At 60.4% G+C, this 461,373-nt stretch carries 381 protein-coding genes, 5 tRNA genes, 3 rRNA genes, 1 other RNA gene and 11 pseudogenes (2 of these 401 only partly in view); 224 read left to right on the top strand and 177 right to left on the bottom strand.

Annotated elements, in window-relative coordinates:
* From rnr to AB4N33_RS19140, 11 genes are all read left to right on the top strand, one after another.
* Positions 1–1,201: the end of a ribonuclease R gene (gene rnr / locus AB4N33_RS19190; RefSeq protein WP_476458021.1), read on the top strand. It extends 1,400 nt beyond the left edge of the window; 1,201 of the gene's 2,601 nt are visible here — the last part of the coding sequence; its start codon lies beyond the left edge, outside the window; its stop codon occupies positions 1,199–1,201.
* Positions 1,198–1,944: a 23S rRNA (guanosine(2251)-2'-O)-methyltransferase RlmB gene (gene rlmB, locus AB4N33_RS19185; RefSeq protein ID WP_460118577.1), complete on the top strand. Its 747-nt coding sequence runs from the start codon at positions 1,198–1,200 to the stop codon at positions 1,942–1,944. Before rnr ends, rlmB begins: the two co-directional genes overlap by 4 nt.
* 318 nt (positions 1,945–2,262) lie before the next feature.
* Positions 2,263–2,685 (top strand): 30S ribosomal protein S6, encoded by a 423-nt coding sequence (rpsF, locus tag AB4N33_RS19180; RefSeq protein WP_476458020.1) that lies wholly within the window; start codon positions 2,263–2,265, stop codon positions 2,683–2,685.
* A 28-nt stretch (positions 2,686–2,713) separates the two neighbouring features.
* A complete protein-coding gene (gene rpsR / locus AB4N33_RS19175; RefSeq protein WP_002551829.1) occupies positions 2,714–2,944 on the top strand; it encodes a 30S ribosomal protein S18 in 231 nt (76 codons plus the stop codon).
* 36 nt (positions 2,945–2,980) lie between these two features.
* A complete protein-coding gene (locus AB4N33_RS19170; RefSeq protein WP_460118575.1) occupies positions 2,981–3,874 on the top strand; it encodes a YybS family protein in 894 nt (297 codons plus the stop codon).
* A 19-nt stretch (positions 3,875–3,893) separates the two neighbouring features.
* On the top strand, positions 3,894–4,340 hold the full coding sequence (gene rplI / locus AB4N33_RS19165) for a 50S ribosomal protein L9 (protein WP_007973276.1): 447 nt from the start codon (positions 3,894–3,896) through the stop codon (positions 4,338–4,340).
* A gap of 131 nt (positions 4,341–4,471) precedes the next feature.
* Positions 4,472–5,869: a replicative DNA helicase gene (gene dnaB, locus AB4N33_RS19160; protein ID WP_460118574.1), complete on the top strand. Its 1,398-nt coding sequence runs from the start codon at positions 4,472–4,474 to the stop codon at positions 5,867–5,869.
* Between the two features lie 145 nt (positions 5,870–6,014).
* The gene (locus tag AB4N33_RS19155) at positions 6,015–8,318 is read left to right on the top strand and encodes a YgiQ family radical SAM protein (RefSeq protein WP_460118572.1); all 2,304 of its coding nucleotides are present in this window, start codon (positions 6,015–6,017) and stop codon (positions 8,316–8,318) included.
* Between the two features lie 342 nt (positions 8,319–8,660).
* Positions 8,661–11,936, top strand: a complete 3,276-nt coding sequence (locus AB4N33_RS19150; RefSeq protein ID WP_476458019.1) for a transglutaminase family protein — start codon at positions 8,661–8,663, stop codon at positions 11,934–11,936.
* Positions 11,937–12,024: 88 nt separating this feature from the next.
* Positions 12,025–14,505: a circularly permuted type 2 ATP-grasp protein gene (locus AB4N33_RS19145; protein WP_476458018.1), complete on the top strand. Its 2,481-nt coding sequence runs from the start codon at positions 12,025–12,027 to the stop codon at positions 14,503–14,505.
* Positions 14,505–15,395, top strand: coding sequence for a transglutaminase family protein (locus AB4N33_RS19140; protein WP_460118567.1), 891 nt, complete (start codon positions 14,505–14,507; stop codon positions 15,393–15,395). The genes AB4N33_RS19145 and AB4N33_RS19140 overlap by 1 nt, the downstream gene beginning before the upstream one ends.
* A 123-nt stretch (positions 15,396–15,518) precedes the next feature.
* On the opposite strand, the gene AB4N33_RS19135 is transcribed toward AB4N33_RS19140, so the two are convergent.
* Positions 15,519–16,106 (bottom strand): LOG family protein, encoded by a 588-nt coding sequence (locus tag AB4N33_RS19135; RefSeq protein WP_476458017.1) that lies wholly within the window; start codon positions 16,104–16,106, stop codon positions 15,519–15,521.
* Between the two features lie 343 nt (positions 16,107–16,449).
* Here AB4N33_RS19135 and azu point away from each other — a divergent pair, with 343 nt between their 5' ends.
* Positions 16,450–16,896 (top strand): azurin, encoded by a 447-nt coding sequence (gene azu, locus AB4N33_RS19130; protein ID WP_460118563.1) that lies wholly within the window; start codon positions 16,450–16,452, stop codon positions 16,894–16,896.
* Positions 16,897–16,971: 75 nt separating this feature from the next.
* On the opposite strand, the gene nadE is transcribed toward azu, so the two are convergent.
* The 3 genes from nadE to AB4N33_RS19115 all read right to left on the bottom strand — a co-directional run bounded on the left by nadE (position 16,972) and on the right by AB4N33_RS19115 (position 20,134).
* Complete coding sequence (gene nadE / locus AB4N33_RS19125; protein ID WP_476458016.1) at positions 16,972–17,799, bottom strand: ammonia-dependent NAD(+) synthetase; 828 nt, start codon at positions 17,797–17,799, stop codon at positions 16,972–16,974.
* Between the two features lie 4 nt (positions 17,800–17,803).
* Positions 17,804–19,030 carry a nicotinate phosphoribosyltransferase gene (gene pncB / locus AB4N33_RS19120; protein ID WP_476458015.1) on the bottom strand — a complete coding sequence of 409 codons (1,227 nt, stop codon included), beginning with the start codon at positions 19,028–19,030 and terminating at the stop codon, positions 17,804–17,806.
* A gap of 204 nt (positions 19,031–19,234) precedes the next feature.
* On the bottom strand, positions 19,235–20,134 hold the full coding sequence (locus AB4N33_RS19115; RefSeq protein ID WP_460118557.1) for a LysR family transcriptional regulator: 900 nt from the start codon (positions 20,132–20,134) through the stop codon (positions 19,235–19,237).
* A gap of 175 nt (positions 20,135–20,309) precedes the next feature.
* On the opposite strand from AB4N33_RS19115, the gene amaB reads away from it, so the two are divergent.
* The 8 genes from amaB to AB4N33_RS19075 all read left to right on the top strand — a co-directional run bounded on the left by amaB (position 20,310) and on the right by AB4N33_RS19075 (position 30,228).
* Positions 20,310–21,800 carry an L-piperidine-6-carboxylate dehydrogenase gene (gene amaB / locus AB4N33_RS19110; RefSeq protein WP_476458014.1) on the top strand — a complete coding sequence of 497 codons (1,491 nt, stop codon included), beginning with the start codon at positions 20,310–20,312 and terminating at the stop codon, positions 21,798–21,800.
* Positions 21,801–21,888: 88 nt separating this feature from the next.
* Positions 21,889–23,172 carry an L-pipecolate oxidase gene (gene amaA, locus AB4N33_RS19105; RefSeq protein WP_460118553.1) on the top strand — a complete coding sequence of 428 codons (1,284 nt, stop codon included), beginning with the start codon at positions 21,889–21,891 and terminating at the stop codon, positions 23,170–23,172.
* A gap of 364 nt (positions 23,173–23,536) precedes the next feature.
* Positions 23,537–24,670 carry an ABC transporter substrate-binding protein gene (locus AB4N33_RS19100; protein WP_460118551.1) on the top strand — a complete coding sequence of 378 codons (1,134 nt, stop codon included), beginning with the start codon at positions 23,537–23,539 and terminating at the stop codon, positions 24,668–24,670.
* Positions 24,671–24,832: 162 nt separating this feature from the next.
* Entirely contained in the window at positions 24,833–25,747 is a 915-nt protein-coding gene (locus AB4N33_RS19095; RefSeq protein ID WP_460118549.1) for an ABC transporter permease subunit, read from the top strand.
* A 3-nt stretch (positions 25,748–25,750) separates the two neighbouring features.
* Positions 25,751–27,034: a high-affinity branched-chain amino acid ABC transporter permease LivM gene (gene livM, locus AB4N33_RS19090; protein ID WP_460118547.1), complete on the top strand. Its 1,284-nt coding sequence runs from the start codon at positions 25,751–25,753 to the stop codon at positions 27,032–27,034.
* A complete protein-coding gene (locus AB4N33_RS19085; protein ID WP_460118545.1) occupies positions 27,031–27,903 on the top strand; it encodes an ATP-binding cassette domain-containing protein in 873 nt (290 codons plus the stop codon). Before livM ends, AB4N33_RS19085 begins: the two co-directional genes overlap by 4 nt.
* The gene (locus AB4N33_RS19080; RefSeq protein ID WP_460118543.1) at positions 27,900–28,619 is read left to right on the top strand and encodes an ABC transporter ATP-binding protein; all 720 of its coding nucleotides are present in this window, start codon (positions 27,900–27,902) and stop codon (positions 28,617–28,619) included. The genes AB4N33_RS19085 and AB4N33_RS19080 overlap by 4 nt, the downstream gene beginning before the upstream one ends.
* A gap of 838 nt (positions 28,620–29,457) precedes the next feature.
* The gene (locus AB4N33_RS19075; protein WP_476458013.1) at positions 29,458–30,228 is read left to right on the top strand and encodes an SDR family oxidoreductase; all 771 of its coding nucleotides are present in this window, start codon (positions 29,458–29,460) and stop codon (positions 30,226–30,228) included.
* A 119-nt stretch (positions 30,229–30,347) separates the two neighbouring features.
* Here the strand turns inward: AB4N33_RS19075 and AB4N33_RS19070 are convergent, their stop codons facing one another.
* A complete protein-coding gene (locus AB4N33_RS19070) occupies positions 30,348–31,481 on the bottom strand; it encodes an AGE family epimerase/isomerase (protein WP_476458012.1) in 1,134 nt (377 codons plus the stop codon).
* 287 nt (positions 31,482–31,768) lie between these two features.
* Between AB4N33_RS19070 and ycaC the strand changes: the two genes are divergently transcribed.
* Complete coding sequence (gene ycaC, locus AB4N33_RS19065; RefSeq protein ID WP_460118535.1) at positions 31,769–32,398, top strand: isochorismate family cysteine hydrolase YcaC; 630 nt, start codon at positions 31,769–31,771, stop codon at positions 32,396–32,398.
* A 280-nt stretch (positions 32,399–32,678) separates the two neighbouring features.
* Complete coding sequence (locus tag AB4N33_RS19060) at positions 32,679–34,520, top strand: amidohydrolase (protein ID WP_460126831.1); 1,842 nt, start codon at positions 32,679–32,681, stop codon at positions 34,518–34,520.
* 147 nt (positions 34,521–34,667) lie between these two features.
* Here AB4N33_RS19060 and AB4N33_RS19055 read toward each other — a convergent pair whose 3' ends face one another.
* From AB4N33_RS19055 to AB4N33_RS19035, 5 genes are all read right to left on the bottom strand, one after another.
* Entirely contained in the window at positions 34,668–36,251 is a 1,584-nt protein-coding gene (locus tag AB4N33_RS19055; RefSeq protein WP_476458011.1) for an MFS transporter, read from the bottom strand.
* 1 nt (position 36,252) lies between these two features.
* Positions 36,253–37,551 (bottom strand): OprD family porin, encoded by a 1,299-nt coding sequence (locus AB4N33_RS19050; RefSeq protein WP_460140390.1) that lies wholly within the window; start codon positions 37,549–37,551, stop codon positions 36,253–36,255.
* 100 nt (positions 37,552–37,651) lie between these two features.
* Entirely contained in the window at positions 37,652–38,563 is a 912-nt protein-coding gene (locus AB4N33_RS19045; RefSeq protein WP_476458010.1) for a LysR substrate-binding domain-containing protein, read from the bottom strand.
* 26 nt (positions 38,564–38,589) lie between these two features.
* Positions 38,590–39,222, bottom strand: coding sequence for a TetR family transcriptional regulator (locus AB4N33_RS19040; RefSeq protein ID WP_460118527.1), 633 nt, complete (start codon positions 39,220–39,222; stop codon positions 38,590–38,592).
* Positions 39,223–39,369: 147 nt separating this feature from the next.
* Positions 39,370–39,924 (bottom strand): hypothetical protein, encoded by a 555-nt coding sequence (locus AB4N33_RS19035; RefSeq protein ID WP_460118525.1) that lies wholly within the window; start codon positions 39,922–39,924, stop codon positions 39,370–39,372.
* 387 nt (positions 39,925–40,311) lie between these two features.
* Here AB4N33_RS19035 and AB4N33_RS19030 point away from each other — a divergent pair, with 387 nt between their 5' ends.
* On the top strand, positions 40,312–42,387 hold the full coding sequence (locus tag AB4N33_RS19030; RefSeq protein ID WP_476458009.1) for an AsmA family protein: 2,076 nt from the start codon (positions 40,312–40,314) through the stop codon (positions 42,385–42,387).
* A 164-nt stretch (positions 42,388–42,551) separates the two neighbouring features.
* Here the strand turns inward: AB4N33_RS19030 and AB4N33_RS19025 are convergent, their stop codons facing one another.
* Positions 42,552–43,082: a ferritin-like domain-containing protein gene (locus AB4N33_RS19025; protein ID WP_476458008.1), complete on the bottom strand. Its 531-nt coding sequence runs from the start codon at positions 43,080–43,082 to the stop codon at positions 42,552–42,554.
* A 246-nt stretch (positions 43,083–43,328) separates the two neighbouring features.
* Here AB4N33_RS19025 and AB4N33_RS19020 point away from each other — a divergent pair, with 246 nt between their 5' ends.
* A complete protein-coding gene (locus AB4N33_RS19020) occupies positions 43,329–44,219 on the top strand; it encodes an alpha/beta fold hydrolase (protein WP_476458007.1) in 891 nt (296 codons plus the stop codon).
* 95 nt (positions 44,220–44,314) lie between these two features.
* Here the strand turns inward: AB4N33_RS19020 and AB4N33_RS19015 are convergent.
* Positions 44,315–44,854, bottom strand: a pseudogene (locus tag AB4N33_RS19015) (DMT family transporter); the annotation flags it as partial.
* Positions 44,855–45,010: 156 nt separating this feature from the next.
* Between AB4N33_RS19015 and AB4N33_RS19010 the strand changes: the two are divergent.
* Positions 45,011–45,313: a PsiF family protein gene (locus tag AB4N33_RS19010; protein WP_460118518.1), complete on the top strand. Its 303-nt coding sequence runs from the start codon at positions 45,011–45,013 to the stop codon at positions 45,311–45,313.
* Positions 45,314–45,549: 236 nt separating this feature from the next.
* Positions 45,550–46,563, top strand: a complete 1,014-nt coding sequence (locus AB4N33_RS19005; protein ID WP_460118516.1) for an AI-2E family transporter — start codon at positions 45,550–45,552, stop codon at positions 46,561–46,563.
* Between the two features lie 128 nt (positions 46,564–46,691).
* On the opposite strand, the gene AB4N33_RS19000 is transcribed toward AB4N33_RS19005, so the two are convergent.
* Positions 46,692–47,957 (bottom strand): Hsp70 family protein, encoded by a 1,266-nt coding sequence (locus tag AB4N33_RS19000; RefSeq protein ID WP_476458006.1) that lies wholly within the window; start codon positions 47,955–47,957, stop codon positions 46,692–46,694.
* Positions 47,958–48,265: 308 nt separating this feature from the next.
* Here AB4N33_RS19000 and AB4N33_RS18995 point away from each other — a divergent pair, with 308 nt between their 5' ends.
* Both AB4N33_RS18995 and AB4N33_RS18990 read left to right on the top strand, forming a co-directional pair.
* Positions 48,266–49,210 (top strand): DnaJ C-terminal domain-containing protein, encoded by a 945-nt coding sequence (locus AB4N33_RS18995; protein ID WP_460118512.1) that lies wholly within the window; start codon positions 48,266–48,268, stop codon positions 49,208–49,210.
* Between the two features lie 23 nt (positions 49,211–49,233).
* Positions 49,234–49,539 (top strand): chaperone modulator CbpM, encoded by a 306-nt coding sequence (locus AB4N33_RS18990; RefSeq protein ID WP_460118511.1) that lies wholly within the window; start codon positions 49,234–49,236, stop codon positions 49,537–49,539.
* Between the two features lie 231 nt (positions 49,540–49,770).
* On the opposite strand, the gene AB4N33_RS18985 is transcribed toward AB4N33_RS18990, so the two are convergent.
* Entirely contained in the window at positions 49,771–50,076 is a 306-nt protein-coding gene (locus tag AB4N33_RS18985; protein WP_460118510.1) for a DUF6124 family protein, read from the bottom strand.
* Positions 50,077–51,359: 1,283 nt separating this feature from the next.
* On the opposite strand from AB4N33_RS18985, the gene AB4N33_RS18980 reads away from it, so the two are divergent.
* Positions 51,360–58,235 carry an NEL-type E3 ubiquitin ligase domain-containing protein gene (locus AB4N33_RS18980; protein WP_476458005.1) on the top strand — a complete coding sequence of 2,292 codons (6,876 nt, stop codon included), beginning with the start codon at positions 51,360–51,362 and terminating at the stop codon, positions 58,233–58,235.
* Between the two features lie 109 nt (positions 58,236–58,344).
* Here the strand turns inward: AB4N33_RS18980 and AB4N33_RS18975 are convergent, their stop codons facing one another.
* Together AB4N33_RS18975 and AB4N33_RS18970 are read right to left on the bottom strand one after the other, a co-directional pair.
* Positions 58,345–58,878 carry a GNAT family N-acetyltransferase gene (locus tag AB4N33_RS18975; RefSeq protein WP_476458004.1) on the bottom strand — a complete coding sequence of 178 codons (534 nt, stop codon included), beginning with the start codon at positions 58,876–58,878 and terminating at the stop codon, positions 58,345–58,347.
* Positions 58,879–58,884: 6 nt separating this feature from the next.
* Positions 58,885–59,418 carry a GNAT family N-acetyltransferase gene (locus AB4N33_RS18970; protein ID WP_460118504.1) on the bottom strand — a complete coding sequence of 178 codons (534 nt, stop codon included), beginning with the start codon at positions 59,416–59,418 and terminating at the stop codon, positions 58,885–58,887.
* Positions 59,419–59,601: 183 nt separating this feature from the next.
* Between AB4N33_RS18970 and AB4N33_RS18965 the strand changes: the two genes are divergently transcribed.
* Complete coding sequence (locus AB4N33_RS18965; protein ID WP_476458003.1) at positions 59,602–60,240, top strand: DUF4329 domain-containing protein; 639 nt, start codon at positions 59,602–59,604, stop codon at positions 60,238–60,240.
* A 12-nt stretch (positions 60,241–60,252) separates the two neighbouring features.
* Here AB4N33_RS18965 and urtE read toward each other — a convergent pair whose 3' ends face one another.
* The 5 genes from urtE to urtA all read right to left on the bottom strand — a co-directional run bounded on the left by urtE (position 60,253) and on the right by urtA (position 65,949).
* Positions 60,253–60,951 carry an urea ABC transporter ATP-binding subunit UrtE gene (gene urtE, locus AB4N33_RS18960; protein WP_476458002.1) on the bottom strand — a complete coding sequence of 233 codons (699 nt, stop codon included), beginning with the start codon at positions 60,949–60,951 and terminating at the stop codon, positions 60,253–60,255.
* Positions 60,952–61,067: 116 nt separating this feature from the next.
* A complete protein-coding gene (gene urtD, locus AB4N33_RS18955) occupies positions 61,068–61,937 on the bottom strand; it encodes an urea ABC transporter ATP-binding protein UrtD (RefSeq protein ID WP_460140384.1) in 870 nt (289 codons plus the stop codon).
* The gene (urtC, locus tag AB4N33_RS18950) at positions 61,934–63,013 is read right to left on the bottom strand and encodes an urea ABC transporter permease subunit UrtC (protein WP_476458001.1); all 1,080 of its coding nucleotides are present in this window, start codon (positions 63,011–63,013) and stop codon (positions 61,934–61,936) included. The genes urtD and urtC overlap by 4 nt, the downstream gene beginning before the upstream one ends.
* Positions 63,013–64,515, bottom strand: coding sequence for an urea ABC transporter permease subunit UrtB (gene urtB / locus AB4N33_RS18945; RefSeq protein WP_476458000.1), 1,503 nt, complete (start codon positions 64,513–64,515; stop codon positions 63,013–63,015). Before urtB ends, urtC begins: the two co-directional genes overlap by 1 nt.
* Before the next feature lie 168 nt (positions 64,516–64,683).
* A complete protein-coding gene (gene urtA, locus AB4N33_RS18940; RefSeq protein ID WP_460118494.1) occupies positions 64,684–65,949 on the bottom strand; it encodes an urea ABC transporter substrate-binding protein in 1,266 nt (421 codons plus the stop codon).
* A gap of 313 nt (positions 65,950–66,262) precedes the next feature.
* On the opposite strand from urtA, the gene AB4N33_RS18935 reads away from it, so the two are divergent.
* Positions 66,263–72,187, top strand: coding sequence for a hypothetical protein (locus AB4N33_RS18935; protein ID WP_476457999.1), 5,925 nt, complete (start codon positions 66,263–66,265; stop codon positions 72,185–72,187).
* 25 nt (positions 72,188–72,212) lie between these two features.
* On the opposite strand, the gene AB4N33_RS18930 is transcribed toward AB4N33_RS18935, so the two are convergent.
* The 9 genes from AB4N33_RS18930 to cbiE all read right to left on the bottom strand — a co-directional run bounded on the left by AB4N33_RS18930 (position 72,213) and on the right by cbiE (position 80,707).
* A complete protein-coding gene (locus AB4N33_RS18930) occupies positions 72,213–73,586 on the bottom strand; it encodes a PepSY-associated TM helix domain-containing protein (RefSeq protein WP_460118490.1) in 1,374 nt (457 codons plus the stop codon).
* Between the two features lie 161 nt (positions 73,587–73,747).
* Complete coding sequence (locus AB4N33_RS18925) at positions 73,748–75,865, bottom strand: TonB-dependent copper receptor (protein ID WP_476457998.1); 2,118 nt, start codon at positions 75,863–75,865, stop codon at positions 73,748–73,750.
* A 166-nt stretch (positions 75,866–76,031) separates the two neighbouring features.
* A complete protein-coding gene (locus tag AB4N33_RS18920) occupies positions 76,032–76,481 on the bottom strand; it encodes a DUF2946 domain-containing protein (RefSeq protein ID WP_476457997.1) in 450 nt (149 codons plus the stop codon).
* Between the two features lie 21 nt (positions 76,482–76,502).
* Positions 76,503–76,982, bottom strand: coding sequence for a copper chaperone PCu(A)C (locus AB4N33_RS18915; RefSeq protein WP_476457996.1), 480 nt, complete (start codon positions 76,980–76,982; stop codon positions 76,503–76,505).
* Positions 76,983–77,030: 48 nt separating this feature from the next.
* Positions 77,031–77,429, bottom strand: coding sequence for a DUF2946 domain-containing protein (locus AB4N33_RS18910; RefSeq protein ID WP_476457995.1), 399 nt, complete (start codon positions 77,427–77,429; stop codon positions 77,031–77,033).
* 48 nt (positions 77,430–77,477) lie between these two features.
* Complete coding sequence (locus tag AB4N33_RS18905; protein ID WP_476457994.1) at positions 77,478–77,669, bottom strand: hypothetical protein; 192 nt, start codon at positions 77,667–77,669, stop codon at positions 77,478–77,480.
* Positions 77,670–77,686: 17 nt separating this feature from the next.
* The gene (locus tag AB4N33_RS18900; protein WP_476457993.1) at positions 77,687–78,409 is read right to left on the bottom strand and encodes a cobalt-precorrin-6A reductase; all 723 of its coding nucleotides are present in this window, start codon (positions 78,407–78,409) and stop codon (positions 77,687–77,689) included.
* On the bottom strand, positions 78,406–79,503 hold the full coding sequence (locus AB4N33_RS18895) for a cobalt-precorrin-5B (C(1))-methyltransferase (RefSeq protein ID WP_476457992.1): 1,098 nt from the start codon (positions 79,501–79,503) through the stop codon (positions 78,406–78,408). The genes AB4N33_RS18900 and AB4N33_RS18895 overlap by 4 nt, the downstream gene beginning before the upstream one ends.
* Positions 79,496–80,707, bottom strand: coding sequence for a precorrin-6y C5,15-methyltransferase (decarboxylating) subunit CbiE (cbiE, locus tag AB4N33_RS18890; protein WP_476457991.1), 1,212 nt, complete (start codon positions 80,705–80,707; stop codon positions 79,496–79,498). Before cbiE ends, AB4N33_RS18895 begins: the two co-directional genes overlap by 8 nt.
* Positions 80,708–80,926: 219 nt before the next feature.
* Here cbiE and AB4N33_RS18885 point away from each other — a divergent pair, with 219 nt between their 5' ends.
* The 7 genes from AB4N33_RS18885 to AB4N33_RS18855 all read left to right on the top strand — a co-directional run bounded on the left by AB4N33_RS18885 (position 80,927) and on the right by AB4N33_RS18855 (position 87,822).
* Complete coding sequence (locus AB4N33_RS18885) at positions 80,927–81,595, top strand: hypothetical protein (RefSeq protein ID WP_460118472.1); 669 nt, start codon at positions 80,927–80,929, stop codon at positions 81,593–81,595.
* A gap of 134 nt (positions 81,596–81,729) precedes the next feature.
* Positions 81,730–83,037: a precorrin-3B synthase gene (gene cobG / locus AB4N33_RS18880; RefSeq protein WP_476457990.1), complete on the top strand. Its 1,308-nt coding sequence runs from the start codon at positions 81,730–81,732 to the stop codon at positions 83,035–83,037.
* Complete coding sequence (locus AB4N33_RS18875; protein ID WP_476457989.1) at positions 83,030–83,656, top strand: precorrin-8X methylmutase; 627 nt, start codon at positions 83,030–83,032, stop codon at positions 83,654–83,656. The genes cobG and AB4N33_RS18875 overlap by 8 nt, the downstream gene beginning before the upstream one ends.
* Entirely contained in the window at positions 83,656–84,387 is a 732-nt protein-coding gene (locus AB4N33_RS18870; RefSeq protein WP_460118466.1) for a precorrin-2 C(20)-methyltransferase, read from the top strand. Before AB4N33_RS18875 ends, AB4N33_RS18870 begins: the two co-directional genes overlap by 1 nt.
* Positions 84,387–86,084 carry a precorrin-3B C(17)-methyltransferase gene (gene cobJ, locus AB4N33_RS18865; RefSeq protein ID WP_476457988.1) on the top strand — a complete coding sequence of 566 codons (1,698 nt, stop codon included), beginning with the start codon at positions 84,387–84,389 and terminating at the stop codon, positions 86,082–86,084. The genes AB4N33_RS18870 and cobJ overlap by 1 nt, the downstream gene beginning before the upstream one ends.
* Positions 86,085–86,255: 171 nt before the next feature.
* Positions 86,256–87,008 (top strand): hypothetical protein, encoded by a 753-nt coding sequence (locus AB4N33_RS18860; RefSeq protein WP_476457987.1) that lies wholly within the window; start codon positions 86,256–86,258, stop codon positions 87,006–87,008.
* Between the two features lie 91 nt (positions 87,009–87,099).
* Positions 87,100–87,822, top strand: coding sequence for a hypothetical protein (locus tag AB4N33_RS18855; protein WP_476457986.1), 723 nt, complete (start codon positions 87,100–87,102; stop codon positions 87,820–87,822).
* On the opposite strand, the gene AB4N33_RS18850 is transcribed toward AB4N33_RS18855, so the two are convergent.
* The 13 genes and pseudogenes from AB4N33_RS18850 to gcbA all read right to left on the bottom strand — a co-directional run bounded on the left by AB4N33_RS18850 (position 87,791) and on the right by gcbA (position 104,581).
* Positions 87,791–88,387: a MarC family protein gene (locus AB4N33_RS18850; protein ID WP_460118458.1), complete on the bottom strand. Its 597-nt coding sequence runs from the start codon at positions 88,385–88,387 to the stop codon at positions 87,791–87,793. The two genes, AB4N33_RS18855 and AB4N33_RS18850, sit on opposite strands and share 32 nt — an antisense overlap.
* A gap of 64 nt (positions 88,388–88,451) precedes the next feature.
* Positions 88,452–91,229 (bottom strand): hybrid sensor histidine kinase/response regulator, encoded by a 2,778-nt coding sequence (locus AB4N33_RS18845; protein ID WP_476457985.1) that lies wholly within the window; start codon positions 91,227–91,229, stop codon positions 88,452–88,454.
* A 99-nt stretch (positions 91,230–91,328) separates the two neighbouring features.
* A complete protein-coding gene (gene purD / locus AB4N33_RS18840) occupies positions 91,329–92,624 on the bottom strand; it encodes a phosphoribosylamine--glycine ligase (protein WP_476457984.1) in 1,296 nt (431 codons plus the stop codon).
* A gap of 169 nt (positions 92,625–92,793) precedes the next feature.
* Positions 92,794–94,401 (bottom strand): bifunctional phosphoribosylaminoimidazolecarboxamide formyltransferase/IMP cyclohydrolase, encoded by a 1,608-nt coding sequence (gene purH / locus AB4N33_RS18835; RefSeq protein ID WP_460118452.1) that lies wholly within the window; start codon positions 94,399–94,401, stop codon positions 92,794–92,796.
* 75 nt (positions 94,402–94,476) lie between these two features.
* A pseudogene (gene fis / locus AB4N33_RS18830) lies at positions 94,477–94,798 on the bottom strand (DNA-binding transcriptional regulator Fis).
* Positions 94,795–95,805 (bottom strand): tRNA dihydrouridine synthase DusB, encoded by a 1,011-nt coding sequence (gene dusB / locus AB4N33_RS18825; RefSeq protein ID WP_476457983.1) that lies wholly within the window; start codon positions 95,803–95,805, stop codon positions 94,795–94,797. The pseudogene fis and the gene dusB overlap by 4 nt, the downstream one beginning before the upstream one ends.
* Positions 95,806–95,990: 185 nt before the next feature.
* Entirely contained in the window at positions 95,991–97,226 is a 1,236-nt protein-coding gene (locus AB4N33_RS18820) for a DUF3426 domain-containing protein (RefSeq protein WP_476457982.1), read from the bottom strand.
* A 30-nt stretch (positions 97,227–97,256) separates the two neighbouring features.
* Positions 97,257–98,135, bottom strand: coding sequence for a 50S ribosomal protein L11 methyltransferase (gene prmA / locus AB4N33_RS18815; protein ID WP_476457981.1), 879 nt, complete (start codon positions 98,133–98,135; stop codon positions 97,257–97,259).
* Positions 98,136–98,309: 174 nt separating this feature from the next.
* Positions 98,310–99,668 (bottom strand): acetyl-CoA carboxylase biotin carboxylase subunit, encoded by a 1,359-nt coding sequence (gene accC, locus AB4N33_RS18810; RefSeq protein WP_460118444.1) that lies wholly within the window; start codon positions 99,666–99,668, stop codon positions 98,310–98,312.
* A gap of 17 nt (positions 99,669–99,685) precedes the next feature.
* Positions 99,686–100,144 (bottom strand): acetyl-CoA carboxylase biotin carboxyl carrier protein, encoded by a 459-nt coding sequence (accB, locus tag AB4N33_RS18805; RefSeq protein ID WP_460118442.1) that lies wholly within the window; start codon positions 100,142–100,144, stop codon positions 99,686–99,688.
* Between the two features lie 24 nt (positions 100,145–100,168).
* Positions 100,169–100,624 carry a type II 3-dehydroquinate dehydratase gene (gene aroQ / locus AB4N33_RS18800; RefSeq protein ID WP_371052193.1) on the bottom strand — a complete coding sequence of 152 codons (456 nt, stop codon included), beginning with the start codon at positions 100,622–100,624 and terminating at the stop codon, positions 100,169–100,171.
* Between the two features lie 288 nt (positions 100,625–100,912).
* Positions 100,913–101,956 carry a methyl-accepting chemotaxis protein gene (locus tag AB4N33_RS18795; protein WP_476458836.1) on the bottom strand — a complete coding sequence of 348 codons (1,044 nt, stop codon included), beginning with the start codon at positions 101,954–101,956 and terminating at the stop codon, positions 100,913–100,915.
* 954 nt (positions 101,957–102,910) lie between these two features.
* A complete protein-coding gene (gcbA, locus tag AB4N33_RS18790; protein WP_460140368.1) occupies positions 102,911–104,581 on the bottom strand; it encodes a diguanylate cyclase GcbA in 1,671 nt (556 codons plus the stop codon).
* A 459-nt stretch (positions 104,582–105,040) separates the two neighbouring features.
* On the opposite strand from gcbA, the gene AB4N33_RS18785 reads away from it, so the two are divergent.
* The 6 genes from AB4N33_RS18785 to AB4N33_RS18760 all read left to right on the top strand — a co-directional run bounded on the left by AB4N33_RS18785 (position 105,041) and on the right by AB4N33_RS18760 (position 112,116).
* On the top strand, positions 105,041–106,108 hold the full coding sequence (locus AB4N33_RS18785) for a DUF2333 family protein (protein ID WP_460118437.1): 1,068 nt from the start codon (positions 105,041–105,043) through the stop codon (positions 106,106–106,108).
* 3 nt (positions 106,109–106,111) lie between these two features.
* The gene (locus AB4N33_RS18780) at positions 106,112–106,669 is read left to right on the top strand and encodes an NUDIX hydrolase (RefSeq protein ID WP_460140367.1); all 558 of its coding nucleotides are present in this window, start codon (positions 106,112–106,114) and stop codon (positions 106,667–106,669) included.
* A gap of 619 nt (positions 106,670–107,288) precedes the next feature.
* Entirely contained in the window at positions 107,289–107,660 is a 372-nt protein-coding gene (locus AB4N33_RS18775; RefSeq protein ID WP_046032986.1) for a translation initiation factor Sui1, read from the top strand.
* A 218-nt stretch (positions 107,661–107,878) separates the two neighbouring features.
* Positions 107,879–109,792 carry an arginine decarboxylase gene (speA, locus tag AB4N33_RS18770; RefSeq protein WP_460118433.1) on the top strand — a complete coding sequence of 638 codons (1,914 nt, stop codon included), beginning with the start codon at positions 107,879–107,881 and terminating at the stop codon, positions 109,790–109,792.
* A 234-nt stretch (positions 109,793–110,026) separates the two neighbouring features.
* Entirely contained in the window at positions 110,027–111,337 is a 1,311-nt protein-coding gene (locus AB4N33_RS18765) for a type VI secretion system Vgr family protein (RefSeq protein ID WP_476457980.1), read from the top strand.
* Positions 111,334–112,116: a DUF4123 domain-containing protein gene (locus AB4N33_RS18760; protein WP_476457979.1), complete on the top strand. Its 783-nt coding sequence runs from the start codon at positions 111,334–111,336 to the stop codon at positions 112,114–112,116. Before AB4N33_RS18765 ends, AB4N33_RS18760 begins: the two co-directional genes overlap by 4 nt.
* Here the strand turns inward: AB4N33_RS18760 and AB4N33_RS18755 are convergent.
* A complete protein-coding gene (locus AB4N33_RS18755) occupies positions 112,110–113,459 on the bottom strand; it encodes an MATE family efflux transporter (protein ID WP_476457978.1) in 1,350 nt (449 codons plus the stop codon). The two genes, AB4N33_RS18760 and AB4N33_RS18755, sit on opposite strands and share 7 nt — an antisense overlap.
* A gap of 51 nt (positions 113,460–113,510) precedes the next feature.
* A complete protein-coding gene (locus tag AB4N33_RS18750) occupies positions 113,511–113,804 on the bottom strand; it encodes a hypothetical protein (RefSeq protein WP_460118426.1) in 294 nt (97 codons plus the stop codon).
* 145 nt (positions 113,805–113,949) lie between these two features.
* Between AB4N33_RS18750 and AB4N33_RS18745 the strand changes: the two genes are divergently transcribed.
* From AB4N33_RS18745 to AB4N33_RS18725, 5 genes are all read left to right on the top strand, one after another.
* Positions 113,950–114,252, top strand: coding sequence for a MazG-like family protein (locus AB4N33_RS18745; RefSeq protein ID WP_150634531.1), 303 nt, complete (start codon positions 113,950–113,952; stop codon positions 114,250–114,252).
* Positions 114,252–115,001, top strand: a complete 750-nt coding sequence (locus AB4N33_RS18740) for a methyltransferase domain-containing protein (protein WP_460118424.1) — start codon at positions 114,252–114,254, stop codon at positions 114,999–115,001. The genes AB4N33_RS18745 and AB4N33_RS18740 overlap by 1 nt, the downstream gene beginning before the upstream one ends.
* Positions 115,002–115,013: 12 nt before the next feature.
* Positions 115,014–115,628, top strand: a complete 615-nt coding sequence (locus AB4N33_RS18735) for a DUF4136 domain-containing protein (protein ID WP_476457977.1) — start codon at positions 115,014–115,016, stop codon at positions 115,626–115,628.
* Between the two features lie 56 nt (positions 115,629–115,684).
* On the top strand, positions 115,685–116,242 hold the full coding sequence (locus AB4N33_RS18730) for a DUF4136 domain-containing protein (RefSeq protein WP_476457976.1): 558 nt from the start codon (positions 115,685–115,687) through the stop codon (positions 116,240–116,242).
* Positions 116,243–116,659: 417 nt separating this feature from the next.
* Positions 116,660–117,442, top strand: coding sequence for a response regulator transcription factor (locus AB4N33_RS18725; protein ID WP_476457975.1), 783 nt, complete (start codon positions 116,660–116,662; stop codon positions 117,440–117,442).
* A 62-nt stretch (positions 117,443–117,504) separates the two neighbouring features.
* Here the strand turns inward: AB4N33_RS18725 and AB4N33_RS18720 are convergent, their stop codons facing one another.
* The 4 genes from AB4N33_RS18720 to AB4N33_RS18705 form a co-directional block, all read right to left on the bottom strand.
* Entirely contained in the window at positions 117,505–119,175 is a 1,671-nt protein-coding gene (locus AB4N33_RS18720) for a ShlB/FhaC/HecB family hemolysin secretion/activation protein (protein WP_476457974.1), read from the bottom strand.
* An 82-nt stretch (positions 119,176–119,257) separates the two neighbouring features.
* The gene (locus AB4N33_RS18715; protein WP_476457973.1) at positions 119,258–120,676 is read right to left on the bottom strand and encodes a collagen-like triple helix repeat-containing protein; all 1,419 of its coding nucleotides are present in this window, start codon (positions 120,674–120,676) and stop codon (positions 119,258–119,260) included.
* Between the two features lie 204 nt (positions 120,677–120,880).
* Positions 120,881–121,735 (bottom strand): MaoC family dehydratase, encoded by an 855-nt coding sequence (locus tag AB4N33_RS18710; RefSeq protein ID WP_476457972.1) that lies wholly within the window; start codon positions 121,733–121,735, stop codon positions 120,881–120,883.
* 2 nt (positions 121,736–121,737) lie between these two features.
* Positions 121,738–123,090 (bottom strand): 3-oxoacyl-ACP reductase, encoded by a 1,353-nt coding sequence (locus AB4N33_RS18705; protein WP_476457971.1) that lies wholly within the window; start codon positions 123,088–123,090, stop codon positions 121,738–121,740.
* 183 nt (positions 123,091–123,273) lie between these two features.
* On the opposite strand from AB4N33_RS18705, the pseudogene AB4N33_RS18700 reads away from it, so the two are divergent.
* A pseudogene (locus AB4N33_RS18700) lies at positions 123,274–124,546 on the top strand (acetyl-CoA C-acetyltransferase).
* A 108-nt stretch (positions 124,547–124,654) separates the two neighbouring features.
* A complete protein-coding gene (locus AB4N33_RS18695; protein WP_476457970.1) occupies positions 124,655–125,446 on the top strand; it encodes an AraC family transcriptional regulator in 792 nt (263 codons plus the stop codon).
* A 58-nt stretch (positions 125,447–125,504) separates the two neighbouring features.
* Here AB4N33_RS18695 and AB4N33_RS18690 read toward each other — a convergent pair whose 3' ends face one another.
* Complete coding sequence (locus AB4N33_RS18690; protein ID WP_460118404.1) at positions 125,505–127,451, bottom strand: methyl-accepting chemotaxis protein; 1,947 nt, start codon at positions 127,449–127,451, stop codon at positions 125,505–125,507.
* Positions 127,452–127,895: 444 nt separating this feature from the next.
* Between AB4N33_RS18690 and AB4N33_RS18685 the strand changes: the two genes are divergently transcribed.
* Positions 127,896–128,792: a PA4780 family RIO1-like protein kinase gene (locus AB4N33_RS18685; protein ID WP_460118402.1), complete on the top strand. Its 897-nt coding sequence runs from the start codon at positions 127,896–127,898 to the stop codon at positions 128,790–128,792.
* A 178-nt stretch (positions 128,793–128,970) separates the two neighbouring features.
* Here AB4N33_RS18685 and cueR read toward each other — a convergent pair whose 3' ends face one another.
* The 3 genes from cueR to AB4N33_RS18670 all read right to left on the bottom strand — a co-directional run bounded on the left by cueR (position 128,971) and on the right by AB4N33_RS18670 (position 132,231).
* Positions 128,971–129,369, bottom strand: a complete 399-nt coding sequence (gene cueR, locus AB4N33_RS18680; RefSeq protein ID WP_460118400.1) for a Cu(I)-responsive transcriptional regulator — start codon at positions 129,367–129,369, stop codon at positions 128,971–128,973.
* Positions 129,366–131,759, bottom strand: a complete 2,394-nt coding sequence (locus AB4N33_RS18675; protein WP_476457969.1) for a heavy metal translocating P-type ATPase — start codon at positions 131,757–131,759, stop codon at positions 129,366–129,368. Before AB4N33_RS18675 ends, cueR begins: the two co-directional genes overlap by 4 nt.
* Before the next feature lie 88 nt (positions 131,760–131,847).
* Positions 131,848–132,231, bottom strand: a complete 384-nt coding sequence (locus AB4N33_RS18670; protein ID WP_476457968.1) for a hypothetical protein — start codon at positions 132,229–132,231, stop codon at positions 131,848–131,850.
* 149 nt (positions 132,232–132,380) lie between these two features.
* Between AB4N33_RS18670 and AB4N33_RS18665 the strand changes: the two genes are divergently transcribed.
* Both AB4N33_RS18665 and AB4N33_RS18660 read left to right on the top strand, forming a co-directional pair.
* Positions 132,381–132,578 (top strand): heavy-metal-associated domain-containing protein, encoded by a 198-nt coding sequence (locus tag AB4N33_RS18665; protein WP_460140354.1) that lies wholly within the window; start codon positions 132,381–132,383, stop codon positions 132,576–132,578.
* A 108-nt stretch (positions 132,579–132,686) separates the two neighbouring features.
* Entirely contained in the window at positions 132,687–133,883 is a 1,197-nt protein-coding gene (locus AB4N33_RS18660; RefSeq protein WP_476457967.1) for a multidrug effflux MFS transporter, read from the top strand.
* 7 nt (positions 133,884–133,890) lie between these two features.
* Here the strand turns inward: AB4N33_RS18660 and AB4N33_RS18655 are convergent, their stop codons facing one another.
* The 3 genes from AB4N33_RS18655 to AB4N33_RS18645 all read right to left on the bottom strand — a co-directional run bounded on the left by AB4N33_RS18655 (position 133,891) and on the right by AB4N33_RS18645 (position 135,534).
* Positions 133,891–134,061, bottom strand: coding sequence for a hypothetical protein (locus tag AB4N33_RS18655; RefSeq protein WP_460118390.1), 171 nt, complete (start codon positions 134,059–134,061; stop codon positions 133,891–133,893).
* Between the two features lie 134 nt (positions 134,062–134,195).
* Positions 134,196–135,209, bottom strand: a complete 1,014-nt coding sequence (locus AB4N33_RS18650; protein WP_476457966.1) for a zinc-binding alcohol dehydrogenase family protein — start codon at positions 135,207–135,209, stop codon at positions 134,196–134,198.
* Positions 135,210–135,240: 31 nt separating this feature from the next.
* Positions 135,241–135,534, bottom strand: a complete 294-nt coding sequence (locus AB4N33_RS18645) for a putative quinol monooxygenase (RefSeq protein WP_476457965.1) — start codon at positions 135,532–135,534, stop codon at positions 135,241–135,243.
* A 118-nt stretch (positions 135,535–135,652) separates the two neighbouring features.
* Here AB4N33_RS18645 and AB4N33_RS18640 point away from each other — a divergent pair, with 118 nt between their 5' ends.
* Positions 135,653–136,582, top strand: a complete 930-nt coding sequence (locus AB4N33_RS18640; RefSeq protein ID WP_476457964.1) for a LysR family transcriptional regulator — start codon at positions 135,653–135,655, stop codon at positions 136,580–136,582.
* A 314-nt stretch (positions 136,583–136,896) separates the two neighbouring features.
* Positions 136,897–137,634 carry an ArsR/SmtB family transcription factor gene (locus AB4N33_RS18635; protein WP_460118382.1) on the top strand — a complete coding sequence of 246 codons (738 nt, stop codon included), beginning with the start codon at positions 136,897–136,899 and terminating at the stop codon, positions 137,632–137,634.
* 67 nt (positions 137,635–137,701) lie between these two features.
* Here the strand turns inward: AB4N33_RS18635 and AB4N33_RS18630 are convergent, their stop codons facing one another.
* Positions 137,702–138,655, bottom strand: coding sequence for an adenosine deaminase (locus AB4N33_RS18630; protein ID WP_460140352.1), 954 nt, complete (start codon positions 138,653–138,655; stop codon positions 137,702–137,704).
* A gap of 195 nt (positions 138,656–138,850) precedes the next feature.
* Here AB4N33_RS18630 and AB4N33_RS18625 point away from each other — a divergent pair, with 195 nt between their 5' ends.
* A complete protein-coding gene (locus tag AB4N33_RS18625) occupies positions 138,851–139,942 on the top strand; it encodes a calcium:cation antiporter (protein ID WP_476457963.1) in 1,092 nt (363 codons plus the stop codon).
* Between the two features lie 109 nt (positions 139,943–140,051).
* On the opposite strand, the gene AB4N33_RS18620 is transcribed toward AB4N33_RS18625, so the two are convergent.
* From AB4N33_RS18620 to AB4N33_RS18595, 6 genes and pseudogenes are all read right to left on the bottom strand, one after another.
* A complete protein-coding gene (locus tag AB4N33_RS18620) occupies positions 140,052–141,410 on the bottom strand; it encodes an 8-oxoguanine deaminase (RefSeq protein WP_476457962.1) in 1,359 nt (452 codons plus the stop codon).
* Between the two features lie 278 nt (positions 141,411–141,688).
* On the bottom strand, positions 141,689–142,375 hold the full coding sequence (locus AB4N33_RS18615; RefSeq protein ID WP_476457961.1) for an SDR family oxidoreductase: 687 nt from the start codon (positions 142,373–142,375) through the stop codon (positions 141,689–141,691).
* Positions 142,376–142,399: 24 nt separating this feature from the next.
* Positions 142,400–142,591, bottom strand: a pseudogene (locus AB4N33_RS18610) (MerR family transcriptional regulator); the annotation flags it as partial.
* 403 nt (positions 142,592–142,994) lie between these two features.
* Positions 142,995–143,576, bottom strand: a complete 582-nt coding sequence (locus tag AB4N33_RS18605; RefSeq protein ID WP_476457960.1) for an IMPACT family protein — start codon at positions 143,574–143,576, stop codon at positions 142,995–142,997.
* Between the two features lie 7 nt (positions 143,577–143,583).
* Positions 143,584–144,234, bottom strand: coding sequence for a TetR/AcrR family transcriptional regulator (locus AB4N33_RS18600; RefSeq protein WP_476457959.1), 651 nt, complete (start codon positions 144,232–144,234; stop codon positions 143,584–143,586).
* 95 nt (positions 144,235–144,329) lie between these two features.
* On the bottom strand, positions 144,330–145,250 hold the full coding sequence (locus tag AB4N33_RS18595) for a LysR family transcriptional regulator (RefSeq protein ID WP_460118368.1): 921 nt from the start codon (positions 145,248–145,250) through the stop codon (positions 144,330–144,332).
* 139 nt (positions 145,251–145,389) lie between these two features.
* On the opposite strand from AB4N33_RS18595, the gene aptA reads away from it, so the two are divergent.
* The 13 genes from aptA to yfiB all read left to right on the top strand — a co-directional run bounded on the left by aptA (position 145,390) and on the right by yfiB (position 165,972).
* Complete coding sequence (gene aptA / locus AB4N33_RS18590) at positions 145,390–146,739, top strand: omega-aminotransferase AptA (protein ID WP_460118367.1); 1,350 nt, start codon at positions 145,390–145,392, stop codon at positions 146,737–146,739.
* Positions 146,740–146,803: 64 nt separating this feature from the next.
* Positions 146,804–148,297: a CoA-acylating methylmalonate-semialdehyde dehydrogenase gene (locus tag AB4N33_RS18585; RefSeq protein WP_476457958.1), complete on the top strand. Its 1,494-nt coding sequence runs from the start codon at positions 146,804–146,806 to the stop codon at positions 148,295–148,297.
* 628 nt (positions 148,298–148,925) lie between these two features.
* A 16S ribosomal RNA gene (locus AB4N33_RS18580) occupies positions 148,926–150,462 on the top strand.
* 80 nt (positions 150,463–150,542) lie between these two features.
* A tRNA-Ile gene (locus tag AB4N33_RS18575) sits at positions 150,543–150,619 on the top strand.
* 30 nt (positions 150,620–150,649) lie between these two features.
* Positions 150,650–150,725: transfer RNA gene (locus tag AB4N33_RS18570), tRNA-Ala, on the top strand.
* 245 nt (positions 150,726–150,970) lie between these two features.
* Positions 150,971–153,864, top strand: a 23S ribosomal RNA gene (locus AB4N33_RS18565).
* A gap of 144 nt (positions 153,865–154,008) precedes the next feature.
* Positions 154,009–154,124: ribosomal RNA gene (rrf, locus tag AB4N33_RS18560) — 5S ribosomal RNA — on the top strand.
* The 16S, 23S and 5S rRNA genes sit together here with 2 tRNA genes alongside, the layout of an rRNA operon.
* A gap of 154 nt (positions 154,125–154,278) precedes the next feature.
* Positions 154,279–157,731 carry an exodeoxyribonuclease V subunit gamma gene (recC, locus tag AB4N33_RS18555; protein ID WP_476457957.1) on the top strand — a complete coding sequence of 1,151 codons (3,453 nt, stop codon included), beginning with the start codon at positions 154,279–154,281 and terminating at the stop codon, positions 157,729–157,731.
* Positions 157,728–161,414 (top strand): exodeoxyribonuclease V subunit beta, encoded by a 3,687-nt coding sequence (gene recB / locus AB4N33_RS18550; protein ID WP_476457956.1) that lies wholly within the window; start codon positions 157,728–157,730, stop codon positions 161,412–161,414. The genes recC and recB overlap by 4 nt, the downstream gene beginning before the upstream one ends.
* The gene (recD, locus tag AB4N33_RS18545) at positions 161,411–163,519 is read left to right on the top strand and encodes an exodeoxyribonuclease V subunit alpha (protein WP_476457955.1); all 2,109 of its coding nucleotides are present in this window, start codon (positions 161,411–161,413) and stop codon (positions 163,517–163,519) included. Before recB ends, recD begins: the two co-directional genes overlap by 4 nt.
* Positions 163,520–163,638: 119 nt before the next feature.
* A complete protein-coding gene (gene yfiR / locus AB4N33_RS18540; RefSeq protein ID WP_476457954.1) occupies positions 163,639–164,214 on the top strand; it encodes a regulatory sequestration protein YfiR in 576 nt (191 codons plus the stop codon).
* Positions 164,211–165,467, top strand: coding sequence for a diguanylate cyclase DgcN/YfiN (dgcN, locus tag AB4N33_RS18535; RefSeq protein WP_476457953.1), 1,257 nt, complete (start codon positions 164,211–164,213; stop codon positions 165,465–165,467). The genes yfiR and dgcN overlap by 4 nt, the downstream gene beginning before the upstream one ends.
* Before the next feature lie 10 nt (positions 165,468–165,477).
* Entirely contained in the window at positions 165,478–165,972 is a 495-nt protein-coding gene (yfiB, locus tag AB4N33_RS18530) for an outer membrane lipoprotein YfiB (RefSeq protein ID WP_460118354.1), read from the top strand.
* On the opposite strand, the gene AB4N33_RS18525 is transcribed toward yfiB, so the two are convergent.
* Positions 165,969–166,916, bottom strand: a complete 948-nt coding sequence (locus AB4N33_RS18525) for a LysR family transcriptional regulator (protein WP_476457952.1) — start codon at positions 166,914–166,916, stop codon at positions 165,969–165,971. The two genes, yfiB and AB4N33_RS18525, sit on opposite strands and share 4 nt — an antisense overlap.
* Positions 166,917–167,070: 154 nt before the next feature.
* On the opposite strand from AB4N33_RS18525, the gene AB4N33_RS18520 reads away from it, so the two are divergent.
* Together AB4N33_RS18520 and mmsB are read left to right on the top strand one after the other, a co-directional pair.
* Positions 167,071–168,597, top strand: a complete 1,527-nt coding sequence (locus AB4N33_RS18520) for a CoA-acylating methylmalonate-semialdehyde dehydrogenase (RefSeq protein ID WP_460118350.1) — start codon at positions 167,071–167,073, stop codon at positions 168,595–168,597.
* 10 nt (positions 168,598–168,607) lie between these two features.
* Positions 168,608–169,495 carry a 3-hydroxyisobutyrate dehydrogenase gene (gene mmsB, locus AB4N33_RS18515; protein WP_460140344.1) on the top strand — a complete coding sequence of 296 codons (888 nt, stop codon included), beginning with the start codon at positions 168,608–168,610 and terminating at the stop codon, positions 169,493–169,495.
* Positions 169,496–169,622: 127 nt separating this feature from the next.
* Here the strand turns inward: mmsB and AB4N33_RS18510 are convergent, their stop codons facing one another.
* The 3 genes from AB4N33_RS18510 to AB4N33_RS18500 form a co-directional block, all read right to left on the bottom strand.
* Positions 169,623–169,973 carry a cupin domain-containing protein gene (locus AB4N33_RS18510; protein WP_077048014.1) on the bottom strand — a complete coding sequence of 117 codons (351 nt, stop codon included), beginning with the start codon at positions 169,971–169,973 and terminating at the stop codon, positions 169,623–169,625.
* Between the two features lie 304 nt (positions 169,974–170,277).
* Positions 170,278–171,663 carry an amino acid permease gene (locus AB4N33_RS18505; protein ID WP_476457951.1) on the bottom strand — a complete coding sequence of 462 codons (1,386 nt, stop codon included), beginning with the start codon at positions 171,661–171,663 and terminating at the stop codon, positions 170,278–170,280.
* Positions 171,664–171,713: 50 nt separating this feature from the next.
* Positions 171,714–172,640 (bottom strand): LysR family transcriptional regulator, encoded by a 927-nt coding sequence (locus AB4N33_RS18500; RefSeq protein ID WP_460118342.1) that lies wholly within the window; start codon positions 172,638–172,640, stop codon positions 171,714–171,716.
* Positions 172,641–172,849: 209 nt separating this feature from the next.
* On the opposite strand from AB4N33_RS18500, the gene AB4N33_RS18495 reads away from it, so the two are divergent.
* Entirely contained in the window at positions 172,850–173,614 is a 765-nt protein-coding gene (locus AB4N33_RS18495; protein WP_460118340.1) for a sulfite exporter TauE/SafE family protein, read from the top strand.
* Here the strand turns inward: AB4N33_RS18495 and AB4N33_RS18490 are convergent.
* Positions 173,604–173,918 carry a putative quinol monooxygenase gene (locus AB4N33_RS18490; protein WP_460140342.1) on the bottom strand — a complete coding sequence of 105 codons (315 nt, stop codon included), beginning with the start codon at positions 173,916–173,918 and terminating at the stop codon, positions 173,604–173,606. The two genes, AB4N33_RS18495 and AB4N33_RS18490, sit on opposite strands and share 11 nt — an antisense overlap.
* A gap of 162 nt (positions 173,919–174,080) precedes the next feature.
* Here AB4N33_RS18490 and mdaB point away from each other — a divergent pair, with 162 nt between their 5' ends.
* The 8 genes from mdaB to AB4N33_RS18450 all read left to right on the top strand — a co-directional run bounded on the left by mdaB (position 174,081) and on the right by AB4N33_RS18450 (position 182,790).
* Positions 174,081–174,671 (top strand): NADPH:quinone oxidoreductase MdaB, encoded by a 591-nt coding sequence (mdaB, locus tag AB4N33_RS18485; RefSeq protein ID WP_460118336.1) that lies wholly within the window; start codon positions 174,081–174,083, stop codon positions 174,669–174,671.
* Positions 174,672–174,728: 57 nt separating this feature from the next.
* On the top strand, positions 174,729–175,646 hold the full coding sequence (locus AB4N33_RS18480) for a LysR family transcriptional regulator (protein WP_476457950.1): 918 nt from the start codon (positions 174,729–174,731) through the stop codon (positions 175,644–175,646).
* A gap of 96 nt (positions 175,647–175,742) precedes the next feature.
* On the top strand, positions 175,743–176,636 hold the full coding sequence (locus AB4N33_RS18475) for an NAD-dependent epimerase/dehydratase family protein (protein ID WP_476457949.1): 894 nt from the start codon (positions 175,743–175,745) through the stop codon (positions 176,634–176,636).
* 211 nt (positions 176,637–176,847) lie between these two features.
* Positions 176,848–178,293: a SulP family inorganic anion transporter gene (locus AB4N33_RS18470; protein WP_476457948.1), complete on the top strand. Its 1,446-nt coding sequence runs from the start codon at positions 176,848–176,850 to the stop codon at positions 178,291–178,293.
* Between the two features lie 323 nt (positions 178,294–178,616).
* Positions 178,617–179,966 (top strand): GntT/GntP/DsdX family permease, encoded by a 1,350-nt coding sequence (locus tag AB4N33_RS18465; protein WP_476457947.1) that lies wholly within the window; start codon positions 178,617–178,619, stop codon positions 179,964–179,966.
* A 15-nt stretch (positions 179,967–179,981) separates the two neighbouring features.
* Positions 179,982–180,842 carry a MurR/RpiR family transcriptional regulator gene (locus tag AB4N33_RS18460; RefSeq protein ID WP_476457946.1) on the top strand — a complete coding sequence of 287 codons (861 nt, stop codon included), beginning with the start codon at positions 179,982–179,984 and terminating at the stop codon, positions 180,840–180,842.
* Between the two features lies 1 nt (position 180,843).
* Positions 180,844–182,301 carry a D-aminoacylase gene (locus AB4N33_RS18455; RefSeq protein WP_476457945.1) on the top strand — a complete coding sequence of 486 codons (1,458 nt, stop codon included), beginning with the start codon at positions 180,844–180,846 and terminating at the stop codon, positions 182,299–182,301.
* A gap of 120 nt (positions 182,302–182,421) precedes the next feature.
* Complete coding sequence (locus AB4N33_RS18450; RefSeq protein WP_460118323.1) at positions 182,422–182,790, top strand: glyoxalase superfamily protein; 369 nt, start codon at positions 182,422–182,424, stop codon at positions 182,788–182,790.
* Between the two features lie 35 nt (positions 182,791–182,825).
* On the opposite strand, the gene AB4N33_RS18445 is transcribed toward AB4N33_RS18450, so the two are convergent.
* Together AB4N33_RS18445 and AB4N33_RS18440 are read right to left on the bottom strand one after the other, a co-directional pair.
* A complete protein-coding gene (locus AB4N33_RS18445; protein ID WP_460126827.1) occupies positions 182,826–183,689 on the bottom strand; it encodes a methyl-accepting chemotaxis protein in 864 nt (287 codons plus the stop codon).
* A pseudogene (locus AB4N33_RS18440) lies at positions 183,684–184,610 on the bottom strand (methyl-accepting chemotaxis protein); the annotation flags it as partial. The gene AB4N33_RS18445 and the pseudogene AB4N33_RS18440, both read right to left, overlap by 6 nt.
* A 372-nt stretch (positions 184,611–184,982) precedes the next feature.
* Between AB4N33_RS18440 and pmrG the strand changes: the two are divergent.
* Positions 184,983–185,672 carry a lipopolysaccharide core heptose(II)-phosphate phosphatase PmrG gene (gene pmrG / locus AB4N33_RS18435; protein WP_460118321.1) on the top strand — a complete coding sequence of 230 codons (690 nt, stop codon included), beginning with the start codon at positions 184,983–184,985 and terminating at the stop codon, positions 185,670–185,672.
* Entirely contained in the window at positions 185,669–186,499 is an 831-nt protein-coding gene (locus AB4N33_RS18430) for a phosphatase PAP2 family protein (protein WP_476457944.1), read from the top strand. The genes pmrG and AB4N33_RS18430 overlap by 4 nt, the downstream gene beginning before the upstream one ends.
* A gap of 19 nt (positions 186,500–186,518) precedes the next feature.
* Here the strand turns inward: AB4N33_RS18430 and AB4N33_RS18425 are convergent, their stop codons facing one another.
* The gene (locus AB4N33_RS18425) at positions 186,519–187,958 is read right to left on the bottom strand and encodes an ArnT family glycosyltransferase (RefSeq protein WP_460118315.1); all 1,440 of its coding nucleotides are present in this window, start codon (positions 187,956–187,958) and stop codon (positions 186,519–186,521) included.
* A gap of 272 nt (positions 187,959–188,230) precedes the next feature.
* On the opposite strand from AB4N33_RS18425, the gene AB4N33_RS18420 reads away from it, so the two are divergent.
* From AB4N33_RS18420 to AB4N33_RS18365, 12 genes are all read left to right on the top strand, one after another.
* Positions 188,231–188,476, top strand: coding sequence for a FitA-like ribbon-helix-helix domain-containing protein (locus AB4N33_RS18420; RefSeq protein WP_460118313.1), 246 nt, complete (start codon positions 188,231–188,233; stop codon positions 188,474–188,476).
* Complete coding sequence (locus AB4N33_RS18415; protein ID WP_476457943.1) at positions 188,473–188,892, top strand: PIN domain-containing protein; 420 nt, start codon at positions 188,473–188,475, stop codon at positions 188,890–188,892. The genes AB4N33_RS18420 and AB4N33_RS18415 overlap by 4 nt, the downstream gene beginning before the upstream one ends.
* A gap of 429 nt (positions 188,893–189,321) precedes the next feature.
* Positions 189,322–190,254, top strand: a complete 933-nt coding sequence (locus AB4N33_RS18410) for an NAD-dependent epimerase/dehydratase family protein (RefSeq protein ID WP_476457942.1) — start codon at positions 189,322–189,324, stop codon at positions 190,252–190,254.
* 61 nt (positions 190,255–190,315) lie between these two features.
* Positions 190,316–193,126: a bifunctional glycoside hydrolase/polysaccharide deacetylase family protein gene (locus tag AB4N33_RS18405; RefSeq protein ID WP_460118308.1), complete on the top strand. Its 2,811-nt coding sequence runs from the start codon at positions 190,316–190,318 to the stop codon at positions 193,124–193,126.
* Positions 193,104–196,712: a tetratricopeptide repeat protein gene (locus AB4N33_RS18400; protein ID WP_476457941.1), complete on the top strand. Its 3,609-nt coding sequence runs from the start codon at positions 193,104–193,106 to the stop codon at positions 196,710–196,712. Before AB4N33_RS18405 ends, AB4N33_RS18400 begins: the two co-directional genes overlap by 23 nt.
* 26 nt (positions 196,713–196,738) lie before the next feature.
* Complete coding sequence (locus AB4N33_RS18395; RefSeq protein WP_460118304.1) at positions 196,739–197,257, top strand: penicillin-binding protein activator LpoB; 519 nt, start codon at positions 196,739–196,741, stop codon at positions 197,255–197,257.
* A gap of 5 nt (positions 197,258–197,262) precedes the next feature.
* On the top strand, positions 197,263–198,630 hold the full coding sequence (locus tag AB4N33_RS18390) for a PelD GGDEF domain-containing protein (protein WP_460118302.1): 1,368 nt from the start codon (positions 197,263–197,265) through the stop codon (positions 198,628–198,630).
* Positions 198,608–199,597 carry a HEAT repeat domain-containing protein gene (locus AB4N33_RS18385; RefSeq protein ID WP_460140333.1) on the top strand — a complete coding sequence of 330 codons (990 nt, stop codon included), beginning with the start codon at positions 198,608–198,610 and terminating at the stop codon, positions 199,595–199,597. Before AB4N33_RS18390 ends, AB4N33_RS18385 begins: the two co-directional genes overlap by 23 nt.
* Positions 199,594–201,108 carry a GT4 family glycosyltransferase PelF gene (pelF, locus tag AB4N33_RS18380; RefSeq protein WP_460140332.1) on the top strand — a complete coding sequence of 505 codons (1,515 nt, stop codon included), beginning with the start codon at positions 199,594–199,596 and terminating at the stop codon, positions 201,106–201,108. Before AB4N33_RS18385 ends, pelF begins: the two co-directional genes overlap by 4 nt.
* Positions 201,108–202,481 (top strand): exopolysaccharide Pel transporter PelG, encoded by a 1,374-nt coding sequence (pelG, locus tag AB4N33_RS18375; protein WP_460118296.1) that lies wholly within the window; start codon positions 201,108–201,110, stop codon positions 202,479–202,481. Before pelF ends, pelG begins: the two co-directional genes overlap by 1 nt.
* Before the next feature lie 446 nt (positions 202,482–202,927).
* A complete protein-coding gene (locus tag AB4N33_RS18370; protein ID WP_476457940.1) occupies positions 202,928–203,755 on the top strand; it encodes an enoyl-CoA hydratase/isomerase family protein in 828 nt (275 codons plus the stop codon).
* Between the two features lie 28 nt (positions 203,756–203,783).
* The gene (locus AB4N33_RS18365) at positions 203,784–204,206 is read left to right on the top strand and encodes an organic hydroperoxide resistance protein (protein WP_476457939.1); all 423 of its coding nucleotides are present in this window, start codon (positions 203,784–203,786) and stop codon (positions 204,204–204,206) included.
* A gap of 98 nt (positions 204,207–204,304) precedes the next feature.
* On the opposite strand, the gene AB4N33_RS18360 is transcribed toward AB4N33_RS18365, so the two are convergent.
* The 8 genes and pseudogenes from AB4N33_RS18360 to AB4N33_RS18325 all read right to left on the bottom strand — a co-directional run bounded on the left by AB4N33_RS18360 (position 204,305) and on the right by AB4N33_RS18325 (position 214,519).
* Complete coding sequence (locus AB4N33_RS18360; protein WP_476457938.1) at positions 204,305–204,640, bottom strand: DUF3077 domain-containing protein; 336 nt, start codon at positions 204,638–204,640, stop codon at positions 204,305–204,307.
* A gap of 685 nt (positions 204,641–205,325) precedes the next feature.
* A pseudogene (locus AB4N33_RS18355) lies at positions 205,326–205,418 on the bottom strand (DUF3077 domain-containing protein); the annotation flags it as partial.
* 45 nt (positions 205,419–205,463) lie between these two features.
* Positions 205,464–206,786: a restriction endonuclease subunit S gene (locus AB4N33_RS18350; protein WP_476457937.1), complete on the bottom strand. Its 1,323-nt coding sequence runs from the start codon at positions 206,784–206,786 to the stop codon at positions 205,464–205,466.
* On the bottom strand, positions 206,779–208,323 hold the full coding sequence (locus AB4N33_RS18345; protein ID WP_476457936.1) for a class I SAM-dependent DNA methyltransferase: 1,545 nt from the start codon (positions 208,321–208,323) through the stop codon (positions 206,779–206,781). The genes AB4N33_RS18350 and AB4N33_RS18345 overlap by 8 nt, the downstream gene beginning before the upstream one ends.
* A gap of 66 nt (positions 208,324–208,389) precedes the next feature.
* Positions 208,390–209,901, bottom strand: coding sequence for an RNA-binding domain-containing protein (locus AB4N33_RS18340; RefSeq protein ID WP_476457935.1), 1,512 nt, complete (start codon positions 209,899–209,901; stop codon positions 208,390–208,392).
* Between the two features lie 95 nt (positions 209,902–209,996).
* Positions 209,997–212,003: a type I restriction-modification system endonuclease gene (gene hsdR / locus AB4N33_RS18335; RefSeq protein ID WP_476458835.1), complete on the bottom strand. Its 2,007-nt coding sequence runs from the start codon at positions 212,001–212,003 to the stop codon at positions 209,997–209,999.
* A 94-nt stretch (positions 212,004–212,097) separates the two neighbouring features.
* A pseudogene (locus AB4N33_RS18330) lies at positions 212,098–213,462 on the bottom strand (DUF4145 domain-containing protein); the annotation flags it as partial.
* Positions 213,463–213,661: 199 nt separating this feature from the next.
* Entirely contained in the window at positions 213,662–214,519 is an 858-nt protein-coding gene (locus tag AB4N33_RS18325) for a hypothetical protein (RefSeq protein ID WP_476457934.1), read from the bottom strand.
* A gap of 335 nt (positions 214,520–214,854) precedes the next feature.
* Here AB4N33_RS18325 and AB4N33_RS18320 point away from each other — a divergent pair, with 335 nt between their 5' ends.
* The 3 genes from AB4N33_RS18320 to AB4N33_RS18310 all read left to right on the top strand — a co-directional run bounded on the left by AB4N33_RS18320 (position 214,855) and on the right by AB4N33_RS18310 (position 220,342).
* Positions 214,855–216,312 carry a hypothetical protein gene (locus AB4N33_RS18320; protein WP_476457933.1) on the top strand — a complete coding sequence of 486 codons (1,458 nt, stop codon included), beginning with the start codon at positions 214,855–214,857 and terminating at the stop codon, positions 216,310–216,312.
* A 63-nt stretch (positions 216,313–216,375) separates the two neighbouring features.
* Positions 216,376–219,744, top strand: a complete 3,369-nt coding sequence (locus tag AB4N33_RS18315) for a TM0106 family RecB-like putative nuclease (protein ID WP_476457932.1) — start codon at positions 216,376–216,378, stop codon at positions 219,742–219,744.
* A complete protein-coding gene (locus AB4N33_RS18310; protein ID WP_476457931.1) occupies positions 219,737–220,342 on the top strand; it encodes an ankyrin repeat domain-containing protein in 606 nt (201 codons plus the stop codon). The genes AB4N33_RS18315 and AB4N33_RS18310 overlap by 8 nt, the downstream gene beginning before the upstream one ends.
* Here the strand turns inward: AB4N33_RS18310 and AB4N33_RS18305 are convergent.
* Positions 220,308–221,183: a BrxR family helix-turn-helix transcriptional regulator gene (locus AB4N33_RS18305; RefSeq protein ID WP_476457930.1), complete on the bottom strand. Its 876-nt coding sequence runs from the start codon at positions 221,181–221,183 to the stop codon at positions 220,308–220,310. The genes AB4N33_RS18310 and AB4N33_RS18305 overlap by 35 nt on opposite strands.
* A 120-nt stretch (positions 221,184–221,303) precedes the next feature.
* On the opposite strand from AB4N33_RS18305, the gene AB4N33_RS18300 reads away from it, so the two are divergent.
* Together AB4N33_RS18300 and AB4N33_RS18295 are read left to right on the top strand one after the other, a co-directional pair.
* Positions 221,304–221,561 (top strand): hypothetical protein, encoded by a 258-nt coding sequence (locus tag AB4N33_RS18300; protein ID WP_476457929.1) that lies wholly within the window; start codon positions 221,304–221,306, stop codon positions 221,559–221,561.
* A 9-nt stretch (positions 221,562–221,570) separates the two neighbouring features.
* Positions 221,571–222,623 carry an ADP-ribosylglycohydrolase family protein gene (locus AB4N33_RS18295; RefSeq protein ID WP_476457928.1) on the top strand — a complete coding sequence of 351 codons (1,053 nt, stop codon included), beginning with the start codon at positions 221,571–221,573 and terminating at the stop codon, positions 222,621–222,623.
* A gap of 422 nt (positions 222,624–223,045) precedes the next feature.
* On the opposite strand, the gene AB4N33_RS18290 is transcribed toward AB4N33_RS18295, so the two are convergent.
* The 13 genes from AB4N33_RS18290 to AB4N33_RS18230 all read right to left on the bottom strand — a co-directional run bounded on the left by AB4N33_RS18290 (position 223,046) and on the right by AB4N33_RS18230 (position 238,785).
* A complete protein-coding gene (locus tag AB4N33_RS18290) occupies positions 223,046–223,942 on the bottom strand; it encodes a hypothetical protein (protein WP_476457927.1) in 897 nt (298 codons plus the stop codon).
* Positions 223,942–224,682 (bottom strand): DUF3944 domain-containing protein, encoded by a 741-nt coding sequence (locus AB4N33_RS18285; protein ID WP_476457926.1) that lies wholly within the window; start codon positions 224,680–224,682, stop codon positions 223,942–223,944. Before AB4N33_RS18285 ends, AB4N33_RS18290 begins: the two co-directional genes overlap by 1 nt.
* A 45-nt stretch (positions 224,683–224,727) precedes the next feature.
* Positions 224,728–225,372 carry an OmpA/MotB family protein gene (locus AB4N33_RS18280; RefSeq protein ID WP_476457925.1) on the bottom strand — a complete coding sequence of 215 codons (645 nt, stop codon included), beginning with the start codon at positions 225,370–225,372 and terminating at the stop codon, positions 224,728–224,730.
* Positions 225,373–225,384: 12 nt separating this feature from the next.
* The gene (locus tag AB4N33_RS18275; protein ID WP_476457924.1) at positions 225,385–227,487 is read right to left on the bottom strand and encodes a hypothetical protein; all 2,103 of its coding nucleotides are present in this window, start codon (positions 227,485–227,487) and stop codon (positions 225,385–225,387) included.
* A complete protein-coding gene (locus AB4N33_RS18270; protein ID WP_476457923.1) occupies positions 227,484–228,755 on the bottom strand; it encodes a hypothetical protein in 1,272 nt (423 codons plus the stop codon). The genes AB4N33_RS18275 and AB4N33_RS18270 overlap by 4 nt, the downstream gene beginning before the upstream one ends.
* Positions 228,756–228,776: 21 nt before the next feature.
* Entirely contained in the window at positions 228,777–229,721 is a 945-nt protein-coding gene (locus tag AB4N33_RS18265) for an ATP-binding protein (protein ID WP_476457922.1), read from the bottom strand.
* A 568-nt stretch (positions 229,722–230,289) separates the two neighbouring features.
* Positions 230,290–230,683, bottom strand: a transfer-messenger RNA (tmRNA) gene (ssrA, locus tag AB4N33_RS18260).
* Positions 230,684–230,780: 97 nt separating this feature from the next.
* Positions 230,781–231,065, bottom strand: coding sequence for a hypothetical protein (locus AB4N33_RS18255; RefSeq protein ID WP_476457921.1), 285 nt, complete (start codon positions 231,063–231,065; stop codon positions 230,781–230,783).
* Between the two features lie 129 nt (positions 231,066–231,194).
* Positions 231,195–234,005 (bottom strand): FAD-binding and (Fe-S)-binding domain-containing protein, encoded by a 2,811-nt coding sequence (locus tag AB4N33_RS18250; protein ID WP_476457920.1) that lies wholly within the window; start codon positions 234,003–234,005, stop codon positions 231,195–231,197.
* Entirely contained in the window at positions 234,002–234,673 is a 672-nt protein-coding gene (locus tag AB4N33_RS18245) for a LutC/YkgG family protein (RefSeq protein ID WP_476457919.1), read from the bottom strand. The genes AB4N33_RS18250 and AB4N33_RS18245 overlap by 4 nt, the downstream gene beginning before the upstream one ends.
* Positions 234,673–236,127, bottom strand: a complete 1,455-nt coding sequence (locus AB4N33_RS18240; protein ID WP_476457918.1) for a LutB/LldF family L-lactate oxidation iron-sulfur protein — start codon at positions 236,125–236,127, stop codon at positions 234,673–234,675. The genes AB4N33_RS18245 and AB4N33_RS18240 overlap by 1 nt, the downstream gene beginning before the upstream one ends.
* Entirely contained in the window at positions 236,124–236,948 is an 825-nt protein-coding gene (locus AB4N33_RS18235) for a (Fe-S)-binding protein (RefSeq protein ID WP_460118282.1), read from the bottom strand. The genes AB4N33_RS18240 and AB4N33_RS18235 overlap by 4 nt, the downstream gene beginning before the upstream one ends.
* A gap of 142 nt (positions 236,949–237,090) precedes the next feature.
* Positions 237,091–238,785, bottom strand: coding sequence for a lactate permease LctP family transporter (locus tag AB4N33_RS18230; protein ID WP_476457917.1), 1,695 nt, complete (start codon positions 238,783–238,785; stop codon positions 237,091–237,093).
* 261 nt (positions 238,786–239,046) lie between these two features.
* On the opposite strand from AB4N33_RS18230, the gene AB4N33_RS18225 reads away from it, so the two are divergent.
* Complete coding sequence (locus AB4N33_RS18225; protein WP_460140313.1) at positions 239,047–239,814, top strand: GntR family transcriptional regulator; 768 nt, start codon at positions 239,047–239,049, stop codon at positions 239,812–239,814.
* A gap of 116 nt (positions 239,815–239,930) precedes the next feature.
* On the opposite strand, the gene smpB is transcribed toward AB4N33_RS18225, so the two are convergent.
* Entirely contained in the window at positions 239,931–240,413 is a 483-nt protein-coding gene (gene smpB / locus AB4N33_RS18220; protein WP_460118276.1) for an SsrA-binding protein SmpB, read from the bottom strand.
* Between the two features lie 118 nt (positions 240,414–240,531).
* Here smpB and AB4N33_RS18215 point away from each other — a divergent pair, with 118 nt between their 5' ends.
* From AB4N33_RS18215 to AB4N33_RS18200, 4 genes are all read left to right on the top strand, one after another.
* Positions 240,532–241,935: a sodium-dependent transporter gene (locus tag AB4N33_RS18215; RefSeq protein WP_476457916.1), complete on the top strand. Its 1,404-nt coding sequence runs from the start codon at positions 240,532–240,534 to the stop codon at positions 241,933–241,935.
* Positions 241,936–241,942: 7 nt separating this feature from the next.
* Positions 241,943–242,377 carry a type II toxin-antitoxin system RatA family toxin gene (locus AB4N33_RS18210; RefSeq protein WP_460118272.1) on the top strand — a complete coding sequence of 145 codons (435 nt, stop codon included), beginning with the start codon at positions 241,943–241,945 and terminating at the stop codon, positions 242,375–242,377.
* Between the two features lie 2 nt (positions 242,378–242,379).
* The gene (locus tag AB4N33_RS18205; RefSeq protein WP_476457915.1) at positions 242,380–242,682 is read left to right on the top strand and encodes an RnfH family protein; all 303 of its coding nucleotides are present in this window, start codon (positions 242,380–242,382) and stop codon (positions 242,680–242,682) included.
* A 232-nt stretch (positions 242,683–242,914) separates the two neighbouring features.
* Positions 242,915–243,325, top strand: coding sequence for a hypothetical protein (locus AB4N33_RS18200; RefSeq protein ID WP_476457914.1), 411 nt, complete (start codon positions 242,915–242,917; stop codon positions 243,323–243,325).
* A 244-nt stretch (positions 243,326–243,569) separates the two neighbouring features.
* On the opposite strand, the gene AB4N33_RS18195 is transcribed toward AB4N33_RS18200, so the two are convergent.
* Positions 243,570–244,097: an outer membrane protein assembly factor BamE gene (locus tag AB4N33_RS18195; protein ID WP_460118266.1), complete on the bottom strand. Its 528-nt coding sequence runs from the start codon at positions 244,095–244,097 to the stop codon at positions 243,570–243,572.
* Between the two features lie 97 nt (positions 244,098–244,194).
* On the opposite strand from AB4N33_RS18195, the gene fur reads away from it, so the two are divergent.
* Positions 244,195–244,599, top strand: coding sequence for a ferric iron uptake transcriptional regulator (gene fur / locus AB4N33_RS18190; RefSeq protein WP_110966279.1), 405 nt, complete (start codon positions 244,195–244,197; stop codon positions 244,597–244,599).
* A gap of 76 nt (positions 244,600–244,675) precedes the next feature.
* Here the strand turns inward: fur and recN are convergent, their stop codons facing one another.
* Positions 244,676–246,349 (bottom strand): DNA repair protein RecN, encoded by a 1,674-nt coding sequence (gene recN, locus AB4N33_RS18185; protein ID WP_476457913.1) that lies wholly within the window; start codon positions 246,347–246,349, stop codon positions 244,676–244,678.
* A gap of 240 nt (positions 246,350–246,589) precedes the next feature.
* On the opposite strand from recN, the gene grpE reads away from it, so the two are divergent.
* From grpE to AB4N33_RS18145, 8 genes are all read left to right on the top strand, one after another.
* Positions 246,590–247,156: a nucleotide exchange factor GrpE gene (grpE, locus tag AB4N33_RS18180; protein ID WP_476457912.1), complete on the top strand. Its 567-nt coding sequence runs from the start codon at positions 246,590–246,592 to the stop codon at positions 247,154–247,156.
* Between the two features lie 102 nt (positions 247,157–247,258).
* Positions 247,259–249,175: a molecular chaperone DnaK gene (gene dnaK / locus AB4N33_RS18175; RefSeq protein WP_460118260.1), complete on the top strand. Its 1,917-nt coding sequence runs from the start codon at positions 247,259–247,261 to the stop codon at positions 249,173–249,175.
* A gap of 310 nt (positions 249,176–249,485) precedes the next feature.
* Entirely contained in the window at positions 249,486–250,610 is a 1,125-nt protein-coding gene (gene dnaJ / locus AB4N33_RS18170; RefSeq protein WP_460118258.1) for a molecular chaperone DnaJ, read from the top strand.
* 9 nt (positions 250,611–250,619) lie between these two features.
* Positions 250,620–251,426, top strand: coding sequence for a 4-hydroxy-tetrahydrodipicolinate reductase (dapB, locus tag AB4N33_RS18165; protein ID WP_460118257.1), 807 nt, complete (start codon positions 250,620–250,622; stop codon positions 251,424–251,426).
* 262 nt (positions 251,427–251,688) lie between these two features.
* Positions 251,689–252,825 (top strand): glutamine-hydrolyzing carbamoyl-phosphate synthase small subunit, encoded by a 1,137-nt coding sequence (gene carA, locus AB4N33_RS18160; RefSeq protein WP_460118255.1) that lies wholly within the window; start codon positions 251,689–251,691, stop codon positions 252,823–252,825.
* A gap of 119 nt (positions 252,826–252,944) precedes the next feature.
* A complete protein-coding gene (gene carB / locus AB4N33_RS18155; RefSeq protein WP_460118253.1) occupies positions 252,945–256,166 on the top strand; it encodes a carbamoyl-phosphate synthase large subunit in 3,222 nt (1,073 codons plus the stop codon).
* Positions 256,167–256,168: 2 nt separating this feature from the next.
* Positions 256,169–256,645, top strand: coding sequence for a transcription elongation factor GreA (gene greA / locus AB4N33_RS18150; RefSeq protein ID WP_460126823.1), 477 nt, complete (start codon positions 256,169–256,171; stop codon positions 256,643–256,645).
* 28 nt (positions 256,646–256,673) lie between these two features.
* Positions 256,674–257,078, top strand: a complete 405-nt coding sequence (locus AB4N33_RS18145) for an MFS transporter (protein WP_460118251.1) — start codon at positions 256,674–256,676, stop codon at positions 257,076–257,078.
* A 9-nt stretch (positions 257,079–257,087) separates the two neighbouring features.
* Here the strand turns inward: AB4N33_RS18145 and AB4N33_RS18140 are convergent, their stop codons facing one another.
* Positions 257,088–257,396, bottom strand: a complete 309-nt coding sequence (locus AB4N33_RS18140; RefSeq protein ID WP_460118249.1) for a YhbY family RNA-binding protein — start codon at positions 257,394–257,396, stop codon at positions 257,088–257,090.
* Between the two features lie 101 nt (positions 257,397–257,497).
* On the opposite strand from AB4N33_RS18140, the gene rlmE reads away from it, so the two are divergent.
* From rlmE to AB4N33_RS18055, 17 genes are all read left to right on the top strand, one after another.
* Positions 257,498–258,127, top strand: a complete 630-nt coding sequence (gene rlmE, locus AB4N33_RS18135; protein WP_460118247.1) for a 23S rRNA (uridine(2552)-2'-O)-methyltransferase RlmE — start codon at positions 257,498–257,500, stop codon at positions 258,125–258,127.
* A 202-nt stretch (positions 258,128–258,329) separates the two neighbouring features.
* A complete protein-coding gene (gene ftsH, locus AB4N33_RS18130) occupies positions 258,330–260,231 on the top strand; it encodes an ATP-dependent zinc metalloprotease FtsH (RefSeq protein ID WP_460140307.1) in 1,902 nt (633 codons plus the stop codon).
* An 8-nt stretch (positions 260,232–260,239) separates the two neighbouring features.
* Positions 260,240–261,091, top strand: a complete 852-nt coding sequence (gene folP, locus AB4N33_RS18125) for a dihydropteroate synthase (protein ID WP_476457911.1) — start codon at positions 260,240–260,242, stop codon at positions 261,089–261,091.
* Positions 261,092–261,107: 16 nt separating this feature from the next.
* Positions 261,108–262,445 carry a phosphoglucosamine mutase gene (gene glmM, locus AB4N33_RS18120; RefSeq protein WP_460118241.1) on the top strand — a complete coding sequence of 446 codons (1,338 nt, stop codon included), beginning with the start codon at positions 261,108–261,110 and terminating at the stop codon, positions 262,443–262,445.
* A gap of 66 nt (positions 262,446–262,511) precedes the next feature.
* Positions 262,512–263,267: a triose-phosphate isomerase gene (gene tpiA, locus AB4N33_RS18115; RefSeq protein ID WP_460118239.1), complete on the top strand. Its 756-nt coding sequence runs from the start codon at positions 262,512–262,514 to the stop codon at positions 263,265–263,267.
* A 4-nt stretch (positions 263,268–263,271) separates the two neighbouring features.
* Complete coding sequence (gene secG / locus AB4N33_RS18110) at positions 263,272–263,655, top strand: preprotein translocase subunit SecG (RefSeq protein WP_017336473.1); 384 nt, start codon at positions 263,272–263,274, stop codon at positions 263,653–263,655.
* A 22-nt stretch (positions 263,656–263,677) separates the two neighbouring features.
* Positions 263,678–263,763, top strand: a tRNA-Leu gene (locus AB4N33_RS18105).
* Positions 263,764–263,861: 98 nt separating this feature from the next.
* Positions 263,862–263,938 (top strand) — tRNA-Met (locus AB4N33_RS18100).
* A gap of 126 nt (positions 263,939–264,064) precedes the next feature.
* Positions 264,065–264,523 carry a ribosome maturation factor RimP gene (rimP, locus tag AB4N33_RS18095; protein ID WP_460126821.1) on the top strand — a complete coding sequence of 153 codons (459 nt, stop codon included), beginning with the start codon at positions 264,065–264,067 and terminating at the stop codon, positions 264,521–264,523.
* A gap of 47 nt (positions 264,524–264,570) precedes the next feature.
* Entirely contained in the window at positions 264,571–266,052 is a 1,482-nt protein-coding gene (nusA, locus tag AB4N33_RS18090; RefSeq protein WP_460118237.1) for a transcription termination factor NusA, read from the top strand.
* A 27-nt stretch (positions 266,053–266,079) separates the two neighbouring features.
* The gene (gene infB / locus AB4N33_RS18085; RefSeq protein ID WP_460140305.1) at positions 266,080–268,617 is read left to right on the top strand and encodes a translation initiation factor IF-2; all 2,538 of its coding nucleotides are present in this window, start codon (positions 266,080–266,082) and stop codon (positions 268,615–268,617) included.
* A gap of 159 nt (positions 268,618–268,776) precedes the next feature.
* A complete protein-coding gene (rbfA, locus tag AB4N33_RS18080; RefSeq protein WP_460140304.1) occupies positions 268,777–269,178 on the top strand; it encodes a 30S ribosome-binding factor RbfA in 402 nt (133 codons plus the stop codon).
* Positions 269,179–269,181: 3 nt separating this feature from the next.
* The gene (truB, locus tag AB4N33_RS18075) at positions 269,182–270,099 is read left to right on the top strand and encodes a tRNA pseudouridine(55) synthase TruB (RefSeq protein ID WP_460118231.1); all 918 of its coding nucleotides are present in this window, start codon (positions 269,182–269,184) and stop codon (positions 270,097–270,099) included.
* Between the two features lie 142 nt (positions 270,100–270,241).
* Positions 270,242–270,511, top strand: a complete 270-nt coding sequence (rpsO, locus tag AB4N33_RS18070) for a 30S ribosomal protein S15 (RefSeq protein WP_460118228.1) — start codon at positions 270,242–270,244, stop codon at positions 270,509–270,511.
* Between the two features lie 196 nt (positions 270,512–270,707).
* Positions 270,708–272,813 (top strand): polyribonucleotide nucleotidyltransferase, encoded by a 2,106-nt coding sequence (gene pnp / locus AB4N33_RS18065; RefSeq protein ID WP_368556984.1) that lies wholly within the window; start codon positions 270,708–270,710, stop codon positions 272,811–272,813.
* Positions 272,814–272,953: 140 nt separating this feature from the next.
* Positions 272,954–273,029 (top strand) — tRNA-Thr (locus AB4N33_RS18060).
* 130 nt (positions 273,030–273,159) lie between these two features.
* On the top strand, positions 273,160–273,465 hold the full coding sequence (locus tag AB4N33_RS18055) for a DUF6388 family protein (RefSeq protein ID WP_460118226.1): 306 nt from the start codon (positions 273,160–273,162) through the stop codon (positions 273,463–273,465).
* A gap of 74 nt (positions 273,466–273,539) precedes the next feature.
* Here AB4N33_RS18055 and nadC read toward each other — a convergent pair whose 3' ends face one another.
* The gene (gene nadC / locus AB4N33_RS18050) at positions 273,540–274,388 is read right to left on the bottom strand and encodes a carboxylating nicotinate-nucleotide diphosphorylase (protein WP_460118224.1); all 849 of its coding nucleotides are present in this window, start codon (positions 274,386–274,388) and stop codon (positions 273,540–273,542) included.
* Positions 274,389–274,636: 248 nt separating this feature from the next.
* Between nadC and AB4N33_RS18045 the strand changes: the two genes are divergently transcribed.
* From AB4N33_RS18045 to AB4N33_RS18020, 6 genes and pseudogenes are all read left to right on the top strand, one after another.
* The gene (locus AB4N33_RS18045; RefSeq protein WP_476457910.1) at positions 274,637–276,805 is read left to right on the top strand and encodes a DUF1631 domain-containing protein; all 2,169 of its coding nucleotides are present in this window, start codon (positions 274,637–274,639) and stop codon (positions 276,803–276,805) included.
* A 64-nt stretch (positions 276,806–276,869) separates the two neighbouring features.
* Entirely contained in the window at positions 276,870–277,430 is a 561-nt protein-coding gene (gene ampD / locus AB4N33_RS18040; RefSeq protein ID WP_460118220.1) for a 1,6-anhydro-N-acetylmuramyl-L-alanine amidase AmpD, read from the top strand.
* On the top strand, positions 277,427–278,263 hold the full coding sequence (gene ampE / locus AB4N33_RS18035; protein WP_476457909.1) for a regulatory signaling modulator protein AmpE: 837 nt from the start codon (positions 277,427–277,429) through the stop codon (positions 278,261–278,263). The genes ampD and ampE overlap by 4 nt, the downstream gene beginning before the upstream one ends.
* 210 nt (positions 278,264–278,473) lie before the next feature.
* A pseudogene (locus AB4N33_RS18030) lies at positions 278,474–279,565 on the top strand (methyl-accepting chemotaxis protein); the annotation flags it as partial.
* Positions 279,542–280,471 carry a methyl-accepting chemotaxis protein gene (locus tag AB4N33_RS18025; RefSeq protein ID WP_460126819.1) on the top strand — a complete coding sequence of 310 codons (930 nt, stop codon included), beginning with the start codon at positions 279,542–279,544 and terminating at the stop codon, positions 280,469–280,471. The pseudogene AB4N33_RS18030 and the gene AB4N33_RS18025, both read left to right, overlap by 24 nt.
* Positions 280,472–280,676: 205 nt before the next feature.
* Positions 280,677–281,066 (top strand): hypothetical protein, encoded by a 390-nt coding sequence (locus AB4N33_RS18020; RefSeq protein WP_460118216.1) that lies wholly within the window; start codon positions 280,677–280,679, stop codon positions 281,064–281,066.
* Here AB4N33_RS18020 and AB4N33_RS18015 read toward each other — a convergent pair whose 3' ends face one another.
* Both AB4N33_RS18015 and cra read right to left on the bottom strand, forming a co-directional pair.
* Entirely contained in the window at positions 281,067–281,843 is a 777-nt protein-coding gene (locus tag AB4N33_RS18015; protein WP_476457908.1) for a TatD family hydrolase, read from the bottom strand.
* 3 nt (positions 281,844–281,846) lie between these two features.
* Complete coding sequence (cra, locus tag AB4N33_RS18010) at positions 281,847–282,842, bottom strand: catabolite repressor/activator (RefSeq protein WP_460118212.1); 996 nt, start codon at positions 282,840–282,842, stop codon at positions 281,847–281,849.
* A gap of 288 nt (positions 282,843–283,130) precedes the next feature.
* On the opposite strand from cra, the gene ptsP reads away from it, so the two are divergent.
* The 3 genes from ptsP to AB4N33_RS17995 are packed head-to-tail and all read left to right on the top strand — an operon-like array spanning position 283,131 to position 288,678.
* Complete coding sequence (gene ptsP / locus AB4N33_RS18005) at positions 283,131–285,986, top strand: phosphoenolpyruvate--protein phosphotransferase (RefSeq protein ID WP_476457907.1); 2,856 nt, start codon at positions 283,131–283,133, stop codon at positions 285,984–285,986.
* A complete protein-coding gene (gene pfkB, locus AB4N33_RS18000; RefSeq protein ID WP_476457906.1) occupies positions 285,986–286,927 on the top strand; it encodes a 1-phosphofructokinase in 942 nt (313 codons plus the stop codon). Before ptsP ends, pfkB begins: the two co-directional genes overlap by 1 nt.
* A gap of 11 nt (positions 286,928–286,938) precedes the next feature.
* The gene (locus AB4N33_RS17995; protein ID WP_476457905.1) at positions 286,939–288,678 is read left to right on the top strand and encodes a PTS fructose-like transporter subunit IIB; all 1,740 of its coding nucleotides are present in this window, start codon (positions 286,939–286,941) and stop codon (positions 288,676–288,678) included.
* 330 nt (positions 288,679–289,008) lie between these two features.
* Here AB4N33_RS17995 and AB4N33_RS17990 read toward each other — a convergent pair whose 3' ends face one another.
* Together AB4N33_RS17990 and AB4N33_RS17985 are read right to left on the bottom strand one after the other, a co-directional pair.
* Positions 289,009–291,534, bottom strand: coding sequence for a PepSY domain-containing protein (locus tag AB4N33_RS17990; RefSeq protein ID WP_476457904.1), 2,526 nt, complete (start codon positions 291,532–291,534; stop codon positions 289,009–289,011).
* A gap of 276 nt (positions 291,535–291,810) precedes the next feature.
* Positions 291,811–294,129, bottom strand: a complete 2,319-nt coding sequence (locus tag AB4N33_RS17985; protein WP_476457903.1) for a TonB-dependent receptor — start codon at positions 294,127–294,129, stop codon at positions 291,811–291,813.
* 207 nt (positions 294,130–294,336) lie between these two features.
* Between AB4N33_RS17985 and AB4N33_RS17980 the strand changes: the two genes are divergently transcribed.
* Together AB4N33_RS17980 and AB4N33_RS17975 are read left to right on the top strand one after the other, a co-directional pair.
* Positions 294,337–295,017, top strand: a complete 681-nt coding sequence (locus AB4N33_RS17980) for a Fe2+-dependent dioxygenase (protein ID WP_476457902.1) — start codon at positions 294,337–294,339, stop codon at positions 295,015–295,017.
* Positions 295,014–295,853 (top strand): tetratricopeptide repeat protein, encoded by an 840-nt coding sequence (locus tag AB4N33_RS17975; protein ID WP_476457901.1) that lies wholly within the window; start codon positions 295,014–295,016, stop codon positions 295,851–295,853. The genes AB4N33_RS17980 and AB4N33_RS17975 overlap by 4 nt, the downstream gene beginning before the upstream one ends.
* Positions 295,854–295,892: 39 nt before the next feature.
* On the opposite strand, the gene AB4N33_RS17970 is transcribed toward AB4N33_RS17975, so the two are convergent.
* From AB4N33_RS17970 to AB4N33_RS17950, 5 genes are all read right to left on the bottom strand, one after another.
* A complete protein-coding gene (locus AB4N33_RS17970) occupies positions 295,893–297,056 on the bottom strand; it encodes a type III PLP-dependent enzyme (protein ID WP_476457900.1) in 1,164 nt (387 codons plus the stop codon).
* Between the two features lie 694 nt (positions 297,057–297,750).
* Entirely contained in the window at positions 297,751–298,908 is a 1,158-nt protein-coding gene (locus tag AB4N33_RS17965; protein WP_460118195.1) for an osmoprotectant ABC transporter ATP-binding protein OsmV, read from the bottom strand.
* Positions 298,905–299,558 carry an ABC transporter permease gene (locus AB4N33_RS17960; RefSeq protein WP_476457899.1) on the bottom strand — a complete coding sequence of 218 codons (654 nt, stop codon included), beginning with the start codon at positions 299,556–299,558 and terminating at the stop codon, positions 298,905–298,907. The genes AB4N33_RS17965 and AB4N33_RS17960 overlap by 4 nt, the downstream gene beginning before the upstream one ends.
* Positions 299,559–299,570: 12 nt before the next feature.
* Positions 299,571–300,464: a glycine betaine ABC transporter substrate-binding protein gene (locus AB4N33_RS17955; RefSeq protein ID WP_476457898.1), complete on the bottom strand. Its 894-nt coding sequence runs from the start codon at positions 300,462–300,464 to the stop codon at positions 299,571–299,573.
* A 20-nt stretch (positions 300,465–300,484) separates the two neighbouring features.
* A complete protein-coding gene (locus AB4N33_RS17950; protein ID WP_460118189.1) occupies positions 300,485–301,243 on the bottom strand; it encodes an ABC transporter permease in 759 nt (252 codons plus the stop codon).
* A gap of 434 nt (positions 301,244–301,677) precedes the next feature.
* Here AB4N33_RS17950 and AB4N33_RS17945 point away from each other — a divergent pair, with 434 nt between their 5' ends.
* Together AB4N33_RS17945 and AB4N33_RS17940 are read left to right on the top strand one after the other, a co-directional pair.
* The gene (locus tag AB4N33_RS17945; protein ID WP_460118187.1) at positions 301,678–303,261 is read left to right on the top strand and encodes a peptide chain release factor 3; all 1,584 of its coding nucleotides are present in this window, start codon (positions 301,678–301,680) and stop codon (positions 303,259–303,261) included.
* 318 nt (positions 303,262–303,579) lie between these two features.
* Positions 303,580–303,834: a hypothetical protein gene (locus AB4N33_RS17940; RefSeq protein ID WP_460118184.1), complete on the top strand. Its 255-nt coding sequence runs from the start codon at positions 303,580–303,582 to the stop codon at positions 303,832–303,834.
* 107 nt (positions 303,835–303,941) lie between these two features.
* Here the strand turns inward: AB4N33_RS17940 and AB4N33_RS17935 are convergent, their stop codons facing one another.
* The 9 genes from AB4N33_RS17935 to AB4N33_RS17895 form a co-directional block, all read right to left on the bottom strand.
* A complete protein-coding gene (locus AB4N33_RS17935) occupies positions 303,942–304,910 on the bottom strand; it encodes a peptide ABC transporter ATP-binding protein (RefSeq protein WP_460118182.1) in 969 nt (322 codons plus the stop codon).
* Positions 304,910–305,878: an ABC transporter ATP-binding protein gene (locus AB4N33_RS17930; protein ID WP_460118180.1), complete on the bottom strand. Its 969-nt coding sequence runs from the start codon at positions 305,876–305,878 to the stop codon at positions 304,910–304,912. Before AB4N33_RS17930 ends, AB4N33_RS17935 begins: the two co-directional genes overlap by 1 nt.
* Before the next feature lie 10 nt (positions 305,879–305,888).
* Entirely contained in the window at positions 305,889–306,812 is a 924-nt protein-coding gene (locus AB4N33_RS17925; RefSeq protein WP_460118178.1) for an ABC transporter permease subunit, read from the bottom strand.
* 11 nt (positions 306,813–306,823) lie between these two features.
* Complete coding sequence (locus AB4N33_RS17920; protein WP_460118175.1) at positions 306,824–307,834, bottom strand: ABC transporter permease subunit; 1,011 nt, start codon at positions 307,832–307,834, stop codon at positions 306,824–306,826.
* A 74-nt stretch (positions 307,835–307,908) separates the two neighbouring features.
* The gene (locus tag AB4N33_RS17915; protein WP_476457897.1) at positions 307,909–309,504 is read right to left on the bottom strand and encodes an ABC transporter substrate-binding protein; all 1,596 of its coding nucleotides are present in this window, start codon (positions 309,502–309,504) and stop codon (positions 307,909–307,911) included.
* 73 nt (positions 309,505–309,577) lie between these two features.
* The gene (locus AB4N33_RS17910) at positions 309,578–310,957 is read right to left on the bottom strand and encodes an OprD family porin (protein ID WP_476457896.1); all 1,380 of its coding nucleotides are present in this window, start codon (positions 310,955–310,957) and stop codon (positions 309,578–309,580) included.
* Between the two features lie 175 nt (positions 310,958–311,132).
* On the bottom strand, positions 311,133–312,734 hold the full coding sequence (locus AB4N33_RS17905) for an ABC transporter substrate-binding protein (RefSeq protein WP_476457895.1): 1,602 nt from the start codon (positions 312,732–312,734) through the stop codon (positions 311,133–311,135).
* 307 nt (positions 312,735–313,041) lie between these two features.
* Positions 313,042–314,667 (bottom strand): ABC transporter substrate-binding protein, encoded by a 1,626-nt coding sequence (locus tag AB4N33_RS17900; protein ID WP_476457894.1) that lies wholly within the window; start codon positions 314,665–314,667, stop codon positions 313,042–313,044.
* Positions 314,668–315,092: 425 nt separating this feature from the next.
* Positions 315,093–315,809, bottom strand: coding sequence for an SIMPL domain-containing protein (locus AB4N33_RS17895; protein ID WP_460118165.1), 717 nt, complete (start codon positions 315,807–315,809; stop codon positions 315,093–315,095).
* A 248-nt stretch (positions 315,810–316,057) separates the two neighbouring features.
* On the opposite strand from AB4N33_RS17895, the gene AB4N33_RS17890 reads away from it, so the two are divergent.
* The 4 genes from AB4N33_RS17890 (at position 316,058) to AB4N33_RS17875 (ending at position 320,671) form a co-directional block, all read left to right on the top strand.
* Positions 316,058–317,320 (top strand): ATP-binding protein, encoded by a 1,263-nt coding sequence (locus tag AB4N33_RS17890; RefSeq protein ID WP_460140286.1) that lies wholly within the window; start codon positions 316,058–316,060, stop codon positions 317,318–317,320.
* Positions 317,313–317,873, top strand: coding sequence for a response regulator transcription factor (locus AB4N33_RS17885; RefSeq protein ID WP_007942792.1), 561 nt, complete (start codon positions 317,313–317,315; stop codon positions 317,871–317,873). The genes AB4N33_RS17890 and AB4N33_RS17885 overlap by 8 nt, the downstream gene beginning before the upstream one ends.
* A gap of 97 nt (positions 317,874–317,970) precedes the next feature.
* Entirely contained in the window at positions 317,971–319,698 is a 1,728-nt protein-coding gene (locus AB4N33_RS17880; RefSeq protein WP_460140285.1) for an ABC transporter ATP-binding protein/permease, read from the top strand.
* Between the two features lie 223 nt (positions 319,699–319,921).
* Positions 319,922–320,671 carry a FadR/GntR family transcriptional regulator gene (locus tag AB4N33_RS17875; protein ID WP_460118158.1) on the top strand — a complete coding sequence of 250 codons (750 nt, stop codon included), beginning with the start codon at positions 319,922–319,924 and terminating at the stop codon, positions 320,669–320,671.
* A 54-nt stretch (positions 320,672–320,725) separates the two neighbouring features.
* On the opposite strand, the gene AB4N33_RS17870 is transcribed toward AB4N33_RS17875, so the two are convergent.
* On the bottom strand, positions 320,726–321,103 hold the full coding sequence (locus AB4N33_RS17870; RefSeq protein WP_460118156.1) for a hypothetical protein: 378 nt from the start codon (positions 321,101–321,103) through the stop codon (positions 320,726–320,728).
* Positions 321,104–321,429: 326 nt separating this feature from the next.
* Between AB4N33_RS17870 and kdgD the strand changes: the two genes are divergently transcribed.
* The 5 genes from kdgD to AB4N33_RS17845 all read left to right on the top strand — a co-directional run bounded on the left by kdgD (position 321,430) and on the right by AB4N33_RS17845 (position 328,079).
* Positions 321,430–322,341: a 5-dehydro-4-deoxyglucarate dehydratase gene (kdgD, locus tag AB4N33_RS17865; RefSeq protein ID WP_460118154.1), complete on the top strand. Its 912-nt coding sequence runs from the start codon at positions 321,430–321,432 to the stop codon at positions 322,339–322,341.
* A gap of 75 nt (positions 322,342–322,416) precedes the next feature.
* A complete protein-coding gene (locus AB4N33_RS17860; RefSeq protein WP_476457893.1) occupies positions 322,417–323,862 on the top strand; it encodes an aldehyde dehydrogenase family protein in 1,446 nt (481 codons plus the stop codon).
* Between the two features lie 151 nt (positions 323,863–324,013).
* Complete coding sequence (locus AB4N33_RS17855; RefSeq protein ID WP_460140283.1) at positions 324,014–325,375, top strand: MFS transporter; 1,362 nt, start codon at positions 324,014–324,016, stop codon at positions 325,373–325,375.
* Between the two features lie 11 nt (positions 325,376–325,386).
* Entirely contained in the window at positions 325,387–326,940 is a 1,554-nt protein-coding gene (gene garD, locus AB4N33_RS17850; protein WP_460118148.1) for a galactarate dehydratase, read from the top strand.
* Positions 326,941–327,137: 197 nt separating this feature from the next.
* Complete coding sequence (locus AB4N33_RS17845; protein WP_460118146.1) at positions 327,138–328,079, top strand: AEC family transporter; 942 nt, start codon at positions 327,138–327,140, stop codon at positions 328,077–328,079.
* Between the two features lie 119 nt (positions 328,080–328,198).
* Here the strand turns inward: AB4N33_RS17845 and AB4N33_RS17840 are convergent, their stop codons facing one another.
* The 6 genes from AB4N33_RS17840 to gatC form a co-directional block, all read right to left on the bottom strand.
* On the bottom strand, positions 328,199–328,579 hold the full coding sequence (locus AB4N33_RS17840; RefSeq protein ID WP_017336520.1) for a carboxymuconolactone decarboxylase family protein: 381 nt from the start codon (positions 328,577–328,579) through the stop codon (positions 328,199–328,201).
* Complete coding sequence (locus AB4N33_RS17835) at positions 328,576–329,637, bottom strand: calcium/sodium antiporter (RefSeq protein WP_476457892.1); 1,062 nt, start codon at positions 329,635–329,637, stop codon at positions 328,576–328,578. Before AB4N33_RS17835 ends, AB4N33_RS17840 begins: the two co-directional genes overlap by 4 nt.
* A 50-nt stretch (positions 329,638–329,687) precedes the next feature.
* The gene (locus AB4N33_RS17830) at positions 329,688–330,059 is read right to left on the bottom strand and encodes a septal ring lytic transglycosylase RlpA family protein (RefSeq protein WP_460118141.1); all 372 of its coding nucleotides are present in this window, start codon (positions 330,057–330,059) and stop codon (positions 329,688–329,690) included.
* Between the two features lie 88 nt (positions 330,060–330,147).
* A complete protein-coding gene (gene gatB, locus AB4N33_RS17825; RefSeq protein WP_460118139.1) occupies positions 330,148–331,593 on the bottom strand; it encodes an Asp-tRNA(Asn)/Glu-tRNA(Gln) amidotransferase subunit GatB in 1,446 nt (481 codons plus the stop codon).
* 10 nt (positions 331,594–331,603) lie between these two features.
* Positions 331,604–333,055, bottom strand: coding sequence for an Asp-tRNA(Asn)/Glu-tRNA(Gln) amidotransferase subunit GatA (gene gatA, locus AB4N33_RS17820; protein WP_460118137.1), 1,452 nt, complete (start codon positions 333,053–333,055; stop codon positions 331,604–331,606).
* A 16-nt stretch (positions 333,056–333,071) separates the two neighbouring features.
* Complete coding sequence (gene gatC, locus AB4N33_RS17815; RefSeq protein WP_460118135.1) at positions 333,072–333,359, bottom strand: Asp-tRNA(Asn)/Glu-tRNA(Gln) amidotransferase subunit GatC; 288 nt, start codon at positions 333,357–333,359, stop codon at positions 333,072–333,074.
* A gap of 213 nt (positions 333,360–333,572) precedes the next feature.
* Between gatC and mreB the strand changes: the two genes are divergently transcribed.
* From mreB to tldD, 8 genes are all read left to right on the top strand, one after another.
* Positions 333,573–334,610, top strand: a complete 1,038-nt coding sequence (mreB, locus tag AB4N33_RS17810) for a rod shape-determining protein MreB (RefSeq protein WP_460118133.1) — start codon at positions 333,573–333,575, stop codon at positions 334,608–334,610.
* A 140-nt stretch (positions 334,611–334,750) separates the two neighbouring features.
* Positions 334,751–335,854: a rod shape-determining protein MreC gene (mreC, locus tag AB4N33_RS17805; protein WP_460126817.1), complete on the top strand. Its 1,104-nt coding sequence runs from the start codon at positions 334,751–334,753 to the stop codon at positions 335,852–335,854.
* Positions 335,854–336,345: a rod shape-determining protein MreD gene (mreD, locus tag AB4N33_RS17800; RefSeq protein ID WP_460118131.1), complete on the top strand. Its 492-nt coding sequence runs from the start codon at positions 335,854–335,856 to the stop codon at positions 336,343–336,345. The genes mreC and mreD overlap by 1 nt, the downstream gene beginning before the upstream one ends.
* 43 nt (positions 336,346–336,388) lie before the next feature.
* Positions 336,389–336,985: a Maf family protein gene (locus tag AB4N33_RS17795; protein ID WP_460118130.1), complete on the top strand. Its 597-nt coding sequence runs from the start codon at positions 336,389–336,391 to the stop codon at positions 336,983–336,985.
* A gap of 57 nt (positions 336,986–337,042) precedes the next feature.
* Positions 337,043–338,500, top strand: a complete 1,458-nt coding sequence (rng, locus tag AB4N33_RS17790) for a ribonuclease G (RefSeq protein WP_460118128.1) — start codon at positions 337,043–337,045, stop codon at positions 338,498–338,500.
* A gap of 75 nt (positions 338,501–338,575) precedes the next feature.
* Positions 338,576–342,379, top strand: a complete 3,804-nt coding sequence (locus AB4N33_RS17785) for a YhdP family protein (RefSeq protein ID WP_476457891.1) — start codon at positions 338,576–338,578, stop codon at positions 342,377–342,379.
* A 129-nt stretch (positions 342,380–342,508) separates the two neighbouring features.
* Entirely contained in the window at positions 342,509–343,357 is an 849-nt protein-coding gene (locus AB4N33_RS17780; protein ID WP_460118124.1) for a carbon-nitrogen hydrolase family protein, read from the top strand.
* An 18-nt stretch (positions 343,358–343,375) separates the two neighbouring features.
* Complete coding sequence (gene tldD, locus AB4N33_RS17775; protein WP_460118122.1) at positions 343,376–344,818, top strand: metalloprotease TldD; 1,443 nt, start codon at positions 343,376–343,378, stop codon at positions 344,816–344,818.
* Between the two features lie 49 nt (positions 344,819–344,867).
* Here the strand turns inward: tldD and yjgA are convergent, their stop codons facing one another.
* On the bottom strand, positions 344,868–345,392 hold the full coding sequence (gene yjgA, locus AB4N33_RS17770) for a ribosome biogenesis factor YjgA (protein WP_192309650.1): 525 nt from the start codon (positions 345,390–345,392) through the stop codon (positions 344,868–344,870).
* 108 nt (positions 345,393–345,500) lie between these two features.
* Between yjgA and pmbA the strand changes: the two genes are divergently transcribed.
* The 6 genes and pseudogenes from pmbA (at position 345,501) to AB4N33_RS17740 (ending at position 350,767) form a co-directional block, all read left to right on the top strand.
* Positions 345,501–346,847, top strand: coding sequence for a metalloprotease PmbA (pmbA, locus tag AB4N33_RS17765; protein WP_476457890.1), 1,347 nt, complete (start codon positions 345,501–345,503; stop codon positions 346,845–346,847).
* 160 nt (positions 346,848–347,007) lie between these two features.
* A complete protein-coding gene (locus AB4N33_RS17760; RefSeq protein ID WP_476457889.1) occupies positions 347,008–347,415 on the top strand; it encodes a FagA protein in 408 nt (135 codons plus the stop codon).
* Positions 347,396–348,772 carry a class II fumarate hydratase gene (locus AB4N33_RS17755; protein ID WP_476457888.1) on the top strand — a complete coding sequence of 459 codons (1,377 nt, stop codon included), beginning with the start codon at positions 347,396–347,398 and terminating at the stop codon, positions 348,770–348,772. Before AB4N33_RS17760 ends, AB4N33_RS17755 begins: the two co-directional genes overlap by 20 nt.
* Before the next feature lie 27 nt (positions 348,773–348,799).
* Positions 348,800–349,230 (top strand): annotated as a pseudogene (locus AB4N33_RS17750) (hypothetical protein).
* Position 349,231: 1 nt separating this feature from the next.
* Positions 349,232–349,843 carry a superoxide dismutase gene (locus AB4N33_RS17745; protein WP_460118114.1) on the top strand — a complete coding sequence of 204 codons (612 nt, stop codon included), beginning with the start codon at positions 349,232–349,234 and terminating at the stop codon, positions 349,841–349,843.
* A gap of 30 nt (positions 349,844–349,873) precedes the next feature.
* Positions 349,874–350,767: a ZIP family metal transporter gene (locus AB4N33_RS17740; RefSeq protein WP_460118112.1), complete on the top strand. Its 894-nt coding sequence runs from the start codon at positions 349,874–349,876 to the stop codon at positions 350,765–350,767.
* A 47-nt stretch (positions 350,768–350,814) separates the two neighbouring features.
* On the opposite strand, the gene AB4N33_RS17735 is transcribed toward AB4N33_RS17740, so the two are convergent.
* The 10 genes from AB4N33_RS17735 to AB4N33_RS17690 all read right to left on the bottom strand — a co-directional run bounded on the left by AB4N33_RS17735 (position 350,815) and on the right by AB4N33_RS17690 (position 357,836).
* Positions 350,815–351,087, bottom strand: coding sequence for an HPr family phosphocarrier protein (locus AB4N33_RS17735; protein WP_192309666.1), 273 nt, complete (start codon positions 351,085–351,087; stop codon positions 350,815–350,817).
* 15 nt (positions 351,088–351,102) lie between these two features.
* Positions 351,103–351,960 carry an RNase adapter RapZ gene (gene rapZ, locus AB4N33_RS17730; RefSeq protein WP_460118110.1) on the bottom strand — a complete coding sequence of 286 codons (858 nt, stop codon included), beginning with the start codon at positions 351,958–351,960 and terminating at the stop codon, positions 351,103–351,105.
* 2 nt (positions 351,961–351,962) lie between these two features.
* Entirely contained in the window at positions 351,963–352,427 is a 465-nt protein-coding gene (gene ptsN / locus AB4N33_RS17725) for a PTS IIA-like nitrogen regulatory protein PtsN (protein ID WP_460118108.1), read from the bottom strand.
* A gap of 12 nt (positions 352,428–352,439) precedes the next feature.
* Entirely contained in the window at positions 352,440–352,748 is a 309-nt protein-coding gene (gene hpf, locus AB4N33_RS17720) for a ribosome hibernation-promoting factor, HPF/YfiA family (protein WP_368557050.1), read from the bottom strand.
* A gap of 72 nt (positions 352,749–352,820) precedes the next feature.
* On the bottom strand, positions 352,821–354,314 hold the full coding sequence (locus AB4N33_RS17715) for an RNA polymerase factor sigma-54 (protein ID WP_460118106.1): 1,494 nt from the start codon (positions 354,312–354,314) through the stop codon (positions 352,821–352,823).
* 182 nt (positions 354,315–354,496) lie between these two features.
* A complete protein-coding gene (lptB, locus tag AB4N33_RS17710) occupies positions 354,497–355,222 on the bottom strand; it encodes an LPS export ABC transporter ATP-binding protein (protein ID WP_460118103.1) in 726 nt (241 codons plus the stop codon).
* On the bottom strand, positions 355,223–355,771 hold the full coding sequence (lptA, locus tag AB4N33_RS17705) for a lipopolysaccharide transport periplasmic protein LptA (protein ID WP_460118101.1): 549 nt from the start codon (positions 355,769–355,771) through the stop codon (positions 355,223–355,225).
* Positions 355,758–356,330: an LPS export ABC transporter periplasmic protein LptC gene (lptC, locus tag AB4N33_RS17700; protein ID WP_460118099.1), complete on the bottom strand. Its 573-nt coding sequence runs from the start codon at positions 356,328–356,330 to the stop codon at positions 355,758–355,760. Before lptC ends, lptA begins: the two co-directional genes overlap by 14 nt.
* 7 nt (positions 356,331–356,337) lie before the next feature.
* Positions 356,338–356,862 carry a KdsC family phosphatase gene (locus AB4N33_RS17695; RefSeq protein ID WP_460118097.1) on the bottom strand — a complete coding sequence of 175 codons (525 nt, stop codon included), beginning with the start codon at positions 356,860–356,862 and terminating at the stop codon, positions 356,338–356,340.
* Positions 356,862–357,836: a KpsF/GutQ family sugar-phosphate isomerase gene (locus tag AB4N33_RS17690; protein WP_476457887.1), complete on the bottom strand. Its 975-nt coding sequence runs from the start codon at positions 357,834–357,836 to the stop codon at positions 356,862–356,864. The genes AB4N33_RS17695 and AB4N33_RS17690 overlap by 1 nt, the downstream gene beginning before the upstream one ends.
* 272 nt (positions 357,837–358,108) lie before the next feature.
* Between AB4N33_RS17690 and AB4N33_RS17685 the strand changes: the two genes are divergently transcribed.
* The 10 genes from AB4N33_RS17685 to hisC all read left to right on the top strand — a co-directional run bounded on the left by AB4N33_RS17685 (position 358,109) and on the right by hisC (position 366,061).
* Positions 358,109–358,918 (top strand): ATP-binding cassette domain-containing protein, encoded by an 810-nt coding sequence (locus tag AB4N33_RS17685; RefSeq protein ID WP_460118093.1) that lies wholly within the window; start codon positions 358,109–358,111, stop codon positions 358,916–358,918.
* Complete coding sequence (gene mlaE / locus AB4N33_RS17680; RefSeq protein ID WP_460118091.1) at positions 358,918–359,715, top strand: lipid asymmetry maintenance ABC transporter permease subunit MlaE; 798 nt, start codon at positions 358,918–358,920, stop codon at positions 359,713–359,715. Before AB4N33_RS17685 ends, mlaE begins: the two co-directional genes overlap by 1 nt.
* Positions 359,715–360,182, top strand: a complete 468-nt coding sequence (mlaD, locus tag AB4N33_RS17675; RefSeq protein WP_460118089.1) for an outer membrane lipid asymmetry maintenance protein MlaD — start codon at positions 359,715–359,717, stop codon at positions 360,180–360,182. The genes mlaE and mlaD overlap by 1 nt, the downstream gene beginning before the upstream one ends.
* Positions 360,183–360,193: 11 nt before the next feature.
* Complete coding sequence (locus AB4N33_RS17670; protein WP_476457886.1) at positions 360,194–360,835, top strand: MlaC/ttg2D family ABC transporter substrate-binding protein; 642 nt, start codon at positions 360,194–360,196, stop codon at positions 360,833–360,835.
* Positions 360,832–361,137, top strand: coding sequence for an STAS domain-containing protein (locus AB4N33_RS17665; protein WP_460118085.1), 306 nt, complete (start codon positions 360,832–360,834; stop codon positions 361,135–361,137). The genes AB4N33_RS17670 and AB4N33_RS17665 overlap by 4 nt, the downstream gene beginning before the upstream one ends.
* Positions 361,138–361,250: 113 nt before the next feature.
* On the top strand, positions 361,251–361,526 hold the full coding sequence (locus tag AB4N33_RS17660) for a BolA family protein (protein WP_476457885.1): 276 nt from the start codon (positions 361,251–361,253) through the stop codon (positions 361,524–361,526).
* Positions 361,514–362,779 (top strand): UDP-N-acetylglucosamine 1-carboxyvinyltransferase, encoded by a 1,266-nt coding sequence (murA, locus tag AB4N33_RS17655; protein ID WP_460118079.1) that lies wholly within the window; start codon positions 361,514–361,516, stop codon positions 362,777–362,779. Before AB4N33_RS17660 ends, murA begins: the two co-directional genes overlap by 13 nt.
* 128 nt (positions 362,780–362,907) lie before the next feature.
* Positions 362,908–363,543: an ATP phosphoribosyltransferase gene (hisG, locus tag AB4N33_RS17650; protein ID WP_460118076.1), complete on the top strand. Its 636-nt coding sequence runs from the start codon at positions 362,908–362,910 to the stop codon at positions 363,541–363,543.
* Positions 363,544–363,668: 125 nt separating this feature from the next.
* Entirely contained in the window at positions 363,669–365,006 is a 1,338-nt protein-coding gene (gene hisD / locus AB4N33_RS17645) for a histidinol dehydrogenase (protein ID WP_476457884.1), read from the top strand.
* Between the two features lie 2 nt (positions 365,007–365,008).
* Complete coding sequence (gene hisC, locus AB4N33_RS17640) at positions 365,009–366,061, top strand: histidinol-phosphate transaminase (RefSeq protein WP_476457883.1); 1,053 nt, start codon at positions 365,009–365,011, stop codon at positions 366,059–366,061.
* A gap of 135 nt (positions 366,062–366,196) precedes the next feature.
* Here the strand turns inward: hisC and AB4N33_RS17635 are convergent, their stop codons facing one another.
* The 3 genes from AB4N33_RS17635 to algW all read right to left on the bottom strand — a co-directional run bounded on the left by AB4N33_RS17635 (position 366,197) and on the right by algW (position 370,282).
* Entirely contained in the window at positions 366,197–366,916 is a 720-nt protein-coding gene (locus tag AB4N33_RS17635; protein WP_476457882.1) for a DUF4198 domain-containing protein, read from the bottom strand.
* Between the two features lie 12 nt (positions 366,917–366,928).
* Positions 366,929–369,034: a TonB-dependent siderophore receptor gene (locus tag AB4N33_RS17630; RefSeq protein ID WP_476457881.1), complete on the bottom strand. Its 2,106-nt coding sequence runs from the start codon at positions 369,032–369,034 to the stop codon at positions 366,929–366,931.
* An 87-nt stretch (positions 369,035–369,121) separates the two neighbouring features.
* Positions 369,122–370,282, bottom strand: a complete 1,161-nt coding sequence (gene algW, locus AB4N33_RS17625; protein WP_460118061.1) for a Do family serine endopeptidase AlgW — start codon at positions 370,280–370,282, stop codon at positions 369,122–369,124.
* A 102-nt stretch (positions 370,283–370,384) separates the two neighbouring features.
* On the opposite strand from algW, the gene AB4N33_RS17620 reads away from it, so the two are divergent.
* The 4 genes from AB4N33_RS17620 to cysN all read left to right on the top strand — a co-directional run bounded on the left by AB4N33_RS17620 (position 370,385) and on the right by cysN (position 374,739).
* On the top strand, positions 370,385–371,143 hold the full coding sequence (locus AB4N33_RS17620) for a Nif3-like dinuclear metal center hexameric protein (protein WP_460118058.1): 759 nt from the start codon (positions 370,385–370,387) through the stop codon (positions 371,141–371,143).
* Between the two features lie 280 nt (positions 371,144–371,423).
* Entirely contained in the window at positions 371,424–372,341 is a 918-nt protein-coding gene (cysD, locus tag AB4N33_RS17615) for a sulfate adenylyltransferase subunit CysD (protein WP_093226702.1), read from the top strand.
* A gap of 104 nt (positions 372,342–372,445) precedes the next feature.
* The gene (locus AB4N33_RS17610; protein WP_460118055.1) at positions 372,446–372,787 is read left to right on the top strand and encodes a four helix bundle protein; all 342 of its coding nucleotides are present in this window, start codon (positions 372,446–372,448) and stop codon (positions 372,785–372,787) included.
* A gap of 53 nt (positions 372,788–372,840) precedes the next feature.
* Positions 372,841–374,739: a sulfate adenylyltransferase subunit CysN gene (gene cysN / locus AB4N33_RS17605; protein WP_476457880.1), complete on the top strand. Its 1,899-nt coding sequence runs from the start codon at positions 372,841–372,843 to the stop codon at positions 374,737–374,739.
* Between the two features lie 203 nt (positions 374,740–374,942).
* Here the strand turns inward: cysN and AB4N33_RS17600 are convergent, their stop codons facing one another.
* The 3 genes from AB4N33_RS17600 to AB4N33_RS17590 are packed head-to-tail and all read right to left on the bottom strand — an operon-like array spanning position 374,943 to position 378,344.
* On the bottom strand, positions 374,943–375,845 hold the full coding sequence (locus AB4N33_RS17600; RefSeq protein WP_460140268.1) for an acyltransferase: 903 nt from the start codon (positions 375,843–375,845) through the stop codon (positions 374,943–374,945).
* Positions 375,846–377,945, bottom strand: a complete 2,100-nt coding sequence (gene pta / locus AB4N33_RS17595) for a phosphate acetyltransferase (protein ID WP_460118046.1) — start codon at positions 377,943–377,945, stop codon at positions 375,846–375,848. It abuts the gene before it with no gap.
* A gap of 60 nt (positions 377,946–378,005) precedes the next feature.
* Entirely contained in the window at positions 378,006–378,344 is a 339-nt protein-coding gene (locus AB4N33_RS17590) for a DUF3565 domain-containing protein (RefSeq protein ID WP_460118043.1), read from the bottom strand.
* On the opposite strand from AB4N33_RS17590, the gene AB4N33_RS17585 reads away from it, so the two are divergent.
* The 3 genes from AB4N33_RS17585 (at position 378,313) to AB4N33_RS17575 (ending at position 380,742) form a co-directional block, all read left to right on the top strand.
* Complete coding sequence (locus AB4N33_RS17585; RefSeq protein WP_192309741.1) at positions 378,313–378,798, top strand: FKBP-type peptidyl-prolyl cis-trans isomerase; 486 nt, start codon at positions 378,313–378,315, stop codon at positions 378,796–378,798. The two genes, AB4N33_RS17590 and AB4N33_RS17585, sit on opposite strands and share 32 nt — an antisense overlap.
* 123 nt (positions 378,799–378,921) lie before the next feature.
* Positions 378,922–379,404 (top strand): glutathione peroxidase, encoded by a 483-nt coding sequence (locus AB4N33_RS17580; protein WP_460118038.1) that lies wholly within the window; start codon positions 378,922–378,924, stop codon positions 379,402–379,404.
* A gap of 234 nt (positions 379,405–379,638) precedes the next feature.
* Entirely contained in the window at positions 379,639–380,742 is a 1,104-nt protein-coding gene (locus tag AB4N33_RS17575; RefSeq protein WP_476457879.1) for an NADH:flavin oxidoreductase, read from the top strand.
* Positions 380,743–380,844: 102 nt separating this feature from the next.
* On the opposite strand, the gene AB4N33_RS17570 is transcribed toward AB4N33_RS17575, so the two are convergent.
* Both AB4N33_RS17570 and cysZ read right to left on the bottom strand, forming a co-directional pair.
* Positions 380,845–382,044: a glycosyltransferase family 4 protein gene (locus AB4N33_RS17570; RefSeq protein ID WP_476457878.1), complete on the bottom strand. Its 1,200-nt coding sequence runs from the start codon at positions 382,042–382,044 to the stop codon at positions 380,845–380,847.
* 40 nt (positions 382,045–382,084) lie between these two features.
* Positions 382,085–382,837, bottom strand: coding sequence for a sulfate transporter CysZ (cysZ, locus tag AB4N33_RS17565; protein ID WP_476457877.1), 753 nt, complete (start codon positions 382,835–382,837; stop codon positions 382,085–382,087).
* A 313-nt stretch (positions 382,838–383,150) separates the two neighbouring features.
* Between cysZ and trxB the strand changes: the two genes are divergently transcribed.
* Positions 383,151–384,113, top strand: a complete 963-nt coding sequence (gene trxB, locus AB4N33_RS17560; protein WP_460118026.1) for a thioredoxin-disulfide reductase — start codon at positions 383,151–383,153, stop codon at positions 384,111–384,113.
* Between the two features lie 173 nt (positions 384,114–384,286).
* On the opposite strand, the gene AB4N33_RS17555 is transcribed toward trxB, so the two are convergent.
* The 7 genes from AB4N33_RS17555 to AB4N33_RS17525 all read right to left on the bottom strand — a co-directional run bounded on the left by AB4N33_RS17555 (position 384,287) and on the right by AB4N33_RS17525 (position 388,836).
* Entirely contained in the window at positions 384,287–385,537 is a 1,251-nt protein-coding gene (locus AB4N33_RS17555) for a 2-aminoadipate transaminase (protein WP_460118023.1), read from the bottom strand.
* Positions 385,538–385,785: 248 nt separating this feature from the next.
* Positions 385,786–386,124 carry a HopJ type III effector protein gene (locus AB4N33_RS17550; RefSeq protein ID WP_460118021.1) on the bottom strand — a complete coding sequence of 113 codons (339 nt, stop codon included), beginning with the start codon at positions 386,122–386,124 and terminating at the stop codon, positions 385,786–385,788.
* Positions 386,117–386,413 carry a DUF1244 domain-containing protein gene (locus AB4N33_RS17545; RefSeq protein ID WP_460140265.1) on the bottom strand — a complete coding sequence of 99 codons (297 nt, stop codon included), beginning with the start codon at positions 386,411–386,413 and terminating at the stop codon, positions 386,117–386,119. The genes AB4N33_RS17550 and AB4N33_RS17545 overlap by 8 nt, the downstream gene beginning before the upstream one ends.
* A gap of 99 nt (positions 386,414–386,512) precedes the next feature.
* A complete protein-coding gene (gene folX / locus AB4N33_RS17540; RefSeq protein ID WP_460118015.1) occupies positions 386,513–386,893 on the bottom strand; it encodes a dihydroneopterin triphosphate 2'-epimerase in 381 nt (126 codons plus the stop codon).
* Positions 386,893–387,471 (bottom strand): GTP cyclohydrolase I FolE, encoded by a 579-nt coding sequence (gene folE / locus AB4N33_RS17535; RefSeq protein ID WP_460118012.1) that lies wholly within the window; start codon positions 387,469–387,471, stop codon positions 386,893–386,895. Before folE ends, folX begins: the two co-directional genes overlap by 1 nt.
* A 21-nt stretch (positions 387,472–387,492) precedes the next feature.
* A complete protein-coding gene (gene folM / locus AB4N33_RS17530; protein WP_476457876.1) occupies positions 387,493–388,203 on the bottom strand; it encodes a dihydromonapterin reductase in 711 nt (236 codons plus the stop codon).
* 75 nt (positions 388,204–388,278) lie between these two features.
* Positions 388,279–388,836: a putative antibiotic biosynthesis monooxygenase gene (locus AB4N33_RS17525; RefSeq protein ID WP_460118007.1), complete on the bottom strand. Its 558-nt coding sequence runs from the start codon at positions 388,834–388,836 to the stop codon at positions 388,279–388,281.
* A gap of 209 nt (positions 388,837–389,045) precedes the next feature.
* Here AB4N33_RS17525 and AB4N33_RS17520 point away from each other — a divergent pair, with 209 nt between their 5' ends.
* Positions 389,046–390,002 (top strand): MerR family transcriptional regulator, encoded by a 957-nt coding sequence (locus tag AB4N33_RS17520; protein WP_476457875.1) that lies wholly within the window; start codon positions 389,046–389,048, stop codon positions 390,000–390,002.
* A 1-nt stretch (position 390,003) separates the two neighbouring features.
* On the opposite strand, the gene AB4N33_RS17515 is transcribed toward AB4N33_RS17520, so the two are convergent.
* Both AB4N33_RS17515 and AB4N33_RS17510 read right to left on the bottom strand, forming a co-directional pair.
* Positions 390,004–390,609 carry a hypothetical protein gene (locus AB4N33_RS17515; protein ID WP_460118001.1) on the bottom strand — a complete coding sequence of 202 codons (606 nt, stop codon included), beginning with the start codon at positions 390,607–390,609 and terminating at the stop codon, positions 390,004–390,006.
* A gap of 72 nt (positions 390,610–390,681) precedes the next feature.
* Positions 390,682–391,140: a PAS domain-containing protein gene (locus AB4N33_RS17510; protein ID WP_460140262.1), complete on the bottom strand. Its 459-nt coding sequence runs from the start codon at positions 391,138–391,140 to the stop codon at positions 390,682–390,684.
* 103 nt (positions 391,141–391,243) lie between these two features.
* Here AB4N33_RS17510 and AB4N33_RS17505 point away from each other — a divergent pair, with 103 nt between their 5' ends.
* Positions 391,244–391,699 (top strand): flavodoxin, encoded by a 456-nt coding sequence (locus tag AB4N33_RS17505; RefSeq protein WP_476457874.1) that lies wholly within the window; start codon positions 391,244–391,246, stop codon positions 391,697–391,699.
* Here the strand turns inward: AB4N33_RS17505 and AB4N33_RS17500 are convergent.
* Positions 391,680–392,576, bottom strand: coding sequence for a LysR family transcriptional regulator (locus tag AB4N33_RS17500; RefSeq protein WP_476457873.1), 897 nt, complete (start codon positions 392,574–392,576; stop codon positions 391,680–391,682). The two genes, AB4N33_RS17505 and AB4N33_RS17500, sit on opposite strands and share 20 nt — an antisense overlap.
* Positions 392,577–392,669: 93 nt before the next feature.
* Here AB4N33_RS17500 and AB4N33_RS17495 point away from each other — a divergent pair, with 93 nt between their 5' ends.
* From AB4N33_RS17495 to AB4N33_RS17475, 5 genes are all read left to right on the top strand, one after another.
* Entirely contained in the window at positions 392,670–393,056 is a 387-nt protein-coding gene (locus AB4N33_RS17495; RefSeq protein ID WP_460117990.1) for a CidA/LrgA family protein, read from the top strand.
* Positions 393,046–393,732 (top strand): LrgB family protein, encoded by a 687-nt coding sequence (locus AB4N33_RS17490; RefSeq protein WP_476457872.1) that lies wholly within the window; start codon positions 393,046–393,048, stop codon positions 393,730–393,732. The genes AB4N33_RS17495 and AB4N33_RS17490 overlap by 11 nt, the downstream gene beginning before the upstream one ends.
* Positions 393,733–393,863: 131 nt before the next feature.
* Positions 393,864–394,646, top strand: a complete 783-nt coding sequence (locus tag AB4N33_RS17485; protein ID WP_476457871.1) for a class II aldolase/adducin family protein — start codon at positions 393,864–393,866, stop codon at positions 394,644–394,646.
* A complete protein-coding gene (locus AB4N33_RS17480) occupies positions 394,646–395,548 on the top strand; it encodes an alpha/beta fold hydrolase (RefSeq protein ID WP_460117982.1) in 903 nt (300 codons plus the stop codon). The genes AB4N33_RS17485 and AB4N33_RS17480 overlap by 1 nt, the downstream gene beginning before the upstream one ends.
* A 225-nt stretch (positions 395,549–395,773) precedes the next feature.
* Complete coding sequence (locus AB4N33_RS17475; protein WP_460117979.1) at positions 395,774–396,685, top strand: SDR family oxidoreductase; 912 nt, start codon at positions 395,774–395,776, stop codon at positions 396,683–396,685.
* A 143-nt stretch (positions 396,686–396,828) separates the two neighbouring features.
* Here AB4N33_RS17475 and AB4N33_RS17470 read toward each other — a convergent pair whose 3' ends face one another.
* Positions 396,829–397,596, bottom strand: a complete 768-nt coding sequence (locus AB4N33_RS17470) for an N-acetylmuramoyl-L-alanine amidase (RefSeq protein ID WP_476457870.1) — start codon at positions 397,594–397,596, stop codon at positions 396,829–396,831.
* Positions 397,597–398,187: 591 nt separating this feature from the next.
* Between AB4N33_RS17470 and AB4N33_RS17465 the strand changes: the two genes are divergently transcribed.
* The 4 genes from AB4N33_RS17465 (at position 398,188) to AB4N33_RS17450 (ending at position 404,922) form a co-directional block, all read left to right on the top strand.
* Positions 398,188–399,981: a DUF1302 domain-containing protein gene (locus AB4N33_RS17465; protein ID WP_476457869.1), complete on the top strand. Its 1,794-nt coding sequence runs from the start codon at positions 398,188–398,190 to the stop codon at positions 399,979–399,981.
* Between the two features lie 23 nt (positions 399,982–400,004).
* Entirely contained in the window at positions 400,005–401,372 is a 1,368-nt protein-coding gene (locus tag AB4N33_RS17460) for a DUF1329 domain-containing protein (RefSeq protein WP_460117971.1), read from the top strand.
* A gap of 139 nt (positions 401,373–401,511) precedes the next feature.
* On the top strand, positions 401,512–404,058 hold the full coding sequence (locus tag AB4N33_RS17455) for a helix-turn-helix transcriptional regulator (protein ID WP_476457868.1): 2,547 nt from the start codon (positions 401,512–401,514) through the stop codon (positions 404,056–404,058).
* A gap of 183 nt (positions 404,059–404,241) precedes the next feature.
* Positions 404,242–404,922 carry a hypothetical protein gene (locus tag AB4N33_RS17450; protein WP_460140256.1) on the top strand — a complete coding sequence of 227 codons (681 nt, stop codon included), beginning with the start codon at positions 404,242–404,244 and terminating at the stop codon, positions 404,920–404,922.
* Here AB4N33_RS17450 and AB4N33_RS17445 read toward each other — a convergent pair.
* Positions 404,879–405,709 carry an IclR family transcriptional regulator gene (locus AB4N33_RS17445; RefSeq protein ID WP_476457867.1) on the bottom strand — a complete coding sequence of 277 codons (831 nt, stop codon included), beginning with the start codon at positions 405,707–405,709 and terminating at the stop codon, positions 404,879–404,881. The genes AB4N33_RS17450 and AB4N33_RS17445 overlap by 44 nt on opposite strands.
* 164 nt (positions 405,710–405,873) lie before the next feature.
* Between AB4N33_RS17445 and hmgA the strand changes: the two genes are divergently transcribed.
* From hmgA to maiA, 3 genes are read left to right on the top strand one after another with little or no spacing between them, the layout of a single operon-like run.
* Complete coding sequence (gene hmgA, locus AB4N33_RS17440; protein WP_476457866.1) at positions 405,874–407,178, top strand: homogentisate 1,2-dioxygenase; 1,305 nt, start codon at positions 405,874–405,876, stop codon at positions 407,176–407,178.
* A gap of 3 nt (positions 407,179–407,181) precedes the next feature.
* Positions 407,182–408,486 carry a fumarylacetoacetase gene (gene fahA, locus AB4N33_RS17435; RefSeq protein ID WP_476457865.1) on the top strand — a complete coding sequence of 435 codons (1,305 nt, stop codon included), beginning with the start codon at positions 407,182–407,184 and terminating at the stop codon, positions 408,484–408,486.
* 12 nt (positions 408,487–408,498) lie between these two features.
* The gene (gene maiA, locus AB4N33_RS17430; RefSeq protein WP_476457864.1) at positions 408,499–409,134 is read left to right on the top strand and encodes a maleylacetoacetate isomerase; all 636 of its coding nucleotides are present in this window, start codon (positions 408,499–408,501) and stop codon (positions 409,132–409,134) included.
* Between the two features lie 56 nt (positions 409,135–409,190).
* Here maiA and AB4N33_RS17425 read toward each other — a convergent pair whose 3' ends face one another.
* The gene (locus AB4N33_RS17425; protein WP_460117951.1) at positions 409,191–409,994 is read right to left on the bottom strand and encodes a SirB1 family protein; all 804 of its coding nucleotides are present in this window, start codon (positions 409,992–409,994) and stop codon (positions 409,191–409,193) included.
* 173 nt (positions 409,995–410,167) lie between these two features.
* Here AB4N33_RS17425 and AB4N33_RS17420 point away from each other — a divergent pair, with 173 nt between their 5' ends.
* Positions 410,168–411,193: a Glu/Leu/Phe/Val dehydrogenase family protein gene (locus tag AB4N33_RS17420; protein WP_460117949.1), complete on the top strand. Its 1,026-nt coding sequence runs from the start codon at positions 410,168–410,170 to the stop codon at positions 411,191–411,193.
* Between the two features lie 154 nt (positions 411,194–411,347).
* Here the strand turns inward: AB4N33_RS17420 and AB4N33_RS17415 are convergent.
* A pseudogene (locus AB4N33_RS17415) lies at positions 411,348–411,587 on the bottom strand (YebG family protein); the annotation flags it as partial.
* A gap of 300 nt (positions 411,588–411,887) precedes the next feature.
* On the opposite strand from AB4N33_RS17415, the gene AB4N33_RS17410 reads away from it, so the two are divergent.
* Positions 411,888–412,388, top strand: a complete 501-nt coding sequence (locus AB4N33_RS17410) for a phosphate-starvation-inducible protein PsiE (RefSeq protein WP_460140251.1) — start codon at positions 411,888–411,890, stop codon at positions 412,386–412,388.
* On the opposite strand, the gene AB4N33_RS17405 is transcribed toward AB4N33_RS17410, so the two are convergent.
* A complete protein-coding gene (locus AB4N33_RS17405; RefSeq protein WP_460117945.1) occupies positions 412,385–412,702 on the bottom strand; it encodes a DUF3509 domain-containing protein in 318 nt (105 codons plus the stop codon). The genes AB4N33_RS17410 and AB4N33_RS17405 overlap by 4 nt on opposite strands.
* A 494-nt stretch (positions 412,703–413,196) precedes the next feature.
* Here AB4N33_RS17405 and AB4N33_RS17400 point away from each other — a divergent pair, with 494 nt between their 5' ends.
* The 7 genes from AB4N33_RS17400 (at position 413,197) to AB4N33_RS17370 (ending at position 420,213) form a co-directional block, all read left to right on the top strand.
* Positions 413,197–413,601 carry an HPF/RaiA family ribosome-associated protein gene (locus AB4N33_RS17400; RefSeq protein WP_460117943.1) on the top strand — a complete coding sequence of 135 codons (405 nt, stop codon included), beginning with the start codon at positions 413,197–413,199 and terminating at the stop codon, positions 413,599–413,601.
* Positions 413,602–413,782: 181 nt separating this feature from the next.
* Entirely contained in the window at positions 413,783–414,088 is a 306-nt protein-coding gene (locus tag AB4N33_RS17395; RefSeq protein WP_460117941.1) for a DUF3649 domain-containing protein, read from the top strand.
* The gene (locus AB4N33_RS17390) at positions 414,085–415,665 is read left to right on the top strand and encodes a PepSY-associated TM helix domain-containing protein (protein ID WP_476457863.1); all 1,581 of its coding nucleotides are present in this window, start codon (positions 414,085–414,087) and stop codon (positions 415,663–415,665) included. Before AB4N33_RS17395 ends, AB4N33_RS17390 begins: the two co-directional genes overlap by 4 nt.
* Entirely contained in the window at positions 415,665–415,988 is a 324-nt protein-coding gene (locus AB4N33_RS17385; RefSeq protein WP_476457862.1) for a DUF3325 domain-containing protein, read from the top strand. The genes AB4N33_RS17390 and AB4N33_RS17385 overlap by 1 nt, the downstream gene beginning before the upstream one ends.
* Before the next feature lie 7 nt (positions 415,989–415,995).
* Positions 415,996–416,559, top strand: a complete 564-nt coding sequence (locus AB4N33_RS17380; RefSeq protein ID WP_476457861.1) for an RNA polymerase sigma factor — start codon at positions 415,996–415,998, stop codon at positions 416,557–416,559.
* On the top strand, positions 416,556–417,542 hold the full coding sequence (locus AB4N33_RS17375; RefSeq protein ID WP_476457860.1) for a FecR family protein: 987 nt from the start codon (positions 416,556–416,558) through the stop codon (positions 417,540–417,542). The genes AB4N33_RS17380 and AB4N33_RS17375 overlap by 4 nt, the downstream gene beginning before the upstream one ends.
* Positions 417,543–417,783: 241 nt before the next feature.
* The gene (locus tag AB4N33_RS17370) at positions 417,784–420,213 is read left to right on the top strand and encodes a TonB-dependent siderophore receptor (RefSeq protein WP_476457859.1); all 2,430 of its coding nucleotides are present in this window, start codon (positions 417,784–417,786) and stop codon (positions 420,211–420,213) included.
* 15 nt (positions 420,214–420,228) lie between these two features.
* Here the strand turns inward: AB4N33_RS17370 and AB4N33_RS17365 are convergent, their stop codons facing one another.
* Positions 420,229–421,104 (bottom strand): helix-turn-helix domain-containing protein, encoded by an 876-nt coding sequence (locus AB4N33_RS17365; protein ID WP_476458834.1) that lies wholly within the window; start codon positions 421,102–421,104, stop codon positions 420,229–420,231.
* A 136-nt stretch (positions 421,105–421,240) separates the two neighbouring features.
* Here AB4N33_RS17365 and AB4N33_RS17360 point away from each other — a divergent pair, with 136 nt between their 5' ends.
* The gene (locus AB4N33_RS17360) at positions 421,241–422,143 is read left to right on the top strand and encodes a DMT family transporter (protein WP_476457858.1); all 903 of its coding nucleotides are present in this window, start codon (positions 421,241–421,243) and stop codon (positions 422,141–422,143) included.
* Positions 422,144–422,185: 42 nt separating this feature from the next.
* Here AB4N33_RS17360 and AB4N33_RS17355 read toward each other — a convergent pair whose 3' ends face one another.
* Positions 422,186–423,160 (bottom strand): 2-hydroxyacid dehydrogenase, encoded by a 975-nt coding sequence (locus AB4N33_RS17355; RefSeq protein ID WP_476457857.1) that lies wholly within the window; start codon positions 423,158–423,160, stop codon positions 422,186–422,188.
* Positions 423,161–423,359: 199 nt separating this feature from the next.
* Positions 423,360–424,328 (bottom strand): LysR family transcriptional regulator, encoded by a 969-nt coding sequence (locus AB4N33_RS17350; protein ID WP_460117928.1) that lies wholly within the window; start codon positions 424,326–424,328, stop codon positions 423,360–423,362.
* Between the two features lie 183 nt (positions 424,329–424,511).
* Here AB4N33_RS17350 and AB4N33_RS17345 point away from each other — a divergent pair, with 183 nt between their 5' ends.
* From AB4N33_RS17345 to AB4N33_RS17330, 4 genes are all read left to right on the top strand, one after another.
* Positions 424,512–426,014 carry an efflux transporter outer membrane subunit gene (locus AB4N33_RS17345; protein ID WP_476457856.1) on the top strand — a complete coding sequence of 501 codons (1,503 nt, stop codon included), beginning with the start codon at positions 424,512–424,514 and terminating at the stop codon, positions 426,012–426,014.
* A 184-nt stretch (positions 426,015–426,198) separates the two neighbouring features.
* Positions 426,199–428,391: an FUSC family protein gene (locus AB4N33_RS17340; protein ID WP_476457855.1), complete on the top strand. Its 2,193-nt coding sequence runs from the start codon at positions 426,199–426,201 to the stop codon at positions 428,389–428,391.
* Entirely contained in the window at positions 428,381–428,581 is a 201-nt protein-coding gene (locus AB4N33_RS17335; RefSeq protein ID WP_460117923.1) for a DUF1656 domain-containing protein, read from the top strand. The genes AB4N33_RS17340 and AB4N33_RS17335 overlap by 11 nt, the downstream gene beginning before the upstream one ends.
* A 23-nt stretch (positions 428,582–428,604) precedes the next feature.
* Positions 428,605–429,456 (top strand): efflux RND transporter periplasmic adaptor subunit, encoded by an 852-nt coding sequence (locus AB4N33_RS17330; protein ID WP_460117921.1) that lies wholly within the window; start codon positions 428,605–428,607, stop codon positions 429,454–429,456.
* 3 nt (positions 429,457–429,459) lie between these two features.
* Here the strand turns inward: AB4N33_RS17330 and AB4N33_RS17325 are convergent, their stop codons facing one another.
* The 3 genes from AB4N33_RS17325 to AB4N33_RS17315 form a co-directional block, all read right to left on the bottom strand.
* On the bottom strand, positions 429,460–429,849 hold the full coding sequence (locus AB4N33_RS17325; protein WP_476457854.1) for a DUF4440 domain-containing protein: 390 nt from the start codon (positions 429,847–429,849) through the stop codon (positions 429,460–429,462).
* Positions 429,850–429,975: 126 nt separating this feature from the next.
* The gene (locus tag AB4N33_RS17320; RefSeq protein ID WP_476457853.1) at positions 429,976–430,800 is read right to left on the bottom strand and encodes an SDR family oxidoreductase; all 825 of its coding nucleotides are present in this window, start codon (positions 430,798–430,800) and stop codon (positions 429,976–429,978) included.
* Positions 430,801–430,831: 31 nt separating this feature from the next.
* Positions 430,832–431,296, bottom strand: coding sequence for a multidrug transporter (locus AB4N33_RS17315; RefSeq protein WP_460117916.1), 465 nt, complete (start codon positions 431,294–431,296; stop codon positions 430,832–430,834).
* Between the two features lie 163 nt (positions 431,297–431,459).
* Here AB4N33_RS17315 and AB4N33_RS17310 point away from each other — a divergent pair, with 163 nt between their 5' ends.
* The 4 genes from AB4N33_RS17310 to AB4N33_RS17295 all read left to right on the top strand — a co-directional run bounded on the left by AB4N33_RS17310 (position 431,460) and on the right by AB4N33_RS17295 (position 436,202).
* The gene (locus AB4N33_RS17310) at positions 431,460–434,144 is read left to right on the top strand and encodes an RHS repeat domain-containing protein (RefSeq protein ID WP_476457852.1); all 2,685 of its coding nucleotides are present in this window, start codon (positions 431,460–431,462) and stop codon (positions 434,142–434,144) included.
* A gap of 174 nt (positions 434,145–434,318) precedes the next feature.
* Positions 434,319–434,477 carry a hypothetical protein gene (locus AB4N33_RS17305; RefSeq protein WP_476457851.1) on the top strand — a complete coding sequence of 53 codons (159 nt, stop codon included), beginning with the start codon at positions 434,319–434,321 and terminating at the stop codon, positions 434,475–434,477.
* Positions 434,478–434,513: 36 nt separating this feature from the next.
* Entirely contained in the window at positions 434,514–434,759 is a 246-nt protein-coding gene (locus tag AB4N33_RS17300; protein ID WP_476457850.1) for a hypothetical protein, read from the top strand.
* A gap of 45 nt (positions 434,760–434,804) precedes the next feature.
* Entirely contained in the window at positions 434,805–436,202 is a 1,398-nt protein-coding gene (locus AB4N33_RS17295) for an RHS repeat-associated core domain-containing protein (RefSeq protein ID WP_476457849.1), read from the top strand.
* 118 nt (positions 436,203–436,320) lie between these two features.
* Here AB4N33_RS17295 and AB4N33_RS17290 read toward each other — a convergent pair whose 3' ends face one another.
* From AB4N33_RS17290 to yaaA, 13 genes are all read right to left on the bottom strand, one after another.
* On the bottom strand, positions 436,321–437,772 hold the full coding sequence (locus tag AB4N33_RS17290; protein WP_460117914.1) for a mannose-1-phosphate guanylyltransferase/mannose-6-phosphate isomerase: 1,452 nt from the start codon (positions 437,770–437,772) through the stop codon (positions 436,321–436,323).
* Between the two features lie 99 nt (positions 437,773–437,871).
* Positions 437,872–438,528, bottom strand: a complete 657-nt coding sequence (locus tag AB4N33_RS17285; protein WP_476457848.1) for an alginate O-acetyltransferase AlgF — start codon at positions 438,526–438,528, stop codon at positions 437,872–437,874.
* A gap of 14 nt (positions 438,529–438,542) precedes the next feature.
* Positions 438,543–439,718 (bottom strand): alginate O-acetyltransferase, encoded by a 1,176-nt coding sequence (locus tag AB4N33_RS17280; RefSeq protein ID WP_460117910.1) that lies wholly within the window; start codon positions 439,716–439,718, stop codon positions 438,543–438,545.
* Between the two features lie 11 nt (positions 439,719–439,729).
* Complete coding sequence (locus tag AB4N33_RS17275; RefSeq protein ID WP_476457847.1) at positions 439,730–441,295, bottom strand: MBOAT family O-acyltransferase; 1,566 nt, start codon at positions 441,293–441,295, stop codon at positions 439,730–439,732.
* Positions 441,296–441,501: 206 nt separating this feature from the next.
* A complete protein-coding gene (locus tag AB4N33_RS17270; RefSeq protein WP_460117906.1) occupies positions 441,502–442,623 on the bottom strand; it encodes a mannuronate-specific alginate lyase in 1,122 nt (373 codons plus the stop codon).
* An 8-nt stretch (positions 442,624–442,631) separates the two neighbouring features.
* Positions 442,632–444,080 (bottom strand): alginate O-acetyltransferase, encoded by a 1,449-nt coding sequence (locus AB4N33_RS17265; RefSeq protein ID WP_476457846.1) that lies wholly within the window; start codon positions 444,078–444,080, stop codon positions 442,632–442,634.
* A gap of 10 nt (positions 444,081–444,090) precedes the next feature.
* The gene (algG, locus tag AB4N33_RS17260; RefSeq protein ID WP_460117902.1) at positions 444,091–445,665 is read right to left on the bottom strand and encodes a mannuronan 5-epimerase AlgG; all 1,575 of its coding nucleotides are present in this window, start codon (positions 445,663–445,665) and stop codon (positions 444,091–444,093) included.
* A 26-nt stretch (positions 445,666–445,691) separates the two neighbouring features.
* Complete coding sequence (locus tag AB4N33_RS17255; RefSeq protein WP_476457845.1) at positions 445,692–447,179, bottom strand: alginate export family protein; 1,488 nt, start codon at positions 447,177–447,179, stop codon at positions 445,692–445,694.
* Complete coding sequence (algK, locus tag AB4N33_RS17250) at positions 447,176–448,555, bottom strand: alginate biosynthesis TPR repeat lipoprotein AlgK (RefSeq protein ID WP_476457844.1); 1,380 nt, start codon at positions 448,553–448,555, stop codon at positions 447,176–447,178. The genes AB4N33_RS17255 and algK overlap by 4 nt, the downstream gene beginning before the upstream one ends.
* A gap of 153 nt (positions 448,556–448,708) precedes the next feature.
* The gene (locus AB4N33_RS17245) at positions 448,709–449,878 is read right to left on the bottom strand and encodes a PilZ domain-containing protein (protein ID WP_460117896.1); all 1,170 of its coding nucleotides are present in this window, start codon (positions 449,876–449,878) and stop codon (positions 448,709–448,711) included.
* Positions 449,879–449,913: 35 nt separating this feature from the next.
* Positions 449,914–451,395 carry a mannuronan synthase gene (gene alg8, locus AB4N33_RS17240; protein ID WP_476457843.1) on the bottom strand — a complete coding sequence of 494 codons (1,482 nt, stop codon included), beginning with the start codon at positions 451,393–451,395 and terminating at the stop codon, positions 449,914–449,916.
* Positions 451,396–451,536: 141 nt separating this feature from the next.
* Positions 451,537–452,853 (bottom strand): nucleotide sugar dehydrogenase, encoded by a 1,317-nt coding sequence (locus AB4N33_RS17235; RefSeq protein WP_460117891.1) that lies wholly within the window; start codon positions 452,851–452,853, stop codon positions 451,537–451,539.
* 811 nt (positions 452,854–453,664) lie between these two features.
* On the bottom strand, positions 453,665–454,444 hold the full coding sequence (gene yaaA, locus AB4N33_RS17230; RefSeq protein ID WP_476457842.1) for a peroxide stress protein YaaA: 780 nt from the start codon (positions 454,442–454,444) through the stop codon (positions 453,665–453,667).
* A gap of 289 nt (positions 454,445–454,733) precedes the next feature.
* Here yaaA and AB4N33_RS17225 point away from each other — a divergent pair, with 289 nt between their 5' ends.
* The 7 genes from AB4N33_RS17225 to AB4N33_RS17195 all read left to right on the top strand — a co-directional run bounded on the left by AB4N33_RS17225 (position 454,734) and on the right by AB4N33_RS17195 (position 460,766).
* Positions 454,734–455,858: a polysaccharide deacetylase family protein gene (locus tag AB4N33_RS17225; RefSeq protein WP_476457841.1), complete on the top strand. Its 1,125-nt coding sequence runs from the start codon at positions 454,734–454,736 to the stop codon at positions 455,856–455,858.
* 336 nt (positions 455,859–456,194) lie between these two features.
* Positions 456,195–457,589, top strand: a complete 1,395-nt coding sequence (locus AB4N33_RS17220) for a PhoH family protein (RefSeq protein WP_460117886.1) — start codon at positions 456,195–456,197, stop codon at positions 457,587–457,589.
* A 173-nt stretch (positions 457,590–457,762) separates the two neighbouring features.
* Positions 457,763–458,236 (top strand): cyclic pyranopterin monophosphate synthase MoaC, encoded by a 474-nt coding sequence (gene moaC / locus AB4N33_RS17215; RefSeq protein ID WP_476457840.1) that lies wholly within the window; start codon positions 457,763–457,765, stop codon positions 458,234–458,236.
* Complete coding sequence (gene moaD, locus AB4N33_RS17210; protein ID WP_460117882.1) at positions 458,233–458,475, top strand: molybdopterin converting factor subunit 1; 243 nt, start codon at positions 458,233–458,235, stop codon at positions 458,473–458,475. The genes moaC and moaD overlap by 4 nt, the downstream gene beginning before the upstream one ends.
* A 2-nt stretch (positions 458,476–458,477) precedes the next feature.
* The gene (moaE, locus tag AB4N33_RS17205) at positions 458,478–458,930 is read left to right on the top strand and encodes a molybdopterin synthase catalytic subunit MoaE (RefSeq protein WP_476457839.1); all 453 of its coding nucleotides are present in this window, start codon (positions 458,478–458,480) and stop codon (positions 458,928–458,930) included.
* 285 nt (positions 458,931–459,215) lie between these two features.
* Positions 459,216–459,992: an ABC transporter substrate-binding protein gene (locus AB4N33_RS17200; protein ID WP_460117878.1), complete on the top strand. Its 777-nt coding sequence runs from the start codon at positions 459,216–459,218 to the stop codon at positions 459,990–459,992.
* 264 nt (positions 459,993–460,256) lie between these two features.
* Positions 460,257–460,766 carry a disulfide bond formation protein B gene (locus AB4N33_RS17195; RefSeq protein ID WP_476457838.1) on the top strand — a complete coding sequence of 170 codons (510 nt, stop codon included), beginning with the start codon at positions 460,257–460,259 and terminating at the stop codon, positions 460,764–460,766.
* Between the two features lie 578 nt (positions 460,767–461,344).
* Here the strand turns inward: AB4N33_RS17195 and AB4N33_RS17190 are convergent.
* Positions 461,345–461,373, bottom strand: a pseudogene (locus AB4N33_RS17190) (hypothetical protein) (its annotated part continues 181 nt past the right edge of the window); the annotation flags it as partial.

Here is a 461,373-nt window from a genome sequence, read left to right as displayed (position 1 = left end):
CAACGACGCGCACAAGCTGATCGAGGAATGCATGCTGGCCGCCAACGTGGCCACCGCCGAATTCCTGCAGAAGCACGAAATCCCTGCGCTGTACCGCGTTCACGACGGTCCGCCGCCTGAGCGCCTGGAAAAGCTGCGTACCTTCCTGGGTGAGTTGGGCCTGTCCCTGCACAAAGGCAAGGACGGTCCATCGCCCAAGGATTATCAGGCGTTGCTGGCCGGCATCAAGGATCGTCCGGACTTCCACCTGATCCAGACCGTGATGCTGCGTTCGCTGAGCCAGGCGGTGTACACCTCCGATAACCAGGGCCACTTCGGCCTGAATTACGAGGCCTACACCCACTTCACTTCGCCGATTCGTCGCTACCCGGACCTGCTCACGCATCGGGCGATCCGCAGCGTCATTCACTCCAAGCAGAACACCCCGCACGTTCGTCGGGCCGGTGCGATGAGCATTCCCAAGGCTCGCATCTACCCTTACGACGAGGCGGCGCTGGAGCAGTTGGGCGAACAGTGCTCGATGAACGAGCGTCGCGCCGACGAAGCGACTCGTGACGTGGTGAACTGGCTCAAGTGCGAGTTCATGAAAGACCGCGTGGGCGAGTCGTTCCCGGGCGTGATCACTGCGGTGACCGGGTTTGGCCTGTTCGTCGAACTGACCGACATCTACGTCGAAGGTTTGGTGCATGTCACGGCGTTGCCGGGTGATTACTACCACTTCGATCCTGTGCACCATCGCCTCGCGGGTGAACGCACCGGTCGCAGCTTCCGCCTGGGCGATACCGTCGAAGTGCGCGTGATGCGCGTTGATCTCGACGAGCGCAAGATCGACTTCGAGATGGCTGAGAAAACCATCAGCGCGCCGATCGGTCGCAAGAAGCGCGGGTCCGACACGGCTGCGCCAGCTTCCACCAAGGCGTCTGAGCCGGCTGCGGCAAAAACCGGTCGTCGCACTGCCAAGGAAAAACCTGCCGAGGCCTACCGCTCGAGCGATGCCGCGGCGAAGAACGCCGAGGTGCGCAAAAGCCGCGAGATGAAAAAGGCGTTGCTGTCCGAAGCGAAAAGCGGTGGCAAGTCCTCGCGTTCCACCTCGGACAAGGCGCCTGCGAGCAAAACGAGCAAACACCGTAAAGGCCCGCCAAAAGCGGGTTCCGCTCCAGCCAAAAGTGGCGGGGCGCGTAAACCGAAGGCGAAGTCATGAGTCAGTTGGAAAAAATCTACGGCGTGCATGCCGTAGAAGCGTTGCTGCGTCATCACCCAAAGCGCGTCAAGCAGATCTGGCTGGCCGAAGGCCGCAGTGAGCCGCGCTTGCAAAACCTGATTGCACTCGCTGGCGAAAACCGCGTGCCGGTCGGCAATGCCGAGCGTCGCGAGCTGGATGCCTGGGTTGAGGGTGTGCATCAGGGCGTGGTGGCGGAAGTGAGTCCCAGCCAGGTCTGGGGCGAAGCGATGCTCGACGAACTGCTCGATCGTACCGACGGTGCGCCGCTGCTGCTGGTGCTCGACGGTGTGACGGATCCGCACAATCTGGGCGCTTGCCTGCGTTCGGCCGATGCCGCCGGTGCGCTGGCGGTGATCGTGCCCAAGGACAAGTCGGCTACCCTGACCCCGACAGTGCGCAAGGTCGCCTGCGGCGCGGCGGAAGTGATTCCACTGGTCGCCGTGACCAATCTGGCGCGCAGCCTGGAAAAACTCAAGCAGCGTGGCTTGTGGGTCGTGGGTACGGCGGGTGAAGCCGAGCAGAGCCTGTATCAGCAGGACATGACCGGTCCGACCATCCTTATCATGGGCGCTGAAGGCAGCGGCATGCGTCGCCTGACCCGCGACCTGTGCGATTACCTGGTGCACTTGCCGATGAGCGGCAGCGTCAGCAGCCTCAACGTCTCCGTGGCGACCGGGGTCTGCCTGTTCGAAGCGCAACGCCAGCGCGCTGCGCGCAAGTAGTGAGCTTTGAGCTGCAAGCCTCAAGTTACAGGCAATCTGCTTGAGGCTTGAGGCTTGAGGCTTGAGGCTTGAGGCTTGTAGCTTGTAGCTTGTAGCTTGTAGCTTGTAGCTTGTAGCTTGTAGCTTGTAGCTTGCAGCTTGCATCTATTGTTCAAATAATCACCAATTGCCTTGCACCTCCCCCCTCCCTTCTCTACAATTGCGCCCCTTGCTGTGACGGCAGGCACGCATGTGTCTCCCGCAAGCAAGTCCATAAGTGTCATTCACTCCTTGTCTGACCGCCTTCGAGCGGCAGGCTACAACCCGTAAGGAGCATTCATGCGTCATTACGAAATTATCTTTTTGGTCCACCCGGATCAAAGCGAGCAAGTCGGCGGCATGGTTGAGCGTTACACCAAGCTGATCGAAGAAGACGGCGGCAAAATCCACCGTCTGGAAGATTGGGGCCGTCGTCAACTGGCCTACGCAATCAACAATGTTCACAAGGCTCACTACGTGATGCTGAACGTTGAGTGCACTGGCAAGGCCCTGGCCGAGCTGGAAGACAACTTCCGTTACAACGATGCAGTGATCCGTAACCTGGTCATCCGTCGCGACGAAGCCGTTACCGGCCAGTCCGAGATGCTCAAGGCTGAAGAAAACCGCAGTGAGCGCCGTGAGCGTCGCGACCGTCCTGAGCACTCCGACGCCGAAGGCGTTGATGGTGATGACAACGACAACAGCGATAACGCTGACGAGTAATCCACGGACCTTTTGAGGAGCCTATTACATGGCACGTTTCTTCCGTCGTCGTAAATTCTGCCGCTTCACCGCTGAAGACGTGAAGGAGATCGATTACAAAGATCTCAACACTCTGAAAGCTTACGTATCCGAGACCGGCAAAATCGTTCCAAGCCGTATCACCGGTACCAAAGCACGTTATCAGCGTCAGCTGGCCACCGCTATCAAGCGCGCCCGCTTCCTGGCCCTGCTGGCCTACACCGACAGCCACGGCCGCTGAGACCGGGTAGTCGACTCGTAGCAAAGGATTGAATGCATGCGTGCCTTGGCTGAGTTCATCATGCGGGGCCGTATGCAGGCCACTCTCGTAGTGGCTGGATGCGCGGCATTGCCGTTGTTGTATTGGTTGGGTGCTGCCGCTGGATGCCTCGTGCTCCTGCGGCGCGGATTGCAGGACGCCCTTGGCGTGCTTGCTCTGGGACTGCTGCCGGCATTGCTCTGGTGGCTGTATTCCGACGACCCACGGGCACTTCTGGTGCTGTTGGGGTCTTCGAGTCTTGCGCTGGTTTTGCGCGCAAGCGAATCCTGGACCCGCGTGTTGCTGGTCAGCATAGCGATGGGAGTGGTGTTTGCAGTGGTGCTGGGGACAGTTTTTGCTCCCCAAATCGAGTTGCTGGCGCAGGCCTTGATCAAGGTCATGCCGTCGCTACTCGGTGATGTCTACCAGAAGCTGTCGGTAGATGAGCAAGCGCATTTTGCGTCGCTGATTGCACCAGTCCTGACCGGCCTGATTGCGGCCTTGTTGCAAATCGTCAGTGTGCTGAGCCTGCTTGTTGGGCGCTACTGGCAGGCGTTGTTGTATAACCCGGGTGGTTTTGGTCGCGAGTTTCGCACCATCCGATTCCCGCTGGGGCTGGCGATGTTACTGCTGGCGTGCATGCTTCTGGGGCCGAACATCGGTCCGCAGATGGCCATGTTGACGCCGTTGTGCAGTGTACCGCTGGTGTTCGCCGGGCTGGCCCTGATTCACGGGCTGGTGGCGCAAAAGCGACTGGCCAGGTTCTGGCTGGTGGGGTTGTACGTCACGTTGTTGCTGTTCATGCAGCTGATCTATCCGTTGCTGGTGGTCCTGGCCATCGTCGACAGCCTGATTGATTTTCGCGGTCGTCTGGCGCCGAAAGACGCCGATAACGCGAACGGTGAAGGTTAAAAGTTAAGAGGATTTCCACATGCAACTGATCCTTCTGGAAAAAGTCACCAACCTGGGCAACCTGGGTGACAAAGTGAACGTTAAGGCTGGTTACGGTCGTAACTACCTGCTGCCTTACGGCAAAGCTACCGCTGCGACCCCAGCCAACCTGGCTGCGTTCGAAGAGCGTCGCGCTGAGCTGGAAAAAGCTGCAGCAGACCGTAAAGCATCGGCTGAAAGCCGTGCCGCCCAACTGGCTGAGCTGGAAGTGACCATCACTGCCACTGCCGGTGACGAAGGCAAGCTGTTCGGTTCGATCGGCACCCACGACATCGCTGATGCACTGACCGCCTCCGGCGTTGAAGTGCAGAAGAGCGAAGTTCGTCTGCCGAACGGCACCATCCGCAACGTAGGTGAATTCGACGTAGCCGTGCACCTGCACGCTGAAGTTGAAGCCACCGTACGCGTTGTCGTGGTAGCAGCTTAAGCAACACCTGATCGGCTGGCGGCTTGCCCGTCAGACGGTTAACATCGGGCACGATCCTGTTTACAGGTCGTGCCCTTTGTCTTTCTGGGAACTCCCGTTTTTCAATCCCTGCTTCTAAAAACCAAGTGACCATGAACGATATTTCCGCTCCTGAGCAATACGATCTGCAAACCGCCGCGCTAAAGGTGCCGCCGCATTCCATCGAAGCCGAACAGGCTGTGCTCGGTGGTCTGATGCTGGACAACAACGCCTGGGAACGTGTGCTCGATCAAGTCTCCGACGGCGATTTCTATCGACATGATCACCGCCTGATTTTCCGTGCGATTGCCAAGCTTGCCGACCAGAACATGCCGATCGACGTCGTCACGTTGGCCGAACAGTTGGACAAGGAAGGGCAGACTTCCCAGGTCGGCGGCCTCGGTTACCTGGGAGAGCTGGCAAAAAACACGCCGTCGGTCGCCAACATCAAGGCCTACGCACAGATCGTCCGCCAGCGCGCGACCTTGCGCCAACTGATCGGCATCAGTAATGACATCGCTGACGCCGCCTTCAACCCGGAAGGGCGTACTGCCGAGGAAATTCTCGATGAAGCCGAACGGCAGATCTTCCAGATCGCCGAGGCTCGTCCAAAGACCAGTGGTCCGGTGGGCGTCAACGAATTGCTGACCAAGGCCATCGACCGCATCGACACCTTGTTCAACACGGGTGAAGGGATCACCGGCCTGTCCACCGGCTACACCGACCTCGACGAAAAAACCAGTGGCCTGCAGCCCGCCGACCTGATCATCGTTGCCGGCCGTCCGTCGATGGGTAAGACCACCTTCGCGATGAACCTGGTTGAAAACGCGGTACTGCGCAGCGAGAAGGCGGTGCTGGTGTACTCCCTCGAGATGCCAGGTGAATCGCTGATCATGCGTATGCTGTCCTCGCTCGGGCGCATCGACCAGACCAAGGTGCGTTCCGGCCAACTGGAAGACGATGACTGGCCGCGCCTGACTTCGGCAGTCAATCTGCTCAACGACCGTAAGCTGTTCATCGACGATACGGCGGGTATCAGCCCCTCGGAAATGCGCGCCCGTACCCGTCGCCTGGTGCGCGAGCACGGTGAAGTCGGCCTGATCATGATCGACTACCTGCAACTCATGCAGATCCCGGGCTCCAGCGGCGACAACCGGACCAACGAGATTTCCGAGATTTCCCGGTCCCTGAAAGCCCTGGCCAAGGAATTCAACTGCCCGGTGGTGGCCCTGTCCCAGCTCAACCGCTCCCTGGAGCAACGGCCGAACAAGCGTCCGGTGAACTCCGACTTGCGTGAATCCGGAGCGATCGAGCAGGACGCCGACGTCATCATGTTCGTGTACCGCGACGAGGTGTATCACCCGGAAACCGAGCACAAGGGCATTGCCGAGATCATCATCGGCAAGCAGCGGAACGGTCCGATCGGGTTTATCCGGCTGGCGTTCATCGGTAAATACACGCGCTTTGAGAACCTGGCGCCGGGTAGCTACAACTTCGATGATGATGAGTAAGATCTTCATCGCCTGACCTGGCCCAATCGTCGCACCGTCGCGATAGGGTCACCACAATTTCCGACCGAATCCGTCGGAATTGGTCAAAATTTGTGCTATATTCCGCGGCCGCGAAATTCCATGCAAGCCAACACCGGTCATCGTCATGCAAACAGCCAAGCCGTTATTTGACTATCCCAAGTACTGGGCCGAATGTTTCGGTCCAGCGCCATTCCTGCCGATGAGCAGGGAGGAGATGGATCAGCTTGGCTGGGATTCCTGCGACATCATCATCGTCACAGGTGATGCGTACGTTGACCATCCGTCGTTCGGCATGGCGATCATCGGCCGGCTGCTGGAGGCCCAGGGCTTTCGCGTCGGTATCATTGCCCAACCAAACTGGCAGTCCAAAGACGACTTCATGAAGCTGGGCGAGCCGAATCTGTTTTTCGGCGTCGCGGCCGGCAACATGGACTCGATGATCAACCGCTACACAGCCGACAAGAAAATCCGCTCCGACGACGCCTACACCCCTGGTGGCATGGCGGGCAAACGTCCGGACCGTGCAAGCCTGGTTTACAGCCAGCGCTGCAAGGAAGCTTATAACCACGTGCCAATCGTCCTCGGTGGTATCGAAGCGTCCCTGCGCCGCATCGCCCACTACGACTATTGGCAGGACCGGGTGCGCAACTCGATCCTGATCGATGCCTGCGCCGACATCCTGCTCTACGGCAACGCCGAACGGGCCATTGTCGAAGTCGCTCAGCGCCTGTCCTACGGCCACAAGATCGAAGAGATCACCGACGTGCGCGGCACCGCGTTCATCCGTCGCGACACGCCCAAAGACTGGTACGAAGTCGATTCCACGCGCATCGACCGTCCGGGCAAGATCGACAAGATCATCAACCCGTACGTGAATACCCAGGACACCCAGGCCTGCGCCATCGAGCAGGAGAAGGGGCAGGTTGAAGACCCGCAGGAAGCCAAGGTCGTACAAATCCTTGCCAGTCCGAAAATGACCCGCGACAAGACCGTGATCCGCCTGCCATCCGTGGAAAAGGTGCGTAACGACGCGGTGCTGTATGCCCACGCCAACCGTGTGCTGCACCTGGAAACCAACCCGGGCAACGCCCGTGCGCTGGTGCAGAAGCATGGCGAAGTCGATGTCTGGTTCAACCCGCCGCCCATTCCGATGACCACCGAAGAAATGGACTACGTGTTCGGCATGCCGTACGCACGCGTTCCCCACCCAGCGTATGGCAAGGACAAAATCCCGGCCTACGACATGATCCGTTTCTCGGTGAACATCATGCGTGGCTGCTTTGGCGGCTGCACCTTCTGCTCGATCACCGAACACGAAGGTCGGATCATTCAGAACCGTTCCGAAGAGTCGATCATTCGCGAGATCGAAGAGATCCGCGACAAGGTGCCAGGTTTTACCGGCGTCATTTCCGACCTCGGCGGCCCGACCGCGAACATGTATCGCATCGCCTGCAAGAGCCCGGAAATCGAATCCGCCTGCCGCAAGCCGTCGTGCGTGTTCCCTGGCATCTGTCCGAACCTGAACACCGATCACTCGTCGCTGATCCAGCTTTATCGCAGTGCTCGTGCCCTGCCGGGGGTGAAAAAGATCCTGATCGCATCGGGTCTGCGTTATGACCTGGCAGTCGAGTCGCCGGAGTATGTCAAGGAGCTGGTGACCCACCACGTGGGTGGCTACCTGAAGATCGCCCCGGAACATACCGAGGAAGGTCCGCTCAACCAGATGATGAAACCGGGTATCGGCACCTATGACCGGTTCAAGCGCATGTTCGAGAAGTACACCAAGGAAGCGGGCAAGGAACAGTACCTGATCCCGTACTTCATTGCGGCGCACCCCGGCACCACCGACGAAGACATGATGAACCTGGCCCTGTGGCTCAAGGGCAATGGCTTCCGTGCCGATCAGGTGCAGGCGTTCTACCCGTCACCGATGGCCAGCGCCACGGCGATGTACCACTCGGGCAAGAACCCGCTGCGCAAGGTGACCTACAAGAGCGATGGCGTCACCATCGTCAAGAGCGAAGAACAGCGTCGTCTGCATAAGGCATTCTTGCGTTATCACGATCCGAAGGGCTGGCCGATGCTGCGCGAAGCGCTGACGCGAATGGGGCGCGCCGATCTGATCGGGCCGGGCAAGAACCAGCTCATTCCGCTGCACCAGCCGTCGACCGACAGTTACCAGAGCGCCCGTCGCAAGAACTCGACCCCGGCCGGTAGCCACAAGGTCGCAGGTGAGAAGACCACCAGGATCCTGACCCAGCACAATGGCCTGCCACCGCGTGCCAGCGATGGCGGCAATCCTTGGGACAAGCGCGAGCAGGCCAAGGCCGCAGCGTTTGCGCGCAACCAACAGGCGGCCAAGGAGCGCAAGGACGCGGCCAAGGGCAAGGGCCCCAAGCCTGCGCGCAAGCCCGTGGTGCCGCGCTGAGGATTGTGTGAGCTGATCAAGAAACGCCAGCCTTCGGGTTGGCGTTTTTTTGTGTGTGATGGCTGCTGGCCTCTTCGCGGGCAAGCCCGCTCCCACAGGGGGCAGGTGTACAAGGAACAAATGTGGGAGCGGGCTTGCCCGCGAAGAGGCCGGTCCAGTCACCGATAAATTTGCCCTCGCCCTCCACGGCAACATTTATGTGCAATTGCTCCTCGCACATTTCCTGCATTGCCCGATTTTGGTGCTGTACTGCCTCCTGTAAAGGGAGAAAGCGCCAGCGCCACCGGGTGGCATAAGTCTTGCGCGCTTTCGCATACGCCCAAGGCTCGCAGGAGGCACGCCGTGTCGATTCATGTCGCATTGCACCACGTCACGCATTACCGCTACGACCGCGCCGTCGAACTCGGCCCGCAGATCGTTCGCCTGCGCCCGGCCGCCCATAGTCGTACGCGGATTTTGTCTTATGCGCTGAAAGTCTCCCCAGAGCAGCACTTCATCAACTGGCAGCAGGACCCGCAGGGCAATTACCTGGCCCGATTGGTGTTCCCGGAGAAAACCGACGAGCTGCGGGTGGAAGTCGATCTGGTGGCGGAGATGGCGGTGTTCAATCCGTTCGATTTCTTCCTCGAGCCCTATGCAGAAAAGATCCCTTTTGCCTACGCCGCCGACGAGCGCAAGGAGCTGGCACCGTACCTGGAAACCCTTCCCCTGACACCGATGTTCAAGGACTATCTGGACGGCATCGACCGCACGCCGTTGCCGAGCGTGGATTTCCTCGTCGCCCTCAATCAGCGCCTGAGTGAAGACATCGGCTACCTGATCCGAATGGAACCGGGGGTTCAGACTCCTGAGCACACCCTTGAGCATGCGTCCGGTTCCTGCCGCGATTCGGCCTGGCTGCTGGTGCAACTGCTGCGCAATCTCGGGCTGGCGGCGCGCTTCGTCTCCGGCTACCTGATTCAACTGACTGCCGACGTGAAAAGTCTGGATGGGCCGTCGGGCACCGAGGTGGACTTCACCGACCTGCACGCCTGGTGCGAAGTCTACTTGCCCGGCGCCGGCTGGATCGGCCTGGACGCGACTTCGGGGTTGTTCGCCGGTGAAGGGCATATTCCGTTGGCCTGTAGTCCGGATCCGGGCTCTGCGGCGCCCATCAGTGGCTTGGTCGAACCCTGCGAATGTGAGTTTACGCACGAAATGTCGGTGGAGCGGATCTGGGAGGCGCCGCGTGTCACCCAGCCTTACACCGATGACCAGTGGCTCGCGATCCAGGTGCTGGGGCGGCAGATCGATGCCGACTTGCTGGCAGGCGATGTGCGACTGACCATGGGCGGTGAGCCGACGTTCGTCTCCCTGGACGATCCGGACGGCGCGCAATGGAACACCGCTGCGCTCGGACCAGACAAACGCCGCCTGTCCGCCGAACTGTTCCAACGCCTGCGCAAACATTACTCACCCAAGGGCCTGGTGCATTTCGGCCAAGGCAAGTGGTACCCCGGGGAGCAACTGCCACGCTGGTCGCTCAACAGCTACTGGCGGCGTGATGGCGTGCCCATCTGGCACAACAGCGCGCTGATTGCCGATGAGCAGCAAGACTACGGCGCCGATGGGGAGCTGGCGAGACGTTTCCTGGCGAGTGTCGCCGAGCGATTGAAGATTGAGACCCGTTTTGTCTTCCCCGCCTACGAGGACAATTTCTATTACCTATGGCGCGAAGGTGCCTTGCCGCAGAACGTCACCGCCGAAGACTCGCGGTTGGAGGACCCCCTGGAGCGTGCACGCCTGCGTAAGGTCTTCAGCCAGGGCCTGGATAAAGTCATCGGCCAGGTGCTGCCACTCGCCCGCACTGCCAGGGGCGACCGCTGGCAGAGTGGCCGCTGGTACCTGCGCGACGAGCATTGCCGGCTGGTGCCGGGGGACTCGCCGCTGGGCTATCGCTTGCCGCTGGCTTCGCAGCCTTGGGTCAAGGCTGCGGAGTATCCGTTCATCCATCCTCAGGATCCGAATCAGGATTTCCCGTCTCTGCCCGACACAGCGCAACTGCAAAGCCCTGACACGGCATCGGTTGCGGATGACCGGGCGCCGCTGATTGACGAGTCCGCGGCCTGGCTGACGCGCACCGCGTTCTGTGCCGAGGCGCGGGAAGGGCGGTTGTACCTGTTCATGCCGCCGCTGGAGCGGGTCGAGGATTATCTGGAACTTGTCACCGCCATCGAGGCCACGGCCGAGGAACTGCATTGCCCGGTGTTACTGGAAGGTTATGAGCCGCCAAGCGATCCGCGGCTGAGCAACTTTCGCATCACCCCCGACCCTGGCGTGATCGAGGTGAACGTGCAGCCGTCCGCTACCTGGGACGAACTGGTCGAACGCACCGAGTTTCTGTACGAACAGGCTCGGCTGACCCGATTGACCAGCGAAAAATTCATGATCGATGGTCGACACACCGGCACCGGAGGCGGTAACCATTTCGTACTGGGCGGTGCGACCCCCGCCGACTCACCGTTTCTGCGCCGGCCCGATCTGCTGCGCAGCCTGATCAGCTACTGGCATAACCACCCGTCACTGTCCTATCTGTTTTCGGGTTTGTTCATCGGCCCTACGTCCCAGGCGCCCCGTGTCGATGAAGCGCGCAACGATGCGTTGTACGAGCTGGAAATCGCCTTCGCGCAAATGCCTGAGCCCGGTGAGCAATGTCCGCCTTGGTTGGTGGACCGGCTGTTGCGCAACCTGCTGATCGATGTGACCGGCAACACCCACCGGGCCGAATTCTGTATCGACAAGCTCTATTCACCCGATGGCGCCACGGGGCGTCTTGGACTGCTGGAGTTGCGCGCTTTCGAGATGCCGCCCCATGCGCGCATGAGCCTGGTCCAGCAGTTGCTGTTACGCGCGTTGGTTGCACGGTTCTGGCGCGAGCCCTATGCGCCGCCGAAGCTGGCCCGCTGGGGTACTGAGTTGCACGACCGCTTCCTGTTGCCGCACTTCATCGAGCAGGACTTCGCCGACGTCATTGTCGATCTCAATGCGGCGGGTTATCCACTACGGGCTGAGTGGTTTGCCGCTCATCTGGAGTTTCGTTTTCCCAAAGTAGGCGACTACGCGGTCAGCGGTATCGAACTGGAACTGCGCCAGGCACTGGAACCCTGGCATGTGCTGGGCGAGGAGGGCACCGCCGGCGGCACCGTGCGTTATGTGGATTCGTCGCTGGAACGCTTGCAGGTCAAGCTCAGTGGCCTGCCGCCACAGCGTTACGTACTGACGTGCAATGGCGTGCCGGTGCCGTTGCAACCGACCGGGCGTGTAGGCGAATTCGTCGCAGGCGTGCGTTTCCGTGCCTGGCAACCCGCCAATTGCCTGCAACCGACGATTCCCGTCCACGCGCCCTTGGTGTTCGACTTGCTCGACACCTGGATGGAGCGTTCGCTGGGTGGGTGCCAGTATCACGTGGCCCATCCGGGCGGACGCAACTACGAGAGCCTTCCGGTGAATGCCAACGAAGCAGAGAGTCGACGGTTGGCGCGTTTCTTCCGCATCGGACACCGTCCCGGAAAACTGGCGATACCCGCTTCTGAAATCAACGACGAGCTGCCGATGACACTCGATTTACGACGTTGCTGAGCCTTGCGCGACGCTCGGATTTTTCGTCTATCCGGGCGTCACAAGCGTGCGTTAGTCTGACTGTTTCCTGCTGTCTGCCGAGCTTTCCATGCCTGACCTGCTAGATCGCTACCCGCTCACTGCGGGCTCCTATCACGAACTGCTCGACGAGAGTGGCGGCGTACGTGTGCATTGGCGTCGGCTGTTCGACCAATTGCAACGCAGCACGTCCGCGCAGTTGGAGCAACGCCAGGCACTGCTGAGCCGGCAGATCCAGGAAAACGGCGTGACCTACAATGTCTATGCCGACCCCAAGGGTGCTGACCGGCCCTGGGAGTTAGACCTTTTGCCGCATGTCATCGCCGCCGATGAGTGGGAACAGCTGTCGGCGGGCATTGCCCAGCGTGCACGCTTGCTGAACGCGGTGCTGGCTGACCTTTATGGCCCGCAACGCCTGATTGCCGAGGGCCTGCTGCCTGCCGAACTGGTGTTCGGCCACAACAATTTCCTCTGGCCATGCCAGGGCATCACACCGCCTGACGGTACTTTTTTACATCTGTATGCCGTGGATCTGGCGCGCACGCCCGATGGTCGCTGGTGGGTGACGGCGGACCGGACCCAGGCCCCCTCCGGCGCCGGTTACGCGCTGGAAAATCGCACCATCGTGTCCCGGGCCTTTCCCGAGTTGTATCGCGACATGAAGGTGCAGCATCTGGCCGGATTCTTTCGCACGCTTCAGGAAACCCTGGCCCGTCAGGCGCCCAGTGAAACGCCGTTGGTAGTGTTGCTGACGCCCGGGCGTTTCAACGAAAGCTATTTCGAACATTTGTATCTGGCGCGGCAGCTGGGCTACCCCTTGGTGGAGGGCGGCGACCTCACGGTGCGCGACGCCACGGTATACCTGAAAACATTGAGCGGCCTGCGTCGCGTCCACGCAATCATGCGTCGGCTCGACGACGATTTCTGCGACCCGCTGGAGCTGCGCACCGATTCGGCCCTCGGGGTACCGGGGCTGCTGGATGCCGTGCGGCAGGGCCGGGTGCTGATGGCCAATGCGCTGGGCAGCGGGGTGCTGGAGTCGCCGGGGCTGCTGGGTTTTCTGCCGAGGATCAACCAATTCCTGTTTGGCGAAGAACTGATCCTGCCCTCCATCGCCACCTGGTGGTGTGGCGAGGCGCCGGTGCTGGCCCAGGCGCTGGAAAAGCTGCCGCAATTGCTGATCCGTCCCGCCTTCCCTTCCCAGAGCTTTACCCCGGTATTGGGGCGAGACCTGAGCGAAGCGCAGCGTCGGACACTCGCCGAGCGCATGCAGGCGCGACCCTACGCCTACGTGGCGCAGGAACTGGCGCAGTTGTCCCAGGCGCCGGTCTGGCAGGCCGAGGGCGGCCAATTGCAGCCACGGGCCATCGGCATGCGCATGTATGCGGTGGCCAGTGGCGAGGGTTATCGGGTGCTGCCCGGCGGATTGACCCGAGTGGCCGCCGAGGCGGACGCCGAAGTGGTGTCGATGCAACGCGGTGGTGCGAGCAAGGACACCTGGGTGCTGAGCGATCGCCCGCCGAGCGGCGAGCAGTGGAAAGCCCAGCGAAACATCGGCGTGCACGATCTGGTGCGGCGCGATCCGTACCTGCCATCGCGGGTCGTGGAAAACCTGTTCTGGTTCGGTCGTTACTGCGAACGCTGCGATGACAGTGCGCGCTTGCTGCGCATCATGCTGGCACGCTACGTCGATGGCGACGACCCGCAAGCCCTGCAAGCTGCCGTCGATTTGGGCGAGCGACTGATGCTGTTGCCCGATGAAGGCTCCTTGCCCGAGCGATTGCTGGCGGCATTGCTCGGCGATGACTGGCCGTTCAGCCTGCGATCCAACCTGCAACGATTGCAGTGGGCGGCGTCGCAGGTGCGCGGCAAGCTTTCCCGGGAAAACTGGCAGGCGCTGGTGGAGTTGCAGCGCGAAGCGATGGAGCTGGAAACCGCTGATCCGGACTTCGGCGAGTTGTTGGATTTTCTCAACCGCTTGGTGATGTCGCTGGCAGCGTTGTCCGGTTTCGCCCTCGACGATATGACCCGCGATGAAGGCTGGCGCTTCCTGATGATCGGGCGACGGATCGAGCGCCTGCAATTTCTCAGCGCCAGTCTGGCGGCGTTCCTGCGCGGTAGTGGGGCGTTCGATCAGGCGGGCCTTGAGTGGCTGCTGGAACTGGGCAACAGCAGCATCACCTACCGCTCGCGTTATCTGGCGGTGGCGCAGTTGATCCCGGTGCTGGACCTGTTACTGCTCGACGAGCAGAACCCTCACGCGGTGTTGTTCCAGCTGAAGTTGGTGACCCGCACGCTGAAACGCTTGAATGACGATTTCGGCGCCCCACGCGAGTCGGGGCTACCGCTTCTGGTGGAGCGTTTGGCCCGCTTCGACCTGGGTTGTCTCGAGTATTCGCTGTTTGGCGATGCCAGTGTTCGTGCAGCAATCGATGGGCTGGCCGACCTGCTGCAAGCAATCGCTGACGCCAGCGGGCAGGTGTCGGATCGCCTGGCGTTGCGTCACTTCGCCCACGTTGATGATGTCAGCCAGCGCACGGTGTCCGTCTGATGAACGCCCGTTACCAGATTTTCCACGACACGCATTATCACTACGACAGTCCGGTGTCGCTGGCCCAGCAACTGGCGCACCTGTGGCCTCGCACCTGTGTCTGGCAGCGCTGCACGGATCAGCAGTTGCAGATCAGTCCCGAGCCGACCTCGCGCCGGGACGAACTGGACGTGTTCGGCAATCCGTTGACACGCCTGGCGTTCGAGCGGCCTCACGATGAATTGCAGGTCAATGCGCGACTGTGTGTTGAAGTGCTGGCGCGGCCTGTTCTGGATTTCACCCGGTCGCCGGCCTGGGAAGACACGCGTAATGCCTTGACCTACAGCGGTCAGCCACTTTCATCAGAGATGCTTGAAGCGTGTCGGTATCGCTTTGAATCGCCCTATGTGCACCTCAAACGCAATTTCGTCGACTTTTCGCAAAGCTGTTTCCCTGCGCAAAGACCGCTGTTACTGGGTGTGCGGGCGTTGATGGAGAAAATTTTCCGCGAATTCACTTTCGACGCCGAAGCCACGCAGGTGGCGACGCCGCTGGTGGAAGTGCTGGAGCGTCGACGGGGAGTGTGTCAGGACTTCGCCCACTTGATGCTCGCGTGTGTGCGCTCGCGAGGGTTGGCGGCGCGCTACGTCAGCGGCTACCTGTTGACCCAGCCACCCCCGGGCCAACCACGCCTGATCGGTGCCGATGCCTCCCATGCCTGGGTGTCGGTGTATTGCCCGGTACTGGGCTGGGTGGATTTCGACCCGACCAACAATGTCCAACCGGCGCTGGAACACATCACCCTGGCCTGGGGCCGGGACTTCTCCGATGTTTCGCCATTGCGCGGGGTGATCCTGGGTGGCGGCAATCACGACCCGGAGGTGCGGGTTACCGTGATGCCGCAGGACTGAATGCCCCGCCCCTGTAGGAGCGAGCATGCTCGCGATGGAGGCTCAGGCGGCGATGGCGTCCTGACACCCCGCGTCATCGTTGACGACCATCGCGAGCATGCTCGCTCCTACAGAAGGTTAGGATCAACCGGGTGTCTGCTCCGTCCACTTCGGCGCAATGGTCGGCTGCCAGGCGTCCAGGGCGTCGATCAGCGTTTGTGGCGATTCGCTCACTTGCAGCATGTCGCGGTGTGCCCCGCGAACGAAGCCTTCGCCGACGATGTGATCGAGAAACCCGGTCAGCTTGCTGTAGAAGCCGTTCACCTCAAGCAATCCCAACGGTTTGCCGTGATAACCGAGTTGGCCCCAGGTCCAGACTTCGAACAGTTCTTCCAGGGTGCCCAGGCCCCCTGGCAGCGCGATGAATGCGTCGCTGAGCTCGGCCATCCGCGCCTTGCGCGCGTGCATGCCGTCGACGACTTCCAGGCGAGTCAGTCCGCCGTGGCCGATTTCCTTGTCCTTGAGGCTCTGCGGAATGATGCCGATGACTTCACCGCCTGCCGCCAGTGCGGCGTCGGCGACAATGCCCATCAACCCCACGGCGCCGCCGCCATAGACCAGGGTCAACTTGCGTTCGGCCAACGCGCGGCCAAGCGCTACGGCTGCCTCACGATAAGCCGGGTTGGTGCCGGTGCTGGCACCGCAAAATACACAAACGGATGTTAAAGACATGCCTTACTCCATGCTCAGGATGGGCACAGAGTAAAGGCAGCGTCGCTGCGTTCCAAGGTCTAGACTTCGCGCCGGGACGTTTCACAGGTACCACTGGCGCCGCAGGCGTAAGCGGCGAGCAAGCTGCACAAAAAACTGTTGATGGACATGACAGGCACTCCGGTTGAAGGTCGATGGCCTAATGATAGGGTCGCCCCGGACGTCTGACTGGTAGATTGTCTCGATAGGGGTCATAGCCCGAAAGTTGTATACAAGTTATGACGTAGGTCATAGGAACTTGCCGGATTTTCAGGCAGTCTTCTGTCCATTAGAAATTTCGTTAACCATGCCTTGGAGATTCACCATGTTTGCCAAACTTGTTGCGGTATCCCTGTTGACGCTGGCCAGCAGCCAATTGATGGCTGCCGAGTGCAAGACCACCATCGACTCCACTGACCAAATGTCCTTCAGCACCAAGGCCATTGAAATCGATAAAAGCTGCAAGACCTTCACCGTGGAACTGACCCACTCCGGCAGCTTGCCGAAGAACGTAATGGGCCATAACTGGGTGCTGAGCAAGGAAGCCGACATGCAGCCGATCGCCACCGACGGCCTGGGTGCCGGCATCGACAAGAACTACATCAAAGAGGGTGACGCCCGCGTCATCGCCCACACCAAAATCATTGGTGCCAAGGAAACCGACTCGGTGACCTTCGACGTATCGAAACTCGATGCTGCCGAGAAATACGGCTTCTTCTGCTCGTTCCCAGGCCACATCTCGATGATGAAAGGCACTGTGACCCTGAAGTAAATCCGCGTCATCGTCGCCTGTTCTGGTCAATGAAAAAGCCCGCTGAATCAGCGGGCTTTTTCATTCACTCACGCCTCAAGGCGCAAACGGCATCACCCGCTTGTGATGCGTCTTGTTGTACGTATCGCAAATAATCCTGAACGCTTCATCCCGCACCGGCTCACCGTGCAGGAACGCGTCGATTTCGGCATAGGTCACGCCATGGGAGGCTTCGTCCGGCTTGCCCGGTGCGAGGTCTTCAAGGTCCGCCGTCGGGACTTTCTCAACCAGCGACTCCGGCGCACCAAAGCTGCGGGCGATGGCTCGTACCTGGTTTTTCACCAGGCCGCTCAACGGTGCAAGGTCGCAGGCGCCGTCACCGAACTTGGTGAAGAAACCCATCACCGCTTCGGCTGCATGGTCGGTGCCGATCACCAGGCCCTGCGTGGCGCCGGCGATGGTGTACTGGGCGATCATGCGCATCCGTGCCTTGGTGTTACCCAGGACGAAGTCCACCGAAGCCGCCGGCTTGCCTTCGAAAGCTTTCACTTCGGACGCCAACGCCTTGACCGCCGGGCCGATGTCCACGGTGTGACGTTCGTCTGGCTGGATGGCTTCCAGCGACGCCTGGGCATCGTGCTCATCGAACTGCTTGCCGTAAGGCAGGCGCACGGCGATGAACTTGTAACGCTCATCGCCCGTGCGCTCGCGCAGCTCACGTATGGCGCGCTGGGCCATCAGGCCGGCGGTCAGCGAATCGACGCCGCCGCTGATGCCGAGCACCAGGGTCTTGAGCCCGGAGTTGACCAGGCAATCCTGGATGAACGTGATACGCCGGGCGACCTCTGCCTCGAGGGCAGCCTTGTCGGCGAATGGCGGTTGAACCTTGAGCTGCTCAGCAATCTCACGCTGTACGGCTTGCATGAATTCACTCCTTGCTTGGTGTGCTGGAAGGGTCGGCAGGTACTTTGAATACGTGTCGCAAGTAGGCGACGAAATTAGGGTCTTTGCAGTGAGTCTTGCCGGGCTCGTCGGAGATCTTCGCCACCGGCTGGCCGTTACAGGCGGCCATTTTAAGCACGATGCTCATCGGTTCAACACCCGGAATATCGCACGTCAGATGGGTGCCGATGCCAAAGCTGACATTGATCCGACCACGCAGGGCACGGAATATCTCCAGCGATTTGGGCAGCGTCAGACTGTCGGAAAACGTCAGCGTCTTGCTCATGGGGTCGATGCCGAGCTTCTGGTAGTGCGCGATCGCCTTTTCTGCCCAGATGACCGGGTCGCCGGAGTCATGACGCAAACCGTCGAAGAGCTTGGCGAAGTACAGGTCGAAATCGTTGAGGAAGGCGTCCATCGTGATGCAATCGGTCAGGGCAATCCCCAGCAGGCCACGGTATTCACGAACCCAGCAATCGAGGGCGGCACTCTGGCTGTCGATCAGGCGCGGGCCTAGCTGCTGGTGCGCCATGATCCATTCGTGGGCCATGGTGCCTAACGGTTTCATGTCCAGCTCCCGGGACAGATGCACGTTACTGGTGCCGACAAACCGACCAGGAAAATCGTGCTTGAGCACATTCACGACTTCTTCCTGCACACGGTAGGAAAAACGCCGGCGGGTGCCGAAATCGGCGACTTGCAACTCAGACAGTTCGTCGCTGCTGGCGTTGGCGGTCAGCCAGTCGAACTTGCGATACAGCTGCTCGCGGGCCTGCTCCAGCTTGATATCCCGGTAGCGATAGCGGTTGCGCACTTCGCTGACGATGGACAACAGCGGCACTTCAAACAGAATCACATGCAACCACGGCCCACGCAGGCGGATGAACAACTCACTGTTCTCTATGCCGGTATGAACGTAGCGCAGGTTGAAGCGGAACAAGCCAAGAAAACGCAGGAAGTCCGGTTTCATGAAGCTGATGCGCTCCATGAAGCCCAACTGATCGGCGCTCAGGCTCAGCTCGGCCAGGCGCTCGATCTGAAAGCGGATCTCCGCCAGGTAAGGGCGTAAATCTTCGCTGTTGCGGCAACGAAACTCCCATTCGACTTCCACGTTCGGGTAGTTATGCAGCACCGCCTGCATCATCGTCAGCTTGTAGAAGTCGGTGTCGAGCAGGTTCTGCACGATGCGATCGGCAAATACGCTCTCGCTCATAACGGGGTTCTCCACTTTGAATGGCGATAGTGGCGCATATTGGTGCCGCTCATGACCAGCGATTTTTTAGTGGATTCGATCCACTGTAGGAGCGGGCTTGCCCGCGATAGCGGTACATCAGTCGACATTCAGGGTGACTGGCACAGCGCATTCGCGAGCAAGTCGAATCGTCGCACCGCCGCTCCCATCAAAAGCAATGTCGCGTTAATTCGGGGTGTCGATCTGCTCCAGCATCCACTGCACGAAATCCCGCACCTTGGGCACTTCCGCCGAGTGTTCCGGGTAGGCCAGGTAGTAGGCGTCGGCGCTGGGCATCGCATGTTGCCAGGGGATGACCAGCTTGCCGTCGGCCAGTTCCTCTTCCACCAGAAACCGGGGCAACAGCGCTACGCCGCAGCCCACCTGAGCGGCGCGGATGCACATGTAGAAGGTTTCGAAACGCGGGCCGTGGTAACTGTGTTCGGTGTGGTAGCCCTGGCTGTCGAACCAGTCGTGCCAAGCCTGGGGGCGGGATGCATTTTGCAGCAGGACCAGGTCTGTGAGTTGCGTCGGATCAGTAAAGGGCTTCGCCGGCAGGCTGGCCGGCGAGCAAACGGGCACCAGTTCTTCGCCGAACAGCTTCAGGCATTCGCTGCGGGGGCGGGAGCCCTGGCCGAAGTAGAACGCCAGGTCGCTGCGACCTTGCAGCAGGTCGTCGGCTTCCTGTTCGCTGCACAGGTCCAGGTGGATCGACGGATGACGCAGGCGCCAGCCTTTCAGGCGCGGCACCAGCCAGCGGGCGCCGAAGGTCGGCGGGGTGGAGACGCGCAGTACCTCGGTCTCACCGCCGTAGGAACGCAGGTAATGCGTCGACATTTCGACCTGAGTGAGGATTTTTCGGACCTCAACCAGGTACAAGTCGCCGGCCGGAGTCATCTGCAGGCGACGGCGCACGCGACGGAACAAAAGGTGTTGCAGCAATTCTTCCAGTTGCGCGACCTGTTTGCTCACCGCGCTCTGGGTCAGGTTCAGCTCTTCGGCTGCCCGTGTGAAGCTCAAATGCCGGGTCACGGCCTCGAAACACTGCAGGGCGGTGATCGACGGCAAGTAACGTTTATTCAGCATGTGGGGTGTCCTTTTTCCGGATTCTTTCTGGCCAGCAATTCGCAGCATGAATAAACGGAATGATATCTCTCTTAAAGGTCGTTTGTTGGGTAACCTGCGGCAGGCTAAAACTACAGGTCTGATCAGTCGGCGTAATCGGCTGGACGTTTTCTGTTTTTTGCTTGAGGAGTGACCCATGGTTGCCGCATTGCTTGATCGTCTTGGTGTAAACCCGGCCCTGTACCAGAACGGCAAAGTGCCGGTGCATTCGCCGATCGATGGCAGCCGGATCGGTGCCGTGAACTGGGAAGGTGCCGCCGAAGTCGAGCAGCACATCAGTCGTGCAGATCATGCGTTCGAGTTGTGGCGCAAGGTGCCGGCCCCGCGCCGTGGCGAACTGGTGCGTCAATTCGGCGAAGTCTTGCGTGAATACAAGGCCGACCTCGGTGAGCTGGTCTCCTGGGAAGCCGGCAAGATCACCCAGGAAGGTTTGGGTGAAGTCCAGGAAATGATCGACATCTGCGACTTCGCCGTCGGGCTGTCCCGCCAGTTGTACGGTTTGACCATCGCGTCCGAGCGTCCTGGCCACCACATGCGTGAAACCTGGCATCCGCTGGGCGTCGTCGGCGTGATCAGCGCGTTCAACTTCCCGGTCGCCGTCTGGGCCTGGAACACCACGCTGGCGCTGGTCTGCGGCAACCCGGTGATCTGGAAGCCGTCGGAGAAAACCCCGCTCACCGCTTTGGCTTGCCAGGCGCTGTTCGAGCGCGTGCTGAAAAATTTCAGCGATGCCCCGCCACACCTCAGCCAGGTTGTCATCGGTGGCCGCGATGCCGGCGAAGCGCTGGTCGATGATCCGCGCGTCGCGCTGGTCAGCGCCACCGGCAGCACCCGCATGGGCCGTGAAGTGGCGCCTAAAATTGCCGCTCGCTTTGCCCGCAGCATCCTTGAATTGGGCGGCAACAATGCGATGATCCTTGGCCCAAGCGCTGACCTGGACATGGCCGTACGCGCCATTCTGTTCAGCGCCGTTGGTACCGCTGGCCAGCGTTGCACCACCCTGCGTCGCCTGATTGCCCATGAATCGGTGAAGGAAGAAATCGTCACCCGCCTCAAAGCCGCCTATGCCAAGGTGCGCATCGGCCATCCGCTGGAAGGCAACCTGATCGGTCCGCTGATTGACAAGCAGAGCTTTGACAACATGCAGGATGCGCTGGAACAGGCCCTGAGCGAGGGCGGTCGTGTATTCGGCGGCAAGCGCCAATTGGAAGATAAATTCCCGAACGCCTATTACGTGGAGCCGGCCATCGTCGAAATGCCGGAGCAGAGCGACGTGGTCCGCCACGAAACCTTCGCCCCGATCCTCTACGTGATCGGCTACAACGATTTTGACGAGGCGCTGCGTCTGAACAATTCGGTGCCACAAGGCCTGTCCTCGTGCGTGTTCACCACGGACGTGCGTGAAGCCGAGAAATTCATGTCGGCAGTCGGCAGCGACTGCGGCATCGCCAACGTCAACATCGGCCCGAGCGGCGCGGAAATCGGCGGTGCATTCGGTGGCGAAAAAGAAACCGGCGGTGGCCGCGAATCCGGCTCCGACGCCTGGCGCGCCTATATGCGCCGCCAGACCAACACCGTGAACTATTCGCTCGAGCTGCCGTTGGCGCAGGGCATTACGTTTGATTGAGCAGCTTTGAGCTACGAGCTACAAGCTGCAAGCCAAATTGCTTGTAGCTTTTAGCTTGCCGCTTGCAGCTGCTCCGCCAGGAGCCAACATGCCGTTACGCGAAGAATGTCTGTGGGAAAAACTGACGCCGCAAAGGCCCGACCATGCGGCGCTCAAGGGCGAAGTAACGGTTGATGTGTGTGTCATCGGCGCCGGTTTCACCGGTTTGTCGGCGGCGGTGCATTTGCTGGAACAAGGCAAGACCGTCTGTGTGCTCGAAGCCCACCGTACCGGTCATGGCGGTTCGGGGCGCAATGTCGGGCTGGTCAATGCCGGCATGTGGATCCCGCCGGATGACATCGAAGCCGGGTTTGGCGAAGCGGTCGGCAGTCAGCTCAATCGCATGCTGGGCGCGGCGCCGGCGCTGGTGTTCAGTCTGGTGGACAAATACAACATCGATTGCCAGTTGCGCCGCGAAGGCACGTTGCACATGGCGCACAACGCGCGTGGCGAGGCGGACCTGCGCAGTCGTGAACAACAATGGAAACGCCGTGGCGCGCCCATCGAACTGTTGACCGGTTCGGCCTGCGAGCAAGCCACGGGCACCAAAAAGATCGCCGCAGCGCTGCTCGATCGGCGCGCGGGTACGATTAACCCGATGGCCTACGCCACCGGGCTGGCCAATGCCGCCGTAAAGCTGGGTGGCCAACTTTTCGATCACTCACCCGTCACGCGCCTGGAGCGCCAAGGCCAGCGCTGGTCGGTGCAGACCGAGCAGGGGGCGGTGCTGGCTGAACAGGTGGTCATCGCCTCCAACGCTTACACCGAAGGCGACTGGACCGAGTTGCGACGCAATTTTTTCCCCGGTTATTACTATCAGGTGGCTTCCGTGCCGCTAAGCGGCGAGGCGGCGGACCGCATTCTTCCTGGCGGTCAGGGATCCTGGGACACCCGTCAGGTACTCAGCAGCGTCCGTCGGGACAAAGAAGGTCGACTATTGCTCGGCAGCCTGGGCAACGGTAATCAGAAACCGACGTGGTTTCTCAAAGCCTGGGCCGATCGGGTGCAGCAGCATTACTTCCCGTATCTCAAATCGGTGGAGTGGGAGTGCACCTGGACCGGGCGCATCGCGTTTACCCCCGATCACCTGATGCGCCTGTTCGAGCCGGCCCCGGGGCTGGTGGCCGTCACCGGTTACAACGGGCGCGGTGTGACCACGGGCACGGTGGTCGGTAAGGCGTTTGCGGACTATCTGTGTAACGGAAATCCTCAGGCCCTGCCGATTCCATTCGCACCCATGCAGCCTGTGGCCGGGGTGGGGCTGCGCAGTTGTCTCTACGAAGCCGGCTTTTCGCTGTATCACGCGGGCCAGTGCCTGCGCATCGTGATTTGATAGAAGAAATTTGTTGCCCGAAGCGGCGCTTTTCGGTGTTGCGACTAGCCTGTAATGGTGCGGGTTGTAGCAGTCCCCGCACCAGCAGTGTGCAGTTCGGTGACGCGGGTTGTTACAGGCTGGTTGCACGCCGTTTGGTGTCGCGGTTGCAATGATGGCGCAGGCAGGTTGCGCCTTAAAAAATAATTGGTTTTACCTTCCGCGGTTTAGACGGTTGCACGCCCAATGAAAATGGGACCGAAACAGTCATAAAAACAATAACGCAGCGACTTTTTTCAGAATAAAAAACCGATGGCACGGCCCTTGCTCTGAGCAATCAGTGAAGTTGCAGTGCCAAATCAAAAAAACCTTGGAGCACCACCTCATGTCCCAGACGTTTTACAAGAAAGGCTTTCTGGCCCTCGCAGTGGCTACTGCGTTGGGCGTTTCTGCGTTTGCTCAGGCTGACATCAAGATCGGCGTAGCGGGTCCAATGACGGGCGCCAACGCGGCATTTGGCGAACAGTACATGAAGGGTGCACAAGCGGCGGCCGATGCGGTCAATGCTGCAGGCGGCGTGAACGGGGAAAAAATCGTACTGGTCAAGGGCGATGACGCCTGCGAACCGAAACAGGCTGTGACGGTCGCCAAGGACCTGACCAACCAGAAAGTCGCAGGTGTGGTTGGCCACTTCTGCTCCTCGTCGACCATCCCGGCCTCCGAGATCTACGACGAAGCGGGCATCATCGCCATCACCCCAGGCTCCACCAACCCGCAGGTGACCGAGCGCGGCCTCAGCGCCATGTTCCGTATGTGCGGGCGTGACGACCAGCAAGGCATCGTCGCCGGCGACTACATCGTCGACGTGCTCAAGGGCAAGAAAGTCGTCGTGCTGCACGACAAGGACACCTACGGCCAAGGCCTGGCAGATGCCACCAAGGCACAGCTGGAAAAACGTGGCGTGAAGCCGGTGCTGTACGAAGGCCTGACCCGTGGTGAGAAAGATTTCAGCGCCGTGGTCACCAAAATCCGTGCCGCCGGTGCCGACGTGGTCTACTTCGGTGGCCTGCACCCGGAAGCCGGTCCACTGGTCAAGCAACTGCGTACCGAAGGCCTGAAAGACGTGAAGTTCATGTCTGACGACGGCATCGTGACCGACGAATTGGTGACCACCGCCGGCGGCCCGCAATACGTGGACGGCGTGCTGATGACCTTCGGTGCCGACCCTCGCCTGCTGCCAGACAGCAAGACGGTGGTAGACGCCTTCCGCAAAGCCGGCACCGAGCCAGAAGGCTACACCCTGTACGCCTACGCCTCGGTCCAGACCCTGGCTGCAGCCTTCAACGGCGCCAAGTCCAACAAGGGCGAGGACGCGGCTGCATGGCTGAAGAAAAACCCGGTCAAGACCGTCATGGGCGAAAAAGCCTGGGACAGCAAGGGTGACCTGAAAGTGTCCGACTACGTGGTTTACCAGTGGGACAAGGACGGCAAATACCACCAGCTGGAAAAACAGAAGTGACATGACTGCCCGGCGCCCCGTGCGCCGGGCAATCCTTGAACATGTCCGTGCAGTACCTGACTTTTCTTGTAGAGCTGCACACAACCGCGTTGCGTCGGCGGCTGAACCCCGGTCCGTCGCAGGTGGCTTCTGTGCAGTCTCTCAAATGCGTGAGATTGCGTTATGGATGGTATTTTCCTGCAGCAACTGGTCAACGGCCTGACCCTCGGGTCGGTCTATGGCCTGATCGCCATCGGCTACACAATGGTCTATGGCATCATTGGCATGATCAACTTCGCCCACGGCGAGGTTTATATGATTTCCGCTTACCTCGCGGCAATCAGTCTGGCACTGCTGGCTTACTTCGGTATTGAATCCTTCCCTCTGTTGATGCTGGGCACACTGGTCTTCACCATTGTCGTCACCGGGGTGTATGGCTGGGTCATCGAACGCATCGCCTACAAACCCCTGCGCAACTCCACTCGGCTGGCACCGTTGATCAGCGCCATCGGTATTTCGCTGATCCTGCAAAACTATGCCCAGATCAGCCAGGGCGCTCGCCAGCAGGGTGTTCCGACACTGCTGACTGGTGCATGGCGGATCGACATCGGTACTGGCTTCGTCCAGCTCACCTACACCAAGATCTTCATCCTGGTCGCGGCATTCGCCGGCATGGCGTTGCTCACCTACATCATCAAGTACACCAAGCTCGGCCGCATGTGCCGCGCCACCCAGCAAGACCGCAAAATGGCCTCGATCCTGGGGATCAACACCGACCGGGTGATTTCCTACGTGTTCATCATCGGTGCAGCGATGGCGGCCCTGGCCGGCGTGCTGATCACCATGAACTACGGCACGTTCGACTTCTACGCAGGCTTCGTCATTGGCATCAAGGCGTTTACCGCAGCGGTACTCGGCGGCATCGGCTCACTGCCTGGGGCCATGCTCGGCGGGATTATCCTCGGGATTTCCGAGTCGCTGTTCTCGGGTCTCGTCAACTCGGACTACAAAGACGTCTTCAGCTTCTCGCTGCTGGTCCTCGTTCTGGTCTTTCGGCCTCAAGGCCTGCTCGGCCGTCCTCTTGTGTCGAAGGTGTAAGTCATGTCTTCAACCACTAAAAAAACCATTGATCTCAAGAAAAGTCTGGTTGATGCGATTCTCTCCGGCCTCGTTGCCCTGATCGTGTTCGGGCCGATCGTCGGCGTCGTACTCGATGGCTATGGCTTCAATCTGGAAGCCACGCGAGTGGCCTGGATCATCGCCGTTGTCATGGCCGGTCGTTTTGCCCTCAGCACCTTCCTGCAAACTCGCAGGGGCCTGAAAATTCTCGAGGGTTTTGAAAGCTCCGGCTCCGGGGTACACGTACTGCCACCTGACTACAAATCACGCCTGCGCTGGATCATCCCGTTGATGATCGTCATCGCCGTGGTGTTTCCGTTCTTCTCCAACTCCTACCTGCTGGGCGTGGTCATCCTCGGGTTGATCTACGTGTTGCTGGGCCTGGGCCTGAACATCGTGGTGGGCCTGGCCGGCCTGCTCGACCTCGGTTACGTGGCGTTCTACGCCATCGGTGCCTATGGCCTGGCGCTGGGTTATCAATACCTGGGGCTGGGGTTCTGGACCGTGCTGCCGCTGGCGGCGATCACGGCTGGCCTGGCGGGCTGCATCTTGGGTTTTCCGGTGTTGCGCCTGCACGGCGACTACCTGGCAATCGTGACCCTGGGCTTCGGTGAAATCATTCGCCTGGTGCTCAACAACTGGCTGTCGCTGACCGGCGGGCCAAACGGCATGCCAGCGCCACTGCCAACGTTCTTCGGCCTTGAGTTCGGCAAGCGGGCGAAAGATGGCGGGGTGCCGTTCCACGAGTTCTTCGGCATCGCCTACAACCCGGACGTGAAGTACTACTTCATCTACGCCGTGCTGTTCCTGGTCGTACTCGCCGTGCTGTACATCAAGCACCGCCTGACCCGCATGCCGGTCGGCCGCGCCTGGGAAGCCCTGCGGGAAGATGAAATCGCCTGCCGTTCCATGGGGCTGAACCACGTGCTGGTCAAACTCTCGGCGTTCACCATCGGTGCTTCGACCGCCGGTTTGGCTGGGGTGTTCTTCGCCACCTATCAAGGCTTCGTCAACCCGACGTCCTTCACCTTCTTTGAGTCAGCCCTGATCCTCGCCATCGTGGTACTCGGCGGCATGGGCTCGACCATCGGTGTGGTCATCGCGGCTTTCGTACTGACCGTGGCCCCGGAGCTGCTGCGTGGTTTCGCTGAATACCGCGTGCTGTTGTTCGGCATCCTGATGGTGGTGATGATGATCTGGCGACCGCGCGGCCTGATTAGGATCAGCCGTACCGGTGTGACGCCACGCAAGGGGGTAGCGCCATGAGCGAAGTCGTACTTTCAGTTGAAAAATTGATGATGCACTTTGGCGGCATCAAGGCGTTGAACGACGTCAGCCTCAACGTGCATCGCAACTCGATCTTCGCCCTGATCGGCCCCAACGGCGCCGGCAAGACCACCGTGTTCAACTGCCTGACCGGCTTCTACAAGGCCTCCGGCGGCAAGATCGAACTCAACGTGCGGGGTGAGCGCACCAACGTCATCCAGTTGCTGGGCGAATCATTCAAACCGACTGATTTCGTGTCGCCGAAATCCTTCGCCAGCCGCATGTACTACAAAATGTTCGGCGGCACCCACCTGGTGAACCGCGCCGGCCTGGCCCGTACCTTCCAGAACATTCGCCTGTTCAAGGAAATGTCGGTGCTGGAAAACCTGCTGGTGGCGCAACACATGTGGGTCAACCGCAGCCTGCTCGCGGGCATCCTCAACACCAAGGGCTACCGCAAGGCCGAAAGCGATGCGCTGGACCACGCTTTCTACTGGCTGGAAGTGGTGGACCTGGTGGACTGCGCTAACCGCCTGGCGGGTGAGTTGTCCTATGGCCAGCAACGCCGCCTGGAAATCGCCCGTGCGATGTGCACTCGGCCGCAGATCATCTGCCTCGATGAACCGGCTGCCGGCCTCAACCCTCAGGAAACCGAAGCGCTGAGCGCGATGATCCGTCTGCTGCGTGACGAGCACGATCTGACCGTGGTGCTGATCGAACACGACATGGGCATGGTTATGAGCATTTCCGACCACATCGTGGTGCTGGACCACGGCATTGTCATCGCCGAGGGCGGCCCCGACGCTATCCGCAACGACCCGAAAGTGATTGCCGCTTACCTGGGCGCTGATGAAGAGGAGCTCGTATGACTAACGGCGCCATCCTCGAACTCAAGGAGCTGGACGTGTTTTACGGGCCAATCCAGGCCCTGAAGAAAGTCTCGCTGCACATCAACGAAGGGGAAACCGTCAGCCTGATCGGCTCAAACGGCGCCGGCAAGTCGACGCTGCTGATGTCGATCTTTGGCCAGCCGCGTGCGGCGGGTGGGCAAATTCTCTACCAGGGCGTGGACATTACCCACAAGTCATCGCACTACATTGCCTCCAACGGCATCGCGCAATCGCCGGAAGGCCGGCGTGTATTCCCCGATATGACTGTCGAGGAAAACCTGCTGATGGGCACCATTCCCATTGGTGACAAGTACGCCAAGGAAGACATGCAGCGCATGTTCGAGCTGTTTCCGCGTCTTGAAGAGCGGCGCACTCAGCGGGCCATGACGATGTCGGGTGGTGAGCAACAGATGCTCGCCATCGCCCGCGCGCTGATGAGTCGGCCGAAACTGCTGTTGCTCGATGAGCCAAGCCTGGGCCTGGCGCCTATCGTGGTGAAACAGATCTTTGCCACCCTGCGCGAACTGGCCAAGACCGGCATGACCATCTTTCTTGTCGAGCAGAACGCGAACCATGCCCTGCGCCTGTCTGACCGGGCCTATGTGATGGTGAACGGCGAGATCCGCATGAGCGGCACTGGCAAGGAACTGCTGGTGAACGAGGACGTGCGCAACGCCTACCTTGGCGGGCATTGATCTCGGCGGCAACACCCAAGCCCCGGCGCGCAAAGCGCCGGGGCTTTTTCATGGCTATCCCCAACCCCTGTAGGAGCGAGCATGCTCGCGATGGTCGTCAACGATAACGTTGGGTATCTGGTTCCCCGCGGTGCCTGGGCCACCATCGCGAGCATGCTCGCTCCTACAGGATGGGGGAGCAAAAGGTCAATTGTGGAAAACAAATTCCAGAAGCTCCGAAAGCGCGACATAAAGCCGCTGTAAACAGTTGTTTCGCCAAGCTTTTGAGTTGTCCCCGTTTGCTGTGGAACTGGCTGTGAATAACATGGGAGTAGCCGGCTGAACGCCTTGTAAATCGTGGCTTGCAGCGTGGCGGTTGTTTTTTGATCAGGTGGTTTTGGCCTGCGTCAGGCCTGCAATGTCAACCTTTTTATTGGACGCGTCTGGCGCACAAAAACGCAAGATACCGCCTGTGGATAACTCTGTGGTTAAACTCTGGAAAGACTCACCCGAGGGCCGTCGTTACTGGCTTGGCGCCATCGCCGATTGAGTCGGTAGATCGTGCAAATTGCCCAGGTCTGCACAGTGAGTATTACGGGGTCAAGCAAAAAACTTTGTAATCTGCCCGCAAAGCCTTATGCACAGCGGCTTGCAGCGTGATGACTTGCCCCCGGAAACTGTGGAGCGGCTTGTGGATAACATGCGGGTATCTGGCTGCAGGCCACGGCTGGCGAGGCGTGCGGCGTATTGATCGTTTTTTGTGCAATGCTACCGGTTGCCGGTGCGTGCCAAGGCGGGCATGCTGGCTGCTGAACTTCCATTCCAAGGGTTGCACGGCAGCCCAAGCAAGGAGAACACGATGTCCAACACCCTGTTTATTACCGGCGCGACGTCCGGTTTTGGTGAAGCCTGCGCCCGTCGTTTCGCCGAGGCTGGCTGGAAACTGGTGCTGACGGGGCGTCGTGAAGAGCGTCTGAATGCCCTGTGCGCCGAGCTATCGAAGCAGACCGAAGTCCATGGCCTGGTGCTCGATGTCCGTGATCGCAAGGCCATGGAAGAAGCCATTGCCAATCTGCCGCCGTCCTTCGCCAAGCTGCGCGGGCTGATCAATAACGCTGGCCTGGCCCTGGGCGCGGACCCGGCGCCGAAGTGCAGCCTGGATGATTGGGACACCATGGTCGACACCAACATCAAGGGCCTGATGTACGCCACCCGCCTGCTGTTGCCGCGCCTGATCGCCCATGGCCGTGGCGCCGGTATCGTCAACCTTGGCTCGGTTGCCGGCAACTACCCGTACCCAGGCAGCCATGTGTATGGCGGCACCAAGGCGTTCGTCGGGCAGTTCTCGCTGAGCCTGCGTTGCGACTTGCAAGGCACGGGCGTGCGGGTCAGCAACATTGAACCCGGTCTGTGCGAAAGCGAGTTCTCGCTGGTGCGTTTCGCCGGTGACCAGGAGCGTTACAACGCGACTTACGCCGGTGCCGAGCCGATCCAGCCCCAGGACATTGCCGAGACGATTTTCTGGGTGCTCAACGCTCCGGCGCACATCAACATCAACACCCTTGAGTTGATGCCGGTGAGCCAGAGCTGGGCGGGGTTTGCGATTGATCGTTCGGGTGGAAAGGCTTAAACCGCGTCGCGGCCAATCGCGGGCAAGCCCGCTCCTACAGGGTCCGGTGTGACACACAAAGGGTGTGAACAACGAAAATCACTGTAGGAGCGGGCTTGCCCGCGATAGCGGTCTAACCGTCAGCCGAGATACTCAACCAACCCGCCATAACAGGTCGCCAGGTGATACGGCGTGGTCGACGGCATGTCACGGCGGCTGACTTCACCATTCACCGCACGGCACTCATGCCATCCGCCGGCATGCAGGAAGCGACGCTGCAATGTCTGTAATTGGCGCAGCACATTGGCTTCGCTGTCCGGCCGCAGGGTCAGTGCGCGCAGGTATTCCGCCTGGGCCCAGATACGCTGGGTCGCATCGCGTGGCAGGCCATCATGTTCCAGCACCAGTGTGGCCTTGACCGCCCCTGTCTTCTGGTCGACCCCCAATCGTTCGGTGAACCTGAAAGCACGCTTGATTGAGCCGTGCAGGGCCGAGTCACGCAATAACGGCGAGGATTCCAACAGGAAATACCACTCGAACTGATGCCCGGGTTCGAACCAGTTATCCACAGCGCCCAGCGGTTTCTCCATCAGCACGCCGTGTTCCGGGTCAATGAAATGTTGCTGCATGGCTGTGCACAAGCCGATGAGGGCCGCCTGCACCGCGTCATCCTTGCGTACCGACAAGGTCGCGAGCAGGGCTTCGGCCAAATGCATGAGTGGATTTTGCAGGGGGCCGCTGCTACGCGACGACCAGTCGCGCTCAAGGCTGGCTTCGTAAAGGCCGTCGCCCGTGGCGAATCGCTCGGCCACCACTTGCAGCGAGGCATTGAGCACCGATTCCACCAGCGGTTCGCGAACCTTGCCCCAGTAATGGGCGCAGGCAAAGACGATGAACGCGTGGGTGTAGAGGTCCTTGCTTTGATCCAGCGGGGCGCCTTGTGGATCGATGCTATAGAACCAGCCGCCGTGTTCGGCATCGTGAAAGTGATGCTGCAGCGAACGGAACAACGCGGCGGCGCGAGCCTGGGCGCCGGGCACCTGGCCGATCAGGCTGGAAAACAAGTACAGCTGCCGTGCACAGGCCATGGCCCGGTAGCGCTGGGGCGGCAGTGGCTGGTGCGCGGCATCCAGGGCCTCGTAGGGCAACGCCATCTCGGCATTCCAGCCCGGCCCCTGCCAGAGCGGCACGATCACGTTCAGAAAATGCGCTTGCACCGTGGCAAACAGGGCAGTCAGTTCAGGCTGGGAAGCGGAGCGGGAAACAGGCGGCATTGGCTGGCGTCACGGCAGGGTTGATGGCGCGACATGTTAGCAGGCCTTGGGTATGTGGTGTCTGTCAGGGCGCTATAGCTGGCAAGCCAGCGCTTACATGGGGTCGCGCGGCAACGGTAGGAGCGAGCTTGCTCGCGATAGGGGCGCCCCGCATCCATCGTTCCTGAAATAGAACGCTAAAGCCAATTTTCGCTATCTACCGCTCAAAAGGTGATGGTTTTAATCTTCTCCCATCAACGCGAAACACACCCACTACTGAAAATCAAAACACCTTAGGAGCAACAGCCATGACTAAATTCAAATACAACCGCCTGAACAAAGACGACGCTGCCGTGCTGCTGGTTGACCATCAGGCAGGCCTGCTGTCCCTGGTTCGCGACATCGATCCTGACGCCTTCAAGAACAACGTCCTGGCCCTGGCTGACCTGGCCAAATTCTTCAACCTGCCGACCATCCTCACCACCAGCTTCGAGCAAGGCCCCAACGGTCCGCTGGTTCCTGAGCTCAAGGCGTTGTTTCCGGATGCTCCGTACATCGCCCGCCCTGGCCAGATCAACGCCTGGGATAACGAAGACTTCGTCAAGGCGGTGAAGGCCACTGGCAAGAAACAGCTGATCATCGCCGGCGTGGTCACCGAAGTCTGCGTAGCCTTCCCGGCCCTGGCTGCCCTGGAAGAAGAGTTCGATGTGTTCGTGGTCACCGACGCCTCCGGCACGTTCAACCAGATGACCCGCGACGCCGCCCACGACCGCATGAGCCAAGCGGGTGCGCAACTGATGACCTGGTTCGGCGTGGCCTGCGAGCTGCACCGCGACTGGCGCAACGACATTGAGGGCCTGGCCGCGCTGTGCTCCAACCACATCCCGGACTACCGTAACCTGATGACCAGCTACAACGCCTTCAACACCGCTAAGTAAGCCAACCGCGCCCAAGGCAACGGCTATCGTTGTCTTGGGCGCCGCTTCGTTCACCGCACATCCATCCAATTCCGGCCGGGCAATCCCCGGCATGCTACGCAGTCGTGCCCACCGCTGCCGCATCCAGATGGAGAACATCATGACCCAAGACTCCAACGACAAAAGCCGCCGACAGTTCCTGGCCAACAGCACCATCCTCGGTGCCGCCGGCGCGCTTTGGTCGGCGTTGCCATTTTCTGGCTCCACCGGTTCTGCCTACGCTTCCAGCCAAGGTGGCTCCATGAGCGCCGACCTGATTCTGTTCAACGGCAAATTGCACACCGTCGACCGCGAGAAACCCCTGGCCACCGCTGTCGCCATCAAGGACGGCCGCTTCATTGCCGTGGGCAACGACGGCGAAGCCATGGCCCACAAGACCTCGGCCACCCGGATCATCGACCTCAAGGGTCGTACCGTCATCCCCGGCTTGAACGACTCCCACCTGCACTTGATTCGTGGCGGTTTGAACTACAACCTGGAACTGCGCTGGGAAGGGGTGCCCTCGGTGGCTGATGCCTTGCGCCTGCTTAAAGATCAGGCGGCCCGCACGCCGACGCCACAGTGGGTGCGCGTGGTGGGTGGCTGGAACGAATTCCAGTTCGCCGAAAAACGCATGCCCACCCTGGAGGAAATCAACCAGGCCGCGCCTGATACTCCTGTGTTCCTGCTGCACCTTTACGATCGTGCGCTGCTCAACCGCGCCGCGCTGAAGGCCGTGGGTTACACCAAGGACACGCCGAACCCACCGGGCGGCGAGATCCAGCGCAACAAGTTCGGCGAGCCCACAGGCCTGCTGATTGCGCGCCCCAATGCGATGATCCTGTATGCCACGTTGGCCAAGGGGCCGAAGCTGCCGCTGGAATATCAGGTCAACTCGACCCGCCAGTTCATGCGCGAGCTCAACCGCCTTGGCCTGACCAGCGCCATCGATGCCGGCGGCGGCTACCAGAACTACCCGGACGACTATCAGGTGATCCAGGAATTGGCCGACAAGGGCCAGTTGACCGTGCGCATCGCCTACAACCTGTTTACCCAGAAGCCCAAGGAAGAGCTCGCGGACTTCAAGAACTGGACGTCCAGGGTCAAGCCCGGCGATGGCACCGACTTCCTGCGCCACAACGGTGCCGGCGAGATGCTGGTGTTCTCGGCGGCCGACTTCGAAGACTTCCTCGAGCCGCGCCCGGACCTGCCGCAGACCATGGAGCAGGAACTCGAACCGGTGGTGCGCCACCTGGTCGAGCAACGCTGGCCGTTCCGACTGCACGCGACCTACGACGAATCGATCTCGCGCATGCTCGACGTGTTCGAGAAGGTCAATCGCGACATTCCGTTCAATGGCCTGCCGTGGTTCTTCGATCACGCCGAAACCATCAGCGCGAAAAACATCGAGCGCGTGCGCGCGTTGGGCGGCGGTATCGCCATCCAGGACCGCATGGCATTCCAGGGCGAATACTTCGTCGACCGTTACGGTGCGAAGGCTGCCGAGAAGACGCCGCCGATCCAGCGCATGCTTGCCGAAGGTATTCCGGTCGGTGCCGGCACTGACGCCACTCGGGTCTCGAGCTACAACCCGTGGACTTCGCTGTACTGGCTGGTCAGCGGCAAGACCGTCGGCGGGATGGCGTTGTACCCGGAAGGCCTGAGTCGCGAAACCGCGCTGCAACTGTTTACCCATGGCAGCGCCTGGTTCTCCAGTGAACAGGGGAAAAAGGGGCAGATCAAGGTCGGCCAACTGGCGGACCTGGCCGCGTTGTCGCTGGACTTCTTCAGTGTCGATGAAGAGGCGATCAAAGGCATCGAGTCGGTGCTGACCGTCGTCGACGGCAAGGTGGTGTACGGTGCGGCGGAATTCAGCAACCTCGGCCCTGGCCAGGTGCCGGTGTTGCCTGAATGGTCGCCGGTGGCCAAGGTGCCAGGGCACTGGCGCGCCGGTGCGCCCTCGTTGGCGGCGGTGGCGCACCAGTGTGTCGGGCCTTGCGGGGTGCATGCGCACAGCCATGAGCGGGCGCGGCATTCGAGTGTGCCGGTCAATGATTACCAAGGGTTCTGGGGAGCCTTGGGTTGTTCGTGTTTCGCTTTCTGATGTGAATGGGGGAACCGTGAGGGTTCCCCTTTTTTTGTGTTGTCTGGTCGGGCCTCATCGCGGGCAAGCCCGCTCCCACAGTGGTGCGATGTACGCAGTTCCATTGTGGGAGCCTGCTCGCGATGGGTTAGCGGGCGCCGCGATTTGTCAGGCTGGCCCCGCCAACAAATGCCGAATCCGGATCTCGACCCCATCGGTCTGCAACTGCCGCACGCGCGCTTCGATCTTGAGCTCGCCACGGGTGACCCGGCCGTGATGCCGCAGGTGCTCCAGCCACGATTCCTCGAAGAAGAATTCGACCCATAAGTCCGGGTTGGCACTGTCACGCATCAACCCCCACGACAACGCACCGTTGCGCTTGCGCATGGCTTCCAGCGCCCGTGCGGCTTGCTGAAAAGCTTCGACCTTGCTCGGTTCGACGTGGTACTCGACCGTGACCATCACCGGCCCGCTGTCTCGGTCCAGGGCATCACTGAGCAGCGGCGTTGGCCAGTGCAGGGAGGGCGTCAGCTCCTCAACCTCGGTGCTGGGTAGTGCCACCTTGATGGTCAGCAGCGTACAGAGGGCCAGCCCACCGGCCGCCAGCAGCAGGCTGAGGGTAATCGAGGCGTGGCTCGCGAGGCTGCCCCACAGCAGGCTGCCCGCCGCCATGGCACCGAAAAACACCAGGATGTACACCGACAGTGCCCGCGCCCGCACCCAGGCTGGCACCGAGGTTTGCGCCGCCACTTGCAGGTTCGATAGCACGGCAATCCATGCCGCGCCGCTGAGCAGCATCGCCGGCAGCAGCGCGTAGAAATTGCGCGTCAATGCCAGGGCCAGCAGAAACAGCGCGTACAACAGGCTGGCCACCGCCACCAGGCGATCGCGGCTGATCTTTTCCCGCAGGCGTGGCAGCAAGGTCGCGCCACCGACTGCACCGATGCCGATGGCCGCCAGTAACATGCCGAAATCGGCTGCACTGCCGTGCATTTCACCGCGCACGATCAGCGGCAGCAGGGACATGCCGGCGCTGGCGCAGAAGAAAAACGCCAGGGCGCGGATCAACACCGCTTGCAAAGGTTTGGAACTGCGGGCGAAGCGCAGCCCGGTTCGGATGGCGCCGACAAATCGCTCGGCGGGCAGCAGCGGCTCCTGTACCTGCCGTTTCCACAACAGCAGCACCACAATCACGCCGGCGAACGATACGGCGTTGAGGGCGAAGGTCAGCCAGGGGCCGACCAGGCTCACCAGCACGCCCGCCAACGCCGGGCCGACCGCACGCGACACGTTGATGCCGACGCTGGAAATCGCCACCGCATTGGACAGTTCGTCCTTGCCCACCAGTTCCGGCGTCAGCGCACTCCACGCGGGCATCATCAGCGCGGTGCCGATGCCCAGCGCCAGTGTCAGTATCAATAGCAGCGTGACGTTCATCATGCCGAACAGGGTCAGCAGCGCCAGGGTCAGGGCGACCGCCGACATCCACAACTGCACCAGCAACAGGTAACGACGCTTGTCGACGATGTCCGCTGCCGCGCCAGCAGGCAGGGCGAGGAAGAACATCGGCAGTGAGCCGGCCACCTGGATCAATGCCACGTGCAGCGGGCTGGCGGATAACGTGGTCATCAACCAGCCGGCACCCACCTCGTGCATCCAGGTGCCGATGTTGGAAGCGATGGTGGCGATCCACAGCATGCGGAAGGTGGTGTTGCGCAGGGGGCTCCAGGCGCCTGAGGTTGCAGTGCTCATATCAGAAGGTGCCTTTGAGTGGGTATTCGATGATGACGTAAATGCGGTCGATGTCATCGCCAGCCTGGGCGCTGTTGGCGCGGTGACTGACATGGGACAGCGACAGGTTCAGCCCCTTGGCGCTGCCGGACTGCACGGTGTATTTAAGGTCGATGTCACGCTCCCAGTGCCGGCCGCCCTTGCCTTGCTGGGGCGTGAAGCGATCTTCGCCCGGATCGAACGGATTGTAGGCGCCGCCTTGTGGCGCGTGGGTGCCGTCGATGCCGCTGCCACTGACATAACGCGCCATCAGCTTCAGGCCGGGGATGCTGAAGGTGGCCATGTCGAGGTCATAGCGCAGTTGCCAGGAGCGTTCGCCCGGGCCGTTGAAGTCCGCGTACTTGATGGAGTTGGCGAGGTAGATGGAGTCGCCGCCGACGAAGTCGAATGGCGTGTCGCCTTCGATCTTTTGCCAAGCCAGGGTCACCGCCTGGGCGCCGAAGTTGTATCGGGTCGCCACGCTGTAGGCCAGGGTGTCGATGGCGCCAGCACTGGCATTGCCTGTGTCACGGGTCTGGTACAGGTTGCCGTCCAGCTTCCAGTTACCCTCGCGTGCATTGAGGTTCAGGTAGGCTTGGCGCCAGGTGTCTTGCAGTTGCGAGGCAAACAGCGAGCCGCCGAACGGACCGTCGGGAGCGTAGGTGGCGCCGGCCAGGCTGATGGCATGGCCGTCGGTGTTGGCGCCGTAGCCGTCGAAATCCTCGAAGCTCGAAGTGCTGTCCTGGTTGCTGAACGCGGTGAAGCGTCCTGCTTGCAGGCGCCAGTCCGGCAGGTCGGTGTTTTCCAGCAACCATCCCGTGGCGTACTCCGGGCGCAGGCGTTTGTCGGCGGTGTCGAATACCGGGGTTTCGACGGTCATCTCGCCGTAGCGCAGCAGAGTGTTGCCCATGCGCAGCTTGAGTGCCGCACCGGCGCTGGAGTAATCGGATTCGGCGCGTCCATCGCTGTCACGGGGCAACAAGCCGGTCCCGGCGTGGCCACGGCCGCCGTCGAGCTTGAGGCCGACAAAACCGTGGGCGTCGAGGCCCAGGCCAATCGTGCCTTCGGTGAAACCGGAACGGACATCGCCGATGAAACCCTGGGCCCATTCCTGGCGGTAGTTTTGTCCGCTGGCGGAGGGCGAGCGGAAATCGCTGTGCAGGAAATAATTGCGACTGAGCAGCGACCAGCCAGGCTCGTCATCGGCGTGGCTCAGGGCTGGGGTGATGATTGCAGCGGTGGCGAGCAAGGCGCGGGATGACCCACGTATCAAGGCAGTCATGGGCGCTCCGGCGTATAGGAGCCGCCACTGTAGCGCCGCGTCGAGGCCTGGGATTGTGTCGGTGTGCTGGATCAGGAACCGGGGCTGGGCGGCGCCGGTTTCACGCCATGTCGCTGATGCAGAACTCTTCGGCCAGATGATCGATCAGCGAGCGCACCGACGGCAGCAAACCGCGCCGCGACGGGAAGATCGCATGGACAATGCCGCAACGCGGGTGCCAGCCCGGCAGCAGCTCCACCAGCCGCCCCTCTGCCAGATCGTCACGTACCGCCACGCGCGGCAGGTGCGCGATACCCACGCCGGCCACCACGAAATGACGCAGCGCGAACAGGTCATCGGTGACCATCCGCGGTGTGTGCGCGACGACCAGGCTGTGGCTCATGTCTTCCCCCTGGATCAGCTCCCATTGGTACTCGCGCTGGGCACTGCCCCAATGCACGCTGGGCAACTGGCTCAGAGCCTGCGGATCGAACCCTGGCGGCAGTTGCTGCAAAAAACTGGGGTGGCCGACCAGGCATTGCGTGCTGTTGCCCAGCACCTTCATCACCATGTCGGTGTTTTCCAATGGCGGAAAGCGCACGCGCAGGGCGACGTCGATGCCTTCGTGCAACAGATCGACGCGGCGGTTGGTACTCTCGATGAACAGCTCTACCTGGGGATATTTGAGCATGAAGCGCGAGAGCATCGGCCCGACCCAGAAGTTCAACAGGGTGGTCGGGCAGCTGATGCGCACCAGTCCACGGGGTTCGCTGCGATTGCGCTCGATGATCTCGGCGGCGCCCTCGGCTTCCACACGCATGGCCAGGCAGCGCTGATAATAGGCCTGGCCGACTTCGGTCAGCGAGCAATGGCGGCTGGTGCGGTGCAACAAGCGCACGCCCAGGCGCTCCTCAAGATCGGCAATGCGTCGGCTTAGTTTCGACTTGGGCATGTCGAGCGCCCGCCCGGCGGGGGCGAAGCCGCCGTGCTCGACCACTTGGGTGAAGTAGTAGAGGGAGTTGAGGTCTTCCAATGATCGTTCTCCGGCTGGCGGCGCAATTACTCGGTGCTGCCGAGTCCTTGCCAGTGTTTGAGGCCAATGAAGATAAAACGCAGTTGCTGGGTCATCTTGGCTTGCGGCGTCAGGTGCTCGGGCAGCGCCTCGGCCGGTGGGTCGATGACGTCGGGCAGGGTGGCAAACACACTTTTAACGACCAGGTCGGCGATGACGCTCAGGGCCGCGCTGTCCAGGTGATGCAACTTGGGCATCAACCCCAGATCGGCAGCCAGGTCGGAGCTGATGTCTTCGCGCAAGCGGCCGATGGCCTGGCGTACCGGCAATGAACCGCCGTACTGCTCGCGGGCGAGAAACAAAAATTGTGAGCGATTGGCCGACACCACATCGAGAAAGATCCGCACCGAGGCGTCGATGATGCCGCCCATGACAAATTCGTTGTGGCGTACCAGGCGAATGGTTTCGCGGAAGGTCTGGCCGACTTCACTGACCAGCACCAGGCCCAATTCGTCCATATCGGCGAAATGCCGGTAGAAACCTGTTGGGACTATCCCGGCGGTTTTCGCCACTTCGCGCAGGCTCAGGCTGCCGAATCCACGGCCGCTCTCCATCAAATGACGGGCCGCGTCCATCAGGGCGTTGCGGGTTTGTTGTTTCTGTTCGGCGCGGGGCAGCATCGCAAGGGCGTTTTTTCTGGACAGGACAGCGACGCACTCTAGCAAATCGGCTTTGCCGGCGTCGAACGATCAGGCGGGGAAAGGAGCTGCCATAAAAGTCAAAAGCCCAATCCGGGGATTGGGCTTTTTTTCAAGGCCGTCATGGCCTTAGCTCAAGCGGGCATTGCGTTCGATAACACGGTCACCACCACCTTCGGCGAGGGTTTGACCCAGAGGAGTGCGGTCGGAACCATCAGCAGCGAGGGTTTGGCCCAGAGGAGTGCGGTCGGAACCGTCAGCAGCCAGGGTTTGGCCCAGTGGGGTGCGGTCGGAACCGTCAGCAGCCAGGGTTTGGCCCAGTGGGGTGCGGTCGGAGCCGTCAGCAGCCAGGGTTTGGCCCAGTGGGGTGCGGTCGGAACCGTCAGCAGCCAGGGTTTGGCCCAGTGGGGTGCGGTCGGAACCATCGGCAGCCAGGGTCTGACCTTGTGGGGTACGATCCGAACCGTCCTGAGTGATCAGGCCTTTTTCTTTCAGGCGATCGTTACCACCTTCAGCCAGGGTCTGGCCTTGTGGAGTACGGTCGGAACCATCAGCGGCAACCGTCTGGCTGAACACCGAGGTGGCGGCTTTGACTTGTGGGGTGGCCTGTTCTGCGGCTGGCAAGGCGAAAGCGGTGCTGGCCAGCATTGAGAGGGTAAGGCTAAGCAGTAATTGGCGTTTCATGATCGGGGTGCTCCGTGGCAAGGCAACAATTTGGGTACGAGGTCAATGTTACCCTCGATAAATCGATATAAAAGTTCATAAGCGCAATGGTAATAATCAACGGAATTGATTGTTCCATGCGAAGGCTCTAAACCGGGCCTTTCAGCGCGGTGTTTTTGCACCGAAGTGGGTATTTTCAACTCACATTCGCCGCACAACAGTGCGGAAGCGGTAACACTGGCTGACGGGCGCAGGTTGATCCGGGCCGATTATTTGAACGTTAAGCCGCATTTCGGTTAAACCTGCGGGCGGTTTTCCAGTCGTACATTCCATGCAGGCCGATCTGGCCTAACGTTTCACATGCGCGTCGCGGTCAGGGCGCTCAGTCGTATTCAGGAGCTCTGTGCAATGACGCGCACCCCCAAAATCCTCGCCTGGACCTTTGCCAGCCTGGCGGTTGTACTGGCAGTACTGGTGCTGATCATCGTGTTCTTCGATTGGAACCGGATCAAACCGACCCTCAACGAAAAAGTTTCCGCAGAGCTGCATCGACCGTTTGCCATCAACGGCAACCTCGCCGTTGTCTGGCGGCGCGAGCTGGACGAGGGCGGCTGGCGCGCGTGGGTGCCGTGGCCACACGTGGTGGCCGAGGACTTGAGCCTGGGCAACCCGGATTGGTCGAAGCAGCCACAGATGGCCACGCTCAAGCGCGTCGAGCTACGCATTTCGCCACTGGCCCTGTTGGCGCAACGCGTGTCCATCCCGCGCATTGACTTGACCGAGCCCAATGCGCAGCTCCAGCGCCTGGCCGATGGGCGGTCGAACTGGACGTTCCAGTTCGACCCGAAGGACCCGAACGCAGAGCCGTCCAACTGGGTGGTGGACATCGGATCGATCGGTTTTGACAAAGGCCATGTCACCCTGGACGACCAGACGCTCAAAACCCAGCTCGATCTATTGATCGACCCGCTGGGCAAACCGATCCCATTCAGCGACATCGTCGGCGACAAGGCGGCCAAAACCGCCCACGAGAAAGGCAGCGCGCCCCAGGACTACGCGTTCGCGCTCAAGGTCAAAGGCCAGTACCACGGGCAGAAACTGTCGGGTGACGGCAAAATTGGCGGGTTGCTGGCGTTGCAGGACTCAATGCGACCGTTCCCGCTGCAGGCCCAGGTCGCCATTGCCGACACCCGCATCGAACTGGCCGGCACGCTGACAGACCCCCTCAACCTCGGCGCCCTGGATTTGCGCCTGAAGCTGGCCGGCAACAGTCTGGGCAACCTTTATTCGCTGACCGGTGTCACCCTGCCGGACACGCCGCCTTACGCCACCGACGGCCACCTGATTGCCAAGCTGCATGAACCGGGCGGCGCGGTGTTCCGCTATGAAGCGTTCAACGGCAAGATCGGCGCCAGCGACATCCACGGCAACCTGGCCTATGTCGCCAGCCAGCCTCGGCCGAAACTCAGCGGTGCGCTGGTTTCCAATCAATTGCTGTTTGCCGACCTGGCGCCGCTGATCGGCGCCGACTCCAACGCCAAGCAAAAGGCCAGAGGTGGTGAAAGCAAACAACCCGCGGACAAGGTACTGCCGGTTGAAGAGTTCAAGACCGAGCGCTGGGGCGACATGGACGCCGATGTCGAGTTCACCGGCAAGCGTATTGTCCACAGCGAAAAATTACCGTTCAACGACCTCTACACCCACCTCGTGTTGACCGATGGCGTGCTCAGCCTCGAGCCGCTGCGCTTTGGCGTCGCGGGCGGCAAGTTGGACGCACAGATCCGCCTCAACGGCCACACCCAGCCCCTGGAAGGTCATGCGAAACTGACCGCCCGGGGTTTCAAGCTCAAGCAACTGTTCCCGACGTTCGAACCGATGAAGACCAGTTTCGGCGAACTTAACGGCGATGCGGACATCAGCGGGCGGGGTAATTCGGTGGCGGCGCTATTGGGCACGTCCAATGGCAATCTGAAAATGCTGATCAACGATGGCGCCATCAGTCGTGAGCTGATGGAGCTGGCGGGGCTCAATGTCGGCAACTACGTGGTCGGCAAAATCTTTGGTGACAAGGAAGTGAAGATCAACTGCGCGGCGGCCGATTTCGACATCAAATCGGGCCTGGCGAATACGCGATTGTTCGTGTTCGACACCGAGAACGCGATCATCTACATCGACGGCACGGCCAACATGGCGACTGAGCAACTGGACCTGACGGTGACCCCGGAATCGAAGGGCTGGCGCCTGATTTCCCTGCGTTCGCCCTTGTACGTACGTGGCAAGTTCATCAAGCCGGATGCCGGCGTGAAGGCCGTGCCATTGATGTTGCGGGGTGCGGGGATGGTCGCGCTGGGCGTAATCGCGGCGCCGGCGGCCGGGCTGCTGGCCCTGGTGGCGCCGAGCGGCGGGGAACCGAACCAGTGTGCGCCGTTGTTGCAGCAGATGAAGGCGGGGAAGGCGCCGGTGACGGTCAAGCCTACCAAGTGAGCGATGCTCCTGTAGGAGCGAATTCATTCGCGATGGTCGTCAATGATAACGCTGGGACCCTGATAACACGGGGTGTTCTTGCGACCATCGCGAGTAAACTCGCTTCTACAGGGGAATGCGGACCCCTGTAGGAGCGGGCTTGCCCGCGATGAGGTCTGTCGACGCTACAAATCCTGCAGAATGTCCGCCATATCATCGGCATGCTCTTCTTCCTGAGCCAGGATGTCTTCGAAGATGCGCCGTGTGGTCGGGTCCTTCTCACCGATGTACTGAATGATCTCGCGGTAGCTATCGATGGCGATACGCTCGGCGACCAGGTCTTCATAGACCATCTCCTTGAGCGTGTTCCCGGCCACGTATTGGGCGTGGGAGTTTTTCGACAGCAAGTCCGGGTTGAACTCCGGCTCGCCGCCCAGTTGCACAATGCGCTCGGCCAGTCGGTCGGCATGTTCGGCTTCTTGCTGGGCGTGTTCGAGGAATTCGTCCGCCGCCGCGTGGGCCTTCAGACCGCTGGCCATGAAGTAGTGGCGCTTGTAGCGCAGCACGCACACCAGTTCGGTCGCCAACGCCTCGTTGAGCAGACGCAACACCTGCTCGCGGTCGGCACTGTAGCTTTCGGTCACCGCGCCATTCTCGACGTTCTGCCGGGCACGGGCGCGAAGCGTCGTTACATCAGACAGCTGCATGTCACTCATTTCGTTCTCCTGGAGGCTAATCCGGTGGGGCGTCACCTTCTGTGCAAGTGATCGCTACTTAGGGTGTGAGTCCCGCGAACGGGAAAAAGTTTGATGCAATTGGGCACTCGAAAAAGGGCCTTGGAACAGGTTTGAGTGGCGGGATGTCATAGACTGCTCATCGTGTTGTCACCTTTGTTGGTGATGCTTGGCGGACGTCTTGCATCCCGTCAGGCGACTGTTCACCGCTCACAAGGATGTCCGTCCATGTCGCAAGGTGCTGCCACGCGTTATCCGTTGGTGCTGGTTCCGGGGATGCTCGGGTTTATCCGGCTGGTGCTCTATCCGTACTGGTACGGGATTGTCGAGGCGTTGCGTCAGGGCGGGGCGACGGTGATCGCCGTGCAGGTCTCGCCGCTCAACTCCACCGAAGTGCGTGGCGAGCAGTTGCTGGCGCGAATCGACGAGATCCTGCGCGAGACCGGTGCCGAAAAGGTCAACCTGATCGGCCACAGCCAGGGCTCCCTGACCGCTCGCTACGCGGCGGCCAAACGCCCGGATCGTGTGGCTTCGGTTACCTCGGTGGCCGGGCCCAATCAGGGTTCTGAACTGGCGGACTACATTCACACCCACTATCCGGCGAACAGTGCCAAAGGTCGGCTGCTGGCCGTTTTTCTGCGGTTGATCGGTGCGGTCATGGGCGTGCTGGACACCGGTTATCGCGGACCAAAATTGCCAGTGGACATCCACGCGTCCCACGAATCGCTGACCACCGCCGGCGTGGCGCTGTTCAACCAGCTTTATCCACAGGGCCTGCCCGAAACCTGGGGCGGGCACGGGGCGGAAGAGGTCAATGGCGTGCGCTACTACTCGTGGTCAGGCACCCTGCAACCGGGCAAGACCGACCGAGGGCGTAACCTGTTCGACGGCACCCACCGCAGTTGTCGGCTGTTCGCCAAGACCTTCGTGCGTGAAGCCGGGCAGTGTGATGGCATGGTCGGGCGGTATAGCTCGCATTTGGGCACGGTGATTGGCGATGCGTACCCGCTGGATCATTTCGACATCGTCAACCAGTCGCTGGGGCTGGTGGGCAGGGGGGCTGAGCCGATCAGGCTGTTTGTCGAGCATGCCGGGCGGTTGAAGGCGGCTGGGCTCTAGACCGAGTCGCCCCCATCGCGAGCAAGCCCGCTCCCACAGGTTTTGTAGACGCAGCTAATCCCTGTGGGAGCGGGCTTGCCCGCGATGGCGTCCGCTCAGCCACCGCGACTTTTACCTCCCAACTCCGTCGTCCACCGCTCCGAAACAATCACCCCACCCAACGTCAACGCCCCACCCACCAGGTGATACAGCGCCAACTGCTCACGCAACACCACCGCCGCAATCAACGCGGTAATCACCGGCAGCAGGTTGAAAAACAACACGGTCCGGCTCGGCCCCAAACGGACCACCGCCTGCATCCACAACAGCGGAGCGATCATCGACGCCAGCAGGCAGGCATACAACACCAGCGGAATGTTCTGCGCGGTCGGCCCGGTTTTCGCAGAAGCGGCAAACAGCGGAAACAACACCACCACGGCCACGACCACTTGCAGGTACAGCAACACCAGCGGCGGCAACCGCAGCTGCCATTTTTTCAGCAGCGTGCTGTACAGCGCGTAGGCCAGGGTAGCGATCAGCATCAGTGCGTCGCCCAGGTTCACACCGTGTTCCAGCAGCGCCGCGAGGCTGCCGGACGACACCACCACCATCACGCCGATCAACGACAGCACCGCACCGACCAGCGCGCCCGCCGATGGCCAGCAGGGGGTAAGCGTATTGCATCAGCACAACCAGAACGTTGGTGGCCGGCCATTATCCATGGTCTGGCGACCGGCAGGAATGTGTAACAGGCTTTGTCTACACTTCAGGGCGAGGCCGCGCGCTCCCGTGCGGCGACAGGAGAAAACTCCATGAAGATGTTGCGTGTCCCTTTGTTGATGATCGGTCTGCTGCTTTGCTCCCAAGGGTTCGCCGCCACGGCCCAGCAGACCAAGATGACCACCTGCAACGCCGACGCTACCGCCAAAAGCCTCAAGGGTGATGAGCGCAAGGCCTTCATGAGCACCTGCCTCAAGGCGGCCCCGGCGGCCAACGACGCCAAGGCCCTGACCCCGCAGCAGGAGAAAATGAAAACCTGCAATGCCGATGCGGCGACCAAGGCGCTGAAAGGCGATGAGCGCAAGGCGTTCATGAGTAGTTGCCTGAAAAAATAACAGGCGGCGGGATTTGTGGGGGCTGACAAGGCCCTTTCGCGAGCAAGTCGAATCGTCGCACCGCCGCTCCCACAATGAATCTGCGTACGCCGGACTACTGTGGGAGCGGCGGTGCGACGATTCGACTTGCTCGCGAAGGGGCCAGTATGGTCACTGCAAAAACCTACAATCCCTAGTGCTCTCCCGCGAACGCTGGCAGACTGCCAATCCTTCTACGCCGTTCGTTTTGAGGCTGTATGCCAACGTTTTCTCAACGCCAAGTCTTGCTGGTCATCAGTTGGGTGATCATCTTCGGTGGTTTGCTGCTGGTGCTGCCACTGCGCTTACTGCCCAGCCTGTTGGCGGGGTTGCTGGTTTTCGAATTGGTCAACATGCTCACGCCGCAATTGCAGCGCTTGATCGAAGGGCGGCGGGCACGCTGGCTGGCGGTGGCGTTGCTGGGAACGCTGGTAGTGAGTGTGCTGGCGCTGATCTTCGCCGGCGCCATCAGCTTCCTGCTGCACGAGGCGGAAAACCCCGGCGCGTCCCTGGATAAATTCATGCACGTGGTCGACCGCGCGCGCGGCCAGTTGCCGCCGTTCATCGACGCCTACCTGCCCGCCAGCGCCGCCGAATTTCGCGTGGCGATCGGCGACTGGCTGAGCAAGCACCTGAGCGATCTGCAACTGGTGGGCAAAGACGCGGCGCACATGTTCGTGACGCTGTTGATCGGCATGGTGCTCGGCGCGATCATCGCCTTGCAACGCATCCCGGACGTGACCAAACGCAAACCGCTGGCGGCCGCGCTGTTTGATCGACTGCACCTGCTGGTCCAGGCCTTCCGCAACATCGTGTTCGCACAGATCAAGATTTCCCTGCTCAACACCTTCTTCACCGGGATCTTCCTGGCGGTTGTGCTGCCGATGTTCGGCATCAAGCTGCCACTGACCAAGACCCTGATCGTGCTGACCTTCCTGCTCGGCCTGTTGCCGGTGATCGGCAACCTGATCTCCAACACCTTGATCACCATCGTCGGCCTGTCCCTGTCGATCTGGGTGGCGGTGGCGGCGCTGGGTTATCTGATCGTGATCCACAAGCTCGAATACTTCCTCAACGCGCGCATCGTCGGCGGGCAGATCAGTGCCAAGTCGTGGGAGTTGCTGCTGGCGATGCTGGTATTCGAAGCCGCCTTCGGCCTGCCGGGGGTAGTGGCGGGGCCGATTTATTATGCGTACTTGAAGAGTGAGCTGAAGCAGGTGGGGATGGTTTAGGGGCAGTTGGGGAGCTTTAAGCTGCAAGCTGCAAGCTGCAAGCTGCAAGCTGCAAGTAGAGGCAAGAGCGGGTGTGGGTTGCTTTTGACCTTTCTTGCAGCTTGAGGCTTGCAGCTCAAGGCTGCCCCTCAACCGTACCGCTTGGCCGCCTCGATCGCCAGACCACTGCCGATGCTGCCAAAGATATTCCCTTCCACATGCCGCGCATTTGGCAGCATCGCCGCCACGCTGTTGCGCAGCGCTGGAATCCCGCTTGAACCGCCGGTGAAGAACACCGTGTCCACTTGCCCGACCTGTACATCAGCGTCATTCAACAGTTGGCCGACGCTTTCGCGCACGCGTACCAGCAGGTTATCGATGGCCGACTCGAACAGCGCCCGGGTCAGCTCCACGGCGAGGCCCGGCTCGATGCGGTCCAGGGGCACGTGGCGGCTGTCGTTGTGGGTCAGCTGGATCTTGGTTTCTTCCACTTCCATCGCCAGCCAGTGCCCGGCGCGCTGTTCGATCAGCTTGAACAGGCGGTCGATGCCGCCGGTATCCTCGATGTCGTAGCGCATGCTGCCCAGGGCCAGTTGCGACTTTTGCGAATAAACCGAGTTGATGGTGTGCCAGGTCGCCAGGTTCATGTGGTGGCTGGTGGGCATGTAGGCGCCGCTCTTCATGCGACTGCCGTAGCCGAACAGCGGCATCAGGCCTTGCAAACTCAGTTGCTTGTCGAAGTCGGTCCCGCCGATGTGCACGCCACCGGTGGCGAGGATGTCGTCCTGGCGCTGGTCGTGGCCACGACGCTCGGGTGACAGTCGCACCAGGGAGAAGTCCGATGTACCACCGCCGATGTCGACGATCAGCACCAGTTCTTCCTTCTCGATGGTCGACTCGTAGTCGAACGCCGCCGCAATCGGCTCGAACTGGAACGAAACGTCCTTGAAGCCGATCTTGCGCGCCACGTCCACCAGGGTGTCTTCGGCTTCCTTGTCGGCGACCGGATCTTCGTCGACGAAAAACACCGGACGACCCAGCACCACTTGCTCGAACTCGCGACCGGCGGCGGCTTCGGCGCGCTGCTTCAACTGGCCGATGAACAGCCCCAGCAGGTCCTTGAACGGCATCGCCGTGCCCAGCACGCTGGTGTCGTGCTTGATCAGCTTGGAACCCAGCAGGCTCTTGAGCGAGCGCATCAGGCGGCCTTCGTAACCTTCCAGGTACTCGTGCAGCGCCAGCCGACCGTAGACCGGGCGGCGTTCTTCGAGGTTGAAAAACACCACCGACGGCAGGGTGATCTTGTCGTCCTCCAGCGCGATCAGCGTTTCCACGCCGGGGCGCAGCCAGCCGACGGTGGAGTTGGACGTGCCAAAGTCGATACCCAAGGCACGGGCTGGAGATGCGTTTTTCATGTCTTTGCGGTTCCGGTCGAAAAAACGGCCGCGCAGTGTATGCCAGTGCGGCGCAGAATCGAAGGCCGACCATCCACTAAATCTCGCCGTTCGTGCCTTGATAAGCCGCCCCGAAGCCCCCAACTTGTCAGCATCAAGCGCGGCAGCCCGCGAACGGTCGCAAGTACCGGACGCCGCTGCCGATAAACTTCTGAAGCGCCCCCCGGTCACAATAGTGTCCCGCACTTGAGATCGGTCAACCGGCCAGCCGCAAATGCGAGCATGCTGGCCGTCATGGCGCGATATCGATAACGGATGGTGAGCCTTAGATGGACTTCAAAGACTATTACAAGATACTCGGTGTGGAACCGACCGCAGACGATAAGACGATCAAGGCCGCTTATCGCAAACTCGCGCGCAAGTACCACCCCGACGTTAGCAAGGAAAAGGACGCCGAAGCCAAGTTCAAGGATGCCTCGGAAGCCTATGAAGCGCTGAAAAGCGCCGACAAGCGCGCCGAATACGACGACCTGCGCAAATACGGCCAGCATGGCCAGCCGTTCCAGGGCCCGCCGGGTTGGCAGGGGCGCAGTAGCGGCGGTTTTGGTGGCGGCAACACGGGTGATTTTTCGGACTTCTTCAGTTCGATCTTTGGTAACCGTGGCCCCGGTTTTGGCGGTGGACAATCAGGCCGCAGCGCCGGACGACGAGGGCAAGACGTGGAAATGGAACTGGCGATTTTCCTCGAGGAGACCCTGTCCAACGAATCGAAGAAAGTCACCTTCCAGGTGCCGCAGTACAACGCGGCCGGCCAGCACGTGAGCAACACCAGCAAGAGCCTGAACGTGAAAATCCCGGCCGGTGTCACCGATGGCGAGCGCATTCGCCTCAAGGGCCAGGGCGCGCCGGGCATCGGTGGCGGTGCCAATGGCGACCTGTTCCTGATCATCCGCTTCGCGCCGCATCCAAAATTCGACGTCGAAGGCGAAAATCTGATCATCACCTTGCCGCTGGCACCGTGGGAACTGGCCTTGGGCGCCGAAGTGGCCGTGCCGACCCTGACCGGCAAGATCAACCTCAAGGTCCCGGCCGGCAGCCAGAACGGCCAGCGCATGCGCGCCAAGGGCCACGGCTTGCTGAACAAGGCCGGGCAACGCGGCTACCTGTTCGTGCAACTCAAGGCCGTGATGCCCAAGGCGTCCAGCGACGAGGTCAAGGCGCTGTGGCAGGAACTGGCGAAGAAGGCCGCCTTCAACCCGCGAGAGAACTTCTGACACCTCACATGGAGTAGCCGACTATGAGCAGTCCCCTGATCGTTCAACTGGACATGGCAGAATTCTGCGAGGCGACCGAGCTGTCGGACGTCTACGTGATCGAAATCGTCGAACACGGCATCCTCGAACCTCAGGGCTCAGTGCCCAAGGATTGGCGTTTCACCGACTACGAGCTGACCCTGGCCAAGCGCGCCGCCAAGCTGCGGCACGACCTTGAGCTGGAATGGGAAGGGGTGGCGCTGGCACTGGACCTGCTTGAGGAGGTCCAGCAGTTGCGGGCGGAGAACCGGATGTTGAAGCAGCGGTTGGGGCGGTTGGTGGTGGAGTAGGGGCTCCCGCTGCTGGGGCGAACCAACGGAATTGATAGTCAGAGACCGCCATCGCCGGAACAATGCGATCGCGAGCAAGCTCGCTCCTACAGTGGAGCGGTGGCGTGCGCGGCTGATTCTCCCTTGTAGGAGCGGGCTTGCCCGCGATAGCGGTACACCGGGCGCCACTGTGTTACCTGATAGTGCGCGACGCCCAGTGGCGTTGGAGGGCAGGTTCAATCGTCAATCCCGTCAACCACCTCTCGGGTCGAGCTGATCGAGGGCGCGGTTCACCGAGATTTCCGCGAGCATGACGATTTGCACGATGCCCAGCAGGGTGTTGCGGCCGGCGCCTGTTTCACGGTCGGCCAGGTCCAGGGTGATGACGCTGGCAGAGGCAAGTGATTCGCTGACGCTGCCCAGCAGCTCCTGGATGTGGACGTCCGGGTTGACGTTGTACATCGAGCAGGGCTTGCGGGGTTTGGCCTTGAAGTCGGCGGTAGAGGGTGGGGGTTCGCTGTCGTTTGTTTCGGGTGGATCTGGTTTGACCTTGCGCATATCTGAGAACTCTTATTGGGGCCTACACCTTTACGCCGCTAAGCAAAAAGAGGTGGCGACTGCACGCAGGTTAGCGGACCGGGGTTCTCAAACCGGTGCGCCCTGAGGCGCCCTGCGTGCGGTCACCATAAAACCGCAGGCATAAAGCCTGTGCGGTGAATGCACGTGCAGTTGAAAACCACGGGCCGCTAAGCCCGACCATTGAGGTATCAGTGGCGAGTCAACGATAGAGCCCAAGACCAAGCTGCACTAGCCGGCCGATTCTGGGAGGGTCGTAGGTCACGACGCAAGGTTTTGTGGCTTTCAGGAAGTAACCTGGAGTGCTTTTAAACAGCGCTGGTAAACGGGAAAAACTTCTTACGATCAAAGCTTTCAGGTAGATGTTTCCAACGGGCGCTTGGTCAAAATCTGACATTTCGGTGCCGCCATCGTCGGAACGCCGCCCGGAGCAAGCTCGCTCCTACAGTGGAGCGGTGGCGTGCGCGGATGATGTGTTCGGCGAAAATCCCTTGTGGGAGCGGGCTTGCCCGCGATCGCGGTGCATCAGGCGCCCGCTGTGTTGGATGACACCCCGCTATCGCGAGCAAGCTCGCTCCTACAGTGGAGCGGTGGCGTGCGCGGATGATGTGTTCGGCGAAGATCCCTTGTGGGAGCGGGCTTGCTCGCGATAGCAGTGCATCAGGCGCCCGCTGTGTTGGATGACACCCCGCTATCGCGAGCAAGCTCGCTCCTACAGTTGATTGGTGGCGTGCGCGGATTGTGGTTTCGGTGAAGATCCCTGTGGGAGCGGGCTTGCCCGCGATCGCGGTGCATCAGGCGCCCGCTGTGTTGGATGACACCCCGCCATCGCGAGCATGCTTGCTCCTACAGTGGATTGGTGGCGTGCGCGGATTGTGGTTTCGGTGAAGATCCCTGTGGGAGCGGGCTTGCTCGCGATAGCAGTGCATCAGGCGCCAGCTGTGTTGGATGACACCCCGCTATCGCGAGCATGCTCGCTCCTACAGTGGATTGGTGGCGTGCGCGGATTGTGGTTTCGGTGAAGATCCCTGTGGGAGCGGGCTTGCTCGCGATCGCGATGCATCAGGCGCCAGCTGTGTTGGATGACACCCCGCCATCGTCGGAACGCCGCCCGGAGCAAGCTCGCTCCTACAGGGGGCATCGGTGTACGCAGGATATGTGTTCATCGCAAACACTGTAGGTGCGGGCTTCGCGCCCTAACTATGTACCGCAATCACCTCCCTCCAAAGTGATGTGCTAGCCCTCCAATTCACTGGAGAGACGCTATGCCCAATCCCCCCGCTTCAGCCAGCCTGCACGGCACGTTCCTGGAGAAGTCCATTCCCGAGTGGTTGATCAACGCCAGTGCGGAACGCCGCCAGGCCCTGAAAGATCATGCCGTTGCCACACCTGATTGGTTAAAAAATGCCCCGCGCGAGCAGCGGGCCGCCGCAGGCGTGTCCGCGGCGGCCAGCCTTGCCGCGCAGAATCGCCTCGACAAGGTCATGTCCAGTCTGCAAACCATCGACACCTTTGCCGAGCCCTTGCTGGTCGAGGCGCTGAGAGACCCGTTCAAGGTCGAACTGGACGTCAACACCACGCTGCTCAGTCTCAAGCAACCGCTGGAGTGGGGGATATTCGGCACCGATGTCGGGACCTACGAAGTGTTGCGCTTGCCGCTGCTGCAAGCCGCCCTGCATAACTTTGAAGCGTCGGAAACCGAGCCCAACGCCTTCCACGAGTCCTCGGGGTTTGTGCAGGAAACGGCAAACGGTTTCACCCCGGTCGAGACGCCGCTGACCGTGGCCCAGTTCACGCAGTTGTGCCGCTCGCTGGACATCGGTGCGAAGTACCAGGCTTACCTCAAGGACTTCCTCAAACCCGCTGACGGTGTCGCGCTGCAAACCCTGCGCCTGCCCTTCATCGACGCGCAGAAAACCGCGATGCGCGCCGCCGCCGAACTGGCGCTGCTCAAGCAGGACATTCAACCGGCTGACTACCGAATGATTCTCTCGGTAATCGCGGGTGAAACTCATCCGTGGATGGGCGAGAAACAGGTCTGGTTCCGTGACCTGTTTTTGATGAAGCGGCGGATGATCGGCTGTGTGCTGTTCATCATCTGTGAAAAATACCGTTACCCCGATTCGCTGATCCTGTACATCCCCAACGACCCGCAGCATCCACTCAAGCGTTACACCTTCGATGAAATGCGTGCGATGTTCAAACGCCGCTTCACCACCCGCGATCCCGTGCAGACCAGGGGTGGCAGCCCCACCCCGGAGCAACGCCACTTCAGCCGGTTTGTGTCATATGCCGACCTGCCGCATTACTTCAAGACGTTCACCCAGGATGCAGCGGACGCCCCGCTGGTCCAGACGCTCAACCCTTACATCTCCATCGCCAACAAGGTGCTGCAGGGCATCAATCCGTTTTCGGGCTTCAAGCAACTGCCCGATGTCGCCATCGATCAGGCCCCCAACAATGACCCCTTTCTCGCACCCAGCAGCCTCCCGCGCAAGGGCGAAGGCCTGTGGTCGGAGAACATGGACCTGTGGGGGTATCTGTACGAACAACACCGTGACAAGGTCATCGCCGATGCACGTAGCCATGCGGTGCCGACGGCGGACGTCGATGCGCGGGTGCGTTCGGAAAAAATCGCCCATCTGTTGAACATCGGCATGCTCGTGTTGACCTCGGTGGCGATGTTTGTGCCGGTCCTGGGTGAGGCGACGATGGCGGTGATGGCCGGCCAGTTGATGTCGGAGACCTTCGAGGCGTCCATCGAATGGAGCGAGGGCGACATCCAGGCTGCCAAGGCGCACCTGGTCGATGTGGCAGAGAATCTGGCCTTTATCGCCGTGGCCGGCGCTGCCGGTAAAGGCCTGGCCAAGTTGAGTGCGGTCAAGGCTGAACCGGTGATCGAGCGACTGGACGCCGTCACCCTGCCCAACGGTGAACCCCGGCTATGGCGGCCCGACCTGCGCGGCTACGAGCGCCCGGTGTCGGTGGACCGCGACGTGCCGGCCACTGAGCTGGGTCAGTTCGAGTTCGACGGCAAAACCCACGTGCGACTCGATGGCCGGTTTTACCAAAAAACCTACGACACCGCGCTCAAACGCTGGCGCATCGAGCACCCGGCACAGCCGCACGCCTACCGCCCGGCGCTCACACATAACGGTCGCGGCGCCTGGCGTCACGTGCATGAGCGACCATTGAGCTGGGACCGTCTGACATTGCTGCGACGCATGGGGCCGGTGACCGATCCATTCCCCGACGAGCAGTTGCTGCAGGTTGCCGACGTCAGCGGTATCAGCGACGCCGCTTTGCGCAAGATGCATCTGGACAACGCCGGGCCACCGTCCTCCTTGGTCGATGCGATGCGACTGTTCAACGCCGATCACGGCGTGACGCAGGTCATCGAGCAGCTAGAGACCCGGCGTGCCGTCGATGATCGCTACCTGTTTACCTTGCCGCTGATCGCCGAGTTGCCACGCTGGCCGGCCGGGCGGGTGTTGCAAGTGTTCGAAGGCGCCGAGTTGGCCGGGCCATCGCTCAAGTACGGTTCCGAACGGCGGATGGCGGGGGGCAAAAGAAAGACGCCGATTCGCATCAGTCGCGCGGACGTGCTCAGTGGAGAGTTGCCCGAGCGCATCCTGGCCGCTCTCGACGAGAAGGAAATCAACGACCTGCTCGGTGGCGAACCGGCCCGGGTGAAAGAAGCCAGGCCAGCAGAGTTTCGCAAGCAAATCGCCGATTTCGCCCGCACCCGTCAGCCGGCGTTGTTCGAAAGCCTCTACAAAGGCGCGGACCCGGTGGCCCCTGGCGTGGCCAAGCTGCAACGGTTATGTCCAGGGCTCAGCGAGTCGGGCGCCGTCACCGTGTTGAGCCAGGCCAACGCCGAAGAACTGATGCGTCTGGCCAACGGACACGCGCCGCTGCGCCTGCTGGAACAGGGCCGTTGGTACGCCCAACAGGGCCGGTTGAGCCGGGCTTTCGCCGGGCTGCATCTGCCAAACACGGTGTCGGCAGACAGTAAGCGTCTGGCCTTGCACACATTGGCGCAATTGCCGGGTTGGTCGGGGCGAGTGCGTCTGGAAATTCGCGAGGGTCGTATCGAAGGGACGTTGATCGATGGTATCGGCGACCCGACGAGCGAGGTGCGCAAATACCTGGTGAAGAAAGGACCGTTCTATCAGGCCTTCAATGATCGCGGCGAAACGCTCAATGGTGTGCCTCGTGAAGGCGATAATTTTTACGCCTCGATCCTGCACGCGTTGCCCGACGATGCGCGCCAGGCCCTGGGCATTCCAGGCGTGGCGCAAAGTGCCGACCTGCAACGGGCGATCATCGACCACGCCACTGCGCATCCCGCTGAGGCGGCGCGGGCGTTGCGCGATCGATCAACGATGCGCGCCTGGTTCAGGCCACCGCAACGCATGACCAAAAAACTGTTGGGCTACCCGGCCAGCGGCCGTGCGGAAGGCGTGGACGGTGAACTGATCGCGAGGGTGCAGTCGGTGTATCCGGAGTTGTCGAATCCCGATGCGCTGAACTTTCTGCTTCAACGATGGCGACAGGGCGAGAGTCGTCAGCAGATCTGCCAGTGGCTCGACAGCCGATTGCAGGAATGGCAGAACCTGGAAGCAGCGCTCGATCATTGGGTGGCCACCGACGACCCGCAGCGCCAGCCGCGTTTGCGATTGAGCAGCAAAACCGAGGTGGTGCAGGCGATCAAGGCGGCGTGGCGTAATGCGCCGTTGGTCATGGCCGATCCCACAGCCGTGTCGCGGCTTGACCTGGTGATCGATGAACCGCTGGTGGCGCTGCCGGCCGATTTTTCCCATATCCGTGAACTCGCCGTGGCGGGTGCCGGTCTGTCCAGTGCGAATATCGATGGTTTTCTGCGCGCGTTCGGCCAGGTCAACACACTGACCCTCTCGGCCGGTGCGTCGCTGCGCAGCTTGCCGACCTTGCTCGACAGACTGTCGCAACTCACCGACCTGCGGGTGTTTTCGAGCCTGCCGCTCAGCCTGACGGACATGGCCCGGCTGGAAAACATGACCCGGCTGCAAAGCTTGCACCTGCGTGGCGTGCTGGCCTCGCCCGATACCTTTGACGTGAGCCGCTTGACCCGCCTGCGCAGCCTTTGCATCGCGCAAACGAACATGCTCGCGTTTCCCAAGGGCGTGCTTGAGTTGCCTGGCCTCGAACGGTTGGATCTTCGCGATACGAAGGTCAGCCAGTTGCCGGAGATCCTCCTGGAGGGGCGTCACGACAAGCTGTTGTCCGGCCTCTCGGTGGAGTGGTTCTGGTTCTCGCGCGAAGCGTTCAAACCGATTTATGACTACGTCAAGAATCATCCCGTACACCTCATCGATCGGGAAGAAATGGTCCGGGGTTATTGCCGGGGTCGGCTGGGGCATTTGAGCGATGCGCCCTATGCAGCCCTTCGACCATCGACGCAAACCCCGTTTGTGTTGCTGTTCGAGACCTTTCTGCGCACATGGGAGGGGGCCCAAGCCCGATTCGATGCCGTTGAAGCCGTGCTCGATCAGCACGACGAACTCAGTCGCCAACTGGACGCCTGGCTGGCGGGGATGAAGCTCCTGGACAGCGCCGCCCTCTGGACCGAGGCGCCGACATTCAGAATCAGTTGGTACAACGGGCTGTTGCGCCGCTACGGCGTGGCGTCGTATTCCCCGGTGCTGGAACTGCCCGGCATGAAGGTTGACCGCCTGCCGGCGTTTTCCACCGATGACTTTGCGCATGTGACGACGTTGTCGCTGCGCGAGCTGCAAGCTCCCCTCGAGCAAGCGCGGCGCTTTCTCGGTCATTTCAGCCAGGTGGAAATCCTCGATATGGGCGGCAGTCAATTCTCCGATGTCGACGTTTCGCGGCATGGGTTGGACGTCAGCGAGCTGCGTCACCTCAAGGTCCTGAACCTGGCGGGCACCAATCTGCAGCGCTGGCCCACCGGTACAGGCAACCTGGCCTGGCTTGATTTGAGCCGCACACGGATCACCACCGTGCCCGAGGTTGTGCTGGCCGACTACAACCTATTGTTGCGCACCCACCTTGCGGACATGCCATTGGCGCCACAGGCCCGGCAAGCGCTGAGTGCCGCTTATGCCCGGATTGAGGTGGCCAAGGGGATCCCGCTCGGAACCCTCGAGCGTTTTGCCCGCGAGCCGCTGCCACGGGCATTGGTGCCCGGCGAAACAGTGGCGTCGATCATCGAGGCGCTGTTGCCATTGCCGGTTGAGGCACCGGCAGGAGAGGGGCTTGCCCAGCGTTTGCAGCGCGTCACCCCGGTGTCGGAGGACGCAGCCTTGCAAGCGCTGGAGCAGATGCGCACCCATGGGCTCAGCGATACACAGGTGGGCGAGCGTATAGACGGCTGGCACCAGAATCTGGTCGACCTGACCCGTCGGCTCAACGGTTGGATGTGTATTCGCCAGTCCCAGGGCGCAGGGTGGCTGGTGTCGTCCCAAGCGCGCCGCGTCGCCGCGCTGCGCATTGTCGAGTGCTGGCAGCAAGGCCTTATCGGTTGGAGCGGCATCGCCGATCGCACGCTGAGTTTCGATGGTTTGCAGTTGGGCGACCTGCCCGAGTTAGCGTTGCCGCTGCCCCATGTGGACACATTGGACCTGACTGGTGTCAGGCTTTCCGCTCAGGGCTCCAATGCGTTCCTGGGGGCATTCACCCACCTGCGAAGCCTGACCCTCAGCGGCCAGAACTTGCAGGCGTTACCGCGGGCGATCGAGTCCATGGCCACACTGGAACGACTGGCGTTGTCCGGCAACGAGTTGCTCGACCCCCGGGAAATCTACTCGGTCCTGGGCCCTCTGGAGCACCTGCAATGGCTGGATCTGAGCCACAACGATTTGCCCGCGTTCAGTGTCGGGACCTTGCCGCGACTGGAGGCGTTGGACTTGCGCAACAACCTGATCACTGAGTGGCCAGAAGGCACGCTGCAATCGGTGTATCTGCGCGAGCTGAACCTGAGCGGCAATCGAATCGCTCACATTCCCGAAGAGGCGTTCAACGGGCAACATGACACGCTGATGCAGGGGACGGACCTGTCCGATAACAGCCTGTCGGGCGACAGCCTGATGCGGCTATGGGATTACGCGCTGAGTGTTCATCCCAACGTCTGGCTGGGTTACACCCCCGATGAGCTGGACCTGATGCTCGATGAGTCGGGCAGTGCCACCGACGAAGAAATGACTGTCGAGAGCGACGTTGAAGAGGCGGGCATGTCCATCCAGCCTGACGAAGTGATCACGCAGATCGACGCGCGACCCGAAGATCTCCAGCCTTGGCTCGAAACCCTGGAGCCGAAGGTGGCGGACACCTACCGGTCGCTGTGGAACCAGTTGGCGGCCGAACCGGACAACGGCGCGTTTTTTCATTTGCTGAGTCTGCTGCGACTGACCCCGGAATATCGCTTGGCCCGCGCTGACCTGACCCGTCGCGTGTGGGAAGTGGTGGGCGCGGCGGGGGAGGACACCGAGTTGCGCCAGACCCTGTTCAGCCTGTCCAGCACCCATGGCACCTGCGAGGATGGACGGATCCTGACCTTCAGCGGGTTGGAGGTGAAGGTCTTCGAACGCAACGTGCTGCAAGGCATTGCGCCGGATCGTCTGGAAGAGAAAGGCGCGGCGTTGCTGCGCCTGTCCCGCCAGTTGTTTCGTCTTGCGAAGGTCGAGGAACTGGCCAGCCGAGCCACCGGCCGCCACGCCGATCCGGCAGAAGTGCGCCTTGAATACCGCCTGGGTCTGACCCGTGGCTGGCGTGATGGTCTGGAACTGCCTGGGCAGCCGAAACACATGCGGTTTGGTCGACCCATCAGCGGCACGGTGTTGCAGCAGGCGCAGGCCACCATCGAGGCCATGGAGCGGTCCGATGCGTTTTATGAAGACCTGATCAGCCGCGATTACTGGGTGCAGTATCTACGGGAAAAATACCCCGAAGCCTTCGACACCCTGGATCGCAATGCGGCCGAAAGACAGGGCCAACTGGAGGATGCTCACTCGGGGCTGGGCGACGCCGGGTATGCGGGTGCAGTGGAGATGCTCGGCATTGAACTGAGCATTGCGCGCAATGAAAAGCTGATTGAATTATCGCGCCTGGAAACCCTGGATGAAGCAGCGGCGCCCTGACCCCGAGCCAGCGTTAACGATCATCGTGAGCCGGCGTCAGGCCACGCCATCCATCCGGCAGGAGCGAGCTTGTCGAGGCGTCGCGATGGGTGCCCGGACACCCTGGAAGTTACTGCGCCCCTTGCAGCACCTTGTAGTAAAGGGCGGTTGGCTTGTAGCGACCGCTGGGGTCGCAGGCGTAATCGGGAATTTCCCCTGCACGGGTGTAGCCCAACGCCTGATAAAAGGCCTCGGCGGGGGAGCCGGCTTCGGTGTCGAGGTAGAGCATGCCGCGTTTGTATTGCAACGCGGTCTGTTCCAGCGCGCTCATCAACTGTTGACCCAGGCCACGGCGGCGCGCCTGCTCGCGCACCAGCAGCTTCTGCACCTCGGCGCGGTTCAGCCCATTGGCTTTCTGGCACAGGGTCAGTTGCACGCTGGCCTGGACTTCTTCGTCCTTGACCACCACCCACAGCAGCACATTGCCTTTGCCCAATTGCTCCTGCACGTCATCGAAATAGGCACGTGCCTGGCTGGCATCCAGATCTGCCATGAAACCCACGCTGGCACCATAGCCCACGGCATCGAGCAGCAGGTCGATCAAGCCCTGGCGGTAGTGCGCAAAACTTTCAACATTGACGCGGCGTAACTGGGCGGCATTCATCGAGCGTTACTCCTGGCTGGCGCAAGGGGGTTCAGCGCCAGGGTTGAGGGTCAGTTGCATGAAGGTCAGGTCCAGCCAGCGCCCGAACTTGGTGCCCACCTGCGGCATCTGCCCGGTGATCACGAAACCGACGCGCTCATGCAGGCGAATGGACGCGGCATTGCCGCTTTCGATGGCCGCGACCATCACGTGTTTGTCGCAGCCGCGTGCGCGCTCGATCAGCACGTTCATCAGTTTGGGCCCCAGGCCATTGCCGCGTTGGTCGCTGCGCACGTACACCGAGTGCTCCACGGTGTGGCGGAAACCGTCGAATGGCCGCCAATCACCGAATGAAGCGTAGCCCAGGACGCTGTTGTCGCCGGCGACAATCACCAGGATCGGATAGCCCTGGGCCTGCCGGGCGTCGAACCAGGCCTGGCGATTGCCCAGGTCGACCGCTTGTTCGTTCCAGATCGCCGTGGTGTTGAGCACGGCGTCGTTGTAAATGTCGCGGATCGCCGGCAGGTCGGCGGGGATCGCATCGCGGATGGAATAAGTCATGGGCTGTCTCGAACTATCGGTTAGGCGCTGCGTGGAAAAGTCGTTATTGAAACATGCTGCGACAACGTGGCGCTTATTGCCAATCGGGTGAGGCATATGTACCGCACGACAGGGTGGCAGGAATTCCAGCATCGGCGTGTTCGCTCCCATTTCGCCGGGGCGATCCACTGACTGGAGTTTTCGATGACCACACCGATAGAACACGCCGGCATGCCGGTATTACCCCCCTTGAGCCCACCCTTCACCAGCGCCGACGATGCCGCCCTGTGGGCGCATCAACAGGAACGGCGCAGCGACCGGGAATACGGTGCCCTGATATTGAAGCGTCCCGACGGCAATTTCGTCGCCACCACCCCGATTGAAGATGGCGCGGATTCCTTTGATTTCGAACGTCTGCTGCTGTTGGAACGGGCCACGCAAACCATCATTCATCCGCCAGGTTATCGGTGTGTGGGCCTTTTCCACACTCATCCCGAAAACGAGCGAGAGACTGCACGGTTGTTTCCTCATTACCGCGAGGAGCAGGTCAAGCTGCACATCACGTTGCCTTCGACGGTGGACCTTTCGCTGTCTTTCCGGCAATCGGCCGTTTTGCAGCAGCAGTACATTTCCAGCCCCTATGGCTCCCTGATTGTCTATGGCATCGACCCACAGTACGCCCGACGCAGCCCGAGCTATCGAATGGGTTCGACGCCGGAAAGCCGCGTCAGGCGAATCGTCGCCATCGGCCACTTCCGAGTGCTCGAGCCCGGCACGGTCTGGAATGGATGGCGTGGCCCGGTCACCGCCGACTGGGTGCCCTATCAACCCGTTACGCCCTGATCCATGACCTGTTCAAATCGTCACCAGCCCGCGTACGCCTTCGGCTTCCATCTGTTCGCCGCGCCCCTGTTGCACGATTTCGCCCCGGGACATCACCAGGTACTGATCGGCCAGTTCGGCGGCAAAATCGTAGAACTGTTCCACCAGCAGGATCGCCATGTCGCCGCGTGCGGCGAGCTTTTTGATCACCGCGCCGATTTCCTTGATGACCGACGGCTGGATGCCTTCGGTGGGTTCGTCGAGGATGAGCAGTCGCGGACGACTGGCCAGGGCCCGGCCGATCGCCAGTTGCTGTTGCTGACCGCCGGACAGGTCGCCGCCGCGTCGATGTTTCATTTGCAGCAGCACCGGGAAGAGTTCGTAGATGAACGCCGGGACTTCCTTCGCCTCGCTGCCGGGAAAACGCGACAGGCCCATCAACAGGTTTTCTTCGACGGTCAGCCGACCGAAAATTTCCCGGCCCTGAGGCACGTAGGCGATGCCGGCGTGCACCCGTTGGTGCGGCTTTAGCGTGGTGATCGGCTGGCCTTCCCAGTTCACCACGCCCTCCCTGGCCGGCAGCAGGCCCATCAGGCATTTGAGCAGCGTGGTCTTGCCCACCCCGTTGCGCCCGAGCAGGCAGGTGACCTCGCCGACCTTCACGTCGAACGTCAGGCCACGCAGGATGTGGCTACCGCTGTAGTATTGGTGCAGCTGTATCACCTGTAGCATCTGAACTCCCGGGGTTGGTTTTGAGCGGCAAGCGGCAAGTCAGAGCAAAAGCCAGGCAGCCGCGCCGCCTTTGCTTTTACTTGCAGCTTGCAGCTTGAAGCTTTCGGCTGTCCGATTCATCGGCCCAAATACACCTCAATCACCCGCTCATTTTCCTGCACCTGCTCGAGCGAGCCCTCCGCCAGCACACTGCCCTGGTGCAACACGGTGACGTGGTCGGCAATCGAGCCGACGAAGCCCATGTCATGCTCCACCACCATCAACGAGTGCTTGCCCGCCAGGGTCTTGAACAGTTCAGCGGTGAATTCGGTTTCGGCGTCGGTCATGCCCGCCACCGGTTCGTCGAGCAGCAACAGTTGCGGGTCCTGCATGAGCAACATGCCGATCTCCAGAAACTGCTTCTGCCCGTGGGACAGCAAACCGGCAGGGCGATTGACCGAGGTGGTCAGGCGAATGGTTTCCAGCACTTCGCTGATGCGATCCCTCTGTTCGCCGCTCAGGCGCGCCCGCAGGCTGGCCCACACCGACTTGTCCGTTTTCTGCGCCAGCTCCAGGTTCTCGAACACGCTCAAGGCTTCGAACACCGTGGGCTTCTGGAACTTGCGACCGATGCCGGCCTGGGCGATCTGCACTTCGCTCATCTGCGTCAGGTCCAGGGTTTCGCCAAACCAGGCCTGGCCATGGCTGGGGCGGGTCTTGCCGGTGATCACGTCCATCAGCGTGGTTTTGCCCGCACCGTTGGGGCCGATGATGCAGCGCAGTTCGCCGACGCCGATGTACAGGGTCAGGTCGTTCAAGGCCTTGAAGCCGTCGAAGCTGACGCTGATGTCCTCCAGGGTCAGGATGGTGCCATGGCGGGTATCCAGGCCTGGGCCGACGCGCTGGCCGAGGCCGATGGCCTCGCGGCTGCTGCCGGGGTCCTTGTTCGGTTGCGGTGGATAGAACGCCGGTTCGAGCATGAATTGCGCCGTGGCCGTGATTCTCATTGCTCACCTCGTTTCTTCAGCAGACCGATCACGCCCTTGGGCAGGTACAGGGTCACGACAATGAACAGCGCACCGAGGAAGAACAGCCAGTACTCGGGGAACGCCACGGTGAACCAGCTCTTCATCCCATTGACCACACCGGCGCCGAGCAACGGGCCGATCAGGGTGCCGCGCCCGCCGAGTGCGACCCAGACGGCCGCTTCGATGGAGTTGGTCGGCGACATCTCGCTGGGATTGATGATGCCCACCTGCGGCACGTACAAGGCGCCGGCCAGGCCGCACAGCACTGCGCTCAAGACCCAGACGAACAGCTTGAAACCGCGTGGGTCGTAACCGCAGAACATCAGGCGGTTTTCCGCATCGCGCAGGGCCGTCAGCACCCGGCCGAATTTGCTTTGCGCCAAACGCCAGCCGATGAACAGGCTCGCGACCAGCAACAGCACCGTGGCCAAAAACAGCACCGCCCGCGTCCCGGGTTCGGTGATGCCAAAACCCAGGATCGTGCGGAAATTGGTGAAGCCATTATTGCCACCGAACCCCGTCTCGTTGCGGAAAAACAACAGCATGCCGGCGAAGGTCAGGGCCTGGGTCATGATCGAGAAGTACACGCCCTTGATCCGTGAGCGGAAGGCGAAAAAACCGAACACCAGCGCCAGCAGACCCGGCGCCAGCACCACCAGGCACAGGGCCCAGAGGAAACTGCCGGTACCGGCCCAATACCAGGGCAATTCAGTCCACGACAGGAACGTCATGAACGCCGGCAGGCCATCACCTGCCGCCTGGCGCATCAGGTACATGCCCATCGCGTAACCGCCCAGGGCGAAGAACAGGCCATGACCCAGTGACAGCAGGCCGGCATAACCCCATACGAGGTCCAGCGCCAGGGCGACGATGGCGTAGCAGAGAATCTTGCCCACCAACGTCAGTGTGTAGGCCGAGACGTGCAACGCGCTGTCCGCCGGCAACAGCGACAGCAGCGGCAATGCCAGCAGCAGGGCAAGGATTGCAGCGCCAACGGCGAGGGTGACTTTCGGGCCGGCCTTTTGTGCGGCCGTGAGCATCAATGGCTGGTTCATCAGTCGATCACCCTTCCCTTGAGTGCGAAGAGACCTTGCGGACGCTTCTGGATGAACAGAATGATCAGCGCGAGGATGAGGATCTTGCCGAGCACCGCACCGATCTGCGGTTCCAGGATCTTGTTGGCGATACCCAGGCCGAAGGCGGCCAATACGCTACCGGCCAGTTGCCCGACGCCCCCCAGCACCACCACCAGGAACGAGTCAATGATGTAGCTCTGCCCGAGGTCCGGGCCGACGTTGCCGATCTGGCTCAGGGCCACACCACCAAGGCCGGCGATGCCCGAGCCCAGGCCGAAGGCGAGCATGTCGACGCGCCCGGTGGGCACGCCACAGCAGGCGGCCATGTTGCGGTTCTGGGTGACCGCGCGCACGTTCAGGCCCAGGCGCGTTTTGTTCAACAACAGCCAGGTCAACACGACGACAAAAAGCGCGAAGGCGATGATGACCATGCGGTTGTACGGCAGCACCAGATTGGGGAGCACTTGGACCCCACCGGATAACCAGGCCGGATTGGCTACTTCGACGTTCTGTGCACCGAACAGCAGGCGCACCAGTTGAATCAGCATCAGGCTGATGCCCCAGGTTGCCAGCAGGGTTTCCAGCGGGCGCCCATAGAGATGACGAATCACCGTGCGCTCCAGCGCCATGCCGATGGCGGCGGTCACGATAAATGCCACCGGCAGCGCGATCAGCGGATAGAACTCGATGGCCTGGGGCGCGAAACGCAGGAACAGCAACTGCACGACATAGGTCGAGTACGCGCCCAACATCAGCATCTCGCCGTGGGCCATGTTGATCACCCCGAGCAGGCCGAAGGTGATTGCCAGGCCGAGTGCGGCGAGCAGCAGGATCGAACCCAGGGACATGCCGCTGAAGGCCTGGCCGAGCATCTCGCCGATCAACAGCTTGCGTTTGACTTGGGCCAGGCTGGTTTCGGCGGCAGTGCGCACGCTGGCGTCCCTTTCCACATCGGCTTGCAGCAGCCCCTCGAGACGCGTGCGCGCCAGCGGATCACCGGTTTCGCCAAGCAAGCGCACGGCTGCCAGGCGCACGGCGGGGCTGGCGTCCACCAGTTGCAGGTTGGCCAGCGCAAGGCTCAGGGCGGCATGCACACCTTCGTCCCGTTCGGCTGCCAGTTGCTGGTCGAGGAATTTCAATTGCGCAGGCTTGGCACTTTTCTGCAATTGCTGCGCGGCGGCCAGACGCATTTTGGCATCGGCGGCGAGCAGTTGATGGCTGGCCAGCGCGGTGTCGATCAGGCCCCGCAGGCGGTTATTCAGACGCAGGGTTTTCGGCTGGCCGTCGACGCTCAGTTCACCTTGTTGCAAGGCGTTGAGCAATTCGATGCGTGCCGGGTCGGGTTGTGCGGCCCAGGTATCCAGCAGCTTGGCTTGCTGGGTGGGGTTGGCAGCGAGGAAGTCTTCGGTGTCGCTGGCCTGAGCGGCCATGGGCAGCAACAGCGCGAGGACGAGAAGTAAACGATGGAGGGGAATAACCATAGGTAGCCGCCTTGACACGGACTAATTGTGGGAGCGGGCTTGCTCGCGAAAGCAGTGGTTCAGTCACCATCAATGTTGCCTGACACACCGCTTTCGCGAGCAAGCCCGCTCCCACAAGGGGGAACTGTGTTGGGGCTGAGTGATGTGCTCAACCCCACATCCGGTGACTCAGTTACTCTTCACCGCATACTCCGGCTTCTTGTCGTTGCCCGGGATGAACGGGCTCCAGGGTTGTGCGCGTACCGGGCCTTCGGTCTGCCACACGACGTTGAACTGACCGTCCGCCTGGATCTCGCCGATCATCACTGGCTTGTGCAGGTGGTGATTGGTCTTGTCCATGGTCAGGGTGTAGCCGGACGGCGCGGCAAAGGTCTGGCCGGCGAGGGCTTCGCGGACTTTGTCGACGTCGGTGGATTTGGCTTTCTCGGCCGCTTGCGCCCACATGTGGATGCCCACGTAGGTGGCTTCCATCGGGTCGTTGGTCACCGCTTTGTCGGCGCCCGGCAGGTTGTGTTTCTTGGCGTAGGCCTTCCAGTCATCGACGAACTTCTTGTTCACCGGGTTCTCTACCGACTCGAAGTAGTTCCACGCCGCGAGGTTGCCCACCAGCGGCTTGGTGTCGATGCCGCGCAGTTCTTCTTCGCCCACCGAGAACGCCACCACCGGAACCTCGGTGGCCTTCAGGCCCTGGTTGGCCAGTTCCTTGTAGAACGGCACGTTGGAGTCGCCGTTGACCGTGGAGATAACCGCGGTCTTGCCGCCCGCCGAGAACTTCTTGATGTTGGCGACGATGGTTTGATAGTCGCTGTGGCCGAACGGGGTATAGACCTCTTCGATGTCCTTGTCGGCCACGCCTTTGGAATGCAGGAACGAGCGCAGGATCTTGTTGGTGGTGCGCGGGTAGACGTAATCGGTGCCCAGCAGGAAGTAACGCTTGGCGCCCCCGCCTTCTTCGCTCATCAGGTACTCGACGGCCGGGATCGCCTGCTGGTTCGGCGCGGCGCCGGTATAGAACACGTTTGGCGACAACTCTTCACCTTCGTATTGCACCGGGTAGAACAGCAAGCCGTTGAGCTCTTCGAACACCGGCAACACGGATTTGCGCGACACCGACGTCCAGCAACCGAACACCACCGCCACCTTGTCCTGGGTCAGCAACTGCCGGCCCTTTTCCGCGAACAGCGGCCAGTTCGACGCCGGGTCGACCACCACCGGCTCGAGCATCTTGCCGTTGACACCGCCCTTGGCGTTGATTTCGTCGATGGTCATCAACGCCATGTCTTTGAGCGATGTTTCAGAGATCGCCATGGTCCCGGACAACGAATGCAGAATCCCCACCTTGATGGTCTCGGCGGCCTGGACCGTCCACGTCATGCCCATCGCGGCGATGCTGGCCGAAAGGGTGAAAGCCTTGATCAAACTGCGACGCTTCATTGTGCGATCTCCATGAACTAATGAATTTTTCCGGTGGCAGATGCGGACTACTTGAAGGTCTTTAGCAAGGGCTGTGCCCAAGTCCGGAGATCGCGTGCTTGAGCCGTTGCTGGCTGCGCGAGTGAGGGGGCGTGCACCACGCTGGCGCCGAATCGGCGCCTCGGTGCACACCATGCGCTGCGGTGGTGCCCGGTATTTTTGCGGTGCAAATACATATGTACCGCTGACGTGAAGGACCAAGATGGATCATGGGTTGTGCGACTTGCCCACCGCTTGTGTGGGAACGCTTTCCCATTTCACGGACGAATACCTCATGAACGATCACACCAGGCGCAAGCCTCCCGGCAACATCGTGCTGCCGGCCCTCAGCCCGCCCATGATCAGCGCCGACGATGCCGCGCGATTTGCCCACGAGGCGATTGGCAACAAACGCGACAAGGAATACGGCGGGCTGATCCTGCAGGGCGAGAACGGACGCTTTTTTGCGACGTTGCCCATCGGCGGCAATTTGTATGTGGATTTCACGCAGTTGCTGGCCGTGGATGCGCAAGGCAATTTCATCCACCCGGACGGCTACACGTGCCACGGCCTTTATCACTCCCATCCCAACGTGCTGGCGCTAGTGAAGAAGAAATACCCGGGACTGCCCAAGGCGGGTGCCCACCTGGCCATGAACTTTTTCACCGATGTGGAGAAGGCCTTCATGATCCGTCACCGGAGTTTTGCCAAGGCTTTTTATCTTTCGGGTGCCGAGACCTGCCTGCTCAAATATGAGCCCAGCGGCTCGCCTGAAGAGGACTTGCTTGCCGAAGAAATCAAGAATGAGCGCCCCAGGGGGACGTTTTATCTCGTCGAGGAAATCATCGACGAACTGGCGAGAGCCGGCAGGCTGAGTGTGGTGATCCCCAACCCATTGTGGGGCAACGTCAGGGGGCAGGTGGTCGGTAACTGGATCGCGACCGAGCCGGTGAACAAAGCGAACGTCCCGACGCAGCAACCGTTCTGCTCGCCGATAGACGATCAGCCCGCCGAGTTGGTCGGCAAGTTCGTGCGCCCCGACAGCGCCAACGCCGATGTGGAGTTCATGGGCGCCATCCTCAAGGCGCAGGGGACGGAGGAGTACGTTGCCACGTTCCCCTGGCGCGAGCGCACTTCGCTTGCTGCGGTGCTCGATGAATTCCCCCGTCATACGGACGGGGGGCCGCGCTTGCCGGAAGGTTTTCACATCGACGGGTTCTATGCGGTGACCCACGCGAAACCTGCACACCTCCCTGTCCAGCAGGACTGGCTCTACAAGAACTTTTTTTCCCCCGCAGAGCTGGCTGCCCTCATCGCCCAGTCGCGCAAGGTTGATCCCCTGCGAGATCCCGAGCGCGGCTTGACCCTCTACAAGCGCACGCCGACCAAGGCGTTGCTGAGTTACACCTGCTCCGGCTCCGAAGCTGAAACCGCACTGATGGAGGGCAACGGCGAAACCCTGCAAAAGGCTCTGAAGGCCGGGACCCTGACGACCTTCGAGTTTGTCTTGCAGGTGGCCGCCGCCGGCCGCCTGATGGTTGTGCAGGACGGCAACATCTGGGACAAGACCGGACAGGTGGGACCGGGCTGGGAGCCTTTCGAGCGCATTCGCCAATCGCTGAGCCCGGCGTTCCTCACCGCCGACGATGCGGCGCGTCACGCGCATTTCCAGATGAACAGTCGGCGTGATATCGACCAGTTGGGCTACATCCTGGAGCGCGATGGCAAGTTCTTCGCCACCACCCCAGTCGACGGGAAACAGTGGCAAAAGGACTGGGGCTTGCCGTTCGCAGGCGGGCTCGCCAAGCGCAAGGTCGAGTTGCCGGGCTATCGCTACGAAGCCGTCTACAACGCCACCGAGGACATCCGCGCACGGCTCAAGGCCATGCAGCCCGATTGGTCGGCTGAACGAATCGCGCTGCACACCAGTCTGCCTAACCTTCAGCACCTGGAGGTGATCATGTCAGGGCGGGAGGCGATCACTACGTTGTATAACTCCGGCCCGGATGAGTCTCTGGTCAAGTACGTGAGGGTCGGTTCGCAGCAGGAGCGCAATTTTGCCGTGCTGCTCGATGGCGCGGTCAAGACCGGTGTGATCGACGAGCAACTCGACGGATTCGACGCGACCGCGGAAACCCTGGTGAAGAAACTCGTGGCGCTCGGCGAATTGACGGTGCTCAACTCAAGTGCAGTGTGGAAAGGTTCGCGTGGCAGGGTGCCGGGCAACTGGGTGGCTTATCAGCCGTTCGTGGCTGACGGCCCTGTGCAACCCGCGCTCAGTTGGGTCATGCCAGACGTTGACGTGGGCGCGCAATGGGCCCATGACCTGATGCGCGAGAAGCCTGTGCTCGGGCAGGTCGCGTTCATTGTCAAACGCGTGCAGACAGGTGAGTCTGCGGTAACCGAACCCATCGTGATCGACGCCGGCAAAACAGCGTTCGCCCAGGCGTTGCTGGCCTTCGCAGGTAACAAAAAGGGCATCCCCGCACTTCCGGCGGGTTATGCCATCCAGGGCATCTGTTACCAGTCCGTGCCGGACTCCCACTTGATACCTGCACAAAAGTGGCTGTACGAGAGCTTTATCTCGGCCACCGATTTTTCCGCCGCCATTGGCAGTTCGCGCCAGCACAAGATGGCGGGGTTGGCCCTGTACCTGAGCACCCGTGATGGTGCGCGGTTACGGTATGAATTTTCCGGGTCGATGCAGGAGAGTCGTTTGCACAGCGCCAGCCCGGACGGCGATGAACAGCGCGAACTGGAAAACGGCACGCTGACCCCCGAGGCCTTTATCTGGCGAGTGGCGGCGGTGGGGGCGCTGTCGGTCATCCAGACAGGCAAGCTGTGGGATGTCGAGGGCGCCGTGGGCACTTCATGGCACCCGTTCGCCCGTTACCCGCAACATCGTCTGAGCCCGGCGTTTCTTACGGCGGACGATGCTGCGCGTTATGTTCACGAGCAAATCGGCGATCAACGCGACTATGAGTTCTGCGGCTATGTCATGGAGCGCGAGGATGGACGATTCGTGGCGACTGAGCCCTGGGTGGTTGGGAAGGCCGGTCGCTTCGCCACGGATTTTGTCTACCCCGCAGATGCCGGGGGCAAACCGATTCTGCCCGAGCGGCATGTGCTGCGCGGTGTGTACGCCTCGCGCCTGGCGTTGTCGATGTACGACGTCCAACGGATGAAGCGCCACGGCTGGAGCCGCGAGCAGGCGAGCATCGACGCGCAGTCATTCAGCGATACCGATCTGCATGCGATCTTGCAGCACGCCCCGTACGCCCAGGTCGCTTATCTGTCCTGCGCCGAAGACGCCCTGATTGCCTACGACCTCAGCGGCTCGGCCGCGCAGAAGGCGCTGGTGGCGCATGTAAGCCCTGGGGAGAAAACCAGCCCGATGGCCGAGGCGCTGGCAACGGGCGCGCAGTTACCCGAGGACGTCGTCAAGCAACTGGCAGCCGCCGGCGGCTTGCGTGTGTTGCTCGCTAATGAGTTGTGGGCTTCGCGCGGCATGGTGGTCGAGTACTGGAAAGCATTCGCCCAACCGCGCCCCTTCGAAACGCCGGAGCAAGTGGCGTACGGCTCGGTGTTTGCCAGCGCCGAAGCGGCAGTTCTTGACGCGCATCGGCGCATCCGGCGCCAGGGCCCGGACCAGACCTGTTTTGCGTTTGTGTTAAAGCATGAGCACAAGGAGGAGTACGTGGTCAGTGAATCGGTACCGGCGAGCCGGCGCCAGCCGCTGTTTTCCCAGGCCAGCCTGTTCCGGCTCGATGACGCCGGAACGTTTGTCTACCCTACGTCGTTCACGTTATTCGGTTTGTTTTACGCGCGGCAGTGGCTGCCGCCAAACCTTGCACCCACCGAGCAATGGCTGGGCCTGCACTTCGTTTCATCGAGTGATCTCTATAGTGCCTATTTCGAGGCCAATCGCTTGCGCGACTCGGGTGAAAAAACCGGGTTGCCTGTTTATTTGTCGACCCTCGACCTTGCGCTGTTGAAGTTTCAGTCGCCCAGCGCGACGACCTTGTTCGATGCCTCGATCCAGCCTTCGGGGACGGCCGAGGATGTGCACACGCAACTCAAGAGCGGGCAGTTGTCGGCCAGGAATTTTGTCAGCCGGGTCATCGCTCGGAGCTGGTTGACGGTGGTGGAAGGCAATGAATGCTGGGGCGAAGCCGGACCTTCCCGGTTGGGGCCGCACTGGAAGCCTTTCGCAGGGTTCATCCGACGAAACCTCACCCCGGCATTCACCACCGCGACCGATGCCGTGCGTTATGCCAAGCGCCAGTTGGGGGCGAACGGAGATCAGCTTAAAGGCGGGTTGGTACTGGTGCGCCCCGACGGTTTGTTTGTCGCGACCGAGCCGCTGCCGGTGGTCAGCGAAGATTTTGATCCCAAGTGGATTCTGCCGGACGAAGATGTTGCGTTGGAGCTGTTGGCGCCCGGTTGCAAGGTCATCGCCCGTTATCGCAGTCGCGTGGCGACGCCGTTGCCATTTCTGTTGCAGGGCCAGGACCGGCAGGTCTATAACGACTTCTTCTCGACACCGGTGCTCGCCACGGCGCTGGCGTCGGGGCATTTGTGGACCCACGAATACCTGCTCGGTGCCCAGGGTTCGATTCTGTCGTTCAGTCTGCATGAGCCTGAGGCGGACTTGCTGAGCGTGGCGCAAAAGAGCGAAAGGACGACACGCCTGGCCGCTCTGGAGAGCCAGCTCGCACCGTCCAGCGATGCCCCCCATGACCCGTGGAGCAACCAGATCGAACGGCGGATACGCAGCGGCGTGAGCACGCCCGTTGAGCTGGTCGATCAGTTGGTCGGCGTGGGCCGCCTGGAGGTGGTGCAAAGCAGCAACCTCTGGGGGCCGGCACTCAAATTGGGCAAAGGCTGGCGGCCGTTGAAACAGGGTTACCAGGCACCGGAGTCAGTGCGTTTCGCCTCGGCTGATCGCAGTTTGAGTCCGGCGTTCTGCCACGCCGACGATGCCGTGCGGCATGTGCATGAACAGGGAGGGGGACGCGAGCACTGGCGATTTGGCCTGGTGCTCGTTTCATCGCGTCTTGCCCATGCGGTGGCGAGCCTGCCGGTCATGGCCGATGACCTGAAGTTTCCCCGTGCGCGAGTGTTCCAGGGCGCACGGTTGCCCAGCGGCTATTCGGTACAGGGCATTTATTTGTGCGCGCCTGCCCGTCAGCCCGATGAGCTGCCGCGCACCGAGGTTTTTCGCAGCTTCATCCCGCCCACGGTGCTCGCAGCGGCATTGTCGGCTGCGCAACGGTTGGTAGCGGGGGCGCCGGCTGGGTTTGAGCCGTTGTACCTGTCGTGCGCCGATGGCGCGTTGCTCAAGTACCAGGCCTCGACCTGGGACCCTGACCTGCAAACCCATGGGGCGATCATGGCGTACGTCAAATCGTTGCAGGGCGATGGCAACCCCGCCGACTACATTCGCAAGATCGCGCGCGGTGGACAGCTTGAAGTGTTGGTGCGCAGTGCTGTTTGGGCGAAGGTCGGGCGCGTGGGACCGGCGTGGTCGCCGGGCAAGGTCGAGGCAACACCCGCCGGGGAGGATGCACGCCTGGCGTTGGGACCTTTGTGCGCGCATCCGGACGACGCGGCGCGCTGGGCGTGGCGACGGGCTCGGGGCAACGCGCTGTTGGGTGCGATCCTGCGTGACGGTCAGGTGAATTTCGTCGCCACCGAACCTCTGGAGGATGCCGGTCCCACCGTGCCACTCGGCCTGCGTGACTACGCCCCGGCCTTTCGGCGGCTGTTCATCGGGGTGTTGTTTCCCGGCTACTCACGCAAAAATCCCGGCGCTTCAAAGAGGTATCCAGACGGCTACGAAGTGATGGGGGTGCAGCAACTTTACAAGGTGGACGCCGCCGCGCAGCCTGAACAGACGCTTTACCGCAACTTCGTCGCCCACGACGAAATACGGGCCTGCATTGCGGTACTGGCAACGGCGGCCATCGCTGACAGCCGTTACTACCTGACCCCGCGAAATGGCGCGTTGCTGGTCTATCGTCCGAGTTACCTGGATGCTGAATCGCGGGTGCTGCGCGACGGGTGGAGCCAGACGCAAACGCTTTCGCAGGTACTCGCGACGTTGATCGGCAGCGGTCGTCTGGACGTCCTCGAGCCTGACGAATTCTGGCAGCCACGGGGGCACGTGACGATGAAGCGGTTGCAGGAGATGAACCGCCGCTCGGTTTCAAGCATGTGATTTCCCCTGTGGGAGCGGGTTCGAATCAGGCCGAACCCGCCTCCACCTGCCGGTTAAACCGCGTCATCAGCACCCGATCCAGCACCCACACCACCACCAGCGACGCGCCTACCAGCGGGAACACCACGGCCAGTGCCAGCATGATCGCCACGCCGGTTTTCCAGGTCGGCAGGTCGTGGCGCAGCGGCGGAACGCCGAACTTGCCCTGTGGCCGGCGCTTCCACCAGATCACTACACCGCTGACGGCGCTGAGCAGGATCATCAGGCAAATCAGCAGCACGATGATCTGGTTGAGGGTGCCGAACATCTTGCCTTCATGCAGCATCACGCCCAGTTCCGTGGCGCGAGCGACAGGACCGTATTGCTCCCAACGCACATCGGCCAGGACCTTGCCGCTGTATTGGTCCACGTGCAACGTGGCGTCGTTGCGAGGATCGTCGGCGAACACCGCAATGGTGAATACGCCGGTATCGGTGGTCGGCAGCGTGATGCTGTAGCCCGGCTCGACCTTGCGCTGTTCGGCGATGTTCTGCACTGCCTGCAGGCTGACGGTCGGTGCGGCGGGGCCGGCGTGTGCGCCGCCATGGGCCATATGTTCGGCATGGTCGCCGGACATTGGCATCGGCGTGTTTTCCACGGCCCATGGCACGGTCTGGCGGGTGGCGGTGTTGAGGCTGCGGGCCTCGATGTCCGATTTGGGCATGTCGTTCCACATGGCATCGGGGAACTTGTTCCACACCTCGGCGTACTGCTTGCCCCAGAAACCGGTCCAGGTCATGCCGCTGAGCAGCATCACCAGCAGCAGGCTGGCGCCCCAGAATCCGGTGACGGCATGCAGGTCACGCCACAACACGCGCCCGCGACTGTTCAGGCGCGGCCACAGGATGCCGGCAGCCTGGCCACGCGGCCACCACAGGAACAGGCCGGACACCACCAGCACCACGCCCCAGCCGGCGGCCATTTCGATCAGCCGGTCACCGACCGTGCCAATCATCAACTCGCCATGGATTGCCCGCGCCACCGCTTGCAGGTTCCACTTGGCGTCTTGCTCGCCGAGGATGTCACCGTGGTAGGGGTCGACAAACACATTGAGTTCGGTGGTGCCGTTGAGTACGACAAACTGCGCGCTGCGCTCGGCATTGACCGGCGGCAGGTACTGTTTGATCGCCCCCTGGGGGTAGGCGTCTTTGACGCGCTTGAGCATGTCGTCGGCCGATACGGTGTGATGCCCGGCCGGGACATTCATGAGGCTGCCATACATCAACGGATCAAGCTGCGGCTTGAACAGGTAGACGGTGCCGGTCAGGGCCAGCATCACCAAAAATGGCGCGACGAACAGACCGGCATAGAAATGCCAGCGCCAGGCCAGGTTATAAAAATTCACTTGAGGCTTTTTCATCGGTTGTGCTCCGCTTGGCGTGGATCTGTTGTAGTTGTCTGGTACCCCTGTAGGAGCGGACTTGTCCGCGATGGATTCAGCAACACCGAGGGGTGTCAGGCTGACAGCGTCATCGTTGACGTCCATCGCGGACAAGTCCGCTCCTACAGGGTGGGGCGGTTCTAGAAACTCATATCCACCTTCGTCCAGAACGTACGTCCGGGTTCCTTGATGGCTTGCGGGTCATTGGCCGGGTAGCCAAAACCGGCGTTGCCGGCCAGGTTCAAGTGCTCGGCATAGGCCTTGCCGAACAGGTTGTCGACGCCGCTGCTGACCTTCCAGTTCTTGTTGATGCGATACGCGCCGTTAAGCGAGAACACGCCAAAACCCGAGGTCTTGGTGAAGTCCTTGCCGACCACGTTGCCCTTGTTCTGGTCGATGCGGTTTTGCGCGGCCACCACCCGCCACAAGGCGCCGGCGCTCCAGTTGTCTTCGCTGTAGGTCAGGCCGAACCGTGCATCCAGCGGTGGCATTTGTGGCAGGGCCTTGCCATCGCTGCTGTTCTTGCCCCAGGCATAGGCCAGCGTCGCATCCGCTTTCCAGTTCGAGGTCAGCTTGTAGGCCGCACCCAGTTCGCCGCCCATGATTCGTGCGTCGATGTTGGAGGCTTGTGAGGTGGTGCCCATCATGCCGGGTGTGTAGTTGAACAGGATGTAGTCGCGGATTTGCCCGACATAACCCGAGGCCCAGGCGTCGAGGTCGTCGGTCTTGTATTGCAGGCCGAAGTCGAACTGCGTGGTTTTTTCCGGCTTGATCGAGTCGAAGGCGTTCACTGAACCGGTCGGGCCGGAATTGGGCGAAAACAGCTCCCAGTAATCCGGGAAGCGCTGGGTATGACCCAAGCCTGCGTACAGGGTGGTCGGGCTGTCAGCCAGGTCGTGTTCATAACGCACGAATCCGCTTGGCAGCGTGTCGGCACGGGTGTCATCGGCGGTCGGGTTGGCCCGGGTCATCATCCCGGAGCCGGTGGTCTGGCGGAAATCCTTGGCCGAAGCACGGTCCAGACGAGCACCGGTAATCAGGCGATCACGGTCGGCGGCGTACCAGGTCAGTTCGCTGAACACCCCATAGTTATGGAAGTCGGCGTCCTTGGTGTACGGCAGGTTCTTGTAGGTGTCGACGCCCATGCTGCTGCGCTGGCGGTGTTCGTTGGTCTGCGCGTCGATACCGCTGATCAACTGCACATCGGCCCAGCGCCAGGTGGCCTTGATCCGAGCGCCCAGGGTGCGGCGATCGACGTTGGAAGCCATGGGGCCTGCCATCATCCCGGTGCCCGATGGGGTGCGCAGGGTGTAGTTGTCCATCACATGGTCAGCGTAGTTGTAGTAGACCTGCGCCTCGATCTTGTCGAGCACGTCGCCGATGTTGGATTTTTCGAACCGCAGGCCCAGGCTTTCGCGTTTGAACTGCGCACCGTCCATGCCGCGTCCGGCGTAACGTGCCTCGCCATCGCCCTTGCCGGCAGTGAGTTCCAACAGTGTGTCGGCGTCGGGCGTCCAGCCCACCGCGACATCACCGTTCCATTTGTCGTAGCGCGAGGCCACGGTGTCGTTGTTGCCGTCGCGATAGTCGTCGGCCTGGGCCGTGTTGCCAATTACCCGCACGTAGCCCAATGGGCCACCCGCGGCCGCATCCACGGTTTTGTCGAAGCGACCGTTGGAGCCGGCCAGGACACTGGCGTTCACCCGGGTGCCGAGTTCGCCGAAGCGCTCCGGCTCACGGTCGAACAGGATGGTGCCAGCCGATGAGCCGGGGCCCCAGAGGACGGTTTGCGGGCCTTTGATGACGGTGAGTTTGTCGTAGGTTTCCGGGGAAATGTACGACGTGGGCGCGTCCATGCGGCCGGGGCAGGCGCCGAGCATCACGCCACCGTTGGTGAGGATGTTCAACCGCGAGCCGAACATGCCGCGCAGCACCGGATCGCCGTTGGTGCCGCCATTGCGCACCAGGGCGAAGCCGGGGATGGTCTTCAGGTAGTCGCCACCGTCGCTGGCGGGCACCGGTTGGCGCGGGTCCTTGGGGTTGGTGACGATGGTGAGTGGCGAGCTTGGCGCGATGGCGGTGATCACCGTCGGGCTCAGTTCTTCTTCGTGGCCGGCGTGGTCGTCGGCCTGCACCATGGGTGACAGCAACGCGCCGCAGAGAATGGCGGTGGCGTGCCTGAAACGTATGCGCGTGGCGTTCAGGGCGAAAGAGGCTTGGGCAGGGCTCAAGCGTGGGTCAGCAGAAAACCTGGACATGACAATTTCCATCGAACAGTCGTAAACGATACGGACGGCAACCTGCGTACTTGCTGTGGGCATGCTCGCAAGCAGGCGGCGTCAAAAGACGTCGTCTACCTCGCAAGCCGGCTCGCTCCCACAGGAGGCTCTGGCTGTCTTCGGACCGTGTGATATCAGGGGGTGTTTACGCGTCGATGGGGGGCGCACGGGTGCGGGCGCCGGGGAAGAAGGTGGACCGGGCGTGGCCCAGGCGGGTCGCGGGGGTGCTGAAAGTGTTGGTCAGGGGTGCATCAAAGGCGACGAATGACTGGCCGCCCGTCAGCGCCGGGCAGTTGAACAGCAGGCTGCAATAACCGCACTTTTCCCACATGGCATGGTGGCTAGCCTTGGGCGGGCAGTGTTCGGCGGCAGGCGTGGCCTCATGGTCGCCGTGCGACATCGCGGGCATGTCCATGCTCATGTCCATCGACATGCTCATGGTCATTGCAGTGGCGCGTTGATCCATCGGCATCGACTGGGAAATCAGTGGGCCGATGAAAATCATCAACATGGCGAACAGGCTGATCCAGCTACCGCGAGTCAATCCTGTGGACTGGCGGCGGGAGGTGGATGACCTGGCGCGAGGCGGGCGCATGGGCGTCTTCAGCGTTGCGGCTTAGGGCTTGTGCACGTGGGTCTGGGCGCCATCGGGCGCGGTTTTCTGCACCGCGACTTCGACGTTCACGTCGCCGGCTTTTTCGAAATGCAGGGTCAACGGGAAGCGCTTGCCGTCGCTGAGCAGGCTGCGATCCTTGAGCTCCAGCAACATGACGTGATAGGCCATCGGCGCGAAAGTGACCGTGCCCCCCGCCGGAATCTCGACGCGAGGCACCTGCTGCATTTTCATCAGGTCGTTCTGCTTCACGTGTTCGTGCAACTCGGCGCTGGCGGCAATCGGTGTGTCGACGCTGAGCAGGGTATCTGTCGTCTTGCCGGTGTTGTGAATCACGAAGTAAGCGGCGACGGTTGGCGCGTTGGGTGGCAATTCCTGCGACCAGGGGTGAGCGATTTCCAGCTCGCCGACTTTGTACTCATGGGCATTGGCAAAGCAGGCAGGCAGCAGCAATGCGGCCAGGACGATAAGTTTGTTCAACATGGCAGTTCTCCGAACGATTCAAAACGCAGGTCAATTTGCGATAAGGAATCACACGAGAGGGGATGCCCGAGGGTTGAGGCTGGGCCATTGCTGGCGAGGCGTGGGGGTGTCGAGTGTCGCCACGGGCAGGCCGCGATTGTCCTGCAAATGGGCGAAATACAGCTGTGGAGCGTGTCCGGGCAATGCCACCAACGGAGCGGAACCGGAGCAGCACCAGCAATGCTGCATATTGGAATGTGGGTCGCTCTGGGGGGCTTTGTGTTCCACGTCACCCAGGTCGATCGCGACCATGCGGGTGCCGCTGGACGAACAGAAACTGCCCCACATCAACTGCTCGGCAGGGGCTTTGGCCGCCTGCGACATGGCTCCGGTCACCGGCATGGCGAGCATGTTGAACAGCACTGCGAAGCAGGCTATCCATGCAATTGCGAGCCGTTGTCGGGACATGGGACGTATCCGGTTGAGTGAGCGATCAGGCGCGGCTATTTAGCCTGATCAATGCCGATAAGTAAAAACACCGAGTGCGGTTTGGTGTCGCAGTGCCAGCACTTCATAGTGTTCATGATAGCTGTGATTGAGCGATTGCCACTGTGGAAGCTTCGCTGAACCTGTAGGAGCGAGCTTGCTCGCGATGGTCGTCCAGGCACCGCTGGCATCCAGATAGCCAGCGTTATCGTTGACGATCATCGCGAGCGTGCTCGCTCCTACAGAGGACTGGTCAGGGCTTCGAGTACATCGGCAACCGTACTGAATTCCCGATCCACCTGCGGCAATGTCGGCCGCTTCAACACCAGCACCGGCACACCCCGTTCGCGGGCGACTTCCAGCTTCGGTTCGGTCGCGGTACTGCCGCTGTTCTTGCTGATCAGCACATCGATCTGTCGACGCTCGAACAGTTGCCGCTCATCCTCGATGAAAAACGGCCCACGGGCACCGATCACTTCGCAGCGCGGGGTCGCAGGGTAAACGTCCAGTGCGCGCAAGGTCCAGAATTGCTCCGGCGGAATTTCATCCAGGTGTTGCAGGGGTTCGCGACCGAGGGTGAACAGCGGTCGCCGGAAGGGTTTCAGGGCCTGGATCAACTCGACCCAATCGGTGACTTCGCGCCAGTCGTCCCCCGCCTGGGGTTGCCAGGCGGGCCGCCTGAGTGCCCAGCAGGCGATACCGCTGATCTGCGCGGCGCGTGCCGCGTTGTGGCTGATTTGCGCGGCGTAGGGATGTGTCGCGTCCAGCAGCAGGTCGATGCCTTCATCGGCAATGAACTGGGCCAGGCCCTCGACGCCGCCATAGCCGCCCACACGCACCTGGCAGGTGAGGTCGTCGGGTACCCGGCCGATGCCGGCCAGGCTGTAAATGTGGGTTGGCCCCAGCGTCCGGGCGATCGCCAATGCTTCAGTGACACCGCCGAGCAGCAATAGGCGTTTCATTGAACGACTCCCGCCTGGCCGACGATCCCGCCCTGGCGATCGATGGCAAAGACTTCCACATGTACCTGCGCCGGCACCACGCTACGGGCAAAGGCCCTGGCGTGTGCGCACACCGCGTCGCCGAGGGCGATACCGGCGGCGCTGGCCATTGCCAGTGCTTGTTGACTGGTGTTGGCCTCGCGAATCGCCTGCTGCAACGCCGTGTCGGCCCCCACATCCGCCGCCCAATCGGCCAGTTGCGGCAGGTCGATGCTTGAGTGTCGGCTGTGCAGATCCATGTGCCCGGCGGCCAGTTTGCTGATTTTGCCGAAACCGCCGCACAGGCTGAGTTTATCCACGGGTACTTTGCGCAGGTGCTTGAGCACGGCGCCGACGAAGTCGCCCATTTCGATCAGGGCGATTTCCGGCAGGTTGTAGACCCTGCGCATGGTGTCCTCGCTGGCGTTGCCGGTGCACGCGGCGATGTGCAGGTAGCCGTTGGTTTTTGCCACGTCGATGCCCTGGTGAATCGAGGCAATGTACGCCGAGCAGGAGAACGGCCGGACGATGCCGCTGGTGCCCAGTATCGACAAACCGCCGAGAATGCCCAGCCGTGGGTTCATCGTTTTCAACGCCAGGGCCTCGCCGCCCTCGACGTTGATCGTGACCTCGAAACCACCGTGATAGCCCAGCTCCAGCGCCAATCCGCTGAGGTGCTCAGTGATCATTTTGCGCGGAACCGGGTTGATTGCCGGCTCGCCGACCTCCAACACCAGGCCGGGTCGGGTGACCGTGCCGACGCCTCGGCCGGCGCAGAAGCGGATGCCCGGCTCGGCGCGCAGTCGCACCCGGGAGAACAGCAACGCACCGTGGGTCACGTCCGGGTCGTCACCTGCATCCTTGATCGTGCCGGCCTCGGCCCCGTCATCCAGCAGTCGGCAGAATTCCAGGCGCATCTGCACGCGCTTGCCCTTGGGCAGAACGATGTCCACGGCATCCGCCTCGGCGCCGCCCAGCAGCAGTCGCGCGGCGGCCAAACTGGTGGCAGTGGCGCAGCTACCGGTGGTCAGGCCGCTGCGCAGGGGGGCGGGATGTTCAGCAGTTTCGTCACGCATCGACAGGCTTGACCACGTCCAAGAGGGTAATCGGCAGGGCCTGGCGCCAGGTGTCGAAATCGCCCAGCGGTTGTGCCTGGGCGATGTGAATGCGCGTCAGCTCGCCGCCGTGCCGTTCGCGCCAGGCCATCAGGGTCATTTCACTTTGCAGCGTCACGGCATTGGCGACCAGCCGGCCACCGGGTTTCAACTGCGCCCAACAAGTGTCCAACACGCCCTCGCGGGTGACGCCGCCACCGATGAAAATCGCATCCGGGCGTTCGAGGCCGGCGAGGGCGTGCGGCGCCTTGCCGCGAATCAGTTGAAGGCTGGGCACACCGAGCGCGTCGCGGTTGTGTTCGATCAATGCCTGCCGGCCCTCGTCGGCTTCGATGGCCAGCGCTCGGCAGCTCGGGTGGGCACGCATCCATTCGATACCGATCGAGCCGCTGCCCGCCCCGACATCCCACAGCAGTTCACCGGGCACCGGTGCCAGGCGCGCCAAGGTGATCGCGCGGACATCGCGCTTGGTCAATTGGCCGTCGTGCTCGAACGCCGAGTCCGGCAGGCCGGCCACACGCGACAAGCGGGGCGCGTCGGCGCTGGCGATGCAGTCGATGGCGAGCAGATTCAGATCGGCGATCGACGGCGCGTTCCAATCCTGAGCGAGGCCGTCGATGCGTCGCTCGGCCGGGCCGCCCAAATGCTCCAGCACCGTCAGGCGGCTGGGGCCGAAGCCGCGTTCGCGCAACAGCGCGGCAACGGCGGCTGGGCTGGCGCCGTCGTTGCTGAGCACCAGCAGACGCACACCGCTGAACAGTTGCGCATTGAGCGCTGCGATGGGACGGGCCACCAGCGACAGCGTGACGACGTCCTGCAACGGCCAGCCCATGCGTGCGGCGGCCAGCGAACAGGAGGAGGGCGCAGGCAGGATCAGCATCTCGTCGGGACGCAGGTGCCGAGCGAGGCTGGCGCCCACGCCAAAGAACATGGGGTCGCCGCTGGCCAGTACACACACCGGTTCGTCGCGCAGGGCCAGGACCGGGTCCAGGGAAAACGGGCTTGGCCAGGCCTGGCGCTGGCCACGGATGCATGGCGGCAACAGATCAAGCTGGCGCTGGCCGCCAAAAATCCGCGTGGCACGCAGCAGCGCGTGCCGGGCGTTCTTGCCCAGGCCTTTGAAACCGTCTTCACCAATGCCAATTACTGTCAGCCAGGGCGTCATGCCTGCTCCTTGAAAAAACCACCCACCGGGCTCGGGCGCGATGATACCGCGCCGCTGCGGTTTTTCCCTGTTTGCCGACTGAACACCGGTTGGGGTTAGCCGGCAACCAGAAAATATCTTGAGGTACTTCGAGGATTGTTGACCCGATGGACATCTGATTAGTGTGAGCGACGGTTTAACAATGGAGTTGACCGACCAGACAATTGAAAAGGATTTTGTATGTTCGAGCCCCCTGCGACGTTTTCACCCCGGGAACGGAGCCGTGCAGCTCTGGCCGGCAGTACGATCGTTTCGGTCGCCCCCAGGGTGTCGGAAGATGATGAACAGATCGCGCTGGATTGTGCGCTTTATCTGGAGCAGTACACCGACACCCTTTATGACCGTGAAAGCCAGTGGTACGAATGGCTTCAGCATTTCACGCTGGGGCTCTGGCACCTGGGCTGGATTCACCAGCGTCCGGTGATGCTGGAGAGTCGCAAGGTGTTGCTGTCCGAGCCGATCAGCACGCAGATTCTCGAGACACTCAGGCCCCGGGCCAGCGGGCCGATGTACAGCGCCGCCGTGCACGCCTTCGAGTCGCTCAAAAGCAACCTGCAAGTCAGCGCTTCACTGGAGAAGATCAGCTCGAGAGGGCAGGGGCGGCAGTTTCAAGTCATGCCCTGCGCCTACGATGCAGAGGGCAACCTGACGCTCACGCTGATTCATGCCTGGTATGTCAGCGTGATCAGCCCCGGGCAATTTCTGTTCATCACGTGGCAGGACAACGACACCACGCTGATTCAGCACTATGGGACTTTCACCCTCGATCGACGCCGTTTCGACAGCCTGGCCGTGGCGATGCGCGCGAAAATCACCGAGCGCAGCCGCGAGTATCTGTTGCGAATGTAGTCTCCCGCGTAGCGCCAATGCTCTGGTCGTCCGACAGGCTTTTCATCCCCCGTTGCAAAGCAGGCATAATACCGGCCCCTTCGCCCGCGAAGTGCTCGCCACCTGTACGGGTCATGCCCTTGAACGAACGCCTGATGTCCACCGCAGTACGCCCCTCGGCCTGTCCGGGATTACTCCGTATCGTCCCGGCGCTGGACGGCGGCATCTGTCGCATCAAGCTCACGGGCGGATCGATCACCAGCGCCCAGGCCGAAGCGGTGGCCAGCGCCGCGCAAGATTTTGCCAGCGGTGCGATTGAAGCGACCAACCGTGCCAATCTACAGATACGCGGGATCGGCGAGGAACACGCCGCGTTGATCCAGCGCCTGCTGGCGGCCGGCCTGGGCCCTGACAATGCGGCGGGTGATGACGTGCGCAATCTGATGCTCAGCCCCAGCGCCGGGATCGATCGGCACAGCCTGTTCGATACCCGTGCGTTGGCCGGGCAAATCCTCGCCACGGTGCAGCGTCACGAACGCTTCCATGACCTGAGCCCCAAGTTCGCCATGCAACTCGATGGCGGCGAGGCGCTGGCGATGCTCGAACACCCCAACGACCTTTGGCTTTCGGCCTACCGGCACGATGGCGAGTGCCGGTTGGCGTTTGGTCTGGCGGGATGCCCCACGGATGCTCCGGTCGGCTCGGTCGCGCTGGGCGATGGCCATGACTTGATGGTGGCGGTGCTTGAATTGTTCCTTGAGCTGGCAGCGCCCGAGCAGACGCGGATGCGCCATTTGCTGGCCGACATGACGCCCGAGGCCTTCGTGGCGCGGCTGGCCGAACGGTTGAGCATTGAGCCCGTCTGCGGCTGGAAGCGTGCCACGCACTCGACGGGGCTGCACATGGGCGTGCAGGATCAGGCGCAAGCCGATCATGTCTACGTCGGTGCCGTGCCGCCACTGGGACGGCTCGATTGCGCCATGCTTCGTGGTGCAGCGCGTCTGGCGCGGCAATACGGCGACGCCACCCTGCGATTTACCCCGTGGCAAAGCGTGCTGTTGCCGAACGTGCGCCGTGAGCACGCTGATGAAGTCCTGCGCGTCATGCATCAGTTGGGCTTGTTGTGCGACGCCGATCAGGCGCTGTCGCAGTTGATTGCCTGCACCGGGTCCACCGGTTGCGCCAGAGGCCTGGCCGATACCAAGGGGGACGCCCGGCAACTGGCTGCCCTGTTGCAACGCCACGGCGATGCGGTGAACGTGCACCTGAGCGGTTGCCCGCGCTCCTGCGCCGCCGCGCATATCGCCCCGGTCACATTGCTGGCGGTCACCCCCGGTCACTACGACCTTTATTTTCGCGAAGCGGGGCAGCCGGGTTTCGGCGCCCTGCACGCACGCAACCTTACTATTGACGCGGTCGACGCCTTGCTCGACGCCCGCTCACGGAGCCCGCTTGATGCTTGATTACATTCGCGACGGTCAGGAGATCTATCGCAACTCCTTCGCGATCATTCGTGCCGAGGCCAACCTCGCGCGTATCCCGGCGGACCTGGAAAAACTCGCGGTCCGTGTGATTCACGCCTGCGGCATGGTCAATGCCATCGATGGTTTGCAGTTTTCTGCGGGTGCCGGCAAGGCCGGGCGCGATGCGCTGGCGGCCGGCGCACCGATCCTGTGTGATGCACGGATGGTGTCCGAGGGCGTCACCCGGGCGCGCCTGCCGGCCAACAATCAGGTGATCTGCACCCTGCGCGATGAAAGCGTGCCGGACCTTGCCCGCGAACTGGGCAACACCCGTTCGGCCGTCGCCCTGGAGCTGTGGCGCCCGCACCTTGAGGGAAGCGTCGTGGTGATCGGCAATGCGCCCACCGCGTTGTTCTACCTGCTGGAAATGCTTGATGCCGGTGCGCCGAAACCGGCACTGATCCTGGGCTTCCCGGTCGGTTTTGTCGGAGCTGCCGAATCCAAGGCAGCACTTGCGGCGGACAGCCGGGGCGTGCCGTTTGTGATCATGCAAGGTCGACTGGGCGGTAGCGCCATGGCGGCTGCAGCGGTCAATGCCCTCGCCACGGAGGTCGAATAATGCAGCCACGTGGACGTTTGATCGGCCTGGGCGTCGGCCCTGGTGATCCGGAACTGATTACCGTCAAGGCCCTGCGCCTGCTGCGTGAGTCGCCGGTGGTGGCGTACTTCGTCGCCAAGGGCAAGAAGGGCAACGCGTTCGGCATCATCGAGGCCCACTTGCAAGCGGCGCAGACGCTGCTGCCATTGGTCTACCCGGTGACCACCGAAGCGCTGCCGGCACCGCTGTCGTACGAACAAGTCATCAGTGATTTCTACGATGCGGCCAGCGAAGAGCTGGCGACGCACCTGGACGCCGGCCGCGACGTGGCGGTGATCTGTGAGGGCGACCCGTTCTTCTACGGCTCCTACATGTACCTGCACGATCGCCTGGCCGAGCGTTACGAAGCCGAAGTGGTGCCGGGCGTGTGCTCGATGCTCGGTGGCGCGTCGGTGCTCGGTGCGCCGCTGGTGTATCGCAATCAGAGCCTGTCGGTGCTCTCCGGGGTGTTGCCCCACGACGATCTGAAGCGTCGTTTGGCCGATGCCGACGCGGCCGTCATCATGAAGCTGGGGCGTAACCTGCCCAAGGTACGTGAGGTGCTGCAAGAACTGGGGCTGGCTGAGCGTGCGTTGTACGTCGAGCGCGCGACCATGGCCAATCAGAAGATCGTGCCGTTGGCAGACGTCGAGCCGATGTCCTCGCCGTATTTCTCGCTGATTATCGTTCCGGGTGAAAGGTGGCAAGGCTGATGACACGTCCAGCACCGGCAATTGTCATCCTGGGCAATGGCAGCCTCGACACCGCGCGCAGGATTCAACAGCTGTACCCCGGCGCCCTGGTCCATGGGCTGGCCGAACGGGTCGAAGGCGCAGATCGTCCTTATCGTGAGTTTGGCGCGACCCTGCGCGAACTCTATCAGCAGGACACGCCAATCATCGCCCTGTGCGCGGCCGGCATCGTCATTCGCACCCTGGCGCCCTTGCTGCTGGAGAAAGGCGTAGAGCCGCCAGTGCTGGCCGTCGCCGAGGACGGCAGCGCCGTGGTCCCGTTGCTGGGTGGCCTGAGTGGCGTGAACGCCATGGCGCGGGAAATCGGCGCGGGGTTGGAGGTGGCGCCGGCTATCACCACCAGCGGCGAACTGCGTTTCGGCACCTGCCTGCTCAACCCACCCAGTGGGTTTGCGCTGGGTGATCTGGAGTTGGGCAAGCGTTTTGTGTCCGATCTGCTCGCCGGTGAAACGGTGCGCATCGAAGGTTCGGCGCCGTGGTTGGCCAGCGCGCAACTGCCTGAAGATCCACGCGCGCGGCTGGCGGTTCATGTCGGGCATGCCGAGCGCGCACCCACGGCCAATGAACTGCTGATCTATCCGCGTAACGTGCTGGTGGCGGTGAGTGCCGGCGTGGCCAACCCGTCGCAGGCGATCCGCGAGGCGCTGCATGAGGCGAGGATCGCCGTGCAATCGGTGGCGCTACTGCTGGCGGCCGATCGGGACATGGCCGACCCGACGTTGCGTGAAGCCGCCCTTGAATTGGGTGTGCCGCTGCGTTTTGCCGGTGACAGTGCCACGGTGGGCGAACTCGCCCGCAGCGCCGTTGGCCAGCCGGTGTCGATGTTCGGTGATGACCGCATCGCCATTGCGGTGGCCGAACAACCGCTGCAGGCGCTGTTGATCGGTCGTCCTCGCGGGCGCCTGGCGGTGATCGGGCTGGGGCCAGGGGCTGCCGAGCTGATGGTACCGGCGGTCAAGGCTGAGTTGGCCCGGGCCAATGATGTGCTCGGCTATGAAACCTACGTACGCATGGCCGGCCCGTTCCGCGACGATCAGGTGCTGCATTGCACCGACAACCGCGAAGAGATGCAGCGTGCTCGGCACGCCTTCGAGCTGGCCGCCCAAGGTCGCTCGGTGGTGGTGGTTTCTTCGGGCGATCCGGGGGTGTTCGCCATGGCGGCGGCGGTGCTCGAGGCGCTGCACGAGTCCAGTTCCGAGGCCTGGCACAACGTTGACCTGGAAATCCTGCCGGGGGTGTCCGCTTCACTGGCGACCGCCGCCCAAGCCGGGGCGCCGCTGGGGCATGACTTCTGCGTCATGTCGCTTTCGGACAATCTCAAGCCGTGGGCCATCATCGAAAAACGCCTGGACCTGGCGGCACAAGCCGACCTGGCGCTGGCGTTCTACAACCCGATCTCCCGCTCGCGTCCCTGGCAGTTGGGGCGTGCACTGGAGATCGTCGCGCAGCATCGTGTTGCGCAGACGCCCGTGGTGCTGGGGCGTGATGTCGGCCGGCCCGGACAGACCTTGCGGGTTACCACGCTGGGGCAACTGACTCCCGATCAGGTCGACATGCGCACGATGGTTTTGGTCGGCTCTTCGACCACCTGCCTGTTCCCCCGACCCGACGGTGGTGTCTGGGTGTATACGCCACGTTGGTATGGCAACAAACCTTAAACTCATTGGAAGCCGGCGCAACGCCGGCTTTTTAACGGGCGCTTTATATTAACTTCTGACAATAATTTAAATAACTTGGTTGCATCGTTGTTTTGACTGTCGTGGGTTGGGTTGTTAGTTTTCCTTTGTCTGCAAGAGGCAGATCAAACTAACAACAGGATAGTAAACAGAATGATTGAAGCAGAAGTAGGCGCAGCTTTTGATTTTGCTGCGCAACGTGATTATTTTGCGGTGGAAGTCACACCGAAAAAATGGGATGTAAGTGTTGACCAAAGTTTGGGCGGTGAGAGTGACTCTGCCGTATTGGGTTCGACCGTTGCCGCTTACGATGAGGCGCTGTCGGAGGAAGAGCGAGCGGCATTTGACGACACCATTCTTTATGCGGAAATTCGTGCTGACGCGTTCAATCGCGAGACCCAACGTCGTGAATGGTATCGCGAATACAGCAAGGCCCTGACTATGTGCGGTTGGCCCACGGTCAATGACCCTTACAGGGAGTACGTCAGTCAGGAACTGAATTTCACCATGGATGAAGCGGCGCTGCAGATTATTTCACTGGTGGCCGGCGCGGATAAACTCAAAATACTGCCGCTTATTTCTTCGGCCTTTAATTCATTGGAGAAAAATGACGGCGCCATAAAACTGGTTGAGCATAAGAGTAAAAAGAACAAGTCTGCCAACTTTCAAATTGTCCCATGCGTTTCTTTGGGTGGTCGCCCAACCATGATCGCATGTGCCATGCAGTTGGAAGCCAGCGATGTTCTGACCAAAGTATTGTTCTTCAAGTTTAAGCGCGAGCAAGTCAAAATTTACAATGCCGCCACTCGCCGTACATTAAATCGTCGCGCCTATGATGTCGTCAAGGACTTGGTCCAGTCAGCGGTTCACAAGAAACGTCTTGAATACTTCAAGACCCAACTTTAAAAATACAACGACTTTCGGTCGTGAAGTGTTTCGTTGTTGTCTTTGCATAATTTAAAGGTGAGACATGGAGAGTCATCGTCAGGAGTCCTTTGTGGGTTCCGGTTTGCTCGGTGTGTTGTCCGCAGGTTTGGACGCCCCGATGAAATGCGACATCCTGTATTCGTTGCTCGCTGCGCGATTGATGGCGGGAACTTCGCCTGTGAGCCGTTCCGATTTTGCCCATGACACCTTTGTCCAGGCCATTAAGCGGTGCGGCTGGACGCTGAGGCGGGAGCAGTGGTCGGAACCGGTGTTTGAGCACCTGCTCGCCGTCACGCCGCAGGATCTGATCACCCGGGCGATGGACGACGTAGCGCTTCTCGAGCAGCGCGATGTGGCCTGCGAAGCCTTGGCGGCATTGGCTGAGCTAGCGATGGATTCGCCCGCACGCCTGCTTTATCAGCAGGGGTTGATCAGTGAGTCCGTCGTCGCGCTGGCGCAGGGCGAAGAACGGCGGACCCGAGTTCGGCTGCGGTTTGCCGTGAGTACCCGCCACGCCTGCATCGAAGTGTTTTATCTGTCGTTTGAAACGACCCAGAGTGCAGAAGGGAATTGGTTGGCGCAGGCCTTTGCACCCCAATGTTTCACCTCGACGGTGACGGTCCAGCACCACTCATTCGAGCTCGCAGCCAGGGCGTTCGCCAGCAGTCGAGCACAGTTGGTGGCCTTTGTCGGGGAGCATGCGTTGATGGCCGTCAGGCCAGCACCCGCGTTATCGGGCGAGGATCGGGCCTGCGGTGCCGTCAGGGCACCAGATAGCCCTTCACCCCGGTAAAGATAATCTGGGCCGCGAGTGCACAGACAAACAGTCCCATCAAGCGGCTGACAATCTGCAAGCCCTGGTCACCGAGAATGCGTTCAATACGGTTCGACAGGTAAAGCACCACCCCAACGGTGAAGCTGGCCAGGGCAATGCTGAGGATGGCGGTGAGCTTGTCGTCCCAGTGAGGCTGGCTGACGCCCATCACCAACAGCGCGCCGATCGTGCCGGGGCCGACGGTCAGGGGAATGGTCAGCGGGACGATCGTGACGTCTTGCTGCACGTTGTCGGTCTGTACCGCCGACTTGCCCTGGGCCATGCCCAGCGCCGAAATGAACAATACGCTGCCGGCGCCGATGCGGAAGGCATCCACGGTGATGCCAAAGACGCTGAAAATTATCCGCCCGAACAGATACAGCAGGACACTGGATACCAGCGTGGCGATCGCCACTTTCCAGGCCAGCCGGCGTTGTTCCTTGCGTGAATAACCGCGGGTCAGGCTGATGAAGCACGACAGCACGAAGAACGGGCTGTAGAGCACCAGCATCTTCAGGTAAACGCTGAACAACACGTGGAGCATGGGGCAGGCTCACTGGCGAGGGAAGTCGTGGGGGAGTCTATCAGGCGTCGCGCAGTCTGTCGGCTCAGGACGTTTGGGTGGCTGCTCGATTTTGCTGGTCGCGCTGGGCTACCCAGTGTTCGATCAGTTCGCGCAGCTGTGACAGCTCGACCGGTTTGGCCATGTGCCCATCCATGCCGGCCTGGCGTGCACGCTCCTTGTGTTCGGCGAGGATATGCGCGGTCAACGCCACGACCGGGGTGCGAACCCGCTGGTTGCTGACTTCCCAGGCGCGCAATTGCTGGGTGGCGGAGAAGCCATCGAGAATCGGCATTTCGCAATCCATCAAGACCAGGTCGTAGCGCTGCGCCTTCATCGCCTGCAAGGCTTCCTCGCCATTGCTGGCGGTGTCCGGTTGCAGGTTGAGCTTGCCGAGCATGCCGCGAATGACCTTGGTCGAAATGCTGTTGTCTTCGGCCACCAGAATGCGGAAGTCGCTGGGTACCTTGACTGGCAACGGCGGGCCGCTGGGCATCTGCGGCGAAACGGCCTGGCCCTTGTTGCGCTGGTTCAGCTCATCGGCCAGGGTGGTTTTGAGGGTGTAGCCGGCCACGGGTTTGGCGAGGATGCGCTTGATCCCGGAGTTGCGCGCGATGATCTTGCTCGGGGCGTTGCTGATGCCGGTAAGCATGACCAGCAGGATATCGTGGTTCAGGCTCGGGTCTTCCTTGATCTTGGCAGCCAGTTGCATGCCTGTCATGCCGGGCATGTTCTGGTCCAGCAGGACCACGTCGAAGTAGTCACGCAGGTGGGCCTTGGTGCGCAGCAGTGCCAAGGCTTCCTTGCCCGAAGGCACGGCGCTGACGTTCAGGCCCCAGGCGCTGCACTGCTGCACCAGCACCTTGCGGCAAGTGTCGTTGTCATCCACCACCAGCACTCGAGCACCCTGCAGCGGACCATCGAGGTCGGAGGTCGGATGTTCGAGGCGGTCGGGGTCCAGAGGGAGGGTCAGCCACAGCGTACTGCCCTGGTTGGCGCCACTCTTGATGCCGAACTCGCCCTGCATCAGACGTATCAACTGACGGGCGATCACCAGCCCGAGGTTGCCGCCCAGGCGCGTGGTGGACAGGAAGTTCTTGCTGTGCAGTTCGGTGTGCATCAGCGCGTCGCGTTCTTCGGCGTCCATCGGTTCGCCGCTGTCCTGCACGGCAATGCGCAGGCGAGGGCGAGCGCTGCGTTCGTCGAGGGCGACGACGATCAGGATCTCGCCTTCATCGGTTTTCTTCAGGGCGTTTTCCACGAGGCTCAGCAGCGTCTGGCGCAGGCGCGTCGGATCGCCGCTGATGACCCGTGGCACTTGCGGCTGGATGAAGCTGATCAGCTCCACGTTTTGTTGTTCGGCCTTGGCGCGGAAGATGCTCAGGCAGTCCTCGATCAGTGCATTGAGGTCGAATTGCACATCATCGAGCTCGATCTGCCCGGATTCGAGCTTGGAGATGTCGAGGATTTCGTTGATCAGTGTCAGCAGTTCGTTGCCGGCACTGTGGATGGTTTGCACATAGTCGCGTTGCTTGACCGACAGCGGTGTGCCCAGCAGCAACTCGGTCATGCCCAGCACGCCATTCATCGGGGTGCGGATCTCGTGGCTGATCTTCGCCAGGAATTCGGCCTTGGCGTTGATCTCGGCATTGCTGGCGGCGAGGTCGCGGCTGACGCTGAAGCGGTCTTCGGTGATGCTGCGCTGACGCTCGCTCAGGGCGATGCTCATCAGCAGCCCGCTAAGGCAGATGAACGCCAGCAGCGCGGTGATCAGACCCTGCGGCTCGATGAGCGTCAGCCCCATCAGGGCCGGGAGGATGATCAGGATGCCGAGGTTGAAGACCACCATGCCGGCCACGAACAGCCGCGCCGGACGATAGCCTTTTTGCCAGTGCCAGGCGCTGACGAACAGCATCGTCAAGCCGGCGAGAGCAACGAGGGCGTAGGTAATGATGTTCAGCGGCAGTGTGTTGACGAACAACAGCAGCAGGGCACAGATGCCGATGAATAGAATTTCACCCTGCAGCAGCTTGTTCAGCGGATGGGGGCCGAGCGGTGAAAAGAAGCGGTACGCAAACATCAATCCGCAGGGAGCCGTCAGTATCAAGGCAACGTAGGCGCCCGGTGTCTGCAGGCCGTGCCAGTCTGGTAGCCAGGGAGCGGCAAGGTTAAGCAGCAAGCCCAGGCTTAGCATCAGCAGCGCTTCGCAGCCCGCCAGCCACAGGCTGCTGCGCGAGCGGCTGTAACCGTAGCGGATCAGGTTGTGCAGGATCAGCATGCCAATGCAACCGAACAGCAGGCCGTAGATCAGCGTCTGGTTGTGATTGGCCGCGGTCAGTATCGCCGATTGCAGGGTGATATAAGGTCGCATCTGGTGTTCGGACACCAGGCGCAGGTAGACATCGAGAGGCTTGTCGCTTTGCGGCAACGGCAACATGAAGTCGCTGTTGGGCAGCCGACGTTCGGTCTGGGGCTGTTCGCTGCCGGTGTTCAACTGGTCGATCAGCTTGTCGCCGTCGAGCACGTAGAGATTGAGGTGCGACAGGTCGGGGGCAAATATCCGCAGCAACTGTTCGTGTTTGCCGGGTGCCAGCCTGAAGCGTAGCCAGAGCGCACCGCCGGGTTCGGCTGCGCTGAGGCGATCGAGTTCGGTAGGGCTGAATTGATTGATATAGCGAGCGGAGCGGATGTCGCTCAGTTGCAGGTCGCCCTGTTCGTCGAGCAATACTGCCCAGCCACTGCCTTGCGCGGCCTGGGCCGACAGCATGAAGAGCAGTGTCATCAGCGTGACAGTGAAACCTATGGCAATCCTGAGCCAGCGCACGGCGAAATCCCTTCGTAGGTTGATGCCAGAATATAACTATGCGCGGCGCCGGAATAGTCCGGCAAGGGCCTGAAACCCTTGCCCGACCGAATGAAACGCTTATTCCTGATTTTCGCCACGCTCGCGGGCAATGGCACGGTAGCCAATGTCCTTGCGATAGAAACAGCCTTCCCAATCAATCTTCGCTGCCAGTTTGTAAGCCTGCTGCTGGGCGGCATCGACGCTGGCGCCCATGGCAGTCGCGCAGAGCACCCGACCACCGGCGGTCACTACTTGACCGTCCTTGAGCGCAGTACCGGCGTGGAAAACTTTGCCTTCCAGGCCGGCCGCAGCATCCAGACCGTTGATGGCCGCGCCTTTAGCGTAGTCGCCAGGATAGCCGCCTGCCGCCAACACGATGCCGACGCTTGGACGCGGATCCCATTGAGCTTCGACCTTGTCCAGGGCTTGTGCCAATGCAGCTTCGACCAGCAACACCAGGCTCGACTGCAGGCGCAGCATGACGGGTTGGGTCTCAGGGTCGCCGAAACGGCAGTTGAATTCGATAACTTTTGGGTTACCAGCCTTGTCGATCATCAAGCCTGCGTACAGGAAACCGGTGTAGACATTGCCTTCATCGGCCATGCCGCGCACGGTCGGCCAGATCACCTGGTCCATGACGCGCTGGTGCACTTGGCTGGTGACCACTGGCGCTGGCGAGTAGGCGCCCATGCCGCCGGTGTTCGGACCGGTATCGCCGTCACCGACGCGTTTGTGGTCCTGGCTGGTCGCCATTGGCAGCACATTTTTGCCGTCGACCATGACGATGAAGCTGGCTTCCTCGCCATCCAGGAACTCTTCGATGACCACGCGCGAACCGGCGTCGCCGAAGGCATTGCCCGCAAGCATGTCGCGAACGGCGTCTTCGGCCTCGGACAGGGTCATGGCCACGATCACGCCTTTACCGGCGGCCAGGCCGTCGGCCTTGATCACGATCGGTGCGCCTTTTTCGCGCAGGTAAGCCAGGGCCGGCTCGATTTCGGTGAAGTTCTGGTAGTCGGCGGTCGGGATCTTGTGGCGCGCCAGGAAATCCTTGGTGAACGCCTTCGAGCCTTCCAACTGCGCTGCACCGGCGGTCGGACCGAAGCAGTCCAGGCCACGGGAACGGAACAGGTCAACGACGCCGGCCACCAGCGGCACTTCGGGGCCGACGATGGTCAGGGAAACATTCTTCTCGGCGAAATCGGCCAGTTGCTCCAGGGCCAGGACGTCGATGGCGACGTTCTCACACTTGGCTTCAATGGCGGTACCGGCATTGCCCGGGGCCACGAAAACCTTCTGCACGCGCGGATCCTGAGCCACTTTCCAGGCCAGGGCGTGTTCACGGCCACCGCTGCCAATGATCAAAATGTTCAAAAGAAGACTCCTTTGGAGAAGCTACAAGCTACAAGCTGCAAGTAAGAGCGGATACCCGCGACCTTCAATTGCAGCTTTGGCTTTAAATTGTTCGGGCTGCACCTACAAGCAGGGCTGAATCAGGTCTGCTCTTCACTTGTAGCTTGCAGCTTGGGGCTTGAAGCTGCACTCAGTGCCTGAAATGGCGCATGCCGGTGAACACCATCGCGATATTCGCTTCGTCCGCCGCAGCAATCACTTCCGCATCACGCATCGAACCACCCGGCTGGATCACCGCAGTAATACCGGCCTTGGCCGCATTGTCCAGGCCATCACGGAACGGGAAGAACGCATCCGACGCCATGACCGAGCCGGCGACCTGCAAGCCGGCGTGTTCGGCCTTGATGGCCGCGATACGGGCCGAGTTCACGCGGCTCATCTGGCCGGCGCCGACACCGATGGTCTGACGGTTCTTGGCATAGACGATGGCGTTGGACTTGACGTATTTGGCCACTTTCCAGGCGAAGATCAGGTCGTTGATTTCCTGTTCGGTCGGTGCACGCCGGGTGACGACTTTCAGGTCATCGGCGCCGATCATGCCGATATCACGGCTCTGCACCAGCAAGCCACCGTTGACGCGTTTGTAGTCCCAGGCAGCGGCGCGGTCGGCCGACCATTCGCCACAGGCCAGCAGGCGCACGTTGGCTTTGGCGGCCACAATGGCGCGCGCTTCTTCGCTGACGCTTGGTGCGATGATCACTTCGACGAATTGACGCTCGACGATGGCCTTGGCGGTTTCAGCATCCAGTTCGCGGTTGAAGGCGATGATGCCGCCGAAGGCCGATTCGGTGTCGGTAGCGTAGGCCAGGTCGTAAGCCTTGCGAATACCGCCTTCGGCATCCGGGCTGACCGCCACGCCGCACGGGTTGGCGTGCTTGACGATGACGCAGGCCGGCTTGACGAAGCTTTTCACGCATTCCAGCGCGGCATCGGTGTCGGCCACGTTGTTGTACGACAGCTCCTTGCCCTGCAGCTGGGTAGCGGTGGCGATGCCGACTTCAGCAGGCTTGGCTTCCACGTAGAACGCCGCGCTCTGGTGCGGGTTCTCGCCGTAGCGCATTTCCTGGGCCTTGATGAACTGGCTGTTGAAGGTGCGCGGGAATTCGCTGCGACCGGAGGTCGAGAGGGTGTCAGCGGCCTGGTTCACGGTGCCCATGTAGTTGGCGATCATGCCGTCATAGGCGGCGGTGTGTTCGAACGCCTTGAGCATCAGGTCGAAACGTTGAGCATACGTCAGGCCGCCGGCCTTGAGGTTTTCCAGGACGTTGGCGTAGTCGCCGGCATTGACCACAATGGCCACGTCTTTGTGGTTCTTGGCGGCGGAACGGACCATGGTCGGACCGCCGATGTCGATGTTCTCGATCGCGGTCGGCAGGTCGCAGCCTGGCTTGTTGATGGTGGCTTCGAACGGGTACAGGTTGACCGCTACCAGGTCGATTGGCTTGATGCCGTGCTCGTTCATGATGGCGTCGTCAGTACCGCGACGACCGAGGATCCCACCGTGGATTTTCGGGTGCAGGGTTTTGACCCGACCGTCCATCATCTCTGCGAAACCGGTGTAATCCGCGACTTCCACTGCGGCAACGCCGTTGTCACGCAGCAGCTTGAACGTTCCGCCGGTGGAGAGGATCTCGACGCCGAGGGCTTCAAGCTCCTTGGCGAACTCGAGGATCCCGGTCTTGTCAGAAACGCTGATCAAGGCGCGGCGGATCGGCAGGCGGGTAGTCTGGTCGGTCATCTCAATTTCCATCAAAAGTGTCAGCAAAAAAGGCGACCGGTTTTACGCGGGCGCCTTTCTGGTTTGATTGAATGCTTACAACAAGTCGTACTGCTTGAGTTTCTTGCGCAGGGTGCCGCGGTTGAGTCCGAGCAGCTCACTGGCCTTGGTCTGGTTGCCCTTGACGTAGTTCATCACGCATTCGAGCAGGGGGGCCTCGACTTCGGATAGCACCAGGTTGTACACATCCAGTGACGGCAGCGCCCTCAAGGTGGGCGAAATAATTGTGCAGCGCCTTCTCGACATTGCCGCGAAGGGTCTGACCTTCTTCGCTGGGCGTATTGAGGTGCTGTTTCAAATTCACGTTGTCGCTCACGGGCGTTGTTCCACTCACTAAAGTCTCAGTCATCATCGTCATGCGGCCACCCCTTCTCCGTCCCCTGTCAGGCTCTTATAACGTTCGGCGAAGAAGGCCTGAACGTTGGCGCATTGTGCTTCCGTATCCTGCAAACGATTGAAGTGGGCGCGAAACTCCCTGGCGCCCGGCAGGGTTGCGAGATACCAGCCCACATGCTTTCGAGCGATCCGTACCCCCATCACGTCTCCATAGAAGGCGTGCAGGGCAGCCAGATGCTCTAGCAGAATGCGTTCCACCTCGATCAGCTCCGGCGCCGGAAGTTTTTCACCGGTACGCAGGAAATGGTCGATCTCGCGAAAAATCCATGGCCGCCCCTGGGCAGCCCGTCCAACCAGCAATCCATCGGCACCCGTCGCGTCCAGCACGTAGCGGGCCTTCTCTGGAGAATCGATATCGCCATTGGCAAAAACCGGCATCGACACCGCCTGCTTGATCGCGGCGATGGTGTCGTATTCGGCAAAGCCGGTGTACAGGTCGGCACGGGTGCGGCCATGGACCGCCAACGCCGTGATGCCTGCCTGCTCGGCGATCTTCGCCACCGTCACACCATTCTTGTTGTCCCGGTCCCAGCCGGTGCGGATCTTCAGGGTGACCGGCACATCGACTGCGGCCACCACGGCCTGCAGGATCTCGGTCACCAATGCCTCATCCTTCAACAGGGCGGAACCGGCGGCCTTGTTGCAGACCTTTTTCGCCGGACAGCCCATGTTGATATCAATAATCTGCGCGCCCATCTCCACGTTGGCCCGGGCCGCTTGCGCCAGCATCTGTGCATCACCACCGGCGATCTGTACCGAGCGTGGCTCGGGATCACCTTCGTGGATCATGCGCATGCGCGACTTGCGGGTGTTCCACAAACTCATGTCGCTGGTGACCATTTCCGAGACTACTAGTCCTGCGCCCAGTCGCTTGCACAGCTGACGAAAGGGCTGGTCTGTGACACCCGCCATCGGGGCGAGGATCAAGCCGTTGTGCAATGTGTATGGACCGATGCGTACCGCCGACATAGGACTTCCCTGTTGTGGGGCCGGATCATGAGAGTTCGAAAAAGGGTTGGCATGATACCCGCTCTCGATGACCGGATAAAGGCTGAATTGAACAAAATCTGAACAGTTATTCCGTTATCGCCAGCGGTTTGGTATCAGCGGTATCTGTCAGAAATGTGCCGTCAAACCCGCAGCACTGCACCGTTTCACTCGGGCGAGTGGAAGCTCAGGCTGTAATTAACGGCTTTTGTACCTGGATCGAGAATGTCCAGGGCGATGTGGATCGGCGTCTGTGGAGGCATTTCTGCCATCCCTTCGAGGTCGCCGCTCAGGTATTCGCCGGGCTTGAAGCGACGACTGGCGATCAGGTGACCGTTAAGGTCGGCAAATCGCAGCTCCAGGAGGGGGAAGGGCTGGGAGAACGGGGCGCGGTTGTAGATGATCGCATCGACCACCAGAGCGCCATTGAATTCCGGATGGCTGCGCACCACCAGGTTGCTGCTCTTGATTTTTGCGATGTCGACCTTGGACGGCACCGTGCAGCCGATCTGCGGGCAGAGCTGCTGAAACCAGGGGCGATACTGATCCTGGCGGGCCAGTTCATCGAAGTGGTAGGCGATGTATTGGCCGACGAGCGCGCCAGCGCCGACCAGAATCAGCAGCAGCCAGAGAAGGCGTCGGCCCCAGGGTGAGCGGCGTTTCTGCCAGTCGAGTTGCAACGGGTCGTCAGTCAGGTCCTGCAGGACCTCGGCACGCATCACCGGTTCGCGGCGTTTGCGCAGGGGTTCGATGGACGGCAGGTTGTCGTCGAGCGGGTCGTCGGCTGCTGACAGCCGTTCGTGGTGCAGAGGTGCGTCGAGCGGGTCGTTCAGGCGCAGTTGCACAAGTTGCGGCGTTTCGTCGCGCTCCTCGTCCAGGTCCTCGGGTTCCAGGGACAGCGAGGGTTCGGTGCGCGAAGGCCTGGCCTCGAGGTCTGGCTCGATGTCCGGTTCCGGGGTGACCATGGCCTCGTTGGCGGTTTCGTCGCGTTCAGCGGGCGATTGGCTGAACAGGCTGTCGGACCAGGGTTCTTCGTCTGGTTCAACGCTATCGCGGCGGGCACTCAGGCTGTCTTCGCGGTGGTGACCGAATTCGGTGCTCGGCTGGATTTCCCGTTGTTCAAGGCGGGCGAGTTCGCCGTCCAGGTCCAGCGTATCCAGATCCAGTTCGGCGGCGCTCCACTGCTTTTGGCTGACAGCTCGCGGTTCTGGCGCCTGGGTCACGGCCGGGGCCACGGGTGTCACCGCTTCCTTGCCGGCCTGCTCCAACAACTGCTTGGCGGCGTTGAAGACCTGCAGGCACGATCCGCAGCGAACCACTCCGCGGGCCACGCTCAATTGAGCATGGCTGACACGGAAGCTGGTTTGGCAATGCGGGCACTGGGTGACGAAGCTATCGGTCATGCGACGATCCGGATTATGCAGGTGTCCATTCTAGCGCCGACGGCCGGTGATGCGCACCCAGCCATCACGATTGGCGATCGGATCCAGGTCGAAGTCCTGTGTGTAGGCGGCGGCGACTTCTTCGCCTTGTTCGGCGAGGATGCCCGACAGCGCCAGGCGACCACCCGGCTTGACCAGGCTCGACAGTTGCGGGGCCAGGGATACCAGCGGGCCGGCGAGAATATTGGCGACCAGCACGTCGGCCTGAACCTGCGGTAGATCTTCTGGCAGGTACAGCGGGAACAGGGCGTCATCGATGTTGTTGCGCCCGGCGTTGTCACGCGATGCTTCCAGCGCCTGCACGTCGATGTCGGTCCCCACCGCTTCCTTGGCGCCCAGCAGAAGGGCGGCAATGGCCAGGATCCCCGAACCGCAACCAAAGTCCAGCACGTTGCAGTCCTTCAGGTCCTGGCCGTCGAGCCACTCCAGGCACAGCGCGGTGGTCGGGTGGGTGCCGGTGCCGAAGGCCAGGCCCGGATCGAGCAGCAGGTTCACAGCGTCAGGTTCCGGGGCGGCGTGCCAGCTGGGCACGATCCACAGGCGCTGGCCGAAGCGCATTGGCTGGAAACCGTCCATCCAGCTGCGCTCCCAGTCCTGGTCTTCAATGGCTTCGCTGTGATGTTCGGGTAGCGGGCTGCCTGTGAGCAGTTCGAGGTGGGCCAGCACGGCTGCGGCTTCGGTGCCGCCTTCGAACAGGGCCAGCAAATGCGTGTGCGACCACAGTGGCGTGGTGTTGAGTTCCGGCTCGAAGATCGGCTGGTCTTCGGCGTCCATGAAGGTCACCGACACGGCGCCCACTTCGAGGAACGCGTCTTCGTAGGTTTCGGCTTGTTCTGGGCTGATGGCGAGACGGACTTGCAGCCAAGGCATGGCGGGCACCTTTGAAAAATATTGATTGCAGCCTAGCGGCCTGCGAGAAGCGCGCAAGTTTACGCGAGCGCGCGGGGTTTGTGGGAGTGGCGTGGTTTCTGTAGGAGCGGGGCCAGATGGGCAAAAACAAAAAAGCCGCCCCGAGGGCGGCTTTGATGTGAACTGACTAAAAGCTTAGTGCTTTTCGCCAGCCAGCTTGTGTTCCAGGTAGTGGATGTTGATCCCACCCTTGCAGAAGCCTTCATCACGGACCAGATCACGGTGCAGCGGGATGTTGGTCTTGATCCCGTCGACCACGATTTCGTCCAGGGCATTGCGCATGCGCGCCATGGCCTCGTCACGTGTTGCGCCGTAGGTGATCAGCTTGCCGATCAACGAGTCGTAGTTCGGCGGAACGGCATAACCGCTGTACAGGTGCGAATCGACGCGAACGCCGTTGCCGCCTGGAGCGTGGAAATGCTTGACCGTGCCTGGGCTTGGCATGAAGGTTTTCGGGTCTTCGGCGTTGATCCGGCATTCCAGCGCGTGACCGCGGATGACCACGTCATCCTGGGTGAACGACAGCTTGTTGCCGGCGGCGATGCTGAGCATCTCCTTGACGATGTCGATGCCGGTGACCATTTCCGAAACCGGGTGCTCTACCTGGACACGAGTGTTCATCTCGATGAAGTAGAAACGACCGTTTTCGTACAGGAACTCGAAAGTGCCAGCGCCACGGTAACCGATGTCGATGCACGCCTTGACGCAACGGGCGAAGACTTCCTGGCGAGCCTTCTCGTCGATGCCCGGTGCCGGCGCTTCTTCGAGAACTTTCTGGTGGCGGCGCTGCAGCGAGCAGTCACGGTCACCCAGGTGAATCGCGTTCCCCTGGCCATCGGACAGGACCTGAACTTCCACGTGACGCGGGTTGGTCAGGAATTTTTCCAGGTAGACCATCGGGTTGCCGAACGCTGCGCCCGCTTCGGAGCGGGTCAGTTTCGCCGAGGAAATCAGGTCTTCTTCCTTGTGCACAACACGCATGCCGCGACCACCACCACCGCCAGCGGCTTTGATGATCACCGGGTAACCGACTTCGCGACCGATGCGCAGAGCGGTTTCTTCGTCTTCAGGCAGTGGGCCGTCGGAACCCGGAACGGTTGGAACACCAGCAGCGATCATGGCGTGCTTGGCCGAAACCTTGTCGCCCATCAGGCGGATGGTTTCGGCTTTCGGACCAATGAAGGCGAAGCCAGAGTTCTCGACCTGTTCGGCGAAATCAGCGTTTTCCGCAAGGAAGCCGTAGCCTGGGTGGATGGCGGTGGCGCCAGTCACTTCAGCGGCGGCGATGATTGCCGGAATGTGCAGGTAAGAGTGGGCGGCCGAGGCCGGACCGATGCAGACGGATTCGTCTGCCAGGCCCAGGTGCATCAGCTCTTTGTCGGCCTTGGAGTAAACGGCGACGGTCTTGATGCCCATCTCTTTGCAGGCGCGCAGAATCCGCAGTGCGATCTCACCGCGGTTGGCGATCAGAACTTTTTCCAACTTCGCAGTCATCAAAGTTTCTCCGCGGTTCAAACGATGGTGAACAGCGGTTGGTCGTACTCAACCGGCTGGCCGTCTTCGACGAGGATGGACTCGATTACACCGCTGGCTTCGGCTTCGATGTGGTTCATCATCTTCATGGCTTCGACGATGCACAGGGTGTCGCCTTTCTTCACGGTCTGGCCGACTTCAACGAAGGACGGTGAGGTCGGCGAAGATTTGCGATAGAAAGTACCGACCATCGGCGAACGGGCAACGGTGCCGTTCAGTACCGGTGCGGCAGCAGCAGCCGGGGCGGCAGCGGCAGCAGGAGCAGCGGCAGGCGCGGCAACCGGAGCCGGCATCGGCGCTGGAGCGTAGTACTGCTGGGCTGGAGTCTTGCTGTTACGGCTGATGCGTACGGACTCTTCGCCTTCCTTGATCTCGAGCTCGTCGATGCCGGACTCTTCCAGCAATTCGATCAGTTTCTTAACTTTACGGATATCCATGAATCATCAACTCCCAAGGGTCGGTCAGGGGCGTATAGCCTGTTGTTCAAGCTGCTCCAGGGCGGCCTCCAGGGCCAGTCGGTAACCGCTGGCGCCAAGGCCGCAGATCACTCCCACCGCTACGTCGGAGAAGTAAGAGTGATGGCGGAAAGGTTCGCGTTTGTGCACGTTGGACAAATGCACTTCGATGAATGGGATGCTCACCGCCAGCAGCGCGTCACGTAATGCGACACTTGTGTGTGTAAAAGCTGCTGGGTTGATCAGAATGAAGTCCACGCCTTCGCTGCGGGCCGCGTGGATCCGGTCGATCAATTCGTACTCGGCGTTGCTTTGAAGGTGCAGCAAATGATGGCCGGCGGCACGGGCGCGTTGTTCCAGGTCCTGGTTGATCTGGGCCAGGGTCGTGGCGCCATAGGTGCCCGGTTCGCGGGTGCCAAGCAGGTTCAGGTTGGGGCCGTGCAGCACCAGTAGGGTCGCCATCTGCTGTTCCTTGTTATCCGAATGCATGTGTCAGAACCCGGCGACTATGCCGCAAAGCCTTTATGACTGTCCAGTTCTATGCAATAGGCAGCACGATGGCCGATGATTGCGCGAGATATGTGACTGGGCGGTGAAATCCGGTCAGTTTGAGGATGTTTGTGTATTGGAGTTGGGGGAGGATAGCGGAGAGTTGTGGATTGCGCTGGGATGCAAGTGAAGGGGAGGCCAAACCGGCCTCATCGCGGGCTTGCTCGCGAAGGCGGCCGGTCAGTCAACACATGATTTGGATCAGACCCGAAACGCCTGAACCGCCGTATCCAACCGCCCACCCAGCACCAGCAAGTGCTCCCCTTGCTCGCGCCCTTCACCAATACGCAGCAGGTTGTCCCCGCCCAATTGGTGAATGCGCTCGCTGTGATCGCGAATTTCGCTAACCGCGCCACTTTGCTGCGCGGTGACATCGGCGATGCGGATCGCAGTGTCGGCGATGGTCTGGATCGCGCCGACGATTTTGTCCAGCGCACCATCGGCTGCCTGGGCCTGGCTGGCAGTGGCTTCGGCGTGTTCCACCTGGGCGCGCATGCCTTCCACCGACTCGCGCGCCGCACTTTGCAGGCCGGCGATCAGGGTCTGGATCTCGGCCGTGGCGCCCGCCGTGCGTTGCGCCAGTGAACGGACTTCTTCAGCCACAACCGCAAACCCTCGGCCCATTTCGCCGGCGCGGGCGGCTTCGATGGCGGCGTTCAGGGCGAGCAGGTTGGTCTGGTCGGCAATCGAACGGATCACCGTCAGTACGCCACCAATGGTCGCCGACTCCTCGGCCAGGTGCTCGATCATTTGTGCGTTGCCTTGTACTTCCTCGACCAGCGCATGCAGGCCGGTCAGGCTCAGGCCAATGACTTCCTGCCCGTGTTCCACCGCCAGCCCGGCATGGCGGCTGGCGTCGGCAGCCTGGCTGGCATCGCCAGCGACCTGTTGAATGGTCGCCTCCAGTTCACCGAGCGAGTCGCGAATCAACGCGGTATCGCCGGCCTGATGCTCGGCGCCGTCGTGCAGTTCGTTGCTCAACTCAGCGAGCGTCCGGCTGGTACCCGAGACTTGTTCGGCGTTGAGGCGAATGGTGCCTACCAGGTCGGCGAGGTAGGCGCGCAGGCGGTTGAGCGAGGCCTGGATATCATGCAGCTCGCAGTTGGTCTTGCCCAGTTCGATGTCCCGGCTGAAGTCGCCCTCGGCCCAGGTCAGCAGCGCGGGCGCGAGATTGGTCAGGGTCCGGGCCAGGCGCCGTTGCAGCGTGTCGATCAGCAGCGCGATCAGCAGAATCAGGCCAATCATCACGCCTTGCATCAGTCGGACTTCACTCTGAATCTGTCCGTGCTGGGCGCGAACCACCGGTTCCAGCCCTGCGATCGCCTGCTGTACCTCAGCGATTTTCTGGTGCGTTGCGGCGCTCAGGTCGGTGCGCTTCTGGATCTGTTCGCGGGTGCGCTCAAGTTCGGCGGGGTAGCGAGTCAGCAGGCTATTAAGGTCGCGCTTGAGTCCGACGCCGGCATCCTCGGTCTCGGTTTTTTCGGTGTTTTCCAGGCCCATCATCGCGGCGAAATCGTCGGAACCCGATTCGTGGGTACTGGCAACGCCGAGCAGCGGCAAGGCGTTCAGCAGCTCCGCTTGTGTGCGGATGCTGGTGACTTCGCGTTCAACATCCGCCGCCAGTTCGCTGCGACCGCTGCTGACCAGCTTGTCCCGCGCCAGAGACAGTTTGCCCAGGTGCTGGGAAGCGGCCAGCAACGGTGTCAGATACGTCGCGTGACCGCTGGCGTACTGGCTGAGCTGATCGAGACTGGCTCCGAGTTCCCGTTCGGCTTGCAGCAGCAGGGCCTGAGGGTCGCCAGCGAGTTTCCCAGCGGCCAGCAGATCGGTTCTGCTGAATTCATCCAGGTTCTTAAGGCTGGGGCGCAAGGAGTCGGCCAAGGGCGGGGGCAACGCGCCCAGTTCCTTTTGCAGTGTTTCGATTGCCTGGCTGGCACCGCTCAGGCGCAGTGCGTCACCGCTGGCGAGGTAGTCCTCGACGTTGCGCGCGACTTCATTCTGAAACTGCTGGGACAGACCCAGGTAGCGCTCCATCAACAGATAAGGACGTTCCAGGGCTTTTTGCGACCACCACAGGGTGACGCCGAGGGCGACGCACACGGCGACTAAAAGGAGGGTATTGAAATTGGTCAGCAATTTGAGGCGCATCGCGGACTACCAACGGCAGAATGGTAAGTCCGTGAAGTTATTGCGATTGTGTTACATGGTTATGACGGATTCGGTCGATTCCGATGAAAAAGTGGCACTTTGCTTTGATGTCCGCGCCGCATGCACCCGATTGCGTCCGGCATGCTTGGCGCGATACAGGGCTTCGTCAGCCTGACTCGCCATCATCAGGCTGTCAGAGTCCTCGCAGAGTTCAACCACTCCGGCGCTGAACGTGCACCACAGGTCCTGGGGCTGGGCCGGGTAATGAATCTCGGCAAAGCGCTGACGGATCTCGTCGAGTACGTTGTGAGCCGCTTCGATATCGGTGTCGGGCATCACGATGGCGAACTCTTCGCCACCGTAACGACCGATGAAGTCGGTCTTGCGCAGGCGTTGCTTGAGAAACAGTGCCAGGCTCTTGATCACTCGGTCGCCCATGGGGTGGCCGTGGCTGTCGTTGACTCGTTTGAAGTGGTCGATGTCCAGCATCGCAAAGCTCAGTGGCTTGTTCTCGCGGCGAGAACGGAAGCTGCAGTCTTCGAGTAGTTGCAGAATGTGCGTGTGGTTGTACAGGCCAGTGAGGCTGTCACGCACCATTCGCGCCTTCAGGTTGCGGGCCCGGGCTGCGCGGTTGCGCACCGTGGTGATCAGGTGCCGGGGCTTGATCGGCTTGGTCAGGAAGTCGTCGCCGCCCTCGCTCATGGCGTCGAGCTGTTTGTCCTGATCGTCCTCGGCGGACAGGTAAATGATCGGCACGCTGACGTAACGGTCATTGTGGCGAATCACCTTGGCCAGTTCGGTGCCGGTGCAGGTCGGCATATACATGTCGAGGATGATCAGGTCGGGCTGGAAATCGGCCAGTTCGGCCATGGCCTGGATCGGATCGATCAGGGTGCGCGTGACGATTCCGGCGCTGTTGAGCAGGCGTTCGGTGTGCAGCGCCTGGGCGCGGGAGTCGTCGATGACCAGCACTTTATAGGGCTCGTACTGCGCGACGCAGGTCAGGACTTCGATTTTCTCCAGCAGGCTCGAGGCTTCGAGAGTGCCGGTCAGGAACTCCTGGCCACCGGCGCGCACGGCGGCCAGGCGGGTGGGAGTGTCGGTTTCGTGCAGGCTGAAAAACAGCAGCGGTAATGGTTCGTCCAGGCCGACCTGTGCCTCGGCGGCCAGTTTGAGGCCGATACCAGGGCCGCAGAAGTCCACGTCCATCACAATGGCGGCAGGCAGGCGCTCGACCATCGACGATCGGAACGAGGCCACGCTGTCGAGGGACTGGGCGCTGAGCCCGAAAAATTCCAGTTGTTTGGCCAGGCGCTCGGCACGCTCGTGATCCTGCAGCATCACGTAGATCGGCTTGCGCAGGGGCGGCAGGAAGGTCTGTTCGAGTTGATCGCCGTGGCGCAGGCCGGTGCGTGACAGGCGCTGCATCAGGCGATTGAGATCGGTGATCAGCCCGCTGCTCAAACGTCCGCGATTGGCGTCGACCGCTTCCAGGGACAAGCCGATGTTGCGTGCCAATTGGGTATGTTCCGGTTGCTCGAAGCGCTCGGCGAAACGTAGCAGGCGCAGATTGGCCTCGCTCAATTCCGCCAGATCGGCGATGGACCACTCACTGCGTTGCAGGCGCTGCCAGATCTCAAGAATTTGACGTGCCTGATGAATTACCCGCTGGGCAAAGTGATGCTTGAGGCGATCGCGGCTTGGGTCTTCTGGCTCGGTCATATCCTGACTACTAGGTAGGGTGCATGCTGAGGTCGACTGGTGGCTCTATGCTAGCACCTCTTTTCGCCGGGATGAGTGTCGTACGTCAATAATCTGCAACCTGACCGCATTCATTTTCTGACTTGGCGGTCCTCAAATGCCTGTTCGTTGTTGGGTGCGACCCGTAAAACGGGTGCTGCGAGGATTTTCGGCCACGAGTTTACGAAGGTCTGCGCGATCCTCGTTGCCGGGCCATTGTGTTTTTCAGTGGTCTGGATCCTATCGGGGATCTAGGCTGGCAGGGGTCAGGGATTCCCCTAGAGGTCATCGTGACAAGCGTCAGCACCGAAACCAGCCTGCGCTACCCGGCGCCAGATCGATATTGCGTCCGGATAACTCGACGACAGGTGCCGGGCAAAGGCACGTTGTTGTATGGTTGTGGTCGAACCGTTGAACCCAAGTGATTGAAAGGACATCGCCATGCTGGACTGGAAGAACCGCGCGGGCAGCGCGCCTGAACGACCTGCTGAACCGAAATCGGCCACCCGCAGTTACGTTGGCGGACTGCTGTTCAGTCGCGCGCTGGCCACGCTGATCGGTCTCTATCTGCTTGTGACCATTGCGCTGGGTTGGTACTGGAGCCAGGAGCCAGCATTGTTCCCGGTTCAACAGAATGCCCAGATCGCCGCCGAGAAAGAAGGCAAGCAGATGGTCATCGGGTATACCACCGTGGAAACCCTCAAGACCGTCGCCGATACCCTGCTGACCAAACCAGGTGGCTATATTTCCAACGACCGGTTCCCGCCGGGCCTGTGGATGGATAACACGCCGAGTTGGGAATATGGCGTGCTGGTCCAGGTCCGCGACCTGACGCGCGCCTTGCGTAAAGACTTCGCCCGCTCGCAATCGCAGTCGGCCGAAGACGCCGATCTGGCAAAAGCCGAACCGCGTTTCAACTTTGACAACAAAAGCTGGGTGCTGCCGTCCAGTGAGTCCGAGTACCAGGAAGGCATCAACTCCCTGAACCGCTATCAGGCGCGCCTGTCTGACCCGACGCAGAAAAACGCGCTGTTCTACGCTCGCGCCGACAACCTGAACAACTGGCTTGGCGATGTCGGTACCCGCCTGGGTTCGCTGTCGCAACGTCTGTCGGCCAGCGTCGGTCGGGTCAAGCTGAACACGGCGCTGAAGACCGAAGTCGTCGCACCGGGCGAAGTCCCGCAGGTTGACGAGGAAATTGTCGAGACGCCGTGGATGCAGATCGACAACGTGTTTTATGAAGCCCGCGGCCAGGCTTGGGCGCTGTCCCATCTGCTGCGCGCCATCGAAGTCGATTTCGCCGATGTGCTGGCTAAAAAGAACGCGACGGTCAGCGTGCGTCAGATCATTCGTGAGCTCGAGGCCTCGCAAGAGCCGGTGTGGAGCCCGATGATCCTCAACGGCAGCGGCTTCGGTGTGCTGGCCAACCACTCGTTGGTGATGGCCAATTACATTTCCCGGGCCAACGCCGCCGTGATCGATTTGCGTCAACTGCTCAATCAGGGCTGAGTCATGGTCGATAACGTGAGGGAGGCCGCCCATCGCGCGGCTTCCGATGCCGAACAGATTGCCTGGGTCGATGAGCAGGACAACCTGATCGGCTCCCTGGTGCGCTCCGACCTGCGCGAGCGCGGGCTGATCGGGCGCGGCACGTACATCATGCTGTTCAATACCGCCGGTGAGCTGTGCGTACACCGGCGTACCCTGAGCAAGGCAATTTATCCAGGTTACTGGGACGTCGCGGCGGGAGGCATGGTGCTCGCCACTGAAACCTACGCCGAGTCGGCTGCCCGGGAGCTGGAGGAAGAGTTGGGGGTGAGCGGCGTGGAACTGACAGCCCACGATCATTTCTTTTTCGAGGACACGGATAACCGGCTCTGGTGTTCGGCATTTTCCGCCGTGTGGGACGGGCCCCTGGTCCTGCAACCGGAGGAGGTGCTGGAAGCGCGTTTTATCCCGGTTGAGCAGGTCATGCAGGAAATTCAGCAAAAGCCCTATTGCCCGGACTCCCTGGCCGCCTTGAGGCGCTATCTGCGCACTCACGGTGGCGACGTCGCAAAGGAGGCATAAATTGGCGCCGATTGGCTCTTAGCAATCGGCGTTTTTGCCGTTACACTGCGCGACCTTTTCAAACTGTAACGTTTCACAGTACCTGTAAGGGCGAGCACGCTCGCGTGGGGTGTCAGGTTGTCAGCGTTATCGTTGACGACCATCGCGAGTAAACTCGCTCCTACAGGTACGGTGTTGTCTCTGTAGGAGCGAGCATGCTCGCGATGGTGGACCAGGCGCCGTGGGGTGTCAGGCTGTCAGCGTTATCGTTGACGACCATCGCGAGTAAACTCGCTCCTACAGGTTCGGTGTTGTCTCTGTAGGAGCGAGCATGCTCGCGATGGTGGACCAGGCGCCGTGGGGTGTCAGGCTGTCAGCGTTATCGTTGACGACCATCGCGAGTAAACTCGCTCCTACAGGTTCGGTGTTGTCTCTGTAGGAGCGAGCATGCTCGCGATGGTGGACCAGGCGCCGTGGGGTGTCAGGTTGTCAGCGTTATCGTTGACGATTATCGCGAGTAAACTCGCTCCTACAGGGAGTCAAACGTTGCAGTAGCGCTGCCCCTGCCTGAGTGGGGCTTCGCGGTCGATAGCCTGCCCCAGGCTGCGACCAGTCTTTGTCCTCCCATAGAGGATTGCCGGTGGCCAAAAAAGCCGCATCCTTCGCCGCCCTTGGTGGCTTGGTATTTTCCACCGACGCAGGTCGTCATTGCCCGGAATGCAGTAAACCGGTGGACGCCTGCATCTGCAAACAAACCGTTATCCCGGCCGGCGACGGCATCGCGCGCGTGCGTCGCGAGAGCAAGGGCCGTGGTGGCAAGACGGTGACGACCATCACCGGCGTGCCGTTGGCCGAAGATGCGCTCAAGGAACTGGCGACCACGTTGAAAAAACGTTGTGGCACCGGCGGGGCGTTGAAAGACGGCATCATTGAAATCCAGGGCGATCATGTCGAGCTGCTGCTGGGTGAACTGATCAAGCTCGGTTTCAAAGCGAAGAAGTCCGGCGGCTAGCAGCCTCTGTGAAGATCATCGGTGGCTTGACCCCGTCCTGAAACCTGCGGACCCGGTGTCGCCACCATGCTTTTCACAGAGCCTGTTCCTGACTGGCTTCTAAACTCGTTGCGGTCGACGAGGTCTACCCCTTCGTTGACGAACCGTCATTTTCATTCTTTAGACTGCGCCGGCCTGAATCCAGGTGACGCTCCATGACTTCTTTATAGGGGACTTCAATGTCCGTACGACGCACACGCAAAGACGATGGCAGCCAATGGACAGTTGCGGATAGCCGCAGTGTTTACGGGATTCGCCATTGGGGGGCCGGATATTTCGCGATCAATGATGCCGGTCGCGTCGAGGTTCGTCCGAACGGCCCACAAAGTTCGCCTATCGACCTGTTCGAGCAAGTCGATCAGCTGCGCCAGAGCGGCCTGTCCTTGCCGTTGCTGGTGCGTTTTCCCGATATCCTGCAAGACCGCGTACGTCAGCTGACCGGCGCATTCGACGCCAACATCGCGCGCCTGGAATATCAGAGCAAGTACACCGCGCTGTACCCGATCAAGGTCAACCAGCAGGAAGCAGTGATCGAAAACATCATCGCCACGCAAAACGTGTCGATCGGCCTGGAAGCCGGCTCCAAGCCAGAGCTGCTGGCCGTACTGGCCCTGGCGCCCAAAGGTGGCACCATCGTCTGCAACGGCTACAAGGACCGCGAGTTCATTCGCCTCGCGCTGATGGGCCAGAAGCTTGGCCACAACGTGTTCATCGTGATCGAGAAAGAGTCCGAAGTGGGGCTGGTGATCGAAGAGGCTGCCTCGCTGAAGGTCAAGCCACAGGTTGGTCTGCGCGTGCGCCTGTCGTCCCTGGCTTCGTCGAAGTGGGCCGACACCGGCGGCGAAAAATCCAAGTTTGGCCTGTCGGCGGCGCAACTGCTGTCGGTGGTCGAGCGTTTCCGCGCGGCGGGCCTGGATCAGGGCATTCGCCTGCTGCACTTCCACATGGGTTCGCAGATCGCCAACCTGGCGGACTACCAGCACGGCTTCAAGGAAGCGATTCGCTACTACGGAGAACTGCGCAACCTTGGCCTTCCGGTGGATCACATCGACGTGGGCGGCGGTCTGGGCGTTGACTACGACGGCACCCATTCGCGCAACGCCAGCTCGATCAACTACGACATGGACGATTACGCCGGTGTCGTGGTCGGCATGCTCAAGGAATTCTGCGATGCGCAGAGCCTGCCGCACCCTAACATTTTCTCCGAGAGCGGCCGTTCCCTGACCGCACACCACGCCATGCTGGTGGTGCAGGTCACCGACGTCGAGAAACACAACGACGACGTGCCGCAGATCGAGAACAAGGAAGCACTGCCGGAAACCGTGCAGTGGCTGGTCGATCTGCTCGGCCCGACTGACATCGAAATGGTCACCGAAACCTACTGGCGTGCCACGCACTACATGAGCGATGTGGCTTCCCAGTACGCGGACGGCAAAATGACGCTGGCGGAAAAGGCCCTGGCCGAGCAATGCTACTTCGCTGTGTGCCGTCGCTTGCACAACTCCCTGAAGGCGCGCCAGCGCTCCCACCGTCAGGTGCTGGACGAACTCAACGACAAGCTCGCCGACAAGTACATCTGCAACTTCTCGGTTTTCCAGAGCCTGCCGGATACCTGGGCCATCGGGCAGGTCCTGCCGATCCTGCCGCTGCATCGCCTGGACGAAGAGCCGTTGCGCCGCGCGGTGTTGCAGGACCTGACGTGTGACTCGGACGGCAAGATCAAGCAGTACGTCGACGAACAGAGCATCGAAACCAGCCTGCCGGTGCATGCGCTGAAGGATGGTGAAGACTACCTGCTGGGGATCTTCCTGGTCGGTGCCTACCAGGAAATCCTTGGTGACATGCACAACCTGTTCGGTGACACCGATTCGGTGAATATCTATCAGAACGCCGACGGCAGCGTGTATCACGCGGGTATCGAAACCCACGACACCATCGAAGACATGCTGCGTTACGTGCACTTGTCGCCGGAAGAGTTGATGACTCACTACCGCGACAAATGCGCCAGTGCTCGCATCTCGGCCGCCGAGCGTACCCAGTTCCTCGACGCCCTGCGTCTGGGCCTGACCCGTTCGTCTTATCTGTCTTCCTGACGTCAGCCGCTGCCCCCACCGGGTTGTCTGAAAACTAACTGCGCAATGCGGGAATTTCAGATGACCTGGGTGCGGCGTTTCCTGGTTTTTAGCCAAAGTGGTTCCCGCTTCCGGCTCTCAAAGTTATCTGGTCTTCTTTTCTCGTAGGCCATTTCCTAAGTTGTACTTCAGCTCTCTACTCGGCCATGTCTCTCGGCGAGAATTCCCGGCTTCCCTTCCTGTAGAGAATCGCCGATGTTCGATCCAGTCAACGAACAGTCATTTCGTCTGGATGTAGCCGGTCTGCCTGCGCCTTTTGAAGTCCTGGCCTTTATCGGTAGAGAAGCGATCAGCGAACCCTTTGCGTTTGACGTTGACCTGCTGATCGAAGATCCGACGCTCGACTTGGCCAGCTTGCTCTACCGAACGGCCGTCCTGCACTTCGGTTCCCCGGGCAGTGCGCTGCATGGCCAGTTGCATGAACTGGTCCAGCGCGACCATGGCCCGAGCGCCAGGCTTTGTCAGATACGCCTCGGGCCGAAGGTCACGTGTCTGGCCCAGCGTTTCAGCCAACGGATCTTCAATGGGCTGTCGGTGCCTGACATCCTGGACCGGGTACTCAGGGAGCATGGCATCGTCGGCAAGGATCGCCGCTTTGAGTTGCAGGGTGATCACCTGCCTCGGGATTTCTGCACGCAATATCGAGAGTCGGATTTGCAGTTTCTACAGCGCCTGTGTGCCCAGGAGGGGGTGCATTACCACTTTGAACATCAGCCGCACGGCCACTGCCTGGTGTTCGGCGACGGCTTCGGGCATTTCCGCTCTTGCACCCAGGCGTCATTCCAGGTCGGGGGTGAGCAACCAGGCGTGCGGCAATTCCAGCTCCAGGCCGGCCAGCACAGGGCGTCGGGGGCCGAAGGTCGTACCGACCTGCCGGATTTGCGCAGCGGACACTCGATGCCGCTGGTCGGCCATCCGGTCGCTGAGTGGAATCAGCCCTGGCTGCTCACGCATGTCGAACATCACGGCAGTCAGGATCCTTATGAACCCTACACCAACAAGATCCGCGCCATTCCCTGGCAAGCGCCCGTCATGGCATCTCAGGGGCCTGCCCAACCGCGCATGCACAGCCTGCAACGGGCCTGGGTGGTCGATGTCGATGAACTGCGGCCCGACCCTTCCCGGCCGGTGGCCGTCCAGTTTGACTGGCTCTATCAGGGCGAAGGTGCGAGCCCCAGTCATTGCTGGCTGCCGCTGGCCGGCGAACTGCAAGGTGCGCAGACGTTGAGTGAGGGTACTGAGGTGGTGGTGAGCTTCATTGAGGGCGATCCGGATCAGCCGATGATCTGTGGTTTTCTTCCGCCACCGGAGACGGTTGAAGCACTCCAGGTGTCCGCTGTGCCGGTCGAGGGCCAGGCCGGGGCGGGGATGCTGGACTTGCTGCGCTCGGGCGAGCCTCTGGTGTTGCTATGTCTTTTGCCGGGTGGTGGAAGTTTCAGCCATTGCGCCGAGGCGTTGTGCACCTGTCGGGCATTGCTGCGCTCTGGTCAGAGCGGTGCGGCATGATCGGCTTGACTGCGCAATGGCTGCTGCTGGATGTCCCGAGTGTCCCGCGAACACGGGCATTGCTGCAAAAGCCGTTTCCCCGGGCCCAGTGGTTCTGGTTGTTCGAAGACACGCACTGGCATGCACTGCGCGAAGACGGGCCGGCGTTGATCGACCTTCGAGAGTGCCCGGCCCTGGCACAGGCCTGCTACAGCCAGGCACAAGTTTGTCGAGGCTTGCTGATTGCCAGTGAGGCGCCAGCGTCTCGGCTGCTGGAACATCTGCGTCGCATGCTCACGGTCACCCTGGGCGTGCACCGTGCCCTGTTGAGTTATTACAACCCAAACACAGCCAGCTATTTTTTCGATGCCTGTGATGCCGGTGAGCTGAGCCGTTGGTTGGGTCCCATCAACCAGTTGCACTGGTTCGGCGGCACCTGGGCCGACCGCGCAGTGGGCTGCCAGGGGTGGCAGCGACTGCTCAATCCTGCACTTGCCGTACGCCCTCTGGCCGTTGAAGAAAGCCTTAGCCCCCTTCAGCGCGAAAAGCTGCAGACCTGCCTGCTGGAACAACACGCCTGGCACTGGAGTCAATCCACCGGGACCGATTACCCGCGCTTGTGGGCCTATCTGCAGGAAGGCCTGACCCTGGGTTTCAGCGATCGGCCGGTGCTCGACGGCTGGTTATGGCTGCGCCTGCAATACCCCGAGGCTTCGCCGGTGCTGCCCTTGTCGGGGCGCACGCAACAGGAGCGCCTGGACAGCTTGAGCCAGTATTGGCAGAACGATCAGGCTCAATGAGTTCGCTCGGCAAACCAGCGATCCTGCTGGCGCAACGACCAGGCAATAGCGCCCAGGGTCAGGCTGCGCAGCACCATGAACAGCAGGAACGATATCCACAGGCCGTGGTTGCCCAGGTCGCGAAGTCCCCAGGCCAAAGGCAGGGTCAGCAACACCGCCAGAACCATGCCGTTGCGCATTTCCCGGGCACGGGTGGCGCCGATGAACAGGCCGTCGAGGATGTAGCTCCAGACGGCGATCAACGGCAGGGCGGCCAGATAGGGCAGGTAGATGAAGGCGGTGTCTCGCACACTCTGGATATCGGTCTGCATCTCGATGAACAGGTGCCCGGCGACGACAAACAACGTGGCAAATCCCACGCTTGCCAGCAACGACCAGCCGCAGGCGACGACCAGCGAACGGCGCAAGGCATCGCGGTCGCGGGCGCCGATGGCGTGTCCGCATAACGCTTCCACGGCATGGGCCAGGCCATCGAGCGCGTGTGCGGTCAGCAGCAGGCCATTGAGCAGCAGGGCGTTGGCGGCCACGGTAGAGTCACCCAGTCGCGTGCCTTGCACGGTGATCAGAATGAACACCGATTGCAGCAGCAGGCTGCGGATAAAGATGTCACGGTTGACCGTCAGCAACGGCCGCCAACTCTGCCATAGCGCCAGGGCGGGCCAGGCGATCTGGCCCGGGTAGGCACGCAGGGCCTTGCGGGTCAGCAGCAGGCCGATCAGCGCACCGGTCCACTCGGCAATCACCGAGGCCCGGGCGGAACCGGCCACGCCCCAATCCAGTCCGAGGACAAACCACAGATTCAGCGCAATGTTGACCAGGTTGGTGCTCAGCAGGATTGCCAGCGGCGCACGGGCGTTCTGGGTGCCGAGAAACCAGCCGACCAGTGCATAACTGGCGAGTGCCGCCGGCAGACCGAACAGGCGGGTGTGGAAAAACTCCCGGGTCATCTGGTCCAGTTCCGCTGTCGGCTGCATGTAATGCAGCGCGATACCACTCAATGGTACACCCAGCGCACCCAATGCCAGGGCCAGACCCATGGCCAGCAACAGGCCCTGCAACAGAATCTGCCGCAGCGCCGCGCCATCTGCCCGGCCGGCGGCCTGGGCGGCAAAGCCGGTGGAGCCCATGCGCAGGAAGCTCATGGCCCAGGCCAGAAAACTGTACAGGCTGGCGCCGACCGCGACTGCACCCAGTTGGTGGGCGTGGGGCAGGTGGCCGATGACCGTGCTGTCGACCAGTGCCACCAGGGGCACGGAAATGTTCGAGAGAATCATGGGGGCGGCGAGCGCCCAGACCCTACGATGGGTGGGACGGTCGCGCCAGTCGGCGGTCAGGTTGGACATGCAGGCTCCTTGGGGAGCCTGCATTGTAACGACAGTTCGGGCTGCTCGTGGCTAGTGGATGATCCAGCTCAACAGCCACAACCCCAACAACAACCAGATGATCCCCATGATGATCGACGCGTTCATGAACGCCCGGATCGCCGACCACAAGAGCATCAAGCCCACGATCAGGGCAATGATGCTGACAATCGAGGTGTCCATGCCCAGGGTGCGGGACAAACCCTCGACGAAATTGCCGCCGGCATTGCTCAACAGATTGAACAGACCGCTGAGGGCGTCAACGATAAAGCGGATGACCGAACCGAGCGCCTGGCCCAGCCATTCGAAAAAGCTTTCTACCTGCATGTCGTGAACGTCCTGATGTCAGTGGTTGAGCCTTGGGCCACGGAGTACTGCGGCGAGTTCCGTAGCCGGATCGTTTTGAGTATGGCGCAAGAAACTTGCCTTCATGGGTTATCCCCCCGAAGCTATACGTCCTCAGGAGAGCCCGATGAACCTTGTTGAACTGACCGAACGCCTGCATGCCATCCGTGACCGCAACGATTGGCGGCAATTTCACAGCCCGAAAAACCTGGCCATGGCGGCGAGCGTGGAAATGGCCGAGCTGGTGGAAATCTTCCAGTGGCTGAGCGAAGACCAGTCACGCCAGTTGCCTGCGGACAAACTCGCCCATGCCGGGCAGGAGGTCGGGGATATCGTGCTGTATCTTCTGCTGCTGTGCAGCGAGTTGGGGCTGGACATGAACGAAGTGGTGCGCAGCAAGCTGGCCGACAGTGAGCGGAGGTTCAGCTGATGAGCGATCGTCATTTCGATCAACTGGCGACCCGCTTTGCCGAAAAAATCTACGGCGGGGCCAAGGGCGCAATTCGTCTGGCGGTGCTGCAGGCCGACTTGGCCGAAACCTTGCCCGACCGGCCGTTGCGGGTGCTGGACATCGGTGCCGGACTGGGGCACATGTCCTTGTGGCTGGCCCAGCGCGGGCACGACGTCACACTGGCGGAACCCGCCGAGCCCATGCTTGAAGGTGCCCGCCAACGGTTTGCCGAGGCAGGGCAGAGCGCAGCGTTCATTCAGGCGCCGTGGCAGGAGTTGCTCGGCCAGCTCACCGAACCCTACGACCTGGTGCTGTGTCACGCCGTGCTGGAATGGCTGGCCGAGCCTCATGCGATTTTGCCGGTGCTGCATCAGTTAACCCGCACGGACGGCTGGTTGTCCCTGGCCTTCTACAACCGTGATGCGCTGATCTACCGTAACCTGCTCAAGGGGCATTTCCGCAAAATGCGCAAGAACGACATGGCCGGAGAAAAGCAAAGCCTGACCCCGCAGCAACCTCTTGATCCGCGGGAATTGGCGGCGCAACTTGAAGGCCTCTGGCAGGTCGAAACACAGAGCGGGGTGCGGGTTTTCCACGACTATATGCCTGTGGAATTCCAGGCCCGTGCCGAACTGGTGGACTTGCTGGAAATGGAGTTGGCCCACCGACGTCACCCGAGCTTCGCCGGGCTTGGGCGTTACCTGCACTGGATTTGCCGGCCGATTTGATCGGAGCACAACATGATAAGTCGCTTGGGATTGCTGGTGATGTTCCTGGGCCTGGCTGCCTGCCAGGGCACCAATCCGTATGTGGCCAGTTCCAGGCCCTTGCCACCGGCACCACCGCAGGCAGCCACGACGTTCGACCGTAGTGCGTATCCGGCAGCGCCGCGCGATTATGGACGTTACCGCAGTTGGGCCTGGCTCAACGGGACGTTGCCGCCAGGCACGGCGTGGGCGGACTCCGCACAGGTGGCCGAAGCCGTGAGCAATGCCCTGGATCAACGTGGCTTGCGCCCGTTGCATGACAATCGTGCGGCGGACCTGTTCGTCAGCGCTAATCTGCACCTGGAAACCCGCTTGCGTCAGTATCGTGACGATTACGGCTACTACGGCGGCGGGTATGGTAGCTACAACCACTATGGCAGCGGCTACGGCATGTACAACACGGTGCCAATCGTACGCACCTATTCCGAGCAGGTTGTGGTGGTGCAGGTCGATCTGTTCGATGCGCAAAGCGGTCAGCCAGTCTGGAGTTCCAGCGCTGAAACCAGTAGCAAGAGCAGTCAGAGCGCGCAGGCCGACGCCATCCGCGAAGCTGTGGAAAAAGCCATGTCGGCGTATCCTCCCAGTTAGCTTCTGCAATAATAAGAAGCGTTCCGCAGGTTCATGTCTTCAACCGGAGAATCATCATGTTCCGCCGTCTCGCTGTTCTGGCCGTGGCCGCACTCCTCAGTGCGTGCGCCGCCAATCAGGTCAACCATGACTTCGACGCCAGCCGCGATTTCGCGGCCTATCGCAGTTGGAGCTGGAAAGATCCCGTCCTGCAATATCGCCCTGACGATCCAAGAATCAAGAGCGACCTGACCGAGCAGCGCATCCGTGAGGCAGTGACCGACCAACTGGATCAGCGCGGTTTGCGCACGGCGGCGGCTGGCAGCAAGGGCGATGTGCAGGTGCAAACCTACCTCATCGTCGAAGATCGCCAGCAACAGGTGACCACCAACTATGGCGGTACCTGGGGCAACCCATGGAACGGCTATTGGGGGGGGCCGATGTACAACGAGACGCGCAACATCACCTACAAAGTGGCGACCATCCAGATCGATATGCTCGACGGCAAGGACGGCAAACTGGTGTGGCGCGGCAGTGATGAACAGATCCTGAGCCGCACACCGAACCCGTCGGATCGCAGTACGGCGATACACGACACGGTCAAAAACATCCTCGCCAATTACCCGCCTCGTTAACGCGGCGCACCCACTACCCGTAGGAGCGAGCAAGCTCGCTCCTACCGGTTTTTCATTGTTCTGGGCGATCTGAGGATAATGACAGCCTTGCGCACGCGACGGACGGTGCTGCTGCGGTTGATGCGTATCCCGAGTGTCAGATCTGGCTGATGCAGATTGGCCATCACTCGCGCCAAAAGTCTGGCTTGTGACAAGTCAAAGGCTTACGGGCGTGTTCGGGCTGTCTGGACGAAAGCGTCAAGCAAGCGGTCGCTCACGCGGAGCGGGCAGGCGCGCACGTCGATTGATCCCTGTGGATCCAATCGCCGGGCGGTGTATGACAGAGGACACAAGTGCGTCTACTTTCAAAACAGTAGTTGTACAGCCAATGAAGGATTGTACAGAAGTGGTCAGCCCTGGCCTGGAAGGGAGTTGCCATTGAACAAGTCTGTGTCGCCCGTGAAAATCCTCGTAGTCGATGATCAACCGATGATTGTCGAGATGGTTTGCGAGTTTCTGGAGGACAGCGGCTATCGCTGTGTGCCTTGTGAGTCGAGCCAGGAGGCTGTCGAGCGCTTCACTGGAGACACGGAAGTCGGTCTGGTGCTTTGTGATTTGCACATGCCCGGCCTGGATGGCATCGAGTTGGTCCGGGAGCTGCAACGGTTATCCGGCAAGGATCGGGCATTTGAGGCAATCATGCTGACGGGGCGTGCGGAAAAGCAGGATGTGATCAAGGCCCTGCGGGTCGGAATTGCCGACTACTACCAGAAGCCGATCAACCTGGCGGAAATGCTCGAAGGGGTCCAGCGTCGGGAGATGGCCCTTCAAGAGCGGCAAAAGCATGTGCAACTGGGGCGGTTGAGCCAAAAGTTGCAGTACCTCTGCGCGTCGATCAACGACCTTTATCAGGATCTGGACAAGATCCGTCATGACTCGCCGATGCCACCGAGCAGCGACGTTCATCCGAGCGATGCCGATGGGGTAGAGGTCCCGGCGATTTTCAACCCGTTGTCACCCAGGCAACTGGAAGTGGCGCGGCTGGTTGGCAAGGGACAGACCAATTACCAGATCGCCTGCGAATTGGGGATCACCGAAAACACCGTGAAATTGTACGTCTCACAGGTGTTGCGCCTGACGCACATGCATAACCGTACGCAACTCGCGTTGGCGTTGTCGCCCAACGTGTCTGCGGTTCGCCAGAAAGACACAACCCACTGACACCTGGCGCCAGTATCTGCAGGAGGGGGCTCCTGCAGAAAACAGGAACGGGGCGGTAGCCGTCACAGCTGATAACTGAAGCTGATGCTGTACCGTGGCTTGCGATTGAGCGTATCCAGCGCCTTTTCCGACATCGGCTTGGCCGCTTCCAGCGCGATGTTGTAGTACTTCGCATCGCCAAATCGTACGCCCAACGCCGCCGAGGACAGATCGTTGCCTTTGACCGGCAGCTCATTGAACCAGGTCCGGGCGCGGTCCAGCACCACATAGGGTTGCACAATCCTCACCCAGGTCGCGTCACGGTTGTAGCTGTAGTTCAGCTCGTAGGCCACGCCCCAGCCCTTGTCACCGGAAGCCTGGTCGTCGGGATAGCCTCGGCCGAAGTTCTGCCCGCCAAACACCGCACGTTCGCTCTCGGGCAAGGTGTTGTCGCTCCAATAGAGGGCGGCGGACACCACGCCCTGCCAATGCTCGAAAAACCGGTCGCTTTGCACCCCCGACAAACGCACGCGGAAGAAGTCCAGGTCGAGGTCGGCGTTGTTGGTCTTCGCGCCCATGCTATCGATGCCCTGGTACAGCCCGCCGCTGAGAATCCGCAGTTGTGTCTGATCGGCCTTGCGCCAGTCGCTCTCGAAGGCCAGGGCACGAATATCACTGCGTTGCTCCAGGCTCAGCGGCAGGCCGACAACCTTGTATCGGGTCTTGTCGTTGACCGCATACCACCGCGCACCAGCACTGAGCAGTTCGTTGGGACCGGCAGTCAGCGGGTGGCTGAAGCCGATGGAGTAGCGGTCATTTTCCCGGTTGGGTTTGAGCTCGATGCCGTTATCCAACTGCACGTTGGTGCCGAGGTCGGCGCGATAACGCGAGGCCGATAACGCCAGTTGCGTGCCCTCGGCATTAAGGAACTGATTGTAGTCGACGCGGTAGTAATGCTCGTGGTCAGCACCCGGTGGGAATAATCCACTGAGACTCAGTTGTTCACCCATGGCGGTGTGCGAGTTGCTGCTGATGCCGAGCAATGCCTGGGTGCCGTTACGGTTGTCTTCGGTGGCGTTGAGGCTGCTGGTGAACGATTTACGGCTGGCCTGGACAAGCAGGTAAGCCCCGCCGTCGGTGGTACCCGGCGGTGGCACCTGGGCTTGCATCGTCACGCCGGGAATGCGGCTCATCAGTGTGGTGTAGCGTTCAAAGGTCTTGCGCGTCAGGGGCCGTTGCGCCTGGAGTTTGGCCACCAGCTTGTCCAGCAGGCCCTTGACCCGCCCGACGTCGCCCGTCAGTTGGTAATCCTTGATGTAACCCTCCACCAGCACCACACGTGCCACGCCGTTATCGAAGCTTTGCTGAGGCAGAAAGGCGTAGGACAACAAATAGCCGTCCTGTTGATAACGGCGGGTGATGCTGCGCGTGGCTTCGATCAGGTCGGCGACACTGCTTTCCCGGCCAAGCAACGGCTGGTACAACGCGGCCAGCTCGCTGAGTGGATAAATCGTCCCGCCTTCGATCTGCAGGGTTTTGATTGTGACCTTGGTGCTCATCAGCAGTGGCTGGGCCTGGGCCGCACCGGGATCCGGCACCTGCAAGGGGGCCGCGGTCGGACGGTAGGCATCGGCCGGCAGGTTGGGAACGGGAAGGTTGCGGATTGTGTCGTTGCTGTTGAGGAAGCCGGGAAGTGTGTCTGCGAGGGCGCAGGTACCGAGGCTGAGTAGAAGCAGTGACGCGGCTACGCGCATAAAACGTTCCCTGTTCAATCGTTCCAAATAGTGCGGGAAAGCGGCGCAAGGCATCGGTGACGTCTTGCGCCGCTGACGGCAGCTAACGTGATGGATTGTTCAGCAGACTACCCAGGCCACCCCCTGCAGTACCGCCATTGACCAGCCCGCCCGCAGCGGTGACGGTATTGCCCAACGAGGTCACGGTGTTGCCGAGCGACGTGCCGACCGGATTGGAATTGCTGGCGACAATAGCCCCGCCGAGGTTCGCGACTGCACCACCCGCCTGGCTGGTGAGGCCGGCGACCGGGGCGCCTATGCCCGTGGCCGCGCCCACATTTTGCGTGACCCCGCTGACGGTTCCGACCACCGGACCAAGCGCGGTGCCGAGGTTGCTGCCCACCGTGGCCAATGGTGCGGTAGGTCCGGTGTTGGCAATACCCGAACCGCCCAATGCGCCGCCCACGCTGGCGACGAGATTGCCGCCTGCGACCGCGTTGTTGGCGGCGGCATTGATCACCCCGTTGCCGCCGTTCAGGCCTTGGCCGAGATTGACCACTGCGCCGCCCACGGTTTCAAACAGCCCATTACCACCCGTTCCCGAGCCCGTTCCATTGGATACCAGGCCGCCGGACTTGCCGACCGCGGTCCCGGTATTGCTCAAGGCATTCCCGAGGGTGTTGGTCACCGCGTTGCCGCCACCGGCATCGGTTACGCGATCTCCCACACCGTTGACAGTGTCGCCGACTTGCTTGATTGCACCTTTGAGCGGAGCACCCAGACCCGTGGCATCACCGACGTTTTGGGTGGTGTTTTCCACCAGGGCGATGACCGGAACGAGTGCGTCGCCGGTTTCCCGGGTCACCGACCTCAGCGGACCGCTGGTGGTGACGGTGCTCAAGGTGTCGCCGAGCATGGTGACCTTCTGGCCGACGCCATCGAGCACCGGTGCGACCCGAGTCACCACGCCACCCGCTACCGGAATGCTGCTGGTAGCGGTGGTCAGTTTGCCGCTGACATCGGAAACGCCATTACCCACATCCTGCACTACACCGCCCACGGCGGAAGCGGTGACACCCAGCCCGTTCGGATCGGTGCCCAGTTTACCCACGCCATTGGCCACGCCATCACCCAGCGTGGTCACCACATTGCCGGCCGTGTTGGCGACGCTTTGCACCACACCGCCGGCTACCGGAACCGAACTCAGCGAGTCGCCGATCTGTCCCACGCCATCGCCAAGGCCACTGACCGTGGTGCCGACATCCTGAACCAGCGTGGTGGTCACCAGCGGCGCACCGGCCGACGGGGGCGTTCCGCCCGAACCGCCTGATCCGCCTCCCGAACTCCCGCCTGAACCATCCCCTGTACCGCCACCACCTGCCCCGGCACTGGCCGAGCTATCGGGTGAACTGCTGCCGGAACTGCTGTGATGACCGCCACCGCCACTGCTGCAACCGCCAAGGCCCAACGAAAGGATGAGGGCCAGGGCTGTTGCCGATTTACACCATGCTGGATTTTTCATGGAGAGATTCCTTGCATCTGTAACAACGTCGTGGGGTCGATAGCTCACCGTTCGTGTGGGCGGCGAAGCCTTCGTCCGTTGTTTACATGAAAGTCGCAAGGTCTCTGGTGCGCCATTCTCCAATTGGTATTAACACCTTGGATACTGGCCTGCTGATACAGGTTTGCTGGCCGCTCGTTCCATCGCGAACGAGCGATAATCGCGTCAGGCGATCGGCTGCCAATGGCCGGCCATGTGTTCAAGATCCCCAGTACCCAGCAACTGGAACTCACCACTGGAACCTGCCGCACTGGCGAGCAGGAACACATCGCCTGGCAGTCGCACCGGTTTGCGAAACTGCACGCTGATCTCGATGTTTGCCGCCGGCAAATGCTCCGCCAACGCGGCAAGCGTACGAGCCTTGAGCCACAACCCATGGGCGATCGCCTGGGGAAAGCCGAACAGTTTCGCGCTCGCGGCACTGAGGTGAATCGGGTTGTAGTCGCCGGACACCCTGGCGTACTGGCGACCAATGTCCGCCGGCGCTTTCCAGCGGGTCACTTCGCTTTGCACCCGTGTGGTCTGCAGCTCATGTTCCACCGGCTCGCCTTCGAGTTTCACCCCGCGACACAGCATTTGGCTTTGCGCTTGCCACAGCGGCCCCAACTGGTCGTCGAGCGTCGTCACCAGCTCGAAGGTTGCCCCCTTGGCATGAGGTTGCAGGTTCTCCACGTGCACGCCGACCCGAACGCGACTCACGCCACCCAGAGGGCGAAAGACACGAATGCGATTGCTCAAATGAATCAGCCCCAGCAACGGAAAGGGAAATGCCTTGTCCGTGAGCAGTTGCATCTGCAATGCAAACGCCAGGATGTGTGGGTACGTCGGCGGCAATAATCCACTGTCGGCAAAGCCGCAGACGCGGCGGTACTCGGCCAGCGCTTTGGCATCGACATCGACCCAGCAACGCAACCCGGTGCCTGGCAATGTGGTGCCCGTGATCTTGCGTCGCACGGCGGCCCGCGCATACAACCCTGGCAGGTTGGGTTCACGGTCGAGTGTGTTCCAGTCGGTCATCATCGTTAAGCCCCCAGAACGCTTTGGCCGCAGACCCGCAATGCCTGTCCTGTGAACGCACCCGTGCCGGGCTGCGCCAGCCAGGCCACCGCCTCGGCCACGTCCTGCGGCAAGCCGCCCTGGCCCAGCGAGCTCATGCGCCGGCCCGCTTCGCGCAAGCCAAAGGGAATGTGCGCCGTCATCTGGGTTTCGATGAAGCCCGGCGCCACCGCGTTGATACTGATCCCACGCTCATGCAGCAACGGTGCCCAGGCTTGCGCCAAACCGATCAAGCCGGCCTTGCTCGCTGCGTAGTTGGTCTGGCCGCGATTGCCGGCAATGCCGCTGATGGAGGCCAGCAGAATCACCCGGCCGTTGTCTCGCAACGTGCCGCTGTCGAGCAGGGCCTTGGTCAGCACCTGAGGGGCATTGAGATTGACCGCAAGCACGGCATCCCAGAACTCCGGAGTCATGTTGGCCAAGGTTTTATCCCGGGTGATGCCGGCGTTGTGCACCACGATGTCGACCCCGTCAGGCAACTGTTCCATCAATTGCGCGGCGGCATCTTCGGCGCAGATATCCAGGGTAATGCTGCGTCCGCCAAGCCTCGAAGCCAGGGCTTCAAGATCGGTCCTGGCAGGGGGGACATCCAGGAGAATGACGTCGGCACCGTCTCGGGCCAGGGTTTCGGCAATCGAGGCTCCAATGCCCCGCGCTGCGCCCGTCACCAGAGCCTTGCGCCCCGCCAATGGCCGCGTCCAGTCGGTGACGGGGGTATCGCAGGCATTCAAGCGGATCACCTGGCCGGACACGAATGCACTCTTGGGCGAGAGGAAAAACCGCAGCGGGCCTTCCAGTTGATCCTCGGCGCCTTCGCCAACCTGAATCAACTGCAAGGTGCCTCCACTGCGAAGCTCCTTGGCCAGTGAACGGCTGAAGCCCTCAAGAGCCCGTTGTGCGCTGGCGGCAAACGGATCGCGCAGATCCTGCGGTGCGCGCCCGAGAATCACCAGATGAGCGCTGTGGTCGAGGTTCTTCATGATCGGCTGAAAGAACTCACGTAACTGCTTCAAGGCGTCGGTGTGCACCAGCTCAGTGGCATCGAACACCACCGCCTTGAGTTTCGGGCCGTGGCCGGGGATCCACGCCGTCGCCAACGAAGGCCCGGTGCCATAGCTGTAGATGGCATCGGTCAGGCGATTGGCGAAAGCACTGACTTTCTGCGCCAGTGGCCCGCCGCCGATCAGCAGTGCGCCCTCGACCGGCCGAAGCCGGCCAGCTTGCCAGCGCTCCAGCCGTACCGGCGACGGCAGACCCAGGGCCCCAACCAGTCGATGGCCGATGGACGAATTGGCAAAGTCGATATAGCGGTCAGACATGGAACGCGCTCCGGTAGCTGGGGTTCAAAGTGTGGACCACGAATGGCAATCGGTCGTTCGATTCCCGGGATAAGGCCTACGCTTGGACAGGATAGGCCGTTTCGCCCCAGGCATTTCCAGGGCGTTACGGGGCTGTCCAGGGGGATTCGGTTCTATGTCGAGATATTTCATCAGGAGCTTTTCATGACTCGTCGCGTCGCGATCATCGGTGGTAACCGCATTCCTTTCGCCCGTTCCAATGGGCCGTACGCCACTGCGAGTAATCAGTCGATGCTCACGGCGGCGCTTGAGGGCCTGATCGAACGGTTCAACCTGCACGGCCTGCGCATGGGCGAAGTGGTGGCCGGTGCGGTGCTCAAGCATTCGCGCGACTTCAACCTGACCCGCGAATGTGTGCTCGGCTCGCGGCTGTCGCCGACCACCCCGGCCTACGACATTCAGCAGGCGTGCGGCACTGGCCTGGAGGCGGCATTGCTGGTGGCCAACAAGATCGCGCTGGGCCAGATCGACTGCGGCATTGCCGGCGGGGTCGATACCACGTCCGACGCGCCCATCGGCATCAACGAGGGGCTGCGCCGGATCCTGTTGCAAGCCAATCGCGGCAAAACCATGGGCGACAAACTGAAGACGTTCCTGCAATTGCGTCCCGGCCATCTCATCCCCGAGTTTCCCCCGCAATGGCGAGCCGCGCACCGGCCTTTCCATGGGCGAGCACTGTGAATTAATGGCGCAGACCTGGAGCATCCCGCGCGCCGAGCAGGATCAGCTTGCGCTGGAGAGCCATCACAAAATGGCCGCCGCCTATGCCGAAGGCTGGCATAACGACCTGATGACGCCATTTCTCGGTCTGACCCGCGACAACAACCTGCGCCCGGACCTGAGCCTGGAGAAACTGGCTTCACTCAAACCCGCCTTCGAGAAGAGCGCCAAGGGGACGCTGACGGCGGGCAACTCGACGCCGTTGACCGACGGTGCGTCGCTGGTGCTGCTGGGCAGTGAGGAGTGGGCCAGGGAACGAGGCTTGCCCATCCTGGCTTACCTGCGCGATGGCGAGGCCGGCGCGGTGGATTTTGTCAACGGCGCCGAAGGTTTGCTGATGGCGCCGGTGTACGCGGTGCCTCGTCTGCTCGCGCGCAATGGTCTGACGCTGCAGGACTTCGATTACTACGAAATCCATGAGGCGTTCGCCGCGCAGGTGCTCTGTACCCTGAAAGCCTGGGAAGATGCCGATTACTGCCAGACCCGCTTGGGCCTGGATGCACCGCTGGGTTCTATCGACCGCAGCCGGCTCAACGTCAAGGGCAGCTCGCTGGCGGCAGGGCATCCGTTCGCGGCGACCGGTGGGCGGATTGTGGCGAACCTGGCGAAATTGCTCGATGCGGCCGGGAAGGGCAGGGGCCTGATTTCGATCTGTGCGGCGGGTGGGCAAGGCGTGACGGCGATCATCGAACGTTGACCGGACGATCTGTTAAAACCAGGTCCCACGCTGATTGGTGGTGTTGAATAGATAAGGCACTTGCCCTACTGTCCATCTACCACCTGCCCATCTACACAAGGCCCCTGAATGCCGTCCAACGGACAACTGACCCTGGAACGCACCATTCCAGTCCTCGGGGCTTTGCCACGCCCCCTCTACGCCCGGGTCGAAAGCCTCAACGCCGGTTCCTGGACCCCGTCCCACCGCCATGACTGGGTGCAATTCTCCTACGCCATCAGCGGCGTTCTCGGCGTGCACACCGCCGAGGGCAGTTACTTTGCGCCTCCGCAGTGGGGGATCTGGATTCCGGCGGATTTTGACCATCAGGTCGTGACGTCGATGCGCGCCGAGATGCGCAGCCTGTATGTGCGCCGCGAAGACTGCCAGTGGGCGCCGGAGCGGTGTCGGGTGCTGGAGGTGACGCCGTTGGCGCGGGAGTTGATCAAGAGCTTTTGCCAACTGCCTGTGGAGTATCCACAGGGGGACAGCCCACAGGCGCGGCTGGTGAGTGTGCTGCTGGATCAATTGGCCAGCCTGCCGGAAGTCGGTTTTTCATTGCCGTTGCCGCGCCATGAGCGTTTGCTGGGGCTGTGCAACGAGCTGATCGAAAGTCCCGAGCACAACGTGACGTTGCAGCAATGGGCGCTACGCTTGGGGACGTCGGAGAAAACCCTGACGCGCCTGTTCCAGCGCGAAACCGGCTTGAGCTTTCGCGGCTGGCGCCAGCGCATGCGATTGCTGTCGTCGTTGAGCCTGCTGGAGGAGGGCGCGAGTGTGACCGACACCGCGTTGGCCTGTGGGTATGACTCCACATCGGCGTTTATCGCGGCGTTCAAAGGGTTGTTCGGATTTACCCCAGGGGAGTTGTTCCGCCAGTAAACGCCAATCGTCGGAACGCCGCCCGGAGCCTGCTCGCGATAGGTCACCCCGGTTCAGATCAGGTCTTGAACCTGCGCACTAACCCATCCAGCTCACTGGACAGCCCTGCCAGGCTCTGGGAGTCGAGCCGCGCCGAGTTCGCCAGTTCCGCCACCAACTGCGCATCGCCATGAATCTGGCTGATGTGGCGGTTGATATCTTCGGCCACCTGATGTTGCTCTTCTGCCGCCGTGGCGATTTGGGTGTTCATGTCTCGGATCACGTCCACCGACTCACGAATCTGCCCGAAGCTGCTACGCGCTTCGCCGATGCGGGTGACAGATTGCTGGGACACTTCCAGGCTCGCATGCATCTGTTGCGTCACTTCGCTGGTGCGCTTGGCGAGGTTGCCCAGCAGGCCGTCGATTTCCGCCGTGGAGTCGGCGGTACGCTTGGCCAGCGCGCGCACTTCGTCGGCCACCACCGCAAAGCCGCGACCCTGCTCACCGGCCCGGGCCGCTTCGATGGCGGCGTTGAGCGCCAGCAGGTTGGTCTGTTCGGCAATCGAACGAATCGTCCCGAGAATCGACTGGATGTCGTTGCTGTCACGTTCCAGTTGTTGCATCGATTGCGCCGATTGTTCGATTTCCTGACTCAGGCGATCCACGCTATTGACCGCCGCGTCGATCTGCAACTGACCTTCATGGGCCTGGCGCTGGCCACTGTCGGCCGATTCGGCGGCCTGACTGCAGGAGCGTGCGACTTCGTTGGCGGTGGCGACCATTTCGTGGAACGCGGTGGAAACCATGTCCACGGCTTCACGCTGGCGCCCGGCCGCTTCGGCCATGTCGTGGGACACCTGCGTGGAGCTCTTGGAGGTGTCGAGGATCTTGCTCGCGGCGCCGCCAATGCTCTGGATCAGGTTGCGAATTGCCGCCAGGAACTGGTTGAACCAGTTGGCCAGTTGCGCGGTTTCATCGCGGCCGCGGATTTGCAGGCTCCGGGTCAGGTCGCCTTCACCCTGGGCGATACCTTCCAGGCCACTGGCCACACTGCGGATCGGGCGTACGATGAGGCTGGCGAAACTGGCCCCGACTACGGCAAACAGCACGGCCAGCACGGCAGCGATGATTGCGATCAACCAGGTCAGTTGGGTCGCGGAGCTCATGACTTCGCTTTGCTTGATCAGGCCGATGAAGGTCCAGCCCAGTTGCTCGGACGGCCACACATTGGCCATGTAGCGCTCGCCGTTCAGCTCCACCTCGACCAGTCCTTTGCCGGCCTTGGCCAGTTGCGCGTAACCGTCGCCGAGGCTGCCCAAGGCCTTGAAGTTATGTTCTGGCTGCTTCGGGTCCACCAGCACGGTGCCGTTGTTTTCCAGCAGCATCAGGTAACCGGTTTCACCCAGTTTGATCTGCTTGACGATCTCGGTGAGTTGCTTGAGCGATACGTCGATGTTGACCACGCCACCCTGGGCACCCAACTGATTGGCCACGGCACGAACAGTACTCACCAGCACGGCGTCATCGCCTGCCCAGTAATAGGCCTCGGTGCGCACGGTCTTGCCCGGGTTGGCCATGGCCGTCTTGTACCAGGGGCGAATGCGCGGGTCGTAGTTGGACATTTTTGCGTCGCCCGGCCAGAACGCATAACCGCCACTGGACAGGCCGTAGGACACGTAGGCGTAAGCTGGATGGCTGGCGGCCAGCGCGGAAAACAGTTCAAACAGCTTGGTGTCGATTTCGGTATCGGGAATCTGGGCAGCATCAGCGCTGACGCGGCTTTTCACGCTGGCATCGGCATTTTTCACCAATGGCTGGTTCGCCAGGTACTCGACGTTCTGGCTGATACCGTCGAAAAACAACTGCATGGCGTTGGCGACCTGGCGAATCTCACGGCCACTGCCGTCGACGAAATCGTCCTTGGCGTCACCGCGAAGATTCAGCACCACCAGCGTGGCGACCAGTACCACGGGCAAGCAGGCGATGATTGCAAAAGCCCATGTCAACTTCTGTTTGATGTTCATCCGCGCTCCATATTTTCTTGTAACCCACGCAGTGCAGAGGACTCGCGGAATTATTGGCAGCCGTAAACGGTATTGTTGAACCCGATCCTGGGTGCGACGTCTTCTTTTAAGGAAGAGATCGTCGGACAATTCACTTTGTTACTGAAGACTTCGGCTGCTCGCGCGGGAAATTGAGGAATGATGGAAAAAATCCTACGAAAGGAGTCGCTGCGGTATGTCGAACTCTGTCGCCAATGCCCTCGCGCCCCTTCTTCAACGAGGGCAGCGGGCTCGGCTATGATCCTTGACGGTCTATGAACCTCAACGCAACGGGCCGGTTTTTTCGGCACATTGTGTGCATCTGCATCGTTCACAGGTCGGCAACCCCCTCCCGCCAATGAGTGGATTGCCGTATAACGAATGACTTTCGCGTGTTTGGTAATAAAGGACCCAGAATAAAAGCTGATGAAGACTCCAAAACGCATTGAACCCCTGATCGAGGACGGTCTGGTCGACGAGGTGCTGCGCCCACTGATGAGTGGTAAAGAAGCAGCTGTTTATGTAGTGCGCTGCGGCAATCAGTTGCGTTGCGCGAAGGTCTACAAGGAGGCGAACAAACGCAGTTTCCGCCAGGCGGCCGAGTATCAGGAAGGCCGCAAGGTCCGCAACAGTCGGCAGGCCCGAGCCATGGCCAAAGGCTCCAAGTTTGGCCGCAAGGAGACCGAAGACGCCTGGCAGAACGCCGAAGTGGCGGCGCTGTTCCGTCTGGCCAATGCCGGTGTGCGAGTGCCCAAGCCGTACGACTTCCTCGAAGGCGTGTTGCTGATGGAATTGGTGGCCGACGAATACGGCGATGCCGCGCCACGCTTGAACGATGTGGTGCTGGAACCGGACCAGGCACGTGAATATCACGCGTTCCTGATCTCCCAGATCGTGCTCATGCTGTGTACTGGCCTGGTGCACGGTGACCTGTCGGAGTTCAACGTGCTGCTGACGCCGACCGGTCCGGTGATCATTGACCTGCCGCAAGCGGTGGACGCTGCAGGTAACAATCACGCGTTCAGCATGCTGGAGCGGGATGTGGGCAACATGGCGTCCTACTTCGGGCGGTTTGCCCCGGAGCTGAAACAGACCCGTTACGCCAAGGAAATGTGGGCGTTGTACGAGGCTGGCACCTTGCAGCCGAGCAGTGTCCTGACCGGGGAGTTTGCCGATACGGAAGAACTGGCCGATGTTGGCGGGGTCATGCGTGAAATCGAAGCGGCGCGCCGTGAAGAAGAGCGCAAGCAGGCGGCCCGCGCGGCGGATGATGCGCCACCGAGCAAGGGGGGCGAGGAGCCGCCACCGCCTTGGTTGCAGTGAGGGGTTGAATCAGGAAACCGGCTTCGGCCGGTTTTTTGTGGGCATGGTTTTGGTGGGGTGGTGTCTTTGAGGGCCTCATCGCGGGCAAGCCCGCTCCCACAGGGGATTTTCAGTGCTCATCAGATCACTGTAGGAGCGGGCTTGCCCGCGATGGCGGCCTCCCAGTCATTGAGCAACCTCAGGCACAACACCCCGAAGCCAGGTTCTTCAGGATCGGGCAATCGGGCCGGTGATCGCCCTGACAATGCTCTACCAAGTCCTGCAGGGTATCGCGCAACTGTCCCAGTTCGCGGATCTTCTGCTCCAGCTCCTCGATGTGCTGGCGCGCCAGCGCCTTCACGTCGGCACTGGCACGCTGGCGGTCCTGCCACAGGGCCAGCAGCTTGCCGACCTCCTCCAGGGAGAACCCCAGGTCCCGGGAGCGTTTGATAAACGCCAGGGTATGCAAGTCGTCATCGCCGTACAGCCGATAGCCACTGTCAGTGCGATGGGCCGCCTTGAGCAATCCGATGGACTCGTAGTAGCGGATCATCTTCGCGCTCAGGCCGCTTTGGCGGGCTGCTTGGCCGATGTTCATCGGATGTCCTCCAGGTCCTTGGGTGTCCAGGTTTTCAACAGTAGCGCATTGCTCACCACGCTGACGCTCGACAGCGCCATCGCCGCACCGGCCAGCACCGGGTTGAGAAAACCGAAAGCCGCCAGCGGGATACCGATCAGGTTATAGACGAAGGCCCAGAAGAGGTTCTGGCGAATTTTCGCGTAGGTCCTTCGGCTGATCTCCAGCGCGGCGGGCACCAGGCGTGGATCGCCGCGCATGAGGGTGATCCCGGCTGCGTGCATGGCCACGTCGGTGCCGCCCCCCATGGCGATGCCGATGTCGGCGGCGGCCAGGGCAGGGGCGTCGTTAATGCCGTCGCCGACCATGGCCACCACTGCGGTTTTCTTCAGTGCCGCGACGGTGGCGGCTTTATCGGCGGGGAGTACCTCGGCGTGGACATCCTCGATGCCCAGCGCTTCGGCCACCACCCTGGCGCTGCCGCGATTGTCACCGGTCAGCAAGTGACTGCTGATCTGGCGGCTGCGCAGCTGTTGCACGGTTTGCAACGCGCCAGGCTTGAGGGTGTCGCCAAACGCGAACAGGCCCAGCACATGTGGCTGTGGTGTTTGGGCGATGAGCCAGGACAGGGTGCGGCCTTCGGTTTCCCAAGCGGTGGCGGAGTCGGCGAGCGCTCCGGCGTCCAGCCCGCTTTCTTGAAGCAGGCGTCGATTGCCCAGCGCCAACCGCCGGCCCTCGAGGGTGCCCGCGATGCCACGGCCAGTCAGCGATTGGCTGTCGCTGACGTCTGCCACCTGCAAGCCGCGTTCGGCGCATTCGTCCAGTACTGCCTTGGCCAGTGGGTGTTCGCTGCCGCGTTGCAGGGCGCCAGCCATTTGCAGAAGGGCGGCTTCGTCACCGTCGAGGGCACTCAGGTGGGCGATGCGCGGCGCGCCCGACGTCAGCGTGCCGGTCTTGTCGAACACCACGGCGCTGACGGCGTGGGCACGCTCCAGGGCTTCGGCATCCTTGATCAGGATGCCGTGGCGCGCCGCCACGCCGGTGCCGGCCATGATCGCGGTTGGCGTGGCCAGCCCAAGGGCGCAGGGGCAGGCGATCACCAATACCGCGACGGCATTGATCAACGCGGTTTCCATCGGCGCCCCGTACAGCCACCATCCGATCAGGGTTGCCAGGGCGATCAGCAGGACTGTCGGCACGAATACCTGGCTGACTTTGTCCACCAGTTTCTGGATCGGCGCTTTCGCCGCCTGGGCGTCTTCCACCAGGCGGATGATCCGTGCCAATACGGTTTCAGCGCCCAGGGCCTGGGTGCGGACCAGCAATCGACCCTCGCCATTGATGGCGCCACCGGTGACCTTGTCGCCGGGCCGTTTTGGCACGGGCAGGCTCTCGCCGCTGATCAACGCTTCGTCGGCATGGCTCTGGCCATCAATCACTTCGCCGTCGACCGGGAAACGTTCTCCGGGTTTGACCAGCACCTGATCATTGAGGCGCAACGCGCTGATGGCGACCTCTTGCTCGCGCCCGTCGATCACCTGGATCGCCCTTTCGGGGCGTAGCGCTTCGAGGGCGCGGATGGCACTGGCGGTCTGGCGTTTGGCGCGGCTTTCCAGGTATTTGCCCAGCAGCACCAGCGCGATCACCACCGCCGACGCTTCGAAATACAGATGCGGCATGCGCCCGGCGGCCGTGGCCCATTCATAGAGACTCAGGCCGTAGCCGGCGCTGGTGCCGAGGGCGACCAGCAGGTCCATGTTACCCGCACCGGCCCGCACGGCTTTCCACGCGGCCACATAAAAGCGTGCACCGAAGACGAATTGCACCGGCGTGGCGAGGGCAAATTGCACCCAGGCGGGGAGCATCCAGTGCACACCGAACGGTTGCAGCAGCATCGGCAGCACCAGTGGCAAGGCGAGGACTATGGCGAGGATCAGCGCCCAACGCTCCCGGCGCAGATGTTGCTGTTGCCTGTCGAGGGGCGGGTGCTCCAGGTCCCGGACGCTGGCGCTGTAACCGGCCTTGGTCACGGCGTCGATGAGGGTTTGAGACGTGACCTGTCCGAGCAATTCAAGGTGAGCGCGTTCGTTGGCCAGATTGACGCTGACGCTTTTGACCCCCGGGACTTTGCCCAGTGCCCGTTCAACCCGGCCAACGCACGATGCGCAGGTCATGCCCTCGATGCTCAATTCCACGCTGTGCCGCGGCACGCTGTAGCCCGCTTGCGCCACTGCGTCGATCAAGGCTGGCAGGCTGTCGCGGGGCGCTTGCACGCGCGCCTGTTCGGTGGCCAGGTTGACGCTGACGGCCGAGGCGCCAATGACTTTGCTCAAGGCACGCTCGACACGCCCGGCGCAGCTGGCGCAGGTCATGCCGGCAATCGGCAGATCGAAAGTGGTGGATTCGGACATCGGTCGCGCTCCCTGTAGAAGATGCCTACAGGTTCAACCTTGCCATGCGGGCAAGGTCAAGCGCCATGTTCCAGATCAATTGAACGTGTCAGTAATCCAGAGCCGTTCGCTTGAGGTACATGCCTTCCTGGGTCATGGCGATCCGGTACTTCAACACGTCCCCGGCCTTGAGGGTGATGACCTGCGAACCCGGCGCCAGCATTCCCGGATTGCAACCCTGTGCCTGGCCTGGCAGCAGTTTCAGGCGCAGCGAGACATTACCCGGCGGCAGGTTGAACGAGATGCTCTGCTCCTGGAACAATCGGGCCGACAGTTGATCCTGCAAGTACACGCCGATTTCGCAACTGGTCGACACTTCCAGGCGCTCGCGGGAAATGATCAGGACACCGTAATCCTCACCGGCAGCGTTGACCGAGGGCATGGCGGCGAAAAGGCTGAGTAAGCCAAACAGGCTGAAAGCTGACCAGCGCATGGCTGAATCTCCACGGATCGAGTCATTGATGCGCGTAGCTTGGCCGAGCCAGACGCCGATTGCCAGCCCGGCAGCGAAATGCAGAACTTGACCTTGCCATGGTGGAAAGGTCGAGACTGTGCGCAACCTCACTTAACAGGAGTCATTGCATGCAAGTGTTCAACGTTCAAGGCATGTCTTGCGGCCATTGCGTCAAGGCCATCACCCAGGCGCTGCAAGCGGCGGATCCGGCGGCCAGCGTGCGGGTCGACCTGGCTGCAAAGGAAGTCGGTGTTGAAAGTGCTTTGACCGCGGAGCAGGTGATCGCCGCGATCAGTGAAGAAGGTTATGAGGTGAAAGTTGCCTGAAGTCATGTAACCGATGAATTTTGATCGTTAGCGAACTATCGGAATGTTCAAGGCGTCCTCGCGCGGCTAGACTGTGAGACCGCAGACCTCAGCCGCACTGGATGCCTGATGAACCTCCGTACCATTTTGATACTTGGCGCCCTGAGCGCTTTTGGGCCGCTCGCGATCGATTTCTACCTGCCCGCTTTCCCGGCCATGGCGCTGGCGTTCGGCACGGATGAACAGCACGTTCAGCTGACGCTGGCGGCCTACTTCCTCGGCCTGTCCATCGGCCAACTGGCATACGGCCCGGTCGCAGATCGTTTTGGTCGGCGGGTCCCGCTGCTGGTGGGCGTCGGCCTGTTCACGGTCGCGTCCCTGGCATGTGCCTTCGCACCGAATCTGGAATGGCTCATGGTGGCGCGCTTCGTCCAGGCGCTGGGTGGCTGCGCGGGGATGGTGATCTCCCGGGCGATCGTCAGTGACAAATGCGATGCAGTCGGAGCGGCCAAGGTCTTTTCCCAACTGATGCTGGTCATGGGCCTGGCGCCGATTCTCGCGCCGATGCTGGGCGGGTTACTGGTCAACTCCACCGGCTGGCAGTCGATCTTCCTGGCGTTGACCGGCTTCAGTGCGTTGGCAGCTCTGGCGGTTGCACTTGGGTTGCCGGAAAGCATGCCCGAGCATCTGCCTCGTCAACCGTTGTCCGGTGCATTGCGTCAGTATGGGCGCTTGCTCAAAGACCCGATCTTTCTGGGGCACGCCCTGACCGGGGGCATCGCGATAGCGGGGATGTTTGCCTACATCGCCGGTTCACCGTTTGTGTTTATCAAGCTCTATGGCGTGCCAGCCGAACACTTCGGCTGGCTGTTCGGCACCAACGCGGCAGGTTTCATTCTGGTGGCGCAGGTCAATGCGCGATTGCTGGCCAAGCGCGGTCCCGCGTTTCTGCTGGCGCGCACAGTATGGATTTACCTGGCGGCAGCCCTGGCGCTGCTGGCCGTCAGCTCATTGCGCACCGAACAGTTGTGGCCCTTGCTGGTGCCGTTGTTCATCTGCATCGCCAGCCTCGGTTGCATTCTGCCCAACGCGTCTGCCTGCGCCATGACTGGCCAGGGGGCGCGTGCCGGCAGTGCCTCGGCGCTGATGGGATGCCTGCAGTTCAGCGTCGCCGCCGGTGCGGCGTCGCTGGTGGGAATTCTGTATGACGGCAGTGCCATGCCGATGGCGATGGTCATCAGCCTGTGCGCGATTCTGGTGGTGAGTGTCGCGATGTTCACCCGGCGCCTGCAAAATGCGCGCGCAGTGGCGCAAGCCCAGGTCTGAGAAAGTCTCAGCCAGCAGCGCGGTGCTGGTAAACCGGCATGGGGTGAGGGGCGTGCAAGCGCGCTTCAAGGGTTCGGGTAAAGGCGCGGGCTTCGGCTTCGCTGCGGAAGTTGACCACGTGTTGATCCAGAAGGACCTGCCACTGGGATTTTGCCAATTCTTTTATCAGGATCTTCATTGCTGACCTCCTCGGTTAAAAGATTGCATCGCAGAGATCACGATTGTAGACCCCCATGCAATCAAAACCATGACAACGATCAACGTTCGGACTGACGGCGCCGCCCGTGCGGGCGGCGCTTGTTTCAACGTATTTCAGAAGCCTTCAAGGACAATCTTGCCCTTGGATTTTCCACTTTCCAGTAGTTCATGGGCTCGGCGCAGGTTGGTGGCGTTGATCGTGCCGAAGTGCTCGCCGACTGTGGTTTTCAGCGTCCCGGCATCGATCAGCTCCGCCACCCGGTTGAGCAGTTTGTGTTGTTCGATCATGTCAGCGGTTTCGAACAGCGAACGGGTGTACATGAATTCCCAGTGCAGTGACAGGCTCTTGCGCTTGAGCTTGGTCACGTCCAGCGCTTTCGGATCGTCGATCAGCGCGAGTTTGCCTTGTGGGGCCAGGGCTTCGACCAACTGATCCAGATGCTGATCGGTCTGGGTCAGGCTGGCGACGTGCGTCACGTGCTCAAGGCCTGCGCGTTTCAATTCTTCGCTCAGCGGCTGGCTGTGATCGACGACCAGGTCGGCGCCCAGTTCACGCACCCAGCTTTGGGTCTGGGGCCGGGAAGCGGTGCCGATGACGTTCAGCCCGGTCAACTGGCTGGCCAGTTGCGTGAGGATCGAGCCGACACCGCCTGCGGCACCGACGATCAACAGGCTCTGGCCTTCATCGGTTTTGCCCTCGCGTATTTGCAGGCGTTCAAAGAGCAATTCCCACGCGGTGATGGCGGTCAGGGGCAGGGCGGCGGCTTCGGCGAAACCCAGGGATTTTGGCATATGGCCAACGATGCGCTCGTCCACCACGTGCAGTTCGCTGTTACCGCCCGCACGGGCGATGGAACCTGCGTAGAACACCTTGTCGCCGGCCTTGAACAGCGTCACTTCACTGCCCACCGCCTTGACCACGCCGGCCACGTCCCAACCCAGCACCTTGGCCGTGCCTGCCTCCGGCTGGACGTTCTGGCGAACTTTGGTGTCCACCGGGTTGACCGAAATGGCTTTGACTTCCACCAACAGGTCGCGTGGGCCGGCGGTCGGTTCGGGGAGCTCGATGTCCTGCAGGGATTTGGCGTCGCTGATCGCCAAGGAGGCGTAGTAGGCAATGGCTTTCATGGGGGACTCCAGAAGGTAATAAAAGAATGGGTCAAACCAGGGCGCGCAGGCGCTTGAGGTCGAAGTGTTCGATCAGCTCGCCGGCCGTGGCGCGAAAATGCTGGATGTGTGCGCTGGCGTCATGGGCCTGCAACGCCTCGTCGCTGTTCCATTGCTCGATCATGTAAAAGGCCTGCGGATTGGCCAGGTCCTGATGCAAATCGTATTGACCGCAGCCCGCTTCCGCGCGAGTTGGTTCAAGGAGCGCTCGAAGGTGTCGCTCGAGCGCGTCCTGTTGGCCGACTTTGGCAATCAGCGTGGCGATGGCGGTAAAAGGCTGGGACATGGTCGACTCCAGAATCAGGTTATTTGCGATGAGACAGATGATTGGCTATTTCATCGGAAGATAAAACCCGCTAAAAGCGCAGTCTCTTTCAATGAAATTTTGATAATGAGGCGTCGCGATGTTGCGCTTTGATGACCTGCAACTGTTCGTCCGGGCCGCGGACCTGGGTAGCTTGTCTGCCGCTGCCCGGGGCATGGACATGTCGGCGGCGGTTGCCAGCGCGGCGTTGAAGCGCATCGAGCAGCAACTCGGCGCCCGGTTGCTGGCCCGTTCCACGCGGAGCCTGCGCCTGACCGCTGAGGGTGAAGGTTTCCTTGAATACGCCCGGGCCGCGCTGGGTAATCTCGACGAAGGCCGTCGCTTGCTGGCCCGTGGCCAGGATCAAGTCAGTGGTGTGTTGCAGTTGTCGGCACCCTCGGATTTCGGGCGTAACCTGTTGCTGCCTTGGCTGGACGAGTTCCAGCGCGAGCACCCGCAACTGACCGTGCGTCTGTTGTTGGGCGACCGCATCGCCGACCTGTTTCGCCAACCCGTGGACATCGCCCTTCGCTATGGCGAGCCGGAAGATTCCAGCCTGGTGGCACTGCCCATCGCCCCACAGAATCGCCGCGTGCTGTGCGCCGCGCCCAGTTACCTGGCCACGCATGGCGAGCCGCGCCAATTGGAACAACTGGCGCAGCACAATTGCCTGTTGTACATGCTCGGCAGTCGAGTCCACGACCACTGGAGCTTTCACGACGGCAAACGTGAAGTCAGCCTGACCGTCAGCGGCGACCGCTTCAGCGACGATGCCGATGTGGTGCGCCTGTGGGCGGTGTCGGGTGCCGGCATCGCCTACAAATCCTGGCTGGATGTCGGCGCCGATGTGTTGGCCGGGCGTTTGAAAGTGCTGATGCCGGAGCTGCTGGGTGAGCGTGCTCCGCTGAATTTGCTGTGCGCCCATCGCGCTCAATTGAGTAAGCCGGTAAACCTTCTGCGGGAAATGCTTGCCAGCCGATGTACTCGTCTGGGCGGCCAATTTCCCGGGTTGGCAGGGGTTGATCTTTAGTCGCAGGCAAATAGCGAAATTTCTCTCAGTATCAATCACCACCAATGGTTTCCGAGGGGCAGGAACCGGGGGACAACACGCTTATACTAGCGCCCGTCTCATGTGTGCCCCACCAAGCTTGCCATGGCGGGGCCGCAGATGAGCCGATCGGCACTGCGGTCAATCACCTGTCTTTGCAAGTCTGCGAAGCAGCGGCTTGGGTGAGTGGATGGCTCTGCCCGGTTTATGGCGGTTTTCACGTCTTGGCCGAGGACACATTACTGGTCAAGATATCTCTGAGCAGTAGACGAAACGATTCAACAGGGAGTGAATACATGGAACATGCACCTTGCATCAGCCAGATTGCCACGTTGCTGTCTGACCCAAAGCGCAGCGCAATGATGTGGGCCTTGATGGACGGCGCGGCGCGGCAGGCTGAAGAACTGGCATTGCTGGCCCGTCTGTCGCCGTCTTCGGCCAGTGCGCATCTGGGGCGTTTGTCCGCCGGAGGGCTGTTGAAGGTCGAAACCCGTGGCCGCAAGCGATTCTTCCGGCTGGCCGCACCTGAGGTCGGCGCGGCGATAGAGGCGTTGGCCAGTGCGACGATCGCCAGTACCCCTCGGGACATCCCCGAGGTGTTCAAGCGCAATACGGCGCCTGTCCCTATTCGCCAGACTGCGCCATCGTCCTTGTTGCGTGCGCGCCTGTGCGACGATCATCTGGGAGGGACGCTGGCCGCGGACCTCTATCAGCGCCTGCTGGACGCAGGCTGGATCGAACAGTTCGATCATCGGGTGTCGATTACGCACAAGGGCGCCACCGAACTGGCGAACCGCGGTGTGTTCGTCCAGGCATTGGCGCACAGCACCAGCAAGGCTGCCTGTGCCTGTCCCGACTGGAGTGAGAGACGTCCGCACATGGGCGGGTCGCTTGGGGCGGCTTTGCTGCAGTTGTTCATGCAGTCCGGCTGGCTGAGCCTGCCGAATGACTCCCGTGCGCTGCACATCACCTCGGCAGGGCAGCGGGAAATCCATCGCTTCGCCAAGGAAACCGAGCTGGAAATGGCGTTGTAGGAGGGAGCCGGGGAGACCTGAATCATGTGGGAGCGGGCTTGCTCCCACATGGGTAGAGCGGCGCTGCTTACGGCTTGACCAACCGGGCATCCAGGCTGTTTTGCGCCAGGCGTTTGGCCTGGTCCTGGGTCATGCCCAGGTCGGTGTACAGCGCGTGGAAGTTCTCGGTCACGTAGCCGCCGAAGTACGCCGGGTCATCCGAGTTCACCGTGACCTTCACGCCGCGCTCGAGCATGTCGAGAATGTTGTGTTGGGACATATGGTCGAACACACAGAGCTTGGTGTTGGACAGCGGGCACACGGTCAACGGAATCTGCTCGTCAATGATCCGCTGCATCAGGCGCTCGTCTTCAATGGCGCGTACGCCATGGTCGATGCGCTGGATTTTCAGCAGGTCGAGGGCTTCCCAGATGTATTCCGGCGGGCCTTCTTCACCGGCGTGGGCAACGGTGAGGAAACCTTCGTGGCGGGCACGATCGAACACGCGCTGGAACTTGCTTGGCGGATGACCCATTTCCGAACTGTCGAGGCCGACGGCGACAAACGCATCACGGAACGGCAGCGCCTGATCGAGGGTTTTCTGGGCTTGCTCTTCGCTCAGGTGACGCAGGAAGCTCAGGATCAAACCGCTGGTGATGCCCAGTTGCTGCTCGCCATCTTTCAACGCGGCGGCGATGCCATTGAGGACCACTTCGAAGGCAATACCCCGGTCGGTGTGGGTCTGCGGATCGAAGAACGGTTCGGTGTGAACCACGTTCTGCGCCTTGCAGCGCAGCAGGTAGGCCCAGGTCAGGTCATAAAAATCCTGCGAGGTGCGCAGAACATCGGCGCCCTGGTAATAAAGGTCGAGAAATTCTTGCAGGTTGTTGAAGGCGTAGGCCTTGCGCAGGGTATCGACATCGTTCCACGGCAGCGCGATCTTGTTGCGTTCGGCCAGGGCGAACAGCAGCTCGGGTTCCAGCGAACCCTCGAGGTGCAGGTGGAGTTCTGCCTTGGGCAGGGCGTTCAGCCAATCGTACATGTGTTGAAATCTCATCAGGTGCAATGGCGGCATTCTACAGATGATCAAGGCGTTTATTGATAAAACCTGACTGGGCGGTTCATTCATTGCACGCCGAGACAACCATCGGGGACTAAGGTGTAACGAAACGTTAGCGGCGTCCCGCAGTCAGTAGCTCATGGCATCGCTTCGCGTCTTTCGGCATATAGGTCCGCAATGTTCACAATCCTCAAGCAAGAAAAGTTTCTGCTGCTGGCGCTGATCGCCGCATTCGTCGCCTACCCGCTGGAGCACTGGATGTTGCACAGCGGCCAGGTGATCGCGTTGATGGCCGGGCTGGTGCTGATTCTTTTCATCGTTGCTGCCTCCATGCGCGTTGCGCACCATGCGGAATTGCTGGCGGAGAAGGTCGGCGACCCTTATGGCACGATGATCCTGACGCTGGCAGCGGTGTTGGTTGAAGTGGTGATCCTGGCGATCATGATGAGTAATGAAGCATCGCCGACGTTGGTGCGCGATACGATCTACTCAGCCGTGATGCTCGACATCAACGGCATCCTTGGTCTTGCCGCGTTGATGGGCGGCATCAAGCACGGCGAACAGTCCTATAACGATGACTCTGCGCGCAGCTACAGCGTGATGATCCTCACGGCCATGGGTGTTTCGATGGTGGTGCCGGAGTTCATTCCGGAGGCCAAATGGAAAATGTATTCGGCTTTCACCATTGGGGCCATGGTCGTGCTCTACACATTGTTCCTGCGCATGCAGGTCGGGCCGCACAGTTACTTTTTCAGCTACAGCTATCCGGAAAAACGTCGTAGAAAAGAGTCCATGGAGCAGGAGCCAAAACCCGTCAGCCTGGCGCTGTCCATCGGCATCCTGGTGTTTGGCGTGATCGTGATTGGCGCCCTGGCAGAGGTCATGTCCAAGACGCTCGACCTGGGCCTGGAGGGCACGGGAGCACCGCCGGTGATCACAGCGATTCTGGTGGCGGCGATTTCCGCGGCGCCGGAGATCCTGACCGCATTGCGTGCTGCGCTGGCCAACCGCATGCAGTCGGTCGTCAACATCGCCATGGGGGCATCGTTGTCAACGGTGATCCTTACGGTGCCGGTGATGGAAGCGATGGCGCTCTACACCGGACAACCCTTTCAGATGGCGATGACGCCCGTGCAGACCGTGATGATTTTTCTCACGCTGATTGTCAGTGCGATCAACCTCAACGACGGCGAAACCAACGCCATTGAGGGGATGACCCACTTTGTGTTGTTCGCCACCTTCATCATGTTGTCGGTGTTGGGGCTGTAACGTTCCCTGTAGGAGCGAGCTTGCTCGCGATGCGTTATGACGGACACATTGATGGTGACTGACACACCGCTATCGCGAGCAAGCTCGCTCCTACAGGGGGAGTGTTGTGTCAGGTGCCGGCAATCAGTTGTTTCGCCGCTTGGCTGTGATCGGCAATCAGGCCTTTGAGATCCAGCCCTTCAACTTGTCCGTCGATCACCCGCCACTGGCCGCCGACCATGACTCGATCCGCCCGGTCCGCACCGCACAACAGCAGCGCCGACACCTGATCATGACTGCCGGAAAACCGCAGTTCATCGAGTTTGAACAGCGCAAGGTCTGCCTGTTTGCCTACCGCCAATTCACCAATGTCGCTGCGACCGAGCAACTGCGCTGAGCCCTTGGTCGCCCAACCCAGCACACGTTCCGGGGTGATCTTCTCGGCGCCGTACCGCAAGCGCTGTATGTACAGCGCTTGCCGTGCTTCGAGGATCATGTTCGACGCATCGTTGGACGCCGAGCCGTCCACGCCCAGGCCCAGTGGCGCCCCGGCATCGGTCAGTTCGATACTCGGGCAAATGCCGGAGGCCAGGCGCATGTTCGAGCTTGGGCAGTGACAAATACCGGTGCCGGCGGCGCCCAGGCGAGCGATTTCATCCGTGTTGAAATGGATGCCGTGGGCCAGCCAGGTACGCGGGCCGAGCCAGCCGACGCTGTCCAGGTAGTCCACCGTGCGCAGGCCGAAGCGTTGCAGGCAGAAATCTTCTTCGTCCAGGGTTTCGGCCAGGTGCGTGTGCAGACGTACATCGAGTTTGTTCGCCAACTCGGCGCTGGCCGACATGATGTCCTGGGTCACCGAGAACGGCGAGCAGGGCGCCAGGGCGATCTGGATTTGCGCGCCATCGCCACGTTCGTGGTACTCGGCAATCAGGCGCTGGCTGTCGTCGAGAATCACTTGGCCTTCCTGCACGGTTTGCTGCGGGGGCAGGCCGCCGTCCTTTTCGCCCAGGCTCATGGAACCGCGCGTCAGCATCGCGCGCATGCCCAGTTCGCGCACGCTCTGAACCTGCACGTCGATGGCATTTTCCAGGCCGTCCGGAAACAGGTAGTGGTGATCGGCGGCCGTGGTGCAGCCCGACAGCAGAAGTTCGGCCAACGCGACCTTGGTGGCCAGAGCGAGTTTTTCCGGGGTGAGGCGCGCCCAGACCGGGTAAAGGGTTTTCAGCCACGGAAACAATGGCTGATTGACCACCGGCGCCCAGGCGCGGGTCAGGGTTTGATAGAAATGGTGATGGGTGTTGATCAGGCCGGGGAGGATCACATGCTCGCGGGCATCGAACACCTGTCCACAGGGCGCGGACGGCTGCTGCCCGGCGGCGAGCACTTCGACGATCACACCGTCTTGCACGACCAGGCCACCACGGGCATCGAGGCCATTGGCCGTGAAGATTGAAAGGGGATTTTTTAACCAGGTACGGGTCGCAGGCATGGTGGCCGGCTCCTCTGAAAGTGGGTTCAGGTTAGCCAGCTCAGTGATTACCCTGTCTGCTGATCCAGGGTCGCCGTGGGGGCGAAGTGCCCAGTGTCAGATAAAAGTGCGTGGTGGGCAAGCCTCGGTCGACCAACCGGCATGCTTGCCCCTGAGCCTGTAGGAGCGAGCATGCTCGCGATGGAAGCCCAGGCACCGCGGGCATCCAGACAACCCGCGTCTTCGTTAACGACCATCGCGAGCATGCTCGCTCCTACAGGGGGCGGGGTCGCCTGTGGTTACCAGGGAATAACGTCACCCCGATAGTTCACAAAGTGATGCCCACCCTTGCCGACATACGCATTGACCTGATCAATCAGCCCCCGTGTGCTGGTCTCCACATCCAAGTCGGCACCCTCACCGCCCATGTCGGTTTTCACCCAGCCCGGGTGCAGCGACAGCACGGTCATTTTCTGTTCGCCCAGTTGGGTGACAAAGCTGTTGGTCATGGAGTTCAGTGCTGCCTTGCTCGCCTTGTACAACGCCAGCTCCGGTGCGTCCGGCATGGTGACGCTGCCCAGCACCGAACTCATGAAGGCGAGCACGCCGGTGTCGGGGCGAATCTGCCCGACGAAGCGCTGCGCCAGATTGATCGGCGCCACCGCATTGGTGAAAAACAACTGACCCACCTGCGCCAGCGTCGCACCGCCTGGCGTCTGCACCTCTGGTCCCTTGACTCCGGCATTGACGAACAACAGGTCAAACATCTCGCCCTTGAATTGCTGGCTCAACGCGATGACCGCCTGTTGATCGTCCATGTCGAGCTTTTCGATCCGCACCTTGCCCAATGCCTGCAAGGCGTCGGCGCCTTTTGGATTACGTACGGTGGCGGTAACTTGCCAGCCATCAGCAAGCAAGGTTTTCACCAGCCCCAGACCCAGGCCCCGAGAGGCTCCAATGATGAGTGCGGTTTTGACCTTGGACATACGCGGGTTCCTTGAAAGTGACGTTCACGGATTTAATGGACAACGTTGGCCGAGCCGTTGTTGCAATTCGCTGCGCAGGGCACCGAGCCATAACGCGGCGACGCCGTTGGCGATCTCGCCAAGCGTAAACCCTAATCGTTGAGCGGTCTTGATGTAGAGCACCAATTGCACCATTTACGCCGGGTATTCGCGATAACGTATCGCAAGCTGGTGAGCAAGAGTGCCTGGTATGACCTGATCGTGACGGCTGCGTTTGCCTCATGGCGCAGGTATTGCCGGTGCGGGCGGCGTCTGATCAAAAAATAACCAACCTCAACCAACCCAGGCCGGACATGAAATCGGGCCAGCCATAAACGGGTTATCCACAGATTGCTCCACAGTATTTGTGCGCAATCGCAAAAGTCGGGCATAAGCCCGGCTCGGCTTTCTTCTAAAGGTGATAAACCGAGTTAACTGGTTGTTTTGAGGAATCTTTTCAGCGATTGAAGAAAAATTGAACGAAAAATGAGCAATGCCCGCAAAACCGCATGACAGAAGGGTTACAGCATTATGTGCTCAGGTTATCCACAGTCGGGTGCACAGTAGATGTGGGCAATGTTCTGGTTCTAACGAATCGCAGTCAGCGTTGCAGCCGAATGCGCCCACGACTCAGATCCGCGAGCTGCTTTTGCAGGGTGTCGATCTGTGCCTCGCCTATCGCCAGTTGCATCTCGACACCGTTGGCGGTGAAGTTTTCTTCCACCACCAGGCCCCCGAGTTCCGCCACCCGTAGTTTTACCAGCGTCAGTTCTGCGAATCCGCACGCGCAGCTCACGGGCACGCGACTAATGAGCTCTACTTTCGGCGCCGCTTGCAGGCATTTGTTGGCGCCACCGCCATAAGCGCGGGCCAGGCCACCCGTGCCCAGTTGAATGCCGCCATACCAGCGGATCACCAGTACCACCACCTGATCGCAATCCTGTGCTTCGATCGCCGCCAGAATCGGTCGGCCAGCCGTGCCGCCGGGCTCGCCATCATCGGTGCTGCGGTACTGATCGCCCAGCTTCCAGGCCCAGCAGTTGTGCGTGGCATTCAAGTCGCTGTGCTGTTCGATGAACGCCTGGGCTTCGGCAGGGCTGCCGATTGGCGCGGCGTAGGTGATGAAGCGGCTTTTACGAATCTCTTCGCGGTATTCGCAAAAGCTGCTGAGGGTAAAAGGCATAAGTGTCTTAAATAGTTGGAGTCAGGCCGCAGCCCTTGAGAATGATGCGGATCAGGTTATCGCCGGCCTCTTCCATGTCCTGTTTGGTCAACTTGGTGCGACCGCTGACCCGACAGATCTGCGTGGCGAAGTCGGCGTAATGCTGGGTGCTGCCCCAGAGCAGGAAGATTAGGTGAACCGGATCCACCGGGTCCATTTTACCGGCCTCGATCCACGCCTGGAACACCGCCGCCCGGCCCTGGAACCAGGCGCGGTAGTCCTGGTTGAAATACTCGGTCAGGCATTCGCCGCCGCTGATCACTTCCATGGCGAAAATGCGCGAGGCTTGAGGTTGGCGGCGGGAAAACTCCATTTTGGCGCGGATGTAACGGGTCAACGCGTCGGCCGGATCATCCTCGGCCGTGAGGCTGTTGAACGTGGCGTCCCATAATTGCAGGATGTTGCTCAGCACCGCCACATACAACCCCAGTTTATTCGTAAAGTAGTAATGCAGATTGGCCTTGGGCAAACCGGCGTTCAGGGCGATGGTATTCATGCTCGTGCCTTTGAACCCGTGACGGGCGAACTCGTCTTCGGCGGCTTTGATGATGGTCTCTTCGTTCTTCTGACGAATGCGGCTGGCAGGTTTGCCGCCGTGAGCGGGAACTTCAAAGGTCATGGGCACTTCCGGACAGGTGGGTGGGTGCAAGCAGTGCGTTGATAGCGCACCGACAGGGTACCCGACAAGTCTTGATGCAATAAAACCCGTACGGATCAGCGTGTGGCCGCCAGGCTTTCCAGGAAACTTTCCAGTACCAGGTGCGCGCGTCGGCCTTTTCGGGTTACCGAGGCCAGGCTCAGATCATAGAAACGAGCTTTGGGTTTCAGTGCTCGCAGGCGACCTTGTTGCACCCAGAGGCCGGCGTAGTGGTCCGGCAGATAGCCGATGTAGCGGCCGGTCAGGATCAGGAACGCCATGCCTTCGCGGTCCGAAGCGCTGGCCGTGCAATTGAGCGCCTGGTAATGCGCCTGGATTTCTGCCGGCAAGCGGAACGTCGGAGCGATTGCGTCCTGACTATTGAGGCGTTCGTCGTCCAGTTGCTTGTCGTCGACGTAAAACAATGGATGTCCCACCGCGCAGTACAGCAGCGAGCGTTCACTGTAGAGCGGTTGATACTCGAGACCGGACAGCGCGCTCGCCTGTGGCACCACGCCCACGTGCAGGCGGCCGTCGAGCACGCCCTGTTCGACCTCGTTGGGGGCGATCATGCGGATCTGAATCTGCACGTCCGGCCCACGCTCCTTCAATTGTGCCAATGCGTGGGTGATGCGCATGTGGGGCAGGGTGACGAGGTTGTCGGTCAGGCCGATGATCAATTCGCCGCGCAAGTGTTGATGCAGGCCGTTGACCTCGGTGCGGAAACTTTCCAGCGCGCTCAATAGCTGCAACGCCGACTGGTAAACCTCGCGCCCTTCCTCTGTCAGGGAAAATCCAGCGCGACCGCGTTGGCAAAGACGCAGGCCGAGGCGCTGTTCGAGGTCGCTCATTTGCTGGCTGATCGCCGAGCGCCCGATGCCCAGCACCGTTTCTGCTGCCGAGAAACCTCCGCACTCCACCACGCTGCGGAAGATGCGCAACAGGCGGATATCAAAGTCGCTGACTTGTGCCAGCGGATCGGGACGGCGGCTACTCATGCGCTGTGTGCTCAAAGTTTAGTGAGGGGCAGACTGAACATTACAAAAGTTGGATTTCACCGACTTTATCCTCGTGGCAATTTAGCTGCAAGAACGCTGTTCATCTCCATGCCGCTTATCGCCCTTTGAGGTTTTGCCCATGAATCTGCCTGAAAATGCACCGACTGCCCTGGCCAGCCAGCTCAAGCTCGATGCTCACTGGATGCCATACACCGCCAACCGCAATTTCCAGCGTGATCCGCGACTGATCGTGGGGGCAGAAGGCAGTTGGTTGGTGGACGACAAGGGGCGCAAGGTCTACGACTCCCTGTCCGGTCTGTGGACCTGCGGCGCCGGGCATACCCGCAAGGAAATCCAGGACGCGGTGGCCAAGCAACTGGGCACCCTCGATTATTCGCCGGGCTTCCAGTACGGCCACCCGCTGTCGTTCCAATTGGCCGAGAAAATCACCGATCTGACGCCAGGTAACCTCAATCATGTGTTCTTCACTGATTCGGGTTCCGAATGCGCGGATACTGCGGTGAAAATGGTCCGCGCCTACTGGCGTCTGAAAGGCCAGTCGACCAAGACCAAAATGATCGGCCGTGCCCGTGGTTACCATGGTGTGAACATTGCCGGCACCAGCCTTGGCGGTGTCAATGGCAACCGCAAGCTGTTTGGTCAGGCGATGATGGACGTCGACCACCTGCCGCACACCCTGCTGGCGAGCAATGCGTATTCACGTGGCATGCCAAAAGAGGGCGGCATTGCCCTGGCGGATGAACTGCTCAAACTGATCGAACTGCATGACGCATCGAACATTGCCGCCGTATTCGTCGAGCCAATGGCCGGTTCTGCTGGTGTGCTGGTTCCGCCAGAGGGTTACCTCAAGCGCCTGCGTGAGATCTGCGATCAGCACAACATCCTGCTGGTGTTCGATGAAGTGATCACCGGTTTCGGTCGTACCGGCACCATGTTCGGCGCCACCACTTTTGGTGTGACCCCCGATTTGATGTGCATCGCCAAGCAAGTCACCAACGGCGCGATACCGATGGGCGCGGTGATTGCCAGCACCGAGATCTACCAGACCTTCATGAACCAGGCGACGCCTGAGTACGCGGTGGAATTCCCGCACGGCTACACCTATTCCGCGCACCCGGTGGCTTGTGCTGCAGGTCTTGCAGCCCTGGATCTGCTGCAAAAGGAAAACCTGGTGCAGAGCGTGGCCGAAGTCGCGCCGCATTTCGAACAAGCACTGCATGGCTTGAAGGGTTCGAAAAACATCATCGACATTCGTAACTTTGGCCTGGCCGGCGCAATCCAGATCGCGCCTCGTGACGGCGACGCCATCGTGCGTCCGTTCGAAGCGGGCATGGCGCTGTGGAAAGCGGGCTTCTACGTACGCTTCGGTGGGGACACCCTGCAATTTGGCCCAACCTTCAACAGCAAGCCGCAGGACCTCGATCGCCTGTTCGATGCGGTCGGCGAAGTGCTGAACAAGATCGATTGATTCTCCCTTCTATATATGGCGCCCCGCGACGGGGCGCCTGTGAACAACTTTTCAGGAGCCCCGCATGAGCGTTACCCCGCATTTGATCAATGGCGAACTGGTCACCGAAGACGGTCGCTCGACCGACGTGTTCAACCCCTCCACCGGCAAGGCGATCCACAAGCTGCCGTTGGCCAGCCGTGAAACCATTCAGAAAGCCATCGATTCGGCCAAGGCTGCGTTTCCAGCCTGGCGCAACACGCCGGCAGCCAAGCGTGCTCAGGTGATGTTCCGGTTCAAGCAATTGCTGGAACAGAACGAGGCGCGTATCGCTCAACTGATCAGCGAAGAGCACGGCAAGACGCTGGAAGATGCGGCGGGTGAACTGAAGCGCGGTATCGAGAACGTCGAGTTCGCCTGTGCGGCACCGGAAATCCTCAAGGGTGAGTACAGCCGCAATGTGGGTCCGAACATCGATGCCTGGTCGGATTTCCAACCGTTGGGCGTGGTGGCCGGTATTACGCCGTTCAACTTCCCGGCGATGGTGCCGCTGTGGATGTACCCGCTGGCGATCGTCTGCGGTAACTGCTTCATCCTCAAGCCATCCGAGCGTGATCCAAGTTCGACACTGCTGATCGCGCAACTCCTGCTGGAAGCGGGCTTGCCCAAAGGTGTGCTGAGCGTGGTGCATGGCGACAAGGCCGCCGTGGATGCGTTGATCGAAGCACCGGAAGTCAAGGCGCTGAGCTTTGTCGGCTCGACACCGATTGCCGAGTACATCTATTCCGAGGGCACCAAGCGCGGCAAGCGTGTCCAGGCGTTGGGTGGGGCGAAGAACCATGCGGTGCTGATGCCGGATGCGGATCTGGATAACGCGGTCAGCGCATTGATGGGGGCGGCGTACGGCTCCTGCGGCGAGCGTTGCATGGCGATCTCGGTGGCCGTGTGTGTGGGCGACCAGGTGGCCGATGCGCTGGTGGCTAAATTGGTGCCGCAGATCAAGGCACTGAAGATCGGTGCGGGCACTAACTGCGGTCTGGACATGGGGCCTCTGGTTACCGGTCAGGCTCGCGACAAAGTCAGCGGCTATGTGGAAGACGGTGTAGCCAGCGGTGCGAAACTGGTGGTCGATGGTCGTGGCCTGACCGTGGCCGGCCATGAAGAAGGTTTTTTCCTGGGTGGCTGCCTGTTCGATAACGTCACTCCAGAAATGCGCATCTATAAAGAAGAGATCTTCGGGCCGGTGTTGTGCGTGGTTCGCGTGAACAGCCTGGAAGAGGCCATGCAACTGATCAACGATCACGAATATGGCAACGGCACCTGCATCTTCACCCGTGACGGTGAAGCGGCGCGGTTGTTCTGTGATGAGATCGAGGTCGGCATGGTCGGCGTCAACGTGCCATTGCCGGTGCCGGTGGCTTATCACAGCTTCGGCGGTTGGAAGCGTTCGCTGTTTGGCGATCTGCATGCCTACGGTCCTGATGGTGTGCGTTTCTACACCCGTCGCAAAGCCATCACCCAGCGCTGGCCACAGCGTGCAAGCCATGAAGCATCGCAGTTCGCTTTCCCTAGCTTGTAAGTAGAAGGGAAGAAAGCCGAGCCCCTTGGGGCTCGGCTTTCTTGTTTTTGGGGGCTTTTTTGACCCATATGACAGAAATATGAAAATAGGTGTTGACGGCAGATTCTGGACGTCTATAATTCGCCCCACTTCCGGCGCAGTCGAAACGGAAAACTCCTTGGTAAACAACGAGTTACGCAGTTTTCGACGGTGTTCAGCTTCAGGTCATCGAAGCCTGGAAGGAGTCGGTCAGGCAGGAAGTTGTCGCTTGATAGACGGTTCGATCTTCTCGGTCGAAAGCGGTGAAAAAGAGGTGTTGACAGCAGCGTGTAACGCTGTAGAATTCGCCTCCCGCTGACGAGAGATCGGAAGCGCAAGTGGTTGAAGTTGCAGAGGAAACTTTGAAAACTTCTTAAAATAACCGCTTGACAGATACACCAGGCGCTGTAAAATGCGCGCCTCGGTTGAGACGAAAGCTCTTAACCAACCGCTCTTTAACAACTGAATCAAGCAATTCGTGTGGGTGCTTGTGGAGTCAGACTGCTAGTCAACAGATTATCAGCATCACAAGTTACTCCGCGAGAAATCAAAGATGTAACCAACGATTGCTGAGCCAAGTTTAGGGTTTTCTCAAAACCCAAAGATGTTTGAACTGAAGAGTTTGATCATGGCTCAGATTGAACGCTGGCGGCAGGCCTAACACATGCAAGTCGAGCGGTAGAGAGAAGCTTGCTTCTCTTGAGAGCGGCGGACGGGTGAGTAATGCCTAGGAATCTGCCTGGTAGTGGGGGATAACGTCCGGAAACGGACGCTAATACCGCATACGTCCTACGGGAGAAAGCAGGGGACCTTCGGGCCTTGCGCTATCAGATGAGCCTAGGTCGGATTAGCTAGTTGGTGAGGTAATGGCTCACCAAGGCGACGATCCGTAACTGGTCTGAGAGGATGATCAGTCACACTGGAACTGAGACACGGTCCAGACTCCTACGGGAGGCAGCAGTGGGGAATATTGGACAATGGGCGAAAGCCTGATCCAGCCATGCCGCGTGTGTGAAGAAGGTCTTCGGATTGTAAAGCACTTTAAGTTGGGAGGAAGGGTTGTAGATTAATACTCTGCAATTTTGACGTTACCGACAGAATAAGCACCGGCTAACTCTGTGCCAGCAGCCGCGGTAATACAGAGGGTGCAAGCGTTAATCGGAATTACTGGGCGTAAAGCGCGCGTAGGTGGTTTGTTAAGTTGGATGTGAAAGCCCCGGGCTCAACCTGGGAACTGCATTCAAAACTGACAAGCTAGAGTATGGTAGAGGGTGGTGGAATTTCCTGTGTAGCGGTGAAATGCGTAGATATAGGAAGGAACACCAGTGGCGAAGGCGACCACCTGGACTGATACTGACACTGAGGTGCGAAAGCGTGGGGAGCAAACAGGATTAGATACCCTGGTAGTCCACGCCGTAAACGATGTCAACTAGCCGTTGGGGACCTTGAGTCTTTAGTGGCGCAGCTAACGCATTAAGTTGACCGCCTGGGGAGTACGGCCGCAAGGTTAAAACTCAAATGAATTGACGGGGGCCCGCACAAGCGGTGGAGCATGTGGTTTAATTCGAAGCAACGCGAAGAACCTTACCAGGCCTTGACATCCAATGAACTTTCCAGAGATGGATTGGTGCCTTCGGGAACATTGAGACAGGTGCTGCATGGCTGTCGTCAGCTCGTGTCGTGAGATGTTGGGTTAAGTCCCGTAACGAGCGCAACCCTTGTCCTTAGTTACCAGCACGTTATGGTGGGCACTCTAAGGAGACTGCCGGTGACAAACCGGAGGAAGGTGGGGATGACGTCAAGTCATCATGGCCCTTACGGCCTGGGCTACACACGTGCTACAATGGTCGGTACAGAGGGTTGCCAAGCCGCGAGGTGGAGCTAATCCCACAAAACCGATCGTAGTCCGGATCGCAGTCTGCAACTCGACTGCGTGAAGTCGGAATCGCTAGTAATCGCGAATCAGAATGTCGCGGTGAATACGTTCCCGGGCCTTGTACACACCGCCCGTCACACCATGGGAGTGGGTTGCACCAGAAGTAGCTAGTCTAACCTTCGGGAGGACGGTTACCACGGTGTGATTCATGACTGGGGTGAAGTCGTAACAAGGTAGCCGTAGGGGAACCTGCGGCTGGATCACCTCCTTAATCGACGACTCAGCTGCTCCATGAGCTCCCACACGAATTGCTTGATTCATTGAAGAAGACGAAAGAAGCAGCCCGAAATTGGGTCTGTAGCTCAGTTGGTTAGAGCGCACCCCTGATAAGGGTGAGGTCGGCAGTTCGAATCTGCCCAGACCCACCAATTTTGTGTGGGAAACGCCTGTAGAAATACGGGGCCATAGCTCAGCTGGGAGAGCGCCTGCCTTGCACGCAGGAGGTCAACGGTTCGATCCCGTTTGGCTCCACCACTACTGCTTCTGTTTGTAAAAGCTTAGAAATGAGCATTCCATCGAACTGATGATGAATGTTGATTTCTAGTCTTTGACTAGTTCGTTCTTTAAAAATTTGGGTATGTGATAGAAAGATAGACTGGACGTTACTTTCACTGGTAACGGATCAGGCTAAGGTAAAATTTGTGAGTGACTCTTAAGAGTTTTGCGAATTTTCGGCGAATGTCGTCTTCACAGTATAACCAGATTGCTTGGGGTTATATGGTCAAGTGAAGAAGCGCATACGGTGGATGCCTTGGCAGTCAGAGGCGATGAAAGACGTGGTAGCCTGCGAAAAGCTTCGGGGAGTCGGCAAACAGACTTTGATCCGGAGATGTCTGAATGGGGGAACCCAGCCATCATAAGATGGTTATCTTAAGCTGAATACATAGGCTTAAGAGGCGAACCAGGGGAACTGAAACATCTAAGTACCCTGAGGAAAAGAAATCAACCGAGATTCCCTTAGTAGTGGCGAGCGAACGGGGACTAGCCCTTAAGTGGCTTTGAGATTAGCGGAACGCTCTGGAAAGTGCGGCCATAGTGGGTGATAGCCCTGTACGCGAAAGTCTCTTAGTCATGAAATCGAGTAGGACGGAGCACGAGAAACTTTGTCTGAATATGGGGGGACCATCCTCCAAGGCTAAATACTACTGACTGACCGATAGTGAACTAGTACCGTGAGGGAAAGGCGAAAAGAACCCCGGAGAGGGGAGTGAAATAGATCCTGAAACCGTATGCGTACAAGCAGTGGGAGCAGACTTTGTTCTGTGACTGCGTACCTTTTGTATAATGGGTCAGCGACTTATATTCAGTGGCGAGCTTAACCGAATAGGGGAGGCGTAGCGAAAGCGAGTCTTAATAGGGCGTTTAGTCGCTGGGTATAGACCCGAAACCGGGCGATCTATCCATGGGCAGGTTGAAGGTTAGGTAACACTGACTGGAGGACCGAACCGACTACCGTTGAAAAGTTAGCGGATGACCTGTGGATCGGAGTGAAAGGCTAATCAAGCTCGGAGATAGCTGGTTCTCCTCGAAAGCTATTTAGGTAGCGCCTCATGTATCACTGTAGGGGGTAGAGCACTGTTTCGGCTAGGGGGTCATCCCGACTTACCAAACCGATGCAAACTCCGAATACCTACAAGTGCCGAGCATGGGAGACACACGGCGGGTGCTAACGTCCGTCGTGAAAAGGGAAACAACCCAGACCGTCAGCTAAGGTCCCAAAGTTATGGTTAAGTGGGAAACGATGTGGGAAGGCTTAGACAGCTAGGAGGTTGGCTTAGAAGCAGCCACCCTTTAAAGAAAGCGTAATAGCTCACTAGTCGAGTCGGCCTGCGCGGAAGATGTAACGGGGCTCAAACCATACACCGAAGCTACGGGTATCATCTTCGGATGATGCGGTAGAGGAGCGTTCTGTAAGCCTGTGAAGGTGAGTTGAGAAGCTTGCTGGAGGTATCAGAAGTGCGAATGCTGACATGAGTAACGACAATGGGTGTGAAAAACACCCACGCCGAAAGACCAAGGTTTCCTGCGCAACGTTAATCGACGCAGGGTTAGTCGGTCCCTAAGGCGAGGCTGAAAAGCGTAGTCGATGGAAAACAGGTTAATATTCCTGTACTTCTGGTTATTGCGATGGAGGGACGGAGAAGGCTAGGCCAGCTTGGCGTTGGTTGTCCAAGTTTAAGGTGGTAGGCTGGAATCTTAGGTAAATCCGGGATTCTAAGGCCGAGAGCTGATGACGAGTGTTCTTTTAGAACACGAAGTGGTTGATGCCATGCTTCCAAGAAAAGCTTCTAAGCTTCAGGTAACCAGGAACCGTACCCCAAACCGACACAGGTGGTTGGGTAGAGAATACCAAGGCGCTTGAGAGAACTCGGGTGAAGGAACTAGGCAAAATGGCACCGTAACTTCGGGAGAAGGTGCGCCGGTGAGGGTGAAGGACTTGCTCCGTAAGCCCATGCCGGTCGAAGATACCAGGCCGCTGCGACTGTTTATTAAAAACACAGCACTCTGCAAACACGAAAGTGGACGTATAGGGTGTGACGCCTGCCCGGTGCCGGAAGGTTAATTGATGGGGTTAGCTAACGCGAAGCTCTTGATCGAAGCCCCGGTAAACGGCGGCCGTAACTATAACGGTCCTAAGGTAGCGAAATTCCTTGTCGGGTAAGTTCCGACCTGCACGAATGGCGTAACGATGGCGGCGCTGTCTCCACCCGAGACTCAGTGAAATTGAAATCGCTGTGAAGATGCAGTGTATCCGCGGCTAGACGGAAAGACCCCGTGAACCTTTACTATAGCTTTGCACTGGACTTTGAATTTGCTTGTGTAGGATAGGTGGGAGGCTTTGAAGCGTGGACGCCAGTTCGCGTGGAGCCATCCTTGAAATACCACCCTGGCAACTTTGAGGTTCTAACTCAGGTCCGTTATCCGGATCGAGGACAGTGTATGGTGGGTAGTTTGACTGGGGCGGTCTCCTCCTAAAGAGTAACGGAGGAGTACGAAGGTGCGCTCAGACCGGTCGGAAATCGGTCGTAGAGTATAAAGGCAAAAGCGCGCTTGACTGCGAGACAGACACGTCGAGCAGGTACGAAAGTAGGTCTTAGTGATCCGGTGGTTCTGTATGGAAGGGCCATCGCTCAACGGATAAAAGGTACTCCGGGGATAACAGGCTGATACCGCCCAAGAGTTCATATCGACGGCGGTGTTTGGCACCTCGATGTCGGCTCATCACATCCTGGGGCTGAAGCCGGTCCCAAGGGTATGGCTGTTCGCCATTTAAAGTGGTACGCGAGCTGGGTTTAGAACGTCGTGAGACAGTTCGGTCCCTATCTGCCGTGGACGTTTGAGATTTGAGAGGGGCTGCTCCTAGTACGAGAGGACCGGAGTGGACGAACCTCTGGTGTTCCGGTTGTCACGCCAGTGGCATTGCCGGGTAGCTATGTTCGGGAAAGATAACCGCTGAAAGCATCTAAGCGGGAAACTTGCCTCAAGATGAGATCTCACTGGAACCTTGAGTTCCCTGAAGGGCCGTCGAAGACTACGACGTTGATAGGTTGGGTGTGTAAGCGCTGTGAGGCGTTGAGCTAACCAATACTAATTGCCCGTGAGGCTTGACCATATAACACCCAAGCAATTTGAGTCGAAAGGCCAGATTGCGGTGTTGTGAAGACGAAACGAACCGAAAGTTTGCGACTCACAAAGCTGAAAGCCATCACATACCCGATTCGCTGGAATGTCGAAAGACACGTCAGCTCAAGAATTTCTTGACGACCATAGAGCATTGGAACCACCTGATCCCATCCCGAACTCAGCAGTGAAACGATGCATCGCCGATGGTAGTGTGGGGTTTCCCCATGTGAGAGTAGGTCATCGTCAAGATTAAATTCCGAAACCCCAATTGCGAAAGCAGTTGGGGTTTTGTTTTGCCCGCAAGAAAAGCTTCGCTACCCACGGCAGGCGGCTGCGGCTGTCACGATCAGCCGACAATGCTAAGGTTCGCCCCTGGCTTTTGTAATTTTCCAAGGATGCCTTTATGCCGGACGCGACGTCCCTCAGTTCTGGTTTTATGGTGGTTCACGGCAACCGCCTGGACGAGTTGCGCAGTCTGGTGGTCAGCTGGATGCGCCGCTACCCGCTGGCTCCCCTGGAAAATGAAATCGCCCTGGTGCAGAGCAACGGCATCGCCCAATGGCTGAAGCTGGCATTGGCAGAAGACCCGGAAGAAGACGACATGGGCGGCTGCGGTATCGCCGCCGCGATCGACGTGCAGTTGCCGGGCAGCTTCATGTGGCAGCTCTATCGCATGGTCCTGGGTCGTGACGAAATCCCGGTCAAATCCCTGCTTGATAAAGCCCCGCTGACCTGGCGCCTGATGCGCCTGCTCCCGCAGTTGATCGACCAACCACACTTCGAACCGCTGCAACGCTTTCTGACCCACGACACCGATCTGCGCAAACGCTACCAACTGGCCGAGCGACTGGCTGACCTGTTCGACCAATATCAGGTCTACCGTGCCGACTGGCTGGAGGACTGGGCTGACGGTCGTCATCAATTGCGCAACGTACGCGGTGAAGCCAAGCCCCTGACGCCCGCCAACTGCTGGCAGGCTGAACTGTGGCGTGCACTGCTGCTGGACGTCGGTGAGGAGGGCATGTCGCAAAGCCGCGCGGGTGTCCATCAACGCTTTATCGAACGTATCAACAACCTCGACGCCGCCCCCGCCGGGCTACCTTCACGAGTGATTGTTTTCGGGATTTCCTCATTGCCCGCCCAGGCACTGGAAGCACTCGCCGGGCTGTCCCGTTTCAGTCAGGTTCTGTTGTGCGTCCATAACCCGTGCCGTCACCACTGGGCGGACATCGTCGCCGACAAGGACCTGCTGCGTCATCAGTACAAGCGTCAGGCGCGCAAGAGCGGCATGCCGGTAGTGCTGGACTCCCAGACCCTGCATCAGCATGCCCATCCGCTGTTGGCTGCCTGGGGTAAGCAAGGGCGCGACTACATCAACCTGTTGGACAGCTACGACGATCCCAACAGTTACCGTTCGGCGTTCCGCGATGGGCGCATCGATCTGTTCAGTGACGGCCAGCCACTGAACATGCTCAATCAACTTCAGGACGACATTCTCGAATTGCGTCCCCTGAACGAAACCCGAGAACGCTGGCCAGCGGTCGACCTGAAAGTCGATCAATCGATTCGTTTCCATGTTGCTCACAGCGCCCAACGCGAAGTGGAAATCCTCCACGACCAGTTGCTTGCACGCTTCAGCGCCGACAAAGACCTGAATCCACGCGACATCATCGTGATGGTTCCCGAAATCGACAGCTATGCACCCCATATACGGGCCGTGTTCGGCCAGCTCGATCGCAATGACCCGCGCTTCATTCCGTTCACGCTCGCCGACCAAGGCCAGCGCGGTCGTGATCCATTGCTGATTGCCGTCGAACACCTGCTCAAGCTGCCCGACAGTCGATTCCCCGTCAGCGAGATTCTTGACCTGCTCGACGTTCCTGCCCTGCGCACCCGCTTCGGTGTCGAGGAACGGGACCTGCCCACCCTGCATCGCTGGATCGAAGGCGCCGGCATTCGATGGGGCATGAACGCCGATCAACGTGCCGGCCTCGGCCTGCCTCAAGAGCTGGAGCAAAACAGCTGGCGGTTTGGCCTGCGGCGGATGCTGCTTGGTTATGCCGTGGGCAGTGGCGGTGCCTGCGAGGGGATCGAACCCTATGACGAAATTGGTGGGCTGGACGCGGCGCTCATCGGTCCTCTGGTGGCTTTGCTTGATGCACTGGAGGTGGCGCATCAGGAGTTGTCCGAGCCCGCTGCTCCCCTTCAATGGAGCCAGCGTTTGCAGGCCCTGATGCAACTGTTTTTCCAGGCCAGCAATGAGCACGACGACTACCTGCTCACCCAACTCGAAGAGCTACGCGAAACCTGGCTGCAGACCTGTGAGTCGGTGGGCCTCCACGATCACCTGCCGTTGACCGTCGTCCGCGAAGCCTGGCTCGCCGGCCTCGATCAGGGGCGTTTGTCCCAGCGTTTTCTCGCCGGTGCGGTGAACTTTTGCACCTTGATGCCAATGCGGGCAATCCCCTTCAAGCTGGTGTGCTTGCTGGGCATGAACGACGGTGATTATCCGCGTGCGCAACCGCCACTGGACTTCGACCTGATGGGCAGTGACTACCGCCCCGGCGACCGCTCCCGTCGCGAAGATGATCGCTATCTGCTGCTCGAAGCCCTGTTGTCGGCACGAGATCAACTGTACGTCAGCTGGGTCGGCCGCAGCATTCGCGACAACAGCGAGCGGCCCGCCTCGGTGTTGATCGGTCAACTGCGTGACCACCTCGCCAGCGGCTGGCGATTGCATGCTGGCGGCGAAGACCTGCTTGAGGCCATGACCCAGGAGCACCCGCTGCAACCGTTCAGCGCCCGTTACTTTCATGAGGGCGACAACCTGTTCAGTTACGCGAACGAATGGCAAGCGCTTCACCAAGACATCGAGTCCATGGCCGACGACAGCATCCTGCCACCTTTCGTGCAGGAAGAGCCGCTGAGCCTCGGCCAGTTACAGGACTTCCTGCGCAACCCTGTCCGACATTTCTTCAGCCAGCGACTGAAAGTGTTTTTCGAAGCCGCTGAAGTACCCCTGCCCGATGAGGAGCCCTTTGTCCTCGATGCGTTGCAACGCTACAGCCTCAGCGACAGCCTGCTCGGCGCCGCACTGGCGCGCATCGACCTGGCGGACGAGGTGTTGGAGTTCCAGGCCAAACGTCTGCAAAACAGTGGGCTGTTGCCCATGGCCGGTTTTGGCGAGCGCCTGCAACGTGAGTTGATCGAGCCGTTGCCTGATCTGTTGCAACGCTATCAACAGCTTCTGGCGTTATGGCCGACGCCTCTGAACAGCGCACTGCCGATCAATGTCCAATTCCAGGATTTGCGCCTGGAGGGCTGGCTCAGTGGCCTGCATCAGCGGGCTGATGGTGGGCTATTGTCGGTCACTACGATCCCTAACAGCATCGGCTCGATCAAGGCGCGAAAATGGCATCGCCTCACTCGTCCGTGGGTCAATCACCTGGTGGCCTGCGCCAGTGGCCTGCCGATGACCACCGCGTTGGTGGCCAGTGACGACAGTCTGCTGTTGCCGCCGCTGGAGCAGGAGGCGGCCTGGCGAACGCTCGGCGACTTGTTGCAGGCGTGGCAGACCGGCATGCGCCAGCCACTTCCCGTCGCGGTGAAGACGGCGTTTGCCTGGCTCGGTCAGATCGATCCCACCAAGGCCGACGCCGCTGCCCGCAAAGCCTATGAAGGGGATGGATTGACCACTGACGGTGAGCGGCGTGAAAGCCCGGCACTCAGCCGCCAGTTCGCCGACTACGACGCGTTGGTCGCCGACGAGACGTTTCCCGATTGGTGCACCGCTTTGTATAAACCCATCGTTGACGCTCCCTGGCGTTCATTGACCAGCGAGGAAGCGCGCGCATGACCACCCAGACACCGCTGGCCCTGGCGTTCCCGCTGCGCGGCAGCCAACTGATCGAAGCCAGCGCCGGCACCGGCAAGACCTTTACCATTTCCGCGTTGTACCTGCGCCTGGTCCTCGGTCACGGTGGCGAGTCGAACGGTTACGGGCGTGAATTGTTGCCGCCGCAAATCCTTGTCGTGACCTTCACCGATGCCGCGACCAAGGAACTGCGCGAACGCATTCGTACGCGTCTGGCGGAGGCCGCGCGGTTTTTCCGCGATGAGACACCGTCGCCCGATGCGCTGATTGCCGAGCTACGTGAGCAGTACACGCCTGAACAATGGCCCGGCTGCGCGAACCGGCTGGACATCGCCGCGCAATGGATGGATGAAGCGGCCGTTTCGACGATTCACAGTTGGTGCCAGCGCATGTTGCGCGAGCACGCCTTTGACAGCGGCAGCCTGTTTACCCAGACCCTGGAAACTGATCACAGCGATTTGCTGGGCGAGGTCCTGCGCGATTACTGGCGTCTGTTCTGCTACCCGATGCAAGGCGATGCACTGGACTGGGTGCGCAGTAACCTGGGCGGTCCGGCCGCGTTGTTGCCGCGCGTGCGTGGTCTGTTCGCCACTGCACGCAATGGCGAAGAAGGCATGGCCCCCGCCGATCTGATCGTCGAGTGCCTGCAAGAGCGGCGCGCTGCCCTGGTCGATCTGAAAAGCCCCTGGCGCCAATGGGCGGACGAGTTGCTCGCCATCTGCCATGAAGGGGTGGCGAGCAAAAGTGTCGACGGTCGCAAGATGCAGGCGCGTTACTTCGAGCCTTGGTTCGAGAAATTGAAGGCCTGGGCGGAAGACGAAGCGCTAGAGCAACTGGACATCGGCACGGGCTTCACCCGCCTGACGCCCGATGGCATGGCCGAGGCCTGGAAGACGGGTGCGGCGCCTGGCCATCCGGGGCTGGATGCCATGGCGGGTCTCAAGGCCAGCCTGGATGCCTTGCCCACACCCGATGCCGCTGTTCTGCAACACGCTGCCCGTTGGGTGAGTGCACGGTTCGAGGCCGAGAAGCGTCGCCGGGCGGAAATGGGTTTCGACGACATGTTGCTGCGCCTCGATGCTGCGCTGCAAGCCGACGGCGGCGAGCGTCTGGCGACCCTGATTCGCGAGCAATTTCCGGTGGCGTTGATCGATGAGTTCCAGGACACCGACCCGGTGCAGTACCGGATCTTCGAAAGCATTTATCGCATCGAGGACAATAACCCCGAATGCGGTCTGTTCCTGATCGGTGACCCCAAGCAGGCGATCTACGCCTTCCGTGGCGCCGACATCTACACCTACCTTCGTGCCCGTCAGGCGACGGCCGGGCGACTGCACACCCTGGGTACCAACTTCCGCTCAAGTCATGGCATGGTCGGGGCGGTCAACCATGTGTTTGAACGCGCGGAGTCTCGGGAGACCGGGCGCGGCGCGTTCCTGTTTCGTGAGCAGGACGGCGAGAACCCGGTGCCGTTTTTGTCGGTGGCGTCCCAGGGACGCAAGGAAGCCTTGAGCATCGATGGACAGGTCGTGCCCGCGCTGAACATCTGGCATCTGTCGGCCGATCAACCACTGTCGGGCGCAGTCTATCGCCAGCACCTCGCCGCCGCGTGCGCCAGTCGGATCACCGCGTTGCTCAAAGGCGGGCAACAAGGCACGGCGGGATTCGTCCAGGACGGCAAAGCGTTCAAAGGCCTGTTGCCGGCCGACATCGCGATCCTGGTACGCGACGGCAACGAGGCCCAGGCCATCCGTGCCGAACTGTCAGCCCGGGGCGTGCGCAGCGTTTACCTTTCCGACAAGGACTCGGTGTTCGCCGCCCAGGAAGCCCACGACCTGCTGACCTGGCTCAAGGCCTGCGCGGAACCGGATGTCGAGCGTCCGCTGCGGGCGGCACTGGCCAGTCTCACCTTGAATCTGTCGCTGGCCGAGCTGGAGCGTTTGAATCAGGATGAGCTGGCCTGGGAAACGCGGGTCATGCAGTTCCGTGGTTACCGTGAGCTATGGCGCAAGCAGGGTGTGTTGCCGATGCTGCGACGTTTGCTGCATGACTTCCAACTGCCTCAAGCCTTGATCGCGCGCCATGACGGCGAGCGGGTGCTGACCAACCTGTTGCACCTGTCCGAGTTGTTGCAGCAGGCCGCCGCTGAACTCGATGGGGAGCAGGCGTTGATTCGCCATTTGTCCGAGCACCTGGCGTTGTCCGGCCAGGCGGGCGAAGAGCAGATCCTGCGCCTGGAGAGCGACGAGCAACTGGTCAAGGTCGTGACCATTCACAAATCCAAGGGCCTGGAGTATCCGCTGGTGTTCCTGCCGTTCGTGTGTTCGACAAAACCTGTCGATGGCAGCCGTTTGCCCCTGCATTACCACGATGAAGCGGGCAAGGCCCAGGTCAGCTTGAAGCCCACGCCTGCATTGATCGCCCTGGCGGATGATGAACGGCTGGCCGAGGACCTGCGTTTGCTTTACGTCGCCCTGACCCGTGCCCAGCATGCGTGCTGGCTCGGTGTGACCGACCTCAAGCGCGGCAATAACAACAGCTCGGTGTTGCACCTGTCGGCCCTGGGTTATCTGTTGGGCGGTGGTGCGCCCCTGGCGGAATCGTCCGGGTTGCAGCGCTGGTTGGACGACTTGCAGCAGGACTGCCCGGCGTTGCACTACGGCCAGATGCCCGAGCCGACCGACGAGCATTACCAGCCGCCGCAAAACGTGGCCACCTTGCTCCCGGCCCTGATCCCCACGCGCAAGGCCAGCGAGAACTGGTGGATCGCCTCCTACAGTGCCCTGCGCATCGGCGATAGCCTGAGCGCGGGCGAAGCCCCGGAAAGCCCACAGGCACAAAAACTGTTCGATGATGAGCGTCTCGACCCCGAAGCACCGCGTGAGATGGTGACGGGCGGTGCCGATATCCATCGCTTCCCGCGTGGTCCGAACCCCGGCACCTTTCTTCATGGCCTGCTCGAATGGGCGGGTGATGAAGGCTTCGCCGCCACGCCGCAAGAGGTGGAAGACGCCATTGCCCGTCGTTGCAATCGCCGTGGCTGGGAAGGCTGGATCACGACCCTGAGTGACTGGTTGCAGCACGTGCTCAAGTCGCCATTGCCTGTGGGCGTCGGTCACCCCCCTGTGATACTTGCGCAGTTGCGACAGTACCGGGTGGAGATGGAGTTCTGGTTCGCCAGCCACAAGGTCGATGTACTCAAACTCGATGAACTGGTGCGCCAGTACACTCACAACGGAGTCGCCCGTGTCGCTGCTGAGCCGGTGCTGCTCAACGGCATGTTCAAGGGCTTCATCGACCTGACATTCGAACACGACGGTCGTTACTACGTGGCCGATTACAAGTCCAACTGGCTGGGCGTCGATGACGCGGCGTACACCGAGCAAGCCATGGAACAGTCGATCCTCGATAATCGCTACGACCTGCAATACGTGCTCTATCTGTTGGCGTTGCATCGCCAACTGAAGGCTCGACTTGCCGATTACGATTACGACCGGCATGTCGGCGGCGCGTTGTATCTGTTTCTGCGCGGCACCCGCGCGGCTTCGCAAGGCGTGTACTTCGCCCGGCCGCCCAAAGCCTTGATCGAATGTCTGGACCGGTTGTTCCAGGGCAAACCGGAACCCAAGGCTGAACCGGCCTGGGAGCAGGGAGAACTGCTATGAGTCGCACCTTCGCCGATCTGCTGCCGGCGCCCCTGGCCGCTGAAAGCCTGGCCAGCCTGGCCCCCCTGAATCGCGCGGATGATTTGCTGCTGTTGCTCACGCGTTGGGTCGAGCGCGGCTGGTTGCGTGCGCTGGACAAGGCCTTCGTCGCCTTCCTGCATGAACTCGCCCCGGAGGACGATCCACTGGTGCTGCTGGCGGCGGCGCTGACCAGCCATCAACTGGGTCACGGACACGTTTGCCTGGACCTGTTCGAAACGCTCAAGGAGCCGGACTTCGCCCTCTCGTTACCCCCGGAAGGTGACGTGCAAGGTGGCGCGATGCTGTTGCCCTCGCAGTTGCTGGCGAGCCTCGACGGCGCCCACTGGTGCAAGGTCCTGGCCTCCAGTCGCCTGGTCGCCTTGTCCGCCGATGACAGCGAAACGGCGCAGCAACGGCCATTGGTGTTGTCTGGAAAACGCTTGTACCTGCGGCGCTACTGGGCCTACGAACGACGTATCGATAACGCGCTGCGCTTGCGCCTGGCGGAGCACGAGTCGACACCTGCTGACCTGCCGCAACGTCTCACGGGCCTGTTTGGCCAGGCCAGTGCCGATCAGCCGATCGACTGGCAAAAACTCGCCTGTGCCTTGGCCACCCGCAGCGCGTTCAGCATCGTCACGGGTGGTCCCGGAACCGGCAAGACCACCACCGTCGTGCGCCTGTTGGCCTTGCTCCAGGCGCCGGCGGTGGAAGCTGGCAATCCGCTGCGCATCCGTCTTGCCGCGCCGACCGGTAAAGCGGCGGCGCGGTTGACGGAGTCCATCAGCCAGCAGGTTCGGTCGCTGGAAGTTGCAGAGGCCGTGCGGGAAAAAATTCCATCGGACGTCACCACCGTGCACCGCCTGCTGGGTAGTCGCCCCGGCACTCGACATTTCCGACACCACGCCGGCAATCGTCTGCCGCTGGATGTGCTGGTGGTGGACGAAGCCTCGATGATCGACCTCGAAATGATGGCCAACCTGCTCGACGCCATGCCAGCCCATGCCCGGCTGGTCCTGTTGGGTGACAAGGATCAACTGGCGTCGGTGGAAGCCGGTGCCGTGCTGGGTGATTTATGCCGCGACGCCGAAGCCGGCTGGTACAGCCCGCAGACGCGGCAGTGGCTGCAATCGGTCAGCGGCGAACACCTGGAAAACAGCGGTTTGCAGGAAGACACCCAAGGTGCGCACCCGCTGGCGCAACAGGTAGTGATGCTGCGCCACTCGCGACGGTTCGGGGAGGGCAGCGGTATCGGCTTGCTGGCGCGCAGGGTCAACCAGCAACAGCCTGAAGAAGCGCGCACATTGCTGGCGGCGCGCAGCCATGACGACGTGTTTTCCCTGTCGTTGAAGGGAGAGCAGGATCGGGCGCTGGAGCGCTTGTTGCTTGAGGGGCATGGCGAAGGCCCGCAAGGGTATCGGCATTATCTGAATGTGTTGCACGACCGACGCCCCGCACTCGATAGCCCCCTCGACGATGCGCGGTGGATCGAGTGGGCGCGCGATGTGCTGCAAGCCTTCGATGCCTTCCAGCTCCTGTGCGCGGTGCGCAAGGGGCCCTGGGGAGTGGAGGGCCTCAATCAGCGCGTGACTGACGCGCTGCTCAAGGCGCGGCTGATCGACGGTCATCAGCAATGGTACGAAGGTCGGCCAGTGTTGATGACCCGCAACGACTATGGCCTGGGCCTGATGAATGGTGACATTGGCATCGCCCTCAAGCTGCCTGAGCGTGACGGCCCACAAGCGGGGCGTCATGTATTGCGCGTGGCATTCCCGCGCAATGATGGTCAGGGCGGCGTGCGTTTTGTCCTGCCGAGCCGACTGAATGATGTCGAAACGGTGTACGCCATGACGGTGCACAAGTCGCAAGGCTCCGAGTTCGCCCACACCGCGCTGATTTTGCCTGACGCCCTGAACCCGGTGCTGACCAAGGAACTGATCTACACCGGCATCACCCGGGCCAAGCATTGGTTCACCCTGATCGAACCGCGTAAGGGCGTATTTGAGGAGGCCGTGCAGCGCAAGGTCAAGCGACTGAGTGGTTTGATGCTGGCGCTGGAAGAAGGGGCTTCTGTGGCGGGGTAAAGACGCAGTTCCGGCGCCAAAAAAATGGCTGAAAGCCCCGTCCTGTAAGGCCTCGCGGGCGATTCGTTGCTGTGCTATCGTTGCGGCATTACCCCGCTCGAACCCAAGAGAATCCCTGCATGAAGGTGGCTGTCCGGACGACAGGGCGCATTGCTGGTTGCCAACAAATCGTGTTCGCAGGTTTTCTCTGTCTGCTCAGTGGCCTCGTTTTCGCGCAAGCGCCAAACTCGCCCGGCATGGCCGACCAGCGCGCCCACTCGGTCACGCAAGTGGTCCTCGGCATCCTCAGTTATGCCCGCTGGCCCGTCGAGCCACCGCAACTGCGCTTGTGCATCGTCGGCCCGACCGAATACACCGATGACCTGGTCAAGGGCACGACCCAATCCACCGGGCGCCCTGTCACCGTGCGTCGCCTGCTCGCCGACAACCCGTCGGTTGTCAGCGAGTGCGATGCGCTGTACATCGGCAAGCTGACACGCGAGGAGCGTGGCCGCTTGTTCACCGCTCTGACCGGGCAGCCCGTGCTGAGCATCAGCGAGAGCGACGATCCCTGCACCGTAGGCAGCCTGTTCTGCCTGCGGGTCGGCGATGAACAGGTCTCCTTCGAGGTCAACCTGGATTCCGTGGCTCGCAGCGGCGTGCGCATTCACCCCAGCGTGTTGCAACTGTCTCGTCGCAGGTCGGCCGCGCCATGAAGCCTTCCAGCGAGAGCAATCGCCCGACACTGCGTTCGGTCCTGGGTCGCGGCCACTTGATCGTCGCGCTGATGGCGGTGGCCATGGCCAGCGTCTCGTTGACGCTATTAGGCGTCCTGGCCTTGCGCGCCTATGCCGACTACAACCTGCAACTGATCGCCCGCTCGATCAACTACACCGTAGAAGCGGCCGTGGTGTTCAACGACAAGCCGGCCGCCAATGAAGCACTGGCCTTGATCGCGTCCACCGAAGAAGTGGCCGATGCCCAGGTTCTGGACGCGCAAGGCAGGGTGCTGGCGCATTGGCGGCGCCCGGAAAGCGGATTGCTTTCTGCCCTTGAAATGCAGATGGCCAAGGTGTTCCTGGAGAAACCGATCAGCTTGCCGATCGTCCATCAGGACCGTGAGATAGGGAACATCCACCTGACCGGCCACGGTGGCAGCCTGATGCGTTTCCTGCTCAGCGGTCTGGTGGGCATCGTGCTGTGCACGGCCATCAGTGCCTGGGTGGCGTTGTATCTCGCGCGCCGGCAACTGCGCGGAATTACCCGGCCACTGCGCCATCTGGCCACCGTGGCCCATGCCGCGCGCAGCGAGCGGGCGTTCGACCAGCGCGTGCCGCCCGCCGAGATCGCCGAACTCGACAACCTCGGCAACGACTTCAACGCCCTGCTCGATGAACTCGAGAACTGGCAGACCCACCTGCAGACCGAAAACGAAACCCTGGCCCATCAGGCCAGCCACGATAGCCTCACCGGGTTGCCGAACCGGGCGTTTTTCGAGGGCAGGCTGATTCGTGCCCTGCGCAACGCCAACAAGTACAACGAGCGTGTGGCGGTGCTGTTTCTCGACAGCGACCGGTTCAAGGAAATCAACGACAACTTCGGTCACGCCGCCGGTGATGCGGTGCTGGTGGCTGTTGCCAATCGGGTGCGCGCACAACTGCGCGAGGACGATCTGGTGGCACGCCTGGGCGGTGATGAGTTCGCCGTCCTGCTCACGCCGTTGCACCAGACAGAGGACGCCGAGCGCATCGCCGACAAAATCCTGGAGAGCATGGAAATGCCGATTGCTCTGCCAGGGACCACGCAAGTGTTGACCTCCCTCAGCATCGGTATCGCCGTCTATCCCGATCATGGCGCGACGCCGGGGGCGCTGCTCGACGCGGCCGATGCGGCCATGTACCAGGCCAAACGCCTCGCCCGAGGCGCACAGCACACGTCAGGGTCGGAGCACCCTGTCGCCGACGTTTAAACCAGGAGCTATGTCCGTGTTCTCACTTCGTATTCTGACCCTCACATTCTTCATGGCGATCCTGGCATTGACCGGTTGCCAGACCGCGCCGCAAAAAGGCCTGACCCCGGCGCAGGTCGCGGTGCTCAAACAGCAAGGTTTCGAATTGACCGACGAGGGCTGGGCCTTCGGCCTGTCCGGCAAGGTCCTGTTTGGCAGCGATGTCGAAAGCCTCAACCGGCAGAGCACCGACATCGTTGAACGTATTGGCAAGGCGCTGCTGGGCGTGGGCATCGACCACGTACGCATCGACGGCCACACCGATGCCTCGGGTAAAGAGGCCTACAACCAGCAACTGTCCGTGCGGCGAGCGAAAAGCGTGGCCACGGTACTGACCGCCGTTGGCATGCCCGAGCAAAACATCCAGCTCCAGGGCCTGGGCAGCAGCCAGCCGGTGGCCAGCAACGACACCGCAGCGGGGCGGACCGAGAATCGCCGCGTGTCGATCGTGGTGAGTGCGGGTTAGTCGGCGAACAATATTTCGCGGTTTTCGCCCATCAACAACCCCTGGTTCTGCTCGGTGACTGCGCGGATGTAATCCCACAACAACGTAATCCGCTTGAGTTTTCTCAAGTCCTCGCGGCAGTACATCCAGAACTGGCGCGTGATGTTGATCTCCTCCGGCAGCACCGGTAATAAACGGGGATCCTGAGCGGCGAGAAAACACGGCAGGATGGCCAGTGAGCGCCCTTGTTGCGCCGCCACGAATTGGGCGATGACGCTGGTGCTGCGCAGATTGGCGCTGGCGTTGGGCAGGACGTTGGCCAGGTACAGAAGCTCGGAACTGAACGCCAGGTCGTCGACATAACTGATGAACGAATGCTTGCCGAGGTCGGACGGGCGCCGGATGGGCGGGTGTTTGTCCAGATAGTCCTGGGTGGCGTACAGCTGCAGTTTGTAGTCGCAGAGTTTGCAGCACACGTACGGACCGTGCTCCGGGCGTTCCAGGGCAATGACGATGTCGGCCTCGCGCTTGGACAGGCTGATGAAGTGCGGCAACGGCAGGATGTCCACCGATATGGCTGGATAGGCGTCAACGAAGTGGCTCAGTTGCGGGGTGATGAAAAAGCTGCCGAACCCTTCGGTGCACCCCATGCGCACATGCCCGGACAGCGCCACGCCCGACCCTGACACTTGCTCGCAGGCCATGTGCAACGTGCTTTCGATCGCCTCGGCGTAGGCGAGCAGCCGCTGGCCCTCGTTGGTCAGGACAAAGCCGCTGGTGCGCGACTTTTCGAACAGCAGGGTGCCCAGGGCTGTTTCCAGGGAACTGATGCGTCGCGACACGGTGGTGTAGTCCACCGCCAGGCGTTTGGCCGCTGTGCTGGCCTTGCGGGTGCGGGCGACTTCGAGGAAAAACTTGAGGTCATCCCAATTCAGCGACCCCAGCGACGTGATGTTTTTTTGCATGATGGACCGGCTTTTATGTGCGTTCTTATTAGAAGTTTGCACATCTATACTCCAGAAACAGTCCGATCACCACATCGCGACGCACGACTCATCTCAAGGCGACCTTCTCGCCTTGGCTCGCTCTCTCGACAAAAACAAGATCCCGGAGACCAGCATGAACGTATCGCTCACGCCCAACGAAACCACGGTGCACAAGGTCAAGCTGTTGATCGACGGCCAGTGGGTCGAGTCGCAGTCCACCGAGTGGCACGACATCGTCAACCCGGCCACCCAGCAAGTGCTGGCCAAGGTGCCATTTGCCACGGCGCAGGAAGTGGACGCTGCCATCAGTGCCGCCCATCGGGCCTTCCAGACCTGGAAGCTGACGCCAATCGGTGCGCGCATGCGCATCATGCTCAAGCTCCAGGCGCTGATCCGCGAGCACTCCAAGCGCATTGCCGTGGTGCTCAGCAACGAACAGGGCAAGACCATTGCCGACGCTGAAGGCGATATTTTCCGGGGCCTGGAAGTGGTGGAGCACGCCTGCTCGATCGGCACGCTGCAAATGGGCGAGTTCGCCGAAAACGTCGCCGGTGGCGTCGACACCTACACCCTGCGCCAGCCTATCGGCGTTTGCGCCGGTATCACCCCGTTCAACTTCCCGGCGATGATCCCGCTGTGGATGTTCCCGATGGCCATCGCCTGCGGCAACACCTTCGTGCTCAAACCGTCGGAACAGGACCCGCTGTCGACGATGCTGCTGGTGGAACTGGCCATCGAGGCCGGCGTCCCGGCCGGCGTGCTCAACGTGGTGCACGGTGGCAAGGATGTGGTCGATGCGCTGTGCACCCACAAGGACATCAAGGCTGTTTCCTTCGTCGGTTCGACCGCCGTCGGCACCCACGTGTACGACCTGGCGGGCAAACACGGCAAGCGCGTACAGTCGATGATGGGCGCAAAGAACCACGCCGTGGTGCTCCCGGATGCCAACCGCGAGCAAGCGTTGAACGCGCTGGTGGGGGCCGGTTTCGGTGCCGCCGGGCAACGTTGCATGGCCACCTCGGTGGTGGTGCTGGTCGGTGCGTCGAAGCAGTGGCTACCTGACCTCAAGGCATTGGCGCAGAAACTCAAGGTCAACGCGGGCAGCGAGCCGGGCACCGACGTCGGCCCGGTGATTTCGAAAAAGGCCAAGGCGCGCATTCTTGACCTGATCGAAAGCGGCATCAAGGAAGGGGCCAAGCTGGAGCTGGACGGTCGCGACATCACCGTGCCGGGTTTCGAGCAGGGCAACTTCGTCGGCCCGACCCTGTTCTCCGGTGTCACCACCGACATGCAGATCTACACCCAGGAAATCTTCGGCCCCGTGCTGGTGGTACTGGAAGTTGACACCCTCGACCAGGCCATCGCCCTGGTGAACGCCAACCCGTTCGGCAATGGCACGGGTCTGTTCACCCAGAGCGGTGCGGCAGCGCGCAAGTTCCAGAGTGAAATCGATGTGGGCCAGGTGGGCATCAACATCCCTATCCCGGTGCCGGTGCCGTTCTTCAGCTTCACGGGTTCCCGGGGTTCCAAGCTTGGCGACCTCGGCCCGTATGGCAAGCAGGTGGTGCAGTTCTACACTCAGACCAAGACGGTGACGGCGCGCTGGTTCGATGACAACAGCGTCAACGACGGCGTGAACACCACCATCAACCTGCGTTAAGGAGCCGGACATGAAAATTGCCTTTATCGGCCTGGGTAACATGGGCGCGCCGATGGCACGCAACCTCATCAAGGCCGGTCATTCGCTGCGACTGGTGGACCTGAACACAACCGTGTTGGCTGAGCTTGAACAACTGGGCGGCAGCATCAGCGGGTCGGCCCGCGAGGCCGCCCAGGGTGCAGAGCTGGTCATCACTATGCTGCCCGCCGCTGTGCATGTGCGCAGCGTGTGGCTGGGCGAAGACGGTGTGCTGGCCGGTATTGGCCAAGGCGTGCCAGCGGTGGATTGCAGCACCATCGATCCGCAGACAGCCCGCGATGTGGCCGCAGCGGCGGCCAGGCAGGGCGTGGCCATGGCCGATGCCCCGGTCTCCGGTGGCACCGGCGGTGCAGCGGCCGGGACGCTGACGTTCATGGTCGGCGCAACGGCAGAACTCTTTGCCACCCTGCAACCGGTGCTGGCGCAGATGGGCCGAAACATCGTGCATTGCGGTGAAGTCGGTACAGGGCAGATCGCCAAGATCTGCAACAACCTGTTGCTGGGGATCTCCATGGTCGGCGTCAGTGAAGCCATGGCGCTGGGGGATGCGCTGGGAATCGACACGGGCGTGCTGGCTGGCATCATCAACAGCTCCACCGGACGTTGCTGGAGTTCGGAAATGTACAACCCGTGGCCGGGCATCGTCGAAACGGCGCCGGCGTCGCGCGGTTATACCGGTGGTTTTGGTGCAGAGTTGATGCTCAAGGATCTTGGGTTGGCCACGGAAGCGGCGCGTCAGGCGCACCAACCGGTGGTGCTCGGCGCTGTGGCTCAGCAGTTGTATCAGGCGATGAGCCTGCGTGGGGAAGGGGGCAAGGACTTCTCGGCGATCATCAATAGTTATCGTAAGCCGCAATGAACATCTGGGGTGGGGGATAACCCCACTCTGTAGGAGCGAGCTTGCTCGCGATAGCGGTGGGTCAGTCACAATCAGGGTGGATGTGACGGCCGCATCGCGAGCAAGCTCGCTCCTACAGTTTTTTGTGTCAGGCAAACACGAAATACTTGCGCACGGTTTCCACCACTTCCCAAGTGCCTTTCATCCCCGGCTCGATAACAAAAATATCACCCGCGCGCAGATGGATCGGTTCCTTGCCTTCCGGCGTAATGATGCAGTAACCCTCGCGGAAATCGCAGTATTCCCACTTCACGTATTCCACATACCACTTGCCCGGAGTGCAGATCCAGGTGCCCATGATCTTGCTGCCGTCTTCGCTGGTGTAGGCGTTGAGGTTGACCGTGTGCGGGTCGCCTTCGAGTTTTTCCCATTTGCAGGCGTCCAGCACGGGCAGTGGGTGAGTGTCGCGAAGAACGGTGATCGGTGCATTTGCGGTCATGATGACTCCAGGCAAGTGAGGAGAGCTGAAAACGCATCCTGCCGGGAGTGACCAGGGTCGAGTTGTCTGTGCTCGACATCCGAATGCCCAGAAGCGCGCGCGTGCGCATGATCCCTGTGTCAGCGCGTTCCGACAGGCAATACGATCAATGTAGGAGCGAGCTTGCTCGCGATGGAGGCCCAGGCACCGTGGGGTGTCAGGTGCCCAGCGTCATCGTTGACGACCATCGCGAGTAAACTCGCTCCTACAGGGCGCATAAAAAAGCCCCGGTATTCATTGAATGCCGGGGCCATTTTTTGCGCGGTTAGTTGCTGCGCGACACGCGTATCCGGTAGCAGGCGTAGATCAGCGCCACCCACACCGGCATGGCATACACCGAGGCCCGTACCGGCGGGATCATCCAGATGACGCAGATGATCACGGCCATGAAGGCCAGGCACAGGTAATTGGTGTAGGGCGACCAGAACGCCTTGAAGCCAGGCACCACACCCCGCTGGACCATGGCTTTGCGGAATTTCAGGTGTGTGAGGCTGATCAGCGCCCAGTTGATCATCAACGAGGCAACCACCAGAGCGAACAGCAATTCCAGCGCCTCATGGGGTGCCACGTAGTTGACCACCACGGCCAGCAGGGTAATCAGCGCCGACACGCCCAGCGCCAGCAGCGGCACGCCTTGCTTGTTCAGCTTCATCAGCACCTTGGGTGCATCGCCCTGTTCCGCCAGGCCGTAAAGCATGCGGCTGTTGCAGTACACGCCACTGTTGTAGACCGACAGCGCGGCGGTGAGCACCACGAAGTTGAGGATCTGTGCGGCGGTGTCGCTGCCGATCAGGGCAAAGATCTGCACGAACGGACTGCCGCTGTAGGCATCGCCCGAGGCGCCCAGGGTTTCCAGCAATTGGTCCCACGGGTAGAGCGACAGCAGCACGGTGAGTGCGCCGACGTAGAAGATCAGCACCCGGTACACCACCTGATTGATCGCCTTGGGAATGACCTTCCTCGGCTCGCTGGCTTCCGCTGCGGTGATGCCGACCAGTTCCAGGCCACCGAACGAGAACATGATGAACGCCATCGCCATCAGCAGGCCAGTGGTGCCGTTGGGGAAGAAACCGCCGTGGCTCCACAGGTTGCTCACCGATGCCTGCGGGCCGCCGGTGCCGCTGAATAGCATGTAGCAGCCCAGGACGATCATGCCGATGATGGCCACGACCTTGATGATCGCGAACCAGAACTCCATCTCGCCAAAGACTTTGACGTTCAGGCAGTTGATCAGGTTGACCAGCACGAAGAATACCGCCGCGCTGACCCAGGTCGGCACCTCCGGCCACCAGAACTGCACGTATTTACCGACAGCCGTCAGTTCGGCCATGCCCACCAGAACGTACAACACCCAGTAGTTCCAGCCAGACAGGAAACCCGCGAAGCCGCCCCAGTAATTGTGCGCGAAATGGCTGAATGAGCCGGCCACCGGTTCTTCGACGATCATTTCGCCCAGTTGGCGCATGATCAGGAACGCAATGAAACCGGCAATCGCGTAACCGAGGATCATCGACGGGCCGGCGGACTTCAGAACGCCGGCGGAGCCCAAAAACAGCCCCGTGCCGATCGCACCACCCAGTGCGATCAATTGAATGTGTCGATTCTTCAGCCCTCGCTTGAGCGTCGCCTGCTGCAAAATTTCATCCGCCATCGCGTTCCCTTCTGATTGTTGTGGCCAGGCCTGATTTGAAAGCGCAGATCTTACGCTTCGTCGCCTGTTTGTAATACTGACCCGGGTTCAAGGTTTGCGCTGCGCAACGTCTCGAGCAAGGCCTTGGCATAACCCGGCAGACCCTCGAAAGAGCGGGCGCAGAGCAATAGTTTGCGTTGTGCCCAGTCTTCCTTGAGGACAAAGCGCTTGAAGGGCAGATCGTTGCCACGACGCTGAATAGCGACCTGAGGCACGATCGCCAGTCCGGCGCCGCGGGCGACCATACGCATCAGGGCATCGAACCCTTCTGCGCGAATGCGGATCGCCAGCCGCGCCCCGGCGTGCAACGCCTGTTCCTCCAGGTACACCGCCAACGCGCTGCTGGCGCTCAGACCGACGAAATCGTAATGCAGGGAGTCGCCGAACGTTGGGCTCTCTTCGTGCGCCAGCGGGTGGTCGGGCGGTACGATAAGCACCAGCGGATCATCGCGAAACGCCAAAGTGTCCAGACCATGGATGTCGACGGCGTCCGAGACGATGCCCAAGTCCGCTGCCCCCTGGCGCAAGGCGTGGACGATGCGCAGGCTGGGCATTTCCTGCAGCTCGATGTCGAGGTTGGGGTGGTGGCAAAGGAAGTCCGCCAGCACTTCCGGCAGGTGTTCGGTGATCGCCGTGGTGTTGCACAACAGGCGCACCTGACCTTTGACACCCTTGGCGTATTCGGCCAGGTCCTGCTGCATGCGTTCGGCGTGTTGCAGCAGCAACCGGGCGTGGTGCGCCAGGGCTTTTCCCGCCGGTGTGGGGGTGACGCCCCGCCGACCGCGCTCGAGAAAGTCGATGCCCAGCGAAGACTCCATGGCGCGGATTCGCGCACTGGCAGCCGCCAGCGACAAATGACTGCGCACGGCGCCGGCCGTGATGTTGCCGCTGTCGAGGATATTCAGGTAGAGGCGCAGGTCGGTGAGGTCGAAGTGCATGGGGTGGCCCGGGGTTGTGTGGTGTTTGGGCGGGCCTCATCGCGGGCAAGCCCGCTCCTACAGAGCTCGCCGCCGGCCCCTGTAGGAGCGAGCTTGCTCGCGATGAGGCCATCAGCACCGCTGAAGTTCCAGAGCCTCTACCAAATCAAGAGGCACCCTCAGTATATGGCAGATTTCCACCCGGCCAATCCAGGCTCAGGATAGGCCCCATGAACACACTCCTCGCGTACTACCAAAACCTGGGCCTGGCCCTTTCCCTTATGATCATCGCCACCTTCCTGCTGGCCGGCATGATCAAGGGCGTGATCGGCCTCGGCCTGCCCACCATCGCCATGGGTCTGCTCGGTCTGGCTATGGCGCCGTCGCAGGCTGCGGCGCTGCTGATCATCCCGGCGACGCTGACCAACGTCTGGCAACTGGCGTTCGGCGGGCATCTGCTCGGGCTGGTCAAGCGGTTGTGGCCGATGCTACTGGCGATTTTCATCGGCACGGGGGTTGGCACCTTGTGGATCGGCATGGTCGGCGGGCATTGGGTGGTGCGGGGGCTCGGCGCTGCATTGTTGCTCTACGCGTTGAGCGGTCTGTTCCTGCCCACCCTGCGCGTTGGCAGCGCAACCGAGCGCTGGCTGGGTCCCCTGTGTGGCGTGGTGACCGGGGTGATCACCTCAGCCACTGGCGTCTTCGTGATCCCGGCGGTGCCTTACCTGCAAGCGCTGGGCTTGAGCAAGGACGAACTGGTGCAGGCACTGGGCTTGTCGTTCACCGTGTCGACCCTCGCCCTGGCTGCCGGGTTGTTGTGGCGCGAGGCGTTGGGCGGGGGCGAACTGAGCGCGTCATTGCTGGCACTGATCCCGGCGGTGCTGGGCATGCTGCTCGGCCAATGGCTGCGCCAGCGGATCAGTGCACCGGTGTTCAAGCGCGTATTTTTCATCGGCTTGGGTGTGCTCGGCGGGCACTTGCTGATCAGCGGATAGCGGACGACGGGCTGAGCATATCAATGGCGCGGATATCGAAGTCCCGTTCCAGATATTGCTCGCGCTGCGCCAGAAACTCCTTCATGTGCGGCAAGTTCGAGTGCACATCGAGGTGCGCCTGGGACTGCCAGATCTCAAAGAAGATAAACAGTGTCGGGTCCTGTTTGTCGCGCAGCATGTGGTATTCGATGCAGCCGGGCTCGGCGCGACTGGCCTCCACATGGCGAAGGAAGAAAGCTTCGAAAGCGTCGGATTTTTCCGGGCGGGTCTTGGCATGCAGGATGAAACCTTGCAACTCACTCATTAACAATCTCCTCAAGGTCAGAATTGGCCCCAGTGTATTGCAACAATCTGTCGTTGATTCGTGCGTATAGGTCAAATCAGTTTTGTGAGTTCAAGGCTTATTACGCGCGATCCGGATCGTTAATCTGCCGCCATTCCATTTCAGACCCTTTCGAGATCACTCATGAAAAAAGTCCTGTTGCTCAATGGCGGTAAAAAATTCGCTCATTCCGATGGTCGCTACAACACCACCCTGCACGAAGCAGCGCTGGCCGTGCTGGACCGCGGTGGCCTCGACGTGAAAACCACCTTCATCGATGAGGGTTACGACATTGCCGAAGAAGTGGCCAAGTTCCTCTGGGCCGATGTGATCATCTATCAGATGCCGGGCTGGTGGATGGGCGCGCCGTGGACCGTGAAAAAGTACATCGACGAAGTGTTCACCGAAGGTCACGGCAGTCTCTACGCCAGTGATGGTCGCACCCGCTCCGACGCTTCGCAGAAGTACGGCAGCGGTGGCCTGGTGCACGGCAAGCAATACCTGTTGTCGCTGACCTGGAACGCACCGCAGCAAGCCTTCGACGACCCGACCGACTTTTTTGAAGGCAAGGGTGTGGACGCCGTGTACTTCCCGTTCCACAAAGCCAACCAGTTCCTCGGCATGACCGCCTTGCCGACCTTTCTCGCCGTTGACGTGATGAAACGCCCGAACATCGAAGGCGATATCGCACGCTACGAGCAGCATTTGACCGAGGTGTTCGGTCTCAAGGCCTGAGGTTCCTTTTGCCCCTCATCCAGCTACTATCAAGCCAGTCTTGAATGAGGGGCCTTTGTGAAAGCCAGATCCGATGAGTTGCAGATATTCGTCTGCGTGATTGAGTGCGGGTCGATTTCAGCGGCCGCCGAGCAGGTCGGGCAGACGCCCTCGGCGGTCAGCCGCACGTTGTCGCGGTTGGAGGCCAAGCTCGATACGACCTTGATCAACCGCACCACGCGGCGCATGGACCTGACCGAGGAAGGCAAATATTTCTTCGAACACGCCAAGCTGATTCTCGATCAGATGGATGAGCTGGAAGAGCGCCTGTCCTCACGCCAGCAGACCCCGTCCGGGCGTTTGCGCATCAACGCAGCATCGCCCTTCATGCTGCACGCCATCGTGCCGTACATCGACGAGTTCCGCAGGCTCTACCCGGACATCCAGCTGGAACTCAACAGCAACGACCTGATCATCGATCTGCTGGAGCAGAGCACCGACATCGCCATCCGCATCGGCACGCTGTCCGATTCGACCCTGCACGCCCGCTCACTGGGGTGCAGCCCATTGCACATCGTCGCCAGCCCGGCTTACCTCGAACGACATGGCACACCGAGGGTGGTCGAGGACCTGAGCAGGCATGCGCTGCTCGGGTTTACCCACAACGAAGGCCTCAACCAATGGCCGTTGCGGTATGTGCATGGCGATCGCTGGCCGATCCAGGCTTCCATCAGCGCGTCCAGTGGCGAGACCATCCGGCACCTGGCGCTCCAAGGGCAGGGCATTGCCAGCCTGTCGCATTACATGACCATCGAGGACATTCGCGCCGGACGTTTGAAGGTGGTGCTGGCGGATTTCAACAGTGGTTATCGCCAGCCGATCAACGCGGTGTACTACCGCAACTCGCAATTGGCCCTGCGGATTCAATGCTTCCTGGACTTCATCCAGGGCAAGTTGGCGTTGTATGCCAGTTCGGACTTCAACGCTGATTCTTGACCCCTGCGCAAGATTGAATTGGGTCGGTGGGTATTTTTCGTCAGTAACGACGCCTTGATACTGATCGCATCACTGACCCAAGCAGGGAGATTCCCCATGAACGTATTCGTCACCGGCGCTGCCGGTTTTATCGGCGGCTCCATCGCCACCGGCCTGGTTCGTGCCGGCCACACTGTCGCTGGCCTGGTGCGCAACAGCGAACAGGCCAATGAGTTGAGCGCGCTGGGCATCACCCCGGTGATCGGCACCCTGGATGACAGCGCCCTTCTGGCGCAACAGGCCCGCGCGGCCGACGCGGTGATCAACGCGGCCAGCAGCGATCATCGCGGGGCGGTAGAGGCTTTGCTGGATGCGATGCGCGGTTCGCAAAAGGTGTTCCTGCACACCAGTGGTTCGAGCATTGTCGGCGATGCGTCGGGTGGCGAGGCCAGTGACGCGATCTACTTTGAAGACACCTTGCCGGAACCGACTGTCGACAAGGCCGCACGCGTGGCCATCGATAACCTGATCCTCGCGGCGGCGAAGGACGGCGTGAATTCGGCAGTGATCTGCAACACCCTGATCTACGGCCACAGCCTGGGCGTCAATCGTGACAGCGTGCAACTGCCTCGGCTGCTGAAACAGGCACGCAAAAGCGGGGTGGTGCGTCATGTCGGCACGGGTCGCAACATCTGGTCCAACGTGCACATTGAAGACGTGGTGGCGCTCTACCTGCTGGCGTTGACCAGGAATGTGCCGGGCACGTTCTATTTCGTTGAAAGCGGTGAAGCGTCGTTCATCGACATGACCACCGCCATGGCCGAGGCGTTGAACCTGGGGCAACCGCAGGACTGGCCGTTGAAAGACGCCGAAGCCGAGTGGGGTTATGAAATGGCCAACTATGGCCTGGGTTCCAACAGCCGGGTGCGCGGCAAGAAGGCGCGGGAGTTGCTGGGCTGGGCGCCAAAGCGGACGTCGGTGGTGGAGTGGATTCGCGACGAGATGGTCTGAGTTCGCCTTAGACCGCGTTATCGTTCTTCGTCGGAACGCCGCCCGGAGCAAGCCCGCTCCCACGGGACCGAGTTCGTCTGAACAACGCGGTCAACTGTGGGAGCGGGCTTGCTCGCGAAGGCATTCTTGAAGGCACCAAAGCTGGCCGGGCCAGGCGCAAATCCGTAACATCCGCACATTATTTTCGCGACACCTTGCCTGCGGTCCCCCCATGAAACCAAAAAACCTACGCGCCGAAGTCCTGGCTGGGCTCACCACGTCTTTTGCCTTGCTGCCCGAATGCATCGCCTTTGCGCTGGTCGCTCATCTCAACCCGCTGATGGGCCTGTATGGCGCCTTCATTATCTGCACCCTGACCGCGCTGTTCGGCGGCCGGCCGGGGATGGTTTCCGGGGCAGCCGGGTCGATGGCGGTGGTGATCGTTGCGCTGGTGGTGCAACACGGCGTGCAATATTTGTTGGCGACCGTACTGCTCGGTGGCCTGGTGATGCTCGCCTTCGGTGTGTTGAGGCTGGGCAAGCTGGTGCGGATGGTGCCGCACCCGGTGATGCTCGGTTTCGTCAACGGCCTGGCGATCATCATCGCCCTGGCCCAGCTTGAACACTTCAAGAACGGCGAGCACTGGCTCACCGGCACGCCGTTGTACCTGATGGTGGGGCTGGTGGTGCTGACGATGGCGATCGTCTACGTGCTGCCGCGCCTGACCCGCGCCGTGCCGCCGGCATTGGCGGCCATTCTGGGCGTCGGGCTGGCGGTGTACCTGCTGGGCCTGCCGACGCGCACCCTGGGCGACATGGCGCACATCGCCGGCGGCCTTCCGACGCTGGCGCTGCCGGACATCCCGTGGACGCTCGAAACCCTGCGCATCATCGCGCCCTACGCAATCCTGATGGCGTTGGTCGGTCTGCTGGAAACCCTGCTGACCCTGAACCTGACCGACGAAATCACCGAGACCCGTGGTTTTCCGGATCGCGAGTGTGTGGCGCTGGGCGCGGCGAACATGGTCTCCGGTGTATTCGGCGGCATGGGTGGCTGCGCGATGATCGGTCAGACCGTGATCAACCTGAGTTCCGGTGGCCGTGGCCGGGTGTCCGGCGTGGTCGCCGGCGTGCTGATCCTGTTGTTCATCCTGTTCCTGTCGCCGTTCATCGAGCGTATTCCGCTGGCAGCGCTGGTGGGGGTGATGTTCGTGGTGTCGCAACAGACGTTTGCCTGGGCTTCGCTGCGGGTGGTGAACAAGGTGCCGTTGAACGACGTGCTGGTGATCATCGCCGTGACGGTGATCACGGTGTTCACGGACCTCGCCACGGCGGTGCTGTGCGGGATCATCATCGCCGCGCTCAATTTCGCCTGGCAGCAGGCGCGGGAGTTGTACGCCGACAGCCACCTCGAAGCCGACGGCAGCAAGCTGTACCTGATGCATGGCACGCTGTTCTTCGCCTCGACCACACCGTTTCTCAACCAGTTCGACCCCGCCAATGACCCGGCCGTGGTGACCATTGATTGCCGTCACCTGAGCTTCGTCGACTACTCGGCCATTGCCGCGCTGAAAACCCTGCGCGAGCGTTACGCCAAGGCGGGCAAGCACCTGCGGGTGCTGCACCTGTCCGAGCGCTGCAAGAAACTGCTCAAGCGGGCGCGGGTGGCTCACGACTGATTACGCGTAATCCGCTACCCCTGTAGGAGCGAGCATGCTCGCGATGGTGGATCAGACACCGCGGGCATTCAGACAGCCCGCGTCATCGTTGACGACCATCGCGAGCATGCTCGCTCCTACAGAGGGGGCGCGAATCAATCAGCGATCGGTGTCAGGGATGAAAATACGCCCACCGGATTTTCATAAACCCTGATCACGCATATCCCTACGCGACACCCCATACCCCTGCACGAAAATTACTTTCACCTCGTTTGAAAATCACTCATCGAAATGTTTTAAGAGTTTCACAAAACTTTCGACGTGACCCTTTCGAGGAGTACCGCATGACCCCGTCCTTCGGCTATTGGCTGCTGGTGTACGCCGCCGTCGCCATCATCGCGCTGATCGTGTTGATCGCCCGTTATCGACTCAACCCCTTCATTGTCATCACCCTGGTCTCAATCGGCCTCGCACTGGTGGCGGGCATGCCGGCGTCCGGCGTGGTTGGTGCCTATGAGGCCGGTGTCGGCAAGACGTTGGGGCACATTGCCCTGGTGGTGGCGCTGGGGACGATGCTGGGCAAGATGATGGCCGAGTCCGGTGGCGCCGAGCGGGTAGCGCGCACCCTGATTGACCGCTTCGGCGAGCGCAATGCGCACTGGGCGATGGTGTGCATTGCCTTTCTGGTGGGCTTGCCGCTGTTTTTCGAGGTCGGTTTTGTCTTGCTGGTGCCGATCGCTTTTACCGTGGCGCGCCGGGTCGGGGTGTCGATCCTGATGGTCGGCCTGCCGATGGTCGCCGGTCTGTCGGTGGTGCATGCGCTGGTGCCGCCGCACCCGGCAGCGATGCTGGCGGTGCAGGCCTACCAGGCCTCGGTAGGACAGACCTTGATGTATGCGATTGCCATCGGTATTCCCACGGCGATCATTGCCGGTCCCCTTTACGCCAAGCTCATCGTGCCGCACATCCAGTTGCCGGCAGAAAACCCGTTGGAGCGCCAGTTCCTCGACCGCGAGCCGCGCGCTCGCCTGCCCGGTTTTGGCATCACCATGGCCACCATCCTGTTGCCCGTGGTGCTGATGCTGATCGGCGGCTGGGCCAACCTGCTGTCCACGCCGGGCAGCGGCTTCAACCAGTTCCTGTCGTTCATCGGCAACTCGGTGATCGCCCTACTGCTGGCCACGCTGCTGAGCTTTTGGACCCTGGGCATTGCCCAGGGCTTCAGCCGCGAATCGATCCTCAAGTTCACCAGCGAGTGCCTGGCGCCGACGGCCAGCATCACCTTGCTGGTCGGCGCTGGCGGTGGCTTGAACCGGATTCTGGTGGACGCCGGCGTCACCGACCAGATCGTCAGTCTCGCCCATGAATTCCACCTGTCACCGCTGATCATGGGCTGGCTGTTCGCCGCGTTGATGCGCATCGCGACCGGGTCAGCTACCGTGGCCATGACCACCGCGTCGGGCGTGGTCGCGCCCGTGGCCATCGGCCTGGGTTATCCGCACCCGGAATTGCTGGTGCTGGCGACGGGGGCCGGCTCGGTCATCTTTTCCCACGTCAACGACGGCGGCTTCTGGTTGATCAAGGAATACTTCAACATGAGCGTGGCCCAGACCTTCAAGACGTGGACCGTACTGGAGACCATCATTTCAGTGGTCGCCTTCGGTCTGACTGTGGGCCTTTCCTACCTGATTTAACCGGAGCCGCTCGCCATGGACATCCTCTATCAGATCCGCGCCCGTCAGGATTCCTTCAGCGCCGGTGAAGGACGCATCGCTCGCCTGATGCTCGACGACGTAGGATTTGCCTCTGCCGCCAGCCTCGATGAGTTGGCGCAGAGGGCGGACGTCAGTACCGCGACGCTGTCGCGATTTGCCCGCAGCGTGGGTTGCCGTGACTTGCGCGACCTGCGCCTGCAACTCGCCCAGGCCAGCGGCGTAGGCAGTCGTTTCCTCGATCCGGCCAGCCCGCCGGCGCAGTCGGCGTTCTACCGGCAGATCGTCGGCGACATCGAGTCGACCCTCCATCAGCATCTGTCAGCGTTCGACGAATCGCGCTTTGCCGATGCAGTGAAACTGCTGGGCAAGGCGCGGATGATTCACGCCTTCGGCATGGGCGGATGCTCGACGCTGTGCAGCGATGAACTGCAAGTGCGACTGGTGCGTTTCGGCTACCCGGTGGCGGTGTGTCACGACCCGGTGATGATGCGCATCACCGCTGCGGGCCTGGATGAAGGGCACGTGGTGATTGCCTGCTCGCTGACCGGCATCACCCCCGAACTGCTCGAAGCCGTGGAGTTGGCGCGCAGCTATGGCGCGCGCGTCCTGGCGATCACCCGCGCCGACTCGACGTTGGCGCAACTGGCCGACGTGCTGCTGCCGCTGCAAGGGGTGGAAACCTCATTTATCTACAAACCCACGGCGGCGCGCTACGGCATGCTGCTGGCCATCGACGTGCTTGCCACCGAGCTGGCACTGGCCAATCCTGAAGACAATCAAGAACGTCTGCGGCGCATCAAACTCGCCCTGGACGATTACCGCGGCGGCGATGATCACTTGCCGCTGGGAGACTGAGATGCTGTACGACACGCTGATTCGCAACGCACTGGTCATCGACGGCAGCAATGCCCCGGGTTTTAGCGCCGACGTGGCGATTTTCGATGGCCGCATCGAGCGCATCGGCGACCTGCAAGCCGCCCGCGCTCATGAAGAAATCGACGCGGCGGGCCGGGTGTTGGCCCCGGGGTTCATCGACGTGCACACCCATGACGACACGGTGGTGATTCGCCAGCCGCAGATGCTGCCCAAGCTCAGCCAGGGCGTGACCACGGTGATCGTCGGCAACTGCGGCATCAGCGCGTCGCCGGTGAGCCTCAAGGGTGATCCGCCGGACCCGATGAACCTGCTTGGCACGGCCGCCGCGTTCGTTTACCCCACCTTCGCCGATTACCGCGCGGCGGTGGAAGCGGCCAACACCACTTTGAACGTCGCTGCCCTGGTCGGCCACACGGCGTTGCGCAGTAACCACCTGGACGATCTGTTTCGCACCGCCACGTCCGCTGAAATCTGCGCGATGCGCAAGCAGCTCCGTGAAAGCCTCGAAGCCGGCGCCCTCGGTTTATCCACAGGCCTGGCCTACGCCAGCGCATTCTCGGCGTCCACCGAAGAGGTGATGCAACTGACCGAGGAACTGACCGCCTTCGGCGCGGTGTACACCACCCATTTGCGCAGTGAATTCGAGCCGGTGCTGGAGGCCATGGACGAAGCGTTCCAGATCGGTCGCCATGCGCAATCCCCGGTCATCATCTCCCACCTCAAATGTGCCGGCGCCGGTAACTGGGGGCGCAGCCCGCAACTGCTGGCGCGTCTTGAGGAGGCCGCGAAAACCCACGCGGTCGGTTGCGATTGTTATCCCTATGCTGCGAGCTCTTCGACCCTGGACCTCAAGCAGGTCACCGACGCGCATCGCATTACCATCACCTGGTCCACGCCACACCCGGAGCAGGGCGGTCGGGACCTGATGGACATCGCCGCCGACTGGAGTGTCTCGTTGCTGGACGCCGCCCGCCTACTGCAACCGGCGGGCGCGGTGTACTACGGGATGGACGAAGCCGACGTGCGAAAAATCCTCGCTCATCCACTGTCGATGGTGGGCTCCGACGGCTTGCCGGAGGACCCGTTTCCGCATCCGCGCCTATGGGGGGCTTTCCCACGGGTACTCGGCCATTTCAGTCGCGATGTCGGGCTATTTCCCCTCCACACCGCCGTGCACAAAATGACCGGGTTGTCGGCGGCACGATTCGGCTTGAAGGCGCGGGGCGAGATCCGCGAAGGGCACTGGGCCGACCTGGTCTTGTTCGACCCGACCACCATTCGCGATGTCGCCAATTTCACGGATCCCCAACGGGCAGCCGAGGGTATCGACGGCGTGTGGATCAACGGCGTGCTGAGCTACAGCGATGGGCAGGCGAACGGCAAACGCGTAGGGCGGTTCCTCGCGCGCGAGGGGGATCTGCACGACGGATTTCAGTAATGATTTCCGAGACCTGGGTCACGGTAGTGGCACATTGCAATTAAAGAATACCGGCAGGAAGCCGAAGTGCTGAGACTGGCCAAACTACAATCAAGCCCTTACCAGTCTGGGAGCAACGAAATGAGCTTCGGCAAAACCACCCCGATCCTGCGGATTTTCGATGAAAACAAGGCAGTGGAGTTTTACGTCGATTTTCTGGGTTTCAAGATCGACTGGCAGCATCGTTTCGAGCCGAATTTCCCGCTGTACCTGCAAGTCTCCCGGGGTGAATGCGTGTTGCACTTGTCAGAGCATCATGGCGACAGCACACCCGGTGCTGCCCTGCGCATCGAGACCGATGAGCTGGAAGCGTTTCAGCAGCAGTTGTTGGCCAAGGACTACAAGTTCTCGCATCCACAGATCCAGGCCATGCCCTGGGGTAGCCAGGACATGACGATCCTCGATCCGTTTGGTAATCGGTTGGTGTTTACCAATGCGATTGCGGTGTGAGTATTAGATAGCTTGCTCGCGAAGAGGCCGAAACGTCAGACGCGGAAGTGGCTGACCATTTCCTGCAACTGACCACCCAGGCGCGCCAGTTCGACGCTGGACTTGGCGGTTTCATCGCTGGCCGCGGCGGTCTGTTCGGACACGTCGCGCACGTTGATGATGCTGCGGCTGATCTCTTCGGCCACCGCGCTTTGCTGTTCGGCAGCGGCGGCGATCTGCTGGTTCATCGACTGGATGTTCGACACCGTGCGGGTGATGTTGTCCAGGGATTCGCCGGCCTTGCGGGTCAGGGCCACGCTGCTGTCGGTGAGACTGCGGCTGTTGTTCATCACCGCCGACACCTGTTGGGTGCCGTTTTGCAGGGCTGCCACCAGGCCTTCGATTTCCTCGGTGGATTTTTGCGTACGCTGCGCCAGGCCACGGACCTCGTCGGCGACCACGGCAAAACCGCGACCGGCTTCACCGGCGCGCGCAGCCTCGATGGCGGCGTTGAGTGCCAGCAAGTTGGTTTGTTCCGCGACGGCCTTGATCACGTCCATGACGCTGCCAATCTTGTCGCTTTCCTGTTGCAGCACACCCATGGCTTCGGTGGAACGCACCACTTCGGTGGCCAGGCGTTCGATTTGGGCAATCGCTTCGTTGACCACTTTATCGCCTTCGCGAGCTTCGCCGTCAGCGGCGGCTGCCGCTTGCGAGGCTTCTTCGGCGTTGCGTGCCACTTCCTGAACGGTGGCGGTCATCTCGTGCATCGCGGTGGCCACTTGATCGGTCTCGATCTTCTGGCTGTTCACACCGGCGCTGGTCTGGCTGGTCACGGCCGACAATTCTTCTGCTGCACTGGCGATCTGGGTCACGCCATCGCGGATGCCGCTGATCAGGTTGCGCAGGGTCACACCCATGCGGGCGATGCCCTGCTGCAATACGCCGAGTTCATCACGGCGAGTGACCTTGACGTCGTGGGACAGGTCGCCACCCGCGATGCGCTCCACCACGGCCAGCGTTTCACGCAGTGGACCGGTGATCTGGCGGGTAATGAGGACGGCGGCGATGATGCCGACCACCAAGGCCAGCAAGGTGCTGATCAGTTGCAGGGTACGGGCCTGCGCACTTTCGGCGTCGCGGCGATCAAGCTGGATTTGGTACAGCTGCTCGCTGAGACTGACGATCGTATTGCCCTGATCGGTCATCTCCTTGCGGGCCTGCACCACGTCGTTGTTGGTCGCCTTGTATGCGCGCACGGCGGTGCGGTAGTCGGTCAGCGCTTTTTCAAGTTGACGCAGGGCGTCTTGCTGAGTGACGGCAAAATGTACATTGAGCTGTTCCAGGCTGGCGACGGCGGCGTCCAATTGGTTGGCAGCCTTGAGCTCGGTGTCGGCGTTGACGGCGGCGGTGTAGCCTCGCACTTCGTAGCGCGCCAGGATGAACGCTTCCTTGGCCGCGGTAATGGCCTGGAATTGCTCGAAACGCTGATCGCTCAACGGCATCTGCTGAACTTCGGTGCTGATGGCATTGATCAGGGTGTTCGCGGTCTGCGCGTTGGCGGTCATCACATCGCGCGCCGTATTGCCGGCGCGGTAGGCACCTCGCATTTTTTCCAGGGAAATCCGGTATGCAGCGATCAGCGCAGCTTGCTCGTTAAGCAGCTTGAGGTTTTCCGGGCTCTTGAATTTATCCAGCACCGCCTTCTGTTGAGCGGCGAAGGCATCGAGGTTCACCTGCACGTTCTGCGCGGTGGTCTCGTCACCGTTGGCCAGCATGTATTGCAGACGGGCCACGCGCAGCTTGGTCAGGCCCGCGTTGAGCTGGGTGATGTCGCTCATCCAGTTGCTGCGGTCGATCAGGCCACCCAGGCTTGTCCAGCCAGTGAGGGCGAGTACGCCGGTGAGCACCAGGACCAGGCCGAAACCCAGGCCCAGCTTCATGTTCATGCTGATGTTACCGAACCAGCTATTCATCAAATTCCTCCAGGAACGTTGCGCTGCGGTCGTCGAGTGGCTGGAAGATTGTTGTTTTTCGTAGCCAAAAGGTGTGTGAAAGGCTTGTATCGGCAGCGGGGCGGGATAGCTGAATGGTTTCTGTCAGACAAATCTGTAACAAGGCTTATGCGCGGGCATTGAGCTTTTTTTCACATGGGTTTCACCCGGGGGCGACGCTCGTCTCTTTAATCTCGCGGCATCCAATGAGTGTGGTGCATGCCTGCGAGGCCTGATGTGGAATTGAGACTGAGTGTGTTCGGGGTAAAACGCTCGATTGACCTGAGCCGTTGGACCCGCTATCGAAATGCCGCAGTGGTGGTCGCTTCGGCCTTGCTGGTCATTCCGTTGACGGTGTGGCTGTTGCGGCCCGCCGCCGTGCCGGACCTGGCCCATGGCAATGTCGCTGGCGCACAGGCGTTAGTGTCCGAGTGGGCGAAGGGCGATGTGATTGTGCTGGTGCGTCACGTCGAACGCTGCGATCACTCCAGAGCCGCGTGCCTGACGGGCAATGACGGCATCACTGATCGCTCGCGCAGTGTCGCGGTGAGTGTCGGGGCGCAGTTCGAGCAGTTGGGGTTGGGCAACGCCGACATCTACAACAGCCCGATGACCCGCACGGCGCAAACGGCGGGTTTCATGTTCAACAAGGTGAGTGCGAACGACGACTGGCTGGTCAGTTGCCGGGGCACGATGCTGCGTGATGCGTTGGCGCACAAGGTGCCCGGGCGCAACCTGGTGCTGGTGACCCACAGCGAATGCATGTCGCAGATGGAGAAAGACCTCAAGCTGCCTGCCGCGAACCTGGGTTATGGCGCTTCGCTGTTTGTTTCCGCACAAGCCTTGCAGGCACCGCGCATGCTTGGCTTTATCGAGGCGTCCGACTGGCGTACGGTGGCATTCCAATGAGTGCGTCCGTGCGTTTTTATGCCTGGAACTTCGGTGTCCCGCTGGCCTGCGCTGCGGTGGTGTTTTTGCTGTTCGACATGACCCGCATCGACATCGCGTTCAGCAACCTTTTTTATGATCCGGTCACCCATACCTTTCCACTCGATCAGGTTCACTTTTTTGAGCGACTGACCCACAAGTGGGCGCGGATCATTCCGAACTGGACGGCGGAAATCGCCTTGATCGGCGCGATGTTGTCGTTTGTCTGGCCGTTGATCAATCCAGGCAAACGTCCTCGTCTTGCCGGTTTTCTCGAACGTTGCAAGCTGGCGCCCGTCCTGCGATTTGCCGCCGAGCATCGTCGGGACTTCTGGTTTGTGGTGTTCGCGTTTGCCATTTGCACCGGTGTCATCCATTTCCTCAAATCCCACACCAGCGTGTATTGCCCAATCGAGACGACGCTCTACGGTGGGAAAATGGCCCACATCGAGTGGTACAGCAACTTCCAGCTGTTCAGGGAAGCGGGTGATGGACGTTGCTGGCCGGGCGGACATGCGTCAGGTGGGTTCACCATGCTCGCCTTGTATTTTGTTGCGCGGCGGTATCGGTGGCGGTTTTCCAAGGCTCTGATGTATGGCTCGTTGTTGCTGGGTTTTGTATATGGCACAACGCGGGTTTTGCAGGGTTGGCACTATATGTCTCATACCTTCTGGGCCGGCGTTTTCGTGTGGCTGGCGTGTTTGCTGACGGCGTTGGCGTTTTATGGGCGAGCGCGGTTGGAGGTTCCGGTGTTGCGCGCTCCGCCGAAGAACCGTGTCGGAGCGGGCTCACCCGCGAAGGCGGCCTGACGCTCCTACAGGCTCCTCCTCACTGGCCAACAAAAAAATAATCCTGGCGCCCCACTCGCATCTGCTTCACCACTTTCAACGGCGCCTGCGGTGGCGAATCCGCCGCCATGACCGCGATGTTGGACGGTGACGCGCTCAGGAAGTCATGCAGCTGCGCTTGCGTATCCAGCCCCTTGAGCACGCTCTGGGTATAGAACACGCTGGCGCCGCCCACCCTTTCATTGGCTTGAAACATTGCCACGGTCTTGCCATTGGCTTGCATCGTTTGAATCTGCTGCGTCAGGGGCAGGAACGATAGCTTGCGATCCGCGTGAGGCAGTACCCATTGCGCGGCCGTCAGGTAGCTGGCGATCACCACCGCCAGCACGCCGATAGCCAGGCTTCGACTATGGCGAGCGATGCGGCCCCGCAGGTTCGAGGCGCGTTCGTGTTGTTGGAGTCGTTCGAACAGGACTGCCGCATATTCAGCGGCAATCACCGCCGCCGCCGGCGTCATGGACATCAGATAGACGGTGCGCTTGCTCGACGCCAGGGTGAGCATGAGGAACTGCGCCAGTATCCACAGGGTGAAAAATAGCAGGTAACGGTTGGCCATCAGGCTTTTACGGAAATGCCAAAGGCCCAGGTACACCAGAATGTTCCAGGGCAAGAATGCCTGGGGCAATTTGGCCAGGTAGTAGTAAAACGGTTCGTAATGCCCCGCTTCCACAAACGAACCGCTGAAGCGCCCCACACTGTTGGTCAACAACACTTCCTGCAAGGCTTGCGCGCCCCCGCGCTGATACAGCACCGCAAGCCACATCAGCAGCGGCAGCAGCCCCACCAGCGTCAGCAGGCCGGGCCGTAGCCAGTGGCGCAATGTCAGGCGTTTGTCGATCAGACTCTCGGTCAACAAGTAGGCGAAGATCACCACCCCCGGCAGGGCCAGGCCCAACACGCCTTTGCTCAGTGTCGCAATGGCGATTCCGCTGGCAAAGAGCAAGGCGTTACCGAGTCGTGGTTGCCGATGTCCCTGGAAAAACGCCAGCAACGCCATGCTCACGCCCAGGGCCAGCAAGGCGTCTTCGCCCACGCCCCGCACATTGCTCCAGTAACTGGCCATGGTTGCCAGCAACATGGCCGCCGTCCAGGCAATCGCCTGGGGCCTGCCGAATCGTCGCAGCAGGGCGTACAGCAACATCACGCTGAACAACCCGGCAAACGCCGACGCCAGCCGCACTGCCCACGGCGTGCCGCCGAACGCACGGATCGCCCCGGCATCCAGCCACAGGCTCAGGGGTGGTTTCTCCAGAAACGGTTGGCCGAACAGTCGCGGCGTCACCCAGTCGTTGTCCAGGTGCATCTGCATGGCAATCCCGGCGACGCGGGCTTCAGTGGAACCTTGCAACTGGTGATGACCCAGCGCGAAGAAAAACAGCACAGCCGCCAGCAGGAACAACGACGAGACGGGACGCGACATGGTGTGTGACTACCCAAGGGAGATCCCCTGAGCATACGGGGCGAATGCTTAACGAATTGTGAATGGGCCCTCGACCAAACCGCCTCGGAACGCTTTCCACCCGACAAAAAAAAGCCCGCGGGAGGGCGGGCAAACCATAGTTTCTTGAATGAGCGCGGGCAATGTAACGGTTGGTGAACGGCGATGGGGTGAAGAAAAATTTATCTGTGGAGCGGCTGAGGGCCCCTATGCTAGCCTCAATCAATGATTTCATTGATTGCGCGGGGGGCGATATGGCCAGCATCACAATTAGAAACCTGGACGCTCAAGTCAAAGAACAATTGCGCATTGCGGCTGCTCACAACGGGCATTCGATGGAGGAAGAGGCGCGCCTGATCTTGGGTAAAGCCTTGGCGAGCGTAGATCGTACTGGGGGACTGGGGAGTCGGATTCATCATAGATTCAAAGCGACGGGCGGGGTTGATCTCGATCTTCCAACAAGGCACGAGAAAGCGACTGCGGTGGATCTCTCTGAATGATAGTGCTCGATACCCATGTTCTTTCTGAGTTCATGCGTAGCGAGCCTGACAGCCGAGTACTGGCTTGGGTCGATGAGCAACCGGCCATGGATCTGGCAATCACTGCTGTTACTGTCGCAGAAATTCTCCACGGTATTGCCCGACTGCCCTTCGGTAAGCGTAAACAGAAGCTGGAAGCTCATGCCATGGCGATGTTCGAAGAAGACTTCGTCGGGCGCATTCTGCCATTCGATGCCCATGCTGCCGTGGAGTACGCCAACCTCGTTGCCGGCGCTGAAGCAAAGGGGCGCGGGGTGTTGATGGCTGACGCGCAAATTGCCGCCATTTGCCGAAATCATGGCGCTTCTATCGCCACTCGCAATGTTCGGGACTTCGAGTGTTCCGGCATTGAGGTGATCAATCCATGGGATGTCTGAGTCCCATGAATAGATCGGCACTCGGAAGGACAGCGCACTCATCAACCCGATGCGCTGCCTCCATCATTCTCAAAAATCGTACTTGAAACCCGTCATCACATTGCGCGACGTGACTCAATAGGTCAGTTATTGACAGGTGGGTCATTATGTCAATTTAATGACGATCTTAAATTGGATCCATAATTTTCGTCGTGACAAAGACAAACTATTGACAGTGTGATGTCATTCACACATTATCTGCGCCGCTCTTATGGCATACCGCCATAAACTCGTCGTTCATCCGATGTATTTTGAACCTTCGAGAACAGGTCGATGTCGCATTGCATGCGCATTGGGCCAAGTGCTATCAGTCGGGTCCTGCTCTACAGAAACACCGTTTTACGGACGTTACATTCGCAGTGTCCGATTGAATCTTCAGGAAGAAACTTCATGTCTGATGGACGAATACTGGTTACCGGCGGTGCAGGATTCATTGGGTCGCACTTGGTAGAAGCGTTGCTGGGCAAAGGCTACAAAGTTCGCGTACTCGATAACCTGTCGACCGGGAAGGTAGGCAATTTGCCGGTGGGCAACGCCAACCTGAATCTGGTGGTGGGTGATGTCGCGGACAGTGTCGTGGTCGAGCAGGCCATGCGTGATTGCACGGCCGTGGTGCACTTGGCGGCAGTGGCTTCGGTGCAGGCATCGGTGGACGACCCGGTCGGCACCCATCAAAGCAATTTCGTGGGCACCCTTAATGTGTGCGAGCACATGGCCAAGTCCGGAATCAAGCGCGTGGTGTTCGCATCCAGCGCAGCGATCTACGGCAACAATGGCGAAGGGACGGCCATTGATGAAGACACCCCAAAATCTCCCCTGACCCCGTACGCCAGCGACAAGTTGTCCAGCGAGTATTACCTGGATTTCTATCGCCTCGAACATGGTCTGGAGCCGGTGATCCTGCGCTTCTTCAATATCTTCGGACCGCGTCAGGATCCTTCTTCGCCGTATTCCGGGGTGATCAGCATCTTCACCGAGCGGGCCATGGTCGGCAAACCGGTGGCGATTTTCGGTGATGGCGAACAAACCCGTGACTTCGTTTATGTACAGGACCTCGTAAGTATTCTCGTACAAGCTGTGGAGGCAGACGAGGTGAGCCCTGGCGCGGTGAATGTCGGGCTCAGTCGCGCCACCAGCCTTAACGATCTGATCACCGAACTGGGCAACGCCACCGGCACGCCGTTGACGGTGAACTATCAGGCTGCGCGCCAGGGCGACATCCGCCACTCGCGCGCTGACAACACGCGTTTGCTCCAGCGTTTTGCGCTCCCGGCGCCGACTTCCATCGGCGAAGGTTTGGCGCAGTTGCTGCGCAGTTTGTAAATCTGCCCGGCCCGATTCAGACGTCCGAGCAGTACCGGTTCAGTCAATTCAAGAGTGAATTATGCACATCGTTTTTCGCAGGACACGCCTACGTGCCCTTGCCAAGCGCCTGTTTGCAGCGCTGGCAATCTTCGCGAGCGGGCCGACTGTCCAGGCTTCAGCCTTGCCCCAACCGGCCAGCGTGGTTTTTTGGTACGCCGATCAACCGCCGCTGTCCGAGCTGGCGCAGTTCGACTGGTCGGTGGTCGAGCCGGGGCACATGACGGCAAGCGACGTCAAAACCCTGCGCAAATTGGGCAGCCACCCATTTGCTTACGTGTCCATTGGCGAATTCGATGGCAGCAAGACTGAAATCGACAAGGCCGGCTTGCGCAAGGCGATCAGCCCAGTGCGTAACGACTCCTGGAACAGTCAGGTCATGGACCTCACCTCGCCGGCCTGGCGTGAACATTTGCTGGGCCGCGCCAAGACCTTGCAGGCCGAAGGTTACGACGGGCTGTTTCTGGACACCCTCGACAGTTTCCAACTGCTGCCCGAAGCCTCGCGTGAAGCACAGCGCGTGGCCCTCGCCAGCCTGTTGCGTGAAATGCACAAACGCCAGCCAGGCCTGAAGCTGTTTTTCAACCGTGGCTTCGAAGTGCTGCCCGAGCTTGATGGCGTTGCGTCGGCGGTCGCGTTCGAATCCATGTACGCCGGTTGGGACGCCGCAGCCAAGCGCTATCGCCCGGTTCCGGAAGCCGATCGCCAGTGGCTGCTCGGTGAGTTGCAACCGCTGCGTGCCAAGGGCATCCCCCTGGTGGCCATCGACTACCTGCCACCTGAGCGCCGCGACGAGGCACGCAAGTTGGCCAAACGCTTGCGTGACGAGGGGTTCATTCCTTTCATCAGCACGCCTGAACTGGATTCGATAGGCGTCAGCAACATCGAAGTGCAGCCGCGCCGCATCGCCATGGTCTACGACCCGCGCGAAGGCGACCTGACCGTCAACGTCGGTCATTCCCTGCTGGGCGGTTTACTTGAATACCTCGGCTACCGAGTCGACTACCTGGCCGTCGACAATTTGCCCGAACATCGCTTCAGTGGTTTGTACGCCGGCATCATCACCTGGATGAGCAGTGGTCCGCCGCAGGACAGCACCGGCTTCAACCGGTGGCTGGGCAAGCGCCTGGACGAGAAAGTGCCGTTGGCGTTCATGGCCGGCCTGCCGGTCGAGGACAAAGCGTTGCTCAAGCGCCTGGGGCTGAACCTGGCGCCACCGGCTGGCGTGCAAACGCTGAGCATCACCTATCAGGACAAATCACTGATCGGTGCGTTCGAAGCGCCGGTGCAGCCACGTTCCCGTGAGCTGAGCGCGGTTTCCGTGCTGCCTCAAGGGCCGAAGGCCGCATTGTTGCTGACCGGCAAGGGCGGCCAGACCTTCGCGCCGGTTGCCATTGGCGAATGGGGTGGCTTGGCGCTGGCGCCGTACGTGCTTGAAAGCAACAACGAACGCAGCCGCTGGATCCTCGATCCGTTCGCCTTCGTCCAGGCCAGCCTGCGTCTGCCGGCACAACCGCGTCCGGACACCACCACCGAGAACGGTCGCCGCATCGCCACGGTGCACATCGATGGTGATGGTTTCCCGTCGCGCGCCGAAGTGCGTGGCTCGCCCTACGCCGGTAAACAGGTGCTCACCGATTTCATCCGGCCCAACCCGTTCCTGACCTCGGTGTCGATCATCGAAGGCGAGATTTCGCCGCGTGGCATGTACCCGCACCTGGCGCGCGAACTGGAGCCGCTAGCGCGTGATTTGTTCGCCGACCCCAAGGTCGAAGTCGCCACCCACACCTTCAGCCACCCGTTTTACATGCAGCCGGACAAGGCTCAGGAAGACGAAGATTTCAGCGCCGAGTACGGCTTGAAAATGGCCATTCCGGGTTACGACAAAATTGATTTTCGCCGCGAGATTGTCGGCTCGCGCGACTACATCAACCAGAACCTCACTACACCGGAAAAACCGGTGAAAATGGTGTTCTGGCCGGGCGATGCCCTGCCGTCGGCGGCCACCATCAAGTTGGCCTACGACGCCGGCCTGAAGAACGTCAACGGTGCCTCGACCATGCTCACCAAGGCGCGGCCATCGCTGACCGGCTTGAACCCACTGTTGCGCCCCACCGAAGGTGGCTTGCAGTACTACGCGCCGATCATCAACGAGAACGTCTACACCAACTTATGGAAGGGGCCTTATTACGGCTTCCGTGATCTGGTCGAGACGTTCGAACTGACCGACAGCCCGCGCCGCTTGCGTGGCCTGCACCTGTATTACCACTTCTACTCAAGCACCAAGCAAGCCTCGATCAAGGCGATGGACGAAATCTACGCCTACATGCGCGAACAACAACCGCTGTCGTTGTGGATGAGCGATTACCTCGACCGCTTGCACGGCCTGTATCAAGCGAGCCTTGCGCGCACCGCCGACGGCGACTGGCAGGTTCGTGGCATGGATGCGCTGCGCACCCTGCGAATCGACCCGCAACTCGGCTGGCCCGACCTGCGCCGCTCGCAAGGCGTGGCCGGTGTGCGTGACTTGCCGCAAGGGCGCTACGTGAGTTTGAGCAGTGATCAGGCGTTGCTCGCCCTGCGTGCTGATCGCGACCCGCGCCCGGCGCTGGAGGAGGCTAATTTGCCGTTGCAGGACTGGCGTTACCTGGATGACAAGCGCGTGAGTTTTTCGTTTGCCGGGCAGGTTGACCTGACCTTCTCGGTACGCTCGGCCAGTGCTTGCCGGGTCGAGGTGGATGGGCAGCGTTTCGCCGGCAAGGCCGCTGCCGGCCTGTGGACTTTTCAACTCCCAATGAAGCAGGTGAGTAATGCCCAACTCGTCTGCAACTAAAAACAGCCGCCTGCTCAATCCCTGGGCACTGGCGGTGGTGGCGGTCACCGTGGGCGGGTTGCTGTGGGCAACTTTCCAGCGTGAGGAAGTGTTCCAGCCTGATGGCGGTGAGCCGGACGCCGTCTCGGCCAACTACGCCGAGCTGTTGCTGACAGCGCACCCGGATGACGATCACCTGCGCTTGCAGTTGATCGATCTGTTGATCAGCCTCGGCGACTACGCCAAGGCCCGTCAGCACCTGGAAGCGTGGCCGGCGCCGGTGGGTCCGGTGCAGGCTTACTACCGGCTGGAGCTGGATGCGCTGGAAGCGGCGAACAGTGAAGAGCCTGGCGTGCGGGAGGCGCTGGTCGAGCGGCTGCAGAAGTTCGATCACCGCCGTTTGTCCCTGGCGCAATTGCAGAGCCTGGCCAAACTGGCGCTGACGCTACAGGCGCCGGCCTTCGCCGCCACGGTGTATGAAGAAATCGCCGCGCGCGATCCAAAACAACGTACCGAGGCGCTGAAGTCCGCCGCGCAATGGCATCTGGCGGGCGAGCAACCGGGCAAGGCGGCAGACATTTATCTGCAACTGAGCAAGGACAGCTCGCAACCTGCCGAGCACCGCGAGTACGCGCATCTGGCATTCAGCAGCTTGCTGGCGGCGGATCGCGGCGCCGAGGCGGCGCAGGTGCTCGCCGACGAACTCGACCAATTGCAAAACCCGGAGACCGATGCACCCTGGATCGAGCAGGGCGTCGACGTCGCGATGGGCAACAAGCGCTTTGATCTGGTGCAGCGCTTCATCGCCCAGTGGCGGGTGCTGCAGCCGGATAACCCGCACATTCTGCGCAAGGAATTCACCACGCAACTGGCCATGAACGATCTGGCCGGTGCTTGGGAGAGTGGCCAGCAATTGCTGCTGGAGTTCCCGCAAGAGCAGCCGTTGCTGGAACAGATGGCTCGCCTGGCTGAATGGCGCGGGGATATCGAATCGGCACTCGATTTCTGGATGCGCCTGCTGGCGCTGAACGACACGCCACCGGTGCGTGAGCACGCGTGGCGCCTGGCAATCGCACAGTTCGATTTCGATCGCGCGATCCCGTTGCTTGAAGGCATCGCCAACCATCGCGCGCTGACCGATCCCGAGCTGGACGCGGTGACCTACGCTCACGAGTCGCGCGGCACCCCGGAAAAGGCCGAAGCCTGGTTGCACACCTATGTGCGCCAATACCCCAAGCACCGACTGGCGTGGATGCGGCTGTTGCAGAACCTCGAAAACACCGGCCAGTACGCAATCAAGGCCCGCGTGTACAAGGATTACTCGAAGCGTTTTGACCTGACCATTCCCGAGCGCATCGACTGGGCCGGCACTCACCTCAAGCTGTTTGATAATCAGGCGGCGTGGAACGTATTGCTGGTCAAGAACAGTGACAAGATCACCGACAAGGACTACTGGACCACCCGCGCCGCGTTGGCCTGGGACCTGGAGCTCGATGATGAATTGCGTGCGTCCCTGGAGAAGCTGCTGGCCATCAAGGGCTCGCTCAACTCCAACGATGAGTCGCACCTGATCGCCGGTTATCGCCAGAGCAATCCGCGCCGGGCGCTGGAGTTGCTGATCGACAGTTGGCAGCGTACCCGCAGCCCGATTCGCCTGGTCGATGCCTTGCTGCTGGCCCAGGAACTGGAAGACTGGTCGAAGGTGACCGAACTCTTGAAAGAGGCCGAGCAGGATCCGGCCATCTTTGAGCAAGATCAGGTGCTCGGCGTGCGCGGTGCCTTGGCAATGCACGAAGGCCAGCCTGAAGAGGCCAAGCGCCTGTACCTGCTGGGCTTGTCCAAGTACCCGGATGAAAACCTGTTCCGCGAGCGCCTGATGTGGCTCTACGTCGACCAAGGCAACACCGCCGAGCTCAAGCCGTTGCTGACTCAGTGGAAAGCCCGGGCCCGTAACGATCAGGTCATGTGGCTGGCGTTCGCCAGTGCCAACCAGTTGCTCGGTCGCAACAGCGAATCGCTGGCCTGGTATCGCCTGTACATCAAGAACACACCGAACGACTGGCTGGTGCAGGCGGCTTACGCCGATGCGCTGTACGACGCGGGTTACCAGGATGCGGCCCAGCGCCTGCGCCTGAAACTGCTACGCAGCCCCGAGGCTGAAAACGCCCAGCCGTCCAAGGAACGCTACAGAACCTGGCTGCGTTTGATGAGCAGCAGCTATTCGCCAGCCAAGGCCCAACAGGAAGTGGCCAAGCGTCAGGACGGCTCGCCGGCCATGCTGCAGCTGTGGTTCGACCGCTTGCTGGCACGCCTGGACGCGACCAACCAGGAATCGCAGAAGGATGCGTGGCTGGATTGGGCGAAAAGCCAGGGCCTGAAGGTGGACCGCTATGAGCAGATCCAGCAGGCTTTGCGCAGCCGCAACAAAGCCCAGGTCGAGACGCTGTTGGCCAGCAGCGACCTCAACCCGGCACAACGGGCTCAAGCCCTGAGTCGCCTGGGGCGGGTCAATGAAGCACTGGAAACCAACCTCGAAGCGCTGGGTGACGATCAGCCCGAAACGGTTCAGGAGCAGTTGCGCCGTCAGGCGGTGGAGATCCATGAAAGCACGCCGCAAGGTGCACTGTTGTCCTGGCAGGATCAGGATTTTGGTGGCATCGCCTTCGACGCGCCGCGCCTGCAAATCGCCCACAACATCGGTGACAATTGGTACGCCGACCTCGAGCTGGAGCAGGGCACCTACGACGGTGACGACGTGATCGGCTCGCGCATCGGCACTGAGCGCAACGCCGCCCTGACCCTGATTCGCCCGGTGGAAAACGGCAGCTACAAACTGTTCGCCGACACCAGCCAGCGCAAGGACGATGACCGTAATGGCCTGGGCCTTTCCCGCAGTTGGCAGTTGGGCGTCAGCGATGAGCTGGAAACCGGCGTGGACTGGCATCGCAAGAGCGAGGACAGCGGCCTGATGCGTGCCTTTGGCGAGCAGGATCGCCTGTGGCTGGGCGGTCGTCATAGCCTCAGCGCCCGCGACCAGTTCAGTTGGGAAATCGCCAAGCGCTCGTTCTCTACGCGTGCCGGTGACAGCCTGGGCAATGGTGAGGCGTTGAAGGCCGAGTTCAACCATACGCTGGAATTCGCAGGCCCCAACTGGACCGTGCGCAGCGGTGTCGACTATCAGCACAACAATGTGAATGACAAGCGCCTGGATTATCTGTCCAGCCGCGAAGGCGGGCCGGTGTTCGTCACGCCGCAACTGCGTGATGAGGATGGTGAGCTCGTGACGGATGACACGGACACCGTGATGGCCAGCGACCTGCTGCAAAGCCGCTACGGCCAGCTGTATGTCGGCAGCACCTGGCGTCGCGGCATTCCGGGCGCGCTGGTGCGCACCAAGCCGCAATACACCTGGCTGGTGGACGTGACGGCGGGCTGGCAGTGGCTGGATCAAACCTTCAACTACGGCCTCAACACCGGTATCGGTTTTGAAGTATTGGGTGACGACGAGTTGGCCCTGACCGTCGGTTACCAGTCCGCGCCACAAGGCGGGGATGGCAAATCGGGCGGAACACTGGGTGTGAGCTACGGCGTGCGGTTTGGGCGCTGATCATGGAATGTCTACGGAGAAAAACTATGCAAGCAATTCGTAATCTGGGCCTGGCCCTTGCCGCCCTGGTCGTCGCCGGTTGTGCCAGCTTCACCGATGAAGTCAGCCCGAACCTGCCGCGCAACGCGCAGTGGGGCATCGTGCCGATGGTCAACTATTCACAGACGCCGCAGGCCGGTGAGCGCAGCGAGCAGATCCTGCTCAGCGTGCTCAGCAGCCGTGGCCTGCAACCGCGTGTCTACCCGGCAAGCGCCCAGGGCGAACAGGCACTGATGGACGACAACGAGCGCCTGGCCGGCGCCCTGGAATGGGCACGCGAGCAGAAGCTCGACTATGTCATCTCGGGCTCCGTCGAAGAGTGGCAGTACAAGAACGGCCTGGACGGCGAGCCTGCGGTGGGTATCAGCCTGCGCGTGCTCGAAGCCGAAAGCGGCCGTGTGCTGTGGAGCAAGAGCGGCGCTCGCGCCGGTTGGTCCCGTGAAAGCCTGGCGGGCACTGCGCAGACCGTCCTCGACAAACTTGTTGGCGCCCTTCGGTTCGAGTAATCGCAATGAATTCTCCCCACATGGATTACAGCCTGGCGCCGCAAGCGAGCGGCCCGGTGTCCTGGCTGGAAACGCTGTTGGTAACCGGCCTGGCCATCGGCCTGGGCCTGTGGCTGACTCCGGCTGACCCGTTGCAGATTCACGGCGGTTTCCCCTGGCCGATTCTTGCGCCGATGCTGCTGGGCGTGCGCTACGGGTTTGTCCGTGGCCTGTTCAGCGCCGGCCTGCTGGTGCTGGCGATGTTTGCCATGCGCCATTTCGGGTTGGCCGGTTACGAGCAGATCGACTCGTCCTTCATCGTCGGCGTGCTGGTGTGCGGGATGCTGGTGGGGGAGGTTCGCGACCTGTGGATGCGGCGCCTGGAGCGTCTGCAAATGGCCAACGAATACCGCCAGTACCGTCTCGACGACTTCACCCGGGCGCACCAGATTCTGCGCGTATCCCACGACCTGCTCGAGCAGCGCGTGGCGGGCAGCGACCAGAGCCTGCGCAGCTCCTTGCTGGGCCTGCGGGAAAAACTGCGCGTGATGCCCGACGCCGGCGATGCACTGAGCGCACTGGCAGAGCCGATCGTGGCGATGCTGGCCCAATACGGCGCCCTGCGCGTGGCAGGTCTTTACCGCGTCGACGAGCGTGGCGACAAGGTCTTGCCGCAGGCGCTGGCGACCATCGGCGTGATGGGCCCGTTGAGCACCGAGGACGGTCTGGTCAAGCTGTGCCTGGAGCGCGGCGAACTGGTGAGCGTGCGTCAGGAGCTGATCGATGCGGGCACCTCTTCGCAGTTCTCGTCCTTGCAGGCATGTATTCCGTTGATCGATGCCGAAGGCCGCTTGCTGGCGATCCTCGCGGTGCGGCAGATGCCGTTCTTCGCTTTCAAGGATCGCACCCTGAGCCTGCTGGCCTTGCTCGCCGGGCACATCGCCGACCTGTTGCGTCGCGACCCGCAAGTGCTGCAACTGCCCGATGCACGCGCCCAGCAATTCACCTTGCAGCTCAAGCGTTCCCTGGCGGATGCCGACCAGCACCAGTTGCCGGCCGGCCTGTTCGCCTTTGAAATGACCCGCGCCAACGAAGAGCTGACGCGCCTGATGGAGCGCAGCCAGCGTGGTCTGGACTTGCATCTGCCGGTCGTCAACAACCGCGATCACAAGTTGCTGCTGGTGCTCCTGCCGTTGACGAGCCCGCAAGGCACGGAAGGTTACCTGTCCCGAATCAACCTGTTGCTGCATGAGCACTTCGGTATCGAAAGCGACATGCAAAGCCTGGGCGTGAAGGTCATGCCGTTCAATCTCGAGCCTGGCGTCGACCGCCAGGAGCTGCGTAATTTCCTGTTCAACGAGTGTGGCCTGAATGATCAGCAAGTGGCTGTTTAGCGCAGCGTTGTTGTTAGAAGGCGGCAGTTGGGCCACGTTGTGGCTGGCGGCGCCTGAGCTGCAGCAATTGCTGATGTTCACCGTCAGCCATGCGCTGGCGTGCGCGATGCTGTGTGGCGCGGTGTGGCTGCTGCTGCCGGCGCGCTACCGTGCGCCGTTGCCCTGGAGCCCGCTGTTCATTTTCAGCCTGGCGTTCTTCATTCCGGTGATCGGCATGCTGGGCGTCGTCCTGTCGATCTTCCCGGCGCTGTACCTGCCACGCAAACGCGACAAGCAGGAGTGGCAAGCGGTGGGCATCCCGAGCCTGCCGTATCGCGCACAACAGCAACTGCATTCGCCGATCTTCGCCGATGGCGGTTTGCAGGACGTGTTGCGTCACGCCCCGGACCCCGATCAGCGCCTGGCGGCCTTGTTGGCCACGCGGCGCATGCAGGGCAAGGAAGCCGTGCCGATTCTCAAGCTGGCCCTGGGCGACCCGAGCGATGACGTGCGTCTGCTGGCGTACTCGATGCTCGACAAGCAGGAGAGCGACATCAACCTGCGCATCCAGATCGCCCTCGGGCAATTGGTGGGCGCCAGTCCCTCCGCCGCCGGCGCGCTACACGGCACCCTGGCGCGATGGTACTGGGAGCTGGCCTATTTGGGCCTGGCGCAGGGCAGCGTGCTGGATCACGTGCTCAGCCAGGCCAGCGAACATGCCGAGCAAGGCCTGCAAGCGGGCGAGGGCGGTGAGCTGTTTTTGCTGGCCGGGCGTATCGCCCTGGTGCGTGGCGATGTCGAGCGCGCCGAAGTGCTGTTGCACCAGGCCCAGGACAGCGGCATGGACCCGGCGCAGATTCTGCCATTCCACGCCGAACTGGCGTTCGAAGCCGGGCGCTATGACGAAATCCCCGGACTGCTGGCGCAACTTCCCGAGAAAACCCGCCAGCGACCACCGTTCGCTGAGCTGGTGAGGAGCTGGACATGAGTCAACAGCAAGAGGCGCCGTTGGCCGACATTTGCCTGCTGCTCGAAGGCACCTGGCCTTACGTGCGCGGCGGCGTGTCGAGCTGGATTCACCAGATGATCCTCGGCTTGCCCGAGCTGACCTTTTCGGTGATGTTCATCGGCGGCCAGCGCTCGGCCTACCCGACGCGCCGCTACGAAGTGCCGTCGAACGTGCTTCACATCGAGGAAGTGTTTCTCGAGGACGCGACCCGACCGGCCAACACCCGCGGCACCCCGCGCGAAGCCGATCAACAGCAACTGATGGACCTGTATCGTTTCCTGCATCACCCCGATGCACCCGAGCCCGAGTTGGGCGAACGCTTGCTCAATTGCATCGCCGAGGGCCAGATGACCCTCGATGACGTGCTGCGCAGCCGTGCCAGTTGGGAAGCGCTGAGCGAGGGCTATCTGCTGCACTGCGCCGACCCGTCGTTCGTCAACTATTTCTGGACCCTGCGCTCCATGCAGTCGCCGCTGCTGATGCTCGCCGAAGCCTCGCGCAAGATGCCCCGTGCGCGCATGCTGCACTCGGTGTCCACCGGTTACGCTGGTTTGCTGGGCTGCATCCTCAAGCAACGCTGGAAGTGCAGCTACCTGCTCAGCGAGCACGGGATCTACACCAAGGAGCGCAAGATCGACCTGGCCCAGGCCAGTTGGATCGCCGAGAGTTCCGGCCAGGCGCTCAACCGCAGCCTGGATGCCGGCTCGGGCTACATCCGGACCCTGTGGGTACGCTTTTTCGAGCGTATCGGCCAACTGACCTACAACAGCGCCGACAACATCATCGCCCTGTACGACGGCAACCGTCAGCGCCAGATCAAGGACGGCGCCGACGCCTCGCGTACGCAGGTGATCCCCAACGGCATCGACCTGCCGCAGTGGACTGCCGCGCTGGAATCCCGCGCTCCCGGCATTGCGCCGGTGGTGGGTTTGATCGGCCGAGTGGTGCCAATCAAGGACGTGAAGACCTTCCTGCGGGCCATGCGCGGCGTGATCAGCGCCATGCCTGAAGCCGAAGGCTGGATCGTCGGCCCGGAAGAGGAAGACCCGGAATACGTCAGCGAATGCCGCAGCCTGATGGCCAGCCTGGGCCTGGAGGGCAAGGTGCATTTCCTCGGCTTCCAGCGCATCCAGGAAATCCTGCCGCAACTCGGGTTGATGGTGCTGACCTCGATCAGTGAGGCGCAACCTCTGGTGATCCTCGAAGCCTGGGCCGCCGGCACGCCGGTGGTCAGCAGCGACGTGGGTTCGTGTCGCGAGCTGATCGAAGGCGGCAGCGCCGAAGACCGCGACCTGGGGCTGGCCGGCAAAGTGGTGGCGATCGCCGACCCACAAGCCACCTGCACCGCCATCCTCGAACTGCTGCGCAACCCGCAACGCTGGCACGACGCCCAGGCCAGTGGCCTGTTGCGGGTCAATCGTTATTACACCGAAGCCTTGATGCTGCAGCGCTATCGCGACCTGTATCGGGCCTCCATGGAGAACCGTTAATGGCCGGTATTGGCTTCGAGCTGCGCAAGATCCTCTCGCGCGACTCCTACACCGCAACCTTGCACGCCTATGTCTACGCTGGCCTTATCAGCTCCGGGCCTTGGGTGCTGTCGATCATCAGCGTGATGCTGGTGGGCATCATCAGCCTCGGCCTGGTGATACCCAACTCGTTGGTGGCGCAGTTTCTGGTGACGGTGACTTACCTCATGGCCACCTCGCTGATCCTCACCGGTGGCTTGCAGTTGTACTTCACCCGCTTCGTGTCCGACCGCTTGTTCGAGCACAAATACGAGCAGATCCTGCCCAACCTGCTGGGCATCCTGCTGCTGGTCACGCTCGCGTCGGGCATACTCGGGGTGATCGTGCTCGGTCTGCTGTTCGACCAGCCGTTGTTGTACCGGCTGCTGGTGGTGGCCAACTTCGTGGTGCTGTGCAACTTGTGGCTGGTGATCATCTTCTTGTCGGGGATGAAGGCTTACAACCGCATTCTGCTGGTGATGCTGGTGGGCTACACCCTGATGGTGGTCAGCGCCTGGCAGTTGGCGTTCCTGAAAATACCGGGCCTCCTGCTGGCGCTGTTGATCGGCCACAGCACGCTGCTGTTTTTGTACCTCTACGACATCCTGCGCGAGTACCGCGCCGAGAAACTGATCGCCTTCGACTTCCTCGACCGCCGCCAGGTGTTCCTCAGCTTGTTGGCCACCGGATTCTTCTACAACTTCGGCATCTGGATCGACAAGTTCCTGTTCTGGTTCAACCCCGGCACCTCCAACCAGGTCATCGGCCCGCTGCGCGCGTCCATCCTCTACGACCTGCCGATCTTCATCGCTTACCTCGCGATCATCCCCGGCATGGCGGTGTTTCTGGTGCGCATCGAAACCGACTTCGCTGAATGGTACGACCGCCTGTTCCGCGCCATCCGCGAAGGCGAAACGCTGCAACACATCGCCTCGCTGAAAACCGAAATGACCTTGTCCATCCGCCAGGGCCTGCTGGAAATCTGCAAGGTCCAGGGCCTGACGGTGGTGCTGCTCTTCCTCTTCGCGCCGCGATTGCTCGACTGGCTGGGCATCTCCAGCTACTACCTGCCGCTGTTCTACATCGACCTGATCGGCGTGAGCATCCAGGTGGTGTTCATGGCGTTGCTCAACGTCTTCTTCTACCTCGACAAACGCAAAGTGGTGCTGGAACTCTGCGTGCTGTTCGCCGCCCTCAACGGCGCGTTGACCCTGTTCAGCATGATGCTGGGCCCAAGCTTCTTCGGCTACGGCTTCACCCTGTCGCTGCTCATCTGCGTCCTGCTCGGCCTGCACCGCCTCTCCGCCGCGCTGGAAGATTTGGAATACGACACCTTCATGCTCTCAAACCGCTAAGCCCACGATCCCTGTAGGAGTGGGCTTGCCCGCGATGGTCGTCAACGATGACTCTGGAAACCTGACCCCCCGCAGTGTTCCGACATCCATCGCGAGCAAGCTCGCTCCTACAGAAGCCCCAAATCCTGTGGGAGCGAGCCTGCTCGCGAAGGTAGTGAACGATAACGCTGGGCACCTGACACCCCGCAGTGATCCGGCATCCATCGCGAGCCTGCTCGCTCCTACAGAAGCACCAAAAAGGGCCGGCGGTCGGCCCCACTTGAAAGCCCAACCCCCACTGCTAGCCTTGATCACTCGGAGCTGCCGGCACAAGGCGATGTGTTCCGGGCCAACCCTTGAATCGAGCACGACTCGACCCCTCAAGCCGACCCTCGCCCCCTGACATTCATCGACCCCTGGCGAAGTCTCCGAAACCCTGCCCTGTGATAGCGCCCTGGAGATTTCGCATGAAACCGCAGCAGATCCAGCTCACCCGCATCACCCCCGAATACTGGCGAGTCACCTTCCACAACCCGCCCTACAACATCTACGGCCCCGAAACCATGCCGCAGCTGAACGAGGTGGTCACCGCCCTCGAGACCGATCCACAGGTCAAAGTCGTGGTGTTCGACAGCGACGTACCCGGCTTCTTCCTCACCCACTACGACTTCGTGCCACCGCTCACCGACACCACCAACATGCCCAACGGCCCGACCGGCCTGCCACCGCTGCCCGACATGCTGGTGCGCCTGAGCAAAGCCAAAGTCGTCTCCATCGCCTCCATCCGAGGCCGCGCCACCGGCGTCGGCAGCGAACTCGCCCTGGCCAGCGACATGCGCTTCGCCAGTCGCGAAAAAGCCATCCTCTCGCAATGGGAAATCGGCGCCGCCCTCGTCCCCGGCGGCGGCCCCATGGCCCGCCTGCCACGCCTCATGGGCCGAGGCCGCGCCCTCGAAGTGCTGCTCACCGGCAACGACATCGACGGCGAACTCGCCGAACGCTACGGCTACGTCAACCGCGCACTGCCCGACGCCGAACTCGACCCCTTCGTCGACACCATGGCCCGCCGGATTGCCCGCTTCGACAAACAATCCATCAGCGAAATCAAACGCCTGGTCGACGCCTCCAGCCTGCCACCCCAAGAAGCCATCGCCGCCGAATGGGACGGCTTCATCGGCTCAGTCCAACGCCCGGCCGCGCAGCAACGCATCGGCCAACTGATGGAACTCGGCCTGCAAGAAAAAGCCGACGTGGAAATACGCTTGGCACACTACACCGGCACCCTGGGTGAATAACCCACAGCAAACAAAAGGAGTCACCGTCATGAGCACTGGACTGGAAACCGTTCTATACACCGCCAAAACCCAAGTCGTCGGCGGACGCACCGGCACCGGCAAATCGAGCGACGGCGAGCTCGAAGTCACCCTGAGCTCCCCAGGTGCAGGCAAACCCGGCACCAACCCCGAACAACTCTTCGCCGTCGGCTACTCCGCCTGTTTCCTCGGCGCCTTACAGGTCGCCGCCGGGCAACAAAAGGTCAAACTGCCGCAGGACACGGAAGTGAATGCCGAGGTGGATTTGGGGAAAACCAAAAACGGCGAGTTTCAACTGGCGGTGAGATTGGATGTGAAGATCTCCGGCTTGGACGACAAAGTGAAGAAAGAACTGGTGGATGCCGCGCACGAGATCTGCCCGTATTCGCGGATGACGCGGGGGCATGTTTCGGTGGAGTTGAAGGCGTCTTGAAGCTGCTTCACCCCATGGCATGAAGCTGAAACCTGCAGCTTCACATTCAAAAGGGCAGCGTCACAGCTGCCCTTTTTCATTGCGAGTCGGCACGAGGGCTAACCGCCAGTCTTCATCGGCGGCCAACGACTCAACACCTTCTGCACATCATCAATCACCGCCTTGCTCATAGACGTCAAATGATGCGCCGCCCAGGCATGACGGTCGCTGTCGCGGGTGTAGGCGGCATCGGCGGTTAGAAGCTTGGCGAGGAAGAGTAGGTCGGAGACTTGTTCCAAGGCGTCGGCTACGGGAACGCCGCGGTTTACTCGGAAGAGGGGTTCGTTGTTGCAGTAGTGGAAGGGGGTTAGGCCGATGGTGGTGAGGCATTCATCGGTGTCTTCGGAGGGGGAAGATAAATCCGTTTCCGGAGGAAGAGGTGCTTGCTGGTGCATAGATGAAACTCCAAGTCAGAGAAAAGGAGCCATCACACTCGCTACCAAACGAGGGGTGGCGGCCATACGCGGGTTGGTAGACCGGCGACTTGGAAAACCGGCGCGCCCGAAAACGCCCCACGCATGACCACCTCTGAAGACTCAAGCCAAGGCTTGGATCAGGTGATGCTATGCACACAAGTCAGCCGGGCTACCAAACCCGATCGCTGTTTTGCAGCGACTGAGGAACGATAGGATCAGACTGAAAAGCGGACAAGCCGGCGGATTCTGGAGTGGGTGTAGGGAATGGCGCAAGGGGGTGTGGCTTACCGGAGGTGTATGTAGAGTGCGGTTAAACGTTTTGAGTATTGGCGAAAGAAAGGTCAACACTATGATCTGGAATGCGGAAAGCCTTTCACGTTTGAGAAAAAAGCTCGGCACTGGGTCGGCTCTCTGGAGTCTATTGACGCTATAAAGCCTGTTTTAGGCATGCGGCCAGTACGACTTCAGTCTGCTTTTTAGTCGCTTCGATCAACACTTGACGGTAAACGCGCTTTTTCTCGCCGGATTTCGCATTACGAATGAAATCAGCGAATGGACTCGTGTACTCCGTTGGCGACTTGGGCTTCATGCTGAGCATGGGGTAAATCCCTTGTTCTTTTTTTCGTTGAAGAAGCCCCGAGATCCAGGGCTCCGCAAGCAACTATTAACCATCAACTTTCATCGGCGGCCACCGACTCAACACCTTCAGCACACCATCAATCACCGCCTTACTCATCGACGTCAAATGATGCGTCGCTCAGTCGTTACGGTCGCTGTCTCCGGTGTAAGGCGGCATCGGCATTTAGGAGCCGGGGCGACCTCGCCTAGTCTTGGGTGTGGTCGCGCGTTGGACCTTGATGCGCTCCAATAGCACGCTGACTGGTTCATCGTTTGAGTCTTGGGAAACCAACTCGCCACGGAATGCCTTGGCGAGGATGCTTCGGGTCAGATGGTCGATGTGAGTTTTGGCTGAGGCAACTTTGGCTTCAAACTGGTCGGCGAAAGCGAATAGTTTTTCAACGCGGCGGACTATTTCGGTTTGCTCGGCAATAGGAGGGAGGAGGACTAAAGTATTCTTGACTGTTTCAGTTGTGATCCGCTGGTGGCCCGCTGATGACTTCAAGTTGTTTTTTATGTAGTCGAGATATATTCGTGATGAGAAAAATATTTCTAAATATGGGCCGGTATTATTATCTTTTAAACGCGCGCAGAATAGACGGTCGGGAAATTGTGTCGGAATTTTCGGTAGCGCTGTTACTCGCGCACACACACCCACGAATTCAGGTGATCCGCTTAGTCGAGTGAAAAGCAAATCTCCTTCTTGTACAAAGTTTCTATCATCTAATTCCTCGGCTGTATCAAAGTGTCGTATATCAGAAAAATCAACATTCATGCTTCTCACTGCGCTTGATCGAATTACTGGCACTCCCTCCATTAAATCAGATGGTTTTTTTGAAGACCCACCTCTGAATTCACGGAGTAAGCCGGAGAAAATCACAGTTTTCCATTCAAAAGCAGTTTTTGAGTCTTGTCTCCAACTTTCTGTCAGCGCTCCGTTAGTCGCAGCGGTGAGGACGGATTGGCGGAAGCGCTTGACCAACATTGGTATGCTGTCGATGCGGGTTTTCAGGGTCTCGACCTGAGCCATTAGTTCATCGAGCTTGGCGGCAATGCGGGTTTGTTCCGAGAGAGGCGGCAGCGGCACGAGGTGGCTTTCGAAGTTTCCTTTTGTAATATGGACTATTCCCATACCATGAGCTTTGGCGTAGAAATCTTCAATCGAAACTTCAAGTGCGTACTTGAGATAATTTTTATCGCAACCGCGAAGTTCATCTACTCGGAAAATATGTTGGTTCAGCCACGCATCACCGCTATTCCAATAATACACACCTAATGAGGCGGACCAAGAGACTAGAAGATCCCCATTTCGCACTAGGTATTTTTCCTCGTGTGAATCGTCTGCATAATTAAATTTTGCAGATGGGTTGTTCAGATTCTGGATGCGTATGATTGGCTTCCCGGTCTCAAGCCATTCCTCTTTTTTGAAAGCTTTCCCGTTCGTGAAATCGGCAAGATCACCCAACGAGGCCTGAGCCCAAGCCTTTGGCATTGGTAAATCACTCATGCTCAGCACCTACTTCCAGTCCCATCACTTCCGCCATCAACTGTTTCTGCGCTATTACCTCATCTCCGGCCCCCAGAGCCTTCATCAGCTCTTCCAGCTCATGCAGCGCCTCGGTCAGTTCAGCCATGGCCTCACCGGCCAGCACTTCCGGCGCGGGGAGGTCGGCTACGTTCAGACTGTTTTCGTCTTTGAGCCAAATGATATCCAGCGAATCGCCACGTTCACTGCGGATGTAGTCACGAGTAAAGCACCGGAAGCGGCTGGCTTCACCGACACCTTCAACGTTCTCGGCGCGAGGGCTTGCGCCGTTCGGGTCTTCGCCATGGGCGTCCTCAAACGGCTTGAGGTGAGTAGGGCCGAAGGGGGTGCGCTTACCGAAGCTAGGCATATTACTGCGCAGGTCATAGATCCAAACACGCTTAGTGCAACCTTCTTCCTGGCGCGGGTTTTCCACCGTACCCTTCTGAAAAAACAGCACGTTGGTCTTCACGCCCTGGGCATAGAAGATACCGGTTGGCAGACGCAGGATGGTGTGCAGGTTGCACTTGTCCATCAGGTCGCGGCGTACATCAGTGCCGACGCCGGACTCGAACAGCACGTTGTCTGGCAGCACCACGGCGGCGCGGCCGCCTGGCTTGAGGCCACGATAAATGTGCTGCAGAAAGGCCAGTTGCTTGTTACTGGTACGGTAGGTGAGGTCATCGCGGGTCGGGCCACCTCCGCCCTTGGCGGTACCGAACGGCGGGTTGGATAGGATGACGTCGACTTTAGGCAGGCTGGCGCCGGTCTGGCCGAGGGCGTTGCCCAAGTGCACCACTCCTTCCTCATCGCCTTCCATGCCATGCAACAAGGTGTTCATTAGCGCCAAGCGTCGAGTGCCGGACACCAGCTCAACGCCGACAAAGGCATGATTGCGCTGGAAGGCCTGGGCATTGGCATCGAGGTCGTAATGGTCGTCGGTATGGCTTTTGATGTAGGCGTCGGCAGCGATCAAAAAACCCGCAGTACCCGCAGCCGGGTCTTGAATGGTCTCGCCGGGCTGCGGCTTGATGCAGCGAATGATGCTGTCGATCAGCGGACGCGGAGTGAAGTACTGGCCAGCGCCGGACTTGGTCTCGCTGGCGTTCTTTTCCAGCAAGCCTTCATAGAGGTCGCCCAGCCCGTCCTCGCGGGCGCTGAACCAGTCGATGCCGTCCAGGCTCTTGATCAGCTGTTCGAGGTGTCGCGGTTGCTGGAGGCGAGTCTGGGCGTCGGCATAGATAGCAGCGATCAGCGGGTCCGGGTTTTTGCCAAGGTCCAGCAGCATCTGCCGGTAGTGATCGAGCAGGGTCACGCCGGACTTGCCAGCCAGGTCTGGCCAGCGCGCGCCTTCGGGCAGTTTGTGGCCGAAGTTCTCGTTGTTCTGCACCTGTTCGTATTCCATCTTGATGAACAGCAGCAGCACGAGCTCGGTGACGTAGTCGCTGTAGTTGATGCCGTCGTCACGGAGGACGTCGCAGAGGTTCCAGAGTTTCTGAACGATATCGGAGTTGGTCATGGGGTACCTGTGGCGAAATGTGTAAAGCGCCAGATTGCGCTGGTGCAAAAAAGTGGTTGGCTAGGCTCAGTCGTCTGAGGAACGTTGTTCAGCCTTTAGCACACGGCCGGCCGCAGTCAGGCGGTAGCGTTGTTTGCTGCTGTTGGGCTTGTCCGGAATGGTCATCTCGACCACGCCAAGCGCCAGTAATGGGGCCAAAACCTGCTCGCGGAACTTGCTACGGTTGCTGCGCCCGACGAAGGTCATCAGCTCTGGCGCAGAGTGATCGCCTGCCATCCTGTACAGCAGCGTTAACTGCTCTTGCTGCAAAGGCAGGCGAGTATCGACCTGTTGTCCTTCGACAGCGGACTCAGTCCCTACTTGGTCCCTACTTAGTCCCGACTTAGTCCCTACTCGGTCCCCGCTTGGGCCCGAAAGAGGCCATTTTTCAATGGCGCGCTCAATCACCACCTTGAACTGATCACTCTGCCGGTCGTCCTCCAGCCGGATCATTGGCCACGCATCGATAGCGCGCGGGATGCCGGTGCCCAAACCGCGATAGGGGAGAATGTGCACAGCATGGGAGGTGAGCGTCGGGTTACGGCGGTTGGACAGGCCGAATCGGATTTTCTCGGTATCGAGCACGTCAGGCAGGTGCCCAGGACTGATCAGTTCTATGCGATCGGCGAAGATCATGATCCGAATGGAGGCGCTGACAAAGTAGTCGCGGTGGATCAGGGCATTGACCAGCAGTTCTTCAAACACCTCCTCCGGCACTTCCAGCTGGCCGAGGGAATTGAAGCCCTGCTGGCGTTGCACATGGCGCAGGTTACGTTTGATGAAGGCGAGACTGCGTCGGTATTGCTCCGGCAGGTTGCCGTCGATGTCTTCGCTGTCGAGGTAGTGGCGGTCATGCAGCACCGTACCCGGAAACGCCACCGCTTTGATGTCGAACGCAGGGCACAGTCGTTGTGGCGTTCTGCCGAAGAGCAACAAACCGGCCAAGTTAGGTATGCCGCCGCTGGCGAGGCCGAGGTTTTCCAGGATTTGGATGGTTTCCAAACCTGCTTGCTCGGGGCTTTGCCGAAAGCGATGTTGGAAGTAATCGCCCAGCGCCTGAGTGTCGATATCCGTCACGCTGCAGCCCGCGACCGGTACCGCATCGGCGCGCACCAGCCCGGCTTGCTGGAATAAACGCTGTAGCTCTTCGCGCGCCGTAACCCGGCGTTTATCGGCCCCGTTCTTGACCCAGATGCGACCCTGGTTGTCGACGTAGGGTTTGTTCAGTCCTTGTTCGACTGTCACCACCATGACCAGTCCGTGCTCGGTCTGAAGGTTGCTGGATAATGGATTGATCGCCGGGCGGACATTCTGCGAGGCCGCGTTGGAGAGCAACTGATTAAGTCGCGCAACGTCGATGCTACCCAGCCCGCTAAACTCCCCTGAGTCCTCTACGCCAATTATCAGATAGCCACCCGACGTATTGGCGAACGCCACCAACTCGGCTGCCAAGGCATCGATATTGTTGAAATCGCGCTTGAACTGATGGCGACTGTCCTCACCACGGGCAAGGATCTGATGAAGCTCGGCAAGGGTCATGAAGCGTCTCTAGGTGTCCCGGTCATGGGGCGTACAGGGGGGGCATTATCCCCCATGGGCGAGCACACTGGCCATTGCCGTGTTCACCATCGGCCTCATCCCGTTTGTGTCCAAAGGTTGTCATTCAAGGCATCGAGCACCATGCCCAGATTGCCGCCGAGCATTTTGTCCAGCCGCTTGCTGCCGCCATCATTTCTGAACGCTTCACCAATCTGCTTCTTGTCAATAACCACTTCGTGCACCAGTTGTCTGGAAAGGCGGTCCAGCCACCTTCGCTGGACTTGAGTCCAAGGGTGCAGGGCGTAAATCTTCTCCATCGCTTTGGATACGCGCTGTTCGAATGGCAGCAGCGCCCCCCCGAGGGCTGCGCGGCGGATGAAGCCGACGATGCTGGCCGCGATCTCCTGGTTGGTCTGGTTGCGCCAGGCGCTTTGCAGGTTCACCTCGCTGTAACCATGGCCGTCGAGCAACAAGCGCACTTCGCGCAGTTGTTCACGGGTGAGATCTTGCGGACGGTTGACCACTACGCCCAGGGCCACCGACTGGTTCAGCTGATTCCTGACGAAGTCATTGAAGCTTTCCAGATAGTCGGCGGGCTTATGGTAATCGCCGTAGTTCTGCTCACGGGTCATCAGTTCGTCCGTGTGGGTGGAGATCACCGGGTAGTTCAGCGACCCCAGCAGGGCATTCACCGTGGCGAGTTGGTTGAGCAATTGAGCATGCTGTTGAATGAACTGGGCCGCTTGCTGCGGACCGAGCTTGTGCAGGTGCTGGTGCAATTTGTCGGGGGCTACGCCCCAGATATCTTCCAGTTCAGCGAGCTTGTCCTTGAGGATTGGCTTCTGCTCGGCTTTATGGGTGGCTTTGCGCAGGATGCGCATGACCCGCTGGCTCAGTTGGTCCAAAACGTCGTGGGCATGGCTGGTGTCTGGCAGGTTGCCCGGAGCATCGAGGCTGGCCGGGTTGGTCAGTTCGCTGACCAGTTGTTCCAGGCTGATGTTCGGGTCCTTCACCAGCGGCTTCATTGTATCGACTGGTTCGAGCGCTGCGTACAGATCAACGGGATCGTAGATCTTGAACACCGTCTTGCCGATGTCATCGCAGCGACGAGTCGCGCGGCCCTTCATCTGTTCGTAGAGGATGCGCGAGCGCACCCGGCGCATGAACACCAAGTGGCAGATGCGCGGCACGTCGATACCGGTGGTCAACAAGTCGACCGTGATGGCAATGCTCGGGTAGCGCTCGTTCTTGTACTGGCGGATCAGTTGTTTGACCTTGTCACTCTGCCCAGTGATGATTTGTACAGCCGCCTGGTTGTAATCCTCGTCGTGAACGTTCTTGAAGGCTTCGTCCAGGAGGGTTTTCACCCGCTCGGCATGCGCCTGGTTGACGCAGAAGATCATCGTTTTTTCGTCGCCCAACGGGTCGAGCTCTTGTGCCAGTTGCTCGCAGATGACCTTGTCGAAACCGGGCGTAATTACGCGACGATTGAAGGACTCGATTTCGAAGTCGAGTTCGTCCTCGAGTTCGGCGACATCCACTTCGCCAGTGCTCGTATCGATGACGCTGACGCTCTCGCCCTTCGCAAAGTGAATGCCGTTATCACTCAGTTGGGTCTTGTAGCGGATGGGCGGTTCATGATCGATCAACCAGTCGTCAGCCACAGCCTCACGATAGCTATAGGTGAATATCGGGGCACCGAAGACTTCACTCGTGTGCTTGGCTGGCGTGGCTGTGAGGCCGATGCGGCAGGCGTCGAAGTAATCGAGCACGCGGCGATACTGCGACAGGTATTGGTTGAAGTCGCGCACCGTCAGCTCGCCCTCAGTCATTTCCTGGTCGAGGGTGTAACCGCGGTGGGCTTCGTCGACGATGATGCAGTCAAAGGCATCGATGGGCGGCGGAGTGTCTGACTGGAAGATGCGCATGACCATGGCCTGCACAGTGGCGACCTGGACCCGTGTTTCTGCTTCGGCAGCCATGTCGCCAAGTTCTTTGATGTTGTAGATTTGCGCCAGCGTTTGGCTCTTTTCCAGCGTCGCTTCGTTGAAGGCTTCGATGGCCTGCTGCCCGAGGGCGCTGCGATCTACGAGGAAAAGAATACGGCGAAAGCGCTCGGCCTTCAGTAAGCGGTAGCATCAGGCCAATGATTGTGCGCGTTTTGCCGGTCCCTGTGGCCATGGCCAGCAGGCATTGGCGGCGATTGGCCGCCAGCGCTTGCTCGACGGCGCGGATGGCGTTCTCCTGATAGCCCCGAAGCTTGAGATAGCCGAAGCCTTCCTGTTTTAGCATCGCTTCGGCGTCTTCAGTGTTGCGCTTGAGCAGGTCGAGCAGGCCGTCTGGTGTGTGGAAGTCCTGCAACGGCCGGCGCAGATTGGCCGGGCTGCGCAAGTCGCGGAACCAAATGCCGGACAGCTCGGCGAGTTGTTTAATGTAGGGACGACCATTGCAGGCGAACGCGAACGGGACTTTGAAGTGGTCGCCCTGGCCGTCGGCCCAACCCTCGCTCTGCCCGGCCGGTTGCAGATCGTTTGTCACGATCAACTGGCGTGAATAGCGCTCGGCTTGGGGGATGCGGTCGGCTATGTTGATGCGCTTACGCTTGGCTTCGACGATGGCAACCGGCATGAGGCCAGCGAATAGCACGTAATCAGCGTTCTCTTTCGCTTTGCTGGTTGGCCATTCGGCGATGGCCTTGTTTTTGCCCTTTTCGGGCCGAGCGCCGTTGCTGTAGGTCAGGTCGAGTGAATCGGCCTCCCAGCCCGCATCGTTCAACTGTTGATCGATAAGGATACGGGTGAGGTCTTCGTTGAGGTCGAACTGGCTGCTGGCTTGCTGAGTCTTGCGCGTGACCTGCTGGACAGCTTTGGGCTGATCCTCAAGTTGTTGCTGCAGCACTTTCAGCCGCGCTTCGAAATCGACTCGGGCTTTGGATAGCTCTGCCTCGCGCTCCAGAGCAATCTGCTCGTAGATACGCGCTTCCTCGTTCATCTGTCCGGCGAGACTGGCTTGCTCTTGCTTTTCTTGCGCCAATAGCTCGGCTAACTGGTGGTTGCTCTCGAGTTGCTGACGACTGTCGCCCAGCTCTGCACGAAGTTTTTCGATCTGTCCCTGCAGCTCACGCAGAGGCTCACTCGGATCCACCGGAACCATGAAAGGCCCGGCCTTGAAGGCGCTGCCGCCCTTGCCGAATGACTGGTGGTACCAGATCGCCAAGGCGCGGGCGACCCTCAGCCCATCCAGTGCTTCGCGATGCAGGGTGCGGAATTCGTGGGTCGCCTTGTTGCCTTCGACCCGCAGCGTATGGAACAGGTTGCGGATGTTGCCGTCAAGCTGGATTTCACGGCTCAGGCGATACAGCAGGTCAGCTTGGGACGTGGTGGCGTCGAACTCAATGCCTGCTCTTACCGCCAGATCCTGGGCGAGCGCTTCGCCCAACTGCCGCAGTTTGATCAGCGTCGTGTTGGGGTCACTGGAAAAAACTCGCTCGGCCGTATTGGCAAGTTGAAAAAAGACCGGATCGTGTTCTTTGAAGAAGGCGAAGTTGCTGCTCTCTGCCATGTTCCATCCTTGAGTGAGTCACCGGCCATCCCGAGAGTGCCGACGCAATAAGGGCATAATGCCATGCGAAGCGTGGTGCGGGTATTACAGTGTGTGCTTACGAGCGCTTGGAAAAACAGCCCCGCGTGGTGACAGGGCTCTTCTGCATTTTATGCAACTGCGCCGATAACCATCACAGATCGTCGGTGAGCTCGCAAAGCTAGTCCCCTGTGTACCCTTCATCCTCGCAAGGCTCCCAATAAAACGTAAACAGCACCAACTGCTCCACCGGCTCATAGAACATCATGATCAGATCCGCCCCCCAGCTCTGGTAATGATGTGCGGGTACGCTCGCCACGTGATGAAACATATGGCCAGCGGGGCTGTACGGGTATCCTGCCGTTACCCCGTGCTCCTTGCTTCTCGCATAACCAATCGAGAGGCTGGGATTGGGGAATTTCGAGTAGTCCGCCACGCCGCCAATCTGCTCGACAAACGTCATCTGCTCAACGTCGTACAGGGGGACACCATCGACTAACGCCGATGGGAAGAACAGGCGCCCCGAGTTCCGATAAAGCTCTTTGGCCGCTTCATAGGCCGTTTTCTGATCCGCGTACATTCTTTGCAAACTCAGCCGCGCCTCCACATACGGGTCGGCCAAATGTTGGTTATCCGGATGGAGGAAGAAATAGCGCGGGTCGCCCATCAGGCGATACTGCCCCTGCTCGACCTTGAAACCAATCCAGTTGGTATGCACGAGCGGAGAATGCCACCAGGTGTCCTCCGTCGCTTGACCCACGAAGTGATGTTCTGACGGCTCCATGGGACCCAGCATGGTCAGATACCCGGACCATTCGGGATTGACCACGCTGAGGTCGATGCCAAAGAACGGTTGCAAGTGTTCGATGAGCTCCGCGTGTTCGGGCACGAAAACTGTCTCAGGGTCCGGGAATGGGCGCAGCCCATACGGTACCTCGGTGTAATCCGGCCAGCGTTGCTCCACCTCACGAAGCATATCCGTGAACTCAAGGTCTTTGTGCAACCCTTTCCTGTAGTCGCTTAGCAGGGCTTGTGCCACACCAAAATGTTCCGAACTAAGCTGTCCCAGATCATCTGCGGACACTACGTGCCTGTAAGGGGCACGCATCGACCGCACGATCGATCGTAAACATTTCGCGGAGGCACTGTGGTCGTTGACGAGCACGTCCTTGTATCTGAGAAAGGCGGATTCGCTAATGTGTTGTCGTCCTTACTACATGTCCGTGAGTGCCCCCCATATTGTTGCCGGAGAGTATTTTTTTCTGAGCCTTGGCACCTGCTCCAATTGTTTACCTGTATGAACAGCCAACATGGACGGGCCCGGCGCTTTTGCTTAGGGTATGGCCATTCGATACTACCTGCAAGGCAGCCGGCATGAAGCGTGAACAGTTTTTGCTCCAACCTGAAGTCGAGGCTTTTGTTGACTGGTTGGCGACGAATTTGCCAACCCTGACGTTCAAGCTTCGTTTCAAATCCAGCAAATTTGTACCGGGTGGTTTGCAGGAGGATGTTCGCGGTTTCGAGCAGGTGCTGGCGCACTATCGTTGGAAGGCCAGTTGGCTGGACAGCAATCAGGCATCGGTAGACTCGCAAACCTGGGCGCAAACGCAACGTTCTCTCGGTCAGCTTCGTGAGTGGCTCAAAAGTGCAGTCGAGCGCGGTGATGAGCCGCAAGCGCTGCAGGCGTGTTTGCAGATTCTTCGTTGGGGCGGCGTGCGTGGTGCCATCCCGTTCTTGCATCGCCTGGCCGCCAAGGGTGAGTTGTCCGCTTATCTGCGAAAGATGGCCGGGCTCATGGCGCTCGATGGCGACAATGACCTGGATGAGCTCGATGCGAACAGCGTTGAACGCTTCGACGCGGGTCTGACCAAGATTCACGCGCTGCTGGATGGGTCGGGTTCGCCGATTTATGACAGCCGCGTCGGTGCGGCCATGGGCATGCTCTATTCGTTGTTTCGTGAGCAGTGGGCTGGGCGCGGTAAGCCGCTGTTGTCGTTCCCGTCCGGTGGTGCGCTCGGCAGCCAGATCCGCAATCCCGGCGCGTTTACCAACGGCTTGGCGGCGCCGCAGTTTTCTTCGATTCGTTATGAGGTGTGGGCGCGCTGCCAGGTACGCCTGGGGTGGATCATCCGTGCTTTGCTTGAGCGTACCGAGTGGTTCGCCGACCAAGGCACACTGCCCGCGCGGTGTCATGCGTTCGAGGCCAGCCTGTTCATGCTCGGTTATGACCTGCGCTGCTTTGGCGGGACACTGAAAACTACCGCGCTCCTGGAGAATGAGGACGAACCCGATCGCGAGAGCACGGGCTGGGTGCCGACGGGGAATACATTCAATCGGGTGATCGCGGATTATCTGGAGTTCCGCCGCGACGGTGGGCAGCCGGATAAACCCTCTTTCGTTGACTGGCAGGTCGCGAACCGTGCTGTGTCCCGCTCGACCGCGCAAGGCAACTGTTTCGCGTTTTCCATGCAGGAGTTCGACCTGTTCAACCGTTCACTCGAAGAGCTGGAACGGATCGCTGCCGGTGGCGAAGACGGGTTGCGTGCGGCCTTGTCCAGCGAGGTGCTGGAGCCCTTCACCCTGGGTGACGAGCGGGTCAACGTGTGCCTGGTGGATGTATTGATCACGGGACGCGCGTACCAGCGAGAAGCGACGGGCGAGGCGCGTGTCGAATCGATCCTGGCCGCTGGCTACGCAGGCACGCCCAATTCCGGCAATACGCTCATGGCGTTGGGCCGCAATGTCGGCAAGCACTTTGGTTTGCTCGACGCCGACCATTTGCCTACGCCGCTGTTCGAGCGGTTCTTCGGTGAGTGCTCGCTGGAGGCCTGAGCCTCCCATCCGCCTCGATTACCGTGCAGCGGCCCCGAGCACATCACAGGATTAATCTCGACCATGCAAATGCGCAATGGCACACGCCTTTATTCCGCCTCGGACCTCTGCGGGTTTCTTGAATGCCAGCACCTCACGGCGCTGGACCTAGCGCACCTGGTCAACCCGATGGAGAAAACGCCATCGAGTGACCAGAACCGCTTGATTCAGGACAAGGGCCTGGCCCACGAGGCGGCTTATTTCGATCGCCTCAAGAGCCAATACGCCAATGTGGTCGATATCGCCGAAGGTGATCCGAGTTTCGCCCGCCGTGTCGAGCTGACGATTCTGGCCATGCAGGCGGGTGCCGACATCATTTTCCAGGCATCGCTGCAGGACGGCGCCTTGATTGGCCATGCCGACTTTCTGCGCAAGGTGCCGGTGCCATCGGCGCTGGGCGACCATAGCTATGAAGTAATCGACACCAAGCTTGCGAAAACCGCCAAGGCCAAGTTCCTGGTGCAGACCGCACTGTATTCGCGCCTGTTGGAGCCAATCCAGGGTGTGCAGCCGCAGTACATGTACATCGTGCTCGGCGATGCAGAGCGTACGGAGCAGGCCTTTCGCGTGGCGGACTACGCTGACTATCTGGAGCATGTGTTGCAGCGCTTCAACGCCTTCACCAGCCTGGCCGAGCCGCCCGCCACTTACCCTGACCCCTGTGGGCACTGCGGGTTTTGTGCTTGGCGCGAGCGCTGTGACGAGCAACGCCAGCAGGACGATCATCTCTCGGCCGTCGCGGGTATCAGCCGTTCGCAGATCAATAAACTGCACAACGCTGGCGTCACGACGCTGCGCCAGTTGGCCCAAAGTCCGGACACCTTGCGTGTCGCCAACTTGCAGTGGGAGTCGTTGAACAAGTTGCGTCATCAGGCGCGCTTACAGTTCCAGGGGCGCAGCAGTGATCACCCGCTGTTCGAGCTGCTGCCACCCGCCGGTGTGCACCGTGGTTTCAACCGCATGCCGCCAGCGGTGGAGGGCGATCTGTTTTTTGACATGGAAGGCAATCCGCTCGAAGAGGGTGGCCTTGAGTACTTGTTTGGGCTCTACATCAACGAGGGCGGCAAGCAAACGTTCAAAGCCTTCTGGGCGCATAGCCGCGCGGAAGAGCGAATCGCTTTCGAGCAATTCATCGACTGGGTGACTGCCCATCTCAAGCGTTACCCCGACGCGCACATCTACCACTACGCCAGCTATGAAGAGACGGCGATCAAACGCCTGATGAGCCAGCACGGTACCCGAGAGGCACAGGTGGACGGCTTGCTGCGCAACGGCAAACTGATCGACCTTTACAAGGTGGTGCGTGAAGCGATCCGGGTGTCGGAGCCCAGTTATTCGATCAAGAACATCGAGCACTTTTACATGGCTCAGCGTGAGGGCGATGTGACCAATGCCGGCGCCAGTATCGTATTTTATGAGCAGTGGAAAGAAACCGGCGACTCGGCGTTGCTTGAGCAGATCGAGCGCTACAACGAAGACGACGTGAAATCCACTTATCTTCTGCGTAACTGGCTGCTGGAGATCAAACCGGCGGATGCGGGTGAGCTTTTGCTACCAGAGCCTGTCAGCGTGACTTCCAGCACCGAGCCCACTGACGTGGAGATTCGGCTGGAACAATATCGCCAGCGCCTGCTCGATGGACCGCACGCCGAAGACCCTGTACGTGTGCTGACCTTCCAGCTACTCGACTTTTATCGTCGCGCCGACAAGCCGACCTGGTGGCAGATGTTCAGTCGCCGCGATATGACTTCCGAGGAGTTGCTGGAAGATATCGAAAGCCTTGCGGGTTTGCAGCGCACGTCGACACCGCGTGAACCGATCATGAAGTCGTTCCTGTACGAATACCGTTTTGAGCCGCAAGAGACCAAGCTGCGTACAGGCTCAAAAGGCCGTATCGCCGGAACCCAGACCAGCATCGAATTGCATCACCTGGATTTCGACCTGGGGCTGGCGACCTTCAAGGCTACCGAGCAAAAAGCGCCACCCGAATATTTCGACATGATCCCCAATGGTCCAATCCCGACGGATTCGCTGCGTGACGCGTTGTTTCGGTATGCCGACAGCGTGCTGGCAGGCGGCAAGCGTTTCCCGGCCGTGACCGACTTCCTGCATCGACGCCTCCCACGGGTGAATGGTGTAGATCCGGGAGCACCGCTGCTCGATCCAGGCTTGCCACCGTTGGACGCCATCAAGCAAGTGGTGCGCAATCTCGACCAGAGCGTGCTGTTCATTCAGGGCCCACCGGGCACCGGCAAGACTTACACCGGCTCGCACGTCATTGTCGATTTGCTCAAGGCGGGTAAGCGCATCGGCGTCACGTCCAACTCGCACCACGCCATCAACAACCTGCTGGCAGCGGTGGAAGCGCGAGCGCTGGAAGAGGGCGTCACGTTCAGCGGCTTGAAAAAGTCCTCGGACGGAGAGGGCAATGAATTCAAAGGCCGCTGCATCCGCTCCATCGAAAACAAACAGGCATTTATCGCTGCCTGCGGGCCATCGATTGGCTTGACCGCCGGCACGGTCTGGATACTGGCGAACGAGGCGTTTACCGAAGAGTTGGACTACCTGTTCATCGACGAAGCCGGGCAGGTGAGTGTGGCCAACCTGGTGGCCATGGGTATGGCGGCTCGCAACATCGTGCTGATGGGGGATCAGATGCAACTGTCGCAGCCGGTGCAGGGTGTGCACCCGGGACGCTCCGGGGACTCCATACTCGACTACCTGCTGGACGGCACGCCGACCATTGCGGCGGACCGCGGCGTGTTCCTGGCAACCACCTGGCGAATGCACCCGGATGTGTGCTCGTTCATTTCCCAGGCGGTTTACCAAGGGCAGCTGTGTTCGGCGCCCGGCACTGAGCGACAGGTCCTGCTGCTGGACGGCGAACGTCCGCAGATACCTGCCAGCGGTCTGATGTTCTGCCCTGTTCAGCACGATGGCAATAGCCAGAGTTCGAGCGAGGAGGCCGCGCAGGTCAAAGCGCTTTACGCCTACTTTTTAGAGCAACGGTTTATCGACAGCGAAGCTCAGGAGCACGCGATCGGTATCGAAAACATCCTGGTCGTGGCGCCGTACAACTTGCAGGTTCAAGTGCTCAAACAGGCACTTCCCGCAGGTGCCCGTGTGGGTACCGTGGATAAATTTCAGGGGCAGGAAGCAGAGATCGTCATCGTGTCGATGGCGACTTCCAACGAGAACTACCTGCCGCGTGACATCGGTTTTCTGTACTCGAAGAACCGCCTGAACGTGGCGGTCAGTCGCGCCAAATCCCTGGCCTGCATCGTCGCCAGCCCGGACCTCACCGTTGTCCGTTGCCGGACACCCCAGGAGATGAGCCTGGTAAACGGTTTGTGCATGGCTGTCAGACATGGTGCGGTAGAAAGCCATGCTTGAGCACATGGAAGACCGAGTCGAGCTTGGCCTGAACGACTGGCACCTGTGTGTATTGCTCGATGTGGGTCCGCCGCTCGATCCCCAAGGCATGAATCAGCGTGATCTGGCCGGCGATACACCGCTGGACATGGCCTACCGTCTGAGCCGTCGGGAACTGGCGGGCACGCTTGAGTCACTGGGTGCGATTGGCGATCTGCAGTTTCGCGATTGGCCTGGTTTGGGGACTTTCATGCCCCACGACAAGTACATTCACCAACCGGCCCGATTCGGCAATGTCGACATCCTGCACGCGCGTCACCAGCTCGGCGGCAGCCTCAACGACCGGGACGTGCTGGGCAATACGCCGCTGCATTTGCTGCTGATGCATGGGCACTGGAAGGCCGCCCGGTGTTTCATCAGCCACTACGCCCAATACGGCCTTGATCTGTACGCGAAGAACAGCGAGGGCAATACCCCACGAAATATTGCCCAGCTCAAAGGTGAACACGCGTTGGCGCAAGCGCTACTCGACGCTGAGGTCGACAACAGTGTGCGTGCGCTGCGTGTCTGGCGAGAGATGGGGCTTAATCATGCAAGAGCCACGGACGCAGCTCCTTGATATTGCTGACCACGATCTGCTGGGCCTCGGGGTTGGTGGCCTGGTTTCTCGGATCTACCTGATAACGGCGTAATACGTACTTCACCAATGCCTTGCGACTGGGGACTACCAGTTGGCTATCGGTCATGCCGAAGTCGGTTTCGATGATGGCCTGCTGCGCGGCGTTCAAGCGGCCATCGGGGGTGAAGATGATCGGCACTTCGGTGTTCCACTCTTCATCCAGTTCGCGGGTGTCCTGCGACTCGTCGAGCAGGTCCGGCTCGCCACGCAGTCGGCTGAGTACAAAGTCGCGGTACTGGCGGTTCTTCTCGCAATACGCGCGCACATGCCAGCGCATGCCGGTGTAGACCAGTGTGTGGGGGGCAATCAGGCGGATTTCCACGTTTGGCGTGTTGAGCGACACGTATTCGGTTTCCAGGCGTAGGCCATCGCGGCAAGCCTTCAGCAATGGGCGCAGAACCTCCGGCCGAATCGGACGGTCCGGGACTTCCAGGACTTTTGTGTGGGCGTAAGCCAAGGCGAGCCCATCAATGTGCAGAGCACGCTCGTTGTTCTGGTAAAGCAGATGCAAATAGGCGCTGGCGCTGTCGTCGATAAACAGCGGAGAGAACGTCTTGCTCGGGACGTAGCCTTTTATTTTTTTGTCATATGTAAGGTTTTTAGGCGCATGTTCCGTGATGTACGTGTTGATGTCCTTGGACGCCTGCTGGCGGCTGATGCCGAAGCTCTGGATCAGGTGTCCCGTAGTCAACCGGCCCTCCCACCAGGCAACGGTCTCGATCAAACGATAGCGAAGTGCCAGATCCCAGCGAACCTGCTCGATGGATTGCTTGCGTTTCATACCCTCTCCATGTGCGCGAATACTTTACCTGTATAAGTCTACATTCTAGACCTGTCGCGTTGCACTACATATCTTGTGTCTGGCATTCGAGATGAATTGAAGTCACGGAAGGAAGTGGACATGAGTATGTCGGAAATGGTTTCGACAGGGGCGTTTGTGATGATGGTGGCAATCCTGCTGGTGTTACTGCATCAGTGCCTGAGATTGCGTGAACTCTGGCATATGGCGCTGGGCTGCCAAAAAAATGCACGCACAGCGCGGATCTCGGAAATGGAAAACCGCGAACTGCGTTCGGCGTTGCGGGCCGAGAAAGAACACGTTCAGCAGTTGCAGAGAAAGCTGGTGATTTTGCAGGAATTGATCCCTGCTGAGGGATGAGGAAAGGACATGAACAGACTTGAACGGATCAAGGGTTGCCTGCTCGGCGGCGCTGTCGGTGATGCGCTGGGCGCCCCGGTGGAGTTTCTCGAGTGGTCTGCAATCGAGGCCAGGTTCGGTCCTCAGGGTATCGTTGATTTTGCGCCTGCTTTTGGTCTCACAGGCGCCATCACCGATGATACGCAAATGATGCTTTTCACCGCCGAAGGCTTGCTGCGAGCCTATGTGTGCGGCAGCTCTCGAGGGGCGTGCCATGTCCCGAGCATCATTCATCATGCGTTGCTGCGCTGGCTGATAACCCAGGACTACCCTGCGGCAATGCCGATCGACGTGGACGGCTGGTTGATACAGCAATCGCAGCTCTGGTCTCGGCGCGCCCCTGGCATGACTTGCCTGAGTGCACTCAAGGCCAGTCCGAGGCTCGGCGCAGTTGCCGAGAACAACAGCAAAGGCTGTGGCGCCTTGATGCGCGTTGCACCCTGCGCCTTTTTTGCCAACGCCTTTGACTACGCGTCCCAGTCTGGGCGCCTGACTCACGGGCATCCTACGGGGTATCTGGCGGCCGGATTGTTTGCCGATATTCTCCAGCGCATTGTCGATCAGCAAGACAGCCTGGAGCATGCGGTTACTCAGAGCCTGGCCAAGTATGGACAGACGCCGGGTATGGAAGAAACACGCAGTCTCATTGAGCGTGTACTTTTCTTCTTTTACGAGGGCTACCAGCCGACGCCTCAGCGAATAGGCGAGCTCGGTGGTGGGTGGGTCGCCGAAGAAACGCTGGCTATCGGACTGTGGTGCGCATTGTTTGCGGACTCGTTGGAAAGTGGTGTCATCACAGCCGTAAACCACGGCGGCGACAGTGACAGCACTGGCTTGATAGCAGGGCACCTGCTCGGCGCTCAATACGGCGAGGCAGCCATCCCGAGTCGCTGGCTCATCCAGTTGGAACTGCGCGAGGTGATCGAGCAAATGGCCGAGGATATCGAGCGCATTCCCCGTGAGTATTGCGGTGTGGGTGGTGAGGTAGACGGACAAATTGAGCGGGCATATCCCGGCCATTGAGTCTATTACAGGAGAACGGTCATGCCAATGCGCCCGAGGCCTTTTACCTTTGTCTGTGACAACTGTGGCTGGAAGCAAACCGTGGCACCTTTGAGCGATGTATTGCGGCCAGGGGAGTGGTTTGAGCGCTGCCCGAAATGCGGGAGCCAGAAATTGCGGCAGCGAGCGGCGGGCTGGCTGGAGAGGACTGCGGCAGAGCTTGTACGGCGCTGGTGCCGGCCTCAGGTAAGGGCAGCGATTACACCTCGCGAGCGGGTGTAGCGTTTGCGCCATCCATGACCTGCCAGGCGGCATCGTGAGGCCCCAATTTTGATCGACTGAGCAGCTCAAAAGGGGGCGTGTATCCGGGTTGAAGATCCGGACCTGATCGCTTGTAAGCAAGCTGCAACAAGCGATCAGGTTTCAGTTCTAGAGCTGGGTACTCAGGCGGCTTCCAGAACAGCCATGCGACCATTGGGCAGGGACAGTAACAGCCGATTTTCTTCCGAGTGGATCAGCTGTTTGGCTTTGTGCTCGATACGATGGAATATCTCGGCCTTTTCGCCGATGCTGCCGCGGATCAGATTGCGGTGTTGTTCGTTTAAGAAGTTTTTGTAGAGGCTCATTGCGCCCTGATAGCGTTCGGCGCCGTCCTCAAGGATTAACTGAGCCAGTTGTGGTTTGCCGACGCGGGCGGCCAGCAGGTACTCGGTGTGCATTCCCAATGGCATGATTTCCAACATCATGTGGGCGAAGTTGACCACCAGCTCGTAATGTTTGTTGGTCAGTTCGTTGCTGTGGTGCGCCAGGTTGAGGATATTGTCTATAAACGATAGCGCGTGGTTGCGCTTGGCCGCAGCGGTCGCCAGCAGCGGGTAGGCCATCTCCTTGATCTCGTGGGCCAGGCTGCGGTCTTTCAGCAGGGTGCGCGCGAGCTCTATTCCACCGATGTAGTCGGTGACTTTGTCCATGTAGTAGACAATGTTCTGGGCGTGCAGGTCTTTGGCTATTTCGTCGACAGTGTTCTGGATTTTGTCGAGTTTGGCGGCCAGATATTTGGTCTGGATGATCAATGCGCCAAGGATGACGCAGGTAGACGCGGCTGCTGCCATGACGGTGGTCATTTGTGCGGCCTTGATCGCTTCCTCGGCGGATTTGATCATTGTCTCCTTGAACGGCAAGTGTTGAATGATCCCTGTCTCACCGCTGCCTGCTTTCCAGTAGGCCACGCCGTCATGAATAACGGCTTTACCCTGAGCCAAGGCATCGAGCAACTTTTTGGAGAAGGCGGCCTCATCGAGAACCCAAATTTTCTGCAGTAGGTCGGCGGCAGCTTGCATCAGAAACGGTCCTCTTTTTCGTATTTGCGGCGCATATAGGCAATCTGGATAACCGCTGGGATGGTGACCCGGTAGGCAGTGCCGCTCAGCAACGGTATGGTCACGGCAATCGCCGCGACCGGCCCGGCGAACGCGGCCACGGCGCGTCCCCCAATCAATGCCGCGGCGCCTCCTGCGCCCACTACCAGGGCATTGCCGAAGTACTGACGGGCGGAATTGGCAAGCCAGGCAGACCACTCGAAGGAGCCTAAGCCACCTGAGCTGATCGCTTTGATAATTGCGGTCAGGGGCATCGAGTCAATGGCATCGGGCAGGTTCATCGACTCCATCGTCTTGCGTTTCTCGGCGTCAGACATGCTGTCCCATGATTGCTCGACCAGGCGTTCGATTAACCTGTTTTCGATGTCATAGGCAGGCGTTTTGCTGTCGTACTTGGCTTTTGCCTTGTCGCAGACATCGCAAAGCATCTCCTTGTACAGCACACCCTGTCGGCGAAACAGATTGACGATCGAGTCGCCGCCAAAATGCTGCAGCTCACCGGCTACCAATCTCCAACTTTGGCGCCACTGGTTTGGCTGGCCTTCAAGTTTCTTGAACTGCTCATCGTCGGCGATCTCACTGGCCACTCGCTTTTCGCCGTCATTATCGAACATCAAGTACTTGGCCAGCTGATGGATGTCGTCCTCTGTGCAGTACTGGAGAAACGCCAGGTCGTCATCCTGTCTGTAGGTGATGCCCATTACCGGAATCCTTTGAACTGTTGTGGAAAATGTGGCGAACTCGGCCTAGCGATCTTCCTGTATCACCCAACGCACTTCGATGCGCCGTTGCTGGGCGTCCTCAGGGGCGATACCGATGATAGGTTGCGAGTCGCCATAACCGGCCACCACGACGCGTTTGGCACTGGAGGTGTCAAGGTCACCGACGATCAACTTGCGGGCTTCCCGTGCGCGAGCTGCGGAAAGTGTGAAGTTGTCATCGTACACGGTGCAAAACGCTTCGAAGTTGGTGACAGGGCGAGACACCGGCAGGTTGTCGGTATGCCCTTCGACATACACTTTGCCGCTGTTGAACGTGGTCAGAAAGTCGGCGATACGCGCCTCAATGCTGGCGAATGCCTGTTTGGCCTGATCGGTGACACAGGCGCTGCCACGGCCGAAAATGCCGTCGCGCAGCGTGATCTTCTGGGCGTTCACATCCAGCACCACCAATCCGGCACTCTCACTGCTCTCGAGCGACGTCTTGAGCTCGCTGAGGATGGCGCCGACCTTTTCGCGCTGTGAGGTGCTGCTTTTTTCCATCTCCTGTTTGTGCTTGAGATCGGAGTAGGTTTTCTGCAGCACCGACATCACCAACAGCAGCATGACCACGGCCATAACCCCGGCCATCAGGTCGGCGATAGAGACCCATTCATTTGGTTTGTCTTTCATGATGGGCTACCTTCACGCCTCCTCGGCAGTGAGACTGAATCGCTCGAGACGGGTGTCGACCTTTTCAAGTCGCTCGATGATTCGCTCCAGTGGGCCCTGCAATTGGCCGATGGCATTCAACTGGCGCTCGTCCGCGGCTGCAGACTTGAGCTCAAGCAGGTGCTCGTCCAGACGCTGCATGCTGTGCCCGATCATCTCGACTCTGCCGGCGACTGCATCCATGACCGGTTGCAACGGACTGGCGTGCTGCAGCTGTTTCAGTTCAGTGACCAGCTCTTCGATAGCCACCGCGCTGCGGGCGGCTTTCTCGGTGACGTCCTTGAATTGAGAGTCGACGGACACCATGCGTCGTCCGCTTTCCGAAACCGCCTGGAGCCCCGAGACGATGCGCTCACGCAGATCCTCGACCAGTCCTGTCATGGTTCCGATGTTCATGTTCAGGTTTTCACTGGTCGCGAGGAATTCGATCTGGGCGTTTTTCTGGATCGCCATCGAGTCGTCATTGGACTTCTGCATCTTGTTCATCGTCTCGCTGACGCTGGCCGACAGATTGGTAACTGCCGTGGAAATGCCGTCGGTGGCGTTAGCCATGGTCGTGGACATGTTGGCCATGTTGTCCGTGAAACTGTTGCCCATCTGGTCGATGGTGGTACCCAAGTCGTGTTTGATGCTGCCCAGCACATCGGCCACGCCGTCCTTGAAACCACCGATGACCGACTGCAGCTCACCCGCCGACTGGCCGACGTCGCTAGCGGCGCTGGCCATCTGTGTGGCGGCCTCGGATATCGCACCCAGGTTGCTGATATCGGCTGCGACTCGCTCGAGGCTGTCTTGGGCCGCTTGCGTGGCCTTGAGCTGTTGCTGCTGGCCCTCATTGCTTTGCAGCAGGGTCGCGGCCGAATCGCGCAGCGTGTCGAGTACCTGTTCATTGCCGGCCTTGAGGGCCTGCACTTCAGGTATCAATGCTTGCTGCAACGCTTGAACGGCGGAATGCGCCGCGTCCAGAGAGACGCCATGTTGTTGCAGGTTGCCGACGGCTTCCAACAGTGCGTCGCGGGCCTGGGCATTGCTGGTGTTAAGGGTCTGCACCTCGGGTATCAGAGACTGTTGCAGCGCTTGAATGGCGGAGTGGGTCTGGTCGAGAGTGACGCCATGCTGCTGCAGGTTGCCGACGGTATCCAGCAGCGCGTCTCGGGCCTGGGCATTGCTGGCGTTAAGGGTCTGCACCTCAGGTACCAGAGCCTGTTGCAGCGCTTGAATGGCGGAGTGGGTCTGGCCGAGTGTGACGCCATGCTGTTGCAGGTTTCCGACGGCTTCCAGCAGTGCATCGCGAGTTTGCACCTGGCTGGCGTTCATGGCGCGAAGCTCTGGAATCATTGCTTGTTGCAGATCCTGAACGGCCTTATGGGTAGCCACGAGGGTAACGCTGGCATGTTTGTTCAGTTTGCACTGGGTGTCGAGTAAGGCCTGGCTGGCTTCCCCTTGGCTGACCAGGGTCTGGTCGATTCTGCCCAAGGCTTCTATCAGGGCGTGCTGGGTGTGCTGACGTTCCTCAAACTGCGCCCGGCGGCTGAAATCGAAGGCGGCTTTCATCTTGCCGACACACCAGCGCAGGCGTCGCTCTTCGTAGCCGTTACTGGCGGACCAGGCCTTGAGCAGCAGGAAGGCCATGATACCCCAGGTGGACGTTTTGAATTTGGTCCCCAGACCTTCCATCATGCCCATCAGGTTCACCATGGCGTTGTCCATGCCGCCGCCAGCGTTGGCTTCGAGCAGAATGGTCGACGCCTTATTCAGGGCGATACCCAGGCCTAGAAAAGTGCCCAGTAACCCCAGGATCAGCAGGATGCCCGGCATGATGTCAGCGAGTTTTTCACCAGTGCTGGCTACGGCCGCACTGATTTCGTTGACCGAGCCATGTTCGACATCCAGGTCCTCCGTGCTGTTTTCGCTCGGGCTATTGCCGTTCCATTTTTTTTCCCAGGACGCAGGCGTTGCGCCGCGCCAAACGCTAATGAGCGTAGCCGCGATCAGGATCAGGAACAGGCCACCAAAAAACAGCTGGATCGGGTCGTTCCCCGGTACAAGAAACGCAAAAATTTCTTCCGGCTTCACGCGACCACCTCGACCAATCTGGCCGCTCGGGCTCGGCTGGCTTCTTCGAAGATGTTAGCGAAGTCGATGATGAGGAATTGCTCGGATTCGCTGAGCTCCTCCCATTGTTTACCGTGTTGGGCACACTCGATGATGATCATGCCTGCCGCACTGCTGTCATTGAGCAAATATTCTTTGTCGGCGAAGTCTTCGGGATTTTTTTCCAGCATTTGCAGGAAGCCTTCCGCGGCAAAGACATAGCTGCGCATTTCATTGGTGCGCTTGCGCTTGCTGTCCATGCGGGCCTTGAGAGCCGGGACTTTGGCTTGCAGATCAGCCAGCATGGCGGCTTCTTCAGTGTCCAGCTCGGAAAGACGCTGGCCGATTTCCAGGCGGCGCAAAAGTACCTGATCCTTGGCGATGGTTTCGCTCTCGGCTTTCCATTCCTTTTCCATGGTTTCCAGGTTGCAGCCCCAGGCCATGATCATTTCTTCGAAAACGAAAGGAATCAGCTTCTGCTGGAAGCGTGCGTAAATGACGTCATCGAGGCGCTGAGTGTCGGCATCGCTGATAGCCGGTACCTTCTTCAGCAGCTCGGCACCGATCTCCATCAGGAACAGATCATCGGTGTTGATGGCATGGATGTCCTGAGCTTGCATCAGGCGCTTCTCGGTGTCCTTGAGCAATTTCTGCGAAGCACGCAGGCGCAGATAATGCTCGAAGTCTTCGATATTGTTGTTCTCCATTACATGGGTAATGCGAGTGTTGAGCTGAGCATAACTGGTGATCAGACTGGCCAGGTCGATGGCCTTGGCGGCATCGCCTCGCACTTCGCTGCGCGCTTCGCGAAGGGTTTCTTCGTGTTGTTCGGCAGTAGCCATTTCCTCTTCATTAAGGTTGATGTCATGCAGGTCTTTGGCTCTCTGAATGACCCAGTGGATGGCGTCGTCGAGTTTCTTCGCCATTGCCGTCTTATCCCATGCCAATAAGGCATCCAGGGCCTTGTCGAAGGCCGTGATTGCGCCGCTGACCCAAGGAAAGGCGGGCAGAGCCATGGCTGTCCATTGAGCTGCTACCTTGAGTGCCGGCTGTACCACCTTGGCGATGAAGGGTTTGACTTTCTGCCAGACACTTTTCACCGTTCCTACGAAGGTTTCAGCTTTCTCCGCCATCCAGCCGATTGCTTTACCGGCGACTTCCTTGGTTTTTTCCCAGGCCGCCGAGGCCACACTGGCCACCGACGAAACTACACGGGTTGCGCCATCCCAGACATCTGACCAAAATCCCATAATGCTTTCCTTGTAATGAATTTATTGGAGGCCAAGCAGGTTTTTGGCGCGTGCCACGTCCTGCTCGCTGTGTGTTCTGGTGGAGGGTGGCGTAGACACCTGCTGGTGGCAGGACGCCACCTCGTCGATGGCGGCATGCAGATGTTCAAGGTCCAGGCGCGGGGCCAGGCCATGCTGCTCGGCGGCCAGAAACGACTTGGGCAGCGCCAAGCGCATGCAAGTACGGATCTCCCGACCGGACAGGCCTTCAGAACGTAGGCTGGCGCTTTCGATCATTGCTTGGCGTGGTGCGGCCAGCGGAATCTGCTCCACCAGAAATCGCTCCCATAGCTGTTGCCGGGCGCCCAAGTCAGGTAGACAGAACTCGACGTGGTAGCCGATACGGCTACGAAAGGCTTCGTCGTAGTTTTTGGCGAAGTTGGTGGCAAACACGACGATGCCCTCAAAGCGCTCCAGCTCGATCAGCAGGGTCGACCGCATGGCATTGACTTCGTTGTCCACCCCTTGCGTGACTGACGACAGGCGCTTGCCCAGCAGCGTGTCGGCCTCGTCGAAGAACAGCAGTGCGCCGGTTTCTCGAGCCTGTTCGAACGTGGCCTGAATGTTTTTGGCGGTATCGCCCATGAACTTACTTTCCAGCTCCGCGATACCCAGGGCCATGAATGGCAGGCCCAGTTGACCGGCGAGAGCTTCGGCGCACAGGGTCTTACCGGTGCCAGGTGGGCCGTAGAAGTTCAAGATAGCGGTCATGCCCATAGGGTCTACGGCGGCAAAGCCCCAGTCTTGGTAAATCTTCGTGTGAAAGCGCAAGCGTGCCAGGCACTCGTCCAACTGCAGCCGGGTGCGCGCAGAGAGCACCACATCCCGGCTGAGATTGAAACGTGGTTCGCGCAATGGTGTTTTCGGCGCAGGGGGGGTCGCCTCCATCAGGCGCCGATGGGCGCTGGAGGGGAGAGTCTCAGTCATAGGGGAGGCCTGAATGAACGGGGGAGGGGAACTGCGGGCAAATAGTGCCCGTTCTGCTCAGCACCGACAGGAGTGCGTGAGCAACAGGTGAAGCAATGCGGAAAGCCAGGGTAGCGGATCCTTCGCTTTGACATGTGACTGCCTTGTCCTGCGGCCTTAGGAGATGATGTCAATTTGGAAGCGAGCCTACTACGAGGAGTGGCTATTTGCTACTTTTCGTTGGTCGTTTGCCTAAGGTCAGGCGCTGAGCCACCGTTGGCGATCTATTCGGTCTCTTTTGACTCGCAACTGCAGGCCACCCCATCGCTTAGGGCGTGGTCCATGACTGGAAATTTAGTGGCCTTGATTCGGCGGTCACAGACTCGATTGGTATGGGCACATATACTCGAGCCTCGTTGCCGTCTCTGCAATTCTCAAAGCTGGTGCCTTGAGGACTGGGAATACCATTTGGAATGCGCAAATGGCTGGAACTCAAAAAAACCGCCGCGGAGGCCATTAGCGCCTAAGCCCTTGATTCACTGAATTCAGGCACAAAAAAAGACGCCCTAAGGCGTCTTTTTTTCAATGTTGGTGGAGCCGGGGGGATTTGAACCCCCGTCCGCCAGTACTCCGCTGTCGGTACTACATGCGTAGCCGTGTCTATTAAGTTAACCCTCAGCGACCCGACGGGCAGGGTGCTTTGGGCGAGTTGTGTAAGTTTTAGCCGCTTCGTCCACAACGTACTGCACGGCGATTCTGTTCTATATGACAATCACTTTGGGTTTACAGACATCCCCTGATGATTGCTGGACCCGAAGGTACCAGAAGGGAAGAGCTAAGGCTGCTTACGCAGCGAGAGCGTATTCCCCGTAGGTTTCGTCATTGGCAACTATAAGAAGTTGCAACAGTGGATTTACGAGTTCTGTTACCAACTCGGCATGCACCTAAAGTTTCGCAACCGGCGTCGAATCCTAAACGGCCCCGAACCCGTTGCTGCGTGAATCATGTGAGCAACAGGCCTGTGCAGTGTACGCCAACGCGACCGAGAAGGCCAACCCGAAGGTTGGCCTTGGGCGGTTGTCAGTTTTTACCGTCCTTGTTTGCGTTCTTGATTTCCTGGATGGTCTGGGTGGTTTCGGCGATGCATTTCTCGGTGCCTTCCTTGGTGCCCATGGCCTGGTGGGCCTTGGCTTGCTGGACGCTGGCATCGACGCGGGCCTGTTGGTCCGGGGTCTGGATCTGGGCCTTGGCGTTGGCGATGGTTTGGAGATTCACATCGCAGAGGTCGTCGGTGCTGGCCGCAAACGAGGTGGACGCCATCATGGAAGCTGTAACGAACAGACCTAACAGTACAGAACGTTTCATGTGTATCTCCTTGAACTGAGGGCCCAGGCTTTGGCCGGCCTTCAGGACGGGTGCCGGGTTTGGGTATGGCCCGGCATTGGCCGGGCTTACTCAGTGGACTACGGCGCGTCGTCAGGGTTCTATTTTTCTTCAGAGGGCCCTCGCGCGGGTGACGCGGTCCACGAGGTAGACCAGCCCGTGGTAGTCGATGCCGCCGTGTTGGCTCAGGCCGATTTCGCAGGTGCGGCTGGTGGAGACGCCTTCACTGCAGGTCTGCACCGAGTCCTTGAGGCTGCGCAGCGAGTGGGCGTTCAGCTCCGGGGTGGTGAAGCCCTTGTCGCCGGCGAAACCACAGCAGTGGATGCCTTCGGGGATCACCACGTTTTTGCTGCACTTGCGCGCCAGGTCGATCAGCGCCTGGCTTTCGCCCAAGTGCTGGGTGCTGCAGGTGACGTGCACCGCAATTGGCGCTTCCTGGGGCATGAATTCCAGGCGGTCCATCAAATGCGTACGGATGAAGCGCACCGGGTCGTACAGGTCCAGGCGCACATCGCCCAGGTCCTGCACCAGGCGCAGGGTGCAGGGGCTGGTGTCGCAGTAGATCGGGTCGAGGCCGCCGCGGCTGGCATGCAGCAGTGCGCCGAGCATTTCCTGGCGTTTGTGTTCGGCCTGTTCGGCGTAGCCCTTGGAAGCGAAGGGCTGGCCGCAGCAGAGGCTGTCGAGGTTGTCGGGAAGGACGACCTGGTAGCCGGCTTTTTCCAGCAGGCCGCGGGTCTTTTCGTACAGCGAGGATTGCTCTTTGTCACCGGATGCCGGGCCCATGACCCGCGAAACGCAAGCCGCCAGGTACACCACGCGTGGGCGGGCGTCGGTCACGCTCGGGCTGAAGCGGATGGCTCTTTCCGGCTGTGGCATGGCGTTGGTCCACAACGGCACTTGGCCCTTGGAGACCTTGGTCAGGGTCGCCGACAGTCTGGCCAGGCGCGGTGCGCCGAGTAGCATGCGTGCGCCGTTGGCCACGTGCAGGGTGAAACGGGCGCCTTGCAGGGCCGTGGCGAAATTGCCTTCAAGCCAGTTGGCGGTTTTCGTATGGGTGGCGCTGCGGCCGCGCAGTTTTTTCACCAGGTCGCCGGTGTTGATACCCACTGGGCAACGCTGGGCGCACAGGCCGGTGGCGGCGCAGGTTTCCAGGCCGTGGTATTCGTAGGCGGCTTCCAGATCGCGGGTGTCGACGCCGGCGCGTTTTTTCGCCTGGATGTCGCGCCAGATGACGATGCGCTGGCGCGGGCTCAGGGTCAGGCCTTTGGAGGGACAGACCGGTTCGCAGAAGCCGCACTCGATGCACTTGTCGACGATCTCGTCGGCGGCCGGCAGCGGTTTGAGGTGCTTGAGGTGGATCTGCGGGTCTTCGCTGAGCACCACGTCCGGGTTGAGGATGCCGTTGGGGTCGAGCAGGCGCTTGAGCTGCCACATCAACTGGTAGGCATCGCTGCCCCATTCCAGTTCGACGAAGGGCGCCATGTTGCGGCCGGTGCCGTGCTCGGCTTTCAGCGAGCCGCCGAATTCCACCGCGACCAGTTGCGCGACGTCATCCATGAACGCCTGGTAGCGTGCGACTTCTTCCGGGTTGTTGAAGCCCTGGGTGAAGACGAAGTGCAGATTGCCTTCCAGGGCGTGTCCGAACAGGATGGCTTCGTCGTAATGATGTTTGTCGAACAACTCGATCAGACGGTTCACGCCAATCGCCAGTTGTTCCACCGGGAAGGTCACGTCTTCGATGATCACCGTGGTGCCGGTTTTGCGCACGGCGCCGACGGCGGGGAAGGTGTCTTTGCGGATGGCCCAGAGGCGGGCGTTTTCCATCGGGTTCTCGGTGAAGTCGACTTGCTTCTCCACCGGGAAGGCCGCCAGCGACGCCATGATTTGCGCCAATTGTTCGTGCAGCAACGTGGAAGACGCGGCGCGGGATTCGATCAGCAGGGCGCAGGCGTTATCCGACAGGTGCTGTACGAAATCCGGCATGCCGGGTTTGTTCTGCACCGAACGGAGGCTGCGGCGGTCGAGCAGTTCCACCGCTGACACCGGTTGGCTCTTCAGCACGCTGACGGCGTTGCAGCAGGTTTCGACGTCGGGGAACACGATCAGCGCCGACGCCTTGTTCGGGTGGTCGACCACGGTGTCGTAGGTGACAGCGCTGATGAAACCCAGCGTTCCCTCGGAGCCCACCAGCAGGTGGCTCAAGATATCCACAGGCTCGTCGAAATCCACCAGGGCGTTGAGCGACAAGCCGGTGGTATTTTTCAGACGATATTTGTGGCGAATTTTCGCAGCCAGTTCGGCATTGGCGCGTGTCTCGCGACCCAGCTCAGCCATGCGCTCGAGCAGCGCGCCGTGGCTCTGGCGGAAGGCGGCGACGCTGGCGACGTCTTCGGTGTCGAGACGGCTGCCGTCGGCCAGCACCAGGCGCAGGCCGGCCAGGGTGTGGTAGGTGTTCTGTGCGGTGCCGCAGCACATGCCGCTGGCGTTGTTGGCAACGATGCCGCCGATCTTGCAGGCGTTGATCGAGGCGGGGTCGGGGCCGATCTTGCGCCCGAACGGCGCCAGCCACGCGTTGGCCTGCGCGCCGATCACGCCCGGTTGCAGGCGGATCTGCGTACCCTGGCCGCGGATCTCGCGACCGTTCCAGTTATCCCCCAGCACGATCAGCACCGAGCCACTGATGGCTTGGCCAGACAAGCTGGTGCCGGCGGCGCGGAAGGTCACGGGGACTTGATCGCGCTGTGCCAGCTCGAGCAGGGCGACCACTTCGTCCTCGGACTCGACGCGGATCACCAGCTTGGGAATCAGCCGATAGAAACTGGCGTCGGTGCCGAAGGCCAAGGTCGACAGCGGATCGTCGAAACGTCGCTCTTGGGGGATCAGTTGCTGCGCATCTCGCAGGAAAGCGGCCGGTAGACTCATTGGTCCTCCAGAATTAAAACCACCAGGTCCTTGGGGCCGTGGGCGCCGTAGGCCAGCACTTGTTCGATGTCGGCGGTCTTCGACGGGCCGGACACCAGCAGCGCATTGGTCGGCATGCCAAGTGCCCAGTTGAATTCCTGCTGCACCTGATAGAAGTTGTCGCGGATTTCACTGGCCTTGAGCAAGGCAAAATGCACCGTTGGCGCGAGGCTCATCAGGCGCGGTTCTTCCCGCGTCGGCCAAAGGATCAGACTGCCGGTAGCGGCAATGGCGCCGAGGGTGCCGGTCAGGCTGGCCGGAGTGTCGTTGAACAACTCGGCTTTCCATTCTTCAACCGGGCGGTCGTAGGCTTTGAGCGTTGGTAACTCAGGATTGTTCGCCCAGTGTTGAGTGATCTGTTGGCCGTGGAGGGTGCTCGGCGCGATCAGCAGGCTCGGTAATTGGCGATCGGTCAATAATTGCCCGAGCAGGGCGGGCCAACCGGCACGGGTTGTCAGGTGGATTTCGGTGTGCACCGCTTCCATCAGTTTCCGCAGTTGCGGGATGCGTTGTTCGACCGTGTAGGTGTAGGGCGCCGTCACCAGTTCGACATCGAAATTGTCAGGCACCGGTGTCGTGCCTGTCAGGCTTGTGCGCAATTTGCCGAGGATATTTTGCTTGGCGCTCATCAGCGGTCTCCCTGTTTGCCCAGGTGTTCACGGGCCATGTCATGCAGTGAGCGGGCAGCGGGTTTTGGCGCGCTGTGGTTTTGCGTCCAGGGGCCGACGTTGCTCGGGGTCAGCGCACGCAGGCGCGTGGCGAAGAAGCCGAACAGACGATACAGGGTCGGCGAGCTGTTGAGCCGCGCCCAGGCGTTCCAGATGAAACGTTCCTTGCGCGAAAACTTGCTGCCCTGGCCACGCATGACCTGGTCGGGACTGTCCGGTGCCTTGACGTTTTCTTCGCGCAGGCGACGCAGCAGCGACGGGATCGGGATCTTCACCGGGCATACTTCACCGCAGGCGCCGCACAGCGACGAGGCGCTCGGGTGGTTCGGCACCTTCGCCAGGCCGACCATGTGCGGGGTGATGATTTTGCCGATCGGGCCGGGGTACACCTCGCCATAGGCATGGCCGCCGATGCGGGTGTAGACCGGGCAATGGTTCATGCAGGCGCCGCAGCGGATGCAGTTGAGCGACTGGCGCAACTCGCTGTCGGCAAACGCCTGGCTGCGACCGTTGTCCAGCAGCACCAGGTGCACTTCCTGCGGGCCGTCGAGTTCATGCTCCTTGCGTGGGCCGGAGATCATGTTGACGTAGGTGGTGATCGGGATGCCCAGGGCAGAGCGGGTCAGCAGCGACAGCAGCGGCACCACGTCGCGCAGGTTTTCCACGACTTTCTCGATGCCGGTGACAGCGATGTGCACCGGCGGCACGGTGGTGGTCATGCGCCCGTTGCCTTCGTTTTCCACCAGCAGCAGGGTGCCGGTTTCGGCGACGGCGAAGTTGACACCCGAGACGCCGATGTCCGCTTCGAAGAATTTCTGCCGCAAGACCTTGCGACCGATCTGAATGAGTTGGTCAACGTCCTTGGTGTATTCCACGCCAAGTTTGTCGTGGAACAAGGACGCGACCTGACCGGCATTCTTGTGGATCGCCGGCATAATGATGTGTGAAGGCTTCTCGTGGTCGAGCTGGACGATGTATTCCCCCATGTCCGACTCCAGGCATTCAATGCCTTGAGCTTCGAGGACATGGTTCATTTCCATCTCTTCGCTGACCATCGATTTGCCCTTGATCACTTGCCGCCCCTCGTGAGCGCGGATGATCGACAGGACGATGTCATTGGCTTCGTCCACCGTTTCCGCCCAGTGCACTGTCACACCGTTGCGGGTCAGGTTTTGTTCAAGCTGCTCGAGCAGGTCGGGCAGCTTGGATAACGCACGGGCGCGGACGGCATTGCCCAGCGCTCGCAAATGTTCTCTTTCGTGGGCATCGCCGAAGGCGGTTGCCCGTTTGGACATCAGTGAATCCATCGCCTTGCGAAAGTTGTTTCGCAATTGCTGGTCACCCAATGCCTTGTGCGCACGGGTGTGGAAATCTTCTTCTACGGCGACCGTAGGAATAATCGTGGAAGCGTTCATTGAGCGCCTCCGGTGCGTTGCCAGAGGAAGCTGGCCAGATGCTGACCGCGCAACGCTTCCTGCTGTTTTTCCAATGAGCCGTTGATGTTCATCAGGCAACCGCAATCGGCACTGATCACCTGATGCGCGCCGGACTCCTTCAACGAGCGGGTCTTGTCAGCCACCATTGCCCCGGAAATATCTGGCATACGGACGCTGAAAGTCCCACCGAAGCCACAGCATTCGCTTTCACGGCTGTGCTCCACCCGTTCCACGTTGCCCAGTTGCGCCAACAGCTCGCGACCGTGCAGGTGGGTGTTCATCTCGCGACGGGCCGAGCACGATGTGTGCAGGGCCACTTTGACCGGGGCGCCGCTGTCCTTGAGCTGCACCTTGCAGACAAACAGCAGGAACTCGGCCAACTCATACGTCCGGGCCGCCAGGGCCTGGACCTGTTGCAACGTCTGCGGCTCGTCCTTGAACAAGTCGGCGTAGTGCTCGCGGATCATGCCCGCGCAGGACCCCGACGGCACCACCACCGGATAATCCCCGGCAAACAGTGCCAGTTGCGCGCGCGCCACGGTCCGCGCCTGCTCGGTGTAACCCGAGGTGTAGGCCGGCTGTCCGCAGCAGCTTTGCCCTTGCGGGTACTCGACACGAATGCCTTCGCGCTCCAGCAGGTGGATCGCGTCCATCCCGGCTTCCGGGTAGAACAAATCCACCACACAGGTCCCGAACAGGTAGACCCGGGACGGTTTTTCGCCGGGGTACTGTCGAGGCTCGGGCAGGGGCGGGGCGACGCGGGTCGCATTCGGCACGGCGTTGTAAAAAAGCTCGCTCATCAGGCGTTGTCTCCGGGTGGTCCCGGTTATCCGTCCGCTGAGGCTGCTCAATATAGAGCGTATTGCTTTCAGCAGCCTTACGGACCGGGTTGTGAATAACTGACGCCGCAGTGGGGCGCGGCGTCGGTTCTTGCGCAGGGGATCAGTGCACCAGCATGCCGGTGAACCAGTAGGCTTGAGCCAGGGTGATCAGGCCGACGATGGTGGCGAAGAACAGGCTGTGTTTGAGGGTGAAGCGGAACAGGTCCGATTCCTTGCCCACCAGGCCGGTTGCGGCGCACGCCACGGCGATCGATTGTGGCGAGATCATCTTGCCGGTCACGCCGCCGCTGGTGTTGGCCGCTACCAGCAGGGTGTCGTTGACGCCAATCTGGTGTGCGGTGGTGGCTTGCAGCGAACTGAACAGGGCGTTCGACGAAGTATCGGAACCGGTCAGGAACACGCCCAGCCAGCCCAGGAACGGCGAGAAGAACGGGAAGGCCGCACCCGTGCCAGCCAATACCAGGGCCATGGTCGACGACATGCCCGAGTAGTTGGTGACGAAGGCAAAGGCCAGCACCATGCCGATGGACAGGATCGGCCAGCGCAGTTCGTAGAGGGTCTCTTTAAAAGTGGTAAGACCAGTTTTGATATTGATCTTCAACACCAGCATCGAGATCAGCGCCGAGAAGAAAATCGCGGTGCCGGTCGCGGAAATCGGGTCCAACTTGAACACCGCTGGAATGGCGGTTGGTGCTGCCACGATCGGTGCGGTCTTGATTACCAGCTGATCGAGGTGCGGAATCGCAAAGTTGAACACCCAGCTGTACATCGAACCGCCAGCAGCGAACATGGCCTTGAACGGTTTCAGGGTCCAGATGGTGACCAGCACGGTGAGGATCAGGAACGGCGACCAGGCCTTGAAGATTTCACCCAGGCTGTAAGGCGATGCCGTGGTAGTGCGCGGCTGGCCGAAACCACCGGCACTGGCGGTGACCACCGAGGCGGACACAGCACCGGCGACATGTTGCCCGGCGGCGCGTTTTGGCTGCCAGACTTTCAGGAACAGGGTCAGGGAAATCAGGCTGGCCAGGGCCGAGGTGATGTCCGGCAGTTCCGGACCGATGAAGTTGGAGGTGAAATATTGGGTAACGGCAAAGCTCAAGCCAGCCACCAACGCTGCCGGCCAGGTTTCACGGACGCCGCGCAGGCCATCCATCATGAACACCAGCCAGAACGGCACGAACAACGACAGCAGCGGCAGTTGGCGACCGGTCATGGCGCCGATCTTGAACGCGTCGATACCGGTGACCTGGCCGGCCACGATGATCGGGATCCCCAAGGCGCCAAAGGCTACAGGCGCGGTGTTGGCGATCAGGCACAGGCCGGCGGCGTACAGCGGGTTGAAGCCCAGGCCTACCAGCAGGGCGGCGGTAATCGCTACCGGCGCGCCGAAACCGGCGGCGCCTTCAAGAAATGCACCGAAGCAGAAGCCGATCAGCAGCACTTGCAGGCGCTGGTCGTCGGTGATCGACAGGACCGAGCTGCGAATGACCTCGAACTGACCGCTCTTGACCGTCAGCTTGTAGAGGAAAACTGCTGCCACGATGATCCACGCGATCGGCCACAAGCCATAGGCGAAGCCGTAACCGGCGGCGGCGAAGGCCATGTCGACCGGCATCTGGAACGCGAAGATGGCAACCAGGATGGACAAGGCCAGCGTGATGCTGCCCGCCACATGGCCTTTGAGGCGGAACACCGCCAATGCCAGGAAGAAGAACACAATGGGAATAACGGCCGCGAGCGCGGATAGGCCGAGGCTGCCGAGCGGGCTATAGAGCTGTTGCCAGGTTTGCATATGGGGTGGCCCCTAGTTGTTGTTGGTAGGCACTGGTCAGCGTTCTTGGTTAATTGGTAATACCAATTTACAATCGCTGTTCGCTAGGGTAAAAGCCTTGTTGGTGGTGTGTCAATTTGCAGCACTTAAACTTTTGTCGAATAAGGGCTGCGTCGCGTGCGTGATCTGCTCGAACAAATGTCGTCTGGTGCGTGCTGGCTCGGCGTCGATAGGCCAGAATAGAGAGCCCGGCGAGCGGTCGGGACCGTGGAGAATTGAGTTATGGGCTTTGATCAGATTCGTCAGCGCCGTTTGTCTGACGATATTGTCGAGCGGCTTGAGGGGATGATCCTCGAAGGTACCTTGAAGGCGGGCGAGCGCTTGCCGGCCGAGCGTGCCTTGGCCGAGCAGTTCGGCGTGTCACGCCCCTCATTGCGCGAAGCGATTCAGAAGCTGGCGGCCAAGGGGCTGCTGGTCAGTCGCCAGGGTGGCGGCAACTATGTGGTGGAATCATTGGGCACCACATTCAGCGATCCGCTGCTGCATCTGTTGGAAAGCAACCCCGAGGCTCAGCGTGATCTGCTGGAGTTTCGCCACACGCTGGAGGCGTCCTGCGCCTACTACGCTGCGTTGCGGGCCACGGATGTCGACCGCGAGCGACTGAGCACGGCGTTCAATGAGTTGCAGGATTGCTACTCGCGTCACGATGAAGTGAGCCGGGCGGAAGAGGGCGCGGCGGATGCGAAATTCCACCTGGCGATCGCCGAGGCCAGTCACAACGCGGTGTTGCTGCACACCATTCGCGGGTTGTTCGATTTGCTCAAGCGCAACGTGGTGACCAACATTGGTGGCATGTACAAACAGCGCACGGAAACCCGCGACATGCTGATCACCCAGCATCGGGAGTTGTACATGGCGATTATCGAAGGCAGGGCGGAGCAGGCGCGGGAAGTGTCCAGCCGGCACATTCTGTATGTGCAGGAAGTGCTGGAGGAAGTGCGTCAGGAAGTGCAGCGGGTGGCGCGGGCGGAGCGGCGCAAAGGGATGTAGGCGGGGATTTTGTGGTGGGTGTGCGATTGCTATCGCGAGCAAGCTCGCTCCTACAGGTTTTTTGATATCCCTGTAGGAGCGAGCTTGCTCGCGATGGGGCCATCAGAACGAGCGAATTACTCTTCCTTGCCCTTGTTGCGCACCGCACGCTGCAACTCGCGACCGGCGTCGCGCTCGCGTTCGGTATCACGCTTGTCGTATTCCTTCTTGCCCTTGCCCAGTGCGATCTCGCACTTGACCATGTGCTTGCTCCAGTACCAGGACAGGCACACGCAGGCGTAACCCTTCTGCTGCACGGCAGCGGAGAGCTTGTCGATCTCGCGCCGATTGAGCAGCAGCTTGCGGGTGCGGGTCGGGTCGGCAATCACGTGGGTGCTGGCGGTGGTCAGCGGCGTGATGTGGCTGCCGAGCAACCAGGCTTCGCCGTCCTTGAGCAGGACATAACTGTCCACCAGCTGCAGCTTGCTTGCCCGCAGACTTTTTACTTCCCAGCCGGCCAGGACCAGACCAGCCTCGAACTTGTGTTCGATGAAGTAATCGTGCCGCGCCTTTTTATTCTGCGCGATGGTCCCTGTTGGGTGTTTCTTCTGTTTAGCCATAGGGGCGGCATTATAGGCAGTTGCAAGCGAGTCGGCTACGGTGAAGCTGTGTGCTTGAGCAGGTTGATTGAATCCCGGACAATGCGCGCTCTTTTTTCAATGCTTGGACGTGGTAACGATGTCGACAGACAAGGTTTCTGTCCACGGCAGTTGGGCTAGCCGCTGGGTTTTCATACTGGCCGCGACCGGTTCGGCCGTGGGCCTTGGGAGCATCTGGAAGTTCCCATACATGGTGGGGGTCTTCGGTGGCGGTGCTTTCGTGCTGATATTCCTGGCCTGTATCGCGCTGATCGGTGTGCCGGTGATGCTCGCGGAAACGCTGATCGGCCGTCGCGCCCGCCAGAGTCCGGCCAATGCCCTGAAAGTGTTGGCGCTGGAGGCCGGGCATTCGGTAAAGTGGTCCTGGGGCGCGTTCGCCGGAATGATCACGGCCCTGTTGATTTTGTCTTTCTACAGCGTTGTCGGCGGCTGGTCGCTGGATTACATCATCGACATGGGGCGCGGCGATTTCCAGGGTGTCACGCCTGACCAGGTTGGCGCGTATTTCGGTCATGTGATCGCCGATCCCTGGCGCCTGACACTTTGGCACACGATTTTTATGGTGCTATCGGCCCTCGTGATCGCCAAAGGCGTCGTCGCCGGGCTCGAACGCAGTTTGCGCATCATGATGCCGCTGTTGTTTGTGATGATCCTGGTGCTGCTGGGCTACAGCATGACCACCGGCCATTTCATGGATGGCCTGCATTTCATGTTCGACTTCCACCCGGAAAAGGTCCTCGATGGCTTGCTGCCAGCGATGGGGCATGCGTTCTTTTCGCTGAGCGTCGGTGTTGGCTCGATCATGATCTACGGCGCTTACATGCCGAAGGACGCATCCATTTCCGGGACGGTGGTCGGTGTCGCGTTGCTCGATACCTTTGTGTCCCTGGTGGCCGGTCTTGCTTTGTTTCCTATTGTGTTCGCCGCCGGGATGAACCCGAGTGAAGGCCCTGGGCTGATGTTCGTCAGCCTGCCATTTGCCTTCGGGAACGTAGCATTTGGCCAACTGATGGGCGTAGTGTTCTTCGTGCTGGTAGCGATTGCCGCCTGGAGTTCGGCGATTTCGTTGCTGGAGCCGATGGTGGCTTACCTGGTTGAACGCACCAGAATCCGCCGCGCTTGGGTAACCTTCTGGCTGGCGTTCACGTGCTGGTTCGTTGGCCTGGGCACGGTGTTTTCGTTCAACATCTGGAAGCAGGCCAAGTTCTTCGTGAACGAAGGCGGGATGTTTCACCTCTACCAATGGGGTGCCGCCGGCGGTCTGGATTTCTTCGGTGTGATCGATTTTTTCACCTCGCGGATCATGTTGCCACTCGGTGGTTTGTGTTTCGTGTTGTTTGCGGGCTGGGTGATGGGGCGTGAAGCGGTGCGCGACGAATTGTCGATCCGCAGCCCCGGGTTGTTCGCCTTGACCCTGTTTTTGATGCGCTATGTGGCGCCCATCGGCATTCTCGTAGTGTTTGCCGCCCAGCTGTGGAAGTGACGCTGACATGACGACACACATTCAACGTTCGGCGCTGCTGCCGTATCCGGCACAAGCGCTGTATGACTTGGTCAATGACGTAGCGAGTTACCCGCAATTCCTGCCGTGGTGCTCGTCGGCCGAAGTCCTGGAAAGCTCCCCCGAGTTCATGCGCGCAAGCGTCGGGGTGGCCAAGGGCGGGCTCAGTCAGCACTTCGTGACGCGCAATACGCTGGTGCCGGGGCAGTCGATCGAGATGAACCTCGAAGAAGGCCCCTTTACCCAATTGCACGGCATTTGGGTGTTCAAGGCGCTGACCGACAAGGCCTGCAAGATCAGCCTGGATCTGTCGTTCGATTACGCCGGGCCAATCGTTCGCGCCACGCTGGGACCGCTGTTCAATCAGGCTGCCAACACCCTGGTCGATGCGTTCTGCCAGCGCGCCAAGCAGATACATGGTTGATCATGATTGAAATCGAGGTGGTCTACGCGGCCGTAGACCGTCAGGCGCTCCTGACGCTGACGGTGCCGGTCGGTACGAGCGTGCGGGCAGCCTTGCTCGGGTCAGCCGTGGCTCGGGAGTTTCCGGAGCTGGATCTGGTCAATTGTCCTGTGGGAATCTTCGGCAAGGTTGTAGCCGACCCAGAGCGCCGGTCTGTTCAGGCAGGAGATCGTATCGAGATTTACCGACCACTGCTGGCCGATCCGAAAGAGGTGCGCCGACTGCGCGCGGTAAAAGCTGCCGAGGCTAAGGCCCGGAATCAGTGAGTGGCTTGAGCGCCAGGCAATAAAACCCGTCAGCAATGAGCAGGCGTCAGTCTCGGACTGCAGGTGCACTTTGTAGGATTTTTATTGGGCATCTGTAAGGGAAGTTTGATTCTTAGAGCGAATTTTCAATTCGTTCCCATCGCAGTTGAATGCTTGGTTCTGAATAACCTAAGGTCAAATCTCGCCCTTGTTGAATGCAGGGTGCAGATAATTTGTTTAGGGATAAATACAAATGAAATTGACCAAGTTTTTGAAGTGTATAAGTTTATGTTCGGTGATAGGCACGGTTTCCGTTATTACGCCTGCCAGTGCAACTTCCAATGTTTTGACCGCCACGATCAGCGCTGAGGGTAAGGTGCTGACTCAGACGCCCGAATGGATCTCCACGGTCGAGCAGAGCTCGCAACCTGACTATCTTGCGAATTACAAGGTTGGCTTCAAACCGGGCGTCTTCACGGTCGCTCCACGGTTCTGCTCGGTTTCCTTGATCGATACCCGTTCCAGCGATGATCTACTGCATGGACAGGCCAGGCTGGGGGCTGCTCCGAAACAGGAGTACGTGACTGTCATTACCCATTTGCTCGGATTGAAGGGGCCTTCCGGTGATTCTTCCCAGGACTTTATGTTGATGTGTGTTAATTAAGTCCAAGTCATCCATACTCACTCGGGCTTTTGCCAACTTGACTGAATCAGTTTGGTTGGCTTTGTCGTAACTGAGTGAGGGGCGCAACAGTTTGCGATAACCAGAAAGGAAAAGCTGATTGTTGGCGCCACACAAGAATCCGATACCAGCGATTGGGTATCGGATTGTTCGCGACGCTTGCAATGACTCGAATACTTGAGTCAGAGGCATTTAATCTTGAAGCGGCTTTTTACCTCGTCACAAATTATTGCGGCGAGGTGTCCAGCGGTTCTGGCGTCGGGACTGGAACGGTTTCTACACCGTCGACGTCCTTCTGGATCTGATCGAGCAACGAACCTGGCTTGACCGGTTTTTCCGGTTTTGGCTTCTCGGCATTTTCGGCAGGGGCAGTCACGCTGTTGCCGCTGTCCTTGCCCAGAATGGCTTCATCTCGGCTCACGCCTGGCATGAAGTCACCGGAGAGGCTGACAAGTTGATCATTTGGGTTGAAGATAACGCTAATGCGTTCCTGTTGGCGTTCACCGCCACCCGGTTGCAGGCTGTACAGATAATCCCAGCGATCGGCATGGAACGTGTCGGCCAGCAGGGGGTTGCCCATGATAAACCGTACTTGCCGTCGGGTCATTCCGGGGCGTAACTGGTCTATCATGTCCTGCGTGACGACATTGCCCTGCTGGATGTCGATTTTGTAAACCCCGGGGAATGAACAACCGGCGAGTGCGAGCAGTCCCACAAAGGTGAAACTGGTTAGCAAGAGCTTGGTGTTTTGCATCGGTGGGCGACTTCCACTATCTTGGCTGGGACAACGTAAACGCCGATCATACCCGCATTAAGAGAAGCTGCGAAGCAGCATCGCGAGAAAGCTGACCATGGTTGAAAATAGCGAACTACGCAAAGCCGGCCTCAAAGTGACCCTGCCACGGGTCAAGATTCTGCAAATGCTCGACTCCGCCGAGCAACGCCACATGAGTGCCGAAGATGTTTACAAGGCGCTGATGGAGGCTGGCGAGGACGTCGGTCTGGCCACGGTTTACCGTGTTCTGACCCAGTTCGAGGCAGCAGGCCTTGTGGTGCGGCACAACTTCGACGGGGGCCATGCGGTCTTCGAGCTGGACGATGGCAAGCATCACGACCATATGGTCAACGTCGAAACCAGTGAAGTGATCGAGTTCTTCGATCAGGAAATCGAAAACCTGCAGAAAGCAATCGTCGAGAAGTATGGCTTCGAAATGGTTGATCACAATCTGGTGCTGTACGTGCGCAAGAAAAAGTAAGCATGTCGCGTGAACTGCCAGGTTCACGAAACGAACAAAGGCGACCCGAGGGTCGCCTTTGTGCTTTTTGCGGGGTTTACGCCTTCGCGGCAACCACCATCTTTTTCGCGTGGGCCAGGGACTCCTTGGTCAGGTCGATGCCCCCCAGCATGCGAGCGACTTCCTCGACGCGATCATTCTTGCTGAGCTTGGACACGGCCGTGCGGGTAGCGTCTTCACCGCGCACCTTGTGAACAAACAGATGCTGATGCCCCTGCGCCGCCACTTGCGGCAAGTGAGTCACCGTCAGTACCTGCCCGCGTTCGCCCAGGCGACGGAGCAACTGGCCGACAATCTCCGCCGTCGGCCCGCCAATCCCCACGTCCACTTCGTCGAATACCAAGGTGGGTACGCGGGAGGTCTGGGCGGTGATGACCTGGATCGCAAGGCTGATCCGCGACAGTTCACCGCCCGAGGCGACTTTGGCCAGGGCTTTGAGGGGTTGGCCGGGGTTGGCGCTGACCAGCAGTTCGACCTGCTCCAACCCATTGGGCAGCAGTTCATCGCCGCTGTTGGGGCGTAATTCGATGGTGAAGCGACCCCCCGGCATGCCCAGGCGTTGGATTTCCTGTTCGACGGCGCTGGCCAGGCTGCTGGAGGCTTGATGACGCAGGTCGCTCAACTCCCGTGCCTTTTCCTGATAATGACGAGCGTAGGACGCCAACTCATCGCTGAGGCGTTCGATTGATTCGTCGTTGGCATTGAGTGTCTCGATTTCATCCAGCAGTCGCTGCTGCATTTCGGCGACTTCGGTCGGCTGGATGCGGTGTTTGCGTGCCATGGTGTAGATCGCATCGAGGCGTTCTTCCAGGTATTGCAGGCGCGCCGGGTCGGCGTCGAAGTTGTCGAGGAAGCGGTTGAGCTCGCCGACGGCCTCTTCCACCTGGATTTGTGCGCTGGTCAGCAGGCTGCTGGCTTCGCCCAGTGCGCCAATGGTGCTGTTCACGCTCGACAGGCGATTGAGGCTGGCGGTCAGGGCATTCAGGACATTGCCGTTATCACTCTCGCTGCATTGCTCGACCACCTGGCGACAGATGCCGAGCAGGGTTTCGGCGTTGGTCAGGTTCTTGTGTTCCTGCTCCAGCTCTTCCAGCTCGTTTTCGCCCAGGCCGAGATTTTCCAGCTCCTCGAGCTGATAGCTGAGCAACTGATGGCGGGCACGTTGTTCGTCGCCGGAGTTGGACAGTCGCTCCAGTTCCTGGCTGGTCTGGCGCCAGCGCTGGGCGGCGAGCTGAACCTGGCGAGCCAGATCGGTCGCGCCGGCATATTCGTCGAGCAGGCGGCGGTGGGTGTCGGTCTTGAGCAGGGACTGGTGTTCATGTTGGCTGTGAATATCGATCAGCAGCTCGCCCAGTGCCTTGAGGTCGCCCAGCGGGCAGGGCGTGCCATTGATATAGCCCCGGGAGCGTCCCTCGGCAGTGATCACTCGACGCAGGATGCACGGCCCGTCGCTTTCCAGGTCGCGTTCGGCCAGCCAGGCGCTGGCTTCCGGGATGTCGACCAGGTCGAAGGTGGCCAGGATGTCGGCCTTGTCCGCACCGGGGCGGACCACGCCGCTGTCGGCGCGGTCGCCGAGGGTCAGGCCCAGGGCGTCGAGCATGATCGACTTGCCGGCGCCGGTTTCCCCTGTGATCACGCTCATCCCGCGATCGAGTTCAAGATCGAGATGTTCAACGATGGCGTAGTTATGTACGGACAGGTGCACCAGCATGACGGCCGCTCCCAGGCTTTAGGTCTGGTTATTTATACAGTGTTTTATTCGCAGCTGACAATGCCTTGCCTTAGCTCGATTTGATTGGTCCGACGAAAGCGTTAGTGCGCCTGGGAATGACAATGCAGGGGTTTTTTGTAGGGTTAATGCGCTCGAGCCCTTGAAGCCTGTTTTTACGGCCCCATATACCGGGACAGAAGCGCGAGTACAGCTCGCGGACGAAATTGAAAGGAGAATTCTATGGCTGACGAACAGACAGTGGATACGCAAAACCCAGACGTCAACCAGGCGCCCGAGGCTTCGGGTGAAGACCTGGCGACTCGTGTGCAAACGCTCGAAGAGCAACTGGCTACCGCTCAGGACGCCACCCTGCGAGTCACCGCTGACCTGCAGAATGTCCGCCGCCGTGCCGAGCAGGACGTTGAGAAGGCTCACAAGTTTGCGCTGGAAAAATTCGCCGGCGACCTGCTGCCGATCATCGACAGCCTGGAGCGCGGACTGGAATTGTCCAGCCCGGACGACGAGAGCATTCGTCCGATGCGCGAAGGCATCGAGCTGACCCTGAAAATGTTCCATGACACCCTCAAACGTTACAACCTGGAACCGATCGACCCGCATGGCGAACCGTTCAACGCCAGTCTGCATCAGGCAATGGCCATGCAGGAAAGCGCAGACGTCGAACCCAACAGTGTGCTGAAGGTGTTCCAGAAGGGTTATCAGCTCAGCGGTCGCCTGCTGCGCCCGGCCATGGTCGTGGTCAGCAAGCCTGTTGCGCCTGCTTCGCCTTCTATTAACGAGAAGGCTTGAAATCCGCCGCAAGGCCCCCATTTATAAGTCAAGCGTTTAAGTGCTACCGCAGTTAGCCACCACTGCTGCGGCAACCAAATCCAAAGTTTCGGGAGAGTGAACATGGGCAAAATTATCGGTATCGACCTGGGGACTACCAACTCCTGCGTCTCCGTGCTGGAAAACGGCAAGGCCAAAGTGATTGAGAACGCCGAAGGCGCGCGCACCACGCCTTCGATCATCGCTTACGCCAACGATGGCGAAATCCTGGTTGGCCAGTCGGCCAAGCGTCAGGCAGTGACCAATCCGCACAACACCCTGTACGCGGTGAAGCGTCTGATCGGTCGTCGCTTCGAAGAAGAAGTGGTCCAGAAAGACATTCAGATGGTCCCTTACAAGATCGTCAAGGCTGACAACAACGACGCCTGGGTTGAAGTGAACGGCCAGAAAATGGCGCCGCCACAAATCTCGGCTGAAATCCTGAAGAAAATGAAGAAGACCGCCGAAGACTACCTCGGCGAGGCTGTGACCGAAGCGGTGATTACCGTTCCGGCCTACTTCAACGACAGCCAGCGTCAAGCCACCAAGGATGCCGGTCGCATCGCAGGCCTGGACGTCAAACGTATCATCAACGAACCAACCGCAGCTGCTCTGGCTTACGGTATGGACAAGGCCAAGGGCGATCACACCGTGATCGTTTATGACCTAGGTGGCGGTACTTTCGACGTTTCCGTGATCGAGATCGCTGAAGTCGATGGTGAGCACCAGTTCGAAGTGTTGGCCACCAACGGTGACACCTTCCTGGGTGGTGAAGACTTCGATATTCGTCTGATCGACTACCTCGTCGACGAATTCAAGAAAGAAAGCGGCATGAACCTCAAGGGTGACCCGCTTGCCATGCAGCGCCTGAAAGAAGCCGCTGAAAAAGCCAAGATCGAGCTGTCGTCCGCTCAGTCGACCGACGTGAACCTGCCGTACATCACTGCAGACGCCACCGGTCCTAAGCACCTGAACGTGAAGATCTCTCGCGCCAAGCTGGAATCGCTGGTCGAAGACCTGGTTCAGCGCACCATCGAGCCTTGCCGCATCGCGCTGAAAGACTCCGGTATCGACGTTGGTTCGATCAACGACGTGATCCTGGTCGGCGGTCAGACCCGTATGCCACTGGTTCAGAAACTGGTGACTGAGTTCTTCGGTAAAGAAGCTCGTAAAGATGTGAACCCGGACGAAGCTGTTGCCATGGGTGCTGCTATCCAGGGCGCCGTTCTGGCCGGTGACGTTAAAGACGTTCTGCTGTTGGACGTGAGCCCGCTGACCCTGGGTATCGAAACCATGGGTGGCGTGATGACCGCGCTGATCGAGAAAAACACCACGATTCCTACCAAGAAATCGCAAGTGTTCTCGACTGCCGACGACAACCAGGGTGCCGTGACCATTCACGTGCTGCAAGGTGAGCGTAAGCAAGCGGCGCAGAACAAGTCTCTGGGCAAGTTCGACCTGGCCGAGATTCCACCTGCACCACGTGGCGTGCCACAAATCGAAGTGACCTTCGACATCGACGCCAACGGCATCCTGCACGTAGGCGCCAAGGACAAGGCCACTGGCAAGACTCAGTCGATCGTGATCAAGGCCAACTCCGGCCTGTCCGACGAAGAGATCGAGCGTATGGTGCGTGATGCCGAGGCGAACGCCGAGGAAGATCGCAAGTTTGAAGAGCTGGCCGCTGCCCGTAACCAGGGTGATGCACTGGTTCACTCCACGCGCAAAATGGTCGCTGACGCTGGCGACAAAGTAAGCGCTGAAGAGAAGACTGCGATCGAAGCCGCCGTGGTTGCCCTGGAAGCCGCTGTCAAAGGCGACGACAAGGCTGCCATCGAAGCCAAGGTCGAAGAGCTGTCGAAAGTCTCCGCTCCAGTGGCGCAGAAGATGTATGCCGAGCAGGCTCAACCTGCTGAAGGCGCTGCACCGCAAGGCGAATCGGCTGAGAAGGCTGACGACGTGGTCGACGCCGAGTTCGAAGAAGTCAAAGACAACAAGTAAGTTGTTGGTCGTCCGGTTGACCGCCTTCGGGCAGTGACTGGTAGGATGTCGCCGCGCGGGAGCCTGCCTCCCGCGTTGGCGTGTCTGGAGTACACGAATTTTTACAGCATGCGACAAGGCTTCGGGCCGGCTCGGATGTTGGCGGTATGGCCGGGAATGCTCCTGCTTTTCGTGCCGCAGATGCCGCAATGAAACAAAGACCAGGATCGTTGAATTGACGTGAGTTGGGTCCGGGCCTGTATTGGGGCTCAACGAGTTTGACGAGGCTCAGGAGAGGTTTGTCGAACGTCCTCAAGAGTGCAGAAGACTTATGGCAAAACGTGACTATTACGAAGTATTGGGTGTTGAGCGCGGCTCAAGCGAAGCTGACCTGAAAAAGGCCTATCGCCGCCTGGCGATGAAGCACCACCCGGACCGTAATCCTGATGACAAAGCATCGGAAGAGCTGTTCAAGGAGGCCAACGAGGCCTACGAAGTGTTGTCCGACTCCAGCAAGCGCGCTGCGTATGATCAGTACGGTCATGCCGGTGTCGACCCGAGCATGGGGGGCGGCGGCGCAGGGTTTGGCGGTCAGAACTTCTCCGACATCTTTGGAGACGTCTTCAGTGACTTCTTTGGTGGTGGTCGCGGCGGTGCTCGTGGCGGTGCCCAGCGCGGCAGCGACCTGCGCTACACCCTGGAGCTGAACCTGGAAGAGGCTGTTCGCGGCACCACCGTGAATATCCGCGTTCCGACGCTGGTCAACTGCAAGCCGTGCGACGGTTCGGGCGCCAAGAAGGGCTCTTCGCCCGTCACTTGCCCGACTTGTGGCGGTATTGGCCAGGTGCGCATGCAGCAAGGTTTCTTCTCGGTGCAGCAGACCTGCCCGCGGTGCCATGGCCAGGGCAAGATCATTTCCGATCCGTGCAACTCGTGTAATGGCGACGGTCGCGTGGAAGAGTACAAGACCCTTTCCGTGAAAGTGCCAGCCGGCGTCGATACCGGTGACCGCATTCGTCTGTCTGGCGAAGGCGAAGCGGGCGCTCAGGGCGGCCCGACGGGCGACCTGTACGTGGTGATCAACGTGCGTGAGCACGCGATCTTCCAGCGTGACGGCAAGCACCTGTTCTGTGAAGTGCCGATCAGCTTCGTCGACGCGGCGCTGGGTGGCGAGCTGGAGATTCCGACTCTCGATGGTCGGGTCAAGTTGAAGATCCCGGAAGGGACTCAGACCGGCAAGCAGTTCCGTGTTCGCGGCAAAGGCGTTGCGCCGGTGCGTGGCGGCGGTGCAGGCGATCTGATGTGCCGCGTGGCGGTGGAAACCCCGGTCAACCTGGGTCGTCGTCAGCGCGAATTGCTCGAAGAGTTCCGCAGTTCGCTGGCGGACGACAACAGCCATTCGCCCAAAACCACCGGTTGGTTTGAAGGCGTGAAGCGCTTCTTCGGCGATCTGTAAGGAGTGAGCATGCGACGTATAGCTGTCATGGGCGCCGCTGGCCGCATGGGCAAGATCCTCGTCGAAGCGGTGCAGCAGCGTGCGCCGCTGACCGGTCTGACGGCCGCCATCGTGCGCCCCGGCAGCACGCTGATCGGCGTGGACGCAGGTGAGCTGGCCTCGCTGGGGCGTATCGGCGTTCCGTTGTCCGGTAACCTGGAGTTGGTGGCGGAGGAGTTCGATGTGTTGATCGACTTCACCCTGCCGGAAGTCATGCTGAAAAACCTCGCGTTCTGCCGCAAGGCTGGCAAGGCGATGGTCATCGGCACCACCGGGCTGGATGCTGCGCAGAAGCAGTTGCTGGCCGAGGCGGGCAAGGACATCCCCATCGTGTTTGCCGCCAACTTCAGCGTCGGTGTGAACCTGTCGCTCAAGTTGCTCGACATGGCCGCGCGCGTGCTGGGCGATGATGCCGACATCGAAATCATCGAGGCGCATCACCGGCACAAGATCGATGCGCCTTCGGGCACCGCCTTGCGCATGGGTGAAGTGATTGCCAGTGCGCTGGATCGCGATCTGCAGAAGGTCGCGGTGTATGGGCGTGAAGGCCACACCGGTGCGCGGGAGCGGGAAACCATCGGTTTCGCCACTGTTCGTGGCGGTGATGTGGTGGGTGATCACACGGTTCTGTTCGCTTGTGAGGGCGAGCGGCTGGAGATTACCCACAAGGCGTCCAGTCGCATGACCTTCGCCAAGGGCGCGGTGCGTGCCGCATTGTGGCTGGATGCTCGCGAGCCGGGCCTGTACGACATGCAAGACGTGCTCGAGCTGCGGTAAGATGCCCCCCAGAAACCGGGAGCCGATTCAGCGTCGGCCCCGGTTTTGTTACGCCAAGCGACGTCCTGTCGCATTCTCCAGCCTTTAGGGCTCATTGGCGGTAGACCAAAAAACCCTTTTTCTGTAAGCTACAGCTTTAGTGTGTCCACTAAAAGCGCGCAGAAAATTATTCAGTGAAGAAGCGGGGTGACGTGTCCATACGTCACTCCGCTTTTTTACAACCTGCGATCGCCCTTTCAGGCTTTATTTACGGGAGGTCTTCTTGACTAAGCCAGCCATACTCGCCCTTGCTGATGGCAGCATTTTTCGCGGCGAAGCCATTGGAGCCGACGGACAAACCGTTGGTGAGGTGGTGTTTAACACCGCAATGACCGGCTATCAGGAAATTCTTACCGATCCTTCCTACGCCCAACAGATCGTTACCCTGACTTACCCGCACATCGGCAATACCGGCACCACGCCGGAAGACGCCGAGTCGAACCGCGTATGGTCCGCTGGCCTGGTCATCCGTGACCTGCCACTGGTTGCGAGCAACTGGCGTAACACGATGTCCCTGTCCGATTACCTGAAGGCCAACAACGTTGTGGCCATCGCCGGTATCGACACCCGTCGCCTGACGCGCATCCTGCGTGAAAAAGGCGCGCAGAACGGCTGCATCATGGCCGGTGACAACATTTCCGAAGAAGCCGCCATCGCCGCGGCCCAGGGCTTCCCTGGCCTCAAGGGCATGGACCTGGCCAAGGTCGTCAGCACCAAGGACACCTACGAATGGCGTTCGACGGTCTGGGACCTGAAAACCGACAGCCACGCGACCCTCGAAGCATCCGAGCTGCCTTACCACGTCGTGGCGTACGACTACGGCGTCAAGGTCAACATCCTGCGCATGCTGGTCGAGCGCGGCTGCCGCGTAACCGTGGTTCCAGCGCAAACTCCGGCTGCCGACGTACTGGCACTCAACCCTGATGGCGTGTTCCTGTCCAACGGTCCTGGTGACCCAGAGCCTTGCGATTACGCCATCCAGGCGATCAAGGACGTACTGGAAACCGACATCCCGGTGTTCGGCATCTGCCTCGGTCACCAACTGCTGGCTCTCGCCTCCGGCGCCAAGACCCTGAAAATGGGTCATGGCCACCACGGCGCCAACCACCCCGTCCAGGACCTGGACACCGGTGTCGTCATGATCACCAGCCAGAACCACGGTTTTGCGGTGGACGAAGAAACCCTGCCGGCCAACGTTCGTGCGATCCACAAATCGCTGTTCGACGGCACCCTGCAGGGGATCGAGCGTACCGACAAGAGCGCCTTCAGCTTCCAGGGTCACCCGGAAGCCAGCCCTGGCCCGAACGACGTAGCGCCACTGTTTGATCGCTTCATCAACGAGATGGCCAAGCGTCGCTGATCGCTGGCCCTGATGCAGCAAGGCCTTAAGGGCGGTCCCGACACCGGTGGCCCCCTCAAGGCTCAACAGATTGAACAAGACGGCTTGCCGACTGACCTGCGGATTTGAGTGACAAACCCATGCCAAAACGTACAGACATTAAAAGCATCCTGATTCTCGGCGCTGGCCCGATCGTGATCGGCCAGGCCTGCGAATTCGACTACTCCGGCGCCCAGGCTTGCAAAGCCCTGCGCGAAGAGGGTTACCGCGTCATCCTGGTGAACTCCAACCCGGCCACCATCATGACCGACCCGGCCATGGCCGACGCTACCTACATCGAGCCGATCAAGTGGCAGACCGTTGCCAAGATCATCGAAAAAGAGCGTCCGGACGCGCTGCTGCCGACCATGGGTGGCCAGACCGCGCTGAACTGCGCTCTGGACCTGGAGCGCGAAGGCGTCCTTGAAAAATTCGGCGTAGAGATGATCGGTGCCAATGCCGACACCATCGACAAGGCTGAAGACCGTTCGCGTTTCGACAAGGCCATGAAAGACATCGGTCTGGCGTGCCCGCGTTCCGGTATCGCCCACAGCATGGAAGAGGCCAACGCGGTCCTCGAGAAACTGGGTTTCCCTTGCATCATCCGTCCGTCCTTCACCATGGGCGGCACCGGTGGCGGTATCGCTTACAACCGTGAAGAGTTCGAAGAAATCTGCGCCCGTGGTCTGGACCTGTCGCCGACCAAGGAACTGCTGATCGACGAATCCCTGATCGGCTGGAAAGAATACGAGATGGAGGTTGTCCGCGATAAGAAGGACAACTGCATCATCGTCTGCTCCATCGAGAACTTTGACCCGATGGGCGTGCACACCGGTGACTCGATCACCGTGGCGCCGGCACAGACCCTGACCGACAAGGAATATCAGATCCTGCGTAACGCCTCCCTGGCGGTACTGCGCGAGATCGGCGTGGAAACTGGCGGTTCCAACGTTCAGTTCGGTATCTGCCCGAACACCGGCCGCATGGTCGTGATCGAGATGAACCCGCGTGTATCGCGTTCCTCGGCCCTGGCTTCGAAAGCCACCGGTTTCCCGATTGCCAAGGTCGCGGCCAAGCTGGCCGTGGGCTACACCCTCGACGAGCTGTCGAACGACATCACCGGCGGCAAGACCCCGGCGTCCTTCGAGCCGTCCATCGACTACGTCGTGACCAAGCTGCCGCGTTTCGCCTTCGAGAAATTCGCCAAGGCTGACGCGCGTCTGACCACCCAGATGAAATCGGTGGGTGAAGTCATGGCCATCGGCCGTACTTTCCAGGAATCCCTGCAGAAAGCCCTGCGCGGTCTGGAAGTGGGCGTTTGCGGCCTGGACGAGAAGCTCGACCTGAGCAACCCGGAAAGCATGAGCGTGCTCAAGCGCGAGTTGACCGTGCCGGGTGCCGAGCGTATCTGGTACGTGGCTGACGCGTTCCGCGCCGGCCTGAGCGTCGAAGACATCTTCGGCATGAACATGATCGACCCTTGGTTCCTGGTGCAGATCGAAGACCTGATCAAGGACGAAGAGAAGGTCAAGACCCTCGGTCTGTCGGCCATCGACCGCGATCTGATGTTCCGCCTCAAGCGCAAGGGTTTCTCCGATCAGCGCCTGGCCAAGCTGCTGGGTGTCACCGAGAAGAACCTGCGCACTCACCGCCAGAAGCTGGAAGTGTTCCCGGTCTACAAGCGCGTCGACACCTGCGCGGCCGAGTTCGCCACCGACACCGCCTACCTGTACTCGACCTACGAGGAAGAGTGCGAGGCAGCGCCGTCCAACCGCGACAAGATCATGATCCTCGGCGGTGGCCCTAACCGTATCGGCCAGGGTATCGAGTTCGACTACTGCTGCGTACACGCGGCACTGGCCCTGCGCGATGACGGTTACGAGACCATCATGGTCAACTGCAACCCGGAAACCGTTTCCACCGACTACGACACGTCCGACCGTCTGTACTTTGAGCCGGTGACCCTGGAAGACGTGCTGGAAATCGTGCGTGTCGAGAAGCCAAAAGGCGTGATCGTCCAGTACGGCGGCCAAACCCCGCTGAAACTGGCCCGTGCCCTTGAAGCGGCTGGCGTGCCAATCATCGGCACCAGCCCTGACGCCATCGACCGTGCCGAAGACCGTGAGCGCTTCCAGCAAATGGTCGAGCGCCTGAACCTGCGTCAGCCGCCAAACGCCACCGTGCGCAGCGAAGATGAAGCCGTGCGCGCCGCCGCCAAGATCGGTTACCCGCTGGTGGTGCGTCCTTCGTACGTACTGGGCGGTCGGGCGATGGAAATCGTCTACAAGGAAGAAGAACTCAAACGTTACCTGCGCGAAGCGGTGCAAGTGTCCAACGACAGCCCGGTGCTGCTGGACCACTTCCTCAACTGCGCCATCGAGATGGACGTGGATGCGGTCAGCGACGGCAAGGACGTCGTGATCGGCGCGATCATGCAGCACATCGAACAGGCTGGCGTTCACTCCGGTGACTCCGCTTGCTCGCTGCCGCCGTATTCGCTGCCGGCGCACATCCAGGACGAGATGCGCGAACAGGTCAAGAAAATGGCCCTGGAACTGGGTGTGATCGGCCTGATGAACGTGCAGTTGGCGCTGCAGGGCGAAGACATCTACGTCATCGAAGTCAACCCGCGCGCTTCGCGTACCGTACCGTTTGTGTCCAAGTGCATCGGTGTTTCCCTGGCAATGATCGCTGCGCGCGTGATGGCCGGTAAGACCCTGAAAGAACTGGGCTTCACCAAGGAAATCATTCCGAACTTCTACAGCGTGAAAGAGGCGGTGTTCCCATTCGCCAAATTCCCAGGCGTTGACCCGATCCTCGGCCCAGAGATGAAGTCCACCGGTGAAGTCATGGGTGTCGGCGACACCTTCGGCGAAGCCTTCGCCAAGGCCCAGATGGGCGCCAGCGAAGTCCTGCCGACCGGCGGTACTGCGTTCATCAGCGTACGTGATGACGACAAACCACTGGTTGCAGGTGTCGCCCGTGATCTGATCAACTTGGGCTTCGAAGTGGTTGCCACAGCAGGTACTGCCAAGCTGATCGAAGCCGCAGGCCTGAAAGTGCGCCGCGTGAACAAGGTGACCGAAGGCCGTCCGCACGTGGTCGACATGATCAAGAATGACGAAGTCACGCTGATCATCAACACCACCGAAGGTCGCCAGTCGATCGCCGACTCGTACTCCATTCGTCGTAATGCCTTGCAGCACAAGATCTACTGCACCACCACCATTGCTGCAGGCGAGGCCATCTGTGAAGCGCTGAAGTTCGGTCCCGAGAAGACCGTGCGCCGCTTGCAGGATCTACACGCAGGGTTGAAGGCATGAGCATAACCAAGTACCCAATGACCGTTCAGGGCGCTCGCGCCCTGGAAGAGGAGCATGCTCACCTGACCAAGGTCGTCCGTCCGAAGCTCAGCCAGGACATCGGGACGGCTCGTGAGTTGGGTGATTTGAAGGAAAACGCCGAATACCATGCTGCCCGCGAGCAGCAGGGTATGGTGGAAGCGCGTATCCGCGACATCGAAGGCCGCATGCAGAACGCTGTGGTCATCGACGTCACGACGATTCCTCACACCGGTAAGGTGATCTTCGGCACGACCGTCGAGATTGCCAACGTCGAAACCGATGAAAGTGTCACTTACCAGATCGTTGGTGAGGACGAGGCTGACATCAAACTCGGCAAGATCTCCGTGGGTTCGCCTATCGCTCGCGCCTTGATTGCCAAGGAAGAAGGCGATGTGGTCGGCGTCAAAACGCCCAGCGGCGTTATCGAGTACGAGATTGTCGAAGTCCGCCACATCTGAAGGCAGGCGCCCGCTGCGTGCGGGCGCCATGCTTTGGCAACTGACCCAGATGCTGTGGGTGGGTGGCCTCTGGTTGTCGCATATCGGTCTGCCGCCGGTGCTGGGTCGAATTGGCCTGGCCCCGCTGCTGGTGGACGAAATTGCAGGCATGCTCAATGCGCTGATGGTGGCATTTGCCGCAGCATGTGTGGTTTTCCAGGGGATGGTGCTGGTGCGGTCCGAAGGGCTTTCCAGCCTGTGGCGCGATATTCGTGGGCAGTTACTGCTGATGGCGCTTTATGCCAGCGCAATGTTTTTCGCAGTACTTCTCGGTTGGCCGGATGCCGTTCGTTGGCAGGTATTCAGTTATCTGATCCTGGGCTTTTCCGGGGTGGTGCTGGTTTTGCAGCCGGTGCCGGGATGGAGTGGCGGGGTGCGCCATGCACACCCTTGACCCTTTCCATCACTTGAAGCGATGGACGTTCGACAGCTGCTTGTTGACGCTGAAGTTCTTGCGGTAGATCAGTGCCATCTTGCCGATGACCTGGACCAGATCCGCCTTGCCGACCTTGCACAGCTCTGCAATGGCTGCCAGGCGCGATTCACGATCGAGGATGTTGAGCTTGATCTTGATCAGCTCGTGATCCGCCAGTGCGCGTTCAAGTTCGGCTAACACACCTTCAGTCAGGCCGTTGTCTGCCACAATCAGAACTGGTTTCAGATGGTGGCCAATGGATTTGTACTGTTTCTTCAGCTCTGGAGTGAGCGGCATAATCTGACCCTTACGTCTGGATTCTGTAAAATGGCGGCCATTTTACCCGAGGGCTCGTTGATCCGCCCAACTAATCACGACCCTAATCATCGAGGTGCCCAGTGGCGCGTTCCAAGACAAGCCTTGGTTGGCTGAAAAGACATGTCAATGATCCCTATGTGAAGCAGGCGCAGAAGGATGGCTACCGCTCGCGTGCGAGTTACAAGCTTCTGGAGATCCAGGAGAAATACAAGCTGATCCGTCCTGGGATGAGTGTGGTTGACCTGGGTGCGGCACCCGGCGGCTGGTCGCAGGTCACCAGCCGGCTGATCGGTGGTCAGGGGCGCCTGATCGCCTCGGACATCCTGGAGATGGACAGCATCCCGGACGTTACTTTCATTCAGGGTGACTTTACCGAGGACTCGGTGCTCGCGCGGATCCTTGAAGCCGTGGGTAATTCTCAGGTGGACCTTGTGATTTCCGATATGGCCCCCAATATGAGTGGTACGCCTGAAGTGGATATGCCCAAAGCCATGTTCCTTTGCGAGCTGGCCCTTGATCTGGCGGAGCGCATACTCAAGCCTGGCGGCAATTTTGTGATCAAGATTTTCCAGGGCGAAGGGTTCGATGTTTACCTGAAGGACGCTCGCAAGAAGTTCGACAAGATCCAGATGATCAAGCCGGACTCTTCCCGTGGCACCTCTCGCGAGCAGTACATGCTGGCCTGGGGCTTTCGCCGCGGAAACGGGTAAAGCGGGGTTTTTTCGCAGGGTCGATAGGTTTTTCGTATTTCGCCCTGTGGGCATAAGCGAATACTGTGTAGAAAGTGTTTCACAAAGGGTTACAGACGGCGCCTGCCAAGCCGTACGTAATGTAGTAAGTTAGGCCGGTGAATATCATGCGAAGCGCGCGCCATTAGCGGAGCTTGCTTCAGAGGGTAGTTAATTGAACGATATGGCAAAGAATTTGATCCTGTGGTTGATCATCGCGGCTGTCCTGGTGACGGTGATGAACAACTTCTCCAGCCCTAACGAGCCGCAGACCCTCAACTATTCCGACTTCATCCAGCAGGTCAAGGATGGCAAGGTCGAGCGCGTAGCGGTTGACGGCTACGTGATCACCGGCAAGCGCAACGATGGCGACAGCTTCAAGACCATTCGTCCTGCAATCCAGGACAACGGCCTGATCGGCGACCTCGTAGACAACCACGTGGTGGTTGAAGGCAAGCAGCCCGAGCAGCAAAGCATCTGGACCCAGCTACTGGTTGCCAGCTTCCCGATCCTGGTGATCATCGCCGTGTTCATGTTCTTCATGCGCCAGATGCAAGGTGGTGCTGGCGGCAAGGGCGGGCCGATGAGCTTTGGCAAGAGCAAGGCGCGCCTGCTGTCCGAAGATCAGGTGAAAACTACCCTGGCTGACGTCGCCGGTTGCGATGAAGCCAAGGAAGAAGTCGGCGAGCTGGTTGAGTTCCTTCGCGATCCGGGCAAATTCCAGCGACTGGGCGGTCGTATTCCTCGCGGTGTGCTGATGGTTGGTCCTCCGGGTACCGGTAAAACCTTGCTGGCCAAGGCGATTGCCGGTGAAGCCAAGGTGCCGTTCTTCACCATTTCCGGTTCCGATTTCGTCGAAATGTTCGTCGGTGTCGGTGCCAGTCGTGTTCGGGATATGTTCGAGCAGGCCAAGAAACACGCACCGTGCATCATCTTCATCGACGAAATCGACGCCGTCGGTCGCCATCGTGGCGCTGGCATGGGCGGCGGTCACGACGAGCGCGAGCAGACCCTCAACCAGTTGCTGGTAGAGATGGACGGCTTTGAGATGAACGACGGCATCATCGTCATCGCTGCAACCAACCGTCCGGACGTTCTGGACCCGGCGTTGCTGCGTCCTGGCCGTTTCGACCGTCAGGTAGTGGTCGGTCTGCCGGATATCCGCGGTCGCGAGCAGATTCTCAAGGTTCACATGCGCAAAGTGCCAATGGGTGACGATGTCGCTCCAGCGGTTATTGCTCGTGGTACTCCTGGTTTCTCCGGTGCGGACCTCGCCAATCTGGTCAACGAAGCCTCTTTGTTCGCCGCACGTGCTGGCAAGCGCATCGTGGAGATGAAAGAGTTCGAGCTGGCCAAGGACAAGATCATGATGGGCGCCGAGCGCAAATCCATGGTCATGTCGGAAAAAGAGAAGCAGAACACCGCTTACCACGAGGCAGGTCATGCCATCGTTGGTCGCATGGTTCCCGAGCATGATCCGGTCTATAAGGTATCGATCATTCCACGTGGTCGTGCGCTGGGTGTGACCATGTTCCTGCCCGAAGAAGACCGCTACAGTCTGTCCAAGCGTGCCTTGATCAGTCAGATCTGCTCGCTATACGGTGGCCGTATCGCCGAAGAAATGACCTTGGGCTTCGATGGTGTGACCACTGGCGCATCCAACGACATCATGCGTGCCAGCCAGATTGCACGAAACATGGTGACCAAGTGGGGCTTGTCGGAAAAACTCGGTCCCTTGATGTACGCCGAAGAAGAGGGCGAGGTGTTCCTCGGTCGTGGCGGTGGTGGTCAGAGCGCCAGCTTCTCGGGTGAAACAGCCAAGCTTATCGACTCCGAAGTGCGCAGTATCATTGACCAGTGCTACGGCACCGCCAAGCAGATCCTCACGGATAACCGTGACAAGCTCGATGCCATGGCCGATGCCCTGATGAAGTACGAAACGATCGATGCTGAACAGATCGACGACATCATGGCGGGCCGTGCTCCTCGCGAGCCTCGCGACTGGTCGGGCGGCGCCGGTACACCGCCGCCAGTGCAGGATCCTCGTCCGGAAGCCCCGATCGGCGGTCCAGCTGCTGACGTTTAAGGTTTGAAATGACTTCTGTTCAGTCCTCGACCCGGTTGCCTTGTGGCAACCGGGTTCTTGATTTGGCCCATACGCATGTCATGGGCATTCTCAATGTCACCCCCGATTCCTTCTCCGATGGCGGCCGATACAGCCATCTCGATGCGGCCTTGCGTCATGCCGAAGCCATGGTGCTGGCGGGCGCGACGCTGATCGATGTCGGCGGCGAGTCTACCCGGCCTGGCGCCAGAGCGGTTTCGCCGCTCGAGGAGCTTGAGCGGGTGGCTCCGATTGTCGAGCGCATCCATCGCGAGCTGGATGTGATCATTTCGGTCGACACCTCCACTCCTGCGGTCATGCGCGAAACGGCGCGCCTCGGGGCGGGATTGATCAATGACGTTCGTGCGCTGCGTCGTGAGGGCGCGCTGGACGCGGCGGCGGATACCGGTTTGCCGGTCTGCCTGATGCATATGCTCGGAGAACCGGGTGATATGCAGGATAATCCGCACTATCAGGACGTCACCCGGGAGGTTGCTGCGTTTCTCGCTGAGCGCATGGCGCAGTGTGCTGCGGCAGGTATTCCGGCAGAGCGGATCATCCTCGACCCGGGTTTTGGCTTCGCAAAAAACCTGCAGCACAATCTAAGCTTGTTCAAGCATATGGAAGCCCTGCATGTCTTCGAAAGGCCCCTGTTGGTTGGGGTTTCGCGCAAGAGCATGATTGGTCAGGCCTTGAATCGCCCGGTCGATGAGCGACTGTCGGGTGGCCTGGCGCTCGCGGCACTGGCATCTATCAAGGGGGCGCGTATATTGCGCGTCCATGATGTGGCCGAGACTGTCGACATCGTGCGCATGATCGCTGCAGTGGAATCAGCCGAATAAGAAACATGGAGCACTTATGACTAAGAAATACTTTGGCACCGACGGCATTCGCGGTCGGGTCGGCGAATACCCGATTACCCCTGAATTCATGCTCAAGCTCGGATGGGCAGCGGGCATGGCATTCCGCAAAATGGGTGCCTGCAAGGTCTTGGTAGGCAAGGACACGCGGATTTCCGGGTATATGTTCGAATCAGCGCTTGAAGCCGGGCTGACGTCGGCGGGCGCCGACGTGATGCTGCTGGGGCCTATGCCAACACCGGCTATCGCTTACCTGACGCGCACGTTCCACGCCGAGGCCGGCATCGTGATCAGTGCTTCGCACAACCCTCACGATGACAACGGCATCAAGTTCTTCTCCGGCAAGGGCACCAAGTTGCCGGATGAAGTCGAGCACATGATCGAAGAGTTGCTCGATACCCCGATGACGGTGGTGGAGTCGAGCAAGATTGGCAAGGTGTCGCGCATCAATGACGCCTCGGGCCGTTACATCGAGTTCTGCAAGAGCAGCGTACCGACCGGCACCAGCTTCGCCGGCATGAAGATCGTGATCGATTGTGCCCACGGTGCAACCTACAAAGTGGCGCCGAGCGTGTTTCGTGAGTTGGGTGCCGACGTTGTTGTGCTTTCGGCGCAGCCCAACGGCCTCAACATCAACGACAACTGCGGCTCGACGCACATGGGGCCGCTGCAGGCAGCGGTCCTGGCTGAGCATGCCGATCTGGGTATTGCGTTCGATGGTGATGGCGACCGGGTGCTGATGGTTGACCACACGGGCGCGGTCGTCGATGGCGATGAGTTGCTGTACATCATTGCTCGCGACCTGCATGAGCGTAATTGCCTCAAAGGCGGCGTGGTCGGGACCTTGATGAGCAACCTGGGGCTGGAACTGGCGTTGGCGGACCTGTCGATTCCGTTCGTGCGTGCCAATGTCGGCGACCGTTATGTCATTGCGGATCTGCTGGAGCGCAACTGGCTGGTCGGTGGCGAAAATTCGGGTCACATCGTCTGCTTCAATCACACCACGACCGGGGATGCGATCATTGCGGCGCTGCAGGTGCTGATGGCGCTCAAGACCCGATCCGAAACCTTGGGTCAGGCTCGGCAGTCGCTGCGCAAATGTCCTCAAGTGCTCATCAATGTACGTTTCGGTGGCGGTGCGAGCCCGCTCGAGCATGCAGCGGTGAAAGAGGCCAGCGAGCGTGTCACCAAGGCCATGGCGGGGCGCGGGCGTGTGCTGTTGCGCAAGTCCGGCACCGAGCCATTGGTGCGTGTCATGGTTGAAGGCGAGGACGAAACCCTGGTTCGCGGCTATGCCGAAGAGCTGGCAAAACTGGTTACTGAAGTTTCTGCCTGAATTCGGCTTGCCAGCCATGATTGTGTTGGGTAACATCTGCGCCCACTTTGACCGACGAGGTACAGCATGCGTCGCCCTATGGTAGCTGGTAACTGGAAGATGCACGGTACCCGCGCCAGCGTCGCTGAGCTGATCGACGGCCTGAGTCAAATGGCTTTGTCTGGCGGTGTTGATGTCGCGGTGTTCCCGCCTTCCTTGTATATCAATCAAGTGATTGATGGCTTGAAAGGCAAGTCGATTTCGGTCGGCGGCCAGAACTCCGCGGTGGAATCCGGGCAGGGTGCTTTGACTGGCGAGATTTCGCCGAGTCAATTGGTGGATGCAGGTTGCTCCCTGGTGCTTGTTGGGCACTCGGAACGCCGCCAGATCATGGGCGAGCAGGATGCAATGCTGGTTCGCAAGTTTGCAGCGGCGCAGGCAAGTGGCTTGATTCCGGTGTTGTGTGTAGGGGAAACCCTCGAGCAGCGCGAAGCGGGGAAAACTCTTGAAGTGGTCTCGCAGCAGCTGGGCAGCATTGTCGATGAGCTGGGTGTCGGCGCTTTTGCCAAGGCAGTCATTGCTTACGAGCCGGTCTGGGCCATTGGTACCGGGCTGACTGCTTCGCCGCAACAGGCGCAGGATGTGCATGCAGCCATCCGCGCTCAGTTGGCGGCAAAGAATTCTGAAGTCGCGCAAGGTGTGCGGCTTCTATACGGCGGCAGCGTGAAGGCGGCCAATGCGGTCGAACTGTTCGGCATGCCGGATATCGATGGGGGGCTCATTGGTGGAGCTTCCCTGAATGCAGATGAGTTCGGTGCGATTTGTCGCGCCGCGGGAAACTGAAAAAATGCTGGAAACAGTCGTAGTCGTTTTTCATCTGCTGGGTGCATTGGGCGTAGTTGCTCTCGTATTGCTGCAGCAGGGTAAAGGTGCGGACGCTGGTGCGTCTTTCGGGGCAGGTGCTTCAAATACTGTGTTCGGAAGCCAAGGTTCCTCTACCTTTCTTAGTAAGTTTACTGCTATACTTGCCGCCGGTTTCTTCATAACCAGCTTAGGGTTAGGTTACTTTGCTAAAGAGAAAGCTCACCAGCTGACTCAAGTAGGTTTGCCTAACCCGGCAGTGTTGGAAGTACCAAAGCAACAACCGGCTTCTGATGATGTCCCGGTGCTTCAAGAGCAAAAGTCGGCTACTCCAGCGACTGACGTGCCTCCAGCTCAAGAGCAGAAGTAAGAAGGGTTTCAAACGTAGTATTGCCGAGGTGGTGGAATTGGTAGACACGCAACCTTGAGGTGGTTGTGCCCATAGGGTGTAGGGGTTCGAGTCCCCTTCTCGGTACCAATTAGTCAGGAGAGCCCGCTGTTGCGGGCTTTCTTGCAGGTGGAAGGTTACATTGACCCTGTAGGGTGTTCAGTCGTATACTTCCGCCCCAGCTTTGTCGCGGGGTGGAGCAGTCTGGTAGCTCGTCGGGCTCATAACCCGAAGGTCGTCGGTTCAAATCCGGCCCCCGCAACCAGTTTCAGGAGCCCCTATTCAGGGGCTTTTTTGTTAGCTGAATACTTTTGACGCCGATTTTCAATGGCGATCTCACGTGGGCTTTTTGCCCATTTTTTATTTGCAAAGCATGCACGAGGGGGTTCAGGTGTCGAGCAAGCTAGAACAGCTGCAGGCCTTGTTGGCCCCGGTAGTCGAGGCTCTTGGCTATCAATGCTGGGGGATCGAATTCATCTCTCAAGGCAAACATTCGGTCTTGCGAGTCTACATCGATAAAGAAGGCGGCATTCTGATCGAGGACTGCACCAAGGTGAGTCATCAGGTCAGCGCAGTTCTTGATGTCGAAGACCCGATCAGTTCTGAATACGCCCTTGAGGTTTCCTCTCCTGGCATGGATCGCCCACTGTTCACCTTGGAACAGTTTGCCTCGCATGCCGGTGAACAAGTGAAGATCAAGCTGCGCTCGCCTTTTGAAGGTCGACGCAACTTTCAGGGCCTTCTGCGCGGCGTAGAAGAGCAGGACGTAGTGGTGCAGGTAGAAGACCACGAGTTCCTGTTGCCGATCGATATGATCGACAAGGCCAACATTATTCCCAGTTTTGACTGAGACGCGGATCCCGCGGATCCAATGGCTTGCGAAAGGCGAGGCGTACGATGAGCAAAGAAGTACTGCTGGTAGTTGAGTCGGTATCCAATGAAAAGGGTGTACCGGCAAGTGTGATTTTTGAAGCGCTGGAGCTGGCTTTGGCCACTGCTACCAAAAAGCGTTTCGAGGATGAGGTCGATCTGCGTGTGGAAATCAACCGCCACACCGGTGCCTACGAGACTTTCCGTCGCTGGACAGTCGTCGAGGAAGACGATCTGGACGATCCTGCGATCGAAACCTGGCCGAGCAAGGTTGCGCAAACGCATCCTGGCGCCAAGGTCGGTGACGTCGTCGAAGAAAAGATCGAGTCCATCGAATTCGGCCGCATCGCTGCACAGACTGCCAAGCAGGTCATCGTGCAGAAAGTTCGCGAAGCCGAGCGTGCTCAAGTCGTTGACGCCTATCGCGAGCGCCTGGGGGAAATCATCTCCGGCACCGTGAAGAAAGTGACCCGCGACAACGTGATCGTCGACCTGGGCAACAACGCTGAAGCGTTGCTGGCCCGCGAAGACATCATCTCTCGCGAAACCTTCCGGGTTGGCGTGCGTTTGCGTGCCCTGCTCAAGGAAATCCGCACCGAGAACCGCGGCCCGCAGCTAATCTTGTCGCGTACCGCGCCGGAAATGCTGATCGAGCTGTTCCGTATCGAAGTGCCGGAAATTGCTGAAGGCCTGATCGAAGTGATGGCTGCGTCCCGTGATCCGGGTTCGCGCGCCAAGATCGCCGTCCGCTCCAAGGACAAACGCATCGACCCACAAGGTGCCTGCATCGGTATGCGCGGTTCGCGCGTCCAGGCGGTATCGGGTGAGTTGGGCGGCGAGCGTGTGGACATCGTCCTGTGGGACGATAACCCGGCTCAGTTCGTGATCAACGCCATGTCCCCGGCGGAGGTTGCGGCAATTATCGTTGACGAAGATGCCCATGCAATGGACATCGCCGTTGGCGCAGACAATCTGGCTCAGGCCATCGGTCGTGGTGGTCAGAACGTGCGTCTGGCAAGCCAATTGACTGGCTGGACCCTGAACGTGATGACCGAATCGGACATCCAGGCCAAGCAGCAAGCAGAAACTGGCGACATCCTGCGCAACTTCATCGACGAGCTGGAAGTCGACGAAGAGCTGGCGCAGGTGCTGGTTGATGAAGGCTTCACAAGCCTGGAAGAGATTGCCTACGTACCGTTGGAAGAAATGCTCAACATCGACGGCTTTGACGAAGAAATCGTCAACGAGCTTCGTGCTCGTGCCAAGGACCGCTTGTTGACCAAAGCCATCGCTACTGAGGAAAAGCTGGCAGACGCCCATCCGGCCGAAGACCTGCTCTCGCTTGAGGGTATGGACAAGGATTTGGCGGTGGAACTGGCGGTGCGCGGCGTAATTACCCGCGAAGACCTGGCCGAGCAGTCTATTGACGACCTGCTCGACATCGACGGCATCGACGATGATCGTGCCGGCAAGTTGATCATGGCCGCCCGAGCCCACTGGTTCGAGTAATTAGGCGCGGCCTGAGGAGAGAAATGCATGACGCAAGTCACGGTGAAACAACTGGCCGATGAGGTCAAAACACCGGTAGAGCGCCTGTTGCAGCAGATGCGTGAGGCAGGTCTGCCGCACACCGCCGCCGAAGAAAATGTGACTGACAGTGAGAAGCAATCCCTGCTGACTCACTTGAAAAGCAGCCACAAGGCGAAAGTGGAAGAACCACGCAAGATTACGCTGCAGCGTAAAACCACCAGCACCCTGCGTGTTGCTGGCAGCAAAAGCATCAGCGTTGAAGTTCGTAAAAAGAAAGTGTTTGTGCAGCGCAGCCCGGAAGAAATCGAAGCCGAGCGCAAGCGTGAGCTGGATGAGCGCCGTGCAGTAGAAAATGCTGCTCGTCAGAAGGCTGAAGAAGAAGCCAAGCGTCGCGCCGAAGAAGAAGCGCGTCGCCAGCCTGCGTCGGTTGAAGCGCCTGTTGCTGCGGCCGAGCCTGTAGCAGCGCCTGCCCCTGTCGCCGAGCCTGTGCGTGAAAGCGCCCCGGTTGCAGCGGCAGCGCCGGCACCTGCGGCCGATGCTCGCAAGCGCGACGAACAGCGTCGTCCAGACAAACCACGCGCCGACGACAACAATCGTCGTGGCGGCGGTGCTGGCGACGGCGAGCGCAAGAACGCTCCGCATCGCGCTACGGTCAAAGAGAAAGCACCTGCGCCACGTGCAGCGCCACGCACTACCGACGAAGAAAGCGATGGCTTCCGTCGTGGTGGTCGCGGCAAGGCCAAGCTGAAGAAGCGCAACGCCCACGGTTTCCAGAGCCCAACCGGCCCTGTCGTGCGCGAAGTGAAGATCGGCGAGACCATCACCGTGGGCGATCTGGCCCAGCAGATGTCGGTCAAGGCTGCTGAAATCATCAAGTTCATGTTCAAGCTGGGTACGCCGGCGACCATCAACCAGGTACTGGACCAGGAAACTGCCCAACTGGTTGCTGAAGAGCTGGGCCACAAAGTGACCCTGGTCAGCGACACCGCCCTGGAAGATTCCCTGGCCGAGTCCCTGAAGTTCGAAGGTGAGGCCGTTTCCCGTGCTCCGGTCGTGACCGTAATGGGCCACGTTGACCACGGTAAGACCTCCCTGCTCGACTACATCCGTCGTGCGAAGGTTGCTGCTGGCGAAGCCGGTGGTATTACCCAGCACATCGGTGCGTACCACGTTGAAACCGACCGTGGCATGGTGACGTTCCTCGACACCCCAGGTCACGCCGCGTTTACCGCCATGCGTGCCCGTGGTGCCAAGGCGACCGACATCGTGATCCTGGTGGTTGCGGCGGACGACGGCGTGATGCCGCAGACCATCGAGGCGGTGCAGCACGCTCAGGCCGCCGGTGTTCCGCTGGTCGTGGCCGTGAACAAGATCGACAAGCCGGGCGCCGATCTCGATCGCATCCGTAGCGAACTGTCGGCACACGGCGTGACCTCCGAAGAGTGGGGTGGTGACACACCATTCGTACCGGTTTCCGCGAAGATGGGTACCGGTGTCGACGAGTTGCTCGAAGCCGTATTGCTGCAAGCCGAAGTACTGGAATTGACTGCCACACCGTCCGCTCCTGGCCGTGGTGTCGTGGTTGAATCGCGCCTGGACAAGGGCCGTGGCCCGGTGGCTACCGTGCTGGTTCAGGACGGTACTCTGCGTCAAGGCGACATGGTCCTGGTCGGTTCGAACTATGGCCGCGTTCGCGCCATGCTCGACGAGAACGGCAAGCCAATCAAGGAAGCCGGTCCGGCCATCCCTGTCGAGATTCTCGGCCTGGACGGTACCCCGGACGCTGGCGACGAGATGAGCGTGGTTGCCGACGAGAAGAAAGCCCGTGAAGTGGCTCTGTTCCGTCAAGGCAAATTCCGCGAAGTCAAACTGGCTCGCGCTCACGCCGGCAAGCTGGAAAACATCTTCGAAAACATGGGCCAGGAAGAGAAGAAGACGCTCAACATCGTCCTCAAATCCGACGTCCGTGGTTCGTTGGAAGCGTTGAACGGTGCCTTGAATGGCCTGGGCAACGACGAAGTGCAAGTGCGCGTAGTGGGTGGCGGCGTCGGTGGTATCACCGAGTCCGACGCCAACTTGGCACTGGCTTCCAACGCTGTTCTGTTCGGCTTCAACGTGCGTGCCGATGCTGGCGCTCGCAAGATCGTCGAGCAGGAAGGTCTGGATATGCGTTACTACAACGTGATCTACGACATCATCGAAGACGTCAAGAAAGCCCTGACCGGTATGCTCGGCAGCGATGTTCGCGAGAACATCCTGGGTGTGGCCGAAGTACGTGACGTGTTCCGTTCGCCGAAGTTTGGCGCGATCGCCGGTTGCATGGTGATCGAAGGTACCGTTTACCGTAACCGTCCGATCCGTGTACTGCGTGAAGACATCGTTATCTTCGAAGGCGAGCTGGAATCCCTGCGCCGCTTCAAGGATGACGCTTCGGAAGTACGTGCCGGCATGGAATGCGGTATCGGCGTCAAGAGCTACAACGACGTCAAAGTCGGTGACAAGATCGAAGTCTTCGAGAAGGTTCAGGTTGCTCGCAGCCTCTAACTCGCGCACTTCAAGGGCCACACCAAGCCGCCGCATGCAGATGCGCGGCGCGGTGTCCTGGCTCTGAACGCAACGCCCGGTCTGGCTTTCGTCAGGCCGGGCGTTTGCCGCTTTCAGACCCTGCGGGTTTCACCGTGGGGCAGTAACAGGTAACAAGACATGGCAAAAGAATACAGCCGTACCCAACGTATCGGCGATCAAATGCAGCGTGAGCTGGCCCAGTTGATCCGTCGTGAAGTCAAGGATCCACGTGTCGGCCTGGTGACCATCACCGCCGTTGAAGTGAGCCGTGACGTCGGTCACGCCAAGATCTTCATCACGGTGATGGGGCAGGACAACGCCGAAGACATCGCGCAAAGCATCAAGGTGCTCAACTCCGCCGCCGGTTTCCTGCGTATGCAGTTGGCCCGCGAAATGAAGTTGCGCAGCGTTCCGCAGTTGCACTTCCACTACGACGAAAGTGTCGTGCGTGGCGCGCACCTGTCGGCCCTGATCGAGCGCGCGGTCGCTGAAGACAGCCAGCACTCGGTTGCGGCGCAAGCTGAAGACACCAAGGAGTAATCGGTGGCTCAGGTCAAACGTATCCGTCGTAACGTCAGCGGCATCATTCTGCTCGACAAGCCCCTGGGCTTTACCTCGAACGCGGCGTTGCAGAAGGTTCGCTGGCTGCTCAATGCCGAGAAGGCCGGGCACACCGGCAGTCTCGACCCGCTGGCCACCGGGGTATTACCGTTGTGCTTCGGCGAGGCCACCAAGTTTTCGCAATACCTGCTCGATTCCGACAAGGGGTACGAAACCCTGGCGCAACTGGGCAAGACCACCACCACGGCGGATGCTGAGGGTGAGGTTTTGCAGGAGCGTCCGGTGACCGTTGGTCGATCCGATGTCGAAGCGGCGCTGCCGAAATTTCGAGGTCAAATCAGTCAGATACCGCCAATGTACTCGGCGCTCAAGCGTGATGGCCAGCCGCTGTACAAGCTCGCACGTGCAGGTGAAGTAGTGGAGCGCGAACCGCGTTCTGTTACTATTGCGCGCTTGGAATTGCTGGCCTTCGAAGGTGATACTGCGCGGCTTGCCGTGGATTGCAGCAAAGGCACCTATATTCGCACCCTGGTGGAGGATATCGGTGAGCAACTCGGTTGTGGCGCTTACGTTGCAGAACTGCGACGTACCCAGGCCGGGCCTTTCACGCTGGCGCAGACGGTGACGCTCGAAGAGCTGGAAGCCGTACATGCCGAAGGCGGCAACGAAGCGGTCGACCGCTTCCTGATGCCATCGGACAGCGGCTTGCTGGATTGGCCGCTGTTGCAGTTCTCCGAAGCGAGCGCGTTCTATTGGCTCAACGGCCAACCGGTTCGCGCCCCGGACGCTCCGAAGTTCGGCATGGTACGGGTACAGGATCACAACGGTCGCTTCATCGGAATCGGTGAAGTGAGCGAAGACGGGCGCATCGCGCCGCGTCGATTGATTCGGTCGGAATGACCGAAACCGGTCTGCGTAACAGCAGGCTGGCGAGGGTGGCTGTTAGCAGGCACGGTTACTTCTCATTTATAGATACAGGGATTTGTCCCTGGCCTGTTGAAGCTGTTTCTCTGAAACAGTTTCCTGATAAAAGGATTGCCTCATGGCTCTCAGCGTTGAAGAAAAAGCTCAAATCGTTACCGACTACCAGCAAGCTGTTGGTGATACTGGTTCTCCAGAAGTGCAAGTTGCACTGCTGACCCACAACATCAACAAACTGCAAGGTCACTTCAAGGCCAACGGTAAAGATCACCACTCCCGTCGTGGTCTGATCCGCATGGTTAACCAGCGTCGTAAGCTGCTGGACTACCTGAAAGGCAAAGACGTGAGCCGTTACAGCGCTCTGATCGGTCGCCTGGGTCTGCGTCGCTAATCAGCGATTGCGCTAGAGGTTGGTTGTCTGTCGTACGTCAGTGGGTTTCCCGCTGGCGTATGGCAGGCTCCCAGCCTCAAGTTTTATCTGGATGCACGTTTTACCCTGGACAGGCGTTGGGCCGATTCCCGACATTGCCCAAGAATTTCGCAAGAAGACAAGTTCCCCCAAGAGCCACAAAAGAAGGTAGGACACCGTGAACCCGGTAATCAAAAAATTCCAGTTCGGTCAGTCGACCGTTACTCTCGAGACTGGCCGTATCGCCCGTCAGGCCTCCGGCGCAGTATTGGTCACCGTTGACGACGACGTCAGCGTATTGGTGACCGTAGTCGGTGCCAAGCAAGCCGATCCAGGCAAGGGCTTCTTCCCTCTGTCCGTTCACTACCAGGAAAAGACTTACGCTGCCGGTAAGATCCCTGGCGGTTTCTTCAAGCGCGAAGGCCGTCCTTCCGAGAAAGAAACCCTGACTTCCCGACTGATCGACCGTCCGATCCGTCCGCTGTTCCCAGAAGGCTTCATGAACGAAGTGCAGGTTGTCTGCACCGTCGTTTCCACCAGCAAGAAGACCGATCCGGACATCGCTGCGATGATCGGTACCTCGGCTGCGCTGGCGATCTCCGGCATTCCTTTCGATGGCCCGATCGGCGCTGCCCGTGTTGCTTTCCATGAAAGCACCGGCTACCTGCTGAACCCGACCTACGAGCAACTGGCTGCCTCCAGCCTGGACATGGTCGTCGCCGGTACCGAAGAAGCCGTACTGATGGTTGAATCGGAAGCCAAAGAACTGACCGAAGACCAGATGCTGGGCGCTGTGCTGTTCGCCCACGACGAATTCCAGTCGGTGATCAAGGCGGTAAAAGAGCTGGCTGCCGAAGCTGCCAAGCCGACCTGGACCTGGGCTCCACAAGCTGAAGCCACCGAACTGCTGGGCGCTATCCGTGCCGAGTTCGGCGAAGCGATCTCCCAGGCTTACACCATCACCGTCAAGGCCGACCGTTACGCTCGTCTTGGCGAGTTGAAGGATCAAGTGGTTGCCAAGCTGTCCGGTGAAGAAGGCCAGCCTTCGTCCAGCGAAGTCAAAGCGGCTTTCGGTGAAATCGAATACCGCACCGTTCGCGAAAACATCGTTAATGGCAAGCCACGTATCGACGGTCGTGACACCCGTACCGTTCGTCCGCTGAACATCGAAGTGGGTGTTCTGCCAAAGACCCACGGTTCGGCGCTGTTCACCCGTGGTGAAACCCAGGCGCTGGTCGTTGCAACCCTGGGCACCGCCCGTGACGCGCAGCTGCTGGACACCCTGGAAGGTGAGAAAAAAGACCCGTTCATGCTGCACTACAACTTCCCTCCGTTCTCGGTAGGCGAGTGTGGCCGCATGGGTGGCGCTGGTCGTCGTGAAATCGGTCACGGCCGTCTGGCTCGTCGTTCGGTTCAGGCCATGCTGCCCGCTGCCGACGTGTTCCCGTACACCATCCGCGTGGTATCGGAAATCACCGAATCCAACGGTTCGAGCTCGATGGCTTCGGTCTGCGGCGCTTCCCTGGCCCTGATGGACGCTGGTGTTCCAATGAAGGCGCCGGTTGCCGGTATCGCCATGGGCCTGGTTAAAGAAGGCGAGAAATTCGCCGTCCTGACCGACATCCTGGGTGACGAAGACCACCTGGGCGACATGGACTTCAAGGTAGCCGGTACCGCCAAAGGCGTCACCGCGCTGCAGATGGACATCAAGATCAAGGGCATCACCGAAGAAATCATGGAGATCGCTCTGGGCCAAGCCCTGGAAGCGCGCCTGAACATCCTCGGCCAGATGAACCAGATCATTGGCCAGTCGCGTACCGAACTGTCGGCCAACGCTCCGACCATGATCGCGATGAAAATCGACACCGACAAAATCCGTGATGTCATCGGTAAAGGCGGCGCGACCATCCGTGCGATCTGCGAAGAGACCAAGGCTTCGATCGACATCGAAGACGATGGCTCGATCAAGATCTTCGGCGAAACCAAGGAAGCGGCTGAAGCGGCTCGTCAGCGCGTCCTGGGTATCACCGCAGAAGCTGAAATTGGTAAGATCTACGTCGGCAAGGTTGAGCGCATCGTCGACTTCGGCGCGTTCGTTAACATCCTGCCGGGCAAGGACGGTCTGGTTCACATCTCCATGCTGAGCGATGCTCGCGTAGAGAAAGTGACCGACATCCTCAAGGAAGGCCAGGAAGTGGAAGTATTGGTACTGGACGTGGACAACCGCGGCCGTATCAAGCTGTCCATCAAAGACGTGGCAGCAGCCAAGGCTTCGGGCGTTTAATCACCCCGCACGCCTGACCGCTCCAACGTTATGAAAAATGCCCCGCAGCGCAAGTTGCGGGGCATTTTTTTTGTGTGCACGAAAACGAAACGAATCGTGAAGTTGCCTGGCCTGAACGTCAGTGCTAGGTTTAGCCCACTGCCCGTGTAGCTCAGTCGGTAGAGCAGCGCACTCGTAACGCGAAGGTCGCAGGTTCGATTCCTGTTTCGGGCACCACCACCCTGTTTGCGATGATCCCCGAATGGTTCTGAAGGCCAGATAAACCGCCGTACATCCGGTTATTTGCGTCAGAGAGATCCTAGATGATCCAGATCCATCTTCCATTCCATCGATCAGCGAGAACGACATGACCGTAACAGCATTGAGCCAGGAAGCCCGGCACGAAGAAGCGCTGAAAAAGTACCTGCTTGAATCCCCGCAATTGGCCGACGAGATCAAGGATCTGCCCGCTGACGATCAGAAAGACCAGATCCAGTGGGCGTTCGAGGATGAAGCCGAAGCCCAGGGCCTGCAACCGTGGGAGCTGACGCTCAAGTACACCTCGAGCCCGGAAGAATTCGAGGCGACGCGCCTGGCCCTGCACAAGGAAGCGGCCGAAGTGTTGGGCGTCGAGTGGGAAGAATACTGCGAGATGAATAATCTCGTCGTTTGACGAGAGCTTCAAGCGGCGAGCCTCAAGCGGCAAGTGACCCTGCCTGGGCTTGCGGCTTGAAGCTAATCGCTGGGTTACAAACTCAAGCGCATCGACAGATCGACTGCTTTCACATCCTTGGTCATTGCACCAATGGAAATGTAATCCACCCCGGTCTGCGCAATCGGCAGCAATGTCGATTCGTTGATTCCGCCGCTGGCCTCCAGCTTCGCCTTGCCGCCATTGAGTCGCACGGCTTCGCGCATGTCATCCAGGTTCAGCTCGTCGAGCATGATGATATCGGCGCCGGCCGCCAGTGCTTCCTTGAGCTCTGCCAGGCTTTCCACCTCGATCTCCACCGGTTTGCCCGGCGCAATCTTGTGCGCAGCGCTGATCGCCTCGGCGATGCCACCGCACGCGGCGATGTGGTTTTCCTTGATCAGGAAAGCGTCGTAGAGGCCGATGCGGTGGTTGTGGCAGCCGCCGCAGGTGACGGCGTACTTTTGCGCCAGGCGTAGCCCTGGCAGGGTTTTGCGCGTGTCGAGCAGCTTTACCTGGGTTTCAGACACGAAATCTGCCAGGTATTGAGCGCGAGTGGCCACGCCGGAGAGCATTTGCAGGAAATTCAGGGCGCTGCGTTCGCCCGTCAACAACGAGCGAGCAGGGCCTTCGAGGTGGAACAGGGCCTGGTTGGGCTGGACCCGTTCGCCGTCTCGCACCTGCCAATGCACCGCAACACGCGGGTCCAGCTGGCGGAACACCGCGTCTACCCAAGCGGTGCCGGCAATGACAGCCGCGTCGCGGGTAATGATGGTGGCTTTGGCCAGGCGTTCAGCCGGGATGAGTTGCGCGGTGATGTCGCCGCTGCCCACATCTTCGAGCAACGCACGGCGTACGTTGGCTTCGATTTCGGCGGTGAGATCGGCGAGACGAAGATTGGGCATAACGGACTCCACAAACAAAGTGGCCCGAGTATAGGGCCTTGGCGCAACGCACCCAAGGCATGTGACGCCCTTGTGTCGCTCCGAAGGCGTCATTTTCTCGGTTTCCGTGAATCATTCGCCGCCATCGATGGTCCATCTGGAGTGCCTGCTTGCGGTCTGTAGAGAGTTTGCTGGCACTGGAGCCCTCTTTTACAAGATAATGCGCCTTGCATTTGGCGCCATGACTTTGACGCCCACAGGAGAGCGGGATGCACAACGATGGGAATGTAGTGCCTTTGCGCAAGGTGACTACCGATTCGGCAACATTGTCGCCGCTCGCCCGTGTGCCCGTGATTCTGCTGCAGGTTCGCGACAAGGCGGTACTCCAGCTCAGGCACGGTATGCAGGCGCTGTTCGATAATGCCGATGATATGTTGTTCGAAATGTCCGACCGTGCGCGTGGGGACGTTGAACAGAACATCTTCTTCCAGGCCATGCGCGACTTGCGACTCAAGCGCAAAAATATCGAACGGGTTTTTCTTGAGCAGGTGCTGGAGGCGTTTGTCAGTCTCACCCGCTACAGCGAAGCGGCGATCGCGGCCCCTGCTGCCCTCGGCGTGGTAACGCCGCTCTCTGGCGATGAACTGGAGCGCAGCCTGGCGGTAGAGGCCATGGTCAACAAGGTGCTGAACCGCGACGGTTTTGCGCTGGACCAGCTGACCGCCAGGCTCAGCACCCTGATCGGCAAGAAATTGGTGACCGCAGACAATCCGTTGGGACCTGCGATGCTTTGCGAGTATTTCATGCAGGCGGCACGCAATCTTGGGTTGGAGATCAAGGTCAAGTTGATCATCCTCAAGCTTTTCGAGCGTTATGTGCTCAACGACGCCGACCAACTCTACGCCGAAGCCAACCAGTTGCTGATCGCCACCGGCATCTTGCCCGATCTCAAGTCCGCTCCGGCGCGGCGCGCGCTCGATCGTGCGCAGGCCAGTGTCCAGGCCGAAATCACCGAAGCCAGTGCGCCGCTCGATCAGGATGTTCAGGAAGTGTTCGCCGCCCTGCAAGAGCTGCTGCTTCACATGCGTGGCCGAATAGCGCCGACCCTGGAGGTCAGTGCGCAGGCTCAGCCGATCTCCACCCGCGACCTGTTGCGTCTGCTCTCGCATCTGCAGCAATACGTGCCGCCGCCTGCGGTGCAGGATGACTTCGACCTTCGCAACCAGCTCGAACAGCTGTTGACCCGGGTCAGCCTCAAAAGCGGCAAGTCGCGAGTGGTGGGTGTCGCCGATGAAGACGTGATCAACCTGATCACGATGTTGTTCGAATGCATCCTCGATGACCGCAACTTGCCGGATTCGCTGAAAGCGCTGATTGGTCGCCTGCAGATTCCGATGCTCAAGGTAGCGGTGCTGGACAAGAGTTTCTTCAGTCGGGGCTGTCACCCGGCTCGGCGCCTGCTCAACGAAATCGCCGCCGCCGCCATGGGCTGGGGCGATTGCGACGATCATCAGCGCGACAGCTTGTACCTGCGTATCGAACAAGTCGTGCAACGCCTGTTGAGCGACTTTGTCGACGATCCGGCGATCTTTTCCGATCTGTTGGCCGAATTCCTGGCTTTCACCAGCGACGAACGCCGCCGCAGCGACCTGTTGGAGCAACGCACCCGCGACGCCGAAGAGGGCCGTGCGAGAGCCGAGTTGGCCGGCCAGCAAGTTGAGCAGGCATTGAACGCGGTGCTGCTGGGTAAAGTGCTACCTAGGCAAGTACTGGCGTTTGTTCAGCAAGCCTGGAGCCAGGTCTTGCTGTTGACGTGCCTCAAGCACGGTGACCAGTCCGAGCAATGGCGAGCCGATGTACAGACCCTGGAGCAATTGGTCTGGAGCGTGCAGCGTCATGACGAGCCCGACAGTGAGCTACGGCTGCTGGAACTGGTGCCCGGGTTGCTCAAGGCGCTGCGCGAGGGGTTGAACCGGTCGGCGTTCGATCCGTTTGCCACGGCCGAGTTTTTCAGTGAGCTGGAAAGCTTGCACGTCCAGGCGTTCGAACAAAAAGCCCCCGAGGCCGAGGCGCCGGTGATGGTGCAGGTGCAGGAGCAAATCCAGTTGCACAACGCCGATGAGGGGCCGGGCGATACAGGTTCGGCGGCGGACGATGAGAGCCTGCTTCAGGTTGATCGGCTGCAGGTGGGGGGCTGGGTAGAGTTTCAGGAAGAAGAGGAAAACACCCTGCGTTGCAAGCTGGCGGCAATCATCGACACCACGGGCAAGTACATTTTCGTGGATCGCACCGGGATGAAGGTGCGCGAGCGCAGCCGTGAAAGCCTGGCACTGGATATACGCCGCCATACCGTGCGAATCCTCGATGACACCTTGCTGTTCGATCGGGCCCTGGAGTCGGTGATCGATAATCTGCAGCGTCTCAATCGCGGCAAGTGATCGCGTGACGGGGGGCTATCGCGGCATACTGGGTGCCAACACAGTCGACGTCGAAGGAAACGGTATGCAGTTGGACCCCGCGAGCGGTTGGTGCCAGGGCGTGAATGTTTGCCCTTCACCCAACTTCAATGCGCGCCCCTCGGGCGAAATCTCCCTGCTGGTGATCCACAACATCAGCTTGCCGCCGGCGCAATTCGCCACCGGCAAGGTGCAGGAATTCTTCCAGAATCGGCTGGATGTCACAGAGCATCCCTACTTTGAGGGGATCGCCGAACTGCGGGTGTCGGCCCACTTCCTGATTGAGCGAGACGGTACTGTCACCCAATTCGTGTCGTGCCTGGAACGCGCCTGGCATGCCGGTGTTTCGTGTTTCGAAGGCCGGGAAACCTGTAACGATTTTTCCGTGGGCATCGAGCTGGAAGGCACCGATGATCTGCCTTTCACCGACGCTCAATACGAGGCATTGACTGCATTGACGTTGCAGTTGCAGGACGCCTTCCCGGCCATCACCACGCAGCGTATCTGCGGGCATAGCGACATTGCTCCCGGGCGCAAGACTGATCCGGGGCCGGCGTTTGACTGGAGTCGTTATCGCGCAGCCCTGGCCAAAGAGGAACAACGATGAGTTTTCTGGTGTTGCTGTTGGCAGTGTGGATCGAGAAATTCTCGGCCCTGCGCCATCAAATTCAGCGTGACGGCGGTTGGGTACGTGAACTGCACAAGCTGGAGGCCAGCCCGCGCCTGGTCAATCACCCGTGGTGGGTGCTGCTGATCCTGGTGTTGTTGCCGGTGGCCCTGCTGGGGCTGTTGCTGGTGGTACTGGACCCGGTCGCCTACGGATTGCTGGCGCTGCCGGTGCATTTGCTGGTGGTGATTTACAGCTTGGGGCGTGGTGATTTGCTGGGTGGTCTCGGGCCGTTTCGCGATGCCTGGCGCCGGGAGGATTTGCAGGCTGCGGCGCATGTGGCCAAGCGCGATCTCGATATTTGCGCCGACAGTGGCGAGCAACTGCTGGAGCGTGTCCAGGGGCACCTGCTGTGGCAGGCCTACCAGAGCTTTTTTGCGGTGATCTTCTGGTATTTCCTCCTGGGGCCGGTGGCAGCGCTGAGTTATCGCCTGTTGGCCCTTGCCGAGGAGCAGGGGCAAAATCCGACGGTGGTTGAGTGTGCGGCGCAGTTGCGGCACGCCTTCGACTGGGTGCCGGTGCGCCTGCTGGCCGCCAGTTTTGCCTTGGTTGGCAATTTTGTCGCAGTGAGCCGGGTCATGCTCCACGAACTGTTGAACTGGAACATCAGCGCCGCTCAACTGATCGAGAAAATCGGACTGGTGGCCGGTGAAATCCCCGCGCCGGTAGCCGGGCCCGATGGCCTCAATAGCCTCGACCGGATCTGGGAGCTGCTACTGCGGGCCGCGGTGCTCTGGTACGCCGGTTTTGCCCTGTGGACGGTCCTTCCCTGAACGCATTCCTGTAGCCGCGGTTCTTCCCTGCGGCTACAGATCCGCGGCTGCCCCCGTTAACTTTAAGTTACAAAACCCCCCGTCGATTTGAGTTATACAACGACAGCACTCAATGGTGGCTATCTGCTGTCGACGTGCGCCGGCCAATAACAATAAAAAATCAACGGGGGACTTCCAGTGAAGAGCTTGCTCTATCCCGCTGTCGCGCTAATGAATCGCTTGAGCTTCGGCATGAAGTTCAGCCTGATCAGCATTCTGTTCCTGGTGCCGATGCTGGTGACCAACTTCTATCTGGTGCGCGATTCGTATCGTGAATTCCAGGGCACGCAAGTGGAGTTGCAGAGCCTCGATCTGCTGGGCAGCAGCCTGACTCTGCGCCGCGACCTGGAAACGCTGAACAACCTGGTGCAGATCAACGTCGTCCTGGGCCAGGCAGGCAAAGCCGGTCATGTCGAATCGAAAATCACCGCACTCGAACAGAATTTGCTGACGCGCCTGCAAGGGCTTACGGCGATGACGACCGATCCGGAACAGATCGCCGTGTTCGATGGTAAACGCGATGAAATGATCAGTGCGTTAAAGGCTCAGCAGACGGAAAATTCGCTGCAGAGCAAAAGTGCGCTGATCGGCAAATTGCTGGGCAATGCCCAGATTTTCAGCCAGATCGTCGCCAGCCAGGCGGGTCTGAGTCGTGACAGCCAGAGCGACATGCGTCAGCTCACCGAGCTCATTACCAACATCACACCGCCGGTCACCCAGATGCTCGGCGATGGGCGCGCCATGGGGTCCTATTCCCTGGGACAGGGCTTTCTCAATTCGTTGTCGAGCACACGCTTCGACGAGTTGCTTGCGCAGATCGAAAAACTGCAAGCCGAATACAGCCTGAAGCTCCAGGACGCATTGGGTTCGAGCAAGGTCGCGCGCGAAACACTGGCGACCCGGGCGGAGGCCAGCAAAGCGTCGCTGAAAAAGGCCAGTGAACTGTTCGAGGAGCAGGTGGTGATGGCCGACACCCTGGATGCGCCATGGCAGGCTTTCTACGACCAGGTCACCGGCTTGATGGACCAGACTTATCAGCTCAATGAAGCCACGCTGAAATTTCTCGATACCCAGTTGCAACAGCGCCTCAGCCAAAACCGCACCCACATGTTGCTGCAGGCCATCGCGCTGTCGGTGGTGTTTGTGCTGATTTTTTACCTCTACGGCGGTTTCTACGCCTCGACCCGCACGACCCTCAAGCGGCTCGGCGCGATGATGGACAAGGTGGCGGCCGGCGATATGACCGTCACCTTCAACGCCAACAGCCGTGATGAGCTGGGCGAGTTGGGTGAGGTGTTCAACGGCACGGTGAAAAAAATCCATGACCTGATCGAGCGCGTTGGCCACACCGTGGCAGAGGTCGAGCGGCAGGCCGGCCAGGTCGAGAATGTCTCGGCCCAGAGCAACCAGGCGGTGGCGGGGCAGCGCACGCAGATCGAGCAGGTGGCGACGGCAATGAACCAGATGTCGGCCACCTCCCAGGAAGTGGCGCGCAGTGCGGCTGCGGCAGTCAGTAGCGCCCACAGCGTCAATGACGAAACCATCAACGGGCGCGGCCTGGTGGAATCACAACAGGGCAGCATCGCTGCGCTGGCCAGCGAGATCGATCAATCGGTGCTGGTGATCAACCAACTGGCCAGTGATAGCCAGTCCATCAGCAGCGTGCTGGAAGTGATCAAAAGCATCGCCGAGCAGACCAATCTGCTGGCGCTCAACGCGGCTATCGAGGCGGCGAGGGCGGGTGAGCAGGGGCGTGGGTTTGCGGTGGTGGCGGACGAGGTCCGGACTTTGGCCAAGCGCACCCAGCAATCGACTGAAGAAATCGAACAGATGATCGCTAAATTGCACAGCGGTGTCGGCGCTGCGGTGAAAGCCATGGGCACCAGCCATCAGATGGCCAACGGCACGGTCGGACAGTCGGAAAAGGTTCAGCAGGCGCTGGAAAACATCCTCGGCGCTGTGGGAATGATCGTTGATCAGAACCAGCAGATCGCTGCGGCCGTGGAGCAACAGACCGCCGTCGCCCACGACATCGACCAGAACATCGTCGAGATCAACCGCGCCGGCGAGCGTACTGCTGAAGGCGCACACCAGACGGAGGACGCCAGCCGGGCGTTGTCGGTCCAGGTCATGGAACTCAAGCAACTGATCAGTGCATTTCGAGTCTGACGCACCCCGAGCCCCCTCTAGTGGGAGTGAGACTGCTCGCTCCCGCAAGAGGAAAAATCGCGCAGATTCCGGTGATTCTCGGGCGCCGTCTGTAATATTTGTTACCTCGGCGGGTAGGTATTATCTGCTTTCTCTCCAGGCTCTGGTTTTTGGTCTTCAATAAAGGATGATCCACAACCCTGACCTACCCTGAGGAGGCTCGGTTATGTCCGTCGTCACTACTGGAATACAGGGCCATTGCGCCCATTGTGGATGCACCCACCCACTCGAAGCCTGGCAGCTCAATGCCATCGCCATCCATGAGGCATTTCCCTGTTCGCACTGCCACAGAACGCTGGAGCTGAACGACCCCAGGCAAATCAAACGCATCAAGTCCCTGGATTCCCTCGCGATGCTGCGTGCCAGTACGTTGGTGATGGTGTGCACCGCTCTGCTGGTGGCGCTGGTGATGGAATGGATCGGATTACTCAGCGTGGTTGAACAGGTCAACTTCTCGCTGGTGGCGATTCTGATTTACTTCGTGGTGGTGCAATACGCCAGGCACCGGCAACACATCACGCTGATTCTGGAAGCCGCGAAGGTGCACGCCGACTGACTACCAGTTGAACAGCTCGCAGGCGTTGGCTGTGCTGGCCGCGGCCAGGCGCTCTGGGCTGATTGCCATGATCTGCGCCAGCGCCGCGCAGATCGCCGGCAGATGCGCAGGGCTGTTGCGCTGGCCGGCAAACATGGCCGGCGCCATGTCGGGTGAATCGGTTTCCAGCACTACCGATTCCAGCGGCAACTGGGCGAGTACCCGATGCATGCGCAGCGCCTGCGGCCAGGTGGCGGCGCCGCCAAGACCCAATTTGAAACCGAGCCTTGTGTACTCGCGCGCTTCTTCGCGGCTGCCGGCAAAGGAGTGGATGATGCCCGCGCGTCGGGGTTTGAAGCGCTTGAGCGTGGCAATCACTGCCGCATGACTGCGTCGTACATGAATCAGCGCCGGCAGGTTGAAGTCGACGGCCAATTGCAATTGGGCCTCGAACAGAATCTGTTGGCGCTCACGATCAAGGGTCTCGATGAAATAATCCAGGCCGATCTCACCGACAGCGCAAAGCTGGCGGTGACTGGCCAGGCGGCCCAGCCAGTCACCCAGTTCGTGCAGATCCTGCGGGCCATGCTGGTCCAGGTACACCGGGTGCAGGCCCAACGCCGCATGCAGGTCCGGGTCGCTTTGCACCAAGTCCCAGACCCGCTGCCAATTGGCTTGATAAACCCCCAGTACCACCATCTGGCGCACGCCCAGAGCGCGGCTTTGGGCGATCAACGCCTGGCGATCAGGGTCGAAGTCCGGAAAGTCCAGATGGGTGTGGGTGTCGATCAGCTCCACGGTTCAATCCTGGCGAATACGCTGCTTGAAGGTTCGCGCAATGGCATGTACGCCCGGCTGGTAATCGGACTGCTCGATGGCGGCCAGGGCTAGTTGCAACGCTTTGTCGGCGATCAATTGATGCTGCTGGGCCATGGCATTGACCGGCAGCGGCAGGAAGTCCAGCAACTGCGTGTCGCCAAAGGTGCCAAGGCGCAGCGGACGGGTTTTGAGCGGGAAGTCATGCAAGGCATCGAACACGCCTTGCAGCAGCACGTAGGAGGTGGTCACCAGCGCATCCGGTAAATGCCCCAGGCGCTGGAGCAGTTCTTCCATCAACTGCTGGCCGCAATCGCGGCTGAACGATTCCCCCTGCTCGATCAGGATTTCGCCTTCGAAACCGGTCAGTGCCTCCTTGAAGCCCGCCGCCCGCTCCTGGCTGATGCTCAGCTCCGGTCGCGCACCGATCAGCGCGATCTGCCGGGGCAATGGGTCGAGCAGGCTGCGGGTCAAATGCAGGCTGGCCTCGCGATCGTCGCTGATCACCGAGCAGAAATCGTCAGATGCCATGACCCGGTCGATGGCGATGATCGGAATACCCTTGGCCTGCAATTGGCGATAACTGTCGTCATCGGACGGCAGGCAACTGGCGACGATCAGCGCATCGCACCGACGGGCGCGGAACAATTGCAGCAATTGGCGCTCGCTCTCGGGCTCATCGTCGGAGCTGGCAATCAGCAACTGATAGCCCCGCGCCCGCGCCCCTTGTTCGAGCAATTTGGCAATGCGCGCATAACTGGGGTTTTCCAGGTCCGGCAGGATGAAACCCAAGGTGCGGGTATGCCGGCTGCGCAGCCCGGCTGCCTGTGGATTGGGGGTAAAGCCGTGGGCCTCGACGACCGCCCGTACACGCTCGACGGTGGCGCTGCTGATACGTTGCTGCTCAGCCTTGCCGTTGATGACATAACTGGCGGTGGTAACGGACACACCGGCCAACTGCGCGATATCACTGAGTTTCAAACCGGGATTTCCTTTTTTTTCGAGCATGCCCGACATTTTTGCCAATCCTACCCGATTCGGGCATGCAGCTTTTGTCGCAACGTATCCGACAGGTTGTGCTTCAACGAGACCGCATAATCGAGTAACGTGCCAAACATACTAGATTAAACGTTTCAGCAAGCGTATTTTCTGCGCATTAGTTGCATTTGGCCGGTTCTGCCGCGAAACCGCCAAAAGTTGCGACCAAGCGCTTAAGCTGACTCATTCAAAACAATACCTGGCGCCCCGAGGTGCCAAAAAGGAGAACGCATGCTCGAGCTCACGATAGAGCAGATTTCCATGGGCCAATCAGCCGTGGACAAGTCTTCGGCGCTGGAGCAACTGGCCGGCCACCTGGTGACCGATGGCCTGGTGGCCGACGGGTATCTCGCCGGTCTGCAGGCACGTGAGGCCCAGGGCTCGACGTTTCTTGGCCAAGGCATTGCCATTCCCCACGGCACCCCGCAAACCCGCGACCAGGTGTTTTCCACCGGCGTACGGTTGATGCAGTTCCCCGAAGGTGTGGATTGGGGCGACGGCCAGATGGTCTACCTGGCCATCGGCATCGCGGCCAAGTCCGACGAACATCTACGCCTCCTGCAATTGTTGACCCGTGCCCTCGGTGAGACCGATCTGGGTCAGGCCCTGCGTCGCGCCACTTCTGCTCAAGCCCTGTTGAAACTGCTGCAAGGCGCGCCACAGGAGCTGGCGCTGGACGCACAGATGATCGGCCTGGGTGTGCCGGCCGAGGACTTCGAGGAACTGGTCTGGCGCGGCGCTCGTCTGTTACGTCAGGCCGATTGCGTCAGCAGCGGGTTTTCTGCGGTGTTGCAGCAAGTCGAAGCGCTGCCCCTGGGCGATGGCCTGTGGTGGCTGCACAGTGAGCAAACGGTCAAGCGACCGGGCCTGGCCTTCGTCACACCGGACAAGCCCCTGCGTTATCTCGGCCAGCCGCTCAACGGTCTGTTCTGCCTGGCCAGTCTGGGCGAAGCACACCAGGCCCTGCTCGAGCGGCTGTGTGCGCTACTGATCGAAGGCCGTGGCCATGAACTGGGCCGCGCCACCAGTTGCCGCAAGGTCCTCGAAGTGCTGGGCGGCGAGTTGCCGGCGGACTGGCCGAGCGCGCGCATTGCCCTGGCCAATGCCCACGGCTTGCACGCGCGTCCGGCGAAGATCCTCGCGCAACTGGCGAAGAGCTTTGACGGCGAAATCCGCGTACGCCTGGTCGACGGGCACGACAGCGCCGTATCGGTGAAGAGCCTGAGCAAGTTGCTCGGCCTCGGCGCCCGTCGCGGTCAGGTGCTGGAATTGATCGCTCAGCCGAACATCGCCGCGGATGCATTGCCTGCACTGTTGGCGGCCATCGAGGAAGGCCTGGGTGAAGAGGTCGAACCGCTGCCGGCTGTGAGCCAGCAGCCTGAGGTCGAGGTTGCCGAAGTGTTGCTCGCTCCGGTGGCCGGTAGCGTGGTCCGGGCCATCCCGGCGGCGCCGGGCATCGCCATTGGCCCGGCACATATCCAGGTGCTGCAAGCCATCGATTATCCGCTGCGGGGTGAGTCCGCCGCTGTTGAGCGCCAGCGGCTGCAACAGGCGTTGGCGCAAGTGCGGCAGGACATCGCCGGCTTGATCGAACGCAGCCAGTCCAAGGCGATTCGCGAGATTTTTGTCACCCACCAGGAAATGCTCGACGACCCTGAATTGACCGACGAGGTCGAGACCCGTCTCAAGCAAGGTGAAAGTGCCGAAGCCGCCTGGATGACCGTGATCGAAGCGGCGGCCAAGCAACAGGAATCGTTGCAGGACGCGCTGCTGGCCGAGCGCGCGGCGGACTTGCGCGACATCGGTCGTCGTGTGCTGGCACAACTGTGCGGCATCCAGACTCCGAGCGAGCCGGATCAGCCATACATTCTGGTGATGGACGAAGTGGGGCCGTCCGACGTGGCGCGCCTGGATCCCGCCCGGGTTGCTGGCATTCTCACTGCCCGGGGCGGCGCCACCGCTCACAGCGCCATTGTCGCTCGCGCACTGGGCATCCCGGCGCTGGTCGGTGCGGGTGCGGCGGTATTGCTGTTGGCGCCGGGCACGCCCCTGCTGCTCGATGGCCAGCGCGGTCGCCTGCACGTGGAGGCCGACGCCGCGACCTTGCAGCGCGCCACACAAGAGCGCGACAGCCGCGAGCAACGCTTGAAGGCGGCCGCTGAACAACGTCATCAACCGGCGCTGACCACCGACGGCCACGCGGTCGAGGTGTTTGCCAATATCGGTGAAAGTGCCGGTGTCAGCAGCGCGGTGGAGCAGGGCGCCGAAGGTGTTGGCCTGTTGCGCACCGAACTGATTTTCATGGCCCACCCGCAGGCACCGGACGAAGCGACCCAGGAAGCTGAATACCGTCGTGTCCTCGATGGCCTGGCCGGTCGCCCATTGGTGGTACGCACCCTCGATGTCGGCGGCGATAAGCCGTTGCCTTACTGGCCGATCGCCAAGGAAGAAAACCCCTTCCTCGGCGTGCGGGGTGTACGCCTGACCCTACAGCGCCCGCAGATCATGGAAGCGCAACTGCGCGCATTGTTGCGTGCCGCCGACAATCGTCCGTTGCGTATCATGTTCCCGATGGTCGGCAGCGTCGAAGAGTGGCGCCAGGCGCGGGACATGACCGAACGGCTGCGCCTGGAAATTCCGGTGGCAGACCTGCAATTGGGGATCATGATCGAAGTACCGTCGGCAGCGCTGCTCGCGCCGGTACTGGCCAGGGAAGTCGACTTCTTCAGCATCGGCACCAACGACCTGACCCAATACACCCTGGCCATCGACCGTGGTCATCCGACTTTGTCGGCCCAGGCTGACGGCTTGCATCCGGCGGTGTTGCAACTGATCGACATCACCGTGCGCGCGGCCCATGCCCATGGCAAATGGGTCGGCGTGTGCGGCGAGCTGGCGGCAGACCCGCTGGCGGTGCCGGTGCTGGTCGGTCTGGGCGTCGATGAACTCAGCGTCTCCGGACGCAGCATTGCTGAGGTTAAAGCGCGCGTGCGCGAACTCAGCCTGAATCAGGCGCAAACCCTCGCCACCCAGGCGCTGGCCGTGGGCAGCGCGAATGAAGTCCGTACACTCGTGGAGGCCCTGTAATGGCCCGGATTCTCACCCTGACCCTCAACCCGGCGCTGGACCTGACGGTGCAGTTGCCACGGCTCGAGGCCGGTCAGGTCAACCGCAGCGACGACATGCACACCCATGCGGCCGGCAAAGGCCTGAACGTGGCGCAGGTGTTGGCTGACCTGGGACATGAACTCACCGTCTGCGGGTTTATTGGGGAAGACAATCTCCAGGCATTCGAAAGCCTGTTCGCCAAACGGGGCTTCGTGGACGCGTTCATCCGTGTGCCCGGCGAAACCCGAAGCAACATCAAGATCGCCGAACGTGATGGTCGCATCACCGATGTCAACGGCCCGGGGCCCAGGGTCAGTGAGACGGCCCAGCAAGCGCTGCTCGATCGTCTTGAACAGATTGCCCCCGGGCATGATGCGGTGGTGGTGGCCGGCAGCTTGCCTCTGGGGGTCACTCCAGAGTGGTTCCAGGGGGTGGTGCTGGGGTTGAAAACGATGGGGTTGAAAGTGGCGCTGGACACCAGTGGCGATGCGTTGCGAGCGGCGCTCAAGGCCGGGCCGTGGTTGATCAAACCCAATACCGAAGAGTTGGCCGAGGTGCTCGGCTGCGAGGTGATCTCGGTGGCCGCCCAGGCGGATGTCGCGACCCGCCTGCACGCCCAGGGCATCGAGCACGTGGTGGTTTCCCACGGTGCCGACGGCGTGAACTGGTTCAGTGTCGGCACGGCACTGCACGCCACGCCGCCCAAGGTCAGCGTCGTCAGCACGGTGGGTGCCGGGGATTCGCTGCTTGCTGGTGTGCTCCACGGTCTGCTCAGTGCCGATACGCCCGAGCAAACCCTGCGCACGGCCACGGCGATTGCCGCGATGGCGGTGACGCAGATCGGTTACGGCATTGGCGATGCGGCGCAGTTGGCGCAGCTCGAACAGGGCGTACGCGTGCGTCCCCTGACAGAACAATAAGAGGGTATGTCATGAAGTTAGCCATTGTTACGGCCTGCCCGAACGGTATGGTCACCAGTGTGCTGTGCGCTCGTCTGCTCGATGCTGCGGCGCAGCGCCAGGGCTGGAGCACCAGCGTCGAAGTGATGGACGCGGCGCATCCCGAGCGACAGTTGTCGGCGGCCACCATCGAGGCGGCCGAGTGGGTGCTGCTGGTGACCAGCGCGCCGGTAGACCTCTCGCGATTCGTCGGCAAACGCGTGTTCCAGAGTACCCCTGCGCAAGCGTTGCAGGATGTCGAGGCGGTGTTGCGACGCGGTGCGCAGGAGGCTCAAGTCTGTGTGGTGCCCGAAGCCGGCAGCGAACCCGCCCCCGTCACCAAGAGCATTCCGCGTTTGGTGGCGATCACCGCTTGCCCGACCGGTGTTGCCCACACTTTCATGGCCGCCGAGGCGTTGCAGAGTGCAGCGAAACGTTTGGGCTATGACTTGCAGATCGAAACCCAGGGCTCGGTCGGCGCTCGCAACCCACTCAGCGCCCAGGCGATTGCCGAGGCCGATGTGGTGTTGCTGGCCTGCGACATTGAAGTGGCCACCGAGCGTTTTGCCGGCAAGAAGATTTATCGCTGTGGCACTGGTATCGCTTTGAAACATGCCGAGTCGACCCTGAACAAGGCACTGGCCGAAGGCGAGCAGGAAAGTGCGGCGGCCGGGGCCAAGGCACCCGCCAAGCAGGAAAAGAGCGGCGTCTACAAGCACCTGCTCACCGGCGTGTCGTTCATGTTGCCGATGGTGGTGGCGGGCGGGCTGATGATTGCGTTGTCGTTTGTGTTCGGCATCACCGCGTTCAAGGAAGAGGGCACGCTGGCTGCTGCGCTGATGCAGATCGGCGGCGAGACCGCGTTCAAGTTGATGGTGCCGTTGCTGGCGGGTTACATCGCCTATTCGATTGCCGACCGTCCAGGCCTGGCGCCGGGGATGATCGGTGGCTTGCTGGCGAGCACGCTGGGTGCCGGGTTTATCGGCGGGATCATTGCCGGTTTCATCGCCGGTTACGCGGCCAAGGCGATCAGTCGTTACGTGGCATTGCCGCAGAGCCTCGAAGCGCTGAAGCCGATCCTGATCATTCCACTGTTCGCCAGCCTGTTCACCGGGCTGGTGATGATCTACGTGGTCGGCAAGCCAGTGGCCGGGATGCTCGCGGCGCTCACGCATTTCCTCGACAGCATGGGCACCACCAACGCGATCCTGCTGGGCGTGTTGCTGGGCGGCATGATGTGCGTCGACCTGGGCGGGCCGATCAACAAGGCGGCGTACGCCTTTTCGGTGGGGCTGCTGGCCTCGCAGAGCTACGCACCGATGGCCGCGACCATGGCTGCCGGCATGGTGCCGCCGATTGGCTTGGGAATTGCCACCTTCCTCGCCCGCCGCAAGTTCGCCCAGACCGAGCGCGAAGCCGGTAAAGCCGCGTTGGTGCTGGGGCTGTGTTTCATCTCCGAAGGCGCAATCCCCTTCGCCGCCAAGGACCCGCTGCGCGTGATCCCGGCCAGCATCGCCGGCGGTGCGCTGACTGGGGCGTTGTCGATGTATTTCGGCTGCAAACTGATGGCGCCACACGGCGGTTTGTTCGTGCTGGCGATCCCCAATGCGATCAACCATGCGCTGCTGTACCTGCTGGCAATAGTCGCGGGAAGCCTGCTGACGGCAGTGGCGTATGCGCTGCTCAAACGCCCGGAAGTGGCGGAGTTGGCGGTGGAACCGGTGAGCGCCTGACAATCCGAATCATGGGCGCAGTTCCTCTGTAGGAGCGGGCTTGTCCGCGATGGCGGAGTGTCAGTCGCCAATGATGCTGTATTTGATGGCCCCTTCGCGGGCAAGCCCGCTCCCACAGTGGTTTTGCGGCGGCAACAATTCACGTGAACGCCGCCGCTCCTGTAGGAGCGGGCTTGCCCGCGATGGCGGAGTGTCAGTCGCCAATGATGCTGTATTTGATGGCCCCTTCGCGGGCAAGCCCGCTCCCACAGTGGTTTTGCGGCGGCAACAATTCATGTGAACGCCGCCGATCCTGTGGGAGCGGGCTTGCCCGCGATGGCGATCGCGCTGTCAGTAGACGTCTCGGCGATACCGCCCCTGTTCGATCAACCGCTCGACCTCGGCAGCGCCGAGCAGGTCGTTGAGCACGTGGTCCACGCCACTGGCCATGCCTTCCAGGCTGCCGCAGATGTAGATCGACGCGCCGTCGGCCAGCCATTTTTTCAGCTCGTCGGCGCGCTGGCGCAACAGGTCCTGCACGTAGACTTTCTCGGATTGATCACGCGAGAAGGCCAGGTCCAGGCGTTCGAGGTCGCCTGAAATCAGCCACTCCTGCAACTCGTCGCGACACAGGAAATCGTGCTCGCGGTTGCGCTCCCCGAACAATAGCCAGTGGCGCTGTTGCCCATCGGCGATCCGCGCCTTGAGCAAACTGCGCAGGCCGGCCAGGCCCGTGCCGTTGCCCAGCAAAATCATCGGTACCGGTTCGGCCGGCAGATGGAAACCGCTGTTACGCCGCACCCGCAGGCTGATGCTGCTGCCCACGGGGGCGTGTTCGGTCAGCCAGCCGGAGCCGATGCCCAGGCTGCCATCGGTGTGCAGTTGCTGGCGTACGATCAGTTCCAGCACGCCGTCGGCGGCAATTGAAGCGATGGAGTATTCGCGCATGGCCAGGGGCACCAGCGCGTCGACCAGCGCCTGGGCGTGCAGGCCAACCAGATGCGCGCGGTTCTCCGGCAGTTGGCGGGTGGCCAGTGCTTGCTCCAGTGGCTGCGACAGGTCATCGAGGTGCACGTTGGCGCGACCGTCGATTCCCAGGCCATCGAGGAAATGCTCGATGGCCCACGGGCAATTGCGCGGCATCACTTCCACCAGGTCACCGGCCAGCCAACTGCTGGTGCTCGGTGCGCTGAGGCCCAGCAGGTACACCGGCGCGCCGCTGCTGTCAGGGTTCATCAGGTCACGGCGCACCAGCGTCCAGTTGTCGTAGCTCGGTGCCTGCCAGGTGTCGACGGGGGCCTGTCCGGTCAGTTGGCTCAGTTGCTGCTGCCAGTGACGCAGGGCGTACGGGTCGCCGCTGTCGACTTCCACCGGGGTGAACAGGCTTTTGCCGCCATGCTCGCCCAGCCAGTTGTGCAGACGACGGGCGAAACCGCAGAAGTGCTGATACTGGCGATCACCGAGGCCCAGTACCGCGTAGTTCAAGCACTCCAGACTCAATGACTGGCCCAGCACTTTGCGTTCGAAACCGCGGGCGCTGTCCGGCGCATCGCCCTCGCCAAAGGTGCTGACCACGAACAGCGCGTTGCTGGAGTCCTGCAAGTCCTGTTCGCTGACGCTGGCCAGCGGCTGGACGTTCACCGGCACCCCGGCCGCCTGCAACTGGCCGGCGGTCTGCCACGCCAGTTGCTCGGCAAACCCGCTCTGGCTGGCGAAACCGATCAGCCACGCCGGAGCGTTGCCGGAGGGCTGTGCCAGGCCCTGGCGTGCGTCCTTGATCTGGCGTTTCTTGCGGCGTCGGTCCAGGTACAGCAACAACCCGGTGACGAAGAACAGCGGCATGGTCAGGGAACTGATCGTCAGGATGATGCGCCCGGTGATGCCGAAGTAACTGCCGGTGTGCAGCGCATAGATACTGGTCAGCAGCTGCCCGCCGAGGCGCTTGTCACTGTAACGGTCGTGGCGCTTGATCACGCCGGTGGCCGGGTCCAGGGTGATCTGGTTCAGGGCGCGGTCATGGGGCGAGTCTTTCAACAGGTAGAACACCGTCGCCGGCTGCCCGGCCACGGGCGGCATGCGTGTGTTGTAGAAGCTCAAACCAGGCCCAGCGGCGCTGTAGATGCTGCTCCACATGGCCGAATAATCGGCGGCAGGCGCCGGGCCGTCGGGTGCTGGACCCCGGTTGCGCACGCGCTCGTTCTGCGGCGAATCGGAGAGCAACTGCGTCAGCCCCTTGCTGTACCACTCGTAGGACCAGAACAACCCGGTCAAGGCTGAGAAAAGGTAAAACACCAGGCACCAGGTGCCCGCGACCGAATGCAGGTCCCAGTTGAAGCTGCGACCTTTTTTCTTCCAGTCGAGGGTCAGCCAGGCGCGCCAGCTTTTCCACTGACGAGGCCAGCGCAGGTACAAGCCGGACAGGCAGAAGAACAACAGGATCAAGGTACAGGCGCCCGTGATCTGCCGGCCGCTTTCACCCATGGCGAGAAAGCGGTGCAGTTGCAGCATCAGGCCGAAGAATTGCTGCCCGCTGGCGTCACCCATCAGTTCGCCGGTGTAAGGGTCGAATATGCGCATGGGGCCGCGACGCTCACCCGGCGGCGGGGTGAAGAAGGCACGGGCGGCGAGGTCGCTGTCGATGTTGACCGAGAGCATCGCGACTTTAAGCCCTGTGGCCGCTTCGACTTTCGCCACCAGCTCGGCGGGCGGCAGTACGCCGGCAACCTGTTTTTGCACCTGCAGCACTGAAGGATTGATGGCGTACAGGATTTCATCCTGAAACGAAACCAGCGCCCCGGTGATGCCCATCAGGGCCAGGACCAGTCCGGCACTGATGCCAAAAAACCAGTGCAACTGGAACAGGGTTTTCTTCAACACGTCGCTCGCCTTGTTCGTTCGAAAGTGATCATCACGGCGCGCATTATGAAGCCGTGGGTTGTCGAGAAACATTGTTTTCACGCAACAAAGCCCTGTTCATCTGGATGAACAGGGCTTGGCTGCTTTTCCCGCATCCTGTAGGGGCGAGCATGCTCCGGGCGGCGTTCCGACGATGGTGGTCAACGATCACGCGGGGGGCCTGACACCCAGCAGCGTTCTCGAGTCCAATCGCGAGCAAGCTCGCTCCTACAGGGGGCAGGGCAGTGTCCGGTTTTTTTAGAAGTGGAAATTGGTACTCAGCAGCGCCGTACGCCCGGCCGCCTGGTTGGCGAAATGGGTCGAGAAGGCCTTGTCGTAGTAGGTTTCGTCGGTCAGGTTCTGCACGTTCAATTGCAGGTCGATGTTCTTGGTCAGCTTGTAGGCGGCCATCGCATCGTAGCGAACGTAAGAATCAACCATGGTGGTGTTGGCGGTACTGCCAAACACGTCGTCGACATAGAAGGCGCCGCCGCCGATGGTCAGCTTCGGCGTCACCTGGTAGGTCGTCCACAGGCTGGCACTGTTCTTCGGCGTGTTCGGCAGTTCATTGCCGTTGTTGGCCTTGTTGGCCGGCAGATCACCGCCGTCAATTTGCTCGCTGTCCATGAAGGCGTAGCCTGCGAAGATTTGCCATTTGTCGGTGAGCTTGCCGCTGGCCGACAGTTCGAAGCCCTGCACGCGGGTCTTGCCGGCATTTTCGTAGGTCGTGGTGTTGACCTGGACGCGGGCGTTTTCCTTCTCGGTGCGGAACACGTCTGCGGTCAGCGACAGACGATCATTGAAGAAGTCCCACTTGGTACCAATCTCGTAGTTCTTGGTGGTTTCCGGCTCCATGTCGCTGCTCAGCAAGTTGCCGCTGCGATCCGGCGTACCGCTCAACGGGTTGCCGTCCTGGCCTTCGCCGAGGGTGGCGCCCGGTGGGGTCGCAGAGGTCGCATAAGAGGCGTAGATGCTGCCATTTGGCGCTGGCTTGTAGACCACGCCGAACTGACCGGTCACGAATTCGCTGACGTCGTCACCTTTGAAGGTGGTCGCGCCGGCGCCGTTGTAGCTCTTGTACTCGGTGTCGAAGTGGTCGTAGCGCAGGCCCATGTTGACCAGCCACTGCTCGGACAATTCCAGGGTGTCGAACACGTACAGCGCGTAGGTGTTGGCCTTGGTGTCGGTGCCAGCGTAGTTGCGCGAGATGGCGCCGTTCCACGGATCGTTCGGGTTCGGATTGGCCAGCGAGGTGCAGTTGAAACCGGTCGAGGCGCCCACAGGGCAGACGGTGGTCCTGCCGCCGTTGGCGGTGAAGCCAGTGGCGGTGGCGACGTTATAGCTGCTCTTCTGCGATTCTTCGTTCGACAGTTCAAGGCCAGTGGAGAAACTGTTCTTGAACCCGGCAATGTAGACGTCACCAAACAGGTCGGTCTGGTTGGTGGTGGTCTCGGTGTTGCTGACGCGGGTGTTGGCGCGGCGCCAGACGGTGCCACGGTTGACGTTGCCCTGGCTGTCATCCGGCTGGGTCAGGATGTAGTCCTGCATGCTGGTGCCGTGACGCAGGGTGTTCTTGATGGTCAGCGCGTCAGTCAGGTCGTGCTCGATGGCGAAGGTCGCGGTGTCGGTACGGCCTTTGCGGAAATCGCGGTCGGCCAGGCCGTAGAAGTTGCTGCTGTCGCCACCGTCATAGGGCTTGTCCGGATTGGCCTTGGTACGCGCTGCCGAACCCGCCGTCGGGATCGAATACGGAATGCCCGAATCCGGCGTGTCATTACTTTCCAGGTGATAGTAATCGAGGTTGACGCGGGTGTCGGTGCCCAAGCCGAACACCAGGGAAGGCGCAACGCCCCAACGGTCGTAGTCGACCTGGTCGCGACCGGCGACGTTGCTCTCGTGGCTCATCAGGTTCAAACGGCCAGCAGCGCTGTCGGTGAACTGGTAGTTGCCATCGAAGGTGTAACGCTGGGTCTGGTCGGAGCCCCAGGTGAAACCGCCATCCAGCGAGTTGCCCAGGTGGGCTTTCTTGCTCACCAGGTTGATCGTGCCGCCAGCCGCACCACGACCCCCAATGGCGGAGTTCGGGCCTTTGCTGACTTCGATGGATTCGACGGCGAAGATCTCACGGCTCTGCGAACCGGTGTCGCGGACGCCGTCCAGGTAGGTGTCGCCCTGGGCGTCGAAGCCGCGGATGAACGGACGGTCGCCCTGTGGGTTGCCACCTTCACCGGCACCAAAGGTGATACCTGGAACGGTGCGCAACGCGTCCTGCATGTTCAGTGCGCCAGTGTCCTTGAGGACTTGTTGCGGGATGACGGTTACCGAGCGCGGCGTGTCGACCAGCGGTGCGGTGTACTTGGGCGAAGAGGCTTTTTCGACGTTGTAACTGGTCGCGTCCTGGGCTTCGCCAGTGATGGATGTGGCATCCAGGGCAATCGCGCCGTTCGACGCTTTTGCGTCGGTCTTCTCGGCAGCGAACGCCATGTGGCCCGCAGAGCCGGCGGTCAGCGCCATGCCGATCGCAGAAGCGAGCAAACGCGGTGAGCTGACAGGTAATTGTGCTTGTTGGCGCGACATCGGAATTTTCCTTCCCCAAGGATTTGAGGCCGCGAAATATAGGGTAGACGCGTCTTTGTATCAATTGCGAAACGTTACTATTTGCATTGAATTTACATTCTTTACAATTTGCCCTTACGGTTTTTGGTGTTTCATTCGTCTGGTGGGTTTTACACTGACAATAAGAATCAATACCATTGCCATCCTTTTGCCTTCAGGACCGTTTCCATGCTGCTGCACATCAAGGGCTTGTTCACCAAAGACGAAGTGCGGCGCATCCGCGAGGCTCTGGAGCAGGCCGATTGGGCTGACGGGAAAATGACTGCCGGCTATCAGTCGGCCAAGGCCAAGCACAATCTGCAACTCCCCGAGGGCCATCCACTCGCCAAGGAAATTGGTGAGGCGATGATCGAGCGCCTGTGGAAAAACCCGCAATTCATGTCCGCGGCGCTGCCGCACAAAGTCTTTCCTCCGTTAGTGAACTGTTACACGGCGGGCGGCAGTTTTGACTTCCATATCGACAACGCCGTGCGCCAGCCCAAGGGCAGCGTCGAGCGCGTGCGCACCGACCTGTCCTCCACGCTGTTCTTCAGCGAGCCCGAGGATTACGACGGCGGGGAGCTGGAAATCCAGGACACCTACGGCGTGCAACGGATCAAGTTGCCGGCCGGCGACATGGTTCTGTATCCCGGCACCAGCCTGCACAAGGTCAATGCCGTCACCCGTGGCGCACGATTCGCGTCGTTCTTCTGGACGCAAAGCCTGGTACGCGAAGACAGCCAGCGAGCGCTCCTGTTCGAAATGGACGGAGCGATCCAGCAACTGACCCAGGACATGCCCGATCACCCTTCGCTGATCCGGCTGACGGGCACCTACCACAACCTGTTGCGCCGTTGGGTCGAGGTATGACGTTCCAGTTGCGCCGCGAAGAAGTGCTCGACGGCGAACGCCTCAGATCGATGCTCGACGAAAGCCCGGCGCGTGCGGCCCAGGCCATTCTGATGGCAGCCCGGGAAGGCGTTGTCGAGGCCCAGGCGCTGCTCGCGCAAATTCTGCTGGATGGGCAGGGTATCGCACAGGATCAGCCACTGGCGTTGCGCTGGTTTGACATCGCCGCCCGCCAGGGGCATCTGATGGCGCGTAACATGCTCGGCCGTTGCCATGAACATGGCTGGGGTTGTACGGCGAATGCAGCGATTGCAGCCGGGCATTATCGCATGGCGGCAGACGCAGGCCTGGATTGGGCGATGTACAACTACGCCAATCTGCTGGCCACCGGACGCGGAGTGCGGGAGGATCAGATGCAGGCCTTGCGGTTCTACCGGCAGGCAGCCGAACTCGGCCATGCGAAGTCGATGAATCTGTTGGGGCGTTATCTGGAAGAAGGGCGGTTTTGCCCGATGGATCTGCCGGCAGCCCGTGAATGGTATCGACGTGCGGCCGAGGGCGGAGACTTTCGTGGGCAGTTCAGTTTTGCCGCAGTGCTCGCCGATGAAGGCAACGTCGATGGCGCTGTGGACTGGCTGCGTCAGGCGTTGGTGGGTGGCAACCTGAATTTTCTGCGCGTCGCTGCACCGGCGCTGGCCAGTGCAACGGATTCACGCATTCGCTCGATGGCCGACAATTATGTCCGCCGCCAAGCCGAACTCGAAGATCCCCCCTGTAGGAGCGAGTTTATCGAGGCGTCGAACCGTCGCGATGGTAGTTCAGCCACCGCGGACATTCAGACTGCCCGCGGTGGCTAAGCCATCATCGCGAGCAAGCTCGCTCCTACAGGTGCGGCGTTATACGTAGAACGATTTCAGCGGCGGGAAGCCATTGAACTCAACCGCGCTGTAGCTGGTGGTGTAAGCGCCGGTCGACAGCCAATACAAACGATCACCAATGGCCAGGTTCAGGGGCAGACCGTACTTGTAGTTTTCGTACATGATGTCGGCGCTGTCGCAGGTTGGGCCGGCGATGACCACTTCTTCCATCTCGCCTTTTTTCTCGGTCCAGATCGGGAACTTGATGGCTTCGTCCATGGTTTCGATCAGGCCGGAGAACTTGCCCACGTCGGTGTACACCCAGCGCTCGACGGCGGTACGGGATTTACGGGCCACCAGTACCACTTCGCTGACCAGAATGCCGGCGTTGGCGATCAGCGAGCGGCCAGGTTCCAGGATGATTTCCGGCAGGTCATCACCGAAGTCTTCCTTGAGGAAACGGATGATTTCCTCGGCGTAGGTTTCCAGGCTGTTGGTACGGGTGATGTAGTTGGCCGGGAAGCCGCCACCCATGTTGATCAGCTTGAGGTGAATGCCGTCTTCTTCTTTCAAGCGCTCGAAGATCACCTTGACCTTGGCGATGGCCGCGTCCCAGACGCTGATGTCGCGCTGCTGCGAACCGACGTGGAACGAGATGCCGTAAGGCACCAGGCCCAGGTCGCGGGCGAGGATCAGCAGATCCATGGCCATGTCGGTCTGGCAGCCGAATTTGCGCGACAGGGGCCAGTCAGCGGTGGTCGAACCTTCGGTGAGGATGCGCACGTAGATCTTCGAGCCCGGTGCGGCCTTGGCAATGTTGCGCAGGTCGGCTTCGGAGTCGGTGGAAAATAGACGCACGCCCTTCTCGTAGAAGTAGCGGATGTCCTTGGACTTCTTGATGGTGTTGCCGTAGCTGATTCGGTCGGCGCTGACGCCGCGATCCAGCACTTTGTCCAGCTCGTAGATCGAGGCGATGTCGAAGCTCGAGCCTTTATCCTTGAGCAGGTCGATGATCTCGACGGCCGGGTTGGCCTTCACCGCGTAGTAGACTTTGGCGAACTCGAAACCGGCGCGCAGGTCATCGTAGGCCTGGGCGATCATCGCGGTGTCGATCACCACGAAAGGGGTTTCTTGCTTGTCGGCGAACGCCTTCATTTTCTGAAAAGTATCGCGCGCGAAATAGTCTTCGACCTGGATCGACATGCTGGGAACTCCTACTGGCAAACTAAAATTATCAATGGGTGCAAATGAACGCCCTCCGTATCCCCACTTTGGTTCGCCTACTTCCCAAGGCATGTCGCCGAAAGCAAAAAGGCCATGGGATGTGCAGCTTTCCCTTGGCCTTGCTGTCTCGTCGTCAGTACTTGAGCCGGATGGATCGTTTCCAGCATGGACGTTCGGCGCGAACTTTAGGGCGTGAGGGACTTGAGATCAACAAAAAATGTCGCGTTTTTGCACTCTTCTGACGTGCGTGACCGACATCACTCTTTGTAGCGGACAGAGATGACGGTCAGATGTTCCCCGGTGATTTTGAAGTGTTAAAAATACCTGCACGTTCGAAGCTTTTGTGCGCTTGATTGTAGGTAAGTACGTTAGCGGCAGCTTCGGCGACGTTGGCGGCGAGTGGGGTCTGTCGGAGGGGATTTGGCTTGCCGGGGAGGTAAAAAGAGGAGGGGGCCAGGGTTGCCAGTGTTGATATTTCTTTCCGGTGTGTGAAATGCGGAAAACATGGTCTTTTAATCGAGTAATTTTTGAATGCTAGATCGCCATCGCGACGGTGCGACGCTTCGCCAAGCCCGCTCCCACAGAGTTCGAGTCATACACAAAATTTGTGCATAGCCCAAATCACTGTGGGAGCGGGCTTGGCGAAGCGTCGCACCGCCGCGATGGCGTCAGATCAGACCGCCGCCACCTCGGCTGGCGAAACGATACTGGTCTTGCCGCCACGGGATTTACCCGAACTCAGGTATTCGGCAATCGACTCCTGGGTGACTTCCCCGAGGAACACTCGCTCCGCATCCATCACCGGCAGCCACGAGCGGTTGAACTCGTACATGCGCGACAACAGGATGCGCAGGTGTTCGTCGTAGGCCGCCGTGGCGTTGAACTCGCGCAGGTACTGGCCGCAGGTGCCGGTCTGACGATGCAGGTCACGGCGTCGTACATAGCCCAGTGCCTTGTTCTCAGCGTCGGTGACGACGACATAACGGCGGTCGTGCTCGTCCATCAACTCCAGCGCTTCGGCCACCGGCGTTTCCGGGCTGACCGATGGGGCATTGTCCGCCGCGTCCTCGGCTTTCACCAGCAGCAGTCGCTTGAGCGTGCTGTCCTGGCCAACGAAGTTGCTGACGAACTCGTCCGCCGGGTGCGCCAGCAGGGTGTCGGGGTGGTCGATCTGCAGCAGCTTGCCAGCGCGGAAGATCGCGATCTTGTCGCCCAGCTTGATGGCCTCGTCGATGTCGTGGCTGACCATGATCACGGTCTTGTTCAGCGCTCGCTGCATCTCGAAAAATTCGTTCTGGATCATCTCGCGGTTGATCGGGTCGACCGCACCGAAGGGTTCATCCATCAGCAACAGCGGCGCCTCGGCCGCCAGTGCGCGAATTACGCCGATCCGTTGCTGCTGGCCACCCGACAACTCCCGTGGATAGCGGTGCAGATACTGCTTGGGTTCAAGCTTGATCATGCTCATCAGCTCGCGGGCGCGGTCGTGGCATTTCTGTTTGTCCCAGCCGAGCAGTTTTGGCACGACCACGATGTTTTCCTCGATGGTCATGTTCGGGAACAGGCCGATCTGCTGGATCACGTAGCCGATGTTGCGGCGCAGCGTCACTTCGTCGAGGTCGGTGGTGTCTTCGCCGTTGATGAAGATCTTGCCCGAGGTCGGCTTGATCAGGCGATTGATCATCTTGAGCGTGGTGCTTTTGCCGCAACCCGATGGCCCGAGGAATACACAGATTTCGCCTTCGTTGACGGTCAGGCTGACCGAGTCCACGGCTTTTACGTCTTTGCCATTGCTTTGGAAGGTCTTGCTGAGGTTTTGAAGTTCGATCATTTGAGGAGTCCTTTTGGAGTCAACGAGCGTTGTAGCCATTGCAGGATCAAGTCGGCAAAGATGGCCAGGAGGCTGACCAGTACGGCGCCGACGATCAGCATCGACATGTCGCTGCGGCTGATGGAGGCGAGGATGAGTACGCCGAGACCGCCGGCACCGATGGTGGCGGCGATGGTCATGACACCGATGTTCATGACCACGGCGGTGCGCACACCGGCGAGGATCACCGGCACCGCGATCGGCAGTTCGACCATGCGCAGGCGCTGGCCGAAGGTCATGCCGATGCCGCGCGCAGCCTCACGGATGCCCGGCTCGACGCCGGTCAGGGCCAGGTAGGTGTTGCGCATGATCGGCAGCAGGGAATAAAGAAACACGGCGGTGATCGCCGGCATGGGCCCCAGGCCCTGGCCGAACTTGGAGTAGAACGGCAGCAGCAGGCCGAACAGGGCAATCGACGGCACGGTCAGCAGCACCGTGGCACTGGCTTGCAGAGGGCCGGCGAGTGTCGGGAACCGTGTCATCAGAATGCCCAGCGGTACGCCGACCACAATCGCCAGGGTCACGGCGATGCCGACCAGGGTGATGTGCTGCCAGGTCAGGTGCAGGACCTGTGACCAGTCGAGGTGGGAAAAGGCGTTGAAGAATTCCATGGCTCTTCCTCCTTAGTTGATAGGGTGCTGGCGCAGGAAATCAGCGGCCACGGTGGAAGGGCTCTGGTGATCGACATCGACCCGCGCGTTGAGCTCGCGCATGGTGTTGTCGTCGAACAGCTCGGCCAGTGGCTTGAGTTGTTCAGCCAGTTGCGGGTGGGCGTCGAGAAACGCCTGACGCACCACCGGTGCGGCGGTGTAGTCCGGGAAGTAATGCTTGTCGTCTTCCAGCAGCTTCAGCTTGAAGGCGTTAAGGCGTCCGTCGGTGGTGTAGACCAGACCGGCAAATACCTGAGCATTGCGCAATGCGGTGTAGACCAGGCCGGCGTCCATCTGGCGGATGTTCTTGCGTGTCAGGTTCATGTCGTACAGTGCGACCATGCCCGCCAGGCCGTCGGAGCGGTTGGCGAACTCGGTGTCCAGGGCCACGAGGTTGTTGGTCTCGGCCTCCTGGCGCAGCACTGTGTTCAGGTCGCTGACGGTGTTGATCTGCGGGTACTCATCAGCGACTTTTTTCGGCAGGGCGAGGGCGTAGGTGTTGCTGAATTTCGACGGAGTCAGCCAGACCAGGCCTTTCTTGGCGTCGAGTTCTTTCACCCGGGCGTAGGACTGTTCGCTGTCGAGTTTTTCAGTGACGTGGTTGTAGGCCACCAGCGACACGCCGGTGTATTCCCAGAGCATGTCCAGTTGTCCGCTTTCGTGGGCGCTGCGGGCCAGGTTGCTGCCCAGACCGCCGGTGACCTGCACGTCGTAACCCTTGGTGCGCAGGTATTGCGAGGTGATTTCCGCCAACAGGGTCTGTTCGGTGAATACCCGGGCGCCGATGCGCAACAGCGGTTTTTCCGCCGCTTGGGCAAAACCTGCGAGCAGCAGGATGCCGCCCAGTATCAAGCATAATTTTTTCATGACGATTCCTTTGCCGAGGCTTAAGACGGGCGCAAGCCGCGTTCGAGCCAGAGGCGGCTGGCGAGTGTCACCAGGCCGTCGAGCAGCAGCGCCAGCAGGGCGGTGCAAGCCGCGCCGAGCAGGAGTTGCGGCTGATTGTTCAGGGCGATGCCGGGGAAAATCAGGCTGCCCAGGCTGTTGGCGCCGATCAGGAACGCCAGCGGTGCGGTGCCGACGTTGATCGCCAGGGACACGCGCACGCCACCGATGATGATCGGCACGGCGTTGGGCAGTTCGACTTTCCACAGCACCTGGCGCGGGGTCATGCCGATGCCGGTGGCGGCTTCCTTGAGCGAGCCCTGCACGTTTTTCAGGCCTTCATAGGTGTTGCGCACGATGGGCAGCAGCGAGGCGAGGAACAGGGCGAAGATGGCGGGGCCACTGCCGATGCCCAGAATACCCAGGGCGATGGCGAGTACGGCGAGCGGCGGCACGGTGTTGCCGATGTTGAAGATTTGCATGAAGCGTTCAGCACGGCCCACCATCGACGGGCGGCTGAGAAAGATGCCGGCGGGAATTCCCACGACAAGGGCCGCCAGCATCGAGGCCAGGACCAGAATCAAATGCGCTTGGAGGTAAAACAATAAATCGTCGCGGTACTGTTGAATCGTGTTGATGCCAATCCAGTGGACCAGCAGGGCCAGAAGGGCGACCGCAACCGCACCTCCTACCAGCCCTTTGCCATAGCGAATAGCCACAGGCGGACTCCTGTTTTCTTTTGTCGGCGAACGCAGTCCCATGTGGCAGGCCATGACTGGCTGCCGGGCAGGACGTTCGCGAGAAGCAGCTCGTCATGTACCGTCCGCCTCCCTGTAGGAGCGAGCATGCTCGCGATGGACGTCAACGATAACGTTGGCTGTCTGATACCCAGCGGTGTCTGGGCTACCATCGCGAGCATGCTCGCTCCTACAGGGGCGGCGTTCAGCTCAATCGAGCCATGAGCGCAGCCTCGTCAGGCTAACTTGCTGATTTTCCAGCCCCTGATACGAGTGTCGTAGCAGGGGAGTGGACGCCTCCACCTTTAAAAGGTTCCATAATTAGCAGCATTTGGCCACCCTTCATCCTCGCCCGGCGCTTTGCATTGACAGCAAAGCGCCGGGCGAGCGGTGGTCCGACGCCTTCGGTTTACGCTATACTCGCCGCCCTTTTTTGAATCACCGCCAGGCGATTTTCCATGACCAGACAGGCCGCCGAAGTCGCGAAGCGCCGCACTTTTGCCATTATTTCCCACCCCGACGCCGGTAAAACCACCATCACCGAGAAGCTGTTGCTGATGGGCAAGGCGATTGCGGTCGCGGGTACGGTGAAGTCCCGTAAGTCGGACCGCCATGCCACGTCCGACTGGATGGAAATGGAAAAGCAGCGGGGTATCTCGATTACCACGTCGGTCATGCAGTTCCCGTATCGCGAACACATGATCAACCTGCTCGACACCCCGGGCCACGAAGACTTCTCGGAAGATACCTATCGCACCCTGACTGCGGTGGACTCCGCGTTGATGGTGCTCGACGGCGGTAAAGGTGTAGAGCCACGGACCATCGCGTTGATGGACGTCTGCCGTCTGCGCGATACGCCGATCGTCAGCTTCATCAACAAACTTGACCGTGACATCCGCGATCCGATTGAACTGCTCGACGAAATCGAGGCGGTTCTCAAGATCAAGGCTGCGCCGATCACCTGGCCGATTGGTTGCTACCGGGATTTCAAGGGTGTGTATCACCTCGCCGGCGACTACATCATTGTCTACACCGCCGGTCACGGTCACGAACGCACCGAAACCAAGATCATCGAGAAACTCGACTCCGACGAGGCGCGTGCGCACCTGGGCGATGAGTACGAGCGTTTCCTCGAGCAACTCGAACTGGTGCAGGGCGCCTGCCACGAGTTCAACCAGCAGGAGTTCATCGACGGCCAGATGACCCCGGTGTTCTTCGGTACCGCGCTGGGCAACTTCGGCGTCGATCACGTGCTCGATGCCGTGGTGGACTGGGCACCGCGCCCACTGCCACGGGTAGCCAACGAGCGCACCGTGGAACCGGTGGAAGAGAAGTTCTCGGGCTTCATCTTCAAGATCCAGGCGAACATGGACCCGAAACACCGCGACCGGATCGCATTCATGCGTATCTGCTCGGGCAAGTACGAAAAAGGCATGAAGATGCGCCACGTGCGCACCGGCAAGGACGTGCGCATCGGCGACGCCCTGACGTTCTTCTCTTCCGAGCGAGAGCAACTGGAAGAGGCGTTTGCAGGCGACATCATCGGTCTGCACAACCACGGCACCATCCAGATCGGTGATACCTTCACCGAAGGTGAGTCCCTGGGCTTCACCGGTATCCCACACTTCGCCCCGGAACTGTTCCGTCGCGTGCGCCTGCGCGACCCGCTTAAATCCAAGCAACTGCGCCAGGGCTTGCAGCAGTTGGCGGAAGAGGGCGCCACCCAGGTGTTCTTCCCGGAACGCAGCAACGACATCATCCTTGGCGCCGTGGGTGTGCTGCAGTTCGACGTGGTCGCCAGCCGCCTGAAGGAAGAATACAAGGTCGAGTGCTCCTACGAGCCGATCACCGTGTACTCCGCGCGCTGGATCGATTGCAGCGACAAGAAGAAACTCGAGGAATTCTCCAACAAGGCCGTGGAAAACCTGGCCGTCGACGGTGGCGGTCACCTGACCTACCTTGCCCCGACCCGCGTCAACCTGGCCCTGATGGAAGAGCGCTGGCCCGACGTGAAATTCCGCGCAACGCGTGAGCATCACTAAGCGCTGAACGGCTACACCCAAAGCCCCGTCGCGAAAGCCTCGGGGCTTTTTGTTAGCTGCACACCCGACCCTGTAGGAGCGAGCATGCTCGCGATGACGGTGTGTCAGTCTACATTTGTGTTATTTGACACACCGCCTCGCGAGCAATCGAGCGTCGACCGGCTGCTCCTACAGGTGACCATCGCCAATTCGAAATAAGGGTTATGCCAAAGCAATCTCTCCGCCCATGGCATTTCAGGCTCCCCACCCGCGTCCTATCTGGAGAAGCACCCCAATCAGGACTAGATTTTATTCAGCGCGGGAAGGAGGAGATCGGCCATGAACAGATTGTTTCGCGTTTTACTGATGTTGAAGGTATTGGTGATGCTGTCCTTCGGGACGTCGATGGCGTGGGCCGAGTGTGAGGACCACGACACGCAGGCCTCGAGTGGGCCGGTGGGGCATGCCGGGTTGATGATTGCCAAATCGGAGTCTGAGCCGGGCGATCAGGGGCAGGGAGGCAGCGAGGGGGATGATGACTCGACTACCGATGACCCGGATAGCGGTGATGAGGATGACGAAGGTTCGACGTAATCAACCCAACTGATTACACACATACAACTGTGGGAGCGGGCAAGTCGAATCGTCGCACCGCCGCTCCCACAGGTTTTCCAACAGGTCGTTATTTCTTCAGGCTGCCGTTACAAAAACTGCTCCGCATAGTGGCAAGCCACCTGGCGGCTATCGAGTGGACGCAGCAGCGGCTCTTCCGTGCTGCAACGCTCGGTCGCATACGGGCAGCGCTTGTGGAAGGCGCAGCCTGGTGGCGGGTTCAGCGGGTTGGGCAGTTCGCCCACGATCTTGATTTTCGGCTTGGACGGATCCGGGTGGATGGTCGGTGTCGCCGAGAGCAAGGCCTGGGTGTACGGGTGCAGTGGACGGGCGTAGATGTCCTCTTTCGGACCGATTTCCACCGGGCGACCGAGGTACATCACCATCACGTCGTCGGCCACGTGTTGCACCACGGCCAGGTTGTGGGAGATGAACACGTAACCGGTGTTGAACTCCTGCTGCATGTCCATGAACAGGTTCAGCACCTGGGCCTGGATCGACACGTCGAGCGCCGAGGTGGGTTCGTCCGCCACCAGCACCTTGGGTTGCAGCATCATGGCGCGCGCCAGGGCGATGCGCTGGCGCTGACCGCCAGAGAACATGTGCGGATAACGCTGGTAGTGCTCGGGACGCAAGCCGACCTGCTTCATCATCGCCTGGACCTTCTCGCGACGCTCGGCGGCACTGAGGCTGGTGTTGATCAGCAAAGGTTCGGCCAGTTGATCACCGATTTTCTGCCGTGGGTTGAGCGAGGCGTACGGGCTCTGGAACACCATCTGTACGTCTTTACGCAGTTGCTTGCGCTGGGCCTTGTCGGCGCCGGCCACTTCCTGGCCGGCGATCTTCAGCGAACCCGAGGACGGCTCCTCGATCAGTGTCAGGGCGCGGGCCAGGGTGGATTTGCCACAACCGGATTCACCGACGACCGCGAGGGTCTTGCCGGCTTCCAGTTCGAACGACACGCCGTTCAGGGCGCGCACGGTGGCGTGGCCCTTGAACAGGCCACGGGACACTTCGTAGTGACGGGTGAGGTCGCGGGCGGTAAGTACGACGGCCATTACGCCACCTCCTGGTTCAGCGGATAGAAGCAGCGAGCGAGGCTGTTGCTTTTCGGGTCAAGGGCTGGACGCTGCGCGCGGCAGTTGTCCTGCACGTACGGGCAGCGTGGCGACAGCAGGCAGCCTTGTGGGCGGTCGTAGCGACCGGGCACGATGCCGGGCAGGGTCGAGAGGCGCGAGGCACCCAGGCTGTGCTCCGGAATCGCCTTGAGCAGCGCTTCGCTGTAGGGGTGCGCCGGGATGTCGAACAGTTGCGGCACCTGGCCCACTTCCACAGCCTGGCCGGCGTACATCACGCACACACGCTGGGCGGTTTCAGCGACCACCGCGAGGTCGTGGGTGATCAGCACCAGGCCCATGTTCTGCTCTTTCTGCAACGCCAGCAGCAGTTCCATGATCTGCGCCTGGATGGTCACGTCCAACGCGGTGGTCGGCTCGTCGGCGATCAGCAGTTTCGGCTCGCCGGCAATCGCCATGGCGATCGCGACTCGCTGGCTCATGCCGCCGGACAGTTGATGCGGGTAGGCGTCCATGCGGCTGGCCGCGCCCGGGATTTCAACTTTTTCCAACAACTCGATGGCACGCTTGCGCGCGGCCTTGCCGGACATGTTCAGGTGCAGGCGCAGCACTTCCTCGATCTGGAAGCCCACGGTGTAGCTGGGGTTCAGCGCGGTCATCGGGTCCTGGAACACCATCGCCAGGTCTTTACCGACGATCTGCCGACGCTGGCGATTGCTCAGCTTGAGCATGTTCTGGCCGTCAAAGCTCAACGAGTCGGCGGTCACGATGCCCGGGTGCTCGATCAAGCCCATCAGCGCCATCATGGTTACGGACTTGCCGGAACCGGACTCGCCAACGATGGCCAGCACTTCGCCCTTGTCCACCTTGAGGTCGAGGCCGTCGACCACCGGGGTGGCGTTCTTGTCGCCAAAGCGAACGTTGAGATTCTTGATTTCTAGCAGTGACATGGGAATCTCCTCAGGCGGCGTTCTTGAGTTTCGGGTCCAGCGCGTCGCGCAGGCCGTCACCCATCAAGTTGATTGCCAGCACGCTGAGCAAAATGGTCAAACCAGGCAGGCTCACGACCCACCAGGCGCGTTCGATGTAGTCGCGGGCCGAAGCCAGCATGGTGCCCCACTCAGGGGTTGGCGGTTGTACGCCAAGGCCGAGGAAGCCCAGAGCGGCGGCATCGAGAATCGCCGAGGAGAAGCTCAAGGTGGCCTGGACGATCAGCGGTGCCATGCAGTTGGGCAGCACAGTGATGAACATCAGGCGAGGCAGGCCGGCACCGGCCAGGCGGGCGGCCGTCACGTAGTCGCGGTTCAGCTCGCCCATCACAGCAGCGCGGGTCAGGCGCACATAGGACGGCAGGGACACCACGGCGATGGCGATCACAGTGTTGATCAGGCCTGGGCCGAGGATGGCGACGATCGCCACGGCCAACAGCAGGGACGGCAGGGCGAGCATGATGTCCATCAGGCGCATGATGGTGGGGCCGAGCAGTTTCGGGAAAAATCCCGCGAACAGGCCCAGCAGGATCCCCGGGATCAATGACATCACCACCGACGACAAACCGATCAGCAGCGACAGGCGCGAACCCTGGATCAGGCGCGACAGCAGGTCACGGCCCAGTTCATCGGTGCCGAGCAGGAACTGCATTTGCCCACCTTCGAGCCATGCCGGAGGCGTCAGCAGGAAGTCACGGTATTGCTCGCTTGGATTATGCGGGGCGACCCATGGCGCGAAGATCGCGCAGAAAATCACCAGCAGCATGAACAGCAGGCCGGCAACGGCGCCTTTGTTCTTGGCGAACGCTTGCCAGAATTCTTTGTACGGCGAGGGGTACAGCAGGCTTTGATCCGCGGAAGCGGCGGTGGCTACTGAGGAAGTTGGAGTGCTCATGAATATTGACCTCAGCGCTGATGACGGATGCGTGGGTTGGCAAAGCCGTAGAGGATGTCCACCACGAAGTTGACCAGAATCACCAGGCAGGCGATTAACAGGATGCCGTTTTGTACCACCGGGTAGTCACGGGCGCCGATGGCTTCGATCAGCCATTTGCCAATGCCTGGCCAGGAGAAGATGGTTTCAGTCAGGACCGCACCTGCCAGCAGGGTGCCGACTTGCAGGCCGACCACGGTCAGTACCGGGATCAGCGCGTTGCGCAGGCCATGCACGAACACCACGCGCGACGGCGACAGGCCCTTGGCCTTGGCGGTACGGATGTAGTCTTCGCGCAGTACTTCGAGCATCGACGAACGGGTCATACGCGCGATCACCGCCAGCGGGATGGTGCCGAGCACGATGGCCGGCAGGATCAGGTGATGCAGGGCGTCGAGGAACGCGCCTTCTTCGTCGGCCAGCAAGGTGTCGATGAGCATGAAGCCGGTGCGTGGCTCGATGTCATACAGAAGGTCGATCCGCCCGGATACCGGGGTCCAGCCCAGGGAAACGGAGAAGAACATGATCAGGATCAGGCCCCACCAGAAGATAGGCATCGAGTAACCCGTCAGGGAGATGCCCATCACACCATGGTCGAACAGCGAGCCTCGCTTGAGCGCCGCGATCACTCCGGCCAGCAGGCCGAGAATGCCGGCAAACAGCAGCGCGGCCATGGACAGTTCCAGGGTCGCGGGAAACAGGGAGGTGAACTCGGTCCAGACGCTTTCACGGGTACGCAGGGATTCCCCCAGGTCGCCGTGGGCCAGTTTCCCGACATAGTCCAGGTACTGGGCGTAGAGCGGTTTGTTGAGACCAAGGCGTTCCATTGCCTGAGCGTGCATTTCGGGGTCGACCCGACGTTCTCCCATCATGACTTCCACAGGATCGCCAGGGATCATGCGAATCAACGCGAAAGTCAGCAACGTGATGCCGAAGAACGTGGGGATCAACAACCCCAGTCGGCGGGCAATAAAACTAAACATTGTGCGGTGTACCTCATCAGCCGGTTAGGCGTGCCTGGTGTCCCTGGGGTCAGGGACACCGGGAGTTTTCTTATTTACTTCACCTGGGTGGTGGCGAAGTTATTCGTGGTCAGTGGGCTAATGTGATAGCCCTCTACGTTGTTGCGCATTGCGGTGAACATTCTAGTGTGTGCAAGGCTGATCCATGGCTGGTCCTGGTTGAAGAGCGCCTGGGCCTGCTCATACAGGGCCGCGCGTTCGGCCGGGTCGGTTTTCTCCCGGGCCTGGTCGAGCAGGGCCTGAAACTTGTCGTTACACCAGCGCGCGTAGTTTTCGCCGTTTTTCGCCGCCTCGCAACTCAGTAGAGGCGTAAGGAAGTTGTCCGGGTCGCCGTTGTCGCCCGCCCAACCGGCGGAAACCATATCGTGCTCGCCGTTTTTCGCGCGTTTGAGCATTTCGCCCCATTCCATCACGCGGATGTCGATCTTGATCCCGATCTTGGCCAGGTCGGCCTGCATCATCTGCGCACCGAGCATCGGATTGGGGTTGGTCGCACCGCCACCGTTGCGGGTGAACAGGGTGAACGTGGTGCCTTCCGGCACGCCGGCTTCCTTGAGCAGGGCGCGGGCCTTGTCCAGGTCACGGGCCGGGTTTTTCAGGTCGTGGTTGTAGCCTAGCAGGGTGTCCGGATACGGGTTGACGGCGACGGTCGCATTGCCCTTGCCAAACAGCGCGTTGACGGCCGCTTCCTTGTCGAAGGCAATGTCGATGGCTTTGCGCACACGGACATCGCTCAGGTATTTGTGCTGGGTGTTCATGGCGATGTAGGCGACGGTCATCGCGTTCATTTCATCGACCTTGAGTTTTGGATCTTTCTTGATGCTCGGAATGTCATCGGGCTTGGGGTACAGCGCAACCTGGCACTCGTTGGCCTTGAGTTTTTGTAGACGCACGTTGTTGTCGGTGGCGATCGCGAAGATAAGCGATTCGGCCGGGACCTTGCCACGGAAGTACTCCGGGTTGGCCTTGAAGCGCACCTGGGCGTCCTTGTTGTAGCGCTGGAAGACGAACGGCCCGGTACCGATTGGCTTGCTGTTCAGGTCGCCCGTCTTGCCGGCCTTGAGCAACTGGTCGGCGTATTCGGCCGGGTAGATCGAGGAAAACGCCATGGCGATGTCGGCCAGGAAGGGCGCTTCGCGGCGGGTCAGGGTGAACTTGACCGTGTTGTCGTCGACTTTCTCGACGCTTTTGAGCAGCTCTTTGAAGCCCATGCTTTCAAAGTAGGGGAAGCCCACGCTCGATTTGTCATGCCACGGGTGTTTCGGGTCCAGCTGGCGCTGGAAACTCCAGACCACGTCGTCGGCATTCATGTCGCGGGTCGGCTTGAAGTATTCGGTGGTGTGAAACTTGACACCTTTGCGCAGATGGAACGTGTAGGTCAGGCCATCTTCGCTGATGTCCCAGGAGTCGGCCAGGGCCGGAACCACATCGGTGGTGCCAGGCTTGAAGTCGGCCAGGCGATTGAAAATGGTTTCAGCCACCGCGTCGGCTGTGACTGCAGTCGTGTACTGAACCATGTCGAAGCCTTCCGGACTGTTTTCGGTACAAACCACCAGGGGTTTGGCCGAGACACCCACCGCAACACTCAGCAAGGCGGCTGCGACGGCCGCACGTAGGGGAAGCATTTTCATCGAGAACCCTCTGCAATCGGTTAGAAAACAAAAAGCCGTGCGGCTTGGTTGAATCAGCCGCACGGCAGGTGCGTTACAGAATGTTGAACGGGATGGTGGTCACGAGACGGAACTCGTTGATGCTGCCATCGGACTGGTTTTCGCTGGCGCGGTGAGTGGTGTAGGTCGCGCGGATAGCGGTGGCCTTGAGCGGGCCACTCTGAATGGCGTAGGACGTACCAATGCCGTATTCGTAATGGTGTTCGCCGTCCATTGTCTTCACGTCGCCGTAGCCGGTGCTGTTGTAGTGAGTACCGTCGATACCCCAGCCGCGAGCCTGGTAGATGTTGAACTTCAGGCCAGGTACGCCGTATTCAGCCATGTTCAGGCCGTAGGCGATCTGGAACGATTTCTCGTTCGGGCCGTTGAAGTCCGACAGCAGGGAGTTGGCGAGGTAAATGCCGTTGGTTTCGTGCAGGTAGTCGAAGTATTCGTTACCGTTCACTTGCTGGTACGAGAAGGTCAGGCTATGAGCCTGGTGGGTCAGGCCGAGCGACAGGGAGTAGGTGTCGTTGTCGATCTGGCCCAGCTTGGCTTTACCTTCGTCTACGGTTTTGTAGTAGTTCAGGCCAGTGGTCAGGCTCAGCTCCTGGCTGTCACCCAATACGTGGCTGGCGCCGAAGTAGTACTGGTTCCAGAAGTCTTCGGCCTGGGTGGCCCAGAGGCTGGTAGTCAGGCTTTCCAGCGGATTGTAAGTGATGCCGCCGGTGTAGATGTGATCGGACTCAACGCTGCGGGTGCCGTACTCTGAGCGGAATTTTTGCTGGCTCTGTTCCATACGTGGCGAGACGCGGTCAAAGGTCGCGAAATCGAAGGTCAGATTGTCCAACTCGCCGATTTTCAGCGCGCCACCCTGGAAGCTCGAAGGCAGCGCACGGTTGCCGATGGTGTCGACTTGCGGGCTGCTGTAGCTCATGCGACCCACTGTCAGGGTGCTGTTGGAGATGCGCGCCTTGACGTTGGCCAGGCCCAGTTTGCTCCACTGATCGACGGCGTCGCCATCGGAGTGGGCGAGGGTACGGTTGGAACCGCCCTTGATGTCTTCGCGGCTACGATCCAGCGCGATGGCATTGTACGCCGCGACTTCAGTGCTCAAGCCTACGGTGCCTTGGGTGAAGCCCGAGGTGTAGTTGAGGATGGTGCCCTGGACCCAGTTGATCCGGCGAGTACCGGTCTCGGTGACTCCGTGGCGCTCGTAGGTGTAGAAGCCGCCACGCTGCTTGTCCTCGTTCGAGTACCAGTTACGGGTCGTACCGCTCAAGGACTGGCCATCGATGAAGCCGGTCGCTTCGCTCTGTGCACTTTTCTCTTTCACGGTAACCGGTGTGAAGGCTTGGCTTTGGGTTTCCGCGTAAGCCGTGGCGGTGATGCTACTGATGGCCAGGGCCAGTATCGCGGTGCTGCTCAGTTTCATGGGTGAAGCTCCTTAACTTTCTTTTTTTTATGCCGGTTTTTTGTGGTGGTCCGGCTACTTGGTTGGAACTCATTCACGCAGTGCAAACGTTTGCCTTGTGCCAAATTGGCGGATTACGGCAATACGCCTGCATGAGGGCGCAAGGCGCCCCCGGGCGTTTAGCTACACGGTTTGGTTATTTATCGATGCTGACACCCGAGAACACGTTGCGGCCGAAGGGGCTCACCTTGAAGCCTTCGACTTTGGCGCTTAACGGCTGGTTGACCGTCGAGTGAGCGACAGGCGTGATTGGCACTTGCTGCTTGAGCAGTTGCTGGGCCTGTTTGTAGAGCACGGTGCGCTGGTCGCGATCAGTGACGATCTTGGCCTGTTTGATCAGCTTGTCGTAAGCCGGGTCACACCATTGGGAGTAGTTGTTGCCGCCGATGGCATCGCAGCTGTACAGCGTGCCCAGCCAGTTGTCCGGGTCACCGTTGTCACCGGTCCAGCCAATCAGGCTGATGTCGTGTTCGCCATTCTTGGTGCGCTTGATGTACTCGCCCCATTCGTAGCTGACGATCTTCACCTTGAGGCCAATCTTCGCCCAGTCGGCCTGGAGCATCTCGGCCATCAGCTTGGCGTTGGGGTTGTATGGACGCTGCACCGGCATTGCCCACAGAGTGATTTCGGTGCCTTCCTTGACGCCGGCGGCCTTGAGCAGTTGCTTGGCTTTTTCCGGGTTGTAGGCGGCGTCCTTGATAGTGTCGTCGTAGGACCATTGGGTGGGTGGCATGGCGTTGACCGCCAACTGCCCGGCGCCCTGGTAGACCGCGTTGAGAATGCCCTGCTTGTTCACCGCCATGTCCAGCGCCTGGCGCACTTCGAGCTGGTCGAACGGTTTGTGGCGCACGTTGTAGGCGATGTAGCCGAGGTTGAAACCCGGCTTCTCGATCAGGGTGAGTTTCGGGTCATTCTTGAGTGCATCGACGTCGGCGGGGCGGGGGTGCAGGGTGATCTGGCACTCATTGGCCTTGAGCTTTTGCACGCGCACCGAGGCGTCGGTGTTGATGGCAAAAATCAGGTTGTCGAGTTTGACCCGGCTCGGGTCCCAGTACTGCTTGTTGCCGCTGTAACGGATGTTGGAGTCTTTCTGATAGCTCTTGAACACGAACGGCCCGGTGCCGATCGGCTTCTGGTTGATCTCGCTGGGTTTGCCCGCGGCCAGCAATTGGTCGGCGTATTCGGCGGACAGGATGGAAGCGAAACTCATGGCGATGTTCTGGATGAACGCGGCGTCCACGCTGTTGAGCGTCATGACCACGGTCAGCGGCCCGGTCTTTTCGACCTTGGCAATGTTCTTGTTCAGGCTCATCCCGTTGAAGTAAGGGAATTCGGTGGGGTAGGCCTTACGGAAAGGATGTTGCGGGTCGAGCATGCGATTGAAGGTGAAGAGCACGTCGTCGGCGTTGAAATCGCGTGTCGGCGTGAAGTACTTGGTGGTGTGAAATTTCACTCCTTCACGCAAGTGGAAGGTGTATTTGAGACCGTCCTCGGAAATATCCCAGCTCTTCGCCAGCCCCGGTACCACGTTGGTCGCGCCTTTTTCGAACTCGGCCAACCGGTTGTACAACGGTTCGGCGGCATCATTATCGGTGGCGGTGGTGTACTGCGCGGTGTCGAAGCCCGCCGGGCTGCCTTCAGAGCAAAACACCAGACTGTTATTGGCGGCATGGCTCATGGAAGTGGCGGCCAACAGGCCGGTGCCCAGCAATGCGGATAAAACCAAGGTATGGCGCATGACGCTCCCTCTTTCTTTTCGCTAAGTGTTCAATGAACTGCAGCCCCGTCCGGGGGCATGGCAGCCTTTTTGATTTCAAACCATGACGAGCAGCAGTCAGCCGATAGCCTGCACATACACTGTTCAGATACCGACGGTAAGAGCCGAAGGTCTGTCAGTAAATGCGAAAAGTCCTAAAAACTTGTGGGAAAGTTCAACGCACCAGGCACCGCTGCCGTAATACTCAGCGGAATTGGATGTAGGTAATTTCCCAGTCTATCGGCAGACAAAACGGCGGCGACGTTATAAGCGTCGCCGCCGCCCGGTCTTATTTGCTGACGCTGACGCCGTAGAAGGAGTTCAAGCCAAACGGGCTGATCTTGAAGTCCTGCACGTTGGCGCGCATGGGTTGGAACACCGTCGAGTGAGCGATTGGTGTCATTGGAACAGCGTCCTTGAGGACGTGTTGCGCCTGCTTGTACAGTTCGGTGCGCTTGGCCTGGTCCGAAGTACGCTTGGCTTGCTTGACGATGTCGTCAAACTTCTTGTCGCACCACTTGGAGAAGTTGTTGCCTTCCAGCGAGTCGCAACCGAACAGCACGTTGAGCCAGTTGTCCGGGTCACCGTTATCACCGCTCCAGCCAATCAGCATCGCGCCGTTTTCACCACCTTTGGAGCGCTTGATGTACTCGCCCCACTCGTAGCTCTGGATCTTGACCTTCAGGCCGATCTTGGCCCAGTCGGACTGCAGCATTTCAGCCATCAGCTTGGCGTTCGGGTTATACGGACGCTGTACCGGCATGGCCCACAGGACGATCTCGGTACCTTCCTTGACGCCCGCTTCCTTGAGCAGCGCTTTGGCTTTCTCAGGATCGTACTTGGCATCCTTGATAGTGGTGTCGTAGGACCATTGGGTAGGCGGCATGGCGTTGACCGCCAGTTGGCCAGCACCCTGGTAGACAGAGTCGATGATCTGCTGCTTGTTCACTGCCATGTCCATGGCCTGGCGTACTTTCAGCTCGGCCATCGGGTTCGGCTTGTCGTCGCCCTTGATCTTGGGCATCACGTTGTAGGCGATGTAGCCAAGGTTGAAGCCGGCCTGTTCAGGCATCTTCAGTGTCTTGTCTTCTTTCAGTGCCTTCAAGTCGGCTGGACGCGGGAACAGGGTGACCTGGCACTCGTTCTTCTTCAGCTTCTGGATACGCACCGACGGGTCGGTGGTGATGGCGAAGATCAGGTTGTCGATCTTCACGTCTTCAGGCTTCCAGTAGTCCTTGTTCCCGGTGTAGCGGATGTTGGAGTCTTTCTGGTAGCTCTTGAACACGAACGGGCCAGTGCCGACCGGTTTCTGGTTGATGTCGGCAGCCTTGCCTTCCTTGAGCAGCTGGGCAGCGTACTCGGCGGACTGCACGGAGGCGAAGCTCATGGCCATGTTCTGGATGAACGCGGCATCAACGTCCTTGAGGGTGAACTTGACCGTGTGATCGTCGACTTTATCGATCTTGGTGATGTTGGTATCCATCCCCATGTCGGTGAAGTACGGGAATTCGGTCGGGTACGCCTTACGGAACGGGTCATCCTTGTTAATCATGCGATTGAAGGTGAACAGTACGTCGTCGGCGTTGAACTCACGAGTGGGCTTGAAGTACGGCGTGGTGTGGAACTTGACGCCTTCGCGCAGGTGGAAAGTGTAGGTCAGGCCGTCATCGGAGACGTCCCAGCTGGTCGCCAAACCAGGAATAACGGCGGTGCCGCCACGCTCGAACTGAGTCAGACGGTTGAACATGGTCTCTGCAGAGGCGTCGAAGTCGGTTCCGGTGGTGTATTGACCTGGATCGAAACCGGCCGGGCTCCCCTCGGAGCAGAACACCAGGTTAGTCGCAGCTTGAGCGAAGGGCGCGCTAGCCAGCAGACTGGCGCCGACTAAAAACGGAATGACCGCGTGTTTGAGCATGGTGGCCTCATGATTTGTTGTCATTTTTTGATTTTGAGGACGACCTTGTGAGTCGTGCCTGCGGATACTTATGCAGGGGCTGTACCCATTGCAAGATCCCATGAGTGTACAAGCCTTAAACGGTGGCACGAACGTACCTTAATGTCGCATTTGTATAATTTTGATGCATTTTAACGTTTGCGTGACAGTTTCAGCGTGTATCTCGCGCCCTGTTTTGGTGCCTGGCAGTTGCCCGGTTGCCCGCGATCAGGGCATAGGTGTTACCGATTTAAACCCCATCCTTGTGCACTTCACTGGCATCGGGTCTTGTGGCACTGAAACCAATCGCGAGCGTTTAGTTGTACCAGGTGCAACTGATGTCGCTTTTCGGGGTTTTACTCACAAAAAAGGCGATCAATACGATCGCCTTTTTTCAAATTAGCCAATCACGGCATCTGGACTTCGATCGAACCATCGGCCGTCATGCTGACCTGGCTGGTGCCGGCTTCGACTTGCGGGGTCACTGATTCGCTGTCCATGCTTGCGGCCTTCATCATCATCGGCGCGCGCATATAAGGTTGCGGGAAACCGTTGCTGTTGAAGTTCAGGTTGACGATTTTGTAGCCCTTGCCCCCCAGCGCATCGGTTGCCAATTGGGCGCGAGCCTTGAAGGCCGTTACGGCTTCCTTGAGCAGCTCATCTTCGCTGGCCTTGCGGGTTGGCGTGGCGATGGCGAAATCCATGCCGCCCATCTTCAGGTCGGTCAACAGCTCGCCGGTCAGCTGCGACAGCGCGGCGAAGTCGGTGCTTTCCAGGCGCAGTTCGGCACGCTCACGCCAGCCAGTGATTTTCTGGCCCTTGGCATCGTAGATCGGATAGCTGTTGCGGCTGCCCTGGCGCAGGGTGATGTCCTTGACCTGCTTGGCCTGGGCCAGCGCCTTGTTCATGGTGGTACTGACGCCCGCGGCGAGCTTGGCCGGGTCCGTGTTCTGTTCTTCGGTGTAGAGGGTCACGATCATCAGGTCGCGAGCCACTTCCTGGCTGACTTCGGCGCGCAGGGAAATCTGGTTGTAATGGAGTTCGTCGGCAGCCAGGGCCGGGAGGCTGGCGACGGTGCCAGCACTGAGGGCAAGAAGGGCGACGCTGCGGCGCAATGTGTGCATGAAAGCTCCTTGGATGATGCGCAGGGGGTGAGTCGGGTCCTGCGTGAAACCATAAGACTGGGTTGCACAGCCGCAAGTTTCAAGCTGCAAGCTGCAAGCTGCAAGTTTGCGGGGTGCATTCAGCTTGCAGCTTGCCGCTTGAAACTTGCAGCCGTCGACATGTGGCCGTTTGCCGCACTTTTGCCTGTCAGCCCCTGCGGTTGGTTATACTCCGTGCGATTGCCCTGGAGCGCTCATCAGGAGAGCTCATGCTCGCCCCTTTTCAGATCACTTCCGCCACTCGCCAGAACCTCTGGCGGCTGACGTTCATCCGCATCCTGGTGCTCGTTGCCCAAGCCGGTTCCGTAGGATTGGCCTACTGGCTGGAGCTGTTGCCACTGCCCTGGTTTCAACTGGCCGCCACCCTCGGTTGTTCCCTGTTGCTGTGTGCCTTCACCGCGATTCGCCTGCGCACCACCTGGCCGGTCACCGAACTCGAATACGCCGTGCAGCTGGCCTGTGATCTGTTTATACACAGCGCCCTGTTGTATTTCTCCGGTGGCTCGACCAACCCCTTCGTTTCCTATTACCTGGTGCCACTCACCATCGCTGCCGTGACGCTGCCATGGCGCTATTCGCTGATTCTGTCGGGCATCGCGCTGGCGATGTACACCCTGTTGCTGGCGCGTTTCTATCCGCTGCAAACCTTCCCGATTGCCCGGGAAAATCTTCAGGTCTACGGCATGTGGCTGAGCTTCGCCCTGGCCGCCGCCGTTATCACTTTTTTCGCCGCACGCATGGCCGAAGAGTTGCGACGTCAGGAAGAACTGCGCGCCATTCGCCGCGAAGAAGGCCTGCGTGACCAGCAATTGCTCGCCGTAGCGACCCAGGCCGCGGGTGCCGCCCATGAACTGGGCACGCCGTTGGCGACCATGAGCGTGCTGCTCAAAGAGATGCGCCGCGACCATCATGACCCGATGCTGCAGGAAGACCTGGGCGTGCTGCAGGATCAGGTCATGCTGTGCAAGCAGACGTTGCAGCAACTGGTGCGCGCCGCCGAGGCCAATCGCCGTCTCGCCGTGGAGATGCAGTACGTCACCGACTGGCTGGATGAGGCGTTGAACCGTTGGCACTTGATGCGTCCCGAAGCTAGCTACCGTTTCCAGCGACTGGGCCAAGGGGTCGTCCCACGCCTGGCGCCGCCGCCTGACCTGACCCAGGCACTGCTGAATCTGCTTAACAATGCCGCCGATGCCTGTCCCGAAGGCCTGCAAGTGACGCTGGACTGGAATGACGAAGACCTGACCATCAGCATCCGTGATCACGGCGCCGGTGTGCCGCTGGCCATCGCCGAGCAGATCGGCAAACCGTTTTTTACCACCAAGGGCAAAGGCTTCGGCCTGGGCCTGTTTTTGAGCAAGGCCAGCGTGACACGCGCCGGCGGCTCAGTGAAACTCTACAGTCATGAGGAAGGTGGCACGCTCACCGAGCTGCGCCTGCCCCGTGTTGCCCGAGGAGAAGAGCATGAGTGACGAGATCCAAGTGGAAGGCGAAGAGCTGCCGCATTTGTTGCTGGTGGACGACGACGCCACGTTCACCCGAGTGATGGCCCGTGCCATGGCTCGCCGTGGTTTTCGCGTCTCCACGGCAGGTTCTGCCGAAGAGGGCCTGACCATTGCCCAGGCCGACCTCCCGGATTACGCGGCGCTGGACCTGAAGATGGACGGCGACTCGGGCTTGGTGCTGTTGCCCAAACTGCTGGAACTCGACCCTGAAATGCGCGTGGTGATTCTCACCGGTTATTCGAGCATCGCCACCGCGGTCGAAGCGATCAAGCGGGGCGCTTGCAACTACCTGTGCAAACCGGCGGATGCCGACGACGTGCTGGCCGCGCTGCTCTCCGAGCACGCCGACCTCGACACCCTGGTGCCGGAGAACCCGATGTCCGTGGATCGCCTGCAATGGGAGCACATCCAGCGCGTGCTGACCGAGCACGAAGGCAACATCTCCGCCACTGCCCGCGCCCTGGGCATGCATCGCCGCACCTTGCAGCGTAAATTGCAGAAGCGCCCGGTTCGCCGCTGAACCTGCGCTGAACAGAGCACTGACACATCTCGCGACAAAACGAACCGATCATCTATGATCGGTTCGTGCGTGTTCTTTTTTCTATCGAGCCTTTTTCATGAGTCAGAACGCTGAATATTCCGCGGTCAATGATGCTGTGCGTGGGCAGTTTTTTCGCAAAGTATGGGCGATGATCACGCCCTACTGGCGCAGTGAAGAAAAGGCCAGGGCCTGGACGTTGCTGATTGCAGTGATTGCCTTGTCGCTGCTGAGCGTGGGCATCTCGGTATGGTTCAACACCTGGTACAAGGATTTCTACAACGCCCTGCAACAAAAGGATGAGGCGGCGTTCTGGCGCCTCATCCTGTATTTCTGCGGGATCGCAGCGGTGGCGATTGTCGGCGCCGTCTATCGGCTCTACCTGACCCAGATGCTGACCATCCGCTGGCGGGCCTGGCTGACCGAGCAGCATTTTGCTCGCTGGCTGGGCAGCAAGAACTACTACCAGCTGGAGCAGGGCGGTTACACCGATAACCCCGATCAGCGGATCTCCGAAGACCTCAATAATTTCACCTCCAATACCCTGGAGCTGGGCATTGGCCTGCTGCGCAACATTGTCAGCCTGGTGTCGTTCTCGATCATCCTGTGGGGCGTATCGGGCAGTATCGAAGTGTTGGGTGTGACCATTCCCGGCTACATGTTCTGGTGCGTGCTGGTCTATGCCGTCGTGGGCAGTTGGCTGACGCACCTGATCGGCCGTCGCCTGATTGGCTTGAACAACCAGCAACAACGTTTCGAGGCCGACCTGCGTTTCTCCATGGTGCGCATTCGCGAGAACGCCGAGAGCATTGCGTTGTACAACGGCGAGCCGAATGAAAACCGCCGCTTGAGCAACCGGTTCGGGATGGTCTGGCACAACTTCTGGGACATCATGAAAGTGTCCAAGCGCCTGACGTTCTTCACCGCCGGTTACAGCCAGGCCGCCATTATTTTCCCGTTCATGGTCGCCGCCCCGCGCTACTTTGCGGGCAAGATCGAGCTGGGTGAGCTGATGCAGATCAGTTCGGCATTCGGCAATGTGCAGGAGAGTTTCAGCTGGTTCATCAGCGCGTACCAAAGCCTCGCCTCCTGGCGGGCTACCTGTGATCGCCTGCTCAGTTTCCATCAGGCCATGACCGACAACGAACAGCGTGTGCCGGCCATTGACGTGCACAATTCGGGCTCTGCGCTTGAAGTGCAAAACCTGGGTCTTGACCTCGCTGACGGCCGCCATCTGCTGACCAGTGCCGACATGACCGTGGAGCAGGGCGAGCGGGTCATGCTCAGCGGTCGTTCCGGCAGCGGCAAGTCGACGTTGTTGCGAGCGATGGGGCATTTGTGGCCGGCTGGCCATGGCTCTATTCGCCTGCCAGCGGCGCGTTATCTGTTCCTGCCGCAAAAACCCTATCTGCCAATTGGCACCTTGCGTGACGCCCTGAGTTACCCACAGGCAAGTGACGTTTACCCGCAAGAGCGCTATGCCCGCGTGCTGGAAACCTGCCGCTTGCCACATCTGGTTGCCCGTCTGGATGAAGCCAATCACTGGCAACGCATGCTCTCGCCCGGCGAGCAGCAACGCCTGGCGTTCGCTCGTGCGCTGTTGTACGCGCCGCAATGGTTGTACATGGATGAAGCGACATCGGCGATGGATGAAGAGGATGAGGCTTCGTTGTATCAGGCATTGATCGATGAGATTCCGGGCTTGAGCATCGTCAGCGTCGGGCATCGCAGCAGCTTGAAACACTTCCATCCGCGGCATGTTCGAATCGATAATGGCCATTTGGTGGATCAGACCGCAACCGCCTGAATCCGCACCGCCCCCTGTAGGAGCGAGCTTGCTCGCGATTGGTCGTTAACGATAACGCTGGGCATCTGACACCCAGGGTGGTCTTGAGTCCATCGCGAGCAAGCTCGCTCCTACAGGGGGACAGGGGGGCGTGGATCAGATATGAAAACGGGCGCAGGGTGATCGTACAACCGCGTTGCGCTATGATGCAGTTTCAGCCGAACTTTCGAGACAGACGTTCACCATGGAAAACCCGATCGAAGCTCCACGCCTCCCTCGCAAGCGCCGCAGCCTCGCACAGGAATTGGTGACGGTGCTGTCCGAGCAGATCCGCGATGGTCACCTCAAGCGGGGTGACAAATTGCCTACCGAGTCGGCGATCATGGATGCCCATGGTGTCAGCCGCACGGTGGTGCGTGAAGCGATTTCCCGCTTACAGGCCGCCGGGCAGGTGGAAACCCGTCACGGCATCGGCACCTTCGTGCTCGATACCCCAAGCCCGAGTGGCTTTCGTATTGACCCGGCGACGGTGGTGACGTTGCGTGACGTGCTGGCGATTCTTGAGCTGCGGATCAGCCTGGAAGTGGAGTCGGCAGGCCTCGCCGCACAACGGCGCAATCCTGAACAGTTGGCGCTGATGAGGGCGGCACTGGATGCGTTGAACGAAAGTGCGGCCCATGCCAGCGATGCGGTGGCCTCGGACTTCCAGTTCCACCTGCAAATCGCGCTGTCGACCGGCAACCGTTATTTCACCGATATCATGACCCACCTGGGTGCCAGCATCATCCCGCGTACACGCCTCAACTCGGCGCGCTTGGCTCACGATGACCAGCAGCACTACATGAACCGGTTGAGCCGTGAGCACGAAGAAATCTACGATGCGATTGCGCGCCAGGACTCCGATGCAGCGCGGGCGGCGATGCGCTTGCACCTGACCAACAGCCGTGAGCGGTTGCGTCATGCCCACGAAGAAGCGGAAGCGCAGCGGGGCTGACCCGCAGGATCGTTCCCGGGCGCACCGGGAACGATTTGTCTTGCAGCCCTAATCTCAGGGCTCGATACGTATCAGCAAGGCTTCCGAGGACAGCTCAAGGCTCGACTCATCGAGAAACTTGTAACGCAGTGCGACCTCTGAACCGAGATACGGCTCCAGGTCGGTCCTGGGGATCTCCAGTTCTATTCCCGTCAGTTCCACCATCTCGTCCGTTGTCTCGTCCCAGACGCCTGCTGGCTGTTCCTCACCGCGCCATTGCGGCTCATCGGGGTTCGCACCGAGGATTGGGTACACCTCCCAGTTCGGCGGAATATCGTGTGGGTCGGGTATTCGCACAATCAGCCCATCTGCCAGGTTCGACAGTGTGACGGTGACGGTCTTGTCCCGAGGGTCGGCGGGGAATTGAGGCAGCAGCGGTGAAGGAAAACACATCGTCGAGTACTCCATCTCTAAGTCGTCACGATCCGTTCGTGACGTCGGAAGACTCTACGTGACGACCTGTCGGTGCGCCGTTCACGATGTTTTTCACAAAATTTCGCAGGGCCTTTCCCGTCGCATCCAAAGGCTCTAAGACACGGCAGACAAGGCTTCAGTGTGGTGCAATTAATTTCTGATGACCCTATTTGTGGCAGAAATTTCACGCCTGACGATGAAATGCAGTTGACGGTTGTTTTTTAAGTTGTACGATGACCTACAACTTCGGCGCAGGCTGAACGATTTCCTCACACAAAAACGTTGATACCCAGGGTGTTCGAATAATGAATCCACAAGAACTGAAGTCCATCCTCTCTTCCGGTCTGTTGTCTTTCCCGGTAACCGATTTCAATGCCCAGGGCGATTTCAACCGCGCTGGCTACATCAAGCGTCTGGAATGGCTGGCCCCATACGGCGCCTCGGCCCTGTTCGCCGCAGGCGGCACCGGTGAGTTCTTCTCCCTGGCGGCCAGCGAATATTCCGAAATCATCAAGACTGCCGTCGACACTTGCGCGACCAGCGTGCCAATTCTGGCCGGCGTGGGCGGTTCGACTCGTCAAGCCATCGAATACGCACAAGAAGCCGAGCGTCTGGGCGCCAAGGGCCTGTTGCTGCTGCCGCACTACCTGACTGAAGCCAGCCAGGACGGCGTTGCCGACCACGTCGAAGCCGTGTGCAAATCGGTCAACATCGGCGTCGTGGTCTACAACCGCAACGTTTGCCGCCTGACCGCCCCGTTGCTGGAACGTCTGGCCGAGCGCTGCCCGAACCTGATCGGTTACAAGGACGGCCTGGGTGACATCGAACTGATGGTGTCGATCCGTCGTCGCCTCGGCGATCGCTTCAGCTACCTGGGTGGTCTGCCGACCGCCGAAGTCTACGCCGCTGCCTACAAGGCACTGGGCGTACCGGTCTACTCCTCGGCAGTGTTCAACTTCATCCCGAAAACCGCGATGGACTTCTACCACGCCATTGCTCGTGAAGATCACGCCACCGTTGGCAAGATCATCGACGACTTCTTCCTGCCATACCTGGACATCCGTAACCGTAAATCGGGTTACGCGGTGAGCATCGTCAAGGCCGGGGCAAAAATTGCCGGCTATGACGCAGGTCCTGTGCGTGCGCCATTGACCGACCTGACCGGCGAAGAGTACGAAATGCTCGCCGCGCTGATCGACAAGCAAGGTGCGCAGTAATACACCCGATTGAACAAGGCCGCTGAGTGATCAGCGGCCTTTTGCGTGAGATCTCTTTGTTTCGAGGGCAGTCCCGTGACAACAGCAAAACGTTACGACAACTACATCAACGGCGAATGGGTTGCCGGTGCCGACTATTCGGCCAACATCAACCCGTCAGAGCTGACCGACACTATTGGCGACTACGCCAAGGCTGACCTGGCCCAGGTCAACGCCGCCATCGACGCCGCCCGTGCCGCTTTCCCGGCATGGTCTACTTCCGGTATCCAGGCCCGTCACGATTCCCTGGACAAAGTCGGTACCGAAATCCTTGCCCGTCGCGAAGAGCTCGGCACCCTGCTGGCCCGGGAAGAGGGCAAGACCCTGCCGGAAGCCGTCGGCGAAGTGACTCGCGCCGGTAATATCTTCAAGTTCTTCGCCGGTGAATGCCTGCGCCTGTCGGGCGACTACGTGCCGTCGGTGCGTCCAGGTGTCAACGTTGAAGTCACCCGTGAAGCCCTTGGCGTGGTCGGCCTGATCACCCCGTGGAACTTCCCGATTGCCATCCCGTCGTGGAAGATCGCCCCGGCCCTGGCCTATGGCAACTGCGTCGTGCTCAAGCCGGCCGACCTGGTACCCGGTTGCGCCTGGGCCCTGGCCGAAATCATCTCCCGCGCAGGCTTCCCGGCCGGCGTGTTCAACCTGGTGATGGGCAGTGGTCGGGTCGTGGGTGATGCGCTGGTCAACAGCCCTAAAATCGACGGTATCAGCTTCACCGGTTCCGTGGGTGTGGGTCGTCAGATCGCCGTCAGCTGCGTCTCTCGCCAGGCCAAGGTCCAACTGGAAATGGGCGGCAAGAACCCGCAGATCATTCTCGACGACGCCGACCTGAAACAAGCGGTCGAGCTGTCGGTCCAGAGCGCGTTCTACTCCACCGGCCAGCGTTGCACCGCTTCGAGCCGCCTGATCGTCACCGCCGGTATCCACGACAAGTTCGTCGAGGCCATGGCCGAGCGCATGAAGTCGATCAAGGTCGGTCACGCGTTGAAAGCCGGCACCGACATTGGTCCGGTGGTTTCGCAAGCCCAGCTTGAACAGGACATGAAGTACATCGACATCGGCCAATCCGAAGGCGCTCGCCTGGTGAGCGGCGGCGGCCTGGTGACCTGCGACACCGAAGGTTACTTCCTGGCACCAACACTGTTCGCCGACAGCGAAGCGTCGATGCGCATCAGCCGTGAAGAGATCTTCGGCCCGGTCGCGAACATCGTTCGCGTAGCTGACTACGAGGCCGCGCTGGCCATGTCCAACGACACCGAGTTCGGTCTGTCGGCAGGCATCGCCACCACGTCCCTGAAGTACGCCAACCACTTCAAGCGCCACTCCCAGGCCGGGATGGTGATGGTCAACCTGCCAACCGCCGGCGTGGATTACCACGTGCCGTTCGGCGGGCGCAAAGGCTCGTCCTACGGTTCGCGCGAGCAGGGTCGCTACGCGCAAGAGTTCTACACCGTGGTGAAAACCAGCTACATCGGTTCGTAAGGCAATACCCGCGGTATTGTCATGGATACCGCAAACCCCGCGATATCGACATCGATACCGCAATCCCTGTAGGAGCGAGCTTGTCGCTCCCACAGGGGTACAACTACATCGTTATTACCCGCATAAAAATAATCAGTGGGAGTACATCTACATGCAAGCCACCCAAAAGCCGACTCACGTCCGCTATTTGATCCTGCTCATGCTGTTCCTGGTGACCACGATCAACTACGCCGACCGGGCGACTATCGCAATCGCCGGCTCCAGCCTGCAAAAAGACCTCGGCATTGACGCGGTCACCCTCGGTTACATCTTCTCTGCTTTCGGTTGGGCCTACGTGGCCGGGCAAATCCCCGGCGGCTGGTTGCTGGACCGTTTTGGTTCGAAAAAAATCTACGCATTGAGCATCTTCACCTGGTCGCTGTTCACCGTGCTGCAAGGTTTTGTCGGTGAGTTCGGCATGTCCACGGCGGTGGTTGCACTGTTCATGCTGCGCTTCCTGGTAGGTCTGGCCGAAGCGCCATCCTTCCCGGGCAACGCTCGCATCGTGGCGGCGTGGTTCCCCACCGCTGAACGCGGCACAGCCTCGGCGATCTTCAACTCGGCGCAATACTTTGCCACCGTGTTGTTCGCACCGCTGATGGGCTGGATCGTGTACTCCTTCGGTTGGGAGCACGTGTTCATCGTCATGGGTATCCTGGGCATCATCTTCTCGCTGGTCTGGCTGAAAGTGATCTACAGCCCGCGTGAACACCCGAAAATCAACGAAGCCGAGTTCAAGCACATCTCCGAAAACGGCGGCATGGTCGACATGGACCAGAAGGGCAAGAAGGCCGACGGTCCGAAGTGGGATTACATCCGTCAGTTGCTGACCAACCGCATGATGCTCGGCGTCTACCTGGGCCAATACTGCATCAACGGCATCACCTACTTCTTCCTGACCTGGTTCCCGGTGTACCTGGTACAGGAACGCGGCATGACCATCCTCAAGGCGGGTTTCATCGCTTCGTTGCCGGCCATCTGCGGGTTCATCGGTGGTGTACTGGGCGGGGTGATTTCCGACTACCTGCTGCGCAAGGGCCATTCGCTGACCTTCGCCCGCAAGGCGCCAATCATTGCCGGCCTGCTGGTCTCCAGCAGCATCGTGGCGTGCAACTACGTGGAAGTGGAATGGATGGTCGTTGGCTTCATGGCCCTGGCATTCTTCGGCAAAGGCGTAGGCGCGTTGGGCTGGGCTGTGGTGTCCGACACCTCGCCGAAGCAGATCGCCGGTCTGAGCGGTGGCCTCTTCAACACCTTTGGTAACCTCGCGTCGATCACCACGCCGATTGTCATCGGCTACATCATCAGCTCCACCGGTTCGTTCAAGTGGGCGTTGGTATTTGTCGGTTGCAACGCACTGGTTGCGGTGTTCAGCTATCTGGTTATCGTGGGCCCGATCAAGCGCGTTGTGCTCAAGGAACCACCGGTCGCAGGTCCTGAAACCAACAACAAATTGTCTGAAGCGCAATCCTGAGGAGCGGCGTTATGCAGTTGATTGAACATTCCGACTCGCCGCGCTACATCCGCCTGCACGAGCGCGACAACGTAGTGATCGTGGTCAACGATCAGGGCGTTCCGGCTGGCACCGAGTTTGCCGATGGCCTGGTGACCGTAGACTTCGTGCCACAGAGCCACAAGGTCACCCTGGAAGACATCCCAGAGGGTGGTCAGGTGATTCGTTACGGCCAGACCATTGGCTACGCCTTACAGCCGATTCCACGCGGCAGTTGGGTCAAGGAAGATCAACTGCGCATGCCGACCGCGCCACCGCTGGACAGCTTGCCGCTGTCCACCGAAGTGCCGGCCGCGCAAGCACCGCTGGAAGGTTATACCTTCGAGGGTTACCGCAATGCCGACGGCACCGTCGGCACGCGCAACATCCTGGGCATTACCACCACCGTGCAATGTGTGACCGGGGTGCTGGACCATGCGGTCAAGCGCATCAAGGACGAATTGCTGCCCAAGTACCCACACGTCGATGACGTGGTGGCCCTGACCCACAGCTACGGCTGTGGTGTGGCGATCACCGCGACGGACGCGTACATCCCGATCCGTACCGTGCGCAACCTGGCACGCAACCCGAACCTGGGTGGCGAAGCCCTGGTGATCAGCCTGGGCTGCGAGAAATTGCAGGCAGGGCAGGTGATGCACGAGAACGACCGTTCGGTGGACTTGAGCGATGAGTGGCTGTATCGCTTGCAGGATTCCAGCCACGGTTTTACCGAAATGATCGAACAGATCATGGCGCTGGCCGAGGTTCGCCTGAAGAAGCTCGATCAACGTCGCCGGGAAACCGTGCCGGCGTCCGAGCTGATCCTGGGCATGCAATGCGGTGGCAGCGATGCGTTTTCCGGCATCACCGCCAACCCGGCGCTGGGTTACGCCTCTGACTTGCTGCTGCGCGCCGGTGCGACGGTGATGTTTTCCGAAGTCACCGAAGTGCGCGATGCCATCTACCTGCTGACGTCCCGAGCCGAAACCGAGGAAGTCGCCCAGGAACTGGTGCGCGAAATGGACTGGTACGACCGTTACCTGGCCAAGGGTGAAGCGGACCGCAGCGCCAACACCACGCCGGGCAACAAGAAAGGCGGGTTGTCGAACATCGTCGAGAAGTCCCTGGGCTCCATCGTCAAGTCCGGCAGCAGCGCGATCAACGGCGTGCTTGGCCCTGGTGAACGCTTCAAGAGCAAAGGCCTGATCTTTTGCGCGACCCCGGCCAGCGATTTTGTCTGCGGGACTTTGCAGTTGGCGGCGGGGATGAATCTGCACGTGTTCACCACCGGTCGTGGTACACCGTACGGCCTGGCAATGGCGCCCGTGGTGAAGGTTTCGACCCGAACCGAACTGGCTCAGCGCTGGCCGGACCTGATCGACATCGATGCCGGACGGATTGCCACCGGTCGTGCTTCCATCGAAGACCTCGGCTGGGAGTTGTTCCATTACTACCTGGACGTGGCCAGCGGCAAGAAGCAGACATGGTCGGAGCAGCACAAGCTGCATAACGACATTACGTTGTTCAATCCGGCGCCGATTACCTGAGACCGCGTTATCGTTCATCGCGGGCAAGTCGGATCGCTGCACCGCCGCTCCTACAGGTTTTGTGATTGCTGCAAATCTCTGTGGGAGCGGCGGTGCGGCGATCCGACTTGCTCGCGAAGACTTTCTCCCAGACGCCGGTGCCATTAGTGGATTATCATTAGCCCCCTAACGACGCATCCCTCATAGGTCCCTCCGGCATGCTGGCAATCTTCCTCGAAACCCTGAACATCACCGCTCCGGTGTTTGCCATGCTGTTTCTGGGAGTACTGCTCAAGCGCGTCAACTGGATCAATGACAACTTCATTCACACCGCGTCGGCCCTGGTGTTCAACGTCACCATGCCGGCGTTGCTGTTCCTGGGGATCCTGCATGCCGACCTGCACGCCGCGTTGCAACCGGCGCTGCTGATCTATTTCGCCATTGCCACGCTGGTGAGCTTCGCGGTCGCTTGGGGCTGGGCGATCTTCAAGTGCCCGAAGGAGGATCGCGGGATCTACACCCAGGGCGCCTTTCGCGGCAACAACGGGGTGATCGGGCTTGCACTGGCGGCAAGCATGTACGGCGACTACGGGATTTCCCTGGGGGCAATCCTCGCGGCGCTGGTGATCCTGTTCTACAACACCCTGTCGACAATCGTGCTGGCGGTCTACAGCCCGGTGATCAAGTCCGATCCGTGGAGCATCTGCAAAAGCGTGATGAACAATCCGCTGATCATCAGCGTGATTGCCGCCGCGCCGTTCGCCTACTTCAAGATCCCCCTGCCGGGCTGGTTGGAGACCTCGGGCCAGTACCTGGCGCAAACCACCTTACCCCTGGCGCTGATCTGTATCGGTGGCACGTTGTCACTGGCGGCGATGCGCAAGAGTGGTTCGTTGGCGTTGAGTTCGAGTCTGGTGAAAATGGTCGGCCTGCCGGTGCTGGCGACGCTGGGCGCGTGGCTCTGGGGTTTTCGCGGGGCCGAGCTGGGGATTCTGTTCCTGTACTTCGGCAGCCCGACGGCGGCGGCCAGTTTTGTCATGGCCCGCCAGGCCAATGGCAACCATGAGCTGGCGGCGGCGATCATTGTAATCACCACCCTGATGGCGGCGGTGACCACCAATATCGGGATATTTCTGTTGCAATGGGGTGGGTGGATCTAGGTCCGGCATTTTCAGTGTTCTTTAGGGCCCCATCGCGAGCAAGCTCGCTTCTACAGAGGATTTATGAACAACATGACCCCCCTGTAGGAGCGGGCTTGCCCGCGAAGGGGCCAGACCTGTCACTCAGGCTTCTGATAACTGTCGATCACTTCCTGCGCCGCCCGAAACGCGTCGATCGCCGCCGGCACACCCGCATACACCGCACAATGCAGCAGCGCCTCGCGAATCTCTTCCACGGTGCAACCGTTGTTCAGCGCACCGCGCACGTGGCCTTTCAGTTCTTGCGGGCACTTCAGCGCGGTCAGTGCCGCAAGGGTGATCAGGCTGCGGGTTTTCAGCGGCAGACCTTCGCGGTTCCATACGCTGCCCCAGGCATGCTCGTTGACGAAATCCTGCAGCGGTTGGGTGAACTCGGTGGCATTGCCCAGGGCGCGGTCGACGAACGCATCGCCCATCACCTGTCGGCGCACTTCAACACCGGGCTTTTTGTGATCGGTCATGGCAACTCCTTTTTGTGATGTTGGCGGCGCCAGGCGCGCAGCGACGTGAACAGCAAAAACGCCACCAGTGCTGGCAAAACGAAAAACAGCATCAGGCGCTCAAGCTTGCCGGCCAGCGGCATACCGGTGGTGAACGACACCACGTGCAGGCCATAAACCAGGTACAAACCCAGAAATACCAGGCCTTCGGCGCGGGTCACCCGATAACCGGAATAGAACACCGGCAGGCATAGTGCCGCGACGCCAAGCATCACCGGCAAGTCGAAATCCAGCGCGTTGGGTGACACCGACAGCGGCGTGGGTGCAATCAGTGCCGTCACACCCAGCACGCCCAGCAGGTTGAACAGGTTGCTGCCGATCACGTTACCCACGGCAATATCGCGCTGTCCGCGCAGGGCGGCAATCAAGGAAGTTGCCAGTTCAGGCAGGGAGGTGCTCACTGCGACAACGGTGAGACCGATGATTCGCTCCGACAGCCCGAGGTCGGTGGCCACCGATACGGCGGCTCCTAGTAGCAGATGGCCGGCATACACCAGCAGGGCGAGGCCGCCGACGATCATCAGCAGGCTACTCAGCCAGGAGGCCTCGGGGCCCTCATGTGGAGTCGATTGCGGGCGTGCCGAATGCTGCGACTGGCGCAGCAGCAAGCCCAGATACAATGCCAGCGCCGTCAGCAGGAAGACGCCATCGGTGCGCGTCAGTTCTTCGTTCCACGCCAACAGGAACACCAGCAGGCTGGCGCCAATCATCAACGGAATATCCAGGCGCACCAGTTGGCGAGACACCCGCAGCGGGATGATCAGCGCCGATAACCCGAGGGTGACGAGGATGTTGAAGATGCTGCTACCGATCACGCTGCTGACCGCGATGTCGACGTTCTGCGCCAGGGTGGCTTGCAGGCTGACCGCCATTTGCGGGGCACTGCTGCCGAGGGCGACGATGGTCAGGCCGATGATCAATGGCCGTACATGCAGGCGGGCGGCGACGCGGACGGCGGCGCGCACCATCAGCTCTGCGCCGACGATCAGCAGCACCAGGCCGCTGAGCAGTTCCAGCACGCTGAGCAGGGGAAGGTCGGCAAGTCCGAAAATGGTCGCGGCTCCCTGGGTCAGTCGAGGGCTTGCACACGAACCCGCGCGGTGCCGCTACGGATCATGCCCAGTTGCTCGGCGGCTTCGTGAGACAAGTCGATCAGGCGTCCACGGGTATGTGGCCCGCGATCATTGATGCGTACGACGCAGGATCTGTCGTTTGAAAGGTTGGTGACCTTCACCCGGGTGCCGAATGGCAACTGGCGATGGGCGGCGGTCAGGGAATTCTTGTCGAAGCGCTCACCACTGGCGGTGCGCTTGCCCTGGTGTTTGGCACCGTAATAGGAGGCGACGCCCGTCTGGTCGTAGCCGTGCGGGTCGACGGTGTCGGTGCTGGCGCAACCGGCCAGGAGCGAGAGCAGGGCGCAGGTGCCGAGGAGACGCTTCATAAACGGTTTCCCAGTTGTAAATGTGGGAGCGGCGCACCGCCGCTCCCACAGGGATTTGAGCCAGGCTTGGGTACTGGCTCCATTCTCATCAGCCCTCGAGCTTGCTTTTCAGCAGTTCGTTGACCTGTTGCGGGTTGGCCTTGCCTTTGGAGGCTTTCATGGCCTGGCCGACGAAGAAGCCGAACATTTTGCCGCGTTTGGCTTCATCTGCCGCACGGTATTGCTCGACCTGTTCTGCATTGGCCGCCAGCATTTCGTCCAGCACCGCCGAGATAGCGCCGCTGTCGGTCACCTGCTTGAGACCGCGCTTGTCGATGATTTCGTCCGCGCTGCCTTCACCGGCGGCCATCGCCTCGAACACCACTTTGGCGATTTTGCCGGAAATGGTGTTGTCCTTGATGCGTAGCAGCATGCCGCCCAATTGCTCGGCCGACACCGGCGACTCGTCGATGTCCACGCCTTGCTTGTTCAACAGGCTGCCCAGCTCGACCATGACCCAGTTGGCCGCCAGCTTGGCGTCGCCGCCGATGCTCGCGACTTTCTCGAAGTAATCGGCTTGCTCGCGGCTGGTCGCCAACACGCTCGCGTCGTAGACCGAGAGGCCGAATTGCTCCTGGAAACGCTCGCGTTTCTGTGGCGGCAATTCCGGCAGGGTGGCGCGTACGTCATTGAGGAACGAGTCCTCGATAACCACCGGCAGCAGGTCCGGATCCGGGAAGTAACGGTAGTCGTTGGCTTCCTCCTTGCTGCGCATCGGACGGGTTTCGTCCTTGTTCGGGTCGTACAGGCGGGTCTGCTGGATGACCTTGCCACCGTCCTCGATCAGCTCGATCTGGCGCTGGATTTCGCTGTTGATCGCCTTCTCGATGAAGCGGAACGAGTTGACGTTCTTGATCTCGCAGCGGGTGCCAAACTCGACCTGGCCTTTTGGACGGATCGACACGTTGCAGTCGCAACGCAGCGAACCTTCGGCCATGTTGCCGTCGCAGATGCCCAGGTAACGTACCAGCGCGTGGATCGCTTTGACGTAAGCCACGGCCTCCTTGGCGCTGCGCATGTCCGGCTCGGAAACGATTTCCAGCAGCGGCGTGCCAGCACGGTTCAGGTCGATGCCACTGGCACCGTTGAACTCTTCGTGCAGGCTCTTGCCGGCGTCTTCTTCCAGGTGCGCACGAGTGATGCCGACGCGCTTGACCGTGCCGTCTTCCAAGGCGATGTCCAGGTGGCCCTTGCCGACGATCGGCAATTCCATCTGGCTGATCTGGTAGCCCTTGGGCAGGTCGGGGTAGAAATAGTTTTTACGGGCGAACACGTTGTGCTGTCCGATCTCGGCATCGATGGCCAGGCCGAACATCACCGCCATGCGCACCGCTTCCTGGTTCAGCACCGGCAGGACGCCAGGCATACCGAGGTCAACCAGGCTGGCCTGGGTGTTCGGTTCGGAACCGAAGGTGGTGGAACTACCGGAAAAGATTTTCGACCGGGTGGTGAGCTGAGTATGAATCTCCAGCCCGATCACGACTTCCCATTGCATGTGTGTCTCCTCAGAAGCCGGTTGGGGTGCGGGTGTGCCAATCAGTGTTGAGTTGGTACTGATGGGCAACATTGAGCAAGCGGCCTTCCTGGAAATACGGGGCGAGCAGTTGCACGCCAACCGGCAGACCGTCGACAAAACCGGCCGGCATCGACAGGCCTGGCAGGCCCGCGAGGTTCGCGGTGATGGTGTAGACGTCTTCCAGGTACGCAGCGACCGGGTCGCTGTTCTTGGCGCCCAGCTTCCAGGCCGGGTTTGGCGTGGTTGGGCCGAGAATGATGTCGACCTCGTTGAAGGCGGCCATGAAGTCGTTCTTGATCAGGCGACGGATTTTTTGCGCCTTCAGGTAGTAAGCGTCGTAGTAACCGGCCGACAGCGCGTAGGCACCGACCATGATCCGGCGCTGCACTTCCGGGCCGAAACCTTCGCCACGGGAGCGCTTGTACAGGTCGATCAGGTTTTTCGGGGCTTCGCAGCGGTAGCCGAAACGCACGCCGTCGAAACGCGACAGATTGGAAGAGGCCTCCGCCGGGGCAATCACGTAGTACGCCGGAATGGCGTGCTGCATGTTCGGCAGGCTGATTTCCTTGACCACGGCACCGAGCTTTTGCAGCTCCTTGACGCTGTTGTGGATCAGCTCGGCGATGCGCGGGTCGAGACCAGCGCTGAAGTATTCCTTCGGCACGCCAATGCGCAGGCCTTGCAGCGAGCCGTTGAGGCTGGCGCTGTAGTCGGGCACCGGTTCGTCGATGCTGGTGGAGTCGTTAGGGTCGAAGCCGGCCATGCCTTGCAGCAGGATCGCGCAATCTTCGGCGGTGCGCGCCAACGGGCCGCCCTGATCGAGGCTGGAGGCGTAGGCGATCATGCCCCAGCGTGAAACGCGACCGTAGGTCGGTTTCAGGCCAGTGAGGTTGGTCAGCGCCGCGGGTTGGCGGATCGAACCGCCGGTGTCGGTGCCTGTGGCCGCCGGCAGCAGGCGCGCTGCCACTGCCGCCGCCGAACCGCCCGACGAACCACCCGGAACGTGTTCCAGGTTCCACGGGTTTTTCACTGCACCGTAGTAGCTGGACTCGTTGGCCGAACCCATGGCGAATTCGTCCATGTTGGTCTTGCCCAGGGTCACGGCGCCGGCGGCGGCCAGTTTGGCAACCACGGTCGCGTCGTACGGGGCCTTGAAGTTGTCGAGCATCTTCGAGCCGCAGCTGGTGCGAATGCCCTGGGTGCAGAACAGGTCTTTGTGGGCGATCGGCGCACCGAGCAGGGCACCGCTCTCACCATTGGCCCGACGTGCGTCAGCGGCTTTGGCCTGCTGAAGCGCCAGCTCTTCGGTGAGGCTGATGAAACTGTTGAGTTGAGGGTCGAGCTGGGTAATGCGCGCCAGCAGGGACTTGGTCAGCTCTTCGGAAGAAAACTTTTTATCGGCGAGTCCGCGGGCGATCTCGGCCAGGGTCAATTGATGCATTGCAGGCTCTTTCCCTTTAGTCGATGACTTTCGGAACCAGGTACAGGCCGTTTTCGACCGCTGGTGCGATGGATTGGTACGCCTCGCGATGATTGGACTCGGTCACGATGTCGGCACGCAGGCGCTGGCTGGCTTCCAATGGATGGGCCAGCGGCTCGATATCGTCGGTATTGACCGCCTGCATTTCGTCGACCAGACCCAGAATACTGTTCAGGGCCGAAGTAATATGTGGAAGATCGTCTTCATTCAGGCCAAGACAGGCCAAATGAGCGATTTTTTCCACGTCGGAGCGTTCAAGCGCCATGGGATTCTCCAGTGGAAAACAGGACGGACGGTGTCCGTGTGTTAGTGTTGTCGGAACACTACCGCACTTCTACGGTCAATAAGGCCGCGATTGTGGGGCTTGGTGCACAGAAAAGCGGCCAATTTAACATATTGGCGCCTTGCCCAAAATCCCTGTCGTTGTTAGAGTTTGCCGCACTTTTTTTACCCACGCGTTGCCTAGGGTCCCTTTCCCATGTTCAAGAAACTGCGTGGCATGTTTTCCAGCGATCTTTCCATTGACCTGGGCACTGCCAACACCCTTATTTACGTGCGCGAGCGCGGTATCGTCCTGAATGAGCCATCGGTTGTGGCTATTCGGACACACGGTAACCAGAAAAGTGTCGTCGCTGTCGGCACCGAGGCCAAGCGCATGCTCGGTCGTACGCCGGGCAATATCGCGGCCATTCGTCCGATGAAGGATGGCGTGATCGCCGACTTCAGCGTCTGCGAAAAGATGCTGCAATATTTCATCAACAAGGTTCACGAGAACAGTTTCCTGCAGCCAAGCCCTCGCGTGCTGATCTGCGTTCCGTGCAAATCCACCCAGGTTGAGCGCCGTGCCATCCGTGAGTCGGCCCTCGGTGCCGGTGCACGTGAAGTGTTCCTGATCGAAGAGCCAATGGCGGCTGCGATCGGTGCCGGCCTGCCGGTTGAGGAAGCACGTGGTTCGATGGTCGTCGATATCGGTGGTGGTACCACCGAGATCGCGCTGATCTCCCTGAACGGTGTGGTTTACGCCGAATCCGTACGGGTAGGTGGCGACCGCTTCGACGAAGCGATCATCACCTACGTGCGTCGCAACTATGGCAGCCTGATCGGTGAGTCCACCGCCGAACGCATCAAGCAGGAAATCGGTACGGCCTACCCAGGCGGCGAAACGCGTGAAGTCGACGTTCGTGGCCGTAACCTGGCTGAAGGCGTTCCGCGCGCGTTCACCCTGAACTCCAATGAAGTGCTGGAAGCTCTGCAAGAGTCCCTGGCCACCATCGTTCAGGCCGTGAAGAGCGCCCTGGAGCAATCGCCTCCGGAGCTGGCTTCCGACATCGCCGAGCGTGGCCTGGTGCTGACTGGCGGTGGCGCCCTGTTGCGTGACCTCGACAAGTTGCTGGCCCAGGAAACCGGTCTGCCGGTCATCGTTGCCGAAGACCCGCTGACCTGCGTGGCTCGCGGCGGTGGTCGTGCACTGGAAATGATGGACAAACACACCATGGACCTGCTGTCGAGCGAGTGATTTCGCTTGATGCATCCTTGCTGTAGCGCCCGCAGGCGGCACTTTGCAGTGCCGCCTGTTGGCGTTTATCTTCTGTCAGTCTTATCCCGGCCGGTCTTGGCGTATGAATAAACGGAATATTTGCCTGGGAGGAGCGGCTTATTAAACCGCTTTTCACCAAAGGGCCTTCACTAGGCGTGCGCTTGTTGGTGCTGGCCGTGCTATCGGTCGCGCTGATGGTGGTCGATGCCCGCTTCGCGCTGCTCAAGCCCGTGCGTAGCCAGATGTCGTTGGTGCTGATGCAGTCCTACTGGATCACCGACCTGCCGCAGCGGCTGTGGCAAGGTGTGGCCAGCCAGTTTGGCAGCCGTACCGAACTCGTCGCCGAAAACGAAAAACTCAAGACTGAAAACCTGCTGTTGCAGGGCCGCATGCAAAAGCTTGCCGCCCTCACCGAGCAGAACGTGCGTCTGCGCGAGTTGCTCAATTCTTCCGCGCTGGTCAACGAGAAGGTCGAAGTGGCCGAGTTGATCGGCATGGACCCCAACCCCTTCACCCATCGCATCATCATCAACAAAGGTGAGCGCGATGGCGTGGTGCTCGGTCAGCCGGTACTCGATGCCCGTGGCCTGATGGGCCAGGTAGTCGAGTTGATGCCGTACACATCCCGCGTATTACTGCTGACCGACACCACCCACAGCATACCGGTACAGGTGAACCGTAACGGCCTGCGGGCGATCGCCAGCGGCACCGGCAACCCGGAGCGCCTTGAACTGCGTCACGTGGCCGACACCGCCGACATCAAGGAAGGCGACCTGCTGGTCAGCTCTGGTCTTGGCCAGCGTTTCCCGGCGGGTTATCCCGTTGCAACGGTCAAGGAAGTGATCCACGACTCCGGTCAGCCGTTTGCCATTGTCCGCGCCGTACCGACGGCCGCCCTGAACCGCAGCCGCTACCTGCTGCTGGTGTTCAGCGATAACCGCACCGCCGAAGAGCGTGCCAATGACGCCGCTCAGGCCCAGGAACACCTTGACGCACTGGGCGGTGGGCCGATCATTCCGCCTGCCGTGGCGAAGCCTGTCGGCGTGATTGCCCCGGCAGCGACGACGCCAGCTGCAACCCCTGCGCCTGCTCCGGCCGCGCCGGCGACTGCGACTCCGGCCAAGCCTGCTGCCACACATCCCGCCGCCAAGCCGCCGGCTGCGGCGAAACCTGCCGCCAAACCGCCTGTCTCCGCGCCAGCCGCTACAGGGGGGAGAGAATAATGCCCGGTGCTACCGCCTCCCGAAACGGCTGGATGGTCTGGCTGACATTCGCCATCGGCCTGTTGCTCAGTGTTTCGCCTTTGCCACAGTTCATGGAAATCCTGCGCCCGTTGTGGCTCGCGTTGCTCCTGGCATTCTGGGCGCTGGCGATGCCGCAGAAAGTCGGCATGGTTACCGCGTTTTGCCTGGGCCTGGCTGAAGACGTGCTCTACGGCACGTTGCTGGGTCAGAACGCACTCATCCTGACACTCATCACGTTTCTGGTGCTCTCGTTGCAACAACGGCTGCGGATGTTCCCGATGTGGCAGCAGAGCCTGGTGATCCTGGTGATCTTCGGCCTGGCGCAGCTGGTGCAGCTATGGCTGAGCGCCCTGACCGGCAATCGTCAGCCCACGTTGGCGCTGGTTTTGCCAGCCCTGGTCAGTGCCTTGCTCTGGCCGTGGATCAGCTTCGGTTTGCGCGGGTTGCGTCGACGCTACAAAATCAACTGATTCGGTCAGGCATTAGCCCGCACCTCGACAGGGAGATGTCTGGATGAAAGCGCTTTACCTTGCCTCAGGTTCGCCACGTCGGCGCGAGCTGCTTACGCAGATCGGCGTGCCGTTCACCGCCATCAGCGCGGACATTGATGAAACCCCCTTGAATCACGAATCGCCGTCGGCCTATGTCGAGCGCCTTGCGCGCGGCAAGGCCGAAGCGGGCCGCCGTTTTGTGGTGTCCGACGCCCCGTTTTGCGTGCTCGGTGCCGATACCGCTGTGGTGCTGAACGGGAAAATTCTCGGTAAACCGGTGGACGAAGCCGATGCGTGCGCCATGCTTATGATGTTGGCCGGTCAAGAACATGAAGTATTGACCGCCATTGCGGTGCTGGACGGCGAACGTAGTGAGTCGCGGGTGGTGCGCAGTCTGGTGCGTTTTCGCCCCATCGACCGTGCTGAAGCGGCGGCCTATTGGGCCAGCGGCGAACCCCGGGACAAGGCGGGAGGCTATGGTATTCAAGGACTGGGCGCGGTATTTGTCGCAGGGCTCGATGGCAGCTATTCGGCGGTCGTCGGACTGCCACTGTGTGAAACCGCACAGTTGCTGGGCCGTTTCGACATACCCTGTTGGCAAACCCTTGGCGCGCCCTGAGCGTCGTAATGACAAGATGCGACCATAATCGTGAACATGCCTGGACGAGACCCTGCCATGAGTGAAGAGATCCTGATCAACATCACGCCGATGGAATCGCGCGTGGCGGTGGTTGAAAACGGTGTTCTGCAAGAGGTCCATGTCGAGCGCACGCAAAAGCGCGGCATCGTCGGCAATATCTACAAAGGCAAGGTCGTGCGCGTATTACCGGGCATGCAAGCGGCCTTCGTCGATATCGGTCTGGACCGTGCGGCGTTCATTCACGCGTCGGAGATTTCCTTGCGTGAGGGGCCTGCGGTCGAAAGCATCAGCGCGCTGGTGCATGAAGGCCAAAGCCTGGTGGTGCAAGTGACCAAGGACCCTATCGGCTCCAAGGGCGCACGCCTGACCACCCAGTTGTCGATCCCTTCGCGGTACCTGGTGTACATGCCGCGCACTGCACATGTCGGCATTTCCCTGAAGATCGAAGACGAAGCCGAGCGCGAGCGACTCAAGCAGGTGGTTTCAGATTGCGTGGCCAAGGAAGGGATCACGGAAACCGGTGGGTTCATCCTGCGCACCGCCGCCGAAGGGGCGGGCGCCGATGAAATCCTTATGGACATCCGCTACCTGCGCAGGCTCTGGGACCAGATCAGCGATCAGATCAAGACCATCAGCGCGCCGAGCGTGATCTACGAAGACCTTGGCCTGGCGTTGCGCACGCTGCGCGATCTGGTCAGCCCCAAGATCGAAAAAATCCGGATTGACTCCCGGGAAACCTTCCAGAAAACCACACAATTTGTCGGCGAGCTCATGCCGGAAATTGCTGATCGCCTGGAGCATTACCCGGGCGAGCGACCCATTTTCGACTTGTACGGCGTCGAAGATGAAATCCAGAAAGCCCTGGAGCGCAAGGTTCCGCTGAAGTCCGGCGGCTACCTGGTGGTGGACCCGGCGGAAGCCATGACCACCATCGACGTCAACACCGGGGCGTTCGTGGGTCATCGCAACCTTGAAGAAACCATTTTCAAGACCAACCTCGAAGCCGCGACCGCCATCGCGCGTCAACTGCGCCTGCGCAACCTGGGCGGGATCATCATCATCGACTTCATCGACATGGAAGACGAAGAACACCAGCGCCAGGTCCTGCGCACACTCGAGAAGCAACTGGAGCGCGATCACGCCAAGACCAACATCATCGGCATCACCGAACTCGGCCTGGTGCAGATGACGCGCAAGCGCACCCGTGAAAGCCTGGAGCAAGTCCTTTGCGAGCCGTGCAACAGCTGCCAGGGGCGCGGCAAGCTGAAAACCCCGGAAACTGTTTGCTACGAAATCTTCCGCGAAATCCTGCGCGAAGCTCGCGCTTATCAGGCGGAGGGCTATCGTGTATTGGCGAACCAGAAAGTCGTTGACCGCCTGCTCGATGAAGAATCGGGCAACGTCGCCGAGCTGGAAGGTTTTATCGGGCGCACCATCCGATTTCAGGTAGAAACCATGTATTCCCAGGAACAATACGACGTGGTGCTGCTCTGAATCCCTGTGTTTCATCCTCACTAGTCCGGCTGGCCTCAGCTTGTCGCAGTTTTCTTGCCATGGGAGCCAACTGACATGGACCGTCTGACACGCCTCATGGCCGTGCTGACCCGCTGGGGACTGGGCCTGTGCGCGTTGGTTTTGGTGTTGATGGCGCTGTATGTCAGCCTGGGGCGTGAACTGACGCCGCTGGTAGCCGAATACCAGGCCGAAGTCGAAGCCAAGGGCAGCGCAGCCCTGGGTATGCCACTGAACATCGGATCGCTGGAAGGCAGTTGGGCGGGTTTCGCGCCGATTCTGTTCGCCCGCGACGTCATGGTCGGTGAGGGCGCCAACGCCTTGCACCTGGATCAGGTGCGCGTGGTGCCGGATATCTGGGCCAGCCTGCTGGCGCGTGAAGTGCGCATCGCCCACCTCGAGCTCAACGGCCTGAAAATCAACCTCAAGGAAGGCGAAGACAGTCATTGGGCGCTGGAAGGTTTGCCGGTGCAGGGGGACCAGCCACTGGACCCCGAGCAGTTGCTCAATCGTATGCAAATCGTGCAGCAGTTGTCGGTGCTCGACAGCCAGGTGACTCTGCAGCCGCTGGACCAGCCGCCGCTGACCTTTACCTACGTGGGGCTGAACCTGAAAACCGGTGCGTACCGCCAGCGCCTCGATGCGCGGCTGAACCTGCCTGATGGCCAGCCGGTAGCGATGAGCCTGCGCACCCGTATTCGCGCCAGCCAGTGGCAGGATGGCGAAGTGGACGCTTATTTGAGCCTGCCGCAAAGCGATTGGTCGAAATGGTTGCCCAAACGCGTGACCCGGCAATGGGATTTTTCCCGGATCAAGGCCGGCGGGGAACTCTGGTTCAACTGGAACAAGGGTGCTTTGCAAAGTGGTGCGGTGCGCTTGAATGCGCCGTTGCTCAAGGGTGCCTACGCCGAACGCAAGCCTGTCCAGATCAACAATCTGGCGCTCAACGGTTACTTCCAACGCAGCTCCGAAGGCTTGCTGATGACCGTGGATTCCCTGGCCATGAACGTTGGCGAAACCCGCTGGGAATCGCGCCTGCAATTGCGCCAGAGTGTGGCGACCGACAAGGTCGAAGAACTTTGGCATCTGCAAGCCGACCGCCTCGACCTGACCCCGCTGACACCCTTGCTCAATGCCCTGGCGCCCCTCCCCCAGGGCGTTGCCACGGCGGTTGAGCGGCTCAAGGTGACCGGTGGGCTGCGCAACGTGCTGCTCGATTTCCGCCCCAATGCCACCGACGACACCAAGGTCAGCTTTGCCGCCAACCTCGACCAGGTCGGTTTTGACGCCTACCACGGCGCGCCGGCAGCGCGAAACGTCAGCGGCAGTATCAGCGGCGATCTGGGTCACGGCGAACTGCGCATGGACAGCAAGGATTTTGTCCTGCATCTGGACCCGATCTTCGCCAAGCCATGGCAATACATCCAGGCCAATGCGCGGCTGACCTGGAAGCTCGACAAGGAAGGCTTCACCCTGATTGCGCCCTATCTGAAGGTGCTGGGCGAGGAGGGCAAGATCGCCGGTGACTTCCTGATCCGCCTGCATTTCGACCACACTCAGGAAGACTACATGGACCTGCGGGTCGGCCTGGTGGAAGGGGATGGCAAATACACCGCCAAATACCTGCCGCAGGTGCTCAGCCCGGAACTGGATGAATGGTTGCGAACGGCGATCCTGAAGGGCGCCGTGGATCAGGGTTTTTTCCAGTATCAGGGCTCGCTCAACCATGGCGCTGCCGACGCAGATCGCAGCATCAGCCTGTTCTTCAAGGTGCATGATGCCGAACTGGCCTTCCAGCCCGGTTGGCCACATGTCAGCAAGGTCAGTGGCGATGTGTTCATCGAAGACAGTGGCGTGCGAATTCTGGCGAGCAAAGGCCAATTGCTCGACACCCAGGTCAGCGACATCTACGTCAATATCCCCCATGCACCGGCCGGACAAAGTGTTCACCTGTTGCTCGACGGCGGGTTCGAGGGTGGCCTGGGCGATGGCTTGAAAATCCTCCAGGAGGCACCGATAGGCACTGCGGACACCTTTGCCGGCTGGCAAGGTGAAGGGGACCTCTCCGGGAAGTTGAAGCTGGACATCCCGCTGGCCAAGGGTGAGGAGCCCAAGATCCTGGTCGACTTCAAGACCGCCAAGGCGCGTTTGAAACTCGCCGAGCCAGCCCTTGAACTGACACAGCTCAAGGGCGATTTCCGCTTCGACAGTGCCAAGGGGCTGAGCGGACAAAACATCAGCGCCCGCGCTTTTGATCGACCGGTTACGGCGCAGATTTTCGCGGACGGCAGCCCTGGCAAGATCAAGACGAGAGTGGCTGCCTCGGGGCAGGTGGAGGTCAAGAAGCTCACCGACTGGCTGAGCGTGACCCAACCGTTGCCGGTGTCCGGGTTGATTCCCTACCAACTGCAATTGAACCTGGGCGGCGATGACAGTCAGTTGATGGTCAATTCCAGTCTCAAGGGCGTGGCCGTCGATTTGCCGGCGCCGTTCGGCATGACTGCGGATGTCGGGCGCGACACGATGTTCCGCATGACCCTGCAAGGGCAGGAGCGTCGGTACTGGGCCAGGTACGGCGAGTTGGCGAGTTTCACCTTTGCGGCGCAGCCCGCCAGCTTCGCCGACGGTCGTGGCGAGTTGTTCCTTGGCAATGGCGAGGCGGTCCTACCCGGTGCCAAGGGCCTGCGGGTCCGTGGTTCGTTGTCCGAGCTGGACGTCGGCCCCTGGAAAGACCTGGTGGACAAGTACGCCGGGCAGGATCCAGGCAGCAGCGCCAAGCAGTTGCTCAGTAGCGTTGACGTCAAAGTCGGTAAGCTCAGCGGTTTAGGCACCACGCTGGATCAGGCGTCGGTGCAATTGAATCGCAAGCCGGCCGCTTGGGCCTTGCAACTCGACAGCCAGCAGGTGAAGGGCAGCGTCGGTATCCCCGATGCGAAAGCCGCGCCGATAGCGGTGAACCTGCAATCGGTGCGTTTGCCGGCGCCGGATCCGACGGTCCAGGCCGATGAAAACGCCCCGGACCCGCTGGCCAACGTCGATCCGACGAAGATTCCCGCTCTGGATATCACCATCAATCAGTTGTTTCTGGGACCTGACCTGGTGGGTGGCTGGTCACTGAAAGTGCGCCCGACCGGCAAGGGCATCAACCTCAATACCATGGATATGGGGCTCAAGGGCATTCTGTTGCAGGGTGACGGTGGGTGGGAAGGCGCGCCCGGCGCATCAGCCAGTTGGTTCAAGGGGCGCGCCAGCGGCAAGAACCTGGCCGATGTACTCAAGGGCTGGGGGTTTGCGCCGAGCGTCACCAGTGAGGATTTCCACATGGACATCGACGGGCGGTGGCCCGGTTCACCGGCGTGGCTCGCCACCAAGCGGTTCTCGGGCACTCTCGACGCGTCGCTCAATAAAGGTCAGTTCGTCGAAGTCGAGGGCAGCGCCCAGGCATTGCGGGTGTTTGGCCTGCTCAACTTCAATTCCATCGGACGCCGCTTGCGCCTGGACTTTTCCGACCTGTTCGGCAAAGGGTTGAGCTACGATCGGGTCAAGGGGCTCTTGACGGCTACGAACGGCGTCTATGTGACCAGCAAGCCGATCGTGATGACAGGGCCATCGAGTAACGTGGAACTGGATGGCACGCTCAGTCTGGTGGACGAGAAGATCGACGCCAAGCTCCTGGTGACACTGCCGGTGACCAATAACTTGCCGATTGCTGCTCTGATCGTTGGCGCCCCGGCTGTCGGCGGCGCGTTGTTCCTCATCGACAAGCTGATCGGTGACCGCGTGGCGCGTTTCGCGAGTGTAAAATACACCGTCAAAGGGCCCTACAAAGAGCCGCAAATTACCTTCGACAAGCCGTTTTGAATCACGCCTGTCTGTAGGAGCGAGCTTGCTCGCGATGGCCGTCAACGATAACGCTATACACCTGACGCCCTCTGTGTCTGTGAATCCATCGCGAGCAAGCTCGCTCCTACAGGTCCCAAGGAATAGCCCATGTCCCTAGCGGTGATTCAAATGGTCAGCCAGAGCGATGTGCTGGCCAACCTGGTACAGGCCCGTCGCCTGCTCGAGCGGGCCGCTGCCCAGGGCGCGAAGCTGGCCGTGCTGCCGGAAAACTTCGCTGCCATGGGGCGTCGTGATATTGCCGAAATCGGCCGGGCCGAAGCGCTGGGTGAAGGTCCTATCCTGCCCTGGTTGAAACAGACCGCCCGCGACCTCAAGTTATGGATAGTGGCTGGCACATTGCCGTTGCCGCCGGCGGATCAACCGACGGCCAAAGTGCACGCCTGCTCGTTGCTGGTCGACGATCAGGGCGAAATAGTGGCCCGCTACGACAAGCTGCACCTGTTCGATGTGGATGTGGCGGATAATCGTGGGCGTTATCGTGAATCCGATGACTATGCTTTTGGAAGTGGTGTCGTGGTGGCGGATACGCCCGTCGGCCGGTTGGGCCTGACAGTGTGTTACGACCTGCGCTTCCCCGAGCTGTACAGTGAATTGCGTGCCGCCGGTGCCGAGTTGATCACCGCCCCGTCGGCCTTTACCGCCGTCACGGGGGCGGCGCATTGGGAAGTACTGATTCGTGCCCGGGCCATCGAAACACAATGTTATGTGCTCGCGGCTGCCCAGGGGGGAACGCACCCCGGGCCGCGAGAAACCTGGGGGCATGCGGCGATTGTCGACCCATGGGGCCGGATACTGGCACAACAGGATCAAGGCGAAGCCGTGCTGCTGGCTGAACGCGATAGCAGCGAACAGGCGTCCATCAGGGCGCGGATGCCGGTGTCCAATCACCGGCGCTTTTTCTCGCAGGGCGCCCGGCGACCTGCCTCAGAACGATGAATTTAAGGCGTAAAGCATATGAGCGAGTTGTTGTCCTCAGTCAGTGAACACCTTCTGGCGCCCGGTGGCGTCACCCTCGAGAGCCTGCAAGGTGTGCTCGGCGACCTGGCCGGCCCGGGCATCGATGCTGCCGACCTGTATTTCCAGGGGCAAATTTCCGAGTCGTGGGCGCTGGAAGACGGGATCGTCAAGGAAGGCAGCTTCAACCTTGATCAAGGCGTGGGCGTGCGCGCGCAATCGGGTGAAAAAACCGGTTTCGCCTACAGCAACGCCATCACCCTGGAAGCGTTGGGCGCGGCGTCCCGCGCCGCCCGTTCCATCTCCCGCGCCGGTCAGAACGGCACGGTGCAGGCATTCACTGCGCAGGATGTCGCGCAGTTATACGCGCCGGACAATCCTCTGGAAGTGCTGAGCCGTGCCGAAAAAGTCGAGTTGCTCAAGCGCATCGACGTTGCGACCCGCGCCCTCGACCCCCGTATCCAGCAAGTGACCGTGAGCATGGCCGGGGTCTGGGAGCGCATCCTGGTAGCCGCCACCGACGGCAGCCTGGCAGCGGATGTGCGTCCGCTGGTGCGTTTCAATGTCAGCGTGATCGTTGAGCAGAACGGTCGTCGCGAGCGCGGTGGGCATGGTGGCGGCGGTCGTACCGACTACCGTTATTTCCTCGCCGAAGACCGCGCCATGGGGTATGCCCGTGAAGCGTTGCGTCAGGCATTGGTCAATCTGGAGGCCATTCCAGCGCCGGCCGGTACATTGCCGGTGGTGCTGGGTTCGGGGTGGTCCGGCGTGCTGCTGCACGAGGCGGTGGGCCACGGCCTGGAAGGCGATTTCAACCGCAAGGGCAGCTCTGCCTACAGCGGTCGCATGGGTGAAATGGTTGCGTCGAAACTCTGCACCATCGTCGATGACGGCACGCTGGCCGGTCGTCGCGGGTCGCTGAGCGTCGATGACGAAGGTACGCCCACCGAGTGCACCACGCTGATCGAAAATGGCGTGCTCAAGGGTTACATGCAGGACAAGCTCAACGCTCGCCTGATGGGCGTGGCGCGCACCGGCAACGGTCGTCGCGAGTCTTACGCGCACCTGCCGATGCCGCGCATGACCAACACCTACATGCTGGCGGGCGAAAGCGATCCGGCGGAAATCATCGCCTCGGTGAAACGCGGTATCTACTGCGCCAACCTCGGCGGTGGCCAGGTCGATATCACCAGTGGCAAGTTCGTGTTCTCCACCAGCGAGGCCTACCTGATCGAGGACGGCAAGATTACTGCGCCGGTCAAGGGCGCGACCTTGATTGGCAACGGCCCGGAAGCGATGAGCAAGGTGTCGATGGTCGGCAACGACCTGTCGCTGGACAGCGGCGTGGGCACGTGCGGCAAGGATGGGCAGTCGGTGCCGGTAGGTGTCGGCCAGCCAACGTTGAAAATCGACGCGATCACCGTGGGTGGCACGGGCGCGTAGGGCGTGGAGCTGCAGGTGAGTTGCCTTGGCAACTCACCCGCTCGGACACTCAGCGCAGGCCGCGTTGGGTCTCGTCCAGCTCACGGATGTATTTGAAGATTTTACGGCTCGACGCAGGAGGCTTGTTTTGCGCCACCTCGTGCTGGGCCTGGCGGATCAGGGAACGTAGCTGCTGGCGATCGGCGTCCGGGTATTCGGAAACGAATTTTTCCAGTACGGCATCGTCACCGGCAATCAGGCGATCGCGCCAGCGTTCCAGGTTATGGAAACGTTCATTGTATTGGCGAGTGGAGGCATCGAGTTGATCGAGCAGTACCAGAATCGCGTCAGTGTCCTGATCGCGCATCAGTTTGCCGATGAACTGCAGGTGCCGTTTACGCGCGATGTGCGCAACGTGCTTGGGCGCATCCGCCAGGGCCCGGCGCAAGGCGTCGGTCAGGGGCAGTTTTGCCAGCAAGTCAGGCTTGAGTGTTGTAAGGCGCTCGCCGAGGTCAACCAGAGCATGCAGCTCGCGTTTGACCTGGGATTTGCTTTTTTCTCCCGTATCGAGGGAGTCGTCGTAAGAATCAACCATGGTGGCCGTCCGCAAGAAAACGCCGCCATGATAACCAGTCGGGGGCCGCTTGTCCGGCCCGGTCGCTCGAAGGCCTACACCGACAGCAGAATTTGAGTGGAGAACAGCATGAGTGCAGTTGAAAGCGTCGGCCCCCAAGCATTGCCGGCACTGCAGGAGCAAGTCGAGCAGATCATCGCCGAAGCCAAGCGCCAGGGCGCCAGTGCCTGCGAAGTGGCGGTGTCACTGGAGCAGGGCCTGTCGACTTCGGTACGCCAACGCGAAGTCGAAACGGTCGAGTTCAACCGCGACCAGGGTTTTGGCATCACGCTGTATGTGGGCCAGCGCAAAGGCTCGGCCAGCACCTCGGCCAGTGGGCCACAAGCCATTCGCGAAACCGTCGCCGCGGCACTGGCCATCGCCAAACACACTTCCGAAGACGAAGCGTCCGGGCTGGCCGATGCCGCATTGATGGCCAGGGATCTGCAGGATTTTGATCTTTTCCACCAATGGGACATCACGCCGGAGCAGGCCATCGAGAAGGCCTTGATCTGCGAGGCGGCCGCCTTTGACGCCGACCCACGGATCAAGAACGCTGACGGCACCACGCTGAGCACCCATCAGGGCTGCCGTGTCTACGGCAACAGCCATGGCTTCATCGGTGGTTATGCGTCGACGCGCCATAGCCTGAGCTGCGTCATGATTGCCGAGGCCGATGGCCAGATGCAGCGCGATTATTGGTATGACGTGAATCGCCTGGGCAATTTGCTCGCCGATCCGGTGAGCATTGGCCAGCGTGCGGCGCAACGGGCGGTAAGCCGTTTGGGCGCGCGTCCGGTGCCGACCTGTGAAGTGCCGGTGCTGTTTTCCGCCGAGCTGGCCGGTGGCTTGTTCGGCAGTTTTCTTTCGGCGATTTCCGGTGGCAGCCTTTACCGTAAATCCTCGTTCCTGGAAGGCTCTCTCGGGCAGAAGCTGTTCCCCGAGTGGCTGACCATCGATGAGCGACCGCATCTGGCCCGTGCCTTGGGCAGTGCCTCGTTCGACGGTGATGGTCTGGCCACTTACGCCAAGCCGTTCGTCGAAAAGGGTGAGCTGGTGTCCTACATCCTCGGCACTTATTCCGGTCGCAAGCTGGGCATGCCGAGTACCGCCAACGCGGGTGGCGTGCACAACCTGTTCGTCACCCATGGCGACGAAGACCAGGCGGCCTTGCTGCGGCGCATGGGCCGTGGGCTGCTGGTGACCGAACTGATGGGCCATGGCCTGAACATGGTCACCGGCGATTACTCGCGGGGCGCCGCAGGCTACTGGGTGGAAAACGGCGAAATCCAGTTCGCGGTCCAGGAAGTCACCATCGCCGGCAACATGCGCGACATGTTCAAACAGATTGTCGCAGTGGGTAACGATCTGGAACTGCGCAGCAACATCCGCACCGGCTCGGTGCTGATCGAGCGGATGACGGTGGCGGGTAGCTAAAACCGCTCATCGCATGACAAAGGCGCGCCACCCATTGGGTGGCGCGCCTTTTTTGTTGGCCGGACACCTCCCACAAAGAAATGACATACATCTGTGCAGGCTTGTTTCGGTTCTCATTATCATCTAATAATAAATCTCATTATCGAATGAGCCCAGTATCATGAGTTCTGCCTTGCACGAGCATCCGTACCTCGACAGCTGGCGCTGGATGAGTCGCCAGATTCGGTGTGCGCTGGACCCTGACGAGCCCCGCCTGATTGAACATTACCTGGCCGAAGGGCGCTACCTGGCGTGTTGCACGGCCACTTCACCCTGGACCATCGCCGAAACCACTTTCCGTCTGCTGCTCGACACCGCCGCCGATGTTGCGCTGCCTTGGCACTGGCGCACGTTCTGCCTGGATCAGGCGTGGCGCCCACTGCGCGATCTCGAACGCCTGTCGCTGTGCAAGTGCCGCCTCAAGCGCTGGCAGAGCTACACCTGGCAACTGGCGACCTGCGAGTTGCAACCCTCGATTCCCCTCATAGAACTGGTGCAAGGATTTTCTGATGAACAAGACTCGTATTGAGCGCGACAGCATGGGCGAGCTGCAGGTCCCGGTGGACGCACTTTACGGCGCACAGACCCAGCGTGCTGTGGATAACTTCCCGATCAGCGGCAAGCCGATGCCGACGCAGTTCATCCGTGCGTTGATCCTGGCCAAGGCCGCCGCCGCTCGTGCCAACATCGAACTCGAGCAGATCAGCGAAGCCCAGGGCAGTGCCATCGTCGAAGTCGCACTGGAACTGCTCAAGGGCGATTTCATGCAGCACTTCCCGGTGGACATCTTCCAGACCGGGTCCGGCACCAGCTCCAACATGAACGCCAACGAAGTGATCGCGACCCTCGCCAGCCGCCGGCTCGGCGAGTCGGTGAACCCCAACGACCACGTCAATTGCGGCCAGAGCAGCAACGACATTATCCCGACTACCATCCACGTCAGCGCGGCGCTGGCCTTGCATGAGCAACTGCTGCCGGCGTTGACGCGCCTGGTGCAGGTGATCGAGCACAAGGCGCAGGAGGTTCATCACCACGTCAAAACCGGCCGCACCCATTTGACGGACGCGATGCCGGTACGTATGAGCCAGGTGCTCAACGGCTGGGCGCAACAACTCAAAGCCAATATCGCTCATCTGCAAGGCCTGCTGCCGAGCCTGCAATCGCTGGCGCAGGGCGGCACGGCGGTCGGGACCGGAATCAACGCACACCCGCAGTTCGCCGCTCGGTTCAGCCAGCAACTGAGCAAGCTGACCCAGGTGCAATTCCAGCCGGGCACCAACCTGTTCGCCCTGATCGGCTCCCAGGACACCGCCGTGGCCGTTTCGGGGCAACTGAAAACCACTGCTGTGTCGTTGATGAAGATCGCCAACGATCTGCGCTGGATGAACTCCGGTCCGCTGGCGGGTCTGGGTGAAATCGAACTTGAGGCCTTGCAGCCGGGGTCGTCGATCATGCCGGGCAAGGTTAACCCGGTCATCCCGGAGGCCACCGCGATGGTCGCTGCGCAAGTGATCGGCAACGATACGGTCATCGCGATTGCCGGTCAGTCCGGTAATTTCGAACTGAACGTGATGCTGCCAATCATCGCCCAGAACCTGCTGAGCAGCATCGAGTTACTGGCCAACTCCAGCCATCTGCTGGGTGAAAAGGCCATCGCCAGCTTCAAGGTCAACGACGCCCGTCTCAAGGAGGCGTTGTCGCGCAACCCGATCCTGGTGACCGCGCTCAACCCGATCATCGGTTACCAAAAAGCCGCTGAAATTGCCAAGAAGGCTTACCAGCAAGGTCGTCCGGTGATCGATGTCGCCCTGGAGCACACCGACCTGAAACGCGGCCAACTGGAAGAACTGCTCAATCCGGAAAAACTCACCGCAGGCGGCGTGTAACCACTGCCATCGCTTTGGAGGCTCATCATGGAACACTGGAAACGCACAATCGAAAGGGCAAACCGCTGTTTCATGCAGGGCGAACTGGTGGATGCCCGCGAGGCCTACCTGCAAGCACTCGCACTGGCGCAGGTGCTGTTCGAGCGGTGGCCGGATGCCGATGAGGCGGTGGCGGCCTGCGTGATTTCCCATCACAACCTGGCGGACCTGCACCTGAGTCTGAACCAGCCGGAGGAGAGTGCCGAGTACCTGTGCGCCATCCACCAACGGTTGCTCAAGACCCTACAGGACCCGCGCCTTTCGCCGGCGCTGCGTGAAGCAGCGTTGCGCCAGAGCAGCAAAACCTACGTCGAGCTGCTGAATTTCATCAGCGAACACGGCGAGTATCCCCGTACCCATCGCCTGCTGCACATGGACGCCGCGTCGCCGTCCACCCCCTTCATCACGGAGTTCATTGAAATGGCCTTTAGCTTGCCCGCCTTGCCGTACGCGTACGATGCCCTGGAGCCTCACATCGATGCGCAAACCATGGAAATCCACTACACCAAGCATCATCAAACCTACATCAACAACCTCAACGCTGCCGTCGAGGGCACCGAGTTCGCTGAATGGCCGGTGGAGAAACTCGTGGCAGCCGTGCAGCAACTGCCGGAAAACCTGCGCGCCGCCGTCATCAACCAGGGCGGCGGCCATGCCAACCATTCATTGTTCTGGGAAGTCATGGTGCCCAACGGCGGCGGCCAGCCGGATGGCGAGTTGGCCAAGGCGATCGACGAGCAATTGGGCGGCCTCGATCGCTTCAAGGAAGCCTTCACCAAGGCGGCGCTGACCCGCTTCGGCAGTGGCTGGGCCTGGCTGAGCGTGACCCCGCAAAAGACCCTGATAGTGGAAAGCAGTGGCAACCAGGACAGTCCATTGATGAGTGGCAATACGCCGATACTCGGTCTGGACGTCTGGGAACACGCCTATTACCTGCAATACCAGAACCGTCGGCCTGAATACATCAACGCTTTTTACAACGTGATCAATTGGCCAGAAGTCGCTGCGCGCTATCAGGCTGCACTGGTTTAAGGCTCCTATAACAACAATCCAGGGCTGATTATGGGCACTGAAACACTGGCGACCGGAAGTGGGCGGATGTTTCGCTATGCGTTGGGGTCGCTTTTACTCCTGGCGGGCATGAGCTTGCTGGTTGCCCAGGGCCTCACGTGGTTGGGGCTTGAGCCGAAACTGTTGCGCGCGTTACAGGGCGGTGCGATCTGCGCGCTGGGCACGGCATTGGGTGCAGTGCCGGTGTTGGTGATCCGGCGCATGCCCCAGGCGCTCAGTGACACGCTGCTCGGCTTTGGTGCCGGTGTGATGCTTGCGGCAACAGCATTTTCGCTGATCGCTCCGGGTATCTCTGCGGCCGAGAACCTCGGGCTGACCCCTTGGGCGGCCAGCGGGCTGATCAGTTTTGGCATCCTGCTGGGCGCGTTCGGGTTGTTCCTGGTGGATCGGAAAGTCTCCGGTGCGTCACCGGAAATGCTCGTTGGTACACCGCAGCGACCGGTCATCCCGCCACGGATCTGGTTGTTCGTGTTTGCCATCGTCGCTCACAACATTCCCGAAGGCATGGCTGTGGGCGTTTCTGCGGGGGGCGGCATGCCCGACGCCGACAGCCTGGCCATGGGTATCGCTTTGCAAGATGTGCCAGAAGGGTTGGTCATCGCGTTGGTATTGGCAGGGGCGGGCATGTCGCGAGTGAAGGCATTCCTGATCGGCGCGGCGTCCGGATTGGTCGAACCGGTCTTTGCCCTGTTGTGCGCCTGGCTGGTCAGCCTGGCCGAGTTGATCTTGCCGTTGGGCCTGGCGTTGGCTGCTGGGGCCATGCTGTTGGTGGTCACCCATGAAGTCATCCCGGAGTCGCGCCGCCATGGTCACGACAAGTTGGCGAGCCTTGGCCTGCTGGTCGGGTTCTGTCTGATGATGGTGATGGATACAGCGCTGGCTTAGCGGGGAGGGTGTAGCAGCGGCACAGGCCCGTTGCTACAGGTTGCTCGTTACTCGCCTTCGTCGAAATAGTTGTTGATCAACGCCACCAGCGCATCGAGCGCTTCCTGTTCCTGTTCGCCTTCGGTGCTCAGGTGGATTTTGGTGCCCTTGCCCGCGGCGAGCATCATCATGGCCATGATGCTTTTTCCGTCGACCATGGACGTCGGTGTACGTCCGGCCCTGATCTGGCAAGGAAACTGGCCTGCCACGCCGACGAACTTGGCGGAAGCGCGGGCATGCAGGCCCAGCTTGTTGATGATTTCAATTTCCAGAGCAGGCATCGCGATGTGAATCCTTTAGCTGAGGTCGCGGTGGCGGACCTGGACGTTCTTCAGAGTTTTTTGCAGGACCTGGCCCAGACGTTCAGTCAGGTAGACGGACCGATGATGTCCGCCTGTGCAACCAATGGCAATGGTGACGTAGGCGCGGTTGCTGGCGGCGAAGCGGGGCAACCATTTGAGCAGGTACGTGGAAATGTCCTGGTACATCTCCTCGACGTCCGGCTGGGCGGCCAGGTATTCGGCTACCGGCTGATCGAGCCCGGATTGCTCGCGCAATTCAGGCTTCCAATAAGGGTTGGGCAGGCAGCGTACGTCGAATACCAGGTCGGCATCTACCGGCATACCGCGCTTGAATCCGAATGACTCCACGAGGAACGCCGTGCCGGGTTCTGGCTGGTTCAGCAGGCGCAGCTTGATGGTATCGCGCAACTGATACAGGTTAAGACTGGTGGTATTGACCTTGAGGTCAGCGAGGTCGGCAATCGGCCCGAGCAGTGCTGTCTCATCGGTGATCGCCTCGGCCAGTGAGCGATTGGCGCTGCTCAGTGGGTGACGGCGACGGGTTTCCGAAAAACGTTTGAGCAGCGTCTCTTCGTCGGCATCCAGATACAGCACATCCACCTGGATATGCCGGCTGCGGACTTCTTCGAGCAGTTCCGGGAAACGGCTCAAGTGGCTTGGCAGGTTACGCGCGTCAATGGAGACGGCCACCAGCGGTTGCGTCAGTTCGGTGTGGATCAGCGCGCGTTCAGCCAGTTCCGGCAGCAGCCCGGCGGGCAGGTTGTCGATGCAGTAGTAGCCGTTGTCTTCGAGCACATCGAGCGCGGTACTTTTACCTGAGCCGGAGCGGCCACTGACGATGATCAAGCGCATGATTAGTGCCCGTTTTGCTCGTCCAGGACAACCTGATACAAGGCTTCATTGCTCGCGGCGCTGCGCAGGCGATCACGGACTTCCTTGCGATCGAGCATGCTGGCGATCTGGCGGAGCAACTCAAGGTGCGCATCGGTAGCAGCTTCCGGGACCAGCAGCACAAACAACAGGTCTACCGGCGCGCCGTCGATGGCGTCGAAATCGATGGGTGCATCCAGGTGCATCAAGGCGCTGACGGGCGAGGTGCAACCCTTGAGCCGGCAGTGCGGAATGGCGATGCCGTTGCCAAAACCGGTCGAGCCGAGTTTTTCACGGGCGATCAGTGCCTCGAAGACATCTTGCATCTCCAGATCGGGGACTTCCCGTGCGATCAGGTTGGCAATTTGCTCAAGGGCTTTCTTTTTGCTGCCGCCCGGCACGTTCACGAGGGAACGGCCGGGGGTCAGTATGCTTTCAAGTCGGATCATGGGTAGGGAGTGTTAACGACCGGTTGCGCCCTGGAGGAGGCTCTGGGTCTTTTCCTTATGCTTTTTGAGTTGTTTATCCAGCTTGTCGGTCAGTGCGTCGATGGCCGCGTACATATCGGTATGTTCCGCGTTGGCGACCACTTCACCGCCAGGAATATGCAAGGTGGCTTCGATTTTCTGTTTGAGCTTTTCGACGGTCATCGTGACCTGGACATTGGTGATCTTGTCGAAGTGTCGCTCCAGCCGATCGAGTTTTTCGCCGATGTAGGTGCGAAGAGGTTCGGTCACTTCCAGTTGGTGTCCACTGATGTTGACTTGCATACAGCTTCTCCTTCGTTGCCAGTGCATAAAGCGGCAAACAAATGTTTGCCACTGGAACGCTGTGGCGTGGCCCTACATCAACCGCTTGCGTTCGCTCGAAGGCGCGATCCCGAGGGATTCACGGTACTTGGCGACGGTGCGGCGAGCCACCTGAATGCCTTGTGCCTCCAGTAAACCAGCGATCTTGCTGTCACTCAACGGCTTTTTCTGATTTTCCGCCGCTACCAGTTTTTTGATGATCGCGCGGATCGCCGTGGACGAGCATTCACCGCCTTCGGAGGTGCTGACATGGCTGGAGAAAAAGTATTTCAGCTCATAAATACCCCGCGGGGTATGCATGAACTTTTGCGTCGTCACGCGGGATATCGTCGATTCGTGCATGCCCACCGCTTCGGCGATGTCATGCAACACCAGCGGTTTCATCGCTTCGTCGCCGTACTCCAGAAAACCGCGCTGATGCTCGACGATCTGGGTGGCTACTTTCATCAGTGTTTCGTTTCGGCTCTGCAGGCTCTTGATGAACCAGCGCGCTTCCTGCAACTGATTGCGCATGAAGGTGTTGTCGGCACTGGTGTCGGCGCGGCGCACGAAACCGGCGTACTGGGCGTTGACCCGCAGGCGTGGCACCGATTCCTGGTTCAGCTCCACCAGCCAGCGCTCGTTGTCCTTGCGTACGATGACGTCGGGGACGACGTATTCGGCTTCGGTGGACTCGATTTGCGAGCCCGGGCGCGGGTTCAGGCTTTGCACCAGCTCGATCACCTGGCGCAGTTCGTCTTCCTTGAGCTTCATGCGGCGCATCAGCTGGCTGTAGTCGCGGCCGCCGAGCAGGTCGATGTAGTCGGTGACCAGACGCTTGGCCTCTGCCAGCCAGGGTGTCTTGGCGGGGAGCTGGCGCAGTTGCAGCAGCAGGCACTCACCCAGGTTTCGGGCGGCGATGCCGGCAGGTTCGAATTGCTGGATGCGGTGCAGGACGGCTTCGATTTCGTCCAGTTCGATGTCCAGTTCCGGATCGAAGGCTTCGAGGATCTCCTCGAGCGTTTCGTCCAGGTAGCCCTGATTGTTGATGCAATCGATCAGGGTCACGGCGATCAAACGATCGGTATCGGACATCGGTGCCAGGTTCAACTGCCACAGCAGGTGACTTTGCAGGCTTTCGCCGGCCGATGTGCGGGTGGTGAAATCCCACTCGTCGTCATCGCTGCTGGGCAGGCTGCTGGCACTGGTCTGATAGACGTCTTCCCAGGCGGTGTCGACGGGCAGTTCGTTGGGGATACGCTCGTTCCAGTCGCCTTCTTCGAGGTTGTCGACCGTCGGCGCGCTTTCCTGGTAGGAGGTTTCCTGAGTGTCGGGGGTGGGCTTCTGTTCGACGTTGTCGGCCATCGGGTCGGTGTTGTCGAAGTCGTCGCCTTCCTCCTGGCGTTCGAGCATCGGATTGGACTCCAAGGCCTCCTGGATTTCCTGTTGCAGGTCCAGGGTCGACAATTGGAGCAGGCGGATGGCCTGTTGCAGCTGCGGTGTCATCGTCAGCTGCTGGCCCATTCTCAAGACTAGCGATGGTTTCATGGCAGGGGCTTAACACCTTTTTCCGGCGCACATGCGCCATCCACTACAGGGCGCCGAAGCGCCAAACATAAGCAAATTATATGCCTGAAACAGCAGCGTTTGCCTAGAGCGCTGTAACAATAAAAAAGCCTTGATTTTTTATTGATACAAGCGCTCGGTAGATCAGCCAGGGACCTCGACGCTTAAAGGCGGAACTCGTGGCCCAGGTACACTTCCTTGACCAGGTCGTTGGCCAGGATGGTTTCAGCGTCACCTTCGGCAATCAGTTGGCCATCGTTGACGATGTAGGCGGTTTCGCAGATATCCAGGGTCTCACGGACGTTGTGGTCGGTGATCAGCACGCCAATGCCTTTGGCCTTGAGGTGATGGATGATCTGCTTGATGTCACCGACCGAGATCGGGTCCACGCCGGCGAAAGGTTCGTCGAGCAGGATGAATTTCGGGCTGGTCGCCAGGGCGCGAGCAATTTCCACGCGGCGGCGTTCACCACCGGACAGGCTCATACCGAGGTTGTCGCGGATGTGGCTGATGTGGAATTCCTGCAACAGGCTTTCCAATTCCTTGCGACGGCCGGCCTTGTCGAGTTCCTTGCGGGTCTCGAGGATCGCCATGATGTTGTCGGCGACCGAGAGCTTGCGAAAGATCGACGCTTCCTGCGGCAGATAGCCGATACCGGCTTTTGCGCGGCCGTGCATCGGCTGGTGGCTGACGTCGAGGTCATCGATCAGGACGCGGCCCTGATCGGCCTGGACCAAGCCAACGATCATGTAGAAGCAGGTGGTCTTGCCGGCGCCGTTAGGGCCAAGCAGGCCGACGATCTGACCGCTGTCGATGGACAGGCTGACGTCGCGCACGACCTGGCGGCTCTTGTAGCTCTTGGCCAGATGCTGAGCTTTCAGAGTTGCCATTTACGGGGCCTTTTGCTCTTCGGTTTTCTTTTTAGGCTGGATCACCATGTCGATACGCGGACGCGACTCTGTCACGTTGGTACCCGTGGCGCGGCCGGCACTGGCAAGTTTCTTGTTGGTGTCATAGACGATTTTCTCGCCCTGGGTCACGTTGCCGTCCTTGTCGATGACCTTGGCGCGGTCGATCAGCACGACGCGGTCCTGCGTGGCGTGGTACTGGATGGTGACGCCGTAGCCCTGCACCGGTTTGGTGTCGCCCGCCGTTTGCAGTTGCTCGAAGTAGGCGAGGTTGCCCACCGAGGTCACCACGTCGATGTCACCGTTGGGCGCCCGGGTCATGGTGACCTTGTTGCCGGTGACCTTCATCGAGCCCTGGGTGATGACCACGTCGCCCGTATAGGTGGCCACGCCGTTCTTGTCGTCCAGTTGGGCGTCGTCGGCCTGGATGCGGATAGGCTGCTGCTGATCGTTCGGCAGAGACCAGGCGCTCACGCTTCCCAGTGCTGCGCTCAGACCGAGCAAAATAGGGAGGGTTTTAACGAGCCTCATACTGTCCTCTTACGTTCGATAGCAGGTGAATCCTGCTGTCCTTCAGATACGCTTTCATTCCTACGCCAGTCGATACGCCGCCAGCGCCGTCGATTCTAACGGGTTGCTGGGTCTGCGCATATTGCTGCTGTGGGAACACTGTCATGCGGGTGGAAGTGATCAGGGTGTCGCGTTTCTTTTCGTCAGTGCGCTTGACGCGTACGTTGTCGATCAGTTCGACCTCGGTACCGCCTGGGTTCACTTCACCGCGATCGCTGGTCACGTGCCATGGAAAATCGGTGCCACGGTACATGTTCAGGTCCGGCTTGGTGACCAGTGTGACGTCGGTGGCTTTGACGTGCTCGGCCTTGTCGGACGTCATTTCGTACTGCACGCGCCCGTCTTCGAGGTATTGCAGGGTGTGCGTGTTGGTCGCATACCAGTCGATGGGACTGTCTTCGGATTTGGCCACCGGCTTGTCGAGGAAGCGTTCCGGGCTGATGTTCCAGTAGCCGACCGCAGCGAAGATGGCTGCGATGCAGGCGAATATCACTATGTTGCGAAATTTCTTGCTCAGCATAATTGGCTCACAGGTACGCGGCGTTAGCCGCATCGAGGCGGCCCTGGGCGCGCAGGATCAGTTCGCAGAACTCGCGAGCGGCACCGTGGCCACCACGGGCCAGGGTAACGCCGTGAGCGTGTTCACGGACAAAACTGGCGGCATTGGCCACCGCGATGCCCAGGCCGACGCGACGAATCACCGGCAGGTCCGGCAGGTCGTCGCCCAGGTAGGCGACTTGCTCGTAGCTCAGGTTGAGCTGGGCCAGCAGCCCGTCCAGCACGACCAGTTTGTCTTCGCGACCTTGATAAACATGGGGAATGCCCAGGTTCATCGCCCGGCGCTCGACCACCGGGCTCTTGCGGCCGCTGATGATCGCTGTTTGCACGCCAGCGGCCATCAGCATCTTGATGCCCTGGCCGTCGAGTGTGCTGAACGACTTGAATTCGCCGCCATCTTCAAGGAAGTACAGGCGCCCATCGGTCAGGACGCCGTCGACATCGAATACCGCCAGTTTGATCTGTTTACCGCGTTGCAGCAGGTCCGCACTCATTACATTACTCCTGCGCGCAGCAAGTCGTGCATGTTCAGGGCGCCGACCGGACGATCGTTACCGTCAACCACGACCAGTGCGCTGATTTTGTTGTCTTCCATGATTTTCAAGGCTTCGGCCGCGAGCATTTCCGCGCGGGCGGTCTTGCCGTGGACGGTCATGATCGCATCGATGGCGGTGTGGTGAACGTCGATGGCGCGGTCCAGGGAGCGGCGCAAGTCGCCGTCAGTGAAAATCCCGGCCAGCTTGCCATCGGCCTCGAGGATGACTGTCATGCCCAGGCCCTTGCGAGTCATTTCCATCAAGGCGTCCTTGAGCAGCGTGCCCCGCTGGACCTTGGGCAGTTCCTCGCCCGCGTGCATGACATGTTCCACTTTAAGCAGCAGGCGTCGGCCCAGTGCGCCGCCCGGATGGGAGAACGCAAAATCTTCGGCGGTGAAGCCGCGGGCTTCGAGCAGTGCGACCGCCAGGGCATCGCCCATCACCAGCGCCGCGGTGGTCGAGGACGTCGGTGCCAGGTTCAGCGGGCAGGCTTCGTGTTCGACGTGCACGTTGAGATTGACTTCGGCGGCCTTGGCCAGCGGTGAAGCGGGATTGCCGGTCATGCTGATCAATTGGATGCCCAGGCGCTTGATCAATGGCAGCAGGGTGACGATTTCATTGGTGGAGCCGGAGTTCGACAGGGCCAGGATGATGTCGTCGCGGGTGATCATGCCCATGTCGCCGTGGCTGGCTTCGGCCGGGTGGACGAAGAAAGCCGTGGTGCCGGTGCTGGCCAGGGTGGCGGCGATCTTGTTGCCGATGTGCCCGGATTTGCCCATGCCGACCACGACCACGCGGCCCTTGCTGGCCAGAATCATCTCGCAAGCGCGTACGAAATCAGCGTCGATATGGGGTAGCAAGCCTTGCACGGCTTCCAGTTCGAGGCGGATGGTGCGTTGTGCTGATTGAATCAGGTCGCTGGATTGGCTCATGTCTGAAATCGTTTAGCCCGATGAAAAGGCGGCGATTATAGCGGTAATGATCAAAACCCTCACGCAAGTTCGTCACGCTTTGTCATTCCTTGTTACGCAATGCGTGTAATTGACGTCATTTATCCATCATCGATTAAACATGGCCGGCTTGACCCTTGGGCGCTCGACCTTTGCAGTGATATAGTTCGCCGCCAGTTCGGTCCGCCCGCACGTATGTGCTTTCGCCAGAAAGTCAGGCGTCCGAGGGAGAGGCTGCATCGCAAGGAGTTTAGATGAGTGCCGATAACGCCTACGCGGTCGAGCTGAAGGGAGTGACCTTCAAGCGCGGTGCGCGCAGCATTTTCAATAACGTCGATATCCGTATTCCGCGCGGCAAGGTCACCGGCATCATGGGGCCTTCCGGGTGTGGCAAGACCACGCTGTTGCGTTTGATGGGCGCCCAGTTGCGTCCGTCCAAGGGCGAAGTCTGGGTCAACGGTCAGAATCTGCCCAAGTTGTCGCGCAGTGATCTGTTCGATGCACGCAAGCACATGGGTGTGCTGTTTCAGAGTGGCGCGCTGTTCACCGATCTCGATGTGTTCGAGAACGTCGCTTTTCCGCTACGGGTTCATACCGAACTTCCCGAGGAAATGATCCGCGACATCGTGTTGCTCAAGTTGCAGGCCGTCGGCCTGCGTGGCGCCATCGACCTGATGCCCGAGGAGTTGTCCGGCGGCATGAAGCGTCGTGTCGCCCTGGCTCGGGCGATTGCCCTGGACCCGCAGATCCTCATGTATGACGAGCCCTTCGTTGGCCAGGACCCGATCGCCATGGGCGTACTGGTGCGTCTGATCCGTCTGCTCAACGATGCCCTGGGCATCACCAGCATCGTGGTTTCCCACGACCTGGCCGAGACCGCAAGCATCGCGGACTACATATATGTGGTCGGCGAGGGCAAGGTGCTGGGGCAGGGTACGCCGCAAGAGTTGATGAACTCCCAGGAACCGCGCATTCGCCAATTCATGACCGGGGAGCCCGACGGCCCGGTTGCATATCACTTTCCAGCGACGGACTACCGCGCAGATCTTCTGGGGAAGCGTTGATGCGCAAGACTTCACTGTTGGAACGCATACGCCGCTTCGGCCACGCCGGCATCGACGTGCTGGCCGCGTTCGGTCGTTCGACCATTTTCCTGTTCCACGCTCTGTTGGGGCGCGGCGGCATTGGCGGTGGTTTCGGGCTTCTGGTCAAGCAACTGCATTCGGTGGGCGTGATGTCCCTGGTGATCATTGTGGTCTCCGGGGTGTTCATCGGCATGGTGCTGGCGCTGCAAGGGTTCAATATCCTGTCCAGCTACGGCTCGGAGCAGGCGGTCGGGCAGATGGTCGCCCTGACGCTGCTGCGCGAACTGGGGCCGGTGGTCACCGCGTTGCTCTTCGCCGGACGTGCCGGTTCGGCCCTGACGGCGGAAATCGGCAACATGAAATCCACCGAGCAGTTGTCCAGCCTGGAAATGATCGGTGTCGACCCGCTCAAGTACATCATTGCCCCGCGCTTGTGGGCCGGTTTCATTTCCCTGCCTGTGCTGGCGATGATTTTCAGCGTGGTGGGGATCTGGGGTGGTTCGTGGGTAGCCGTCGACTGGCTGGGTGTGTATGAAGGGTCCTATTGGTCCAACATGCAAAACAGCGTGACGTTCACCGATGATGTGCTCAACGGCATTATCAAAAGTGTCGTCTTTGCCTTCGTCGTGACCTGGATTGCCGTATTCCAAGGCTATGACTGCGAGCCCACTTCCGAGGGGATCAGTCGTGCCACTACCAAGACCGTTGTGTATGCCTCGTTGGCTGTACTCGGCCTGGACTTTATTCTGACCGCCTTGATGTTTGGAGATTTCTGATGCAAAACCGCACCCTGGAAATCGGTGTCGGCCTTTTCCTGCTGGCTGGCATCCTGGCTTTGCTGCTGCTGGCACTGCGGGTCAGTGGCCTGTCCCCGAGCCCGAGCACCGAGACTTATAAACTTTACGCCTATTTCGACAATATCGCCGGTTTGACGGTCAGAGCTAAAGTGACCATGGCCGGTGTGACCATCGGTAAGGTCACGGCGATCGATCTGGACCGCGACAGTTTCACTGGGCGGGTGACGATGCAGTTGGAAAAGCGTGTGGATAATCTGCCGACTGATTCCACTGCATCTATTCTGACTGCTGGCCTGTTGGGCGAGAAATACATCGGCATCAGCGTGGGTGGCGAGGAGACTCTGCTCAAGGAGGGCGGCACCATTCATGACACCCAGTCGTCACTGGTGCTCGAGGACCTGATCGGTAAATTCCTGCTCAATACCGTTAGCAAAGACGCCAAATGAGGAGCTTTTGAATGATCTCTACCTTGCGACGTGGCCTGTTTGTACTGCTCGCGGCCGTGCCGTTGATGGCTAACGCCGTGGCGGCGCCTTCCGCGCATGATCTGGTCGAGGACACCACGAACCGGTTGCTGGCAGACCTGTCGGCCAATAAGGAACAGTACAAGCAGGACCCGAACGGCTTTTATAAGGCGCTGAACGAAATCGTCGGCCCGGTGGTGGATGCCGAGGGCATCTCCAGAAGCATCATGACGGTCAAGTACTCGCGCAAGGCCACGCCTGCGCAAATGAAGACCTTCGAAGAGAACTTCAAGCGGGGCCTGTTCCAGTTCTATGGCAATGCCCTGCTCGAGTACAACAACCAGGGCATCACCGTCGATCCGGCCAAGGATGAGTCGGGCGACCGTACCAGCGTCGGCATGACCGTCAAAGGCAACAATGGTGCAATCTACCCCGTGTCCTACACCCTGGAGAAGATCAACGGCGAGTGGAAGTTGCGTAACGTGATCATCAACGGCATCAACATCGGCAAGTTGTTCCGCGATCAGTTCGCCGACGCGATGCAGCGCAATGGCAACGACCTGGACAAGACCATCAACGGTTGGGCCGGTGAAGTCGCCAAAGCCAAGCAGGCCAGCGAGAAGTCGTCCCAATGAGTGTATCGGCCATTCGCATGAGCGAAGCCGGCGAGCTGATGCTCAGTGGCATGCTGGACTACATGACCGGCCCCGGCCTGCGCAAGCAGGGTCAGGCGCTGATCAAGGCGAGCAAGGCCGCTGCGCTGGTGGTGGATTGCTCGGCGGTGCTCAAGTCCAGCAGTGTTGGCTTATCGCTGTTACTGTGTTTCATGCGTGACGCGCAGGAGGTCGGCAAGACGCTGACCATCCGTGCCATGCCTGAAGACATGCGCGAAATTGCCCAGGTCAGCGAGTTGACCGAGCTGTTGGCGCACCCCTAAACAGCATCGACAGGGAAGCCCCCGTCAGAGTCCTGCTTCGCGGGGTTCGCAGGCGCGGGGCTTTTTTGTATGATGTCCGACCCGCGCGCACAGGGCGCCGATTGAGGTTGAGCATGCAGGCCGTAGAAGTTAAGAGCTTCCTTGAAGCAAAGCTGCCGAACACGCAAGTGGAAGTTGAAGGCGAAGGCTGCAATTTCCAGTTGAACGTGATCAGCGATGAACTGGCGGCATTGAGCCCGGTGAAGCGTCAGCAGCAGGTCTATGCCCATTTGAACCCATGGATCACCGATGGCAGCATCCATGCGGTCACTATGAAATTTTTCAGCAGCACGGCTTGGGCCGAGCGCACCTGGAGCCCAAGGGCGTCGAGATTCTTATGGATAAATTGATTATTACCGGTGGCGCTCGTCTTGATGGCGAGATCCGCATCTCCGGGGCAAAGAACTCTGCCCTGCCGATCCTGGCGGCCACCTTGCTGTGCGATGGCCCGGTCACGGTTGCCAACCTGCCGCACCTGCACGACATCACCACCATGATCGAGCTGTTCGGCCGCATGGGCATTGAACCGGTGATCGACGAGAAGCTGGCGGTCGAAATCGACCCGCGCACCATCAAGACCCTGATCGCGCCTTACGAGCTGGTGAAAACCATGCGGGCGTCGATCCTGGTACTGGGGCCAATGGTCGCCCGCTTCGGTGAAGCCGAAGTCGCGCTGCCTGGCGGTTGCGCCATCGGTTCGCGTCCGGTCGACCTGCACATCCGTGGCCTTGAAGCCATGGGCGCGGTGATCGACGTCGAAGGCGGCTACATCAAGGCCAAGGCGCCTGAGGGCGGCTTGCGCGGTGCGCACTTCTTCTTCGACACCGTCAGTGTGACCGGTACCGAAAACATCATGATGGCCGCTGCCTTGGCCAAGGGCCGCAGTGTTCTGGCCAACGCCGCGCGCGAGCCGGAAGTGGTCGACCTGGCGAACTTCCTGAACGCCATGGGTGCCAAGGTTTCCGGCGCTGGCACCGACACCATCACCATCGACGGTGTCGAGCGTCTGCACACCACCACCTTCAAGGTCATGCCCGACCGTATCGAAACCGGCACCTACCTGGTGGCCGCAGCCGTGACCGGCGGGCGTGTGAAGGTCAAGGACACCGATCCGACCATCCTCGAAGCCGTCCTCGAGAAGCTGCGTGAAGCCGGCGCCGAGGTCACCACCGGTGATGACTGGATCGAACTGAACATGCACGGCAAGCGGCCGAAAGCCGTCAACGTGCGGACCGCCCCGTACCCGGCGTTCCCGACCGACATGCAGGCACAGTTCATTTCGCTCAACGCCATTGCCGAAGGTACGGGCGCGGTGATCGAGACGATCTTCGAAAACCGCTTCATGCACGTTTACGAACTGCACCGCATGGGCGCCAAGATCCAGGTCGAGGGCAACACCGCCATCGTCACCGGTACCGAAAAGCTCAAGGGCGCGCCAGTGATGGCCACCGACCTGCGTGCGTCGGCCAGCCTGGTGATTTCGGCCCTGATTGCCGAAGGCGATACCCTGATCGACCGCATCTACCACATAGATCGTGGTTACGAGTGCATCGAAGAGAAACTGCAGATGCTGGGCGCCAAGATCCGTCGCGTTCCGGGCTAGTTGCTGCTGCATGGGCATAAGGACATGCCCGTTGAATTGTTCCGAGTCGAGGGTGGTTGCACCCTCGATCTGTGTCCGGCGCCGTTTGTGACCGGGCATGAGTACCTTGATAAGGACTGACGTTTCCCATGTTGACCATCGCACTGTCCAAGGGCCGCATCCTTGACGACACCCTGCCGCTTCTCGCTGAAGCAGGCATCGTGCCGACCGAGAATCCGGACAAGAGCCGCAAGCTGATCATTCCCACGACCCAGGAAGATGTCCGCCTGTTGATCGTGCGCGCCACCGACGTGCCGACTTATGTCGAACATGGTGCCGCTGATCTGGGCGTCGCCGGTAAAGATGTGCTGATGGAATATGGCGGCCAGGGCCTGTACGAACCGCTGGACCTGAAAATTGCCCGGTGCAAGCTGATGACCGCTGGCAAGGTCGGCGCCATCGAGCCCAAGGGCCGCCTGCGCATCGCCACCAAATTCGTTAACGTCGCCAAGCGCTACTACGCCGAACAGGGCCGCCAGGTCGACATCATCAAGCTGTACGGCTCGATGGAACTGGCACCGCTGATCGGCCTGGCCGACAAGATCATCGACGTGGTCGACACCGGCAACACGCTACGGGCCAACGGCCTGGAGCCACAGGATTTCATTGCCGACATCAGCTCCCGGCTGATCGTCAACAAGGCTTCGATGAAAATGCAGCACGCCCGTATCCAGGCGTTGATCGACACCCTGCGCAACGCAGTGGAGTCTCGACACCGCGGCTGATTCACCTGCGCGACGTTGAGTCGCGCCGTCTATCCGCCTCATAGCCAGAATTCTCAGGTGCCCAAGCGGATCGAATGTTAGCTTCGGGCGCCTGAGTTTTTTGCCAATCCTATGAGGCTCTCGCTATGACCGCACTGACTGCAATTCGCCGACTCAACGCTGCTGACCCGGATTTCGCGCATCATCTGGATCATCTGCTGAGCTGGGAAAGTGTGTCTGACGACTCGGTCAATCAGCGGGTGCTGGACATCATCAAGGCCGTGCGCGAGCGTGGCGACGCGGCGCTGGTGGATTACACCCGCCAGTTCGACGGGCTTGACGTTGCGTCCATGGCCGACCTGATCCTGCCGCGCGAGCGCCTGGAACTGGCGCTGACCCGGATCACCGTGCCCCAGCGTGAAGCGCTGGAAAAAGCCGCCGCCCGAGTGCGCAGCTACCACGAAAAGCAGAAACAGGACTCCTGGACCTACACCGAAGCCGACGGCACCGTCCTCGGCCAGAAGGTGACGCCGCTGGACCGCGCGGGCCTTTATGTGCCGGGCGGCAAGGCGTCGTACCCGTCGTCAGTGCTGATGAACGCCATTCCGGCCAAGGTCGCCGGTGTGACCGAAGTGGTCATGGTGGTGCCGACCCCGCGTGGTGAAATCAACGAGCTGGTGTTGGCTGCCGCCTGCATCGCCGGTGTCGACCGTGTGTTCACCATCGGGGGGGCCCAGGCTGTCGCTGCATTGGCCTACGGCACTGAAAGCGTACCGCAGGTGGACAAGGTGGTGGGCCCGGGCAACATCTATGTGGCCACCGCCAAGCGCCACGTGTTCGGCCAAGTCGGTATCGACATGATCGCAGGTCCCTCGGAAATTCTCGTGGTGTGCGACGGCAAGACCGATCCGGACTGGATCGCCATGGACCTGTTCTCCCAGGCCGAGCACGACGAAGACGCCCAGGCGATCCTGGTCAGCCCGGACGCCGAGTTCCTCGATCAGGTGGCGGCCAGCATCGCCAAGCTGTTACCGACCATGGATCGCGCGACCATTATCGAAACCTCGATCAATGGCCGTGGCGCGTTGATTCAGGTGCGTGACATGGAGCAGGCCATCGAAGTCGCCAACCGTATCGCGCCGGAGCACCTGGAATTGTCGGTCGCCGATCCACAAGCCTGGTTGCCCCAGATCCGCCATGCTGGTGCGATCTTCATGGGCCGCCACACCTCCGAGGCGCTGGGCGACTATTGCGCAGGCCCCAACCACGTGTTGCCGACCTCCGGCACCGCACGGTTCTCCTCGCCGCTGGGTGTGTACGACTTCCAGAAACGCTCGTCGATCATCTACTGCTCCGAAAGCGGCGCCTCCGAGCTGGGCAAGACTGCCTCGGTGCTGGCCCGTGGCGAATCGCTGAGCGCCCACGCGCGCAGCGCCGAATACCGCATTCTCGATAAAGACTTCAAACCGGGGCAGGGGAACTGAACATGAGTAAATTCTGGAGCCCGTTCGTCAAGAACCTCGTGCCTTATGTGCCGGGCGAGCAGCCGAAACTGGCTAAACTGGTGAAGCTCAACACCAACGAAAACCCCTACGGTCCTTCGCCAAAAGCCTTGGCGGCGATGCAGACCGAGCTGAACGACAACCTGCGCCTGTACCCGGATCCGAACAGTGATCTGCTGAAAAACGCCGTGGCCAACTACTACGGCGTGAAGAGCAATCAGGTGTTCCTGGGCAACGGTTCCGATGAAGTCCTGGCGCATGTTTTCCACGGCTTGCTGCAACACGACAAGCCGCTGCTGTTTCCGGACATCAGCTACAGCTTTTATCCGGTGTACGCCGGGCTGTACGGCATCACCTTCGATGCCGTGCCGCTGGATGCGCAGTTCCAGATCAACCCGGCGGACTACGCCAAGCCGAACGGAGGGATCATCTTCCCCAACCCGAACGCGCCGACCGGTTGCCTGCTGGCGCTGGACGCGGTTGAGCAGATCCTCAAGGCCAGCCCGGATTCGGTGGTCGTGGTCGACGAGGCCTACATCGACTTCGGCGGCGAAACCGCGATCAGCCTGGTGGACCGCTACCCGAACCTGCTGGTGACCCAAACCCTGTCCAAGTCCCGTTCCCTGGCCGGTCTGCGGGTTGGCCTGGCGGTGGGGCATCCGGACCTGATCGAAGCGCTGGAGCGCATCAAGAACAGCTTCAACTCCTACCCGCTGGATCGCCTGGCCAATGTCGGCGCTGCTGCTGCCTTCGAAGATCGCGAGTACTTCGATAAGACCTGTCGCCAGGTGATCGAAAGTCGCGAATGGGTGACTGCGCAGTTGCAAGTTAAGGGTTTTGAGGTGCTGCCGTCGGCCGCCAACTTCATCTTCGCCCGCCACCCGCAACATGACGCGGCAGGCCTGGCGGCGAAGTTGCGCGAGCAGGGTGTGATCGTTCGGCACTTCAAGCAGGAGCGGATTGCGCAGTTCCTGCGGATCTCGATCGGCACGCCGGAGCAGAACCAGGCGTTGATCGAGGGGCTTGGAGATCTATAGAACGCTGGAAAACCCTGTAGGAGCAGCCGGTCGACGCTCGATTGCTCGCGATAGCTATTTTCAATTCAACATGATTGTTGGAGTATTAATCGCATCGCGGGCAAGCCCGCTCCTACAGGGGTATCGCAGGCTGGTTTATTCGTGATGCGCCTCGCCCAGGAACGTCAGCGAACTGAACAAGCCTCGACTGCTGACATCGGCGCTGCCCTTAACCGGCACTTCCACCTGCGCCGCAATCACATTCAACCCTTCGTTACGCACCACCACCTGCGCGCGACCGTCCTTGTCGGTTTCGGTGCTCAAGGTGTTCGGCGCGTTGCGATAGTCGCCGATCAACTTCACTCCGGCGGCCGGTTGGCCATCCACCAGAACCCGGACCGGTAGCGGGTTGCCGGGTCCGACGGTCAGCGGATCGACCTCCGGCAAAATCAGCAGTTTGATCTGATCCAGTTTCGGCAACTTCGCGCCTGCCTGATAAATCGCCAGGCTGTACTTGAAGGTGTGCGTGGCCTCAATCGCACCCGGCACCTTGCTGCGTCCTTCGTTGATCCACTTTTTGTCCGCCGTCTGTGACCACATGCCGTTGTCCAGGGCGATCGCCATAACGGCCGGTGGTTTCAGCGGTTGCAGGCGTGCGTGATCGACCAGGCGCCGGACCGTCACCGGGATCATCTTGCCGCCGGCGTCATACGCCCAGGCACCGCTGATTTTCTGGGCCTTGAAGGCGTTATCTTCGGCGCCGTGGCCGTAGACGACTTCGATGTTGCCGCGACGTTGTTCAGTCCACAGGCCGTGGGCTGAAACCTGGCTGGCGAAGAACAGGCCGAGCACGGCGATGGATTTGAGAGCAAGCATGTTGACGTCCTTTTACAGGTTGAGTGTGAGGCTGACGGTGAAATTGCGCGGCTCGCCGGAGTTGACCCAGTAGTTGCTGTACGAGCGCTCGAAGTATTTCTCGTCGAAAAGGTTGTTCAGGTTCAGGCCGACGGTGACGTTGTCGCTGGCCTTGTAGTGCGCCAGCAGGTCGACGGTGTGATAGGCGGGCAGTTCGAAGTCACTGCCGGCCTCGCCCGAGCGATCCCCCACATAGGTGAACGCCACACCAACGTCCGAGCCGCGCAGGCGGCCGTCCTGGAATTCATAGACGCCCAACAGGCTGCCACTGCGTTTAGCCACGCCGAGGATGCGGCTGCCGGCGGGGATCACCGCGTCGCCTTGAGTGACTTGCGCGTCGATGTAAGCGAAGGCGCCGATGACACGGATGGCGTCGGTCACTTGCCCGCTCACTTGCCAATCAAAACCCTGGCTGCGGGCCTTGCCCATGGCGCGGCTGGTATCGGTGCCCGGGTCGAGGGCAAGAACGTTTTCCTTGTCGATGTGGAAGAAGGCGAGGGTGCTGCTCAGGCGGTCGTCGAACAGTTGATTCTTGATGCCGACTTCGTAGCCGACACCTTCCTCCGGGTCGAAGGATTTGCCATTGGCGTCCAGGCCATTGTTCGGTTTGAACGAGGTCGAGGCATTGGCGAACACGCCGGTTTGCGGGGTTAGCTGATAGAGCAAACCGGCGCGTTGGGTCAGGGCGTCATGGTGCTGGCGGCTGGTGGCCGCGCGGGTGTGGTCGTCGATGCGCTGGTCGAAATGCTCGAAGCGCGCGCCGAGCATGCCGCGCAATTTGTCGGTGAAGATGATCTGGTCCTGCAGGTTCAGTGCATGGCTTTGGACGTGTTCTAAAAAATCCGTCCCGGAACGCGCACCGTTGGGTTTCGGCTGGCCATGGATCGGATGATAGATGTCGATGGGGTAGGCCCCCCCAGCGATGGTGGTGACGCGTTCGTCCTTGCGGTAGTTCTCGTATTCGCTGCCGATCAACAGTTCGTGCTGCAAGTTGCCCAGGTCGAACAGGCCCCGCAGTTCGAGCTGGGTAATGCTGTCGTGCCATTTGTTGTCGCGCTCGCGGTAACGGCGATTGACCGTGTGGCCATCGGCGTTCAGTGCGCGTTGCTCGCTGGCGTTGCCCCAGAGTTTCCCTTCCTTGTAGTGGCTGGCCAGGCGCAGCTTCCAACGGTCGTTCAGGTGATGTTCGAGGGCGGCCTGAAGCATGGTGTTGTGGTTGTCGATGTCACCATCGTTGGGTTCGCCCAGGAAGGTCGAGCGCGAAACACCGTTCCAGCGATTGCCTGGCGCGACGATGCCACGGTCGAACGTCGAGCTGTGGCGCACGAATTCGCTTTCTACCAACAGGTTCGTGTCCGGGTTCAGTTGCCAACTGAAGGAGGGCGCGACAAACACTCGCTTGCTGGTGACGTGGTCGCGAAAGCTGTGGTTGTCTTCAACGGCAAGGTTGACCCGCGACAGCACGTTGCCCTGTTCGTCCAGCGGCGTGTTCACGTCCAGTGCGGTGCGATAGCGATCCCAACTGCCGGCGCTGGTTTGCAGGGTGGTGAAGGCTTCGGGCTGGGGCTTCTTGGTGACGATGTTCACCGTGCCGCCTGGATCGCCTCGGCCATACAGGCTGGCAGCCGGCCCCTTGAGCACTTCGATGCGCTCGATGTTGGCCACGTCCGGGGTGCTCGGGTAGCCGCGGTTGGCGCTGAAACCGTCCTTGTAAAACTCTGATGTCGTGAAGCCGCGCACGCTGTATTCGTACAGCGTCAATCCACCAAAATCGTTCTGCTTCGATACGCCACCCGCGAAATCCAGGGCGCGCTCGACGTTGCTGCTGCCCAGATCCTTGAGCACGCTTGCCGGCACCACGCTGATCGCCTGCGGGATGTCAGCGATTGCAGTGTCGGTTTTCGTGGCGCTGGACGAGCGTGTCGCACGATATCCCTTGACTGGCCCGGTGGGGGATTCGTAGTCGGACTTGATGCTGATGGCGTCGAGTTCCAGACGCAGGGGGTCTTCGGCGAAGGCAGGATCGGCCAGCAATCCAAGGGTCAGGCCCAGCAGCGAGGCCCTTTTTCGAGGCGACATGTTATGTTGTTCCAATTGCGAGAATTGAAACAATATAACATGCCTAATGAGAATGTCTTCCAGTAGCGCAAGATTCCTGCGCCTGGTTTAGTTCTCTTCTTTTTCCTTCACCGGTGCCGGTGGTGGGCGCAAGCCGATTTCCGCCGTGAGCTTGAGCTCCTTGCCATTGCGCATGACTTGGATCGTCACCTTGTCGGTCGGCTTGATTCGCGCCACCTGGTTCATCGAACGACGGCCATCGCCCGCGGGCTCGCCATCGATGGTCAGGATCACGTCACCCAGTTGCAGGCCCGCTTTCTGTGCCGGGCCATCGCGGAAAATCCCCGCGACCACAATGCCCGGACGTCCCGACAGGCCAAACGACTCCGCCAACTCCTGAGTCAGCGGCTGCACCTCGATCCCGAGCCAGCCACGGATCACCTGGCCGTGCTCGATGATCGACTTCATCACTTCCATCGCCAGTTTCACTGGGATCGCAAAGCCGATGCCTTGCGAGCCGCCGGACTTGGAGAAGATCGCGGTGTTGATGCCGGTCAGGTTGCCATTGGCGTCTACCAGTGCGCCGCCGGAGTTGCCCGGGTTGATCGCCGCATCGGTCTGGATGAAGTCTTCGTAATTGTTCAGGCCCAGCTGATTGCGGCCGGTGGCGCTGATGATGCCCATGGTCACGGTCTGGCCAACGCCGAACGGGTTGCCGATGGCCAGCGCGACGTCACCGATGCGAATGTTGTCGGAACGGCCGACGGTGATCGAAGGCAGGTTCTTCAAATCGATCTTGAGAACCGCGAGGTCGGTTTCCGGGTCGCTGCCGATGACGCGGGCCAGGGTTTCACGGCCATCCTTTAGGGCGACAACAATCTGGTCCGCGCCGCTGGTCACATGGTTGTTGGTCAGCAGATAGCCTTCCGGGCTCATGATCACGCCGGAGCCGAGGCTCGACTCCATACGCTTCTGCTTGGGTGAGTTGTCACCAAAAAAACGACGGAACTGCGGATCTTCGAACAACGGATGGTTTGGCCGGCTGACCACCTTGGTGGTGTACAGATTGACCACCGAGGGCGCCGCGATGGTCACCGCATCGGCGTAGGACACCGGGCCTTGTTGCACTGTGGTGGTTTGCGGGGCTTGCTGCAGGTTGACGTCGAGACTCGGAAGGCCGACCCACTCCGGGTAACGCTGGATAATCAACAGAGCGATAAGCACGCCGGCCAACAGCGGCCAGCCGGAAAAACGCAGCGCCTTGAGCATTAAGCACGTCCTGAGAGGTTGCAGGCAGCATGAGACCGCCGATAATGTCGCGCATTATACGAGGCCACGCGCGCCTCTGAACGGGATATTTAGGAGTCTTTTATGGCCGTCGCCCTGAGCACACTTGTAGAAGAAGCCGACCGTTACCTGAACAGCGCCAGGATCGCCGATTATTGCCCCAACGGCTTGCAGGTCGAAGGTCGCCCGCAGGTCATGCGTATCGTCAGTGGCGTCACCGCCAGTCAGGCGTTGCTGGACGCTGCCGTCGAAGCGCAGGCCGACCTGGTGCTGGTGCACCACGGGTATTTCTGGAAGGGTGAGAACCCGTGCATCACCGGCATGAAGCAGCGTCGGTTGAAAACCCTGCTCAAGCACGACATCAGCCTTCTGTCCTATCACCTGCCCCTGGACCTGCATCCGGAAGTCGGCAACAACGTGCAGTTGGCGCGGCAGCTGGACATCACCGTCGAAGGTCCGCTCGATCCGGACAACCTGAAAGTGGTGGGGCTGGTCGGCTCGCTCAATGAGCCAATGACAGCCAGGGATTTTGCCCGCCGCGTTCAGGAAGTCATGGGGCGCGAACCGTTGCTGATCGAAGGCAGCGAGATGATTCGCCGGGTGGGTTGGTGCACCGGCGGCGGTCAGGGCTACATCGATCAGGCGGTGCTGGCCGGTGTCGACCTGTACCTCAGTGGCGAGGCCTCGGAACAGACCTTCCACAGCGCCCGGGAGAACGGCATCAGCTTCATTGCCGCCGGCCACCACGCTACCGAGCGCTACGGCGTGCAAGCGCTGGGCGACTACCTGGCGCGACGCTTCGCGCTGGAACATATTTTCATCGATTGCCCGAATCCGATCTGACCCTGCTCGCCCCCACAGAAGATCAGGAAGGCAATGATCCCCCTGTAGGAGCGAGCTTGCTCGCGATGGCGGTGTGTCAGACGCTGATGAGGCTGGATGTGCCGGCCCCATCGCGAGCAAGCTCGCTCCTACAGGAATCGGTCCTTACTGCCCAAACGCAGGGGTATATTCATATACCCTTTCGATCTAGCGGGCGCCCTGATTAGAAGAGGTCGGTGTGCTAGGATTCCTCGCTCGAACACGGCCCGCTGGCCGTTCATAAAAGTTTTCGTGAGTAGCCATGGTCGACAAACTGACGCATCTGAAACAGCTGGAGGCGGAAAGCATCCACATCATCCGCGAGGTGGCCGCCGAGTTCGATAACCCGGTGATGCTTTACTCCATCGGTAAAGACTCCGCCGTGATGCTGCACCTGGCACGCAAGGCATTTTTCCCCGGCAAGCTGCCGTTCCCGGTGATGCACGTCGACACTCGCTGGAAATTCCAGGAGATGTACGCCTTCCGCGACAAAATGGTTGCGGACCTGGGCCTGGACCTGATCACCCACATCAACCCGGACGGCGTGGCGCAGAACATCAACCCGTTCACCCACGGCAGCGCCAAGCATACCGACATCATGAAGACCGAAGGCCTTAAACAGGCTTTGGACAAGCACGGTTTCGACGCCGCTTTCGGTGGTGCGCGCCGCGATGAAGAGAAGTCCCGCGCCAAGGAACGTGTCTACTCGTTCCGCGACAGCAAGCACCGCTGGGACCCGAAAAACCAGCGCCCGGAACTGTGGAACGTCTACAACGGCAAGGTCAACAAGGGCGAATCCATTCGTGTGTTCCCGTTGTCGAACTGGACCGAGCTGGACATCTGGCAGTACATCTACCTCGAAGGGATCCCGATCGTGCCGCTGTACTTCGCCGCCGAGCGTGAAGTCATCGAGAAGAACGGCACCCTGATCATGATCGACGACGAGCGCATCCTCGAGCACCTGAGCGATGAAGACAAAGCGCGTATCGTCAAAAAGAAAGTGCGATTCCGTACCCTTGGCTGCTACCCGTTGACGGGCGCGGTGGAGTCCGAGGCCGAAAGTCTGACGGACATCATTCAGGAAATGCTCCTGACGCGAACTTCCGAGCGCCAGGGCCGTGTCATCGACCATGATGGCGCAGGCTCGATGGAAGACAAAAAACGTCAAGGGTACTTTTAAGCTTCGAGTTACAAGCGGCAAGCTGCAAGTTAAAGGCGGTATGCGTAACTTCGCGGTTTGGTGCTTGCAGCCGGTTGTTGCGAGCCGCGATTGAGTGACTCGTAATGGACTTCGAGAAGTTGGTTGTTTGGCAGAGAAGCAAGTGTCTGGCAGTGGGGATCTACCGAGAGTTTGCCCAATGCGGGGATTTTGGTTTCAAGGATCAGATCACCCGCTCAGCACTTTCGGTACCCTCCAACATTGCTGAGGGGATGGAGCGTCGCAGCGCCAAAGAAAAGGTACGTTTTCTTTGGATCGCGAAGGCTTCTTGTGGAGAGTTACGAACCCAGATTCTCATCGGCAGCGACATTGCTTACATCGCCCATCCGCTGGCTGAAAACTGGATTACAGAAACCCGTGAGCTCTCAAAGATGCTCTGCGGCTTGATCAACAAAATTTCTGACTAGCTGTACGCCGACAAGCTTGCCGCTTGAAGCTTACAGCTTGGAGCTTGAACCCGATGAGCCATCAATCTGATTTGATCAGCGAGGACATCCTCGCCTACCTGGGCCAGCACGAACGTAAAGAGCTGCTGCGCTTTTTGACCTGCGGTAACGTCGATGACGGCAAGAGCACCCTGATCGGGCGCCTGCTGCATGACTCCAAGATGATCTACGAAGATCACCTGGAAGCGATCACCCGCGACTCGAAAAAAGTCGGCACCACCGGCGAAGACATCGACCTGGCGTTGCTGGTTGACGGTTTGCAGGCCGAGCGTGAGCAGGGCATCACTATCGATGTTGCCTACCGCTACTTCTCCACGGCCAAGCGCAAGTTCATCATTGCCGACACCCCGGGCCATGAGCAGTACACCCGCAACATGGCCACCGGTGCATCCACCTGTGACCTGGCGATCATCCTGGTTGACGCCCGCTACGGCGTGCAGACCCAGACGCGCCGACACAGCTTCATCGCCTCCTTGCTGGGCATCAAGCACATCGTCGTGGCCATCAACAAGATGGACCTCAAGGGGTTCGACCAGGACGTGTTCGAGGCGATCAAGGCCGATTACCTGAAGTTCGCCGAAGGCCTGAAACTGCAACCGACCAGCCTGCACTTCGTGCCGATGTCGGCCCTCAAGGGCGACAACGTGGTGAACAAGTCCGAGCGCTCGCCGTGGTACACCGGTCAGTCGCTGATGGAAATTCTCGAGACGGTGGAAGTAGCGGGCGATCGCAACTTCACCGACCTGCGTTTCCCGGTGCAGTACGTCAACCGTCCGAACCTGAACTTCCGTGGATTTGCCGGCACCCTGGCCAGCGGCATCGTCAAGAAAGGCGACGAAGTGGTGGTGCTGCCATCAGGCAAGAGCAGTCGCGTGAAATCCATCGTCACCTTTGAGGGTGAGCTGGAGCATGCAGGCCCGGGCCAGGCGGTTACGCTGACCATGGAAGATGAAATCGACATCTCCCGGGGCGACCTGTTGGTGCACGCCGACAACGTTCCGCCAGTGACCGACAGCTTCGAAGCGATGCTGGTGTGGATGGCTGAAGAGCCGATGCTGCCGGGCAAGAAATACGACATCAAGCGTGCCACCAGTTACGTGCCGGGCTCCATCGCCAGCATCGTCAACAAGGTCGACGTCAACACCCTGGAAGAAGGCCCGGCCAGCGCGCTGCAACTGAACGAAATCGGCAAGGTCAAGATCGCGCTCGACGCGCCGATTGCCCTCGACGGTTACGACAGCAACCGCACCACTGGCGCGTTTATCATCATCGATCGCTTGACCAACGGCACCGTTGGCGCGGGCATGATTGTCGCGCAGCCTTTGGCGCATGGCACCAGCACCCACCACGGCAAACTGGCTCACGTGGCTACTGAAGAGCGTGCCCAGCGCTTCGGCCAGCAGCCAGCCACCGTGCTGTTCAGCGGCCTGTCGGGCGCCGGCAAGAGCACCCTGGCGTATGCGGTTGAGCGCAAGCTGTTCGACCTCGGTCGTGCGGTGTTCGTGCTCGATGGCCAGAACCTGCGTCATGACCTGAACAAAGGGCTGCCGCAGGATCGCGCCGGACGTACCGAGAACTGGCGCCGTGCCGCGCATGTGGCGCGTCAGTTCAACGAGGCCGGCCTGTTGACCCTGGCGGCGTTTGTTGCACCGAGTGCCGAAGGTCGCGAACAGGCCAAGGACCTGATCGGCAAGGAACGCCTGCTGACGGTCTACGTCCAGGCCTCACCAGCCGTGTGCGCAGAGCGTGACCCGCAAGGCCTGTACGCGGCAGCCGGGGATAACATCCCGGGCGAATCCTTCCCGTACGACGTGCCGCTGGATGCTGATCTCGTGATCGACACCCAGTCCGTGTCGCTGGAAGAGGGCGTCAAGCAAGTGCTGGATCTGCTGCGCAAGCGTGGGGCGATCTAGGGCAGGGGCAGCGGCAAGCTTTCAGCTTCAAGCTGCAAGGAAAAGCCCGCGGACAGGTGAATGTCTGCGGGCTTTTTTGTTTCTGGTCGGGCCTCATCGCGACGGTGCGACGATTCGACAAGCCCGCTCCCACAGGGTATAGCGGTGTACACAAAACCTGTAGGAGCGGGCTTGCCCGCGATGGCGCCAGACCAGACAACCCATTACTGGGCTGGATACTCCCGATGCATCTGTTCCAGCAACGCATCCTTGTCCTGCCACAACTGGTTGATCCAGCCCTGGAATTGCAGACGGTACTCGCCGTCCTGGTCGTAGTTCTTGCCGATGAACTGCGGTGGAATGTTCAGCTCATGGAAGTGCACCACCACGTCCTTCACATTGCCACTGAGCAGGTCCCAGAACCCCGGACGCCCTCCCGGATAGTGGATGGTCACGTTAACGATCGATTCCAGTTGTTCGCCCATGGCATCCAGCACGAACGCAATGCCACCGGCCTTGGGTTTGAGCAGGTATTTGAAGGGCGACTGCTGCTGGGCGTGCTTGCCTTCGGTGAAGCGTGTGCCCTCGACGAAGTTGAAAATCCCCACTGGGTTGTTGCGAAATTTCGCGCAAGTTTTGCGGGTGGTTTCCAGGTCCTTGCCTTTCTTTTCCGGGTGCTTTTCCAGGTAAGCCTTGGAGTAGCGTTTCATGAACGGAAAGCCCAGCGTCCACCACGCCAGGCCAATGACCGGCACCCAGATCAATTCCTGCTTGAGAAAGAACTTCAGCGGTTGGATACGCCGGTTGAGCACGTATTGCAGGACCAGGATGTCGACCCAGCTCTGGTGGTTGCTGGTGATCAGGTATGAATGCTGGTAGTCGAGACCCTGCAGGCCGCTGACGTGCCAGCGGGTTCGACGGACCAGATTCATCCAGCCCTTGTTCAGGCTGATCCAGGCTTCGTGGGTGTGGCTCATCAGCCAACCGGCCAGGCGCTGGGTAAAGGCAAATGGCAAGACTTTGATCAATGCCACGCAGAACAGAAACGAGCAGAGCGCAATCGTGTTCAAAGCCAACAACAAACAAGCAATCACACCGCGTATCGGTGCAGGGAGAAAGTCCAGCATTTAAACATCCAGAGGTCGGTTGGCGGCTTGGATCGCCGTCAGGGCGATGGTGTACACGATGTCGTCAACCTGCGCACCGCGCGGCAGGTCGTTCACCGGTTTGCGCAGGCCTTGCAGCATCGGCCCGAGGCTGACGCAGTCGGCGCTGCGTTGCACCGCCTTGTGCGTGGTGTTGCCGGTATTGAGGTCGGGGAACACGAACACCGTGGCACGACCGGCCACCTGGCTGTTCGGCGCCAGTTGCCGGGCCACGGTCTCGTTGGCGGCGGCGTCGTATTGCAACGGGCCGTCGATCAGCAGCGAATGCTGTTGCTCGTGGGCGAGCAGGGTCGCCTCGCGCACTTTCTCCACCTCTTCGCCGGTGGCCGATTCGCCGCTGGAGTAGCTGATCATTGCCACGCGTGGGGTAATACCGAAGGCGGCTGCCGAGTCCGCGCTTTGCAGGGCAATTTCGGCCAACTCGCTGGCGCTCGGGTGCGGGTTCATCACGCAGTCGCCATAGACCAGCACTTCTTCGGGGAACAGCATGAAGAACACCGACGACACCAGGGTGCAGCCCGGCGCAGTCTTGATCAGTTGCAGGGCCGGGCGGATGGTATTGGCGGTGGAGTGTATGACCCCGGACACCAACCCATCGACTTCATCGAGCGCAAGCATCATGGTGCCGATCACCACCGGATCTTCCAGTTGCTGTTCGGCCATCGGGGCGTTGAGGCTTTTGCTCTTGCGCAGGGACACCATCGGTTCGACGTAGCGATCGCGGATCAGGTCCGGGTCGAGAATCTCCAGTCCCGGCGGCAGCTCGATGCCCTGCGCGCGAGCCACGGCTTCGACATCCGCAGGTTTGGCCAGCAACACGCAGCGAGCGATTCCACGCGCCTGACAGATCGCCGCCGCCTGCACGGTCAGCGGTTCGCTGCCTTCGGGCAGCACGATGCGCTTGTTGGCGCCCTGGGCGCGTTGGATCAGTTGATAACGGAACACGGCCGGCGACAGGCGCATTTCCCGTGGCGTGCCGCACCGCTGGTGCAGCCAGTTGGCGTCGAGATGGCCAGCGACGAAATCGGTGATGATTTCCGCACGTTCGCGGTCGTCGATCGGGATTTCCTTGTTGAGGCCGTTCAACAGGTTGGCTGTGTCGTAGGAACCGGTGCTGACCGACAGTACGGGTAGGCCGGCCTGCAACGCACCGCGACACAGCTCCATGATGCGCGGGTCGGGCAGGGTGTCGCTGGTCAGGAGCAGGCCCGCCAACGGCACGCCGTTAATGGCAGCGAGGCTGACGGCAAGGATGATGTCGTCGCGATCTCCGGGGGTCACCACCAACACGCCGGGCTTGAGCAGCTCCACGGTGTTGCGCATGGTGCGTGCGCAGATGATGATTTTGGTCATCCGCCGGGTTTCGTAATCGCCAGCATTGAGAATCTGCGCGCCCATCAGGTCGGCGACGTCGCGGGTGCGCGGCGCATTCAGTTCCGGCTGGTACGGGATGCAGCCAAGCAGGCGGAAATCACCGCTGCGCAGCAACGGCGAATGTTCCCTCAGGCGCGAGGCGAAGGCCTCCATGCTCTCATCGGTCTTGACCTTGTTGAGGATTACGCCGAGGACTTTCGGATCCTTCGGGCCGCCGAACAACTGCGCTTGCAATTCCACGCGGCCCGAGAGCTCGGTCAGCACTTCGTTTTCCGGTGCCGAGACCAGGATCACTTCGGCGTCGAGGCTCTTGGCCAGGTGCAGGTTGACCCGCGCAGCGTAGCTGGCGCTGCGGGTCGGCACCATGCCTTCGACGATCAGCACGTCCTTGCCGATGGCTGCCTGCTGGTACAGCGTGATGATTTCCTCGAGCAACTCATCGAGCTGCCCGTCGCCCAGCATGCGCTCGACATGGGCCAGGCCCAGGGGTTGCGGCGGTTTCAAACCGTGGGTGCGTGCCACCAGCTCGGTGGAGCGCTCAGGCCCGGTATCCCCCGGATGGGGTTGGGCGATCGGTTTGAAAAAGCCGACCTTGAGGCCGGCGCGCTCAAGGGTACGAACCAGCCCGAGGCTGATGGAGGTCAGGCCCACGCCAAAGTCGGTGGGCGCAATAAAAAAAGTTTGCATGCGAGTTCTCTAAGGGTGCATGGCAAAGGTGAGCGTCTATCGCTGACGATCGACCGGGATTCAGTCGCCAAGGTTATCGCTAACCGAGCCTTGAGCGCACCAACCGCATTCAAAGCGCTGGCCGATTTTTTCCGCCCGCTGCGCAGGGTCCAGCACCCAGGCCCGCGATTGCCACGGCGGCTGATGGCGCAGGTGCTGCGTATGGCCGCAGGACAGCTCGGCCACCCATTGTCCGTCTTCATCCTGATGAAAACCTGTGATCGTGGAGCCGTCTGTTGCGTTCCGTTTGTCCGGGTTGTGTTCGCTTTCGGACGATGGCTTCGCTAGACTTGGCCCTTCTATATTCTTCTGCAAAAGGTCTCGCCCCATGCTGATCGCCGCCAATAAGGCTGTCTCCATCGACTATACCCTGACCAACGACGCTGGTGAGGTCATCGACAGCTCCGCCGGCGGCGCACCGCTGGTTTACCTGCAAGGCGCAGGCAATATCATCCCTGGCCTGGAAAAAGCCCTGGAAGGCAAAGGCGTTGGCGAAGAGCTGACCGTAGCCGTTGAACCTGAAGATGCCTACGGCGAATACGCTGCCGAACTGGTCAGCACCCTGAGCCGCAGCATGTTCGAAGGCGTCGACGAGCTGGAAGTGGGCATGCAGTTCCACGCTTCCGCTCCGGATGGCCAGATGCAGATCGTCACCATCCGTGACCTGGACGGCGACGACGTCACCGTTGACGGCAACCACCCGCTGGCCGGTCAGCGCCTGAACTTCCAGGTCAAGATCGTTGCCATCCGTGACGCCAGCCAGGAAGAAATCGCTCATGGCCACGTCCATGGCGAAGGTGGCCATCACCACTGATTTTCTGCGCTAAGCTCAGAGAACTGGAGAGGCGCCCGAAGGGCGCCTTTTTAGTCCGCGGCTGTTCTTGGTGACATCGCCAAGAGGCTGTTTCGAGAAAAACACGGGAATCTGGAGTACGTCATGAGTGCTTTTCACGACCTGAAATTGACAGCCCTGAATGGTCAGGAACTTCCGCTGGCGCCTTTCAAGGGCAACGTCGTGCTGGTGGTCAACGTAGCCTCCAAATGTGGCTTGACCCCGCAATACGCCGCGCTGGAAAACCTCTATCAGCAATACAAGGGCAAGGGCTTCACCGTGCTGGGCTTGCCGTGCAACCAGTTTGCCGGGCAGGAGCCGGGCAGCGAACAGGAAATCCAGGATTTCTGCAGCCTCAACTACGGCGTGACTTTTCCGTTGTCCAGCAAGCTGGAAGTCAACGGCCATGAACGTCACCAGTTGTATCGCCTGCTGGCCGGCGAAGGCGCCGAGTTTCCCGGTGACATCACCTGGAACTTCGAAAAATTCCTGCTGGGCAAGGACGGCCGCGTCCTCGCACGTTTTTCGCCACGTACCGCGCCGGACGATCCTGCGGTCATCCAGGCTATCGAAAAAGCGCTGGGCTGAGCTGAACCTCTATCCCCTGTAGGAGCGAGCATGCTCGCGATGGAATAACGGACACCGTTGGGCATCAGACAGCCAACGTTATCGTTGACGACCATCGCGAGCATGCTCGCTCCTACAGGTTTCGTGAATCCTCACAAGTTTTAACCCTTAATCACGCAAATCAATAATCCTTCCCAGCGCTCGCAAGCCTCCATATTATACTCGTCATAAAGCCTATCCTCGTGGAGCGCACCGATGCCCGTTCAAGCCCTGTTCAAACCGTTCCACCTTGGCACCCTCGAACTGCCGACTCGCGTGGTCATGGCCCCAATGACACGTTCGTTCTCGCCCGGTGGCGTGCCCAATTCCAAGGTCATCGAATACTACCGTCGTCGCGCTGCGGCCGGCGTTGGCCTGATCATCACCGAGGGCACCACCGTCGGACACAAAGCGTCCAACGGATACCCGAACGTGCCGCATTTCTACGGTGAAGACGCCTTGGCCGGCTGGAAGAAAGTGGTCGACGCCGTGCATGCCGAGGGCGGCAAGATCGTTCCGCAACTGTGGCACGTCGGCAGTGTACGTCGCATCGGCACCGAACCGGATGCGAGCGTGCCGGGTTACGGTCCGTCGGAAAAATTGAAGGACGGCCAGGTCGTGGTTCACGGCATGAGCAAACAGGATATCCAGGACGTGATCGCCGCGTTCGCCCAGGCCGCCAAGGATGCCAAGAGCATCGGCATGGACGGCGTGGAAATCCACGGTGCCCACGGTTACCTGGTCGACCAGTTTTTCTGGGAAGGCAGCAACCAGCGCACCGACGAATACGGTGGCAGCTTGGCCAACCGTTCGCGTTTTGCCATCGAGTTGATTCAAGCGGTGCGCGCAGCGGTGGGTGAAGGTTTCCCGATCATCTTCCGTTTTTCCCAGTGGAAGCAGCAGGATTACACCGCGCGTCTGGTGCAAACCTCGCAGGCACTGGGCGAATTCCTCAAGCCGCTATCCGACGCTGGCGTGGACATTTTCCACTGCTCGACCCGCCGTTTCTGGGAGCCTGAGTTCGACGGTTCCGACCTGAACCTGGCCGGCTGGACGCGCAAACTCACCGGCAAGCCGACCATCACCGTGGGCAGCGTCGGCCTGGATGGCGAGTTCCTGCAATTCATGGTCAATACCGACAAGATTGCCCAGCCGGCCAGCCTTGAGAAACTGCTGGAACGGCTGAACAATGACGAGTTCGATCTCGTGGCAGTTGGGCGTGCCCTGCTGGTGGACCCGGACTGGGCGCAGAAAGTGCGTGACGGGCGCGAGGAAGATATCTTGCCGTTCAGCCGTGAGGCGTTGATGACGCTGGTTTAAGCGGCGCCTGTCAGGGCCGCCATCGCGGGCAAGCCCGCTCCTACAAGGATCTCATCAACCCGTGTAGGAGCGAGCTTGCTCGCGATGGCTCCAACAAAATTCTCAAGGCAGTGAAGCAGCCCCAGGCATCACCGAGTCTCCCCCACAAGCCCCCCGCAATTGCTCCTCAAACGCCTCGACAATCGCGGCCCAGCCCTGGCGGCTTGCATGCTGGCGCGCATTGAGTCGCACACAGCGCAAGGTCTCGCGCTCTTCCAGCAACCACACCGCCGCGTCGCAAAACGCCGCTTCATCCCCCGGCATCGCCAGTACGCCGTTGTAGCCATGGCGAATGTGCTGGGCCGCTGCCGCCTGGTCATAAGCCACCACACCCAACCCCGAAGCCAAGGCCTCCAGCACCACATTGCCGAAGGTTTCGGTCAGGCTGGGAAACACGAAAACATCGCCCGATGCATAGTGGGCAGCCAGGGCTTCGCCGCGGTGCGGGCCGCAGAAAATAGCGTCGGGCAGCGCCTTCTCCAGGGCCTTGCGTTGTGGGCCGTCGCCGACGATGACCAGCTTTATTGTTCGTTGTGGATACGTCGTGGTCAGCGTGTCGATGGCGCGCTTGAGCAAACCGAGGTTTTTCTCGGCTGCCAGGCGCCCGACATGAATAACGGCAATGTCCTTCTCGCCCAGGCCCCATTGTTCACGCAGTGATTGCTGGCGTTTGCTCGGGTGAAACAACTGACAATCGACCCCCCGCGAGAGCAATGCCAGTCGCTCGAAATGCCGACGCTCCAGCTCCATGCGTTGGCTGACACTTGGGACCAGGGTCAGGTTCGAGCGATTGTGAAACCAGCGCAGGTAATGGGTCAGCAGGCGCGTCAGCAAGCCTAGTCCATACTGGTTGGAGTACTGCTGGAAGTTGGTGTGAAAGCCGCTGACCACGGAAATTCCCAAGCGCCGTGCCGCACGCAACGCGGACAGGCCCAGTGGTCCCTCCGTGGCGATGTACAGCACGTCCGGGCGCTGGCGCGTCCAGCGTCGCAGCAGCTTGTGCATCGATGACTGGCCCCATTGCAGTCCTGGGTAGCCTGGCAGCGGCCAACCACGGCACAACAGCAATTGGTCGTCGCTGCCCAGTTGCAGGTCGCAACCCTGGCGCGGCCGCACCAGCTCCACCTGGTGCCCGCGCGCGCGCAAGCCGTCGCACAAGCGGCCGAGGGTGTTGGCCACTCCATTGATTTCAGGAGGGAAGGTTTCGGTGATCAGGGTGATGCGCAGAGCTGTCGTCATGACCCCAGTGTCGGCTGGGGCCATGTCGCCAGTGTGGCGATTTGATGATGGATTCGTGACGGGCTCAGCGTTGGCTCACCAGGCTTTCGGCGCCTTGCTCACGGACCCAGAACAAGGTCGCACCGGCTACGGCGGCGGGCATCATCAGCACGTTGACCACCGGAATCAGCAGCACCAGATACACGATCCCGCCGAAGCTCATGCTCTGCCAGCGTTTCTGCCGCAGCCAGGCGAGCATCTCGTTCCAGCCCAGCTTGTGGTTGTCTGCGGGGTAGTCGATGTACTGGATCGCCATCATCCACACCCCGAACAGCAGCCACAGCGGTGCAGCGATGATATTCACCACGGGCACGAACGAGAGGATGAACAAGCCGATGGCACGCGGCAGGAAGTAACCGAGCTTGCGCATTTCCCGGGCGAAGGTGCGCGGGACCATGGCGATCAGTTCGCGCCAGCTGAACGCCGGGAAATCATCGGTGCCGCGCACCACCACTTCGACCTTCTCCGCCAGGAAGCCATTGAACGGCGCGGCGATGATGTTGGCGAGCATTGTGAAGGTGAAAAACACCATCAATACCACCAGCACGACGAAAATCGGCCACAGGATGTAACTGAGAAAACTCAGCCAGTCCGGCAGGGTGGGCATCAGTGTATCGACCCACAGGCTGAATTGATGGCCGGCCAGATAGATCAATCCGACGAACAGCACCAGGTTGATGACCAATGGCAGCAATACGAAAAGCCGCAGACTGGGACTCAAAACCAGCTTGAGCCCTTCACGCAGGTATTGCGGGCCGGACAGAACAGGGGCGGGCATATCGTGCTCCGAGAAAGGGGAAACGCGCCGACCTTACCGACTTTGCCACTTCGGCGAAAGCGCCGTTACTGGATCGACATCAGCGGTAACAAAGGTGCCTATAAACAAACGGTAACGGGATAGAGACCACCTATGAGCTGGATTGTTAAACCGTATTTCCTTAATCTTCGCCCCCTCGATACGCTGCACCCATTCTTTTACAGGACTGTTGTATTCAAGCCTTCCCCAAGTGCTTTCAATGGTCTTTTTTTATTCACGTCGGCAACCCGGCGTTCCGCGCCATGTGTTTTGGGCCGGTCAACAGGAGCAGGTCATGTCTGAAGTCCGTCATTCGCGAGTGATTATTCTCGGTTCCGGCCCTGCCGGTTACAGCGCCGCGGTCTATGCCGCCCGTGCCAACCTCAAGCCGCTGCTGATCACCGGCATGCAGGCCGGCGGTCAACTGACGACCACCACCGAAGTCGACAACTGGCCGGGCGACGTCCACGGCCTGACCGGCCCGGCTCTGATGGAGCGCATGCGCGAGCACGCCGAGCGTTTTGAGACCGAGATCGTCTTTGATCACATCAACGCGGTGGATTTTGCTTCCAAGCCTTACACCCTGACCGGCGACAGCGCGACCTATACCTGCGACGCCCTGATCATTGCCACCGGCGCCAGCGCTCGTTACCTGGGCCTGCCCTCGGAAGAAGCGTTCATGGGCAAAGGGGTTTCGGCCTGCGCGACCTGCGACGGTTTCTTCTACCGCAACAAGCCAGTGGCCGTGGTCGGTGGTGGCAACACCGCTGTAGAAGAGGCGCTGTACCTGGCGAACATTGCCAGCACCGTGACCCTGATCCACCGTCGCGATACCTTCCGCGCCGAGAAGATCCTGATCGACAAGCTCAATGCTCGCGTCGCTGAAGGCAAGATCATCCTCAAGCTCAACTCCAACCTGGATGAAGTCCTGGGCGACAACATGGGCGTGACCGGTGCCCGCCTGAAGAACAACGACGGCAGCTTTGACGAAATCAAGGTGGACGGTGTGTTCATCGCCATCGGCCACACCCCTAACACCTCGCTGTTCGAAGGCCAACTGACCTTGAAAGACGGCTACCTGGTGGTGCAGGGCGGCCGTGAAGGCAACGCCACCGCGACCAACGTCGAAGGCATCTTCGCCGCCGGTGACGTGGCTGACCACGTTTACCGACAGGCAATCACCTCGGCCGGCGCCGGCTGCATGGCCGCACTGGACACCGAACGTTACCTCGACGGCCTGCAGAACGCTTCGTTCTGAGGGTGTTGAAATGAAAAAACCGGCTTAGGCCGGTTTTTTTGTGTCTGGTTTCCGGGTTCCCTATAGGAGCGAGCTTGCTCGCGATGGTGTCAACGATAACGCTGGCTGTCTGACACCCAGCGGTGCCTGTTCTTCCATCGCGAGCAAGCTCGCTCCTACAGGGTTTGGGGTGTTCACACCAGTTTCTTGAGGCACGCCTCGAAGATGTCCAGGCCCTCTTCCAGCACCGCTGGCTCTGTGGTCAGCGGCGCCAACAGGCGGATGATGTGTCGCGACTTGCCGCTGGGCATCAGCAACAAGCCGGCGTCCCGCGCCAGGGTCAGCAGTTGCGTCAGTTGTGCCGGGGCGGGTGTGCCGTCGGGGTTGGCCAGTTCGATGCCGCGCATGGCGCCGACACCGGTCAGGCGGCCCAGGTAGGGAGAGACGTTGTTGGCGCGCCAGGTTTCGTAGCGGCTGATGATCGCCTGTTCCTGCTGTAAACCCCACGCGTGTAGGTTGGCATCGGTCATTTCGTCCAGCGTCGCCAACGCCGCCGCACAGGCGATCGGGTTGCCCGAGTAAGTACCGCCAAGCCCGCCTTTGGGCAGGGTGTCGAGCAGCGCCTTGCGGCCGACCACCGCGCCCAGCGGGACGCCGCCGCCAATGCTTTTGCCGAGCAGGATCAGGTCCGGCTCGATGCCCAACCGGGGAAACGCAAAGCGTTCACCGGTGCGGCCAAACCCGGACTGGATCTCGTCGGCGATCAACAGGATGTTCTTTTCATCGCACAAACGGCGCAGCGCCTGCGCAAAATCGACGTCCAACGCGAGGAAGCCCGCTTCACCCTGCACCGGTTCGACGATGAAACAGGCCACGTCCTCGATATCGATTTCGACGCCAAAGAGTCGATCCAGGGCTTTTAGAGCCTCGGCGCAGGTGACGCCGTTGTCTTTACTCGGGAAGGGCAGGTGATATACCGGGCCGGGCAGTGCACCGACCTTCTGTTTGTAGGGCGCAACCTTGCCATTGAGGTTGAGCGTGGCGAGCGTGCGCCCGTGGAAGGCGCCGTCGAAGGCAATGACAGCGGTTCGCCCCGTCGCGCCACGGACGATCTTCAAGGCGTTCTCCGCTGCTTCCGCGCCGCTGTTGGTGAGCATGCCGCTGACCGGGTAACTCACCGGTATGAAGCCGGCCAGGCGCTCCATGAAGTCGAGGTAAGGCGTGTGGGGCGCGGCATTGAACGCGTAGTGCGTCAGCCGCGTGGCTTGCTCTCGAATGGCCTCGACGATGCGCGGGTGGCAATGGCCGAGGTTTAGTACACCGATACCGCCGACAAAGTCGATATAGCGTTTGCCATCAGTCGACCAGACCTCGGCATTTTTGCCATGGCTGAGGGTGACGGGATGAACGATGTTGATCGACTGACTGATGGATTCGCTGCTCATGGATGACCGGCTCGCAAGAAGGAGAACTTGCGTTTATCTAAGCCGCGAGCAGTGGTGTCGGGCAAACGAAATAAAGTTGCCGGGTCAATCTTAAAAGTCGGGATGTCCCTGTAGGAGCGAGCTTGCTCGCGATCATTCGCCAATGATGACGCTGTCTGTCTGACACCCAGCGGTGTCTGTGACTCCATCGCGACGGTTCGACGCCTCGACAAGCGCGCTCCTACAGGTTAGGTTGCGGCCGGGCGGGATTAACGGCGAGTCAGCGGCTGCTCGCCGAACTTCACCCCGGCCAGGCCGTGGGCGATCAGTGCGCGGATGTTGCCGTGGTCGCTGCCTTCAGGGGTGGCGACTACCGAGCGGTAGTGTTCGCCGAACGCCAGCAGCGCTTCTTCATCGCTCAGGCCTTCAAGGAGGGCCAGGCCCAGGGTCTTGCACGAGCCTTCGTTTTGCCCGGCGGCGTTTTCCACGCCACCGTTGTTGAAAGCCTGCGGCTGATAGTCGTAGCCGGCCGCGATGAAGGCGAGGGTATCGGCGAAGACGTGTTCGCCGCTCTTGAGGCTGGCGCGCAGGGTGTTCAGGTCAGTCATGGGGTTTTCCTTTGGCGAACGCCGCCTGTTGTTCGGCGCTGGCTTCTTGCTGGTATTGGGCTTTCCACTCGGCGTATGGCATGCCGTAGACGACCTCACGTGCGTCATCGAGGGTGACTTCGATCTGGCGTTCATCGGCGGCGGCCTTGTACCACTTGGAGAGGCAGTTGCGGCAGAAACCCGAGAGGTTCATCAGGTCGATGTTCTGCACATCCTTGCGGCTGTCCAGATGGGCGACGAGCCGGCGGAAGGCGGCGGCTTCGAGTTCGAGGCGTTCTTGATCGGTCATGGAGGTCTCTTCGAGACAGCTTCGAGCGGCAAGCTTCAAGCTGCAAGATGGGTTGCGGTGAGGCGAAGTCTACAGCTTGCGGCTTGAAGCTTGAAGCTGCTACGCAGTAGCCCGACTCGCTGCAAGCGTAATCGACACCGACTCGGCAAAACGCAGCGCATGGGGTTTGTCGACCTCCACTTCCGCGTACAGCACCGAGGCGTTGGCCATGACCAGGTCGAGAATTTCCTGGGTCAGGCGTTCGAGCAGGGCGAAGCGATTGCCTTCGACGTGGGCGATGATCGCCTTGGTGATGGTCCGGTAATTCAGCGCATGATCGATGTCGTTGTCGCGCACGGCTTCCTGGGCGGCATACAGGATGGTCAGGTTGATCAACACATCCTGCTTGTTGAGGATTTCGTCCTCGTTGATGCCAATGTAGGTACGCAGGCACAGGTCCTTGACCCGGATGCGTGCCATGCCTGGTTGAAGTTGTGACATTACTTCTTGCTCCGTCCAATCAATTGCAGGAACTCCTGGCGGGTGTTGCTCGACTCGCGGAAGGCGCCGAGCATTACCGAAGTGTTCATGGTCGAATTCTGTTTTTCGACGCCGCGCATCATCATGCACATGTGCTGGGCTTCGATGACCACGGCGACGCCGGCCGCGCCCGTGACTTGCAGCACCGCGTCGGCGATTTGCCGGGTGAGGTTTTCCTGAATCTGCAGGCGACGGGCGAACATGTCCACCAGCCGCGCGATCTTCGACAGGCCCAGCACCTTGCCCGTTGGAATATAAGCCACATGTGCCTTGCCGATGAAGGGCAGCATGTGATGTTCGCAGAGCGAGTACAACTCAATGTTGTCGACGATCACCATTTCATCGCTGTCGGAAGCGAACAACGCGCCGTTGACGACTTCCTCGACAGTCTGTCCATAGCCGTGACACAGGTACTGCATGGCCTTGGCCGCGCGCATCGGAGTGTCGAGCAAACCCTCGCGTTCGGGGTTTTCCCCCAGGCCGATGAGAATGTCGCGATAGCTCTGGGACAGGGCATTGTGGTGCAGGGATAACATCATGGATGATCCTCGCGGGGTCGCCTACTTGAGGTGCCGTCCGCCGTTGACGGTCAGGGTGGTGCCGGTGACATAAGAGTTGTCGAGCAGGTAACGCAAGCTCTGGTAGATCACTTCGCCGCCGGGTTCGATGCCCAGCGCGGACTTGGCGAGCGCCTTGGCGCGATACGTTGCGTCGTCATGCGCATTGAACATTAGCAGGGCCGGGGCGATGCCGTTGACCTTGATGGCGGGCGCATACCTGGCGGCGAAGGACAGGGTCAGGCTGTCGAGCCCGGCCTTGCTCGCGCAATAGCCAATGTGTCGGCTGCTGCCCTTGCGCGTGACGTCATCGCTGATGTGCACGATATCGGCAGGCTGTGACCGGTGCAGCAGGTCGGCGCAATGCAGGTTGATCAGGTAGGGCGCCAGCATGTGCACGCTGAACATTCGGCTGAACGCTGCGGCGTCCGAGTCCGGCGATTCAGCCAGCCACTCGGAGGCATTGTGGATGATCGCGCGCAGGCTATCGGTGTGTGTCTTCAGTTCGTGGATAAAGGCGAGGATACCGGCTTCGCTGGACAGGTCGGCGAACAGCGCTGTTGCGCCCAGGTCGCGCAAGACCTGCACGCCGGGGCGTTCGGTACGGTAACTGAAAATCACCGCGTGCCCGTCTTCCAGTAGCCGCTGCGCACAGTGCAGGCCGACGCGCTGGGCAGCGCCGGTGATGAGGATCGGGGCGGAGGAAGAAGTCATGAACGGCTCGCGTCGCGGTGAGAGCAAAACTATACCAGCGCAACGCGGGTTCTACCGAACTCCTGTAGGCGCGAGTCAACGAGCCTCGGCGGCCGAGCGGCGGATGGGTGTCGCGTTCAACCACCCCGCCAACAATCGCGTCGACAGCGGAATGAAGAAATAGACCATCAACGGCGTCAGGCACAGGGTGCTCAACAATACTCGCGGCAACAGGGGTAATCCGCCCAGCAGCGGCCCGAGGACGAAGTTGAACAGCAACGACACTGGAAAAAACGCCAGCCAGATTGCGACGGCCTGCTTCCAGCGAGGTGGGCGTGCGCCAGTGGTGCCAAACCAGCCTTCAATGCCGCTCACTCGATGCTCGGTTTTATGCGCAAACAGGTCGCTGCCACGGGCCAGCCACGCGGTACGCGATGCGGAGTGTTCCCACGCGTGCATGGTCTGTTCGTTGGCAAAGCGGAAAATGATCTGGAATTCATCGCCTCCAGGCGGTGGGGCGAGCACACCGGAGCCGAGATAACCCTGGAAATCGGTGGCCAGTTGTTCGCCTTCGCGCAACCAGGTCATGAGGTCCTGGTAGCGTCCATTGGCAACACGGCGCGCGACCATCAGCGTGACGGGGGAGGTAGTCATTGTGTAACTCCAGATTTTTAACGCGTCACTCCGGGTAGGAGTTTCGCCAGGCACAGCGCCGGGGTGGTGGGCTGCGTCTTGGTACAAGCAAGGAATGCGCCGGATTCTACAGGTATCTGCTGACTGCCGTGATTGATCTATACCTTGAATGAAGGAGGGGTAGACGAGTTAATATAGGATCCAATTTGCACGAAAGGGTTGACTGCCCAATGCCTGTTTCGATTGACGATGACACTGGTTCACCTACCGCCGCTTCCATCGAAAAGGAAGATCTGTTCCCAATTCGCGAGGTGTCACGGCTGACGGGCGTCAATCCGGTCACGCTGCGCGCCTGGGAGCGGCGCTATGGCCTGCTCCAGCCAACACGCACCGAAAGCGGGCATCGGTTGTACGCGATGGCCGATATCGAGCGGGTCCACAGCATTCTCGGCTGGCTCGACCGTGGCGTCGCCGTCAGCAAGGTCGGCAAGATCCTGGCCAAGGCCGCGCCGCTTCAGGCGCTTTCGCACATCATCCCCAACGAACTGGTACAAGCCGACTACGCGCAATGGCAGCAACAGGTGCACGCGGCCGTCAGCGCCTTCGACGATATTCAGCTGGATCAGGTCTACGGACAGATTTTCTCCAGTTATTCCCAGGCGGTGGTTTTCCAGGACATCCTGATACCGCTCTGGAAACAGTTACTGCAACGCCAGGATCAGTTCGGACAAACCAGCGAGTGGCTGTTCTTCGACGGCTATTTGCGCACACGGGTCCTGCAGCGCTTGCTGCTGATGCGCAGCTCACCCCGTCGGGTGATCATCAGCGCCCTGGCCGGCCAGTGCCGTGAGCTTGAATTGCTCATCGCTGCGCTGTTCCTGAGCGGCAATGACATGGGGGTGCGGCTGCTGACAATTGGTCAGCCGCTGGATGAGCTGACGCTGGTGTGCGAAAAAATAAAGCCAGAGGCGTTGGTGCTCTTTTCCAATCACGTCCCCGCGCCCGACTTGCCTCGACGGCTTAATCGGCTGGCCATGAGCCTGGATTGTCGCTTGATGCTCGCCGGTGATGCGTCTGACCTGGCGGAGGAAAGCCTTGCCGGCTCCTCCATCGGCTGCCTGGGCAACGAGGGCATGGAAATGCGTCAGCGCCTGAGGCAGTTCCTGGCAGGTAGCCTGGACACCTGAATCAGAGGTGCAGGGTGGGGTGGGTCAACCGGTGCTGCTGAAGGATGAACTGGCGCAAACGCTCGGTTTCGTCCGTGTCGCTCTGGCTCAGTTGATAGGCGTAGAAGCCATTCTCGGCCTCTTTTTCGAACGTGCCACGCATCGCAATGCGTTCATAGCCTGACGGGCTGAACCACAGCGCAAAATGCTTGGGCGGTTTGGTCTTGTTGCGGACTTCCAGCAGGACGCCCTTGAATGAAACCTCGTGCACCCACATCGTTCCGGGCTGGCCACTGGCGTTCTCAAGGGCGACCGGCTCTTCGAGGACCAGGCGCCATGGCCGTACCGATGGCCCGTCTTCGTAGATGCTGGGAACACCGAGGCGCAGATGCAACGCATGAAACTCGTCTTCCACCAGATGCAGCGGGAAGGTCATCTGCTGGTTTTCGAAATTGGCCTGGATGGTGACTTGCTCATGCGCAGCCAGGCGCGTGAGCAGGTCACGGATTTGCGAACCGCCGTTGACGAGCAGGCTCGACGTCGCATCCCGCACGTTGAGTTGCGGGTTGTGTTGCATGGACTGGATGTAATCCAGTTCGTCCTGGGTCAGGAGTGCGTCACGGTGCATGATCTGCTCGAAATAAAAAGTTACGAAGGCATCGGTGATTGTAGTTAATGACAATCGATTCTTTATTTTGTTTTAGCCGTTCGTCGCTTTTAGCTCAGCAAGCTCCTTTTGCAGCTGCGCAACTTGCTCCTCCAACTGCGCAACCCGCTGCTGAGCCTTGACCTGAACGGTCACGTCTTTCTGCACGCCCACGAAATAGGTTTGGCCATCGCTCGGGTTTTTCACCGTGGTCAGCGACAGTTCATTCCAGAAGGGGGTGCCGTCCTTGCGGTAGTTGCGCAGGACTTCGCGGCAGGAGCCGTCTCCCTTCAACGTCTCGCGGATCAAGGCCAGCGGTGCCTGGTCGCGATCGCCCGATTGCAGGAAGCGGCAGTCCTGATAGAGGATTTCTTCGCTGCTGTAGCCGGTCAGGCGTTCGAATGCCGGATTCACGTAGATCAGGATATTGTCGTGCTCGCCTTCTCTCTCGGCAATCACGATGCCGTCGCGGGACGCGTTGATCACCATTTGCAGCAGCTGGGCATTGATCATTTAAAGTTGTCTTCCTTGTTGATAGTCCGTCTCAAGTCTAAAAGAACATTCGGGACCGTGCTGTTAATATCCCGGTCTTTTATCCAGTTTCAGGATCAGATTGATGAAAGTCGCCATCCTTTCCGGCTCGGTGTACGGCACTGCCGAAGAAGTCGCCCGTCATGCCGCGCATCTGTTCAAAGCTGCGGGCTTCGACGTTTTCCACAACCCTCGTGCGAGCTTCGCCGACATCCAGGCCTTTGGCCCTGATGCCTTCCTGGCGGTGACTTCAACCACAGGCATGGGTGAATTACCGGACAACCTGCAACCGCTGTACTTCGCCATCCGCGATCAGTTGCCGGCCGCCTGGCGTGGTTTGCCGGGAGCTGTGATCGGCTTGGGCGACGCGAGTTATGGCGACACGTTCTGTGGCGGCGGCGAATTGATGCGCGAGTTACTGGGCGAAATGGGCGTGCGCGAAGTGGTCCCGATGCTGCGCCTGGACGCCAGCGAAAGCGTGACGCCGGAAAGCGATGCCGAGCCCTGGCTGGCGGAGCTGATCAGCGCTCTGCGCGACTGACCGGGCGCTCGCGCAACAGCGCCAGCCAGGCTTGGGCGGCTTTGGACAAATAAGCACCCTGGCGCCAGATGAACGCGATGTCCCAGCGCAGGTAATCGGGTGCGTTCAAGGCCAGGCGCACCACGCCTGGCCGCTCCAGCCCACGCGCCACGACTCGCGGCAACAGGACCACGCCTTGCCCGGCCGCCACCAGCGCGGCCAGAAAATCCGCCTGGCCACTGCGCCCGCCTTCCTTTGGCGTAAACCCCGCCTGCTGGCAGGCTTGCAGCACGCGGTCATTGAGCACGAAGCTGCGCTGATAGAGCAGGAAGGGTGTTTCAGCCAATTCCTCCAAGTCGATAACGGACTTCTTCGCCAAGGGATGTTCGCTGGGCAGCAAGGCATCCAGCGGCTCGTCGCAAAACGGTTGAAAGGCGAACTGCGGGTCTTTGGTCAGCAGCCCTCCGCCCAGTTCCAGCTCACCGCTCAAAACGCCTTGCTCAATGTTCAGGCTTCCGCCCTCGAGCAAATGGATGCTGATGTTGGGGTAGCGTCGCCGGTACTCGGCAAACAAGCTCGCAAACAGCGCGTCACTGCCCAATAGAGGCAACCCCAGGCGTAACTCGCCACGGGCCAGATGGCTCAGGTCATCCAGTTCGCTGAGCAATTCATTGTGCAGGCGCAGCATACCTTCGGCGCGCTGCAGCACCACTTTGCCAGCTGCAGTCAGACGCAGTTGCGAACCCAGGCGCTCCAGCAAGGGCGTTCCCAGGCTCTGCTCGAGTTGGGCAACCTGTTTGCTGACGGCCGATTGACTGATGTGCAAGGTCTTGGCGGCTTGGGTAAACCCCCCTTGGTGCATGACCTCGACAAAGCTTCGCAGATGCCTGAATTCCATTGCGTAATTCCAATGTGGAATGGCACCGAGTCTAACAATTCGCTTCAGGGATAGCAGCCCGCTCCGTAAAATGAACGGGCGAGGAATGACGACATGAAAGCATCTACCCTGAAATACCTGGGCCGCCTGGCCACCGAGCTGGCCGTGTTGTTGGCCATTTATCTGCTCGGCTGCCAGTTGGCGGCCTGGTCAGGCTGGCCGATTCCCGGTGGTGTCATCGGCATGGCGCTGTTGCTGCTGGCGTTCGCGCTCGGGCTGCTCAAGCCGGCCACGTTACAGAAGGGCGCAGGCCTGCTGATGGCCGAGATGTTGCTGTTTTTCATCCCGGCATTGATGAGCCTGCTCGATTACGGTGGCTTGTTACGTGATGAAGGCTGGCGGATTCTTCTGGTGATCGGTGTCAGCACCTTGATGGTGATGCTGGTCACGGCGTTCACGGTGGAACTGGTCGTGCGGTGGAGCAAGCCCAGTGAAACTTGAATGGATGCCGATGTTCTGGCTGGCCTTCACCTTGCTGGCCTATGGGTTCAGTCGCTGGATCTATTCGCGCACGGGCCGCTACCTGCTGTCTCCACTGATTTTGGTCCCGGCCCTGCTGCTGGCACTCGCCGTACCGTTGCACACCGCCTATGCCGAATACTCCAGCAACACCCACTGGCTGATGCTGGTACTCGGCCCGGTGACCGTCGCTTTCGCCGTGCCGATCTGGCAGCAGCGGCAACTGTTGATGCGCCATTGGTCGGCTCTCCTGCTCGGCATGCTGGCCGGAAGCGCTGCCTCCATCGGCAGCTCGTTCGGTCTTGCCAAGGCGCTGGCGCTGGACAGTTCGGTGACGATGTCGCTGCTGCCGCGCTCCATCACCACGCCCTTCGCCATGCCGCTGGCTCACGACCTGGGCGGCGTGCCGGAGCTGACGGCCGTGTTCGTCATGTTCACCGGCGTGTTCGGCGCCATGCTGGGCGGCATCCTGCTCAAGTGGCTGCCCTTGCGCAGCGCGCTGGCTCGTGGGGCCTTATTCGGAGTTGGCGCGCACGGCGCCGGGGTCAGCCGGGCCCATGAAGTCGGGGGTGAGGAGGGCTCGGTGGCGGGGCTGGTGATGGTTCTGACTGGACTGTTGAACCTGTTCGCTGCGCCGTTGCTGGCGGCGGTCCTTTGACATGGATCCATTCCCATCCGTTAACTGACTCGTTCGGTCATCAAGCTGGCTGCCAATGCAACTACTCCCCAACGACTATCTGACTAGACTGGTTCACGTGAGCAGAACAATAAGAACAGGAGTTCCTTGCCGTGAGCGTAGCCCCCGTCCAATCGCCCCACAGTGTCAAAGATCAGGTCAGTACCGCCGAGTGGCAGGCACGTGTCGATCTGGCTGCCTGTTACCGTTTGGTCGCACTGCATGGCTGGGACGATCTGATCTTCACCCACATTTCCGCCAAGGTGCCTGGCACCGAAGACTTCCTGATCAACCCGTTCGGGCTGATGTTCCACGAGATCACCGCGTCGAGCCTGGTCAAGGTCGATCAGGCGGGCAACAAGCTGATGGACAGCCCTTACGACATCAACCCGGCGGGTTACACCATCCACAGCGCCGTGCATGAAGTCCGTCACGATGTGGCCTGTGTGCTGCATACCCACACGGCGTCAGGCGTGGCGGTGTCGGCGCAGAAACAAGGCATCCTGCCGATCAGCCAGCAGTCGTTGTTCGTCCTTTCCAGCCTGGCATACCACGCCTATGAAGGGGTGGCGCTGAACCCTGAAGAGAAGGCGCGCCTGCAGGCCGATCTCGGTGAAAACAATTTCCTGATGCTGCACAACCACGGCCTGCTGACCTGTGGCGGCACCATCGCCGATACGTTCCTGATGATGTTCATCTTCCAGCGCACCTGCGACATCCAGGTCATGGCCTCGAGCGGTGGCGCCGAACTGATCGCCATCGAGCCGCAAATTCTGGCAGGTGCCAGGGCAATGATCGCCGGCGTCACCAAAAGTGCTCAAGGGATGGGCGGCACCCTGGCCTGGCCAGCGCTGCTGCGCAAACTCGATCAACAAGACACGGGATACAAACTCTGATGCCTCTTGCCGAGATTCCTCTGAGTGCCTGGCGCAAACGCGGCCAGTCCTTTGTGTTCCAAGGCCAGACCGTACGTTACTGGACGGCGGGGCAGGGGGAGCCGCTGCTGCTGATCCATGGTTTCCCGACCGCGAGTTGGGACTGGCATTATCTGTGGCAACCGCTCTCGCAGCGCTATCGCCTGATCGCCTGCGATATGCTCGGTTTCGGCGATTCGGCCAAGCCGCTGAACCACGAGTACAGCCTGCTCGAGCAGGCCGATCTGCAACAGGCATTGCTGGAACACTTGAAGGTCCAGCAACCGGTGCACGTACTGGCCCACGATTACGGTGACAGCGTGGCTCAGGAGTTGCTGGCACGGCATTACGAAGCGCGGTTTCACCTGGCCAGTTGCGTGTTTCTGAACGGCGGCCTGTTTCCGGAAACCCATCGCCCGGTGCTGATGCAGAAGCTATTACTCAGTCCGTTGGGCTGGATGATCGGCCGGGCGTTTTCGCGTGATGCGCTGGTGAAGAGTTTCCGCCAGATTTTCGGGCCTCAGACCCGGCCGAGTGAAAGTGAGCTCGATGACTTCTGGAGCCTGGTGGAGAGCAATCGCGGCCCTCGCATCCTGCACAAGTTGATCAGCTACATTCCCGAGCGACGCGTTCAGCGCGACCGCTGGGTCAGTGCGATGCAGCGTGGCGAGGTGCCGTTGCGCGTCATCGATGGTGAGGTCGACCCGATTTCCGGCGCGCACATGGTCCAGCGCTATCGCCAACTGATCCCCAACCCCGATACGGTTTTACTGCCCGGAATCGGCCATTACCCGCAGAGTGAGGCTCCAGGGCAAGTGCTGGAACACTACCTGGCATTTCGCGATCGGCTGACACCGACGGTGTTGAAGGTCGCGTCTCTGTAGGCGCTAGCTTGCTGGCGATGGTGGTTAACGATAACGCTGGCGTCCTGCTGCACCGCGTTGTCTGCGCCACCATCGCGAGCGTGCTCGCTCCTACAGGGAAAAGGGCGACCGTGCATCATCCTCAGGCCTTATCACCTACCATTCAGCCTTGCCCCAGATCATTGTGGCGCGCACTTGCATGTCAGACACTCGGACTCATAGTCCCTGGCCTGCTGGAGTCCCGTAATGAACGAGTCTGTGCGCTTCGAAGATAAAGTCGTGATCATCACCGGGGCCGGCGGTGGCCTGGGGCGTGCCCACGCACTGTTGTTCGCGAAGCAGGGGGCCAAAGTGCTGGTCAACGACCTTGGCGGATCAACCCAGGGCGAAGGTGCGAACGCTTCGGCGGCAGACCGGGTGGTGGCCGAGATTCGCGAAGCGGGCGGCATTGCCGAGGCCAACCACGACTCCGTCACCGACGGCGAAAAAATCGTCCAGAACGCCCTCGATACCTTCGGCCGAGTCGACGTGGTGGTCAACAACGCCGGGATCCTGCGCGACAAGACGTTTCACAAAATGGACGACGCCGACTGGGACCTGGTTTACCGCGTCCACGTCGAAGGCGCCTACAAAGTCACCCGCGCCGCGTGGCCACACCTGCGCGAGCAAAACTACGGTCGGGTGATCTTCACCGCGTCGACTTCGGGCATCTACGGCAACTTCGGCCAGTCCAACTACGGTATGGCCAAACTGGGTCTCTACGGCCTGACCCGCACACTGGCCATCGAAGGCCGTAAAAACAATATCCTGGTCAATGCCATTGCCCCTACCGGCGGCACCCGCATGACCGAGGGCCTGATTCCGCCGCAGGTATTCGAACAGCTCAAGCCGGAGCTGGTCAGCCCGCTGGTGGTGTACCTCGCCAGCGAGAACTGCCAGGAAACCTCCGGGCTGTTCGAAGTGGGTGGCGGCTGGATGGGCAAGGTGCGTTGGGAGCGCAGCCTCGGTGCCGGTTTCGATCCGCGAGCCGGGTTCACACCCGAAGACGTGGCCGCGCACTGGCAGCAGATCTGCGACTTCGAAGGTGCAGCGCATCCGAAGGACAACATCGAGGCGCTGAAGGAAATGATGAGCAATTTGCAGCGCTACGCCATCTAAAATCCCACACCCGAACCCTGTAGGAGCGAGCATGTCGAGGCGTCGAACCGTCGCGATGGTCGCTAACGATAACGTGGGCTGTCTGAATGCCAGCGGTGTCTGGACGTTCATCGCGAGCATGCTCGCTCCTACAGGGTTCCAGGTTACGGGAAATACTTACTCACCAACGCCGCCAGATTCGCCGCCGTCTCCACATCCATGACCCCGTTGTAATCAGCCGGGCGAAAGTGCATTTGGAACGCGCGGACCAAAAGGCCGTAGCCCGAATCGCTGCAAGCCAGTGAAGTGTCATAGCCATAGGTCTTGAACAGCTTGAGCAACTCAGCCCGTTCAGGAATTCCCTTCTCGGCGTATTGGTCCTCAAAGGTCTTTTGGGCGGCCTCGTCGAACCAGGCACCCACCCCCTTCAAATACAACGCATGCCAGGGAAATGCCGGCCCCGGATCGCTTTTGCGTCCGATGGAAATGTCGGAGTGGCCCAACACCTGAGTCGGACTGATGTCCGGATAGCGCCCCAGGATGTTCAGTGCCAGTTCTTCAATCGCCACGAGCTGCGCGGGGTGGTAAGGCGGGAAGGTGAATACGCCGTCCTTGTAAGACGCCAGATTGACGATCTCTACACCGATGGACGTGTCGTTCAAACCGGTTCGATTACCCCACGCGCTGGCCCCCGCATGCCACGCTCGATGTTGTTCGTCGACAAGGTTGAAGACTTCCTGTTGGGTATAACCCGCCTTCAGGTAACTGGGGTCCGTGATGTCCGGGATCAGATAGTGGGCACTCACGTCAGGACCTGTCAGTGCGCTGAGGGAGCTGGAGAAATTACCGGCGGTGTAGTGAAAAATCAGAAAGCGAACTCGGCTGTTGTAACTTTTGACCGAGCGGGATTTGTTGTAGAGGATCGGCTTCATGAACATGCTCTCGTATGAATCGCTGCTATTGCAGACGGCAGCGGTCAGCTTTGAACATTCGCCATTTCCTGTGTTTACAGAGTTGTGTAGCCACTTTCCTAAAGACATGTAAGCGTACAAAAACGCCAGGCAAAAAAAGGCCGCTGCAAACGCAGCGGCCAAGGTAAGACGTTGGATTAAGGAGCTACAAATCAACGTCCGGTGCACATCGGGCGATGAGTCGAGACTTTCGAGTCATCTGGATTCTGTCGCTGAAGGTGTGGCGTGATCACACGCCTTCGCGCCGTGCTTTGAGGTGGTCTTCATCAAAGCCCGGTTAGAATAAGCCCCTGAACCCAAAGGAAAAATAGCGATTCCAGACATGCAGTATTGCAGGCTGAGCAACAGTACGGTGCAAATCGGGGGCCGGCACGCTACATCATGCGCCTGACTGATCAGGGTCTATCCACCGCACTCATGCGTGGCGCAACCCCGCGTGCGGGCAGCCGATTCATCCTTTCGAGCGACACTGCAAATACCTCCTTCGTGCGCTTATCCCCCCTCGTTGGCGGCAGTAGGGTGTGGCCTTCTGTCACTCACCGGGGAAGACGCATGACAAAAACAACAATGCGCGCCATCTTCAAACCGCAGGCGCTGGCCGCTGCGGTGGCCTTGGGCTGCTGTGCCCAGGCGCAGGCTGTTTCGTTCAACATCGGCGAAATCGAGGGCACGTTCGACTCGTCGCTGTCCGTGGGTGCGAGCTGGGGCATGCGTGATGCCAAGCAGTCGCTGGTGGGGACGGTCAATGGCGGGAGCGGGCAGGCGTCCACCGGGGATGACGGGCGCCAGAACTTCACCAAGGGTGAGACCTTCTCGAAGATCTTCAAGGGGATCCACGACCTCGAGCTGAAGTACGGCGACACGGGCGTGTTCGTGCGGGGCAAATACTGGTACGACTTTGAACTCAAAGACGAGGACCGGCCGTTCAAGCCCATCAGCGATCACAATCGAAAGGAAGGCTCCAAGTCCGCTGGCGGGGAAATCCTTGATGCCTTCGTCTACCACAACTACTCCATCGGCCAATTGCCGGGCACCGTGCGCGCCGGCAAGCAGGTGGTCAGTTGGGGGGAAAGCACGTTCATTGGCAACTCGATCAACAGCATCAACCCCATCGACGTTTCCGCGTTTCGCCGCCCGGGCGCCGAGATCAAGGAAGGCCTGATTCCGGTGAACATGCTGTTCGCCAGCCAGGGCCTGACCGACAAATTGACAGTGGAAGGTTTCTACCAGCTGGAGTGGGACCAGACCGTACTCGATAACTGCGGCACCTTCTTTGGCGGTGACGTGGCGGCGGACGGTTGCACCACCGGATACACCGTAGCAAGCCCGGCGATTGCCCCGTTGCAACCGATTGCCGCAGCGTTTGGCCAGGGATTTGAGGTCGGCAGGGAAGGGGTGATCGTGCCCCGCGGCGGCGACCGTGATGCCCGTGACTCCGGGCAATGGGGCACGGCGTTGCGCTGGCTGGGTGACGACACCGAGTACGGTCTGTACTTCATGAACTATCACAGCCGCTCGCCTTACGTGGGCACCAGCACCGCAGGGTTGGGCACCCTGGCACGGCTGCCGGCCATTATCGCCACCGCTAACGCCATCGCCCCCGGCAGTGGTAATGGATTGGCCCAGAGCGTAATGCTCGGCCGTGGCCAGTATTACCTGGAGTACCCCGAAGACATCCGCCTGTACGGCGCGAGCTTCTCCACCACCTTGCCCACCGGCACCGCCTGGACTGGCGAGATCAGCTACCGGCCCAACCTGCCGATCCAGGTCAACAGCACCGACCTGACCCTGGCCCTGGTCAACCCGATTGCTGGTGGCACGGCTTCACCGATCGCCACGAGGCCTGGTGCCGACAACAAGGGGTATCGTCGCAAGGAAGTGACCCAGATCCAGAGCAGCCTGACGCACTTCATCGATCAGGTCGCCGGCGCAGATCGATTGACCCTGGTGGGTGAAGCGGCAGTGGTGCACGTCGGTGGGCTGGAGGACAAAAGCAAGCTGCGCTATGGCCGCGATTCGGTCTATGGCCAATACGGCTTCGGCGGTGATACCGACGGTTTTGTCACCTCGACTTCCTGGGGTTACCGCGCCCGCGCCATCCTCGACTACAACAACGTCGTCGCCGGCATCAACTTGAAGCCCAACCTGTCGTGGTCTCACGACGTCACCGGCTACGGCCCCAACGGCCTGTTCAACGAAGGCGCCAAGGCGATCAGCGTCGGCGTCGATGCCGACTATCGCAACACCTACACCGCGAGCCTGAGTTACACCGATTTCTTCGGTGGTGACTACAACACCCTGGAAGACCGTGACTTCCTGGCGTTGAGCTTTGGCGTGAACTTCTGATCTGGCTGAGAAGGATGATTTTAATGCGCAAGATGATTTTGCAGTGCGGTGTTCTGGCCTTCGGCCTGCTGGCCGCCAATGTGATGGCAGCGGTTTCCCCCGAAGAAGCCAACAAGCTCGGCACCAGCCTGACGCCGTTGGGCGCCGAGAAGGCCGGCAACGCTGACGGTTCGATCCCGGCGTGGACCGGCGGCCTGCCGAAAAACGCCGGTGCGGTGGACAGCAAAGGCTTTCTGGCGGACCCCTTCGCCAACGAAAAACCGTTGTTCACCATCACCGCGGCGAACGTCGATCAGTACAAGGACAAGCTGTCCGATGGCCAGGTCGCGATGTTCAAGCGCTACCCGCAGACTTACAAGATCCCGGTTTACCCGAGCCATCGCACAGCCGCCGTGCCGACAGAAATCTACGAGTCGGCCAAACGCAGCGCGTTGAACGTAACGCCCATCAACGACGGCAACGGCCTGGCCAATTTCACCGGCAACCGTTACTACGCCTTTCCGATTCCAAAGAACGGCGTCGAAGTGATCTGGAACCACATCACCCGTTATCACGGTGGCAACTTGCGGCGCACCATCACCCAGGCCACGCCGCAGTCCAACGGTGATTTCACCGTGATCCGCTTCAAGGATGAGGTGGCAGTGCCTTCGCTGCTCGGGGACCTGAAGCCGGGTAGCGACGACAATGTGCTCAACTATTTCAAGCAGGAGGTCACGGCGCCCGCGCGGCTGGCGGGCAATGTGCTGCTGGTGCACGAGACCCTCGACCAGGTCAAGGAGCCGCGCAAGGCCTGGATCTACAACGCCGGCCAGCGTCGTGTGCGTCGTGCGCCCCAGGTCGCCTATGACGGCGTCGGTACGTCGTCCGACGGGCTGCGCACCACCGACAACTTCGATATGTTTTCCGGGGCGCCGGATCGCTACGACTGGAAGCTGATTGGCAAGAAGGAAATGTACATTCCCTACAACAGCTACAAGCTCGACTCGCCGGACCTCAAGTACACCGATGTGATCAAGGCCGGGCACATCAATCAGGATCTGACCCGTTACGAACTGCACCGGGTGTGGGAAGTGGTCGCGACGGTCAAGCCCAACGAACGGCATGTGTATGCCAAGCGCCACATGTATATCGACGAAGACACCTGGCAGGTGGCGCTGGCCGATCACTACGACGGACGTGGGCAACTGTGGCGCGTCGCCGAAGGGCACGCGCAAAACTACTACGATCATCAGGTGCCGGCTTACACCGTTGAAGCGCTGTATGACCTGATCGCCGGACGCTACATTGCCCTGGGCATGAAGAACGAAGAGAAGCGCAGTTTCGAGTTCGGTGTTGACGCTAAAGCGGGTGATTACACGCCAGCAGCGCTAAGGAGTACTGGTGTCAGGTGATGCTTCCTACATCGCCGTCGGAAAAAGGTGACTTTACAGTCACCTTTTTTATTGGAGTCGATCAGCGTGTTGAATACTCCTTCAACAAGCTGTGTGGGGAGGGCTAGGGTGAGGCTACAAAAATAACAAGGCCCCCAATATGACCGCCATGACACCATGGCCGGACCGCCCTGGATTCCTGCCCCGTTTATCGACCCACCACCGGTCTCGCGAGCGGCTGGTCGAACCGTTGCTGGCCTCGAACGCACGGGTGAAACTGCTGTGTGCGCCGGCCGGAAGTGGCAAGAGCGCACTGCTCATCGAATGCCTGTTGCGCGCACCAGCGCCATGTCAGGTCTGTTGGCTACCGCTGGCGGGGGCATCGATCAGTGTCGATGAGTTTCTCCAGCGCCTGGCTCAAAGCGTCAGTTCGGACGCGGTGGATGAAGCTGGATTGCTCGCGCATCTGGCCCATTCGCCCACGCCGATCTGGCTGTGCGTGGATGATTATTGCCGCACGCCAAACCCACCGCTGGACGCTTTGCTCGACCGCCTGCTGTCGCTCAGCAGTCCGATGGTCACCTGGTGGCTGAGCGCCCGCCGTCGGCCACTGTGCAACTGGCCGCGACTGTTGCTGGCCGATGAACTTTACGACTGCGAACGCGAAAGCCTGGCCTTCACCCAGGTCGAGATCGCGGGGCTGCTGCATCACCTGGAACCGGAGCATGCCGCCAAGCGTGCCAGCCGGATTGTCGAACTCACTGGCGGTTGGTGCGCAGGCGTACGGATCGCCCTGCTGCAAAAGTGTGATTGGTCGCGTAATGAACAACTGCATGGGCGAGCAGACACCCTGCATAACTACCTCGAACACGAGCTGTTCGGCATGCTCAGCCCGCCCTTGAGCGAGGCCTGGCGAGTGCTGGCGCATTTGCCGCGGTTCAATGCCCGCCTGTGCGAGCACTTGTTTGGCGCAGGCGAGGGCGCACACTACCTGCAAACCTTGCAGGCATTGGGTTGCTTTATCGAGCCTTGGCGCGATTGCGCAGACTGGTTGCAAATCTTCACGCCGCTTACACAGTTGATGCGTGAAGAACAATGGCCGCAAGCGCGCTTCTGGCATCGCCGTGCCTGCCAATGGTTCGCCGCCGAACGCGACTGGAAGGCGGCTTTCGAGCAGGCCTTGCTGGCAGAAGAGTTCGAAGTGGCCGTCAGCCTGTTGCAGCATTTCAATTTCGAGCACCTGTTCGAGGAGCAGACCGTGGTGCTGTTGGTGCGCCTGCATGAGCGCAAGGGCGAGGCGTTGATGCTCGGTTCGCCCCAACTGGTCGGGCTTATCAGCGCGGCCTTGCTGATCGCCGGACGCTTCGAACAGGCGGGCGAATGCATCGACAATCTCTCACGCTTTCTGCCCCAGCCATCGGCGCTGATGCAGCAGCAACTGATCGCCCGCTGGCAGACGTTGCAGGGCTGGCGCCTGCATTTGCAGGGTTGTATGCAGGCTTCGCGTGCGCATTTTCTGGCGGCGCTCGAGGTGCTCGGGCCGCCGCTCTGGAGCGTGCGCCTGATGTGCCTGTCGGGGCTGACCCAGCAGGCGCTTTTGACGGGCGAGCTTGACGTCGCCCAGGCGCTCAACCGTGATGCCTTGTGCCTGGCACGTGCGCACGGTTCACTCGTGTTCGAGGGTTTGCTGGAGCTCGACCATGCGCAGTTGCTGGAGCAACGAGGCGCGTTCGCCCGGGCAGAGCAGCTGTTGGCGGACATGCAAAGGTTACTCATCGAGCAACAACCGCCCGCCGAACCGTTGCTGGGGCGTATTGCCTTGCGTCGGGGGCGGCTATTGCTGTCGCAGGGTGAACAAACGCTGGCGGCTGTGCAGTTCGAGAGCGGCCTCGAACTCTGCCTGCGCAACCATGACAAACGCGCGCTGTACGGTTTTCTCGGCCTGGCGCAACTCGCGGCCAACCGCCAGGACTATGCCCAGGCATTCGTGCTGTTACGTGACGCTGAGCGGCTGATGCAGCAACGACGGATTCCGGAAACGGTCTACCGTGGCGTTCTGTTGCAGGTCAGCAGTCACTTCTGGTTACAGCAGGGCCGCCCGGAACTGGCCAGGGAGGCTCTGAATCGATTGCTGCGCCACTACCGCGGGCCCGATGCACTTCAGGCGCCTCCAGCCACGCTGTCGTTGATCGCGCGGGTCGAGTACCAATTGGTGCTGGCAGAGACGCACCTGGGGCTGACGCAACGGCCACTGGAGCGCTTGCAACCCCTGATCGATCACGCTCGGCACAACGCAATGCTGTCCCTCGAAGCGGAATTGCAGCTGGCGTGCGCTGAAGTGGCGGACCTGATCGGGCACACCGAGCAAGCCAGGGCCTCCATGGCCGCAGGCCTGGCATTGGTCGAGCGCTGCAACGCCCAACAAGCGATGCGTGATTTGACCCTGCGCCAACCGAGCCTGCAGAGCCGCTTGCGTGGTAATGCGCAAGCGGGCGAGCCAGCCACCGATACCACCCGCTTAAGCGCTCGAGAAGTTGAAGTTGTCACGCTGATTGCCCTTGGCAACTCCAACCAGCAGATCGCCGAGCAACTATTTATCTCCTTGCACACGGTGAAAACCCACGCACGGCGTATTTATGGAAAGTTGGGGGTGGAACGGCGTACTCAGGCCGTGGCCAAAGTCAAGGCAATGGGGGTTGTTAGTTGAAGTTTGGCGTGGCGTTAAGTTGAACTTTACGAATGCATACAAGTTGTCGGTTTTATTGTGTGCGGCGCTCGTTGTATATTTTTAACCAGTCGGCAACGCATCGCCGATTATTATTTTGAATCTCTAACTTTATCCCCGAGTCGAACAAGGTGTTCGACTCTGATGACATGACAGGAAGTATTTATGAGTACTCGTTTCTTTTCGCAAGACAAAATTGAGCAACTAAAGAATACCCGGACAGACTTCGCGGTGTATGTGCTGTTGATCGAGCGCCTTCAGAAGTTTGGAGTCAATCCGCATGTAACCTTCCTGAATTCGATTGACGTGGGCGCCGATCTGGTGACCGACGCGATTTCGCTCTACGATGAGACCCTCGGTTGGGTTGAAAAGGAAGCATTGCCTGAGTATGCGGAAAACGCGGCAGTGATCTCCCGTCAGCGTTATTCCAGGGAGCCCAAGGACCTGATTGAGGGTCTGACGGTCGTCGACTTCAAAAGCATCGTTGTTGATATCGTCAAGGCGTTGACCGCAGAACCTTCGATCAATCTGTTAAAACGCACTATCAAATCGGTTACGGTCGAAGACGTTCGCGTTGCGCTGCGCGATGCAACCGACGTTAATATTGATGAAGTGTTTTTGACGACGGCGGGGATGTCCGCTGGTGAACTGATCGTTGTTGATTCGAAAAATATCGTTGACGATATTCACAGCAGTTTCCAGCATAACGAGATCCCTTACTATTACGGCGAGGGCGGTGTTTACACCGTGCGCGGTACGCTTGAGGAACAATATCGCCATCCTCAACTAACCAAAAGTGACATCAGTCAAATGGTGATCGCGATCCTTCCTCTATTCCTGGTCTGATCTCGATGGGATCCTGATATCCCATCCGCCAACTAACGGCCCGCGTCGCCGCGAGTAATCGCTGCGCCGCCGGGCCGTTTTCGTCGGCATGGAACAATGAGGTCGGTCCCACGATGGTCATGACCGCCGCCACGTTCCCGACGGCATTGAACACCGGGGCCGATAACGCATCCACGCCCGGCATCAGCAGACCATGGACATGGTGCAGACCACGGTGGCGGATCTGCTCGCACAACGACGCGTACGTCTGATCGTCCGCCAGCGCATGCGTCTTCACGCTGTGCAGCTCTTGCTCGCGCAGATCGATGGTTTCGCGTTTGGGCAGGAAGGCACCGAACACCAGCCCGGTCGATGAGCTGAGCAACGGCAGCACCGAGCCCAATTGGGTCACCACGGTCACCGCACGCACTGCCGGCTCGATGTGCACCACCGTCGCGCCCTGATTACCCCACACCGCCAGGAAACAGGTTTCGTTCAGTTCATCGCGCAATTCGGCCAGGGGCAGGGCCCCCACTTTCAACACGTCCATACTGTTGAGTGCGGCCAGGCCAATCCTCAACGCTTCACGACCCAGGCCATAGTGGTTGGTGGCGGGGTCCTGCTCGGCGAAGCCGCTGGCGATCAATGCCTGCAGATAACGATGAACCTTGCTTGCCGGCATCTGCACATGCTCGGCCAGGCGCGACAGCGAAGTCGAAGGCGACAGCTCGGCCAGTGCCTTGAGGATGTCGGTGCCGACCTCGGCCGAGCGGACTTTCTGCTTATCGTTGTTGCGCGGCGTTTCCATGGTGGCGATCTGATCCGTAACGAGTGGGCGTCTTTATAGCTTGACGGTCAATCTCGATCAAATTACGTTAAGCGTAATTGAATTACGATAAAAATAACCCAGGCGTGCCGTGACCTCCGAAGCAGAGCGCACGGCCACTGCCTATTCCCCGTTCAGGAGGCTCCATGGACCTCGATTCAACGGCCTCCGGGCTGACCTATCAGTCGGGCTTTGGCAATGAGTTCAGCAGCGAAGCCTTGCCCGGCGCGCTGCCTGTCGGCCAGAACTCCCCGCAAAAGGCGCCCTACGGCTTGTACACCGAGCTGCTGTCAGGCACCGCATTCACCATGCCCCGCAGCGAAGCAAGACGGACCTGGATGTACCGCATCCAGCCTTCCGCGAATCACCCGGCATTCGTCAAACTGGAGCGACAACTGCAAGGCGGTCCGTTGGCTGAAGTGACGCCCAATCGTCTGCGCTGGAATGCCTTGGACATACCCACCGAGCCGACGGATTTCATCGATGGTCTCATCAGCATGGCGGCGAACGCCTGCGGTGATAAACCGGACGGGATCAGCCTCCATCAATACTGCGCCAATCGATCGATGCAACGGGTGTTCTTCAACGCCGATGGCGAAATGTTGCTGGTGCCGCAACTGGGTCGACTGCGCATCGTCACCGAACTGGGCGTGCTGGAAGTCGAGCCCCTGGAAATCGTCGTGTTGCCCCGTGGCATGAAATTTCGCGTCGAACTGCTCGATCCGCAGGCGCGTGGCTACGTCGCCGAAAACCACGGCGCGCCGCTGCGTCTGCCGGACCTTGGGCCCATCGGCAGCAACGGCCTGGCCAATGCGCGAGACTTTTTGGCCCCGGTCGCGCATTACGAACACCTCACACAACCGACAGCGCTTGTACAGAAATTCCTCGGTCAGTTGTGGGGTTGCGAGCTTGATCACTCACCACTCAACGTGGTTGCCTGGCACGGCAATAATGTGCCGTATAAATACGATCTGCGCCGCTTCAACACCATTGGCACGGTCAGCTTCGATCACCCGGATCCGTCGATTTTTACCGTGCTCACGTCGCCAACCAGCGTTCATGGTCTGGCCAACCTGGATTTCGTGATCTTCCCGCCACGCTGGATGGTTGCCGAGAAAACCTTCCGACCGCCCTGGTTTCACCGCAACCTGATGAACGAATTCATGGGCCTGATCAAGGGCGAGTACGACGCCAAAGCCGAGGGTTTCGTGCCCGGTGGCGCGTCGCTGCACAGCTGCATGAGCGCCCATGGCCCCGACGGCGAGACCTGCACTCGAGCGATCAACGCCGAGCTGGCCCCGGCGAAAATCGACAACACCATGGCCTTCATGTTTGAGACCAGCCAGGTGCTGCGTCCGAGCCGTTTCGCCCTCGATTGCCCGCAATTGCAAACCCGCTACGACGCTTGCTGGGCCACGCTGCCCGCCACTTTCGACCCGACTCGGAGATAACCCATGACTCAGACTTCCATCCCGCGCAGCTGGGTTGATTCCGCCAACGGCCATACGGATTTCCCACTGCAAAACCTGCCGTTGGGTGTGTTCAGTGTGCAAGGTTGTGCGCCCCGCAGTGGCGTGGCCATTGGCGAGCATATTTTCGATCTTGAAGGGGCGCTTGAAGCCGGTCTGTTCGAGGGGCCGGCAAAAGCCGCCGTCGAAGCCACCCGGGACGGGCAGCTCAATGCCTTCTTCGAACTGGGGCGCGCGGCCCGTGTTGCATTGCGTGAACGGTTGATCGAGTTGCTCCAGGAAGGCAGCACCCTGCGTGGCAAGATCGAAGCTCAGGGCGCGAAACTCCTGCCACTGGCGGCCGACTGTGCGATGCACCTGCCAGCGAAAATCGGCGACTACACCGACTTCTACGTGGGCATCGAACACGCGCTGAACGTTGGCAAGCTGTTCCGTCCCGACAACCCTTTGTTGCCGAACTACAAACACGTGCCGATTGGTTACCACGGCCGTGCCTCGACCGTTCGTGCATCCGGCACCGATGTGCGTCGACCAAAGGGCCAGACCCTGCCCGCCGGTCAGACCGAGCCCACCTTCGGCCCTTGCGCGCGCCTGGATTACGAGCTCGAGCTGGGCATCTGGATCGGCCAGGGCAATGAAATGGGAGAGTCGATCGCCATCGCCGAGGCGGGCGAGCACATCGCCGGATTCTGCCTGCTCAATGACTGGTCGGCGCGGGACATCCAGGCCTGGGAATACCAGCCACTGGGCCCGTTCCTGTCCAAAAGCTTCATCACCAGCGTCTCTCCGTGGGTGGTGACCGCCGAAGCGCTGGAGCCGTTTCGGCGTGCTCAGCCGGCTCGACCGGAAGGAGACCCACAGCCGCTGCCGTACTTGCTGGACAGTCGCGACCAGGCTGCTGGCGCACTGGACATCGAATTGGAAGTGCTGCTGCTCACTGAAAACATGCGTAAACAGAAATTGCCGGCTCATCGCCTGACGTTGAGCAACAGCCAGTACATGTACTGGACCGTGGCGCAAATGGTTGCGCACCACAGCGTCAACGGTTGCCAGTTGCAGGCCGGTGACCTGTTCGGTTCGGGCACGTTGTCGGGTCCTGAAAGTGGTCAGTTCGGCAGCCTGCTGGAAATGACCGAGGGGGGTAAGAAACCGATCGAACTCGCCTCTGGCGAAATGCGTAAATTCCTTGAGGACGGCGATGAAATCATCCTGCGCGCTCGTTGCCGCCGGGACGGTTTTGCCTCCATCGGCTTTGGTGAATGCCGCGGCAAAGTGCTGCCGGCGAACTAAGAGGAGCGGGGGATGGAACTCTACACCTACTACCGTTCGACCTCGTCCTACCGGGTGCGGATTGCGCTGGCGCTGAAGGGGCTGGATTACCAGGCTTTGCCGATCAACCTCATTGCACCGCCCGGCGGCGAACATCGTCAGTCGGCGTACCTGGGCATCAACCCGCAAGGGCGGGTGCCCGCCCTGCGTACCGATGACGGTGAGCTGCTGATTCAGTCACCGGCCATCATCGAGTATCTGGAGGAGCGTTATCCACAGCCGTCGCTGCTGTCGCAATCCCTCGTCGCCCGTGCCCATGCGCGTGGCGTGGCGGCGGTGATCGGTTGCGACGTGCATCCGTTGCACAACGTCAGCGTGCTCAATCGCCTGCGTCAGTCGGGGCACGATGAAACCCAGGTGAACGAGTGGATCGGACACTGGATCGAACAGGGCCTGGCGACGGTTGAGCAGTTGATCGGCGATCAAGGGTTCTGCTTTGGCGATGAGCCTGGCCTGGCGGACGTCTACCTGATACCCCAGTTGTACGCGGCGCAACGCTTCAATGTGTCATTGGAGGACTACCCGCGGATTCAACGGGTGGCGGGGTTGGCGGAACATCATCCAGCGTTCATCAAGGCGCATCCGGCGAATCAGCCAGACACCCCCTGACGGACTCTGTTGATTCCCCCTGTGGGAATGGGCGATGCATGCCCAGGGGGATGTGCTCAATGCACGACGGTATTGGGCGGCAAATGCCCCAGCCGTTCCGTCAGGCGAATTCGCTGGATGGGGTCATCGGTCAGCAACAGCGCACGCTCCAGGTCGAAGCGCTCTGCGTTGGGACAGTCCAGCCGCTGGTAAAGACTGGCGCGGGCGAGGTAGTCGGCAGTCGTGCCATTGCCCAGTTCCAGCACACGTTCGGCATCTATCAGCGCAGCGATGTAGTCATCGTGGGACAGGTGCAACTGGCGCAGGTTGCGTGACAATCGCTGCAGCATCTGCACCGGTTCGGCGGTGACCAGGTGCTCGGCGCTGAGTTTCATGTTCGGCCCATACTGGCGTTGCAGCAACTCGCGGCAATCGTTGGGATACAATCGCCGACCACCGCAAGGGTCGATCAAATGGTCGGCCCCGGGAACCCGCAGCAGAAAATGCCCGGGGAAGTTGACCCCGACCAACGGGATTTCCAAACCCCTGGCCAACTCCAGTGCGATCAGCCCCAAGGCCAGCGGCTGACCGCGCCGGCGTTCAAGTACCTTGTCGAGCAATGCCGCCTGTGGGCGCAAGGGCGAAAAATCGTCCTGGGCGAAACCCAGATCGTTCATCCGTCGCAACAGCGGTTGCGCCAACTCACTGACCGGCAGCATCGGTAACCCGTAACTGACGCGCTGTTGCAGGTCACGGAAATTATTCATCACCGTCGTCGGATTCACCTCCCTGTCGTGTTCGACAGCGATCCACAGCGCCGCTTCGAACAGCGCGGGCGGTGATCGTTGCAGACAGTCGAAGAAGTGTTGGCGAGGCGTCATCGAAATCTCCGGATAATGCCTCGTTTTAGCCTCGTCTGCGGCATACGTCCAGTGGCATGCCGAGTTATGTCCGAAACCCTGAACGGCGGCGCTGCTTATTCCGGTGCACTCCAGCAATTTTTGCGCGCGAGCCTATACTGGCGACTACAAGAAGTGATTCGGGAGCCGTTACGATGTTCGCTCTCATGCAAAGCACTCGCCTTGAATCGCTGCATCTGAGCGTCGACCCGGCCACCGGGTTGAAGGCGGTCATTGCCATCCATAACAGCCGTCTCGGGCCTGCCCTTGGGGGTTGTCGTTACCTTGCCTATCCCAATGACGAGTCTGCGGTCGAGGATGCCATTCGCCTTGCCCAAGGCATGAGTTACAAGGCCGCGTTGGCCGGGCTGGACCAGGGTGGCGGCGTGGCGGTGATTGTCCGTCCGGCGCATGTGGAAAACCGCGCCGCGCTGTTCGAAGCGTTCGGGCGCTGCATCAACCAGCTCGACGGTCGCTACATCACGGCCATCGACAGCGGAACCTCCGTGGCGGACATGGACTGCATCGCCCAACAAACCCAGCACGTCACCAGCACAACTTCTGCGGGCGACCCTGCGCCTCACGCCGCGATGGGCGTGTTCACCGGCATTCGTGCCACTGCGATGGCGCGTCTGGGCAGCGACAATCTTGAAGGCCTGCGCGTGGCCATCCAGGGCCTGGGCAACGTCGGCTATGCCCTTGCCGAACAACTGCATGCTGCGGGCGCCGAACTGTTGGTCAGCGACATTGACCACGGCAAGGTGCAACTGGCGATGGAGCAGCTCAATGCCCATCCCATTGCCAACGATGCGTTGCTCAGTACCCCGTGCGACATACTTGCGCCGTGCGGCCTGGGCGGCGTGCTCAACAGTCACAGCGTCTCGCAATTGCGTTGTTCGGCGGTGGCCGGCTCGGCGAACAATCAACTGACTCACCTGGAGGTCGCCGATCAACTGGAGCGGCGTGGCATCCTCTACGCGCCGGATTATGTGATCAACTCGGGCGGGTTGATCTACGTGTCGCTCAAGCACCGAGGTGAGCAACTGGCGACCATCACTGCGCATCTGTCGAAGATCAGCTCCAGGCTGACCGAAGTCTTCGCCCACGCCCAGGCGGAAAAACGCTCCCCGGCGCGGGTGGCTGACGAACTGGCGGAAAAAGTCCTTTACCGCCCAGCATGAAAAAGGCCCTGAGCCAGTGGACTCAGGGCCTGTTCAATTCACGTGTTGCTTACTTCGGTGCTTTTGCGGCTTTGGCTGGCTTGGCTGGCGCGGGGGCTTCAGCTTCTTCCACGACGGCTGCCGGTTCTTCGGTGGCTTCGACCGGCGCATGGATCAGCTCGGACAACGCATCCGGTTGGCTCTTGAACGCCTTGGCAAACACCTCGCGGTTCTTCGCCATGTAGATCCCGACTTCATCCACTTGCTGCTCGTTCAGGGATGGAACGGCTTTTTGCAACACTTCAGCCAGCAATTCGGCCAGTTCGAGCATTTTGTCATGACGGTCAGCTTCGGCTTTATCCATGAACAAGCGCTCCAGATCTCGGCTGCTGCGGTATACCACTTCGACGGCCATTCACCACCTCACATGCCTTCACGATAGTTGTCTGTTTCGACCACTGTATTTATATACAGCGAAAAGGATATGCGAATCCCTGCGCTTTGGATAGTGGCTTTTTAACGTAGTGGCCTTTTAATGTAGACCCAAAACACGATTTGTCAGTAGCGGGGCGGGGTGCGACCAAACGCCACGGCGCGCGTTTGAGGGGCGCTCGCCATCATGTGCCGGGCGCTCCTGGCCTTTTTTCTGCATGCAGAACAACCGTCACGTCCAACCCGCATCATCCGCTCCCATCGAGCTAAGGAAAGAAACATCGTGAAAATCAACTGGGCCGAAAACCTGCGGCAGAACGTGCATGGACTGGCCGAGTCCCTGGGCAACCTGTTCGTCGAGAGCTTCCACTATCTGGCGCTGTTTGCCATTGGGGCGGTGACCGCGTGGGCTGCGGTGATGGAGTTTCTGGGGATGCTCGAGAACGGGCACATCAAGATCGACGACATCCTGCTGCTGTTCATCTACCTGGAACTGGGGGCCATGGTCGGGATTTACTTCAAGACCAACCACATGCCCGTGCGATTCCTGATCTACGTGGCGATCACCGCACTGACGCGCCTGCTGATCTCCAACGTCTCGCACCACAACCCGCCCGACCTGGGCATCATTTACCTGTGTGGTGGCATTCTGTTGCTCGCCTTCGCGATCCTGGTGGTGCGTTATGCGTCGTCACAATTTCCTTCAGTGAAGATCGAGCACCCGCAACGCAAGGTTGGTGCGGGTTCTGCTGAGCACCCGGAAGTGGAAAAAGGCGAACTCTAAAGGCGCATGGCCGGCCGTTGCTGCCCTTGCGTGGGCGGTGGCGGCAGGTTGCGACTGTCACTGTCGGTCATGGCTTCAAGGATGGTCAGGGCGCTGTGGCCCTGTTCGATGGCAATGCCAAACTGAATGCTTTGCACCAGGCGCTTGAGGCGCTTGGGGTCATTGCGCTGTTCGCTGCTGATCATTCGCTTGGCCACGATCCGCCCGTTGTTGGACAGCGTCAGCATGATGCTGCCATCCAATCCCTGGATGCTCAGGTTGATCTGGTAGTCCGGCGCGAATGCATCGGTAATCAATTGAAATGGGTTGTCCATGATGCGTCACCGCCTGATTGAACGTGCAGTTGTTGACCGACCATGCGCGAGTTGGTTCGCACCTACGGACCACCGGACATTCTGCAAGCCCCATGCCTGACACAATCCCTGAAAGAGCGAGCTTGCTCGCGATGGACGCCCAAACACCGCCGGCTCAAGGGAGAAACGCCAGTATCGACCACTCATCGCCACCCCTTTTCATAGGCATTCATGCGCGTAATGAGCGCCCGATTCAGGGCAGGAAGTGAATTCGATGAGCGCTTGCGGGGCGGCATATGTGAGCAATTATGACAGGTGAGTGACTCGACCCAACTCCCGACCTTACCAGCGCTTTTGCCCGTTGTCCGGCTTTTTTTGCGAATGAAAATTTATCTTTTTTTAGGGCTTGAAATGTTTTGCGCGCAGACCGATTGTGTAAGCAAGAGGTCACGGTGACGACGCCCAAGGGCCAGTCGAGGGGCCTCTCGCGAGCTAGCTGAAATAAGGGATGAACTATGCAAATCCAAGTCAACAGCGATAACCATATTCAAAGCAGCATCCGACTGGAGGAGTGGGTACGTACTACCATTGAGAGCACGCTCGAACGTTATGAAGAAGACCTGACACGCGTCGAGGTCCACCTGCGGGACGAGAATGGCGACAAGCCAGGTCCCCACGATATGCGCTGCCAACTGGAAGCGCGGCCAAAAGGCCATCAGCCGGTTTCCGTCACTCACAAAGCCGACACCCTGGAGCAAGCGATCGATGGTGCGGCGGAGAAACTCGAACACGCGCTGGAACACTTGTTCGGCAAGTTGCGCGGTAAGCCACGCGCCGCCGTCGCCCCCCTCGACAACAGGGCCGATGCGCTGCTTGAAGACGAATTTCTCGAGAACGAACAGGCCGCGCTAAACGGCTGATTCAAAGCTCCTTACCTTATCGCCACCTCTAAAAAGGGCCTGCATCTGCAGGCCCTTTTTCATGCGCCCACGAATCTCCATTTTGCGTATGAGAATATTTATCATTAATATTGCGCAACACACCCTTTGCAGGAGCGGGCTAGCCCGCTCCTGCAATGAATTCAGCTTTTGAGCACACCACATGAAAGGCAAGGCCCGTTCGCTCCCCATGTCCTATCGCTTGGCCGTCACCTCGCGGGTGCTGGCCGCCGTGCTGGGGGGGTACATCGTCGCCGCGCTCGCCAGCGTCAGCCTCAGTTCATGGGTGCCCATGGCCCGTGCCGACGCGGTGGTCACTGGCATGTTGACCTCGTTCCTGGCCTACCTTGGGGCGGTGATCTGGTGTTTTGCCTGCCGCACGGCGCTGCGAGCCTGGCTCGGGCTGGCGTTGCCATGCGTGATTCTGGCGGTGGTGTCGGGGCTGGCGTATTGGATGGATCGCACATGAAAGAGGGCTTTCGTCAGGCGATGGCCTGGTTGCACACCTGGGCTGGCCTCATCTTCGGCTGGTTGCTGTTCGCGATTTTCCTGACCGGTACGCTGGCTTATTTCAAGGATGAAACCAGCCACTGGATGAAGCCGGAAATTCCCGCACGTTCGGTGAGTTCCGAAGTCAGCCTGAACGTGGCGCAGAACTATCTGGAGCAACACGCTGGCGGTGCCTCGCGCTGGCTGATCGAGTTGCCCACTGCCCGCGAGCCCGGCCTTTCGGTGCGCTGGCAGCAGACGCCGACCCAACGCGGCGAGCGCGGCCAGTTCACCGAAAAACACCTTGACCCGCAAACCGGCGCCGAAGTGCAGGGCCGGGAAAGCACCGGCGGCGAGTTTTTCTACCGCTTCCACTTCCAGTTGCAAATGCCTTACCCGTGGGGGCGCTGGCTGTCGACCTTCGCGGCGATGGTGATGTTCGTTGCACTGATCAGTGGAATTATCACCCACAAGAAAATCTTCAAGGATTTCTTCACTTTTCGTCCACGCAAGGGCCAACGAACCTGGCTCGACGGGCACAACGCGGTGGGCGTGCTGGTGCTGCCGTTTCATTTGATGATCACCTACAGCAGCTTGGTGATTTTCATGGTCATGGTCATGCCGGCGAGCATCCTGGTCTCGTACAAAGGTGATGTGCGCGGGTTCTATGACGAATTGTTCCCGGCCTCCACGACCCCCCAGCTGTCTGGTCAGCCTGCTGCACTGGCGCCGTTGGCACCGCTGCTGGAAAAGGCTCGCGAGCAGTGGGGCGACGGCCGGGTGGCTCGCCTCACGGTGAACAACCCGGGGGACGCGAGTGCCTCGGTTGTTCTCGTCCGAGACGGTTCGGATCGGGTGGTTCATGACTTTGGCAGCGCGGTGACTTTCCAGGGCGTGAGCGGGCAATTGCTTGGCGCGACGCCGCAAGCCTCGGTGCCCAGAGCGATTGCGGGCAGTTTCTTTGGTTTGCACATGGGCCACTTCGCCGGTCCGCTGATGCGCTGGCTGTACTTCATTTTCGGTCTGGCGGGCACGGCCATGATTGGCACCGGGTTGGTGATCTGGCTCGGCAAACGCCAGCTCAAGCATGCGAAAGCAGCGGCGTTGCCGTTCGAATTGCGCCTGGTACAAATACTGAACATCGCCAGCATGGCCGGCCTGATGCTCGCGGTGGCCGCGTTCTTCTGGGCCAATCGTCTGCTGCCGCTGGGCCTGACTGGACGAGCGGATTGGGAAGTGAATGCGTTTTTCATCGTCTGGGGTTTGAGCGTGCTGCATGCGGTGGTTCGTCCCGGCAAGCAAGCGTGGTTCGAACAATTGGCGCTGGCGGCGGTGCTGTTTGGCGGTGTGCCGTTACTTAATGCGCTGACCACGTCCTATCATCTGGCCGTGACCCTGGCGCAGGGCGATTGGGCCATGGCCGGGTTTGATCTGACCTGTCTGGCCACAGGGGTATTTTTCGCCTGGGCTGCCTGGAAAATGCGACGTGCCGGGCAAGTGGAAGGCGTGAGCCGGCCCCGTGCACAACCGATGGCCCTTGAGCAGGAGGCACACTGATGCTGCTGGCCCTGTTGCTCTGTTATGCCGGTTTCACGGCGCTGTGCCTGGCGATGGATCGGCATCACGTCGAACTGCTGGGACGCAAGGCATCGTTGCGTCGCCGGCAGGGCCTGCGGCTCGCCGGCTGGCTGTTGCTGGCCCTGTCGTTATGGGCGGCGGTGGCGACCGCCGGTTGGGAGTCGGGGCTGGTCGAATGGTGTGCGGTATTGATGCTCAGCGCGGTGATGCTGGTGATGTTGATGCCCTATCGCCCGCGTCTGGTGTTGTCATTGGCCGGCCTGAGTCTACTGGCCTGTCCCGTTGCGCTGTTGGCGCAGTGATGAATCGATGATCAGCATTCCTCCAGACTCCCGCGACGACGAACCCGTGGCTGCCCGCGCGCATTTCCTCAAGGTGTTCTTGTCCCAACGCTCGCAGATGGAAGCGTTGGTGAACCGTCGTGTGGGTTGTCGCGCGACGTCGGCGGACCTGGTGCAGGACTTGTTCCTGCGGTTCTGGCGTCGCCCGCTGGTGCAGGTCGAAGAGCTGAGCACTTACCTGTTGCGTTGCGCCGGCAACATCGCCATCGATCATCTGCGCAGCGAAGGCGCTCGGGTGCGTGTCAATGAGGGCTGGCAACCGGACGAGCCGCACAGTCATGGCAGTGAACCGCAGGCAGCGCTGGAGGCCGGCAATGATTTACGCCACGTCGAAGCGGCACTGCGCGCATTGCCCGAGCGCACGCGGCAGATCTTTTTGCTCAATCGCATCCATGGGCGCAAGTACGCTGAAATCGCCAAGGCCATGGGGTTGTCCCAAAGTGCCGTGGAAAAACATATGATGCGCGCCCTCGACGCCTGCAAGGCCAGCCTGCGGGACGATGAACCGCGCATGCCAAGGAAAGCACCGTGAACCAGCTCGACCGCGCCACCCCGACGCCCGCCCAGGAGCAGGCCGCTCTGGCTTGGCTGAGCCTGTTGCACGACCAGCCCACCCGCGGCGATCAGGCGACGTTCAGCCACTGGCTGCAAGCCGATCCAGCCCATGCCGAGGCTTATGCCCAGGCGCAGGTGGTGTGGGAGTTGAGCGAGGAACCGGCGAGGACCTTGGCCGATGAAGAGGCGTTGGCGTTGCAGGGTTACCTCAATGCGATGAATCAGCCGCGCCGCCGCAGCGCTCGACGCTGGTCCGGGGCGCTGGCGATGGCCGCCTGCCTGATGCTGATGATCAGCCTCGGTGCCGGCTGGCAGCCACTGCGTTGGGTCGATGACCTGGGCGCCGATTATGTGTCGGCGCCAGGTGAAGTCCGCACCGTGATCCTGGCGGATCAATCGCAGGTCACGTTGGACGCGGACAGCGCCATCGCCGTGAATTTCAGTGGCGGCGAGCGCCATGTGCAAGTCCGTCGTGGCGCCGGGTTTTTCAGCGTGACCCACACGGGCGAGCCGTTCGTGGTCGATGCTGAAAAAGGCCAGGCGCGGGTGTTGGGTACACAGTTCGAAGTCCGCCTGCATAAGCACGGAACCCAGGTAACGGTGTTGTCCGGACGCGTGGGCGTGACGGCGGCCCCGCACGCCGAACAGCAAATCCTCACGGCGGGCCAACAAGTGGCTTACGGCAAGGGTGTTGCGCAAAAGCTGCAGGCCGTGGACAGCGAAACCCAGTTGGCGTGGCGCCAGGGTTGGCTCAACTATTACAAGGCGACCCTGGCGGAGGTGGTGGGGGATCTGCAGCGCTATTACCCCGGCAGGATTGTGTTGCTCAACGATGAGCTGGCGGCGCGGCGTGTCAGTGGCAGCTTTCCGAGCAAGGACCCGCAGGCGGTGTTGGCGTCGTTGCAGGGGGTGATGGGGTTTGGGCAGACGCGGGTGGGCAGCCTGATTATTGTGCGCTGAACCCTGTAGGAGCGAATTTATTCGCGATGGTCGCAAGCGCGCCGCGGGGCGTCAGGGACCCAGCGTCATCATGAACGACCATCGCGAATAAATTCGCTCCTACAGGGATGGCGTCCTGACAGGCACCACTGCACTCAAAATATTTTCAAAAAGAGGTGAGGTAAACCCGAGCCCCATCCGTGTAGTGACTGAAACTGCGAGTCATTCGCATCCGTTGCGGTTCTACACAGGTCATTGAGCAATGAAGTCCAGGGCAAAATCGGGTTCGGTCAAACAATGGTTGGGTGCTTCGGCCCTGAGTATTTCGGCGTTGGCATCGCTGCCCCTGAGCGTGGCACTGGCCGCCGAAGCTGGCTCGGCGCAACAGCAGGCGCAATTCAGCTTCGCCATGGTCGCCAAACCGCTGCCCCAGGCCCTTAGCGACTTCAGTCGCGTCACCGGCATCAGCGTGGTCTACACCGATGAAGCGCCTTACGGGCTGAATGCCCCCGCCGTCAACGGGCGAATGAGTGCCGAACAGGCGCTGCAGCAATTACTGGTCGGCTCGAATTTCACCTTCCGCCGCACCGATGCTCATACTTTGGCGCTGGAGCCGCTGCCCACTGCGGGCGCCTTGAATCTGGGCGCCACCACCATCACCTCGACAATGGATCAATCCACAAGCTACCAGCCGCCACCCACCAGCTCGGTGATGCGTTCGTCGGCTTCGCTTCAGGAAATTCCCCAGACTGTCAATGTGATCCCGGCCCAGGTCATTCGTGACCAGGCCCCGCGCAATCTCGACGATGCGCTGGCCAACGTCAGCGGCATCACTCAGGGCAACACGCTGGCCAGCACCCAGGACTCGGTGATGACCCGCGGGTTTGGCGACAACCGCAACGGTTCGATCATGCGCGACGGCATGCCGATCGTGCAGGGCCGTGGCCTCAACGCGACCGTCGACCGGGTCGAAGTGCTCAAGGGCCCGGCCTCCTTGCTCTATGGCATCCAGGACCCAGGCGGCGTGGTCAACATGGTCAGCAAGAAGCCCGAACTTGAGCAGTACAACGCCCTGACCCTGCGCGGCTCGACCTACGGCGACGGCAAAAACGGCAGCGGTGGCAGCCTCGACAGTACCGGTGCCCTGGGAGACACCGGGCTGGCGTATCGGATGGTGCTGGACCATGAAGACGAAGATTACTGGCGCAACTTCGGCACCCATCGTGAGACGCTGATAGCCCCTTCGCTCGCATGGTTCGGCGAAAGCACCAAGCTGCTGTTCGCCTACGAGCACCGCGAGTTCCTCACCCCGTTCGACCGTGGCACGGTGATCGATCCGCGTGACAACCATCCGCTGGACATCTCCCGCGATCGGCGTCTCGACGAGCCGTTCAACAACATGGAAGGGCGCTCGGACCTGTATCACTTCGAGGCCGACCACGAGCTCAACGATAACTGGAAAGCGCATTTCGGCTACAGCTGGAACCGTGAAACCTACGATGCCAGCCAGGTGCGTGTTTCCGCTATCAATGTCAACAATGGAACGCTGACCCGCAGCATGGACGGCACTCAGAACGCGATCAGCACCGACCGTTTCACCACCGCCAGTCTCGAAGGCAAGGTCAATGTGCTGGGCATGCAACATGATCTGGTGTTCGGCGTCGACGACGAATACCGCAAGATCTACCGTGAGGACCTGATCCGCCAGAAAAGCCTGACCACCTTCAGCTACCTCAATCCGGTCTACGGTCGCGAAGTGGCCGGCACCACCGTCAGCCCCGCCGACAGCGCGCAGACGGATGAACTGCGCAGCGATTCGGTGTTCCTGCAGGACTCGATCCACCTGACCGACCAATGGATCCTGGTGGCCGGCGGTCGTTTCCAGGAGTACGACCAGTACGCAGGCAAAGGCGTGCCGTTCAAGGCCAACACCGACAGCAACGGCCAGAAGTGGGTGCCGCGTGCCGGCCTGGTGTATCGCTACACCGACGAGTTGTCGTTCTACGGCAGCTACACCGAGTCGTTCAAGCCCAACTCGACCATCGCGCCCTTGAGCGGCAGCAGTACCGTGCTCGACGGCAGCGTTGCGCCGGAAGAAGCCAAGTCCTGGGAAATCGGTGCCAGACTCGACATGCCCGGGCGCGTGACAGGTAACGTCGCGCTGTTCGACATCAAGAAGCGCAACGTACTGGTGGCCAACTCCGAAGGCCCGGTGACGCTCTACAGCGCGGCGGGCGAAGTGCGTTCACGCGGTCTGGAAGTGGACCTGTCCGGCCAGCTCAGTGATCGCTGGAGCCTGATCGGCAGCTATGCCTACACCGATGCCGAAGTGACCGAAGACCCGACCTACAAAGGCAAGCAGTTGCAGAACGTGGCGAAGAATTCCGGTTCGCTGTCGGCGGTCTACGACTTTGGCACCATCATCGGCGGCGATCAGTTGCGGGTGGGCGCAGGCGCGCGGTATGTCGGCGAGCGCGCAGGTAACGCGGTGAATGATTTCGACCTGCCGAGCTACACCGTGGCTGACGCATTCGCCACCTACGACACGCGGGTAGAGGGGCAGAAGGTCAAGTTTCAGCTCAACGTGAAGAACCTGTTCGATCGCACCTACTACACCTCGGCAGCGAGCCGGTTCTTCGTGTCGATGGGCGATTCGCGGCAGGTGTCGTTGTCCAGTACCCTGGAGTTCTGATCCGGGACCGCACGGCTAACGCAAAAACGCCTGCCGATACTCCCCAGGCGTGCCGCCCAACACCTGGCGAAACCGGTTGGTGAAGTGACTGGCGCTGGCAAACCCACACGCCAGTGCAATCTCCCCCAACGGCTGGGAAGTGCTGCGCAGCAACTCCTGCGCACAACTCATTCGCCGCGCCAGCACATACTGGTGCGGCGGCAGGCCGAAGCTTTCGCGGAACATGCGTGCGAAGTGATACTCCGACAGCGCACACAACCCCGCCAATTGCCCCAGGCTGATGGGCTCGGCCAACCGACTGTCGATGAATTCCACCAGTTGCCGGCGCTGATGTGCGGCCAATCCACCCTTGAGACGCAGCCCCTCGCGCAGGCCGACCTGGCCCAGCAGTGCGTGGCTGAGCATTTCGTGGGCCAGGCTGCTGGTGAGCAGGCGTTCGCCAGGTTCATCCCAGTTGAGCGTCAGCATCTGGCGAAAACGCAGGGCCTGCTGCGGGTCGTCGAGAAAAGTGCGTTCGCGCAATTGCAGTTCCCGCGGCTCGCGATCCAGCATCGTGACGCAACCGAGGGCGAACTGTTCCTTGCTGAAATAGAGATGAGCCAGGCGAATGTCGCCGTTGATCACCCAGCCGGACTGGTGGTCGGCGGGCAGGATGCACAGCTTGTCCGGGCCGCCCTTGGTGCCTGGCTGGTCACGGCGAAAGGTGCCGGTTCCACCCGCGATGTAGCAAGACAAGGTGTGGTGGGTCGGCGCTTCGTAGTCCTGGGCGTCGTGATGGTTGCTCCACAAGGCTGCAGCCATGCCGTCACCGAACTCGGCGCTGTGCTCCAGGCGAGCATTGGGCGAGCGGTTGAGGGCTTGAAAGACTTGCAGTGATTCCAGTGCGGGCATGATCTGTTCTCCAACGACTTGCATCCTACTCCGTACAGGACAGCCTGCCAGCCCGCCGACCGACAAAAGCGCAAGTTTATGCAAGTGCGAAAACCATGGGCGCAGGACACTGAGCACCTACCTGGGAGTGAGTGTCATGAACCTTTCGCTGTATCTGCTGACCGTGCTGATCTGGGGCACCACCTGGATCGCCCTGAAATGGCAACTGGGCGTGGTGGCTATTCCGGTGTCGATCGTCTATCGCTTCGGCCTGGCGGCGCTGGTGCTTTTCGTCCTGCTGTTGCTCAGTCGCAAGTTGCAAGTGATGAACCGTCGCGGACATCTGATCTGTCTCGCGCAGGGGCTGTGCCTGTTCTGTCTGAACTTCATGTGTTTCCTGACTGCGAGCCAGTGGATCCCCAGCGGACTGGTGGCGGTGGTGTTTTCCACGGCCACGTTGTGGAACGCGTTGAACGCGCGGGTGTTCTTCAAGCAGAACATCGCCCGCAACGTCCTGTTGGGCGGTGTCCTGGGTTTGCTCGGGCTGGGCCTGCTGTTCTGGCCTGAGCTGGTGGGCCACACCGCCAGCCCACAAACGTTGCTAGGCCTGGGGCTCGCGCTGCTTGGGACGCTTTGTTTCTCGGCGGGCAATATGTTGTCGAGCCTGCAACAGAAGGCCGGCCTGAAACCCTTGACCACCAACGCCTGGGGCATGGCCTACGGCGCGACGATGCTGGCGGTGTGGTGTCTGGTCAAGGGCATTCCCTTCGACATGGAATGGAATACGCGCTACATCGGCTCGTTGCTGTATCTGGTGATCCCGGGGTCGGTGATCGGCTTCACCGCCTACCTGACACTGGTCGGGCGCATGGGCCCTGAACGCGCGGCTTATTGCACGGTGCTGTTTCCGGTGGTGGCGCTCAACGTGTCGGCGGTGGTCGAGGGCTACCAATGGACCGCGCCGGCGCTGTCCGGGCTGGCGCTGGTGATGCTAGGCAACGTGCTGGTGTTCCGCAAGCCCCGGGCGCCGATGCCGCAGGGCAATGGCAAATTGGCGTGAGCCGCTGCGGATCGAATCCTCGATCCGCAGGAGGACGCAGTATCAGCCTTTCCAGACTTGCGGGTTGACCAGGTCCTGCGGGCGTTCACCCAGCAGGGCGCTGCGCAGGTTGTCCAGCGCGCGATTGGCCATGGCTTCGCGCGTTTCGTGAGTGGCCGAGCCGATGTGCGGCAAGGTCACGGCGTTTTTCAACTGGAACAGTGGAGATTCTGCGAGCGGTTCCTTTTCGTACACATCCAGCCCCGCACCGCGAATCCGGTTGTTTTGCAGCGCTTCGATCAGCGCCGGCTCGTCCACTACAGGGCCTCGTGCGATGTTGATCAGGATGGCGCTGGATTTCATCAGCGCCAGTTCGCGATGGCTGATCAAATGTTTGGTCTTCTCGCTGAGTGGCACCACCAGGCAGACGAAATCGGCTTCGGCCAGCAATTCATCCAGGCTTCGGAACTGAGCGCCGAGTTCCTGCTCCAGCGCGGTCTTGCGACTGTTGCCGCTGTAGAGGATTGGCATGTTGAAGCCCAATCGACCACGACGAGCAACGGCTGCGCCAATGTTGCCCATGCCGACGATGCCCAGGGTCTTGCCGTGTACGTCGGTGCCGAACAGCGGCGCGCCGACCGACGCTTGCCATTGGCCCGCCTTCGTCCAGGCGTCCAGCTCGGCCACCCGACGCGCGCTGCTCATCAGCAGCGCGAAGGCCAGGTCGGCGGTGCTTTCGGTCAGCACGTCGGGGGTGTTGGTCAGCATGATCCCGCGTTCGTTGAAGTAGTCGACGTCATAGTTGTCGTAGCCCACCGACACGCTGGACACCACCTCCAGCTTGTCCGCGTTCTCAAGTTGCGCCCGGCCCAGCTTGCGGCCCACGCCAATCAGGCCATGAGCGTGGGGCAGGGCTTCGTTGAACTGGGCATTGATATCGCCCGTCTTGGGGTTGGGCACAATGACATCGAAATCCTGCTTGAGGTGTTCGATCATTTCAGGGGAGATGCGACTGAAGGCGAGGACGGTCTTTTTCATTGGAAGTGGAGCTCGTCAGACGGTGAGATTGCCAAGCAAGCTAACATTCTTCGATGGGTTTGTGCATGGCTGGCACACACAAACCTCTGTAGGAGCGAGCATGCTCGCGATGGACTCCACAAACACCGCTGGGTGTCAGGACGCCAGCGTTATCGTTGACGACCATCGCGAGCGTGCTCGCTCCTACAGGGGGCGGTGCTCAGTTGGCCAACCGCGCCCCGCTCAGGCTACCGCTCAATTCATACGCGGCCAGCTCGGCCTGGTGCGCGGCGAGGATTTCCGGCAACGAGCCGCGCAGGTATTCGACCCAGGTCTTGATCTTCGCATCCAGGTACTGACGGGACGGGTAGATGGCGTACAGGTTCAGTTCCTGCGAGCGGTAATTGGGCATCATCCGTACCAGCGAGCCATTGCGCAGGCCTTCGATGGCCGCGTACACCGGCAACACGCCAACGCCCATGCCGCTGATGATCGCGGTTTTCATCGCATCGGCCGAGTTCACCAAAAACGGAGAGCTGTTGATGGTCACCATCTCCTGGCCTTCCGGCCCGTCGAAGGTCCATTTTTCCAGCGGAATCACCGGGCTGACCAGACGCAAACAGGCGTGATTGAGCAGGTCGCCGGGTTTTTGCGCGCAGCCGTTGGCTTTCACATAGGCGGGCGAGGCACAGACGATGCTGTAGGTGATGCCCAGGCGTTGGGAGACAAAACCCGAGTCTGGCAACTCACTGGCCAGGACGATGGACACGTCATAACCCTCGTCCAGCAGGTCCGGTACGCGGTTGGCCAGGGTCAGGTCGAAGGTCACGTCGGGGTGGGTCTTGCGGTAGCGGGCGATGGCATCGATCACGAAATGCTGACCGATACCGGTCATGGTGTGCACCTTGAGCTGGCCGGCCGGGCGCGAATGGGCATCGCTGGCCTCGGCTTCGGCCTCTTCGACATACGCCAGAATCTGTTCGCAGCGCAGCAGGTAGCGTTTGCCGGCCTCGGTCAGGGCGATGCGCCGTGTGGTGCGATTGAGCAGGCGGGTTTGCAGGTGGGCTTCCAGATTGGAAACCGCGCGCGAGACGTTGGCCGTCGTCGTGTCGAGTTGTACGGCAGCGGCGGTGAAACTGCCGGCTTCGGCCACGTAGCTGAAGGCGCGCATGTTTTGCAGGGTGTCCATGGAGTGCTCTCGGATGCGATGGCAAATTGTGACACGAAGTTTCAGGGTCTGAGACCCCCGACTTAGGGATTATCGCGCGAACGGTAACAAAGATTCACAAGAATCCCGGCTTATCGCCGTTCGGGCCCACCCATAGAATTGCCCCGGTCTTTGTGCCTCTCCCTATTTCAGGAATTTGCAGCAGTGCCGCGTCGCATCAAAGGAGCGTTTCAAGCGCTCAATGTTCTGGCTTTAACCCTGGCAATCAGCGGCTGCATCGGAACCGGAGGTATAGCCCCGCAGGGCAAGGCATTGGAGGCCAATACGCTGGCCACCGACGATGCCATCCAGAGCGCCGCGCAAGACGCCAACTGGCCCAGGGCGCAATGGTGGCAAGTCTACGGCGACCCACAACTCAATCACTGGATCGAGCTGGCGCTGCAAGGCAGCCCGACCATGGCCATGGCGGCGGCGAGGGTGCGTCAGGCCAAGGCCATGGCGGGCATCGCCGAGTCGGCCGAATCGTTGCAGGTCAACGGTGTGTCCACCCTCAAGCGCCACAATTGGCCCACTGATCAGTTCTACGGGCCGGGCGAGCTGGCCAATTCCACGACCTGGGACAACAACGCCGCCTTGGGCTTCAGCTACGCGCTCGACCTCTGGGGGCGCGAAAGCAACAGCACCGAGCGTGCCGTCGACCTGGCACACATGAGCGCCGCCGAAGCCCGCCTGGCGCAGCTCGAATTGCAGAACAACATCGTGCGTGCCTACATCGAGCTGTCGCTGCACTACGCGCAAAGGGACATCGTCGACGCGACCCTCAAACAACAGCAGCAGATTCTCGACCTGGCACAAAAACGCCTCGACGGCGGTATCGGTACGCATTTTGAAGTCAGCCAGGCCGAGACACCTTTGCCGGAAACCCATCGCCAACTCGATGCGCTGGACGAAGAAATCGCCCTGAGTCGCAACCAACTGGCGGCCCTGGCCGGCAAAGGCCCGGGCGAGGGCGCGCAACTGCAACGGCCGACACTGGTATTGGGGGCACCACTGAAACTGCCATCGACACTGCCTGCTCAGTTGCTTGGGCAGCGCCCCGATGTCGTCGCCAGTCGCTGGCAAGTGGCGGCGCAGGCCCGGGGCATCGATGTTGCACACGCCGGCTTCTACCCCAACGTCGATCTGGTGGGCAGCCTGGGCTACATGGCCACCGGCGGTGGGGCGCTGGAGTTTTTGACCGGCAAGAAACTCAACTACAGCGTGGGCCCGGCGATCTCGCTGCCGATCTTCGACGGTGGCCGCCTGCGTGCCGAGCTGGGTGAAGCCTCGGCCGGCTACGACATCGCTGTCGCCCGCTACAACCAGACCCTGATCAATGCGCTCAAGAACATCTCTGACCAACTGATTCGTCGCGAGTCGATGGACAAGCAGCAGACCTTCGCCGCCGAATCCGTGGCGACCGCGCAGAAGACTTACGACATCGCCATGATCGCCTACCAGCGCGGGCTTACCGACTACCTCAATGTGCTCAACGCCCAGACCCTGCTGTTCAAGCAGCAGCAAGTGCAGCAGCAGGTGCAGGCTGCTCGGCTCGGTGCTCATGCCGAGTTGGTGACGGCGCTGGGGGGCGGGTTGGGGGCCGGTGAGGATGTGCCGGCGCCGGGCAGGACCACAGCGCCGAAGACGCCGGTGCTGCTGCCCAATTGAACAAGAACCGCTGTGGAACTGGCCCTTTATGGGACTGCCCCCTGTGGGAGCGGGCTTGCCCGCGATGAGGTCATAGCATTCAACACCCATGTCGACTGTTAAACCGTCATCGCGGGCAAGCCCGCTCCCACATGTGAAGCTCCACAGGTGCAGGTTTATTTAAATTTCCTTGAGCAAAATATCCATGACTCCCTTGCCCGCACCGCTGCGCTGGCTCTACTCCCTCGACTGGCGTCGCGGTTTCTTCGACTGGGCACGCAGCGATGGCGTGACCTGGGTCTACATCTTCAAGGTGCTGCTTGCCGCCTTCCTGACCCTGTGGCTGGCGATGCGTCTGGAACTGCCGCAGCCGCGCACGGCGATGATCACCGTATTCATTGTCATGCAGCCGCAGAGCGGCCAGGTGTTCGCCAAAAGCTTCTACCGATTCCTCGGCACCCTGACCGGCTCGGCAGTGATGGTGGCGCTGATCGCGTTGTTCGCGCAGAACACCGAGCTGTTCTTGGGTTCGCTGGCGATCTGGGTGGGCATCTGTTCGGCCGGTGCGGCGCGCTACCGCAACTTCCGCGCCTATGGCTTCGTGCTGGCCGGCTATACCGCCGCCATGGTCGGCTTGCCGGCGCTGGCCCATCCGGACGGTGCCTTCATGGCCGCCGTCTGGCGCGTGCTGGAAATTTCCCTGGGGATTCTTTGCGCCACCGTGGTGAGCGCCGCGATCCTGCCGCAGACCGCCAGCGCGGCGATGCGTAACGCCTTGTACCAGCGCTTTGGTGTGTTCGCCCTGTTCGTCACCGACGGGTTGCGCGGTCGTAGCCCGCGCGAGGCGTTCGAGGCAGGCAACGTGCGCTTTAGCGCCGAGGCGGTAGGCCTGGAAGGTCTGCGAAGCGTCACCGTGTTCGAAGACCCGCACATGCGCCGGCGAAACGGTCGATTGAGCCGGCTGAACAGCGAATTCATGGGCCTGACCACGCGCTTCAACGCCTTGCACCAGTTGCTGGAACGCTTGCGCGCCAGTGCGGCGGATCATGTGGTGGCCGCGATCAAACCCGGCTTGCAGGACCTTGCCGAAGTGCTCGACGGCTTCAGTGGTCGCGCCCTGACCAGCCCGGATGCGGCGCGTCTGGTCCAGGCCATGGCCGCCTACAAGGAAGCGTTGCCAGCGCGGGTGCGCAGCCTGAGGGCCACATTCCAGGAGACCGGCCCAAGCGACGACGAGCAACTGGACTTCCACACCGCCTATGAACTGCTGTATCGCTTCGTCGATGACCTGCACGGTTACGCACAGACCCACGCGTCCCTGGCCGATCACCATCACGAACGCGAGCAATGGGACGAACCCTTTACCCCGCAAACCAATTGGATGGCCTCGGCGGCGTCGGGCATTCGGGCGGCATTCATCCTGGTGGTGCTGGGCAGTTACTGGGTGGCGACGGCCTGGCCGAGTGGGGCGACCATGACGCTGATCGCGGCGGCCACAGTGGGTTTGTCCGCCGCCACACCCAATCCCAAGCGCATGGCGTTCCAGATGGCCTGCGGGACCTTCCTCGGGGCATTGATCGGCTTCGTCGAAATGTTTTTCATCTTTCCGTGGATCGATGGTTTTCCCTTGTTGTGCGTGATGCTGGCGCCGGTGATCGTGCTGGGTTCGTTCCTGACCTCTCGGCCGCAGTACGTCGGTGTCGGCCTGGGCCTGCTGATTTTCTTCAGCACCGGCTCGGTGCCGGACAACCTGACGATCTACAACCCTTACACCTTCATCAACGATTACATCGCCATGGTGCTTGGCATGCTGGTGTGTGCCGCCGCCGGGGCGATCATCATGCCGCCCAACAGCCGCTGGCTGTGGCGTCGCCTGGAGCAGGACCTGCGCGGGCAGGTGGTGTTTGCGATCAGCGGCAAGCTCAAGGGCCTGGCCTCGAGCTTCGAAAGCCGCACCCGCGACCTGCTGCACCAGGCCTACGGTTTCGCCGCCGGCCAACCCCAGGTGCAGCGCGAATTGCTGCGCTGGATGTTCGTGGTGCTGGAAGTCGGTCACGCGATCATCGAGTTGCGCAAGGAACAGGCGATCCTGCCGGTGCATCCGGCCTACGCCGAATCCCAGCCGTGGCGCCAGGCAATCCGCGTGATGGGGCGCTCGCTGGTGCGGCTGTTCCTGCAACCGAGCGCGAGCAACCTGGAGCGCGGCCTGATCGCTGTGGACCACGCCATCAGCCGTGTGCAGGCCACCGACGAGCCGTTCGCGCCGCACTTTGACACCTCGGCCCTGCGCCGGGTCAAAAGCTACCTGCACTTCATCCGCAGCTCCCTGCTCGACCCGCAATCACCGCTGGCCGCCTACGCCAAAACCTCGCCCCAAGGATCTGCCCATGCCTCGTGAAATCGCCTTCCACGGCGTGTACATGCCGACCATGACGCTGATGTTCCTGATTGCCGCCGTGCTGGCCTGGGCGCTGGACCGATTCCTGTCCGGGTTCGACCTGTACCGCTTCTTCTGGCACCCGGCGCTGCTGCGCCTGAGCCTGTTTACCTGTCTGTTCGGCGCGTTGGCGCTGACTGTTTACCGTTGACTCTCTACCTTGAGAAGGCCCCGATGAAAAAGCTTTTCAGCCTGCTTGCCACCCTGTTGGTCCTGGCGCTCGCGCTCTGGGTCGGCCGGACCCTGTGGGTGCACTACATGAACACGCCCTGGACCCGCGACGGTCGGGTGCGTGCCGACATCATCAACGTGGCCGCCGACGTCACCGGCGAAGTGGTGGATGTGCCGGTGCGCGACAACCAACTGGTGAAGAAGGGCGATCTGCTGATGCGCATCGACCCCGAACACTACCGCCTCGCGGTCAAACAGGCGCAATCGCTGGTGGCGTCACGCAAGGCCACCTGGGAGATGCGCAAGGTCAACGCCCATCGCCGCGCCGACCTGGACAACCTGGTGATCTCCCGGGAAAACCGCGACGACGCCAGCAACATCGCCGACTCGGCCCTGGCGGACTACCAGCATGCGCAGGCACAACTGGAGGCGGCGGAACTGAACCTCAAACGCACCGAAGTGCGGGCGGCGGTGGACGGCTACGTCACCAACCTCAACGTCCATCGCGGCGACTATGCGCGCATCGGCGAAGCGAAAATGGCCGTGGTCGACATGAACTCGTTCTGGGTCTACGGCTTCTTCGAGGAAACCAAGCTGCCGCACGTGCGGGTCGGCGACAAAGCCGACATGCAGTTGATGAGCGGCGAGGTGTTGAAAGGGCATGTGGAGAGCATTTCCCGTGGCATCTACGACCGCGACAACCCCGAGAGCCGCGAGCTGATCGCGGATGTGAACCCGACGTTCAACTGGGTGCGCCTGGCACAACGGGTGCCGGTGCGCATTCACATCGATGAAGTGCCGGAGGGTGTACTGCTGGCGGCGGGGATTACCTGCACGGTCATCGTTAACGAATAAGCCTCAGCAAAACGTCTCGTGCAGGTGCCGCCAGAGAATCCGGCCTTCCACTCGCTCGAACACCACCGTCGAGCGGCGATCGGAATGCAGGCCGGTGGCATCGGTCTGCTGCTCGCGGTAGCTGACGGTGGCGCCGCCGTCGTGCAGGGCAATGCCACGCAACTCGCTCAGCTCGATGCGAAAACCGAGCTTCTTGCCACCGGCCAGCAGGAACAACTCGTTGAGCGCGGCGAAGTCCAACTGCCGGCCCAAGGGCGAGACCATGGAAAACTGGGGTGAGAAACGGGTGAGCAAGCGGTCGAGTTCGGAGGCGTCGCGTTCTTCGGCCAGCCATTGCTCGATGAGCACGTGGGCCTGGATCACTTCTTCGAAGTACTCGGTGTAGTCGGTCATGTTTTTTTACCTGGAATTTATCGGGTGGCTGTTCGGGCCTCATCGCGGGCAAGCCCGCTCCTACAGGGATTTGTGAACACCGCTCCCCTGTAGGAGCGAGCTTGCTCGCGATGGGGTCAACTTGGTCTAGAGCTGTCCCCGCAACCCAAACCGCTTCATCAACGCCGACTCCAGCAACCCCTTGGGCAGCAACCCCGCCATCAGCGGCAACGCACGACTGCCATTGCCCAGGCGTACCAGCCGCGGCGGCTTGCCCTGTTGCACCGCCTTGAGCACTCCGGCGGCGAACTCGCTGGCGGGGGTCGGTTTGTCCTGGGACGCCTTGGCCCGCGCGCGGATGCCTTCGCGCAAGGCGAACCACGGTGATTGCTCGCTGATCAACTGCTCGGCCTGCTCCCCGGCATTCTTGGCGAAGCTTGACGCGATCGCTCCCGGCTGCACTTCCATCACCCGCACACCGAACGGCGCCAGTTCCATGCGCAAGGCATCGCTCAAGGCATGCACCGCCGCCTTCGAGGCGCAATAGGCGCCGGCGAACGGTGTGACCAGCACGCCCGAGACGCTGCCGATGTTCACTACCAAGCCCTTGGCACGGCGTAACACCGGAAAAAACGCGCGAGTCACACCGACGATGGCAAACACATTGGTTTCGAACTGGCGCTGCATGGCCGCCACGCCGCCGTCCAGCAGCGGCCCCATGGCGCCGTACCCCGCGTTGTTGATCAGTACGTCGAGGCCGCCATGCTGCTGGTTGATCTGCTCGGCCAGTTGCTCGAGCACCGGGCCGTCGTTGACGTCCAATTGCACGGCGTTAAAACCCGCCGCTGCCAGCGCGGCAACATCTTCAGCCTTGCGTGCGGTGGCCCAGACCTTGAAGCCTGCGGCCTTGAACACATCGGCCAGGGCGCGGCCAATGCCGCTGGAACAACCGGTAATCAACGCAACAGGCATGGCGCGGTCCTTGTGCAAGAAGAAGGAAAAGTCAGTCGGAGAAACTACCCTGCAAATGCTCGGCGCGAAACTCCAGGGTTTGCGGGCGATAGCCGGGGCGCAGCGGTGGCATGGGCAGGCAGTCTTCCCAGTTCGCCCCGGCCTGCAACTCGCCGGGTCCCCGGTAACGGGGTGCGGTGTATTGGTTATCGGCCAGGTTGACCGTATCGCCCGGGGCGTAGGCGGCAACGCGCCAACGCAATTCGGTCAGGGGCACGTCGTTGCCATTGTTCATCGTCAGTTGCAACGGACGATCCGCCGGGCACTGATCCGGCGCGTAGCTGATGCGCAACTCGAGCCGCGCCAGTTGCTTGACCTCGCGATTGTCCAGCCAGATGACCCAGGTGGCCACCAGCCCCAGGCCAATCACGGCCGCCACCGAAACGGGCAAGGCCTTGGCCGGGTAACGCACCAGCAGAATCAACCAGGTGATGACCAGCAGGACGCCAATGAACATGTCGTGCAACCTCGGGAGCAGAGGGGAGCATCGTACCTAAGCGTGGGGGAGGTTGGCGATGGCAGGTGCCCGGTGACCGTTCGTCGAGCCTGTGATTTGTGACAGTAGAATCGCCGCGGCTTTCGGTTTTAGCTGGGATGCTTACCGGCATGAGGATGGGAAGATGCAGGCGAGTCTATCGAACCTCAACCAGCACACGCCAAAACTGGCGGTCGTCGAGCCGCGGGGGTTGGGGGTGCGTTCGGTGGATTATTACCGCGCACTGGAAAATGAAGATGTCGAAGCACGGGTCAATCGAACGGAGCATGACGCGCTGGGTCGTGAGAGTGCTTGGTGGGATCCACGGTTGTTCGTGACGGTGGCTGCGCCAGCCAACCTGATTCACCGCCACGGGCTGTCGGGTACTTTGATTTCCACCGACAGCGTGGATGCCGGTCTGCGTGTAAACGTGGTCGGTGAGGCTGGACAACAGGTACAAGTCCTGGATGGTCGAGGCACTCAACGCCGGCTCCTTTATGACAACCAACTACGACTGACAACGCTGTTTGAGTATCCGTCCGAGGGAACGGCAGTGTGTGCAGAGTGTTTGACGTATGCCGCCGATGACCAGATGGCTGCCGATCACAATCAATGCGGTCGATTGACCGAGCATAAGGATCTGGCGGGCAGTCTGGCATTCGTTGAATACGCTATGAGCGGGCTGGTGCTTGAGCAGCAACGCTGTTACGCGGACCAACCACAGACCCTATTCACTACTCATTTTCATCATAATCCGGTGGGCGACATGCTTTCGCACACCGATGCACGGGGCCACGAGCGGTTTTTCAGCCACACTGCGGATGGCAAGTTGAGCGCGGTGTCTGTGCGTCTTAGTCAAAACACCGAACGATTGCCGATTGTCAGCGGCATTACCTATGACGCTCATGGTCAGGTGACGCGGGAAACTGCGGGTAACGGCGTGCTGACCGATCTTGAATATGCGGCAGCCGATGGTCGATTGATACGCCTGACATCGCGCTTGGGACAGAGAGAGCCGTTGCAGGATCTGCGCTATGCCTACGATGCGGTGGGTAATATCGTGTGTATTGAAGACGCCGTCCTGCCTGTTCGTCATTTTGCCAATCAACTCGTCGAGCCTGTACGCCGCTTTCGGTATGACTCTCTTTACCGTTTGATTGAGGCCACGGGCTGGGAGGCCGGTGGAGTCAGGCAGGGGCCAGACTCGGCACCGAACCCAGACCCCGCCGTGGCCGGTAACTATCGTCAGAATTACCGCTATGACGCTGGCAACAACCTGCTGGAATTGACTCACATCGGCCCGCAGAACCACAGCCATAGGCTGATCGCGGCCCGCCATAGTAACCGCTGCCTGGCTGTTCGTGAGAATGTCGAGCCCACCGAACAGGACTTGCGGGACGGTTTCGATGCCAATGGTAATCTGCTGGCGCTGCAACCGGGGCGATTGTTGCGCTGGGATCTGCGCAATCAGTTGAGCGAAGTGCGACCGGTTGAACGTGACGGCAGCGACAGTGATTGTGAACAATACCGTTACGGTGCTGATGGCATGCGAGTGAGCAAAATCCGGTCGTTGCTCGCCAACGCTCGGTCGGTAGTCATTCGGACACTTGATTTACCGGGTTTGCACGTACGTAGCCACGGCGGTACAGGTGAGTTGTTGCATATCGTCGATGTATCGACCGGCCGTGGCAGCGTACGGATACTGCATTGGGAGGCGGGAAAGCCGCATTCAATTCCCAACGACCAACAGCGTTACGATCTAACGGATCATCTTGGGTCGGGTACGATGGAACTCGATCAGGACGCTAACATCATCACCTTGGAAACGTATTACCCGTTTGGTGGCACTGCGTGGTCAAGCGGCGACGCGGTGCAGGTGAGTTACAAGACGGTGCGCTATTCGGGCAAAGAGCGGGATGCAACGGGGCTTTATTATTACGGGTTCAGGTATTACATATCCTGGTGGCAGCGCTGGTTGAATGCGGACCCCGCAGGAAGCGTGGACGGGATCAACCTTTATCAAATGGTCCGCAGCAACCCTGTCAGTCTGCAAGATTACGATGGGCAAGAGAGTAATTTCAAGAAATTATTCAAGTCTGAGCAGGGGGATATGATGTTTGGTTTATCCAAGGTCCTAATAGGAAAGTTAAGCTGGTTTTCAATGATCTCTCATCCTGGTGAATTGTTGGCGATGTACATGTCGGGGCCGGAAGTTTCCTCACTGGAGGGTCAGCTACGTCCCCTGAGAATACATCTCAGAAAAGCGGATGACATTTTGTCGGGCGGCGGGATGCAAGTTGATAAGTCGATCGAGGAGCGAGTTTGGAAAAATTATATTGACCCGGTAAATGAAAAGTTATTTATTGTCGAAAGGAAAAGTTACGAGAATATCAAGTTGATGAAGGATTCCTGGTCGACAAATTCAGCTTATAAGAATTTTGCCAAGGCCTATGCTGATGAGTTGTCTGAAAGTAAATACTCAATATATGAGACTGTTTACCGATACTTGGATTTAAGTAGTGAAGAGTTTTCAATGAAGTTGGTAAATCGTATTAGTAAGGGCGGTCTTTCTACATTGCTGAAATCAAAAAACTCCGCCATCGTTCATTTTATGCTTGATGAGGTAGACATGGAGAGGGTGGTGTTGAAGACTCTACCTTCTCCGACTTCATCAGAGTTGCGATATCTGTACCGTAATCGCCAGCAATTGGCCGATAAGGTTTTGTTTTACAAGAACAATGAGCTCGTGGATGCGCCTTGGCGGACAGACCGCACGCTGTGGCAGCGTTATCAGCCTCGCTCGGAACGAAATTTCACGACGCGTCACTGAAGACCGGCAGGGCTGCGCGCACAACCTCGCGGGATAGACGCTCATCCTGCCTAAGGGTGAGTCAGGTTGGCGATGGGGGGCGACCGTGACCGTTCGTCGAGCCTGTGATTTGTGACAGTAGAATTGGCTCGGCTTTGGGTTTTAGCTGAATGCTTAATGGCACGAGGTTGAGTGATGCAGCCGATCCTATTGATAGGCGCCATTGAGTACAACGCCCATGACCAGCGCGAACGCGAAGTGGCCGGCAATGGTGTGATCACCACGCTTCAATACTCCGCGGCGGACGCCAGGCTGACAAGCTTGCGTGCTCACAGGGGCACCGACCTGCTTTAAGACCTCGCCTATGAGTATGACGCCAAGGGCAATGTAGTGCGCATTCAGGACGGTGCGCTGCCGACTCGATACTTCGCCAACCAGCGCATTGATCCGGTCAACCTGTACACCTACGACAGCCTTGACCAATTGACCAGCGCAACGGGTTGGGAAGCGGGTGTCCCGAGCAAGGGGCCTCACTTTTTTACCTTCGATGATCCTTCACCACGCAGTGCTTACCGGCAATCGTATCGTTATGACCGTGGCGGCAATCTTTTGGAGTTGAGCCACGAAGGACCGTAAAGCCACGGGCATTGCCTGGTAGTGGCGTCTTCAAGCAATCGCTGTTTGCCGGTTGTTGAAGGAGTGGAACCGGGAGATGAGGATTTTCGCAACGGCTTTGATGGCAATGGCAACTTGCTGAAGGTGCAGCCGGGGCAACTGTTGAGTTGGAACTTGCGTAACGAGTTGCGCGAGGTACAGACAGTCGTCCGGGATAACGGGACAAATGATCATGAAATATACGTTTACGGCGCCGATGGCATGCGTGTTCGCAAAGTTCGCTCAGTGCATGCAGGCGCCCGCATGATAAAGGCAGAAGTTCGTTACTTGCCGGGTCTGGAAATACGCACTCACAGTGGCACCGGTGAAGTGCTGCATGTGATCAGTGTCCAGGCTGGGCGCAGCAACGTTAAGGTTTTGCATTGGCAATCTCCTGCGCCAAGTGCCAACGATGCATACCGTTTCAGTTTTAACGATCAGTTGGGCTCCTGCCTTATGGAAGTGGATGTTGACGGTGGGGTAATCAGCCAGGAACGGTACCACCCGTTCGGGACCACAGCTTGGTTCGCTGGGCGCAGCGAAGCCGAATCGGATCTCAAATGGATGCGTTACTCGGGCCAGGAGCGAGATGCAACCGGCTTTTACTACTACGGATTCAGGTTCTACTTGCCCTCCTGGCAGCGCTGGTTGAATCCGGACCCTGCGGGAAATGTGGATGGGCTAAATTTGTACAGGATGGTTGAGAACCGGCCAATGGTTTTCAAGGATCATTCAGGGCTCGCCCCGGTAGTTGGCGAAGGCGTCAAACTAGACGCAACCGTGGCCCCCACCCAGCCAGAACACAAAGAGCAGGCTGAAGTGACGTTCGTTTCCTACCGTGTGCAAGGCCTCAAGGAACGTTTATCCACTGTGGACGAGCAATCACAGGGGCGGGCTGAGCGGGTGAGCACGAAGTTCACGCATAAAGTCGTGTTAAAAACGATCGTGATGACAGAGCCAACATCAAAGGATCCAGATAAGACGAAAGTCAGCAAATTTTTTAATCGGGTGAGTGATCATGAATGGGAGTTTATGCAGAACTACAAATTTGCGGATGCCGGAGAAATTTTCGCCAACGATGTATTCAGAAAACAATATGAAGTCGCTAGCAGGCGAAATGACAAGTTCGGTGTGCTGCCCAGTACCATCCGCAGGTCAAAAGTAAAAAACCAAACAACGTTGGATCAGACTCAAGGCCTTGAAAGCGGTAGCCCTGAGTTAATGGAAGCCTTTTTCCAAGGCCCCAACGGTAAAACGACAAAAAAAGTCATGGAGGATTTCGGTCTGATTGCCACGGGTGTAACTATTGAGCCCAATGGCAAGGACCTGGACTTCGTCGTCGCCGTCAAGCCAATCGATGATCATGAAGTCATGTTGTCGACTCAAAAAAGATCGCCATCCAGAACAGTGGCGGGACATTTGTAGCCGCGACCCGGCCAGTCGGGTTATCCCTTCCCTGTGTAATACAAAAAAGCCCCCACCCAACCCACTGCGGATAGGGGACGCAGTGGGCTGGATAGGGGCTTCTCGTTCTGCTCGACGCTTACTGCGCGATGGTTTTCACCGAAACGCCGCGCTCGATCGGGGTCGACCGGCCGTAGATGTCTTCAAACCGCTCGATATCGTCTTCGCCCAGGTAGCTGCCCGATTGCACCTCGATGATTTCCAGCGGGATCTTGCCCGGGTTGCGCAGGCGGTGGACCGAGGCAATCGGGATGTAGGTGGACTGGTTTTCGGTGAGCAGGAACACGTTTTCATCGCACGTCACTTCGGCGGTGCCGCTGACGACGATCCAGTGTTCGGCGCGGTGGTGGTGCATCTGCAGCGACAGGCAGGCGCCTGGCTTGACCGAGATGTGCTTGACCTGGAAGCGGCCGCCCATGTCCACCGAGTCGTAGGAACCCCATGGACGGTAGACTTCACAGTGGTTCTGGGTTTCGCTGCGGCCCTGTTCGTTGAGGGTGTTGACCATCTGTTTCACGCCCTGGACCTTGTCCTTGTGCGCAATCATCATGGCGTCCTTGGTTTCAACGACCACGATGTTTTCCAGGCCGATCACCGACACCAGTTTGCCGTTGCCGTGGATCATGCAGTTCCTGCTGTCCTGGACCACCACGTCGCCCTTGGTAACGTTGCCGTCGGCGTCCTTCTCGTTCACTTCCCACAACGACGACCAGCAACCGACATCGCTCCAGCCGGCGGTCAGCGGCACGACGCAGGCGCGCTGGGTTTTTTCCATCACCGAGTAGTCGATGGAGTTGTCCGGGCAGCAGGCGAAGGTGGCTTCGTCGATCATCACGGTATCGACGTCCTGCTCGCTGCGCTCAAGGGTCAGCATGCAGTTGTCGTAGATGTCAGGATCATGCTTTTTCAGCTCTTCGAGGAAGCGGCTGGCGCGGAACAGGAACATGCCGCTGTTCCAGAAGTAGCCGCCGGACTGCACGTACTCGGTGGCACGTTTGACGTCCGGTTTTTCAACGAAGTGCGACACGCGGCTCACACCTTCGGGCAGCAACGAATCATTGGCCGACTTGATGTAGCCATAGCCGGTTTCCGGTTTGGTCGCCGGCACGCCGAACAGCACCATTTCGCCGTTCTCGGCGGCGACCGTGGCCAGGGCCAGGGCGCGTTGCAGCGCTTTTTGGTCTTCCAGCACGTGGTCGGCCGGCAGCACCAGCATCAGATCATCACGGCCTTCGTTGACCAGCATCATCGCGGTCAGGGCGACCGCTGGCGCGGTATTGCGCCCGAACGGTTCCATCAGGATGCGCTGGGTGTCCAGTTTACGAGCAGCGAGTTGCTCGTTGACGATGAATCGGTGGTCCTTGTTGCAGACCACGATCGGGGTGTCCATGCCTTCGAACACCAGGCGTTCCAGGGTTTGCTGGAACAGGGTGTGCTCGCCGGTCAGGGCCAGGAACTGTTTAGGGAACTGCTTACGGGAAAGCGGCCAAAGACGTGAGCCGCTACCACCTGACAAGATCACCGGAATCATGTTGTTACTCCTTAAAAATCAGTAGGGAGCCACGAGCTGCAAGCGGCAAGTTAAAGCGCTTTGCTTGCAGCTACAGGCTTGTAGCTATTAGCTCGCGCGTTAGCGCGTAGACACCGGGCGCTTGACCCAGACTGGCGACAGGCTGCTGCCATTGCCGGTGACGTACAGGACGGCGGCTTCACCGCGCTCCAGTGCCACTGGCTTCACATCGCCGACTTTCGTTGCGCCATCGTACAGCGCCAGGCTGACTTTGACCGGGTTGATTTCACGCTCGCCACGGCCCTTGGCAGCCACGGCCGGCACGACTTCGGTCTTGCCGTCGGCGGTTTTCAGGGTCAGGGCCTTGTCGCTGAGGTTTTGCACGCGAACCAGGGACTTCTGCTTGTTCTTGAACGGCGGTTCTTCGATCAGTTGTGGTGCGCCGCTGGCGTTGTTGACCAGGGTGTAATAGTGATCGCCCGCCAGTTTCACCGGCAGGGATTGGCTGCCGACCTTGGCGCTGTAGTCACCACCCGGCATGAAGCTGAAGTCGGTGCTGGCCAGCGGTGCCACATCGCTCAGGCTGGTGCTGCCGACGGTGGCGCTGACTTCGGTGTTGGCGGCGTTATAGACGCGTACGAAGGTCGAGCCTTTGGGTGCGGTCGGGCCGTAGAGCGCCGAATCGCCAGCGGCGAAGGCGTTCATTGACAGCACGCTGAAGGTCGCGGCCAAAGCGAAGGTCTTGGCGAGACGACGAGGAGTAGTAGTGAAAGTCATAGTGAACCTCTCTTTCAGTTTTGCGCCCGATCGGGCGTCTCGGATTTAGTGTTTACAGCTACGTTTTGTTGGCGAGCGCCGGCTTCTTTGAGCGCTGCTACCCACTGCGGGTCGGCGTCGCCGATTTCGTTGTTGACGGGCAGATAACGTTCCGGAAACTCCCAGATCAGCACTTGTGGCGGGCTGTTCTTGAAAGCATCGCTTTTGAGATAGCTGAGCATCGGCAGGATCGGGCCATGGCCGTCTTCGGCGTAATTGACCACGTCGCTGTTCAATGCCTGTTTCAGCGCGCCGACGAAGTTCCAGTTCGGGTTGGCGCTGTAGCTGGTCCCGATCAGCGCCACCGGCACCTCGGTGTTGGCGAACAGGGCGTCATCGCCGCTGGCCTGGTCACCTACGGCCACGGTGTTGCGTTTTTGCAGGGGCTCGGTCGCCGGCATCATGTTTTCGAACAGCGGGTCCAGCGGCAGGAACAGGCGCAGGTCACCCTTGTGGGTCACGGTTTGCGCTGGCTCGGTCACGAAACGCTGCGGCTCGCCGCTGAGCGGGGTTTTTTCCGCGATGGTTTTGGCCAGGGTCTCGGCGGCGATCTGCGCGCCTTCAGGCGTCCAGTGGGTGTCGGTGCGCAGGAATACCTGCTGGCCGTTGAGCTTGCCCTTTTGCAGCGGGATCAGCAGGTCGGGGGCCAGGATCTTGTTGGCGGCGACACGGGCGTGGAAGTCTTCATACAGGTTGGCGTGAATGCTCGAAGGCTTCACTTCACCCAGATGTTCCGGATACAGGCGAGTCTTGGCCGGCACAATGGCCATCACCAGTTTCACGCCCTTTGCCTTGAGTTCCTGGCGCACGCCTTCGACCAGCGCGTAGTTGCTTTGCAGGTTCAATTCTTCATTGACGATCGGATTGAACTCCTCATCGCTGTACAACCACTGGTCTTGGCCGAGCACCACGCCCGGGCGACCTTCGTTGAACAGTTTGAAATCCAGTGCTGCCCAGAGGTTGGTCCCCAGGCGCTTGATCGGGAATTCGTCGTCATAGTGGGTTTCGACGGCCTTGGCCCAACGGCCATTGAGCACTGTCGCGTCGGCGTTGGTGCTGAAGCCGAAGAAGCTGCGCACCGACCACAGGCCCAGGACCAGCAGGGTCACCATGAACAGGGCGATGTAGAAGATACGTAATGAGCGGGTCATGGTCAGATCCCTCAGAACTGGAAGTAAAGGAACGGCGAGAAGCTTTGCGCCGAGAGTTTGAGAATCGAGGCGATGAACAGCAGCAGCACCAATGCACGCATCACGTAGCGCGACCAGTCAGCGGTCCAGTAGGCCGGTTGAACGGTGGCTTCAGTGCCAACGGTGTAGCCCGGTTCATGGATGCTGGCCGGGTTGTCACCCGGTACGGCCTTGATCATTCCCGGAGTTGCGGTAGCCGGGCCATTGGCCTCGACGTTGACGGCGGGTTTGGTCTTGGCGGGCGGCTGGTTGCTGTAGAGGTCGCGCAGGCCGAAGAACGCCAGGGTGATGTAGGCCACCACCAGGGTTGCCACTTGCAGGCCGGTGAGGTTGGCGCGGTTGAGTTCCGACAGCGACCATTCACCAAAGCTGAACATGGCGCCGTACATGCGACCGGCCACGTGCAGGTTTTCGGCGCGGAAGATGACCCAGCCCATTACCACCAGCAGAAAGGTCAGCGCCCAGCGGATCGGGTTGAGGCTGCGCGGCGACGTGTTCAGGCCCAAGGCCTTTTCAATCGCCAGCCACATGCCGTGCCAGGCTCCCCAAACGATGTAGGTAATGTTCGCGCCGTGCCACAGACCACCAAGCAGCATGGTCAGGAACAGGTTGCGATAGGTCATCAGTGTGCCTTTGCGATTGCCGCCCAGCGTGATGTACAGGTAGTCGCGCAGCCAGGTGGACAGGCTGATGTGCCAGCGCCGCCAGAACTCGGTGATCGACTGGCTGATGTAGGGCTGCTTGAAGTTTTCCATGAAGCGGAAACCCATCATCAAGCCCAGGCCGATGGCCATGTCGCTGTAGCCGGAGAAGTCGAAATACAACTGCGCGGTATAGGCCAGCGCGCCGAGCCAGGCGTCGCCCGTGGTCGGGTTTTGCAAGGCGAAGCAATGGTCGGCAACCACGGCGAGGGTGTCGGCGATGAAGACTTTCTTGATGAAACCCTGCATGAACCGCGTGCAACCCTCAGAGAATTTGTCGAGGGTGTGCGTGCGGTTGTTGAACTGGTCGGCGAGGTCGCGAAAACGCAGGACCGGGCCGGCAATCAGGTGCGGGAAGATCGCCACGAACGCCGCGAAGTCGATCAGGTTGCGCGTGGCCGGGGTGTCGCCACGGTAAACGTCGATGATGTAGCTGATGGACTCGAAGATGTAGAACGAGATACCGATCGGCAGCAGCACATGGGTGAGGATGAACGGCGACAGCCCCACAGAGGTCATCAGCGCATTGATGCTGTCGACGCCGAAGTTGGCGTATTTGAAGTAACCCAGGATGCACAGGTCGACGGCCACGCCGAGCAGCAGCCAACGCTGGGCCGGTTTGGTGCGCACACCGGCGGCGCCGACTTTCAGGCCAATCCAGTAGTTCCACAGGGTGACGGCGGCGAACAACGCGAGGAAGTCCACGCGCCACCAGGCATAGAACACATAGCTGGCGATCAGCAGCAGCAGGTTGCGATAGCGTATTCCGCTCAAGTAGTACATGCCGAGAAAGATCGGCAGGAACAAAAACAGGAACACGTTGGATGAAAATACCATCCCGGTCTCTCCGTGTTTAACCAACAGTCAAGGGCCAACGGCCCCCCCAAACCCCCCATGGAAAACCGGGGGGTAACTCACAAAACCAAAACCCGACGCTGACCCCCTGTAGGAGCCAGCTTGCTGGCGATCGCGGTGTATCAGTCGACACTCAGGGTGAATGTCAGATCGCAATCGCGAGCAAGCTCGCTCCTACCGGAGACGAATCAAGACCCCTTGCCCTTGTCATTCGCCGGGTCATAAACCTTGGTCAGGTCACCCCCCAGGCGGAAGGTCTTGAACGGTTGCATCTCGTGTTTCTTTTCCAGCACGTCCGGGGTGCAGGTGTAGAGGGAGCAGAACGGTTCGAGCCAGGCGAATTTCATGTCCTTCTTCAGGTCGGTCATGTCCTGTTCCTTGCCGTTTTTCTCTTCGAACTGCTCAGGATCCTTCACCCCGGCCAGTACGCGATCACCCAGGCGTTTGAGCGCGCCGTTGTTTTCCTGGCGCAGGTCCACACCGTTGACCTGGGCGAAACTGGCGATCATCGCCAGCGGCGGCAGGGCGTAGTTGTGGTAGGCGAGGGCGCGTTGATTGCGCTTGAGTTCGTTGGGCAAAAAGCCCTGGGCGTCCACCTGATTGACGCCGACCTTGTATTCCTTGACGGCCCAGTCGAACAGGTCGCGGCGGTTGGTGGCAACGGAGGTCGCCATCACCGACCAGGCGGCCCAGTACGAGTGGTTGTTGGTTTTTTCCAGTGGCAGGTTGTCCCAGTCGCTGACGACTTGGTCGGCCATCTTGTTGAACCAGGCTTCGATCAGCTGCGATTCCTGCTGGTGGTTGGCCAGCGGATGCGAATCGGAGAACTTCAGGCGCAGGTACGCGGACGCCATGCTGCCCAGCGCCCATTTGCGCATGGACTTGCCAGTGTGGTTGAAGTCCTTGGACATCAACGCGTCGGCCTTGGCCCAGGCGGTCAACCAATTCAGCGTGCATTCCAGCTGTTCGGGACGACCGTCGCGCATGAACTGCATGACGCGCTTGCTGGTGCCGCGCTCGATCTTGGTGATGTCGGCGGTGCTGTCACGAAAGGCTTTTTCTGATGTGACGTTTAAGGTCGAACGGGCCTTGTCGGACCCCTCGTACTTGCTGCGAAATTGCAGTGAGCCGGTGTAAGGCGTCGGCATCGCGTCGCAACCTTCGCTGCTGTCGCCGGTTTTGACTTTCTCGATCGGCGCGAAGTAACCCTGGGGCGGACGCAGTGGCGCGGCGGCCTGGGTGGCGCCGGCGAACATCGCCAGCGTCAGCAGGGAGGGCGCGAGTAACTGTTTCAACGTTCGGTTGTGCATGGCAGACCTCATTGCCCGATTTGAGCGGTGCGTTGCTCGGCGCTCGGGAATACGTTGCGTTTGCAGATTTTCGCTTCGACCTTCTGAGGGGCGGCACCGGCTTCAGGGCCCTGGACTTCGACGGCCAGCAGATTCTGCGAGGCCCAGTCTTCGTCCGTGCGCAACTCGAAGGCGAAACGACCGTCGGTGTCGGACGTTTCCGGTTTTTCGATCTTGATGTCCTCGTGGCGCCCGTTCATGTACCAGAGGGTGGCTTGCAGGGTTTTCACCGAGGTGTCCGCGAAGCGGATGTCGACCTGGTGGCTGCTGTTTTGCAGGTTCAGGTTTTTGCTGTTGACCATCAGTTCGTTCTTGCCTGGTTTGAGCGTGGTGCTGCCGGACATCTGTGCATCTTTGCCTTCGCAACCGTTATCCAGCAGCGCCATCATCTGGCGGTAGATGGTTTCCTGGTCCAGGCGATAGAGCGGCGAGAATTCCCAGATGAGAATCTTCGGCGGGTTCTTCTGGAATTCTTCGCTGCCCAGGTACTGCAGCATCGAACCTTCCAGGCCGCCGCCGGGGAACGCCACATTGAGAATGTCAGCGCCGATGGCCTCTTCGAGGAACCCGGCGAAGTTGTAGTTCTTGCCGCTGTGGGACGTACCGACCAGGGTGATCTGCGGATTGCCAGAGTCGCCGAACAGATCGCCGTCGCCCGCTTCGCCCTTGGGCTCGGTGGTGAATTGATCCATGTACTGGATCGCGTAGCTGGTGCCACAGAGTTGACCGGCCATGTTGTGCAATGTTCCGGTCTTGCCCATGCGACCCGACTTGTGGGTCTCGAATTCGCGCTTGGGAATGTCGGCGAAGGCCGGGATCTGCTTGACCTTCTCCGCGACGATCTTCGCTGTGCGCTGCGCGCCGTATGGGGTCCAGTGCTGGTCGCCACGGAAGTAGAAATCGTGGGCGGGCAGGGTCTCGGGCAGCGATTCGTTGGTCAGCGGCGACAGGTCCGGCACCACATAGCCCATGGCGGCAAACCGGCCGAGCATGGTCTTGTAATTGCGCAGGGCTTTGTCGAAATCGTAGCTGGCCTTCTCCTGCGGGTTGAGCTTGTTGCGGTTCACCAGGCCACGGGTCGGCTGATAAACCACCACCAGTTCCACACCTTTGCTTTTGAACGCATCGTGCAGTTGCTGCATGCGTTTGTAGCCGGCGGGGGTGGTGTCGAATTCGGTGCGCAAGTCTTCCTGGGTACGGAACAGCCAGTCGCCCTGGGCCTGTACCAGCGTGGTGAAGTTCTGCTGGTAGCGCGTGGTGTAGTTCTTCGCGTCGTGGGCTTGCGGGCAAAGGTTGCAGCACGGCTCGGCTTCAAAGGTGGGAGCCTGGACTTCGTCCGCGCGCGCCCCGGCGCTGGCCGCGAGAATACCGGCGGTCAGGGCCGACAGGCTGAGTAATTTGATCAAGTGTGGGTGCATAAAATTATCCTCAGTCCTGCAATTCGGTCTGGCGTTCGACCGGGTCGATCAGCACGGCTTTCTGCTGGCGCACCATCAGGTCGAGAATTTCATCCTGGCGTTCGCCCAGAATGCCGTTGAAGCTGATGCCGCTGGATTTGGTCGGTGCGAGCATCGACACGCGATACAGCTCGACGCTCAAGGGCGAGTCGATGGACAGCGGCCCGCTGCCGTTGCCGGCCAGTTCGCCACCAACGATGATCAGCGACACTTGGGCGTCGAACGGGTCGAGCTTGATGTCACGGTCGGTGTCGGTCAGGTCCTTGATGTGGCCGTAGACGCCGGTGAGGCCGTTGGCCATGGCCAGGTTTTCGTAGAGGCGAATGTTCACGCTGTTACGAATGCGAATGCCGTGGCGCTTGTTGCTGATGACCTTGTTGCCGTAGATCAGGTTGTCCCCACTCTCGTACAGCGTGATGCCGTCGGTGTGGTTCTTGTAGATCTCGTTGTAGGCGATCAGGTTGTTGACGCTGTTACGGTCGATCACCAGTCCCGACAACTTGTTGTCGTAGCTGCGGTTGTTGAAGATGAAGCTGTCGTTGACCTCACGGGAAATAATGATCCCGTGCTTTTTCTTGGTCCCGTACACCGTGTTGTCGGCGATGATCAACCCGTGCGAGCGGTCATGCGGGTCGATGCCGTAGATGATGTTGTCTTTGTAGGTGTTGCCCTTGACGACGAAGTCGCGGGTTTCGTAGCAGTAGAAGCCGTAGTACATGTCCGAGAACTCGGACCCAACGATCCAGCCGGTCGGTTCAGGGCGCTTGAGCACCTTGGCCATGTTTGGCGTGTACTGGGAAATACTCACGCCGTAGGACTTACTGTTGGCGTAGCCGAAACTGGCCATCTTGCTGTTGGCGATGTAGGTCTCGGTGCCACCCCAGGCCAGCAGGAAAGGACGGAATTCCTTCGCCGACTTGAACATCGCCGGACCGTTACTTTTTTCGCTCCAACCGGTGACCTTGGTATCACGCACAAACAGTTGGCCGTCGTTGACCAGGAACGAACCGGCTTCCTGGGACAGGCGCAACTCCTGGGTCTGCTTGTCGATATCGAGGATGCCGTGCCTGCCCACCACAATCGGCAACTTCGCCAGGAACACGCCCGGCGAGGTTTCGTTGAGGTACTGCTTGGGCAGCTTCTTCGCCAGGTCCTGAAGGTTCATGTAGCCGTCGTCGACGAAGATCGCCTGTGGGATGCCGTGCTGACGCACCACCCATTCGGCCATCTTGTTATCGCCGCCGATGAAGTCCTTCAGCGCGTCTTCCTGCATCATGCGGCGCACGCTGACCTTGCCGGCCTTGCTGCGCACGATTTTTTTCGCGATGGCTTCGGCGGTGTAGCCGCTGATGTCCGGTGGTACCGGTTTTTCCAGCTCCAGCGGCGCGGTGGGCGCACTGGCGACGGTGTAGGTTTTTGCCTGTTGCAATTCCTTGGCCGTAGTCGTGGGCTTGGGCGCAGGCTCGGCATTGGCGAAGGCGGCTGCACTGGCCAGCAGCATCGCACCGGCCAGCAAGGTCAAGGCGCCTCTGTTCGGACTGTGCATGTCGGGAACTCCTTTAGCGGTTTGCATCAGAAGCGCCAGATCACGTCAATGAACGCGCGGTGCATGTACGAATCGACCTGTTTGCCGTAGGCATCGCCCGGTTTGAATACACCGCCACGAAAGCGCACCAGGGCCGACGGCTCGTCGATCGACTGGCTCAGCGCCGCCGGCAGCAGGCCTTGTTTGAAGTACTTGGTGACGACGAGGTCCATTTCCTGGCCGAGGTCTTTGTTGCCATCTTCCAGCGGCAGTGACGTGCTGGAGAGGATCGCGCCGGTGGCTTCGTCGGTGTTGTTCTCGACGGCGTTGATGCCGTTGCTGCCGACCGGCTTGTTGCCGTCGACACGCCAGAATTTGTGATAGATCAGGCTCGCGTCGTATTCGTCGTTGAGCATCCATGAGCCGAACAGGGTCGCGGTCTGCATGTTATTCATTTCGCCGCGATAGGCTTCGCCGAAACGGTGAACACGCGAGCGCGTACCGGTGTAGTTCGAGCGGTTGCTTTCCAGGCCGTTCTGTTGGTAATCGGCGCTGGCGCGGGCGTAGGCGGCACCCACCTGCCACTGCGGGTCGAGGCGCAGGCGTACACCCAGGTCGGTGGCCCAGCCGTTGACGTCTTCACCACGCTTGGCTTGTGCGGGGCGCGTGCCGTCGGCATTGAGCGGGTTGACCGTGTCGGTGTCGCCGCTCATGCCGGTGACGCTGCCCCAGTAATTGAGGGTGTTGGTGTTGCGATAGTTGTACGCGTCGCTGTCGGCGGTGAGGCCGAGCCAGCTGATGTCGCCATTTTGTTTCTTGTCCAGCGAGTCGCCGGCCACGCCCGGTTCCGGGTAGTCGAGCTTTCCGTCGTCATGGGTGTGATGCCCGCGAATGCCGACCCAATTGCCCGGTGTCCACTGGTACGCCGCATCGGCGTAGACGTGCAGGCGATCCTTGTCCTGGGGCGACAGCTCTTTCAAATCGGTGCGGTATTCGCTGAAACGTTCGGCGACGCCCGCGTTGGCCCGCAGCAGGGTGGTGTCAAAGGTCCAGTTCAGGGCTTCGATGTTGGTGTCGCGCCATTGGCCGTCGTCGTTGCGCAGGCGTTGGCGACCGAGCTTGAGGATCTCGCCGGGGTAGGGGGTCAGGCCGCTGTAGCCAACCCAGAACTCACGCATCGCCAGGTAGTTTTTCTTGGTCTTGCGATCACCGTTGTCGGTGGTCTGGGTGCCTTCGTCGTCGGACTGCTGCAAGGTGTCGGTTTCGATGATGTCGGTGGACGTCACCGCCTGGCCCATGGCGTAGGCGCTCCATGCGCCACTCTCGCCGTAGACCCAAGGTCGCAGGTCAAGGCCGACACCGTTGACGTCGCCGCCGCTGGCAGTGCCCAGGTCACGGTCGTCCTCGGACTGGCCGGTGATCTTCACTTCGAGGCCGAAGTTCTTGGCTTCGGTCAATGCCGCGAGCGTTGGGCAAGACCACAGCAGTGCGCAAGTCAGGCCAATGCCGGCCTTCACGAAAGGATTCAACTTCATAATTTTTCCTCGCCGTCTTCTTCTTGCAGGGCGTGCAGTTCCAGCGTGTTCTGGCTCAAGGCACCTCTTACAGCCTGTTCTTGTTTCAACAGGCGTTGGGCTTCGGCGAGCTGGGCAGGCGGCAGTTGGGCTTCGAGTGTTTGCGCAAGCTCGGTGGCTTGCGGAGTGTTTTGGGCCTTGGCCAATTGACTGAAGACATAGGCATTGAGCGGGTTAGGCTTGGTGCCCTTGCCTTGGGAAAACAGCTGGGCGATGGCGAAGTCGGCGCTGTTCTGGCCGTTGCGCGCAGCGGTCAACAAGTGATCCAGGGCTTTTTGCGAATAGACCTGGCCCAGGTAACCGCGACGGTAGATCTGACCCAGGTAGTAATCGGCGGCCACTTCCTTGCCAACGGCTTTCTGGAAGTGCGCTTCGGCGACCTTGGCATCGGCCGGCACCCATTTGCCCTCGTAGTAGAGCTTGCCGAGCAACAGTTCGGCGCGGGGCTGGTCGGCGGCGCGGCCGTTTTCCAGGTACTTCATCATCGTGTCGACGTCGCCCAGTTCCGGGAAGTCGTACAGCAACTGCGCCAGGCTGACCCAGGAAGCGGGGTAGCCGGGAGCGATGTCTTCGAGCAGCGATTGGGCGGTTTTCTCGTCGGTCTTGCCCAGCGTCGAGTCGCCAAGGACACGCGCTACGCTGTCCACGCGTTGCGCGGACACGGTGCCACGGGTATGCGCGGCCTGCATCTGCTTGATCAGTGCGGCTTGCTCTTCGGTCTTGCCCTGTTTCTGGTAGACCGTGGCCAACTCGACGTAGCAGATGTCGGTGGTGTTCAACGCGGCCTTGCAGATGGTCGCCACTTCGTCCAGATGCTGATCGTACGTGCCTTGGGTGCGGTAGAGCAGCACTTGAGCCAGGCCCGCCTCCGGCTTGCCTTCGGCGCGCCATTGGCTGATCTGCTGTTGGGCGTTGATGTTGGGGAAACTGTGCGGGTATTGCAGGTACAGCATCGCCAGCGGGATGAGCGTGTTGCCTTCGCCATTGGCCGCTGCTTTTTTCAGCAGTGTCTCGGCTTCGTGCTGTTCGGCTTCGGTGGAACCCGGCTTGGCCACCAGCAGGCGACCCAGGCGTGCCTGGGCACGGGGCGACACGTCGGCAGCGGCGCGGTAAGTCGCCTCTGCCTGCTTGATCTGCGCGGGGTCGCGGCTGTCGACCTGGATGTCGGCCAGCCCGACTTGCGCCTCGCTGTAACCCAGGTCGGCCAGGGCCTTGTAGTTCTGCTGGGCAAGCGCAGTGTCACCGCGCTTGAGGGCTTCGTTGGCCAGGCGCTGATCGGGCAGGCCGGCGCAGCCGGTGAGGCTGATGGCGAGCGCGACTGCACACAGAGATCCCATGTGGGAGCGGGCTTGCCCGCGATGCAGGCACCGCGGTGCATCAGACGAACCGAGTTGATCCAATCGCGGGCAAGTCGAATCGTCGCGCCGCCGCTCCCACAGGGATCGCGGTGTACTGAATAGTTTGGGCGTCATCACGGTCACGTCCTCCGCTTACAGGCCAGCGGCCATGGCTTTGTTGATCAGCCAGTTCAGGTTCGGGCCGCGGTCGCTGTTCACTTCCACCGGACGACCGGCGAACTTGCTGTCCAGCGGCTCGTCAGGCTGGATCAGGACGCGAATGTCGGAGGACAGATCGGCGCTTTTCAAGCTGCTGCTGCTCACGATCTTGCCGGTGCGGTTCTGGTCTTCACCGGCGATCTGGAAGCTGACGGTGGTGCCTGGGCGTACGTCGTTGAACTGGCGATAGGAGAAGCGCGCTTCGACGTTGGCTTCGCTGTTGCGCGGCACCAGTTGGAAGATCACGTCACCCTTGCTGGCGTATTGACCGTCGGCAACCAGTTGCTGGGCCACGGTGCAGTCGCATGGCGAAGTCAGGGTGCCGGTCATTTGCTTGCCGAACAGTTCTTCAACCTTGGCCGGTTGCAACTGGTCTTCGTCCAGATGGCCCTTGAGTACGTCGAGCATGCTGGTGCTGAAGGTCGCCAGCGGCGCGCCTTTGGCGGCCACGCCGTCAGCCTTGATCAGGCTTTGCACGGTGCCGTCGCGCGGCATGGTGATGTTCATGCCCGGCACGCTGACCAGACCGGCCTGGGCGTGGCTGACGAAGTACATGCCGTACACCGATTTGAAAATGAAACCGAACGCCGCCAGGCCGACGATGAACACGCCCAGGCTGAAGGTCACTGCGCGCAGGCGACCCAAGGCGCTCATGCCCTGGCTGCCGTCCTTCTGTTTGCGCGCCTTGGTGAAGTTGTCGCGCTGCAGGGTTGCCAGCACTTCACCGATGCTGACGATGTCGCCCGCCAGGTGCGAAGTGATCAGGTGGCGCAGGGTCGAAATGTCCTGCGGTTCCAGGTTCTGGAACTGGCAACCGACGCGCCCGGTCTGGCGATCGAAGGAGCGCACTTGCAGTTCAACGTCCATGGCCAGGCCGAGGTTGTCGATGACGAACTGCAGGCGTGCCTTGTGGGCGTCACCGATCTTCAGCGGCAGTTGACCGGCGTTGAATGCCAGGCCGCCAGCGGAAAGGTCGAGGACCCGGGCTTCAACCGGGGTCCGGTCCGGACCGAAGAAACGCAGTTTGGCCGGGATTTTCACACGGGCGTGCTGGCGCTGGGCTTCGGATTCATGCACTACGTTGGCGTTGACGGCGGTATTCATATGGGCGATTTCCTAGTTAATTCAGGCGAGTTCGGTCAGACCATCATCAGCAGCACGGCGACAAAAATGCTGCCGGCAGAGAAGGTCATGGTCCGAGACGACCAGGTGTTGAACCAACGTTGAAAGCTGGCGAGATCACGGGTCAGGGAAGTGGGCTGGCGAGTCCAGGATTGTTGGTCGAGGCGGAAGAACACGTAGATCTTCACCAGCGCGCCAACAATCTGGTTGTAATACAGAATCGCCGGGTAAGCCGGACCGATCCGGTGGCCGGAGCAGGACAGCAACAGGGTCAGGATCAGGCGGGTGATGCCGATCCACAGCAGGTAAACCAGGATGAACGCGGTGCCGTACTTGAAGCTGGCGAGGATCGCCACGGTCAGGCCCAGCAGCGAAGTCCACATCGACACGCGCTGGTCGAACAGCACCACCGTGGTAAACGCACCGAGGCGCTTGATCCCCAGGCCCAAGGCACGGGAGTTCTGGCGCAGGTTGTTGCCGTACCAGCGGAACATCAGCTTGCGGCTGGCCTTGATGAAGCTCTTTTCTGGCGGATGCTCAACGGTGTGGATGGCGGCATCCGGGACATAGAAGGTGTCGTAGCCCAGACGCATCAGGCTGAACCAGCTCGACTTGTCGTCACCGGTCAGGAACTTGAAGCGGCCCAGGCGCCAGTGCTGCAGCGAATCGCTTTCCACGTCGGCGATGAATTCCGGGTTGGTCACCACGGAGGCGCGGAACACCGACATGCGGCCGGTCATGGTCAGCACGCGTTTGGACAGAGCCATCGAACACATGTTGATGTGACGCTGGGCGAATCGCAGTTTGTGCCACTCGCTCATGATGTAGCCGCCGCGCACTTCGCAGAATTCGTTGGTGGTCAGGCCGCCGACATTGCCGAACATCTGGAACCACGGCACGGTCTTGAGCACCACGCCTTCGGCGAGCACGGTATCGCCATCGATCACGGCCACCACGGCGCGGTCGTCCGGCAGGTGACGGGAGATGGCGCGGAAACCGTAGGCCAGGCCATCGCGCTTGCCGGTGCCGGGAATACGCACGAAGTCGAGCTTGACCCGCTCTGGCGGGTTCATCCGGTTCCACAGGCTTTTGACCAGCAGCTCATCGGACATTTCCACGATCGAGCAGACCACGGTGGTCGGCAGGCCGCAGTCGATGGCTTCGCGAATCACCGAGCTGTAGACCTGGGCAGTGGTCAGCGCGTCAATACGGAAACTGGTGACCATCAGGAAAACGTGGGACGGGTCAGCCGCTTTGCCCAGCTTGCGCACTTTGCGCCGCAGGTGCGGGTAGACCACGTACAGGAACAGCATGCCGCGCACAAAGTGCGTGGCGCCCATCGAGTAGCGCCAGATACCGACGATACCGATCAGGAAAATGAAGTCCTTCGACTCGGAGTCGAACGTGGACGTTGGCAACGCCGTGGCGATCCCCATCAGGAGACTCAAGTAAAACAGCCAACCGGCGGCCTGGAGTAGGCCATTCTTTAGCCTGTGCATAATGTGTATCCGTCTCGATCCGTGGAACCTGTAGGAGCGAGCATGCTCGCGATGAACCCGGGAACACCGCTGGGTGTCAGGCGGCCAGCGTCATCGTTGGCGACCATCGCGAGCGTGCTCGCCCCTACAGGGAAGGCTGCCTTACCAGCAGATGCCTTCGGCGCGGCCGTTGGCGCTGGTGGCTTGAGACATGAAGCCCACCAGGTCGATCACTTGTTTGCCGTGCGGGACTTCCTGCACCAGGGTGCGGAACTTCTCGTCACGGTTGCCGAGGATGATCACGTCGGAGTTGTTGATGACTGCGTCGAAGTCGGAGTTGAGCAAGGACGAGACGTGAGGGATCTTCGACTCGATGTAGTCCTTGTTCGCGCCGTGGACACGGGCGTATTCGACGTTGCTGTCGTAGATCTCCAGATCGAAACCCTTGCCGATCAGCATTTCAGCCAACTCGACCAGTGGGCTTTCACGCAGGTCGTCGGTACCGGCCTTGAAGCTCAGGCCCAGCAGGGCAACTTTGCGTTTGTCGTGGCTGGAGACGATGTCGAAGGCGTTCTGCACCTGGGCTTCGTTACTGCGCATCAGCGAGTTGAGCAGTGGTGCTTCCACGTCCAGGGAGCCGGCGCGATAGGTCAGGGCGCGCACGTCCTTGGGCAGGCAGGAACCGCCGAAGGCAAAGCCTGGGCGCATGTAGTACTGGGACAGGTTCAGCGTCTTGTCCTGGCAGACTACGTCCATCACTTCACGACCATCGACACCGACGGCCTTGGCGATGTTGCCGATCTCGTTGGCGAAGGTCACCTTGGCGGCGTGCCACACGTTGCAGGTGTACTTGATCATCTCGGCGACAGCGATGTCCTTGCGGATGATCGGTGCGTCGAGCTCTTCGTACAGCGATTGCAGGACATCGCCGGAGGCCTTGTCGAACTCGCCGATGACAGTCATCGGTGGCAGGTCGTAGTCGGCGATCGCGGTGCTCTCACGCAGGAATTCAGGGTTGACGGCCACGCCGAAATCGACGCCGGCTTTCTTGCCCGAGCAATCCTCGAGAATCGGGATGACAACGTTTGCGACGGTGCCCGGCAGCACGGTGCTGCGCACCACGATGGTGTGGCGGGTGGATTTTTCACGCAGGACAAAACCGATCTCGCGGCACACCGCCTCGATGTAGTTCAGTTCCAGGTCGCCGTTCTTCTTGCTCGGCGTACCGACGCAAATCATCGACAGGTCGGTATCGCGAATCGCCTCGGCGAAGTTGGTCGTACCACGCAGACGGCCGGTTTCGATGCCCTTGGCCAGCAGTTCGCCCAGACCCGGTTCAACGATCGGTGATTTGCCGGCGTTGATCATGTCGATCTTGTCCTTGGCGACATCGACGCCAACAACGTCATGGCCCCGTGCAGACAGGCAACCGGCACACACTGCACCGACGTAACCCAAACCAAATATGCTGATGCGCATCGCATTTTCCTCTGTGTTTAATCAAGCCATTACATGGCCGGAGTTAATGGTATTCAGCGGTACTAGTGCACTCGGAAGTGCGGCTGACAGGCGTCGCAGTGCCGTGTGCAGGCATATAAGTTCCGAGTGTCTAAATAAGTGCACTCAAGATGTGCGCAACTAGGCCTTATTGTTATGACTTGCCCCGTTATGCAGCCGAGTCCTCGGGTTCGAGGTTGTTCGGGCAACACTCGTTCACACTCGATGCCGGGCGTAAGGCCCGTGGATCAAGGGTTTTGGTGCTCGGGAGAGCACGTTTACTGGGGCGCAGTCTTGGCCGTATAGGTGGTAGCAGTCATGCCTTATCTCCTTTGCTGCAGGTCTTGCGCAGATCCGTTATTACTGTGGCGAAGTTGGTGTGACAGTTTCACCATTCACGTCGCGTCTCTACGTAAGTTATCTCGTACATATCCAGAGATAATCGCTACCGGTGGTATGAGCTATGCAAATTGACATAGTTCCGACCCACCCATCGCGAATGTTGAAATTTTTTGAAATATTGAAAAGGATGGCACTGCTTTCAAATTGATGGCACTTGCTGTCTCGCCCTTGTTACACAGGGGGTTAAACAGGTGAGATATTTTTGTGCCAGCACCAAGAATTATTTTCAGTGCCACTACTGAAAAAAATCGATTCAGTCGAGTGAAACTAAAGTCATGATGGCGGTGGACGGTTTTTTGTCGTCAAAATGCTGACGAGTGGCGAGGTAATTGTAGGACGATCAAAGGAGGGCGCACGACGGGGGCATTTTGTCGCGCGCCAGGGCGGTGCATTATTCGGGTGCGTGATCGCGCAGGAACACCAGGCTGTCGGCTTTCGACTGTTCAGCACTGTAGCGGTAGCCCTGAACGTCAAATTGCTTGAGGTGCGCCGGATCGTTGATTCGCTCTTCGATGACGAAGCGGCTCATCATGCCCCGGGCTTTTTTCGCGTAGAAGCTGATGATCTTGTACTGGCCGTTTTTCAGGTCCTTGAACTCGGTATTGATGATGCGTGCGTTCAAGGCATTGCGTTTGACCGCCGAGAAGTACTCGTTGGATGCCAGGTTCAGCAGCACATCATCGCCTTGATCGGCCAGGGCTTCGTTCAGCCATTCGCTGATCCGTGTGCCCCAGAAGGCATACAGGTCCTTGCCCCGGGCGTTGGCCAGTTTAGTGCCCATTTCCAGGCGATACGGTTGCATCAGGTCCAGCGGGCGCAGCAGGCCATACAGGCCGGACAGCATCCGCAAGTGCTGCTGGGCGTAATCGAAATCGGCTTCGCTGAAGGTCTGGGCGTTGAGACCGGTGTACACGTCACCCTTGAAGGCCAGCAGTGCCTGCTTGGCGTTGTCAGGGGTAAAGGCTGGGGTCCAGCTGCCGAAACGTGCGGCGTTGAGACCACCGATCTTGTCGGAAACGTGCATCAGCTCGCTGATCTGCGCGGGCGTCATGTCGCGCAATTGCAGGATCAATTCCTGGGAATGGTCGAGGTACTGCGGCTGGGTAAAGCGCTGGGTCGCCGGCGGTGTTTCGTAATCGAGGGTCTTGGCGGGGGAAATCACCATCAGCATGAAATCGTCTCCTTTAATGTGGGGGCGATTCTACGGGGGTTGGGGGGGATGACTCCAGCTATCGAGGTGATAGGTGATGATTGGCCACAATCCCTCAATCAATCAGATCCCTGTAGGAGCGAGCATGCTCGCGATGGACGTCAACGATGACGCTGGCTGTCTGGATGCCCGCGGAGCCTGGGCCACCATCGCGAGCAAGCTCGCTCCTACAGGGGAGTTCGTCTGTGCTGCGGGAATAAGGGCACTATCAGCTATAGTGCCGCGCGGGTTTTGTTATGGAGACATCCCATTGCGTATCGGTTTTCTGCTTTTTACCTGGCTGTTGAGTTTTGGTGCGGTGGCGGCGCCGGGCGATGTCGCGACCCTCGATCGCGGCACCTGGCCGGAACAGCTCAAAAATCCAACCTTGTTCGACGTGGCTTCCCGGGCGGAAATTCTTATGTTCGCGCGCGTGCTGTGGGCCAGCGAATCCCTGGACGAGGCCAGCCTGGCCCAGCGCCTGGGGCTGCGTACCATCAACATGGAGTCGGTCAATCGCCTGCGTGAACGTTACTGGCAACGCTTGCTGGACAACTATAACCATGCCCAGAAAAGCTGCGACCAGGACGCTTCCTTCTGTTTTCTGGTCGAGGACATGGCCACCCTGCGCGAGCAGGCGCAGAAGTTCCAGATCAGCGAAGACAGCTACTACATCAAGTGGGCTGAGCCGAGCCGGCTGTTCCACGCACAATACCTCGACGAGCAACTGCGCAAAGCCGCGCTGTTCCCGCAGACCAGCAGTGAAATCGATCGTTTTGGCGAGCACGAACGCAATGGCGAGTCGATGCACGACCGGCTGTTCCTGCTGACCTTCGACAGCGGCGCCAATGCCGCGCCGGACAACACCGCGTGGGTCGCCGAGTACCTGCGCAAGGCCAACCTGACCGGCACTTTTTTTGTGCTTGGCAAGGATATCCAGACGCGCCTGGGTGACCGTTCGGTGAGCAGCCTGCAAGCCACGTATTCCACGCAATGCATTGGCGTGCAGGGCTGGGAATTTCGTTCCCACAGTCATTGGCAGGACTGGCAGGACTCAGTGCGGCGCAGTGCCGAGCTGGTGAAAAGCAAGCTACCGGAGAACTACGTACCGCTGTTCCGTCCGCCCGATGGCCAGCGCCGTTCGGACGCTGAAGGCTTCTTCAAGGCCCAGGGCCTGCAAGTGGCGTTGTGGGACATCGACGCCCAGGATGGCGCCGGCAAGCTCAAGCCCAATCAAAGCGCCCAGCGGGTGCTGACCTTGATGCTGCTGTGGCGGCACGGGGTGATCAACTTCAACGTCAAGCAGGATGGGGTGAAAACGGCGCTGCCTTGGTTGATCACGCAAACGGCGCCCAGCGGGATCGGCTGGGAAGATTGCCAGGATGCGTTTCGCTGAAGGCTGGATTGCCCGTAAACATTGGGTCTGGGGCGATTTTGCGGGGAAATTCGATGCAGGCGGACTTCCGACTTTAACGGCACATTGCCTGCACGCCAAGGGCTATTCGTCACTCTGAAAAATAAACTTCAAAAAAACGTCAAAGTGCTTTTTTCTGTCATGGGTTTTGGAGTATTACGAAGACAGACCGCCGAAACCTGCGACACAGGTGGCGTCTTCCAAGACCCTACTTGTGTGCAGTTCACTTGATCCCTTGCAGGTGAGTTCGGCAGTCCCTTCGAGGCGCAGCGCCGTCAAGGCATTGCGTCGAATGGCTCCCACATAAGGTGACCGAGTATGGATGACCACGGACGTAGTTCTTCCTCCAACCAGCCAATCCTCTATGTACTCGATACCAACGTACTGATTCACGACCCCAATGCCCTGCTGAACTTCGAAGAACACCACGTCGCAATCCCGATGACCGTGCTTGAGGAACTGGACAAGCTCAAGAGCGGGCATCACAGCGTGGCGGCCGAGTGTCGCCAGGCGATCCGCCTGATCGACAAGACCCTGGGCGAAGCCAGCCCCGAAGACGTTGAACTGGGTGTCCCTATCCAGCGCGGCAAGAGTGGGCCCAAGGGTTTGCTGTCAATTCTGATGAGCAAGCGTGCCGAGCCGAATCTGATTCTGCCCGAGCACCTGAACGACAACATCATCATCAATCAGTTGATCGATCTGCACGCGCGTCAGCCCGAGCTGCCTGTCGTGCTGGTCACCAAAGACATCAACATGCGCCTCAAGGCCCGCGCCTGTGGAATCGCGGCCGAGGACTACAGCACCGACCAATTGGTAGACGACGTCTCGCTGCTGCCCAACGGCTACCACGAGATGAAAGGTTCTTTCTGGGACCTGGTGAGCAAGGTCGAAACCCGTCAGGGCCATGGCCGCACCTGGCACCAGGTGAAGCTGATCGACAACCTGCCAGCGGTCCATATCAACGAGTTCATCATCGACGAGCAAGGCTTTGTCGGCTGGATCAAGGAGATCGAGAACGACCAGTTGCTGATCCTCGACCTGCATCAGGAACCCCTGTTGCACCAGGAAGCCTGGGGCCTGAAACCCCGTGACATTTACCAAAGCCTCGCGCTGTTCGCCTTGCTCGACCCGGACATTCACCTGGTCAACCTGTCGGGCGCCGCCGGTTCCGGTAAAACCATCCTGGCCCTGGCTGCCGCGATTGAGCAGACCATGGTCAGCAAGCGTTATCGTCGCATCATCGCTACCCGCAGCGTGCAGGGCCTGGACCAGGAAATCGGTTTCCTGCCCGGCACCGAAGCGGAGAAGATGGAGCCGTGGCTCGGCGCCATTACCGACAACCTCGAAGCCTTGCACATGGATGACGAGAGTACCCATGGCAGCGTCGACTACATCCTCAGCAAAGTGCCGTTGCAGTTCAAATCCCTCAACTACATTCGGGGCCGCAGCTTCCAGCAAAGCCTGATCCTGATCGACGAATGCCAGAACCTTACGCCGCACCAGATGAAAACCATCATCACCCGCGCCGGCGCCGGCTCCAAAGTGGTGTGCCTGGGCAACCTGGCACAGATCGACACCCCTTACCTGTCCGCGACCAGTTCCGGGCTGACCTACCTGACTGAACGCTTCAAGGACTTCCCGAACGGCGTCCACATCACCCTGCAAGGGGTCCCACGTTCGATCCTGGCCGAATACGCCGAATCGCATCTGTAAACCACTAGCTGCAAGCTGCAAGCTGCAAGCCTCAAGCGGACCGAGTGATCTTCACTTACCGCTTGTAGCTTGCGGCTTTCGGCTGCTTAAATACCGCTTTCACATCCACGGCTGGACTGCGTTTTTACTTGCCGCTTGTAGCTCGCCGCTTGCCGCTGCCTCAAGGAGGCCCCGTGCTGACTCATCTCGATTCCCAAGGTCGCGCCCACATGGTCGACGTCACCGAAAAATCCGTCACGTTCCGTGAGGCCACGGCCGAGGCGCGGGTGCGCATGCTGCCGACGACCCTGCAGATGATCGTCAACGGTGCACATCCCAAGGGCGACGTGTTTGCCGTGGCGCGTATCGCCGGCATTCAGGCAGCCAAGAAAACCAGCGATCTGATTCCCCTGTGCCATCCGTTGATGCTGACCGGCGTCAAGGTCGAGCTGAACGCCGAAGGTGAGGACGCCGTGCATATCCGCGCGACCTGCAAGTTGTCGGGGCAGACTGGCGTGGAGATGGAAGCACTCACTGCCGCCAGTGTTGCCGCCCTGACCATCTACGACATGTGCAAGGCCGTGGATCGCGGCATGACCATCGAAACCGTGCGCTTGCTGGAAAAACTCGGCGGCAAGAGCGGCCATTACCAGGCGGATCAGCCATGAAAGTCACTGTGAAGTTTTTTGCGCGATACCGGGAAGCCTTGGGTGTCGATTCGGTGAAAGTCGAAGGCAACTTTTCCACGGTCGATGATGTGCGTGCATTGCTGGCACAGCGCGACGGTGCCGACGTGCTCAGCGAACAGAACCTGATGTGCGCGCGCAACGAAGACCTGTGCCAACTCGACGAGCCGGTGAGCGACGGCGATGAAGTGGCATTCTTTCCGACTGTGACCGGGGGCTGAACATGGCGATTCGCGTGCAGTCCACGGCGTTCGATCCGGGCGCCGAAGTCAACGCCATGCACGCCGCCAATGTCGGGGTCGGCGCGGTGGTGGGTTTTGTCGGCTACGTGCGTGACTTCAATGACGGCCTGGATGTGGCGGGCATGTTTCTCGAGCATTATCCCGGCATGACCGAAAAGGCCCTGGGCAAGATCGCGGCCGAGGCCGAGCAGCGCTGGCCGTTGCTCAAGCTGGAAGTGCTGCACCGCATCGGCGCCCTGGAGCCGGGCGAACCCATCGTCTTCGTCGGCGCCGCCAGCGCCCACCGCCAGGCCGCGTTCGATGCCTGCAACTTTGTCATGGACTACCTGAAAACCCGCGCACCGTTCTGGAAGAAAGAAACCACCCGAGACGGACCGCGCTGGGTGGAAGGGCGAGACAGCGACCATTCGGCGGCGGATCGCTGGAAGCAGTAGGTCCTGCGGTGCCCATTCGTCAGCAATCGCGGGCAAGCCCGCTCCCACAGGTTTAGCGAGATCTCTGTGGGAGCGGGCTTGCCCGCGATTGGGCCTTGGTCACACCTCGCCTTTCCCGCTTAACAGCCGACCACCGGCCGCCCCATCCCCCTGCACCCAATTGACGTCATGTACATAAAAGTCCAGTATGGATTTATAAGTACAAAACTTGACGCTTGTAGCTTCAAGCTTGCAACTGCTTCTTTTCGTCTTGCCAAACCAACAACAACCCGCGAGAGAACGAACATGAAGAAATTCCCCCTCATCACCGGTCTGGCCCTGAGCCTGTTGGCGTGCAGCAGCGTGTTTGCCGCCGAGAAAACCCTGCGCATCGGCATCGAAGCGGCTTACCCGCCGTTCGCCTCGAAAACCGACAAGGGCGAAATCGTCGGGTTCGACTACGACATCGGCAATGCGCTGTGCGCGCAGATGCAGGTCAAGTGCGTTTGGGTCGAAGGTGAGTTCGACGGCCTGATTCCTTCCCTCAAAGTGAAGAAAATCGACATGGCGCTGTCGTCCATGACCATCAACGAAGATCGCAAGAAGTCGGTGGACTTCACGCACAAGTACTACTTCACCTCCTCGCGCCTGGTCATGAAGGAAGGTGCGGTGGTCGATGACCAATACGCCAGCCTCAAGGGCAAGACCGTCGGCGTTCAGCGTGCGACGACGACCGACCGTTATGCCACGGAGGTGTTCGAGCCCAAGGGCATTACCGTCAAGCGCTACGGTAACAATGAAGAGATCTACATGGATCTGGCGGCCGGGCGGCTGGATGCGATCTTTGCCGACACCATCCCGCTCAATGACTTCCTGCAAATGCCGCGCGGCAAGGGTTATGCCTTTGTCGGTCCTGAACTCAAGGACCCCAAGTACGTGGGCGAGGGCGCGGGGATTGCCGTGCGCAAGGGCAACAGCGAACTGGTCAGCCAATTGAACAGCGCCATCGACGGGATCCGCGCCAGTGGCGAGTACCAGAAGATTTCGGACAAGTATTTCAAGTCCGATATCTACGGGGACTGATTAATCCTCTCACCCTGTCCCCTGTGGGAGCGGGCTTGCCCGCGATGGACTCCCAGGCACCGCAGGGTGTCAGACAGCCCGCGTTATCGTTGAAGACCATCGCGAGCAAGCTCGCTCCTACAGAGGAGGTAAGGTGTCTGGAGTTAATGCTTCCTTAACAGACTTATCGTTTATTCCCGACATCCATTGCACGCACCCCGGGCTCTCCAAGGTCCGGGCCAGCGTGTAGACTTGCGATCAATCGATATCTGAAAGGGAAACGCAATGACTGAGGAAACGATGCGGTTGGGCCGTGAGCGGCGCTATCTGGTTTTGCTGGGCATCATCTGCCTGGCGTTGATCGGCGGCGCGCTGTACATGCAGATCGTGCTGGGCGAGGCGCCGTGCCCGCTGTGCATCCTGCAACGTTACGCCTTGCTGCTGATCGCGATTTTCGCCTTTATCGGCGCGGCAATGAGCACGCGACGCAGCATCACGGTGTTCGAAACCCTGGTGGTGATCTGCGCCCTGGCCGGCGTCGCGGTCGCTGGGCATCACGTCTATACCCAGTTCTATCCGGCGGTGAGCTGCGGCATCGATGTGCTGCAGCCGATTGTCGACGACCTGCCACTGGCGAAGATCTTCCCGCTGGGTTTCCAGGTCGACGGTTTCTGCTCGACGCCGTACCCGCCGATCCTCGGTCTGTCCCTGGCGCAGTGGGCGCTGTTGGCGTTTGTGCTGGTGGTGGTGCTGGTGCCTCTGCTCACTTCCCGTAATCGCAAGGCGTTACGCTGACAGCATCGTCACGCTCATCCAAAACGCCCTGGCCCTCATCGAGAGCCGGGGCGTTTTGCATTTCAGGGGATGCCCGCAAAGTCCTTGATGAACGTCAAGAATGCGGGGTGCGCATGTGCGACATGTTGTCGCGGCGCAGGCGTCGCAGGGCATTTTTGCGTGCTCGATTGACCCTGTTCCAAACAAGAAAAATGCGCGGGTCCGGTGCTGTCGAGTTAACGCTGCATCTTCCGGGAACAGGCAGTTTTAACAGGTTATGGCAAATGGCCTTGGCCCCCGTCACACAGGGGTTAAGGCAGGGTGATGGGCGATCCTGAGACCTCGGACACTGTCTGAATTGCGCACCATAGACCTACATTTTTTGGTGTTTTTGTTGCGAATCAATTTCGATAACATGGCGCACTTTTGCAGAATCGGTCAAGAATTGTTGCCGGTTTGGATATTAATTATTTCGGGATGAGACATGGTTTATGGATCGTCATATATCTACAATCGCCCGCACTGAATTCCCGGCACTCTCCCATTTCATCCAGGTGAATGAGCAGAGTAGGGCGTCGAGAGGCTGATGGCCTCATGCGAAGCCCCTGGTGTCGGTGCCTTCCAACTA

The sequence above is a fragment of the Pseudomonas sp. S1_E05 genome, assembly GCF_056337105.1.
This window is presented reverse-complemented; position numbering and strand designations above follow the sequence as displayed.

Coding starts and splice junctions, on each gene's coding strand:
- rlmB (WP_460118577.1), top strand. CDS start 1,198: ATGAGTCAGTTGGAAAAAATCTACGGCGTGCATGCCGTAGAAGCGTTG.
- rpsF (WP_476458020.1), top strand. CDS start 2,263: ATGCGTCATTACGAAATTATCTTTTTGGTCCACCCGGATCAAAGCGAG.
- rpsR (WP_002551829.1), top strand. CDS start 2,714: ATGGCACGTTTCTTCCGTCGTCGTAAATTCTGCCGCTTCACCGCTGAA.
- AB4N33_RS19170 (WP_460118575.1), top strand. CDS start 2,981: ATGCGTGCCTTGGCTGAGTTCATCATGCGGGGCCGTATGCAGGCCACT.
- rplI (WP_007973276.1), top strand. CDS start 3,894: ATGCAACTGATCCTTCTGGAAAAAGTCACCAACCTGGGCAACCTGGGT.
- dnaB (WP_460118574.1), top strand. CDS start 4,472: ATGAACGATATTTCCGCTCCTGAGCAATACGATCTGCAAACCGCCGCG.
- AB4N33_RS19155 (WP_460118572.1), top strand. CDS start 6,015: ATGCAAACAGCCAAGCCGTTATTTGACTATCCCAAGTACTGGGCCGAA.
- AB4N33_RS19145 (WP_476458018.1), top strand. CDS start 12,025: ATGCCTGACCTGCTAGATCGCTACCCGCTCACTGCGGGCTCCTATCAC.
- AB4N33_RS19140 (WP_460118567.1), top strand. CDS start 14,505: ATGAACGCCCGTTACCAGATTTTCCACGACACGCATTATCACTACGAC.
- AB4N33_RS19135 (WP_476458017.1), bottom strand. CDS start 16,106: ATGTCTTTAACATCCGTTTGTGTATTTTGCGGTGCCAGCACCGGCACC.
- azu (WP_460118563.1), top strand. CDS start 16,450: ATGTTTGCCAAACTTGTTGCGGTATCCCTGTTGACGCTGGCCAGCAGC.
- nadE (WP_476458016.1), bottom strand. CDS start 17,799: ATGCAAGCCGTACAGCGTGAGATTGCTGAGCAGCTCAAGGTTCAACCG.
- pncB (WP_476458015.1), bottom strand. CDS start 19,030: ATGAGCGAGAGCGTATTTGCCGATCGCATCGTGCAGAACCTGCTCGAC.
- AB4N33_RS19115 (WP_460118557.1), bottom strand. CDS start 20,134: ATGCTGAATAAACGTTACTTGCCGTCGATCACCGCCCTGCAGTGTTTC.
- amaB (WP_476458014.1), top strand. CDS start 20,310: ATGGTTGCCGCATTGCTTGATCGTCTTGGTGTAAACCCGGCCCTGTAC.
- amaA (WP_460118553.1), top strand. CDS start 21,889: ATGCCGTTACGCGAAGAATGTCTGTGGGAAAAACTGACGCCGCAAAGG.
- AB4N33_RS19100 (WP_460118551.1), top strand. CDS start 23,537: ATGTCCCAGACGTTTTACAAGAAAGGCTTTCTGGCCCTCGCAGTGGCT.
- AB4N33_RS19095 (WP_460118549.1), top strand. CDS start 24,833: ATGGATGGTATTTTCCTGCAGCAACTGGTCAACGGCCTGACCCTCGGG.
- livM (WP_460118547.1), top strand. CDS start 25,751: ATGTCTTCAACCACTAAAAAAACCATTGATCTCAAGAAAAGTCTGGTT.
- AB4N33_RS19085 (WP_460118545.1), top strand. CDS start 27,031: ATGAGCGAAGTCGTACTTTCAGTTGAAAAATTGATGATGCACTTTGGC.
- AB4N33_RS19080 (WP_460118543.1), top strand. CDS start 27,900: ATGACTAACGGCGCCATCCTCGAACTCAAGGAGCTGGACGTGTTTTAC.
- AB4N33_RS19075 (WP_476458013.1), top strand. CDS start 29,458: ATGTCCAACACCCTGTTTATTACCGGCGCGACGTCCGGTTTTGGTGAA.
- AB4N33_RS19070 (WP_476458012.1), bottom strand. CDS start 31,481: ATGCCGCCTGTTTCCCGCTCCGCTTCCCAGCCTGAACTGACTGCCCTG.
- ycaC (WP_460118535.1), top strand. CDS start 31,769: ATGACTAAATTCAAATACAACCGCCTGAACAAAGACGACGCTGCCGTG.
- AB4N33_RS19060 (WP_460126831.1), top strand. CDS start 32,679: ATGAGCGCCGACCTGATTCTGTTCAACGGCAAATTGCACACCGTCGAC.
- AB4N33_RS19055 (WP_476458011.1), bottom strand. CDS start 36,251: ATGAGCACTGCAACCTCAGGCGCCTGGAGCCCCCTGCGCAACACCACC.
- AB4N33_RS19050 (WP_460140390.1), bottom strand. CDS start 37,551: ATGACTGCCTTGATACGTGGGTCATCCCGCGCCTTGCTCGCCACCGCT.
- AB4N33_RS19040 (WP_460118527.1), bottom strand. CDS start 39,222: ATGCTGCCCCGCGCCGAACAGAAACAACAAACCCGCAACGCCCTGATG.
- AB4N33_RS19035 (WP_460118525.1), bottom strand. CDS start 39,924: ATGAAACGCCAATTACTGCTTAGCCTTACCCTCTCAATGCTGGCCAGC.
- AB4N33_RS19030 (WP_476458009.1), top strand. CDS start 40,312: ATGACGCGCACCCCCAAAATCCTCGCCTGGACCTTTGCCAGCCTGGCG.
- AB4N33_RS19025 (WP_476458008.1), bottom strand. CDS start 43,082: ATGAGTGACATGCAGCTGTCTGATGTAACGACGCTTCGCGCCCGTGCC.
- AB4N33_RS19020 (WP_476458007.1), top strand. CDS start 43,329: ATGTCGCAAGGTGCTGCCACGCGTTATCCGTTGGTGCTGGTTCCGGGG.
- AB4N33_RS19010 (WP_460118518.1), top strand. CDS start 45,011: ATGAAGATGTTGCGTGTCCCTTTGTTGATGATCGGTCTGCTGCTTTGC.
- AB4N33_RS19005 (WP_460118516.1), top strand. CDS start 45,550: ATGCCAACGTTTTCTCAACGCCAAGTCTTGCTGGTCATCAGTTGGGTG.
- AB4N33_RS19000 (WP_476458006.1), bottom strand. CDS start 47,957: ATGAAAAACGCATCTCCAGCCCGTGCCTTGGGTATCGACTTTGGCACG.
- AB4N33_RS18995 (WP_460118512.1), top strand. CDS start 48,266: ATGGACTTCAAAGACTATTACAAGATACTCGGTGTGGAACCGACCGCA.
- AB4N33_RS18990 (WP_460118511.1), top strand. CDS start 49,234: ATGAGCAGTCCCCTGATCGTTCAACTGGACATGGCAGAATTCTGCGAG.
- AB4N33_RS18985 (WP_460118510.1), bottom strand. CDS start 50,076: ATGCGCAAGGTCAAACCAGATCCACCCGAAACAAACGACAGCGAACCC.
- AB4N33_RS18980 (WP_476458005.1), top strand. CDS start 51,360: ATGCCCAATCCCCCCGCTTCAGCCAGCCTGCACGGCACGTTCCTGGAG.
- AB4N33_RS18975 (WP_476458004.1), bottom strand. CDS start 58,878: ATGAATGCCGCCCAGTTACGCCGCGTCAATGTTGAAAGTTTTGCGCAC.
- AB4N33_RS18970 (WP_460118504.1), bottom strand. CDS start 59,418: ATGACTTATTCCATCCGCGATGCGATCCCCGCCGACCTGCCGGCGATC.
- AB4N33_RS18965 (WP_476458003.1), top strand. CDS start 59,602: ATGACCACACCGATAGAACACGCCGGCATGCCGGTATTACCCCCCTTG.
- urtE (WP_476458002.1), bottom strand. CDS start 60,951: ATGCTACAGGTGATACAGCTGCACCAATACTACAGCGGTAGCCACATC.
- urtD (WP_460140384.1), bottom strand. CDS start 61,937: ATGAGAATCACGGCCACGGCGCAATTCATGCTCGAACCGGCGTTCTAT.
- urtC (WP_476458001.1), bottom strand. CDS start 63,013: ATGAACCAGCCATTGATGCTCACGGCCGCACAAAAGGCCGGCCCGAAA.
- urtB (WP_476458000.1), bottom strand. CDS start 64,515: ATGGTTATTCCCCTCCATCGTTTACTTCTCGTCCTCGCGCTGTTGCTG.
- urtA (WP_460118494.1), bottom strand. CDS start 65,949: ATGAAGCGTCGCAGTTTGATCAAGGCTTTCACCCTTTCGGCCAGCATC.
- AB4N33_RS18935 (WP_476457999.1), top strand. CDS start 66,263: ATGAACGATCACACCAGGCGCAAGCCTCCCGGCAACATCGTGCTGCCG.
- AB4N33_RS18930 (WP_460118490.1), bottom strand. CDS start 73,586: ATGAAAAAGCCTCAAGTGAATTTTTATAACCTGGCCTGGCGCTGGCAT.
- AB4N33_RS18925 (WP_476457998.1), bottom strand. CDS start 75,865: ATGTCCAGGTTTTCTGCTGACCCACGCTTGAGCCCTGCCCAAGCCTCT.
- AB4N33_RS18920 (WP_476457997.1), bottom strand. CDS start 76,481: ATGCGCCCGCCTCGCGCCAGGTCATCCACCTCCCGCCGCCAGTCCACA.
- AB4N33_RS18915 (WP_476457996.1), bottom strand. CDS start 76,982: ATGTTGAACAAACTTATCGTCCTGGCCGCATTGCTGCTGCCTGCCTGC.
- AB4N33_RS18910 (WP_476457995.1), bottom strand. CDS start 77,429: ATGTCCCGACAACGGCTCGCAATTGCATGGATAGCCTGCTTCGCAGTG.
- AB4N33_RS18905 (WP_476457994.1), bottom strand. CDS start 77,669: ATGATCGTCAACGATAACGCTGGCTATCTGGATGCCAGCGGTGCCTGG.
- AB4N33_RS18900 (WP_476457993.1), bottom strand. CDS start 78,409: ATGAAACGCCTATTGCTGCTCGGCGGTGTCACTGAAGCATTGGCGATC.
- AB4N33_RS18895 (WP_476457992.1), bottom strand. CDS start 79,503: ATGCGTGACGAAACTGCTGAACATCCCGCCCCCCTGCGCAGCGGCCTG.
- cbiE (WP_476457991.1), bottom strand. CDS start 80,707: ATGACGCCCTGGCTGACAGTAATTGGCATTGGTGAAGACGGTTTCAAA.
- AB4N33_RS18885 (WP_460118472.1), top strand. CDS start 80,927: ATGTTCGAGCCCCCTGCGACGTTTTCACCCCGGGAACGGAGCCGTGCA.
- cobG (WP_476457990.1), top strand. CDS start 81,730: ATGTCCACCGCAGTACGCCCCTCGGCCTGTCCGGGATTACTCCGTATC.
- AB4N33_RS18875 (WP_476457989.1), top strand. CDS start 83,030: ATGCTTGATTACATTCGCGACGGTCAGGAGATCTATCGCAACTCCTTC.
- AB4N33_RS18870 (WP_460118466.1), top strand. CDS start 83,656: ATGCAGCCACGTGGACGTTTGATCGGCCTGGGCGTCGGCCCTGGTGAT.
- cobJ (WP_476457988.1), top strand. CDS start 84,387: ATGACACGTCCAGCACCGGCAATTGTCATCCTGGGCAATGGCAGCCTC.
- AB4N33_RS18860 (WP_476457987.1), top strand. CDS start 86,256: ATGATTGAAGCAGAAGTAGGCGCAGCTTTTGATTTTGCTGCGCAACGT.
- AB4N33_RS18850 (WP_460118458.1), bottom strand. CDS start 88,387: ATGCTCCACGTGTTGTTCAGCGTTTACCTGAAGATGCTGGTGCTCTAC.
- purH (WP_460118452.1), bottom strand. CDS start 94,401: ATGACCGACCAGACTACCCGCCTGCCGATCCGCCGCGCCTTGATCAGC.
- dusB (WP_476457983.1), bottom strand. CDS start 95,805: ATGTCGGCGGTACGCATCGGTCCATACACATTGCACAACGGCTTGATC.
- AB4N33_RS18820 (WP_476457982.1), bottom strand. CDS start 97,226: ATGACCGATAGCTTCGTCACCCAGTGCCCGCATTGCCAAACCAGCTTC.
- prmA (WP_476457981.1), bottom strand. CDS start 98,135: ATGCCTTGGCTGCAAGTCCGTCTCGCCATCAGCCCAGAACAAGCCGAA.
- accC (WP_460118444.1), bottom strand. CDS start 99,668: ATGACTGCGAAGTTGGAAAAAGTTCTGATCGCCAACCGCGGTGAGATC.
- accB (WP_460118442.1), bottom strand. CDS start 100,144: ATGGATATCCGTAAAGTTAAGAAACTGATCGAATTGCTGGAAGAGTCC.
- aroQ (WP_371052193.1), bottom strand. CDS start 100,624: ATGGCGACCCTACTGGTGCTGCACGGCCCCAACCTGAACCTGCTTGGC.
- AB4N33_RS18795 (WP_476458836.1), bottom strand. CDS start 101,956: ATGATTGGCCTGATTCTGCTGATCGCGCTGCTGATCGACACGCTGCAA.
- gcbA (WP_460140368.1), bottom strand. CDS start 104,581: ATGACCGAGCCAGAAGACCCAAGCCGCGATCGCCTCAAGCATCACTTT.
- AB4N33_RS18785 (WP_460118437.1), top strand. CDS start 105,041: ATGCTGGACTGGAAGAACCGCGCGGGCAGCGCGCCTGAACGACCTGCT.
- AB4N33_RS18780 (WP_460140367.1), top strand. CDS start 106,112: ATGGTCGATAACGTGAGGGAGGCCGCCCATCGCGCGGCTTCCGATGCC.
- speA (WP_460118433.1), top strand. CDS start 107,879: ATGTCCGTACGACGCACACGCAAAGACGATGGCAGCCAATGGACAGTT.
- AB4N33_RS18765 (WP_476457980.1), top strand. CDS start 110,027: ATGTTCGATCCAGTCAACGAACAGTCATTTCGTCTGGATGTAGCCGGT.
- AB4N33_RS18760 (WP_476457979.1), top strand. CDS start 111,334: ATGATCGGCTTGACTGCGCAATGGCTGCTGCTGGATGTCCCGAGTGTC.
- AB4N33_RS18755 (WP_476457978.1), bottom strand. CDS start 113,459: ATGTCCAACCTGACCGCCGACTGGCGCGACCGTCCCACCCATCGTAGG.
- AB4N33_RS18750 (WP_460118426.1), bottom strand. CDS start 113,804: ATGCAGGTAGAAAGCTTTTTCGAATGGCTGGGCCAGGCGCTCGGTTCG.
- AB4N33_RS18745 (WP_150634531.1), top strand. CDS start 113,950: ATGAACCTTGTTGAACTGACCGAACGCCTGCATGCCATCCGTGACCGC.
- AB4N33_RS18740 (WP_460118424.1), top strand. CDS start 114,252: ATGAGCGATCGTCATTTCGATCAACTGGCGACCCGCTTTGCCGAAAAA.
- AB4N33_RS18735 (WP_476457977.1), top strand. CDS start 115,014: ATGATAAGTCGCTTGGGATTGCTGGTGATGTTCCTGGGCCTGGCTGCC.
- AB4N33_RS18730 (WP_476457976.1), top strand. CDS start 115,685: ATGTTCCGCCGTCTCGCTGTTCTGGCCGTGGCCGCACTCCTCAGTGCG.
- AB4N33_RS18720 (WP_476457974.1), bottom strand. CDS start 119,175: ATGCGCGTAGCCGCGTCACTGCTTCTACTCAGCCTCGGTACCTGCGCC.
- AB4N33_RS18715 (WP_476457973.1), bottom strand. CDS start 120,676: ATGAAAAATCCAGCATGGTGTAAATCGGCAACAGCCCTGGCCCTCATC.
- AB4N33_RS18710 (WP_476457972.1), bottom strand. CDS start 121,735: ATGATGACCGACTGGAACACACTCGACCGTGAACCCAACCTGCCAGGG.
- AB4N33_RS18705 (WP_476457971.1), bottom strand. CDS start 123,090: ATGTCTGACCGCTATATCGACTTTGCCAATTCGTCCATCGGCCATCGA.
- AB4N33_RS18695 (WP_476457970.1), top strand. CDS start 124,655: ATGCCGTCCAACGGACAACTGACCCTGGAACGCACCATTCCAGTCCTC.
- AB4N33_RS18690 (WP_460118404.1), bottom strand. CDS start 127,451: ATGAACATCAAACAGAAGTTGACATGGGCTTTTGCAATCATCGCCTGC.
- AB4N33_RS18685 (WP_460118402.1), top strand. CDS start 127,896: ATGAAGACTCCAAAACGCATTGAACCCCTGATCGAGGACGGTCTGGTC.
- cueR (WP_460118400.1), bottom strand. CDS start 129,369: ATGAACATCGGCCAAGCAGCCCGCCAAAGCGGCCTGAGCGCGAAGATG.
- AB4N33_RS18675 (WP_476457969.1), bottom strand. CDS start 131,759: ATGTCCGAATCCACCACTTTCGATCTGCCGATTGCCGGCATGACCTGC.
- AB4N33_RS18670 (WP_476457968.1), bottom strand. CDS start 132,231: ATGCGCTGGTCAGCTTTCAGCCTGTTTGGCTTACTCAGCCTTTTCGCC.
- AB4N33_RS18665 (WP_460140354.1), top strand. CDS start 132,381: ATGCAAGTGTTCAACGTTCAAGGCATGTCTTGCGGCCATTGCGTCAAG.
- AB4N33_RS18660 (WP_476457967.1), top strand. CDS start 132,687: ATGAACCTCCGTACCATTTTGATACTTGGCGCCCTGAGCGCTTTTGGG.
- AB4N33_RS18655 (WP_460118390.1), bottom strand. CDS start 134,061: ATGAAGATCCTGATAAAAGAATTGGCAAAATCCCAGTGGCAGGTCCTT.
- AB4N33_RS18650 (WP_476457966.1), bottom strand. CDS start 135,209: ATGAAAGCCATTGCCTACTACGCCTCCTTGGCGATCAGCGACGCCAAA.
- AB4N33_RS18645 (WP_476457965.1), bottom strand. CDS start 135,534: ATGTCCCAGCCTTTTACCGCCATCGCCACGCTGATTGCCAAAGTCGGC.
- AB4N33_RS18640 (WP_476457964.1), top strand. CDS start 135,653: ATGTTGCGCTTTGATGACCTGCAACTGTTCGTCCGGGCCGCGGACCTG.
- AB4N33_RS18635 (WP_460118382.1), top strand. CDS start 136,897: ATGGAACATGCACCTTGCATCAGCCAGATTGCCACGTTGCTGTCTGAC.
- AB4N33_RS18630 (WP_460140352.1), bottom strand. CDS start 138,655: ATGTACGATTGGCTGAACGCCCTGCCCAAGGCAGAACTCCACCTGCAC.
- AB4N33_RS18625 (WP_476457963.1), top strand. CDS start 138,851: ATGTTCACAATCCTCAAGCAAGAAAAGTTTCTGCTGCTGGCGCTGATC.
- AB4N33_RS18620 (WP_476457962.1), bottom strand. CDS start 141,410: ATGCCTGCGACCCGTACCTGGTTAAAAAATCCCCTTTCAATCTTCACG.
- AB4N33_RS18615 (WP_476457961.1), bottom strand. CDS start 142,375: ATGTCCAAGGTCAAAACCGCACTCATCATTGGAGCCTCTCGGGGCCTG.
- AB4N33_RS18605 (WP_476457960.1), bottom strand. CDS start 143,576: ATGCCTTTTACCCTCAGCAGCTTTTGCGAATACCGCGAAGAGATTCGT.
- AB4N33_RS18600 (WP_476457959.1), bottom strand. CDS start 144,234: ATGACCTTTGAAGTTCCCGCTCACGGCGGCAAACCTGCCAGCCGCATT.
- AB4N33_RS18595 (WP_460118368.1), bottom strand. CDS start 145,250: ATGAGTAGCCGCCGTCCCGATCCGCTGGCACAAGTCAGCGACTTTGAT.
- aptA (WP_460118367.1), top strand. CDS start 145,390: ATGAATCTGCCTGAAAATGCACCGACTGCCCTGGCCAGCCAGCTCAAG.
- AB4N33_RS18585 (WP_476457958.1), top strand. CDS start 146,804: ATGAGCGTTACCCCGCATTTGATCAATGGCGAACTGGTCACCGAAGAC.
- recC (WP_476457957.1), top strand. CDS start 154,279: ATGCCGGACGCGACGTCCCTCAGTTCTGGTTTTATGGTGGTTCACGGC.
- recB (WP_476457956.1), top strand. CDS start 157,728: ATGACCACCCAGACACCGCTGGCCCTGGCGTTCCCGCTGCGCGGCAGC.
- recD (WP_476457955.1), top strand. CDS start 161,411: ATGAGTCGCACCTTCGCCGATCTGCTGCCGGCGCCCCTGGCCGCTGAA.
- yfiR (WP_476457954.1), top strand. CDS start 163,639: ATGAAGGTGGCTGTCCGGACGACAGGGCGCATTGCTGGTTGCCAACAA.
- dgcN (WP_476457953.1), top strand. CDS start 164,211: ATGAAGCCTTCCAGCGAGAGCAATCGCCCGACACTGCGTTCGGTCCTG.
- yfiB (WP_460118354.1), top strand. CDS start 165,478: ATGTCCGTGTTCTCACTTCGTATTCTGACCCTCACATTCTTCATGGCG.
- AB4N33_RS18525 (WP_476457952.1), bottom strand. CDS start 166,916: ATGCAAAAAAACATCACGTCGCTGGGGTCGCTGAATTGGGATGACCTC.
- AB4N33_RS18520 (WP_460118350.1), top strand. CDS start 167,071: ATGAACGTATCGCTCACGCCCAACGAAACCACGGTGCACAAGGTCAAG.
- mmsB (WP_460140344.1), top strand. CDS start 168,608: ATGAAAATTGCCTTTATCGGCCTGGGTAACATGGGCGCGCCGATGGCA.
- AB4N33_RS18510 (WP_077048014.1), bottom strand. CDS start 169,973: ATGACCGCAAATGCACCGATCACCGTTCTTCGCGACACTCACCCACTG.
- AB4N33_RS18505 (WP_476457951.1), bottom strand. CDS start 171,663: ATGGCGGATGAAATTTTGCAGCAGGCGACGCTCAAGCGAGGGCTGAAG.
- AB4N33_RS18500 (WP_460118342.1), bottom strand. CDS start 172,640: ATGCACTTCGACCTCACCGACCTGCGCCTCTACCTGAATATCCTCGAC.
- AB4N33_RS18495 (WP_460118340.1), top strand. CDS start 172,850: ATGAACACACTCCTCGCGTACTACCAAAACCTGGGCCTGGCCCTTTCC.
- AB4N33_RS18490 (WP_460140342.1), bottom strand. CDS start 173,918: ATGAGTGAGTTGCAAGGTTTCATCCTGCATGCCAAGACCCGCCCGGAA.
- mdaB (WP_460118336.1), top strand. CDS start 174,081: ATGAAAAAAGTCCTGTTGCTCAATGGCGGTAAAAAATTCGCTCATTCC.
- AB4N33_RS18475 (WP_476457949.1), top strand. CDS start 175,743: ATGAACGTATTCGTCACCGGCGCTGCCGGTTTTATCGGCGGCTCCATC.
- AB4N33_RS18470 (WP_476457948.1), top strand. CDS start 176,848: ATGAAACCAAAAAACCTACGCGCCGAAGTCCTGGCTGGGCTCACCACG.
- AB4N33_RS18465 (WP_476457947.1), top strand. CDS start 178,617: ATGACCCCGTCCTTCGGCTATTGGCTGCTGGTGTACGCCGCCGTCGCC.
- AB4N33_RS18460 (WP_476457946.1), top strand. CDS start 179,982: ATGGACATCCTCTATCAGATCCGCGCCCGTCAGGATTCCTTCAGCGCC.
- AB4N33_RS18455 (WP_476457945.1), top strand. CDS start 180,844: ATGCTGTACGACACGCTGATTCGCAACGCACTGGTCATCGACGGCAGC.
- AB4N33_RS18450 (WP_460118323.1), top strand. CDS start 182,422: ATGAGCTTCGGCAAAACCACCCCGATCCTGCGGATTTTCGATGAAAAC.
- AB4N33_RS18445 (WP_460126827.1), bottom strand. CDS start 183,689: ATGGGTGTGACCCTGCGCAACCTGATCAGCGGCATCCGCGATGGCGTG.
- pmrG (WP_460118321.1), top strand. CDS start 184,983: ATGCCTGCGAGGCCTGATGTGGAATTGAGACTGAGTGTGTTCGGGGTA.
- AB4N33_RS18430 (WP_476457944.1), top strand. CDS start 185,669: ATGAGTGCGTCCGTGCGTTTTTATGCCTGGAACTTCGGTGTCCCGCTG.
- AB4N33_RS18425 (WP_460118315.1), bottom strand. CDS start 187,958: ATGTCGCGTCCCGTCTCGTCGTTGTTCCTGCTGGCGGCTGTGCTGTTT.
- AB4N33_RS18420 (WP_460118313.1), top strand. CDS start 188,231: ATGGCCAGCATCACAATTAGAAACCTGGACGCTCAAGTCAAAGAACAA.
- AB4N33_RS18415 (WP_476457943.1), top strand. CDS start 188,473: ATGATAGTGCTCGATACCCATGTTCTTTCTGAGTTCATGCGTAGCGAG.
- AB4N33_RS18410 (WP_476457942.1), top strand. CDS start 189,322: ATGTCTGATGGACGAATACTGGTTACCGGCGGTGCAGGATTCATTGGG.
- AB4N33_RS18405 (WP_460118308.1), top strand. CDS start 190,316: ATGCACATCGTTTTTCGCAGGACACGCCTACGTGCCCTTGCCAAGCGC.
- AB4N33_RS18400 (WP_476457941.1), top strand. CDS start 193,104: ATGCCCAACTCGTCTGCAACTAAAAACAGCCGCCTGCTCAATCCCTGG.
- AB4N33_RS18395 (WP_460118304.1), top strand. CDS start 196,739: ATGCAAGCAATTCGTAATCTGGGCCTGGCCCTTGCCGCCCTGGTCGTC.
- AB4N33_RS18390 (WP_460118302.1), top strand. CDS start 197,263: ATGAATTCTCCCCACATGGATTACAGCCTGGCGCCGCAAGCGAGCGGC.
- AB4N33_RS18385 (WP_460140333.1), top strand. CDS start 198,608: ATGATCAGCAAGTGGCTGTTTAGCGCAGCGTTGTTGTTAGAAGGCGGC.
- pelF (WP_460140332.1), top strand. CDS start 199,594: ATGAGTCAACAGCAAGAGGCGCCGTTGGCCGACATTTGCCTGCTGCTC.
- pelG (WP_460118296.1), top strand. CDS start 201,108: ATGGCCGGTATTGGCTTCGAGCTGCGCAAGATCCTCTCGCGCGACTCC.
- AB4N33_RS18370 (WP_476457940.1), top strand. CDS start 202,928: ATGAAACCGCAGCAGATCCAGCTCACCCGCATCACCCCCGAATACTGG.
- AB4N33_RS18365 (WP_476457939.1), top strand. CDS start 203,784: ATGAGCACTGGACTGGAAACCGTTCTATACACCGCCAAAACCCAAGTC.
- AB4N33_RS18360 (WP_476457938.1), bottom strand. CDS start 204,640: ATGCACCAGCAAGCACCTCTTCCTCCGGAAACGGATTTATCTTCCCCC.
- AB4N33_RS18350 (WP_476457937.1), bottom strand. CDS start 206,786: ATGAGTGATTTACCAATGCCAAAGGCTTGGGCTCAGGCCTCGTTGGGT.
- AB4N33_RS18345 (WP_476457936.1), bottom strand. CDS start 208,323: ATGACCAACTCCGATATCGTTCAGAAACTCTGGAACCTCTGCGACGTC.
- AB4N33_RS18340 (WP_476457935.1), bottom strand. CDS start 209,901: ATGACCCTTGCCGAGCTTCATCAGATCCTTGCCCGTGGTGAGGACAGT.
- AB4N33_RS18320 (WP_476457933.1), top strand. CDS start 214,855: ATGAAGCGTGAACAGTTTTTGCTCCAACCTGAAGTCGAGGCTTTTGTT.
- AB4N33_RS18315 (WP_476457932.1), top strand. CDS start 216,376: ATGCAAATGCGCAATGGCACACGCCTTTATTCCGCCTCGGACCTCTGC.
- AB4N33_RS18310 (WP_476457931.1), top strand. CDS start 219,737: ATGCTTGAGCACATGGAAGACCGAGTCGAGCTTGGCCTGAACGACTGG.
- AB4N33_RS18305 (WP_476457930.1), bottom strand. CDS start 221,183: ATGAAACGCAAGCAATCCATCGAGCAGGTTCGCTGGGATCTGGCACTT.
- AB4N33_RS18300 (WP_476457929.1), top strand. CDS start 221,304: ATGAGTATGTCGGAAATGGTTTCGACAGGGGCGTTTGTGATGATGGTG.
- AB4N33_RS18295 (WP_476457928.1), top strand. CDS start 221,571: ATGAACAGACTTGAACGGATCAAGGGTTGCCTGCTCGGCGGCGCTGTC.
- AB4N33_RS18290 (WP_476457927.1), bottom strand. CDS start 223,942: ATGCAAGCTGCCGCCGACCTACTGCAGAAAATTTGGGTTCTCGATGAG.
- AB4N33_RS18285 (WP_476457926.1), bottom strand. CDS start 224,682: ATGGGCATCACCTACAGACAGGATGACGACCTGGCGTTTCTCCAGTAC.
- AB4N33_RS18280 (WP_476457925.1), bottom strand. CDS start 225,372: ATGAAAGACAAACCAAATGAATGGGTCTCTATCGCCGACCTGATGGCC.
- AB4N33_RS18270 (WP_476457923.1), bottom strand. CDS start 228,755: ATGGGATTTTGGTCAGATGTCTGGGATGGCGCAACCCGTGTAGTTTCG.
- AB4N33_RS18265 (WP_476457922.1), bottom strand. CDS start 229,721: ATGACTGAGACTCTCCCCTCCAGCGCCCATCGGCGCCTGATGGAGGCG.
- AB4N33_RS18255 (WP_476457921.1), bottom strand. CDS start 231,065: ATGAAACGTTCTGTACTGTTAGGTCTGTTCGTTACAGCTTCCATGATG.
- AB4N33_RS18250 (WP_476457920.1), bottom strand. CDS start 234,005: ATGAGTCTACCGGCCGCTTTCCTGCGAGATGCGCAGCAACTGATCCCC.
- AB4N33_RS18245 (WP_476457919.1), bottom strand. CDS start 234,673: ATGAGCGCCAAGCAAAATATCCTCGGCAAATTGCGCACAAGCCTGACA.
- AB4N33_RS18240 (WP_476457918.1), bottom strand. CDS start 236,127: ATGAACGCTTCCACGATTATTCCTACGGTCGCCGTAGAAGAAGATTTC.
- AB4N33_RS18235 (WP_460118282.1), bottom strand. CDS start 236,948: ATGAGCGAGCTTTTTTACAACGCCGTGCCGAATGCGACCCGCGTCGCC.
- AB4N33_RS18230 (WP_476457917.1), bottom strand. CDS start 238,785: ATGCAAACCTGGCAACAGCTCTATAGCCCGCTCGGCAGCCTCGGCCTA.
- AB4N33_RS18225 (WP_460140313.1), top strand. CDS start 239,047: ATGGGCTTTGATCAGATTCGTCAGCGCCGTTTGTCTGACGATATTGTC.
- smpB (WP_460118276.1), bottom strand. CDS start 240,413: ATGGCTAAACAGAAGAAACACCCAACAGGGACCATCGCGCAGAATAAA.
- AB4N33_RS18215 (WP_476457916.1), top strand. CDS start 240,532: ATGTCGACAGACAAGGTTTCTGTCCACGGCAGTTGGGCTAGCCGCTGG.
- AB4N33_RS18210 (WP_460118272.1), top strand. CDS start 241,943: ATGACGACACACATTCAACGTTCGGCGCTGCTGCCGTATCCGGCACAA.
- AB4N33_RS18205 (WP_476457915.1), top strand. CDS start 242,380: ATGATTGAAATCGAGGTGGTCTACGCGGCCGTAGACCGTCAGGCGCTC.
- AB4N33_RS18200 (WP_476457914.1), top strand. CDS start 242,915: ATGAAATTGACCAAGTTTTTGAAGTGTATAAGTTTATGTTCGGTGATA.
- AB4N33_RS18195 (WP_460118266.1), bottom strand. CDS start 244,097: ATGCAAAACACCAAGCTCTTGCTAACCAGTTTCACCTTTGTGGGACTG.
- fur (WP_110966279.1), top strand. CDS start 244,195: ATGGTTGAAAATAGCGAACTACGCAAAGCCGGCCTCAAAGTGACCCTG.
- recN (WP_476457913.1), bottom strand. CDS start 246,349: ATGCTGGTGCACCTGTCCGTACATAACTACGCCATCGTTGAACATCTC.
- grpE (WP_476457912.1), top strand. CDS start 246,590: ATGGCTGACGAACAGACAGTGGATACGCAAAACCCAGACGTCAACCAG.
- dnaK (WP_460118260.1), top strand. CDS start 247,259: ATGGGCAAAATTATCGGTATCGACCTGGGGACTACCAACTCCTGCGTC.
- dnaJ (WP_460118258.1), top strand. CDS start 249,486: ATGGCAAAACGTGACTATTACGAAGTATTGGGTGTTGAGCGCGGCTCA.
- dapB (WP_460118257.1), top strand. CDS start 250,620: ATGCGACGTATAGCTGTCATGGGCGCCGCTGGCCGCATGGGCAAGATC.
- carB (WP_460118253.1), top strand. CDS start 252,945: ATGCCAAAACGTACAGACATTAAAAGCATCCTGATTCTCGGCGCTGGC.
- AB4N33_RS18145 (WP_460118251.1), top strand. CDS start 256,674: ATGCTTTGGCAACTGACCCAGATGCTGTGGGTGGGTGGCCTCTGGTTG.
- AB4N33_RS18140 (WP_460118249.1), bottom strand. CDS start 257,396: ATGCCGCTCACTCCAGAGCTGAAGAAACAGTACAAATCCATTGGCCAC.
- ftsH (WP_460140307.1), top strand. CDS start 258,330: ATGGCAAAGAATTTGATCCTGTGGTTGATCATCGCGGCTGTCCTGGTG.
- folP (WP_476457911.1), top strand. CDS start 260,240: ATGACTTCTGTTCAGTCCTCGACCCGGTTGCCTTGTGGCAACCGGGTT.
- glmM (WP_460118241.1), top strand. CDS start 261,108: ATGACTAAGAAATACTTTGGCACCGACGGCATTCGCGGTCGGGTCGGC.
- tpiA (WP_460118239.1), top strand. CDS start 262,512: ATGCGTCGCCCTATGGTAGCTGGTAACTGGAAGATGCACGGTACCCGC.
- secG (WP_017336473.1), top strand. CDS start 263,272: ATGCTGGAAACAGTCGTAGTCGTTTTTCATCTGCTGGGTGCATTGGGC.
- nusA (WP_460118237.1), top strand. CDS start 264,571: ATGAGCAAAGAAGTACTGCTGGTAGTTGAGTCGGTATCCAATGAAAAG.
- infB (WP_460140305.1), top strand. CDS start 266,080: ATGACGCAAGTCACGGTGAAACAACTGGCCGATGAGGTCAAAACACCG.
- rbfA (WP_460140304.1), top strand. CDS start 268,777: ATGGCAAAAGAATACAGCCGTACCCAACGTATCGGCGATCAAATGCAG.
- rpsO (WP_460118228.1), top strand. CDS start 270,242: ATGGCTCTCAGCGTTGAAGAAAAAGCTCAAATCGTTACCGACTACCAG.
- AB4N33_RS18055 (WP_460118226.1), top strand. CDS start 273,160: ATGACCGTAACAGCATTGAGCCAGGAAGCCCGGCACGAAGAAGCGCTG.
- nadC (WP_460118224.1), bottom strand. CDS start 274,388: ATGCCCAATCTTCGTCTCGCCGATCTCACCGCCGAAATCGAAGCCAAC.
- AB4N33_RS18045 (WP_476457910.1), top strand. CDS start 274,637: ATGCACAACGATGGGAATGTAGTGCCTTTGCGCAAGGTGACTACCGAT.
- ampD (WP_460118220.1), top strand. CDS start 276,870: ATGCAGTTGGACCCCGCGAGCGGTTGGTGCCAGGGCGTGAATGTTTGC.
- ampE (WP_476457909.1), top strand. CDS start 277,427: ATGAGTTTTCTGGTGTTGCTGTTGGCAGTGTGGATCGAGAAATTCTCG.
- AB4N33_RS18025 (WP_460126819.1), top strand. CDS start 279,542: ATGACCGTCACCTTCAACGCCAACAGCCGTGATGAGCTGGGCGAGTTG.
- AB4N33_RS18020 (WP_460118216.1), top strand. CDS start 280,677: ATGTCCGTCGTCACTACTGGAATACAGGGCCATTGCGCCCATTGTGGA.
- ptsP (WP_476457907.1), top strand. CDS start 283,131: ATGCTCGAGCTCACGATAGAGCAGATTTCCATGGGCCAATCAGCCGTG.
- pfkB (WP_476457906.1), top strand. CDS start 285,986: ATGGCCCGGATTCTCACCCTGACCCTCAACCCGGCGCTGGACCTGACG.
- AB4N33_RS17995 (WP_476457905.1), top strand. CDS start 286,939: ATGAAGTTAGCCATTGTTACGGCCTGCCCGAACGGTATGGTCACCAGT.
- AB4N33_RS17985 (WP_476457903.1), bottom strand. CDS start 294,129: ATGTCGCGCCAACAAGCACAATTACCTGTCAGCTCACCGCGTTTGCTC.
- AB4N33_RS17980 (WP_476457902.1), top strand. CDS start 294,337: ATGCTGCTGCACATCAAGGGCTTGTTCACCAAAGACGAAGTGCGGCGC.
- AB4N33_RS17975 (WP_476457901.1), top strand. CDS start 295,014: ATGACGTTCCAGTTGCGCCGCGAAGAAGTGCTCGACGGCGAACGCCTC.
- AB4N33_RS17970 (WP_476457900.1), bottom strand. CDS start 297,056: ATGTCGATCCAGGTCGAAGACTATTTCGCGCGCGATACTTTTCAGAAA.
- AB4N33_RS17965 (WP_460118195.1), bottom strand. CDS start 298,908: ATGATCGAACTTCAAAACCTCAGCAAGACCTTCCAAAGCAATGGCAAA.
- AB4N33_RS17960 (WP_476457899.1), bottom strand. CDS start 299,558: ATGGAATTCTTCAACGCCTTTTCCCACCTCGACTGGTCACAGGTCCTG.
- AB4N33_RS17955 (WP_476457898.1), bottom strand. CDS start 300,464: ATGAAAAAATTATGCTTGATACTGGGCGGCATCCTGCTGCTCGCAGGT.
- AB4N33_RS17950 (WP_460118189.1), bottom strand. CDS start 301,243: ATGGGACTGCGTTCGCCGACAAAAGAAAACAGGAGTCCGCCTGTGGCT.
- AB4N33_RS17945 (WP_460118187.1), top strand. CDS start 301,678: ATGACCAGACAGGCCGCCGAAGTCGCGAAGCGCCGCACTTTTGCCATT.
- AB4N33_RS17940 (WP_460118184.1), top strand. CDS start 303,580: ATGAACAGATTGTTTCGCGTTTTACTGATGTTGAAGGTATTGGTGATG.
- AB4N33_RS17935 (WP_460118182.1), bottom strand. CDS start 304,910: ATGGCCGTCGTACTTACCGCCCGCGACCTCACCCGTCACTACGAAGTG.
- AB4N33_RS17930 (WP_460118180.1), bottom strand. CDS start 305,878: ATGTCACTGCTAGAAATCAAGAATCTCAACGTTCGCTTTGGCGACAAG.
- AB4N33_RS17925 (WP_460118178.1), bottom strand. CDS start 306,812: ATGAGCACTCCAACTTCCTCAGTAGCCACCGCCGCTTCCGCGGATCAA.
- AB4N33_RS17920 (WP_460118175.1), bottom strand. CDS start 307,834: ATGTTTAGTTTTATTGCCCGCCGACTGGGGTTGTTGATCCCCACGTTC.
- AB4N33_RS17915 (WP_476457897.1), bottom strand. CDS start 309,504: ATGAAAATGCTTCCCCTACGTGCGGCCGTCGCAGCCGCCTTGCTGAGT.
- AB4N33_RS17910 (WP_476457896.1), bottom strand. CDS start 310,957: ATGAAACTGAGCAGCACCGCGATACTGGCCCTGGCCATCAGTAGCATC.
- AB4N33_RS17905 (WP_476457895.1), bottom strand. CDS start 312,734: ATGCGCCATACCTTGGTTTTATCCGCATTGCTGGGCACCGGCCTGTTG.
- AB4N33_RS17900 (WP_476457894.1), bottom strand. CDS start 314,667: ATGCTCAAACACGCGGTCATTCCGTTTTTAGTCGGCGCCAGTCTGCTG.
- AB4N33_RS17895 (WP_460118165.1), bottom strand. CDS start 315,809: ATGCACACATTGCGCCGCAGCGTCGCCCTTCTTGCCCTCAGTGCTGGC.
- AB4N33_RS17890 (WP_460140286.1), top strand. CDS start 316,058: ATGCTCGCCCCTTTTCAGATCACTTCCGCCACTCGCCAGAACCTCTGG.
- AB4N33_RS17885 (WP_007942792.1), top strand. CDS start 317,313: ATGAGTGACGAGATCCAAGTGGAAGGCGAAGAGCTGCCGCATTTGTTG.
- AB4N33_RS17880 (WP_460140285.1), top strand. CDS start 317,971: ATGAGTCAGAACGCTGAATATTCCGCGGTCAATGATGCTGTGCGTGGG.
- AB4N33_RS17875 (WP_460118158.1), top strand. CDS start 319,922: ATGGAAAACCCGATCGAAGCTCCACGCCTCCCTCGCAAGCGCCGCAGC.
- AB4N33_RS17870 (WP_460118156.1), bottom strand. CDS start 321,103: ATGTGTTTTCCTTCACCGCTGCTGCCTCAATTCCCCGCCGACCCTCGG.
- kdgD (WP_460118154.1), top strand. CDS start 321,430: ATGAATCCACAAGAACTGAAGTCCATCCTCTCTTCCGGTCTGTTGTCT.
- AB4N33_RS17855 (WP_460140283.1), top strand. CDS start 324,014: ATGCAAGCCACCCAAAAGCCGACTCACGTCCGCTATTTGATCCTGCTC.
- garD (WP_460118148.1), top strand. CDS start 325,387: ATGCAGTTGATTGAACATTCCGACTCGCCGCGCTACATCCGCCTGCAC.
- AB4N33_RS17845 (WP_460118146.1), top strand. CDS start 327,138: ATGCTGGCAATCTTCCTCGAAACCCTGAACATCACCGCTCCGGTGTTT.
- AB4N33_RS17840 (WP_017336520.1), bottom strand. CDS start 328,579: ATGACCGATCACAAAAAGCCCGGTGTTGAAGTGCGCCGACAGGTGATG.
- AB4N33_RS17830 (WP_460118141.1), bottom strand. CDS start 330,059: ATGAAGCGTCTCCTCGGCACCTGCGCCCTGCTCTCGCTCCTGGCCGGT.
- gatB (WP_460118139.1), bottom strand. CDS start 331,593: ATGCAATGGGAAGTCGTGATCGGGCTGGAGATTCATACTCAGCTCACC.
- gatA (WP_460118137.1), bottom strand. CDS start 333,055: ATGCATCAATTGACCCTGGCCGAGATCGCCCGCGGACTCGCCGATAAA.
- gatC (WP_460118135.1), bottom strand. CDS start 333,359: ATGGCGCTTGAACGCTCCGACGTGGAAAAAATCGCTCATTTGGCCTGT.
- mreB (WP_460118133.1), top strand. CDS start 333,573: ATGTTCAAGAAACTGCGTGGCATGTTTTCCAGCGATCTTTCCATTGAC.
- mreD (WP_460118131.1), top strand. CDS start 335,854: ATGCCCGGTGCTACCGCCTCCCGAAACGGCTGGATGGTCTGGCTGACA.
- AB4N33_RS17795 (WP_460118130.1), top strand. CDS start 336,389: ATGAAAGCGCTTTACCTTGCCTCAGGTTCGCCACGTCGGCGCGAGCTG.
- rng (WP_460118128.1), top strand. CDS start 337,043: ATGAGTGAAGAGATCCTGATCAACATCACGCCGATGGAATCGCGCGTG.
- AB4N33_RS17785 (WP_476457891.1), top strand. CDS start 338,576: ATGGACCGTCTGACACGCCTCATGGCCGTGCTGACCCGCTGGGGACTG.
- AB4N33_RS17780 (WP_460118124.1), top strand. CDS start 342,509: ATGTCCCTAGCGGTGATTCAAATGGTCAGCCAGAGCGATGTGCTGGCC.
- tldD (WP_460118122.1), top strand. CDS start 343,376: ATGAGCGAGTTGTTGTCCTCAGTCAGTGAACACCTTCTGGCGCCCGGT.
- yjgA (WP_192309650.1), bottom strand. CDS start 345,392: ATGGTTGATTCTTACGACGACTCCCTCGATACGGGAGAAAAAAGCAAA.
- pmbA (WP_476457890.1), top strand. CDS start 345,501: ATGAGTGCAGTTGAAAGCGTCGGCCCCCAAGCATTGCCGGCACTGCAG.
- AB4N33_RS17760 (WP_476457889.1), top strand. CDS start 347,008: ATGAGTTCTGCCTTGCACGAGCATCCGTACCTCGACAGCTGGCGCTGG.
- AB4N33_RS17755 (WP_476457888.1), top strand. CDS start 347,396: ATGAACAAGACTCGTATTGAGCGCGACAGCATGGGCGAGCTGCAGGTC.
- AB4N33_RS17745 (WP_460118114.1), top strand. CDS start 349,232: ATGGCCTTTAGCTTGCCCGCCTTGCCGTACGCGTACGATGCCCTGGAG.
- AB4N33_RS17740 (WP_460118112.1), top strand. CDS start 349,874: ATGGGCACTGAAACACTGGCGACCGGAAGTGGGCGGATGTTTCGCTAT.
- AB4N33_RS17735 (WP_192309666.1), bottom strand. CDS start 351,087: ATGCCTGCTCTGGAAATTGAAATCATCAACAAGCTGGGCCTGCATGCC.
- rapZ (WP_460118110.1), bottom strand. CDS start 351,960: ATGCGCTTGATCATCGTCAGTGGCCGCTCCGGCTCAGGTAAAAGTACC.
- ptsN (WP_460118108.1), bottom strand. CDS start 352,427: ATGATCCGACTTGAAAGCATACTGACCCCCGGCCGTTCCCTCGTGAAC.
- hpf (WP_368557050.1), bottom strand. CDS start 352,748: ATGCAAGTCAACATCAGTGGACACCAACTGGAAGTGACCGAACCTCTT.
- AB4N33_RS17715 (WP_460118106.1), bottom strand. CDS start 354,314: ATGAAACCATCGCTAGTCTTGAGAATGGGCCAGCAGCTGACGATGACA.
- lptB (WP_460118103.1), bottom strand. CDS start 355,222: ATGGCAACTCTGAAAGCTCAGCATCTGGCCAAGAGCTACAAGAGCCGC.
- lptA (WP_460118101.1), bottom strand. CDS start 355,771: ATGAGGCTCGTTAAAACCCTCCCTATTTTGCTCGGTCTGAGCGCAGCA.
- lptC (WP_460118099.1), bottom strand. CDS start 356,330: ATGCTGAGCAAGAAATTTCGCAACATAGTGATATTCGCCTGCATCGCA.
- AB4N33_RS17695 (WP_460118097.1), bottom strand. CDS start 356,862: ATGAGTGCGGACCTGCTGCAACGCGGTAAACAGATCAAACTGGCGGTA.
- AB4N33_RS17690 (WP_476457887.1), bottom strand. CDS start 357,836: ATGAGCCAATCCAGCGACCTGATTCAATCAGCACAACGCACCATCCGC.
- AB4N33_RS17685 (WP_460118093.1), top strand. CDS start 358,109: ATGAGTGCCGATAACGCCTACGCGGTCGAGCTGAAGGGAGTGACCTTC.
- mlaE (WP_460118091.1), top strand. CDS start 358,918: ATGCGCAAGACTTCACTGTTGGAACGCATACGCCGCTTCGGCCACGCC.
- mlaD (WP_460118089.1), top strand. CDS start 359,715: ATGCAAAACCGCACCCTGGAAATCGGTGTCGGCCTTTTCCTGCTGGCT.
- AB4N33_RS17670 (WP_476457886.1), top strand. CDS start 360,194: ATGATCTCTACCTTGCGACGTGGCCTGTTTGTACTGCTCGCGGCCGTG.
- AB4N33_RS17665 (WP_460118085.1), top strand. CDS start 360,832: ATGAGTGTATCGGCCATTCGCATGAGCGAAGCCGGCGAGCTGATGCTC.
- AB4N33_RS17660 (WP_476457885.1), top strand. CDS start 361,251: ATGCAGGCCGTAGAAGTTAAGAGCTTCCTTGAAGCAAAGCTGCCGAAC.
- murA (WP_460118079.1), top strand. CDS start 361,514: ATGGATAAATTGATTATTACCGGTGGCGCTCGTCTTGATGGCGAGATC.
- hisG (WP_460118076.1), top strand. CDS start 362,908: ATGTTGACCATCGCACTGTCCAAGGGCCGCATCCTTGACGACACCCTG.
- hisD (WP_476457884.1), top strand. CDS start 363,669: ATGACCGCACTGACTGCAATTCGCCGACTCAACGCTGCTGACCCGGAT.
- hisC (WP_476457883.1), top strand. CDS start 365,009: ATGAGTAAATTCTGGAGCCCGTTCGTCAAGAACCTCGTGCCTTATGTG.
- AB4N33_RS17635 (WP_476457882.1), bottom strand. CDS start 366,916: ATGCTTGCTCTCAAATCCATCGCCGTGCTCGGCCTGTTCTTCGCCAGC.
- AB4N33_RS17630 (WP_476457881.1), bottom strand. CDS start 369,034: ATGTCGCCTCGAAAAAGGGCCTCGCTGCTGGGCCTGACCCTTGGATTG.
- algW (WP_460118061.1), bottom strand. CDS start 370,282: ATGCTCAAGGCGCTGCGTTTTTCCGGCTGGCCGCTGTTGGCCGGCGTG.
- AB4N33_RS17620 (WP_460118058.1), top strand. CDS start 370,385: ATGGCCGTCGCCCTGAGCACACTTGTAGAAGAAGCCGACCGTTACCTG.
- cysD (WP_093226702.1), top strand. CDS start 371,424: ATGGTCGACAAACTGACGCATCTGAAACAGCTGGAGGCGGAAAGCATC.
- AB4N33_RS17610 (WP_460118055.1), top strand. CDS start 372,446: ATGGACTTCGAGAAGTTGGTTGTTTGGCAGAGAAGCAAGTGTCTGGCA.
- cysN (WP_476457880.1), top strand. CDS start 372,841: ATGAGCCATCAATCTGATTTGATCAGCGAGGACATCCTCGCCTACCTG.
- AB4N33_RS17600 (WP_460140268.1), bottom strand. CDS start 375,845: ATGCTGGACTTTCTCCCTGCACCGATACGCGGTGTGATTGCTTGTTTG.
- pta (WP_460118046.1), bottom strand. CDS start 377,945: ATGCAAACTTTTTTTATTGCGCCCACCGACTTTGGCGTGGGCCTGACC.
- AB4N33_RS17585 (WP_192309741.1), top strand. CDS start 378,313: ATGCTGATCGCCGCCAATAAGGCTGTCTCCATCGACTATACCCTGACC.
- AB4N33_RS17590 (WP_460118043.1), bottom strand. CDS start 378,344: ATGGAGACAGCCTTATTGGCGGCGATCAGCATGGGGCGAGACCTTTTG.
- AB4N33_RS17580 (WP_460118038.1), top strand. CDS start 378,922: ATGAGTGCTTTTCACGACCTGAAATTGACAGCCCTGAATGGTCAGGAA.
- AB4N33_RS17575 (WP_476457879.1), top strand. CDS start 379,639: ATGCCCGTTCAAGCCCTGTTCAAACCGTTCCACCTTGGCACCCTCGAA.
- AB4N33_RS17570 (WP_476457878.1), bottom strand. CDS start 382,044: ATGGCCCCAGCCGACACTGGGGTCATGACGACAGCTCTGCGCATCACC.
- cysZ (WP_476457877.1), bottom strand. CDS start 382,837: ATGCCCGCCCCTGTTCTGTCCGGCCCGCAATACCTGCGTGAAGGGCTC.
- trxB (WP_460118026.1), top strand. CDS start 383,151: ATGTCTGAAGTCCGTCATTCGCGAGTGATTATTCTCGGTTCCGGCCCT.
- AB4N33_RS17555 (WP_460118023.1), bottom strand. CDS start 385,537: ATGAGCAGCGAATCCATCAGTCAGTCGATCAACATCGTTCATCCCGTC.
- AB4N33_RS17550 (WP_460118021.1), bottom strand. CDS start 386,124: ATGACTGACCTGAACACCCTGCGCGCCAGCCTCAAGAGCGGCGAACAC.
- AB4N33_RS17545 (WP_460140265.1), bottom strand. CDS start 386,413: ATGACCGATCAAGAACGCCTCGAACTCGAAGCCGCCGCCTTCCGCCGG.
- folX (WP_460118015.1), bottom strand. CDS start 386,893: ATGTCACAACTTCAACCAGGCATGGCACGCATCCGGGTCAAGGACCTG.
- folE (WP_460118012.1), bottom strand. CDS start 387,471: ATGATGTTATCCCTGCACCACAATGCCCTGTCCCAGAGCTATCGCGAC.
- folM (WP_476457876.1), bottom strand. CDS start 388,203: ATGACTTCTTCCTCCGCCCCGATCCTCATCACCGGCGCTGCCCAGCGC.
- AB4N33_RS17525 (WP_460118007.1), bottom strand. CDS start 388,836: ATGACTACCTCCCCCGTCACGCTGATGGTCGCGCGCCGTGTTGCCAAT.
- AB4N33_RS17520 (WP_476457875.1), top strand. CDS start 389,046: ATGCCTGTTTCGATTGACGATGACACTGGTTCACCTACCGCCGCTTCC.
- AB4N33_RS17515 (WP_460118001.1), bottom strand. CDS start 390,609: ATGCACCGTGACGCACTCCTGACCCAGGACGAACTGGATTACATCCAG.
- AB4N33_RS17510 (WP_460140262.1), bottom strand. CDS start 391,140: ATGATCAATGCCCAGCTGCTGCAAATGGTGATCAACGCGTCCCGCGAC.
- AB4N33_RS17505 (WP_476457874.1), top strand. CDS start 391,244: ATGAAAGTCGCCATCCTTTCCGGCTCGGTGTACGGCACTGCCGAAGAA.
- AB4N33_RS17500 (WP_476457873.1), bottom strand. CDS start 392,576: ATGGAATTCAGGCATCTGCGAAGCTTTGTCGAGGTCATGCACCAAGGG.
- AB4N33_RS17495 (WP_460117990.1), top strand. CDS start 392,670: ATGAAAGCATCTACCCTGAAATACCTGGGCCGCCTGGCCACCGAGCTG.
- AB4N33_RS17480 (WP_460117982.1), top strand. CDS start 394,646: ATGCCTCTTGCCGAGATTCCTCTGAGTGCCTGGCGCAAACGCGGCCAG.
- AB4N33_RS17475 (WP_460117979.1), top strand. CDS start 395,774: ATGAACGAGTCTGTGCGCTTCGAAGATAAAGTCGTGATCATCACCGGG.
- AB4N33_RS17470 (WP_476457870.1), bottom strand. CDS start 397,596: ATGAAGCCGATCCTCTACAACAAATCCCGCTCGGTCAAAAGTTACAAC.
- AB4N33_RS17465 (WP_476457869.1), top strand. CDS start 398,188: ATGACAAAAACAACAATGCGCGCCATCTTCAAACCGCAGGCGCTGGCC.
- AB4N33_RS17460 (WP_460117971.1), top strand. CDS start 400,005: ATGCGCAAGATGATTTTGCAGTGCGGTGTTCTGGCCTTCGGCCTGCTG.
- AB4N33_RS17455 (WP_476457868.1), top strand. CDS start 401,512: ATGACCGCCATGACACCATGGCCGGACCGCCCTGGATTCCTGCCCCGT.
- AB4N33_RS17450 (WP_460140256.1), top strand. CDS start 404,242: ATGAGTACTCGTTTCTTTTCGCAAGACAAAATTGAGCAACTAAAGAAT.
- AB4N33_RS17445 (WP_476457867.1), bottom strand. CDS start 405,709: ATGGAAACGCCGCGCAACAACGATAAGCAGAAAGTCCGCTCGGCCGAG.
- hmgA (WP_476457866.1), top strand. CDS start 405,874: ATGGACCTCGATTCAACGGCCTCCGGGCTGACCTATCAGTCGGGCTTT.
- fahA (WP_476457865.1), top strand. CDS start 407,182: ATGACTCAGACTTCCATCCCGCGCAGCTGGGTTGATTCCGCCAACGGC.
- maiA (WP_476457864.1), top strand. CDS start 408,499: ATGGAACTCTACACCTACTACCGTTCGACCTCGTCCTACCGGGTGCGG.
- AB4N33_RS17425 (WP_460117951.1), bottom strand. CDS start 409,994: ATGACGCCTCGCCAACACTTCTTCGACTGTCTGCAACGATCACCGCCC.
- AB4N33_RS17420 (WP_460117949.1), top strand. CDS start 410,168: ATGTTCGCTCTCATGCAAAGCACTCGCCTTGAATCGCTGCATCTGAGC.
- AB4N33_RS17405 (WP_460117945.1), bottom strand. CDS start 412,702: ATGGACAACCCATTTCAATTGATTACCGATGCATTCGCGCCGGACTAC.
- AB4N33_RS17400 (WP_460117943.1), top strand. CDS start 413,197: ATGCAAATCCAAGTCAACAGCGATAACCATATTCAAAGCAGCATCCGA.
- AB4N33_RS17395 (WP_460117941.1), top strand. CDS start 413,783: ATGAAAGGCAAGGCCCGTTCGCTCCCCATGTCCTATCGCTTGGCCGTC.
- AB4N33_RS17390 (WP_476457863.1), top strand. CDS start 414,085: ATGAAAGAGGGCTTTCGTCAGGCGATGGCCTGGTTGCACACCTGGGCT.
- AB4N33_RS17385 (WP_476457862.1), top strand. CDS start 415,665: ATGCTGCTGGCCCTGTTGCTCTGTTATGCCGGTTTCACGGCGCTGTGC.
- AB4N33_RS17380 (WP_476457861.1), top strand. CDS start 415,996: ATGATCAGCATTCCTCCAGACTCCCGCGACGACGAACCCGTGGCTGCC.
- AB4N33_RS17370 (WP_476457859.1), top strand. CDS start 417,784: ATGAAGTCCAGGGCAAAATCGGGTTCGGTCAAACAATGGTTGGGTGCT.
- AB4N33_RS17365 (WP_476458834.1), bottom strand. CDS start 421,104: ATGCCCGCACTGGAATCACTGCAAGTCTTTCAAGCCCTCAACCGCTCG.
- AB4N33_RS17360 (WP_476457858.1), top strand. CDS start 421,241: ATGAACCTTTCGCTGTATCTGCTGACCGTGCTGATCTGGGGCACCACC.
- AB4N33_RS17355 (WP_476457857.1), bottom strand. CDS start 423,160: ATGAAAAAGACCGTCCTCGCCTTCAGTCGCATCTCCCCTGAAATGATC.
- AB4N33_RS17350 (WP_460117928.1), bottom strand. CDS start 424,328: ATGGACACCCTGCAAAACATGCGCGCCTTCAGCTACGTGGCCGAAGCC.
- AB4N33_RS17340 (WP_476457855.1), top strand. CDS start 426,199: ATGACTCCCTTGCCCGCACCGCTGCGCTGGCTCTACTCCCTCGACTGG.
- AB4N33_RS17335 (WP_460117923.1), top strand. CDS start 428,381: ATGCCTCGTGAAATCGCCTTCCACGGCGTGTACATGCCGACCATGACG.
- AB4N33_RS17330 (WP_460117921.1), top strand. CDS start 428,605: ATGAAAAAGCTTTTCAGCCTGCTTGCCACCCTGTTGGTCCTGGCGCTC.
- AB4N33_RS17325 (WP_476457854.1), bottom strand. CDS start 429,849: ATGACCGACTACACCGAGTACTTCGAAGAAGTGATCCAGGCCCACGTG.
- AB4N33_RS17320 (WP_476457853.1), bottom strand. CDS start 430,800: ATGCCTGTTGCGTTGATTACCGGTTGTTCCAGCGGCATTGGCCGCGCC.
- AB4N33_RS17315 (WP_460117916.1), bottom strand. CDS start 431,296: ATGTTCATTGGCGTCCTGCTGGTCATCACCTGGTTGATTCTGCTGGTG.
- AB4N33_RS17310 (WP_476457852.1), top strand. CDS start 431,460: ATGCAGGCGAGTCTATCGAACCTCAACCAGCACACGCCAAAACTGGCG.
- AB4N33_RS17305 (WP_476457851.1), top strand. CDS start 434,319: ATGCAGCCGATCCTATTGATAGGCGCCATTGAGTACAACGCCCATGAC.
- AB4N33_RS17290 (WP_460117914.1), bottom strand. CDS start 437,772: ATGATTCCGGTGATCTTGTCAGGTGGTAGCGGCTCACGTCTTTGGCCG.
- AB4N33_RS17285 (WP_476457848.1), bottom strand. CDS start 438,528: ATGACTTTCACTACTACTCCTCGTCGTCTCGCCAAGACCTTCGCTTTG.
- AB4N33_RS17280 (WP_460117910.1), bottom strand. CDS start 439,718: ATGACCCGCTCATTACGTATCTTCTACATCGCCCTGTTCATGGTGACC.
- AB4N33_RS17275 (WP_476457847.1), bottom strand. CDS start 441,295: ATGGTATTTTCATCCAACGTGTTCCTGTTTTTGTTCCTGCCGATCTTT.
- AB4N33_RS17270 (WP_460117906.1), bottom strand. CDS start 442,623: ATGCACAACCGAACGTTGAAACAGTTACTCGCGCCCTCCCTGCTGACG.
- AB4N33_RS17265 (WP_476457846.1), bottom strand. CDS start 444,080: ATGCACCCACACTTGATCAAATTACTCAGCCTGTCGGCCCTGACCGCC.
- algG (WP_460117902.1), bottom strand. CDS start 445,665: ATGCACAGTCCGAACAGAGGCGCCTTGACCTTGCTGGCCGGTGCGATG.
- AB4N33_RS17255 (WP_476457845.1), bottom strand. CDS start 447,179: ATGAAGTTGAATCCTTTCGTGAAGGCCGGCATTGGCCTGACTTGCGCA.
- algK (WP_476457844.1), bottom strand. CDS start 448,555: ATGGGATCTCTGTGTGCAGTCGCGCTCGCCATCAGCCTCACCGGCTGC.
- AB4N33_RS17245 (WP_460117896.1), bottom strand. CDS start 449,878: ATGAATACCGCCGTCAACGCCAACGTAGTGCATGAATCCGAAGCCCAG.
- alg8 (WP_476457843.1), bottom strand. CDS start 451,395: ATGCACAGGCTAAAGAATGGCCTACTCCAGGCCGCCGGTTGGCTGTTT.
- AB4N33_RS17235 (WP_460117891.1), bottom strand. CDS start 452,853: ATGCGCATCAGCATATTTGGTTTGGGTTACGTCGGTGCAGTGTGTGCC.
- yaaA (WP_476457842.1), bottom strand. CDS start 454,444: ATGCTGATGGTGATTTCCCCCGCCAAGACCCTCGATTACGAAACACCG.
- AB4N33_RS17220 (WP_460117886.1), top strand. CDS start 456,195: ATGGATGACCACGGACGTAGTTCTTCCTCCAACCAGCCAATCCTCTAT.
- moaD (WP_460117882.1), top strand. CDS start 458,233: ATGAAAGTCACTGTGAAGTTTTTTGCGCGATACCGGGAAGCCTTGGGT.
- moaE (WP_476457839.1), top strand. CDS start 458,478: ATGGCGATTCGCGTGCAGTCCACGGCGTTCGATCCGGGCGCCGAAGTC.
- AB4N33_RS17200 (WP_460117878.1), top strand. CDS start 459,216: ATGAAGAAATTCCCCCTCATCACCGGTCTGGCCCTGAGCCTGTTGGCG.
- AB4N33_RS17195 (WP_476457838.1), top strand. CDS start 460,257: ATGACTGAGGAAACGATGCGGTTGGGCCGTGAGCGGCGCTATCTGGTT.